Source organism: Roseiconus lacunae (genome assembly GCF_008312935.1).
GTDB classification, from domain to species: Bacteria; Planctomycetota; Planctomycetia; order Pirellulales; family Pirellulaceae; genus Stieleria; species Stieleria lacunae.
This window is the reverse complement of sequence record NZ_VSZO01000001.1, coordinates 1326444-1732674: the sequence shown is the minus strand read 5'-3', so window position 1 is coordinate 1732674 and position 406231 is coordinate 1326444. Positions and strand designations below refer to the sequence as shown.

At 55.3% G+C, this 406231-nt stretch carries 279 protein-coding genes, 1 tRNA gene and 1 riboswitch (1 of these 281 running past the window's edge); of the genes, 140 read left to right on the top strand and 140 right to left on the bottom strand.

What is annotated here, in order from left to right:
• Positions 1–163 precede the first annotated feature (163 nt).
• Entirely contained in the window at positions 164–475 is a 312-nt protein-coding gene (locus FYC48_RS06445; protein WP_149495749.1) for a DUF997 family protein, read from the top strand.
• On the top strand, positions 468–2330 hold the full coding sequence (locus tag FYC48_RS06440; protein WP_149495748.1) for a sodium:solute symporter family transporter: 1863 nt from the start codon (positions 468–470) through the stop codon (positions 2328–2330). The genes FYC48_RS06445 and FYC48_RS06440 overlap by 8 nt, the downstream gene beginning before the upstream one ends.
• Before the next feature lie 24 nt (positions 2331–2354).
• On the opposite strand, the gene FYC48_RS06435 is transcribed toward FYC48_RS06440, so the two are convergent.
• Positions 2355–3044 carry a hypothetical protein gene (locus FYC48_RS06435; protein WP_149495747.1) on the bottom strand — a complete coding sequence of 230 codons (690 nt, stop codon included), beginning with the start codon at positions 3042–3044 and terminating at the stop codon, positions 2355–2357.
• 445 nt (positions 3045–3489) lie between these two features.
• Between FYC48_RS06435 and FYC48_RS06430 the strand changes: the two genes are divergently transcribed.
• Positions 3490–5064, top strand: coding sequence for a sulfatase family protein (locus FYC48_RS06430; RefSeq protein ID WP_315853763.1), 1575 nt, complete (start codon positions 3490–3492; stop codon positions 5062–5064).
• 155 nt (positions 5065–5219) lie between these two features.
• Here the strand turns inward: FYC48_RS06430 and FYC48_RS06425 are convergent, their stop codons facing one another.
• From FYC48_RS06425 to FYC48_RS06405, 5 genes are all read right to left on the bottom strand, one after another.
• Positions 5220–5999, bottom strand: a complete 780-nt coding sequence (locus FYC48_RS06425) for a hypothetical protein (protein WP_149495745.1) — start codon at positions 5997–5999, stop codon at positions 5220–5222.
• A 341-nt stretch (positions 6000–6340) separates the two neighbouring features.
• Positions 6341–7747 carry an aminotransferase class III-fold pyridoxal phosphate-dependent enzyme gene (locus FYC48_RS06420; protein WP_200836543.1) on the bottom strand — a complete coding sequence of 469 codons (1407 nt, stop codon included), beginning with the start codon at positions 7745–7747 and terminating at the stop codon, positions 6341–6343.
• 105 nt (positions 7748–7852) lie between these two features.
• On the bottom strand, positions 7853–8572 hold the full coding sequence (locus FYC48_RS06415) for a uracil-DNA glycosylase family protein (protein ID WP_230776965.1): 720 nt from the start codon (positions 8570–8572) through the stop codon (positions 7853–7855).
• Positions 8573–8584: 12 nt separating this feature from the next.
• On the bottom strand, positions 8585–9292 hold the full coding sequence (locus tag FYC48_RS06410; protein ID WP_149495743.1) for a hypothetical protein: 708 nt from the start codon (positions 9290–9292) through the stop codon (positions 8585–8587).
• Positions 9293–9436: 144 nt separating this feature from the next.
• Positions 9437–10042: an RNA polymerase sigma factor gene (locus tag FYC48_RS06405; RefSeq protein WP_160149364.1), complete on the bottom strand. Its 606-nt coding sequence runs from the start codon at positions 10040–10042 to the stop codon at positions 9437–9439.
• 331 nt (positions 10043–10373) lie between these two features.
• Between FYC48_RS06405 and FYC48_RS06400 the strand changes: the two genes are divergently transcribed.
• On the top strand, positions 10374–14033 hold the full coding sequence (locus FYC48_RS06400) for a serine/threonine protein kinase (RefSeq protein ID WP_160149363.1): 3660 nt from the start codon (positions 10374–10376) through the stop codon (positions 14031–14033).
• Between the two features lie 107 nt (positions 14034–14140).
• Positions 14141–15208, top strand: coding sequence for a hypothetical protein (locus tag FYC48_RS06395; protein WP_160149362.1), 1068 nt, complete (start codon positions 14141–14143; stop codon positions 15206–15208).
• 304 nt (positions 15209–15512) lie between these two features.
• Here the strand turns inward: FYC48_RS06395 and FYC48_RS06390 are convergent, their stop codons facing one another.
• Positions 15513–16919: a DUF1501 domain-containing protein gene (locus FYC48_RS06390; protein WP_149495739.1), complete on the bottom strand. Its 1407-nt coding sequence runs from the start codon at positions 16917–16919 to the stop codon at positions 15513–15515.
• Positions 16920–17021: 102 nt separating this feature from the next.
• Positions 17022–19724 carry a PSD1 and planctomycete cytochrome C domain-containing protein gene (locus tag FYC48_RS06385; RefSeq protein ID WP_235034101.1) on the bottom strand — a complete coding sequence of 901 codons (2703 nt, stop codon included), beginning with the start codon at positions 19722–19724 and terminating at the stop codon, positions 17022–17024.
• A 341-nt stretch (positions 19725–20065) separates the two neighbouring features.
• Between FYC48_RS06385 and FYC48_RS06380 the strand changes: the two genes are divergently transcribed.
• Entirely contained in the window at positions 20066–21274 is a 1209-nt protein-coding gene (locus tag FYC48_RS06380; protein WP_160149361.1) for an MDR family MFS transporter, read from the top strand.
• Positions 21275–21293: 19 nt separating this feature from the next.
• On the opposite strand, the gene FYC48_RS06375 is transcribed toward FYC48_RS06380, so the two are convergent.
• Positions 21294–22181 (bottom strand): DMT family transporter, encoded by an 888-nt coding sequence (locus tag FYC48_RS06375; protein ID WP_235034100.1) that lies wholly within the window; start codon positions 22179–22181, stop codon positions 21294–21296.
• 227 nt (positions 22182–22408) lie between these two features.
• On the opposite strand from FYC48_RS06375, the gene FYC48_RS06370 reads away from it, so the two are divergent.
• Positions 22409–24571 (top strand): sulfatase-like hydrolase/transferase, encoded by a 2163-nt coding sequence (locus tag FYC48_RS06370; protein ID WP_149495736.1) that lies wholly within the window; start codon positions 22409–22411, stop codon positions 24569–24571.
• Between the two features lie 173 nt (positions 24572–24744).
• Here the strand turns inward: FYC48_RS06370 and hemW are convergent, their stop codons facing one another.
• Positions 24745–25914: a radical SAM family heme chaperone HemW gene (gene hemW, locus FYC48_RS06365; RefSeq protein WP_149495735.1), complete on the bottom strand. Its 1170-nt coding sequence runs from the start codon at positions 25912–25914 to the stop codon at positions 24745–24747.
• A gap of 72 nt (positions 25915–25986) precedes the next feature.
• Positions 25987–27642, bottom strand: coding sequence for a hypothetical protein (locus FYC48_RS06360; protein ID WP_235034099.1), 1656 nt, complete (start codon positions 27640–27642; stop codon positions 25987–25989).
• Between the two features lie 106 nt (positions 27643–27748).
• Between FYC48_RS06360 and FYC48_RS06355 the strand changes: the two genes are divergently transcribed.
• Positions 27749–28267, top strand: a complete 519-nt coding sequence (locus FYC48_RS06355; protein ID WP_149495733.1) for a thiol-disulfide oxidoreductase DCC family protein — start codon at positions 27749–27751, stop codon at positions 28265–28267.
• A gap of 37 nt (positions 28268–28304) precedes the next feature.
• Here the strand turns inward: FYC48_RS06355 and FYC48_RS06350 are convergent, their stop codons facing one another.
• A complete protein-coding gene (locus tag FYC48_RS06350; protein ID WP_149495732.1) occupies positions 28305–30137 on the bottom strand; it encodes an ATP-binding cassette domain-containing protein in 1833 nt (610 codons plus the stop codon).
• 118 nt (positions 30138–30255) lie between these two features.
• On the bottom strand, positions 30256–32037 hold the full coding sequence (locus tag FYC48_RS06345) for an ABC transporter permease (RefSeq protein ID WP_235034098.1): 1782 nt from the start codon (positions 32035–32037) through the stop codon (positions 30256–30258).
• 478 nt (positions 32038–32515) lie between these two features.
• Here FYC48_RS06345 and FYC48_RS06340 point away from each other — a divergent pair, with 478 nt between their 5' ends.
• The 9 genes from FYC48_RS06340 to FYC48_RS06300 all read left to right on the top strand — a co-directional run bounded on the left by FYC48_RS06340 (position 32516) and on the right by FYC48_RS06300 (position 47589).
• Positions 32516–32908, top strand: a complete 393-nt coding sequence (locus FYC48_RS06340; protein ID WP_160149360.1) for an STAS domain-containing protein — start codon at positions 32516–32518, stop codon at positions 32906–32908.
• Between the two features lie 144 nt (positions 32909–33052).
• Positions 33053–33508, top strand: coding sequence for an ATP-binding protein (locus FYC48_RS06335; protein ID WP_149495730.1), 456 nt, complete (start codon positions 33053–33055; stop codon positions 33506–33508).
• Between the two features lie 960 nt (positions 33509–34468).
• On the top strand, positions 34469–35749 hold the full coding sequence (locus tag FYC48_RS06330; RefSeq protein WP_149495729.1) for a DUF1559 family PulG-like putative transporter: 1281 nt from the start codon (positions 34469–34471) through the stop codon (positions 35747–35749).
• Between the two features lie 152 nt (positions 35750–35901).
• Positions 35902–37071, top strand: coding sequence for a choice-of-anchor D domain-containing protein (locus FYC48_RS06325; RefSeq protein WP_149495728.1), 1170 nt, complete (start codon positions 35902–35904; stop codon positions 37069–37071).
• A gap of 61 nt (positions 37072–37132) precedes the next feature.
• Positions 37133–39388 (top strand): DUF1559 family PulG-like putative transporter, encoded by a 2256-nt coding sequence (locus FYC48_RS06320; protein ID WP_149495727.1) that lies wholly within the window; start codon positions 37133–37135, stop codon positions 39386–39388.
• A gap of 199 nt (positions 39389–39587) precedes the next feature.
• Positions 39588–41792 carry a pilus assembly protein PilM gene (gene pilM / locus FYC48_RS06315; protein WP_149495726.1) on the top strand — a complete coding sequence of 735 codons (2205 nt, stop codon included), beginning with the start codon at positions 39588–39590 and terminating at the stop codon, positions 41790–41792.
• A gap of 456 nt (positions 41793–42248) precedes the next feature.
• Positions 42249–43919 carry a Na/Pi cotransporter family protein gene (locus FYC48_RS06310; RefSeq protein ID WP_149495885.1) on the top strand — a complete coding sequence of 557 codons (1671 nt, stop codon included), beginning with the start codon at positions 42249–42251 and terminating at the stop codon, positions 43917–43919.
• Positions 43920–44511: 592 nt separating this feature from the next.
• Positions 44512–46290: a hypothetical protein gene (locus tag FYC48_RS06305; protein WP_149495725.1), complete on the top strand. Its 1779-nt coding sequence runs from the start codon at positions 44512–44514 to the stop codon at positions 46288–46290.
• A 135-nt stretch (positions 46291–46425) separates the two neighbouring features.
• On the top strand, positions 46426–47589 hold the full coding sequence (locus FYC48_RS06300) for an aminotransferase class V-fold PLP-dependent enzyme (protein WP_149495724.1): 1164 nt from the start codon (positions 46426–46428) through the stop codon (positions 47587–47589).
• A 196-nt stretch (positions 47590–47785) separates the two neighbouring features.
• Here FYC48_RS06300 and FYC48_RS06295 read toward each other — a convergent pair whose 3' ends face one another.
• The 3 genes from FYC48_RS06295 to FYC48_RS06285 form a co-directional block, all read right to left on the bottom strand.
• Complete coding sequence (locus FYC48_RS06295; RefSeq protein ID WP_149495723.1) at positions 47786–48832, bottom strand: ferrochelatase; 1047 nt, start codon at positions 48830–48832, stop codon at positions 47786–47788.
• 133 nt (positions 48833–48965) lie between these two features.
• On the bottom strand, positions 48966–49517 hold the full coding sequence (locus FYC48_RS06290) for a hypothetical protein (RefSeq protein ID WP_149495722.1): 552 nt from the start codon (positions 49515–49517) through the stop codon (positions 48966–48968).
• 250 nt (positions 49518–49767) lie between these two features.
• Entirely contained in the window at positions 49768–51189 is a 1422-nt protein-coding gene (locus FYC48_RS06285; RefSeq protein ID WP_160149359.1) for a sulfatase-like hydrolase/transferase, read from the bottom strand.
• Between the two features lie 400 nt (positions 51190–51589).
• Here FYC48_RS06285 and FYC48_RS06280 point away from each other — a divergent pair, with 400 nt between their 5' ends.
• Complete coding sequence (locus tag FYC48_RS06280) at positions 51590–52399, top strand: TVP38/TMEM64 family protein (RefSeq protein WP_149495720.1); 810 nt, start codon at positions 51590–51592, stop codon at positions 52397–52399.
• Positions 52392–53954 carry a mercuric reductase gene (locus FYC48_RS06275; protein ID WP_235034097.1) on the top strand — a complete coding sequence of 521 codons (1563 nt, stop codon included), beginning with the start codon at positions 52392–52394 and terminating at the stop codon, positions 53952–53954. Before FYC48_RS06280 ends, FYC48_RS06275 begins: the two co-directional genes overlap by 8 nt.
• Before the next feature lie 231 nt (positions 53955–54185).
• Here the strand turns inward: FYC48_RS06275 and FYC48_RS06270 are convergent, their stop codons facing one another.
• Both FYC48_RS06270 and FYC48_RS06265 read right to left on the bottom strand, forming a co-directional pair.
• The gene (locus FYC48_RS06270) at positions 54186–56192 is read right to left on the bottom strand and encodes a hybrid sensor histidine kinase/response regulator (protein ID WP_149495719.1); all 2007 of its coding nucleotides are present in this window, start codon (positions 56190–56192) and stop codon (positions 54186–54188) included.
• Entirely contained in the window at positions 56189–57700 is a 1512-nt protein-coding gene (locus FYC48_RS06265) for an ATPase domain-containing protein (RefSeq protein WP_315853762.1), read from the bottom strand. Before FYC48_RS06265 ends, FYC48_RS06270 begins: the two co-directional genes overlap by 4 nt.
• A 299-nt stretch (positions 57701–57999) precedes the next feature.
• Between FYC48_RS06265 and FYC48_RS06260 the strand changes: the two genes are divergently transcribed.
• The 4 genes from FYC48_RS06260 (at position 58000) to FYC48_RS06245 (ending at position 66164) form a co-directional block, all read left to right on the top strand.
• On the top strand, positions 58000–59811 hold the full coding sequence (locus FYC48_RS06260) for a serine/threonine-protein kinase (RefSeq protein ID WP_235034096.1): 1812 nt from the start codon (positions 58000–58002) through the stop codon (positions 59809–59811).
• A 110-nt stretch (positions 59812–59921) separates the two neighbouring features.
• Complete coding sequence (locus tag FYC48_RS06255; protein WP_160149358.1) at positions 59922–61619, top strand: acyltransferase family protein; 1698 nt, start codon at positions 59922–59924, stop codon at positions 61617–61619.
• Between the two features lie 332 nt (positions 61620–61951).
• Complete coding sequence (locus tag FYC48_RS28320; protein ID WP_235034095.1) at positions 61952–64936, top strand: sulfatase-like hydrolase/transferase; 2985 nt, start codon at positions 61952–61954, stop codon at positions 64934–64936.
• A 124-nt stretch (positions 64937–65060) separates the two neighbouring features.
• Positions 65061–66164, top strand: a complete 1104-nt coding sequence (locus FYC48_RS06245; protein ID WP_149495716.1) for a YheT family hydrolase — start codon at positions 65061–65063, stop codon at positions 66162–66164.
• Here the strand turns inward: FYC48_RS06245 and FYC48_RS06240 are convergent.
• From FYC48_RS06240 to FYC48_RS06230, 3 genes are read right to left on the bottom strand one after another with little or no spacing between them, the layout of a single operon-like run.
• Positions 66105–66983: a diacylglycerol/lipid kinase family protein gene (locus FYC48_RS06240; RefSeq protein ID WP_160149357.1), complete on the bottom strand. Its 879-nt coding sequence runs from the start codon at positions 66981–66983 to the stop codon at positions 66105–66107. The two genes, FYC48_RS06245 and FYC48_RS06240, sit on opposite strands and share 60 nt — an antisense overlap.
• Positions 66984–67020: 37 nt before the next feature.
• Positions 67021–67974, bottom strand: a complete 954-nt coding sequence (locus FYC48_RS06235; protein ID WP_149495714.1) for a diacylglycerol/lipid kinase family protein — start codon at positions 67972–67974, stop codon at positions 67021–67023.
• 35 nt (positions 67975–68009) lie between these two features.
• Positions 68010–68531 carry a TIGR03067 domain-containing protein gene (locus FYC48_RS06230; RefSeq protein ID WP_149495713.1) on the bottom strand — a complete coding sequence of 174 codons (522 nt, stop codon included), beginning with the start codon at positions 68529–68531 and terminating at the stop codon, positions 68010–68012.
• A 448-nt stretch (positions 68532–68979) separates the two neighbouring features.
• On the opposite strand from FYC48_RS06230, the gene FYC48_RS06225 reads away from it, so the two are divergent.
• Together FYC48_RS06225 and FYC48_RS06220 are read left to right on the top strand one after the other, a co-directional pair.
• Positions 68980–69636, top strand: a complete 657-nt coding sequence (locus FYC48_RS06225; RefSeq protein WP_160149356.1) for a BON domain-containing protein — start codon at positions 68980–68982, stop codon at positions 69634–69636.
• A gap of 264 nt (positions 69637–69900) precedes the next feature.
• On the top strand, positions 69901–71349 hold the full coding sequence (locus FYC48_RS06220) for a vitamin K epoxide reductase family protein (protein ID WP_235034094.1): 1449 nt from the start codon (positions 69901–69903) through the stop codon (positions 71347–71349).
• On the opposite strand, the gene FYC48_RS06215 is transcribed toward FYC48_RS06220, so the two are convergent.
• Both FYC48_RS06215 and FYC48_RS06210 read right to left on the bottom strand, forming a co-directional pair.
• Positions 71318–73687 carry an efflux RND transporter permease subunit gene (locus tag FYC48_RS06215; RefSeq protein ID WP_149495711.1) on the bottom strand — a complete coding sequence of 790 codons (2370 nt, stop codon included), beginning with the start codon at positions 73685–73687 and terminating at the stop codon, positions 71318–71320. The two genes, FYC48_RS06220 and FYC48_RS06215, sit on opposite strands and share 32 nt — an antisense overlap.
• Positions 73684–75810, bottom strand: coding sequence for a thioredoxin domain-containing protein (locus tag FYC48_RS06210; RefSeq protein ID WP_160149355.1), 2127 nt, complete (start codon positions 75808–75810; stop codon positions 73684–73686). The genes FYC48_RS06215 and FYC48_RS06210 overlap by 4 nt, the downstream gene beginning before the upstream one ends.
• 313 nt (positions 75811–76123) lie before the next feature.
• Between FYC48_RS06210 and FYC48_RS06205 the strand changes: the two genes are divergently transcribed.
• From FYC48_RS06205 to FYC48_RS06185, 5 genes are all read left to right on the top strand, one after another.
• Positions 76124–77524, top strand: coding sequence for a hypothetical protein (locus tag FYC48_RS06205; protein WP_200836541.1), 1401 nt, complete (start codon positions 76124–76126; stop codon positions 77522–77524).
• Between the two features lie 267 nt (positions 77525–77791).
• The gene (locus FYC48_RS06200) at positions 77792–78439 is read left to right on the top strand and encodes a hypothetical protein (RefSeq protein ID WP_149495709.1); all 648 of its coding nucleotides are present in this window, start codon (positions 77792–77794) and stop codon (positions 78437–78439) included.
• 351 nt (positions 78440–78790) lie between these two features.
• Positions 78791–79588: a class I SAM-dependent methyltransferase gene (locus tag FYC48_RS06195; RefSeq protein WP_160149354.1), complete on the top strand. Its 798-nt coding sequence runs from the start codon at positions 78791–78793 to the stop codon at positions 79586–79588.
• Positions 79589–79592: 4 nt separating this feature from the next.
• A complete protein-coding gene (locus FYC48_RS06190) occupies positions 79593–80561 on the top strand; it encodes an NAD-dependent epimerase/dehydratase family protein (RefSeq protein ID WP_149495707.1) in 969 nt (322 codons plus the stop codon).
• Positions 80530–81882: a glycosyltransferase family 4 protein gene (locus tag FYC48_RS06185; protein WP_149495706.1), complete on the top strand. Its 1353-nt coding sequence runs from the start codon at positions 80530–80532 to the stop codon at positions 81880–81882. The genes FYC48_RS06190 and FYC48_RS06185 overlap by 32 nt, the downstream gene beginning before the upstream one ends.
• Before the next feature lie 75 nt (positions 81883–81957).
• Here FYC48_RS06185 and FYC48_RS06180 read toward each other — a convergent pair whose 3' ends face one another.
• Entirely contained in the window at positions 81958–84375 is a 2418-nt protein-coding gene (locus FYC48_RS06180; protein ID WP_200836540.1) for a CehA/McbA family metallohydrolase, read from the bottom strand.
• A 121-nt stretch (positions 84376–84496) separates the two neighbouring features.
• Here FYC48_RS06180 and FYC48_RS06175 point away from each other — a divergent pair, with 121 nt between their 5' ends.
• Together FYC48_RS06175 and FYC48_RS06170 are read left to right on the top strand one after the other, a co-directional pair.
• On the top strand, positions 84497–85279 hold the full coding sequence (locus FYC48_RS06175) for a hypothetical protein (protein WP_149495705.1): 783 nt from the start codon (positions 84497–84499) through the stop codon (positions 85277–85279).
• A gap of 505 nt (positions 85280–85784) precedes the next feature.
• Positions 85785–86321: a chemotaxis protein CheX gene (locus tag FYC48_RS06170; protein WP_149495704.1), complete on the top strand. Its 537-nt coding sequence runs from the start codon at positions 85785–85787 to the stop codon at positions 86319–86321.
• 187 nt (positions 86322–86508) lie between these two features.
• On the opposite strand, the gene FYC48_RS06165 is transcribed toward FYC48_RS06170, so the two are convergent.
• The 8 genes from FYC48_RS06165 to FYC48_RS06130 all read right to left on the bottom strand — a co-directional run bounded on the left by FYC48_RS06165 (position 86509) and on the right by FYC48_RS06130 (position 100431).
• Positions 86509–89652, bottom strand: coding sequence for an Ig-like domain-containing protein (locus FYC48_RS06165; RefSeq protein WP_149495703.1), 3144 nt, complete (start codon positions 89650–89652; stop codon positions 86509–86511).
• Positions 89653–89829: 177 nt separating this feature from the next.
• On the bottom strand, positions 89830–93822 hold the full coding sequence (locus FYC48_RS06160) for a DUF6797 domain-containing protein (protein ID WP_160149353.1): 3993 nt from the start codon (positions 93820–93822) through the stop codon (positions 89830–89832).
• Positions 93823–94172: 350 nt separating this feature from the next.
• On the bottom strand, positions 94173–95387 hold the full coding sequence (locus FYC48_RS06155) for an AAA family ATPase (RefSeq protein WP_149495701.1): 1215 nt from the start codon (positions 95385–95387) through the stop codon (positions 94173–94175).
• Between the two features lie 134 nt (positions 95388–95521).
• Entirely contained in the window at positions 95522–97093 is a 1572-nt protein-coding gene (locus tag FYC48_RS06150) for a type II and III secretion system protein family protein (protein WP_200836553.1), read from the bottom strand.
• A 176-nt stretch (positions 97094–97269) separates the two neighbouring features.
• Complete coding sequence (gene cpaB, locus FYC48_RS06145) at positions 97270–98310, bottom strand: Flp pilus assembly protein CpaB (protein WP_160149352.1); 1041 nt, start codon at positions 98308–98310, stop codon at positions 97270–97272.
• 277 nt (positions 98311–98587) lie between these two features.
• Complete coding sequence (locus FYC48_RS06140) at positions 98588–99145, bottom strand: A24 family peptidase (RefSeq protein WP_149495698.1); 558 nt, start codon at positions 99143–99145, stop codon at positions 98588–98590.
• 320 nt (positions 99146–99465) lie between these two features.
• Complete coding sequence (locus FYC48_RS06135) at positions 99466–99645, bottom strand: Flp family type IVb pilin (RefSeq protein WP_149495697.1); 180 nt, start codon at positions 99643–99645, stop codon at positions 99466–99468.
• A gap of 143 nt (positions 99646–99788) precedes the next feature.
• A riboswitch (cyclic di-GMP riboswitch) is annotated at positions 99789–99867 on the bottom strand.
• A 384-nt stretch (positions 99868–100251) separates the two neighbouring features.
• Positions 100252–100431, bottom strand: coding sequence for a Flp family type IVb pilin (locus tag FYC48_RS06130; RefSeq protein ID WP_149495696.1), 180 nt, complete (start codon positions 100429–100431; stop codon positions 100252–100254).
• Positions 100432–100913: 482 nt separating this feature from the next.
• On the opposite strand from FYC48_RS06130, the gene FYC48_RS06125 reads away from it, so the two are divergent.
• Both FYC48_RS06125 and FYC48_RS06120 read left to right on the top strand, forming a co-directional pair.
• Positions 100914–101636: an SGNH/GDSL hydrolase family protein gene (locus FYC48_RS06125; protein ID WP_149495695.1), complete on the top strand. Its 723-nt coding sequence runs from the start codon at positions 100914–100916 to the stop codon at positions 101634–101636.
• 57 nt (positions 101637–101693) lie between these two features.
• Positions 101694–102761, top strand: a complete 1068-nt coding sequence (locus FYC48_RS06120; protein ID WP_149495694.1) for a thiamine phosphate synthase — start codon at positions 101694–101696, stop codon at positions 102759–102761.
• 17 nt (positions 102762–102778) lie between these two features.
• On the opposite strand, the gene recJ is transcribed toward FYC48_RS06120, so the two are convergent.
• Both recJ and rpmG read right to left on the bottom strand, forming a co-directional pair.
• Positions 102779–104566, bottom strand: coding sequence for a single-stranded-DNA-specific exonuclease RecJ (gene recJ / locus FYC48_RS06115; protein WP_149495693.1), 1788 nt, complete (start codon positions 104564–104566; stop codon positions 102779–102781).
• Between the two features lie 161 nt (positions 104567–104727).
• Positions 104728–104892, bottom strand: coding sequence for a 50S ribosomal protein L33 (gene rpmG / locus FYC48_RS06110; RefSeq protein ID WP_149495692.1), 165 nt, complete (start codon positions 104890–104892; stop codon positions 104728–104730).
• Positions 104893–105151: 259 nt separating this feature from the next.
• Here rpmG and FYC48_RS06105 point away from each other — a divergent pair, with 259 nt between their 5' ends.
• The gene (locus FYC48_RS06105) at positions 105152–107068 is read left to right on the top strand and encodes a sulfatase-like hydrolase/transferase (protein WP_149495691.1); all 1917 of its coding nucleotides are present in this window, start codon (positions 105152–105154) and stop codon (positions 107066–107068) included.
• Positions 107069–107143: 75 nt separating this feature from the next.
• Here the strand turns inward: FYC48_RS06105 and FYC48_RS06100 are convergent, their stop codons facing one another.
• From FYC48_RS06100 to FYC48_RS06090, 3 genes are all read right to left on the bottom strand, one after another.
• Positions 107144–107869, bottom strand: a complete 726-nt coding sequence (locus FYC48_RS06100; protein ID WP_149495690.1) for an ABC transporter ATP-binding protein — start codon at positions 107867–107869, stop codon at positions 107144–107146.
• Between the two features lie 74 nt (positions 107870–107943).
• Positions 107944–109560: an ABC transporter permease gene (locus FYC48_RS06095; RefSeq protein WP_149495689.1), complete on the bottom strand. Its 1617-nt coding sequence runs from the start codon at positions 109558–109560 to the stop codon at positions 107944–107946.
• Positions 109561–109788: 228 nt separating this feature from the next.
• Entirely contained in the window at positions 109789–110424 is a 636-nt protein-coding gene (locus FYC48_RS06090; protein WP_149495688.1) for a cytochrome c oxidase subunit 3, read from the bottom strand.
• 199 nt (positions 110425–110623) lie between these two features.
• On the opposite strand from FYC48_RS06090, the gene FYC48_RS06085 reads away from it, so the two are divergent.
• The 6 genes from FYC48_RS06085 (at position 110624) to folP (ending at position 115507) form a co-directional block, all read left to right on the top strand.
• The gene (locus FYC48_RS06085; RefSeq protein WP_149495687.1) at positions 110624–111568 is read left to right on the top strand and encodes a GNAT family N-acetyltransferase; all 945 of its coding nucleotides are present in this window, start codon (positions 110624–110626) and stop codon (positions 111566–111568) included.
• Positions 111569–111904, top strand: coding sequence for a tetratricopeptide repeat protein (locus FYC48_RS06080; protein WP_149495686.1), 336 nt, complete (start codon positions 111569–111571; stop codon positions 111902–111904).
• Positions 111904–112662 carry a DNA repair protein RecO gene (gene recO / locus FYC48_RS06075; protein ID WP_149495685.1) on the top strand — a complete coding sequence of 253 codons (759 nt, stop codon included), beginning with the start codon at positions 111904–111906 and terminating at the stop codon, positions 112660–112662. The genes FYC48_RS06080 and recO overlap by 1 nt, the downstream gene beginning before the upstream one ends.
• On the top strand, positions 112659–113987 hold the full coding sequence (locus FYC48_RS06070) for a tetratricopeptide repeat protein (protein WP_149495684.1): 1329 nt from the start codon (positions 112659–112661) through the stop codon (positions 113985–113987). The genes recO and FYC48_RS06070 overlap by 4 nt, the downstream gene beginning before the upstream one ends.
• Positions 113988–113996: 9 nt before the next feature.
• Positions 113997–114551 carry an LptE family protein gene (locus tag FYC48_RS06065; RefSeq protein ID WP_149495683.1) on the top strand — a complete coding sequence of 185 codons (555 nt, stop codon included), beginning with the start codon at positions 113997–113999 and terminating at the stop codon, positions 114549–114551.
• A 74-nt stretch (positions 114552–114625) separates the two neighbouring features.
• Positions 114626–115507 (top strand): dihydropteroate synthase, encoded by an 882-nt coding sequence (gene folP / locus FYC48_RS06060; RefSeq protein ID WP_390622108.1) that lies wholly within the window; start codon positions 114626–114628, stop codon positions 115505–115507.
• Positions 115508–115576: 69 nt separating this feature from the next.
• Here folP and FYC48_RS06055 read toward each other — a convergent pair whose 3' ends face one another.
• Entirely contained in the window at positions 115577–116527 is a 951-nt protein-coding gene (locus tag FYC48_RS06055; RefSeq protein ID WP_160149351.1) for a DUF6807 domain-containing protein, read from the bottom strand.
• 220 nt (positions 116528–116747) lie between these two features.
• On the opposite strand from FYC48_RS06055, the gene FYC48_RS06050 reads away from it, so the two are divergent.
• The 4 genes from FYC48_RS06050 to FYC48_RS06035 all read left to right on the top strand — a co-directional run bounded on the left by FYC48_RS06050 (position 116748) and on the right by FYC48_RS06035 (position 135417).
• Positions 116748–117011, top strand: coding sequence for a transposase (locus FYC48_RS06050; protein ID WP_200836539.1), 264 nt, complete (start codon positions 116748–116750; stop codon positions 117009–117011).
• Positions 117012–117252: 241 nt separating this feature from the next.
• On the top strand, positions 117253–117531 hold the full coding sequence (locus tag FYC48_RS28790; RefSeq protein WP_149495877.1) for an integrase core domain-containing protein: 279 nt from the start codon (positions 117253–117255) through the stop codon (positions 117529–117531).
• A 626-nt stretch (positions 117532–118157) separates the two neighbouring features.
• A complete protein-coding gene (locus FYC48_RS06040) occupies positions 118158–134690 on the top strand; it encodes an SdrD B-like domain-containing protein (protein ID WP_160149350.1) in 16533 nt (5510 codons plus the stop codon).
• Positions 134691–134745: 55 nt separating this feature from the next.
• Entirely contained in the window at positions 134746–135417 is a 672-nt protein-coding gene (locus tag FYC48_RS06035) for a hypothetical protein (protein WP_149495680.1), read from the top strand.
• A 230-nt stretch (positions 135418–135647) separates the two neighbouring features.
• Here FYC48_RS06035 and FYC48_RS06030 read toward each other — a convergent pair whose 3' ends face one another.
• The gene (locus FYC48_RS06030; protein WP_149495679.1) at positions 135648–135860 is read right to left on the bottom strand and encodes a hypothetical protein; all 213 of its coding nucleotides are present in this window, start codon (positions 135858–135860) and stop codon (positions 135648–135650) included.
• 2 nt (positions 135861–135862) lie between these two features.
• On the opposite strand from FYC48_RS06030, the gene FYC48_RS28605 reads away from it, so the two are divergent.
• Entirely contained in the window at positions 135863–135991 is a 129-nt protein-coding gene (locus tag FYC48_RS28605) for a hypothetical protein (RefSeq protein ID WP_261345058.1), read from the top strand.
• 128 nt (positions 135992–136119) lie between these two features.
• Here FYC48_RS28605 and FYC48_RS06025 read toward each other — a convergent pair whose 3' ends face one another.
• The 6 genes from FYC48_RS06025 to hpf form a co-directional block, all read right to left on the bottom strand.
• A complete protein-coding gene (locus FYC48_RS06025) occupies positions 136120–137727 on the bottom strand; it encodes an Rne/Rng family ribonuclease (RefSeq protein ID WP_149495678.1) in 1608 nt (535 codons plus the stop codon).
• Entirely contained in the window at positions 137724–138521 is a 798-nt protein-coding gene (locus FYC48_RS06020; protein WP_149495677.1) for a TIGR03936 family radical SAM-associated protein, read from the bottom strand. The genes FYC48_RS06025 and FYC48_RS06020 overlap by 4 nt, the downstream gene beginning before the upstream one ends.
• 10 nt (positions 138522–138531) lie before the next feature.
• Positions 138532–140277: a phosphoenolpyruvate--protein phosphotransferase gene (gene ptsP / locus FYC48_RS06015; RefSeq protein WP_149495676.1), complete on the bottom strand. Its 1746-nt coding sequence runs from the start codon at positions 140275–140277 to the stop codon at positions 138532–138534.
• A 544-nt stretch (positions 140278–140821) separates the two neighbouring features.
• Positions 140822–141148 (bottom strand): HPr family phosphocarrier protein, encoded by a 327-nt coding sequence (locus FYC48_RS06010; RefSeq protein WP_149495675.1) that lies wholly within the window; start codon positions 141146–141148, stop codon positions 140822–140824.
• Positions 141149–141253: 105 nt separating this feature from the next.
• Positions 141254–141733 (bottom strand): PTS sugar transporter subunit IIA, encoded by a 480-nt coding sequence (locus FYC48_RS06005; protein ID WP_149495674.1) that lies wholly within the window; start codon positions 141731–141733, stop codon positions 141254–141256.
• 65 nt (positions 141734–141798) lie between these two features.
• Positions 141799–142146 carry a ribosome hibernation-promoting factor, HPF/YfiA family gene (gene hpf, locus FYC48_RS06000; RefSeq protein ID WP_149495673.1) on the bottom strand — a complete coding sequence of 116 codons (348 nt, stop codon included), beginning with the start codon at positions 142144–142146 and terminating at the stop codon, positions 141799–141801.
• 475 nt (positions 142147–142621) lie between these two features.
• Here hpf and FYC48_RS05995 point away from each other — a divergent pair, with 475 nt between their 5' ends.
• Together FYC48_RS05995 and FYC48_RS05990 are read left to right on the top strand one after the other, a co-directional pair.
• Entirely contained in the window at positions 142622–142903 is a 282-nt protein-coding gene (locus FYC48_RS05995; protein ID WP_149495672.1) for a hypothetical protein, read from the top strand.
• Between the two features lie 12 nt (positions 142904–142915).
• A complete protein-coding gene (locus FYC48_RS05990; protein WP_149495671.1) occupies positions 142916–143989 on the top strand; it encodes an agmatine deiminase family protein in 1074 nt (357 codons plus the stop codon).
• Between the two features lie 88 nt (positions 143990–144077).
• Here FYC48_RS05990 and FYC48_RS05985 read toward each other — a convergent pair whose 3' ends face one another.
• Positions 144078–145676 carry a DUF6798 domain-containing protein gene (locus FYC48_RS05985; RefSeq protein WP_149495670.1) on the bottom strand — a complete coding sequence of 533 codons (1599 nt, stop codon included), beginning with the start codon at positions 145674–145676 and terminating at the stop codon, positions 144078–144080.
• A gap of 99 nt (positions 145677–145775) precedes the next feature.
• Positions 145776–146876 (bottom strand): 4-hydroxythreonine-4-phosphate dehydrogenase PdxA, encoded by a 1101-nt coding sequence (gene pdxA / locus FYC48_RS05980; RefSeq protein ID WP_149495669.1) that lies wholly within the window; start codon positions 146874–146876, stop codon positions 145776–145778.
• Between the two features lie 245 nt (positions 146877–147121).
• Between pdxA and FYC48_RS05975 the strand changes: the two genes are divergently transcribed.
• Both FYC48_RS05975 and FYC48_RS05970 read left to right on the top strand, forming a co-directional pair.
• Positions 147122–148900: a C25 family cysteine peptidase gene (locus tag FYC48_RS05975; protein WP_149495668.1), complete on the top strand. Its 1779-nt coding sequence runs from the start codon at positions 147122–147124 to the stop codon at positions 148898–148900.
• A gap of 3 nt (positions 148901–148903) precedes the next feature.
• Positions 148904–149470 (top strand): hypothetical protein, encoded by a 567-nt coding sequence (locus tag FYC48_RS05970; RefSeq protein ID WP_149495667.1) that lies wholly within the window; start codon positions 148904–148906, stop codon positions 149468–149470.
• A 36-nt stretch (positions 149471–149506) separates the two neighbouring features.
• Here the strand turns inward: FYC48_RS05970 and FYC48_RS05965 are convergent, their stop codons facing one another.
• The 6 genes from FYC48_RS05965 to FYC48_RS05940 form a co-directional block, all read right to left on the bottom strand.
• A complete protein-coding gene (locus tag FYC48_RS05965) occupies positions 149507–150790 on the bottom strand; it encodes a glycosyltransferase (RefSeq protein ID WP_149495666.1) in 1284 nt (427 codons plus the stop codon).
• Complete coding sequence (locus FYC48_RS05960; RefSeq protein WP_149495665.1) at positions 150783–151601, bottom strand: MBL fold metallo-hydrolase; 819 nt, start codon at positions 151599–151601, stop codon at positions 150783–150785. The genes FYC48_RS05965 and FYC48_RS05960 overlap by 8 nt, the downstream gene beginning before the upstream one ends.
• 8 nt (positions 151602–151609) lie before the next feature.
• A complete protein-coding gene (locus FYC48_RS05955; protein WP_149495664.1) occupies positions 151610–152614 on the bottom strand; it encodes a 3-oxoacyl-ACP synthase III family protein in 1005 nt (334 codons plus the stop codon).
• Between the two features lie 583 nt (positions 152615–153197).
• Positions 153198–154424, bottom strand: coding sequence for a glycosyltransferase (locus FYC48_RS05950; RefSeq protein ID WP_149495663.1), 1227 nt, complete (start codon positions 154422–154424; stop codon positions 153198–153200).
• Entirely contained in the window at positions 154388–155368 is a 981-nt protein-coding gene (locus FYC48_RS05945) for an NAD-dependent epimerase/dehydratase family protein (RefSeq protein ID WP_160149349.1), read from the bottom strand. The genes FYC48_RS05950 and FYC48_RS05945 overlap by 37 nt, the downstream gene beginning before the upstream one ends.
• A gap of 82 nt (positions 155369–155450) precedes the next feature.
• Positions 155451–158741, bottom strand: coding sequence for a hypothetical protein (locus FYC48_RS05940; protein ID WP_149495661.1), 3291 nt, complete (start codon positions 158739–158741; stop codon positions 155451–155453).
• Positions 158742–158880: 139 nt separating this feature from the next.
• Here FYC48_RS05940 and FYC48_RS05935 point away from each other — a divergent pair, with 139 nt between their 5' ends.
• The 4 genes from FYC48_RS05935 to FYC48_RS05920 all read left to right on the top strand — a co-directional run bounded on the left by FYC48_RS05935 (position 158881) and on the right by FYC48_RS05920 (position 163726).
• A complete protein-coding gene (locus FYC48_RS05935) occupies positions 158881–159222 on the top strand; it encodes a MotA/TolQ/ExbB proton channel family protein (protein WP_160149348.1) in 342 nt (113 codons plus the stop codon).
• A 185-nt stretch (positions 159223–159407) separates the two neighbouring features.
• On the top strand, positions 159408–159896 hold the full coding sequence (locus FYC48_RS05930) for a DUF1579 family protein (protein WP_149495659.1): 489 nt from the start codon (positions 159408–159410) through the stop codon (positions 159894–159896).
• A gap of 134 nt (positions 159897–160030) precedes the next feature.
• On the top strand, positions 160031–163009 hold the full coding sequence (locus tag FYC48_RS05925; protein WP_149495658.1) for a PQQ-dependent sugar dehydrogenase: 2979 nt from the start codon (positions 160031–160033) through the stop codon (positions 163007–163009).
• Positions 163010–163081: 72 nt separating this feature from the next.
• Positions 163082–163726 (top strand): hypothetical protein, encoded by a 645-nt coding sequence (locus tag FYC48_RS05920; RefSeq protein WP_160149347.1) that lies wholly within the window; start codon positions 163082–163084, stop codon positions 163724–163726.
• A gap of 157 nt (positions 163727–163883) precedes the next feature.
• On the opposite strand, the gene FYC48_RS05915 is transcribed toward FYC48_RS05920, so the two are convergent.
• From FYC48_RS05915 to FYC48_RS05905, 3 genes are read right to left on the bottom strand one after another with little or no spacing between them, the layout of a single operon-like run.
• Positions 163884–164555 (bottom strand): phosphonatase-like hydrolase, encoded by a 672-nt coding sequence (locus FYC48_RS05915; RefSeq protein ID WP_149495656.1) that lies wholly within the window; start codon positions 164553–164555, stop codon positions 163884–163886.
• Positions 164533–165720 carry a TIGR03364 family FAD-dependent oxidoreductase gene (locus FYC48_RS05910; protein ID WP_149495655.1) on the bottom strand — a complete coding sequence of 396 codons (1188 nt, stop codon included), beginning with the start codon at positions 165718–165720 and terminating at the stop codon, positions 164533–164535. Before FYC48_RS05910 ends, FYC48_RS05915 begins: the two co-directional genes overlap by 23 nt.
• A 10-nt stretch (positions 165721–165730) precedes the next feature.
• Entirely contained in the window at positions 165731–167053 is a 1323-nt protein-coding gene (locus FYC48_RS05905; protein ID WP_235034093.1) for a DUF5690 family protein, read from the bottom strand.
• Between the two features lie 408 nt (positions 167054–167461).
• Between FYC48_RS05905 and FYC48_RS05900 the strand changes: the two genes are divergently transcribed.
• Entirely contained in the window at positions 167462–168556 is a 1095-nt protein-coding gene (locus tag FYC48_RS05900; protein WP_149495653.1) for a zinc-binding dehydrogenase, read from the top strand.
• A 148-nt stretch (positions 168557–168704) separates the two neighbouring features.
• Here FYC48_RS05900 and FYC48_RS05895 read toward each other — a convergent pair whose 3' ends face one another.
• The gene (locus FYC48_RS05895; RefSeq protein ID WP_149495652.1) at positions 168705–169079 is read right to left on the bottom strand and encodes a hypothetical protein; all 375 of its coding nucleotides are present in this window, start codon (positions 169077–169079) and stop codon (positions 168705–168707) included.
• 229 nt (positions 169080–169308) lie between these two features.
• Between FYC48_RS05895 and FYC48_RS05885 the strand changes: the two genes are divergently transcribed.
• Genes FYC48_RS05885 through FYC48_RS05875 form a run of 3 tightly spaced genes read left to right on the top strand, consistent with a single transcriptional unit; the run spans position 169309 to position 174691 of the window.
• Positions 169309–170247, top strand: coding sequence for an alkaline phosphatase family protein (locus tag FYC48_RS05885; protein WP_149495651.1), 939 nt, complete (start codon positions 169309–169311; stop codon positions 170245–170247).
• A 5-nt stretch (positions 170248–170252) separates the two neighbouring features.
• A complete protein-coding gene (locus tag FYC48_RS05880) occupies positions 170253–173243 on the top strand; it encodes a DUF1553 domain-containing protein (protein ID WP_149495650.1) in 2991 nt (996 codons plus the stop codon).
• Positions 173244–173260: 17 nt separating this feature from the next.
• Positions 173261–174691: a DUF1501 domain-containing protein gene (locus FYC48_RS05875; protein ID WP_149495649.1), complete on the top strand. Its 1431-nt coding sequence runs from the start codon at positions 173261–173263 to the stop codon at positions 174689–174691.
• A 23-nt stretch (positions 174692–174714) separates the two neighbouring features.
• Here FYC48_RS05875 and FYC48_RS05870 read toward each other — a convergent pair whose 3' ends face one another.
• The 13 genes from FYC48_RS05870 to FYC48_RS05810 form a co-directional block, all read right to left on the bottom strand.
• Complete coding sequence (locus tag FYC48_RS05870) at positions 174715–175593, bottom strand: chemotaxis protein CheW (protein ID WP_160149346.1); 879 nt, start codon at positions 175591–175593, stop codon at positions 174715–174717.
• 294 nt (positions 175594–175887) lie between these two features.
• On the bottom strand, positions 175888–178173 hold the full coding sequence (locus FYC48_RS05865) for a sulfatase-like hydrolase/transferase (RefSeq protein WP_149495647.1): 2286 nt from the start codon (positions 178171–178173) through the stop codon (positions 175888–175890).
• 61 nt (positions 178174–178234) lie between these two features.
• Complete coding sequence (locus FYC48_RS05860) at positions 178235–180685, bottom strand: right-handed parallel beta-helix repeat-containing protein (protein ID WP_149495646.1); 2451 nt, start codon at positions 180683–180685, stop codon at positions 178235–178237.
• An 11-nt stretch (positions 180686–180696) separates the two neighbouring features.
• Complete coding sequence (locus FYC48_RS05855) at positions 180697–182187, bottom strand: sulfatase (RefSeq protein WP_149495645.1); 1491 nt, start codon at positions 182185–182187, stop codon at positions 180697–180699.
• 110 nt (positions 182188–182297) lie between these two features.
• Positions 182298–184208: an AAA domain-containing protein gene (locus FYC48_RS05850; protein ID WP_149495644.1), complete on the bottom strand. Its 1911-nt coding sequence runs from the start codon at positions 184206–184208 to the stop codon at positions 182298–182300.
• A 259-nt stretch (positions 184209–184467) separates the two neighbouring features.
• Complete coding sequence (locus tag FYC48_RS05845) at positions 184468–185250, bottom strand: 3-keto-disaccharide hydrolase (RefSeq protein ID WP_149495643.1); 783 nt, start codon at positions 185248–185250, stop codon at positions 184468–184470.
• Positions 185251–185405: 155 nt separating this feature from the next.
• Complete coding sequence (locus tag FYC48_RS05840) at positions 185406–186737, bottom strand: ABC transporter permease (RefSeq protein WP_149495642.1); 1332 nt, start codon at positions 186735–186737, stop codon at positions 185406–185408.
• Positions 186737–187552 carry an ABC transporter ATP-binding protein gene (locus FYC48_RS05835; protein ID WP_390622107.1) on the bottom strand — a complete coding sequence of 272 codons (816 nt, stop codon included), beginning with the start codon at positions 187550–187552 and terminating at the stop codon, positions 186737–186739. The genes FYC48_RS05840 and FYC48_RS05835 overlap by 1 nt, the downstream gene beginning before the upstream one ends.
• Before the next feature lie 13 nt (positions 187553–187565).
• Positions 187566–189404, bottom strand: a complete 1839-nt coding sequence (locus FYC48_RS05830) for an efflux RND transporter periplasmic adaptor subunit (protein ID WP_235034092.1) — start codon at positions 189402–189404, stop codon at positions 187566–187568.
• 511 nt (positions 189405–189915) lie between these two features.
• On the bottom strand, positions 189916–190653 hold the full coding sequence (locus FYC48_RS05825; RefSeq protein WP_149495639.1) for a lipoate--protein ligase family protein: 738 nt from the start codon (positions 190651–190653) through the stop codon (positions 189916–189918).
• Positions 190650–194102, bottom strand: coding sequence for an ABC transporter permease (locus FYC48_RS05820; protein WP_149495638.1), 3453 nt, complete (start codon positions 194100–194102; stop codon positions 190650–190652). Before FYC48_RS05820 ends, FYC48_RS05825 begins: the two co-directional genes overlap by 4 nt.
• Before the next feature lie 238 nt (positions 194103–194340).
• Positions 194341–195513 (bottom strand): efflux RND transporter periplasmic adaptor subunit, encoded by a 1173-nt coding sequence (locus tag FYC48_RS05815; protein WP_160149345.1) that lies wholly within the window; start codon positions 195511–195513, stop codon positions 194341–194343.
• Positions 195514–195782: 269 nt separating this feature from the next.
• A complete protein-coding gene (locus tag FYC48_RS05810) occupies positions 195783–196508 on the bottom strand; it encodes a two-component system sensor histidine kinase NtrB (RefSeq protein ID WP_149495636.1) in 726 nt (241 codons plus the stop codon).
• A gap of 263 nt (positions 196509–196771) precedes the next feature.
• On the opposite strand from FYC48_RS05810, the gene FYC48_RS05805 reads away from it, so the two are divergent.
• From FYC48_RS05805 to FYC48_RS05795, 3 genes are all read left to right on the top strand, one after another.
• Positions 196772–198556, top strand: coding sequence for an SLC13 family permease (locus tag FYC48_RS05805; RefSeq protein ID WP_149495635.1), 1785 nt, complete (start codon positions 196772–196774; stop codon positions 198554–198556).
• 93 nt (positions 198557–198649) lie between these two features.
• Positions 198650–200137, top strand: a complete 1488-nt coding sequence (locus FYC48_RS05800; RefSeq protein ID WP_149495634.1) for a sodium:solute symporter family transporter — start codon at positions 198650–198652, stop codon at positions 200135–200137.
• Positions 200138–200417: 280 nt separating this feature from the next.
• Positions 200418–200936, top strand: coding sequence for a hypothetical protein (locus tag FYC48_RS05795; RefSeq protein WP_149495633.1), 519 nt, complete (start codon positions 200418–200420; stop codon positions 200934–200936).
• Positions 200937–201165: 229 nt separating this feature from the next.
• On the opposite strand, the gene FYC48_RS05790 is transcribed toward FYC48_RS05795, so the two are convergent.
• The 3 genes from FYC48_RS05790 to FYC48_RS05780 all read right to left on the bottom strand — a co-directional run bounded on the left by FYC48_RS05790 (position 201166) and on the right by FYC48_RS05780 (position 203970).
• Positions 201166–201699: a DUF3299 domain-containing protein gene (locus tag FYC48_RS05790; protein WP_149495632.1), complete on the bottom strand. Its 534-nt coding sequence runs from the start codon at positions 201697–201699 to the stop codon at positions 201166–201168.
• A 73-nt stretch (positions 201700–201772) separates the two neighbouring features.
• Positions 201773–202429 (bottom strand): hypothetical protein, encoded by a 657-nt coding sequence (locus tag FYC48_RS05785; RefSeq protein ID WP_149495631.1) that lies wholly within the window; start codon positions 202427–202429, stop codon positions 201773–201775.
• A 77-nt stretch (positions 202430–202506) separates the two neighbouring features.
• On the bottom strand, positions 202507–203970 hold the full coding sequence (locus FYC48_RS05780; protein ID WP_235034091.1) for a hypothetical protein: 1464 nt from the start codon (positions 203968–203970) through the stop codon (positions 202507–202509).
• Positions 203971–204447: 477 nt separating this feature from the next.
• Between FYC48_RS05780 and FYC48_RS05775 the strand changes: the two genes are divergently transcribed.
• The 5 genes from FYC48_RS05775 (at position 204448) to FYC48_RS05755 (ending at position 208395) form a co-directional block, all read left to right on the top strand.
• On the top strand, positions 204448–204723 hold the full coding sequence (locus FYC48_RS05775) for a calmodulin-binding protein (protein ID WP_230777116.1): 276 nt from the start codon (positions 204448–204450) through the stop codon (positions 204721–204723).
• A 22-nt stretch (positions 204724–204745) separates the two neighbouring features.
• On the top strand, positions 204746–206107 hold the full coding sequence (locus FYC48_RS05770; RefSeq protein ID WP_149495629.1) for an AAA-type ATPase lid domain-containing protein: 1362 nt from the start codon (positions 204746–204748) through the stop codon (positions 206105–206107).
• A 34-nt stretch (positions 206108–206141) separates the two neighbouring features.
• On the top strand, positions 206142–206702 hold the full coding sequence (locus FYC48_RS05765) for a hypothetical protein (protein ID WP_149495628.1): 561 nt from the start codon (positions 206142–206144) through the stop codon (positions 206700–206702).
• Positions 206699–207634 (top strand): sugar phosphate isomerase/epimerase family protein, encoded by a 936-nt coding sequence (locus FYC48_RS05760; protein ID WP_149495627.1) that lies wholly within the window; start codon positions 206699–206701, stop codon positions 207632–207634. The genes FYC48_RS05765 and FYC48_RS05760 overlap by 4 nt, the downstream gene beginning before the upstream one ends.
• A gap of 158 nt (positions 207635–207792) precedes the next feature.
• Positions 207793–208395 (top strand): hypothetical protein, encoded by a 603-nt coding sequence (locus tag FYC48_RS05755; protein ID WP_149495626.1) that lies wholly within the window; start codon positions 207793–207795, stop codon positions 208393–208395.
• Positions 208396–208430: 35 nt separating this feature from the next.
• Here the strand turns inward: FYC48_RS05755 and FYC48_RS05750 are convergent, their stop codons facing one another.
• From FYC48_RS05750 to FYC48_RS05740, 3 genes are all read right to left on the bottom strand, one after another.
• The gene (locus FYC48_RS05750) at positions 208431–209141 is read right to left on the bottom strand and encodes an MOSC domain-containing protein (protein ID WP_230777086.1); all 711 of its coding nucleotides are present in this window, start codon (positions 209139–209141) and stop codon (positions 208431–208433) included.
• A 216-nt stretch (positions 209142–209357) separates the two neighbouring features.
• The gene (locus FYC48_RS05745; RefSeq protein ID WP_149495625.1) at positions 209358–210587 is read right to left on the bottom strand and encodes a cupin domain-containing protein; all 1230 of its coding nucleotides are present in this window, start codon (positions 210585–210587) and stop codon (positions 209358–209360) included.
• Between the two features lie 11 nt (positions 210588–210598).
• A complete protein-coding gene (locus tag FYC48_RS05740) occupies positions 210599–211075 on the bottom strand; it encodes a carboxymuconolactone decarboxylase family protein (protein WP_149495624.1) in 477 nt (158 codons plus the stop codon).
• 115 nt (positions 211076–211190) lie between these two features.
• Between FYC48_RS05740 and pdxR the strand changes: the two genes are divergently transcribed.
• Positions 211191–212666: a MocR-like pyridoxine biosynthesis transcription factor PdxR gene (gene pdxR, locus FYC48_RS05735; RefSeq protein ID WP_149495623.1), complete on the top strand. Its 1476-nt coding sequence runs from the start codon at positions 211191–211193 to the stop codon at positions 212664–212666.
• Between the two features lie 23 nt (positions 212667–212689).
• Here the strand turns inward: pdxR and FYC48_RS05730 are convergent, their stop codons facing one another.
• Complete coding sequence (locus FYC48_RS05730; RefSeq protein WP_230777090.1) at positions 212690–213472, bottom strand: helix-turn-helix transcriptional regulator; 783 nt, start codon at positions 213470–213472, stop codon at positions 212690–212692.
• A 72-nt stretch (positions 213473–213544) separates the two neighbouring features.
• Here FYC48_RS05730 and FYC48_RS05725 point away from each other — a divergent pair, with 72 nt between their 5' ends.
• On the top strand, positions 213545–214477 hold the full coding sequence (locus FYC48_RS05725) for an alpha/beta fold hydrolase (RefSeq protein WP_235034090.1): 933 nt from the start codon (positions 213545–213547) through the stop codon (positions 214475–214477).
• A 220-nt stretch (positions 214478–214697) separates the two neighbouring features.
• Positions 214698–215243: a dihydrofolate reductase family protein gene (locus FYC48_RS05720; RefSeq protein ID WP_149495621.1), complete on the top strand. Its 546-nt coding sequence runs from the start codon at positions 214698–214700 to the stop codon at positions 215241–215243.
• A gap of 312 nt (positions 215244–215555) precedes the next feature.
• On the opposite strand, the gene FYC48_RS05715 is transcribed toward FYC48_RS05720, so the two are convergent.
• Positions 215556–216809 carry a DUF1552 domain-containing protein gene (locus FYC48_RS05715; RefSeq protein WP_149495620.1) on the bottom strand — a complete coding sequence of 418 codons (1254 nt, stop codon included), beginning with the start codon at positions 216807–216809 and terminating at the stop codon, positions 215556–215558.
• Between the two features lie 11 nt (positions 216810–216820).
• Positions 216821–219199: a DUF1592 domain-containing protein gene (locus tag FYC48_RS05710; protein WP_149495619.1), complete on the bottom strand. Its 2379-nt coding sequence runs from the start codon at positions 219197–219199 to the stop codon at positions 216821–216823.
• Positions 219200–219551: 352 nt separating this feature from the next.
• On the opposite strand from FYC48_RS05710, the gene FYC48_RS05705 reads away from it, so the two are divergent.
• Complete coding sequence (locus FYC48_RS05705) at positions 219552–220352, top strand: hypothetical protein (RefSeq protein WP_149495618.1); 801 nt, start codon at positions 219552–219554, stop codon at positions 220350–220352.
• Between the two features lie 211 nt (positions 220353–220563).
• Here FYC48_RS05705 and FYC48_RS05700 read toward each other — a convergent pair whose 3' ends face one another.
• Positions 220564–222348 carry a sulfatase family protein gene (locus FYC48_RS05700; protein WP_235034089.1) on the bottom strand — a complete coding sequence of 595 codons (1785 nt, stop codon included), beginning with the start codon at positions 222346–222348 and terminating at the stop codon, positions 220564–220566.
• 680 nt (positions 222349–223028) lie between these two features.
• Here FYC48_RS05700 and FYC48_RS05695 point away from each other — a divergent pair.
• Positions 223029–223802: a hypothetical protein gene (locus FYC48_RS05695; RefSeq protein WP_160149344.1), complete on the top strand. Its 774-nt coding sequence runs from the start codon at positions 223029–223031 to the stop codon at positions 223800–223802.
• A 921-nt stretch (positions 223803–224723) separates the two neighbouring features.
• Positions 224724–224960 carry a hypothetical protein gene (locus FYC48_RS05690; RefSeq protein WP_149495616.1) on the top strand — a complete coding sequence of 79 codons (237 nt, stop codon included), beginning with the start codon at positions 224724–224726 and terminating at the stop codon, positions 224958–224960.
• 91 nt (positions 224961–225051) lie between these two features.
• Here FYC48_RS05690 and FYC48_RS05685 read toward each other — a convergent pair whose 3' ends face one another.
• From FYC48_RS05685 to FYC48_RS05675, 3 genes are all read right to left on the bottom strand, one after another.
• On the bottom strand, positions 225052–225621 hold the full coding sequence (locus tag FYC48_RS05685) for a hypothetical protein (RefSeq protein ID WP_149495615.1): 570 nt from the start codon (positions 225619–225621) through the stop codon (positions 225052–225054).
• 787 nt (positions 225622–226408) lie between these two features.
• Positions 226409–227431 carry a YHYH protein gene (locus tag FYC48_RS05680; RefSeq protein WP_235034088.1) on the bottom strand — a complete coding sequence of 341 codons (1023 nt, stop codon included), beginning with the start codon at positions 227429–227431 and terminating at the stop codon, positions 226409–226411.
• Between the two features lie 4 nt (positions 227432–227435).
• Positions 227436–228143 (bottom strand): hypothetical protein, encoded by a 708-nt coding sequence (locus tag FYC48_RS05675; protein WP_149495613.1) that lies wholly within the window; start codon positions 228141–228143, stop codon positions 227436–227438.
• A gap of 189 nt (positions 228144–228332) precedes the next feature.
• Between FYC48_RS05675 and FYC48_RS05670 the strand changes: the two genes are divergently transcribed.
• A complete protein-coding gene (locus tag FYC48_RS05670; protein WP_149495612.1) occupies positions 228333–229586 on the top strand; it encodes an outer membrane protein assembly factor BamB family protein in 1254 nt (417 codons plus the stop codon).
• Between the two features lie 589 nt (positions 229587–230175).
• On the opposite strand, the gene FYC48_RS05665 is transcribed toward FYC48_RS05670, so the two are convergent.
• The 3 genes from FYC48_RS05665 to FYC48_RS05655 form a co-directional block, all read right to left on the bottom strand.
• Positions 230176–230637 (bottom strand): hypothetical protein, encoded by a 462-nt coding sequence (locus FYC48_RS05665; RefSeq protein ID WP_149495611.1) that lies wholly within the window; start codon positions 230635–230637, stop codon positions 230176–230178.
• A 152-nt stretch (positions 230638–230789) separates the two neighbouring features.
• On the bottom strand, positions 230790–231341 hold the full coding sequence (locus tag FYC48_RS05660; RefSeq protein ID WP_149495610.1) for a hypothetical protein: 552 nt from the start codon (positions 231339–231341) through the stop codon (positions 230790–230792).
• 152 nt (positions 231342–231493) lie between these two features.
• Positions 231494–232018, bottom strand: a complete 525-nt coding sequence (locus FYC48_RS05655) for a DUF1559 family PulG-like putative transporter (protein ID WP_160149343.1) — start codon at positions 232016–232018, stop codon at positions 231494–231496.
• Positions 232019–232358: 340 nt separating this feature from the next.
• Here FYC48_RS05655 and FYC48_RS27620 point away from each other — a divergent pair, with 340 nt between their 5' ends.
• Entirely contained in the window at positions 232359–232559 is a 201-nt protein-coding gene (locus FYC48_RS27620; RefSeq protein ID WP_160149342.1) for a hypothetical protein, read from the top strand.
• Between the two features lie 734 nt (positions 232560–233293).
• On the opposite strand, the gene FYC48_RS05650 is transcribed toward FYC48_RS27620, so the two are convergent.
• Positions 233294–233367: transfer RNA gene (locus FYC48_RS05650), tRNA-Val, on the bottom strand.
• Positions 233368–233678: 311 nt separating this feature from the next.
• Between FYC48_RS05650 and FYC48_RS05645 the strand changes: the two genes are divergently transcribed.
• Entirely contained in the window at positions 233679–233990 is a 312-nt protein-coding gene (locus FYC48_RS05645) for a hypothetical protein (RefSeq protein WP_235034087.1), read from the top strand.
• Between the two features lie 198 nt (positions 233991–234188).
• Positions 234189–234485, top strand: coding sequence for a hypothetical protein (locus tag FYC48_RS05640; protein ID WP_149495608.1), 297 nt, complete (start codon positions 234189–234191; stop codon positions 234483–234485).
• Positions 234486–234552: 67 nt separating this feature from the next.
• Here the strand turns inward: FYC48_RS05640 and FYC48_RS05635 are convergent, their stop codons facing one another.
• Complete coding sequence (locus tag FYC48_RS05635; RefSeq protein WP_149495607.1) at positions 234553–234999, bottom strand: acyl-CoA thioesterase; 447 nt, start codon at positions 234997–234999, stop codon at positions 234553–234555.
• 28 nt (positions 235000–235027) lie between these two features.
• Positions 235028–235306: a 30S ribosomal protein S18 gene (rpsR, locus tag FYC48_RS05630; RefSeq protein WP_230260494.1), complete on the bottom strand. Its 279-nt coding sequence runs from the start codon at positions 235304–235306 to the stop codon at positions 235028–235030.
• A gap of 931 nt (positions 235307–236237) precedes the next feature.
• Between rpsR and fusA the strand changes: the two genes are divergently transcribed.
• Positions 236238–238319: an elongation factor G gene (fusA, locus tag FYC48_RS05625; RefSeq protein ID WP_149495606.1), complete on the top strand. Its 2082-nt coding sequence runs from the start codon at positions 236238–236240 to the stop codon at positions 238317–238319.
• 189 nt (positions 238320–238508) lie between these two features.
• On the opposite strand, the gene hflC is transcribed toward fusA, so the two are convergent.
• Positions 238509–239471 carry a protease modulator HflC gene (gene hflC / locus FYC48_RS05620; RefSeq protein WP_149495605.1) on the bottom strand — a complete coding sequence of 321 codons (963 nt, stop codon included), beginning with the start codon at positions 239469–239471 and terminating at the stop codon, positions 238509–238511.
• The gene (gene hflK / locus FYC48_RS05615) at positions 239468–240442 is read right to left on the bottom strand and encodes an FtsH protease activity modulator HflK (protein ID WP_149495604.1); all 975 of its coding nucleotides are present in this window, start codon (positions 240440–240442) and stop codon (positions 239468–239470) included. The genes hflC and hflK overlap by 4 nt, the downstream gene beginning before the upstream one ends.
• 215 nt (positions 240443–240657) lie before the next feature.
• Between hflK and FYC48_RS05610 the strand changes: the two genes are divergently transcribed.
• A complete protein-coding gene (locus FYC48_RS05610) occupies positions 240658–242109 on the top strand; it encodes a sulfatase-like hydrolase/transferase (RefSeq protein ID WP_149495603.1) in 1452 nt (483 codons plus the stop codon).
• 6 nt (positions 242110–242115) lie between these two features.
• On the opposite strand, the gene FYC48_RS05605 is transcribed toward FYC48_RS05610, so the two are convergent.
• The gene (locus tag FYC48_RS05605) at positions 242116–242616 is read right to left on the bottom strand and encodes an FxsA family protein (protein ID WP_235034086.1); all 501 of its coding nucleotides are present in this window, start codon (positions 242614–242616) and stop codon (positions 242116–242118) included.
• Positions 242617–242819: 203 nt separating this feature from the next.
• Here FYC48_RS05605 and FYC48_RS05600 point away from each other — a divergent pair, with 203 nt between their 5' ends.
• The 9 genes from FYC48_RS05600 to FYC48_RS05560 all read left to right on the top strand — a co-directional run bounded on the left by FYC48_RS05600 (position 242820) and on the right by FYC48_RS05560 (position 251975).
• The gene (locus FYC48_RS05600) at positions 242820–243632 is read left to right on the top strand and encodes an alpha/beta fold hydrolase (protein WP_160149341.1); all 813 of its coding nucleotides are present in this window, start codon (positions 242820–242822) and stop codon (positions 243630–243632) included.
• A 79-nt stretch (positions 243633–243711) separates the two neighbouring features.
• Positions 243712–244074: a 4a-hydroxytetrahydrobiopterin dehydratase gene (locus FYC48_RS05595; protein WP_149495601.1), complete on the top strand. Its 363-nt coding sequence runs from the start codon at positions 243712–243714 to the stop codon at positions 244072–244074.
• Entirely contained in the window at positions 244071–244394 is a 324-nt protein-coding gene (locus FYC48_RS05590; protein ID WP_149495600.1) for a hypothetical protein, read from the top strand. The genes FYC48_RS05595 and FYC48_RS05590 overlap by 4 nt, the downstream gene beginning before the upstream one ends.
• 43 nt (positions 244395–244437) lie before the next feature.
• The gene (locus FYC48_RS05585; RefSeq protein WP_149495599.1) at positions 244438–245037 is read left to right on the top strand and encodes a peptide chain release factor family protein; all 600 of its coding nucleotides are present in this window, start codon (positions 244438–244440) and stop codon (positions 245035–245037) included.
• A 188-nt stretch (positions 245038–245225) separates the two neighbouring features.
• The gene (locus FYC48_RS05580; RefSeq protein ID WP_149495598.1) at positions 245226–246992 is read left to right on the top strand and encodes an FMN-binding protein; all 1767 of its coding nucleotides are present in this window, start codon (positions 245226–245228) and stop codon (positions 246990–246992) included.
• Positions 246993–247013: 21 nt separating this feature from the next.
• A complete protein-coding gene (locus FYC48_RS05575; RefSeq protein WP_149495597.1) occupies positions 247014–247967 on the top strand; it encodes a hypothetical protein in 954 nt (317 codons plus the stop codon).
• Positions 247968–248060: 93 nt separating this feature from the next.
• Positions 248061–248483, top strand: coding sequence for a GntR family transcriptional regulator (locus FYC48_RS05570; RefSeq protein WP_149495596.1), 423 nt, complete (start codon positions 248061–248063; stop codon positions 248481–248483).
• A gap of 45 nt (positions 248484–248528) precedes the next feature.
• Entirely contained in the window at positions 248529–249473 is a 945-nt protein-coding gene (locus tag FYC48_RS05565) for an ABC transporter ATP-binding protein (protein WP_149495595.1), read from the top strand.
• 102 nt (positions 249474–249575) lie between these two features.
• Positions 249576–251975, top strand: coding sequence for an ABC-2 transporter permease (locus tag FYC48_RS05560; RefSeq protein WP_149495594.1), 2400 nt, complete (start codon positions 249576–249578; stop codon positions 251973–251975).
• 195 nt (positions 251976–252170) lie between these two features.
• Here the strand turns inward: FYC48_RS05560 and FYC48_RS05555 are convergent, their stop codons facing one another.
• Together FYC48_RS05555 and FYC48_RS05550 are read right to left on the bottom strand one after the other, a co-directional pair.
• Positions 252171–253436 (bottom strand): ABC transporter permease, encoded by a 1266-nt coding sequence (locus tag FYC48_RS05555; RefSeq protein WP_160149340.1) that lies wholly within the window; start codon positions 253434–253436, stop codon positions 252171–252173.
• A gap of 119 nt (positions 253437–253555) precedes the next feature.
• Entirely contained in the window at positions 253556–255133 is a 1578-nt protein-coding gene (locus FYC48_RS05550; protein ID WP_149495592.1) for an efflux RND transporter periplasmic adaptor subunit, read from the bottom strand.
• A gap of 665 nt (positions 255134–255798) precedes the next feature.
• On the opposite strand from FYC48_RS05550, the gene FYC48_RS05545 reads away from it, so the two are divergent.
• Positions 255799–256710: an ATP-binding response regulator gene (locus tag FYC48_RS05545; RefSeq protein ID WP_149495591.1), complete on the top strand. Its 912-nt coding sequence runs from the start codon at positions 255799–255801 to the stop codon at positions 256708–256710.
• 226 nt (positions 256711–256936) lie between these two features.
• Here the strand turns inward: FYC48_RS05545 and FYC48_RS05540 are convergent, their stop codons facing one another.
• Together FYC48_RS05540 and argC are read right to left on the bottom strand one after the other, a co-directional pair.
• The gene (locus FYC48_RS05540; protein WP_149495590.1) at positions 256937–258130 is read right to left on the bottom strand and encodes a type II CAAX endopeptidase family protein; all 1194 of its coding nucleotides are present in this window, start codon (positions 258128–258130) and stop codon (positions 256937–256939) included.
• Between the two features lie 7 nt (positions 258131–258137).
• Positions 258138–259160, bottom strand: coding sequence for an N-acetyl-gamma-glutamyl-phosphate reductase (gene argC / locus FYC48_RS05535; RefSeq protein WP_149495589.1), 1023 nt, complete (start codon positions 259158–259160; stop codon positions 258138–258140).
• A 563-nt stretch (positions 259161–259723) separates the two neighbouring features.
• Between argC and FYC48_RS05530 the strand changes: the two genes are divergently transcribed.
• A complete protein-coding gene (locus FYC48_RS05530; protein WP_149495588.1) occupies positions 259724–263590 on the top strand; it encodes a choice-of-anchor D domain-containing protein in 3867 nt (1288 codons plus the stop codon).
• Positions 263591–263598: 8 nt separating this feature from the next.
• On the opposite strand, the gene FYC48_RS05525 is transcribed toward FYC48_RS05530, so the two are convergent.
• The 3 genes from FYC48_RS05525 to FYC48_RS05515 all read right to left on the bottom strand — a co-directional run bounded on the left by FYC48_RS05525 (position 263599) and on the right by FYC48_RS05515 (position 266751).
• A complete protein-coding gene (locus FYC48_RS05525) occupies positions 263599–264369 on the bottom strand; it encodes a hypothetical protein (RefSeq protein WP_149495587.1) in 771 nt (256 codons plus the stop codon).
• 4 nt (positions 264370–264373) lie between these two features.
• Complete coding sequence (locus FYC48_RS05520; RefSeq protein ID WP_235034085.1) at positions 264374–266131, bottom strand: DNA-methyltransferase; 1758 nt, start codon at positions 266129–266131, stop codon at positions 264374–264376.
• A gap of 287 nt (positions 266132–266418) precedes the next feature.
• Positions 266419–266751 carry a hypothetical protein gene (locus tag FYC48_RS05515; protein ID WP_149495586.1) on the bottom strand — a complete coding sequence of 111 codons (333 nt, stop codon included), beginning with the start codon at positions 266749–266751 and terminating at the stop codon, positions 266419–266421.
• Between the two features lie 214 nt (positions 266752–266965).
• Here FYC48_RS05515 and FYC48_RS05510 point away from each other — a divergent pair, with 214 nt between their 5' ends.
• The 3 genes from FYC48_RS05510 to FYC48_RS05500 all read left to right on the top strand — a co-directional run bounded on the left by FYC48_RS05510 (position 266966) and on the right by FYC48_RS05500 (position 270711).
• The gene (locus FYC48_RS05510; RefSeq protein WP_149495585.1) at positions 266966–268285 is read left to right on the top strand and encodes a Gfo/Idh/MocA family protein; all 1320 of its coding nucleotides are present in this window, start codon (positions 266966–266968) and stop codon (positions 268283–268285) included.
• 540 nt (positions 268286–268825) lie between these two features.
• Entirely contained in the window at positions 268826–269578 is a 753-nt protein-coding gene (locus FYC48_RS05505; RefSeq protein ID WP_149495584.1) for an NIPSNAP family protein, read from the top strand.
• A gap of 326 nt (positions 269579–269904) precedes the next feature.
• Positions 269905–270711 (top strand): PEP-CTERM sorting domain-containing protein, encoded by an 807-nt coding sequence (locus tag FYC48_RS05500; RefSeq protein WP_149495583.1) that lies wholly within the window; start codon positions 269905–269907, stop codon positions 270709–270711.
• Positions 270712–270830: 119 nt separating this feature from the next.
• On the opposite strand, the gene FYC48_RS05495 is transcribed toward FYC48_RS05500, so the two are convergent.
• A complete protein-coding gene (locus tag FYC48_RS05495; RefSeq protein ID WP_160149339.1) occupies positions 270831–271760 on the bottom strand; it encodes a LysR family transcriptional regulator in 930 nt (309 codons plus the stop codon).
• A 153-nt stretch (positions 271761–271913) separates the two neighbouring features.
• Here FYC48_RS05495 and FYC48_RS05490 point away from each other — a divergent pair, with 153 nt between their 5' ends.
• The 7 genes from FYC48_RS05490 (at position 271914) to FYC48_RS05455 (ending at position 281132) form a co-directional block, all read left to right on the top strand.
• Complete coding sequence (locus FYC48_RS05490) at positions 271914–273215, top strand: MFS transporter (RefSeq protein WP_149495581.1); 1302 nt, start codon at positions 271914–271916, stop codon at positions 273213–273215.
• Positions 273212–274972 (top strand): cyclase family protein, encoded by a 1761-nt coding sequence (locus FYC48_RS28315; protein ID WP_235034084.1) that lies wholly within the window; start codon positions 273212–273214, stop codon positions 274970–274972. The genes FYC48_RS05490 and FYC48_RS28315 overlap by 4 nt, the downstream gene beginning before the upstream one ends.
• Positions 274972–276261 (top strand): 3-oxo-tetronate kinase, encoded by a 1290-nt coding sequence (otnK, locus tag FYC48_RS05475; protein WP_149495580.1) that lies wholly within the window; start codon positions 274972–274974, stop codon positions 276259–276261. The genes FYC48_RS28315 and otnK overlap by 1 nt, the downstream gene beginning before the upstream one ends.
• The gene (otnC, locus tag FYC48_RS05470) at positions 276258–276890 is read left to right on the top strand and encodes a 3-oxo-tetronate 4-phosphate decarboxylase (protein ID WP_149495579.1); all 633 of its coding nucleotides are present in this window, start codon (positions 276258–276260) and stop codon (positions 276888–276890) included. The genes otnK and otnC overlap by 4 nt, the downstream gene beginning before the upstream one ends.
• The gene (locus FYC48_RS05465) at positions 276887–277195 is read left to right on the top strand and encodes a putative quinol monooxygenase (protein ID WP_149495578.1); all 309 of its coding nucleotides are present in this window, start codon (positions 276887–276889) and stop codon (positions 277193–277195) included. Before otnC ends, FYC48_RS05465 begins: the two co-directional genes overlap by 4 nt.
• The gene (locus tag FYC48_RS05460; protein ID WP_149495577.1) at positions 277192–278301 is read left to right on the top strand and encodes an isocitrate/isopropylmalate dehydrogenase family protein; all 1110 of its coding nucleotides are present in this window, start codon (positions 277192–277194) and stop codon (positions 278299–278301) included. Before FYC48_RS05465 ends, FYC48_RS05460 begins: the two co-directional genes overlap by 4 nt.
• Positions 278302–278435: 134 nt before the next feature.
• Positions 278436–281132, top strand: coding sequence for a DUF5060 domain-containing protein (locus FYC48_RS05455; RefSeq protein ID WP_235034083.1), 2697 nt, complete (start codon positions 278436–278438; stop codon positions 281130–281132).
• Positions 281133–281385: 253 nt separating this feature from the next.
• Here FYC48_RS05455 and FYC48_RS05450 read toward each other — a convergent pair whose 3' ends face one another.
• The gene (locus FYC48_RS05450) at positions 281386–281817 is read right to left on the bottom strand and encodes a Fur family transcriptional regulator (protein ID WP_149495868.1); all 432 of its coding nucleotides are present in this window, start codon (positions 281815–281817) and stop codon (positions 281386–281388) included.
• A 38-nt stretch (positions 281818–281855) separates the two neighbouring features.
• On the opposite strand from FYC48_RS05450, the gene FYC48_RS28100 reads away from it, so the two are divergent.
• A complete protein-coding gene (locus FYC48_RS28100) occupies positions 281856–282182 on the top strand; it encodes a hypothetical protein (RefSeq protein ID WP_200836538.1) in 327 nt (108 codons plus the stop codon).
• Between the two features lie 87 nt (positions 282183–282269).
• Here the strand turns inward: FYC48_RS28100 and FYC48_RS28095 are convergent, their stop codons facing one another.
• Positions 282270–282659 (bottom strand): ArsR/SmtB family transcription factor, encoded by a 390-nt coding sequence (locus FYC48_RS28095; protein ID WP_235034082.1) that lies wholly within the window; start codon positions 282657–282659, stop codon positions 282270–282272.
• Between the two features lie 438 nt (positions 282660–283097).
• Here FYC48_RS28095 and FYC48_RS05440 point away from each other — a divergent pair, with 438 nt between their 5' ends.
• Positions 283098–283853 (top strand): choice-of-anchor M domain-containing protein, encoded by a 756-nt coding sequence (locus tag FYC48_RS05440; RefSeq protein ID WP_149495867.1) that lies wholly within the window; start codon positions 283098–283100, stop codon positions 283851–283853.
• A gap of 326 nt (positions 283854–284179) precedes the next feature.
• A complete protein-coding gene (locus tag FYC48_RS05435) occupies positions 284180–285133 on the top strand; it encodes a ZIP family metal transporter (RefSeq protein ID WP_230775607.1) in 954 nt (317 codons plus the stop codon).
• A 101-nt stretch (positions 285134–285234) separates the two neighbouring features.
• On the opposite strand, the gene FYC48_RS05430 is transcribed toward FYC48_RS05435, so the two are convergent.
• The 4 genes from FYC48_RS05430 to pepT all read right to left on the bottom strand — a co-directional run bounded on the left by FYC48_RS05430 (position 285235) and on the right by pepT (position 290408).
• Positions 285235–287259 (bottom strand): ABC transporter ATP-binding protein, encoded by a 2025-nt coding sequence (locus FYC48_RS05430; RefSeq protein ID WP_235034081.1) that lies wholly within the window; start codon positions 287257–287259, stop codon positions 285235–285237.
• 273 nt (positions 287260–287532) lie between these two features.
• Positions 287533–288084: a SpoVG family protein gene (locus tag FYC48_RS05425; RefSeq protein WP_149495574.1), complete on the bottom strand. Its 552-nt coding sequence runs from the start codon at positions 288082–288084 to the stop codon at positions 287533–287535.
• A 30-nt stretch (positions 288085–288114) separates the two neighbouring features.
• Positions 288115–289128 (bottom strand): 4-(cytidine 5'-diphospho)-2-C-methyl-D-erythritol kinase, encoded by a 1014-nt coding sequence (locus FYC48_RS05420; RefSeq protein ID WP_149495573.1) that lies wholly within the window; start codon positions 289126–289128, stop codon positions 288115–288117.
• Between the two features lie 32 nt (positions 289129–289160).
• Positions 289161–290408: a peptidase T gene (gene pepT / locus FYC48_RS05415; RefSeq protein WP_149495572.1), complete on the bottom strand. Its 1248-nt coding sequence runs from the start codon at positions 290406–290408 to the stop codon at positions 289161–289163.
• 328 nt (positions 290409–290736) lie between these two features.
• Between pepT and FYC48_RS05410 the strand changes: the two genes are divergently transcribed.
• Positions 290737–291561, top strand: a complete 825-nt coding sequence (locus FYC48_RS05410; RefSeq protein ID WP_149495571.1) for a 3'-5' exonuclease — start codon at positions 290737–290739, stop codon at positions 291559–291561.
• Positions 291562–292082: 521 nt separating this feature from the next.
• The gene (locus FYC48_RS05405) at positions 292083–295256 is read left to right on the top strand and encodes a PVC-type heme-binding CxxCH protein (protein ID WP_235034080.1); all 3174 of its coding nucleotides are present in this window, start codon (positions 292083–292085) and stop codon (positions 295254–295256) included.
• A gap of 280 nt (positions 295257–295536) precedes the next feature.
• On the opposite strand, the gene FYC48_RS05400 is transcribed toward FYC48_RS05405, so the two are convergent.
• Positions 295537–296400: a DUF1571 domain-containing protein gene (locus FYC48_RS05400; protein WP_160149338.1), complete on the bottom strand. Its 864-nt coding sequence runs from the start codon at positions 296398–296400 to the stop codon at positions 295537–295539.
• A gap of 239 nt (positions 296401–296639) precedes the next feature.
• On the opposite strand from FYC48_RS05400, the gene FYC48_RS05395 reads away from it, so the two are divergent.
• A complete protein-coding gene (locus FYC48_RS05395; RefSeq protein WP_149495568.1) occupies positions 296640–297890 on the top strand; it encodes a serine hydrolase domain-containing protein in 1251 nt (416 codons plus the stop codon).
• Positions 297891–297908: 18 nt separating this feature from the next.
• Here the strand turns inward: FYC48_RS05395 and FYC48_RS05390 are convergent, their stop codons facing one another.
• Positions 297909–300176: an efflux RND transporter permease subunit gene (locus FYC48_RS05390; RefSeq protein ID WP_149495567.1), complete on the bottom strand. Its 2268-nt coding sequence runs from the start codon at positions 300174–300176 to the stop codon at positions 297909–297911.
• Between the two features lie 5 nt (positions 300177–300181).
• Entirely contained in the window at positions 300182–300988 is an 807-nt protein-coding gene (locus tag FYC48_RS05385) for an alpha/beta fold hydrolase (protein ID WP_160149337.1), read from the bottom strand.
• A gap of 729 nt (positions 300989–301717) precedes the next feature.
• On the opposite strand from FYC48_RS05385, the gene FYC48_RS05380 reads away from it, so the two are divergent.
• The 4 genes from FYC48_RS05380 to FYC48_RS05365 all read left to right on the top strand — a co-directional run bounded on the left by FYC48_RS05380 (position 301718) and on the right by FYC48_RS05365 (position 307558).
• The gene (locus FYC48_RS05380; protein WP_200836537.1) at positions 301718–303058 is read left to right on the top strand and encodes an outer membrane protein assembly factor BamB family protein; all 1341 of its coding nucleotides are present in this window, start codon (positions 301718–301720) and stop codon (positions 303056–303058) included.
• A gap of 138 nt (positions 303059–303196) precedes the next feature.
• Positions 303197–303913 carry an RNA polymerase sigma factor gene (locus FYC48_RS05375; protein ID WP_149495565.1) on the top strand — a complete coding sequence of 239 codons (717 nt, stop codon included), beginning with the start codon at positions 303197–303199 and terminating at the stop codon, positions 303911–303913.
• Between the two features lie 4 nt (positions 303914–303917).
• A complete protein-coding gene (locus FYC48_RS05370; protein ID WP_149495564.1) occupies positions 303918–306332 on the top strand; it encodes a YfbK domain-containing protein in 2415 nt (804 codons plus the stop codon).
• A 107-nt stretch (positions 306333–306439) separates the two neighbouring features.
• Positions 306440–307558, top strand: coding sequence for a D-TA family PLP-dependent enzyme (locus FYC48_RS05365; protein WP_149495563.1), 1119 nt, complete (start codon positions 306440–306442; stop codon positions 307556–307558).
• An 88-nt stretch (positions 307559–307646) separates the two neighbouring features.
• Here the strand turns inward: FYC48_RS05365 and FYC48_RS05360 are convergent, their stop codons facing one another.
• From FYC48_RS05360 to FYC48_RS27615, 3 genes are all read right to left on the bottom strand, one after another.
• Positions 307647–308579, bottom strand: coding sequence for a CvpA family protein (locus tag FYC48_RS05360; RefSeq protein WP_160149336.1), 933 nt, complete (start codon positions 308577–308579; stop codon positions 307647–307649).
• 367 nt (positions 308580–308946) lie between these two features.
• Complete coding sequence (locus FYC48_RS05355; RefSeq protein WP_149495561.1) at positions 308947–310209, bottom strand: DUF1559 domain-containing protein; 1263 nt, start codon at positions 310207–310209, stop codon at positions 308947–308949.
• A 289-nt stretch (positions 310210–310498) separates the two neighbouring features.
• Positions 310499–310771 carry a hypothetical protein gene (locus FYC48_RS27615; protein ID WP_160149335.1) on the bottom strand — a complete coding sequence of 91 codons (273 nt, stop codon included), beginning with the start codon at positions 310769–310771 and terminating at the stop codon, positions 310499–310501.
• 327 nt (positions 310772–311098) lie between these two features.
• On the opposite strand from FYC48_RS27615, the gene FYC48_RS05350 reads away from it, so the two are divergent.
• The 3 genes from FYC48_RS05350 to FYC48_RS05340 all read left to right on the top strand — a co-directional run bounded on the left by FYC48_RS05350 (position 311099) and on the right by FYC48_RS05340 (position 313790).
• Positions 311099–311695 (top strand): DUF2585 family protein, encoded by a 597-nt coding sequence (locus FYC48_RS05350; protein WP_235034079.1) that lies wholly within the window; start codon positions 311099–311101, stop codon positions 311693–311695.
• Between the two features lie 105 nt (positions 311696–311800).
• Positions 311801–312286, top strand: a complete 486-nt coding sequence (locus FYC48_RS05345) for a hypothetical protein (protein WP_149495560.1) — start codon at positions 311801–311803, stop codon at positions 312284–312286.
• A complete protein-coding gene (locus FYC48_RS05340) occupies positions 312270–313790 on the top strand; it encodes a hypothetical protein (RefSeq protein WP_149495559.1) in 1521 nt (506 codons plus the stop codon). Before FYC48_RS05345 ends, FYC48_RS05340 begins: the two co-directional genes overlap by 17 nt.
• 27 nt (positions 313791–313817) lie before the next feature.
• On the opposite strand, the gene FYC48_RS05335 is transcribed toward FYC48_RS05340, so the two are convergent.
• Positions 313818–315758, bottom strand: a complete 1941-nt coding sequence (locus FYC48_RS05335; RefSeq protein WP_149495558.1) for a serine/threonine-protein kinase — start codon at positions 315756–315758, stop codon at positions 313818–313820.
• 163 nt (positions 315759–315921) lie between these two features.
• Positions 315922–319209 (bottom strand): serine/threonine-protein kinase, encoded by a 3288-nt coding sequence (locus tag FYC48_RS05330; protein WP_149495557.1) that lies wholly within the window; start codon positions 319207–319209, stop codon positions 315922–315924.
• A 233-nt stretch (positions 319210–319442) separates the two neighbouring features.
• Between FYC48_RS05330 and glgA the strand changes: the two genes are divergently transcribed.
• The 6 genes from glgA to FYC48_RS05300 all read left to right on the top strand — a co-directional run bounded on the left by glgA (position 319443) and on the right by FYC48_RS05300 (position 330881).
• Positions 319443–320945 carry a glycogen synthase GlgA gene (gene glgA, locus FYC48_RS05325; protein ID WP_149495556.1) on the top strand — a complete coding sequence of 501 codons (1503 nt, stop codon included), beginning with the start codon at positions 319443–319445 and terminating at the stop codon, positions 320943–320945.
• A gap of 224 nt (positions 320946–321169) precedes the next feature.
• A complete protein-coding gene (locus FYC48_RS05320) occupies positions 321170–322576 on the top strand; it encodes a galactose-1-phosphate uridylyltransferase (RefSeq protein ID WP_160149334.1) in 1407 nt (468 codons plus the stop codon).
• Between the two features lie 674 nt (positions 322577–323250).
• Entirely contained in the window at positions 323251–325419 is a 2169-nt protein-coding gene (locus FYC48_RS05315) for an alpha-amylase/4-alpha-glucanotransferase domain-containing protein (protein ID WP_149495554.1), read from the top strand.
• A gap of 195 nt (positions 325420–325614) precedes the next feature.
• A complete protein-coding gene (locus FYC48_RS05310; RefSeq protein WP_149495553.1) occupies positions 325615–326478 on the top strand; it encodes a phytanoyl-CoA dioxygenase family protein in 864 nt (287 codons plus the stop codon).
• Positions 326475–327596: a Gfo/Idh/MocA family protein gene (locus tag FYC48_RS05305; RefSeq protein WP_235034078.1), complete on the top strand. Its 1122-nt coding sequence runs from the start codon at positions 326475–326477 to the stop codon at positions 327594–327596. Before FYC48_RS05310 ends, FYC48_RS05305 begins: the two co-directional genes overlap by 4 nt.
• A 78-nt stretch (positions 327597–327674) precedes the next feature.
• Positions 327675–330881 (top strand): PAS domain-containing protein, encoded by a 3207-nt coding sequence (locus FYC48_RS05300; protein WP_149495552.1) that lies wholly within the window; start codon positions 327675–327677, stop codon positions 330879–330881.
• Between the two features lie 27 nt (positions 330882–330908).
• On the opposite strand, the gene FYC48_RS05295 is transcribed toward FYC48_RS05300, so the two are convergent.
• Positions 330909–332381 carry an FAD/NAD(P)-binding protein gene (locus FYC48_RS05295; RefSeq protein WP_235034077.1) on the bottom strand — a complete coding sequence of 491 codons (1473 nt, stop codon included), beginning with the start codon at positions 332379–332381 and terminating at the stop codon, positions 330909–330911.
• A gap of 227 nt (positions 332382–332608) precedes the next feature.
• Between FYC48_RS05295 and FYC48_RS05290 the strand changes: the two genes are divergently transcribed.
• The 3 genes from FYC48_RS05290 to FYC48_RS05280 are packed head-to-tail and all read left to right on the top strand — an operon-like array spanning position 332609 to position 334910.
• Positions 332609–333121 carry a MarR family winged helix-turn-helix transcriptional regulator gene (locus tag FYC48_RS05290; protein WP_149495551.1) on the top strand — a complete coding sequence of 171 codons (513 nt, stop codon included), beginning with the start codon at positions 332609–332611 and terminating at the stop codon, positions 333119–333121.
• Positions 333122–333156: 35 nt separating this feature from the next.
• Positions 333157–334641, top strand: a complete 1485-nt coding sequence (locus FYC48_RS05285; RefSeq protein WP_149495550.1) for a YeiH family protein — start codon at positions 333157–333159, stop codon at positions 334639–334641.
• The gene (locus FYC48_RS05280; RefSeq protein WP_230775643.1) at positions 334638–334910 is read left to right on the top strand and encodes a hypothetical protein; all 273 of its coding nucleotides are present in this window, start codon (positions 334638–334640) and stop codon (positions 334908–334910) included. Before FYC48_RS05285 ends, FYC48_RS05280 begins: the two co-directional genes overlap by 4 nt.
• Before the next feature lie 16 nt (positions 334911–334926).
• Here the strand turns inward: FYC48_RS05280 and argH are convergent, their stop codons facing one another.
• A complete protein-coding gene (gene argH, locus FYC48_RS05275) occupies positions 334927–336303 on the bottom strand; it encodes an argininosuccinate lyase (RefSeq protein ID WP_149495549.1) in 1377 nt (458 codons plus the stop codon).
• Positions 336304–336423: 120 nt separating this feature from the next.
• On the opposite strand from argH, the gene FYC48_RS05270 reads away from it, so the two are divergent.
• Positions 336424–339231, top strand: coding sequence for a hypothetical protein (locus FYC48_RS05270; RefSeq protein WP_149495548.1), 2808 nt, complete (start codon positions 336424–336426; stop codon positions 339229–339231).
• Here the strand turns inward: FYC48_RS05270 and FYC48_RS05265 are convergent, their stop codons facing one another.
• The 3 genes from FYC48_RS05265 to FYC48_RS05255 all read right to left on the bottom strand — a co-directional run bounded on the left by FYC48_RS05265 (position 339232) and on the right by FYC48_RS05255 (position 342624).
• The gene (locus FYC48_RS05265; RefSeq protein ID WP_235034076.1) at positions 339232–340206 is read right to left on the bottom strand and encodes a type II secretion system F family protein; all 975 of its coding nucleotides are present in this window, start codon (positions 340204–340206) and stop codon (positions 339232–339234) included.
• 65 nt (positions 340207–340271) lie between these two features.
• Positions 340272–341243: a type II secretion system F family protein gene (locus FYC48_RS05260; RefSeq protein WP_149495546.1), complete on the bottom strand. Its 972-nt coding sequence runs from the start codon at positions 341241–341243 to the stop codon at positions 340272–340274.
• 64 nt (positions 341244–341307) lie between these two features.
• Entirely contained in the window at positions 341308–342624 is a 1317-nt protein-coding gene (locus FYC48_RS05255) for a CpaF family protein (RefSeq protein WP_149495545.1), read from the bottom strand.
• 303 nt (positions 342625–342927) lie between these two features.
• Between FYC48_RS05255 and FYC48_RS05250 the strand changes: the two genes are divergently transcribed.
• Positions 342928–343167 (top strand): hypothetical protein, encoded by a 240-nt coding sequence (locus FYC48_RS05250; RefSeq protein WP_149495544.1) that lies wholly within the window; start codon positions 342928–342930, stop codon positions 343165–343167.
• 42 nt (positions 343168–343209) lie between these two features.
• Here the strand turns inward: FYC48_RS05250 and FYC48_RS05245 are convergent, their stop codons facing one another.
• On the bottom strand, positions 343210–344211 hold the full coding sequence (locus FYC48_RS05245; protein WP_149495543.1) for a Gfo/Idh/MocA family protein: 1002 nt from the start codon (positions 344209–344211) through the stop codon (positions 343210–343212).
• 604 nt (positions 344212–344815) lie between these two features.
• Between FYC48_RS05245 and FYC48_RS05240 the strand changes: the two genes are divergently transcribed.
• From FYC48_RS05240 to FYC48_RS05225, 4 genes are all read left to right on the top strand, one after another.
• Positions 344816–345235, top strand: a complete 420-nt coding sequence (locus FYC48_RS05240; RefSeq protein WP_230775648.1) for a thioredoxin family protein — start codon at positions 344816–344818, stop codon at positions 345233–345235.
• A gap of 82 nt (positions 345236–345317) precedes the next feature.
• Entirely contained in the window at positions 345318–346193 is an 876-nt protein-coding gene (locus FYC48_RS05235) for a UDP-N-acetylmuramate dehydrogenase (protein ID WP_149495542.1), read from the top strand.
• Positions 346194–346378: 185 nt separating this feature from the next.
• Entirely contained in the window at positions 346379–347200 is an 822-nt protein-coding gene (locus FYC48_RS05230; protein WP_149495541.1) for a cell division protein FtsQ/DivIB, read from the top strand.
• A gap of 266 nt (positions 347201–347466) precedes the next feature.
• A complete protein-coding gene (locus tag FYC48_RS05225; protein WP_149495540.1) occupies positions 347467–349410 on the top strand; it encodes a hypothetical protein in 1944 nt (647 codons plus the stop codon).
• A gap of 85 nt (positions 349411–349495) precedes the next feature.
• Here FYC48_RS05225 and FYC48_RS05220 read toward each other — a convergent pair whose 3' ends face one another.
• Entirely contained in the window at positions 349496–352801 is a 3306-nt protein-coding gene (locus FYC48_RS05220; RefSeq protein ID WP_235034075.1) for an amidohydrolase family protein, read from the bottom strand.
• A gap of 564 nt (positions 352802–353365) precedes the next feature.
• Between FYC48_RS05220 and FYC48_RS05215 the strand changes: the two genes are divergently transcribed.
• Entirely contained in the window at positions 353366–355366 is a 2001-nt protein-coding gene (locus tag FYC48_RS05215; protein WP_160149333.1) for an RNA polymerase sigma factor, read from the top strand.
• A 21-nt stretch (positions 355367–355387) separates the two neighbouring features.
• Here the strand turns inward: FYC48_RS05215 and FYC48_RS05210 are convergent, their stop codons facing one another.
• From FYC48_RS05210 to FYC48_RS05195, 4 genes are all read right to left on the bottom strand, one after another.
• On the bottom strand, positions 355388–356575 hold the full coding sequence (locus tag FYC48_RS05210) for a Gfo/Idh/MocA family protein (protein WP_149495537.1): 1188 nt from the start codon (positions 356573–356575) through the stop codon (positions 355388–355390).
• 16 nt (positions 356576–356591) lie between these two features.
• Positions 356592–357965: a PQQ-binding-like beta-propeller repeat protein gene (locus FYC48_RS05205; protein WP_235034074.1), complete on the bottom strand. Its 1374-nt coding sequence runs from the start codon at positions 357963–357965 to the stop codon at positions 356592–356594.
• Positions 357965–360766, bottom strand: a complete 2802-nt coding sequence (locus FYC48_RS05200; protein ID WP_160149332.1) for a tetratricopeptide repeat protein — start codon at positions 360764–360766, stop codon at positions 357965–357967. Before FYC48_RS05200 ends, FYC48_RS05205 begins: the two co-directional genes overlap by 1 nt.
• 104 nt (positions 360767–360870) lie before the next feature.
• On the bottom strand, positions 360871–361749 hold the full coding sequence (locus FYC48_RS05195) for an alpha/beta hydrolase (RefSeq protein WP_149495859.1): 879 nt from the start codon (positions 361747–361749) through the stop codon (positions 360871–360873).
• Between the two features lie 410 nt (positions 361750–362159).
• Between FYC48_RS05195 and FYC48_RS05190 the strand changes: the two genes are divergently transcribed.
• Together FYC48_RS05190 and FYC48_RS05185 are read left to right on the top strand one after the other, a co-directional pair.
• Positions 362160–363194, top strand: coding sequence for a hypothetical protein (locus FYC48_RS05190; protein ID WP_160149331.1), 1035 nt, complete (start codon positions 362160–362162; stop codon positions 363192–363194).
• A 64-nt stretch (positions 363195–363258) separates the two neighbouring features.
• Positions 363259–363690, top strand: a complete 432-nt coding sequence (locus FYC48_RS05185; protein WP_149495534.1) for a VOC family protein — start codon at positions 363259–363261, stop codon at positions 363688–363690.
• Between the two features lie 45 nt (positions 363691–363735).
• Here FYC48_RS05185 and FYC48_RS05180 read toward each other — a convergent pair whose 3' ends face one another.
• Entirely contained in the window at positions 363736–364323 is a 588-nt protein-coding gene (locus tag FYC48_RS05180; protein ID WP_149495533.1) for a sigma-70 family RNA polymerase sigma factor, read from the bottom strand.
• Between the two features lie 299 nt (positions 364324–364622).
• On the opposite strand from FYC48_RS05180, the gene FYC48_RS05175 reads away from it, so the two are divergent.
• The gene (locus FYC48_RS05175) at positions 364623–366050 is read left to right on the top strand and encodes a sulfatase (RefSeq protein WP_149495532.1); all 1428 of its coding nucleotides are present in this window, start codon (positions 364623–364625) and stop codon (positions 366048–366050) included.
• Here the strand turns inward: FYC48_RS05175 and FYC48_RS05170 are convergent.
• Both FYC48_RS05170 and FYC48_RS05165 read right to left on the bottom strand, forming a co-directional pair.
• Positions 366020–367042, bottom strand: coding sequence for a hypothetical protein (locus FYC48_RS05170; RefSeq protein WP_149495531.1), 1023 nt, complete (start codon positions 367040–367042; stop codon positions 366020–366022). The genes FYC48_RS05175 and FYC48_RS05170 overlap by 31 nt on opposite strands.
• Before the next feature lie 387 nt (positions 367043–367429).
• Entirely contained in the window at positions 367430–369025 is a 1596-nt protein-coding gene (locus FYC48_RS05165; RefSeq protein WP_149495530.1) for a hypothetical protein, read from the bottom strand.
• Between the two features lie 836 nt (positions 369026–369861).
• On the opposite strand from FYC48_RS05165, the gene FYC48_RS05160 reads away from it, so the two are divergent.
• On the top strand, positions 369862–371532 hold the full coding sequence (locus tag FYC48_RS05160; protein WP_149495529.1) for a sigma-70 family RNA polymerase sigma factor: 1671 nt from the start codon (positions 369862–369864) through the stop codon (positions 371530–371532).
• Between the two features lie 329 nt (positions 371533–371861).
• Here FYC48_RS05160 and FYC48_RS05155 read toward each other — a convergent pair whose 3' ends face one another.
• Positions 371862–376157 carry a hypothetical protein gene (locus tag FYC48_RS05155; protein ID WP_160149330.1) on the bottom strand — a complete coding sequence of 1432 codons (4296 nt, stop codon included), beginning with the start codon at positions 376155–376157 and terminating at the stop codon, positions 371862–371864.
• Between the two features lie 563 nt (positions 376158–376720).
• Between FYC48_RS05155 and FYC48_RS05150 the strand changes: the two genes are divergently transcribed.
• Positions 376721–377131 (top strand): TraR/DksA family transcriptional regulator, encoded by a 411-nt coding sequence (locus FYC48_RS05150; protein ID WP_149495527.1) that lies wholly within the window; start codon positions 376721–376723, stop codon positions 377129–377131.
• A 641-nt stretch (positions 377132–377772) separates the two neighbouring features.
• Complete coding sequence (locus FYC48_RS05145; RefSeq protein WP_390622106.1) at positions 377773–379074, top strand: S1C family serine protease; 1302 nt, start codon at positions 377773–377775, stop codon at positions 379072–379074.
• A gap of 179 nt (positions 379075–379253) precedes the next feature.
• Here FYC48_RS05145 and FYC48_RS05140 read toward each other — a convergent pair whose 3' ends face one another.
• The 6 genes from FYC48_RS05140 to FYC48_RS05115 form a co-directional block, all read right to left on the bottom strand.
• Positions 379254–380354 (bottom strand): hypothetical protein, encoded by a 1101-nt coding sequence (locus FYC48_RS05140; protein WP_149495526.1) that lies wholly within the window; start codon positions 380352–380354, stop codon positions 379254–379256.
• A 28-nt stretch (positions 380355–380382) separates the two neighbouring features.
• Positions 380383–384864 carry a bifunctional serine/threonine-protein kinase/formylglycine-generating enzyme family protein gene (locus tag FYC48_RS05135; protein WP_149495525.1) on the bottom strand — a complete coding sequence of 1494 codons (4482 nt, stop codon included), beginning with the start codon at positions 384862–384864 and terminating at the stop codon, positions 380383–380385.
• A 619-nt stretch (positions 384865–385483) separates the two neighbouring features.
• Positions 385484–386254 (bottom strand): sulfotransferase family protein, encoded by a 771-nt coding sequence (locus FYC48_RS05130; protein ID WP_149495524.1) that lies wholly within the window; start codon positions 386252–386254, stop codon positions 385484–385486.
• A gap of 134 nt (positions 386255–386388) precedes the next feature.
• A complete protein-coding gene (locus tag FYC48_RS05125; protein ID WP_149495523.1) occupies positions 386389–388416 on the bottom strand; it encodes an ABC transporter ATP-binding protein in 2028 nt (675 codons plus the stop codon).
• A 17-nt stretch (positions 388417–388433) separates the two neighbouring features.
• Complete coding sequence (locus FYC48_RS05120) at positions 388434–390248, bottom strand: glycosyltransferase (protein ID WP_160149329.1); 1815 nt, start codon at positions 390246–390248, stop codon at positions 388434–388436.
• A 965-nt stretch (positions 390249–391213) separates the two neighbouring features.
• Entirely contained in the window at positions 391214–391420 is a 207-nt protein-coding gene (locus tag FYC48_RS05115) for a hypothetical protein (protein WP_149495521.1), read from the bottom strand.
• A 23-nt stretch (positions 391421–391443) separates the two neighbouring features.
• Here FYC48_RS05115 and odhB point away from each other — a divergent pair, with 23 nt between their 5' ends.
• A complete protein-coding gene (gene odhB / locus FYC48_RS05110) occupies positions 391444–392730 on the top strand; it encodes a 2-oxoglutarate dehydrogenase complex dihydrolipoyllysine-residue succinyltransferase (RefSeq protein WP_149495520.1) in 1287 nt (428 codons plus the stop codon).
• 105 nt (positions 392731–392835) lie between these two features.
• On the opposite strand, the gene proC is transcribed toward odhB, so the two are convergent.
• Entirely contained in the window at positions 392836–393639 is an 804-nt protein-coding gene (proC, locus tag FYC48_RS05105; RefSeq protein ID WP_149495519.1) for a pyrroline-5-carboxylate reductase, read from the bottom strand.
• 312 nt (positions 393640–393951) lie between these two features.
• Here proC and argB point away from each other — a divergent pair, with 312 nt between their 5' ends.
• From argB to eboE, 3 genes are all read left to right on the top strand, one after another.
• Entirely contained in the window at positions 393952–394836 is an 885-nt protein-coding gene (gene argB / locus FYC48_RS05100; protein WP_149495518.1) for an acetylglutamate kinase, read from the top strand.
• A 61-nt stretch (positions 394837–394897) separates the two neighbouring features.
• Positions 394898–395842, top strand: a complete 945-nt coding sequence (gene argF / locus FYC48_RS05095) for an ornithine carbamoyltransferase (protein ID WP_149495517.1) — start codon at positions 394898–394900, stop codon at positions 395840–395842.
• A gap of 336 nt (positions 395843–396178) precedes the next feature.
• Positions 396179–397432 carry a metabolite traffic protein EboE gene (gene eboE, locus FYC48_RS05090; protein ID WP_235034073.1) on the top strand — a complete coding sequence of 418 codons (1254 nt, stop codon included), beginning with the start codon at positions 396179–396181 and terminating at the stop codon, positions 397430–397432.
• Between the two features lie 290 nt (positions 397433–397722).
• Here eboE and FYC48_RS05085 read toward each other — a convergent pair whose 3' ends face one another.
• Positions 397723–399000 (bottom strand): 6-phosphofructokinase, encoded by a 1278-nt coding sequence (locus tag FYC48_RS05085; RefSeq protein ID WP_149495516.1) that lies wholly within the window; start codon positions 398998–399000, stop codon positions 397723–397725.
• A gap of 523 nt (positions 399001–399523) precedes the next feature.
• On the opposite strand from FYC48_RS05085, the gene FYC48_RS05080 reads away from it, so the two are divergent.
• Positions 399524–400243, top strand: coding sequence for a hypothetical protein (locus FYC48_RS05080; protein ID WP_149495515.1), 720 nt, complete (start codon positions 399524–399526; stop codon positions 400241–400243).
• A gap of 77 nt (positions 400244–400320) precedes the next feature.
• Positions 400321–402231 (top strand): alkaline phosphatase D family protein, encoded by a 1911-nt coding sequence (locus FYC48_RS05075; protein ID WP_149495514.1) that lies wholly within the window; start codon positions 400321–400323, stop codon positions 402229–402231.
• A gap of 83 nt (positions 402232–402314) precedes the next feature.
• On the opposite strand, the gene FYC48_RS05070 is transcribed toward FYC48_RS05075, so the two are convergent.
• The 3 genes from FYC48_RS05070 to FYC48_RS05060 all read right to left on the bottom strand — a co-directional run.
• Positions 402315–404084, bottom strand: coding sequence for an adenylate/guanylate cyclase domain-containing protein (locus tag FYC48_RS05070; protein ID WP_149495513.1), 1770 nt, complete (start codon positions 404082–404084; stop codon positions 402315–402317).
• Between the two features lie 290 nt (positions 404085–404374).
• The gene (locus FYC48_RS05065) at positions 404375–405385 is read right to left on the bottom strand and encodes an ABC transporter ATP-binding protein (RefSeq protein ID WP_149495512.1); all 1011 of its coding nucleotides are present in this window, start codon (positions 405383–405385) and stop codon (positions 404375–404377) included.
• Positions 405378–406231, bottom strand: the 3' portion of a protein-coding gene (locus FYC48_RS05060; protein ID WP_149495511.1) for an ABC transporter ATP-binding protein. The gene runs 139 nt beyond the window's last position; the window shows 854 of its 993 coding nt (coding positions 140–993); the start codon falls outside the window, past its right edge; its stop codon occupies positions 405378–405380. The genes FYC48_RS05065 and FYC48_RS05060 overlap by 8 nt, the downstream gene beginning before the upstream one ends.

Sequence of the window (406231 nt, the reverse complement as noted above, 5' to 3'; positions counted from 1 at the left end):
AAACTTGTGTAGATACCAATGCCCACTGGGAGAGTCGGGCCTTCAGGCCCGGAGAGGGCACCCTCCCCGGCCGTTTGCTCGTCCGACCCTCCCGGAAGCGGGAGTGTGTTATCCAAATGGTTAAACCCAAAGACTCGTGTTTACCTGCTTAACAGTGACTCCGATGAGTATTGACCGCGGCAATCAGCAACTCCTTCGCAATAGTCTGCGAGAATCAAAATGGATCTTGATCCTGTGGTTGCTCGCATTCGCTTGGGTCGTCGGTTACTGCGGCTGGTTCGGCTATCACGATCCCGATCAACCGCTGAAGCTCGTCTTCGGAATACCGTCGTGGGTGTTCTGGGGCGTGTTCTTGCCGTGGGCGATCTCGGCGGCAATCTCAGTTGTTTTTGCGTTGACCGCGATGCAAGACGATTCACTTGAGACACCTGGGAAAAACCTCGACGACATGTCCGGGGATCGCTTGAATGAATAACGGTTCGAACGCCGCACTCTATTCGTTTTTGATTTATACGGTCGCTGTTTTCCTGCTGGCGATTTGGTCAGAACGTTATTCAAAGGGAAAGGAGTTTGTTGGCGAGTACTTTCTGGGCAGCCGTGGCTTTGGTGTCTGGGCTTTCGCGCTTACCTTCGCCGCGACGAACGCTTCCGGAGGCAGTTTCATGGGCTTCCCCGCGTTGATCTATACCCATGGCTGGACGCTGGCGTTTTGGATTGCCGGGTTCATGATGTTGCCGCTGATGTCGATGGGCCTACTCGGTAAACGACTCAATCAAGTCGCACGCCGTTGTGATGCGGTGACGATTCCCGAGATTCTTGGCGCACGATTTGGAAGCCCCGCCGTCGCATTAACCGCGACGGGTTTGTTGGTGTTCTTTATGTTTTTCTATCTGCTTGCCCAGTTCAAAGCCGGCGGGAAAATCCTTAGCACCTTGCTATCCGACGAACCGTCTTTTCAGTCGATCGCTTCGATGGTGGCCTCCTGGACCCAGTCGATCCCCTGGATCAATCAAGCCTCCGGTGACTACTTGGTTTGCTTGGTGCTATTTTCAACGGCGGTGATTGTTTATGTCGTCTACGGTGGCTTCCGCGCGGTCGTTTGGACCGACGTTATGCAAGGCATTGTGATGTTCGTTGGCGTCTTGGGCATGTTGGCATTGGCGCTCTCTCAAGTCGGCGGCCTACGGCAGGCAACCGAAAAGATGGCGGTGATGACACCGCCGGAATTTGCCCAAGCGGTGCTTTCTTTCCCCGATGCTTCGTTACCGGAAGTGGCACTCCCTAAAGGAACCTGGATTCGACAAGCCGACCATGCCTATCGAACTGCGGAGTCGACTCGACTCTCCGGTGTTGCTCCTTCCGATCCGATCAAACTGCTGGTCATCACCACGCCGGACGAAATTCAATCGATTGAGTCGGATTCGATCGCCGAATCGGTCCAGGTTCAGATCAAGGAAACGACACGGTATCAATTTGGCGCCGGAAAGCCGGGGGTTTATGTCAGTAACCCCGGACCGAGTCTGCACAGCGACGTTGGTTTCCTTGCCATCGGAACCGCGATCAGTTTCTTTATCTTTTGGCCTTTCGGTGCGACGGGGCAACCGGCCAACATGGTTCGATTGATGGCGTTCAAAGACAGTCGAACGTTGCGGGTCTCGATCGTGACGGTAGCGATTTACTATGCGGTGATCTACCTAGCGTTGATCGTAATTTTCTGTTGTGGACGCGTGTTGCTTCCTGGGATGGAAATCGATCCCGATCGCACGATGCCGGATCTTGCCAGCAAGCTCACGTCAACCGCCGGCGTCCCCTGGCTCGCCGGCCTGTTGGTTGCCGCACCGTTTGCAGCAGTGATGTCCAGCGTTGACAGTTTTCTGCTGTTGGTTTCGTCATCGGTGGTCCGTGACATTTACCAGAAACAAATCAATCATGATGCGAGCGAATCGACACTCAAGCGTCTTAGCCATCTCGTGACGGTCACCGTCGGAGTACTGGCGGTTCTGTTGGTCGTCAACCCGCCGATGTTCTTACAAGACTTGATCGTCTTCGCCAGTGGCGGCTTGGCCGCATGTTTTTTGATGCCGATCGTGTTGTCATTGTATTGGGGCCGAATGACCGCGGCCGGTGCGATCGCCGGGATGCTCGGTGGAACCATCATGCACGTCGTCTTGACCGGCTGTGGATATGTCCAACACGGTGAATTTCGGGCGTACGAATTCCTTGGCTTGAACCCATTTGTTTGGGACTTGGTGACCTCATCGATCGCCGCGGTCCTGGTGGCAAAATCAGGACCGATCGACCGTGCAAAATATGACGAGTACTTTGGTTAACTCGCTAGCCGCCTCGTATCCGAATCAGTGCCCACCGGTTGCCACTGGTTTCTCAAATGCCTTGGCCAGTTGCTCTAAAAATTCGTCGATCTTGCTATGCACATCGCTGGTGGTGGAAACCACGATCACGTGCTCGATCGGAACGATGGTTGATGGACCGCCGATTACCTCCCAGGTATCCGGAACGATCACCGCCGTGATGGCCTTGCTAACGATTTCACTTTTCGACGCGAGCGATTTCGGAAGTGTGTAGATCTCGGTGATCAACGCGTCTTCGGCGGCTTCGACTGTCGTGATCACCATGACTTCGTCGCGCTGGACATAGGTCATGTCAAGATCCCGAAGCATCAAACGAAGGAAGGATCGCAAACTGACATCCTTCAAATCGATCGTCACGCCGACGTCACTGTCGAGCCCGATTTCTTCCAATGCCCGGCGGTCAAGCAAAATCGGAATTTCATGGGTATCAGCGATTACTTGCATCGCTTCGGCGAGCGGTACCTCAATGAAGGTCTGTGTCGTCTTGCTCTGCAATGCCGCTTCGATTCGCTCTTTCGCGTTGGTTTCGCCCTGATTCGCTGGCGATGCCTTCGCCCGATTGACTTTTACTACGTCTGACTTGGGGCGGGGCGCAAACGGGTCATTTGCAGCAGGACGCCCAAAAGGATCATCGGTTTGGGCCCAAACCGCTTGATCCCCAACAGTAGGCACCATCAGACAGACTCCGAGAAACACGCGACTGACAAACCGTTGAACATTGCGGTGACTATTCCACATGACCCAAACCTCCGGTGAGCGAGAAAAGAACCACCCAATCAGTTTGGGTGAATCGCAATCATCGCAGCTCTGGTCGTCGATCGCAAATTCCAAAACGACCTACCGAGCATAATTTGCTGCCACCACTGGCCGATACGAATCCACTAGGCGCACGGAACGATCCCCATGTTTGCGGGGTGTTTTAAGGCGAATTGGATGCAACGGTTTGCTAAGCGGGTTATCCTTGGAGGCTGAATCACGGCAACCATTCCCCCAGCCTGTCATTTCCTTTCAGCCGGCTTCTGCCCACCGATAACTCATGATGAACCGGATCGGACTCCTTCTTTTCGCCTGCCTGCAATTATCAGCCGTTCTGAATGCAGGCGATCGCCCAAACATTGTCATGGCCTTTGCCGACGATTGGGGACGCTACGCCAGCGTTTATGCGAAGCAGTCTCCCGGCGGACCATCGGATGTTGTATCGACACCGAACTTTGATTCGCTCGCTGCCAATGGCGTGTTGTTTAATCATGCCTATGTCAGCGCCCCATCTTGCACGCCGTGTCGCAGCTCGTTGTTGTCGGGCCAGCACTTCTGGCGTTGCGGTCGTGGCTCGATCTTGCAAGGTGCGATCTGGGATTTCAGTAACGAATCCTACCCGCTGATCCTCGAAAAATCCGGTTATCGAATCGGACATACGTATAAGGTTTGGTCACCCGGACGCCCGGCTGATGCCCCGCACGGGGGCAAACGCACTTCGTTCAATCAACATGGGCGAAAGTTCAACGGGTTCTCACAACGGGCAATGGCAGCAGAAGATCGTGAGGCGGCGAAGCAACAACTGCTCGACGAAGTCCGCATGAACTTTCAGTCCTTCCTCCATCCTGACAGCCAAGACACCCCAGCTCCCCAAGACGATCCAGCTCGACAAGCGAACGCTGAAACCCCCGACGATCCTCAGCCCCAAGAAGAGGTGGTCGATCAAGGAGATCAACCGTTTTGTTATTGGTTCGGACCGACCAATTGCCATCGCAAGTGGATCGAGGGAAGTGCCCAAGCGTTGTGGGAAATCAACCCTGATGACCTAAAAGGCAAGCTGCCGCCATACCTTCCCGATGTCGAAACCGTTCGCCAAGACTTTGCCGATTACCTCGGCGAAGTCCAAGCGTTTGACGCGGCGGTCGGTGTGATCGTCGAAGAACTTAAGCGCATCGGTGAGTTCGAAAACACGATTTTGGTTATCAGCGGTGACCACGGCATCCCCGGTGTTTCGCGCGGGAAGTGCAATCTGTATGACTTAGGAACCCACGTACCATTGGCGATCCACTGGCCCGCCGGCATCGAACATCCCGGCCGCGTGGTCGATGACTTTGTTTCGCTTCCCGATCTCGCTCCGACCTTTCTCGACGCCGCTGGGGTTGCGATCCCCAACGCGATGACGGCGAAGTCACTCCTCGGTCTGCTCACCAGCGACCAGCAAGGCCGTGTCGAACCAGGACGCGACGCCGTCTTTACCGGACGCGAGCGGCATGTCGGAATCGCGCGAGCGGGCAAGCTTCCATATCCACAACGTGCGATTCGAACACATCAACACCTTTTGATCGTCAATTTCGAACCCGCGCGCTGGCCGATGGGTGACGGCCCCGAGTTCAATGGTGAGTTTCCCGACTTCATCACACTCCGAGAAAAAACGGTTTCCGCATTCGGCGACTTGGATGCCAGCCCAACCAAAGCCTGGATCGTCACCCACCGGGAAGAGTCACCTGAGTTCTATGACTACGCCGTCGGTCGACGTCCGATGTTTGAGTTGTATGACCTAGAACAAGATCCACACTGCATGAACAACCTGGCACTAGACAGTCGTCATGCACCAGTTCGCGATCAACTGTATCAACGTTTAATCACTGAGATGAAAGACACCGGTGACCCGCGGACGAAGAAAGACGTCGCCTTTGAAAGCTCGCCGTTCACCGACTGATCCGGCAATGTTCACCGCGAAAACAGTCGCAGCGAGCAGCGATGACACGTTTCTATATTCACCCTCCTGTCAGGAGGGTCGAGTTGTAAGCTCGGGGAGGTGAACTCGCAGTCGCAAGGAACGTTAAGACACAGTCCGAGGCTAGCGCCTACGGCTCATGCCATCGCCTGCGGAAGCAATAGCACCAGCTTTCGCTTCTGGCTTAACCGTACCATCTGACTCGCCGTCAGCGCGACTTGCGTTTTGGGATTTGCGAGATCCACGCACTGTAGCTTTTCAGCATCGTCGGCGTCTGTGGTAGCTTTTAGCAAGTAGCAACGATCGCCTTTGCGAAGCAAGTACACCGCGTCCACTAGAACGTCGTCTGTTGTTTCAAGCGGCCGAAAGGCATAGCGAGAACTGACAAATTCGATTTGGCGATCACCGATTAGTTGTGCAAACAGTTTGATCTCGTCCTCTCCGATCGCATCTGCTCGCAAAGCGGTCGGTGCCTCTGCGGAATCCACTTCGACATCCTTAAGCTCTTCGTCCTGAATGCCCTCTGACGAATCAGTCTCGACAGGCTTGGATTTTATTTCTTCTCGCGAACTTTCCTTGTCGGCCAATCGTTCGAGCTGAGAGAGAAAATCCTCGAAGCGATCTAACAAGTCACGTGCTTTTTCTTGCCGTCGAAGCAGTCGCCGCACTTGGCGATCACGGTCGGGCGTCTTCGCATCGAACTGTTTTTCCGGATCCTGCCGAAGAATTCTCCGCCGACTCTCCTTGTACGTTTCGTAGGACTCACTCAACTTTGCGTGTGCTTCCTGCATCTGTCGTTCGAGAAAACAGGCTCGGGCGTCCATCAACGCAGGCCCCGCACTGCTACCGCGAAGCTCGCTGTACAGGGCTTGCAGGTCATCGACCGACATCGGCTTTCGCGTCGTTTTTGCGTTCAATTGAGACCATCCAATTGCGAAAGAAGAGAACGAGACAAGAGGTTCATCTTACCAATCGCAACGTCGCCGTTGGCGAATCGATCTCGAATTCGCGAAAACGTCTCGCTTGAACGTAGCGGAAGCCACCGACGACTGGTTGTTTTAGTCGGATTGAGCGACTCAACATTCAGCCGATGGGCGAACGCCCGGGTGTGCGCTGAAGAACCGCACGCTATCGCGATTGCGGCTGATTCAATCAACAAGCCGCCGAGGCTTTCGGTGAGGTGACTCGGCCGTCGACCGCTGCGCGGCGATGGTCCCTGCAATGCCGAAACGCTCGGCGCGTTTCGCTGCTCCGAGATCTAACCGAGACGACTCGCGAAGACGCCGCGCAACAAGCTGACCGCATGATCGATTTGCTCGGTAGTGGTGATGATCGGCGGAGGCAAAAAGCGGATGCGAGTCGGGCCACCACCGCAAACGAATCCAAGTAGTCCGGCGTCGAACATATCCATCATCAGAGCTTTGGCGGTATCAAAGCTTCCGTCCCCGGGCGTGAATGCAATCATCAGGCCCTCACCGTAAGGACCGCTAATCTGCGTTGGGAACTCATCGGCGAGCGCTTCCAGCTGGCTTTGAAAATACCTCGCCAGTTGCACGTTCGATCCCTGGTCACCGAAACAGCCACGCTGCTCAAATCGCGTCAACGTTTCGATGCCCGTCGTGATAGACGCCGTCGAACCGGTAAACGTCTGGCTGAGAATCGGCCCGGTCGGTTTCATCGCATCGCTGTACAACGTTGCACAAACTTGCGTGATCTTACCCACGGTCACAATGTCGGCGAATTGATCCAAACCGTAGTGTTGGAACGCGAAGGGCTGGCTGGTTCGCGAGAAGCTTTGAATCTCGTCAAAGATGATCGGTACACCAGCATCCTTCAATGGCTCGCACAAGGCGGCAAAAAATTCATGACTGCCCGGAAAGTAACCGCCTTCTCCCGCGATCGGTTCGGCCCAGAATGCGGCGTAGCGACCGGGATGGCGTTTTAGCAATCGGTGCAGTTCTGCAACGGCCCGCTTTTGGCTGCCCTCCGGATCGGACGGATCACGGAATGGCAGGTAGTCAACTGCCACGGTCAGCGGCAACCCGGCGCGATAGTTCGGCCGATCCGTCACCGCGGCCATCGCCAACGATCGACCGGCAAAGGCATTTTGGAACGCGATCACTCGATCCGCCGGAGTCGCCTTGTGCAGCGCGATCTTTAGCGCGTTCTCATTCGCCATCGCACCACTGGTCGTCAAGAGGCAATACGGCAGCGAAGCCCCCGATTGCTGTGCGAGTGCGATCAGCTTTTCCATCATCACGACACTGGCCGGGTTCTGCTGCAAATTGCCTTGCATGACCGTGTCCTCGATGGCCGCGCCAACGGCAGCTTCGATCATCCCAAGATCGCTGTGCCCGGCGCCATAAACACCGATCCCACCGATGAAATCTAGTTTGACACTACCGTCGGCTAGTTCAACGTACGGGCCTTGCCCCAAGCCAGACGCCAAGTACGGCCAGATGGGCGGACCGCCACGAACATCGGTCAGTCGATTCAGCCACTGCGCGTAGCTATCTTTCAATGACGCATTCGCCGGTCGAACACGCAGTTGCTGCGCATGTTCCTGCACCGCTTCACGGATCAACCGTTTTGCCTCGATGATGCGTTGGTCTTGGCGAAGCGAATCGGCAATCGATTCGGTGGATTCGGTAGCGGACTGACTCACGTGCAATTCTCGAAAATGATAAACGAACGGTCGGAGGTTCGATCGACGCTGTAATGTAACGAAAGTGGCCCCCGAGGTTCAGTATGACTTTGCCAAAGCTCGACTTCACCACAACCCGGCTTCGCAAAGCTGCTTGGTCGCCGTCCCCGCCCAATCACGATTGGCTGCCGGCGACGCGGGACTGGGGTGAAGGATCCGCGAAACTTGCGGTGGCTCGTCAATGTCTTTGACCACGCGGCGCAAACAAGCCTCGGCGTATGCCCCCACGCCAACGGCATGTTCGGGCTTGATCGCCTTCAATACGGTCCGTAGGTGTTCATCACAAACCGAATCCAAAGGCGTTTTCTCAGCAGCCGGAAGCTTGTCTGGGGTGCGATTGCGGGCGCTCGCTTCCATAAAAACCAGGGGGCAGTAATTGAGTACAAAGTGCTTCGCGAAAAACGCTTCAGGCGTCTCAAACTTTTCTTGAAACAGTCCCCAAAGTCGGCGTCCACTGACTTCGCTTCGCGCGCACTGTAAACCTTCGACCGGACGCTTTTCGTGTTCGTTGTCGGGCCTACCGATCGGTTCGTCGATCTGCATCCAATCACGAACGGCGGCGATTTCCCCGAACGGGACACCTGTTTGTGCCATTCCCCACGGTCCCGGATTCATCCCCAAAAACACGACCGAAACGTCGTCGCCAATCATCGACAAATACGCCTCGTGAGACCGACGGGCGTAGGCCAACGGGTTGTAGACGTGCGTGACCGGTTCGGAAAACTGCAACCGATCGACCGCTTTGGATAACTTTCGCGCCGCCTTTATGAGGGTTTCCGCTGCCACCCGAACCACCTTCTAAACCGCCAAGTACTCTTCGATGGCTTCCGTCAAGACATCTTCGTCGGGTTGTTGTTTAACCCATTGGGCCAGACAAGTCATTAGGACGCCGATTCGCAATTCGTCCCGCCCCCAGACGGTGTAACCCAACGAACGCATCGCGTCATGATCGTTCTCGCCACTGGCAAAATCGATCACCAGAGTCTTCGTCGACGCGGCCGGCCATTGCCCCGGCTCGACGATTTCGGAAACGACAATCACATCGGAATGTTCAATCGATTCCGGCGACGCCCAACCGATCGGTGATTGGTGTTGCTCGTTCGCGATCCCTACGGGCACACTGGCGACCTTGGGACCGATCCGCAGCAGTGACCCGATTTCGCCCTGGTCGTCGGCAAAGAAATCGAGGATCGCTTTTTCCAGCCAGGTCTGTGTCGCGTCAATGGACTGCCAGGACGATTGCCCGACTTCCTCTCGCCAATAAAGATCTGCATCGACGCCGCGTTCGCTACTCGTGACAAGGTTCTGATCAAGCAGCAGCCCGCGAAACCCAAGAATCAAGGCACCCTCGATCGCCTCCGGTAAACGCTCCGGCGAAACGTCGCAGGAAAAAACACGCCACGGCAAATTGAGCGCGGCGAACGCCCGTTCCAAAGTAAACTGCGCAGGATTGCCCGCGATAGGATGTCCGAGAACCAACACGACGGGCTCGGTGATGCCGTCCATGACGATCGCTAAGGGAAATGAGGGTAAGAATGAAAGCGGCCCCCTAGTCTGACTCGCAAGACCATCGGTTGGCAAGACCGTTGACAGCCGGCCCCAATCCAACAGCCTACTTGATGAAAGACACCGCGGGCCCCGAAGCGTTCGTCACCAAAGATCGCCGAGTTGCTTCCTTAGTCGCTGCAGGGTTCGGCTCTTTGCCTTGCGAACGGCGGCGGGGGTGAGGCCGAGTTCGTCGGCGACGTCGATTGATGATTCACCGCCAATGGTCGTTCGCTCGAATGCTTCCCACGTCGTCGGCTCGACTTGAGATTGGATTTGTTTCATCGCTCGGCGGATGAGCGATGCCGTTTCACCGGGCGATGTGGGCGGCTCGGACTCATCGTCTGCTGAAAAAGGGTCCGCGACCTTGTGCAGGGCCGCGGCGGCGGAGCTTCCGCCACGTGGGGCGATCGTTGGACGCCGCTGCTGATCGATCACAATGTTCAGCGTGATTCGCCACAGCCATCCCCGGAAGGTGACTTTTTTGTGTCGGAGATCAAATTTGTCGATCCCTTGGAGAACTCGCCGAAAGACCTCCTGCGTCAGATCTTCGGTGGACGATTCGTCCAGGCCCAGCCGACATCCCCAAACGTGGACCAGTGGCCCATAAAGCTCGACGAGGTCCGACCAAGCGGCATCGGAGTCTCGCTGCAACCGCACCGCCAGACTGATCCCGCTGGAATCGCTCGTCGTTCGTATTTCGCTGGTCATCACTGTCATTCTACGCAGATTGCAACCAAAAAACATTCTGACGTGTCACACCGTATCGTTGAACTCCACTGGACGAAACGAAGCGGCGAGACGCGTGAGCATCTGGGCGTGCTAGTGCTCCGCCTCAATTCCATATTTGGGTTCGGCCCATAGTCGACGGGCGATTGCCCTGGTGTTTGCACCGGAACCGTGGCTAACGCCAATCGGCTAATCCTAATTCCAATTGATGACGGAAAACGAATGGAATGATTGCTCGACTCGCCGATGCGTCTGCTTGATTGAGTGTCAACAAGCGATGCCCTTTGGATCAATAGCGTTCAGGTTGATAGAAATGACTGCAGCAACCCAGTGTCCGACCGATGAAAATCTACGCCGTTACGCGATCGGTGACTACGTCGACGACGAAGGCGACACAATCGAAGCTCACTTAGCCGAGTGCGAAACCTGCGAGGAAACGCTCGCACGGTTCGAAAGCGTAGACGATTCGCTGCTTCGGCATTTGCCGTTGGCAACCGGTGGCCTTGCAACAAGCGACGAGCCATCTTGGTTACAACGACTGATAAGCGATCCCAGCGATGACGCGCCGCCACCGGACAGGCAACCGTTGGCAATCAGTGGTCAAGACTTTGGTGCTTACGAGATCCGTGGCATCCTCGGCCGCGGCGGCATGGGTGTCGTCTACGCGGCGACGCATCGCAGGCTTGGCAAACCCGTGGCGATCAAAGTCGTCAGTCCCAAACTGGTCGCCGCCCACGACGCTCGTCGCCGTTTCGAGCGGGAAACGAAAGTTCTAGGAACGCTCAATCATCCTGGGATCGTATCGGCAACCGATGCGGGGACGATTGGCGGGGCGGCGTATTTGGCGATGGAACAGGTCGATGGCGTCAACCTCGCCAAACTGGTCCAGCAAATCGGACCGCTGCGCATCGACGAGGCCTGCGCGGTTGGCCGACAAATCGCATTGGCACTCGCCGCGGCACACCAGGCAGGTGCCGTGCATCGTGATATCAAACCATCCAATGTGATGATCGATCGCGAAGGCAAGATCAAGTTGCTTGATTTCGGTCTCGCTCACCTGTCGACGGCGCTGACCACACAAACGGAAACGTCCCTCGGCAAGCTGCTTGGCACGCTCGACTATATGGCTCCCGAACAAGCATCCGGCGGCGAAGTGGGACCGGCGGCTGATCTCTATGGCCTCGGGGCAACGGTCTTTTTCTTGCTGACCGGGCGACCGCCACGCAACAATCACGACAACACAAGCTTGATCGGACAGCTTCGCCGGATTGCCGACGATCCGGCTGACTCCCTCGCCAACCATCGAGCCGATGCGCCGGCTGAATTGGTCGAATCGCTGTCGAATTTATTAGAACTTGAACCACGCAAACGGCCCAAGTCGGCCGACCATGCTGCCAATTGGCTGTTGAAGTTCTGCGACGAAAACACCGACCAGCGTCTAAAGGAAATCGCCGCCGGCCTTCCGCCCATTTTATTGGATCAAACTCCGGCCGAGATCGATCGATCATTGTCACTCTTGCTCGGCAATGAGCCGGCAAACCGAATCGAAGTAGAGCCGATCGTTCAGCCCGGCGGCGGGGCATCGACCTGGCGAAAGCTGCTCGCAATCACCGGCGGCGTGGCGTTCCTTGGGCTGTTGCTAGGTTTGACCGTCTTGGTGTTGCAAACTCCCGAAGGCACCGTCCGAATCGAATCCGAAGTATCCGGCATCACATTGGACTTTGTCGACCAAGAGAATCGAGTGACGGGAGTTGAAATCGACGAAGGAAAACATGCGACGGTGCTGCGAACGGGGAGATACATCGTCAAGTTTCGCGACCCGCCATCCGGTTTCGTTGTTTCTCCGAACGATTTCCGTGTCGACCAGAAACATGACATCACCGTTCGGGTTCATCGCTTACCGCAAAACGACATCGGAGACGCCGGCATCAACGCAGCTGCTACCGAACAGCAACGACCACCAATCCTCTACGCGGGAAAGACCAAGGCACAGTGGCAAACGAACTTCGATACCGAGCGTAATCCGATTGCAAAGACCGAGGCCAAAGACCAAGCGACGTTCATCGAAGCCAACCCGGATTCGTTGTTGGCGATGTTGGAGGATTACAACGCAAAGACACGCCATGACCGGCAGAGCAAGTTCGATCCGTCGATCAAGGATTTGACGTTGGATCAAATCGTCGACTCGATGCAAAGCGAAGCAAAGAAGTATCGCCGTCGAGGCTTGCACAACGTCGCCGATGCATTGGAAGCATCGGCAAAGCAACAACGATTCGTCAATGGCCTCGAATACATGGGTGGCGTGACCGGCACGTTCTATCGCTCCAGGGAAGATGGCGAACTAACCTTCAAACAATATCTTCCCGGGGTCCTGCACAAGCAGGCGGGCACAACCGCTCAGATGGTCTATTTGTCCGATATCGAACTCCGTTACAGTCGCGATGGATGGTCATCGTCCGACTGGGGAGACCTGCATCCCGTCCTGGACGGCGACTGGAAACTCGAAAGTGTCTCCAGATACGGAAAGCAACTCGAGGGACCAAAGCTCGATGAGTGGAGGTCGAATCGGCCTTGGTGGGATTCGATCAAGATTCGCGATAACCAACGGCTTACTCTGACCGGAGTCAACCGCCCAAATAAGTTCTGGATCGAACTTTCTTACGACGATGCTTTGCCGAAAATTGAGCTGAAAGTTGATGCGTCTAGCGAAGACCTCGATCAGAACTTGTACGGTGTCTTCATGACAAACGCCGCCGTCGACTTCACCAAGCTGACCCTTGTGATCGACACCGACCAAGTCGATTCATTTAGAACCGAAGGGACACACGCGACGAAGATGCAATTCACGCGTGCACCAGATAAAAACATGGTCGAACCTGACATCACGCCAAAAGCGGAGGTCACGCAGGATCGTGCAGTTGATCCGGCGACGCCGCGTGTCAAAATTGTACTTCAAACCGAATCGGGCGAACCAGCGACGGGAGTCACTGTCCGGCTAGACCAGACTGGTGTGAAGGACAAACAACCGGCATGGGCAGACGGCACCTCCGGAAGCGACGGCATCGTGCTCGATCGCATCCTTCCCTTCGGCTACTACCGAATGAGGGTCGAGACGCCCGACGGTTGGCGGACGAGCTTCAAGAATGTTGCGGTCGAGTTTGAAAAGGGACTCAGTTCAACGATCATTGTTCCCGACCCGGGACAGAAGGCGGAATTGAACATCGAGCAACTGCCCGATCTCGGCAAGGCGGACCGGTTGGGTGAACTTCGTTTCGGCACTCTTCGCGACTACTTAACCCGCAATAATCTTCGATCCGGCGCCTACTCACCAGTGAGAACACCCGAGCCGGGAGGGGCTTCGAAAACGTTCGCCGACTTTCCCACCGTGGCCAATGGGATCGAAGACATTGCCGTTCGGTTGCGGCTGGAAGTGAGTCGTGAGCTTGCCGATCCATTTTCCAGCGACGATACCCAGACGGTGACTTGGAAATGGAACACGAAGGACGTCGGGGCCCATGGGCTATTCCTGAACAACTCGAATGTTCGCTTTTGTGAGTCCCTTGCTTCGAAATCAACTCTCCCGGTCGATGACAATGACTATTTCCAGATGCCGTCTGACATCCATCGACTTGAATACCTTGCGTTGAAGTTGGGCGAGGCAAAGCCCTATCCCCGCCGCATAGCGATCCCTCGGGGTGAAGCGAAGCTGATGCTTGTCGGGATTTATGGTCGGCCAAGCGAACAAGTGATCGAGTCGATTAAGATGCTTCCACTGCAAGAAGACGAGCAAGTATGGCTAGCCACGTCACTAGACGCACCATCAAACTGGGTTGAACGAATCGTCGGTGAACCATGGTTTTATGCCAAAGACCCCGGCAACTATTACGGACACCTTAGCCGCATCGAGAAAACGCTCACCGACGGCGGCACACTGAATGCCACTTTCACAAGCGGTACAAACGGCAATCCGTAGTGCAAGACGTCATCCTTCCAATTGAAACCGCGCAACCGTGGCCTGCAGCCCTGGTAGAATGCAGTCTTCTTTTCGGCAATCCGTCCCATCGATAGGTGGATGTGTCTATGAATAACGTGCTAAGTCTTCGACACTCCTTGTTGATGATCATCATTGCATCTGCACTTTTCCGAGCAGACGCGTCCTTCGCAGACGACTCACGTCGCAAAGAACAATCGAAAATTGAGGGCACCGTCTATGCAAGCATTGCTGACTTGACCGTTTTGCGTGACGAGGTTCTTTCGAGATATGCCTTGATGATAACCGGCGAACGCCAACGGGCTTTTGTCGAAAGTGCAAATAGACCTCCGCTCCAAATCGACCGTCAGTATCGCCTGCTCGCGGCTTCAAAGAAAGATGATTTCTTATATCAGGCCTTCGGACGCGTCATCGGCCCAGAACAGTCCAGTCGTACTTTTGACTTCCAGTATTGGGCGGAATACTTGAAGTGCTCAAATGTGCATAAGGCCCGTGTCGGCCCAGCAGCTTTAAGAGGATACTCGATCAAGCCGGACAACCTGCCTGCCAAGAAATTTGTCGAACAGGCAGGAGTAGGAGCTACAAGGTTTGACCCGTTCGACGAGCTCGTCGCCCACGTCCTGTTCTGGTCGAATGCAGAGAAGCAAAAAGGTTGGATCGAATACATCTTTTTACACTCCAGCGAACTGATTTCGGCGGAACGAATCACGCAGGGAGATATCAAAAGCAAATGGCGTTGGAAGCATCATTCGCTTGATTTTGAGATCGAATTGATTCAATCGAAAGCGGTCAACTTCATGCCCACAAAGGTGAAGTACACCAGCAAGATCCCCAACATGCCTGGGCTTTTCAGTGAAGCGACCATTACCTGGAAAAAGCACAGAACTGGAAAACTACTCCCGCATGTTGTTCGGGGAGCGACCGGCGCTCCGTTCGGACCAACACAACAACATGAGCATTTGCTTTTCGAGTGGCGTCTAGGCGATGAGATCGATGACGATTTTTTTGATAACACTTCCGCCGATTTCCGCTTGCAGTTCACCCCGCTTTTCGAATTTTATTTTGACACGTATCAAAAGCCAGGCGGACTTGTCACGGGCACTCCGTGGGAACTTCCCGAAGAGTTGACACGTGATCCCGACAAACCCGCTGCATAAGATCGCACTCGTCTCTTCATAGCGTTTCAGACGAATCGTTCGCTGCGTGAAAGCAAAACCGGGAAGATCCTTCCGAAATGGTGGGTTCAGAAAGAAGACGACTTCCGCGAGCTTAAGCTCGACGCTTTTGAAAGGACGGTGGCTTTCGAACCTGTTGGCAGTGCGACCATAGCCAACGCTCTCGGCTAGCGCCTACTGATTTTCAGAGTTGGCATCTCCCAATGTCACCTTCGGCTTCGCAGTAGCAGCGAAATGAACGCTACTGTCGCAGAGCGAAAGGCGACAATGGAAAATTGACACACCCTCAAGCGATGATGTCATGGACCACGTTTCCGTATACATCGGTTAAACGAAAATCACGGCCGGCGTAGCGATACGTCAACTGTTCGTGATCGAGCCCCAATAGGTGCAAGACAGTCGCGTGCCAGTCGTGAACGTGACATGGATTTTCGACCGCTTCAAACCCGTGTTCGTCAGTCGCACCGTAACTGTAGCCACCTTTGACGCCTCCGCCGGCCATCCACAGGGTGTAACCCTTGTTGTTGTGATTTCGCCCGTCACCGTTTTGAGCGGATGGCGTGCGGCCAAATTCGCCCCCCCAAATCACCAACGTTTCGTCCAGCATGTCGCGTGATTTGAGATCGGCTAACAAAGCGGCGATTGGTCCATCGCATGCTTCGGCACGGGCCGCATGATCTTCCGTCAAACGATTGTGTTGGTCCCAGTTTCCGTGGGTGATCTCGATAAACCGAACCCCTGCTTCGGCAAAACGACGAGCCAACAAACATTGCTTTCCGAATGTTGCCGTCGGGCCGCCATCGGCACCATACGCCTTTAACGTGCGTTCGTCTTCGTCCGATAAGTCCATCAGCGACGGCATTGCGTCTTGCATTTTGAAGGCCAGTTCATACGACTGAATCACACCTTCGACATGGGCGGTATCGCCGTCCGGCATCTGGCTTCGGTTCAGTTTTTGAATGAAATTCAGTTGCCTTCGCTGCTCCCGAGCATCCAAGGTGGGATTCTTAATGTCTGGCACTGATTCCTGCGCACCACCGGCGAAACGAGCCGCCTGTGCAAAGCGACTTCCGGTCCGCCCGACTTTGGTCCCGCCATAAATCGCCGGCAGAAACGCGCTGCCATAGTTTCGCGAACTTCCCGCCGGCGGACTGAGGGAGACGAATCCTGGCAGACTTTCGTTTTCGGTCCCCAGTCCATACAACGTCCAAGCACCGATCGATGGGCGTACGAATTGTGCCGTGCCCGTGTGCATCTGAGTCATCGCACCAGGATGAACCGGTTGGTCGCAGTGCATCGAACGGATCAAGCACAAATCATCGGCATGCGTTGCGACTTGGGGGAACAAATCAGACACCCAAAGCCCACTTTCACCATGTTGGCGAAACTTCCAAGGGGACTTCAGCAACGATCCGCCATACTTGGCACGCTTGCCGTGGTCTTTCAATAGATCCGGTTTGTAGTCGAAGGTATCAACATGAGAGGGACCGCCCTGCATGCACAAGAAGATCACACGCTTGGCCTGTCCGGCGAAGTGCGGTTGCTTGGGTGCCAAAGGATGCGCCGCAGTGACTTCTGCCCCGTTTGCGACCTCAGCTCCAAAGGCCTCGCGCCCGTGATTCGACATCCCGGCCAGTGCCAAGTAGCCGAAACCGGCTGACGAGTGTTTCAGCAATTCGCGTCGAGTCAGCATGACAGTCGTTCCTGAAAAAAGACGAACAAGAGAAGCGTAGAAAACGTGTGGAGTCACGAGCAAAAAGGCGAACGAGGCCGATCGTCAGACGACCGCGTCACGTTAGTTCAAATACCTGAATTCGGCCGCGGCGAATATCGCCTGACAGAAACCGGCAAAGCGATCTTCGGTCTCACCGTCGGCGTGTCGAAGATACTCATAACTGGCACGACGCTCGTCGGCCGTTGGTTCACGACCGTAAGCCAGCACGAACGCCAGTTGGATTTGCTCTTTCGACGACGATGCCTGCCGGCCCAATCGTTCGGCAAACGCGCGGCTAAGTCGCAACGCCACGGGATTGTTCATCATGAACAGAGCTTGGTTGGGTGTATTGGATGCTTCGCGTGCTCCGCTGATCAAACTGGGGTCGGCAAAATCAAAGACTTCAAGCGACCGCGGGACAAAATCGCGGACGACAGGCAGATAGACGCTGCGAAGATTGGATCGTGTTTGATCGAGTGATTTGTCTTCGGAGCTGTCTTCTTCATACGAAAGCGGACGCGGGTTGTTCCTCATGTCGCGTAGGCGATTGCGAGCGATCGAGCGGTCACGAGGACTTCCGTTTCGCAGCTGCCGCATCAAACGTTCAACGTCATCGCGACGCGAGGTGACTACGGTTTGAGATCGCCGACGCAACGCCTCGCGAGGATCTTCCAACGTTGCCCCTTGGACACGAACAAAGCCTGCTTCGGCGACCATCGAACCGACAGGCCGCTCGGAATCCAATTTTCCAGCGATCGATAACATCGCATCACGGATTGATTCTGCCCCCAGTCGTTTCACGTTCGCCCGCCACAACAGACGATTGTCTGGGTCGGCTTGGTGACTTGCTTCATCAAATCGTGACTGCATTCGATAGGTACGCGATGTCATCATCGAACGCACCATCGTTTTGACAGACCAGCCCGAATCGATGAATTCGAGCGTCAGGTGATCGAGCAACTCAGGATGCGACGGCGCGATCCCCGTCACGCCAAAGTCTTCCGTCGTTGTCACGATTCCTTGGCCAAATACGTGGTGCCACAAGCGATTGACCATCACGCGAGCGGTCAACGGGTTTTGATCGCTTCCGATCCAACGGGCAAGTTCTAATCGTCCGCTCGCACCGTCGGCAATCTCTAGCGGCAGATCTCGGAACAACAACGGCAGGTCACGCTTGATTCGATCGGCCGGCTGATCGATCTCACCTCGAACCAACAATGGGGCATCACCAACAGCGGAGTGATCTTGGACACCCATGCAATAACTGCGTGGCTGACCTTGATCGTCGAGCACACTGATCTTTGCGCTCAGTTCGGCAATCTGATTGTTCAATCGCAAACGCATCTGTTGCACTGAAGCGCCCGGTCGACCGGCCACCGTTCCGCCGGATCGCAGGTCGACGACTTGCCTACGGTATTCCTGTAGTTGTTCCTTCATCGACTGCAGTTCTTCCACCGAATAGGACTTGCCGATCTTGGTATCGTCCTCGACGGGCAACAGCAGCAAGCTACTGCGTTGACGTTGCTGGGCACTGACGGGATTGCCAAACTCCGAAGGTGGATTCCCATAAAGCGTTTTGGTACTGCGAAAGATTCCTGCCAATGCGTAGTAATCGTTTTGGCGAATCGGATCAAACTTGTGGTCATGACATCGGGCGCAGGCAACCGACATCCCTAAAAACACGCGTGTCGTCGCGTCGATTTGTTCGTCCGCTAGGTCGGCCGCAAACTGTGCGGCGCTCTGTTCGTTTAAGTTCTTTGTTCCGATCGCCAGAAACCCGGTCGCGATCAAATTCTTTGCCCACTGCTGATCCGATTTGACGGGCAGCAGGTCGCCGGCGATCTGCTCTTGGACGAATTCGTTGTAGGGTTTGTCTGCGTTGAATGCGTCAATGACATAATCTCTGTAGCGCCACGCTTGTGGATAAGTCATGTTGACTTCCCGGCCGGTCGATTCGGCGTAGCGGGCGACGTCCAACCAATGACGTCCCCAATGTTCACCAAAGGCCTGTGAATCAAGCAACCGATCGACCACACGCTCGACGGCCGTTTGGGAGTCAACTTGAAAAGCCGATTCGAACCAGCGAACCTGTTCCGGCGTCGGTGGCAATCCAACCAAATCGAAACACAGTCGCCGCAGCAACGTTACCGCGTCGGCGTCGGGAGCAGGTTGCAGTCCCGCGTCATGTCGCTTTGCATCGACATAACGGTCGATCACCGCCGCCGCAGATTCGTTTTCAGTGGAATCGGATGCCGCCCAGGCGGACGTCACCGGTGGTGTCGTGCGAGTCGGCGGCTGGAAAGCCCAAAACGTTTGCTTGGCGCGATCAATGTCTTCGATGGTGATCGCCGACTGTGGCATCACGATCGCTTCGGTCACACGAGGATCGGGGGCACCATCGAGAATCCATTTGCGAAAATCAGCGATCTCGGCATCACTTAGTTTTCGCTTCGGCGGCATCACAAAATCTTCATGCGTGATCGCCGTGTACAGCAAACTTGATTCGGGATCCCCGGGGACAACCGCCGCACCGCTATCGCCGCCAAGCAGAGTGACACGCTGGGTGTCCAAACGAAGTCCACCCTTGTTCTGCCCGGATTGATCGCTGTGGCATCCGTAGCATTCGCGGACCAACACCGGGCGAATCTTGGACTCAAAAAATTGCAGCTGTTCAGGAGAAATCCTATCCGGATCGACCGCCATGAATTCTTCGGCGCCGGCGTTCTGCAACGCCACGGTCAACAGGCAAAACGGAACGATGATCGAGAGTCGGTTTGATACCATCACGCGATCTCTCCCTGGCTGTAAGGGACAAGCGAGACTGAAGAGGAGTGTACAGATTCAAACCCTCGCTGTTGGCGAAAGTTTCGCGGCCGAAAGAAAAGGCCAGAACGGAAGAACGCCATCGACGCCAAAAATTGTCGCCGGAAACGGGCCGCCGGCCGACTTCCCGGCGAACCCCGCTGGCGGTGTGTCTGTCCTAGTGCTTCGTCTAGACCGAGTCTTTGGGTTCGGCTTGTCCGCCGATGTCGCAGACGCCGCTTGTCGCGATCAGCCTCCTTGCTCGCACCGAATCAACGCCCGCAGTTCTAACTTCCCCCCATGCCCTGACACCCGTTGCAGCCATGTTCGGCGACTACCTTCAATTACCCATCGCGGTTCGTATCCTTTGTGTCGGATCGTTTATCAACCGAGCCGGCTCGTTCGCGGTGATCTTTCTATCGATCTACGCAAGTGAGCAACTGGGTTTTGGCATCCCCTTCGCGACCTTGTGCATCGGAATGCTGGGAATCGGTTCGATGGGTGGATCGCTACTCGGAGGGTTCATTTCCGACCGAATCGGACGCAAACCGGTGATGCTGCTGGCCCTGCTTGGCGGCGGCTTGATGCTGCTGCTGCTCAGTTCGATCGAGCACAAGCTCCCCTTTGCGCTCGGCGTCTGTCTGTTTGCATTCGTCAGCGATTTGTATCGTCCGGCGGCATCGGCTTTGATTGCCGACCTGTCCCCGGTTGATCGTCGCACACACGCGTTCGCGTTGATGTACATCTCGATCAACCTTGGCTTTGCGATCGCGCCGCCACTGGGCGGCATCTTGGCCGGCTACAGTTTCAAGCTCCTGTTTTGGCTCGACGCGATCACGATGGGAGCCTATGCGATCATCATCTGGTTGTGGATCGACGAACGTCCGGTGGTGACGGCCTCCGATCCCGACGGGCCACCAGTAGAACCACAGATTCGATTGAGTGATTCGATCAGGCATGTATTCAGCGACGCACCGTTCCTGATGTTCTGCTTGTCCACGTTGCTGATCGAACTGGTGTTTGTTCAAGGGTTTTCGACGCTGCCGCTGTACATCCGCCAGGTCGGTTTCAGCAACTTAGAATTCGGCTTGCTGATGTCGATCAATGGAGTGTTGATCTTTGTTTTACAGCTACCGATCACACACTGGCTGAATCGTTACAACGCGATGAGTATTGTGACGCTTGGCGGGGTGTTGATCTCGGCAGGCTTCGGTTTCACCGGCGTCGGAGGATCGTTTTTGTTGATCGGAATCAGCATCGGAATTTGGACGCTCGGCGAAATCCTGCAAGCACCGACCAAGCAATCGATCATCGCCAAGCTGGCGCCCGAACATTGCCGAGGCGCTTACATGGGTTTATTCACGATGTGCTATGCGATCGCATTGGCAGTCGGTGCCCCTTTAGGAGGCGAGTTGCTACAGCGATTGGGGCCCAAAACGCTCTGGATGACCAGCGGCGCGTTGTCGTTCCTGGCCGTCCTGATCTATGCGTTGATCCACCCGATTATCACTCGCCGAGTCGTCGCTGCGTGAACCACGCGACGACCGTCAATCACGTCAACGGTTGCAGTTTGCGTCGGGAGCGAATCGCCAGCCAAGGCTGGGCAATCACTGCCGACAAGATGATGACGGCGCCGAAGTAAAAATCGATCCCTAGGTATCGGTGATCACCAAAGCAAATTGCGCCCAATGTGATTCCGTAAATTGGTTCTAGGTTGTTCGCGAAGTTGATCGTGAAGACGGATAGCCGATGGAGCAGACTGACGTAGATGCGATAGGCCAACAGGGTGCCACCGAGCACCAACGCCGCGAGCGACAAACATTCCCACGCGGTCAATCCCCATCGATCCGAGGCCAGTCCCAACCCGAACATCTCACTGATAATCAACGTCGCTCCGCAAACGATCGCCGCCCCGGCCATCTCGTACATCACCACCGCTTGCTCGCTCGCCCGCGTCGCCAGCCGACCGTTCGCGATTGAAAATAAGGTTGCCAGGATCGCACCGATCACTCCGACGCCAAGTCCGTAGTGGAACTGTGATTCACTGCGAAAGATCGAATAGATTCCCAGCAGCACGACCAGCCCCAACAGCAGGTTGATCCACTGAAATCGGCAACTGCGAACGAGCAACGGTTCCAACAGCGCCGTCCAAAATGAAATCGTCGCCATCGCAATCATACAAATGGAAACGTTGGCAACCTTGACCGCCAAGAAGAAAAAGATCCAGTGCGCCCCCAACAAGCCGCCATTGAGTATCAACAGCATCGCCGTCGAAGGTGCCACCTTGGCGTGCCGGCCGAGAAAAAAAAACAGTAGACCGGTGGCGAGCACACTGCGGTACAACACTAACTGTGTCGCACTCAGTTCGATGAGATTACCGAGGACGGCGGTCGATCCCCATAGCAGGATCACGAAATGTAGCTTGAGGTAGTCTGACATGGGGCCTTCAACGGGTGACAGTCCAGATCTCATTTCCATCGCCGGATGCGGAGCAGAGTTCTGTCATCGAGACTTCACTTTGACAACCCAGGTTCATTTTGAAATCCGTCGATCCGAAATCCGTGCTATCGAAAACCACTTTGCCGGATCGCCATGGAGTATTGCGAACGGCGGGTGGATATAATGCACCACCATCAAGATTTTCTGTTGCCACTTTCGTGAATGCGATGCTCCGATTGACATCTCTTGCCTGCTGTGTTGCCTGCCTGTTTCACCCAACACTTGCCTCGGCCGGTGATGCGGCGCGCCCGAACATTTTGCTGATTTTTTCAGACGACCAAGGCGTCAACGACGTCGGTTGCTACGGCAGCGAAATCCAAACGCCACACATCGACTCACTCGCCGCCGAAGGCCTGAAGCTCAATCAATTCTATGCCGCAAGCAGCATTTGCACCCCGTCACGGTTTGGACTGCTGACCGGAAGGTACGCCCATCGCTCGGCAGATCAATTGACGAGCGCCTTGATGTTCCTCGCCGACGAACATGCGGACCGAGGCATTCGCGATCACGAATTAACTTTCGTTTCCGAACTGCAGCACACCGGCTATCAAACCCATCTCGTTGGGAAGTGGCATCTCGGTCATGGGCAAGACAAATTTTGGCCGACCGAACACGGCTTTGACACCTTCTTCGGTCATACCGGAGGCTGTGTCGATTTTTTTACCTGTCAATATGCCAATCGACCCGACTGGTACCGCGGCAAGGAGCTGATCGAAACACACCGGTACGCGACCGACGTGATCACCGACGAAGCCGAACGGCTGATCGAATCGTTCGGCCATCGATCCGATCAAACAGATCAAACGCTGTCCACAGATAGACAGCCCTGGTATTTGCATGTCGCCTACAACGCGCCACATTTTGGCAAGGCATGGGACGAAGAAAACCAAACACCGCTAAACACGATGCAACCAAAGCCTGCGGATCTGGCCCGAGTCACATCGATCGATGATCCGCTGCGCCGAGCGTTTGCCGCCAAGGTGGTCGGGATGGACGACGGCATCGGCCGGTTACTCCAAGCCCTTCAGGCGAGCGGACAAGCCGACCAGACATTGGTCATCTTTATGACCGACCACGGCGGCGATCCAAAATACGGCGGATCAAATGAACCGCTGCGAGGTGGGAAAGCGACCTTGTTCGAAGGCGGCCTGCGAGTCCCGTGCTTGATTCGATATCCAGACTTGATCGCCAAAGGAACCGAAAGTGATGCGATCACGTCCGCACTCGATTGGTTCCCGACGATCGCCGAATTAGCGGGCTTGAAAACTCCGGCTAATCTGGATGGCGAATCCATGCTGCCGATCCTTCGCGGCGAAACGCCTTCGAAACACCGTCCAATCGCTTGGGCCACCGGCTCACATGCCGAACTGGAACGTAAAGCATGGCACGCCGTTCGTGACGGACAATGGAAATGGGTTCAGCCACCAGGCCAGGACGCCATGTTGTTTGACCTCACCAAAGATCCAAACGAAACGACGAACTTGATTTCCAAGCACTCGGACGTTGCGAAGCGATTACAACAGCTTTCGGCGATGCCGGTCGAAGTGGACGCATCGTTGATGCAAAATTTTCGGCAGATCGACAAGCAGCTTTTTGTCGGTGGATCACCACATGGCGAAGCAGCCTTTGAAACCCTTGCCGAAAAAGGAGTTCGCACCATCATCAGTGTCGACGGATCAACTCCCCAAGTCGACTTGGCCAAGCAAAACGGTCTTCGCTATATCCACTTGCCTATCGGTTACGACCAAGTCAACGCGACACGAACACTCGAACTGGCCAAAGCGATCTCTGATTCGAAAGGCGGCGTCTATTTGCACTGCCATCATGGTCGTCACCGCGCCCCTGCCGCCGCCGCGGTGGCCTGTGTAGCGCTCGGGAAACTGGATCAAAAAGAGGCCAATCAGTTGCTTAAAGACTCGGGAACCTCACCTCGATATGCCGGCTTATTTCGTAGCGTCGACCGAGTCGAGCAGATCCCCGTGTCGGAATTGAAGCGTTTTCAAACAACGTTTCACGAAGCGGTCAAGGTCACCGAGCTAGCCGAACAAATGGTCGCGATCGATCGATCACTCGAACACTTGGTCGCGTTACTTGATCAAGGCGGCGTTTCGGTTGCCGAAGAGAGTGTGCTCCTACACGAGCACTTCGTCGAAACCATGCGACTCGACGAAGTCCGATCCTGGCAGAAGCCGCAGCGCGACCAACTTGAGCGATCAACAGAACTCGCGAAACAGATTCACGACGCGGCGACGCAACCCAAACGTTTGCGAACCTTGATCGACCAACTGAAAGCAGACTGCAAATCGTGCCACGCGGCGATGCGAGACTGAAAAGGGGTCAGGACTCAATAACACGAATCCCCTTTACCGGTCGGTTTTTGAGTCCTGACCCCTTTTACAGTTGGAGAAGGACACGGCACGCTCACGATTCGGAAAGTTGAAAGCGGAAGGGCCGACTTCAGAACTCTTTCTCAGTTCACGGCGAATTAATCCAGACTGCCGTGCTAGCCCAGCAGTTCGCCGGCGACAGAATCGGCAAAGTGGATGCCGCGTTCGGTCAAGCAAATTCGATCAGCATGCCGCGTGATCAAGCCTTGCTCTAGCATCTGCCGCAATTCCGTTTCGCAAAGCGCCAGCAAGTCGACACCGTATCGTTCACTTACCGCTTGAAGATCCACTCCGTCGATCATTCGGACACCAAACGCGGCCGCCTCTCGCGCCGATTGTTCCGCGCTGACAAATTCTGATTCGGCGATCGGTGATTGCCCGGCTTCGAGGCGTTTCAGATACGACGTCGTGCTGCGATGATTCACGTTGCGATACCCATCGACAAAGGCCGCCGCCCCAGGACCGGCCGCATACCATCCGGCGCCATGCCAATACGCCAGATTGTGTCGACAGCGAAAGCCGGGTTTGCCAAAATTTGAAATCTCGTAGTGCTCGAATCCCCGCGCCGCAAAATGCTCTCGCGCGACATCATACATTTGCAGTTCCAGCTCTTCCGGTGAATCATGCAAATCGCCTTTGGAGCGTCGTGACCAAAACGCCGTTCCCTTTTCGAAAGTCAACGCGTAGGTCGACACGTGTTTGATCGGAAGCGATGTCGCCAACCGCAAATCCTCGCGCCAATTGTCAAGGGTCTCGCCGGGAGCGGCAAAGATCAAATCGATCGAAACGTTCTCGATCACTTCGGCAACGTCGCGGATAATTTGCCTAACATGCTGGCCGTCGTGAGACCGCTCCAGAATCGACAGTTTTTCATCATGGAACGATTGCACGCCAAGACTGACGCGGTTGATCCCTAAGTCATGGAGCAACCGCAACTTGTCCGTCGTGATGTCTTCCGGATTCGCTTCGACACTCCATTCGGCGTCCGCGACAAAGTCAAACCGATCGCGGACCGCTTGTAAAAGCGTCGCCAACCGATCGTGATCGAGATGGGTGGGCGTCCCGCCACCGATGAACACGGTTTCCAACTCGGGCGGCCGATCGGTGCTTGAACGAACCGACTGCAATTCCAGGGTAATCGCATCGAGAAACCGATCGATCAAATCATCTCGGCCGGCGACGACACTGAAATTGCAATAGCCACAGCGGTGCCGACAGAACGGCACGTGGATGTAAAGCGAGCGGCACGATGCCGATGGCGTAGTGATGGAAGAAGAGGCTTTCATGGAAGCCTCATTCTACCCGGCCAACTTCATTTCACGAAGGCTGGAGACAGCAAGCCGCCGCGGGTGTCCCGATCAATCGCCGGATCGCAATCGATCGAAATAGTCTTTTGCATGCTCGCGTTCGGTACGCGGAAGCTGCTGGTTTTCAAGTGGATCGCTGTCTTCGGCGAACGCACTTTCGACGGCCCGCTTGAGCTCTTCGCGGGTCACCCCTTTACGGTTGGGCCCGTCGGCAAATCCGGTGATCTTCGCTTGTCCTTTCCGGACTTTACCGCGAACCTGCGTCTCGTAAGTGTTGGTTTCGTCTTCCTCTTCGGGACGATCACCCTGACCGTTTCCTTCGCCCATGCCGTTGCCGGGCTTGTCGCCTTGTCCCATCCCCTGTCCCATCCCTTGGCATTGCTGACACCCCGACCCGCTGCAGTTGCCGCAACGCATTTGATCTTTCGATTGGGACAACTGATTCATCGCGTCTTCGAGATCTTTCAGCTCGCTCATTTCCTCTTGCATGTCGCCGAGCTGATCGGCCATGTCCTGTAGGGAACTGGACGCTTGGTCGGCGTCACCGTTTTGCATCGCCTGAGCGGCCTGAGCCAGCTTGTCCGCCATTTGCTGCATCTGTTGCATTTGCTGCTTGGATTGCTGCTGCATCTGATTGAGCTGCTGCTGCATCTTGGCGGCATCTTGAGAACGGCCTTCGCGTTTCGCTTGTTCGATCTGCTCGCGCAGTTGCTGTTGTTTTTGCTTCTGTTGGTCAATCGATTTTTGCAACTGATTCTTCAGTTGCTCGATCTGCTTTTTGATCTCTTGTTTTTCTTTTTCGTCCAGATTGCCGTCCTTCATCTTGGACGCCAGCTGACGCATAATTTTTTCGGCTTTCCCGAAGTCACCTTTGGCGATCGATTTGGCAGCTTCGCCGGCCGGCCCCGCTTGCAACGACTGCATTTGCGACATCGCTTTTCGCAGTTGATCATTGGACCCAAGTTGCTCGCGACGTTCCTCGAGTTGTTTCTTGAGATCGTTCAGTGCGATCATCGCGTCCTTGCGATCGATGTTTTTCTTTTCAGTGATTTCGTTCAGATCGCGTTCAAGCTTGTCAAACAAATCACGGGCTTCCTTGAGTCCCTTCGCATCCGCATTTCGCTTTTGCTGTGCGATCCGCTTTTTCAACTGAAGCGACGCGCGTTTGATCTGCGCCGTGACCTCTGGATCGACTTCGGTACCGGCCTGTGGATTGATCGATGCGGGTTCCACCAGGATCAACACCACGGCCAGAACCGGAGCGATCGCCAACGGCAACCAACCAAGACGGCTGGGCTGGTAGGCAAACTTTTCGGCAATTTTTAGTTTTTCGGCCCGACGGTCGGCATCGGTCATGACGGCGAGTCCAAATTCGGTTTCCCGGTCAGATGTCGACATCGACATCGAGCTGCTCAGGCGTTCGCCGAGCGAGAAGCGTTTGTCGATTTCCAGCGCAACGCGTTCCAGAGATGGACGTGTCAGCAAGGCGTACGCGGCAGCGGCTAGCACGGCGACGCCAACGGAACCGGCGATCCACGCCTGGTTCCACCACGTCAGATCGACCTCCATCGCCTGGATTCCCGGCAACGCACAAGCAATCGTGGCGACAATCAAGGCGACAAACAGCGTCACGCAGACAACGCGTCCAAATGTTCCCAGAACAAGACGCCGCCGAGCTCGACGGACCTGTGATTCAATTCGATTCATTGCGGTAGCCTTAAAGGAGGGACGACCTACAATCCCAGTATAGGGACAGCGTCAGTCCGCCTGTCACCGCAATTTTGCAGCGAGAAACGTGTTTTTGGTCGAAAAAATGGGCTCCGCAGCCACCGAAACTCCCGCCACTGCCGAAAAGTCCGCCCAACAGTCCACGTCGAATCGCGAGCACGGGTTGCCCGATCCGGATGACCGGCCGGGTGCTGACGTGGTCATTTATGACGGCGATTGCAATTTCTGTCTGGGCCAAGTCAAAAATCTGCAACGGCTTGACTGCTGCGGAAATCGTCTCAGCTACATCTCGCTTCACGACCCGCGTGTCCGCGACCGCTACCCCGATTTGACCTACGAACAGATGATGGAACAAATGTTCGTGATCGACCAGCAAGGCAGACGTCACGGCGGCGGCGACGCGGTGCGTTACCTATCCCGAAGATTGCCGTTGTTGTGGCCCGCGGCCCCGATCTTACATCTGCCCGGGACGGCAAAGCTGTGGCGGTGGGGCTACCACCAAGTCGCCAAACGGCGCTACCGAATTGCCGGAAAACGGTCTGACCAGACGTCGTCTTCCCAAGGATGTGATGGAGACGCCTGCTCCGTCCACTTTGGCGATTAACGCTCCGTCTAGATCGAAAATATCGGGTGTCGGCTGATCAGCCGACACGCGCCCCCGAGCGGTACGGGTTGAACAACAAATAGTTAAGGTGTCGATAAAGATCGCTGTCGTTGAGCAAATCGGCATGGCGACCTTCGCCCGCTAAATCGGCTCCATTGAGCAGGATGACTCGATCGGCGGAACGTAGGGTTTGCAATCGCCGCGGCAAAACGACCACCAGCGACCCTTGGCCGGCAAGCTTTTGCAGCGTTTTTAGACACGGATCGTCATCCAACTGCGTGCTGACAGCCGGCGGTTCGCTGACCAGAAGAATCGGAGGCCGATGCAGAAGCGCGCGGGCCAAACCGATTCCGTAGGTTGCTTCGGTCGACAATGATTTGTCCTCCACCGAAGCGTACGTCGTTAGGCCTTCGGGAAGACGTGAGATCTGTTCATAAACGTCGACTTCACGCAGCGCCGCGACGATGTCGGAACTATTGATTTCGCTATCACCACCGGCAAGATTCTCTTCGATCGTGCCGTCCCAAAGTGGACCGGTGGGGTCAACCCACATGACGTTCTTGGCAAGTGACGCGGGGTGAACATCGAGCAGTTTCAGTCCGTCGATTCGCACCTCCCCCGTAGCCGGACGACCAAACCCCATCAGCATTTCGGCCATCGCCTGGGTGGAGACTTGGTCTGTCCCTAGCAAGACAGCCAGCGACTTGGGCTTAAACCCTGTCGTGATGTGGTTAAGAATCGGTTGGCCGTGCGACCCAAATAGCGAAACATCGCGAAACTCCACCCCATCGCGTAAACCTGCCAAGCCAACGCGTTGCTCCGAAGGCGTCGCCTCGCTACTTCGTTTCAAGTAGGCATAGATACTGTCACAAGCCGGACCGCTATGGGTGCGCAGGTTTCGACCGAGCGAAAGGATTCGCCACACGGCAGAGAACGCACCGGCCAGGGACAGCCCCAACACGACTGCCGACGATAGACTTAATCCGTACTCTGATTCTGCAAGTAAATTCAGCCCCAATCCGATCACCATGATCCCGATCGCCGACGACGCGGCCAGGAAAAGAGTCGGCCAAATACGGCCACGACGGGCATCATTGCTGTCGAGTGAATGATAGAGCTGATCGACTTCGTGACGGAACGACTCTTCGGCAATGCCGCTGGCCTGCAATCGTGCCATCTGCGGAGCACGGGCAACTAGACCGGCAATTTGGTCTCGCAGTTGTGGCAACTCCCATCGCCCGACTTCTTCGACATCGGTTCCGCGAACATGCTGGTACAGACGCCACATCATGACACCACTGATGACCGCGATGATGGCCAAGTACACATGGACGAGCAATGCGACGGCAACACAACCGAGCAATAACAATACGCTCCGTGGAACCACTCGGTACCAAAGCGACAGGCCACGACCGAGCGACGGAAGGTGTCGTCCGATCAAGGCGCGAGCGCTAGCCGATTGGGCGGCGGCACCTTCCAGTTCGGCGCGACGAACACTCTGCTTCAGCACTTGATAGTGCAACGATTTCGTGATTGCCATCGCACGTCGATCGGCGACGCGACGATGCCGCCAAACCGCTAAGCAAAACAATACCGAGATAAAGAACGCCAGCGAAGTCAATTGAGTGAGCTGCACCAACTCACGCTGGTCGAGAAATGATTCCGGGAGGGGAACATAAAGATTCACACCCAACCGAACCGGTGAACTATCGATCGCTTTCGTTTCAAGCAGGTACGAAATTAATCCGAACACCAGCACCAACACCGGCACCAAAATTCCGGCCAGCACCGCCCAGATAAAGTACGTCAGGGAACCGGTTTTCCCTTCCGGTTCGTGTCGAGCCGCTGAAAGAGTTTGGAAGCGATTCAAAGCTGCAGATCCCCGTAAGTGGTCCGGCGTCGATGATCCTGTACGATCTTGCCGACGCCCCGAAAGCCACACATCAAGCGGCTTTCGTAAATCCTAACGGGGCTAACAACGGCCCCGTTTAGGCCAAATCGCGATCTTCAAACAACAACATAGCAACCATCCAAATCGCGACCGCGAAGACGACAAGATAGTTGAAGGAGGCGGCGAGGTAGATCCAGGGAACCTGGTTTCCACTGTCCATCGCAGTCTGGACATTAAAAATGTTCAGGTTTGGAACCACGATCGCAATCAAGTTCCCAACAAATCCGACCAACGGGTTCTCGCCCCGGGCCGATGCAACCAAAGGCTGCGTCAAGTTGCCGATCACGTAGATTACCAAACACGAAATCAAATTGCTAAGGAGCGGCAACCGTGTCGCCAAAGCGACCGCGACGGCGGCGATCGACATCGCTTGCATGAAATACAGCCCCAGGACCGGGACGGTTGACATGATCTCTTCGAATCCGATTTGCCAACCCGGCGTCGCCCGAGCGGTTTCTCGCGCGTCATAGATGGGTTTGTAAGCCATCAACAACAAGAAAATCGCCCCGATGATCACAAACATCACCGCGATGCTCATCATGATGCCGGCATACTTTCCGAGCAAGAATGAACGTCGTGACACTGGCTTGCTCAGAACGGTCAGAGCCGTCCGCCCCTCAATCTCGTCGCTCACGCTTGTCCCGGCACTCCAAACTGCCTGAATCATTGCCAGCACCATGATCAACGTCACGCTGCTGTCTTTGAACATTCGAATGTCGTCGCCGAGGGTGTTGAACGGGTAAATCGAAAAGAACACCACCCCGAAAATGCCAAGGGCAAGCAGGATCAGATACAACGTCTGGGCCATCTCATTCTTGGCCGTTGACAAGGCGAGTGCCCAGACCCGCGGGGCAGCTTGCCGAAACGCAACCAACGCGCTTATCAGGAAAAAGACAATGCACCCAATCGCGACCGCTTGCGAAATCTCGGGAATACGGGGCACCGTGGTAATCGTGAACTTGACCGTTGCGGCATCGAGTTCACGGTTCTGGATGTGTAATTTCGCGGGGTCACTCGGAAGTGGCGGGACATCACGATCTTCGTACCGATAAACCATCTGTTCGCCGGCATCGATTCGAGCCGGCTTGCGAGAGAATTCGGCAATGCTCGCCCCGTCACCAAGCATGACTGTCTTATCGGATTCAATGATGAGCTCCGACATCGCCCGCAAGTCATAGTCGAACTGCTGGGCATGAAACGTCGCCTCGTCAGGAGCAACCGAAGGATTCGCCCCCGGCACCGTGACTTCATGAACGACCGTCCCATCGCTGATCAAGTTGACCTGTGGGATCGACTCGATGAACTGCATCGGATCGTTGACATAATACGCACCCAGGACTCCGATCAACGTGAACGCCCCAAGCGTGGAGAGGACGTAAGGCACAACCCCTTCGCTCAAGATGTCGGCCCACTCACTTCGAGTTCGGTGCCACATGCCATAGATCACCGCGTATCCGATCACAATTCCCGCAAGCAGCAACGGCAGATACAACGTTTGTGCGTATTCATCACTGCTCGACGCGAACCGCATGCAAAGCATTGCACCGACGACCACCCCGACGATCAGCGAGGCAACCGTCCCCCGCGTCGAATTATCGGCTAGCTTCCCGAGCGGAGGGACAAACGACAAGAGAGCCAGGACGGCATAAAAAGCCGCAGCGACCACGGCACCAAGCAGCAAACCGAGAGAAATCGCATAGATCGGAGTCGCCCAACTGGGCATCCAATCGCCAATCTGGCCAACTACCAAGCCGCTTCCCATGGTCGAGGCAGCGTCGAAAAGAAAACCAGACGAAGCGGCGGTGAAATTCGCAAGCACGGGTGGGATCACAAAAGCGTGGCGGAAACAGAAGGCGACGAAAAGACAGGCTTCAAAATGGATCAATCAGCCATCGAATCAGACGCTACGCATCGTTCACACAAATGGTTGTTGGTTGGTTCTGGATTTTGAGCAGAAAACTGATTTTCTCGCCACGACGACAAGGACGACGGTGAAACAACCCGCCCGACAAGTCACCCGATACGCTGGCGAATCTTGTGTGCTAATCTTCACCGGCTGCCGTGACGGAACTCACCTGCGTTGATGATTACGCCATTGCGCCGATTCGCCAGAGAGCGAATTTTGTTGCAAAATTGACGTGGTTTTGATATCATCCATGTCGATAAAACATGCGGAATTGACGGGGATTTCACGCGAGATCCTTCAGCGAGGGCATGGCGCACCACGTCCGGCGTCTGACCTTCCATTAGTGCCATTTAACGTAGTTTCGAGACCCCTTAAGAGCAGGCCCAACATGGTGCCGAGACGTCGTCAACAAACGAATATCCGAATCGACGACTCCGTCATGGTTGTCTGCCCGACAACCAAAAGCATTAGCACTCGTAAACTCGCCAAATACTTTGCGACTGATGTCGTTGAACGGCTTGAGAGTTTACAGCCGTCAGAACTTCGCAAGGTAGTGGTCGATCTTTCAGGCGTCCAGTGGATCAGCAGCGCGGGACTCAATGAGTTGATCCATTTGCAAACGCTAACCCGCTCCTCGGGGGCCGAACTTCACCTGTCCGGACTGTGCGAGACCGTTCGGGATGTGTTTCGAATCACTCGCCTGGAGCGTTTTTTTGACGTCGAGTTGAGCGAATGGGATGCATCGACGCTTCCCGAACGGGAGCTTGGCCCCTCTCTGTCCTGAAATTTGCGGGATATTTGCATGGCGGGTTCACCCGATCGCTAATCAGTCCCCACAATTGCTTGCCCAACGGTATGATGAAGCAGTGAACTCCGTCACCGTTCGCGGACTCTTTTTTGCAAGCCCTCTTCAAAACCGGCCTTCGTGATGTCATCTGATCACGCCGCGTGGACGCTGCGTCGAGAAATCCCCAGTGATACGACCATTGGGAGCGAATTGGTCGATGAGCTGCTCGCTGCCATGACCGAACGGGAATGGCCGTCCGCCGATCTGTTCCGCACCCAGCTTGCCTACCAAGAGGCGATCGTTAACGCGATTCGCCATGGCAATCATTCCGATCCGGACAAAACTGTCACCGTCGAAATGAGCTGTGATGATCAGCGTGCGACGATCACGATCACCGATCAAGGCGATGGCTTTGACCCCAATGACGTCCCCGACCCGCGGAGCGATGAACTGCTTGAAGTCCCCGGCGGCCGTGGTGTCCTGCTGATTAACGAGATCATGAACGAGGTTGCCTACAACGATCGCGGCAACCAAATCAAAATGACAAAAATCAAAGGGGCCAACCCACCCGCCGACGAAGACGACGACGACGAGTAACCCCGGCGTCTTCAATTTCAATTTTCGCGATTCCATCTTACGCGAACCGCCGCGAACATTGATTCCGACACCTACAACTCGCAGTGCTCATCCCTGCACCGACTCGGTGCTTAGCAGTCGATAATCGACAGCCGTCAATCGCGGCACCGATGCGATCAACGCGGTTCGGCTTTCCCCACATTGCAGATGAACGATCCGTTCGCTCCCGAGTCCCCCGTGCGCGCCTCGGCCGCACAGCTTCGACAAATCTTGTTTGGAGTGTGACACCTGACGCGAAAAGCGTCTTTTTGGCGCGCCCGAACTTAAGAAGATTTCATGAAGGCAATGTTGAGGCTGCGCGTCGTTACCCAAAAACCGTGTTCAGCAACGGGCTTTTGAAAGGAGGGGGTTTGACGCCGGTCCGCCGAATGCGAAGGAACGATGAAGTCCGTGACTTTGCGATTGCGACTTTGTTTTCGCTCGTTTGAATTGACGCACGTTTCACAACTTGATCCGTGCGATCGTGATGAGCATTGCCGCGGAAAGGCATTGCCCTTGAGGGGCCGAAAGATCGAGCCTTGGTTTCACCAAACGCTCACGTTCGATCCATCAACGCTTCGCAGGGACCTGTTGGAATGTTGCCCGATGTTGGATAGGGCCGTTCGTGCATACGTACATCGCACGGCGAGCTTCAACAGCACGGCAACTCCGATAGACGGAGGCGTGAAATCTCGGTGTGTTGCCGAGACTCCGTGTTTGAAACACAGGCAGGACAGCGCGTCGCATGCGGGGCTGCCGTGTCTTTGGAGTCATTAATTAAGAGAGGAGCCGGCCGGCGAACACGGAAGAACAATTGGCAGATCTGTTGCACCAGAGCCATGTTCACCAGAGCGATCGCCAGCCGACTACCTCAGGTCGTTTTCCCCATTATGGACGGGTCAAAAAAGCCTGTCCATCAAAGTCCAGAGAAGGAAATTCGAAATGTCGCGGATGCGAAAGTCGGGATTTACCCTGATCGAACTCTTGGTGGTTATCGCCATCATCTCGTTGCTGGCGGCTTTGGCCTTGCCAGCGTTGACGAAGGCTCGTGAAGCCGCTCGTCGTGCACAATGCTCGAACAACTTGCGTCAGTTCGGAATCGGCATGTACACCTTTGCCGACCGTGATCCACTGACCCGTCTGTGCTCCGGTGCTTCCGACTGGAAGCGTGACGGCGACATGGACACCTACGGCTGGGCCGCCGACTTGGTCAACATCGGTTCGGCGATCACCGGTGACATGCTGTGCCCCAGCAACCCTGCCAAAGGCCTGGAAAAGGTCAATGACTTGATGGGTGGAGCCACTTCGGGATCGAGCAGCAATCCTGCTCCCGGTAATACCACCGCACGTATGACTGAGGGTGCGGCTTCGGAACTGTTCACCGCAATCGATGCCACCACCGGTACCTACAACACGCCGATCACGTTTGCCTACCAAGGCGGCACGCTGGACAACGGCGGCTACGTCGGCACGTTCTATGTCGAAAAAGGCTACATGACCAACTACGCGTCGGGCTACCACCTGGTTCGTAGCAGCCCCGTGACTCAATTCGGTGGCGTTTCGGGTGCAGCTTACACCACGTCGGCGAGCGGCGGAAAATTCAAAGAACGCCAAGACTCGGTTGGCCCGTTGACCGCCAGCAGCATCGACACCGCACGTGTTTCGGCACAGAACATCGGCCTGCTCGGCGACGCCGGACCGGGCGACTTGGACGAAGCCGTTTTGGTTGCCGACGTCACCAACGCAGCCGGCGAAGTCTTGCTGCCTAAAGGCATGCTGCTCGCCGAATCGTTCAACGACGGCCCCGCCTACTGGGACAGCTCGGCTGATCGAATTCACTTGCTCGACAAAGACGTTCGTATGGGACAACAGATCCAGTGCGAAAAGGGCCAAGCAACCACGATCGAATGTGCATTGCCCGTCCATGCCGGCGTTCGCGATGACACCACCAACCCTGGCGGAACTTACTTGCAGGACACCCGTGACTGGTTCGCGATCCACACCGGTGCCGCCAACATCCTGATGGCTGACGGTTCGGTCCGCTTGTTCTTCGATGAAAGCAACGACGGCTACCTGAACCCAGGTTTCCCGATCGACGACGACATCACCGATTTCACCTCGATCGGTTACAACTCGGCTGACGTCGAGCTCCCACCGTCGCAAATGTACAACGGTATTTGGTTCAACGACAGTTGGTTCAAAAACACGTTCGAAGAAAACTGATCATGGCTGATTGCATCCTGATTTAGCTTGATCTGAAACGGGGTCTCGGTGGCTTCATTGCCGCCGAGACCCACGTTTATTGATTCACACATGATTGATCGGGACGTCGACCGATCGGTCTCTGACACCACGAAATTCTCGTTAAGAGCTTTATGGACGTCTTAGCCAAACGTTTGTTGATCGCGTTGACAATCACACTTTGTTTCTCCGCGTTCGTCTTTGCCCTCAGTCAGTCGGTGACCTACAAGCCCTGGGGTGTTGCCGATAGCGAACGCGAAAAATACGACGCGATCATGGCTGACATCGAACTCAACGAACAAGTTCGGTCGATGGAGGTCCCACGCATTCAAGCTCCTACCCTCCCACATGACTTTGGTTGGGTGACGATCGGCGATGAATACAAACACACCTTTTCGATACGAAACCGTGGCGAGAAACCCCTCGAACTGACGCTAGCCGGTACGTCAGGTGAAGCCGTGCGGGCAACGTTGGGGACTAACAAACTTGCCCCCGATGGATCGACGACCTGCGATGTCACATGGACGGTCAGCGATTCCGACACAGAATTCAGCTCGGAAAAGGTTTTCTTGAAAACCAACGATCCACTTCACACCAACATTGCGTTGACTTGTGTCGGAAAACGAAAGCACCGCGTTGTCGTCCCTTCGACGATTCGTTTGGGGAGCCATGACATCGGGATCAACCCGACAACCACGTTCCTCGTCTATAGCCAGGTATACGACGACTTTGAAATCACCGCGATCGATGCGGACGGATTGGAGTCTGAATGGGCAGCCATCGAAGCCTCACTTGATGACGAGCAATTGTCCGGACAAGACGTGCGATCGGCGCAAAGCGTGACGGTCAAACTGCAACCGAGTGACCACGGTGCCTATTCGGGAAAGTTCACCGTGGCGATCCAGACCCCCGATGGGATTCGGCAGGAAACCATTTCCTATGAGGGCAAGGTCCGACCGCCGGTGGGCTTTTACGGCCCAGAGATTCACCAGTCGACCGGGCTGGATCTGGGAACGCTGGACAGTGGCACGCAACATGATTTCTATGTCACCGTTCGATCGCGCGGCGACAAGTCTCGCGAGATCGAAGTGCTTGAGATCCAACCCAAAGCTTTAGAAACCGAACTGACGGCGACCTCCCAGCCCGGTGCGTACAAGCTACGAATTACCGTCCCCAAGGGCTGTCCCGACCTGCAGTTCAATCGCAGTCAAAATCGCGGTTTCGTCAAAGTAGGCGACCCCTTGTCTCCCAGCTACTCGAGTTGGTTGCCGTTGTGGGTGTCTGTCTCCAAAGTTGATGACTAATTGATCCAATCATCGACGTCCCCTAAGTCAGTCGATTCTACATCCGAAAGAAACTGGTTTGATGAGTTTACGAGAATTGGTTCGGCAAGTGATGCCACGAACGATCTTGATCAAGTGCATGTGCGTGGGCGGCTTGCTTGCCGCGATGGCTCTGCTACCTGGATGTTCCAGCGATACCGACGACTTGTTCATGAAAGCCGCCGCGCGTCCACGGGGCAACCCAACCGCAGATGCCACGCCTGAGGTTGATCCTCAAAAAGCATCCCCACAAACGGCCCAATCTGATTCGACACCATCTCCACAGGTCCGGCCTCAGCCCGCGACCACCCAGGTTGCCAAGCGATCGCAACCTGAACCGCAAACCGCGGCATTGGTTAGCAACGTTACCTCGTCATCAGCGTCGATCCCAACAGGCGATACAGCGAAGGACCTGGCGACGGCCGACCCTGAGTCCAAGACACCTCAATCGTTAGCCGAACAAATCGGTATCAAGCCTCTTTCGGAGCGACTTCCCGCTGCGGAACTGTCCGACGGCGAGAGTCGTCGCCGGACAGTCGAGAATATGATCAAAATCTTTGAGGCCCTTGAAAAGTACGCCGCAGACCATCAATCCCGGTTCCCACCACCGACAATTCAGAACGAAGCGGGAATCGACATTTATTCATGGCGGGTCGAGCTACTGCCCTACCTCGGGTATCCAGAACTATATGACAAGTTTGATCGTTCCAAACCTTGGAACCTTGGTAGTAATAAGGAACTACTGCAGTACATCCCTGAAGAGTACATCACCGGTTCAGGCACCCGCACCAACATCGTCGGTGTCTCGGGCGATTCGTCCCCTTTCTTTCCGAAAACCGGTTTAGACCCGAGTGTGATCCAGGACGGATCCGCAAACACGTTGCTCTTAGTCGAAATCGACGATTCCAACGCACCAGAATGGACCGAACCGGCTGAGTTTTTTCCGACGGGTAACACGGTCGCTTCGCTCGACAATTTCTTTTTCCGAAAGCGGGGCGAAGGCTTCATCGCGATGTGGGCCAACGGGTTGCCAACCTTCATTGGCAAAAGTACCGACAAACGCCTAATCGAAGATGCATTTTTTGTCGGTAATGATAACGATTTCACTGCCGGCCAGATTCATCAAACGATCTCTTTCGAAGATGCGAACGGTGAAACGGCGATCGGCAACGAGATCATGACCAGTCAGACGGACGAAATCACTTCGATTGATCAAGCGTTGATGAGCGCAGACTCGACAATCATCGATCGACCGCTTGTCGAAGAAAAAGAGTATGCTCGTACGCCGGTCCCGAACGTGATCGAACTCCGCTCGGCCCAGGAACGCCTCAAGAAACTCTTCGCAGATAAAATCCGCGATGCCAAAACTTCGGGCGACAAGGTCAAACTCGCTCGCGAGTTTCTACAGTTAGCCGGCGAGATGACGAGTGACCCGGCCGGTGCGTTCGCACTACAGCAAGCGGCGATCCGAATGGCCATCGATGCCGAGGACACAGCCCAACTGCTTCAAGGCGTCGATCAGCGTGTCGCCCAATTCGAAGTCGACGCGCTCGAGGAAAACCTGAAGTGGTTCCAGGCCTTCGGTGAATCGACCGCGTCACGAAGTGAAAAAACGATCGACGGTGACGAATTGATCGAACGCACCGTCCCGATTGTTTTGACCGCGATTCGAGATGATGAGTACATGCGAGCCGCTTCGGTTTGCCGTGTTGCCAATCGCTACACCGGCGGCGCACGGTTTGACGAAGTCTCACGGATCCTCAATCGCTTGCGAGGCCAACTCGGGCTCGCCAAGCGCGATTACGATGAGTCCAAAGAGTACTTGGACATGTATCGGTCTGACCCAGACAATGTCGCCGCCGGTGCCGCCTTCGGCCGGTTTGCTTGTTTTATCAAAGGCGACTGGAAAACAGGCCTGCAGTTAATCGCCGACGGACCACAAAACGACTTGCGTGAAGTTGCCCGGATGGACTTGCAAGGTGCCGGTACCGCGCGAGGTCAAGTCGCGATCGGCGATGCATGGTGGGAACTCAGTAAACGAGCCTCCGGTGCCTATCGTCAAGGAGCCCAAGATCGCGCCGTCAAGTGGTACGAAAAAGCTGTCGATCGGTTGCCCGAGTCTCTCGACAAAATCCACGTGACCAATCGGTTACAAGATGCACACGATTCAACCGGCACAAGTCCGATCTCACTGTGCATTCAGCTTGGCGATCTATTGGGGGTCGATATTTCACAGAGTTTGACTTCGATCGCCGTGGAAGGTTCTCGCGGACTGTCTCGAGACGATGATGATGATTGAGAACCGAACCGAAGGCCGTGCGACGAATACGCAAGTGTTTGCCTCACGTCGCTATGCCGGGCAAACAGCATGGCCCGCCGCTTGCGCCATCGGTTCACAAGTCGGCACACATCGACCTTCGGAGACATGTCCGAGCCGATGACGTTGCCGCGAGGTTTGCGTTGACCCACTGTTTCTTTTTCGAGCCACCAGTTTAGTCATGTCTTTGTCTCCACAAGATACGTTGGCCGGTACGAACGATTCACTCCCCAGCGGCATGGTCGCTTGCGGGAAATGCCAGACACCGAATGATGCCAACAGTCAGTACTGCGCCGGATGTGGACATACGCTGTACGAAAAATGTAAGGGCTGTGATAAGCCGGTCCTGCTGACGCAAGCGTTCTGCGGCAGCTGCGGACAAGACCTGCGAGCGGCGATTCGCCGTGAGTCGCAACAGTTCGAAGACAAACTGGCAAGAGCGGTCGAAGCGACCAAAGCCGCCGACTATGACACCGCCCGTTCGTTACTCTCGTCAGTGATCGCAAAGAAATCTGACTTCCGCTTCACCGAACTGGTGCATAACGCCGAAGTGGCACTCGCTAAGATCGAGCGGATCGCCTCGCAGTTGACAAGCAACGCGGCTGAATCAATTGTCGCCGCGGGAAACGCGTTCGAACAGGAAGATTACAAACGCGTCATCGCCTTGCTATCCCCGATTCCAGAAAGGCTGCTGACCGACGAAGCGCGACAGTTTCTCGAAAAGTCGCAATTGACCATTCGACAATTCGACGTCTCGACCAGCCAACTGCGGAAGGCGATCGAGGCTCGTGATTATGTCGTCGCCGGCCAGCACCTCGACCTGCTTCTCGATCAACAACCCGACAACCAAAAGTATCAGCGACTGGCACAACAAGTCGGCGATAAACTCCGGCAAAAAGCCGAGCGACGCCTGCAGCAAAATCGCTATCGATCGGCAATCGATTATTTGCAAAGCGTGCCTGCTTCGGCAAGAAACGATGCGTATTCCAAGTTGGTCGAACAAGCCGAAAAGTTACAATGGATGTCACAACAGTTCTCGGGAGAACCGTTTGCTACCCCCGTGCTCGGTCGGCTCGCCAAGCGATGGAACGAGCTTGCTCCCGAAGACACCAAGGCGAAGGAAGCCTTGGCTACGATTGCCAAACGGATCAAAGCAGAACGCGGCGACCCGCGTAGCTTGTTTGCGCCCCGCAGACTAAAAACACGAAGCTGGATTGGTGGCGACCTCAATGTCCTCGCCTATCCGACAGTCATCAAAGGCTGCGATCACAACGAAATGCAGCGTGCGGCGGCAGAGTTCAATGTAGCGATCGGACTCGCCCTCCAAGGACTCGGCGAAGCACCGATCACCGATCAGTTCTATCAACCCAAGCAAGGTTTACTCGGACGGCTACGCCGAAAGAAAACCAACCGATGCTGGGGATTTGACCTGGGCGGAAGCGCCGTTCATGCGATCTGTCTACAACGATCGGAAGAAGACGGAACGATCGAAGTTGTCGATTGCTTTTCGAAGCGATTCGAGAATGTCGGTGCACAACTGAAATCTAGCGACCTTCAGCAAGCGTGGATCAAAGAGTCTGTCGAGCAATTCACCGAAGGACGCGACCTCTCTGAGGTGCCTGTTTGGGTGAGCTTACGCGGGCGAGAACTGGTAACGCGATTTGTTCAGTTGCCTCCCGTTTCCGACAAGCAAGCGAAGTTGTTATTCGAACGCGAGATCGAAGACCGGATTCCGGTTGAACTTGACGAAGTCGAAATGGTCAAATGGTTATGTGAACTGCCCGATGAGGAACAACACACCCTCGGTCGACCGTCATTCGTTGCCGCGGCAAAAAAATCGCACCTCGAACCGTTCGTCGCATCGCTCGAATCGGCCGGGCTACCGATCAGCGGGATCCAAGCGGCGCCGATCGCATTACTAAATTTTGCCGCAACGGAATTCAAAGAGTTGCTTAACGAAACAACTCAAGGGGATGACTCCCCGGAAGCCAACGGACGTCCTTCCCAACATTCCATCCCGGCGATCGCGATCGTCGACGGTGGAGCCGAAACGACAACCGTTTGCTTTGTTTCCTCGCGTGCCTATTGGTTCTGGACGATCGAATCGGGAGGGGCCGAGTTTACTCGATTGATCGCTCGGTCGAGTCAGAAAACACACGCCGAGGCGGAGCAACTCAAACGCGATGTTGCTCAAATCGATCAGCCTCATCTTGTCATGGAACCAGTCGAAAGGCGACTCGATGAACTTCGTTCGCGGCTCGATAAAATCGTTACCGATGCGACCAAAACCACCGCGCCGTTTCACATCATGCAAACATGGTGTTGCGGTGGCGGCTGCAAGATGCACGGCTGGATCAAAACCATCTTGTCAGAGCAAGCTTCGTAATAGCCTTGACAGCGGAGACGAGAGAGCGATCCGGAATTCTTAAGCCGATCGCGTGAGCGACTAAGCAACGTCACCACCAGCGCTCGGTTGACGAATGCCTTGGCGGCTTCCGTTGGGACGTCAACCATTCTTCGAATCTGGTGATCCGTCTAGATTCAATATCCGGTTTCGGCTTGTCAGCCGTCGGGCGTCAGTACCGGTGATCGCACCGACACCGTGGCAAACGCCGGCCGGCTTTTCCTAATTCTAAATGTTGACGAACCACGGCTTTGCTGCGGGGGCGTCGAGCGTTCCGTCTGCGTTCGACTGCTGCGCATCAGACCTCGCAGCGGCTTGGTCAATTCAGAGGGGTTTATTGCAAACATTCGTGCCGTCCGTAAACTGTGTCTCTTTCACGGAATCTTAACACACCCCCTGATTGGGAAGGCGACATTGGAATTCTCCAGCTTGACAGAAATGCTCTTCATGCTCACTGGCGGCTTGGGCATCTTTTTGCTGGGCATGAAGCACATGTCCGACGGAATGCAAGCGGTTGCCGGAAATAGCTTGCGTAGCCTGATCGGTGCGGTGACCAACCACCGCATCCTCGCCACCACGGTCGGTGTCATTGTGACCTGCATCGTGCAATCGAGCTCGATCACGACGGTCATGGTTGTCGGTTTCGTGAACAGCGGGGTGATGGCTCTTTCGCAGGGAGTCGGCGTGATCATGGGAGCCAACATTGGCACCACGATTACCGGTTGGATTCTCGTGCTCAAGGTCGGTAAATACGGCTTACCGTTGCTGGGCATTTCCGCGTTCGTGTTCTTGTTTTCCAAAAAGGATCGATGGCGGTACTGGGCCATGTTCTTGATGGGGACGGGAATGGTTTTCTTCGGCCTGGAACTGATGAAGGATGCCTGTGCGACGATCAAAGAAGTGCCTGACTTTGAAGCCTGGTTCGCGAGGTTCAATGCCGACAGCTATCTGGGCGTCCTGAAGTGTGCCGCGGTCGGTTGCATTTTGACGACCATGGTTCAGTCTTCTTCGGCGACACTGGGGATTACAATCTCGTTGGCAACCCAAGGTGTGATTTCCTATCCGACGGCCGCGGCCTTGGTACTCGGCGAGAACGTCGGGACGACAATCACGGCATTTTTGGCATCGCTGGGGACAACCACTCAAGCACGCCGCGTCGCCTATTTTCATGTGATTTTCAATCTCTTCGGTGTTTTTTGGATCACCCTGATCTTCCATTGGTACATCGACTTCGTCCAATCGATCGTGGGTGGGGATGCCTTCGAACCGGCTATAGTCGGCGGCCTAGAAACTTACCCCGGCGTGGTCCCGGCGATCGCCGCAACCCATAGCATTTTTAACATCGCAAACACGTTGCTGTTTTTGCCTTTGATGACACCGATGGTTCGTTTCCTAGAATGGGCAGTGCCTGGCCCTGCGTTCAAAGAAAAGCCGCGTTTGACCGACCTTGATGTTCTTATTCTTGAGACGCCGCTTCTTGCGATCGAACAATCACGTAAAGAAGTGCTGAAGATGGGTGATGGCTGTTTAAAAATGATGGACTGGCTGGTCGAGCTGATGAATTCCGAAGAGCCGGACAAGTCACTTGCCGACCGCCTGAAGCAACGCGAACGCATTCTCGATAGCGTGCAAGATGAAATCGCCGAGTTCATCACGGGACTGCTCTCGGCGGGAAGCGTTTCTCACGCTACCGCCGAAGAGGCACGTCGTCAGCTGCGTATTGCCGATGAGTATGAATCCATCAGTGATTACATTGCCAACCTGGATAAATTTGACCGCAAGCTTCGTCGTGACGGAACGCGGTTCACCGCGTCACAACGAGCCGACTTGGAACAACTCAATCGCCGTACAAAGGAATACGTTGATATGGTTCACGAGGGGTTGGCGAAAGACAATCGCAACGTGCTCGCGGCAACGAGTGCGGCAGCGAAACGCATTCGTTCGGAAGTGAAGTCGCTGCGAAGAAAACACCTCAATGAATTATCCAGCGGACCAATGGAACCGGTCGTCAGCGTTGCCTTTCTGGCAGCACTGAACGCCTACAATCGGGTTCGCGATCACGCCCAAAACATCGCCGAAACGGTTGCGGCTGAAAAAACGAACTCTTAGTTCACTCTTCCCGTTCAATCGCGCCGGGGGACGCTATTGCCAAGGAACGTTGGCTCCGGTTATTGCACAAAAATCATGGTTTATGCTAACCGGATGACGCTAATTTCAAAGGTCAACGGAGCACTGGGTTAAAAACAGAGAGGACACACCGCGTATGCTGTGCGGTGTGCTTAACGACCTGTTGATTTTTAGGTTTGATCTCTCATAAAGTCAGCTTCCACTCCGCAATCCCCCTCGGAAAAGGACGCTACCGTCACGGAGTGAAGGGCGACAACAGAAAATCAACGGGCTGTTCATCTTAAATTGTCGCAAACCTTATTGAACCGATCGTGCTGCGGTCTCGTAACAGTATCCGTCGCGATTACTCCGTCCACTGAAAGACTGTCCCGCGGGAAGTGGATGATAGGAGACCGTGGCATTAGCGGTAGCGCGTCTGGCGTTGCTACCGGTCTAGTCATCTTATCAACCTGCGATTTCCGTTGGCCGTTTTCGCTTAGCGTCAGCCACGACAATGGTCGTTGTGGCTGCCGATCGGAATACCGCTTTAGGATAACGGTCTCGGAAATCAACGGCCACGACGCGGGAGGGGGCGATGAACAGCGATTCCGATTCGAGTCAATTCAACGAAGCGGCATCTGAAGATCCGCAGACACCATCGAAAGTGACTGTTGACGGAAAGCAAAACGACAAAGACGTTGAAAGTTTGCGTCAACCGACCACGTTTGCACGATTGCTTTACAACCACAATCCGTTTTACCTGATCAGTTGTTTGTTGATCATCTATGGTTGTCAGAGCCTCGCGATCGGTGGAGGTGACGTCTTAGAAAAATCGAGCACGATGGCCGGAGGATTGGCGATCTATAGCATTTTGATGGCGATCGTATGCATGGGCGTCGTTTGTTTTGCCAAGGTTTGGGACGACGCTCGTTCGATCTTCATTGTCGTCATTATCAGCCTGGTTGCGACAACGACTGGCTTTGACGAACTGTGCATCGAGCGACCAACACTTGCGATTGGTTTCGCACTCGCGTCAACCGGATTGGTACTCTTGGTCACCGAAACGGTTTTGACGATTTGCCGAATTCGTTTGTCGACGTGGTACCGACTCTCCTACTACGCTTTCTTTGCCGTGCTGATCGGATTCCCGGTAATTCTTGGCGACGCGGTCGCTGACCGCAATGATTCATTGGCGAACTGGGGTTCGGTACTCTTTTCAAGTGTTGTCGGATGTTGCTTTCTGTTGCTGATTCCCGCCGTTCGCCAAGGGGCGGTCGCGGTCGCCGATAACGGAACTCCCTGGCAGTTCCCGCTATATCCGTTATCGGCTTTCGTCGTCATGGCCGTGCTAGCGATCGTTCGATCCCATGCGATTTGGATGTCGTTTGGCTTCTATGGAACAGCCGGTAACTTCGAACCATTCTTGACGCTTCCGATCGCCGCGGCGGCAATGATCTTGATCGCTGAAGCGGGCCTGGGACTGAAGCATCGGCTGCTGCAACACGTCGCACTTGTGGCCACACCGTTGCTATTTTTTTGTGGACAAACCAACTCGGGCCGAACCCATTTGCCGATCGCAAATGAATTAGCCCAATACGTCGGTGGCGCCGCGACAGCGTCGGCGATGGTGATTTTGTGCCTGTATGTTTACTATGCCGTCCGCCGCATTCGTGGTGCGTTGTACGGCATTCCGCTCGTCTGTTCGATCATGACCATTTTCGCGCCGCTACCGGTGACGTTGGTAGAATTCGGCGTCGAACGCTGGATGCTATTCACGGCAACGGGGCTGATTTGGTCACTGATGGCGCTAGCCAGTCGCCTCGTCGAATGGATGTGGCTAGCTCACGCCGCCATGATCGCGGTCGCAATCGTACTGGCGGGGGAATCTTTCGGCGTTGCAATGAACCACTGGATTGTCGCAGCAGTCTATGTGTTGGTCCTGTTCCTTACCATCGGGGCGATCTTTGAAAGTGACCTGGCAACCGTGTTGCGTCATGTCGCGGCCGCGGAAATGGTGATCTCCGGAGCGGTAATCCTGTTCCACTTTTTACAGCAAAGTCGGATTGAACTCGCGTGCATTTTGTTCGTCTTCGCGGTTTTGATGACCGCCTACGCGTTTCTAGTCAATCGACAAGGCTGGCTGAAAATTGCAGGAATACAGGCTTGTCTGTTCGTCGGTGCGTTGGCTTTTCAAGGACATCGCCAAGGTCAACTTTACCGTGTCAATTGGCCGATTGCGTCGGGAGTGATCTCGCTCGGGATCGGGCTTGCAATTACGACTGGGAAATCCGGACGTTATGCTGACTGGTTGTCCAAACGAAAAGAAGACAGTGAACGCCCCTCTCGGCTCATGCAGCTTCGCCCCGGACTGTAGCCTTTGAAGGGTGGTTCATCACAGGCGGGCAGGCGAGACGGTGTACTCGGCTGTTACATAATCGAACTTCGCGCCTCGAGACGAATTGGACAAGATGCTGCCTGAGGCTCGATTCCCTCACTTAGTCATGACCAGATGCGACATCATTGGCAATTGAATCCAGAGATTGACTTTCTCAACCATGGTTCGTTTGGTGCGACGCCACGTGTGATCACGCAGGCCCGGGAGGTTTGGCTGGAAAAATTGGAAGCCGATCCGATTCGCTTTCTAGCACCGGAACGAGAACTCGAACCCAAACTTGATTCGGTACGATTGGTCGTTGCTGAATCAGTAGGCTGCGCCCCGAAAGACTTAGTCTTCGTCCGCAATGCGACCGACGGGGTTAACGCAGTGGTCCAATCGTTTCCGCTTCAGGCCGGTGATGACATTGTCATTACCGACCACGGATACAACGCTTGCAACAACGCGATCAGGTACGCCGCTGACCGTTCAGGAGCGACGGTTCGTGTGGCTAAGATTCCTTTTCCAGTCACCGGCCCTGACGATGTTCTGCGCGGCATTGAAGCAACCATGACGGCGCGAACTCGTTTGTTAGTCGTCGATCACGTAACCAGCCCAACGGGGCTGGTGTTTCCTATCGACCAACTCATTCGATTGGCACGTCGCAATGGGACCCGTGTCTTGGTCGATGGGGCTCATGCCCCGGGGATGCTGCCGCTCGATCTAACGCAAATCGGTGCTGACTACTACACCGCAAACCATCACAAGTGGTGGTGTGCGCCGAAAGCGTCAGGATTCCTGTACGTTGCCGAAGCGTGGCATGATGAGGTCCGTCCTACGGTGATCAGTCACGGCAGCAATCTGCGGACAGAGGGACGCAGCCGATTCCATGCCGAATTCGATTGGCCGGGAACCTATGACGTGACGCCGATTCTTTGCGTTCCCGAGGCGATCGATTTCCTCGGGTCACTAGTAGACGACGGTATCAAGGGTTTGATGCAACGCAACCATCAGATGGCATTACGGTCACGAGACTTGCTAGAGTCGGCACTAAAAACCGGTGACCGAACTCCCGATGACATGATCGGCAGCCTCGCTGCGGTCAGACTGCCCTCCGCCAAATTAAATTCGCAAAGCGATTTGTCTGCCTTTAAACGCTATCTCTACGAGAAGCAAAAAATCGAAGCACCAGTCTACTTCGGGCCCGGGTCACAACCGATGCTGCGCGTATCACTGCAGGCTTACAACACGCTCGAACAAGTCGAACGCCTAGCAGACTTGCTCACAAAATCACTGTAGGACTGCGTCTAAACGAAGCGTTTACGTCCATCGCATCTGGCCACGGCGTTTGCACCGGTGCTTGTACCGAAACCGTGGCGCACGCCGCGCGTCTTATCCCAATTCCAAATGCTGACGCGACACTCGGCTCTGTCCCTAAAGCCAGTTTCGTTCAAGCCAGTTCGCGATACGCCCTGTGAGTGAAACGGGTCTGGACCTATCGGACGGGACGCCGAGGCGTGTACGTGCAACAGTTCTGAGGGCAGACGTCATGCCAGGGGCCCAGCGTGCCCAAAGCCTGTTTGGTTGTTGTCATTCCCAATCGCTCCTGCACCAATTCACGGATCATGGAAACAAATCCGGGATGTACACCGGCGGTTGCCGCACGACTCATCACAATCCCGCGTTTGTCGCAAAGTTCAGCGGCTTCGTCATCAAGGTCATAAAGCACTTCCATGTGGTCGCTGATAAATCCGATCGGGACGACTGCCAGGTGAGTCAGCTTTTTCCGATCATCGATCGCCTCGATTTCGTCGCAAATGTCAGGCTCAAGCCAAGGCTGTTGCGGTGGGCCGCTTCGACTTTGATAGACAAGTTTCCAATCGGTCGCGCCTACCTGCTCGGCAACGATACGGCACGCTTCCTCAAGTTGTCTGACATAGTCGCAGTTATCCGCCATCCCCATTGGAATGCTGTGCGCGGTGAATAGAACCGTCGCCTGATCGGCAGCGCAACCGAGAGTTTCGATCGATTGTCTCAGCCCATCCGCGACCGCTTCGATAAAGCCCGGATGGTTAAAGCCCATGCGCACTTTTTCGACGATCGGGGCGTCCTCGCCGACTTCCTGTTGCGCCGCGGCGATGTTCTCGCGGTATTGCCGGCAACCGCTATAGCTGCTGAACATGCTGGTAAAAAACGCGATCGCACGCCGACGCCCGTCTGCTTTCATTTGTCGCAGAGTGTCAGGCAACAGCGGGTGCCAGTTTCGATTTCCCCAGTAAATAGGCAAATCGATACCATGCTGTGCGAATTCGGCTCGAATCGCGTCAATCAACTGACGGTTTTGCTCGTTGATGGGGCTGACACCGCCGAAGCTCTTGTAGTGCTCAGAGACTTCGAGCATGCGCTCCCGAGGAACGTTTTTCCCTCGCAAAACGTTTTCCAAGAAGGGCATCACGTCGTCCGGACCTTCTGGGCCGCCAAACGAAACGAGTAAAAACGAATCGTAAGGCGGTTCGTGATCGGATGATGAAGGAGAATTCATGTGTCAGATGAAGCAGGCGTCGCAGGAGAGTTTCGTCGCCTCTATTCTTACACCCGGTCAATCGCTGTGGCAGGGGTGGAATCGATCAAGACTCCCCGGCTCACAGCAATCGCCCTCTTCGCAACATTTGACTTTAGAACAGGTGCACGCTTCCTGCCGCGGCGGTCGCCTGTTGAGACATTTTTCGCCATCGGCGGTCGTATCCGACTTGTACCGAGAAGGTGACCCACACGTTCCCAAACCGAGTCGCTGCTTGAAAGTCCAACTGCTCTCCCGGGACGGTGGTGCTATTGAGCAGAATTCCGCGTGATGTCAGCGGAATGCCCAGATGAGCATCGACCCCGTACTCGAGAAGATAATTCTTGAAGGATCCGAGCATCTGATTGCCCAGTTCACCAATCCAGTCCGGCGCCAAACTCAGTTCTTGACCGCCGAGACTTGCGATGACACAGGAATGCGCGGTCAAGTTCAGCGCGCCAGAAACTCCCGAACCGTCCAGCCGTGTGAACGAGGCGATCGTTTCGCACCCCGGCGTGGGACATTCGATTGTCTCGTCAAACACAGCAGCAAGGCTATCGCAGTGCGAAGGCCGAACCGTCACATCACTACCAGAGTAGTATTCGAGTAGTTCATTGACCGAACGAAGAATACTCTCGGTGCAAATCTCAAGTGCGAGCTGGTTCATAGGTGCCCCTGTTGCGGTGAGAAAACGATCGGACCAGTCGGGGCAAACAACCGGTCGACTACTCTCACCGTCACGTCGTCGAAAACTGACAATACTTCCGCCTCAAACTCTTCCGTGAAAACAAAATCAAAACTGCTTCACTACGAAGTTAGCGTAACAAATTGTCGCGACGACTAGATTTTGATCGATGACTGGAAACCCCAATCGGTATTGACAGATCGATCAGAGAGTTTGGGAAATCGATCTGCCTTTACTGTCTCGTGCTGCCGTCTTCGTGAGCGTAATAAGAATCCATCTCCTGCCACCAACGATCTAATTTTCGGCTCATCTGTTCCGCTCTCTCGGAGTGAACCTCGCCCAAATTCTGTGTCTCGCCGATGTCTTCACGTAAGTTGAAGAGTTGCTTGGAAGACCCATCGGTATTCATCAGCAGTTTCCACTCCCGATCTCGCATCGCCAACGCCGGGCTGACATGTTCCTTCTTACCTGGCTTGATGCTACCGTGAACGCCATATTCCCAAAAAACAGGTGACGAACGCTGGCATGGCTTCCCCAGGAATGCCTGTGAAATATCTTCACCGTCGAGGCCTCCCGGTGGGTCGACGCCGACCATGGAAGCGATGCTTGGTAACAAGTCGATTGCCGAAACGATTGTGTTCTGGTCGGTAACACCCGCCGGAATATGACCGGTCCACCGAGCGATAAATGGCATTCGAATGCCACCTTCGTAAAGGCTCCACTTTCGCCCAAACAGCGGTCCGGTAAAACCCGGCGGCAGATGCCCCGCTCGATAATAGCGAGGCCAATCGGTTGGCCCGTTGTCGCTGGTAAAGACAACAAGTGTCTGCTCTCGCAGGTCGAGTCGATCAAGGGTATTGAGCAGGCGACCAATCTGGCGATCCATTTCGTCGAGCACCGCAAAGAAATCAATGTCCGGTGGATTATCCGAACGTCCGACCCACTTCGCCCGTTGGTCATCGGCAGGCATGTGAACGTCATGCACATCGTTTGGGAAGACACGAACATAAAACGGCGATTGATGATGCTGCTCGATGAATTCAATCGCATGATCCACATACGTTTCTGTCGTCTTGTGCTTCGGAAGGTCAAGGATCGTCCCTCGACCGTGATCCCAACTCTCTTGCTGATTTCCCGTCTTGCTCCAAAGGATCCGATCTCCCAACCCCTCAAACGCAACCAGTGATTCATCAAAACCATATGCTTGAGGAAGTGGTGCGTCGCCAACATCGCGACCGCCCCCCATATGCCACTTCCCGAAATGCGCCGTCGCGTAACCTTTTTGCCGAAGCAATTTTGCCAGTGTGGTCACGCCGGGGTCCAACCAATCCGGCATCTTTCGTTTACGATTGGCAGCTCGCGAGGCAAGGTAGGAATGAATTCGAAATCGCTGTGGGTATTGGCCGGTTGTCAGTGCGACGCGCGACGCCGAACAAATGGGGGAGTTCACATAGAAGTTCGTGAACTTGATCCCTTCTGATGCCAACCGATCGATGTTGGGTGTCTTCATCGCTGGGTTGCCGAAACAACTAGGATCAGCGAACCCCATGTCGTCGATAAAAATGACAACGACATTCGGCGATCCCGAGATCGCTTTCTCCTCCGCCGGTCCCTGAGCTTCCGATAAATGGCGACTGCAGATGACTGTGGCCAACAAGACTAACCACCGCGATGCGCGGGTGTCCGCAAACGATATCCCGGTTTTCCTTGACCGGATACATTGTCGAAATGCCCTGGACCGAGCGAAAACGACGTAGCTGGCCGACGCCACACCGAATCGAATCCCCCCAATGAGATCGTTCAATCGGTTCTCGATCTGTCGCTCCAAAACAAAAGCAAGACGCCCAAACATAAAAACTCCAAGGAAACAATCGTTGAGCCTGTAAAACTGTGCGGAATCAGGTTGCCCTTGCCTATTGTCATAGGACAACAATTCGATTTCGGCACATCGGATTGATCGGAGCTCTTTATATCGTGTTCCTTTGTGCTGACAGCCAATTCAGCGAGCGATCTCTGGACAAAAAACTAGTTTCCAATCCTGAAATAGCCGACGCATGTCAAACACAGAATCGCCCGATACTGATTCGCCGGAGCCACGTTCGCTCCGTTCGAAATCGAGCAAGCTAGTCGTGTTCGCGATTGTCGTGGCCTTGTTTTTGGTGTTGTGGACACAATTCGGTGATACGTTCACACTTGCCGGGATCGCACAACGAGAGTCCGAACTGCGCTTATTTCAGCAGCAGAATCCGGTACTTGTTTACGGATTGACGTTCCTGGCCTATGTCATAGCGACAGGATTATCGCTGCCTGGCGCTGCGTTAATGACTTTGGCAATCGGCTGGTACTTCGAATTGCTCAAAAGTATCGTGCTTGTCAGTTTTGCATCCACCGCCGGGGCGACCATAGCATTTGTCCTCTCGCGTTACCTGTTTTATGAATCGATTCAACAACGATTCGGCGATCGCCTGAAATCGTTCAACGAATCACTCAAACGAGAAGGTCCGTTCTTCCTATTCACATTGCGTTTGATCCCCGCCGTGCCTTTTTTCGTCATCAACGCGGTGATGGGGCTGACGCCGATCCGAACACGAACATTTTGGTGGGTCAGCCAACTCGGGATGCTGCCGGGAACCATTTTGTATGTCTATGCGGGATGGAGTGTTCCTGACCTGCAAACTTTGGCCGACGAAGGGATCCGGGCCGCGTTCAGCGGTGGCCAGCTTCGACGGATTTTGATCGCATTTGTACTGTTGGGCCTATTTCCGTTTGTGGCACGATGGTCCATGAAGCGGTTCGCAAATGTCAAGCCAGCTCAACTTAGTACATCCTCGCCTTCGGACTCACGAGTGAACGACCATGAATAAAGCTCCGCATCCGATTCCGGCACTTCAACCCTTGGACGAATACAACCAATCTCTACAGTCCAATGTCCATCCAAAAGACTGGACTAATCCGCAGTCCGCGGAACCTTATCAACTGGTAGTCATCGGGGCAGGGACGGCGGGATTGGTCACGGCAGCCGGTGCGGCGGGACTCGGCGCCCGAGTTGCCTTGATCGAGCGTTCGCTGCTGGGAGGAGACTGCCTGAACGTCGGTTGCGTGCCGTCGAAGGCCATCATTCGATCCGCCCGCGTCGCGGCGTCAGTTAGCCGGGCTCATCAGTATGGCATTGATTCAGGGGGCGACATTCAGATTGACTTTTCCACGGTCATGCGACGGATGCGGCGGTTGCGCTGGCAAATCAGCCCCCATGATTCGGCAAAGCGTTTTTCTGAACTGGGCGTTGATGTCTACCTCGGACAAGCCACCTTCACCGGTGGTCAGTCAATCCAAGTCACCAACGACAATGAACCTCCCCAAACGTTGCAATTCCGGAAAGCAGTGATTGCGACTGGCGCGCGAGCGGTGGCACCAAACATCCCTGGCCTCGACTCGGTGAATTACCTGACGAACGAGACACTTTTTTCGATAACCGAATTGCCGCGACGCCTGGGGATTATTGGAGCCGGTCCGATCGGATGCGAAATGGCTCAAGCGATGGCAAGACTTGGCAGCCAAGTCGTTTTAATCGATCGGAACGACCGAGTCCTTCCACGCGAAGACTCCGACGCGAGCGAGATCCTGCGACGAGGATTTGAAGCTGAAGGAATCGACCTAAAACTTGGGGCGAAAAACCTTTCAGTGAGGCAGTCCGTTGAGGGCATTCAATTCGAGTTTGATTCCGAATCCAGACACAACGTGATCACCGTCGACCGCTTGCTTGTCGCCGCGGGAAGAGCACCGAACATCGATGGACTAGGCCTCGACCAAGTCGGCGTCAATCACGACGAACGAGGGGTCGAGGTCAACGACCACTTGCAAACAACGAATCCGAACGTTTATGCGGCGGGTGACATTTGCTCGAAACTCAAATTCACTCATGTTGCCGATTTTCAAGCTCGAATCGTGATCCAAAATGCGTTGTTCGCGTTAGGCCCTATCGGTCGCAAACGCGTCAGTGATCTGATTGTGCCGCGTGTGACATACACGTCGCCTGAGGTTGCACAGGTCGGGAGGTCCCCAAACCAATCGAATCCGTCCGAGACTGACTTACAAACTTTTACGCAATCGATGTCGACCGTCGACCGCGCAATCTTGGATGGCCAAGACGAAGGCTTCGTTCGCGTCCATGTTCGCCAAGGCACCGACCGGATCGTCGGTGCCACCATTGTGGCGGAGAACGCGGGCGATCTAATCAACGAAATAACAATGGCGATGAATTCCAAGATCGGCCTTTCACGGATAGCCTCGGTGATCCATCCTTATCCAACACAGGCCGACGCGATCCGCAAACTCGGTGATCAGTTCAATCGCACTAAGCTTACCCCGCTGAACCAGCGTTTACTTCGTGTATTAATGAAACTCAATGTTGGCCGCTGATCAACGATCTCTCGGCTGATTTGTGACAAAAACATTTTTTCGCGATCGTGGATGCAACCACATCGTACACCATCGCGGGATCTTGTCTGTCTATTTGCGAATGGCGGGCGTTGAGCTAACCCCGGTATACGACGGCTGAGCAACCGCAGTTCACCGAATCAAAGCGTATCGCCTGTCCCGACCTTCGCTGGCATCGATTCGTCAGCGAAGCTCTGCGGCGAGGTCCGAATGCTACCGGGGAAGCAAGCTTTTCACTTTTTCTAGCAGCAAGGATCGGTCGATCGGTTTGCTGAGGTAGTCGTTGCAACCGCAGCGTAGGCATCGATCCATGTCTCCCTGCATTGCGTCTGCGGTCAAGGCGATGATCGGCCCGGTATAACCAAGACGCCGAACGTGCTCTGCCGTCCGATAGCCGTCCAATCTTGGCATCTGCATGTCGAGCAAGATGAGATCGACGACCCGATCATTGCGAAGCATCTCCTGCACCATTTCAACGGCTTCCTGCCCATCTTCGGCTTCGCTGATCTGGGCCCCGGCGCGTTTGAGTAAATGGGCAGCAAGAAAGCGAATGTCTTTGCGGTCATCGACCACCAGAATTCGCCCCGACAATGGACGACCATCCAATTGACTTCGGTCGTGCTCGACTTCGCGATGTTGTTTCGATACAACCGCCTTGGCATTACGAAGATCACCACAATCGACCGTCGCCGTAAAACGGCTCCCGACCCCAGGTTCACTCTCGACGACGATTTCGCCTCCCATCATCGCTGCCAATCGCTGTGAGATCGCAAGCCCCAAACCGGTTCCCTCGAAACGCCTCGATACCGACGAGTCGACTTGGGTAAACGGTTTGAACAGTTGACGAATCTGGCGGTCGGTCATTCCAATTCCCGTGTCAGCAACCGCAAAGGCAATCCGGTTGGACGTTTCGTCATACTGAACCGAAAGCGTCACTGTCCCGCGATCGGTAAACTTGATCGCGTTTCCGACAAGGTTGATCAGGACTTGCTTTAGTCGTTTCTGGTCGGAATAGATCGCCGGCGGAATCGTGTTGTCGGTTTGCACGACAAACTCGATTCCGTTTTCCTGCGCACGGACCTCCATGATGCTTTGCACATCCTCGATCAGACGATTAGGAGAAAACGCTTCGATGAACAGCTCTATCTTGCCAGCTTCGATCTTCGAGAGGTCCAAGATGTCGTTGATGATTTCCAACAAATAAAGGCCATTGCGGCGGATCGTCGAAACGTATTCTTTTGCCTCCGTGTTTTCGATACTCTCGCCAAGCAGTTCGACATAACCAAGGATCGCGGTCATTGGCGTTCGAATCTCGTGACTCATGTTCGCGATAAATTCACTTTTCGATCGATTCGCCGCTTCGGCCTGCTCACGAGCATTTCTTAGAGACGCTTCGATCTGATGACGCTCCGTGACATCCCAGATCACACCGGAATGACGGAGTGTTCGCCCTGATTTCCCACGAATAGGCTCACCCATCGCGGATAACCATCGCTGCCCCAGTTTGGGATGGTCGATGCGGAATTCCATCTCGAGGACGATCCCTTCGCTGATCGATCGTTTCCATCGATCAACCAACTCGTCGCGATCATCGGGGTGAACGCGCTCGAAACATCGTTCGGGATCGGGCTCGACGGAGCGGTCAAACCCGTAGATTTCGTAAAACCTCGGAGACCAATAAAGCTCACGCTCACTCCATTCCCAAGCCCCCATTTGTCCGGCTTGCAACGCCATGCGCAGCCTTCGGGTATCGATTGCCGCCGCGGCCGCCGCCTCACGCCTTTCACGTAACAGATCGCGGACGGCCGCCTGTCGTTGGCGGTCACGCAAACGGGAGCGAAGCTTGCTCACGAAAACCGCAATCCGAAGCGGACAAGGCACCAGGGTCACGTTCCCCAGAGATAGCAGTCGCTCCACTCGATAGGACGACAATTCGGTCGTCCCAAGCAACACCAGAAGCGGAAAATCAGACCAGTCGGGTTGCCTGAATAGTGCCCGCTGAAGTTTTTCAAACCCCGCTTCATTGATAAACCCTTCGGGCACAAGTCCGACGCCGACACCGTCTTCGATTGCTTGACAAAGTTCGTCAACGGAATGACAGAGGTCTACCGGGATGTCGGCTTGATCAAGAAGGTCGTGACAAATATTTGCGTCGGCTGCCGTCGGCGCAACGATAGCAACGCGCTCGATCGCTTTGTCACCGGGGGATGGGTGGGTCATTGAGGACGTTTCCCCGCAGGCGGTATCAAGACGTCGTGCGACCCGATGAACTCAGGGATACCGGCGAAGATGCCACGGAACTTGGTGAGCGGCGGCCCGATAATCAAACCTTGATCGCTGAGACTGAATTCCCGAATGGTTCGTTCATGATTGGCGGTCCGATTCTTGAGAACTGAAATCGCTCGATGAATCTCTCCGTCGGCTTCGAAGTATCGAAACAGAATCACCGCGTCTGCCAAGTAGCTTGTATCAACAGGCGTGACCATGGCTCGGCCAAGCATGCCGTGTTGGGCGACGACCAAGAATGTCGCGACCCCCTGTTTGCCCAGGTGGGTCAGGATGTCGTTCAATTGAATCATCAAGTGCTTTTCATGAGGCATCGAATTCAGATAACCGTTCAGGCTATCGATCACGACGACGGAAGTTGGTCTTCCCTGTTCATCGGGTTCCGCCGCCGATCGCACCAACATCGAAAACTCATTCGGCGTAATCTCGCCGGCTTGTAAATGGCGAACTTCGACCAACCCTTGTTCGACATAGTTTCGCAGTGGCAACCCCAATCCTTCGGAGCGGACGAAGAGGGTTTGAGAACTTTCTTCGAACTCAAACAACACCGCGCGTTGGCCACGTTTTGCCGCTTCTACTGCGAATTGAACCCCCATCGAGGACTTCCCGACGCCGGCGGGCCCCAACAGTAGCGTGCTCGATCCCCGGGATACTCCGCCGCCCAGTAGTCGATCCATCGATGCCAGTCCGCTGCTCACAAATCCGTCGGTGGCATCGACCGCTTCTCCATCGATCCCCCTTGGGAAAACGTTCATGCCGCCACGAACTAAACGCAGGTCATGAGCGCCACTAATAAAGTCGGCCCCTCGGTGTTTGATCACGCGCAAAAATCGACGCTCATTCCCATAATCGGTCAACCGCTGTTCCAATCGAATCACGCCATGAGCGAGGCTTTGTAGCTGCTGATCTTCACCATCCGATTTATCATCCAGCAACAAGGTGGTGCAGCCGCGGCCGACAAGGAACTGTTTAAAGGCCAGGATTTCCCGTCGATACCGCAACGCCCCTTGGGAAAGGAGACGCATCTCCGAAAGCGAATCAAAAACAATTCGATCAGGTTTCAAACGTTCAATTTGTTGTTGAACGTTCCTGACGGTGTTCCCAAGCTCGATCTCGGCAGGCTCAAACATCGTGTATTGGACACGTTCGACCGTTTCGTCGGCGTCCATCAATTCGTAGATTTCGATTCCTTCGAGCGACCATCCATGCGACCGAGCAATCTCTTTTAATTCCTGCCGTGATTCGGACAAAGTGACATAGATGCCTTTTTCTCCCACATCACGTCCTGCCAACAAGAATTGCATTCCCAACGTCGTCTTACCGGTGCCGGGGCTGCCTTCGACCAAATAAAGACGTTCCGCTGTCAGGCCACCATGTAACACTTGGTCGAGCGTCTCGACACCGGTGCTAATCATCGTTCTTCCCTGATCAACTTCGTCCACAGCCGTCCCTCAAAATGCGGTGATTACATTGCCAATGCGGCGAAATGCCAACGCTGACGTGATGAAACCTCGATTATAGGCGAACTCGTCGAATCAGTAACGACGGCAACCGTGACAGCAGTTTAACGGGGAGACAGTTTTCTCTATTTTTGTGTCGGGCGCCAGCGAGAAACAGCGGTGCCCCTATTGAAGGGGAATCCGAAGCGTCCGAAATTGACCGGCGACTTCCCTGCCGCAATCCCTAAAGTCTTGTTTGCGGCGAGTTTAAGACAACTGTCCGCAACCACGGTGCGTCGGCTATGAGCGTCCGAGAAAAAAAACTACCAGTCGCAGCGTTGGAGCGGATCGACGATTTATGTGCCGAGTTCGAACGTCAATGGCAAGTCGACTCGCCACCGACGATCGAATCGGTCCTTGCCGACCTATCGGCTGAAGCGAAGGAAAGTGGGACGGCCGAACACGATGTTTTACTGGCCGAATTGGTTGTTCTAGAGATTGACTACCGGAGGCGACGCGGTGATCAGCCCCGCAAACAAGAATACCTCGATCGTTTCCCCGCCCACCATGAGATACTTGAAGACGCCCTGGCTGAAAAAGAGCGGCCGACGCGCGGCTTCACCCCTCCGACTGTCGATCGTTTGGCAGAGCTCTTTCCAAACTTGGAAATAGTCGAAGCGTTAGGCGCCGGCGGAATGGGCGCGGTCTACAAAGCTCGTCAAAAAGGACTCGATCGTCTGGTAGCACTGAAAGTTCTCCCGGATGAGTTTGCTCAGGATGTGAAATTCGCGTTACGGTTTACACGGGAAGCGCGAACACTGGCGAAACTGAATCACCCCAACATCGTTTCCGTATTCGAGTTTGGAAAGGTCGAGCACACATTCTATTTCCTGATGGAGTACGTCGATGGGCCTACGCTCCGCGATGTCGTCCGCGGAGGCCAGCTCGCTCCGCAACATGCATTGGCCATCGTTCCCCATCTTTGTGACGCCCTTCAGTATGCCCATGACCAAGGGATCATTCACCGCGACATCAAACCGGAAAACATCTTGATGGCGAAGGATGGGACAGTGAAGATCGCTGACTTCGGTTTATCACGTATCATTGATCAAGACCACCCGCCGACCGAATTGACCGCGACGCATCAAGTCATGGGAACACCGCGTTACATGGCACCCGAACAATTCGAAGGGGCTCGCGGTGTCGATCACCGTGCCGACATCTATTCGCTTGGTGTAGTGTTTTATGAAATGCTAACCGGCGAACTTCCGATCGGACGGTTTGCCGTTCCGTCGCGGAAGGTCGAAATCGATGTGCGACTCGATGACGTGGTTCTACGAACGCTCGAAAAGGAACCCCAGCAGCGCTACCAACGCGCCAGCCAAATCAAATCCGATCTGCAAAGCATTACATCGACCGAACAAGTGACTCTCGCACCGACGATGGATCTCAGCGGTTCCCAAGCAGCGCGCGTCGGTTCGGATGCGATGACCACCGCGATTCCGTCATCTGGGGTGAGTCTGCAACAACAGGAGTTGGCGGCAAGGTTTTACCTAACACGCCGCGATCTGATGGATCGGATCAAGGCCTCCTTGAAACCACTCATGCGCGGACAACTGTTTCAGATCTTTGTCGGTGTCCTGCTCGTCGTGCTCGGTGCCCAATGCTGGGCACCGAATACAGATATCCCTCACCGAGTCATTTGTGGAGGAGTCTTGCATGTCTATGGAATCCTGGTGATCGCGGCGGGTGCGGCTGTCTGCACGCGAATCAATCGGATCGACTACTCCAAGCCGGTCGATCAAATCCGCGAAAAACTTGATGCGGTGAAAAACGTCTACCTACACGTCGGTGCCTTGATCGGTTTTCCGTGGTGGTTGATGTGGATCCCGGCTACTGTCGCGTTTGGTTTTGACGCCATCCTGCATCCCAATTCGCTGATCCCGTCGCTCGTAATCGGCGTCATCGGAATGGGTGTGTCTTACTGGCTTTATCGCCGTGCACAGCGACCGAATCGCCCTTCGGCGGAAAGTTGGCGAAAACGTTTCGCCGGTCACAGTCTCGCCGAAGCGAATTCGATTCTCTCTGAAATCGAACAAGCCCAGATTCAGTAATTCGATTCGCGTCGATTCGCCAGCCCTCTCACGCCGGCGCATCGCTGATCCGAATGGTGCGGTTTCCGGTCCTGCGTTTCTTGGCTTCCCCCTTTCACTTGGAGTCCTCGATGGTTTCGTTAGTCAGTTCGATGGAAGATGCAAAGGAAACCGGAGAACGTCCTCCGGTAAATGTCGCGACAGAAATCAAGTCACCGGACTCGACGACAGTCTTTCGTCGACACGATCTTGATGCGTTGCGCGCGATTGCAATGCTGCTAGGAATCGTATTGCATGCCGCACTTTCCTTCACCGCGATCCCGTGGACTGTTCAGGACACCCGTCAAAGCGATGTCTACTCGATATTGTTCGCGGCGATCCATGGATTTCGGATGCCGCTTTTCTTCTTACTCAGCGGTTTCTTTACGGCGATGCTGTGGCGGAAACGTGGACTGAGGGCACTGATTAAGCATCGTGGAAAACGGATCGCACTACCGCTATTGATTGGATGCTTCACCATCATCCCTGCCATGTGGGCGGTCAGCGGCTTCGTCCAAAGACCGGCCCCCTTTGGAAATCAAAACGCTGCCGTTTGGGAGTCGGTGGTTGCCGGCGAAACAGATCAGGTGCGTCAAGCGATCGAGACTTCTGAACTGAGCGTCAATGCGTTCAGCCAAGACGGCGCGTCACTTTTGACGGTCGCCGTTTTCTTGGGACATACCGATATGGTCGAAATGCTTCTGCAACAAGGGGCCGATGCAAAGCAACGCAACGGTGACCAAGGGACAGCGCTGCATAGCGCCGTGTTCGTCGGACGTTCCGATGCGGCAACGTTGCTTCTGAACGCGGGAGCGGACGTCGAAGCGATCGATGCCAACGGGCGCAAACCTAAAGATCTGCTCAACATCGACTTCGGCACATCCAACTTTATCGCCTCTTCATTCGGAGTGCCTCTTGATGAAGACACGCTAATGGAAGAGCGATCGAAGATTGCCAAGCAACTCGGTGTCGAAAACGAATTCCGTGCCAATCAAAATCAATCGGGCGGACTCAGCCGTGACACGATCAATGCATTGCTATACCAACTCCCCGTCTTCATGCACCTTTGGTTTCTGTGGTTTCTTTGTTGGCTGGTCGCGGCCTTCGCCGTCTATACGACGCTGATCGACCGCATACAGATCAGTAAACTTCCGAAGTGGTTGTTTTGCTCTCCACTCAGTCTGCTGTGGTTGGTCCCACTGACCATGTGGCCGCAATCGTTCATGAGTCAAGCGAGCTTTGGCCCCGATTCATCGATCGGATTGTTGCCGATTCCATGCGTGCTCGCATACTATGCGATATTCTTTTTCTTCGGAGCAATTTATTGGGACCTGGAGGACGAAACCGGTGGGCTTGGTCGTCGATGGGGGAGCCTTCTATCGGTCGCACTGTTGGTGATATTTCCGATCGGACTGGATTTAGTTTCGGGCGTGTTTGGAATTTTCACGCTTGAGCACCCCGGACTGAAATCACTTATCGGCAGTTCGCTTCAAGCATTGTATGCGTGGATGATGACGTTCGGATCGATCGGGATATGTCGTCAATTGATGTCCGGAGAAAACAAGCGAATGCGATACGTGTCAGACTCTTCGTACTGGCTGTATGTGGCGCACCTTCCGCTTGTCCTGCTGGCTCAATGGTTCGTCAAAGAAATATCGATTCCTTCTCTGTTCAAATTCACAGGTATCACCATTGTCGTTTCCGTGTTTTTGTTGATGACCTATGAATACGGTGTCCGCTACACCATCATCGGGCGAATGCTAAACGGCCCTCGTCAAAGGCCGGCGTAGTGCGACGTCTCATTGCGGTTCTTGGGAATAGCCGAGTGGCAGTCGCCACGGCTGTGCCGAACTAGCCGGACTTACGTTCGCCAACCGCTTGATGACACGGGTTGTTTCAAAGTTGAAACCTCTCCGGTGCCCGAAAACCGGCGAACTGCGCAAAAGATCTCTAGCGGTTGGTGACGAATCTCAGCGGGTCTCCATCTTGCCAGAGAATCGCCCCATCATCTTGTGACAGCGAGTACACCCAGATTCTATTTGGGATATGCTGAGACGCCCTCACCGCACTCCTGCCAAGAGAGTTGGCGCGCGTTGCTGTTCCCCCTTTGATGAGTCGATCCATGTTGACCTTTCGAGCTGCCTTGCCCCGTGGCGTGGCTTCTCTGTTCGCTTGTTTTGTTGCCCTGTCTTCTTTTCTAACAACACGTCAGGTGCTGCCCGAAGATCCGTCACCAAAACGTCCCAATGTGATCACAGTATTCATCGATGACATGGGCTGGTCAGACCTTTCTTGCTTTGGCGGCAAGCGAATCGAAACAGAAAACATTGACCGCTTAGCCGCAGAAGGGTTACGGTTCACCAACTTTTACGTCAACTCCCCCATTTGCTCCCCTTCGCGAGTAGCACTCAGCACCGGACAGTATCCACATCGACATCGGATCAGCTCCTACTTGGCTCGCCGTGAGCTCAATCGATCGCGTGGAATGGATCAGTGGCTCCGCCTTGAGGCACCGATGCTGGCGCGGCAGCTGAAAGCGAACGGATATGCGACGGGACATTTCGGAAAATGGCACATGGGCGGACAACGTGATGTCGGCGAAGCTCCTTTGATCACCGAATATGGATTCGACCAAAGCCTGACTAACTTCGAAGGATTAGGGCCTCGCGTCTTGCCACTCAAAGATGCCTACGATGGTAAGCCACCACAAAAGCATGACTTGGGTTCTGGCAATCTTGGACGCGGCCCGATTGAATGGATTGATCGCTCGGTGATCACTGCAGAATTTGTTGATCACGCCGTGAAGTTTATTGACGAAGCACAACAATCGAATCAACCGTTCTTTGTCAATGTTTGGCCCGACGATGTGCACTCACCATTCTTTCCACCGGAAGTCCTGCGATCGGAAACCGACGAAAGTAAACGCGAGCTGTATTACGCGGTACTAGACGCGATGGATCAACAACTCGCATCGTTGTTTGATCGAATCCGAACTGATCCGAAACTGCGTAACAACACACTGATTTTGGTGATGAGCGATAATGGACACGAAGAAGGAGCCGGGTCGTCCGAACCTCTTCGGGGCGCTAAAACGTGGCTGTACGAAGGCGGGATCCGATCGCCGCTAATTGTATGGGGACCGGGTTTGGTCAACAGCGATGCGGCCGGAACGACGAATGATTCGTCTGTCCTGTGCGCTCTCGACGTGAATCGATCACTCTATGATCTGACCGGCACCAAGTTACCAAAGCAAGAACTGGATGGCGAAAACTTAATATCAACGCTACTGGGCAAAGATTCGGCAAGCCGGAAATCGCCGATCTTCTTTCGCCGACCGCCGGACCGCGCGGGAACGCGGGAGGTCGACAATCCGGACTTAGCCGTCCGCGATGGTCGCTGGAAATACTTGGTCAACTACGACGGCAGCGATCGACAACTGTACGACTTGGATGGCGATCCTAGCGAACAAAACAACCTGATCGATCAACACCCGGAGATCGCCGATGGGTTGCATGACGACTTGATGCGGTGGAATCGGCAGATGCCAAAGGATGCGGGCGACCCCGATTGGCGAGGCCTTGCCGATGACGGGGCATTGCCCGCCGATAAGTTTGTAAACCCGATCGGCGAGGGTGCAGATCCGTGGGTCGTCAAAGACCCTAATCAGGATCGATATCTGTGGTGCTTTTCTGACGGTAATCGTGGGATCGCGATCCATACCAGCCCGTCATTGACTTCTTTTGGAACCAAGCATGTCGTCTGGGAAGCTCCCGAAACGGGACCGTATTCGAAAGAGGTCTGGGCGCCCGAACTACATTTCCTTGACGGCCATTGGCATGTCTATTTTGCGGCCTCCGACGGGAACAACGCTAATCATAAAGCATATGTCTTGCGATCAAAGACAAGTGATCCGATCGGCGACTACGAATTGTTCGGACCGATGGCAACCGGCGATGGGCCCGACCGCAACTCACCGAATGTCTGGGCGATCGATATGACCGTGCTCGAACATCAAGGCCAACGCTATGCAATATGGTCGGGATGGGATGCACCGGGGACCGACCAGCAGTACCTGTATATTGCCGCGATGAAATCTCCGACCGAGCTTACCGGGCCGCGAGTCCGCTTGTGCGACAATGCGGACTATCTATGGGAGCGAACGGAGGAACGAATCGATTCACGCGGACTCCATGAAGGCCCCGAAGTTTTTAAAGCGAAAGGACGTGTCGCCCTCGTCTATTCGTGTGGTGCCTCTTGGTTGCCAACCTATAAACTCGGCCTGCTGGAACTTGTCGGAGACGACCCGCTGAAGCCATCTTCATGGAAGAAACGCCCACAGCCCGTTTTTCAAAGTACCGCGGCAACCTATGGCGTCGGACATTCATGCTTTGTACCGTCACTCGACGGCAAGCAGTGGTGGCATGTCTTTCATGCCAAGCGAGATCGCCAACCGGGATGGCGACGCAACATCTACGTTCAACCGATGAAAGTCGGCAGACGCGGTTTTCCGTTGTTTGACGAACCGGTTCGCCCCGGAATGATTCTCGATCGACCATCGGGAGATCAACCGCCCAGCATATCGACCGAAACAAGTGATGTGACTTACTACGGTCACCACCAATTCTTTGAATCATTGGACACCGGTGTTCGTCTTGGATGTATTCCAGAACATCCGATCAATGACTATCGCAGTGGCGAGAAGGTCGTCTTGAACCATCCCGTGCCGAATGATGTCACGGCCTCGATCGAGATTGATTTTCTTGGGAACAACCAAGCTCGTGACGCAGGACTGCTGTTCCGTTGCACCGGCCCATCGGTTGGGTATGACGCCCAACGTGGTTACTTTGCCGGTTTGATTCCCAAGACGCAATTGGTGATCTTAGGCAAAACCGATGGGCGTCTCTGGAAGGAACTACAACGATCGTCGACAACGATCGATGCGTCACAAATTCAAGAACTTGTCGTTCGAACCAAAGGCACACAAATCGAGGTCTTTCACAATGGCATGAAAAAAATCGCGTACGTTGACGACACTTACGATACGGGGACGATCGGGCTGCGCGTCGTGAACACCGATGCCGTCTTTCAAAAATTTGAGGTTAAGTAGGCGTCGTCTGTGTTCACAACTGGAACTGGCATCGAAGTGCGTGCAATGGAACAGTGTTTGCATCGGGCGGGGCAATGGAATCAATCATTGTGACGCGAACACTCCTTTCATACTTTGACCAGCGATGGATACCGATCCGAATGAGCCATGGCGGGCGATCTTTCCGCCGTTTCATCCCAAACCACCGTGGTACGGTGGGTATCTCCAGACAGCCCGAAGTCGCCTATTCCGCCTGCAAGAACGCGATTTGAGTGACTACCGGGTCAAGTCGTTGCGGATGCCCACGTCGGATGATACCGGCGACGTATTGACCGCAGATCTACTGTCACCGCCGGAAGGACCTCGCCATCCTTGGCCGCTGATTGTTTTGCTACACGGATTAGGAGGCACGTCGCAAAGTTCCTACATTCGCTCGTGTGCGAAGACGCTACTGTCAGAAGGGCACCGGGTCTTGCGGCTTAACTTTCGAGGTGCTGGTAATTCGGCGGAACGGTGCCAATCAATCCACCACCCCGGACGTAGCGAAGATTTGACTCATGTCTTTGACGCTGTTCGAAAAGATCCAAAGTACTCCAGTGAACTAAATCACGGAGTGCTATTGGTCGGATTTTCGTTAGGCGGAAGCGTCTTATTACACTTTTTAGCGAATGAACCCGAAGGTGTACCGATCTCGGCAGCGATCACGGTGTCTGCGCCACTCGACTTGGCTGCGACGTCACGCGAGCTGTCACAGCTAAGCCGAAGACCGATTGAACGATACCTGCTTGGCAAAATGAAAAAGGAAGTGCTGCGAGAAAACTCGTGTCTAACCGACGAGGAACGCGTTGCGGTACGTTCGGCAAACAGCGTTTGGCAATTCGATGAACGCTTCACTTCAAAGCACTGTGGCTTCGAGACCGTCGATGAGTACTATGCGAAAAACTCTGCCGAACGCGTCCTCGATCAGATCGATGTGAAGACCTATTTGATCTACGCTAATTCGGACCCTGTTGTTCCCAGTGAAACCTACGCCAAAATCGATTGGCAAAGCAACGCACGACTGCAACCGGTGATCGTCGACGATGGTGGGCATGTGGGATTTCATGGTAGAGACGATGACGCACGCTGGCACGAACGATGCATCGGAATCGTCGCACGGCGTTCGGAAGCGGCAAACGACCAACCTGTGTTAGGTTGTACCAACCAAGACGGAAACCGCCGCGGGCAAAATTTGCAAGTCTATCACTGATGCATCGGTTCGATTGCCGTCGCCCCGAACAACGAGGTCACTGCTTGTCGAAACTCGAACGCTTTTTTCAGCCTGGAAATATTCAACGTATTTCGATCGATGTAGGCTTTGTGAAACCAGATTCACAGACAATCGACTGTAGTCAGACGGGGTGATCGCTTTGACGATGCACACATCGACCTTTTGATCATCAATTGCGATATGCCGCCCCCATGTCAATTGTCCGATGCCAAATGCTCCAATATTGGCAACTAACACAAGTGAGGCATCTCGTTCGAATCGTCGATCGTCGATCGTGATGTCGAATACCCATCGACGGCGTTTGACAATTTCGCGGACACCATGCCAAAGATATGCGGCCTTGCCAAACCGTGCCTTCTGAGCTGGTGTGGCGAGCTCGGCGAGACGTGAATAGGTCCCCATACTGACGTGTGAAAAAAAGGTCCGGTCCAGACAACGCATCCCATCGATTTTCCGTATTGCCGAAGCCTCAACAATAACGTTGATTGCGTCTTCAATATCGAGCGGTATTCGGAGTTCTTTGGCGATCAAATTTGCCGTGCCGAGTGGAATAATTCCGAGTCGAGTATCGCTCCCGATCAACATTTGACCGATTCGGGAAACCGTTCCATCACCACCGGCAGCGATGACGGTGGTGATTCGATCGGCGATCGCTTTTTCGACGCGTGATTTGATTTGATCGACTTCGGTATGATCCCAGCTAAATGTCTGAAGGTTGACTCCGTAAGATTCGAACGCAAAACCAAGTCGTTCGGAAAGTCGGTCTACCTGTGCACGTCCGGCGCTGCGATTCATCATCAAAAGAGCGGTGTTCGAAGAATGCATGCTGAATGCCCTAGTTCCCGGTTGGCGTGGACGGAACGATGACAGAAAGCACCGCGCGGCGAAGGCGAATATCGATCATCGTTTGATTTAACACTTCGCCATCAGCACGGACGGGAAGACCTGCGATCGAATGCACCTGGATGGTTGACTTTGCACGGAAGTATTCGATCTCGTCGCTCGCAGCCGTGTTGCCGCGCCAGGCGTGATAGAAAAGCGACGCGTGACGCCGAAGTCCTTTCGCCCGAACCAAACATACGTCAAGCGCCCCGTCACTTGGATCGATATGCTCCCCCCAGACCAACTCGCCAATCCCGAGCGGGCGAACGTTGGCAACCATGATTAGTGAGGCACGCCGCCGTTGCGTCTGGCCATCTATCGAGATTTCAAAAGCCCAGTCGCGACCAATGACCACCTCGCGAAGTGCGCACAGAAGATAGGCAAACTTCCCAAAATAGCGTTTTGTCGTACAATTCTCTCGCTGGGCGATTCGAGAGTATGTTCCCATCGAAACATGCGAGAAGGCGATGTTTTCGTTTTGAACCATACCGTCGATTTTGGCGATGCGATGACGACCGAATAAGCCGTCAACGGCCGCCATCGGGTCCTCCGGAATCGCCAGTGACTTCGCGATCAAGTTTGCCGTTCCCGTGGGAACGATGCCAACATCAACATTCTTCTTCGCGACATGGCTCGCTGCTTTCGAAATCGTGCCGTCACCACCCACCACAACGATTGTCTTCGCTCCCGCTTCGATGGCCGAAGCCACAGCATCACGCTTCGCCGAATCGGTGCGTTGGACAATCAAGTCGACTTGATGGTCGGACGCCTGTTGAACCAAGCGACGCTCTACACCGAGAGCAAGACCAGCACCAGACTTTGGATTAATTAACGCAAACACCGGCGTCCGCAAACGATGTGGCGGGGGTATCGCCTGGGACGACGGTGCTTGCAGGATCGGATTCATGAATTGACCTGATTGAAATCATCAACACAGATCAATCACTCTTGTGGAGAGATAGATTGAACGAGACCATCGTCAACCTTGCGACGCTCCATCACGAACATCATGGTTTTGCTTCCCTTCGCGGATTCGAATTTGGTCGGTGGCTCTGCCCCAGGTAGCGCGTAGCATAGAACCCACTTCCCCTCATCGACGAACTTCAAAATCCCAGATGCCGCAGGTTGTTTCTCGGTGGGCTGCTTCAGCGAGTTATTCTCTTCGGCGGGACTGGTTCGAGGGAGCGCAGTCATCTGAATACGAACGGGTTTCTTACTATCATCAATTCGAAACATCGCCTGATAAGTCTGCCGCTGGTCGGAATCAAAAGTCGTGATTTGGTTGGTCTTCACCATCACGTAGGAGCCTTCGATTTCAGATTTGGCGAGCGACTGCCCACGATTCCACCCTTCAACAATCTCCCAGCGTCCCTGCATTTTTTCCATCATAGTGTCATCGGGCTGCTCCTCGGCAACGGTCGGTATCGCCATCATGGCAGCCGCAAAAAGGCAAACAAAACGCATCGGAAGGTCTCCTCAGATTTCTTGCGGAAGATCGTTCCGCGGGTGTTTGATTGAATGGAACACGATCTGGGCAACCGCCATACCAAATGCGGTGGCGAACGAATTTCACTGCGTTCGGTTGAACCTGATGACCACGTACTTCTGCTCTCTTCCGTGTCACTGCTATCGCTGAATGACATGATTTCAGTCGTTGTGAAATCGTTCGGTTGCTCCCACTCTCATTTTGGTACCGGACTATTCGCTTGGTCAGAATTCAACCAAGCTGGATCGGTTTCATTCGGACGAAAAGGACTCGGATGGCTCTGAAAACCCGGGGCTTCCATGGTCGAAAATAACGATTAACAGTCGGGCTGGCTGTCGGGCATACCGCTGGCTTGTCGATTGGCACGAGACGAGCATGAGATTGCTTACCTACTCTTTTCACCTATTCTTTTGGAGGGACAGTGCCATGCGCCAGTTTCCATCGTCGATCGCTCTACTGGGCCTGATAATCGCTCCTTTCGCCGTGTCGGCAGACGAGCCAGCATCGAGACCGGTGCCGGATCTAAAAATAGAACTCGACGTTCGTGATGGCTTGAAATCTAATTTCAATCTTCTCTCGCCGGACATCCACGCACGGGTGATCGCCGGTCGGGTCGAATTACGTGGTCAAGTGCCCAGTTTCGCTGACCGCATCGAAGTCCAAGACGCGGTCGAAGACCTTGCCGGAGTGCGGTCGGTACAAAATCGCCTTCGCATCAACCGGTCGCTCGATACGATCAACCGCCGATCGCGAGAACTGGTTAGCATCCGCTCGAGAGTCCAATCCGACGTCATGCGCTCTCAGATCATGTACGCCGATGTGGTCAAGTTGCCAGCGAAACTGATGCCAGTGAAACAGAACGTCCGAGGCATGATCGAAGTAGTCGCTGGTGATCATCTAATGATCCGCGATTTCCGGCACGGACTGGTTGATACCGAAGTCTCTGCGACCGCATCAATCACACTGGACGGTCAACCGGCGGATGAAGATGTGCTGCGCAAAGGCTTCTTAGTATTGGCTGAAGTTGCCGAGGTCGACGGTGATTTAATCGCCCAATCCGTCGAAGCCCATTCGCCGAAGTAGACGCCTGCTTTTTACGGTCGGTCAGTGAATACGATCGGTCAGTGAAACCGTTTCGCCCGATTTTATGGCGGCGTCCTCGCCAGACGATCGTGCCATCAGACTTGCCGGTCGGCTTTGAAAAGCGATCGTGGCGCCGATTTGCTTGCGTTGGCACGATAAGTGCGTATCAATGCGCGACGTGTCGACGCACACAACATTGTTGATGCCTATCAGGGAGGTGGGGCGAACACCGAGATTTTACAACCACAACCAGAACGCTGTGCCATGTCTCTTGCTGATATTTACCGTCCAAAATTGAGAAACCAACCGACCGGATACCACCCGATGTATGGGCCGATCGGTGGTAAAAAATCTGCAGAGTCTGGAAAAGAGATTTTCGAGTATTCGGCAAACTGGTGGGCGATGATTGGCGGTTCATCGATCGCGCTGGTGACGAGTCTCTACCTCGCCTGGGCGTCACTGACCTCGTCCGGCGTAGCCGGCTGCGGTGGTGACTTATTCGACTGCTCGAATGTTTTAAATAGCCGATGGTCGTCGGTCCTGTCGGTTCCGGTCAGCATTCCCGCTATCGTTGCCCACACGACCATGATCGGTTTATTGGTGTGGACCCCCACGAGTCTTCGTGGGATTAGGCTGCGTTGGACAGCGATCGGAGTGGTCGCGTTCGCGATCGCCGGAGCAGCTTTATGGTTCATTGGCCTACAGTTCTTCTGGCTTCAACATTTGTGTCCCTATTGTTTGGCAGCCCATACCGCTGGATTGATTGTTCTGGCCGCCTATCTGACCAGTGGTCAAACCCGCCGTGGACTTTCAAAATCTGTGCTTGCTTCGGTCGCTGCGTTGCTGGTCGCTACGATGATCGGACTCCAGTTCTCGACCGCCGCACCGGTGACGTACGAAGTGATTGACTATTCGGTCCCTGCGACAAGCGACTCGAACGCTGGCGATACGGATGCGGGCGAGGCAACGTCGGTAGAGGCCGCTGAAGAATCGATGCTGTTCGAAGCTCCGCCCCTCTCACTTGGAGAGACATCTCATGACCACCAAGTCGTTGCCTTGATGATGTCGTTCTTTAGTCCGGTCTCGCTGGTTGCCGCTGAAGTTACGCCTTCCAACGGCGCGGCACCGACTGAAACGGTAAGCAAGACGGCCCGATTGCTGAGAAATATCAAACTCGATACGAGTTCATGGCCACTAGTCGGCAAGCCGGATGCTGAATTGGTATTTGTCGAAATGTTCGACTACACATGCCCACACTGTCAACGGACCCACCAATCGTTAGAACAAGCTCGAAAACACTTTGGTGATCAATTGGCAGTGATCTCGCTACCGGTACCCTTAGATAAGGAATGCAATGCTTCGGTAAAAACAACTCATGCGAGTCATGCCGAAGCATGTGAACTTGCAAAACTTGCCGTCGCGGTTTGGCTTGCCGATCGAGAACAGTTTGAATCGTTCCACGACTATCTCTTTGACGAAAAACCATCGTATGCCCAAGCAATCACGAAAGCTCGGTCGATGGTCGATGTCGAAAAACTCGACGCGACGCTTCGATCGGCGACGCCGGGTGAATACATTGCCAAGCATGTCACGTTGTACCAGCGAGCAGGGGCTGGCACTATCCCTAAGGCCCTGTTCCCCGAGAGTACGGTGTCAGGTGCGATCGACTCATCGCAGTCGTTCATTCAGTTGATCGAACGTCACCTTCGGTAACGACAGGCATTTCCGACGTTCCTTCCGTATCCCGCTTGGATTTACCAAACCAAGCCAGCAACGGCGGCAGCAACAGCAGGTCGCCCAGCAGTGCGGATCCAATCGTCAGACACGTGATCAGTGCGAAGATACGCTGCTCGCGCATCCCACTGATCAGCACCGAAGAGATACCAAGGACGAGGATTACTGTTGTCATGATCAGGGCACTTCCCGTGCTAACGAACGCCGAGCGAATTGCATCATCTTGATCCATTTGCTCGCTATCTGTCCGGTAGCGTGAAAGAAAGTGAATCGTGTCGTCGACTGCGATACCCAAACAAACGGTAAAAGCGCAGACGGCAGCAATCTCGAGTGACTGGCCCATCCAGTAAAAGCATGCCCCGGTAAATGCTAGGGGAAAAGTATTTGGGACGATCGCGATGAGCCCTAACCGCAATGACCGAAATGCAATCGTCAAGACGACGAAGATGATCACCGATGCACTTCCGAGACTGTAAACCAGATCAAGCACGACTTGGTATAGATTCTTCCAACGGCCGATCGGCCTGCCACTCAAGTACAGATTAAAGTCCGGATGTTCCTCCATTACACCGTTTAAACGTTCGTCGATACGTTTGAAGACCGGCGCGTATGCGGCAATTCCGACATCACGAATTTTGAAACGAACAACCGCAGAATTGTCATCCGGCTTATAGAAGGCGTGCTTTAGTGGCGGCGGCAACAGTTCGGTGATCGATAGCCGTCCGGCCGCATCCGGATCACCTGGCAATACATCGATGAATCGTTGCAAGGAGACGGGACTACCGATCAACTCTTCTTCATCGAGAATCGCCTGTGCTTCCGCGATGACCATCCGGATCTCCTCAGAGCCACGCGGAACACTTTTTGACCAATCAACTTGCACAGTCGCTGTCTCTGTCCCCCCCATTGATTCGTCAAGCGTCTCCATCGCTTTTAGCGCGGGTGATCCGGTCGGCAACAGCATCGCGACGCGCTGATCAGGATTCATTTGCAAACTAACCAGAAGCAACGCGACGGTGCCTCCGATCGCCACCATGCCCATCGGCCGATGATGTCGAATCGTCCAGTCGATCAAGGGACCGATTCTTGCAAGATGTCGGTCGACGACGTTTTCTTTCGAGGCCGTCTGAATCCGATCACCGAGCTTCGAGGCAGATGCGAGCGGAATGACGAGCAAGACTGCCAAGAATGATAGGCCGACTCCCATCACACAACTCATCCCGAACTCACGCACCACCTCGTTTTCGGCCAAAGCGAGTGAACCGAGTCCGATCGCAGTGGTCAGGGACGTCAAGAAACAAGCCAAGCCGACACGTATGACTCCTTGCTTGGCTGCTTCGCGAGACGTCATCCCATTGGAACGGAGACGGCGGATATCAAGGAATAAATGAATGCTGTCGGTGAACCCCACCATACCGATCAAAACCGGCGTCACGATTTGATTAAAAGGATTGTCCTGGAGTTCAAACAGCGGCAACGCCCCGAGCGACCAATAGACACCAATTATCGGCGGCGCCGACACGATCAAGACGCTCGCCAGCCCTCGAAACAAGATCGTTGCCAGAACGGTAACCATCCCCAATGCGATCCAAACAAATCGTTTTTCGTTGCGATCGCGCGATTCCAAAATCGCGACGGTCGTCGGAACACGTCCGGCAACTTGAACGTCAATGTTTAATTCTGGAAACCGATCTGCCGTCTTCGTCACCGTCGACTTGAGCGTCTCGACCGTTTCTTGATCACCTTCGACGAACAGCCAATCCAGCTTAATAAAGATCAGTAGCGTTTGACCGTCTTCGGAAAGCAACTGCCCTGCGATCAGCGGATGCTCGAGTGCACGCTGGCGTGCGCGGGCGAATTGCTGTTCCGACGAAGAAGGCTTGGGAAGCACAGCATCACGTAACGCGAAGAGATTGATCGGCGGTGTGTCTCCCATCCAGAACAATTGATCGACAATCGAAAGCGATCGAAGATCATCGACGATGGTCGAGATCGCTTCGCTTCCTCGTGAAGAGAAGAACTCGTCACTTTGAATGATCATCACGACGTCGTTGTCGTTGATCTGAAGTTGTCCCCCACGGACACCACCGGCAACTCGACCGGTGCGAACTGTGGCCGCCGGAGGTGCCGACGGTGTCGGTACCTTTTCGATAACGGCGGGATTGTCGTTCGCAAACAGATTGTCAATCGGATCCCTGATCAAGCTCGGATCATGCCGAGCGATCGTCGCGACTACAGTCAGGACAAGCAAGAATGCAGAAACAAGGAAGGGATGGTCAACTGCCGAAGCGAAGAAACGAATCAAAAAGCGAGTCATCGAGAAGCAGGTTTCTTCAGGTGTTGTTGATAAAGTCTCTCGATTTCGTCGGTTTCGAGTACACCGTTACGATTTCGATCGAGTTGATCCATGCCAAATCGGGCAATTGATTTCGGTAGTTCTTCGCTGACAAGTTTGCCATCACGATTGGCATCCCAGCGGTGGATGTACTGTTCGGCGAATTGCTTCGCCCGTCGTCGTTCTTCATCGTTTAGCTGAGGCGAATCAGGTTTTGCTTTGACCGTTCGAGTACGTTGCGCAATCGGCTGACGTGGGATGGAAACTTCAAAGAAGCCGATCGCCATTTCTTCATCCGTTTGGTCGCCCCAAAAGACGGCCGCGGCGGGGTCGGGATTGAATGGGTTGCTCGATGAGTTATCAAACGTCGCTTCGAACCAAATCTTGTCGACCGATGAAAGCGGTAACGGATCGGCGAAGGCGTAAACGTGCTGCCAATTGAAATCGTAATGGGGAACGGAAAGTAAGATTTCCGAACGGCCAGGATTGTCCGATGCATGCGAGTCCGGTGATGACATGATTGGTTCGGCAAACACACGAAAGCTTTTACCTCTTAAGTGCATATGCGGCGCGATCGCCAACAATTCGCCACGCTCGGGAAGTCGCCTGATGGAAGCTCGAACGGCGTGGTCTTGGGCGTTTGGCGGAATCTCGAACTCGCTATTTATTGCGGTTAGAGTAATAATTTCGTGAGTGACGTTCTCTTCCTTGCCGAGCAGAAGCCCAATCCGGGTTTGATCCGTTTGCTTGGTCCCCGTGGGGGTGTAGTGCATTTGAAAAACCAACTTTGACCCTGCAGGAATTCGGCGGGCATATCCTTCGGGAAACTCGGCTCCCCGCTGGCCTGGAACATAGGCACCCAGCCAACCGACGCCTCGAAAGTTGGCATCGTCGGGCGGTCGAATAAAGACGATACAATGATGAACGACAGAACGATTCCCGGGTTGCACTTCGGTCCCAACGACCCAGGTGTCTTCTTTAAATCCAGGATCGACGACGTAGTATTGGTAGTCGACGGACTGGTCGGCCGGAACTTCGAACGAATGGTCCGACATCGAAACAATCAAATCGGGTTCACGAGAGAACTGCCATTCACTCCCGTCGTCGGCAATTGCCAGTGACGCCGGGCTTGTTTCTTTTTGCAGATCGGTGAGGTCGCCGTACGGCATCCCACCGTCAACCCAGTCTCTCACCATCTGTTTCTCAGAATCGGGCATGTGTCGCGCGTTGACAAACGTGCCAAACTTTGGGTCCGCATGCCATGGCGGCATCCGTTGCTCGTCGATCACTTCGACCATCATCGGCCCCCAACCGACGACTTCGGCATAGTCGGTCAGGGCAAACGGACCGATGTCCCCTCGGCGATGACATTCGTTGCATTGCCGATCCAAGATCGGTGCAATGTCACGAGTGTAGGTCAGTTCTGTCGTCACGGGACCTTCGGTGGCGTAGCCGATCAGACAGCCGACCGGCTTGGTCACCGGAACCGAGACCGGCCGACCGGCAAGGATTTCGTCAATGGCTTGTCGTAAATCGTGTCGAGTAACCTTCGTCCTCGAAACGCCCGGTTCATATTCATCGTCGACGCGGCCTTGGTAACGAATGGCAAGATCCTGATCGAGGACAAGGACTTCGGAAGTCCGCGTCGCGCCAAGTCGCTTTCCGACGCTTCCGTCAAAATCTTTCGCAAGAGTAAATTCGATTTGCTGATCGTCGGCGAACGCCTGAAGGTCGTCGATCGAATCCTGAACAGTGCTACACAAACCAATCAGGCGGACGGCAGGTGAATGCTTGGGGTGAGACCGGTTGATCTCCTGCACCGTCTTTGAAACTCGGCTTGCATAAATCTTGACCAGGGGACATTCGGTACCAACGAGAAAAATCACGTTCACCGGCGATGCCGATCGGCGGGTCAATTTGACAACCGAATCATCGATACCGGGAAGCTCGAACGAATGATCCTGCGGTCCCCCATCGGCGTTCGTGTACGGCGATCCTGCAACAAGGGACACCAACAACGCGCCTGCCGCGATCACGCGAAAAGAATCACAATGGATTGAAAAACGCATCAGGCCAAAACACCACGTTTGTTTGATTTGTCTCATGCTCATCGACATGCAAATTGACTTTTAAAAATCGTCTGCCAATGAACGTCAATGAACATCGGCTTTGAAACGCTTTCCGAACTCATTGTGTTAAATGTGATCGCATCGGGCAAACGTCAACAAAGCCTAGAACCGTTGCCCTGCGATTCAAGCCAGCGACTCGCGAACTTGAATGTACCTGTATTCGGGTATCTACTGAATTTTCTACCGATGTAAACTGCCTTGCAAGGGCGAAGCGACCGAGTCGGCGAATCCGTACGATGCGTCGGCCAACTCCCTCTCTACGGATACCTCAATTGGCGGTGGATCACGCATGAAATTTTTTCGTCTTACCCTGCGATGCGATCGATACGGCTTTCAATGGCGGATCGGCGGAGTCGCCCTGGTCATGATCCTGTTCGGTCAGTTGGCATTGGCGAGGGAGCCATGCCGAATCCGAGTGATCGATTCGGAGAACCGGTGGCCTGTACCCTTGGTCGAATTACGAACCACGCATGGGATCCGGTTTGTGTCCGACAACGCGGGGGTGATTGCATTCGATCTACCTGAATTGATGGATGAGCCTGTTTGGTTTCACATCGAAGGTCATGGTTACAACGTCCCTAAAGACGCTTTCGGCTACCGCGGAGTGCGTCTGACTCCGACTCCGGGTGGCGAACTGACCGTTGAAGTCAAACGAGAATTACCGGCAAAGCGACTGGGCCGGATTACCGGTGGTGGTTTATTCGCCGAAAGCCAATCGTTCGGCGAACATACGGAGTGGCGCGAGCAATCAATCCTTGGGTGCGATAGCGTTCAAAACGTCGTGCACCGTGGGCGGATACACTGGGCCTGGGGCGATACCACACTCGCCCGGTATCCGCTTGGCCTCTTTCAATCGATCGGAGCGACCACTCCCATTTGGAATCGAACTGATTGGAAACCACCCATCAAGCTGCGATACGAATACATTACCGACCAGAATGGTAGACCTCGCAATATCGCCGAGATGCCTGGTGATGGCCCGACTTGGCTGATGGGGTACGCAAGTTTACGAGCAAACGATGGCTCCGATCGATTGGTAGCGACCTATTCAAAAATCAAGCCCCCCCTGACTGAATCAGAGGTCGGGCTGTGCGTGTGGGATGAATCCCAAAAGCGTTTTGCCGCAACAAAATCGATTTGGCGATTGGATTCCGGTAAACCGAAACCCGACGCACTGCCCCAAGGTCACTCGGTTCTCTGGGAAGACGCCGATGGCATACGTTGGATCTTGTTTGGTGATCCGCTGCCCAGCCTTCGCTGCCGAGCCACATTCGAAGCGTGGTTCGATCCGAGCTCCTGGGAACCCCTTTTACCACAGACAACAATTCCATCCGCCGACAATCGACAACAGATTCGTCCCCACCGTGGTTCCATCGCCTGGAACGGCTATCGCAAAAAATGGGTGACGGTATTCACACAACTCGGTGGCGAGACATCTCACCTGGGCGAGATCTGGTATGCCGAATCAGACTCGCCGTTGGGGCCTTGGGCGAACGCGATTCATGTCGTGACCCATCACCGTTACACGTTTTACAATCCGCAGTTGCATCCCGAATTTGTCGCCGAAGACTCGCCCGAATTACTCTTCGAGGCGACTTATACTCACACGTTTTCAAAAACCGCCGAGCCAACTCCACGGCACGATTACAATCAAGTCCTCTACCGATTGGATCTAAACGAGTTGCATTAGCGTCGCGCGACCGAAGATGACTAGCGATCGGTCAAACGGCTAAATGGGTACATCTTGGCCGGTAAGGTCGTTTTTGAGGTAGGCTTGCCGGTGCGTTGTCCGGTGTAGTGCACCATCGGCGGTGATTTTGAGTTCGGCGTTCGTGTTTTCTTCTGAGTTCGGGTTTGTCTAATGGTTTCGCTGTCGTTTCGGCTTTGCGGCCTTTCTTTGTTTTGTATCGCGATCATGTTCTGCGTGGCGAATCAGTGTGTCGCCCAAACGTCTTCGATGAAACGTCTACAGCGACAGCAGGAACAGGCTAAACGCAACTACCAGCTCCAATTGCAGCAAGCGGCGGCGAATCAGCCAGAACTCCCCAGTGATCCCGAGTTACTGAGTTTGCACCGAGAATTCATCATCAAAGCGGATAAACTAGCGGGCGAATACGAGCGAAAAAAGCAGTTCGATCGAGCCCGCGAAGTCTTTGAGGCGATGGTGCGATTGGTCCCCAACCATGCCGAAGCAGAAGCCGGCCTGAATCGAATCATGCAAATGCAAACGATGAAGGATCGCAAGCTGGTCAACGTGGAAGCCGCCGACGGATGGCAGGACAGCGGCGTGACGCTGCAAGCAGACATGCCGGTTCACATCGAAGTCCGCGGGACTTGGAAAGTGGTTTTAGAAACCGGCCCGGAAGGTTTGGAGATTCCCGACAAACAGCGACCGCGTGATTCACGCATTAAAATTGGTACGCTGATCGGCGTGATCGCCAACTCACCGGCTGAACTAGAGTCCGGAAAGCCATTCCCGATCAAGCCCGGCGAAAAGTTTGTTAATAAGAAATCAGGTCGTCTTTACCTGCGAATGTTCGATCTAGAGCCTTCCGACAACGAAGGAAAAATGTACGTGATGATCCAAAGCACGTTTGGAAATTGAAGGTCTCCCAGTCGATTGAAAGCAAATCGCAGGCCCTAAATCTCCCTTGCTTGGAATTCACCCTCATTGCTACGGTGGGGGCTCGTTGCGCGTGCTCGCTAAGCAGGCAAACACGAGTCTTTGGGTTTAAACATCTGGATAACACCTTCCCGCTTGCGGGAGGGTCGGACGAGCAAACGGCCGGGGAGGGTGCCCTCTCCGGGCCTGAAGGCCCGACTCTCCCAATGGGAGAGTGAAATGACTTAAGCCGAATCTTTCGTGTTCAACTGCTTAGACTGATCCGAGAGAGGATTTTTGAGCCGTCGAGCGATGTTTGACCACAAGCGAATACCCTGGAACGGATTCCATACGATGCTGCAGACCGAAAACGAAATCCTGCGATGTGACCAAGCCGCCGGCGGTGCCGCTTGCCGAACGGTTTATACGACCGCCGGGACCCAATGGCTCGAACCGGTTCAAATCAGCGCACAGACAATCGTTCGGATGGCAACCAGCGATCAAACGCTCGGCGAAATTCGCCAGATGATGGATCGACTGACAGACGACGATTACTTGCAGTTTCTGAAAGGCTACTACGACACCGGTCGAGCCAACTTTGGTCGTGATTGGCACTACGCGGACTTGCTAACATTCTTGCATGCGTCGGCAAAACTACTGCGACCGCGACGGTACCTGGAAATCGGTGTCCGACGCGGACGAAGTCTGGCCGTGGTCTCTTCGGTTGCCCCCGAGTGTGCGATCACGGGGTTCGACCTCTGGATGGAGAACTATGCGGGAATGCCGAATCCCGGCGCCGACTTTGTCTCCGAAGAACTTTCTAACCTTGGACACCGCGGTTCGCTGCAATTGATCTCGGGTAATTCGCACGAAACCGTTCCGCAATTCTTTGCCGATCATCCGGGCTATCAATTCGACTTGATCAACGTTGATGGCGACCACTCCGAAGACGGTGCCCAAGCAGACTTGGAAACGGTACTGCCTCGACTGGCGGTCGGTGGCGTCATCGTGCTCGATGACATCACCCATCCACAGCATCGCTACCTAGAGCAAGTCTGGGATCGCGTCGTCGGAAACAACCCCGACTTCAGTTCGGCCAAGTACCGCGAACTGGGTTATGGCGTCGCCGTCGCAGTTCGAAAGCAAGGCTAAATGAATGGCACCGAAAACCATTTTGGTCACGGGTGCGTCTGGCTTTCTTGGTTCGACGATCGGACGGGTCTTGCGGCCGAGTTGTGATCGACTGATCTACTTGAGCGGATCGAACGATTCACCCGCCGATCATGTTGTCGATCGACGCTATCACTTTCGCATGCCCGATGCGCGCCTGGGAATGATACTTTCCAAGGAACGTCCGGCATGGGTGATCCACTGCGCCGGTTCGGCCAGTGTCCGCGCTTCGATTGAAGATCCGAAACGTGACTTCCATAACAACGTGACGGTGACCGAAGCGTTGTACGAGGCGGTTGCCAAGCATTCCCCCGGAACCCATTTGGTCAACCTTTCGAGCGCCGCAGTGTACGGTCAGCCAGAACGGTTGCCGATCACATTGCGGACACCGGCCCGGCCAGTATCGCCGTACGGAAAACACAAGCGTCAGTGTGAATTGATCACGGATCACTATGCGGAACGACATGGGATTCACACGGTCAACTTAAGGATCTTTAGTTCGTTCGGTCCCGGCCTAAGGAAGCAAGTCCTTTGGGACATTTTCCAAAAGGCCAAACGCAGCCGCGAAGTGATGTTATTCGGCGATGGGACTGAAACCCGGGACTTTATTTTTTCCCACGACATCGCAAGACTAATCGGCAAGCTCATCAATACGCCAAACGATGACATTGTGAGGCAGCCGCGTTATTTGAATGTCGCCTCGGGAACTTCGGTACAAATTAAAACGATCGCACAGTTGTTCTTGAAGCAGTTCAGTGATCGCCATACGCTTCGTTTTTCCGGTGAGCAGTCTTCCGGAGACCCGAAACACTGGTCGGTGGACGTCCCGACCGAAGGCGACTATGTGTTGGATCAAATGACACAGTTAGAAGACGGGCTAGCGATCTACGCTCGATGGATTCGAACAATAACGGAGAGCACGGATGCGGATCGCATTTTGGCTGCTGCAGGATAGCATTCGCCAATGGGCTGGCTGGGTTGCCGGCCTTCACTACGTTCGCAATTGCCTGGAAGGTCTAGCTAGTTTGCCCGACGATGAGGCCCCGGAAGTGGTTGCCTTCGTCCCCTCATCTTTACACGAAAAGCTCGTTGACGACGCCGGCTTTGACGATCGTCCCTGGTTCCGGGTCCATCTGATCGAAGACGATTTGCTGCAAGATCTCGACCGCCGCAATGAACTCATGTCGCGTGTCGCTAACGAACACTGTGACGTGCTCTTTCCCGCAATTACTCCACCGGTCGTTCCCTTCAAAGGAAAGTGCGTCGGTTGGATCACCGATCTGCAACACAAGCACTACCCGGAGTTTTTCTCAGACGCGGAACTGCGCCACCGCGACGAGCTGTTTTCGTTTCTGTCGGCATCCTGTAATCGCATCGTTTGCAGTAGCGCGTCGGTTCAGGCCGACATGCAGCAGTTTTTCCCTGAAGCCGAAGATCGTACGTATGTCCTACGATTCCGAACCCTGCCGCCGGCGTCGGCGACCGACGCTGATCCGACCGATGTGATGCGGCAGTTGCAAATTGACGAGCCCTATGTTTACCTGCCATACCAGTTCTGGCAGCACAAGAATCATCGTGTCGTCTTCGAAGCATGGCATCTGATCAACCAACAGAGGACCGAACAGCAAGGCCGGACTCCGTTGTTGGTTTGTTCTGGCGCGACCATCGACGGTCGTAATCCCGATCATTTCCCAGGACTCGAGCGATTCATCCGTGAGCATCAACTGGACGATCGAATTCGAATCCTTGGGATGGTGCCGCGTGAGCAACAGTGGCAGCTTTATCGCAATGCAAATCTGATTGTGCAGCCATCCCTATTTGAAGGCTGGAGCACTTCGGTGGAAGAAGCAAGAACGCTCGGAAAGCAAGTGTTGCTATCCGACATTCCCGTTCATCGAGAACAAGCTGACTCTCCCGAACAACTCTTTCCACCCCATGATCCTGAGTTGCTTGCCAAGATGGTTCGGCAAGCGATGAAGGCATCAAAACCGGGGATCGATATCGAGCGTGAATGCGATGCAAAAGCGGAGTCGATCGAACGGATGCAACGGTTTGGCCGCGACTTGGTCCAACTGTTTCAGGAAACACATGACGAACCAAGGCGACCAGTCACAAACGGAGTTCTGCCGTTGCTGTTATCGGCACAGCATGAAGCATCAAAACGCCTGGAAGTGATTGAGCACCTGCAACGAAAACTTGCGGCGGTCGAGCAAGGTGCCGACCACCGACCGCGTCGCCGCTGGTTTAGGCGTGACAAGCGAGCGGCTCGAACTTAGAGGTCTATCGATCCTGAAAGCGATGGATACGGTGACCTTCTGAATGCCTCGGCGGCATCCGCTACGCGACAGAGACTACTCACCGATCGCTTCTTCGGCTCGCTTGATGTAAATCGCTTTGGCTTCGTCATACGCTTGCTTGGCTTCGTCTAATTCTTCGGGGCGGATGTTCCCGCGTTTTTGAGCCCAGCAGACGTCGACGGCATCACGGCACCACTGTGCGCTTCGGCGGCTAACACGGATCGGCTGATCATCAACGGTGACGAAGATTGGATTGCTGTGCATCGATGGCAAAACGCGAACGGCGACCCAGGTCGATGATTGCACGTCAAGCTCGAACTCAAGGCTCACCGGTTTACCGTCAGCCTCAATCATTTTCCGACCGACGACCTGCCCGCCAGCAATCAATTCGACCGGGACTTTTCGGCTGCGACCTTCGCGTGCACGCTCGAGGTGCCAGTAAGGCTTTTCGTCAAGCCGACGCTGTGCGATCGCCCGTCCGGCATCATCTTGTTCGGCCGGCAACATCGCGGCGACTTCGCAGCGCACGGTCTGTTTTCCTGAGCGATCAACACGGTATTCACTCGGTCGCCCTTTTTCATCGGCGGTGCCTCCCAAAGGAAATTCCCCGATTGAAAAATTGAGCAAGTGACACATCCCGTCGCCGACGTAGCTGCGTCCTGCTTTGAGGCCTTGGACCCAACTGACGTAATCGAGTTCGGCGGCATCGTTGATCGATGGGACTTGAACGTAGCTACGCCCCAGACCGACGCGTTCTCCGTAGATGCATGGAAAGTCGGTCTCGCCACTAATGCGCGTTCGAAAACCACAGTTCAAGACGTGGTACCAGATATTCAATTCCCAGATCGCCGGTGTGTCGACCGCACTGATAAAATCGCAAACGTCATGAGCCGCAGTCACGATGTATTCGTTCGCACCGATGCCGTCGAAGGGTGGCATTGCATAATCGGGAAGACGATCAGCCGCACGTCCCGGACCTTGATTGCCACCCCATTGCCTGGGAAGGTTGCCGCGACCACCTCCCGGCAAATAGTCTGGCAACGCCAAGCCCCAACCGCTGTGGCTGTACCCAACGACGCCGTCTTGCTCTTTTCCCCAACGTAACACCGGAAGCGTCCATGAAGGCCATTGGTCAATGCGATCGGTCCCTGGGTAATCGTCTTCGCTCAGTTGAAGCAGACAGAGATGCCCGGCATGCGAAGAGGGAAAGCCACTGACTTCGACATCGTATCGCATGAGGTAGCCGGGTTTGGAAAGGCTGCTCACATCACCTTCAAAGAATTGTTTTTGAAAGTACCAACACGGTCCCCAGCTCAACACACAACCGACGTTCAGGTCCTCACCTACGAGGTGTCGCAACATATCTTCGGGCTTCACCCCCTGGCTTGGATTCTCATAGTGGGCGCATCCGGCGGCATGGACGTGGTGGTCACCGGAGAACCAGCCATAGCGTGCCATATGAATCCAGCGTTGAAGATCAAATTCCAGCCTCGCCGGCTGGCCCTCGTTCACTCGCAAGCTGGCGTGTGCGGTGTGATACTCGGGACCGCGGTAGGCAGTGATCTGATAGGTACCGGGTGCCAAGTTCAGCGATTCTCCGGACGCACGATACACTTGATTGTGAAAGAAAAAATCCGGAGCAAGACGCCGCGAAGGATTCGGATAAATCCTGCCGCGTTGATCTTTTACCAGAAGGCTACATGTTGTTGGCGTGCCGTCATGATCGCGAATTACCAAGTTGACGGGAACAGACGGGCGACAATCAAATAGCAAAGAAATCTCGTTGCGAAATCCCAGGTCCTGAGTCCCTTGGCCAACATCCATGGCGAGGGTGGCTTCACGTTTTCCCGCGTCGCGGCTGTAAAGCTGAACGATGCGATATTCGATTCCGAGGCCACTTAAGTTGCGATGCAGTGGCTGCGAGTCGTACATCGCGATGTCCAGCCAACGACGTTGGGCATCGGCAGGTGTGATCGACAGTTCAGGGTCTGGAGACGATGAGCTTCGCCGGACCATCGGTGCGGCTTGTGGGCTGGTGCAAACCAGAGGGGCAGTGACGCCCGCCTCGTTGACAACTTTGACCAGATGATTCGTCCAGCCGTTTTGATCAAGCATCGGTTTTGCCGGACCGATCGCAACTTTGACACGGCTTTCCGGGTTGATCGAAACGATCGCCAAGCAGTGCCGATCGAGGACGGTCTGGATCTCGCGAACGACTTTGGTTTGATCGTTCTCTTGCCAAAGCTGCCGAAGCGTTTGTTGATCGGCCGCAGGGAGTGGACTGCCGGCGATTTCCAATGCCTGAACGAATCGTTTGACGCCAGCTTCAAAGGGCTGACGATCGACGGTGCCGATGATCGGTTCGGGAATTTCCTGTGCGACGCTACTCAATTGGGGATTCACTACCAACAGCAGCAGAAGTGCCGCGATACGTTGGCAAAGCGTGTTGCCGGAGGGACGTTGACGTTGCATCGGTGAGAATCTCCGTACCACGGTCGGAAGGCGATCATTGCGGAATCAGAAAATCGATTGTAGGCTGAATATAAATCGCTGTGTGATCCTTCTCCGTTGAAACGAAGCTGTCGGTATCTTGATGATTGAACAGTTTACCGACCGCGTCTTGAAAGTTTTACAACGTGAATTCCCCGATCAGGGCTTTCGGCACGGTGACGAAATCGGGACCCTGACCGATGGCGAAGTCTCGTTTGGGATGTCGAATTTGTGCGCTCAGTATCAGCAGGGTATCTTCAACGACGACAATTTTGACACGGCGATTCGCGACAAGTTTGCTCAGATCTTGCAAATGCTGCAAAGCAGCGTGGAGGCCATTCCGGAAAACTGGGACGATGCTCAGTCAAGGTTGCGCGTTCAATTAGTCAGTGCCAAACTGACCAATTTGTCCAGCGCCGTCACGTTCCCATTTGCCGACGACGTCCACTCCAGTCTGGTCATCGACAACGACGGTGGTTATGCCTATGTCCGCCAAGCGGATCTGGATCGTTGGAATCAAACGGCGCTTGATGCGATCGAATTGGGGAAGCGAAACATCGTCATTTCGCAACCCCAGTTGCCGCTTGCGATCATGCCGGGAGACGTTCGACTCGTTGCTATCCAAACAGGCGATGGCTATGACGCGGCCAGGATTCTAATTCCAGAGATCCGAACACAAATCATTCGGGAATTAACCGGAACGGTCGACGGCGAGGCATTCGCCGCGGTCCCCAACCGTGATTTCTTAATTGCTTGGCCGACAGATTTAATCCCTGAGATTCATCAACAGTTGTCAGAAACCGTCGCAATGGACTCTCGGCAACAAAGTCATCCGCTATGCGAACGCGTTCTGCGAATCACCGCGGAGACAATTGAGTTGACATAAATCACGATCGCCATCGTTCGTCCTCGATCACACCTTCTTAAGTGACTGCGTTCACTCTCATCGTGTCGCCCAGCGGTCATCGATGCCGATTGCCGGTCACCGGCGTGTCAGTAAACCACCGCGGTGCGGGATCGGCGACGCGGGCAGGTACTCATTGATTGAAGGTTTTTAGACAATCAATTCAATGTCACATGCGCCCCACTTGTGTAGGGGTATCTTCTGGTGACAAGTAGCGAAGAGCAGTATTTGACCCGATCGTTAAATCGAACCCAAGCGAGTGGAATGCCCCCTTGGCAGTACTCAGTCAACGGCGGCAATCCATGCTCACGATCAATGAACTTACCTGACCACCGTATGCCAAATGCGATCGCTCCGAGCCGGTATCGCTAGACGGCACGCCCGACTGCTAGCGCAATGGGCTCACGAGGTGGCGCGAGCTAGTCTCCAGATAAGTTCTTCGTGAGCCCAATTACCAAATCCAGTGTCACCAATGAGGTGAGGCGAAATGAGTCAACTTGCAATCGACGTTTGCCAAGAAGGTCTAACTGAATCATTGAGGAAGCTCTTTGAATTCTATTCGACCGGTGATGTCGACGTGAATTTGCTTTGTGATGAAAGCCGGAGCGTTCAACAAGAGTGTCAGTACGAAGAAGACATTGTTTCATCGACAATCGAATTAGCGGGAGAAAACGTCCGCTACTTCATTTGCTTGGTTTCGACGATGGAGACCGCACGACAGCTTTGCGAGGGCGGTGCCGACGATGCGATCGACTGGATCGGTGAGTTGGCCAACCAACTGTTCGGCCGATTTAAGAACCACTTGCTCGAGTACGGCGTCAACGCAGAACTCGGTATCCCTATTTCTGCAGAAGGGGTCCAAAAGAAATGCGTCGCATGTGGGACGGGCTCAGCCACTCTTGAAATTAACACGCGTGCCGGTGTTGTTTGGGCGATCTACAAACCGCAGGTAGATTCAACTCTTCAGTGGACTCGCAACAGTGATCTGGCTGCCGCCGAAGAAGGCAGCATTCAACTGTTCTAAAGCTTCGTCAGCATCCGAATTCAGGATTAGCCGATTGGCGTTGGCAACGGTTTCGGAGCAATGACCGGAGTTATCGCCCGTCAGCAGATGGGTCGAACCCGAACGCTTGGTCTATCGACGGAGCACTGGGTTCGTGTGATTCGCAGAGTCATCTGGATTGTGACAATCCTAAGATGTTCTAATTCGACTATTCAGCGACGTCGAGCAATTCAATGACGACATCAATCGCTTCGGTTGAAGTCCCGCGAGCAGTGATATCTAAGTTAAACACGGGCGTCGTTTCGAAGTCTAACTCGGTCGAATCGGCGACAAAGATTTCGCCGGTCAAACGGTCCAGCGTAAACACTTCGTCGACCGCATTAAGCTCTGCTTGAATGACCGGCCGAAATGCTTCGATCGTTTCTGGATTCGAGAGCGTCGATCCATTCAGGAAGAATGAAGGTGTCGAAGTCAAACCCAAGTTTGATGCCGAAATTCGATCGCGTTCGATACGAGCTTCTAGCTGGGCGTCGACTTGATCATTCGCAAACTGAGTCATATCGAGACTCAACTGTTGGGCGTAACCATTGAAGACAGACGTGGGGTCTGCGAGTGAACGCCACGCATCTTGGTTGGTGAAAAGCAGATCGACCATTTCGTCGAATTTGCCTTGGCGTGCCGCCGCTTCGGCCACCCTGGCAGCTGCTTGGCTATTCGGAAAGATAAAACTATTGGTGCCAGAATTGAACAGCAACAAGTGACGCCGCACGACCAGAAGCTCGTCACCAAACTCGCTTTGAAGTTGCTTAATCACCGCATGGATGTCCGCACAGTGTGGGCAAGAGAGGTCCATGTACTCAATCAAAACGACCGGCGCGGCGGCGTCCCCGGTCAAATGATCATCTGCGACCAATCGCAATTCACCTGGCAAGTTTGGATTGTCGACCTCGAAGAGAACGTTGTCTCCCAGATTTGTTTCTGGGGTAAGGGTCCCGACAAGTGTTCCGGCCGCAGAGTTTTCGGCCACGGTGAAGGCGTTTTGGTCTTCAACCGTCACCGTCACTGTCGCGGAGTTCGATAGGCTGGTTCCGTCGTTCGCTTGGTAGCTGAACGAATCTTGGCCGCTAAAATTTGTGTCCGGAGTATAGGTGAACGAACCGTCGGAATTGAGAGTCAACGAGCCATTCGATGGACCGCTAACAAGCTGCGCGGTGAGTGGATCAGAATCTGGATCGCTGTCGTTGGCAAGCACACCTTCGGCGACATTAACTACCAACGCAGATTCTTCACCGGTAGAGTAACTGTCGGCATTCGCGACCGGTCCCTGGCGGACTTCGATTGAAACTGTGGTTTCGTCTGCCGCGAAGTTTCCGTCATCGGCGCGATAGGTGAAGGTATCGGTCCCGGTAAATCCGGCGTCTGGCGAGTAGGTGAATGAACCGTCCTCATTCAGAGTGACCGTTCCATTGCTAGGGTTGGTCGTCAGATTCGCATAAAGCGTTGTGCTATCGGCATCGGTATCGTTTGCCAAGAGACCTTCGGCGGCACTGACCACCAATTCTTGTCCGGCATTTGCGACATAGGAATCGTCTTGTGCGACTGGTGCGAGTTCGTTGGCGTCGAACAAATTGACCGTCACATCGATCGATTCCGTGGTGTCCCCAGTCGCCCTGACGATGAACTCGAACTTCGGCGTCGTTTCGAAATCAAGATCGTTGGTCTGGGCAACGGTCAGATCACCATTAAGACGATTGAGGGCGAACGTTTGATCGACTTCACTCAGCTTTGACTGAACAACAGAGGTGAAACCGGCCAGAGTTTCGGGATTGGCTATCGCTTCACCGTTGAAGAAGAACGACGGCGTCGAACTGAGCCCAAGTTGCTGGGCCGTCGTTCGGTCTCGATTGATCCGATCCTCGATGGCCTGGTCTTGTTGATCGCTCGCAAATTGCGTCAAATCGATCTGCAGTTGCTGGGCATACGCATTAAAGATCGACGTCGGGTCTGATGCCGCTTTCCAATCGTCTTGGTTACTGAATAGCAAGTCGACCATCGCGTTGTACTTGCCCTGTCGGCCTGCCGCTTCGGCGGCCTTCGCCGCTGCCATGCTATTGGGGAAAATAAACTCACCGTTATTTTCCAAGACAAGATGTCGATGGACGATGAGCAACTCACTCGAAAAATTCGAAAGCAATTGCTTCGTCACTTCGTGTGCTTCGGCACAATGGGAGCAAGAGAGATCGCTGTATTCGATGATGACTACCGGCGCGTCACCTTCGCCGCTGAAGTGGTCATCGGGCTGAAGTCGCAATGCCGATGCGATTGATGCGTCCGGGAATTCGTAAACGACATTACTACCGAGCGCACTCGAAGCCTGCACCGAACCGACAAACGTTCCTACGGCAGCGTTTTCGTCGACGGTGAACTCGTTTGCACTGGTGGGATCGGCGGTCACGGTGATTGTCACGGTGACACTGGTCGATTGTTCTTCCGAATCACTCGCCCGATACACAAATGAATCCGTGCCGACGAAATCCGCGTCGGGAACGTAGGTAAACGATCCATCCGTCGCGAAGGTTAACGTTCCGTCGGACGGATTGGTGACCAGCGTTGCCGTCAACGGATCGTCTTCGGCATCGGTGTCGTTATTCAAGACACCGTTTGCGGCACTGACGGTCAGCGTTTGATTTTCGACCACCGTATAAGTATCCGCGACCGCAACCGGCGCATCATTTTCATCGGGGTTGGGGTCGGTGGGATCGGGATCCGGGGTCGTCGGCGGCGGATCGCTGCTACCGTCGCGAATCGCGTCGGCTAAGTCGGTGTTTCCGATGCTTTGCTCACCGCGGGCGACGCTTTCACGCAACATTTCGGATTGCGAAGGCGTCGAAGCCAAGAACCACGCCAAGTTGACGTAACCCGGTTTCAAACCGCGTTCACCAAAGTTGATTCCGGTGACTTCGTCATCACCATCGATGACCAAGTTTGAAACGTCATCGTTGTCGACCACTGCCCCGGAATGCCCTGACGCGTCTTGACCGTCAATGGTCGCTTCGGGCTGGCGCTGGGTAACACGATACGTCCCCGGGGCCAATTGATCGAACTGGTAGGCGCCGTTGCTGGCCGTCAGAACGGATTGCTGGATCGATTCACCGGCTGTCGTGGTTCCTGTAAGCGACATCTCGACACCGGGGAGCCCGTGTTCCTGGCTGCCGTGAGTTCCATTCCCATCACTGTCGATGAAGACGTAACCCGACAAGCTAGCGTCCATCGCGAGACGCGATTGGAGGGATTCGAGCAGCATCCCACGGCGGGTGCGGCGACGGGCGGTAGATTTTCTTTTCTGGCTCATCAGGTACCGATTGCGAAAGCGTCAGCAATGAGACGGTCGTTGGGCGGCAAAGTTCCCCCATTTACCGGTCAGTTCAGGCTAAACGGCAATCTCCCCTTCGTCCACAAATTGTCGCCTCAGTGGCCCTTCATTCGATCCGGCTCGCCCCTCGTAAGCCCGCCAATCGGTACAGCAAGACTACTCGACGATCATCACGCCGTTCATCACTTTCCAGTGGCCGGGAAAAGTGCACAGATACGGATAATGCCCTCGCTTTTGCGGAACGCGAAAATAGATCTTCATTCGATCTTGCGGCAGGACGACATCGGTGTAAGCCAGCACATCCGGGCTATCAGGAACGTAGTGGCGCAGCGCCGCTTCAGGATCTGATATCAGCTTGTCGGCAAGCCTACCAACCGTTTCGAGAGCGTCTGGCTTGACGAGCGCCCAATTGTGCGGCACGACATCAGGGTTCATCAGCGTCAGTGCGATCGCTTCGCCCGGACGAACACGAAAAGATCGCGTTTGATAAGACAAGTTGGTCGCCGTTTCGATCGTGATCTCGCGAAAACCACTGATCTTTTTCCGATAGGGATTCGGAAGACTGCGTGTTGCCATCGCCATGTCAAGTATCATCGGATGCGGGTGAATCTGCTTGGTGACATGAGCGTAACCGGGGATATCCTGACGTGGCCGATCGAGGGCGTGAACGGTTGCGAATAAGTCATGGAATTCCCCCTGAGCTGCCTGCAAACGCAAATGAAGTTGGTTCACAGGTTGGATGTCGGGGATTTCTAGAAACAGTGTTTGCCCGTCGTCTAGAACGCTCGCCGACCGAATCACCATTGTGTCATGGCCCCGAATGCCGAGGTGCCGTGTGGAGAACTCCGGAGATCCATACGCCGCGCTATAGCGATAGTTCCAAGCTTGGGCGAAGTGCTGCGTCGGCTCACCGACCACGGTCTCATCGAGCGGTTGCGCGAATCGTATCGCGATCCCGTTTTCGTGCGCACGAAACCCGATAGGCAGTTGGACTGATTCTCCTGTGTATCGGACTCTGGCAAAGCAACCGTCGTCGGGCGTGTAAGATCCCCATCCTTGGGTTCCGGTGACATAAAGCTGACCATCATGGGGATTAAACTTGGCCCGATGAGCCCCCGAACGGAACTCGCCCGGAAGCGGCACGGCGGCCCCTTGCCATTGTCCATCGACTTGGTCACGAAGCACTAAGTAGTAGGTCCCCGTACCAAAGGAGACGTGTAACATCTGTCCCTTTAACGGTCCCCAACGGTCGCCAGGTACGGAGGTCTGTCCGCCACTCGAGTTATCGATTCCTCGCGGTAGATAAACCAGCGGCAACGATGGTGCTTGTCCATTGATTGGACCGCGATAACCGAAGTGCGGAACCGCTGCCGGAGAATCTTTAGCGGTACGATTGCGTTCCCAAAATGGTTCGCCTGGCCGAAACGCACAGATCATCGATGACGGAGTCCAGGTACCTTCCGAACAGGGAACCGTGACCATTCCGTCGGGCATTACCCCCAGGCCATCTGGATTTCGAAACCCAGTCCCGATGACCTCTGCCTGTTGTCCATCCGCTGAGATTCGTACAACCCCTTGGTTACCCGAAGCGGTATAGAACCGTCCTTGCGAGTCACGTTGAAGACCGCAGATGAAATCATGGCCCGCCGCCGACGTTTCATACACATTACTAAAACACTCGTAAAAGTCAGCTTCGCCGTCGTCATTGAGATCATGCAAGCGAGTGATTTGATCTCTACCAAGAACAAAGACCCCGTCTTTATCGACGACCATCCCTTGAGGATGGTGCAAGCCCGAGGCAAACCGACTCCACGTCGCCTTCGTTGAAGGGTATGCGAAGTCGCTGACCCTCCAGACGTCACCCTGCATCGTACAGACGAGTGCCGTGCCATCCTCCTGGAACCCATGCCCTCCGCAAAAGAACAACGCGCCATAGGGATTGTCAAATGGCAAGCCAATCGAGTCGACCGCATAAGGTTGAGCTTGTCCCAAATTGATTTCGGTTTCAAACGTCTCTTGCCATTGCCGTTTCGGATCGCTGAGTTTTGCCGCCAACGGATGCGTTGTTCGAAGATTCGTTTGAATCGTAATTTCGTCGTCGTCGTTGAGTATCGCTTCGGCGAGATACGCTTCGCCTCCGGAGCGATAAGAAAACAACACGCGTTCGCCGTAGCGATAGTAGCCTTCGTACCTTGCGTTCGTCGGAGCCGCCTGTTCGGCAATCTCGATACTTTTCCCCTTCGGCGAGATCCCCGACAAGAACCCATGCCGATGATCCGAGAACGTGACAAATCCACCCTGCCATGCAAATTCGAAGCGAAGTGACTCCGGATTGAAGCACACCGATGTTTGTGAGGATCCCCCCAGCGATACGCACACCGCTCGCGGAATCGTGTGTTTTCCGCTGCGAAAGATCCCACCAATCAAAGACCCGAGATCTGTATCGTTCCAGCGGCCATCAGCCCAAACCGTGTCATTTTGATTCCCCCAATGCCCTAGTGTTCCGCCGTCGAGCCCGGGGTACTCGGTCAATAAAGGCGGCAGGGGAGATTGGCCGCGAAAGTGATCGGCTTGTTTCGAGTAATAGTCATAGACCCGGTCACGATTGACCGGCTTCGTCCAATCGGGATGCAGTTCCGGGTGAAGCGGTTCGCGATCATACGGAAACGATTCGGGAGCATGAGCGTGACTTTGTGCGTTGGCGAGTACCGATGCGATCACATCGCCCGACAATGCATTGTCTGTTCCTAACGAAGTCAAAAACGAAACGAGATCAAACAACTCAGCCCGTGTCAGGGTTGCGGCCAAGTTTTCCGGCATCAATGAGCCGACTTTGCGACTCGCTTCGATATCTTCAATCGCCAGTTCCACGTTGGGTGCGATGCCGTTGACGTCGGCCAGCGTGACCGTGTCATCGTTTTGGTTAACGATGTACCCTTGATGCGTCTTCCCTGAACTGTCAAGAAAAGCGTGGGCGGTGTACTTTTCGTCGATCTGGCGGTTAGGCCATAAGACAGCTTCGATCAATTCGGTCGGCTTGCGTTGACGACCGATCTGTGACAAGTCGGGCCCGACTGATCCGCCATGTTCGCCGATACGGTGACAAGAAACGCAAGCCGTTTTATGATTGGCGAATGCCATCAGTCCGCGTTGTCGATCGCCGATCTGCTGTGCTCGCTTGATCAGTGGCGAAACGACTTGAGGGGAATACTCCGGCACGACAAACTGTGATTGATCGTCTTCACTAGGAACCGGCGAGGGGCGTTCATAGGTTCTCAATTTTGGCCGTGGCCCGGCGGCCTTGCCTTCGAGTTGCGGCAACAACCAATGAAGTCCGTCTAGGTTGTCGCTAAGTCGCTGTTCGACATCATCTTGAGTGTGACCGATGATTCCGATAGGGCCTTCATAGCCTGCATCGATGATTTGCCGCATCAATTGAAGCTCGAATTCGCCTTCGCCCAAGGGGACAATTTTCTTTCCCTTTTGATCGCCATCGCGAATCATCCCATTGAGGTTCAAACACAGCAGGTAGGGCTGCATCTTGGCAAGTCGCTCGGGGAAGTTGTCGACATGGCTGTGACCGTGATGAAGGTTGTAAACAATCCCGACGTGACCAGCGTCATGATGCTCGCGCAGGTATTGGCAAACCGCAACCATGTTTTCTGGCTCGCCTCCCCATCCACCATGATTGTAGAGTCCGAGCTGGCTACCGATCTGTTTTGCCTTGTCGGCGATCGGCAGCATCGCCTCGGCGGCGGCTTTAACTTTCGCCGCTTGATTTTCGGCAGGTGGTGATGGCAGAGTGTGCCAGATCTGAGGATGCAAGTCGTACTTCTCAAACAGCTCGAACGCCTTGTCATGGACCCCCCAAAAGGCGAAGTACTCGATGCCATGTTTTTGGTACTGCAGGATCTCGTCTTCAAAGGTCGGGACATGCTTCGCCCGCCAATCGTATGCGACGCGTTTTAGACCAAGTCGACTCGCCATCTCGGCGCGTTCACTGGGCGAGCGTTCTTTCGAATCAAAGGGGACGATACACCACGCAACAAGATTTTCGTCGCGGAAGTTATCGGGTATCTGCGCAAAGCCTGGGGTGAGCAGCATCAACAACGTGAGCGCGCACGACGAAAAACAGATTGACAGTCGCATCGGTGGGCGGGCGGTGGTAGCGGGGGTGGGCGGGGAGAGAGATTTCTTGCCACTCCGAAATCGCTTCACGCTGGATTTCCCGGCGATACGAGTGATCGGAGTTCCACCAAACTATAGCCGAAGTGGTTTCCGCCCACGAAAATCGCCGCGGGCAAAAAAATTCCCCCGCGGCGTTGGCGATCCCTATCGGACTCCCATCGGCGATTCAAGCATAGCCAGAGACCTCATTGCGACGAAGCGCCAACATCGAACTTGCTGCGTCGCGGCATCCGTCGAAAAGCGGTGCATGCGGCTGGAAATATCGGCTCATGCATTTGACCGGAGCAAATATCGTTCGACGCCAGTCATGCTTAGGACTTCGCAGATCCCGGCCAGAACATTTTCCACTTGCTTTCCGATCCTTTGACCGGTTCGGTCGGTGCGGCCGTGCCTTCGGCGCCCATCAATTTACTGGCCAGGTCCTTCATCGCTTGAGTGATCGCGGCTTTGGGGGCTTGGTTCACCAGCGGCACACCGTTATTTCGTACTTCGACCATCGTCCGATAGTCATTGGGAAGCAACGTATAGATTTCGCGCCCGAGCGTTTCTTTGGCTTTCTTCAGGCTGATTTGTCCCGATTCGAGGCCGGCGCGGTTGACGACGATTTCGACCTTATCTTGCAACCCGTCGATCTCTTCGAAGCTCATCATCAATCGCACAACATTCCGTAAGCACGGAAGATCCAATTGGGTCACCAAAAGGACTTTCGAAGCCGCTTCAATGGCGGCCATGTCGACAGCACTGTATGTTTTCGAAAGATCGATGACGAGGTGCGTGAACGTTGCTTTGAGCAGGCCAATCACTTTTCGCAGACTCTCGTCAGTGATTCCTTGGGTGTCGTGCAACTCGACCGGACGCGGCAGCAAATACAGTCCGCTGGAGTGTTTCGTCAACGACTGCTTCAGTAGCTGGATGTCCAAGCGGGAAACGTTTTGGACGACATCGGCGAGCGTATAATCGGGAATCGCATCCAAGAACACGTCGGCGTCACCGAGGGCCAAATCCAGGTCAAGCAATGCGACGCTATTGCGATTATCGGCGGCAAAAATACAGCCCAGGTTGACTGCCGTACTGGTCGTCCCCACCCCGCCGGTCGCGCCGGCGATCGCAATGACTTCACAGCCACGGGCGCCGCCTTCGCTGCTGCCAAACTTTTGCTGACTGACTCGACCGAGCGCCGCACCGAGGTCTTCGTGTGACATCGGCAACGTCAAAAACTCGCGTGCCCCGGCGCGAATCGTTTGCAGAATCAGATGTCCGTCGGTGCTTTCACTGGCCGCAAGAAGAACCGTGTCGGGAGCGTCTGCGGCGAGACGCTGAATCAGTCGAATCGCCTTCTCGCTGTCGTTGTCAAGAGAAATGACACCAACGTCTGGCGCGGTCTGCTCGATGATATCCGGGAAAAACTCGTAGCGAGAACAGTCGGCTTCCAGCCAAACTGTGTCCATGCTCAGCAGCATGCCTTTGAGTGATTCACGTGTATCATCATTGGGGTCAACCAATGCGATTCTAAGGACGTTTGTCATTGCAGATTCACCCGGTGGATCATTTCTATTCCTTTCGTAAGCCGGCCTCCCTCAACTTTCATCGTCAGTTGATCCCGGCAGCTTGACGGTACCGACCGGAATTGAGGTCGGTACCGTATCGTCGCTCGTGGCGATCAATAGCCATCTGGGGTGCTGATGATGACACCTTCACCGACCACGGTGGGCTTTTCACCTGGGATCACCGCACCTTGGGGAAGGTTGCTGTCAGTGATCGTCGCTCCGGTCGGCATCCCCATCAGTTCAGGCGATGAAAGGTTACCTCGTGGCATCATCGCTCCGTGCTGCATGACGTTGCTGTGAATCAAGCTTTCGTCTGCGGTACGTCCCGGACCGGTATTCATCGAACATCCGTCACCACCGAGCAAGTTCGGAACTTCGATATGACCGTTGTAGTACAAGTCATGATCGTTAGGCGAAGTGCTGTTCATTCCGGGACCGCCGCGAGGAACTTGATGCGGATCCATCGCGTCGACCAACTCGGGCGTCACCGTCATCAGCAACTCGACATCGTTTCGCTGCTCGCTTACGTTTCGAAAGAACATGCCGATACCGGGCAGTTCACCCAAGAACGGCGTCATTGTGGTGGTCGCTTCGGTGCGACTTTGCAACAAACCCGCGATCGCAAACGTTTGACCGGCTTGAAGTTCGACGGCGGTTTCTACGTAACGTTGGCTAAACGCGGTCACGTTGGTGTCACCAACGATGATCGCCCGCGTATCGTCTGGTTCTTTCACTTCGGGTCGGACTTCCAAGCGGATACGCCCGGGTCCAACGACGAATGGCAAGAAGTCAACCGAGGTGCCGTATTCTTCATACGCAACGGTGACTTGTCCGTTACCCGATGGAACCGTGTAAGGAACTTTACCACCGACGGTGAAACGTGCCGGACGACCGTGTGTTGCCACGACCGTTGGTTCGGCAAGGTACTTGATCAAGTCTTGCTGACGCAGGGCATTGATCAAGAAAAGAAACTCTTCTCCACTAAATACGTTCGTTGCGTCGCCCTGAGCAATCGGGAAGGGCGAACTGCTGATCGATCGCGTCTGATCGGTCCACGAAATATCAACGCCCAACTCGCGAAGTTTCGTGCGTGACACCTCCATGATTCGTGTGTGCAGCAACACTTGCTGAACACCGATCACGCGGATGTTGTTGACGACGGTGGGATAGTACTGCTCGACGATCGCGATTGCCCGATCGACATCGTCAACACTGGTCACGAACCCGGACACGATCGCCGAAGCATTGATCGGCATCACTTTGAGCGTGGCCAGGGGGAGTTGAGCAGAAAGGATGCCTTCGATTTCGCGGGCATCGGCAACCACAGTGATGTTGACGGTGTACTGCTTTTCGTCGGTGTCCCAAAGATTGATCGCAGTCGTGCCCGGCGTCTTCGCAAAGATCTGCAATTGATTTTGCGAGATCGGCGTCGCGCCGAGAACTTCCTCGTTGTGAACTTGAAAGCGAGGAATCTTGGCCTCGAGAGTCAGGATCGAGCTGGATTTCACCAGCATCTGCATCTGCTCAAGCGGTCGAGTGATGGTGTGATTGACCGCGCCAGCCGTCATCGCCGATGTCAACGTGGTTGAATCGGCATCTTGGGCTCCGGCCCCGGAGGCGAGACAGGCCACCGAGAAGAGGGCGATCAGTTTCAGTGCGGCGGGGCGGACCGCAGTTCGGAACATTTCCATCGCAGATGCATCCTTGCAGAACTGATTTTGGGAAAGTCCCAAAGCACCAAGACGTCCGTTTCGGTTCAGTTCGTTGCGAGTAACGTCGGGTTAAAAAGTCTGGTTAAGCTCGCAGTGCGAGGACTGCGAGCACTATTTGAATTGTGTGCAATACGCCAAGCCAGTACAAACTACTCGCCTTGTTCACCCGTTTCCGGGGCGAAAAAGGGGCTGTCCGCACCGCGAAGGAAATCATCTCCACCGGCGGGTTGCGTGTCGGTCGTGTCAGTCGTTGAGGATCCATCACCCGATGGACTATTCGTGGGGTTCAACTCACCACTGATCCGCGGCAGTGTTTCGCCTTCAAGCCACTCGTACTCGACAAGGCGTCCGCCTTCCATTTTGACCATGCGGTGGACGACTTTTTTGCCATGAGACTCTGCTCGAATCGGTTCGGTCGTGTCTTGGTTCTGGTTCTGATTTTGTAGCTCTGCTTCCTTACGAAGTCGCTCTTGTTCGTCGCGGCGATCCTGTAAATCCTGCAGGAACATCTTTGCCGACTCACTCATCTCGCCTTCGGCAAGCGTGCCCTCATCCGCCGATGGGCTTCCAAGTGACAACGAGATCTCGCCTAGCTTTTTGGCGAAATCAAACGCATCAACATCGGCCCGCCGAATCAGCAGCTGAATATTCCTTGCATTTCGTGGTCGCGGGTTCTCCTCACCGAACTTGGTGATACCGTCAATCCCGTAAACTTTCACACCGGTCAATACATCCAGTGCGGTATCGCTGGGAAAGAATTCACCCTTTGTGAAGAACCCACGGATATCTACTCGGTCACCGGGGCTGACTAAGTTGACTGTTCCGTCACGACCGGCCTCAAGTGAAACGACGGAATACCCTTGAGGTACAACTTTGTCCTCTACTTCGTTCATCAATTTGACGTCAAGCATCGGCTCGCCTTCGTAGAGCGGAACCTTTGCAAACCGCCCTTCGAACTGCGTTAAATCTGCCGAAGAGCCGATCGGAACGCGATCGGCAGGCCATTGTTCGAGGCTGAGTTTATCGGCGGTGATTTGTTCTTCGGCATTGATGGCCTGGGTTGTCACCAGGATTTCCACCATCTGAATCTGAGTGCCGCCGTTTTGCGCCTGCATCCATTGCCCGACCCCAACGGCCGCGATGGTGCCGCAGATGCCGGCAAGTAACAGGAAAAGTGATTTGTTTCGCATGGCTCGGGCTGGTACAGGACCAGGAAAAGGCGTATTGGGTGTGGAGGACGTCGCTAGCAGGGAGCTTCCGACCCGCTCTTTTCGTTCGGACATCGGAAGCGGTTGCCTACAACCACGCAGACTACAGAGTCAGGATTGGCTTAACGGTTCAAAGCCACCTGTCTGACAGGCTTGCCGTAATCGACAAGCCTTGCCATCACTGGCACCGAAAGGCCAACCGCGCCCCCCAGAAAGAGCCGTTTCTTTGGTATCCGAATGCCAATGTCTGATCTTGCGTTCAGACCAACATTCCGGCGTAGGCAAAATAGAGAATTGAGCCGATTGCCATGGGAATTCCGTATGGGAGAAGATACATGGTCGGCTTTCGCTCACGGGCGATCTTCGAGAGTTCTGAAGGCTTACGAATTGTTTTCCATTCTTCCAAAATTTGCATGCCTTGAGCGTAATGCTTTGTCCACTCGCCGCTTTTCCAGACCATCAAGACGGCCATGATGCCACCGACGATTGCGGTTGCCGCAAATGCATAGAGCGTGACCACGGTGCCCAACCAGGCACCGACGCCCATCAGCAGTTTCACGTCACCACCGCCCATCCCACCGACGTTGCGAAGAACTAGCAGCAACATCATTCCGACAAATGTTGCCAGCAAGCTGTAGCCGAGCCCGCTAAGGCCGCCTTCGAAAGTGCAGTTGATCCAGCCGCAAACAATAAAAGGAAAGGTCAGCCAGTTTGGAACCTTTAAGATCTTGCCGTCGATCACCGCGGCAACGATCAACACAACGGTGACGAACCAGACGGTCCAGTTTTCCGTGATTCCTTGGATTAGCGTTTCCATGAATAGACTCCCCGTAGCGAACAAATTTTGATGGTTAGTAGGTTGTAAGAGTGCTTCGAGCGGGCGAAGGGCAGTGTCAGTTCAACTTCAACGCGGTCCCAAGACCCAGCTGAACATGGCGAACAACAACGTGATGAAACAGCATGAAAGCTGCCAAACGTGTTCGGTGGCGTCAGCGGGAAGCAGTGGATAGTTCATGTTTGTTCTTTAGCGCAAAAAGAACTCGACGTGACCGGTGAAATGATTTCGCGTTTCACCGATCAAACGCCGAGAGTCTCTCAAACAGTCATTGGCATACCACAAGGTCGCCAAAAACTTGATCAGTTAGCAGCGATGGCCGCTCCGACTTCTTCGAACTTCTTGTTCGATTCGGTACCGATCGTTCCGACTGCGGCCAAGCAGACGACGACGATCAAGGCCAACATCACAGCGTATTCAACTGCGGTCGGGCCATCTTCTTCCTTCAAGAACTCAACGATGCTATGTGCGAACTTCTTCATTATTCAAACTCCTCAGTTGAAAGCCGAATGCTTCTCAGGTTCGGCTTTCGACGTTGACTTAATGGGCCAATTCAACGCGAATAAGGTCCCGAAAAAGAAGCAGCCACGTCTCCATCATGCCTCGGCGATCTCGCGATCGTTCCCTCGGCAGCCCGGCGATCCTGCGTGGAGGACCCGTAGCTTTGCGCCCCGCCCTTTCGGAACGGTTTGCCTTTATCAGGGGATTTCGGCTGTCCGGTCACCATCTGGACCTTCGATGGCCCGGCTCCCAGAAGCGAACATCATGTTCCGCTCTCGATAGAAACCTATGTCACGAACCGCCTTCGTCAAAAAAAAGGGAAAGAACAAAGTCAACCGATCACGGGGACGTTGCCGTTAATCCAGATGTGACGAATAAGATGCCTCGACCATCCTCTGGCGGGAGCACAAACGTATGCAATTGTTCCCCGCCATTGGTTCCAAAAACCTTTGCTTAAGACAGTGATCAATGCGACGCTTCGCGGATTTCTTCGCGGTGCCACAAGCCCATGAAAAAACCCCGACGCCAAAACTGACATCGGGGTCGATACGAGAATCAAATTCTCGGCAGTGAGCTGCGCCGCTAAGTTAGTTAGCAGCGATGGCAGCACCGACTTCTTCGAACTTTTTGTTCGACTCGGTACCGATCGTTCCGACTGCGGCCAAGCAGACAACGACGATCAAAGCCAACATCACAGCGTATTCAACTGCGGTGGGGCCATCTTCTTCTTTCAGAAACTCAACAACGCTATTGGCGAACTTTTTCATTTTCAAACTCCAGGTTTAATTCAAATCGTAGTGAGGAACGCACCCGATGACTCGTGTCCGGTGACGCGTGCCGTTCAGTAGCGTCCTCACTATCGAAACTATGTCAGATTCGCAGCGGACGCCGGTAAAGTCCGCTGATCGACGAGAGTGATCTGTCGAACCGGTTGCGATACGACGATTGGCGCGGTTGTGCGGCTAACAGTGCTCCGTTCCGATCAATCGGATGACAGTTGCCCGCACAAATCTTCCCCCAAATTAATGGCAACCTAAGTTGTGGGCTGTCCGTTAACCGCCTCGTCAGAGGGGAGCTTTGCTCACGAATGTTCGCCCCGACACATCAGTCCGGGTTTTGACCATTCTCTTCCGCCTCACGCATTTCGAATCGGCATGGCGATCGCGATCTCGCACACGACGATGCGCCACGGGATTACGATGTGCGGGGTCTGGTTCAATTTCGTTTCCCTACTAGCCTTCCAGTGCCAATGTCCCTCCTGCGAATGACTTCCGTCGCCTGCCTCGTCGTGGCCGTCAGCTTCACTGCGGCCGCACAACGCCCTCAGAACCCCGCATTTACGGATCCCGATGCCGATCCCAACCTGCCGAACGTACTGCTGATCGGTGACTCTATTTCGATCGGTTATCACGTTGATGCTCGGAAGGCGCTTGCCGGAAAGGCCAACGTTTACCGCCCCAAAACGAACTGCGGTCCGACGACGCGAGGTCTCGAGAATATTGAACAGTGGTTGGGCGATCGGAAGTGGGACGTCGTGCACGCCAATTGGGGACTGCACGATTTGAAATATATGGGGCCGAACAACGAAAACTTGGCCGCTCCCGATTCCGAAGGGGCGCATCAGCAAGTACCGATCACCGAATACGAAGCCAACATCGAGAAACTGTTCCGACGAATCAAGCAACAAGCGAAAGTTGTCATTTGGCGCGAGACGACCCCGGTTCCTGAAGGTGCCGGCGGACGGGTTGCCGGCGATTCCAAGAAATACAATGCCGCCGCCGCGAAAGCGATTGCCAAAGTCGGTGGTATTGAAACGGACCCAATGTTTCGGTACGCCGAATCGGTCGCGGATCTTCAACGCCCCAAGAACGTTCACTACACTGCCGAAGGTTCAAAGAAACTTGGCCAGCATGTCGCAGAGATTGTCGAAAAAGCAATTGCCAGCCAATCGACCGCCCCAGCGAAGCAATAGCGATAACTCCCGTCTTCATTCATTGTTCGACGCGGGACCACGACGAGAGATCAATTCATGGAAAGCCACTCTCAAGAAACCGCGTATCGAATCTTGGATGCTTCCGCCAATCGTGTCGCGGAAGGTTTGCGAACGATCGAAGAATTCTTTCGGTTCGGACTTGATGACCCTGTCGGAACCGAATCGATCAAGTCACTCAGACATGACCTGACATTAGCATTTGGAAAACTCAGCCGGCAAAGCCTGTTGCACAGTCGCAACACCGATGCCGATGTAGGCACGACCATCGAAACGCCGCAGGAATACCGTCGATCAAAACTGAGCGATGTTCTTGCGGCCGCAGCCGGACGAATCCAACAATCCTTGCGAGTGATTGAAGAATACGGCAAGACGATCGATCCGATCTTCGCGAAGCAGATCGAAGCGATTCGCTACCGCGCCTACACGTTGCTCAAAGACTGCGAGCTAAAAGCGATTCGTAGTGACCGTACGTCGAAGCTTACCGACGCCGTCCTGTATGTGTTAATCGATTGTCAAAAGAGTGACCAAGCATTGGTCGATTCGGTTCTGCGGCTACACGAAGCCGGCGTGGATGTCTTTCAGTTGCGGGATAAATCGGCAACCGATCGGACATTGATCCGGCGGGGGACGGCCGCCGCCGAAGCACTTCGACAAACGTCCGCACTATTGATTATCAATGACCGAGCGGACATCGCACTGATCACCGGGGCCGATGGCGTCCATGTCGGGCAGGACGAATTAACCGTTGCGCAAGCGCGCCGCATCGTCGGGGACGAACTTTTGGTGGGCGTTTCGACTCACGACATTAATCAGGTTCATGAAGCCATTGCCGCGGGTGCAGATTACATCGGCTGTGGGCCAACCTTTCCCAGCCGAACAAAAGCGTTTGCCAGTCATGCGGGCCTGGACTTTTTAGCCGAAGTTCATCGCGAAACGAAAGCGACTCCCCGGCCGGCCTTTGCGATCGGCGGCATCGATGAAGACAACGTCTCACAAGTGCTCGACCAGGGGTTCCATCGCATCGCGGTAACGGCGGCGATCCACGAAGCGAATGATCCGGCCGCAGCCGCGACGGAACTGCGAAAGAATCTCTGCCGCGAGTAGTCGCTTGTTGGCCTACGTCAGTGTTGTGATTTTGCCATCGGAGCGGAACCGCGCGCTTCATGTTGTGCCGGTTTCCAATCAACCAAGTGAACTTCGACGCGGCGATAGCCACCGAACTCATTGATCACCGGACGATAGGCAACATGGATAGGGCCGTCGCACTCATTCATTTCTTCGCACCAGTCACCACAGCCAAACGCGACACCGCGAATGACTTTGCCGCCTTGGTCCAGCCGCACCGTCAGGTGTCGGTCACCGGAGCCCATCCGGCGGGCCGGTTCGGCCAGCGTCACATTTTGACAGAGAAGTGTCGGGCGAGGGTTGCCTTCGCCGAACGGCTCCATCGTTTCAATCTGCTTGACGGTGTTGAGGTTAATTTGACCGAACGGCGCTTCGGCGTCGATCACAATTTCAGGCTCGACGTTCGATTCGGCAATTTGCTGCGCGACGGCTTCACAGAACTCTTCGCGGAACGCGTCGATCTGCCGTTCATCGATACTCAGCCCGGCGGCGGCGCGGTGTCCGCCAAAGCGAGACAATCGCTCGCTGCTCGATGCCAACGCGTCGTAAAGGTTGATGGACGTCGGGCCGACGCGTCCTGATCCGACGGCGTCAGCTTTACCGGACGAGTCCATCGAAAGAATGATCACCGGCTTGGCATACTTGTCGCTCAAACGTCCGGCGACGACTCCGATCACGCCTTGGTGCCAACCGACGCCGGCAAGAACCAGGGCCGGGTCGTTCTCGGCATCAAAGCGTTCTTTGACCTGCTTTTGAGCGGCCAAGGTCACGCTGCGTTGCAGGCTATCGCGGTTCTTGTTGAGCTGATCGATGTAGTCCGCCAGCGACTGGGCGCGTTCGCCCGCCGGTGCGGTCAGAAGTTCGACGCCCAGTTGCGCTTGCCCCAAACGGCCAGCCGCGTTTAGTCGCGGTGCCAACGAAAACGCAATGCTTTGCGTATTCAGCGTCATGCTGTCGGTCAGCTTGGCGACCTTCATCAGTTCGGCGAGCCCGGGCGAAGGCTCGGCAGCCAACATCCGTAAGCCGTGGGAGACGAGGATGCGATTTTCGTCTACCAGAGGAACAACGTCCGCCACAGTCCCGATCGCCGCCAAGGTCAGCGACTGCATGAGGTAGCGCCGCATCGGTTCGGTGACTTTTTTAGCCCCGCATATTTTTTGACAGAGTGCCCATGCCAATTTAAAGGCCACTCCTGCACCGCACAGTTCCCCAAATGGATAGCTGGTTCCGGGAAGCCGGGGATGAACGATCGCTTCCGCATCGGGAAGCGTCTCATCGATCGTGTGGTGATCAGTAATAACCAGTTGAACGCCCAATTCGCGGCATAGTTCTGCGCAGGCGACACTGGTGATCCCGCAGTCAACCGAAACGATCATTCGTTTGCCGCGATGGGCCAATTTGTTGATCGCGTCGGGGTTCAGGCCGTAGCCGTCTTCCAATCGGTTTGGGATATGGTAGGAGACATCGGCCCCGAGAAGCTTTAGCCCGTTATAGAGAATTGCCGTGCCGGTCATGCCGTCACAGTCATAGTCCCCATAGATCACGATCGGAAGTTTGTCTTCGATCGCTTTGGCAATCCGTTCGGTTGCATCGGGAACGCCAGGCAGCAGCGCCGGATCTCGCAGACCAGTCAGTTTCGTCGACAAGAAGGAATCGGCCGCCGCCGAATCGTAAACTCCGCGGCTGACCAACAATTGAGCGACGACCGGTGGCAAGTTCGAACCGCGAATGAGTTGCTCAACGCGGGCGGAGTCATGAGGCACGATCCGCCACTTTCGTTTCATCCCTGATCCGTTTTCGAAGAGGTCTTGAGCTGAACGTCGGCGCAGCAGAATCGGCTGCACTCATCCCGGTGGCCACAGTTATCCAAGCGAAATGTTTGGAAACCACACCGTGGCTGACAGTATCGTAAGCAATCTGGTTGGCTTGCGCAACAACCGAGAGCTTACTTCTTCTTCTCGGCGTGCCAGGTATGCTTGCGAACACGGGGGCAGTATTTCTTCAATCGCAACTTCTCGCCGCCCGGCTTACGTTTCAGTGTGTAGTTGTAGTCGCCGGTTTCTTCGCAAACGAGGAAGATCGTTTCGGCTTTCTTCTTGCTCTTTGACATCGAAAATGAACCAGTGACGGTCGTCAATCAAGAGGAGTGGGATTAATTTCGAGCCGCGAATTATGCCCAGGGTCGCCCCGATACGGCAAGCCTTGTTTTCGAACTTCCGGTCCCCAACGACGTAATTTGGGTAAAATCAACGCTTTATCGGACAAGCCACCCTCACTTGACTTTTCCCAGACTCCGTTTCCGAGCCAATTCCTCGTCCCACGATCCAATCTCGACTCCCTTTTTCGCTTCGCTGACAAAGCTCAAATAAATGAACCGCACCCCCCTCTGGCGATCATTCCTGGTCGCCGCCACGTTACTAACACTGCTTCCTACGCTTACGTCTCGGCTGAATGCCCAGACCGAAGACGCTGATTCCGGCACAGATTCCACCCCGCGGCGGCCCAACATTGTTTGGATCATGTCCGAGGACAATTCGATCCATTACTTGCGTCATTTCGATCCCGCCGGGGCGCCGGCACCGAACATCGAAGCGATGGCAGCCCATGGGATCACGTTCGACCGCGCGTTTTCCAACGCACCGGTTTGCTCGGTCGCTCGTACGACGTTAATCACCGCTTGCTACGGCCCGCGAATCGCGACGCAATTTCATCGCCGGGACACCGCAGCCACGATGCCGCCGGGCGTACAAATGTTTCCGGCCTACCTGCGTGAAGCCGGTTACCACACCAGCAACAACAGCAAAGAAGATTACAACGCGGTGAAAAGTTCGGACGTTTGGGACGAATCGAACCGCAAAGCCCATTGGCGAAACCGCAACGACAAGTCGGCACCGTTCTTTCATGTCCGAACCTTTACGGATTCACACGAAAGCCAACTGCACTTTCCCGCCTCGGACGTCACCGATAGTCCGACCAAAACTGACCCAGAGTCCGTCAAACTTCAGCCGTATTTCCCCGACACCCCGCTGTTTCGCTACACCCGTGCTCGCTATCACGACCGAATGATGATCATCGATCAGAAGGTCGCCAGCGTGATCGAGGAATTGAAAGCCGACGGCGAACTTGAGAACACGTTCGTGTTCTATTTCGGTGACCACGGGGGCGTGTTGCCTCGTTCGAAAGGCTACGCTTACGAATCGGGCCTACACGTTCCGTTGGTCGTCCGCGTTCCCGAACGATTCAAAGCTCTGGCCGGCCGCACGCTCGGCAGCCGCACCAAAGGTTTCGTCGAGTTCGTCGATTTCGGTCCCACCGTGCTAAGTCTTGCCGGACTTGAGCAACCCGAAGGTGTCGACGGAAAACCATTCTTGGGAATGGATGCCGATCCGGAAAAGGTCGACAAGCGTGACGAGGCATTTGGGTATGCCGATCGGTTTGACGAAAAGTATGACTTGATTCGCACGCTGCGAATCGGCGACTGGAAATATGTTCGCAACTTCGAACCGTTTTATCCGGACGGGCTGCAGAACAACTATCGCTACAAGTGTGCCGCCTACCAACAATGGCGAAAGCTATATCAGGCGGGCGAGTTGTCCGGACCGGCCGCGCAGTTCTTCGCACCAAAATCGGCCGAAGCGCTGTATGACCTCAGTAGTGATCCGCATGAGGTAAACAATCTGGCCGACGATCCCGGTCAGCAATCGCGTTTACAAACGATGCGCCGCCAACTTGACGATCGATTAAAGTCAATGCCCGACCTAAGCTTTGTAACCGAAGCGGTGATGGTGGATGAGGCGACACCGAATCCGATCGCATTCGCCCAATCACATTCTGGTCAGATCGTCAAATATATCGACACGGTGAACTTGTCGTTGCTGCCGTTTGCCGAAGCGATGCCGCAACTGCAACGCGCTCTGGACCCCGAACAGGAGTCCGACGCGTGGGTACGCTATTGGGCATTGATTGCTTGCAGCACGTTTGGCGACGAAGCACAGACACTGGTGCCGCTGATCGAAAAACGATTGACCGACGTCGAACCACTGGTCGTCGCTCGCGCCGCCGAATACCTCGAAATGAACACCGACATCGAGACCGAACCGTTCATGCGACGATCGATGGAACGTGCGACCAATGAACCCGAAGCCCTACGGATCCTCAACACGATCGTCTTCCTGACGGATTTCCATGACTACAAGATGGATACCAGCAAGTTGCAACTGATCGTGCCGGTGAACAAGAAAGGCCAGCTGATTCGCCGATTGGATTATCTCAACGATCGACTGTAAGCATTTCGTTGATCCGGAACCGATCCGGAAGCGAATGTATTCCGACCGAACTGGTCGCGGCTTCTGGATAGGCTCTTACGCCGCGGCCGCCTGCGGTGCGCGGTTGTCTTCGATCAAGCCGTCTTTCATCCGCCAGCAGACATCGGCGCCGGCCGCGATTTCGTCGTCGTGGGTGATCATCAAAATCGTGAGGTCATCGGTACGGTTCAGTTCATCGAGTAGCATCAGGATGTCATGACCGGTTTCGGTATCCAGGTTGCCTGTCGGTTCATCGGCGAGCAGCAGTTTCGGATCGGTCATCAATGCGCGAGCGATCGCGACCCGTTGCATCTCTCCACCGCTCATTTCGTTGGGCCGGTGGGTTGCCCGGTGCAATAGACCGACTCGATCCAACATCGCTTCGGCTCGTTTCCGGTTTTCGCTTCGATTTTTCAAGTAGCGAAAGAAACTCTGGCCGATCATCGCCGGTGCCAAAACGTTTTCGATCGCAGAGAGTTCGGGTAGCAAGTGATAGAACTGAAAGATCACGCCGATGTCATGGTTTCTGAATTGGTCGCGTTTGGCCCGCGAGGCATTGTCGACTCGGCTGCCTTGAAACCAGACTTCGCCTTCATCGGGGCGGTCCAGTGTCGCAAGCAAGTGCATCAGTGTGCTTTTCCCGCTACCGCTGCGGCCTACCAGAGCGGTGACCAAGCCCTGCTCAACTTCCAAGTCAACGCCACGAAGAACGGGAACTGCGATCCGATCCTTGTGGTAGCTTTTTTTCAAACCACAAGCACGGAGGACAATGGAATCGGACATGGTGTTCGGGGAGTTGGGGGGGCAGCGGAGGGAATTCAGTGTCAAATGACTGGTGAGATCGAATCGCCAATCGATTATTCAAAACGGAGTGCGCGGACGGGGTGCATCCGTGCCGCCCGTATCGCCGGCAAGACGCTCGCCAACACTGCGATCGTCATTGCTCCGATCATCACCCAAACCAAGGTCAACGGTTCGATGATCGTCGGGATCTCGCTGAAGTAATAAACCGTTGGATCAAAGACCTCTTGGCCGGTGATCCGCTCGACAATACCAGCGACTCCGTTGATGTTGTCAACAAACAGCAACCCACCGACCAATCCCGCACCGCTGCCGACGAAACCGAGCAGCAAACCATAGGAGAGAAAGATACTGCTAACGCCATGGCCGGACGCGCCGAGTGCTTTGAGCGTTCCGATGTCGCGCGTCTTTTCGACGACAATCATGAAGAACGTCGCCAGGATCCCAAAGCCGGCCACCGCGATGATCAGAAACAGCAAGATGTTCAAGATGGTGGTTTCCAAACGAACCGCCGACAACAACGGGCCTTGAAGGTCACGCCATGTTTGGATGTTGTACGGGTAAATCCCCGCCGGGAAGCGGCGGCGAAGTGCGTCGCGGACCAGATTCAAATCCACGCCTTCGGCGACTTTTAATTGGATCGTCGTGACACTGCGAACGCCGGATTGCGGATCGATCATCCCGCGAAGTTCTTGCAAGCGATCCAAACGCACGAAGGCGAACGTGCTGTCGTATTCGCTCATTCCGGATTCATAGAGATCGACGACCGTGAACTTTTGGTTCAACACTTTCGTGTCTTCGCTGGCGCTAGGAAACATCATCCGCACGTCATCGCCGGGCTGGGCGTAGTACACATCTTCGACGTCGCCCGCAGCATTGCGCGTTCGGACACTGCAGGTCGAGATGCCCAAGATGATGCCGTCGTACTGCTCCTCCATCGGATCGATCGAAGCGGTCAGTGTATCTTCAGTCGGTGTTTCTCCAGCCGGTGTTTCCGTACTGGACTCCAACATGCCCGCGGCGAACTGCGGTCCGATCGAAGGCCCGGCGGCAGCCGATTCGCTGGCCGCTATCTCCGCCGCGCGTTCCTCCTGCGTCATCTGCTGCCGCTTGAGTTCCTGGAGTACGCGTCGTTGTTCGGCGATGCTTGCTTCGATCTCACGATCTTGAGCGACGCGTCGTTTACGGTGCTCCCAGCCGGCGAGCTTCAGTTCGCTGCGATCAGGGGCGTAGCCAGCGTCGTGAAGTCGAAAGCTGGCTGAGTTTTGGTTGGCAGGGTGCAGCAAGTACTTGCCAAAATCGCTGACACTGTTATAGGTCTCTGGATCGAGCCCGATCAGGTTGACATGCCGACCGAGGCGTTGGCCACGAAAGTCGATCCCAAGCATTGCCGGAACGCTGACACTGACCGAGGATCCGACAATCGCCGGCCCGCAGATGCGTTCGATTTCACGCAGGTGACCTTCCGGGTCCGGCATCCCGCCGGTCGCATGACATTCGATCATGATGTCCGATGCCAACCCATGTAGCCGATCATGCATCTCGGCGGAAAAGCCGCTCATGACCGCGTTCACGACGATCAAGGTGGCGACCCCCAGGGTGACACTGATGATCGAAGCGAGCGCGATATAACGCGTTTTCAGGTATCGAAAGCAAAGTAACCAGCGGTACATTCGGCCCTTCCTTTGGCAAGTTCAGGTGCGCGCAGCGGTCCCATGCTGCGGTGAGCGAGCCGAGTGTACGAGAGTGGGCCACGCGGCGTAAAGACGAATGCCAAGCGGCGAGAATCGATTCAGAATCGATGCCAAATTGACCGCGATTGAGTAACGTCAAAGCGATCATGTCTGGTTCGATACCGACCCACAAACGCTCTGCCTAGAAGCTCTGCCTAGAAGCTCTGCCTAGAAGCGAAAACCGCCGGTCGTCGTCCAGAACGCAATCATCATGCTGATCCAGACCAAGTCCAAAAAGTGCCAATAGTGGGCGGCGAAGTCGACCGGCCAGTGACGCTCGTGGTCATAATGCCCGAACAATGACCGAGCCGCGACGATCCCCAGGGCGATGATTCCACCAAAGACGTGCAGCGCATGCAGAATGGCCAGGACAATCACCATCCCCGCGACACCCTGTCCGGTCCCGGCGAACGCATCGCGGCCGAGTAGTAGCGTCAGCATTCCCCAGCACTGAATCAACATGAACAGCACCGCAGCCAAAGTGCTCGCGCCCAACAGGCCCGCGGTCAGCTGAAACCGGTCGCGGCGCACACTTCGCGTCGCCGCGTGAACGAAACCACTGACGACAAGCAAACAAACCGTGCTTATCAAGAACGCGTTGGGCAAAACGATTGCTCGGTGGCTATCATGCCATCGGCTGTAGGCGTAAATGCCGTAAAGTAAAATGCTGGTGACGAAAAACACCAACAGCGAGCCGATAAAGATCCAGCCGCCCTGTCGTACCCGCCGGTCAGCAGGCAAAACGGGTCGCGGAACCTCATCGGGATCCTTTCGCGAAACGGATTGCAAAGTGTCGGAAGACATCGCGACCACTAGGGCGGTAACCAAATGAAGTTGAAGTCAGTATGCTGGCCGATAGGTGGCGATTTGAACAGCCAGTTCCAGGTCATCGTGGATGCGTCGGAGGAAGTCGCCTTGGACAATTTCCCCGCACGGCATCGGCGGTGTTTTAACCGGATTCCGATCGCCTCGGTAATCTGATCAGAGAAGTTTCTTACGTCAAATGCCCGAAATCCGCGACTTTTGCAACGCCGACCTTCCCGATCTCGCCAGGGTTTGGAGCCAACACTGGTCCGCCACCGGTGCGCCGCCGCCGGTGAGCACAACGATCATCGAACGGGCGATCTTGTCGCGGATGTTCTTCACCAGCCGCGAGTTACTGGTCGCGACGATCGACGGAAAAGTCGAAGCCTGGTGTCACTTTACCCGTCCGGGGCAGTCGATCGATGACCAATCGGCCGAAGATGTCGCGATTTTGTCCGCGATTTGCTTCACGCCGGCCGGTCTAGAATGTTGCGATGACTTGCTGCTGGCGGCAATGGACCGGATCGCAGCGATGGGGTGCCACTCCATCCTGGCGGGCCCCCTTCGCGACCAGCAATGTGGCTATGTCGGTTTGCCTCCGATCGGTCACGGAATCGGCGTTCCCGACTACGACGTCCGGGTTTCATCATTACTTTCACGGCATGGGTTTCGTCCCGGTGGAAGCTACGAACGATTGGCCGTCACCACGGCGCCCTACCGTCCGCCGGTCAATCGCGAAATGATGCAGTTCCGACGCACCACCCGAAGCGAATGCAGTGGTGTCGTTCCGCAACAAACCCGCTACGCGTCAGCGATGGCGCATATGGATATCGAACACTATCAGTTGATCAATCACCGCAACGGCGATCGATTGGCCCATTGCCGTTTGTGGCTGAGCGATCCCGAAGCCCAAGTGATGAACTGCAGCGAAGCGATCCTGGATCTTTCGGTCATCGAACGACCACACGAGTTAACACCGGCGGAGGTCTTTTTGGTCTCCGTCATGGTCCAGTCGATGGCCACCCGCTGTGTGTTCCGCGTCGAAACAGTGATCGATGCCGAATCGTCAACTCTTAGCGAACAGTTGACCAATTTGCACTTCGAGAGCGTTGGCGGTGGACAACGTTGGAAAAAGGAATTTTAGATGTCGCGCAAAGAAAAAATTCTTGAGATGCTCGCCAGCGAACCCGGCGACACGTTCTTGCGTTACTCCCTGGCGATGGAGTTTCGCAAGGAAGGCGATCATGAATCGAGCTTACAAAAACTGGGCGAGCTAACCAAAGATTCGCCGCCCTACGTGCCGGCTTACTTTATGGCGGCCCAACAGTTGGTCGACCTCGGCCGTATCGACCAGGCACGAACGCAGTTGCGTGAGGGAATTGAACAAGCCCGGACCCAAAATGACGGGCATGCCGCCGCCGAAATGAGCGAGTTCTTAGCGTCTCTCGGCGAACTGGGCGAAGACGACGACGAGCTGTAATGGCCGCCGAATTGACGACGGCGATCGTGTTGCGAACGATCGAATTCAGTGAAACCAGTCTCGTCGTTCACCTGCTAACCAGGGACTTTGGGCAACTTGCGGCGCTCGCCAAAGGCGCGCGCCGCCCGAAGAGTTCCTTCGAAGGATCGCTTGACCTGCTCGCCGTCTGTCGTGTAGTGCTGATTCGGAAAAGCTCCGATGCGCTCGATTTGCTGACCGAGGCCAAGCTCCAACGACGATTTCGTGGAGCCGAAAAATCACTCCAACGCCTGTACGCGGGATACTACGTCGCCGAAATGCTTCGCTTACTGACGGACAATCACGACCCGCACCCGGCGCTCTATGACGCCGCGATCGATGCCCTCGGGCAAATCGACGGGACGGGGAATCCGGCTGCGACGCTGCTCGGTTTCGAAGCCGCCGCCCTACGATTGCTCGGACACGCACCGACCACTCGCCAGTGCGCCGACTGTGGGAACACCGTTCCACGTGATCGCCGAATGCCCTTCGCCCCGATCGCCGGTGGTGTGGTCTGCCCCCAGTGCCGCAGCCGACAAGTTTCGATCGTCAACGTCGCCGTGGCTACCGTCGAACAACTCGAGCAATTGCTAGCACCTCACACCCGCCAGCCTGTCACGGTTTCCGCCTCAGTTTATGCGGAATTACGAGGCCTGCTGAACCGATACATCCAAGCAATCCTTGGCACGATGCCTCGGATGCAACCATTTCTGCCCGCCCGGATGGAACCGGACGCATGAGACGAACTGTCAAGCAAAACCAATTTAATCCGTTGATCCGCGTCACACCATCGGCTCTGTTGCTGGTCGTCTGTGTCGCCGGTTGTCAGACCTTCGGCGGTTCGGCCGGCGAGCAGCGGTTCTTTCCGCCGCTCCCGTTTGTCTCCAGCGGCGATGCGGATTCGGACGACGAATCCACCGAGGTCGCATCACAGGTCGGCGGTGCGAAACGCAAACCGGGGACAAATCGGTTTGGTTCCAGTCACCTCGTCGGCTACGTCACCGGGCAATCGGAAGACTTGCCACGGGCCAAGGAATTGTACCTCGAAGCTGACGCGATTTTTCGTGAAGCCGTGCGTGCCCCCGACGAGCAACGCACGAAGATGTTTGAGCAGTCTGCCAAACTGTTTCACAAGGCAACCAAGGAAGCCCCCGGGTCGGCGATTCATCAAGACGCTTTGTTCATGAAAGGTGAGGCGTACTTCTTCGCCGATGACTTGAACAACGCCCGGGATGCGTTCGAAATCTTGCAAAAGGAATTTCCGCGCAACCGACATTCCGACCGCGCCGCGGCACGTCTGTTTGCGATCAGTAAATACTGGATCGACCTGGACAAATCGGGCAGCGAGTCCTGGTACACGTTGAACTTCTTCGACGACAAACGGCCGATGCGTGATTCGGCAAGCCATGCGATCCGAGTGCTCGACCAGATTCGCTATGACGATCCGACCGGAAAGCTCGCCGACGACGCCACGATGGCCGCGGCAGCGGAATACATTCGACGTGGTGACTATGAACGTGCCGACGAGTTCCTTGCCGATCTGCGTGAAACGTTTTCCGATAGCGATCACCTGTTTCTGGCACACTTGTTGGGAATCCGTTGCAAACTAGAAGTCTATGCCGGCCCGCTTTACAGCGAACGGATGCTGGACGAAGCGGACGTGTTGGTCAAGCAAACACGTCGACGATTTCCTGACAAACTAAAAGACAAAAAGTATGCCGACATGGTCGCACGGGCGGCGGCGGAGATCGACTATCACAAGGCCGCCAAACTCAGCTATCGAGCCGACATTCGCGAAAAACAACGCGAATACGCTTCGGCCCGTGATCTATATCGCATGCTGCTCCGAGACCACCCGCAGGCCCCACAGGCCGAACAAGCTCGCGAACGGTTGGCTCAAATCGAAGAACTACCAGGTTCACCCGACAAACCACTCGCGTTTATGACAAAACTATTTCCCTCCGCCAAACAATCACCACCACTGGTCACGGTCGAGTCGTTGCGATCGACCGAAGGTGATGCGGGCGAGAGCGAGCCTCCGCCAAACGAATCGTTCTTTCGGTAGGTCCTGGCAATGGATGGTTCACTGTTGAATGCGAAGTCCCGTGCGCTTGTCGCGATCGCCCTTGGCGTGATGTGGATGACGCTATCGACCGGTTGCGCGACGTATCGGTTTGGCGCCGACGCGCTTTACCCGGTTGGCATCCAGACGATCCATATTCCAGTCGTCCGCAACGAAACGTTCCGCCCCGAACTTGGCAAGCAATTGACCGAAGCCTTGGTGCGTGAAGTCCAGCGGCGGACGCCGTATAAAGTCGTCAGTAACCCGGCCGCCGATTCGGTGTTGTCATGCACCATCGTTTCGCAATCGAAAACAGTGCTCACCGAATCCCTCAGTGACGATCCGAGAGCCCTCGATACGGCCGTGACGGTACATGCGAACTGGACATCAAGAAACGGTCAACCGTTGATGCAAAACAGCGTCGCCGCTGAAGCCGGTGACCTCACCGGCTTCAGCCAAAATGCCCGCTTCGTCCCCGAAGCGGGCCAATCGATCGACACCGCGAATCTACAAGCGATCGAACAGCTTGCCGGTCGAATCGTTTCTCAAATGGAATCGCGCTGGTAAGCCGAACGGCGAATCACCAATCCCGACAGGCCCGGCGTGTTGTCGAGATCAGGCGAGACGGTCAAACTGTGGCGATGACAACTTCATCCACCTCGCCGATTCGGCCCGACGTCTGGAACTTGGGGACGCGAACCCTCTCGCTACAACATCGCCCGCTGGTGATGGGCATCCTAAATGTCACCCCGGATAGCTTTTCCGATGGCGGTCGACACAACGAGCTTCAACGGGCGATCGAAGTCGCCCTGCAGATGCAGGACGACGGGGCGGAGATCATCGACATCGGTGGGGAAAGCACGCGTCCCTACAGTGATCCCGTCGCGACCGACGATGAACTCGGTCGCGTGCTACCGGTCATCGAGGGCTTGTCGGGTAAACTCACAATCCCGATCAGCATCGACACCAGTAAAGCCGCCGTGGCAAAGGCCGCACTCAAGGCCGGCGCCGAGATCATCAACGATGTCACGGGTCTGGAAGGCGATCCTGAAATGTTGGACGTCGCCGTTTCCAGCGGTGCCGGTGTGTGTGCGATGCACATGAAAGGCACTCCGCAAACGATGCAAAATGATCCCTGCTATGAAAATGTTGTCGAAGAAATCTACGACTACTTGTGGCAACGATTACAAGTGATCGAAGCCGCCGGCATCGCCCGTGATCGTATTTGCTTGGACCCAGGAATCGGGTTTGGCAAGACACACGCACACAATTTGACGCTGCTGCAACACACCGCCCGCTTCTGTGATCTCGGGGTGCCGATCCTAATCGGACACAGCCGAAAAGGGTTCGTCGGCAAAGCGATTGGCGACAAAGCCGCCGATCGCGATGCGGGCACACTGGGCGTCAGCTTGGCGGTTGCAACGATGGGAGCCGACGTGATCCGCGTTCACAACGTTCGCATGACCGCCGACGCGCTGAAACTTTTCAACGCCGTGCGGCCATTGCACGCCGGAGACGCTTGAGTGATACCTGAGCGAGCAAATACCTGAGCGAGCAATGCGAACCCGCTCGGGGACTTGATCCGATCGCGATTACTTCGCGTACTCTTGATAACGCTCGGAAATCTTTGCCGATTCGACGTCTCCGGGATGGAAAACAAAGCGGTACTTGAAAGTCATCTTTTCACCCGACTTAAGTGTCATGTCGCCGGTGCCGTCCGCTTTCTTTTCGAAGTCATGAATGCCGAAGGGATTGGCGGCTACCAAGCCATAGTCACGAGCGTGCCACCACGTCGGGTGCCGAGGATTGCCTGGATGATCAAAGATAGCGACACCGACCGTGTCTCCATCGATTTCGCCCCAGTAATCAACCCAAGCGGCGCGCTTGCCCCACATCGCAGCGCCACGAACACCTTCGCTGTTGACACTTTGTCCGCTGACGGTGTGGTTGCCATGTTTGGGTGATGCTTTAAGCCTCAGATTTGGATGGGTACGGATCCCCATGGTGCCTTCCTTGGTATCGCCAATCAGGAGGTCTCCCGAGCTTGCGATCCAAGTGACTTCGTAGTCGATGAAACGAGCGTCACCGATCGTTCCGAATCGGATCACTCGTTCGTCGGTGCAAACGGATTCGCCATCGGCACTACGCCAATCACTGGTGGTCATAATCGAATCACCATCAATCTTCAGTGACGTTGAAACCTGCTTGCCAACATTTTTGATCGTCTGCCCCTCCGGTGATTCCATCCAAAAGCGAACACCGTTGACTTCGTCGTGCGTGTACCAAATCGACTTGTGGTGGGGGTGGTCGCTGGCTTCGTTCTCGACCTCTTTAACCATCGGATAGTTCCGCGTCATCGGTTTGTTACCGGGACCGATAACGGGATACAAGATTGGCTTGGCGTAGCCGGTGTAGCGGTACTCAGTAAACGGTTGGCCATCAATGGTGACGACGGCTTTGTTGCCATCGTCGACGATCTTTACGTCACCTGCGAAAACAGCGACAGGAAGCAAGGCAAACGCCCAGGCTAGGATTCGATTCATCGATTTAGATGCAATGCGAGAGGAGGGACGGATGAAGGAAGGTCCCCGCATTGTAATCGACCGGCCGCCAGACCGTCACGGCTTGGACAGGCAGGTCGCAACCGCGGTCTGTTTCACAAGCAATCTGAACTCACGTGTCGGACTTCGGAATGCTTTTCTTCAGCTGAATCGGAAGTTTGCTCCTGATCGCTTACCCTACAGTCCGAAGGAGGACATCTCGATGGCACGATCTCGAAGCATGTTCACCGCCCAAGAAAAAGCCGCTGTCGTGAAGCGATACTTAGTCGACAAAACGCCCGTTTCTGACCTCTGTGACGAGTTTGGGCTGCAACCCACTCAGGTTTATCAGTGGCAGAGAGAGCTCTTTGAAAACGCCGAAGCCGCGTTTACCAGGCCCAGCCGAAAACGCAAGGCGGACGACCGCAAAGACAAGAAGATCGAGGCACTTGAGGCCAGATCCTGCAAAAAACGAAGTCGTCGCTGAACTTCTTCAGGAGCACGTTCAGCTAAAAAAGGACTTGGGGAACCCTTACTGGCGCGTGGGGCCCCATGACACGCGAGACTCCATCGTCGACTACATCGAGTACTGGTCCAACCGGGCTGAGACGCCCGCCAAGCAGATCGTGAAATGGATCGGTTTAATGGCAAGAAGTCCAGGAAGGGCACTGGCTTTGGACAGCCCGCGAAACCTCACGATCAAATGACGCACGTGAAAACGTCCCCCTATTTCCCTGCAAAGCAATGGCAAGATTGAGCGTTACCACCGCCCGATCAAAAGCAATTGCATCCGCGAGAAGTACATTTCTTCACTGGACGACGCGCGTTCAATCGTCACGGAGTATGTACGGCACTACAACGAAGTTCGTCTTCACAGTGCCATCGGGTGCGTGACGCCGCACACGAAACTCGCCGGTGCGGAAACGGAAGACTTCGCTTCACGCGACCGCAAATTACAGGCCGCACGTGAGCAACGTCGAAAGCGACGTCAGCAGGCCGCTGCTTGACTGCGGTCGTTGTGAGCGCGAGATAAATTGCAACCGCTTGGTCGGAGGATAGAGCCCTGATGAGGACCAATTCAAGCGCCGTGCCAAGTGAAACGTCGAAGGGCAGCGGCGTCTTGTGATGCCGCCACTGTTTCCTTCGATGTTTCGGTCAATGCGAAAAAACTTCCATCCTGGATCCAACGTCTATTCGGGTTTGGTTCCACTGTCTGACGTTTTGAAACGGGACTCACTTCAACTTGAGCCCCACTTTGCTTCCCCTGTTGAATAACAGCGATCTCGATCGACTCCAATTCACGCTGAACCAATACACAATACTACTGTCAGAGTTCGCGGCAACAGGAACTCGAAATTGACGATCGAGTAGTTGGGAACAGGCCGGCAGCAAACCATTTGTACAATATTCCAAAGGATTTCATTAAGAACTACGTAGCCGACCCCCAGTGCAGTTGCACCGCCACTCTGACTCCTCTACCGTAACGACCCATCAGCGGGGATACATGCGTTTCTAAGGCGTGGGGGAGTTTGCTATGCGACGCGGTTTGTTTGGGAACGAGAAGATTCGGAGTCGACGAAGAAGGAAACTCGCGCGGCAGATTTTGGGGATGGAGGGTCTGGAGGATCGCCGCATGCTTGCGAGCGATACCGTGCTGCTCGACTTCAACAGTCAGCAGGACGACCTCAGTCAAAGCCACGGGGACTTGGTGTTCATTGGACCGAAGGGCTTTCAGATCACGTTCACCGACGACGAGTCCAATGGTACGTCGGGCGGCAACGCGGCCGGCGTGCATCTCACCAACGATAACTTCGGCAACATTAAGGTCGGTAGCCAAAACGATTTCGTCCTGGGAGCCTTCAACACGACCACCGGTCCGAACAACTTTCACACCAGCGGGATCGTCGCGCAGTTCAGTAAAGGTGTCGATTCCGTGTCTTTCGATGACACGGATGACGACACCTCACAGAAGACTCTCTTTGCATATGACGCGGAGGGGACGTTGATCGGACAAACCGCGTCGGACTCGATGACCCGATTCAGTATCAATACGTCGGCGACCGGTGGGCGACTTATTCACTCCGTCGAATTTGATACCGAACCGGGAACGGCAGGCGGAAGTTTCGATGGGACGTACTTCACGATCGACAACTTTGAAGTGACCTACCGTTCGGCAGAAGCACCTTTGCCGAGTGTCGACGGCGATGGTGTTACAATCGACCTCTACAACGGCATCGGCGGCGGCAGGGCACCACTGCCGAGTGACATCGCCACACGGGCTCCCAGTGGTTCAACGCTCAGTCCCTTTATCGATTTCCCGCGTCCCGGTTCCGTCATCAACGTTGGCAATTCGTTCAACTCCTTCTTTGCCGACACGACAACCCCTCCGGATCAGGTCGCGGGATTGTCGGCTCAGAATTTCATTCTGGATATTGATTTCTATCTGGGGATCACAGACGAGATGGATCTCAACCCGGCGACCGAGGACATCGATCTCACAATGTCGGTAGGAAGCGACGATGGCTTCCATCTGACGTTCGACAACCAATTCATTGGGTCGACCGGTGACCGTGGTTTCAGCTTCTCGGGATTCAACTTGAGCGTCCCCGAGGAAGGGCTTTATCCGGTAAATCTGCTGTTCGCAGCGAACTCGGTTGGCCAGAGCGGACTTGAACTTTGGTGGAACACGGCGTCGACGGGTTCACAATTGATTCCTCAGTCGGCGATGTATGTCGATCCGAATGTCGGCAACCAACAGATTACGTTCGAAGAGGTGCCCATCGGGACGGCGGTCACGGACCAGTTCTCAGACAAAGGGATCTTGTTTGAAACATCGGGAGGTCTCGAGGTTACCAATGCGTTCCCGACCGACTTTGTCCCTGTGTCTCCTTCGAACGTATTCGGCGCGTCGACGCCCAATCCGGCGGAAACGGGAAAAGTGTCCTTTACTTTTGTCGTGCCAGGGACGACGACACCCGCCTCGACAGATCTATTCAGCTTCTACGCACTTGATGCAGAAGCGATTGGCGTGACGGCAACGGCATACGATCAGACGGGAGCCATTCTATTCTCCGACACGTTTAACGCAGGTGGCGCAACACAAGAGTTGGTGACCATCGCCACGCCGGGCATCGCTCGTGTTGACCTCTCACTGGGATCCACGACCGATACTTCCGCGATCGACAATGTCACTTTCAACACGCCAATACCGCTGCTCGCCGATCTCGCCGCGACCCCTGTTACTGATTCCTTGCTGGCTCAACCGATGCAGCAAGTCACACTGGATTACTCGATCGAGAATGTGGGTTTCGCGGCGACAACGACCTCTCGCGTTGATGCGGTGTATCTCTCTACTGACACTCAAATTGATCCGGGTGTCGACTTGCTTTTGCGCAACTCCGTCGCCAATGACATTATCAATCCAGGGGAGCAACTCCCCGTGTCGCGCACCGTCCAGCTGACAGGTATCGCACCCGGGGAATATTTCCTGATCGTGAATGTCAACGACGATCAACGCATTGCCGAGCCGAATTTCACGGACAACATCACCGTAGTCCCACTCAGCATCCCAGCGTCGGCCCCCGAGATTGTCTCGCAAGTTCCCAACGGCTCAACGAGCGACGATATTTCTCGGATCACGCTTAATCTATCCGAACCGGTTTCGGTTGCCGGAGCCAATGACACGGACAACTACGTGCTGACCGATCTCGGCCCAGACCGCCTGCCGGGCGGCGGTGACGACCAAGTCATCCCCGTTGCCCCGACGTACCTGAATGGAACAGACGTGATCGATCTAGCACCGGTCCAGGGCGGTGTCGTTGACTTGGCCAATTGGGTCGAACGTGACTACGCGACCGGTGGTTCCGGCGATTGGCGAATCGAAGGTGGAGGATCCAGCGTCAAGCAATACGTCAACGGAAGCCCCACGTTCTTTGTCAGCGATTTCGACTTCATCGACCGTGAATTCACCGGCCGAATCAAAGTGGAAACCTCGAGTGATGATGACTTCATCGGTGTCGCGTTCGGCCTGAGCGTCAACCCGGACAACAATCGACCGGATAGCTACTATCTTTTGAATTGGAAACAGGGGAATCAGAGTTCGGCAGAGGAAGGATTTAAGCTCCTCAAGATCACTAACTCTTCAACCATTTCAGCGAGCACCGTGAATGACTGGATGTGGAATGGCGAAAACGCCACCTCCGGCGGTGCCCAAATTCAAGTCTTGGAGCGGCTTACAAACACGACGGTCGGATGGGCCGACAACACCGAATATGAATTTCGTTTTCGCTACGAAAGCAACGGTGACATCGATGTGTCGGTCAGACGGAGCAGCGATGGAGCTGTCTTTTGGCAACGATCTTTGAATGACCCGAACGCCTTGGGTGCCGGAAAGATCGCCTTCTACAACTACAGCCAATCTTCTGTCCGCTACAGCGGATTGCGTCAATCAGAATTTTTGGAAGAGGGGACCTACCAGCTATTGGTCGCATCCGGGGCCGGCGCTCTAGAAACCAACTCCGGTGTACCGCTCAACGGCGACCCCGACGTTCCCGGGTTCGAAGACTACATCAGCACGTTCACCATCGATCAAACGCCTCCGATAGTTTCGGACGTCGCCATCTTGCCTGTCGGAGCCGCCGTCGATTTCTTTGACGCGGGCGGCGTGGATCCTGCAAGCGCCCAGTCCACATTGAACTACACGCTGCTGAGCAGCGGTGGAGACGGCACGTTTGGAGACGGCAATGAGATCTCCATTCCGATCAACTTGGCAAGTTACGCCAACTCCTCAGCACTTCTGGCCACTGATGCGCTGGGTGACGAGGTTTATCAGCTCACCATTGATGGGATCGTCGACAGTGCCGGCAATGCCTTGGAGACGCCCTACACTGCGACACTCAATCTGCTGACCGGTCCGGCCATCGGATCCATTGATCTGCAAACAGTAAGCGACTCCGGCGTATCCGACTCAGACAATCTGACCAACGATGACACACCGACATTCGATTTGTCTGTGAACAAGGCGGGACTTTTGGAGGTCGACCTGGACGGCGATGGAGTCACGGACGTCTCCCAACTTTTCACCGAACCAGGCACACTTGCGGTCGAGACGGCGCCGCTGACTGACGGGCGCAGAATTGCATCCGGCGATTTTTTCCCAGCCATTGGTGACCCGGTCTCGTTTTCCCTGCCTTTCACAATCGACACGCAAGGTCCGTTCGTACTTCCAGGTTTTGCCGAAGAGCAGGCTCCCCTCTCGTCTCGCCAGATCATCTTCAATGAAGACATCGATGTGTTCAGCATCCTTCCGACCGACATTGTCATGCTGGATCCAAACCTTTCGGTTGTCCCGCTGACATCCGCCAACGGCATCGGGAACGCGTTCACGTTCGGGTTTGCTCCGATCACACTGCCCGGCACCTATCAGATCACGGCGTCAGCCGCGCTGACCGATCTGGCCGGCAATCCGGCCAACCAAGATCAAGACCTCCTCAATGGAGAGCCCTTTGACGATCGTCCCGCCGACACCTTTAAACTGCTGCCGGACATCACCCCGCCGGAAGTCGTTTCGCTGTTTCCGACCGGCGTCATCAACAGCGACGTGGACGCGTTGTTCCTGGAATTCGACGAAGCGATCTGGCCGGGATCGTTCTCTGTCGACGACGTCAGCATTACCGGCCCGAACGGTCAGGTTGGGGTAGCCTCGATCTCGGATGCAGATTTGGTTTTCTTCACCGTTGAACTGACCACGCCCATCTCCGCAGAGGGAGACTATGACGTCTCGATCGGCCCCGAAATCGAAGACCTCAGTGGCAACCAATTGAGCTCAGCGGTCTCGACTACCCTCACACTCGACAAGACAGGACCAGCTGTCGAATCGGTCGTGCCCCATTTCGGCGCAAACGGTCAAGCCGAGTACTTTGATGTAACATTCGACAGCAGCATTCTCGCAGAGTCGTTCACGTCGAATGACATTTCACTTGTCGGACCCACGGGAAGTATTCCCGTCACCGATCCGGTTTGGATCGCCGGCAACACGTTCCGGGTCGATTTCGCGGACCAATCTGCCAACGGAACCTACACGCTTTCGGTCGGCCCCGATATCATCGACCCGGCGTCCAACCTGATGAATCAAGACGGTAATGGAACCGGCGGAGACCCCACCGATGCCTACCTTGATTCCTTTGTCGTCTCCTCCCCTGATTTAGTCGTCGAAAATGCCATTCTGACGCCGGCAATCGGCCTCCGCTCAGGAGAGGCCTTCACCGTTTCGTACGACGTCACGAATCGCGGTGCAACGCAAGTTGGAAGCGGCTTCCACGACCGCGTTCGTTTGGTCGACGTCGACACAGGCGACACACTCGCGGCCACCAACGTGTTCTACGACGCGCCGACCCTCGGGACGCTTGAGCAAGACGAGTCCATCGCGAGAATGGCGACCTTGATGTTGCCGGATGGACCTCCCGGCATTGGTGACTTCGATGTTCTGATCGATACCGATTGGTTTGGCGTTGTCCAAGAAGACAACGAGTCGGGGACAGCCGAGACCAACAATCGCCTCGATCCTCCCCTGCGTTTTACAGCGATGATCAATGATTATCCGGATCTGAAACCGACACAGCTCTTCACGACCGACTCGACCGAGATCATTTCGGGCGAGACGGTCTCGTTGCAGTGGAACACCGAGAACGTTGGCAACGCGTCCGTATCGGATCCTTTTGACGAGCACATTGTGGTGACCGACGCCGGTGGGAATGTGATCGTCGACAGCACGCTCCGCCATGACGCGGCAGACACAGGCAACGATCCTATCGGAGCCGGTGAATCGCAGAGCCGTACATTTGAGTTTGATTTGCCTGACGGTCTCGCGGGCGTGGGCGACTTTACGGTGACCTTGACCATCGATTCGGCAGACGAGGTGTTTGAGTACAGCGCGACCAACGGCGAGTCGAACAATGTGGCAACCACGACGTTCGCCTCAGCGCTGGGCAACTATCCGGATTTGATTCCGCAAGCAGTTGAGGCCCCCGCCTACATCTTCGCCGGCACACAGATGACGGTCACTTGGCAAACCGCCAACCCCACGGACCTGGACGCGAGCGGAAGCTGGATCGAGGAGGTCGCTCTCGTGAAGAGTGACAGCGAGATCGTGCTAGGTGAATTCCCCGTAGAGGAGGCGCTGATACCGGCCTTCCAGTCCTTGAACAGAGTGGAGCAGTTCACGCTTCCCCAAGGAATCGATCCGGGTGAGTGGTTGATTCGGGTCAGCGTGGACAACGATGACACGTTCTTCGAGGTGGACGAAACCAATAACACGGCGTTTGCATCGCTGGGAACGGTCGTTCCGGTAACGTTGACGCTCTCGTCACCTACGGTTTCCATCGCCGAGGACGGTGCACCGATCAATGTTCGACTGACTAGAAGCGGCGACGTCGACGATGCTCTCACGGTCAACATCGTGAGCGACGACGAGTCCGAATTGGACGTGCCGGCACAGGTCACGATTCCCGCCAGCCAGCTTTGGGTCGAGTTCCTCGCGTCGCCCGTGCAAGACTCCACTGCCGACGGCGATCGGGTCGCGAACGTCACCGCAAATATCCTGAATCCCGACGGATCCGAATCCGCCAATTATTCGCCCGACACGATTCCCTTCACCGTCACCGACTCCGCGGTTCCCGAACTGACACTCAGCCTTGCCGTAGCTGAAGTCGATGAGGGCGACAGCGTGACCGCAACGGTAAGTCGTGACATCAGCGTCAACAGTGAACCCATGTTGGTCACGTTGCGAGTCAGCAATGACAGCCAGCTCGATGTGCCGATTAGCGTTTCCCTCGATGCGAACGAGGCTTCGACCACCTTCGACGTGCTGGCGCTCAGCGACGAGCTCGTCGAAATCGATCGGGCTTACACCGTCACAGCGAGCGGATTTGGGCAGGACACCCAATCGTTGTTGGTGCGCGATGTCAATCGAAAAGACCTGACCGTGACAGTCGATCCGTTCGTGATCGAAAACTCAATCTTCCCCAGTGTCGGTCGTGTTACCCGTCCGGTTGCTACTGATGTCTCGCAAGTCATCCAGCTCCGCAGTGGAGATCCGACCCGCTTGACGGTACCGAATACCGTCACCATTCTTGCCGGCCGGGACTTCGTCGAGTTTCCCATGTACCCGGTGGACAACGTCACCCAAGGTGACTCGGTCAACGTTGCGATTGAGGCTAAGGGCATTGACCCGATCGACCGCAGCACGCCGGTTCCGCCGGGCGGATCGTCTGTGATCGAAGTGCGTGATAATGACAGCCCGACGCTGACAGTCACGCTTGATCGTGGGCTCGTCAACGAGGACGCGGTGAATCCCGCCGCTCGCGGCACCGTCAGCCGAAACACCCTGGACAATTCCGAAGCGTTGGTCGTCACTCTGGCGTCGAGCGATACAACCGAAGCGACCGTGAATTCAACCGTCACGATCCGGGCGGGCGAGAGTGAAGCGGAATTTGACGTCAATGCCGTCGATGACTTCACCCCCGATGGACTTCAGTTCGTGACCGTCTCCGCCGGAGCGGGCGGCTTCAATACCGGCTCGGCAATCCTAGTGGTGTCTGACGTCGACAAACCCGATTTACGGCTGTCGGAAATCTCCGTGCCCGAAGCCGGCCTAACGGATCGCGTTGTCGATGTCGTCTACAAGATTCAGAACGAAGGCCGACAACCCGCACCGGCAGGTTGGACCGACCGAATTTATCTGTCGACCGATCCGATTCTCAGCGACGCCGACACGTTGGTGTTCGAACACGAAATCGATCAAACCCTGGACGTCGGCGCCGAATTGACTGTTACGGCACCGGTCATGCTGCCCCCGGACGTCGGCGAATACTTCTTCATCGTGCAGTCGGACGTGAAATTCGATGTCGATGAAACGCTTGAAAACAACAACCGCGGATTCTCCCAAACCATCGATGTCACAGCCGAGTACTTGGTCAATGCGTCGACGGAAGTCGAACAAGCCGTCATGGGGACACCGGTGGCGATCGAAGGAGCGGCCACCCTCGCCGACAGCGGCTTGCCCGCCGAAAACGCGGACATTGTCGTCTTTGTCACTAGCGAGGGTGGCTTCGTGCGACGCATCAACGCGACGACCGATGCCAGCGGGCAATTCTCCGCAACGTTCACGCCGCTGCCGGGTGAAGCCGGTGACTACGCCATCGCGGGCGCACATCCGGGCGAAACGAGTCCTGCGTCACAAGACGAGTTCACGTTGATCGGCATGCGGGTGCTGCCACGATCGACCAGCCACCAGATCAAAGATGGAACCTCACTGACCCAGAACTTGCAACTGGTAAATCTGAGCGACGTTGATTTGACGGCGATCAACTTCGAAATCATCGGCGCCCCGGCGAACCTCGATATCGACGTCTCTCCACCGGCGTTCGCACGGTTGGTCGGACTAGACACCGAGACATTTTCCTACACCATCGATGTTCTCAATGACTCCATCACCATCGCCGACTTCACCATTCGTGTGACGGCCTCGGAAGGTGCCACACTGGACGTTCCCGTTTCCGTGACGGTCACTCCGCTGATGGGCCGACTGACCGTGCCATCGCGAATCGACGAGGGAATGTTGCGGGGACGCTTAACCCCGATCGACTTGGAAATCACCAACGACGGTGGTGCGTCGACCGGCCCGATCGACGTTTTGTTACCGCCGGCACCCTGGCTCTCGGCGCCATCCCAAATCGAGTCACTCGCGCCAGGAGAAACCACGAAGCTGCAATTGGTACTCAACCCCGACGCGAGTCTGCCTCTGGGACCCTACTCCGGAAGTCTCGTGCTGAGTCCGACGAACGCGTCTGCGGTCAGCATTCCGTTCACGTTCACGGCGACATCGGATGCCACGGGCGGCCTTCGAATCACGGTCGTCGATGAGCTGACCTACTACGGCGCCGATGCCGCCAACGTCGAAGGCGCCACCGTCACGCTGACCAATCCATTCACGGACGAAGTCGTCGCGTCGGCCGTCACCGATGCCACCGGTATCCTATTGCTGGATGCAATCCCTGAAGGCAACTACGAACTGGCCGTATCCGCCGCAGACCACCACACAACACGGTCGTCTCTGGTAATCGAGCCCGGTGCGACCATCGAACGAACCGCCTTCATCAAGACACGACTGGTCACGTACAACTGGAATGTCGAACCGGTCGAATTCGAAGACCGCACCCGCGTCACGATCGAATCGGAATTTTCGACCAACGTTCCGGTTCCGGTCATCGTGGTGGATCCAGGCCAGATTGACCTGGCGCAGGTTGAAAACGGGTTCCAGCAGATCGAGTTCACGATCCGGAACGAAGGCTTGATCCAGGCCGAAGATCTACGTTTGGAATTCCCGAGTCACCCGCTTTGGGAGATCACGCCGCTGATTGACAACATTGACGTCTTGCCCGCCAAGAGCTCGGTCAACATCCCTGTGATTATCCGTCGCATCTCGTTCGATGGTTCGGCATTCCCCAATGACCTGTTGGCCAACAACCAGGGGCCCTGCTCGTTCACCGCGACGATCAAATGGATCTTGCTTTGCGGTCCGTTCGGAATCCCGTACTCCGTTCCGATTCCGGTTTTGAACGCGCATGGTAACTGCGGCAACACTTACTCCGGATCCGGCGGCGGAGGAGGTGGTGGTGGCTTCGGAGGTGGAGCTGGTGGAAATATTGGCCCCAGTCTTAATAACCCGGTCTTCAACTACAACCCACCCGAGGAGTGCGATTGCGTCAAGCGAAGTCTATCTTTGTCCGTCGGCGTCCCGATTCCGCTGAAGGACTTCAGCCTCGGCCCAGTTAAGGGGGAGGTCAAAGTCGAGTCGAAACTGGAGGTGAAAGCGGAAACATGTTGTCCGGAGGAAGACGGCGCGACCGGACTCAAATTCTCTGGCAGCGCGGGCATTACCGGCGAGGTCGGGTTAACGTATTTTCTTGCCGGTGGTTCAATCTCCCACACCGAGGTTATCGGCGGCTATGAATACTCGTTCGAGATCACTGCCGGAGCCCCCTTGGAAGTGAAGGGAACGGTGACAGGGTCGGCGACCGTTGAAAAGGAGTGTGATGGTGAATTTAAGGCCTGCGGTCAAGTCTCAATTGGCCTTGGCGCGTCGATCGGGCTAAAGGCAAGTGTATCGGGATCCAGGAAGCCCGTCGGTGGATTGCGCGTTGAAAAGTATGGCGGGGAGGCTTCGATCTCTCTACAGACGGGGGTCTCCGGTTCGGTGCAAAAATGTGTGGGCGAAGAAACCACTGGCAAAATTTGCTTTGACGGGGTCAAGTTTGTTGCCGAAGCAAAACTGTTCATTGGAGAGGAAGTAGTCGGCGTCGGTTTTGAGCAGGAAATTGCAGGGGCGAGTTGCATCCCCGAGTCGACGGCAACAAGTGCGCTTGATGCGTTATTCGAGGATCTGTCTGATCCACAAACGCTCGTCAACGCGTACGACGGCACCGAAGAAGACTTCAAAGCTGCGCTTGGAATGCATCCTGATTCGTCGCTCGGCCAACCAATCACGATCAATGAGGACGGTACGATCGAAGATCCGCCGCCGGCGGATCATTCCCTGTTCCGCACCACGAGCGATGTGTGTGCCGTGGTTCGATTGCGTCTGGAACAAGACGTGGTGCTCACCCGAACAGCGTTTGAAGCGACACTCGAAGTCAACAACGGGGCCGCGTCTCGACTCGAAGACTTGCAGGTCTTCATCACAGTGATCGATGTCGCCAGCGGCGACATCGTGGACGATCGATTCGCCATCAGTGAGGCAATTGCGTCCACTTTCACGTCGTCTCCCGACAGTTCCGATGAGCTTCCGCTCTGGGACTTGGCCGCCGAAGCGTCCGGCGTACTGAAGTGGACGCTCCTACCGACCGACTTGGCAGCGCCCCAAGGGCCGACCGAATACACCGTCGGCGGCTTGATGACGTACACGCTCGATGGCGAAACGATCAATGTGCCGCTCTACCCGGCACCGATCACCGTCTTTCCCGACGCGGCTCTCGAACTGAAGTACTTCCACCAACGCGACGTCTTCAGCGACGATCCGTTTACTGACGAAGTCGAGCCCTCGATTCCCTACGACCTGGGCATCATGGTCAGTAACGTCGGAAAAGGAACGGCCAACAATCTAGAAATCGTCTCGGCGCAACCGCAGATCATTGAAAACGAAAAGGGGTTATTGATCGATTTCGAAATAATCGGTGCCGATGTGAACAACGTGCCACAGCCGGAAGCATTGACGATCAAGATGGGCAACATCCTGCCCGACGAGACTCGTGTCGGTCGATGGCAACTGACGTCGACGCTTCAGGGTCATTTCGTTAACTACAGCGCGTCCTTCGAGCACCTGACCGGGTTCGGCGATCCGAGAACCTCCATCGTCAAGCAAGTCGAGATTTTCGAAACGATCCGCACCGTGCGAGACACGCGAGACGGAGCCGACGATTTATACGACTTCTTAACCAATGACGTCGACGATGAATTCGATCTACCCGACACCGTCCACCTCAGCGACATGTCGGTCCAACCGGTCGGCCGCGGAAACCTCCAAGCGGTGCTGAAGAATCCTGTCCTGGGTGATTTGGTCGCCGAAATCGATGTCACCATGCCGGACGAATTCGGCTATCTCCTGATCGACGACCCCGGCGACGGGCAATACCTTCTCGACCGTGTCGAACGCGCCGACGGAAGCGTCGTTCCCATCGACACGAACGTTTGGTTGACCGACCGCACCTTCAAGACGCAAGGTGAACGTCCGATCTACGAGAACAAACTCCACCTGTTCGATCATGGCGGATCCAGCGGCTACCGAATCTTCTACCGTCTCGATGACGAAGTCGCTCCCGTCCTGACCGACATCATCGACGTCACCCCCGACCCGCGAGACGCCTCCGTTGACACGATCCGAGCTCAATTCAGCGAAGAGATCAATACGTCGACATTGACGTTCGAAGACCTGGGGCTGACCCGAAACGGAACCGTTGTCCCGCTCGACGATTCGATCATCATTTCTGATCTTGGTGACGGACTCTACGAATTTGGTGGCCTCGCTAGTTTCACATCACCGGCCGGCGTCTACCGATTCTCACTGGATGCCTCCGGAGTCACCGACTACGCGGACAACGTCGGCCTTGGAGCCGAAGTCGATACGTGGACCAACGGAACGGCGCCGGTTTACGTCGTCGCAATTGACCCGGGGTCCGCCCGGCAAAACATGCCGGTATCCCAAGTCGATGTAAGCTTCTCGGGGGACATCAACCCGGCCACCTTCGACATCGGTGACCTTGCGCTGACGCGAGACGGAACACCGCTTGCCGTCGACGGCCTGAGCATCGAACCCATCAGCGATCAATGGTTCCGGATCTCGAATTTCGCTGATCTAACAGTCGCCGAAGCCACCTATGCGATCAGCGTCGATGGCACGGGCGTCGCCAACACAGCGGGAACACCCGGCTTGGGCTTGGAAATCGCGACCTGGACCTTCGATGAAACGGCCCCGGCGTTGATTGAATTGGAGCAACCGGAAACGCCGCGCAAGATCGTCGAACTCGAGTTTGAAGTCGCCTTCGATGAACCGATCGATGCCGGCACATTTACCCGCGACGACGTGACCATGACCCGAAACGGAGGAGTCAACTTGATTGACAGTCTCGTTTCGATCGAGCAGGTCACGGAAACGACTTTCCTCATCAAGGGAACAAACTGGAATCAAGGCCTGGAAGGCAACTACGAACTGACGGTCGATGCAAGCGGTATCGCAGACCTCGCCGGCAACCTCGGGCAGAACGCGTTGACGGTCAACTGGGTCATGGATTTCACCAACCCGCTGCCGCCGGAGAATCTGGCAATGACGCCCGACACCGGCGTGAGTGACACGGACGGACTAACCCGAAGTCGCGAAATCACGCTTACAGGAACATTGGCCGAAACAGGCTTGAGTGTCCGACTCGTCGACGAAACGCTGGGGGAAGAACTCGGCTATGCGACCGTTGACGGAACGACCTTCACTCACACGTTTGCACTGGGAGATGGTGTCAACCACCGCATCCGGGTGCGAGCGATCGACGGTGCCGACAACATCGCCGACGCAGTCTTCGACATCGTTCTAGACGAGACATCCCCCGTCGTCACACTCACCCAGGTAGCGCCCGATCCACGCGACACGCCCGTCACCAGCCTGGACTTGTTCAGCAACGAACCGATGAACTGGTCGTTGCTGTCGCTCAGCGACTTGGTGCTCACGCGAGATGACGGCCCGAACCTGATCGACGATTCGGTTTCAATCGACGTCCTTTCGGATTCGTTGGTTCGGCTGTCAGGCCTTGCCGGGCTGACCAACCTGACTGGAGCTTACAAGCTGCAAGTCGGCGGCGGACTCGAGGACCTCGCCGGGAACTCCCCCGATTCCAATGTGATGACCCATTGGCGGAACGTCGACGACCAGTTGGCTCCGATCAGTTCGGTCGCCGACGGAGGCCAGGTCAACACGCCCAGCTTCCTGGTTCAGTGGGGCGGCGCCGATGAAGACGGTGGCAGCGGCTTGGCCTTTTTCGACGTCTTTGTCTCCATCGACGGAGGAAACTTTCTGTTGTGGCAAGATGCGACCACAGCAATCTCCGCAACATTCGACGGCGAGTTTGGTCGGACCTACGCGTTCTACAGCGTAGCCACGGACTTCGCCGGCAATGTGGAAGCCGCTCCGGTTACCGCAGACTGGCAGGTCGAGGTACCGCTGGGCGAAGCCACCCTTGGCGACTTCGTTTGGGATGACGCCAATTTCAATGGAGTCCAAGATCTCAACGAAGCTGGCGTTGCCGGTGTCACCGTCGAACTGTTTCGCGTCGACCCCGCGGGCGATGTTTCGGTTGGATCCACCGCCACCGACGGAGACGGCTGGTACTCATTCGGAGGCTTGGATCTCTTCAGTCAGTATTTCCTCACCTTCGCAACCCCAGACGGCTACTCGTTCACGAAGCAAGACATCGGAAGCGATTCGACCGACAGCGATGTCGACTTCCTGACCGGATCGACCGATCCGTTCAACGTCACCAACGGACTCAACAATCGTTGGGACGCGGGACTTGTCCAATCGGGATCCATCTCGGGTGTCATCTGGAACGATGTCAATGGAGACGGCCAACGCCAGAGCGGTGATTACGGTCTTCAAGGATGGACCGTGTACCTGGACAATAACGACAACGGCTTCCTGGATGTTGGCGAACCTTCACGCGAGACCGATTCCGACGGACGGTACACGTTCGACAGCGTTCGCCCGGGAAGACACGTCGTCGCGGAAGTCATCGAGAGCGGATACACGCAAACCTTCCCCGGTGCCGCCGGCGCTACGGACAACGAAACTCATACCGGCGACACGTTCGTCAGTCGATCGTACTCGTTCGACGGGGGATCTTCGCTGACCTTCACCCCGGGACAGGAAATCGCAGGCCCCACCGTCCCCGAAGCGTCTCAACTGGTCGGACTGAATGACTTCTACGACGATCCGGACTATAGCGGCGTCGATGGAAGCGGTCATTCTGTGGTCATCATCGATACCGGAATCGACCTCGATCACGCGTTCTTCGGCGGAGATCAGAACGGCGATGGCGTCGCCGATCGAATTGTCTTCCAGTACGACTTCGCCGATGGCGACAACGACGCGTCCGACCACTCGGGACACGGATCCCATGTCTCCAGTGTGATCGCGTCTCAAGACGAGATGTATCAGGGTGTCGCTCCAGGATCGGACATTATTCATCTGAAAGTCTTTGGAGACGACGGGATCGGATACTTCAGCTATGTCGAGCAGGCATTGCAATGGGTGATCGATCACGTCGACACGTACAACATTGCCGCCGTGAACCTTTCCGTGGGCGACGGATTGAATTGGACGCAGCCGCGAGGTCTTCATGGGATCGATGACGAACTGGCAGTCCTGGCCGGACAAAATGTGATCACGGTTGCCGCGGCCGGAAATACCTACGGCCTGACAGGAATTGAAGGCTTGGCATACCCGGCTGCTGACCCGAACACCGTCTCGGTCGGTGCGGTCTGGGATGCTGATCGCGGCGGCCCCTGGGGATCCGGAGACAACGGAACGGACTACACGACCGCCGCCGACCGAGTCACCAGCTTCTCGCAACGCCATGAAGAGATGCTGGACGTGCTGGCACCGGGGGCACTGATCACGGCCGCCAATGCCATGGGCGGCGTCAGCACGATGCGAGGCACCAGCATGGCGACGCCGTACGTCACGGGAGCCGCCGTGTTGGCCCAACAGATCGCAACGACCACGCTCGGACGTTCACTCTCCACCCACGAATTCCGTTACTTGCTGGACGCGTCGGGTGCGGTTGTGATCGATGGCGACGACGAAAACGACAGCGTGCCGAATACCGATGCCACATTCCTGCGACTCGACTTGGTGGCATTGGCGGACGCCGTTTCCTCGTACGACGGATCCCAGGCGGTGGATCCGACAAGCCCAGACAGCGACGGCGCTGGCGGCGAAGTCGGGCCCTCGGCGGGAGGCGGATTCCGTTACACGATCGAGTTGGCACCGGGACAACACCGAGATGACATCGACTTCGGAAATCAACCGGTCGACATCACCGGCCCGTCCGTCCTGGACGTGAAGGACGTCACTCCCGATCCGCGGACCACAGCCGTGGACTTCGTGGATGTCGTCTTCGATGAAGAAGTCGACTTGGGCAGTTTCAGTTTTGAAGATGTCACGCTCAGTCGCAACGGCGTCAGTGTTCCACTGGACGCGACCGTAACGAGCTCATTGGTAAGTGGCACGACGTATCGCATCTCCGGTCTCGGTTCGTTCACCGTTACCGAGGGCAACTACACACTCGAAGTCAGTTCCGCGGCCGTTCAGGATCCGTTCGGAAACAGCGGAACTGACTCGGCATCAGACACTTGGACCACCGACACTTCAGGCCCGACCAGCTCGGTGCAAAGTCTCACTCCTGCTCAAACCGCGAAAACCTTCCCCGTCAACGTGTCCGGCTCAGATACGGCCGCGGCCGGATTCGGGTCAGGCATCGCGGCCTACGAAATTTATCGGCTGGTTAACGGAACCGCGTGGGAATTCTGGACCACAGTGACGGCCAATAGTCCGCTGGCCATGTACACCGGCGAGAGCGGGGATTCGGTCGGCTTCTACAGCATCGCGATCGACGCGGCAGGCAACCGTGAATCGAAGGCGCCGACGATCGAAGCGGGAACCTATGTTCCGGATCTCGACGCGCCGGTAACCCAAGTGGATGCCGTCGATTCCACGAACCCGACATTCAACGTTTCGTTCAGCGGAACAGACGCGGGACCTACCGGACTTCAACACTTCGAGGTGTTCGTCTCTGTCGACGGTGCCGCGGTACAAAGCCTGGGGACGGTCGCGGCCGGATCGCCTGACGGATCGGGTGTCTATTCCGGATCGATTGCCTATCAAGCGATTGCCGATGGCACCTCGCACTCGTACCGGTTCTTCACCACCGGAACCGACGGAGCCACCACGGCGAACGTGGAGACTCCCCCGGCTTCACCGGCGGACGTGACGATCGATGCCCTCTTCGAAGTTCCGGCGTTTCTGGAGGCGACCGACTTTGACGTTCAACGCGGCGCGATCCAGCGATCGTACATCCGCTACTTGGATGTCACGTTCAACACGCAGGATTTCGGCGACATCATCACCACGCTCGACGATTCCGACGCGGGGAACGACCGCCTCCGTCTGTTGCGATTCAACAACGACGGATCGGGCCCCGGAGACGCGGTGGATCTGACCGGACGCGCGACCGCGGTGGACCAAGTGATGGAAATCGATTTCGGCGAGCAAGGAATCGGGGGCGACGCCAACTCCGCGACCGGCGACGGCTATTACCGACTCGAAATGGACCTCGACGGCAACGGCTCCTTCGAGACGGTGAAGGCGTTTTATCGCCTGCTCGGCGACGCCACCGGCAATCGCTCCGTGGGATACGAGGACACGTCCCCGATCTTCCTGAACTACTTCGCCGCCGGGCCCCTGGATAGCGATCTAAACGGCGACCAACTCACGGACTTCAATGATTATCAGCGGGTGATCGACAACCTGAATCAGACAATCGACGGCGGGCTGCACCTCGATGATTAGAAATTCGTCATATTTTGCCAGTGGGGATCGATCGGCGTCCCCTGACGATTACACTATGTCCACCTATTCTGACGGCAACGACTCCGGGAACGTTCTGATGAATCTACGAAGTACGGTACTTGCTACGCTTCTTCTTTTAGTGTCAGCCACAGCCGCCGAGGCGGGACTGATCATCAAAGGCGTAGACACGACGATTCAACAAGGCGGCACGGGTTTCGTCGACTTCACGATCGAGTCTGACTCGCTTGACTTTATCGCCGGGTTTGGATCTTCCTCGGCGATTTTGCCTGCACCGACAAACACGTCAGGTAGGAGACTCGAATTCGCCCCGACGAAGGTGCCGCCGCTTGGCACCACGGAGTACGTTTTTGACGGCGTGAGCGTGAATCAGGTTACTGGCCTGGAGTTCATGCCGGCACCGCCATTACTGAACACCACAATCAGTTTCGCCGACGGTGTGGTCACACCTGTTCCTGTATCGCTGTCTGCGGGCACCGTGAAGTTGTTTGCGCGGTTGCAATTGACCACCCTAGGTCCCCTCGCACCCGTCGCGGGAGATGCCTTCGATGTGAGGATCACCCCGTTTTTCCCAACCGCGAGCGGTTCCGACTTAACCGCCAGGGTCGAAGTTGTTGCATTCTCCAACGTAATTCCCGAACCGGCGAGTGCTGTAGTTTGGGCACTCCCCGGAGTGGTCAGTGTCTTCGGCCGACGACGGCGAAGGTAGCCGTTGTCAAAGTTCTTTCGTCCAGGTCCAGGCTGGAGTTCGGAACGTCGATGGCCTTGGATGAGGAAGAATTTAACGAGGTCAGCACCGAGTAAAGCTAGCTGGTTCTTTAATGTGCGAAAGCTGTCTAAAGGACAAGTCGACTCGCTACGGAAATGACGCATTTAAAGGCGTGTACCACGCTCAGACATCACCACGTCTAGCTACGGCCGGTTGGACAAACTTCACCATCAAGCACCTTGACTGAAACGACCTCGGTCCTGGAGACCGAGGCAACATTCGACACTCCGGTGGCCGATACCGGAGTAGCCGTGGGCTTTTCCGGATACCGACGCGAGTTGTGCGGAGTCCAAACTCGCTTCGGTTGCTTCGTCCCACGTGAAGATTGAAGCGACGTCGAACGCTTCGGTGGCGCGCAGCTTTGCGAGGTGCAGAAGGTGCATACATGCAACTCCTGAGTTTGTTAGACAGTGCCGAAGATGGGCTTGATGCGGGGACTTCAGGGCAGCACGCGGTGCGCCAGATGCAGGTGACCAAGTATCGGACCTTTGCATCGGGGATGGGGGCGTTCTGATTTGCCTCCTACTCTTTGGTGAAATCCGCGGCTGGTTGAAGCTTGGTGGAACATCGGCGCAAAAGAAAACCCCGTGGATCACGGGGTTTTTGAAGTGTTCAGGACGCGAAAGGAACGCTTGTGACGACCTAGGAATCGATTTCGACTCGTTCGCCCTGGGCGTCACGGCAGTCCATTTCCAGGTGCTCGGGGTACAAGCCTTCGCTTCCAAGGATTTGCACGGTCATTTTCCCGGCGTCTTCCATCTCCATCACGCTACGGCGTTTTTGGTTGTTCAGATGTGCGGCGACGGTGTCGTTGACGCGGATGGTGACCCGTTGGATGTGTTCGTTCTTGACCGCGAGGGCGAGCATCCGAACGACTTCGATCGACATGCTTTCGGCCGTCTTGACCAGACCACGCCCTTCACAGCAGGGACAGTCTTTGTAGATACTTCGCTTCAGACTTGGACGGATTCGTTGCCGGGTCATTTCGACCAGTCCGAACGGGCTGGTACGTAAAATCTTTGTTCGCGCCCGGTCGTTCTTCATCGCATCACGAAGTGCCCGTTCGACCTTGCGCCGATGGCTCTCCTTTCGCATGTCGATAAAGTCATTGACGATCACACCGCCAAGGTCGCGAAGACGCAGCTGCCGGGCGATTTCTTTGGCGGCGGCCAAGTTCAGCCGAAACGCGTTTTCCTCGGCCGACTCTTCGCCACCGCGGAAGTTTCCACTGTTGACGTCGATCGCGACCAAGGCCTCGGTGGGATCGATGACGATCGAACCGCCGTTGGGCAGTTTGACTTGGCGTTGATGGATCTTGATGATTTCGCGTTCCAGTTTGTAGCGATGGAACAGCGGTTCGGGGCCTTCGTACAGTTTCAGACGATCGACGACCCGTGGCATCACCATTTTCAAGAATTCGCGAGCGTTCTCGTACGACTGTTTTTCATCGATCATGATGTGATCAATGTCGTCGCTGTAGATGTCGCGGATCGTTTTGATGATCAGGTCGCTTTCTTCGTAAAGCACCCCCGGGCCGCTGCCGCTTTTGACTCGCCGGACGATGGTTTTCCAGAGCCGGATCAGGTAATCCATGTCACGGCCGAGTTCTTTCTCGCTGCGACCGGCACCGGCGGTACGAACGATGAAGCCCAAACCCTTGGGTGGATTGAGCGATAGCAGGCAGCGACGCAAACGCTTGCGATCGTCTTCGTCCTCGATCTTGCGGCTGACACCGACACGTTCGAGGGCAGGCATGAGGACAAGATAACGTCCGGGAATCGAAATGTAGGTACTGAGGGTCGGGCCTTTCGTACCGATGCCTTCTTTGATCACCTGAACGAGAACTTCGTCGCCCCGTTTAAAGATCTCTTGGATCGGAGGCTTGATGCGGGGGCGCCCCCCTTTGAAGGCTCGCTTGGAACCACGGCCGGACTCGCGAGCCCGTTTGGCCGCCGCTTCCGCCATCTCGTCTGATTCGCGTTTGATTTCTTCCGGGTCGTAACCGCCCTGACGAAAGTATTGCGGTTCGACGTCGCTGATGTGCAAGAACCCGTTGCGGCCGACACCAAAGTCCACGAAGGCGGCTTGGATCGCGGGCTCTAAATTGACAATTTTTCCGCGATAGATGTTTCCGGCGTAGGCTTCGACACTTTTTCGTTCGACGTACAGCTCTTCGAGTTTTCCGTCGTGCAGAATCGCGATGCGGCTCTCCTCAGGCTGGAGCACGTTCATCAACATTTCTCGTTTCATTGAAGCACCTCTTCGGTGTGATCGCCTGCTTGGGGCGTGTTGTGTGCAGATGCGAATGTATTGGGATCGGTGGGCGTGACTTCGGAAGCCAAGACCACCTCTGTTCGAATGATTTGCGAACCGGCGGCGATCCAATCGGAAAGTCCGATCAGGTCTAACACGTCGGTCGGCTTCAGCGTGGCCGCATCAGATGCGGCCAACGAAAGTTCGAGGTTCTCGCCGAACGTCAGCGACAACACTTGTTCAGAGACTTGAACGGTCAACGGCTTCTTCTTGCGAGTCACCGTGACGGATTCTTGTTTTAGAAAGGCGTCGATCCGAGCTTCGATCGCCGCCTCATCGACATCGATGTCGCCTAGATCCGGATCGGGGCGAGAGATGACGTAGTCGGTTCGTTTGAGCTTGGCCTTGCCCGATCCGGCCGGCATGAACTGGACACTTTTAATTTCCAGCCCGGGCTGATGGTCGCTTCGCAAACGCGCCAGTAGGTCGCCGGCTTCGAGATGTTCGGCTAAGTCGAGTTCGACGACCTCGTCTTTCCCGCTGATACCCAAGGCAAGTGCGGACGGAAAACTAATCCGTGGCTTGGGGTGAAAGCCTTCGGTCATCGAGAGTTGCAACTGCGCACGACGAAGCAATCGCTCCCACAAACGCGCAAGGTCACGATGGCTGGTCCAACGCAACAAACCTGTCTTGGCAAATCGAATTCGATATCGCAATCGCAGTGGCGCCGGCGGTTGCGGCGACTCGGCGGGCGAGGTCTGGTCTTGGGAATTCGATTCAGAAGAGGACATCAAATTTGGATTAGGTAACGATCAGCTCGGGAACGTATTCACCGAGTCGATCCAAGAGATAAAGGTCGACGTCGCGGGCCGCTTCCAACTGCATCACTCGATCGGCAATTTCAATGCACTGATCGATCGAAACGGACCGGATCGCTTTTTTAACTCGCAGCAACGACGATGGGGGCACGCTTAAATGCCGAACCCCCATCCCCAGCAACAACAAGGCGCGGGCGGGGTTGCTGCTCATCTCACCACAGATCGAAAGCGGTTTGTCAAACTGGGCAGCAACTTCGACACATCGCGCGATAAGACGCAGGACCGCCGGATCGCTTGATTGATAAAGCTCGGCGACGTTCTCATTACTTCGGTCAACCGCCAGGGTGTACTGGGCTAAATCGTTCGTGCCGATCGAAAGGAAGTCGACTTCTTGGGCAAATCGCTCGAGCATCATCACCGCGGCAGGGACTTCGACCATCATGCCGACGGGAATGTTGCTGCGGTGGGGAATGCCGGATTCGACTAAGTCTTCGGCGACGACATTGAGCAGCATCCTAGCCTGCCGATATTCGGCCAGCGTTGTGATCAGCGGAAACATCACCCGCACGTCACCATGAATCGCCGCTCGCAGGATGGCGCGCAACTGGGGCCGGAAGAGATCCAAATTTCGCAGCGACAGCCGGATACTTCGCAAACCCAAGAACGGGTTGTGTTCATGTTCTGCCAGCGGACGATGCCCCATCTTGTCCGCCCCCAAATCCAGCGTGCGGATGACAACGGGTCGGCCGTCCATCTCGCGAATCACTCGGCTGTAGGCCTGGTAGTGATCTTCTTCACTCGGTTCTTCGTGGCTGGACAGATACAAAAACTCGGTGCGGTATAAACCAACACCGTCAGCACCACGCTCGATGCAGGTCGCCGTTTCATGCGGGAATTCGATGTTCGCGCTCAGTCGAACCGGCGTACCGTCTATGGTTTCAGCGGGTAAATCACGAAGTTCCGAAAGGCGTGCCGTTAGCGAGCGTCGGTCTTTGAGTTTCTTGCGGTAGTAGGCGATCGTTTCGGCGTCGGGATTGATGATCACCTTGCCACGGTCGCCGTCGACGATGACGTTACAGTGATCGCCGACTTGATCGAGAAAGCTGCCGATCCCAACAACAGCGGGCAATTCGAGACCTTTGGCTACGATTGCGGTGTGTCCGCCCGGGCCACCGGTTTCGGTACAAAAGGCTCGGACGTACTGACGATCAAGGTTGGCCGTTTCGCTGGGCGTGAGCACATGCGAAAGCACAATGACCGGTTCGGACAAATCCGACAACGGGCCAGCACTGACGGCGCCCAGGCACATCAAGAGTTGCTTTTCGATATCCAAAACATCGTCGGCCCGGTCGGCTAGCAACGGGCTATCAACACGACGAATTGCGGCGGCATAATTGTGCAGGACGCGACTGACGGCATAGGCGGCCGACTGGCGCTCTTCGCGAATTCGGCGGCGCAGTTCGGCTTGCAAACGGGGGTCATGCAGCATTTGGAGCTGCGCAGCGAAAATGTCCCCGGTGTGTTCACCGGCGACCGCTGAGGTTTCGAGGCGATTCGCTTCGAGCCCGGTAGAAACTTGATCAACCGCCTCGCGCAATCGCGCAAATTCCGCGTCCACCTCATCGGCGGCGAGCAGGGTCCGAGGGATTCGATAACCGGCAGCGTCCAGCACTAAGGCTGGGCCGATCGCGACCCCTGGTGAAACGGGGATGCCTTGCAGTTCGACCATCGTGGGTCGATGATTCGGTGGTCACATGCCGGACGTGGCCGAGGTTGACGACGCGGCTGATACAACAAACTCGCGAGTGCCGACGCAGCGCTCCCGTCCCCGAAACCGTCAGACACGCGGTCTATCAGGAGGGGCGAGGGCATGCCGATTGGGCGACCGTTCGTCGGCGCCAATCGGGTGCGGTGGCGGGCGATAATCATGTGCATCGGCCTCGTGACTGACAGCCATCGAGCCTTAGCAAGTTGGACCGATCCATCGAATAAATGTGTGTACGGATTGTGTTTAACAACGGAGCCGACTCGGATGTCGGCGGGCGGCTCAGATGGGAAGTTTGAGCCTAATCAACAAAATTGTCTTCTACGTCTTGTCTTGTTCGGTTCGGACTCCGGCATCGCGATCATTCGCGTTACGCCGTATGAGTCACTGAGCTGTCTCTCGATCGTTTTTCTGTTTTTTTTTTAATTGCAGAGCCCATCAAATTGCGGTCACTTGCGGCGAGTGGTGGCAGCGAGTGATTGCTCGGGCGGCTCTCGCGTTCGAGGCATCAATGGAGCGATTGCTCATCGACCCCCGATTGGTCGGCGACTTCCTCGTCGCCCATTTCATCAAACCCGCGAACAAAAAGCTGTTCGATGGAATCGATCGCGACATCGGCGTCGTCCCCTTCGACATGCAGTACAAGCTCGGTTCCGCAGGCGGCGCCGAGCGTGAGCAATGACAGGATGCTTTTGCAATCGACCGATTCGCCACCACGACTAATCAAAATATTCGAGGTGAATTGATTAGCCATCCGAACAAGCATATCGGCGGGGCGCGCGTGCAGACCTTGAGGGTTGCGAACTACGACGTTTCGGCTAAGCGCCTTGGACATGCGATGGATCAGAACAACGTGCGTGGGACGAAAAGGTTTCGGAGATAACAAAAAGGTCGCCCGCCGGTCGAATCGGACCGGCCGGCAAATTTACCGACGAGGGATTCAACCGGTGGCAAATTGATTGTCGTCGGCTTCTTGCAATAGCTGGGAAATATCGTCGGCTGTTTTGCTTTGTTTGAGGAAACGACAGAACGTTTCGTCGCGAAGCTGGCGTGAAATATTTTCCAAGGCGCGAAGGTGATCGCCGGGGCGTTCGGGAGGGCTGATCAACAGGAAGAACAGCTGAACACGTTCGCCGTCAAGCGAATCGAAATCAACGCCTTCTTCGCTGACGCCAACCGTTCCGACCAATTTTTGAACGCTGGGGTGCTTGGTATGCGGGACGGCGACGCCGCGGCCGATACCGGTTGATCCCAACTCTTCGCGTTTCATGATCGCGGCGATGATATCTTCACGCTGATCGGCGTCGATCTCGCCCGCCTCCAGTAGACTTCCGACAAGCTCTTCGATCGCTTGCTCTTTAGTCTTCGCCTGGAGTTCGGCTTTGATCGACGAGGTCGAAATGAAATCTGCAAACTTCATGGGTGTTGGATTTATGCTTTAAGTGGGTGGTACTTCCCCACACGGAGACCAAGCTCACGTCCCGTTCAGGACTCGGCTTCGTCTGGCGTGGGGGCCTCGATGTGTTTGTGTCCGGTGGCTCGATGACCGGTCTTCTTCTCTTTGACCCGGCGAAGCTGCTGCTCCACTTTTGGGATCGCCATATCCAGAGCTGCGATCACGGTGCTGGCGTCCGCGTGGGACACGCACTCTCCGGCATGCTCGATCGAGACTTGAATTTCGACGACAGGTTTATCGCTGTGTTCCAGATCCACCGTCACTTCGATCGCATTGATCCGGTCGTACAATCGCCTCAGTTTCGTGGCCTTTTCTTCAATTAACTCTTGGTCACCCGGCTGAAGGTTACCGTGGCGTGCCGAGACACTTACCTGCATCGTTGCTTCTCTCCGATCGATTGTTTTCGACTCCACGCTCCGCCTGCCGACGAGATTGCCAACAGACGGAATTAGCCCGCCAGCGTTTGGACGTCGACAAGTTGTCCGGCGGACGCCCCGCCGACTAACGACTCATCGTCGACAGAACCACTCGCCGACACATATTTACGACTTTGAAGGCGTAATTCGGTGCCCCGACTGTGACGATTCGCATGCTTGACACGAATCATCCGGTACACCGCGCCAGCGCGGAATACTCCTGATATCCGGCAAGCATACGCGACAATTGCGTCCGCGGGTAGCGATCATTTTACAAGATAGCCCATGCGGGTGGTGACGAACTTCACCCGCACCCCTCCTACCGAGTGGCAAGGCCGTAAAACTTGACGTTTCCCCCGTGGCCACCTTCCCGCCTAACTGCTACGCTACGGAACGATTTTCACTGATTCCCAACTCCCAAGCCCGCTATCCGTCCATGGCCCGTAAGGTCGTCAGCCGAGCCGAAAAAGCAGCCGAAGCAGAAGCTGCCGAAAAAGCACTCGCGTCGAAAAAGAAAAAATCCAGCAAGCGATCCAAGGCAGCCGACCAAGTCCGCATGCGGCTTTATTGGGGGGTTTTCAGCCAGAACTTGAAGCGCGTCGCCGTCTTTGACTTCGACAAAAAGGGCGAAGCCGACAAACGTGCCAAGGAACTCAGCAAGGGTGGAAAGTCGCCCCACTTCGTTCAGAAAGTGAAAGAAGAGATCAAGCCCGAATAGGCTCGCGTCGACATGACTTTCACGTTGCCGTCGGCCGGAAAACGCGTTCCCGCCGAATGGGAACCGCTGCGGGCACTCTGGCTCGCATGGCCTCATAATCCAGACACCTGGCCCGGGCACTTCGACGAAATCCCCGATCGGTTTGCCGCGTTCATCCAAGCGGCCGTTCGGTTCACTGACGTTCATCTCATCGGCTCGCCAGAACTGAAAGCATCCGCCGTACCGGATCGGTTTAACCTGCCCGGCCAGCGGTATCGCGTCACCTGGTTTGAAATCCCCACGAACGATTGCTGGATTCGCGACTATGGCCCGACTTTTGTCGTCGGCGACTCCGAATCAAACAATGCTGCTGAGCGCCAAGCGATTGACTGGACGTTCAATTCCTGGGGCGGAAAGTACCCGCCCTGGAACCTCGACAACGCGGCGACAGCAAGCATCATCGACGCGGCTAATTGGCAGCGTGTCGACGGCGGCCTTTGCGTCGAAGGCGGCGCACTCGAATGGGACGGCACCGGCCGACTACTGACGACAACCGATTGCTTGATCACCGACACCCGCAACCCCGGTCTCGTGCGTGAACAGGCGGTCGCCATGCTCGAGCAATTGTGCGGCGCTCGTGAAGTCGTTTGGGTCGACGGCGGGGCTTTGCAAGGCGACGACACCGATGGTCATATCGACCAATTAGCACGCTTCATCGATGCCACCAACCTAGTCGTGGCCGTTGCGACCGACCCCAGTGACCCCAACTACGACGGCTTAGAAGCTAACTTCGAGCAGCTCACCGAGTGGGGTCAACGAACGACACCGAATGTCACCGTCCACCGTCTGCCGACACCGCCGCCGCGCATGGTTGACGGCACCCGGGTGCCCGAAAGCTACTGTAACTTCCTACGACTTGGCCCCGACGCGTTGCTTGTTCCGGCCTTTGGACACCAACCCTCGGATGACCATGCGACCGAAACCCTGACTTCTATTGCACGCCTTCAATCACCAATGATCGAAGTCGTCTCCGTCAATTGCCGGGAACTGATCTGGGGACTCGGCGCGTTACACTGTGCGAGTTGCAACGAACCGCAAGTCACTTAATCGATATCTTCACGCGGCACAAATTGGTGTCTTCGTTGTTGGCTCATGCACGGACACTCATTTATTTTCTCAATCGATCATTGCCGGATCAGTTCGGCAGTTCGTAAACGCTGTAGGTTCGATTCTGCTGATTGCCGACAGGGTAGATCTTTGCCAGCGGGATCGAGCTGGCGATCCGATTGTCCACAATCATCAAACGCACACCGTATCGCTCACGATAGCGTCTGAGCTTCGCATAATTGATCGGTACTCGCATCGAGCCCAACGAGACCGCGCCGACATGCTTGGGAAAGACGTCTTCGAAACGTTCGAGCCACTCGATCAATGACGTCGCATCCTGAGGCACGTCTTTCCAATTGACGACTTCGCCCCGACCGGCATACCACTTGAACGTCTGCTGGTGCCGAGGCGTCAAGAAAATTTCGCTGACCGGCGTCGACGTCCTTGCCCAATCGCAAACGGCAACCCAATCGCGAAAAACTTGCTGTTGCTGTTGTGGCGATGCATCGGGATCAAACCCCAGCAAGCGATGACTGGCCGACGGTGGTACGCCGATACGAATTCGTTCGACACATGCCGCCGCGAATAACACCGCACCGATCACCAGCAACGATGCAGCCATGACCCGGACGTAGGATCGCAACCGAGAAGCCGAGACAGCCTGAGGTGTTTCTCGATCTTTGGCGAAGAGCAACTCAGCCAGCGACAACGCGATCACCAACGGGACGATCGCATCGCCAAGTCGGAACCAATAATAACGCAGCAGTTTCGCAGCCAGATCGGGGGCAACGGTCGGCAGGAAACCTACCAACAACCCGATCACCGTGATGCAGGTCGCGCCGATGCCGATCCAAACCAGTCGCTTTCGAATCGCCGTCGCTGGCGTCAAGAGAAACAGCCCCAACATCGTCGCAATCAGTACGCCGTGACGAATAAACCAATGGGGCGGAAAGTCACTCGGCAATAGGTGGTGACGGATACGTACGTAACTGTAAATTCGCGCCGCGAGGTTTCGTTGCTCGGCTGTCGCTTCCATCGTCAATTGCAGTGCCGGGACCAACCCCGCCAACGCAATCGCACCTCCGATCCATAATCCCAGTGTCCAGAAGGCCGCTCGATCATTCCGCGGACTTCGAAACTCGGTCGCCGCAAATGCGATCATCGTCGCGATCACCAGCCAGCCTCCGGTTAAGACGTGAAACGCCGAGGCGATCCCGTACCAAACCCAAGCGACCGACCAGCGCCGCTGCATTGCAAACGAGATTCCGATCAACCCACAGCCATACGCGGGAACTTTCCCCTCGATCCCACCGACGACCCATTCGCCGGCCAAGTTGCCATGACTGATCCCGATCAACCAAAGGATCGCAACGGCAACGCATGAGAACGTCGGCAGAGACAGTTGCCGACAACACCGCAGTAACCCCAATGCGACAAGTGACCAGCCAATCACTCGACCGACCCAGGCGCTCGCTTCGAGTGAAAGGAACTGGGTCAACCAGCCGAACGTGAGGTAAAACGTCGTGTGCGCTTTCCCTGAAGCGGCGAATAGATCGGTCGACGCAAATGCGGGATCCCAAAAGTTCTTCGCTTTGACCAAGTAGTGAGCTTCGTTAACGGCCGGGGGCAGATCGCCCGCGTAAGCAAAGAACAACGCAAGCAGCGCAACAAACTCGATCGATGTCATCAATCGATTCGACGTCACTACTCGGTTCACTGTGTTGATGGTCGCTTTACTGAGTGCGCTTTGCTGGTCTCATGGCAATTCAATGCTCGATGGAGCATGCTATTCGTGATGCCGATTTCTTGCCAGTCCAGCCTTTGTGGGTCCCAAATCGTTCGCCATCGCGATCGCCGAACGCAAGCTTCCCGAACTCGCGATCCCTTTCCAAGCCAAGTCCATTGCGGTCCCATGATCGACGCTGGTTCGAACAATCGGTAGCCCCAACGTGACGTTCACCGCATCGTCAAACGACAATGCCTTCAGTGGAATCAGGCCTTGGTCATGATACAGACACACATGGACGTCGGTGGCGTTTCGCATCGCCGGCGTAAAGGCGGTATCCGGCGGGACCGGCCCGGTGACGACCCAATCCTTGCTTGCTGATCGAAGCCATTGCCGGATTTCGTCGATCGCGGGTTGAACGATCCGCTCTTCTTCGCCATGGCTGAGCAACCCGCCTTCACCGGCATGTGGATTGAGCCCCAAAACCGTCACACGCGGGGGTCGACCGTGCCGTTTCTCCATCGCCAATCCGCCCAACCGGATCGCGCGGGTGATCTGTTCGATTGATAGCCCCGCGATCGCATCGGCCAGCGGAAGATGGATCGTCGCCAGAACGGTCGAACATGCCTCGCCGGATAGCATCATGCAAAATTCCTTCGTTCCGGTTTTATCGGCTAATAGCTCGGTGTGCCCCAAGTAGCCCGTTCCTGCGGCGTGCCACGCTTCTTTCTGAATCGGACAAGTCACGATCGAATCAAACACACCTGCCATTGTCTGCTCAATCGCCAACTCGACGGCGGCAAACGAAGCTCGCCCCGTTGCCGCCGAGAATTCTCCCGGCCGTAGCGAATCAACAGGAACGTCGCCACACTCTAAAATCGCCGCCCCTGACGCCTTCCAGTCGCCAGTCGAATCGCCCATCGTGAGCTGCCCGAGCGTCACTGTCGGCGGCAACGGCAGCTTAAGTTCCGTGGCGACTTCCGTCAGCGCCGGCCCTGGTCCGATTAGAATGGGACGGCACCGTCGCAAGACTGACGCATCGGTGGCACACTTGAGTGCCAGCTCCGGGCCGACCCCTGCGACGTCGCCGACGGTGATCGCCAGCCGCGGTCGCTGATCAGCGACGATAGAATCAGACGGCGGGGCCGAATCGGACGACATTGCTCTGGTACCAGATGGAGATTTTGTTGAGAACTAATCCTTGAAGGATTGCCTACTGCGCCCGAGAGCCGATGACGCTGTGTCCAGCTTACTACGAAGAACGCAACTTTCAGCCAATGCATTCGCTCTAGGGTTTCCGCATCGATTTTGAGACAATCGTTCTTAGGTAGGCAAGCCGTTTGGACCGCCTGCCATTTGGGAATCTACCAATAATCGTTCAAATTCTGAACCTGACGGATCGCCCCATGCAACGTTCGCTGATTGTTCGCCATCCAGTTTCACCGTTGTCGCGTCCCGACCCGGCGCTTCGCTGCGCGGGGTTACTGACTGCTGTTTTGGTGGCGATAGTTGGCGCGATGTCACCTATGCTAGCGATCGCCCAGGGCACCGCCAGGACGGTGAAGGAAGGCCCCGTGGATGCAAGCTCCGCGGACGCAAACTCGGCGGCTGTTCCGCCGACGAAGAATCGTCCAACCGGTGCCGACGTCAATTCGGCGCCGGAGGCTTCTGTGTTGGTCGTTTGTCCGGACCATTATCGCCAGTCACTTGGCGAATGGGTGCGGTACCGACAATCTCAATCGATCAATGTTCGTGTGATCGGTTCTTCCGACTCCGCCGCATCGCTCACCGAATCGATCCGCCAGCACGCCCGGCTATCCGATCAAGCCATTCTTTTGGTCGGCGACGCGCCGGTCATTGGAACCCCCGCGGATCCACGACGCCATGTGCCAATGCACTACGTCGCGACCACGGTATCGTCGAAATTTGGCAGCACGCCGACGTTGGCAACCGACCATCCCTATGGTGACATCAATGGCGACGGACTCACTGATGTCGCCGTCGGCCGGCTTCCCGTTCAAACCGACGATCAGCTCCGTGAGTTCATCGAACGGATCAAGACCTATGAAAACAGCTTGAACTTTTCCGCCTGGCGACGGCGCGTTCAACTGGTCGGCGGAGTCGGCGGGTTCGGGATGCTGGCCGACGCCGCGATCGAATCGGTCACGCGAATGATCGTGACCGCATCATTACCGATGACCGTACAAACGTCGGTCGCTTTCGGCAGTCCCGGGCATGTCTTTTATCCTCGCAAACGCTTCACCGAATCGATCACACAGCGATACTCCCAAGGCTGTCGTTTTTGGGTGTACGCCGGACACGGTATGGTCGAAGAACTCGATCGCGTGCCGTCCGGCCCGACTGGCGTGCCGGTGCTGGATAAAACGACGGTCGGCAACCTGCAGTGTGATCCCGCTAGTGCGCCGATCGCGCTGTTACTGTGCTGTTTCACCGGAGCGATCGATGCCGGCGTGGATAGTTTTTCCGAGCGTTTATTGCTACATCGGTGCGGACCGATCGTGGTGATCGCTGGAAACCGAGTCACGATGCCTTACGGCAATACGATTCTGACGTTGGGGATGATCGATTCGATTTACGGATCATCAAAAACGGTTGGCGAAACGACCGAGCATCGTCCACCGGCGACGACAATTGGCGAAGCTTTCCTGGCGGCCAAAAAACGTTTGGAAGCGAAGGACGACGCCGAAAAGAATCATTTCCGTACGCTGGTCGATTCGATCGCAATGCTGGTCAGCCCTGCCGGCACAACGCTTGCCGACGAACGTCGCGAGCACGCCGCCCTGTATGGGTTGTTGGGCGATCCACTGCTAAAGATTCATCCTCCACGCCCGATTGAAGTGAAAACAGAAACGGGTTTCGATTTTGGCGCGCCCATCGAAGTCACCGTGACGAGCCCTATTGATGGCGAGTGTACGATCATGCTGGACCATCCGCTGGGGCAATCGCCCAAACCTAAACCTGGCGAATCGCCACGTGATCCCAATCAGGTGACCTTGGCATCAACCCACGCCAATGTTCACGCCGGGGAAAGCAGTACCTTTACAATTCCGGTCGACGGTGCACAGCCGGGTTTGCTGGCCGTTCGCGTTCATGTCGCCGGAAAAGAAACCTGGGCAAGCGGAGCTTCACAAACCAACATTCGCCCCCGTCCGTCTACAAAATAAGAAATGAAAGTCATTCCGCTCAATTGCAACCACTGTGGGGCACCGCTGGAAGTGGCCGCCAACGCTCGCTTTGTGACTTGCGGATTTTGTGATGCGCGACTGTCGATTCAACACACCGGCAACAGCTATTCAACGGAAGTCCTTGAAGACTTGCGTGCGACGACGGACCAAATCGCTCGCGATATCAAAGAAATCAAATCGAGCACCGCGATCGAACGACTCGATAAACAGTGGGAGCATCAACGGTTCAACCACATGGTCACCGATAAGCACGGCGGCCAACATTTACCATCCAAGGGAGGTGCGGTGTTCGGTGGTGGTTTGATCGTTGCTTTTGGTTTGTTTTGGACGATCATGGCCTTCGGGATCACCAGCGCCGGGCGAATGGCGGGTGCTCCCGGTGTGATCGGAATCTTCCCCGTCTTCGGCCTGATCTTCATTGCCGCTGGCGTCTTTAACATGTTTCGCATCGTGAAAAAGGCCGACGCTTATCAACATGAACAATCAAACTACCTTCGCGAACGTCGACGCCTGCTCGAACAATCCGAGAGGGAGCGTTCCTCGTCGTGATCATCCCACCAAATACGAAAGGAGTTTTCTTCGCGGCTAATTCGACAAAGCCTGCTGCGGGTGTTTCGCAGACTCTAACTGCTTGATTAATTCCGCCACCTGATCGATCGGCGCATGACGTCCGATGATGTCAGCAAACGTATCCAGGTTCTCTCGAAAGTGAGGCTCGCTGACTAAATGATCGAGATCCTCGCGAATCAAGTTCGCCGACGGACGCACTCGCAAGCCTAGTCCGTGATAAACCAATCGTGCGGCATGATCGAATTGATCATAGTCCTGTGGCCAAACCAACGCCGGGACTCCATGCCGTAAGCTTGCGTATGTGATTCCCGTCCCACCGTGGTGAAGCACCGCGTCATAGCGATCGAGATAGCGGTCGTATGGCAGGTAACCATAGTTGTGGAAGCGACCCTGTTGCAAATTCGTTTCCGCACCAAAACGCCCGTCGGTGAAATGGATGACCCAGTCATCGCCTTCGGCAGCGACTTCTTTCATCAATGTACGAGCATTCTCCTTGGCCCACAGTAGATGTGTGCCTAATGAAACCAGCAGGTGCCGTTTGCCTTCGATAAACACCGGAGCTTGATGTTCGGGCGAAGGGCTGGCGGTCAAAGGTCCGATGAACTGCAGCGACGGCGGCCATTGCCTAGGGAACTCAAACTCGCGCACGCCGAGCGCCAAGATCCGTTCGTCTGAGTAAATTGCTTCGAAACCATCGTCTCGATAAACGCGGTCGACGCCGAGCCGACGAAGTGGCGTCCTGTAAATCTGAAATAGCGTCCGCTTAAATGTGCGAATAATCTGTCGCCCCGCGAAGTCGCGAAGTCTTCCAAGCGATGTCCGTGGCGGCAACCAACCACCAAGGTAGGCCGGTGTCCCGTCAACAGTATCAACCACACTCGGTGTCGGAAGCGATGTCCACCAAGGAATCCCCAACTGTTTCGCAAGCACTCCGGCGACTGGCACTGTGAAGTCGGCGACGACGAGATCGGGGCGGCTATCGTGCCAGTACGTTGAAAGTTCGTCTCGCAATTGCGACATCAAGGATAGATTTAGCTTGAATTGCGAGAGCAGCTTAAAGGGATTGCTCCCGATCGGTGATTGGGTGTTGGCGATCTCAAACACGATGTGACTACGATCTTTAATCAAGGGAAAAAGATCAAAGCCGCTGGCGAGGGTGGCCGACTTGGCTTCCGGCGTACTGAAGAACCGAATAGGACCGACTCCGCGTTCGGCAAGTCCCCGAGCGAGTTCTAATTGTGGAAACAGGTGACCGGCAAATGGCGGTGCTACGAAATCGATCGTCACCGGTTTAGACATACGATTGTGTCTGCGGGCAGTGGCAAGCCAGAGGTTCCACGCCGGTTCGTGCGACAAGAGTTCGTAAACGTTCCAGTGTGACTTGGTTTTCTGCCGCGTCGTGAAGGATGCGTTTTGAAAGCCAAGGTAACTGCCGATCGGCTTCGAAAACCGATCGATCCCAAAATGCATCGACGGCATACAGCAAGGTTCCTCGATCGGTCGACAGCAGATAACCGGTGTGCCCGATCGCATGACCTGGAAGGTCGATCATGATTAAGCTTCCGTCGCCCCAATAATCGAACGAAGGAAATTCTTCGCAGAGGCTGTGATTGTTGGTGAACGAGGACTCGTCAATCGTACGCCCACGCTGCTCGAAATCGTCTGGCAACAACGATATCACCGTTGCTTCATCAAGTTCCTGCCTTGGTGACATCGACCGAAGCTGCCTCAGTGACGCATCGCGGTAAACGAACGTCGAATTGGGAAACAATTGGGTCGCACCGATATGGTCGGCATGGAAATGCGATAAAAAGATCGTGAACGGTTGCTCGGCATCGATCCCCAGATCAGCCGGGTAATCGGGTCGAAAAAACCCTTGATTGCGAGGAATCGGTGTCAACCAACGCATCACCCGAAACGGCCAACGGCGAGTCGCTTCGCGGATCGCCGGTCCATATCCGGTGTCGATCAAACAGGCACCATGAACCGGGTGGTCGAACTGCAGAAAGACGGCATAGAACCTTCGGTAACGGAAACTTTTAACGCCCGAAAAGTACAAGTTCTGGATGCAGTAGCCACCGTTGTGAAAACGTAGGTTTTGAAGTTTCATCGATCGACCTAAGAATGAAAGATGATCGCCGCTTGCGAGTAGCCGGCGGAGGTACCGAGCAACATCAACGGTGCCTGTTCGGGGAGTAGATTGGATTTTCGTACTCGATCGATCATGGCTGGGATGCTTGCCGCAACCATGTTTCCAATTTCGCGAACGGCAACATGATAACGATCTTTCGGGATGTCGATGATACGTCGCACCAGCTCAACCGCTTTGGGAGACGCTTGATGGGGGATGACATGCAGACAATTGATCCCGTCGACATTGGTTTCCAAATAAGCCTCTTTCATCTTTTGAACCATCGGCGGGAGCAGCCTCAACGCCACACGAAATACATTCCGGCCATCCATCTGAAACCGATACTCCCGATCGTCATCCGAGCGATACTGATACGAGGGTCGAAAATGGCCTCCACCATCGACCTTGCAAAGGTCTAAATGTTCGGCAAATGTTTCGTGGGCGAATAGCAAGTCATGATCGCTTGGAGAATATCGCAAGACAAGCGCTGCCGCGCCGTCGCCGAATAGGCCCGCGCTCTTCGGATCACACCAGTCGACACCTTGAAGCGCCGATTCTGAAGCAACGATCAGAATGTGGCGATACGCACCGGTCGTGAACAACGCGTTCGAAAATTGAACTGCCAAAATTGAACCAAGACAAGTGCTCTGCAAATCGATACATGGAACGCCATTCGCCGCGGCCCCGATCGATTGTTGAAAATGAGCCGCGTTGCAGGGAATGGGACGAAACTTCGAGGTACTGCAATCGATCACGTAGTCGACGTCGCCCCATCCTATGCCGGCGTCATTGATCGCCGACTCAATCGCATGACATCCCATCGTCACCATGGTTTCTGGGGCCACACATTCATGGCGGGTACGAACGCCAAGATGTGATTCAGTCCACCCCGGCGCCCGTTTTACCCGGCGGTCGATTTCCTCGGCCGTGACGATACGTTTGGGGTAGTAACTTCCGCTGCCGATAATCTTGAAATTCTGTTTGATACCCAATGTCTCACCATGTGATTGACATTTTCATCTGCCCAATAATCCATATGACCGACGCATTCCATTGGATAGTCGACGTGTCGATAGAACAACCCGGAGATCCAATCCCGAGTCCCGCGTAGTGTTTCGACTTCGAATGGCGGTGTCCGCAGTGAAACAGGGCCCAACGCCAACGCTTCGATGCGCACACTGCTCAATGCGGCTCGATCGATCGTATTGACAAGTTGCATTCCGCAGCTTCCGAGAATCAACAATACGTGTGGCGTGGACGACAAAAGTGCCTGCCAATGCGGCGCTGAAGTCCTGCGGTAACTCGCACGATGACTGCATAGAAACTGACGCCCGTTGGCAATACTCGCCGCCAACAAGTTGGGCGTGCCTGGCTTTTCGATCGAATTGCTTTCGGAAGGAGAGCCCACAAAGGGGAAGTTTCGATACACCTTCCATGATTCGGGAGCCTCGATCGATTGCAGTAGGCGAGATTGGTCCGTGCTCAGCTTGCAGTGCGTCGGTTGACTTAGTCCAGTGACGATCGCGATCTTAACTGGGCTAAACGAATGCGTGACAGGTGGTTGGTCTAACAGCTTCAACGGTCCCAGTCCTCAATCACTTGGAACGACATTCCGCTGCGAACGTGAATGCGACGACTACGCCACTGGATCTTCGACGAAAGCACGGCATGGATCATATGAATCGGTTGTAGCAACTCAGACACAACCGAAAGTATCGGATTGAAGTACACCGACGGAGTACGCGCGCATTTTCGCGAATAAGCCAATAAGACGTGGCGGATAACCAGTCCTGCGCACCAAACGCTCCAGCCCCAAACGGAAACGATCGCCAAGATGGATGCCACCAGCAGTAAAATCGGAGGCAGCCCCAGCAAGGTCACCAGTGCGGCTTGCACCAGTCGGCGCTGATCTTTGACCAACAGCAGCGAAAACAAGAACCATCGGTGCATTAACCCCCAGTACTGACCAAACGTCTCCACACTGGTCGAAACGAATTGATACGTGATGCCTTGCCTGATCTTCCAGCCCGCATTCGTCGCGAGTTTTTTCATCGCATAGTCATCACACAATTCGTGACGGATCGTCGAGAATCCGCCGTGTCGTTTCATCGCAGTGGTGTTAACGACATAGAACATTCCGTTGATCGACATCGGGTCAGCAAAGTTTAAAAGCGGAAGGTAGGTCAGGACCGAATTGTTGTTGACGAATTGTGTGACCAGTTTTCCCCACAGATGCTCCGCCGGACGATAAAGCGGCAAACCGGTGTATAAGCCGTACTCGGAGAGTGATTCCGCCGCTGCGTTTAATGACGAGATATCGATCGTGGTGTCATCGTCAAGTACGGCAAAGAGCGACCGGTCGGCCAACTGCAGCGCGATTCCTAGCTTGAATGTTTTCGGGTTGATGTCATCAGCAGCCGGTGGACACACGATGACTTTGATATTTGTGCGACTTCCGGCAAGATTGGATGCTACCTCAGAACCAATCTTGTCGTCTTCGTCGACAAGCCAAAGGAATGCGACGTCCGTGGGCAGCGACTCTACGTTGTAACGCAGTGTTTCTTCCAACCGTGGGTCACCACCCAGGATCGGCTGAACGATGACTATTCGTTCGGCAAGTTCTGGTGCCGGCTCATACACTTGGTCGGATCGTTGAATTTCACATTGACTCTGCCTTCGCATCGTCCGTGCCAAAGCGATGACCTTGAACATCAATAGCCCAAGGTAAACGCAGATCAATCCGCTACAAACCCAATCGATCGAGATCACTTCAGTCCGTAAGGGTTGTCGTGTTGGACCCATTCGACGAATCGTTCGACCGATTGCTCGGTGGAGAGCTTAGGCTGGCCGAACGCGCGGAGCATTTTGTCAACCTTGAACACCTTGGAGTACGCAAACACATGGACTCCAAACCGTGTGATCGGAGGTTCCCGCCAGGGCATCAATCCTCCGTAGATTAGTTCCAGGACGTGTGCGAATCGGAACGCAGTTGAAACCGGAATTTCTCGTTTCGGTCGAGGAATCTCCAAGCGTTCGAATACGCCTAGCAAAAACGACACGATCTCCTGGGGCGCGTTGTCGGTTAGATTGAACTCCCCTTCGATCGTGTCGTCTTGAGCGGCTTTAACAAGGCAGTCGGTCAAATGATCGATCGATATCAAATCGCCGACGACGGGATCCCCCGGGCGCGTTAGCAGCGGTAACCGCCCCGCCTGCGCGGCCGCGAGTATACGCGGGAATAGCACGGTGTCCCCTTTACCGTAAACGGCTCGCGGTCTCAGAATCGTCCACCGGCCTTCATATCGCCGCACGATCGTCTCGGCGATCTGCTTGGTCGCGGCGTAGTGGTTAACGGCCGGTTCGGCCGGCACCGTCGACTCGTCGATCCCAATCTGATCTTCGGGGCGATAGAAGATACTAGAGGACGATAGAAAGATTAATTTTGGTTGACCAGCTGCCTGACAGGCTTCGACGATCTTCTCTGTCGCCACGACGTTGGCTTGCCGAAATTGACGTTTGGTTCCCCAAGGCGAACTTCGTGCCGCCGCATGAATAACCACATCGGATCGCTCGATGGCTGAGACCAAATTACCTGAAAACGGTTTTGATAAATCGCAACGCAAATAGTCATCCTGCGATGTCGGGCGGCGGCCGACCCCAATTGAATGCCACCCGGCAGACGCAAACGCAGTTCGCGCGCAACTGCCGACAAAACCGCTGCTTCCGGTGACCAAAACGGTTGGCATGATGTGATTCGCTAATAGCAACATTCGGCCGAACTGACGATTGTTCGGCGTTGATACAGTCTGTTGTGACGCAACGCGAACACTATTTCAACCGCCAGCGAACATTGCTTCGCAAACCGTCAGACTCGAACTGCATATTTAATTGGATCGATTCGATGCGGTTCATCAGGCCGAAGGGCTGATCAGGCTGGTACCGAGGTTGCCGCTGCTGCACCGGATGGCCGAATGCATCGCTGAAAAGTCGCTGATTTTCCCAACGCCATCGATCCCCTTGAAGTTGCCGCGGATGGAACCCAAACAGTCGTTGATGTTCAGCCATGGCCGATTCTAAGCTGTCACTACCGGCCAACATCAGCGGATACAGGCGTCCCATCCCGGACATCACCGCACGCCGGTTGGCGTCGGCAGCGGCGGCATGAAGCCCTGGTAATTGCAACCGGCAAGCGACGGGGTTGAGTTGCAGATAGGACGCATTCAAATCAACCGGTTCAGAGCGAACCACACGGTCGTCACTGGACCAAGGAATGTTGCGGATCACCATGTAGTGGTCGCTGATTTCAATCCCGTACCGCAACTTGACCATGCCCATGATGTCCATCACCCAAACCCAACGATCATCGTCGTCTTCTTGGTAGAACGAGGTCGCAAAACCATTGTTGGAAGCTCGCCCCATCGATCGTGCGAGAGCGGCTTGTCGAAGGTACTGGGCGGTCCGTTCGGGATCTTTCGTTTCGACAATGATGCTACAAGGACGTGTCAACATCGACAGCATCACCGGAACCATCGTCATACTGTTCCCGCCACGGATCACGTTGCCCCCGAAAGCCCCGAAGACATCACCGCTACCGACAGCAATGATCGGATCAGAATCAAAGACCGCAAGGTGGACGCTGGGACCAAGATCGTCCAACATTGCCGAACTGACACCGGAATAGTGGGCGAAGAAATCCGAGAAATTACCGGCGATCTGTTGCCATGCTTGCTCGCGAAGATTCATCGAGAACTTCAGTACCGGCGTCGGTTCAACGATTGGTACCGATAGAAACTGTTGATCGTCTTGGTGCGCCAAGACTTGACGAAGTCCGTTGTAAATCGAGTTATCAACGAGTGGCAAAATAAAGGTGGAAAGTTCCAACTCGCCCGGCGCGGTATCGTTGAGGCGAATCGCGATCGGATCAAAGAATTGCCGCCAATACCTCGAGTAGTTCTCGCGATAACTTTCGTATGCTTCCGCTTCCTCGGGAGTGATCTTTTCGATCGGAACATCCCGAAGCGTTTTCATCCGGGGCAACGTCCCATAGTGCTCCGACCGAACGATGCCACTCGGCAGGATCTCATGACTCGCGTTTGCTCTGCTGTCGTTCTGGCCGCCGGCGCTGTGCCAATCACTGGGAAGATAACCGTGCCGGGCGAGGGCATCAACTGAATGGACATCGGTCAGGCCATCTAAGCGTGCTTGCAGTCCCTTAGCCGTGATCGCTTCCATTCGCGCTTTTGCCAAAATCCGTCGTCGCTGGCCGATCTTCGTTTCTGGTCCGACAAGTCTTCGGACGAATGGATCGGATAGGTAGGCATACAATCGTGTTTGTTCGCCAACCGGCAATTGGGTGAGCATGTAGCGAAACTCGGCACTCGCGCCCAAACTACCTTCGCCACCGTTCTGTTGCAGTTCCAGGGCGCGTCGCAATTCGTGCTTGTTACTGCTAAGAAAAAGCAGATCGCCGCGGAGCGAAGCAAACGCCGGCTGATCGCCCGAAGTTGGAAGCTTGACAAGTTCTTCCGTCGATCCCGCAGTGACTCCTAGCATGCTTAGCATCCGTCGTAGTAAAGTAGGTTGCTTCAGTCTCGCGACGACCGTCACATCGGTTCCGTCAATAAAAAACAAATCAGGAGTGAAGACCGACATCTCCTCGATCATTCCCGACGACAGTACCGCATCAACCCAGTCGCGATTCACCCCAAGTCGATCGAGATAGCGGGCTTCCAGGTTGTACTGCAAGCAGTTGCCCGACATCATCGTGCCCAAACTGGCGATGAAAGGCGCGCCGGTATCAAATAACGCTGGAAGCGAATCCGGCTTTCCGATGTAGATGAAAAAGCGATCATGTGGAACAAAGGAAGCAAGCTCGAGATGACCGCCTTCCGTTCCAGCTAACATCTCCTCGAATGGGTGTGATTCAACCTCGACACCCTTGATTGAATTGAGGTCAACACTGCCCGCACTTGCTTTTGTTCGGACGTTCAGGTTTTGTAGTTGCAGCGTTTCCTCGATTGCCGCCCTGCCACCGAGGATCGAAAACATCGAAAGACTGCGACGCGGGTTCGTGTCTTGTTCGGTGGTTTGCGTATGATTCCAAACATCTAAAATGCCCCCGCTGCCGGCCAGCACATACGGTTGCCATGCGAATTGGCGAGCTTGGCGGACCAGCGGTGCGATATCGTCGGTGTTGGATTCTTTGACAACGGTGACATCGAGCCTGGCCAACGACGATTGCTGTAAAATTGAGTTGGCGATCTTAATGTCGGACACGGACTGAAGACGTTCATCTGAGATGATGACAATGGTGTAAGAAACCATCTCGCGACGATCGGCCCCTTCGAACTCCGAACCAGATAGAATAGGCCGGATCTTGGCATGTTGCTTCTCAACCAGCTCACGATCAATCTCAGCGCGTTCACAAGCCCCGTCGGTGTACAGGACCCAGTGTTTTCCGTCATCGATCAGTGGGCGAAGTTGAAACGCTAAAACTTTTCGAAGCTCCTTTGGAACGACAAGACGCTTGCTCAACGGACTCTCGGTCACCGCTTGTTCGGAAAATTTGAAATCGACGTTTGGGATCAAATGAATAAATGGTCCTTCGATCGATTCCTTCGAGATCATGTGCTCCAAATCACGGATTCGCCAAGACATTCTGTCCCAACTCCCCGACATTGACTGAGTCGCGTCGTTTTCTTCATAGATCGCTTTCAACGAAGGCGGACCGACATGGTTGTGGTCGATCGCATACTGGCGACAGAGTCCATACCCGCGTTGTGTCTGCCACTGCCCCGCTTGAATAATACGGTCTTCCAGGGCCGCATACATTCGTTTTCCAAGTTGCCGCAGCCGCGCGGTATCCTGAGGAACCAAGTACGATTCGTGCACGGAAATTGGCAGCTCATCTGTCTGGATCTGCCAAAGCCCGTCTGCCGGAAGTTCAATCGACCCGACGATCACATGGCGGCCGCCCTCACCCAGCATACAGTGCCTGATGTCACTGACCGGAGCTGCCGTATCACCGCAGAAAGCATCCCCGGACATCGGAAACCAAGCGAAAGCGACACCGAGCGTGACCAGTAATTGACGGTGAAAGATGGCTGACGAATGCAACATCGTCGCGGCCCCCATGTTAGAAAGGAGAGTCAGTTCTCGAACGATTGCCCTGGCAATCACCCATTCCTTCTCGAGCCTCAATCAGAGCATGCGTGGCGCGGAATGTCAAAATTCCCGACGTCAATCGTGCAGCAAGACAATGCCCCGCAATCCGTATCAAACCTCCAGCAACGACGACGATCACCGAGACGTCTCTGACGCCGCGTTTGAAAAACGGAAACAGATCCTGAAACGCATGCAACTCGTCTCGGGTGTCGTGTTCCTAATCGCCGTCGTGTTCGCTGTTGCTGGGACCACCCTTTCCATGATGGCGGCCTTTCGTCAACTGTCGACACAAAGTTCGGTCGATCCCACACAATTGGCCGCCGGGATCTCTCGGTCGCTGCGTTTCGGTGCGATCGGAATTCCGATCGCCGTTATCGCATTCTTGGTATCCGCTTGGGCTAGGTTAACGCTGCGTCGCGAAGGCTTAGATGACTAAATATGAACCGGAAAAATACTGTAGTCTTGCCTTTGAGCCACAACAGGCCGTCAGCTCTACAGCCACCGTCTCAGATACCGGCCTCCCCGGCTGCTCGCGTGCCCGCCCTCATACAATCGTGAATGTGGCGGGTTAAACACGACTAAAGAACTCACGATCCCCCAACGATACAGGAAACCCGCCGGATGTCTGATGCGATCAAGCAACTTTGGAGTCGACTGCCCGGGCGCTGGCATGGTTTTTGTCGAACCTGGTTTGAGCCGAACAAATTGGCAGATGAATCTGAAATCGGCGGCACCATTGAGCCATTGATCAACGATCATTTTCTGAAGCACCGGTACCGCGGGAGCATTAACGGAAAGGCTCGATCGGGTGAAGAATTGCTCGCATACAACGAGATCACCAATCAATGGCAATGTTCATGGTTGGACAGTTTTCACATGTCCAAGGCATTGATGTTTTCTCAAGGCCAACCGACCGAACGTGGCTTCGAAGTCTTCGGTCAATACGATGTCGGCCAAGGACAGCCCGCGTGGGGTTGGAGGACTCGCGTTGAGCTTGTCGATGACAACCAACTGTTGCTAACCGCATTCAATGTCACCCCCGAAGGTGAAGAAGCAAAGGCTTTAGAAACACATTACCAACGCGTGTCACCGCCACCGAGTTTCTGCTAGGCGGCCGTCCACTGATCTGGCAACGATCGATTCGGCGGATTACTCGGTTAACGTGTGTCAGAAAACGCTCCCATTCGAGAAACGGTTGTTAAACTGGCCTGATCCCTCGCTCGTTCAGGTTGGAGAACAAAGATATGCGTGTCGATTGGTTGGTGCTGATCATCGTTGTGGCTTTCGCATTGCTGAAAATAGATGCGATGGGAACGATTGCGTTAGCGACGGATACAAGCGTCGAAGCAGAGGGTCCGCTTCCCGAACGGAAGTATCCTTGGAAGACATCCAATGTCCGAGGAACACCCGATCCTCCGCTGCCTTGCAAGAGCGTTCGTGTCTTCGCGGGAATCGAACTGTCCAACCCGACCGACGTCGTGTGGCTGCCCTCGGCAAAACGCTGGATCGCAACCCAACAAAACGGCGAGATCGTCGCCTTTGCAAACGACCCGAACACCAGCGAGTCTAACCTGGTATTAAACCTTAATGATTGCCACCGGCAACGCATCGGGCAAGCCTTGGCAACCCAGTTTCACCGCGACTTGGAAAACCATCCGTGGTGTTACGTAACTTATTCGTATCGCGGCTCAGACGATCCAGGAACGAAGTGTGTTCGTTTCAAAGTCACCGACCCGACGGTTCCGATCATCGACCCGGACAGCCGACAAGAGCTGTTGCAGTGGGATCCCAAAGGACACACCGGCGGATCGATGCAATTTGGCCCCGACGGAATGTTTTACCTTTCAGTCGGCGATACACAGCCGCCATACCCGCCTGATGCCAAAGAGACAGGTCAGGACATCAGCGATCTTGAAGCTTCGATCTTGCGACTCGATGTCGATCAGCCAGAAGACGCCGCACCCTATCGAATTCCGGCGGACAATCCATTTCTCGATCACCCTAATGCCCGTCCGGAGGTGTGGTCGTTTGGCTTACGCAATCCATGGAAGATTGCGTTCAATCCTAACAACGGAGACTTGCTTGCAGCCGACGTTGGCTGGGAAATGCGGGAAATGATTCACCGCATCGATCGAGGGCGAAACCATGGCTGGAGCATCATGGAGGGCAGTCAGATCGTCAAACAACGCCAACCGCCGAGCATCCCCATCACACCGCCATTGTTCGAGCACACTCACCTCGATTCCCGCTCGATCACCGGCGGACATTTCTGGCAAAGCGATCGTCTTCCGGAACTGAAGGGCGCTTACATCTACGGAGATTGGATGACCGGCAAAGTTTGGGCACTCAAGTCGGCCGGGGATCAAGTTCTGTGGCAGAAAGAGCTGGTCGATACGCCACTTCAAATCGTTTGCTTCATGTCATCACCCGATGGCGAAGTGCTAATCGTTGGTTACGACGGAACCATCCTTCGGCTTGAGGCCAACGAGGAAGCGTCCCGGCAACAAGCGTTTCCTCGGCGTCTCAGTGAAACCGGGATTTTTGCGAACACGGTTGACCAAGTTCCAGCAACGGGCGTCTTTGAATACCAAATCAAAGCTCATCATTGGGCCGATGGAACTTTATCCCGGCAATGGATCGGTGTCCCCGGTTCAAGCCAATTGGGACAGTACGAAAAAGACGACTGGCAGAGACCGATCGTCGCCGGTCGCTTCGAATTTCCTATCGATACCGTCGTCGCGAAAACGGTCAGCTACGACGTCGACCCAAGCGATCCGTCAACGCGCCGTCACATTGAAACCCAAGTCTTGCATTTAGCCGACGAAGAATGGCGAGCCTACAATTATGTTTGGAATGATTCGCAAACCGACGCGATCTTGCAAGCGGATGTCGCCACCGAAACTCAACTGCGAATCGTCGACCCAAGCGCCGATGACGGCTTTCGAACGCAAACCTGGCGACATGCCAGCAGAAGTGAATGCCTGCTTTGTCACATTTGGGCCGGAGGAACCGTACAAGGTTTTTGGCCGCCACAGTTAGACTTGCAGCGATTCGGACATGATGGTTCTTTTAGCCAACTTAAGCGACTGAAAGAACTCGGCTATTTCAAAACCGCGATTAAGTCAAACACGGCGATTGTGTCACCTCACGACCAGTCACAATCGCTCCAGGATCGGGCGAGGTCCTACCTTGCACTCAATTGTTCGACCTGCCATCGGCCGCAAGGTGGCGGTACGGCGAACTTCAACTTTGACATCACCAAGAGTCTTGATGCGAATAACTATCTTGACGAACCACCCGCGCAAGGACATTTCGGCATTCCTGACGCCCGTGTAATCAAGCCTGGCTCCCCATCGCAGAGCATCCTGCTTTATCGTGTCCTAAAATCCGGCCGAGGCCACATGCCACAGTTCGGTTCGAATGTGATCGACCTTCGGGGCGTGCGTTTGCTTCATGACTGGATCGCGTCGCTCGACGATTCGGCTGGCACGCCGATCTGGAAGACGGCGGCGAACGAGCTGACTTCGGCAGACGACAGGCAAGTCGAAATCGATCGTCAGCTCGGATCTCCTGCCGGCGCGTTGGCGCTTTCTCTTGCCTACGGTTTCAGCGAGTCAGAGCTTTCCAGCGATCTTAAAGTTGCCGTGATTGATTCCGCGACCAATCATCCTGACAGCTTAGTGAGGGATCTATTTGAGCACTACCTTCCCGAGGACGAGCGTGTCGAGCGTTTGGGGCCAGACATTTCCGTAGAGCGATTGCTGGCGATTGAAGGCGTCGCCGAACGCGGGCGGCAGCTATTCGAAAACGCACGTGATGTGAATTGTCGATCCTGCCATTCGATCAATGGAATCGGCAAGGACGTCGGCCCGGATTTGACGGGCATCTCGGCCAAACAGACCCCGCGAGAGTTGCTGGTCAGCATGATCCGCCCGTCTGAGAAGATTGAGGATCGCTATCGGTCGCAGCAGATCTTGACCAGCGAGGGTCAACTGTTCGTCGGGATCGTTACGAAAGAAGACACCGAGTCAATCGCGTTGGTGGATTCTTCTGGTACGTCGATCACGATTGCCAAAGACGACATCGAACAGAGTCAACGGTCGAACAAGTCGGCCATGCCCGATCAGCTATTGGCCGGGATGACAGCCCAACAAGCGGCTGATTTATTGGCATACATCGTTAGCACGGCCGCAGCACCTCAAAACGGGAGTGCCGAAGACTGATCTAGACATCCCTGCGACGCATTTTGAATAATCCAACAGTGAAGAATGGAATCGATAGGCAAGGAGCAGGCCGTGTCCGAAGGTGAAGAACGCAAATCAAAGTGGGGCGATGTTCGTGATTTATTTGCCGCGACTCGCGAGGCGATCATCGTTCTCGCGCTGGTACTGCTAATCGTCGCCCCGGGATTTGTTCGAGACCAATTGGAGCGTGCCGGAATCACGTCCTTCGCAGGAGTAGAATTCGGGATCGACGATGTCGTCGACGCGGGCGAGCAGGTCGCGTTGGCGGAAGCTGAGGTCGCGAACTTGGCAGCTCAGCTGGCATCCATGCAATCGAAGCTTGACCAGATGAGTGATTTGGGTCGATCGGCCAAGCCCGAAGAACTCCGTGAGATTGCCAGTGTCGTCGATTCATTAAAGACGAAGGCGGCTTCAGTAGATGACTCCCTCTCGCGAACGACCAGTAAGATCGGACGTGCGATCCAACTGACACATCCGGATAAACTGCGAGAGCTTTCCGAGCGGAACGCCGAGAACCAACTTCGATCTCGAAAAGCGTTAGAGCAGACGCTGGAACAAACGACGCTGCTGCCCGAGTTACCTTCACAAGCGACTCGTGAGCCGATTCAAACGAACCTCAGCGATCCACCGGTTCAGTCGGCACAGCTAAAAGGATTCTTTGTTCCCCAGCAGAGCTCATCCTCGGTGTCCCGTTAGAGCTTAGTCCATTTGACAATACGGTTGCGAGTCTTCACCGACGTGCGTTAGCACCGGTGATTGCTCGGAAACCGTGGCTAACACCAGTCGGCCAATCCTAACCTGGAATTGGAAAGAAGTTCTGATGTTTTGCCAGAACGACACTCTGTTTAATCCGCTAGGCGATCGCCGCGGACAACTCATGAAGGTGATTCAGGATGGCGGTTGGGCCTGCCTGTTGGATTTGTTCGGCGGTTTGGGCTCCCGTGGTGATCCCAAATGTCTTGCCGCACCCTGCGCTGAGTCCCTCTTCGATATCGATTGCAGAGTCACCGACCTTAGCGACAGCGGCTGCCGATTCGACGCCGGTTAGCTCCATCGCTCGCAAGATCATGTCTGGTGCGGGACGACCATTTTCGACATCGCTTGCGGTGACCAGGGCATCAATCTGTTCGCCGACTTTCCAGCCGATCTTGTTGACCAGCGATTCCGCCGTCGCGCGATCGTATCCGGTGTTCAAAACGACCTTCACGCCTTGTTGGTGTAGCTTGGCAAACAGCTCGGTCGCGCCGGGCTGTTCCTTCACATCAAGGTCTTGATAAGCCTTTTTCAAACGACCTTTGAAATCGGCAAAGATCGCGGCGACCTCTTCATCGCTGGGTGCGCCACCGTCGATCGATAGCACATCGCGGATCGCCTGTGACTTTTCCTTTCCGGCACCGGCGGCTTGCACTTGATCCTGAGTGTAATTGTGCCCGGCGGCGTTGATGGCCATCCGCACGGTCTTATAAACCACGTTGTCTTCATCGACCGTGGTGCCCGCCATATCAAAGACAACTAGCTTGATCATTGGTGATTTTCTCCATCGAAGATTTAGCGTATCCGGCGCTACTGGTCATCCCTTTACCGCCGATACCGGTGACGACATGAATGTGTTCGTCGATCACCTGGTTGTAAATGCCTTCCGGTTGATCGGTTTGGCAATAAACTCCAAACCAACTGGATTCGACTTGCCAATTCGGCAAGTCGAAAATTTTGCGTCCCTCTTGGACAAAATAATCATTAATGTCCGTTCGCAGATCAAACCCAAGGTCGTCGACCGCTTCGGCGGAAGCGTATTCATGCGAGTCGCCGAGGATGACGCTGCCGTCGACTTCTTGTTTGAACAGCACATGGACACCCCAACGTTTTGCAAAACTATCGGCCGGCTCCTTGGCCTTGATGGCGTTCCAAGAAGGACATTGAGCAAAGCTTTCGTAGCGGCGAATCGACAATCCCGTAAGCACGTTTCCTGGAATGTCGACCCCCGCTTGCGATCCCAAACGCAACATTTGCAGCTTCACCGTTTCGATGTCGCTATCATAAAACATCTCGGGATACAGCAAACGAAATTCGCTACCGTTGCACAGGACCGCCTTCTCCGCCTGGAAGGTTCGCCCGTCGCTTGCTTCTGCGTTCACTCGGCCCAGGCCATCCACCGTTAAATCGATCACCGCAGTGTTGAAGTGCGCTTCAAATCCAGGTTGTTCGGCGAGCCACTGATGCAGTCGGTGAATCATCAATCGAGGATTCACCGAGACCTCTTCGGGAAAGAACAATCCGCCGCGGCAATAATCGGAGCGAAGTTGCGGGTACCGTTGCCGGCACCGGTCGGCGGTCCACAATTCAGACGTGTAGTCGTTGTCGCGGTTGATTGCGTGCAGTTCTTCGATCAACCCGAGTTCTTCGTCATCCGAAGCGATGTAGATCGAACCGAGTTGACGTACCGAGAGATCGGCTTGACTTTGTAACGATGCGTAAATTCTCAAACTTTCGCGGCCGTACGCTTGCCACGTCGAGTCGAGTCCCGAGGGAACGACTTGCCCAAAGTTTCGTACCGTGGCCCCACAAGGCGCCGCGTTGCGTTCGACTAAACGGACACGCAAGCCTTTTTGTAACGCGTGGTAGGCATGGAACGCTCCCAGTACCCCACCACCGACGACCAGCAGGTCTGCCTTCTCAGCACTTACACTCATGTCCCAACACCTAGGTTCCTTCAACAAGTCCCGACGCCCGCTGCAAGCTTTCTTGCTTTGGTATGACGCGAAAGTAGTAGATAGCGAGCGCACCGGTAATCACCGTTGAACACAACGCGACCGAGATTGATAACCAGTTCAGCAACTTCAAATATTCGAATTGATCCGATGATGAATTCCGAAACACCATGACCGCCACGTAGCCAAGGTAGCCGATCGCATCGGCAAGATACATCAAGTAACCGATAGTGCCCACTTCACGAAACGCAGCAAACATCCGTTCAAAGACGGTGGTGTGATACGCGACGTAGGGAATGTACATCCCCAGCCCCAAGATCACCATGAACGTCATCGGCGAAAGCGAACCGGCGCGTTGGCCGATCACCGCCCCGATGACGACCACGAAACCACTACCGATCAGGCCGATCGATGAAAGAAAAGCGACGCGGTTATTTTTGATTGTGACCGCCAGAGCATTGATCAAGATCACGCCGATCATCACCCAGAATTCCGATCGGGCAAAAACATCGGGCTCGTCGGTGACGCCCATGTCACGCCAAATTTCAACCGCAAAGTCGTCGCGGACACTGCGGATCAGCGTCAGTAACGTGTACATCGTAAGCAGTCCAATGAGACCGAAAGCGTGGCGGCGCATGAACTGCCGACGGTCAGATCGCAGCATCGGAACTCGTTTGCTGCGCAGTGCTTCGTCCTCTGCCGATGGCGGTGGGACTTGTGACAGCATCCAAACAAACATCAATAGAGGGATGACAAAGATCAATCCCGTCAGAAACGGCATCCAGTAGGGATCGACGCTGTAGTCCAGGATCAACGACCGACCGACCGATTTCACGAAGCCTGAAGAAATGATGAAACTTGCGCAAAGTCCTGCGGACAAGGCCTCAGTGACCCGCCTGCCTTCCAAAAAGCCTAACACCAAACCGAACACCATCCCCAAGGGCAGGCCATTAACGAACAGCCAAATCGCGTTCCAAGGGGCCGGTGTAAGACCGAAAAGCAACAAAGCAAACTCCGCGATCGCGATCATCGCAACGATTGAAACAGCGCGGTAGCGAGCCGGCATTTCAGAGACAACCTTAATGCCAATGAACTTTGAAAGCGTATAGCCAGCCGTTTGCGAGGCAACCAAAATGGTTTTCAAACCGATGCCCAACCAAACGGCGTCTTCGTAAGTTGCCGCAGTGAATGGCTTTCGAAACGCATACATGCAGAAATACGTTCCGAAGGCTGCCGTGATGCAGTACGCACTGAAAACAGATTTCGGCGCACCACTGAGCCAATTCGAAAGCGAACTCGAAGATGAATCCTTCACGGGTAATCCCTGCGTCAATAGAATCGTGCCAACTCAGATCATGAGTCATCTGCCGCGGTGATCTCATTTCGCCACAGCGAACCTATCTGCAAACCGATGTGTGTGCCGACTTGCATGCCGACGACGCCGCGGCGCCCCTGCTTTTTGTCGGGTTCAGCGACGCAGGCCCGATGCTAGCGCGCTGGGCTGACGGCTTCGGATCGGTTTTCATACCAACCACACATACCAAACATGTTCGAAGGATCCGATGATCGCCCGCCGCAATAGCTATGATTTAACAGCACCACAGTTGTCAACGGGGACCGCTGATGCCACCCATCCAAAAGTTGCTGGCAACTCGTCGACTGTTAATATTGCTTCACGATTTGATGTGCAATGCGCGAACTTTAAGCACGACAAGGTGCTGCCATGAATCGAACAGCCATCCTCTTCGATGCGGCGTCCAGAACGCTCTCAACCACTCAACTCCCCGACGCCCCACTGGCCGACGGGGAAGTTCAGATCCACGTCACTTGTTGCACCATTTGTGGGAGCGATCTTCACACGTTTACCGGACGTCGAAGCGCGCCGCCCCGATGTGTTCTAGGGCATGAAATTGTCGGCACCATCGATCGGTGGGGCGGTAGCGATCCGCCTCAAGACATTCGTGGTCGCAAACTAGTTGCCGGCCAACGCGTCACATGGGCGATGGCCGTTGGATGTGGAACCTGTTTCTACTGCCGTCATGGAATCAGTCAGAAATGTGAATCTCTGTTTAAATACGGGCATGAAACCCTGCGTCAACACTCCACCGGTGGCTTGAGCGAGACTTGCGTGTTGGTCCCGGGAACCCCGATCATGCCGATCCCCGATTCACTCGATGATACGATCGCTTGCCCGGCTAACTGCGCGACGGCGACGGTGTCTGCGGCGATGCGATTGACGCTTCAAACACATCCGATCGAAGACGCGACGGCAATGGTGATCGGTGCGGGAATGCTGGGAATCACCGCGGCAGCTCAATTAGCCGATCGTGGTGCTCGAAAAATCATCGTTGTCGACCGTGACTCGAATCGTTTGCAGATTGTGGGCCGATTCGGCGCCACCGATACGCTCGTTCCCGAACCAAGCACTGACATCCCAGCTGCGATCCGTGAACGTACCGAAGGACGTGGTGTTGATATCGCATTTGACTTTGCCGGGTTCCTGCCAGCGGTCGAGAACTGCTTGCAGTCCATTCGAATCGGAGGAGTTGCGATTCTAGCGGGATCGACATTTCCGAGTGAACCGTTAAAGATCTCGCCGGAAACGATCTTACGTCGAATGCTGACGATCCGTGGCCTTCACAACTATATCACGGAGGACCTTGAGGACGCCGTCAACTTCCTCGAACGCACCCGCCAACGCTATCCGTTCCACGAGTTGATTTCATCGCCGTTCTCGCTCAATCAAATCGAAGACGCGTTTGCCTACGCGATCGACGAAAAGCCCATTCGTGTGGCGGTCCGCATGGACGGGAGCTAGCCGAGTATTGCCTCAACGTTCGAAACGAAGAGCAGCCGCATGGTGCTGATTGGAGACGCGCTATCCTGCTGCATCTTCTCGTGTGAAGGTAGTGCCGCACGCACTAGCATCTGACGTTGTCGATTAACCAACGCCGCCGGAATGACGATCAGCCGAAGACAGCTTCGTAAAGTCGACTAAACTCAGGTGCGACGGCTCTCGTTTGCTGAAATAGGCCGTCAATTAGATTTCGTTCGCTTTGCCGGATTGAGTCACCACTGCATAGCATTTCCATCAACAGCACGCTCTCTTCTCGAGAAATCTCGCCGTCTTCTAAAATCACGCTGCGAACGCAGGGAAAAAGAATCTCGTCGAATTCGGGACAGATTTCGTCGGCCGCTTTCATGAGCTCGACCAGAAACTTGATGTCGGTGAGATCCAGTTTCTTATTCGCGACCAAGAACTTTTCGATCAACGTGACTTCGTTGGCTGAGATCTTGCGATCGGCAAGCACGATCTCTCGTAGTTCTTCTAAATAGGTCATGACGGATTCCAGTCGTTGATGGCGCGCGGACTATGGTGGAAACATAGGTTGTCATTTACGCCCGTCCCGTCAGATCGGTTAAAATAGACGACGATTAATCACCGCTCGTTGATTTAGACCATGATCACGAACTCGCCAGCGTTGGGCCTTGAGTCGGCAGACGCTGCTCCAGCGTAAATCATCCAGCAACGAAGCCCCGCCACAATCCCTCCCGCAACCAGGATCAACTGTGACCACACGTACGGTTCTTTCTGCGCTCGCTCTTTTCGTTTTCGTCGGCACGCCGTCGATTGCCCAGGATGCACCGAAATCGCGAGTATTGGTGATTGGAGTTGACGGCGTGCGAGCAGATGCACTGAAAGCGGCAAAGACACCCGCAATCGATGCACTGATCGAAAACGGAATTTTTGCCGAGACGACCAAGATACTCGGTGATCGCTATCAGGATAACGACACTGTCAGCGGGCCGGGCTGGTCTAGCTTCTTAACCGGAGTCTGGGCAGATAAGCATGGCGTTCATGACAACAGCTTCGAAAATCGCAACTACAAGGACTACCCTCACTTTTTCGTGAGATTGAAAGAAAAATTCCCTGACGCAATGACCGCATCATTCGTCGATTGGAAGCCGATCGATCAGTATATCGTTTCCGGTGCGGATATCCGAAAGGTCTACTCCGCGGAAGGTGCCGATGGTTATGCCGAACAAGATGAAGTCATTGCCAACGATGCTTGCGAGTTACTACAGCATCAAAATCCACATGCAGTGGTCGTCTATTTTGGAGCGATCGATGAAACAGGGCATCGGTACGGATTTCATCCTTCGGTTATTCCATACGTTGCAGCAATCGAGAAAGTTGATTCACAGATTCGTCGCTTGATCGCAACCTTGAAATCACGTGAACAGTTTACCGACGAGAATTGGTTGGTCATCATCTCTACCGACCACGGCGGCCGCGGACTTGGTCATGGATCAGGGCATCGTGTACCGGAAATCAACACCACGTTCTTAGTGGTTAGTGGGGAGTCGGCACAGAAAGGATCGCTCGACAAGGCAACCTATGTTGTCGATGTTGCTCCAACAGCACTATCGCATCTCGGTGTAAAGATCGATCCACAATGGAAACTGGATGGATCTCCGGTCGGACTGATCCACCACCACCAGCAGTGATAGAAATGATAATTCGGCAAATTGGACGAGGAATTATTCTTGCCTTTGTGATCGCCTGCGGCGGATCGACGGGACTGGCCGAAGATCTGTTTGTCGATCAAGTCGCTCCGATCCTTCAACGTCGCTGCTTAGATTGTCATAACGACGGGCTTCGTGAGGGAGAGTTATCTTTTTCGAATTCCGACGATCTTCGCCAGTCCGGATACATCGATGTTGATACCCCCAGCGACAGCTACTTGCTTGAACTGATTACACCGATCGCTGGCCATGCCGAAATGCCCAAGGATGCCGAGCCACTCGATCGCGATGAACTGAAGATCATCCGCCGGTGGATCACCCAGAATGCTCCTTGGCCTGAAGGACATCGCATCGAGCCTCGAATCATCGATGATCGGGATTGGTGGTCACTGAAGCCGCTGCTGGCTTCCGAACGAACGGTCGATCCGAGCGTCAACCCGGTGGATGCATTTATCACCCGATCGCTCGGCGCACAAGGGCTTCAAGCGGTCGAACAGGCAGCACCAAGTGTCTTGCTGCGACGCATCACCTATGACCTCACCGGATTGCCTCCCACAACGAAAGCGATGGAGGAGTTCCTAAAAAACTGGGAAAAAGATCCGGAAGCGACGTGGTCGGCGACCGTCGAGCGTCTGCTGCAATCCGATCACTTTGGTGAAAAGTGGGCGCAACATTGGCTCGATCTCGTTCGCTATGCCGAAACACATGGATTTGATAAGGACAAGCCGCGTCCCAACGCTTGGCCCTACCGCGACTTTGTGATCAATAGCTTCAATGACGACAAACCATACGATCAGTTCGTCAAAGAACAAGTCGCCGGTGACGTGCTCTATGCGGGGACAGAAGACGGGATTTTGGGACTCGGTTTTCTCGCCGCGGGCCCCTGGGATTTCATCGGACACTGGGAAGTCGGCGAAGAGAAACTTGATGGTCGGATCGCCAAACATCTTGATCGAGATGAAATGATCGCCGCCGTATTCAACGTTTTCCAGAGCACAACGATCCAATGCGCCCAGTGTCATCATCACAAGTTCGATCCGATCGCTATGCAAGATTACTATCGATTGCATGCGGTGTTTGCCGCAGTCGATCGCGCCGATCGGGTTTATGCAGGACTCTCTGGCGAAGAAAAATCAGAGAAAGATCGACTTGAAGCAAAACTGAATACGCTTCGAAAAACACAAGACACACTGCGAACAAAGCTTGACCAGCAAATTGCGTCAGCGACAACCGACATCGATCACCGTATCGAAGAAGTTTTCATACAATCCCCCCCTCAGACCGAACCGCCGCCGCAATACGGTTTTCATAGTCAAATTAGCCCAGACGCTAGAAATGAAAAATGGCTGCAGGTCACCCTCGCCAATCCCGCGATGCTCAGCGAAGTTCGATTGATCCCTGCTTTCGATCGATACAACGATATCGGAGCAGGCTTTGGATTCCCGGTTCGCTATCGCGTAGAAGTTTCCAGCGATGCTGACTTCAGTGAGGATATTCGCCTTTGGCAAGATGCGACGGAACGCGATCAATCAAATCCAGGAACACGAACCATCGTCATCAGCGGCGATTCCAGGATAGTAAGCAGTATTCGAATCACCGCGACTCAGCTTCGCGAGCGTCGCAACGATTATCACTTTGCATTGGCGGAAGTCGAAGCCATCGAAGCATCAATGGGTGAGAACATCGCGTCAACGGCCACGGTATCTGCGAAAGATAGCATCGAAGCACCTGTGCGATGGGCGAAACAGAATGTCATTGACGGCGTCTTTTACAAAGAACTAAATGATGAATTCGCGCTAGAAGAATTGCACCAATTGCGTGATCAACGGAATGAGATCACGAAGCAGTTTCGCTCGTCAAAGATGCAGCAATCGATCAATCGTGTTAAGGAACAGATCCAGGAACACGAAATCCAATTGAAGAAGATCCCGGTGGGGCAAAAGGTTTATGCCGCGACGACTTCTTTTCCTGGAGGCGGAAAGTTTGTCGCCACCGAGGGCAAACCGAGACCGATTCACTTGCTATTGCGTGGTGATCTCCGCAGCCCCGATGCTTTGATGACCCCGGGTGCACCGCGACTTTGGCAGGGTGCCGAAACGGTGTTCTTTGAAAAGGACTCCTGGAACGAAGGCGACGCGCGGGCACGCCTAGCGTTCTACCTGACCTCCGAACAAAACCCATTGCTCTGGAGATCGATTGTCAATCGCCTCTGGGGCTGGACGTTCGGATCACCGCTGGTTTCGACTGCGAATGACTTCGGCAGAAGCGGGACAACGCCGACTCATCCAGAATTACTTGATTTTTTGGCAGTTCAGATTCGGGATGATCCGAAACACTCGATCAAGTCAATCTTGCGATTGCTGCTGACTAGCGATGCTTATCAAAGATCATCAAGAATTGATCCGGCAATGGCCAAACGGGATGCCGAGAACGCCTATTGCTGGCGGGCCAACCGACGTCGGTTGACAGCCGAAGAGTACCGGGACTCGCTGTATTCGATCGCCGGAATTCTCGATCACTCCCTGGGTGGGCCAAGCTTTCAAGATTTTCGAATTGAGAAACCTGAACACTCGCCGCACTATCAATACCATCTCCACGATTTCAACGACAAAGCATCGCATCGACGATCGGTGTATCGATTTGTGGTGCGATCACAACCTCAACCGATGATGACGACGCTGGACTGTGCCGACCCTTCGATCAGCATTCCAATGCGTGACGAGTCAACGACGGCGTTACAAGCGTTGACGTACTGGAACGATCGACTGGTTGAGTACGCGGCAGACCAATTCGCGAAACGAATGGACGCACACCACGAAGACGCCGACCAGCAAATTCGTTTCGCATGCCGTCTCGTTTTGGGCCGAGTCCCCACGAAACAGGAAACACGTATCTTAAAGCAGCTCCAAACGATACATGGGAACGCAAACGTGGCGCGCGTCCTGTTCAATATGAATGCCTTTGTGTACCTCGACTAGAAACGAATCGGAATCTGATGAACACCCGACGTAGCTTCTTGGGAACAGCCGCAGGCTCTTTTGCCGGTCTCGCACTAGGAGATTTGTTGGCTCGCGACGGCGTGATGGCGAATCGTTTGCATCATGCCCCCAAGGCAAAACGTGTCGTCCAGTTGTTCATGGCCGGCGCGGCAAGTCACGTTGATTTGTTCGACCATAAACCACTGCTTGAGCGACAACACGGGAAACCCTGGGACCCCGGTGAGCAAATCGAGCTATTTCAGAGCACTCCTGGAGCGTGCTTGGCTAGCCCATGGAAATTCCATCCCTACGGCGAAAGCAAAAAGATGCTCAGCGAGATCGCCGCACCACTTGGTGAGGTAGTCGACGACATCGCGTTTGTTCATAACGTGATTGGCAAAACAGGGGTGCATAGCCAAGGAACACTCTTGCAAACGACCGGATTTAGTTTCACCGGTTTTCCGAGTGCCGGGTCTTGGGTCTCGTATGCTCTGGGCAGTGAAACGGATAACTTACCCTCGTTTGTTGTGTTGCCAGATCACCGTGGGTTGGCGTCCAACGGTGCCAAGAACTGGTCGCCGGCATTTCTTCCGGCGGAATACCAAGGGACGCTAATTCGGATGGGGTCGAACGACCCGATCTCCAACTTATTTCCTCCCAAGAGTGGTTTTATCACCGCAGAAAGCGATCGAGATGGGTTGGACGCTCTTCATCAACTGAACCAACAATACGCAAGCCAACGTCCTGGTGATGATCGATTGATGGCGCGAGTGCGGTCGTACGAATTGGCGGCCAAGATGCAGTTGAGTGCCAGTGACGCACTCGACTTAACTGACGAACCGCAATACATCCACGATCTATACGGACTGGCACCGGAAGGTCCAGGAGTGGACGATACGAACATCAATGAAAAGGCCGAAACCGAGTTCTTCGGACGTAAGTGTTTGACCGCGCGTCGGCTGTTGGAGCGAGGCGTCCGGTTCGTTCAAGTTTGGAGTGGAAACGACAACGGTTTCCCTCGTCGGAACTGGGACTCACACGAAAACATCAAACGCGACCACGGCCCATTGGCCCTCGGGATGGCTCGAGGAACGGCAGCCTTGATCAAAGACCTTCGTCAACGTGACATGCTGAAAGACACGCTGATTCTATGGACTACCGAATTCGGACGGATGCCGTGCTCTCAAGGAAGCGAGGGACGAGACCACAACCCGTTTGTCTTCACGAACTGGCTTTGCGGCGGTGGAATCAAAGGCGGCACCTATGGCGAATCCGACCCATGGGGCTTTCGTCCCCTCGATCGTAATGCCAGTACACAGGTGTACGATATCCACGCCACGCTCCTACACCAACTTGGGATCGACCACACCAAACTGACCGTGAAGAACAACGGAATTGAGCGGCGATTGACCGATGTCCATGGTCATGTCATCGGTGAAATGACGTGACGTCGCTGGGACAGCCGGTTTCTCTAAAATGCTTTCGCGAGATCGTCCGGATCGAATGCCGCTTTCTCTTTTCCAAATCCGGAAAATAGATCCAGACCAATGACCTGAATCAGGTCTTCGGTCGCTTCATCGTGGACGAATCCTTGCAACCATTCGCTATTGTCACTCAGATTATGTGGCAAATAGCCATCGGTCGGAAAATCTTTGACATCGCAGACACTGTCGACCACCAGGCCTGCACGTCGATCGCCACGTTCGACAACCACGACGACACCGGTGTGCAGTCGGCGAACGAGATCACACGCTTTATCGAACAGTTCTAACAAGTCCTTCAGCTCGTTTTGTTTTGCTTTTTCAATCAGTTCGTTCGCTTGATCAGTCTGTCCGCCGATCACAAGCTTGGTCACTTCTGGTGCGATCGCGTGAAGCTTTTCGTGCGGCGTATTGAACCGCCCCAGGATATCGACCAACGCGACCTGATCTTGGGTGAGGCGTTGCAGTCCGTTCGAATCCGCAAGCAGTGCGTCATACCATTGACCGAAGGCACACGCGCCGGGTTCGACTTCCAGTGGAAACTCACACTGGTGCCGGACGGATTCTTGCAATGCTTCGATCCACTCTTTGTGATCTTGCGCGAATTCGCGGAACTGTGTGATAAGACCATCATTTTGTTCCTTCATCGACGGCTTGCCGAACAGCTTACGAACATTTTGAACGCAAATCGTTCTCCCTCTCAGGTTGATGACGCCCTGCACGTGCTCGGGTGTCCCCGGTAGTGGAGTGACCTTGAGGTTTTGCAACGTCAACAGTTCTAAGACGTTGTCTACCTGGATCGCATAAGGCTCTGCCCCCACCTTAAAGACCAACAACGGGCTGGTGCCGGCACCATCAACTTCACTCATCATAGGTCTAACGCTTTCGGAGGATTCGAGACTGTTCACTTGACTCTAGACCTCCAATAGGCGTCGATGACATCGGCGTCTGCAAACCCTCTGCATTGCCCCCACAAAGCCGTGAGCCGAACTCGCTAGCGTCGGGTTTACATCCGCATGACCGGCCCCTCGTCTAGCGTCCGCGGCTCACCAGTTGGCGTCATCGGTCCAAGAATATTTTAAGATCCTGTTCTAGGGTCGCCCTCGTTCTATGAAGGTCGAGCAGTAAGTTCAAGAGACTGAATTCGCTACCCCAAAACACCATTAGCGTCCGCTTGACGACAGGTATCGCTCCAAGGTCACTTCGGTCGCAGCATAAGAGAGTTTGTAGCGTTGTCCTTTAGAGTCAACAACGACATCTCCTGCGTGATCAAATCGTCCCTGAACCGATCGTGCTTTTAGAATCACGACGGGTTGGTCAAACAGAGTCTGCTTACCCGCGTCCTCGCTAAGAATCAACTTACCAGCCAAGGTCGCTTTTCCGTCGACGTGGATCAAAGGAGCGATATCGCCGACAAGCGAGACCTCTAACCTACCGTCATGCGTTTGAGAAAAGTCACCTCGGATAGACATACCGGAGGTCGATTGACGATCGACAACCAAGGCTCCTGAATTATCGAGTGTTCCATCGATCGTTCCATGACCTTCGACGGTGCCTCCGTTGCGAACATCGATGGGGCGGAGCGAATGAACCGTTCCTCCTTGAATGACAAGAGCTCCATTTGGCATCACACGGATTTCATTTCGGCCTGTCAGATTGACTTGAGGTTCTAAATTCAAGGTCTGGCGGGATTCCCCACCGATCGACAAGGCAAGGACCTCAATTGACTGGTCGACCTGAGCGACGTTGGGTTGGGAATCGGAGTTGTATAGTGTCGCGACCCACGATCGTTTCGGGGAACCGCGATCGACTTGATAAGTGATCCCGGCATTCGCGTATTCGTAATCGGACCAGTGATCCGCATCAGATGTCGATGCGAGCGAATTGCCGGTCCAATGATGATAGGTGACTGCAAATCCCTTCGGTTCGGTCACACATTCTCCGATTAGGAGTTCGCGAAGTTCATCGACCATCGCCGGATGCTTACTTGATAAATCGATCGACTCGGCAGGATCATCGGTCAGGTTATACAAACCAAAACGTTTTTTGTTGGTGCGAATTAGTTTCCAGTCATCTCGAATGATCGATTGGCCATTGCCCGCTTCGTGAACAATAAAGTTGCGAGACCGGAACGTTGACTTGCTGGTCAAAAGTGGTGCAATCGATTGGCCGTCAATTCCTAGTGGCGGATCAATTCCGGCGAGTTCACAAAATGTCGGGAACAGGTCCGTCACATCGACCACGGTTTCAGTGTTCGTTCCACGCCGCAACGTCGAAGATTCATTGATTTCGTTCGGCCAACGCATCATCAGCGGAACACGAATCCCACCTTCTTGAATCCGCCCCTTGACTCCTTGAAGGCCGCCGTTCGTGGCGAGTTCGCTAAGACACTTTCCGTTCGGCCCTCCGTTGTCAGATTGGAAAATGACCAATGTTTGATCCGCGATCGAATCGTCGGTGCTTCCGTCCTGATTGGGATCTTCGAGTGCGGCAAGCAGGTTGCCAAAGTGAGCATCGATTCGCGTGACCATCGCCGCCCACTGCTTCGTCTGATCAGACAATGTTTCAAAGCCTGGTTCCGACCGATAGTGCCGATCCCATTCGGGAAGCGATTCGATTTCTCCAAACGGAGCATGTGGGATTTGTACGGCCAGCAATCCAAAGAATGGTTGACCGGTTTGATTGAATTGCCGACCTTGTCGACGAACAAAATCCAATGCGGCGAATGCGTAATGATCGTCGCAGTAAGCAGTCTCGGGGTACTGTGGGTGGTTCTGCATCGCGGGCTCGGTCGGAAAGCGATTCGAATCACGGTAATCGCCGACCGAATTGGCAACTAATTGCAAACCGCCAACTGCCCCCGGTGGCGCGGGAGCTTTCCAAAGCGTCGGCTGAAAGAACGTATGCGCCCGTACATGGTGTAGCTCTGCCAAGACATGCTGATAACCGTGTGAGGTCGGCAGAGTTTGTACGTTTTGGATGGTGGGTTCGTGTTGGTCCTTTGAACCACCATAACCCCACTTACCCCAGTAACCTGTCGCATAGCCTGCTTGCGAGAGCAGATCTCCGATCAAGATATCATCTGCCCGCATCGCTTTCTTGGCGTTGTCGGGATCATTTCGATCGGCGAAGGTATGCCCCTGGTGAAAGCCGGTTTGTTGAGACGATCTCGCAGGCGAACAAACGTGACATCCATATCCGCGAACAAAATTCACGCCTTCTCGGGCGAGTCGATCAAGGTGAGGTGTCTTGACCGACGGCAAGTCGGCTTGCTGGCGTTCCCATTGGCCGTTGGGACCGATCGAGCCCCAGCCCATGTCGTCAACATAGAGATACAAAATGTTGGGGCGCTCCGCGGCCACCACAGCTTTGGATTCAATCGCAATCACACTCAGAAAGATCGCAATCGCGACACGGCACCAGGCGGGATTGAAGTGGGGAGTCATCATCGAAGCCAACCTTGCGGACCAAAAGAGTGAAATAAGTGTTGCAGGCAGCGAACCGAACAGTTTATTCGGCGCCGACTTCGCCGATGACCCGCAGCAAGTAGCGATGCAAGTCAGGCCGTCGCTTCGCAAGATCAAATCCTTCCTCGCTGAACGGTTGGCCGATTGCTTTACGCATCAGATTGTGCATCAGGAATCGCCCTTCGCCATCAGTCATGTGGATTGCATCGCGGTAGAGTTGCTCTAGGTCACTGAGCGGCGCACGAGCGGATCGAATGTCTTGGTCGATTCGGTGAAGTGCGTCGGTGCAGTGTGTTTCACGAATCATTCGATCCGGAAAGCGTTCCTGTAGTCGAGACTTTAACGCGTCGAGATAAGCCACATTATGTGTCATCATGTCTGAGACTTTCGAGGCGTACTCGGATTCAACGGTTTCGCTACGAGCCCACCCGGAATGTAACAAAAGCGTTGCCGCGGGCTGCATCTTCATCCACGCGGAGATGGCCTCGACGTCTTCGTCCAACGACGTTCCGTAATGTGGCTGAACACTTAACACATCGTATTGCAATTGTGCCAACGCGATCGGCCAATGACGCGAAGATGCGACGCAAGGATCCGCGGGGCGATCGTGGATAAATTGAAGGCTCTTGCCACAATCAACATGCCAGTCAACGTAGTCATCAAGCAACGGTGGTCGCGTGTCCCAGGTGAGTGAATTGCCGATTAGAAAAATTCGTGGCTGTCGTGGAAGAACCTCGTTTTCACTTAGTAGGACATTCTTTTCCGGAGTGTTGTTGTATCGGACCGGCGGTGTTCGATCGGTCTCCAGTTCCCAATGGTTATGGTGGGCGCTGTTCTGACCGGCACGATGAAATCGGAGTGGCGATTTTGCGATCCGGCGAAAGGTATTGCCCGTGATTTCAAAGCCACTGGTGCCTTCGTCAAGGAACATCCCGTTGCTTTCGGCACGTCCCGCGTTCAACGGTACGTTGGTGATCACATTGTTACGAAGAACCGATCCGGGTTGATTCCCAAGCGTGTAGATCCCTCCCCCATCACTGAGTACCTGCATCACTCGAGAGATCCGATTGCCGGAGATCACATTTTCCTTCGCCGGGGACGGAGTCGGGTTCCAAATCCATCCGAGCGATATTCCCGTGTAGGGACAATCTGAAATCTCGTTGTCGGCGATCTGCAGTCGCCGATTCAAGGCGGCCCAAATCGCGACGCTTCCAGAGAGCACTTGACCGCAGTGCCGAATTTTACAGTTCTCGATGCGATTGTTCGTCGGAACCTGTTGTGGTGCTGACCGATACCACGAGTCTTCATCAACACGCCGATCATTGTTTTCACCCAAGTTGATTCCGTTGCCACCGATGTCCTGGAATTGGCAATCTGACACAACGCAATCGTTGCATCGGCCGCCAATCCAAAGTGCGGTGTTACCCAGGCCGGCAAACGTGCAGTGTTCAAAGTGAATCTGATTGGCTTGCTCAAGGTGGATTGCCGCTGAGAGCATCGGACGGTTTTTGGTCAGTCGATCGCCGTTCCCGTCACGGGGTTCGTGCATCGTCGCTTGTGCACCGGCAAGTCCGCCTGGAGTTTTCGGAAACGATGTTCCTGTGAAACGCACTCCCCTAAAAACGACATTTTTGATCGGCGAGGCGTTCGGCCCCGCAGTTGTGATGAGCTGCTCGAGTATTGGTAGCTCGATTGACGGAGCTTCTTTTTCACTACCTGCAACGACCAACACCTGACGGCGCTCGGCATCATAAATCCATTCTCCTGCCAAGTCCGCGAACGCTCGATGCCCTTCGAGATAGTATCTCGGTTGTTTTTCAAAATGATCGATCGCATAGTGTGACGCGCTGCACCCGATCGGCCCGACGGTTCGCAGTTGACGGTTGTCATGGTCGATTTCTCGGACCGGGAGTCGACTACTGGACCAATCGTGCAAAAACACTAGCTGGCAGGGGGCGTCCTGCGGGTTAACGTCAGCCGGAATGTCACCGGCTCGGAATCGAAATCCACTGCGCCGATCTTTGTGAGCGGCCTCAATTCGAAAGTAACCAACGTTCGGGTGGCGAGCAGATCGACGAAGCTTTTGATTTACAAGTAACACGGTAGGCGACTGATTCAGCGTCTCCGTTTCTGGTACTTGATAGACCCAATACCGGCCTTCCTTTCGATGGGGTGTCAATTGCACCGCGCCGCTGAACGACGTTTTGCTCTGTTCGATCGCTTCGAACATTAGCCCTTCGCCAACCATCGATTGATTGATCACCAATGGCGAACGCAATCGTATCGTTCCTGGGCGAAAGCGAATCACAACTGCCGCCGAATCCCCCGATTCGCGTCGATGCTGGATTTGCTTGAGGGCTACGTCAAGTTCGCCTGCGGTACCAACTTGAACATGCCGATCCTGTTCAGCCGCAAAAGAAGTCGCGGGAACGATCAGACAAAGTAGCGTGGCAAACATCACAAAGCTTGCCGGTCGTTGGATTCTAGTCGTCATAGTGTTTTGGCCTAGCGAGTCTTCGTCGTTTTATTCTTGGTCAGGTCGTTCGTACGGACCTGGCGCAGTCGAGTGGCGAGCTTTTCTTCCAAGCGTTTAACGGTGGATTGGCGAGAGGGGGCGTTCGCTAGATTATGGAACTGTTCCGGGTCCTGGTTCATGTCAAACAATTCGCGTCCACCTTTGGCATCTTCGCCATACTGGATGTAGGCCCAACGATCTTCGCGAATTAAGAATCCTTTGCGCATCGGTGCGACACTGAAGGCGGCATCACGAACGGTACGCTCGGGATCGTCGAGTAACGGAGAGAGATCTTTTCCCTGCAGCCGATCGGGAACTTCAATTCCGCACAAACTGGCCGTCGTCGGGTAGAGATCGATCAACTCGACAATGCTATCGCAGACCGCAGGGGCTTTGCCTGGCACGCTGATGATCAATGGGACTTTTGCGGACTCGTCACGGAGCGAGACCTTCGCCCAGAAATCATGCTCGCCCAAGTGATAACCGTGGTCGCTGGTGAAGATCACGATCGTGCGATCTTCGAGTCCCGAATCCCGGAGTGCTGCAAGGACCTTGCCAACCTGTGCGTCCATAAAGCGAACGGAAGCATAATATCCGCCGACCGCCTTTTTCTGACGTCGCAGGTCCATCCGCATGTTCTTGCTGGTTTTGTAGTTGATACCTGGCTTGGGAATGTCGTCCCAATCTCCAGGCAGTTTTTCCGGGAGTGCCATCGAGGAGTACGGCAAGAAGGGTTCGTAGTACTTGCGGGGCGCGACGAACGGAACGTGCGGGCGAACAAAGCCCACGCCTAACCAAAACGGGTTGTCTTTATGAGCCTGAATCAGCTCGACGGCTTTGGCCGCGGTCTTTCCATCGGAGTGGACTTCGTCATCGCCATCGGCCTCGACAACGACGAACGTGTTTCCTCCGACCACAGGCTTCTTACCATCGGGGTTGCCTTCTAAGGTTTCACCATCACCCTTGGCTTTCCATTCTGGTCCCGGGCTGTTGAAACGTTCGGTCCATGATTCCGCGTCATCAGCGCCATTGTATCCGTCGTGATCTCGCCCATCGCCGCCGTATTCGATGCCACCGGGGACCCCCATGTGAAAAATTTTGCTGACCCGAGCGGCGTAATACCCACGATCTTTGAAGTGCTGGGACCAAGTGGAACGATCACCGATTTGTGGCCGAGGGTTTTTATAGCCAAGAACGCCGGTCGCATGCGGATAATAACCGCTCATCAACGATGCCCGTGAAGGACCACAATAGGTCCCCTGGCAATAGGCTTGCGTGAATCGAGTTCCACGGGCCGCAAGCGCGTCGATGTTCGGTGTGTGGCAAACCTCGTTCCCGTAACATGACAACGCGGTCGACGTCAAATCATCAGAAATGATGAACAGGACATTCATCCGATCCGGGTCGTCAGCGACCGCTTGGACGCCAAATGGCGACACCAGCAGAATTAGCAAAGATGGCAAACGCAGTGGGCGAGGCATGGCAGAGTTGTCAAAAGGCGGGCATCGTAAGGGGACCTACATCATAACCCAACGCTTTGACGTGAATGGCACCCCGGCTACAAGTCTGCTTTTGACGAATCTCCCGGCGTCTAATCGAGCGAAAACTCGAAGACACTTCGATAGGCTTGTTTCTGCTCGAAGTACTCCAGCATACGACCATAGAAATCGTTGCTTGCCAACGTCGCACTATCACCGATCACGATCAGTTTTCGTCTCGCCCTCGTGAGTGCCACGTTCGTCCGTCGGGTGTCGCGCAGGAAACCGATTTCGCCTCGATCATTGCTACGAGTCATCGTGATCAAAACAACTTCTTTCTCTCTCCCTTGGAACCCATCGACGGTATCAATTTCGATATCACGTAGTGAACTCCGATTCCTCAACCATCGAACCTGCGCCGCATAAGGGGCGATGATTGCGATTTGATCACGCCGCATTCCGGACTCAATCAGCTCACCGGCTAGCTGTTCGATTAGTTTTGCCTCGCCGGCGTTGTATTTGCTTTCGCCATCTCGCTCGATTTCTTCATTCAGGTTCGCACCGGCCGTGTCGACGAACATCAGCGGCGTCATGGTCAGTTCGTTCGTCTCGACGCCCGGGAGATCGCACAACCGATGCTCGGCGACACTTTCGTCTGCGAGCAGTGACCCGTCATAGAATTCATCGGATGAAAAGTCCATGATGTCACGATGCATTCGATACTGAACCGTCAACCTTCGAAAAATCGTGGAACCGTCGCGTTCGATCAGTCGATGCATCATCGAGTCACGCATTCCCTCCGCTGCTGCTTCATCGGAAAGCACCGTGGGTGGCAATTGGCAATGATCGCCGGCCATGACCAACATGTCCGCACGCAACGCGGCTTGCCAAACACTCGATTCGGTGCATTGGCATGCTTCATCAATGACGACTAAATCAAATCGCATCTTACCAAGCAAGTCATCATCAATGGTCGTAGTCGTACAAATGACATCTGCCGAATCGACGATGCTACGGACTACATTTTTCTCGAGCGATCGAATCTGCCCGCGAAGATCGCCTGCGGTGCCATAAAGCAAATTGCGACGTCGACGGGCGTCACGCCCGCGTCCCGGTCGTGCCGCCGAACGAAGCACTTCCGTCAGTTCGCGCCGCATGTCCTTAATCACTGCCGACGAAGGATCAGCTTCGACAAGCTCATCAAGTGTGTGGCCGCGCAAGGATTCAAATACGCGTGCGGGGTGCCCGACCCGCAAGACCGCCGGAACGAGTGGCACCAACCGTTCCAGCAGGTTGTCAACGGCGGTGTTACTCGGTGCACAGGCAAGGACCTTGTCTCCTCGCTCGACCGCCTGATAAATGACTTCCGCTAATGTCGTTGTCTTTCCAGTCCCCGGCGGCCCATGCAAAATCGCGATATCCGGCGAAGCGAGCGCGAATGCGACCGCTTCTTGTTGAGGTCCATTGAGAGACGTCAGGAATTCAACCTCGTCTTGATCGCCCTGGCGAATCGCACGTTGGTTGAGAATCATCTCGCGCAGTTGCTTGGGGCGTCCCGTCGCGACCCGGGCCGAAGCCATCGCCGAAAGCTGACGTCGCCGTGTTGTTTCGTCGGGTGAAAGGTCGATACGCAGCCGCTCGCATTCGGGCCAGCGTTCTGTCGCGACCTGGATGACATTTTGGTTGCGTCGACTAACGACGCCGGCGATCCCGTTGTCGGATGCGTCATCGGAATCTGAAATCACCACCGGTGAACCAACCTTTAGCCGGTTCATCGGCAACGGACGACCGTCTGCTTTGACAAAATCGAATAGGATGCGCCCCGCCAAACCGGTTTGATGATCTTGGATTTGCAGATTCAGTAACGTTTCGCCGCTTCGTTCGGCATCACGTGCCTTCTGGATACGACGACGTCGAGCCATTCGTTCACGCTCGGCTTCGCCTTCAAGCCCCAGCCAACGGGCGAGTGTGTCAAAGTAATCGTCTTCACGCAGACGATTCAAATCCAATTTCCGTGACTGCATAGATTCCTAATGCTTCGTCTAGGCCAATACGATGATGGGCGTCCCAACGATCGGTGGCGTGCGTGCAGGTATTCGAAGAAGATCCGTGACGAACGCCGGTGCGCCAAACCCAACGTCGGAGATTGGCAGACCATCGATACGTGGGTTCCCCGGATCGGGCTCTCCACGGTCGGCCGGAACACTGCCGCGTCCGGCTAACCACCGACAACCGTGAGCATTCGCCCAACGGTTGACCCTGTAACCGGTTGAAAAGAATACGTTACTTTTCGATTGGGAATTCCTTGTTGCCTTGTCGCAAGAACGGATCACGAGTCTGTTCGCCTTGGACCGGCGTCAATTCACGAACCCAAATGTTGCGGAAACGCACAGGGTTATTGTGATCCTGTAGTCGGATAGCGCCCTTGACCGGATGCGCCGTGTACTTCGGTGGCCGATCGTAAGGCGTATCGCCCTTGAGTTCAAAATGGTTCAAGATCACGACGCCGTTATGAATCGCGGTGATGTAAGCAGGCGATTGAAGCGACCCGTCCTCATTAAAACGCGGTGCAGTCCAAATCACGTCGTAGGTATTCCACTCACCGGGCGCACGCATGGCATTGGCCATCGGTGGCGTTTGCTTATAGATCGCTCCTGCTTGTCCGTCATGATAGGTTTCGTTTTGGTACGAATCGAGAATCTGGATCTCGTAGCGATTGTTTAGGAACAATCCGCTGTTACCTCGGCCTTGCCCATTACCTTTCGGCGGCGTCGGCGCGGACCATTCGATATGGACTTGGCAATCACCGAATTCTTTTTTCGTGACCACGCTTCCTTTGCCAGCGATCATGGCACCGTCTTCGACTGTCCAACGCTCGGCACCGTTCCATTGTGAAAGGTCTTTCCCACCGAACAGAACGACCGCGTCGGACGGCGGTGCGGCGGCATTTTCACCGGGGGTGACGACAGGCGGTGCCTTCCAAGTGATACCGTTGAGATACTCTTTAGCGGGGCAGTTGACCGCGGCGGCGAGCACTGCGATCAGTGCGAAGGTGCAATAGCGCATGGTGTTAATTGGGTGATGCGGGAAGGTGGATGCCAAAGCCGTGTTCGATTCGTTCGGGCGTCGGCATGTGGAAGGAGGGCAGTTCGCGCAAAGCGAACGGGCGACCATTATGGTCACCCGTCGTCGAAGTCACAAATGGGCGAGTTTAGAATTGCTTATTCGTGTCGCAATGCGTCGATCGGATTCATCCGTGCCGCTCGGATCGCCGGGTAAAGTCCGCTGACCAGTCCGACCGCGACGGCAATCACCACCGCCAAGGGGATGGTTTCATAAACGATCGTCGGCTTGGCTTCACGGATCGCATCGGGCAAGGCCGCGAACTTGTCCGGGAATCCTTCGCGAACCACATAGATCAGGCCCTCATACATCGCCGGTCCGAGAAACCCCAGAAGGATTCCGCAGGCCGCCCCACAGACACTGAGCACCAACGTTTCGACCAAAAACTGACGCACGATGTCGGCCCGTTTCGCGCCCAGAGCGCGTCGGATACCGATCTCTCGAGTACGCTCGGTCACACTCGCCAACATGATATTCATGATGCCGATACCGCCGACGATCAGCGAAATACAAGCGATCAACACGCCGATCCCCAAAAACATCATTCGCAGGTTTCGCGCCTGTTCGAGCAGTTCAAGCGGAACGACGACCGCGGTGTCACCAATTTCTTTGTGGTTACGTTCCAGCAGGGATTCGATCATCGCCGCACTCGACCGAACTTCATCAACGGTGTCTACTTGGAGTGTGATCTGATTCAGTTCCATGATCTCCACTTGGAACTGTCCACTCCGACGCGTCACGATCGTGTCCCCAATTCGCTTTCGCAGGGTCTGGATCGGAATGTAGATGTCCGACGAGAAATCTTGGGAATCAAGCGAACCACCGATCGCCGCCGACGGATTCCTGGCTTCGAGAACGCCAATGATTCGGTAGTAGTCTTGACTTTCGGGAATGTAAACGCGTTTACCAAGCGGTTCCTCGTACGGAAACAAACGCTCGGCGACCCCTGCCGAAATCACGCAAACGGTGTCACTCCGCATCCCGTCGGCATCGGTCAAAAAGCGCCCGCCCTGTTCGCGGATACTGAGCGCGTTGACGCCGGCGTAGCCTGGTGTGCAGCCGACCAATCGGCCATCGACGATCCGATCACGGTAGGTGAACTGCCGACGGATTTCACGAATTGGGATCGCAGTTTTCACGGTCGGGACGGTCGCAAGAATCATTTCCAAGTCACTACGCAGCAACCCGTACTGGCTTGCACGTGCCCCGGCAAGTTTCTCTTCCGGTGGCTTTTGGCTGCGAACAATGATGGTGTTCGCGCCAAGCGATTCGATTTGTTTTTGGACTTGGTCACTGGCGCCCTGGCTGATCGCAGTGAGCAGAATCACCGCCCAGACCCCGATCAGGATCCCGAGCATGGTCAATCCGCTGCGGAGCGGGTGCAGGGCGAGACTTTTCACGCCAAGTCGAAGGGTGCGAATCCAGAGCATTAGCGGTCTGCCTCCCGCAGGAGTTGCTCGACGACTTTGCGCTGCGTCTCACGGGCCTGCTTCCGCGATTCCGGATCGTTGACTTCGTCGCGGTGGAGCTTCCCATCTTTGAGCCGGACGACACGTTTTGCGCGAGCGGCAACATCGTCTTCGTGAGTGACCAAAATGATCGTTCGGCCCTCGTCATTTAGCTTGTCGAATAGCCCGAGGATCTCGTCGGTCGTGACCGAATCCAAGTTTCCGGTCGGTTCGTCAGCGAGGACAAAGTACGGATCATTGACCAAGGACCGAGCGATCGCAACGCGTTGCTGCTGACCACCAGAGAGTTGAGACGGCCGGTGATCGAGTCGTTCACCCAAACCGACTTGCTTCGCCAGTTGGATCGATCGATCGCGTTCTTTAGGGCCGATGACACCTTGGTAGTACAACGGCACCTGAATGTTCTCGACAACACTGAGTTGCTGGATCAAGTTGTACGATTGGAAAACGAACCCGATGCGTTCGGAACGAATCTGCGCGAGTTCGTCGTCGGTCATGGTGGCGATGTCATCCTCGCCCAGCATCAACGAACCACTGGTCGGTTTGTCGAGGCAACCGAGCAAATTCAGCAGAGTACTTTTCCCACTACCCGAAGGCCCCATGATCGCGACGTAGTCGCCTTCGGGGACATCAAAGGAAACGCCGCGAAGTGCTTTGACCGTTTCACTCTTGAGCACATAGTGCTTTTGCAGATCACGGATCGACGTCGCCAAACGTTTGGGATTAGTCGCGGTATCTTCGGGGCCGGTATCGGCCGATCGATAGGCGTCAGTCATCGACATAATTCAATCAGCTCCCCGCCCCTTGGCTGACCATTTTCATCAGTTCGGCGCGTGTCACGGTGCCGTCACCGTCGCTGTCGGCGGACTGAATTCGGTCACGAAAGTTGCCGTCGATCTTTTGGATCTCTTCACTCGAAATCGAACCATCACCGTCGGTATCGTTGCGTTCAAGCATGCGTTGAACCATTGCCGCTGGGCTAGGCCGTTCGCCACCGGGACCTCCCCGTGGGCCTCCGGACGCGGCTGCGCCGCGTGGACCTCGCGGTTCGCCGGAATCTCTCGGACCGCCGGGGCCACCAGGTCCTTGCGGCGGGCCATCCCGGCCTTGGCGATTGTTACCGCGCTGACGATCTTCATCGACATCGGCGATCTCTCGCATTTCGCTGTTGTCCTCAGCCACAACTTCTGGCAAGTCCATCAACGACAAGTGATCTCGCAAATTGAGCACCACGGTCTCGCCTTCATCGATGCCGCCCTTGATCGTCACCATGGTATCGTTGGTAGCACCGATTTCGACTTCTTGGGTCCGGAAGGCTTGGGGGCCTTCTTGCACCAACGCGTACATGTTTCCGCCGTGCTCATACAAGCCTTGGATCGGCATTTGAATCGCGTTGTCGAGTTGCTCGACGAAAATCTGCACTTCGGCAGTCATCCCGGTTCGAATCGTTTCCGGCGGATTGATGATATCGATCGTCACCGCGTACTCTTTGATCGACGAACTAAAGAAACTGCTCGGCTCGGCGTAGCGGTTGACTTTTGACGCGCGACCTTTGAGGACCAATCCTGGAATCGCATCCACGGAAATCTTCGCCGCCATTCCTTCAGATATCAGTGTGATGCGAGATTCATTGATTTTGCATTTGACCTGCATTTTCGAAGGGTCGGGAAGGTAGATCAACTCTTGTCGTTCGCGAACGGTTGCCCCGGCTTCGACGACAAACTCGGCGTTCCCACCTCGACTGCTGTAGCGGTTGGCGTGAACGACAACCCCCGCCGCCGGAGCGGTGATGAGGCAATTCTTGATCTGCTGCTCTGTGTCGGCCAACTGTGTTTGCTCTTCAAGCAGCTCGCTTTCGTAAGCAGAAAGCTGAGCTTGTGCGGATTCGATTTCGCTGTCGAACTGCACCAACATTTTCTTCTTGGTCAGGTTTTGCAGCACCTTCAAGCGACCTTGGGCCGATTCAAGTTGGTTTCGGGCGTTGGCAACGGCAAAACGATCGGCTTCCAATTGCAGGGACTTGATCAGCCCTTTTGCGGCCAAGCGTTGACTACTCTCAAGTGCTTTTTGAGCCTTCACTAAGTCTTGCTCGGCGATCAAGATTTCGCTTCTCAACGCACTCTCTTCCGTCATGTACACGCCATCAAGATATTCCTGGCGAGTGATTTTTGCTTGTTCGACAAGGGCTTTCGCAGTCGTCACGGTCGCTTCCGCAGTGATCACGCCAATCTTGTCTTCGTTCAGCTTCTGCTCCAGCGCCGATGAGTCGAGCTCAACAAGTTTGTCGCCCTCTTGCACGCGGGTGCCTTCGTCGACGACCCACAGGATCGAGACCCCACCACCGCTCTGCGATTTCACTTGGCAGGTGACCTCGATATTACTACTACTCTCAATTTCGCCCTGCTCAAGGACAATGTGGTCGAAGGGACCGCGGGTCACCGGCTGCGTGATCAAGCTGCCCGGCTTGATGCCCTGCTCGCGATCAGAAAACATGGCATAACCGATCGCGCCAATGATTCCGACGACAACCAGGAATGCGACCAATGCACCGGCGGCACCACCACGGTGCCGCACAAATGATCGGGAAGAGACCGGGATCTTACCCGAGGGGATTGAATCCAGAGGCATTGAACCCAAAGGCTTAGTTCGCTGCAATCGAGGCATGAGAGGTCCACCGGTGGTGTGGATGAGAGGGGATCGCATGAGGTGGGATGCGGGCGCTAACTATTTAAAACCACGAAACCCCCGAGTTGTTTCGCAAAATCAACTTGTTTGCGAAAAACTCCGCGGGTCGCTACCGCAGTGTACTCAGCCGAACAGGAACATCGTGGCAATCTTCATCGTTGGCGACGACTTTTTGCCCCACGCAAGCCCTACGACCGCGATCATTGAACCTTGATCGCCCGGGGATGCCAAGAGAACCCACTTCGTGCTCTGCCCTTTTGAAAATTTCCATGCGAGTCTTCGGCCGATGTGCGTGAACCACGGTGATTGCTCGGAAACCGTGGCCAACGCCGTTCGCCTATTCCTAAACCTGAACCGAAACAAAACACTCGTCGGTCGATAGCAAGACGTCCTCGTGTGACGCGTTTGCGCAGATGTTTACCAGAATGCAAGACCAGACCACCCGCACACCACACTAATGCCGCGTGTGCCATGCCTCACGACCATATCGCTGCTCAATCAGCTTGTCTGCTGTTGGTATCAGATCCCGCGCATCGATTTGGCCGTCGACGCCAAATTCCCCTGCAAGGTCTTTGCGGAGCAGGGTCGGATCGAGCGGTACATTGGTGACAAAAGCCCCGTGATCGCGGCCATCGCGATAATCTGGTTGCCGGGGGGCGAACGCCAAGCACCGCTGTAGAACCTCCAAGTCGACGTCATAAAGCAGCGTTCCGTGATACAGCAAGTGACGTCGACTGATTCTCAGCGCATTTCCGGAAAACTTGCGGTCGCCTTCCGTCAGATCACAGATCCCTTGCTTGCGCGCAGCGGGCAGTTGTTTTTTTACCGCCTCGAGAACTCGCGACATGACCAGCTGGTGGGCACGATCAATCTTCGCAGCTTCGGGGTGCTCGTCCAAAGAAACGATTACGTTGTACATCAGGCATCCCGGCCCGGCGACAATTGCAGCGCCGCCACTGCAGCGACGATAAATCCCGATCCCTCGGCGTCGACAAAACTCCCGATCGGTTTCCAATTCAATTTTGGACGACCTGCCAAGGATCACCGTCGGTGAGGAAAGTTCCCAAGTTCGGAACGTGGTACCGATCTCGCCTGCTTCGGCCATCGAAAGGGCCGCTTCGTCGATCGCCAGTTGATAGGCCGGAACGTTTAGCTTGGGTAGCGCCGCCGCATCAATCACAATTTCCTTCACGATCCCCTCAACGATTCCAACAATCTCATTCGCGCGACTTGAATGGCCGCCACGAGCCCGGCCACCAATCCGAAAAGAAAAATCCCAAGCACCAACAACAGCGGTTCAAGCACCGGTGGCTGGGTGCCCTGTGACCACGCATACGGGAGCACGGCTAACACCGCACACAACACACCGCAGCCGATGCCCATCGCGAGTAACGATGCCGTCTCCCCGACGACTAATAGTGCGAGGCGTCGACGAGTGAACCCGATCGCACGCATGACCGCCAACTCACCACGGCGTTGCAACAAATTACGCAATTGAGCGATTGCCAGCCCGATCGTTCCCAGCAGCAGACCGAGCCCCCCCAGGCTTTGGAAGGTTCGTAAATACGTGTTTTGCACCGCCATCATTCCGGCAAGTACCTCATGGGAATCGGACACATCAAACCCGACGTCACCCAACCGCGATTCGAACGCCTGTGTCACCGCCGCGATGTCGATGGTCGATCCGCTCTCGCCGATCAAGAAGAAACGATACCCGCTGATTTCGGGAAACAACCGCTGAAAGTTACCTTCGCCAATCATCAGTCGACCTTGCAGCAGCGAATTCTCCAGCAAGCCGACGACTTTAAAATGAACCGTCGTCGTGTCATAAGTAAACGCTTTTACTTCACCGACCCCCGCCATCATTTGCAGACTCCACATGGCGGTGTTTTGATCCAAGATTAGCGGGATGGGATCATCGGCCGTTCCTTCGGCGTCGGTGTCGAGTAACGACCAAGCCAATTCGCCCGCTTCTGCCGCCGAGGCATAAAACCGAAATCGATCCAAAGATTTTGCCGCCGAATCAGGAACCCCGTAAACGGTCGGCTCCGATGCTTGATAAAGGTTGTTGCAACTGGCATCTTGCCCACGGCGGACACGGAACGAAACGATCGACGCGTTGGCAAGCCGTTTGGCATCGGCGCCCATGAGCCCTGACTGGACATCGGGATCGGCCAAATCTTGGTAGATCGGTTGTGCCGATTCGGCCTGCAGATCGAAGCCCCCGGTTCCTTCGTCGCTGGGGACCAAGCGAAATGCATTGATCGCGACAATCAAAAACGACGCCGTCGCGATCAACCCGATGGTCAGTGTACTGCGAAGCGGCGCACGCGTTGAGTTCTGGCGGGCAAGTCCGGAAAGCTGGTAGTTGGCGTATTGCTGCGAGGTACCGTCGTCGCGTTGCGTTTTGACATTCCGGAAGCGTCCATATACGAACACCAACATCGCGATGAGCAACATCATTCCGCCGCCGACAAATCCACCGGCGGCCGTCTGGCCACCGCTCGCCGCACCGAACGCACCTGCTGCGATTGCAATCATCGACAAGCCGATCGCCGTCCGGTCAGGCCAACGCAGACGCTTCGTTGCATCGACTTCATCCAGTTCGCCGCGACCACGCAGCAGCGCGACGGCATCATTGCGCAGCATCGACCGAGTGGTCACCCAGAGCGCACCGAGTCCGCAGAGGAGCCCCGCTAACCCACCGATGATTAAACTGGTCGGCGTCGCATGAAATGTCAGGAACGGAACGGTAACGGCACCCACCCAAAAACTTCGCAGCGCCGCGAGGACCCCGAAGGCATACGCGATGCCTCCGCCGAGCCCGAGTAAGACTCCAAACAACGAAGTGAGCAAGCCCTCGCCAAGATAAAGACGGCTGACCTGTTTGGGACGCAATCCGACCGCGATTAATGTTCCAAGTTCGCTGCTGCGGGTGACTAAGCCCAAGCGAAAGAGCATTGCGATCAGCATCACTGCGGAAAAAATCACGAACATACTGAGTGACAAAAACAAACCATCAAACGGCGTCGTGCCTTTGGACGCCGCCAACTGGGCGCCCCGGATCGAGCGTGGTTGCCATCCAAGCTCGGGTAGCGTCGTGGCGGTCGCGGCAAGAATTCGCTCACTCAGTTGGTCAAGGTCAGTCGCAACGGAGGTTTCGATCATTAAACCGGTGGTCTGACCGAACCGACTGGAGAACAACGCCTGTCCCGCGGCAAGCGGAATAAACGCCTTGGGGGTCAAACGATGATTCTTCCAATACTGATCGTCCTCGTCCGGCACTTCGCGGGTCAGTTCGAAAGGCGTGTCCCAATCGCTCATCGAGTCCTGGTCGGTGACACCGGGAACCGTTGGTGTCAGCGCCGGATCGTTGTAGCGCGTCGGTCGTTTGCTGTAAACCGCTTCTCGACGCCTTCGGTAAGGGCGTTCCGGTTCGGTAATCGGAACGATTCCAACCACGGTTGCTTCGAATTGTCGTTCGATTTCTTTACCGTTTTTAACCTCCGGCTCGTAATAGTCGATCACAAGCTGATCACCAACCGACAACTTCATTCGGTCGGCGAGCCATGAATTTACGATGATCGGCACAACGGTTTTCTGATCGGTGGATTTCACATTGCCGTAGTCGAGCGGCATTAGCGAAGACGAATCAACCGCCGCGATGGTGCTGTAGGTCACGCGTGGGAACTCAGCCGATCCGTCCGCCGCACCCTCCTTCTTCCGCTGAATCTCATTGGCGAGATAGGTCAGGGTTGGCGTCACCTTGTCGCTGGGAAATGCCGCGGTGATCGCATCGACCGCCGGATCGCTGATCAGCAAACGGTCACTCGTTAAGTTGTAATAATCGAAGATAGTTTTATCGTCGAACGTCTTGGTCACTCGTTCAAGTTTCAGCCCAAGATCGGCAAGCGTCGGCTGCACCTTCTCTGCCTCGATGGGCTCGGAAGAAAGCAGTACGTTGGCTTGCCCATCACGATCAAGAACCGAAGCGACAAGCTCCCGCGACAGGAAAACATTCTTGGGACTCGCTTGAGAAGCGGCGAGCGAAAACCTTGCCAAGCCTTTGTCGGGCAAGATTTCAGCGACGTTTAGTCGCGGGATGCCTTCGGTTTGCACGTCTTTGCGGCCTAGCGGACTATCCGCGGGCACAGCTTGCTCGACCGGTAAACGGACCGTGACTTGATCGCCGACCCGAACCCCAAGCTCGCTCGCCAACGACTCTGTCATCACCACTGAATCGTCATCAAGCTCGACAGTGGGGACAACGCCGGATGTGTCAAGCTTCCAAAACGAAGGATCACAACCGACGACTTGCACCGATCCCGATCGTCGCATTTGATCGTCAACGGTTGCTTCGATCACGGCTTGATCGAATAACAAAATCGGCGCGACGTGTTCTTCGCTTTGACCGACCCGCAACGCAATCGATTCGGTCTCAAAAAAACCGCCAGGGGCGATGACGGTGTCAATCTTGCCGAGACGTTCGACAGTCAACTCGCGCAAACTGCCGCGCATCGAATCGCCAACCAACAACGCACCGACAATCACCGATGTCGCGATCGCCACCCCCAACGCAACGGACAAGGTGGTGCGCCAATTGTGACGGACGCCGGCGAGGATGACTGACCAAGATGACAATGGATCGCGGAGGGCTGCGAGGAAATAGATTGCGAAAGAACTGCTTCAGTTTAGCAGTCTACGCTCGCCTCGTTCTAGCAGCGATGCGGATTCGCCAGCTAACAAATATCCCCTCGCTATTCGGTTGCCCCCGCGAATGGGACCAAGAAAATCGCGATCGGACTAGAACTTTCCGGTTAGCGAAACACGTTTTCCGGGACGCTTCAATCCATGATTCGGATTCTGCCTATTCTTAGACCTATTCACTCGTTTCCGATACCGATTGCGATCCGTCCAGGTGAAGCGTTCCGACAACCCCGGATCGGACTCTTCCATCGGGGTTAGCCATATCAGCCCACACGACAACGCGTCCTGATACCGAGGTGACTTCGTTTGAGACGAAGCAAATCTCGCCGTGCAATTCAGGAGCGGACGACTGTTCAGATGACAAAACGCTACGATCCGCTTGGTACGGAACAAAGCGAACTCGTTGGCCAATGATGCGGTCGTGAATCAATGCCGGATCGATTTCACACTCAACACGAATGGGATCAAGCGAAATGACTCGAACGACCGGTTGACCGGCCTGGACCCATTGCCCTGCTTGCGCGATGACTTCGGCAACGATGCCGTTGCGAGAAGAACGAATCCGGTGCCGGGCTAAGATCTCCTTTGCGATCTCAAGCTTGGCCTTGGCATGATCCGCCGATGCGGTAGCCACACGCGTTTGCAACTCCGCCTGCTCGCGTTTCAATTCAGATCGCTCGACCCTTAACCGCAGTTGACGAAGTTGCATCTCGCTGACCGCACCGGTGTAGGTCTGGTTTGCGAGTTGGGCTTGCCGCAGATCTGTTTGTCGTGTCTCGAATTCTTGGGCGGCGTCTCGAATGATCGTATCGGTTTGGCTTTCCAGAAGTTTTGCCTGGTACGCAGCTTTGACAGCGATCATTTCCTGCTCGGCAAGCCTGTCGTCGAGCCGGGCAACAATGGTGTCCGCTAAAATCGTTTGCCCCGCAGAAACATCGACACTTTTGACCAAGCCACTGATCGTCGCGGCGATCTTTGTATTGTGGATCAAGAGGGTTCGTGCCTGGGACAATCCGGAGTTGCTTGGCGGCTGCGCCGGCAATGAGTTCGTCCGCTCCGCCGCGATCGGTTCCTGCCCAGCAACCGAATCGGCATCGGGCACCGGCCCGTCCATTCGATCGCTCTCTTCCTCGTTTATCTGGTCTGCTTGACTTGCTTGCTCGGACGATCCGGAGGCCGCCAACTCCGGCCCTTCGTGACTCGACTCCGTTGTTTCGGTCTCGGAATTCGGTACCGCCGATTCCACCAGATCAACCGCAGGAACATCCTGCCCGAGTCCGCTGGATGAACACAGCGTCAACAACAGACCAAGCGACGCGAAACAATAGCAGGACCGTAGAATCATGGCACTCAAGTTCATCTGGATGGGAAACAAAGGCCGGTAGCATAGCCGTCGCTTGTTCCGCAAAAGTCGCGATCGCGTAGGCGGCTTTTGCAGAGAGGACGCCGGCGATAGCTAAACCGAAGCTCTCGGCGAGTTTCGCTACCCTAGAATCAAACCTAAACAGGGCACGAGCCGTGGCGTCCCTTCTACGCTATTCAGAGTCGAGCGATTCGCAACAGGTTTCGTCGTCGGTGAGACGCGATTAAGAAAATCGAACTGAACCGCTGCGGCTAGATGATTCGCCGCAAAGCGGGGAATTCCAAAGTGAACTTAGTTCCTTGGCCGACGTCACTTTCGACACTCATCCGACCAGAGTGGGCTTCGATGATTTTGCGGGCCGTCGGCAATCCTAGCCCGCTACCGCCTTCCTTGGTCGTGTAAAAGGGCTCGAACATATGCATGATCGTGTTACCGTCGATCCCTCGGCCGGTGTCGATCAGATCCATTGCGACACCGGAATTGGTGGTGTAGGTACGAACTAATATCTGCCCACCGCGGTCGGTCGCTTCGAGTGCGTTCTTGACGAGATTCATCAGAGCCGCTTGCAGCGAATCGCTGTGGAGGGCTATCGAAGGTAAATCGTTGTCAAGAAAGCGAACGATTTCGATTTCGCGCTGTGCCGCTTCGGCGCTATAGGCGTTAAGCACCGTTTCCAATTGATCGTTTAGCGAACCGGACACCAAATCGATGTCTCGCAATCGGGCGTATCGCAAAAAGTCACGCAGCAATCCTTGCATCCGTACGCACTGATCACGAATGATTTTGGCGCGTTCGAGTGGTCGACGGCTTTCCGGTGAATGCCAATCGGCGAGGTCTTCGCTGAGCAGGTCGATGTTCATATGAATCACCGACAACGGGTTCTTGATTTCGTGCGCCAACGAACCGGACAGCTCAGCTAGCTCCTCATACTGGGCTCGCAGTTCGTCGATCGGGGATGATTTATCGCTACTCGTCATAACCAATGGCAATCGTCGCGGTCGGGTGAACCCGGATGCAAAATTCTTGTCAAATTGTACCGAGAACGCCGATTTCAGATACGTGGCGACGATTTAAAGGCCTTTGATCGGAAAAAAACGCTCACCGCCTGACCGAAACCACTCTCACGGACTATCGTTTGCCGAATGTCAACCGTCAAACGGCCCGCCGGACGACCAAATCGCCAGCCGTTTCGCCGGAACTATCAGTCACCTTCATCCGTTTTCTGTCCTTTTGATCATCGATGGATTGGCCTGCCGTTTTATCGCTCCTCGTCGCCGCCGGGTTGCTCATCAGCCTGGCGTTTCGACTTGCGCCGACGGATGTGTTGGCGATGGCGTTTTTGGCTGTCCTGGTCGTCGTCCAGGACTTGACCGGCACCGACAAGCTTCCCACACCGCTGGAAGCGGTCAAAGGGTTTGGCAACCCAGGGCTATTGACGATCGGGTTGCTTTTTGCCGTCGTGGCGGGGCTCGAAATGACCGGCGCAACCAAGCTAGCGACCGGGTGGTTTCTCGATCGCGCAAAAACGTTGCGTGGGGCTCAGCTACGCATTTTGGCTCCGGTCGCAGGATTGAGCGGGTTCCTGAACAACACGCCCGTGGTCGCCGCCCTGATCCCGATCGTTGACGACACAGCGAAACGGCTCCATACAAGTTCCAGCCGATTGCTGCTGCCGCTTTCCTACGCCGCGATCATTGGCGGCATGTGCACCGTGATGGGAACGAGCACCAATCTCATTGTCCGCGACGAGTTCGCTTCGCGGGGCGGCGAACCGATCAGCTTCTTTGCCCCTGCCGTTGTGGGCGTTCCCGCAGCGGTCTTGGGTGTGATTTATATGGTCATGTTTTCCAATCGGCTGATTCCGGATCGGCGTGCGGCGGTCAGCGCGAGTGACGATCCAAAAAAATACACCGTAGAAATGTTGGTCGACGCATCCGGACCGTTGGTCGGAAAGACCATCGAGGACGCGGGACTGCGTAGTTTGGCAGGATTGTATGTTGCCGAGATCCAACGGGGCGACGACGTGATCGCGGCCAAACCCAACGAACGATTACGAGGCGACGATGCACTGATCTTGGTCGGCGCGCTCGACTCCGTCGTCGACCTGAGGAAAATCCGTGGCCTGCTGACCCCGGATGATCAAGGGCGGAAACTGGAGATCCCCGCATGGCGACGCACTTTGGTGGAAGCGGTCGTTAGCTCACGTTGCTCCCTGCTGGGCAAAACGATTCGCGAAGGGCGATTCCGCAGTAATTACAACGCCGCCGTCGTAGCCGTCGCCCGGGGTGACCGACGACTGGAAGGCAAAATCGGTGACGTCCGTCTCGAAACCGGCGACGTGTTATTACTCGAAGCATCACCGTCGTTCATTCACCGCGCCAAAGAATTGCGGGACTTCTTTCTTGTCAGTGCGGTCGGCGGTGAAGCCGTCCGGCGGCATGAGAAAGCATGGTACGCGATCGCGATCATGGTGACGATGGTTTGCGTCGCCGCCCTCGGATGGGTTTCGATATTGACCGCCGCGATGGTCGCCACCTTGGCGATGTTGGCTTGCCGTTGCTGCACCGCGCACGAAGCCCGCCGCGCCGTCGACTGGCGCATCCTGATTGTGATCGGTGCGACGATCGGCATCGGTTCGTCGCTAGAGAAAAGTGGTGCCGCCGAAGCGATCGCCAAAGGTGTGATCGGTTTGGCGCAAGGAAATCCCAAGCTAACGCTAGCGTTGGTTTATTTGCTGACGATGCTCTGCACCGAATTGATCACCAACACGGCCGCGGCCTTGATCATGCTGACCGTCAGCCTGGGAGCGGCCGGCACACTAGGCGTCAACGAAACTCCGTTCGTGATTGCCGTGATGATCGCGGCGTCGGCAAGCTTCTTGACCCCGTTCGGATACCAAACGAACTTGATGGTCTATACCGTTGGCGGTTACCGCGTTTCCGACTACCTCCGATTCGGTTTGCCGCTGTCACTGTTGGTCTTTGTGGTCGCGATGGTCATGATCCCCTGGCAATTTCCGTTTTAAGATACGCTCGCCCGCGGGGGTCCAAGCTACAGCAATGACCGTTCCGGTATCATGATGCCTTTGACCGACTAACCGGACAGTTCGGGATCGTGCATGCTATTTGAACTTGGAACCGTCGACGCGATCGTCTTAGGCGTCGTGTTACTTATAGCCGTCGCAATTGGCGTGCTAAGCGGTCGTAAAAACCGCGACGCAGAGACGTTTCTGGTCGGCGGACGTGACCTGCCATGGTGGGCGATTCTCGGTTCAATTGTCGCGACGGAAACCAGTACCGCGACCGTGCTCAGCCTGCCAGGTGATTCGTATGCGGGCAACGGATTTCGTTGGCTACATTTGACGTTCGGATTGGTCCTGGGCCGTATCCTTGTCGTTCGTTTTCTGTTGCCGCTGTACTTCAAACGCCGCTTATTGACCGCCTACGAAGTCCTTGACGAACGACTCGGCAAGGCAGTCAAGACTGCCGCGTCGATGATGTTCATGGTGACGCGCAACCTTTCCGATGGGCTGCGTCTGTACCTCGCGGCCGTTGTCGTCCAGACGCTTTTAGGTTGGTCACTGACGTCCAGCGTGATTGTCATGGGATTGGTGACAATCGTTTATACGGCGATCGGTGGATTGCGGTCGGTGGTCTGGAATGATTGCGTGCAGTTCGTGATCTACATGATCGGCGGTGTCGCTGCGGTCATGATCCTTGCCCAAGCGATCCCAGGCGGCTTGTCGGCGATTTATCAATTCGCCGATCAAACCGGGCGTCTAACGATGTTTGACCTGCGCTTTGATCTTTCCGAACCACTGAACTTTTGGGGCGGTCTGTTGGGCGGGGCAGTCCTGACCATCGGAACCCATGGCACAGACCAAATCATGGTGCAGCGTTATCTGAGTGCACGCAGTCAAAAGGAAGCCGGTCGAGCAATCATTGGCAGCGCGTTCGTGGTGATGATCCAGTTTGCGTTGTTTCTCTGGATCGGGGTTTCACTCGCTTGCTTCTTCGCGAACACAAACTCAGTCGCCCCCGAGAAACCGGATCAGGTATTCGCCTACTTCATCGTTCATCACTTCCCGGTAAACTACGGATTGATCGGGCTAATGCTGGCCGCAATCTTGGCCGCAGCGATGAGCACGCTGTCGAGTTCACTCAGTGCGTCTTCTTCGGCGCTGCTCAACGATCTATACGTTCCGTTTGTCAAAAGACGCCGTGGAACGGAACCGAACGGGCGATCACTGTTGCGAACAAGCCAGGCGATGACCATCCTATTCGGTATCATTCAGATGGGCATCGCGATCTGGGCAAGTCAACTCGATCAAACCGTCGTCACCAGCGCCCTGACGATCGCCGGATTTGCCGCCGGGTTGCTGCTCGGCGTGTTCCTACTCGGGCTGTTCTGCCCCAAAATCAGTCAGCGATCGGTGTTTCTAGGACTGGCCATCGCGGTAATCGTTTTGGTCTTGGTCAGCTTCCAAATCAAAAACGAAGCGGGCAAAGCGATCATCGCATGGACGCACCTCGCAACCGTTGGAGCGTTCACCACCGTCGTGGTCGCGCGGATTAGCGAAGCGGTTTCGCCCAGTCGAAATACGTAATGCCAACCTGGGTACTTTCTAGACCCAATGTTCGGGTTCGGCTCATCAGCCGACGGGCGTCCGCCCCGGTTACTGCACCGAAATCGTGGGGAACGCCATGCGGCTAATCGTAATCTCAAAGGTTGACGGCGCACAAACGATTCCTGGCACCGGCAATGCACCAGACGGTGAGCGATTTGACTGAGGATTCTCCGCCACCGGGGAAATCGATCGCAACTTCTCGCTACGGGCAACGAGGATAGCTACACAACTACGAAAACCGCCAACCGAAAGAAGTCCGATGTCACTTGTCGCGATGAATCTTGAACCGATTCTGCTCGAACCCCAATTCGGGCCCCTCCCGGAGAACATCGCGGCTTGGATTGCCGCTGCCGCAACAAGGGCCAAGGGCGTGGACTGTTTTGACTACGTCCCCAGCAACCCCGAGGTACTCTACGGCTACATTCGATCGACACCCGGCCGCAGCTACTGCGAATGGGGCAGCGGAATCGGAATTGGGGTCGGTATCGCGGCGCTCCTCGGAAAGTCTGCCAGCGGAATCGAAATTGACGAAGAACTGGTCCATCGTTCCCGAGGTTTGTTCCAATCGCATTCGATCGATGCGCACGTCACCCAAGGCAGCTACTTGGATTTACAAATCAGTCCGAAAATGAAAACCGGTGCGGAGGTGGTCTATGCCTACTGTTGGCCTGGGCAAGTCAACGAACTCCTCCGTCGTTTTATCGAGACCATGCCGCGAGGCAGCACATTGTTACTGGCCGAAGGCGCCGAACGGATCACACCGCTGCGACTGGTTTAGCACGTCCCGGTGATTGCAAGCGAACCTACCGGTAATCGATGCGAGCCCATTCTTGTGCCGCAGGCCTGACGCTGGCGTTTCGTCGATCATTGCCATCAGCCGAACGGCGTTAGCCACGGTTCCTGACAACAACCGGGATTGGACAATGCTCGTCGGCTGATCTCCCGAACCTCAATCCCCGGTCGAGACGCAAGCTAGCATGATCGGATGATGCAACCGAAACGGTCTTTCAGTCGACTTCGACACCGTCAATGCGAAAGACGGCCATGTGAGTCGCATTGGGAGCTTGCGGCGGTCCCGTTCCGCCGGGGTACTTGAACGATTCATCGTCGAGGTGAAACTGGCCTTCGACGGTGACCGGCCGGGTAGAAAATTCGGCCGTATTGTCGCCAGTCATTTTGACCCAGACACAATCATACAACGCAGCACCAGGACCAAAACAGCATTCCTGATTGTCCCGCACCAGTACGAATTGCTTGATCCCGTTTTGCTGAAAAACACTTTGCGGCAAAATGTAGCCACGTAGCTTCACCTTCTTTTTGTCCAGACGCTTCAACCGCTTGGTCCACATCGAGTCATCGAAGGCGGCGTCTTTCTCGATATCAAACTTCAAATCGTCGAAGTTGATTTCGCCTTTCGCAAGCTGTGCCTCTGTGCTCAGGCGAAGGGGAACCTTTTTCTTGGGTTCCTGGCCTAATGCAGGCAACGAACACATCGCGGTCAAGAAAACGATCGAGAGGATCGCGATCGGCTGGTTGGTCATCGTTGCGTCGGTGGGTAGGAGGTTGTGAGGCGGGTAGCGCGAGCCACTGCAACGGTGTTGGACCGTCGACGCGCTAGTTCACCGAGCTTCCCTTTATCCGATAAAACACCGCGTTGTCAAAATCGGTTCGGTTCTGGGGAATTCGATTGAGAATGAATTTCCCGGCGAGTTTTCGTCGAGTCATGCCTCCCTTGACAGTTTCGCCGCCCGTCAAGGTGACCTCAATCATCTCGCTGCTCTTCGGCTGGCCGCCGAAACAGCAGGTCCCCAGGTCACCGACGAGAACGAACTGACGAAGCATTCCGCCGCCACTGGACGGATGAATGTAGCCTTTGATAAAGACGTCTTTTCCGTCGAGTTCCAACGCCGCCTCGGTCGGCCGATCGGGTTCGGCTTCAAAAATCAGCTGGGAAAACGGGACCCGTACATGCCCCGGGGGCACCTCGGTCAAATAAACGTAGGTGTGCATTGAAACACCTCCGACCAGCAATACAAGGTTGGTGAGCAGCGCGAATTTTGCGAGCCCAAGACCGCTGAATTCATCCGGGTAGCGGCGAATCGAGCGAATCGCCATCAAACCACACAATGCACCCGGTATCGTGAACACGAGCAGCATTTCAAAGGTTGGGATCAGGCCAATCAATCCGACAACCATCAGTATGACCGAAACGATTGCGCCTCGGCTGAGTGCCCGATAGGGAAAGTCCGCCACGTCGGCGGTATTTGACATTTGAAATTCGGTGGTAGCCATCACTAACGTCTAAATTCCGCTGCAGGGATTAGTTGCGAAACGGGTCTCATTCGAACCTAGTTTTCAGGCTTGGGATCAACCACGGGTCCTCCGGTAAGCACCAGGAAGACCATGATGACCAAGCTTGCCAATGAAACCAACAGTACGCAAGCGAACTCCCAAGGGTTCGACGCTTCGGTCAGGTCGCTCTGTTGTGCAACGATGCCACTGAGTGCGGGAGTTTGGTTAGCCATTGCGGCTGCATAGCGTGTGCCGAGACGGGGTTCGGTCGCCGGATGATCGGTCGGCTTTGCCACCGACAGGACCGGTTCGCCGGACGTGCTCTCGGCCACACTACTGGGGTTTTCAGGTGAGTTGATCTGCGTGGTCGATTCCTCGTCAGCTTTGGGCCGAACCGGAACCGGTGCGGGAAAGAATGCTTTTGCTCGGCGAACTGCTTCGGGATCGATTTTCTCGAATTCCTTCAGCGCCTTGGCGGCTTCAGGCAGCGGACACGCACGCATGTAATTGATCACCGGAACACGAAGCCAATTATCCTTCGGATCGACTTCCTTGAACAGTTTCGTCAGCCGATCGATCTGACTCCAATCTTGCCATTTGGCCAAATCGGGAATCACCATATCGGCGAGTTGCTCGCGTTCGAGAATTTTGTGTAACGATTCAGAGAGTGCACTCCGAGGAATCACGTTGCCTTCGGTCCCATGGAACCGCAACGCCATGATGGCGGCATAGGTGTGCGAGAACTGAGCTTTCTTGTTTGCAATATAAAGCTCATTGATCAGTGGCAGACCTTTCTCACCGGAGAGCGTCAGATAGCAAGCGATCAACGCGTCCAGTCCATTGGAGACGCTTTTGGTTGGGTTCTTCAGCATCTCTTCGAGCATTGGCACGTCTTTCTCGCTACCACAGATCCCCAGCATGGTGAGATAGAGTCGCTTGCGGTCGACACCCATTTCGGGTTCTTGAACCCATTTGATCAGTCGATCGTGGTCCATGTCGGGGCCGATTTTGGAGATTTCTTCGTAGGGCGTCGAGGCAAACTCGTCGTAGGCGTCACGTGAAATTAACGGATCTTCGTCTTCAAGGTACTGCCGAAAGAAACGCAGCCGGGCAACCGGATCGTCTTCGATCTCGGTCGCTTTAACGATGTACTCTTCATTGCGTTCGTTCACCGGCAGGCACGACCACTGCAGGTTCGGCGGGTCGACACCGGAGAGAAGGAAACGTCGCCCGACTTCGACTTTACCAAAGTAAATTGCGTCGACGGTTTGGCCCGCTTTAACATGCTCGCCGCCTTTGAGGACCTTCTCGACCTTCATTTTGACGACGCCGGTGGTGAGGTTCCGGGTCAATTCGCCGTCCAAGCTTGATGCAATCACGACGGCGTCCATCGTTTCAGATTGCTGACGGATTGTTTGCTGAACCGACTCGCAAAACGGGCACGCAGACGCGATCGGTCCGATTGCGATCGCTGCGATCATGACCGCAGCCGTCAAAGTTCGATAGGTTTGCCTAATCATCAATGTTTTCCGTGTTTCTGGTGTCTGAACCAGTCTCTGGTGTCAAAACCAGCGGGGTTTTCCCAGGCGTGACGAAAGTGTGCGGGAAGGGTGGGTGGCGGACGAGTCGGTCATCGATGCGGTTAAAACGCAATCCTGCGATCGGCCGGTACTTTAATCATAGGTGGAAAACAGGTTCCCTGCGAACCCTGAAGTCGATTCTCCCGGAATTCGCCCTACGATCGACTCAACCCGTCCAGCCAAAATTGCCGATAGGTTCGAAGGTTCGCGATTCGCCAAGCCTGGGAAGAGGTGTCACGGTGCCCGTACATCGATCACCGGATTCACAGGGGGCGGACACTTTGGAATTAACCATCAACTAAGCCCACCGATGGCCTGCGTCACGGTCGACGCCCGGCTCACTGAGGCTGACCTAGGGGGAAAGCAGCAATGCTTCGTCAATTGATCATCGTCGCCGTCCTGGCTGCATCGGCGTTCATGCTTGCCGATCAAGCGTCTGCCGACCAGCGGGCCTATGGCCAGGCTTGGGGCGGCAGTGCTAGCACTCGCGATTGGAATCGCTTTTATCATTACCCGTACGTTTACTATCCCCAAAATTTCTGGGGCCAAGAGTACTACCGAAGTGCGGACAGCATGTATCACCGCTATCCGCAAGAAATGCGGATCCCGGTCTACAACAAGAAGTGGCACAACTACTACCCCAGCAATCGCCGTTATCATAGCGGTCACCATTTCATCTTGGACGTCTTTTAAGCGGTAACCGCGGCGAGCACCGATGGCGACCAGCACCAGCATTCGGCCACTGAGTCGCCTGATCGATAAAGCCGCCGATCCCTTTTGGGTGATCGGCCCGGACGGCAAACTGGCGTACCTTTCCGGCAGCGTCGGTGACTGGTTGTCGATCGAACCCGAAATGCTTGTCGGGCGATCATGTGTTGCCGGCGCCTCGATCAGTGACGATCCTCTTGACTTTCTTGCCGCGTCGTTGGCCCCGCCGCCAGGGATTTCCAATCGTGGATCGGCGTCCTTATTGGTACAGCCATCGATGACGGGTAAACGCGCCCGCCAGTTCACCGCGATGGAGACCCGCTTTGTCAAACTCGGTCATCGCGAAGATGCCATCGTGCTGGCAGTCGCCGGTCAGTTTAATGACGCCGGCTACGACGGCGATGTCGAACTCGCCCGCCTGCTTCGCCAACGTGTCGATACATGGCGTCGTCACCATTCCGATGTGGCGTCGCTCGTCACGCTCGGTGACTCCAAAGTCGCCATCAGGCTGCGACGACAACTAAAACTTGCCGGCGAACTCCGCAGTGATGTTCTGATCGAATCCCCTCCGGGATGCCTTGAGGAAGCGATCGCGCGCACAATCCACGATCGGTCCGCGCCTTCGGAACCGGTGGTGGTTGTCGAAGGCTCGCTCATGGACGCGGAACTGCTCGATGCAAGCCTAGGGCCGATCCTTCATCATCTCGCCGACGGTAAGAATGCGAGCGTGATCTTGCGTGATATGGACGCAACCGTCGTCGAAGCTCAACAGCGTCTGATCGACCATCTCGAAACCCACGGCGATCGCTTGCGGTTAATCGGACTGACCTCCATCACCCATCTGACGACCGACGATGACACCGACCCGGACAGCCAAGACGAAACCATAGCGAACCAGGTGGTCGATCGGTTGCAAGACCGCTTTTGTGGGCTACGTTTGCGATTGAACTCGCTCGCCGCCCGAATCAAGGATGTCCCATTGATCGCGACGTCGCTACTTGACCGACGCCGCGCGACCGGAGAAGGCAACGCTGACCGGTTCTCTTCGGCGGCACTCGATGCGTTGGTGCTATACCCCTGGCCAGACAATTTCCGCGAACTTGACCAAGCCATTCGGCACGCGATTCGCGCCGCACGCCATTCTGCGATTGCCCCCGAAGATCTGCCGCTGGCGATACGATCTTATCAGCCCACCGTGGTGTCCACCGAATCTGAGCCGATCGATTTGGATCAAGTGGTCGCCGACTTCGAACGTCAGTTGATCCTGTCGACAGTGGAGTCGGCCGACGGAAATCGAGCCGAAGCGGCGAGGCGATTGAATATTTCTCGCGCACGATTGCTGCGAAAGTTAGAATCGTATTCACTGTAGCACCCGATTTGCCATCGCCGTTGTGGAGTTTCGATTGAACCCGGTCCCGTTTTACGTTGCCGCGACGAATCGACGTTGGTTCAACGCCGCACGTCGGTTTGTCGGCGCATTCGCCCACGCAGCCGCCGATGACCCAACGGCGCAGACGACGATGACTTGTGACGTCCGCGCGGTCGACGCATCCTATGTACGCTCGGCGATCGCCACCGCCAACCAAACAGCGAATCATGCTAACGGGCAAGGATTTGTGCTTTGGGAAATGAATGCCGCGAATAGCTCCGCCGTCTCACTTTCGATCGCACAGGTCGCCGTCAGCCATCATGATGTATTGCAGTTCGTGGCGATCGACCGATCCGCGGGAGCCCCACTCGCCGCAACCCCACCCGCCGCAACCCCACCCGTGGGAACATGGTCGTACCAGCTACGACTGATGATTCAAGAACTTGGCGTCGCGATGATCGCCGACCGCCCCGAAGACCTTGTGCAGGTGGCCCGAATCGTCCAACAACGATTGCTTCTAAGCCACGACAAAAAAGTTCTTCCGTTGTCCCAATCGGAACGCATCACCAGTCCTTCAGCCCCGAAAGTACCATGAAACTTCATCGACGTGATCTCTTGACCGCCGCCGGCGCCGCCTCGCTTAGCACACTCGCTTCCGCATCGGTCGCAACCGCGAAACCTACGACAGCGACTTCACGACCGAATCGGATTGCCGTCTCGACCTACTCGTATTGGCGATACCGTGACGACAGTAAACTGACGATCGAAAAGTGCATCGACCTAGCCTCGGAAGCCGGATTTGATGGTGTAGAAATCCTGCATGTTCAAATGCAAGACACCTCACCGGCCGCGCTACAAAAGATTAAACAACGGGCGTTTATCAACGGTCTCGATCTTTGTGGGTTCTCGACGCACCAAAGTTTTGTCTTCCCCGGTGCCGAGCAACGTCAAGAAAACATCCAGCACACCATCGATTGCATCGAGATGGCTTATGCGATGGGGATTCCAACGATCCGAGTGAATACGGGGCGTTGGGGAACGAGCAAAGATTTCGACACCTTGATGGCCAACAAAGGCATCGAACCTCGACTGGACGGCTACACCGACGAAGACGCCTTTGGTTGGGTGATCGATAGCTTGGAAAAATGCTTGCCCGCCGCCGAACGATGTGGTGTCACATTGGGGTTGGAAAACCACTGGGGCATCGGACGAAATGCCGACGCCGTCGTGCGAATCATCGATGCGATTGATTCACCGTGGCTACAAGCAACTTTGGACACGGGAAACTTTCTGGAAAACCAATACGAACAATACAAGATCATGGCCCCGAAGGCCGTCTTCGTTCAAGCGAAAACCTACTTCGGCGGCGGAACGTGGTACACGCTGGACATCGATTACGATCGTGTCGCCAGTATCCTTCGCGAGGTCGACTACCAAGGGTACATCTCACTGGAATTCGAAGGCAAGGAAGAGCACGAAACCGCGATCCCGAAAAGCTTAGAAACATTGCGGCAAGCGTTCGCGTAGCCCGTGGGAACTTGAGCACCGAGGCGATGAATTGTCCGTCGGGCAAATCGAAAACTTGCGGTATTCGCGATTCGTCGTGGCCAATCTGATAACCTGAGTGTTCGGATGGGACATGTCGGTCACATCCACTCGTGTTTCATCCCCAACGGAACATTCGTATGCTCCATCGACTTGCCATCGGCCTGTTGCTGGCCTCAGCTTGCTCTGGATTGTTTGCCGAGCAATCTCCAGCCAAACCTGAATATCGCATCATTGTCACCGGTAAGAACACGCTTCTTTTCAATCGAATGACCGGAGAGACTTGGGCACTCAATGAGTCCGATGCACCGGCTTGGGAGCCAATCCTGCGAAAAGCCACGGCCTCTGACGATCCTTCGGATTCCGGTGATAAGGACGTCATCACGACCAAACTCGATGACGTGCTGGAACTGCACGTCGATAAGCCCACCGAATCCGAGAAAACCATCTTGGTTCGCATCGTCGCCCATCGTTCAATGCAGCTTCAAAATGGATATGAAATCTTTGTCAAACCTTCCAACGATATCGAGATCATCATGGCCACCAAAGAAGCGATCAGTCTCAGAACGAGTGAGTTGACTTGGTTGGTCGAACCACTCGCCGAAGGCCAAACGAAAACGATCGAATTTCAACTGGGGCGTTTGAAAGATTCAGCCAAAGATAATCTTGAATTCGTTTGGGGTTATCGATCGGAAGGTGGGGCGTCCGGGCAAACAACAACGCCGATCAAAATCGCAAAGTGATCGAGTACCCCGCAGCAAGCACGCTGCGGGCCTCGTTAGCTTGGACCGTCAAGTCGAGCCGACGAGTCGGGCTCACGACCTTTTTTGGCTCGCCTAAAGAGCGTTGTTTTCCACGATTCTGACAAAGCTTCGCACTCAGCCAGTCGCAAATCGTCTTCGGTGGACCGGGGTTTGGCGTACATCACACGGCTCGCCCAAGCGACGGTCAAGTCGGGGAAGGGCCGCTCGATCAATGTCACCGGCAATCCGGCTTCGATCGATCCGGTGCGGATGACGCGGTAGTACCAACCGGTGCGTCCGTTTTGCTGGACAATCATCGCCAGCTTCGGAATCTTCCAACGACGGTCCAATTTCCAGCACGGCTGTCGAGGCTGCGAGATTTGCAATTGGCAGTCCCCGATCTCAATCACGTCGCCGATGCACACCGATTCTTCGTTCGCTTGTGAAAGCGTCAGGTTCTCACCAAAACTCCCCGGCCCGAGCGGTCGATCGGGGTACTCCTGTTGCCAAAGCGGATAATGCGCGGCTGCGTATGCCAGCACCGCCTTGTCAATGCCGCCGTGATGTTTCAAGTCGGCTTGCTCATCACCGACAAGCTTGGTTTCGGTGACTTCGACCGGTCCGCTGATGGCCTGTTTGGCGATCGCCGATGACCAAGGCTTCCCGGCATCGCTGTTCCCGTCGTACTGCCGCGTCCGGCCAACCTGAATGGACTCGAGCGCACCGAGGATGATAGGGCTGTTCAAGTTTCTTTCCTTTGCAGGTTCGTTTCACGCCGCATTACCGAAATCAAATGATAACTCTGACACCGCAACGTCCACCAGGGTTCGCAAACTACGTCACGCCACATTTAACGTCGTAAGACAGGCGGCCCCAGGACCAAGCGACTTGTTTATCGGATCAGAATACCGATCGATGGCATTTTTTGTGCTGGCGATGTGAGGCACGCATTTGGCTGAAGTTCAGCGTTCGTAATTTTTTAATCGCTCCAGATACAATTGCGATTCGACAAACTCACGGTGACCCTTGCCGGTCATCGTTTCCAATAGCTCCAGCGCCGAGATGTAGCTCGCGAGATTACCGTTGGAGGAAACCATTTTTCCATCAATCACGAAACTCACCCGGCTGTCGTCTTGGACTCGAAGTTCGGGGTAGTGCGTTTGAAGCAATTCGCCACCGCCGATGTACGTGACAATTTTTCGACCGTTGGCGAGTCCCGACGCGCCGATCAAGTGGGCACCGGCACAATTACTCATCGTAAACTTCGTGTTCTTTCCTTTGCTTCTCACAAATTCGACGATGTCGGATGATGCAACAATCGTTTCCATGTCGTAGGAACTGGACACGACAAGCACATCGAGTTCTGGACAATCTTCGAACGAATAATCGGGAAGCACACGCAGCCCACTTTCCATCGCGATCGGCTGATACGATTTCGCAACAGTCACCACATTGAATTGCCGACTCCCCTGTTCGTCCGGCTTTGAAAACACGTCGATCGGTGCGGTGACTTCGGTCATCAAGACAGAATCAAAGAGCAGGACGCCAATCGTTGGCAAGCTCTCGTCGAACTCAGATCGATTCGAACTGTCGCCAAGATTGATCGTGCAGGTTTCCGGCGGCGATTGGGGCGGAACCGTCGGGGCGGCGGCTTTGGCGATTGCCCCACGATCATCCACTTCACCCGAGTTAGTGAGTTCCCGTTCGGGAATGGTCAACTGCTGGGCATCTCGAGGATGAATCATCGTCACCAAAATCCGACATCTCTTTTCAGGATCCGGATTCCGAGCAACCTCGTGCAAGATCATCGCTGGTTCAAAGAAGGTGTCGCCGGCACGCAAGACTTGTTGCGTCTTCCCTTCAATTTTGAACTCAAGCGTTCCTTCCAGGACGTACCCGGCGACTTCGCCGGGATGGCGATGTGGTGGAGAGAAAGCCAACGGTGCGAAGGTGACTTCGATCAGTGACGCCGACATGGATTTCCCGTTCGATTCGCACGACACGGGATCCGATCGAAGGACTTTGACGACCGGCATCTTTGTCCGAGCAGATTTCGGTGGGCTTGCAACTTCATCCGGTTTCGCCGTGACTAGCGGTGCGTCTTGGCCATGAACCTGTGGGCCATCACCGAATGGAACGGTGGCGATCGAAAGCAGGCAAGCGGACAGCGCAAGTTGAAGTGTCTTGATCATGGTTCGATTCCTTAGCAAGTTGGCCGGACGGGATGCTTTAATAAAGACGGGATGTGTTTGTGATCGGTCCGAAAGGGCACCGCCAAGCGATTCCAGGTGTTGATCATCGCAACCGCAAGACTGAGTTGGCTGATTGCTTCTTCGCCAAACTCCGTGACCGTTGTTTCGTAAAGCTCGTCGCTCACGCCGGATCCATCGGGTAGCCGAGTCAGTGCTTCGGCCCAGCGGAGCGCCGCGCGTTCTCGATCGGTATAGCAAGACGCTTCCTCCCAAACGCTGATCAAATCGATCCGCTCGTTCGACTCTCCGAAGATCCGAAGTTGCTGAGTGTGGAGGCTTACACAGAACGCGCAACCGTTCATTTGCGAAACTCGCAGTTTGATCAATTCAAGCAGTGACTCACCAAACGAGTACGATTCCATTTCGGCTTCGAGACTCGAAAGCAGTTGAATTTCACTGGGGATCCATCGAAAGTAATTCGCTCGCATCTCTTTCTCCTAGTGGCCGTTGACGAAGCGTGTGAGTTAGAATCATACGAACCCAGTGGCACCAAAGAAGATCCACTTTTCGACAATTTAACGGTGCCACTTTGAGAGGCTGACAATGCGAGAGAAAGAACAATTCGAATTCGAATCCATCCGATTGATCGAAACCGATGCCACACCGGTTTACCGTCAGTTGGAAGATCATTTCCGCCAAGCCATCGCGCGTCGCACATTAAATCCGGGGGAACGGATCCCTTCGAGTCGAAACCTTGCCAGTGCGATCGGTGTTTCACGAAACACTGTGCTGGCCGCTTATGAGCAACTGATTTCCGAAGGGTATTTGGAATCAACTCGCGGTAGCGGAACACGGGTCGCCAAAATGCCTCCGGAGGCATTTGACTTCGATAGCCCTGCAGTCCTTTCCGGACCGCACCAAACCTCCGACGGATGTCTCTCGGCGGTCGGTCAGCAGCTGTCCGAAGAGGCCAACGGGATGCCTCCTTTCAAGAAGACTCCCAAGGCATTCACTCCCCACCTACCCGCGGTCGACGAGTTCCCGTTGAAAACGTGGAACCGCTTCTGTCACGAACAATCCCGCTGGTCCTATGAGCATCTCAAACTTGGCGATCCACAAGGCTACGGACCTCTCCGGGAGTCAATCGCTCGCTACATGGCGGTCGCACGAGGGGTGTCCTGTGATCCAGACCAAGTGGTGATCACATCGGGCTCCCAGCAAGCGATCACAATTGCCGCGCAGTTGTTGCTGAATACCGGCGACACCGTTTGGGTCGAGGACCCCGGCAACACACCGGCCAGTCGCCTGCTCGACATCGCCGGAGCGAGTGTGATCCCATTGCCGCTCGATGCCGAAGGAATCGATCTGTCGAGAATCCCCACCCGAACTCCCAAGCCTCGGCTCATTTGCGTGACTCCCGGCGGTCAATGGCCGATGGGAATGACGATGAGTCTGAATCGTCGGCTGGAACTGATCGCGATCGCCCATCGCCACGGGAGTTGGATCATCGAAGACGACTACAACGGTGAATTTCGATACACGGGGCGGCCTCATCCTGCCCTGACAAGCTTAGATTCGTCTGGGCGAACGATCTACATGGGCACGTTCAGTAAGTTGCTGTTTCCGGCGATACGCTTGGGCTTTCTTGTCGTTCCGACACAGTTCGCAAAAGCGTTCGCCTATGCCAAGTTTCTTCAGGACCGAGCGTCGCCGCCGCATGTCCAGATGGTACTTCACCGCTTTATCGAGTCTGGAAACTTCGTCAAACATATCCGCCGCATGCGCTCGCTCTACGCCGACCGGCAACTAGCACTGTACCGTGGACTACAAAATCATTTTGGCGACCTCATTGAAGTCGATCTACCTCAATCCGGGATGCATCTGGTCGTACGCGGCGTGACAAAAGCCACCGACGAACGGCTGGTCGCCGCGGCCAACGAAGCCAAAGTCGAATACCATCCCGTCAGCTTCTACTCACGGTCTCCTGACGCCGCAGGAATGATTCTTGGCTTTGCAGCTTTTGACAAACAAACCATCCGGCGAACCGTCAGCGGTTGGGCGAAGCAGTTTCAACAATGAGTCATCGAAAACAACAAATTTGCTTACGACGATTTCTGATCCGACAGCCGAGACTCTTGTTCGTATAACCGATGCATCGCTTCAAGCGTTTTATCGCTTTCTGTCTCAAACGACTCATTTAGCACTGTCATGCGTTGCATGCGGTCTAAACGGAAGTTGCGAAAATCTTGTCGCAGTTCACACCAACCGACGACAAGCCAGACCGGTGCTAGAAAGATCAATGCCAATGGACGAAGACGTCGATTGGTTTCGGCGCCTGGTAGATCGACATAGGTAATCTCGACAAAGTGCTGGGTGCGAATCGCCCGTCGCAACGAAGTGAAATCGATTTGAAGTGACGGCTTGCCGGAACTTGGGTAGGAGAACGACGTCGACTGACGAATGCTGTCGCCAAGTGAATCGGGCAGGACCGCGGTGATCTTGTCGAGCGTTTTCCGCGCCGCCAGCGCCATCGCCGGGTCCGCCCAGCTCTGCACCATCTGGGCTCCCAACGCGAGGGCCTCGAGTTCTTCATCATCAAACAAAAGCGGCCGGACGACATAGTCGGACTTGAGGAGGTACCCCACGCCTGCTTCCCCCGTCAGTGGCACGCCGGATTCTCTCAAGTCAGCGATGTCGCGATAGATCGTCCGAACCCCGACTTCCAACTCTTGACCGAGTTCGCTGGCCGTCACCGCTTTGCGTCGAGCTTTCAAGTACTCGACGATCCGAAAAAGACGATCTGCCCGGCGCAATGAACTTCCCCATGAAAACGAAACTTTGGAAATCTCGTAATGCTGCTGACAGTAGGCTGTCAGGAGGGCCATGTAAAGTCACCGATAGAAACAACGCCGCAGTGGACGGCAGCGAATCACATCGAATCACCCCAAGAAAGTAACGTGCCCGATCAGAGCAAGTTCCCGCCCCCCTCCCTAGTTTCCGTCAATGGCGTTGATCTCGAAATTTTCGAGGCAGGCGAAGCAAACGCCGGAACGCCCATCGTGCTTTGCCATGGATGGCCAGAGCATGCGTTTTCATGGAGGCATCAGATCGCCTCTCTCGTCGCCGCAGGATACCACGTCATCGTGCCCAACCAACGTGGCTACGGAAACTCCTCTCGGCCTAACCGTGTCACCGATTATGATCTCAGTCACTTGACGAGCGATCTGGTCGCACTACTCGATCACTACGGATACGAGGATGCGACCTTTGTCGGTCACGATTGGGGGGCGATGGTTGTGTGGGGCTTGGCATTGTTGCACCCCGGGCGTGTCAAGCAACTGATCAACCTCAGCTTGCCTTACCAAGAACGCGGCGATGTCCCTTGGATCGAATTCATGGAACAAGTATTCGGCGATGACCAATACTTCGTTCACTTCAATCGACATCCCGGTGTTGCCGATGCGGTACTAGAACAAAACACACGCCAGTTTCTTCGCAACTTGTACCGAAAGAACCTACCTTCGACAGGTCCCGAACCCGGCATGGTCATGATAAATCTTGCTCAGGCAGAACGACCGCTTGGCGACCCACTGATGAGTGACGAAGAACTAGCGGTGTTCGTGGACGCATTCGAGTCCTCGGGGTTCTCTGGCAGTATCAATTGGTATCGCAACCTTGACCGCAATTGGCATCTTCTAGCCGAGGTGGATCCAGTCATCCAGCATCGGACATTGATGATTTATGGCGACCGAGACATGATCCCCAAGTCAGAACGTTTAACGCAGTTTGTTCCCAACGTTGACGTGATCAGTTTGGATTGTGGACATTGGATCCAACAAGAAAAACCGCAAGAAACGAATCAGGCAATCCTGAATTGGTTGCAGCAATAAAATCGCGAATGACGCCGACGCGAAGTCAATCTGGTTGAATCAGTACAACAAGAAACATCCAGTTGCATTCACAGCCGGACCGAAAACGTTTTGATCGTTTGATGTTCATGGCCGACCAATGATGACACCCATTTCAAATGGGCTCTAGGGACGAGCATCCATATTTCACCGGAAGCGATTCCGTTAGCAACACGATACGATAACTCTCGGTGGACAAAAAATGTCAGCGACAGCTTCGGTTTTTATTGCGACAAGCCTCGACGGATTCATTGCCCGTCCCGATGGCAACCTCGATTGGCTCGACGAAGCCAACGCGACCGTTCCTTCCGGAGAGGATTGCGGCTACGGTGACTTCATGAAGACGATCGACGTGCTGGTGATGGGACGAAACACGTATGAGAAAGTACGAACACTTGGTCCCTGGCCTTACGGGCGGAAGCGGGTGATTGTGCTGAGCCGGCACTCGATCACGTTTCCGGACGACATGCCGTCCTGCGTCACGCATTCAACAGAGTCGCCGGACGAATTGCACCGTCGCCTATCGGATGAAGGCGTCAACAAACTGTACGTCGACGGCGGCGTAACGATTCAACGCTTTCTGCGAGCCGGCCTGATTGATCAGTTAGTGATCACAGTGATTCCCGTCTTACTAGGCACGGGGATCTCGCTATTCGGTGAATTCCAACGCGACATTCGGCTGACGCACGAAAGCACCCGCACCTTCGATTGCGGATTGGTGCAGTTGACATACGGCGTGAACGGTTAAGGTGCCATTCCTGTCAGGACTCTTTCCAGTGCTTCTTGCACAGGAGGTGTTACCAATCAGCGTCGTCATTCAGTTCGGCGGAGCCACTTGCGTTGGTCCGCTCTCAACTTGGAAAGTTGAGCGACAATGTCGCTCGATTCTTCGAATCGAAAGCGTGCCGATTCCTTCACCAATCAATCGACCTGAGACCTTGAATCAACGCTATCCCGGATACACTCGATGCAAGTCGACCACTTTTCGGTTTAGCATCAATCGCCGACGGAATCCATTGCTACCCACTTGCAATGTTCATTTTGCAAGTGGCAACCCCTATCACCCGATTTCGAGTCCTCTCATCGTTCCAATGCCGGTTCCGAATCTGTCCGTCTCCATGCCAAGACACTGTAGCATCGAAACAAACAAGTTCGGCAATGGATAATTTTGGTCGCGATCGAACGCGAGATGCTGGCCGTGTTTGAATCCACCACCGGCGAGCAAAATTGGCATGTTCTTTGTGTCGTGGCTGCTTGCATTGCCCAGATTCGAACCGAACAAGACCATCGTCGAATCCAGCAGTGCCTGTCCTTCTTCGACGCTCTCGCTCAGCTTTGCCAGAAACCTACGGAACTCTTTGATGATCGCCGACTCGACGATTGTGAGCTGAGCAATTTTGGTAGGATCCTTGCCGTGATGTGACAGGTTGTGGTAGTCGATATCGATCCCGGGAATGACTGGCACTGAATTCATCCCGGAGATGTTGTAGGTGATGAACCGTGTCGAATCGGTTTCAATCGCGAGGTGCATGACGTCGTACATCAAACGCATCCGCTCGACGATTCGTGTGCGATCCAATTCATCACGAGGCACCTTTGCGTCGACGGACGGCTTGGGTTTCTGTTGCCACGCTTCGGCTTTCGCCAACCGACGCTCGGCTTCACGAACCGCTTCGAAATACTGGTCCAGCTTTTGGCGATCGCGTCCGGTCAACGCGGCGTGCAATCGCTTAGTTTTTTCCATCACCACATCCAGCACACTTCGTCCCTCGCGGAGCCGCTGTAGCTGCAGTTTCTGTTCGTCTGGTTTGCCGGCCAAGAACAGTTGCTTGAAAACCTGTGACGGACGAGTTTGCGTTGGGATTTCGACGCCACTGCGGGACCAGGACAATCCAGGCCCAGAACTGCTCAGTGCCAGCGACGCAAAGCGTGTTTCGCTGCCAAACTTCGCCGCCGCGAGTTGATCCAGCGAGATCGAATTTCGAAAACCGGCACTATTGGGATGGGGAGCACAGGTCAAAAATGACTTGTACGAATCGTGCCCACCGCCAACTTCCGGATGAGAAACGCCCGACATGATCGTGAATTGATCGCGATAGTCATCGAGCAATTTCAGGTAGATTGGCGATTGGTAATCACGACCGGACTGCTGCGGAATGATGTTTGCCGCATGCAATCCCAGTGCGACGTCGATCGCCACGAGACGACGTTTCGGATTTTTTGAACTTTGACTGAGAGCTTGCGATTCAAGGAGCGGCAAGGCAAGTGCGACACCGGCACCACGCAACAGAAATCGGCGTTCGAAACGAGACATATCGAATGAACCTAAGGTTGTTGAAAGGCGGGGCTCTGGACGACCGCGTGAACGAGTGAACGAAAACCATAGTGTCGTTCACGTGTTTGCGTTACGATTTGATCAACCAGAGGACGATCGCTGAAGCCAAGCTTGCGTCCTATGGCATACGTCAACAGTTGTTCGGCAAGGTTAGTCGTCAATCGATCGGGATCGCTTGCCAAAGCGTTTCGAAAACTCGTTATGTCAGTGATCGTCATTCCGTTCGGCATCACCGCCGTGGAATCGACGTCTTGCCCCAAACGATAACGAACCCAATTGTACGTGAACGGTGCTTGCTTGAGTTTCGGCCGCCGACCCTCGGTTGCCATCGTTCGGTATTCATGACGATAGCCGCCGATCGGATCGAAACATTCGAGCGCGAATCCGGGAGGGTCGATCCGGCGATGGCAAGCGGCACACGATTCGATGTCTCGGTGTTTGATTAGTTGCTCACGAATCGTCGTCGCACCGCGAATATCCGGTTCGATCGAGCCGACGCTGTCCGGTGGTGGCGGCGTCGGTGTTCCCAAGATATTCTCCAAAATCCAAACGCCACGCAAAACCGGCGAGGTCGATGTCCCATTGGCCGTCACCTTCAACACGCTGGCTTGCGTCAGCAGACCGCCGCGTTGGCTGTCATCAGGTAACTGGACCTTGCGGAATGCCTGACCATGGATTTCATCGATCCCGTAGTGACGGGCAAGTCGTTCATTGAGGAAAGTGAATTCAGAATCGACAAAGTTGACCAAGCTCAAGTCATTCTTGAGGATCTCTTCGAAGAACAATTCGGTTTCTCGAATCATCGAGACTCGAAGCAGTTCATCGAATTCAGGATACAGATTCGCATCCGGTTGCGTGAAATCAATTTCACGTAGATCGAGCCACTGCCCGGTGAAGCCTTTCGTCAGTCTGGCCGCACGCGGCGAGTTCAGCATTCGCTCGACTTGGCCCCATAGAACCCGGGGATTTGACAGTGAACCGTTTGCGGCCAGCGAAAAAAGCGTTTCGTCTGGCATCGAGCCCCAAAGAAAGTAGGAGAGTCGTGAGGCGAGGGCGTACGAATCGATTTGCGACTCTCCCGGCTCGATCAAGAAGAGAAACTCTGGTGAACACAAGACCGCTTTGATCGCGACGCGAAGTGCCGATTCAAATGACTGTCCTGTGGTGACACTTGATTGGTACAGTTCCAGATAGCTTTTCAGATCGTCGTCATCGATCGGTCGGCGAAAGGCTTTTGGCAACAATCGCCGCAACACCGTTCGGGCGTCCGCTTGGTTGGCGGACGTCACGTCGATTTCGCCGAGAAGCTTCGTCCTCGAAACCGGAGGCCATGGTTCGAGTGGACCTTCGATGGTGATGTCGCCGATCTCGATGCCGGGGTGGGGCCATGTGTCCGCGTCTTTTCGTGTGTCTCGGGTCGCATAACATTTGGGATGGAACGTACCGCCAGCTTCGAGCAAGCGGTCCGTGAACTCGATCGTTGTCCAGTCGCCTGGGGGAACGTCGTAGTATCCGACCAGATGCTGTTCACGACGATTGACGATCGTATCGCCGCCGTAGATCCGCAATGTCACCGGGTTTTCGCTTTGGACCGCACGGACTTTCAACGTTCCGCGATACGTCCCGGCGGGGGCTCGCAAGCGAGAAAAATTGACAAGGTGCGTGGGGCAATAACCAGACTGAAACACCACCAGCCCATCGTCGGTTTGCCGAAACATCTTTCCGATCTGCTGGTCCATCGGTCGGCCGCGCCAATCCACTTGATCAAGCAAATTGGTTTCATGGTGGATCGCTTTTGGCTTTTCTTTAGGACCGAAGACGGCATCCAAAACTTGGTCGGCGGCAGCGAGGTAGGCGGTCATCGCTTCCGCAGATACCGCTAGCCCCTCGCCGACCGTATCGAAGCCATTGGTCGACGAATCGTCGGGTAAACCATGCACGATCACATCGGTGTCGAACAAATCGCGCACCGTGTTTTGATATTCGTGTTTGTTCAAACGTCTCAAGACGACATCATTGTGTCCGGCTTCGGCGCGCACGATCGACCGCGAGAGGGCTCGTGTGAACGTCATCCGTTGCTCGGACGTTAAAGTCATCGCGTCATCCGGCGGCATCTCTTTGGCATGAACCCGATCGTGGGCTCGCAACCATCGCTGCCTAGTTTTTAGATCATCAAGCTCGAAACCTAGCGTCGTAAGATCGAGGTCTCCATCCGGCTCGTCGCCACTGTGACAATCAATACAGTGCTGTTCGAGAAACGCTGACACGTCGCCGGGGACCTCGGTCGCGCTGACTCCACATCGATCGATGAAGCAGAGCGCCAAGAAAAGAGCCAGCGGAAGTGAGATCGGTTTAATCAAGAACTGCATTCGACCTGGTTCGATTTAAGTTTGACGAAAGTCACGGCGCCCGTTGAGCCGACGTGCCGGTTGCAGGCCTGGCGGGATGACCTTCCATCCTACTTGATGGCTCTGACGCCGATCCATTCTTCCGCCATTTTTCAAACCGATTCGTCCACCCGCGAGACCTGACTTCTTTGAGCGAGGCGAGCACCTCGCCCCCCGTCGGTCAAGCTGGAACAGAACTTGAGTCTCTTTCAATCGTCCCGGTTGCGTTGCATCGAAGCCTGGAGGTCGCGGTCGGATGAAAACCTTGCAATTTAAGACGCGATGTCTTATCTTGATAATTCCTTTTTTATCCCACGACTCCCCGGGTGACTCAATGATCTGTCGTCTTTTGGTCGCGGCTTTGATGCTGGTTCCCTGTTGCCGCGGTCTAGCGGCAGACGGTGAGGATGCGGCGGCGCGGTTCACCAAGCTTGCAACAAAGCTCGCGGCTTCCTACACAATCCAGGCAGGCGAAACCTCGCTCACGTTGCGTCAAGAACCGGTCTTGACTTGGACCGACCCCGAGAACGGAGAGATCTACGGTGGTGTATACCTCTGGTCGGATCGTGGAAGGCCGGGCGCGATCGCATCGATCTACAAATGGTATCGCCCCTACACCCACAGCACACACGAGTTCCAGTCCCTATCGATAGACCCCATCGTGGGAACTCGCGCAGGGCAGAACGATTGGCGGTGTTCCAAACCTGGTGTTCAGTGGAAGCCCGTCCCCAAAGCTCCGTCGGGCGGCAGAACAACGACTCAGCGCCTGACCCAAATGCGGTTGATCGCAAAGAAGTTCACGCTAGAGCTCATCGACAAAGATGGCTCTGTCGATCAGTTGAGGCTGCTCTCCCAGCCCCTTTACCACTTTGATCAACCGGTAGGGAACGCAGTCCAAGGTACACTGTTCGCCTTTGCAAGAGGAACGGATCCGGAAGCTTTCTTGCTTCTTGAATTTCGCGACGAAGATGGCATTAGCAAACTGCATTACTCATTCGCCCGGTCGAATTTCTTGCCGACGATAGCAAGGTACGACAGCGCCGAAGTCTGGCGTGTCGAGCGTCTGGATCGCGCCACCATGAAATCGGGAAGCGAGCCCTACACGAAATACGTTTTCCAGGACGGCGAGCAGTAAACGCCACGATCACGTTTTCCCGGTCGTCAACCTTGGACCGAACGCATTTGCATAGGCCTAGCCCTCCCTAACAAGGCTCTTCCCAGCGGGGCCCTCATAGCTGGCCCACCAAAACCGGCGCCCACTAAAACCGGCGCCCACCAAAACCGGGTGCCCACCAAAACCGGGTGCCCACGGGGCTGTGTTCCCGCAAATGCATGCCTTGACACGATCAGTCGCTTTCATGCGACAGCTCGATGGCTTCCGCCACGCTTTTACCGCCCAGCGGCTGGTGAGGGAACGGGCCATCGGAACTTCCTTTGGGCCATGTCGCCGGATCGGCGTACTTGCCATCGTCATTGAACTCTCCTTGAAGCCTTGCGAGTTCCGCTTTCAGTTCTTCAAACTTCGCCACAACCTCAGGCGTTTTTGGTTCATCATCGGGGAACAACAGATTGTGCTGTTCCGCCGGATCATTGACGATGTCGAACATCTCGTAAGCGTCTTTGTTCCAGTAATAAATCAGCTTATGACTCTTCGTCCGCACTCCGTAGTGGGCCCGTGTGTTGTGGTGCCCGGGGTCATGGTAGTAGCGATAGTAGACCGACTCGCGCCAATCATCAGGCGATTCGCCTCGCAACAAAGGCGCCAGCGTTCGCCCCTGCATAAACGATGGGATCGGCAGTCCCGCGAGGTCGAGAAACGTAGGAGCCAAATCGATGTTGGCTACGAACTGTGCCGGAGTGCTTCCCGATTTAATTCCAGGCCCACGCGCGATTAACGGAACTCGCAAACCGGGTTCATACATGAATCGCTTGTCGTACATCCCCAAATCACCGAGATACCAACCATTGTCCGCCGAGTAAATGACGATGGTGTTGTCCGCCAAGTCCGCTTCATCAAGGTAATCGAGCACTCTGCCCACACCGTCATCAACTCCTTGCACGCAAGCAAGATAATCCTGCATGTAGCGTTGGTACTTCCACTTGACGAGTTCCACGCCTGTTAGTTTCTTGCCCTCGACGGTGACTTCGGTCGGCTTGACTCGCAACCACTGATTTCGCTCGCGACCTTTCAATTCCGCAGGTGGCTCCAATTTTAAATCACGACGGGTCAAATCGTTCGCAACGGTTTGCTCGTTTTCCGGTAACGCAGCGGGGCGAGTAGCGTAGTCATCCCACAGAGTATCTGGTTCGGGGATCACTTGATCTTTGAAGCGAGCCTTATTTCGCTCATCGGGCTCCCAGGCACGGTGAGGTGCCTTCTGATGCAACATTAGAAAGAAAGGCTTACCCTCCGGTCGCGTCTTCAGGAACTCGATCCCCAAATCGGTCGTGACATCTGTGCAATGACCTTCAATGTTCAGCTTATGCCCGGGGACAAGAAACGTCGGATTCCAATAAGCCCCCTGGCCTGGCAAAACAATCCAACGATCAAAACCAACGGGGTCCGACCCCAAGTGCCATTTGCCAATCATGCCGGTGTGATAACCGCCGGCTTGCAGATGCTTGGCCACCGTGTCACGCGATGCGTCAAACCGATTGAAAACCGGCACGCCATTTAAATGCGAATACTGGCCCGTCAGCAGCGTCGCGCGACTGGGAGTACAGATCGAATTGGTGACGAACGAATTCGTAAACCTTGCCCCTTCGCCGGCAAGCCGGTCGAGGTGTGGCGTTTGGTTGACCTTCGAACCATATGCTGAAATCGCATGCTCCGCGTGATCATCGGAGAAGATGAAGATAATGTTGGGTCGCGAGTTGCGTTCGGCAGCAAAACTCCATCCCGAAGTCAGGATCGACAGAAACAATGTGAACAAATAGATCCGGTGCAACATCTGGTGACTCAACTCGGGTGCAAATACAAGAGGCGGGAGGGCTATGGAGTAGTTCAAGCTCAGCCCATTGTAGCGACATCTGCCGACTTCGTCGCTGCGATCGGCAACCGACATCACTGCCATGAATCGCACCCGGTCTATGGCTTGCGTCCAATGCTCGCGCCGGTCAAGTTCAGCCATCGCCGGCTTTGACTCGTACGATGGACCGTCGTTCTGCAAAGTGAAGACGTCCCAGCAAACGAAACTTTCGCATCGCCACGGTGAATCGTGGTGGCGATCAGGCACGACGATCGGGGGCATTGACTGAACCACGAAGGACGCCAAGAGCACGAAGGCGGAAGGGCTGCGAAGACAAATCGTCCGACTCAGCGTTTCAGCGCGATGATACCATCGTTCGTCGTTTGACGTTGCGTGTTGACTTAGGGCGTGTTGGTGAATGCCAAGTCAGTCCGATGGGCAACAGGCGTTTGCCTGAAAGGCAGTTTTATGAAACGCAAAAGCGCTACGACGCAGGGGCGCAAAGGATCCAGCTGGGTTGCGCAGCTTTGCGTCATTGCGACCTTGCGTCTCTGCGTTCCTTTTTGACCGCTACTTCTCGGTGCCCAATCGCGCTCGCGTTGCTTTTCAGCTGATAAGGTCGCTAGGTAAACTGAATTTCGTGTGCCGATCGAACGCCACGAGTCGGCGTCATACGCCGACTCGCTTATCGACTGCCCAATGCCCCAAAACTTGCAATTAAGACACGCCGTCTTATATTAAAGAAAAACCCCAAAGAGGCATTCCGGATCATGCGTAGTCCAGGCACCAAGTTTCGGTCGGCGGCGTTTCTATTACTGATCGGGCTTTTCCCCCCAACTCCAATGTCGGCCGAAGAGACGACAAAGCCAGATCAGCACTTATCGTACCTGGTCAAACGTCAGCAAGCTCACCAGATGGCTCGCAAAGAGGACCGCGCCTTCTGTGCGCTGCGGACCGACCCGATCATTCGTTGGGCGAACCCGATCAGTGGTGCCAACGGCGGAGTCTTCTTGTGGACGATCGACGGCCTGCCGGCAGCGATCTCGAAATGCCACCTCAACGACAGAAAGAAGCATTATGTTGAATCGACCGTTATCCTTGCACCGGACCTTATTTTAAAACACCCCAATCAGTCGACCTGGACGCCTCGGCAGCCTGACCTAAAAGAAGTCTCTGTCAACAAGACTCCCCGCCTGAATCTTTCGGCGAGTGGGCGTCTGATCGAGATGCGGCAATTGGCCGAAGGATTCACGATCAGCGATCGCTGGGGGGAAGACGGAGGTGAACTTTATCAATTGAGACTCATGCCGCGACCGCTGTATCGATATACGTCGGAAGCATCGAGCGTGATCGATGGCGCGATCTTTGGGTTTGCGCAAGGGACGAACCCGGAAGCGATCGTGCTCGTCGAAGTCATTCGCGAAAACGGCAGCATCAGTTTCCGATGCGGTATATCGCGACTCACCGGATATGAGCTTCAAGCCACACGCGGAGGAGCAACCGTCTTCGAAGTCGCCCGAGTCGACGGCCCAGGGATCCACGACGGCTACCGCCACCACTGGGAAAAACCGGTTCCCTATCCAATTGAACTCGACGAGACCAAGCGAAGCAACTGAATCGCAAGCTGGAAGTTTACAGCCAACTTTATAGCCAAGCCTTTACTCTACCCAACTCTTTATCCCGGCCAGCAAAATCCATCCGCTACGCTGGCCTGCTCCGTGCCCCCAACATTCAAAACAACTCAGAGGTTGTCTCACGTATCTTGGCACAGAGGGCAGTCGTGTATCTCGTGGATTCGCATTTTGCACAGCATTCGCCGGTCGGGGGCAATGACTGAACCAAGAAGGACGCCATGAGCACAAAGGCGGAAGGGCTGCGAAGACAAATCGTCCGACTCAGCGATTCAGCGCGATGATACCATCGTTCATCGTTTGACGTTGCGTGTTGACTTAGGGCGTGTTGGTGAATGCCAAGTCAGTCCGATGGGCAACAGGCGTTTGCCTGAAAGGCAGTTTTATGAAACGCAAAAGCGCTACGACGCAGGGGCGCAAAGGATCCAGCTGGGTTGCGCAGCTTTGCGTCATTGCGACCTTGCGTCTCTGCGTTCCTTTTTGACCGCTACTTCTCGGTGCGCAATCGCCCTCGGAATGCGCCTTGATTTCCCCAGCCGACGTCGTTTTTCAGTTCATCAGTTTGAATCTCAGGCTTAAATCGTTCGGCGCCTGGCACCCGCCTACTGCCCGTGACGCTGACGACCGATTTTTATCGCTGCCAGACCAGTGACGCGTTTCATTTCGAGCCCCCCTACACACCCCCTACAGCACCTCGATCCATTCTTGGTGCTCTCCGTGTCCTTCGTGGTGACCGAACCTCCGCAACCTCAGATTCGGTTGACTCAACGGTGCAAACCACGCAAGACGGGGCAACGAATCGCAAGAAGACACCAGCCACGATGCCTCGCGTGCCGGCCGCTTTCGACACGCTGTATTTGCCAGTGACAGATAAAAGCATCAGTCGATCCTCGGCAGATGATAAAGGTGTCAGGACTCATTAAGTCGTTGTGTCTATATTGCAGTGTGGTCGACACGCTACCCTTACCGGCGAGACGAACGACGTGGGGTGGACAGCGAGACCATCGACCGGTGATCGGTGAGGTCGACATGCGACTGAGCGGGACGGATCGTGTCCGAGGCGATAGAAGCATCGTGAAGGATGATCCAAATCACATCAGTGAAGCGGCTGCGATGAAATCGCTGCCGGCCACAAGTGAATGATATTCGCTTGTGATAGAAGTGGAGTCTTCCGTGATGCGCCGAAACCGGGGGCCAGTGCTAAAGACTGACAGAAAGTCGCGCGGCCCAACCGTTAGCCGCCGACCGGCGATAGCCTCCGCAGCTTTACCTGTTCTCTGACCCTCGGAAGAGCGATCAGTTCATCGTAGACGCGATTGTATCCCACGACGAAGGTCGGGGTTGCCTCCTGCGGAGCGAGCAAAACCCGAAGGCTATTTCTGCCAGGCCACCAATGGTGTTGTGGAACCCTAAACGCATGCACGCCGCAGTAGGTGGAGTCATAAGGCGCAATCAACCAAGGCTCTCGAGCCGCCCAAGAGTGCCAGTGAGACCGTGGGCGAAATACCTCCCACGCCTTATCGTAGATATCGAGAAATTCTTCTGGAATACGCCGCGTACATTGCTGTAACCTCAAAAAGAACTCCAGAGACGCGACCCAACAACCACATGCAAGTGACAGTTGTTGCTTCGCCGTGCTACGGTCGGTGCTTGATGAGTTTTGCGTATCTTTCAACATCAGACCATACTTAATCATCGCCTTGTACAGACGCTGCGTCGTCTGATCGTATTCGGCTGATTGCGCCATCTGATCCGCCATTTCTTGTGGCGAAATCGATAAAGTGCTCGCGAGTCTTATGGGCATAGCGATGGCTCCGAGAGCTGTTGTCCGACGTTGTGTTCTTACTTCGTAATCTTGGCACCGCTGCTCTTGCAACCACCCCCAACACTCGCGAACAATCTCACATCGCATCACTCGTCCACTGACACTACGAGTTGTTCAATCTTGGTCTGGTTTAGGGTATGCCCTCATGCCCGGGGTTGGCTGTTTGCGTTCGGTGTGCCAACAGCTTACATCGCGATTTTCTGTCAAGCCGGAAAAACAACGATCAATCATGTCGTTGCGAATTGGAAGTACGCAGGGAACACCACCGCGTTAAACGACGTCGAACGCAGCCGGAAAAAGGTGTCAGGACTCGTTAAGTCGTTTTGTCTATTTTGTAGTTGGCATGCTACCGTTATCGGCGAGGCGATTGAGTGTTGCCGGAGCGCGAGACGGGAGGAATCATCGAGCGACGATCGGTCAGATCGACGCTCGACTGAGCAGAACCGATCCTTTCCCTCGGCGTAGGAAGCTTGGTAACGGATGATCCGGATCACAGCAGCGCAACGGCAGCGATGAGCCGGGGAGCGGCACTTGGCGAAGCCCAACGCTTGCGGCTGAAGTTGGGTGGCGATTGATGTGCCGTAAGCCGCGGGCGAGCGTTTGCGGCTGACTGGGACTCGCTGGGCTTGAGCAACAGCACGATGCCTTCCCCACACCCGAGAAGTCACACTCAACAGCTATCAAGAAAATTGAGTGCCTACGGCCCAAAGACGGCCAACACAATTTTCGAATGATCAAGAAGCTTTACTCGGCACTGTTTTGATGCCTACCGTCTGCGGGGAGGTGGTCTGCGGCCACCGCGTTCATCTGGGTGGGATTGCCGCTCATAAGTTTCCGTCCGAGGCTGCTTACCGGGTTCTGTGTAAATGAACTTCCATTTTGACGGGCCGTCTGGACCGTAGGCGACCGTCCCTTCTTGACCACGAATGGTATAGGTTAGGACGGACTGCCTTTCGGATCGCTCAAAGCCTGTAATGGTTGCACCTCGGAGCGGACGGTAAGCCGGCCGAATCGGTGAGTCTCTCGGTTGCGGCTCCACCTGATCTCCATGAACGTCGACGACTCCTCGCATGCCGCCGTTGATGTACGGGTAGGTCTTCGTGGCGTGGTAGTGGTAGTTGCCGTCGGCGTCGAACTGACCGTTGAATTCGTCCAGCTTTCCGACCGGCGTCCCATCGGCTTCGACCAAACCGTAAATCGGGTAGCCGTCCAATGCGAATGCAATCGGGTTTCCCTTACCGACCACTGCTTCCAGATGCACCGGAGCCATATGGTAGTGATAATCGTCGCCGCGACCGCAGTGGCCACCCCACTGGTCGAGTTCACCTGCAAGATGCGCATCATCACCGCGATTGTTAAGCGCATTGAAGATGGGAACTCCGTTGACTGCCAACGCAATCGCACCTCGATAGAGATTCGTTTTTGCGGAGATCGGACTCTTGGCGAGGCGAGGTTTCAGCGGGATTTGCCAAGCATTGTTACCGGTGAACGGCTGAGGGATCGGTACCTGCTGTTGCCATGATCGAATCCCAATCATCATGTCGTGGTCGGGCAGTCCATTGGATTCAACAAACAGTGTGCTAGCGTTCCATCGAACTTTCACACCGTCGAACTTTTCGAAGTGGACCGCGATCGGTGGCTTCTCCGCTTGATCGTCTTGCTTCACGTTCTTCGCCTTCGCTTGATCAGTTTCCTCATCTGCGTGAAAGTGCCACTCGTGAGCGTGGCAAGTCAAGCTAAGCATCCACACGAGGATAACCAGTTGACCGAATAATCGTAGTGTTTGCATGGTTTCACTCATCAAGAATTGGGAATCGCTTTGGTGTGCTTCCGTCCGGCGGCGAATCGATCGTCACTCGGAAGAGCACCGTGTTATCTAGTTCCAAATCGTCAGCCCAAATGAATTTTGCGCCTTCGAAGTCATGTTGATAGAAAGGCCGCTTTGGTCGCACGGTTTGTTCGCTGAATTCGCATGCCGCGGACCAATCGCTATCGTCAAAATCAACTGCCATCCAGTTTTCCGGAATTTCTGTCCGGCGAACTTGGGGATTCCGCATGTCACGATTGATTGGGCCGTGGAAAACAGATTTGGCTTTCCAGTGTTTTCCGGTGACCGTCCCGTCACCCATCTTTAAGATGAACCCGCCGTCGCCGATTTGAGTGTGGTTGTATTCAAGGGCGGTTTTGGCGTCGGCGTTGTCCTTGGCCATGACGGCGATCGTCATGGGGTACTTGGGGAACACATCGACCGAGACAACGTTGTGCGGCATGAACCGAATCGAATCCACCGCCGTCAGTTCGCCGTTGATGTACAGCTCAAACCAATTGTCGGCGTAGACGTTTAGCTTCTGCGTATCCTCGATTTCGGGCTTCGCACCCGAAGGTGGGCCGCGGCGACCGCCTCGTCGCTGAGCAAGCACCAGCGTGGACGTGTAAACGACCAAGGCCAGGACAACGCTCGCCAACACAACGAGACTCGGCTTGGAAAGTGTGCGACGCATGGGAAGACTCCTTGGTGCAAAGCGACTTGGCTAAGCGAACGGTTCAATTCGAACTTCGCCGGCAAATTCCCATGCGTGGAAGATCTCGAAATCGGGCCAAAAACCTATGAACATTATTCAAATTCGTGGCCCTATTCTTCACTGACGACGCATGCCCCAGAAAGCCGTCCGAAAAACCCAGAGAATGAAATGATCCGCACGCTCGTCTGCCTTTTGCTGACTGCGACCGTCTGCTGTCGCGCACACGCTGATTCGTGGCCAATGTTCCTCGGCCCTGATGGCAAAGCGGTCTCCAGCGAAACCGTACCAACGGAGTGGAGCGAGTCGAAGAATCTTGCCTGGAAGGTCGATCTGCCCGGCAGTGGTTCGTCTAGCCCAATCATTTCGGGCAACAAAGTGATCGTCACATGCTACGTCGATGGTGACGCCGCGATACGAAAGCTAATGTGTTTTGATAAAACCAGCGGGGACTCACTCTGGTCGCTTGATTTCCCAATCGACTATCGCGAAGACGGCTACCGTGGCTACATCACCGAGCATGGCTATGCGAGTAATACACCGGCCACGGATGGCGACCACATCTTTGCGTTTTTCGGCAAAGGCGGTGTGCACTGCGTCACGATGGATGGCGAAAAAATATGGAGTTTCGATGCCGGAAAGAGCAGTGGCAATCGGGAATGGGGGTCCGCGGCCAGCGTGCTGCTCTACAAGGACACCGTCATCATCAATGCCGCCGACGAATCACGTACGATTTACTGCTTGAAGAAGTCAACGGGCGAAGAGGTTTGGAAGCAGCAAGCCGACATGCTGGAATTAACGTACGGTACACCCCGCATCGTTACGGTTCCTGGTCGCGATGACGAACTGGTCATCAGCGTGCCAGGCGAAATTTGGTCGATGAACCCGAAGACCGGAAAGCTGCTTTGGTACGCCACATCTCCGATGACCGGCAATGTTTCGCCTTCATTGATCGTCGACGGTCAAAAGGTCTATGGCTTTGGCGGTTATCGCGGGGCTGGCAGCATCGCGATCAAGGTTGGTGGAAAAGATGATGTGTCTGACACCAACGTACTGTGGACGAACCGCACCAGTTCCTACGTCGCGACGCCGCTGCTCGAAGACGGCAAGTTTTACTGGATTGACGATCGCGGTCTGGCTTACTGCACCAAGTCAGACGACGGCGAAATCGTCTATCGCGAGCGTGTTCGGGATCTCCAAGGTCAACGTCCGGTCTACGCTTCGCCGATCAAAATCGGCGAGTTTATCTACATCGTGACTCGCGAAAGCGGAACGCTGGTCATCAGACCGTCGGATGAATTCGAAGTCATCGCGCGAAACAAATTTGCCAGCGATGATACGGACTTTAATGCTAGTCCCGCGGTCAGCGATGGGCGTCTGTATTTGCGCAGCAATCAGTCGTTGTACTGCGTTGCATCTCCGTAGCAGCGCTGGAGCTTCCGTGTTAAGCAGGCGCTGACAAGCAACTCGCCGCGATCTTGGCCGAGTCGCAGAAACAACGGATGGAAGAACTCCGGCAGCAACGTGGCGGACGTGACGGTGGCGGTCCACCGCATGCCGGTGGACGACAGCGCGGCGGAGATGAATCCGCCCGCCCACAGCGTTCCAAATAGGGATCGCTCTGCGGTATAGCTGCTTTAAGACGCCCTCGCTTCTCCGAATCGGGGTGATTGTCACAGACACGTTAGCATGCACAGTATCAGCGTGATCGTATCCGGCAGCTCTCACCACCGTAGCCATCGATGTTGCCCCGCGAGAGAGCAAACGCTGTTGGTCGTCAGAAAGCAAGTCGGAATTCTGATCGATCGATCGGCATCGCGAAAGAAGCTCGGAAAGATATGGCGATCCAAATATTCCCTTTGCAGCGAGGAATGTCGCTGCGTAAACATGAGCCCGAATGGAATCCGAACGAAGGGCGCGATCAAATCCAAGATGCTACCTCAGATACGACGAAGAATTGGCTCGCTTGCCGCTTATCCTCTGACTTCTGGCCTCAAGCGATTCCTTGGTTCGCCTATCCGTTTGTGGTTTCAAGATGCTCTTGAAGGCTCAGCCATTGCTCGTCAATCTTTTCCAGTTCACTCGGTTCGGATCCGAACAAACATAGATTTTCGCGAACGAAACAACAGAGGTCAATCACGCTTCGCTTTAGGTGGCGAACATGTGGAAAGTTCCAGCCTTCGAATTGGTTCTTGATGCATTGGGGAAGAATCCAAGTTTCGCGATCATCCCGGTCTTCCGGTGGAAGCAATGGTGTATCCCGAAGATACGAGTCAATCACTGGGTAGTAATAGGCAAATGCCTTGCCGCCCATGAACATAAAATCTTCTTGGTAGACTTCTGGATGCTGGTGAAACTTCATCTTGGCTTCTTCAAGTGTCAGCCCGCCAAAGTTTTTCCATGCACATTGCGCATCGAGGTCGCCGCCATACGGATCAAAATCTTGCTCGGTTGGCAGCGACTTCGCAGCGGTCATTTCGTTCGATTAATGGAAGTGCCTATGGCGAACGGTAGCCGTCACCGAAGTCACGCGGTTGACTGACCACTTCAATTGACACGACTCCCGACCTTCGCGTGCACGGCATGATTACCCTCGATGCTTTCAAGAGGCTTCAACAGCCGTTCGACTTACTCTGAAATTCGATCCTTTGTGTTCCCATCATACACCGTGATGACAAGAAATACATTGCGATCATCTTGAGTCTGCGACCGGATTATTCTCGATTCACCCGTCGAGTAAATATCCGTGTTCTCGATTACGATTTGTGTCAACGCAGAGCCCTTGTCCCCATTCTGCCGTTCGCCAACAGTGTACGCGATGTTCGCGATCGTCTTGCCAGAGTCCGATCCTGTACGAATTTCAAGCCGTGTACCAAGAACTGGCGGTCCTTTCTGAGTGTTCGTTTTGCCGAGGCTCTGGGCATCCCTCTGAGGGACTTCAAAAGTCTTGCTCTCTGAAAATACCGCAACACAATCGGTCAGCGTTGGGATTCTAAATTCACGCACAGGACGCACGTTCTGTTTTCGAAAGACCTCAAGCATCTCGACTGCATTCTTGGTTACGCCGACATCAACATTCGGTCGATACTCCGCAACATGGACGACGAACCGTTGATATTTTCCACTGTCTCCAATGCCAGAATCTGCGGCATCCGCCTGGGAGATTAACGCGAGTAACACGAAAGTGGTTAACGGGACGCGACATATGGTTCGCAACATTGAGATTCTCTACATTCGGGGAACGTTATAAATCACGCGAGACAGGCGAAAGACGTGCAAGCAGACAAATATTCACGACTCCCGTCCTCGCGCACATTTCATTGTCCTGTCCTCTATTGTTCAAAATTACGGACAAAGACGATTGAATTGCCCTCGAGTCTGACAGTTCCATGAAAACGATCCGCGTCAACATACCACGCTCTCGTTCCAGCCGTCAGTATTTTGCGTAGATGATCTTCCGTTAAACAAAACGGTTCTAGCGGGTGAATACCGTCGATTGTTGTCGCAACGAGCAATACCTTGGTCGGTAATTCTTCAAGCGTCCCGAGGGGTTTTCCATTGGAATCCCACATTGAATCAGCGCCATCGTAAGCGCTGATGAAGTACCCATCAGCGCTGTACCAATCCCAAAACCGTTTGCCGCGTTCGAGCGATTCTTTGTTCGATGGAGAATCCCACGATTCGGAAATGTCAATTGAGTCAGCAATTTCATGTTGCTCAATGAAAGGCAAGATCATACCGACCCAAGAACAGAGAAGACGCCCGTTTGAATCGTGCAGATTTCGGTCAGGAATAACACCATTCACCGCCTGGTAATTAAACAGCGCCAGATGGAGCTGTCTCAGGCGTCCTTGCACGCGCATTCCGGCCGCGGTCCGCTGGGCATCTCGCACGATAACAAACGCACCAATTAACAGCAGAATGAAGCTGATCGCAACCAGGGCTCTCGAACGCATTGCAGGTCATTCAGTTGACAGAACGGCGGGATCACAGGGCAACCACGATCGAGTCGAAACTAAGACCCCAAGGCCCCCGACTCCGTTACTCCGCGTGCACATACTCTTGTGTGCAAGTGAATCAATGAGAGAGGAAAATGACTCCTCCCGATGTAGAACACGAGTGAAATCATGACGATTTGCTCAACGCTGTTTTGGGTCGTCATGGGAGATCCGGAGATCACCATGCGAGAGAAGTCATATGAATCCTAAACCAACCAAAGGCCCCAAAGCAACAAATTCTGCTTCATCACCGCAGCAAGATCCTACTCACCCGTCAATCGTCAACGTCGCCTTCGACGTCAGCAGCAACTCGCTTGACTGGGCCATGGAGCTTTCCTCCCGAATGGCTACCGGTCAGTGCACCAACTCCAGCGGCGAAACCCGCGACACCTTGAGTTGATCGACATCCAACTTGGTAAAGCCGGATGGACGGCTGATTTCAAAAACATCCGACACGGCAAAGGCTCGCGCCCACAAAAGAACGAAAACATCGCAATCGCCGAATGGCCCACCGACAGTGGTCCAGCCGACTAAGTGCTGTTCATCGGACTGCAGACCGTCGCTACCGTTAAGCCGGGCCGTGCCTGACTCTAGGAGAGGACATAAACGGACGCAGCAAACGGGAGGCAGCTCAGATGCCGCCAAGAGGTGCAGGTGACACTAGCGGAGCAACGGGCGGTATTTGCCGCTGTTGCTCCAAGTGTTCGAAGATTGCGGAAAGGCCCCGGATGTCCGCGCAAAAGCCTTGCGATTGGCGCAAAACTCGCGAGCTTCCGTCCGAAACGCATGTGTAGGTACCGATCGGTATTTAGCAGTGGCTTGCCACTCAGGGTTAGCCGTTACCAGGCAGCACAATCGAGCGTGGTATCAACGCCCCGTTTGATGCGCTGCGGCGGGCGTAGGACACCACGCTGGGAATCGCAGTTCAGGCCAAGCATATGCGGTGACTGGCATAGGTGGTTGCCTGTGCGACTTAGCCACACGACTGCGGAGCAAAGTGAAGAACTGCGTTTTGGAACGCGGTTACTGGGTCGTAAAAATATGTTTTGCGACCCACGTAACGACCCAGGCGATTGGCCCGGAAACGACCCACGAGAGAGGATCGCAAGTCCTTGCTGTGCAAGGGGTTAAGAGTGGGCGATAGAGAACTCGAATCTCTGACCTCCACGATGTCAACGTGGCGCTCTAACCAACTGAGCTAATCGCCCTTGCATTCCCGGCAGTGCAACCGCCCGGGAGTGTCTTTGATCGGCAGGCGACCGAGGAAACTTCAGTCCTTCACCGCTCAAAGTGGGTTGCGTAGTCTGTAGCGATTCGGGCGAATCGTCAAGACGCACGAGCCACTCCTGGCACAAGGTTTGCCATTTTTTATCCGGCTTGCCCGATCACCGGGTAACGCCTATTAATTCCCTGCCACCAAGCCGATGCGATCGGACCTCCCCAGCGACCATCGGTGCTGCGGCGACACGCCCGAGTGGCGATTCGGTTCCCATTTTCTTGTTTTACTTCCGGCAGTGTGATGTCGAAATTTCTAGCCGGGATGTTTTGCGGCGCATTGCTGCTGTTTGTCGCGATGCACTATCACGTGGTGCACGGAAACAACGGCGTCGTACTGGTCCCAAAAATCAGCAACAACCTGTCGAACGTCTACACCGATATCCGTGACTTCGATTTAAATGACTGGCGTCAGCACAAAGCGCTGGCCGCTGCGATCATGCAAAGCAGCCAATCGCAGTTACTGGAAGACTCCGCCTACCGGAATTTCGGCCAATCAATGCGGCAGGCGGTCGATCACCTGTTCGGAGACGGGCTGCCTGCCAACGAGGGATAGCCGGTCAGCCCTGCGAAAGAGCCCGCGGTGGACGCCGACCGCTCCGCTGGCGCGGGTTGTCGTGGAGATACCGATTGGTTTGGCGGTGTTTGCTTGCCCGGGCCGAACTCCGATCGGTTCGCTTGCCTGCCCATGTCGCCAAGGACGATAGCAAAACGTGGAACCCTTCCTCCCAATCGTTCTTGATCGGCTAGAACTATGTCACTGTACCGAAATCGATACTTCCTATTCGGGATCCTATTGATCCTGCTGGGGCTGCAATTTCGTCGCGTTGAGTCGTTTGTGCTGAACGAGCCTTCGACGCGATTCATTGCCAAGATGACCAACACACCACTGGTGGATAACTCGACCACCGTGGGTGCCATCATCGAGCCTGTCATCCCAGCTCCCAAAAAACGGGTTGAGCCGCCACGATGGCTGGGCCTTTCGATGATCGCCGTCGGAGTCGTGATCACGTTCCACTCGTTCGCGATCCCCAAACATGGTAGCGGCTGAGCTATGGGCAACCCGGTAAGCGCTACCGAACGGTAACCCACACTCAAATTTCAACGGGAAGCAACCGTTAGAGCGATTCGAGTTTTGCGCGGATGTCTGCCGGGATCTCGGCCTTTTCTAACTTGCCGCCGGGACGAAGCTGGCAACAAACGACGACGGTTTTGCCGGTCGCGATTGGCACGGGCGGACCGCTATCGGCTTGCCGTGAGAAAGCAATTTGGTACTGGACGCTTGAACGACCAATCTTAAGAACCTCGACGGCAACCGACAGTTCGTCTTCGAAGCGGGCCGCTTGGTGATAATCACACGAGGCGCTCACGCGAGGCCAAGTGACCGTCTGCCGAGAGTCAGCTGACTGGGCCGGAGAATGGCTATCCGGCAAAATCTGAATTCCGACCGAACGAAGCATCTCGTGCTCGGCCGATTCCATCCAAGGGAAGAACGCCGAGAAGTGAACAATGCCGGCCGCGTCGGTGTCTCGAAACTCGACGCGGCGGTGCGTTCGGAAGCTCATTGTGATCTAAAGCTCGTTTGCTTTCGCCTTACTCGCCTTGGTAAGGCAGCAGTGCCATGTAGCGGGCGCGTTTGACAGCCGCGGTCACGGCGTGCTGGCTGACGGCGGTGCAACCGCTTTTGCGGCGGCCGACGATGCGTCCCTGGCGGTTGATCATTTTCTTGAGCAGTTCGACGTCCTTGTAATCAACGTACATCGGACGTGGTCGCTGGCCATCGACGAAGATCGGATCCTTCTTCTTGGCTCGCGAGCGGACTCGTGATCGTTTGCGGGCTCGGCTACGCGAGCTCATTGGGCGTGGAGGCATTTTGCAAAGCTCTCGGGTTGATGGCGATCGGACGCGGGCGCAGTTATTCGAGGGAGAGAAAAATCAGTGTGCGAGGCAAATGGGGCGGGAGGCGTCCATTGACCGAGTGAACCGATCAATCGAGGGAACCCGTGTGGACTGGTGCGTGTCTAACCAGGGTGGCTCGCGTGAAGCGAATTCGATGCGATTGCATCGTGCAACCAGTCTTCCCCAATGTCTTGCCGGGCTGATGACTGCCTGTGGCTGCTGCCGAGAAAGCAGGGCCTACCAGGTCAGTTCTTCCGCTTGTCAAAACTGCGGCGACGGTCGATGAGACTGGAGCTTACCGGGGAACCTTTCCCCGGCACGGCTCAGCGACTCGCCTACAAAAACTGTAAGGGAGCAGGAGTATGTCGGCCGAATCAAAGTCCGGCAAGAGGAAAATCGTGATCCTACGAAGCAAAACGCCAGGAATGCCCATCCAATCGTGGGGTATTCCTGTGGTCGAATCGTGTCACGAGGCTAATTTGCCCTTCCCGATAGGCCAATCCTTTGCCATATTCCGCAAAAATTTCCAACCATACCGGCATGATCTGATCCGAGTGTGTCCGATACAGGTACCTCGACCCGATTGAATCGCGTTTTGGGACGAACCGAGATCATCCGGTTCGGCCCGTCCGCTGACCGGTTAGCGAGTTGAACGGTTGCAGTGTCGACCAATTGACAAGTCGACCGTTTGAAGCGGGAATTTAGCCCGGGTGGTTCCCCAAGACTTGCGAGTGTAGGCATCGAAGGTGGATCGCCATCATGTCCATCCCGCCAACATTTCCACCCCACTGACTGCCAATTCAATCGCAGTTCGATAGATCACGAAACATTCAATCCCCGACCAAACGACAGCGGTCGTCACCGTGCCATCTCTCGGTCGGTTGCCAACGCTAGGTAAAAAAAGATGAAACTGGAGAACGTAAGAAACATTGGGATCAGTGCCCACATTGACTCGGGCAAAACGACCCTCAGCGAACGGATTCTGTTTTACGCTGGTCGAATCCACAAGATCGAAGACGTTCGTGGCGGTGGCGACGGCGCGACCATGGACCATATGGAACTGGAAAAAGAGCGTGGGATCACGATCACCAGTGCCGCGACGAGCCTGCAATGGAAGGGCAACGCGATCAACCTGATCGACACCCCAGGCCACGTCGACTTTACCGTCGAAGTGGAACGCAGCCTTCGTGTTCTCGACGGGGCCGTCTTGGTTCTCTGTAGCGTCGGTGGCGTGCAAAGCCAGTCGATCACCGTCGACCGCCAAATGAAACGTTACCAAGTGCCACGCTTGGCTTTCATCAACAAGATGGATCGAACCGGTGCGAACCCGTTCCGCGTTGTCGAACAACTGCGCGAAAAATTGGGTGCCGAAGCGTTCTTGATGCAGTACCCGATCGGCGCCGAAGAAAACTTTGAAGGCGTCGTCGACCTGATCGAAATGAAATCGTATCGATTCTCCGGTACCGAAGGCCAGAACGTCGACGTCGGTGAAGTCCCTGAGAACCTGAAAGAAAAGTGCGAAGCGCAACGCCTGCACATGCTCGAGCAGTTGTCGATGTACAACGACGAGATGATGGAGTTGCTGCTCAGCGAAGAAGAAGTCCCCAAGGAGATGATCTACAAGGTCACTCGGGATGCGGTTCTTGGCGGAGCGACTCCGGTTTACATGGGAACGGCGTTCAAAAACAAAGGCGTTCAACCGTTGCTTGACGCGGTCAACTCGTACCTGCCGAGCCCCCTGGATCGCGAAATCCACGGCCGTGACCCTCAGGATGAAGAGAAGCGGATCGAGTTGAAGCCCGATCCGAAAGCTCCCTTCGTCGGTATGGGCTTCAAGATCGTCGATGATCCCTTCGGTCAATTGACGTTCATGCGGATTTACCAAGGAACGATCGAAAAAGGCGGTACCTACGTCAACCAACGTACCGGACGAAGCGAACGCTTTAGCCGAATCGTTCGGATGCACAGCGACAAGCGCGAAGAGATCGACAAGGCGGAAGCCGGCGACATCATTGCCGTGATGGGAATCGATGCGGCCAGCGGTGATACCTATGGCGATACCCGCGATCAGTGCACCTTGGAATCGATGTTCGTCCCAGACCCCGTGATCAAAATCGCCGTCTCGCCGAAGAGCCGTGGCGACGGGGACAAAATGGGCAAGGCACTGCAGCGTTTCCGAAAAGAAGACCCGACGTTCCGCGTGATGACGGATGAGGAAACCAACGAAATCCTGATCAGCGGCATGGGTGAGCTGCACCTTGAGGTTTACATCGAACGAATTCGACGTGAATACGACGTCGAAATTGAAGTCGGTGCACCGAAGGTAAGCTACCGCGAAAGCCCGACCAAGAGCATCGAGTTCAACTACAAGCACAAGAAGCAAACCGGTGGTAGCGGTCAATACGCTCACATCGTCGGTAAGCTAAGCCCACTGGAATCGGTGAGCGAAGACAGCTTTGAGTTCGAAGATCACGTCGTCGGTGGCCGGATTCCGAAGCAGTACATCCCTGCGATCGAAAAAGGTTTCCGCGACATCCTCGGCAAAGGCCCGCTCGCGGAATACCCCGTGGTGGGAACTCGGATCGACCTGAATGATGGTTCGTTCCACGAAGTTGACTCCTCGGAGAAGGCGTTTTACACCGCCGCCCAAGGTTGCTTCCGTGAGTACTTCAAGCAGGCCGGCCCGAAGTTGCTTGAGCCGATTATGAAAATCGAAATCGAGTGCCCCGAAGATTTCCAAGGGACGGTCGTCGGTGACGTGATCCGCCGCCGAGGGATCATGAGCAGCAACGACATCGTCGATGGCAACAGCATCATCATCGCCGAAGTTCCGCTGGCCGAAACTTTCGGTTACGCGACTGACCTGCGAAGCATGACCCAAGGCCAAGGTACGTTCTCGATGGAACTGGAAACCTACCGTGAGGTTCCTTCGAACGTCCAAGAAGAAATCATCGAGAAGAAGCGGAAGGAAAAGGAAGGCAAGTAATTGCCCTCCACCTAGGGTGTGACCGCAGCTCTGCCGTCAACTTGGAAAGTTGAGCGATATTGTCGCTCGATTCTCCGAATTGCGGGCGTGCCGCTTCCTTGATCAACGACAAATCCCTCGCTTGCGATCGCAGGCGAGGGATTCTTTTTCGTCGAGAGGTTGCTTGGCAGCCTAGTTGCTGCACCACGATCACTCGTTTTGGTCGATGTTCTTGAGAAACTTGAAGATGTCGCTGTCGGTGGTCAACACCAGCGTGCTGTCGCCACCGAGCATCTCCTCGTAGGTTTCCATCGTCTTGATGAACGCGTAAAAGCTGACGGCTTCCTCGCTCTGGTTATAGGCGGCGGCGTAAATCTCCGTTGCCTTGGCATCCGCAGCCCCGCGAATCTCCTGCACCTTTTTGTAAGCTTCCGATTCGATCTCCAGTAGGTCGCGTTCTTTGCGTCCGATGATCTTTGCCGCTTCGCCGGCACCTTCGCTGCGGAATCGTTCGGCGATCTGTTTGCGTTCGCTGATCATCCGCGTGTAGATCCGCTGCTGAACGTTCTCGTTGTAGTTGATCCGCTTGAATCGAACGTCGAGCAATTCGATGCCGAAGTCCGCCAGCTTTTCGGCCGACTTGGCAAAGATCTCTTCTTCGATTTTGGCTCGGCCTTTCGAAATCGGGTACAGCGTTCCCGCGGTGCCGGGACCTTCGATGATCACGGCGTCTTGAATCGGTTCGCGATCCTTGGTGGTGCGAACGAGTTCAATCAGTTCGTGCTTGGCGATCGCATTTCGTGTTTCGCTACCCAGGATGTCATCGAGTCGCGATTGGGCGCTGCGTTCGTCACGAAGTCGCAGGAAGAATTGCTTGGCATCGTTGATCCGCCAGCGGCCAAAAGTGTCAACGACGATATAGGTCTTGTCCTTGGTCGGCATCTCGTTGGGCCGCCCGTCCCATTCGAGGATGCGTTTTTCGACGAAGGTCGCTTCCTGAATGAACGGCAGTTTGAAATGCAGGCCGCTATCGACAATCGGATCGCCAACCGGCTTGCCAAACTGCGTCAGGATCACCTGCTCGGTTTCATCAACCGTGTAAGCGCATGAATACGTGATGAAGGATGCCGCGATTAGAAAAACAATCGCTAGGGTAATCGGGACCTGTTTCATTGAACCGATCCTCCGGTCAGTGGCAGTAAGGGAAGCACTTGTTTGGCACCATCGTCAAGGATGATTTTTTTGCCGAGCGACGGCACAACCTGCCGCATCGTTTCGATGTAAAGACGTTGCTTGGTGACTTCGGGGGCTTTCAGGTACTCGGTCAAGACGGCGTTGAATCGCGCGACGTCACCCTCGGCTTCATTCACCCGTTTGGTCGCATAGCCTTCGGCGGCCTGGACCTTTTGTTCGGCTTCACCTCGGGCACGGGGGACAACCTTGTTGTATTCCCCGTTGGCTTCGTTGATCATTTGCTCACGTTCTTGCTGGGCTTGGTTGACCTCGTTGAACGAGGGCTGAACAGGTCCAGGCGGGTTAACGTTTTTGAGCTGCACCTGGTCGATGCCGAGCCCCAATTCGTATCGATTGACCAATTCTTGTAGCTCCGTCAATGCTTCGACTTCGATTTCTTGTCGGCCGATCGTGATCACTTCGTCGACCGTTCGGTCACCGACGACGGTCCGCATCACCGATTCAGAAAGGTCGCGGAGTGTCCGGCCGGGCTCGCGGACTTTGAACAGATAAAGCTGTGGCTCTTGAATCCGATACTGGATCACCCACTCGACCGAGGCGGTGTTCAAGTCACCGGTGACCATGTTGCGTTCTTCTTTCTGTTCGTCGGAATATTGCGTCGGGTTGCTGGCCCCAACCGTCCCGAACCCAAATTCCTGTTTCAGCTGGCGGCGAACGGGAACGATCTCCACTTGGTCGATCCCCAGAGGCAGCTTAAATCGCAGGCCCGGATCAACCGTTTTGATGAAGCGTCCGAATCGTAAGACAACGCCTTGGGATTCGGCTTGGACGGTGTAGAAACTGGTCATTAAAAGGAAGACGAGTACCAGCGCAAGAACGATCCAAACGGCATAGGGCCGTAGTTGCTCAAGGTCTGGCATTTCGATCCCATCGGATTCTGATCGGCTCATGGCGTAATCGGGGGTCCGTTGTCGTCGGAAAGTTGTTGTGCTGAGGTCGCGTCTTCGTCTTCTGTGGGTTTGTCTCCAGCGGGAATCCCGATGAGACTTCTATTCTTCGACGTCAGACGCTTCTTAAACAGCGTGAATTGAAACGTTGTAAACTGGTGATTCATCCCGAATGTATGTTTGGACGAGCATGACGCTTCCCGGAGGGTGTTATCCAGATGCTTAAACCCAAAGACTCGTGTTTAAGGTTGGCACCAAAGCATTGGTTTTTGGGCTGGTTTATCTCAGGATTTATCAAATTGATGAAGTACTTTGCCCGATCCCTCGCCCTACTGTCCGCATTGCTGTCATCAGCGGCTTATTCGCAGAACCCGCAAAAGCCCAACGTGATTCTGATCTTGGCCGACGATATGACACGCGGCGATTTGGCGTCGCTCAATGGCGGTGCTAGCCGAACGCCTACCTTGGACCGCTTAGCGGGCGAGAGTATTAATTTTACGAATGCGTACAGTGCGTCCTGCGTGTGCGCCCCCGCTCGGGCGGCGATGCTGACCGGCCGCTATCCGCACCGCACCGGCGTGGTCACGCTGAACCAATACGACTATCCGAAGTTAACCCGCCTGCGGCACGACGAGCGAACGATCGCCGAACATCTGCGTGACGCAGGCTACAAAACAGGTTTGATCGGAAAGTGGCACTGCGGAATCGGGGACGGATTTGGTCCGACGAACCATGGCTTCGATGAATTCGAAGGCTTTGTCGGCGCCAAAGGGAACGGCTACTTCAAATACCGTTTGATCCTTGGAGAGCGTCACCTGGAGGTTGACGACGGCTACCTAACGGATGACCTGTCAAACAGAGCGATCGAGTTTGTCCGGCGGCACCACGAACAGCCTTTCTTTTTGCACCTAGCGCACTATGCCCCACATCGGCCGCTGCAGGCGCCCGAGGAAGTCGTGCAGCGTTACGTTGCGAAGGGACTCAATGAAAACACCGCGACGATTTATGCGATGATCGAAATCATGGATCGTGGTATCGGCGAGCTACTGCAGACACTCGATGACCTAAGTATTGCGGACAACACAGTTGTGATCTTCGCCAGTGACAACGGGCCTGATCCGGTGACCGGTGCGAGATTCAACCCAAATGTTCGAGGAATGAAGTACGAAGTGTACGAAGGCGGAATCAGGGTACCGATGATGGTACGGTGGCCCGGCAAATTCCAACCGCGAACCGCTGAGGACGTCGTGCAATTCATTGACTTGTTTCCGACCATCAGCGAAATCTGTGGCATCGCGCAGCAAACGCCTGGCGCCCCAAAGCTTGACGGCCAAAGTTTTCTTGATGTGCTGCAGGGGAAAAGCCGCAAGACAAGCCGTTACCATTGGCAATGGAACCGCGGTGAGCCGAACTACACACACAACGCAGCGGTCCGAGAAGGACCGTGGAAACTGGTTCGCCCCTTTGTGACTCGATCGGTCAATCCACCGGATTCGAAGCAGCCGGCAAGGCTATTCCACCTCGAAAGCGATGGCAACGAGTCAGTCGATGTTGCCGAACAATACCCCGAACGTGCTCGGCGGATGGACCAGGAGATTTCGCGGTGGGCGGAGCAAGTCGAACAGGCACGCCTGCGAAAACGCTTGATCCAACCGAAAACGCAGGACTAAACGGCATTAACGGCGTGTGACCTTTCCATCGATCGTATTCGAATCGTCAAACGTCTGTCGCGATTGGCCTTCAAAAAAACTGCCGCGAATCTGGACGTTCTTAAACCCTGAAAAATACCTTGCCAGCACAGTCTTCCGCAGCAAATCGCGTCCCACAGGAACGAGCAGTAAAAATCCGACGGCGTCCGTGATCAGCCCGGGCGTCAACAAGAGCGCCGCCGCGAACACGATCATCAACCCGTCTTGGATTTCACGGCTGGGGACACGCCCTTCACCCAGGGCCGCATGAAATTTCTGCCATGCCATCAACCCCTCACGCTTCGCCAGGTATGACCCCAAAACCCCGGTGGCGATGACGATTAGGAACGTCGCCCCCGCGCTGGTAGCGTCGGCGAGCTGTAAAAGCAAATACAGCTCTACCAGTGGAACGAAGATAAAGAGTAAAAGTAGCCTGAATAGCATGATTGTCCCTCGAAACAGGTGTCCCTGGAGAGTAGGGCGAGGCATCGGATTACCCCTGGGTGCCATCCTGACAAGAGCCCGTTGCCGCCACTTGGAAATACGCGAATTTTGTGCCGTTTACTTCCTAACGGCCCGAAATCCACCGATTTGCCGCCTTTACCAGCATGTCGATGAGTGTTGAAACGCTGAAATTGCCGAATCACGCCGATCTCCACTGTCATCTGTGGACGACGGGTTTCGATCCTGAAGTGACCGTGATAATTGTCCATGGCCTGGGCGATCACGGTGGCCGGTTCCACGACTGCGCGAAACGCTTTCTTGATCACGGCATCGCCGTCGCCGCCGTCGATTTACCGGGGCATGGCCGATCATCGGGACGACGTGGGAGCGTACATTCCTTTGACCGGTCGCTAGCATTAGTCGCTTCGATTCGAAAACAAATCGGCGAACGATTTCCGTCTTCCAACCAATTCCTACTCGGTCACAGCATGGGAGGCAATTTGGCGGTCAACTACGCCCTTCGCCGCCAAGAGTTCGACCACTTTGATCAATCACCACTGACGGGCATGATGCTCGTCGCTCCGATGCTGATGCCTCCTCAACACCTTGACCGCCCCAACCTATTTGCGGCGTGGGCGACAGGATACATGCTGCCTTGGGTTCGGCTTCGCAAACCGCCAAACGTCGCCTCGTTAACCGCCGACGCTTCGATCGCACAACAAGTCGCGGCGGACCCCTATCAACATTCCGTCATTTCGCTTTACAACGCGACCCAGTTGATCGCCCAAGGTCGGTTCGCTTTGGACCACGCCTCGGAAGTCGACACGCCGACGTTGATCTTGTACGGTGAACGAGACGAGCTGATCGACCGTGCTGCTTGCCGACACTTTGCAATGCGAGCGGGAGCGAATGTTCGTTCGATCGCATGGCCAAACGGCTTACACGACCTGCTGCACGATGTCGATGCCGGCGACGTGTTCGAAACGCTCTTACGTTGGCTTCACGGAACAGCATCGAATTGCGACCGAACGACGCAACGCCTGACCGTTCACTCCGAATAAAACCGAATCAACGTCGGGAACCGTGATCAAACACTCGGCGACTGACGAGACGAATCCATGGGTTCACGGAAAGACAACAATGCATCCAATCACCGCCGATAAGCTTGCCGCCCAAAAATGCGTTCCCTGTGAAGGCGGCGTGGATCAACTGACGCCAGAGCAAGCGAACGAGTACCGGCAAGCGGTGACGTCTTGGGAACTCGATCAGAACGCAACGCTGATCTATCGCAAAGTGAATTGCAAGTCGTTCGTGCGGGCGATTGAAATGATCAACCGAATCACCGAAGTTGCCGAACGTGAACAACACCACCCCGATCTTCACTTGACCGGCTATCGACACCTGAAGATCGTTCTGACCACGCACGCGATCGGTGGGCTCAGTGAAAACGATTTCATCTTGGCAGCGCAAATCGACCGCATCATCGCCCCCACCGACTCATGATCGCTCGACACCATCTTTTAGCGTTGCTTGCCGAATGCACCGGAGATGAAATCTGGAGCGTCGATCACTGCCGGCAACGTCGAGTCCCCGAAGCTTGGATCACCGAGTTCGCCGACGCCCTAGAGTCTGGCTTTGACAACGATATGGAAACCATTTACACCGATGACGGAGTAGTCAACCAGTATCATGGCGTCAAAGATGTTGACTTGGCTATTCGTATCGCAAAGGAACTAGGAATCGAGATCGATACGCACAACCGGCAGTACTACATCCGAGCGCATCTAGTACAAACGATCAAGAATGCTGTCGAAGAACTGTAGCGATTAATCGCACGAACGCTCTTTCGTCGAGCAGAATGCCATCATGAAACGCGATTCCAATGCGTCAATTCCCGATCGATCCAGCCGTCAAGCTTGCCGGCTGGTGTCCGCCCCGCACCCTGCCGTGCTTGATGTCGATCTTCTGGCAAAGGATTGCCAATTGCGGACTCAACGGCGAAGTGGTCCGGGTGGTCAACATCGCAACAAGACCAGCAGCGGCGTCTTCATGGAACATCGTCCGACCGGGCTGATTGGCGAAGCGACCGAAAGACGCAGCCAAGCTCAAAACCGTGACGTTGCCTTGCGGCGGTTGCGCTACGTGCTCGCCTTAGCGATACGTACTCCCAGTCCGATTGATTGCGGACCGGACGATCATCCATCTGATCACGACGACTTAGAACAAAACATCCGACAGCGGTATCGACGTCACTCGCTCAAACTGAACGAGGAAAACGTCGATAAACCAGCCTTGCTCGCCATGCTACTCAATGACTTGTGGGCGAGTGGTGGACAACCCAGCCTGGTCGCCCCACTGTGGTCGACCTCGACGAGTAAGATTGTCATGCTCTTACGCTCCTACCCACCGGCGATCGCCTGGGTCAACTCGGTACGTGATCACCATGGCAGATTGCCGTTGCACTAAGCAGTTGAACACGAATGATTCGGCTTAAGGCATTTCACTCTCCCCACTGGGAGAGTCGGGCCTTCAGGCCCGAAGAGGGCACCCCCCTCCCCGACCGTTTGCTCGTCCGACTATCCCGCAAGCGGGAGGGTGCTATCCAGATGTTTAACCCCCAAAACTCGTGTTTACCTGCTTAAAGTACGCCATTGATGCGCAAAAAATTTCATCGCCTCGCACCGCTCGTGCATTGCCTGCGCGTTGCCCTGGTGATCGCGCTGTGCGTACTGATTCCGCCGGCACACGATCGAGGTCGTTGGGCCGGCGAACGCATGCCGGCCCCGGAACTCTCGATCGTCAAGCGAATCGTTCCCGCCGCAACACGGATTGACGCCGACGCCGATGCCGACGGGTTTTGGGGTATCTATGACGACCAAGACAAAAGACTTGGTCGTGCCGCCCGAACGATGCCCGCGGCAAAAGACGTGATCGGCTATCGAGGTCCAACCGAAGCGTTGCTCGTGATCGATGAACAATTCAATTTGCTCGGCACCCAAATGCTCGACAGTGGTGATACCGAAGAGCACGTCCGGGCCGTCCGAAATGACAAAACCTTCTTCGATCAGTTCACGCGGTGGAACTGGTCGGGCCCGGAAGAGCCGGCAAAGATCGATGCGGTTTCAGGGGCGACGCTGACGTCGTTGGCACTCGCAAAAGGAGTCCTAACGCGAATCGGCGGGAATCGAGGCTCGCTAGTGTTTCCCGACGAAATCTCCATCGAAGAATTGTCCGATTGGTTTCCCAATGCTGGTCGAGTGGAAAACCGCGACCATCGTGTCGTCGTCTTTGATCACCAAGGCAACGAACTCGGGCAAGTCCTGCGCAGCGGTCCGTACAGCGAAACGATTATCGGTTACCAGGGCCCTACCGAACTTTTGCTCCGACTGGATGGGCGAACCGGACAAGAGGGTCAATCGGAGCCGAAGGAACGATCACCGATCGTTCGAGCGATCTTCATTCGCAGCTCGTTTGATAATCAGCCGTACGTTCGCTACTGCCGCATGGAACGAAGTTTTTGGAATAAGTTTGTCGATCGTTCAATGGCAGAACTTGCCGCAACAAATCTAGAACAATCGGGTATCGAAGGCGTCTCCGGTGCCACGATGACTAGCCTTGCGATCAGCGAAACGATCTTCGCGACCGCCGACCGATGGGCCGACCGGGTACGTGAAACAGCCGAACGGCGCAGAATGGAGTCGACGCTCCGCGGAAGACTTGCAAGTTGGTTGGGCGATATCCGGTTCGGTGTCACCGACTTCGCCTGTTTTGCGATGCTACTTACGCTGTCAATCCTAAAGTCACGTGGTTTATTTCGTCGCCGTTGGCTTCGCTCCCTTTGGTTGGCGGCCAGCGTTGTGGTCATTGGGTTATGGTCAGGAAATTTGATTTCGATGGCCTTGATCGCCGGATGGGGCGGAGAGGGAATCGCGTGGAGACTCGCACCGGCGTTAGCGGCGATCGCCCTGATCGCATTCGCGTCTCCGCCGATCGGAAAATCAAACCCCTACTGCAACCACCTTTGTCCACACGGTGCGTTGCAACAATCGCTCAGGCCAAAACCCAAGAGCCGAAGACGAATTCGCCTACCGGCGACACTGACGCGTGTCCTGATGGTCGTCCCCGGTTCTTGTTTGGTGATTGCATACTTATTGCTTTTGTTTCGCCCCTCGGTTGACCTCGCGGGATGGGAACCGTTTCATGCCTACCTCTACCGCGTCGCCCCGTTAACCTCAATTGCCTTCGCGATCGCTACGCTGCTGTTCGCCAGCGTGGTCCCGATGGGTTATTGCCGGATGGGGTGCCCTACCGGTCGATTACTGGATTACCTACGTCGCAGCGCCGGAAGCAACCGAGTGGAGACTGCCGATGGAGTCGCCTTGGCGTTGTTGTTGGTGGCGATCGCGACGCGATTGGCTTGAACTCGATCCTTGGAAATGCTGATGGCTAACGCCCCCAATCAAACGTTTCAGCAATCTTGCCCCCATTGCGACGCGACGCTCGAGCTCCCCCACCAAGCGGCCGGAAAACGATCGCTTTGCCCTAGCTGCGACCAAGAATTTGTTGCCCAACTTACGACATCGGGTGATACCGATCGGCAACCTCGTGCCCCGCAGCAAAATGACGAACAGCATCTCCAAAAAGTCTCTATCGAAACCATCTTTGGTGACACCCAAACGCTCTTCGCTGTCGGACGACGCAAACTGTTTCTTCCCGGTTTTGTGATCGGGGGCTTGTTGGTGCTGCTGGTCGTCGTTCCGTTGATTGGCTTGAACCAATACGCACAAACCAATGCCAACGGGGCGATAACCATCACATTGGTGCTCTCGCCGCTATTCTTATTGGTGATCGCGTATGTACTTAGCGTCGGGCTGTACCTTTCTGATCGACTTTGCAATGTCGATTTCAATTTACCGGTGGTCGAGACATCGTCTTGGCTGAGTGATTCGTTTAAGCCGCGATGGAAGTTGGTGATACGAACCGCAGTGACCGTGCTCCTGCTGTTTCTGCTCAATGGCGTGGGGCTGCTGGTGACTGCACTCACAATTTCGGTGGCAAGTAACAGCACGCTAATCGGTACGACGCTCCTGCTCTATGGGTTTGGATTCCTGATTTCGGTGTTGATCCCGGTCTTTCTCGCGATGAGTTTTTGGCCGCTCTTGCCACTGTGTCTCACCGATCGACCGTTGCGCAGGAATGTTCATCCCGCAATCACGATTGCCTTCTTTGACCCGTTCAACTCGTTTCTGATTGCCGTCGCCACTACGTGCCTGATCGGGATCGGCGTCGCGATGGTTGGCATGGGACTGATGGTGACGCTACCGCTGACAGTATTGTTGCTGGTCGTCGCGGTTCGCCGCAGCACCGGTCAATCAATCGCGGTCCTGGACCAGTGACGACCGACAAGAAAATACTTGACAGGCCAGAGACTCCGTGTACCATGACAGCGGTACACCGAATCGAGATCACTCCAACCGAGAGTGTTTGCCATGTTTTTTTCGATCGATCCGGACGGAGACATCCCGATCTACGAGCAGATTGTCCGTCAGGTAAAGCTGGCGGTCGCTGACGGGATCCTTGTCGGCGGCCAAATGGTTCCGAGTGTTCGGCAGCTTGCCAACGAGTTAGCGATTAACTCGAACACGATCGCACGTGCTTATCAGGAATTGCAATCCGATTCCGTCCTCGAACCGCTTCGGGGACGCGGTATGATCGTTCGTCGTGACGCGATCAAACGCTGCACCAAGGCGCGTAATACGCTCGTGGCCGAGAGCTTTCGCCGAGCCCTCTCTGATGCGCTCGCCGGCGGCATGAGTGCAGACGAATTACGGAGCCTATTTGAAGCCGAGCTAACTCGGCAGCAAAACGAGCTTGAAGAAGCTGCGAAAGCCGGCGGCAACGGTAGCACTTAACTGTTTGGCTTTTCTTCCCGTTTACTTTTCATTGGGAATCTCGCGATGAATTCAATCATATCACTGAAGAACGTTAGCAAACGGTTCGGTAACAAACAGGCGCTCGATCATGTGAATTTGGAAATCCCATCGGGTATTGTCTTTGCGCTGCTTGGCGAAAACGGTGCGGGTAAAACCACAATGATTCGCATCCTCACCGGTACACTAAAACCGGATTCAGGGCACGCCGAGGTTTTGGGCATGCACTGCCTAAAAGAGAGCGAAGACATCCGCAAGAAGACCGGTTACGTCTCCGACGCTCCGGCGATGTATGACTGGATGACCGCCGAAGAAATCGGTTGGTTCACGTCCGCCTTTTATGACGACCTATTTCCGGGCCGTTACGTCGAAGCCTTGGGGGCATTCGACATCTCGCCCGGTGTCAAAATCAAGCACATGAGCAAAGGTCAACGTGCGAAGGTCGCGTTGGCCTTGGCGACATCGCACGACCCTTCGCTACTCATTTTAGACGAGCCGACGAGCGGACTTGATCCGATGGTTCGCCGCCAGTTTTTGGAGTCGATGGTCGATCGGGCCGCACTGGGACACACCGTGTTGCTATCCAGTCATCAGATCAGCGAAGTGGAACGCGTAGCCGATTGGATCGGGATCCTTCACGAAGGCGAGTTAAAGCTAGTCAAGCCTCTACAAGCACTTCGAGATTCCACCCAGGTCATCACGGCAACGCTTGATCACAGCGACGCGACGGTGGTGTTGCCACGTGGTGACGTGTTGACCGAAAGTAAGAACGGACGCCAGCTTCGCTGGATTGTGACAGATCTAGCGGACGACTGGCGACAGGACTATGACGAGAACGCCGGCGTTGTACGAGTCGATCAAGCCACGCCAACGCTAGAAGAAATCTTTGTCGCGGTCTGTGATCCTCACGCTAGTCGACCGAAGTCACAACCGCCCGAAGCGAAACCATCAGGCGAGGTTGCCTACAGCTAACGAATATTGAATCAGTCGTTAAATAGCCCACCGCATCATTCGTGGTGCTCATCTATTTTGATCCCCGACCTTTGCCGCACTTCGATCTCATAGGTTGTCACGATGAACGTGCAAATCTTCACGCGATTGCTTTGGAAAGACTACCGTTTGCTACGGTCGTTGGCGATTGCGGCCCCACTGTCGACGTTGGGATTTTTCATCCTACTAGAATTGATCAGTCACCTCGTCCCCTTGGGCCGATCTGATACGCTCGGCGGAGCGACCGCGATCTGGTCGTTCGTCCCATTTTTGGTCGCGTTCGGTGCCCCGGCACTTTTGATCGGTAGCGAAGAAGACAGCGGCTCGTTGGCTTGGTTACGCACGTTGCCGGCCAATTGGAAACCGATTATCGCCAGCAAATTTTTGGTCTCGTTTGGTTGCTTGATGTGGTCCTGGCTGATCGGAACCCTGCTATTGTTCGTGACATTTGGGATCCATCAAAAAGAGATTCTTTTCGATATCACCAATAGCAAGCAACAAGTCGACGGTCCGTTCCCGGCTGCGCTAGGAACCATCGGTCTCAGTATTGCGGCATTATTGTGCAGCTTGTTCACGGCGACATACTTTCGGTCTGCTATCGTTGGCTTGATCGCATCGGCACCGATGTTCGGGGCTGCCCTGTGGGCGTTCTTCGGTCTGTTCGTCTGGTGGTCAGGTGCCGCCCGGCCGATGCCCTTCTCCGCTGACGCGTTGTTTTGGTTCGTCGCGATCGCTTGCTTGGTTCTCCTCGCCCTTACCGGATTAACAACCTTGGCTTCACGGCAACGGTTGACCGGCCCGGAACGTGATTGGAGTGCACTATCGAAAGCCAATCGGATTCGCAGCGCCTATCAACCTCCGATGTCGACGGGATACAAGTTGGGAGCGGCATTGGCAGGCCGGCGTCCCAGCCCCTTTCATGCATTACTGTGGCAAAGCTTCCGGCCAAATGCGTGGTACTATCTTCTGGCGGTCGTGATCAGCATCGCCGCCGGTGTCCTAGTCCACGCAGACCAAAACAGCCGAGCGTTAGGATACATTCTGCTCGCCATCGTTGGTTTTGCCATCGCCGGACTGACATTCTACAGCGACTCGATTCGTGGGCGGAGTGCGTTCTTTTTTGATCGCGGTATTTCGCCAAGGCTCGTCTGGGTTACTCGATTGCTGCCGTCGTTTGTGTTGATCCATCTGATCTTGTTGATCGCGATCAGCCCATTCTTGATCACGGTTAATCTCGCTCAAGAGACCGCGATGATCCTGTCGATCTATGCCGGTGGTTTGGCGGCATACGCGATGGCTGTCTTGTTTTCTCAGGCAACGACACGTCCGTTGCTAAGTTTCTTTGCGGGTCCGGTTGCGGTGCACTTTTCCGGCATGTTTCTGGTCTTGGCGGTCTTCGGGTTCTATCCCTGGGCAGTCGGCGTGCTGTTGATCTCTGCTGCGATTCTATTCGTCGCGTCTTATCGATTGACAAATCTTTGGACGCAACGAAAGGCCTACACCAAACATTACGTACTTACATCAGTTAAATACATTGCCGCCGCACTGCTTTTTCCGGTCTTGGTCGTTCTGGCGATACGTTGGTCGACGATGCTTCCGAATACATCGACCTGGCGACAAGACATGTTTGCGATGGAATTGCCCACTAGCGATCGCGATCCGATTGCGATTCGCCCCGGCGCCGGGAACCAACGCCTTCGTCTTTCGACGCCGGTTACGATTCCTTTGGGTGATGAACTCGATTGGATCCTCAGCAAAGAACTTGCCGATGAGGACAATATCGGCGAACACATTTCGCTGCTAAGGTTAAGTGAGATTTTCATCGATCCGCAGCACAGCTCCTATCAAGGACAGCAGTTTTGGATCTCGAGAATCGGTCATCCGGATACCACGTTGTTTGACGACCAATTGGCGGTGATCGATGTGCTGCAAAAGTGGTCACGTGTTGTTCGCGACCAAGCGATCGAAGGGCAATCGTCGTTCAACGAACTGTTGTATGTGGCCGAGCATGCCGATTGGTTGAGCACGCTGGCCCTTCAAATGATGGTGAACCAATCGGGCGTCAATGTGGAAATTCGTCAGCGACTTGTGAATCTGCCCAGCGATCAAACTGTGCAGCAATCACGACAGAATTCATTGATCCGTCATTGGCGATCGTACCAAGAATCACGAAGTGGTTTCTGGGGCGGCTACCCAAACCCGCCGACACTTCCTTGGCTGGTGATTGAACGTGTCCGAGCCCAGCGGGCGGTCGATCATCTCACCATGGGGACTCTGGAACAAACCCGGCAAGGCGATTGGTTTACGTTCGCCGAAACCGCCGTTGGCTATGAGACGATCGCCTACATCCGACGGGATACCGATGTCAACAATGTTTACGCCTACTACCCGCTCTACCCGTCTGAGTGGATTCGGCGGTTCGGTGAAATTGACCAGCGGCTGAAGACACTACGTGGCTTTGCCGGATCTAAGTCTGGGGAATGACAATGAGTGCGGCGCTGTGATTCAGTCAAGGTGATTGCGGGATCGACGGTAAACGCCGAGCTTCAATCGAAGACCATGAGTGTGCGCCATGAACCGATGGGGGTTCGTCATTAGAGATATCGCAACGCAACCGTGGCTAAAGCCATGTGGCTGATCTCAAAGCAAAAGGGCTCAGACCGGCCGCTGCTGTGATTGCTACTGCTTTCGCAATGCTTCAATCGGGTTCATCGCGGCTGCTTTATAGGCCGGGTAAACGCCGAAGATAATTCCCGTCGCAACCGAAATCCCAAAGGCCAATAAGATCGCGCCGATACTGGTCACCGTTTTCATCCCGGCCATCATTGTGACTGCGATCGGAATCGAAACGCCGAGCATGACGCCCAACACGCCGCCGGCTGCCGAGAGGACAGTCGTTTCCAACAAGAACTGACGAATGATGTCGCGGCGTTTTGCACCGATGGCGCGACGGATTCCGATCTCGCGCGTCCGCTCGGTCACGGTGGCCAGCATGATGTTCATGATCCCGATCCCACCGACAAGCAGCGAGATGCCGGCGATCGCCCCAAGGACCAAATTCCAAATCCGCTTTTCGTGTTCTGCTTGGGCCATCAATTCTAGTGGCACGAGGACCTGGTAGTCTTCTTTACCGGCATGGCTCTTTTCCAACAAACCACGAATCATATTTGCCGTCGGTACGACGCGTGTTGCTGCCTCTTTATCTTCGGCATCGGCGACCGCTAACGTGATTTCGCTCAGCTCGACGCGATCGAACTCTCGGCTACCACGGGAACCTTCTCGGGTGAAGTACCCGAATCGTGCGCGTCCGGTATCCAGCGGAATAAAGATGTCCTTGTTCGCGTCGCCGCCTTCACTCTCACCGGCCCGGGCCCGGCCGCTGTCGCGCTGCTTGAGGATCCCGACGGTGCGAAAGGCGATCCCACCGATCAAAACCGGTTTGCCAAGGGGATCATTAAACCCGAACAATGCAACGGCAGCGCCTTCGGTCAGGACGGCAACGTTGGACATCGATTCCAGATCGCGTGATTGCAAAAATCGGCCTCGGGCGACATCAATTTCACGAACGTCTGCCAATTCAGGCGTGGTCGCGACGACACGACACTGGCTGATTCGGCGTCGACCGTTCGAAATGTCTCGACGTTTCATCATCACCGGAACAATGGTTTCACCGGTGGGCAAATCGTTTAGCGCCCGCAAATCGCCATAGGTCAGTCCGTATGCGTTGACCTTGTAAGATCGCGTTGACACCACGCCTTGGCTGGCAGCGGATTGACTGGAATCGTTTTCCAAGGCGGGTTTCATCGAACGGACGATGACGTTGCCAGCGCCAAGCTGGCGGATGCGATCCAACGCGTCCTGCTTACTACCTTCGCCGATCGACAACATCGCAATTACCGAAGCGACCCCGAGGATCGTCCCCAGAAGGGTCAACGAGCTGCGCATCTTATGCAACAGCAAGTTACGAACAGCAAGTTTCAGGGTGGCCCACCACATGAACGGAGTCGCCAGGTTAAAAGCTAATGTGGATCTGGGAACGAATGACAGTTGACCGACAAATCGGATCAGCCTTCGCCCAACAGTTCATCGACGAACTCTCGTGGGTTCAACGCAATTTGTTCGCCGGTGGCCAAGCCATCGGCGATTTGAACCAGAGAATCGGTTTCGCGGCCGACTTCGACGTTGCGAATACTCAGTCGATTGTTTTGACGCACCAAAACGACCGTTTGATCGTCTCGTTCGATCACCGCCTGAATCGGCACGGCAACGGTTTCCTTGATCGAATCGACCATGATTTCGGTCACGGCCGTCATCCCTGGTTTCAATTGTTCAACTTCGTCGTCGATCGTCACAATCGTCGTGTAGACCTTCGTCCCACTGCTTAGCCAACCGTTTTGATCTGGCAAAACGGCGATCGACTGGACGGTGCCCATGTATTCCATTTCGGGAAAGGCATCGACGGTAATGCGGACCTTCATTCCGATGTTGATCTGATCCAAATCCGATTCGTGCACCGCCGTTTGAACCTGCATTTGTCGCAGCGACGGGAGCGACATCAGGTGTTGACGATAGCGAGCCGGGGCGCCTTCGCGGATCTCGTCGTTACGCGAGGAAGCGTAAGCAACCATGCCATCCTCGGGAGCGTAAATTTTGCAGGCTGCCAATTGCTCCTGATAACGCTCGAGACGCTCTTCTTCCTTCTTCAGTGACTCTGTTCGGGCACGCAAGATCGCTTGAACCTGAGCCAGTTTAGCTTCATTGTTTCGCAGCGTTCGCTCAAGGCCCTGCTCGGCGGTCGCGAGTTTGCCTCGCAATCGCAACAGTTCCATTTCCTGCTCGTAGTTTTCTTTCTTTCGCAGCGTCGCCAGCGTGGTTTCTAACTTGTTGAGCTGGGCGGCGTACTTTCCTTCGGCTTGCAGGTACGCGAGTTCGCTCTTTCGCAATTCGTTGCGGTTGGCATAACCAAGTTTGTACAACGAGTCGATCCCGCGACGATCGTCACGACGCAATTCCAAGGTCGCCTGGGCTTCGAGAATCTGATTGTTGACTTCGTCGATCGTTCGCTTGATTTCCTCGACCGCCAGCTTGTGTGTTCCGCTCTCGTCATCGGTGAACATTTTCAGCTCCAGCTTAGCGAGCTGAACTTGTAGTTCCGCTTCGGCTTTGCTGGTCTCGTTTTGAACGATTTGGTTCTTGAAGTTCGCCTCGGCTTGAATCTGGGTCGAGCGAGCTTCTTCGGTATCAAGGATCTGCTGATCGAGTTCTTCGCGCATCGGCGCAGATTCAAGTTCGACGAGCAGGTCGCCCTTTTTAACCCGGCTACCGTTGGGAACAATCCACAGGATCGGCGTACCGTTGATGCCGTCGCGCTGAACGTCTTCGACCATGCAATTGATCTCGCGGTTGTTCTGACTTTGCAGATTCCCGCGTTCGATCACGGTGACATTCAGGTCCTGCGGCGACACCGTGTGCAGCAACACGTTCTCGTCGATCCGGGGATCGGCCCCGAAAAAGAAGGAGGACAGCGAAAACCCGAGCACCGGAACCACAACGGCGGCGGCCAGGGCTTGGACAGCGTGAATGAAGCCGCGGCTTGGGGGCGAACCCTTTTTCCGTCGGCCCGTTTGCTTGGTTGAAGACATGGCGATTCGGCAGGAATATGAGGGGTGTCGCACGATTGGCAGCCAAGACGCATCGACGGTCCCACGAGTAGGAACGTCAAAATGTCAAAATCACCGAGAAGCACAAGTCTCGGATCGCCGTCGCAGAAGTCACGCCGACTCATGGCGCGTGCACTGCGTTCGAAAGGCTGTCGAAGGCGAATGGGGTGGGTAGTTTAGGCGGGGACGCTTGCTGGCGACCAAGTTGTGAAGGCTGGGGACCTTCGCAAAGGGGATCCGGACACCAACAGCGGCACTCCAGTATAGTCGACAGACAATCCTTTGTCTCCATAGCCCATCTGGAGAACTCGTGTCATGATCAATAGGGCAAATTCCTTTGCAGTCATCGCGACGGTTTTGCTCCCCCGTCGGGTTGAGCTTTTCGCTCCGAATAGGCTGGCTTTGACGGTGACGGCCCGAAATGCTGGCCGACCGAACCAACACGGTTCAGTGTTTTTGTGAAGTTTTGCGAACCCCTCTGACCTCCGATCGCCAATAATGCGAGAGAGCCCTCCGTTCGCCATCGGTGGTGATGAAACGTGTACCATCAAGGGTGAACACCTGCGAATGCCGTCCCGTGATTCCTCCCACAGGCGATCTCGCCGATTGATTCCGCTGACCGATTTCTCTGACCAAACTCCCTGATCATGGCAAAAGTTTTACTGGTCGAAGACAGTCCGACCCAAGCGATCGAGATGCGAATGTTGCTCGAAGAGGGATGTCACGAGGTCAAGCATGCGATGAATGGGAAACTTGCCCTGGACGTCCTTGCCGAGGACGTTCCGGACATCGTCGTGACCGATCTGGAAATGCCGGAAGTCAACGGACTGGAACTGGTCGAAGTCATGCGGACGGACTATCCGCACATCCCGGCGATCCTGGTGACCGCCCGCGGCAGTGAAGAATTGGCGTCGCAAGCCCTGCAAAAAGGCGCCGCCGGCTACGTCCCAAAAAGCGACCTGCAATCGCTGCTCAATAACACGATCGTTGATGTGTTGGGCGTGATTCGCACCGACGCAAGTTTTACCAAACTGATCTCGACGCTGAAAAAGAACGTGTTCGAGTTTGAGATGGAAAACGACGCCGAGTTGATCTCACCGCTGGTCGGTTTATTGATGCAAGTCGTCGCTGGGATGGAATTGATCAGCGGCGCGGACATGAATCGACTCGGTGTTGCGATCGAGCACGCATTGGTCAACGCCATGTTCCGAGGCAACCTGCAACTCGGTCGCTCGGTCACCCCGGCCCACCACGCACTGATTTACGAAGACGCATCGACGGATCTGATCGAACGCCGACGAAGCGAAGAGCCCTACAAGGATCGCAAGGTCTATGTCCACGCGTCCGCTTCGAAAGACGAAATTCGAATCGTGATCCGCGACGAAGGCCCCGGATTCGACACCGACAAGGTGCCACGCACCGTGAGCGCCGATCTGTTCACAACCGAGACCGGCCAAGGACTTGTATTGATGAAGAGCTTCGCCGACGAACTGAGCTACAACGAATCCGGCAACGAAGTCACGATGGTGAAACGCTGCCATTCACCCGTACTCGTGTAGCCTTCGAATCCGCCGCCAGCGCTGCGTCTAGACCAGATCTTTGGGCTCGGCGATCAGCGATTGCCCCCGGCTGTCGCGGCTCAACCGTGACGAATATGACACGACAACTCCACAGATCGAACTGGAACAAAGCGTCGTTGCAGCATTCAGATTCATCGTTAAATCAGTCGAAAGGCATCGGCCGATCGATCGCCTGCGGCTATCGCAACGCCACGATTTCACCGACTTAGGATGACACGACGATGTCTTGAGTTTCGTCGTGTGTTTCGATCGCCTGTGACACCGGCATCGGGAGCCGCCACAACGCGATCGCCGTGACAATCGAACTGGCCAACGCCAATAAGAGCGCGGTCCCAAAAAATGCGACCAGCTTGACCGAAGGAAGGTCGCCCTCTTGTTCCGGCGCCATCACCACGGCAAAGACACTGATCGAGTTATTGACGAAGTGGGCCAGCATTGCGGGGAACAACGATCCGCTTCGCCATGCGATCACGCCAAGATAAAACCCTAGTGGCAATACGGCGATCACGTGCACCAAGTCCCAATGGAACACGGCGAATAAGACCGAAGCGATCGCGATCCCAAAGAACGGTCCGACCACGGTATTAAGTCGCGTTTGGATGTAGCCACGAAAAACTAATTCTTCGCACAGGGCCGGCGTCGCACCGATCATCAGCGCAAGGGGGATTAGAAACCCTGACTCGCCGTGTCCGCGGAACACGTCAGTCATCATTTTCATATTCTCACTTTCGCCCATCAGTGTCCCCACTACGATCGATGATATCCAACCGATCAACGGCGTCGTCATTGCGGCCGCCGTCCAGGCCCACAGCGGCCAATGACCACGGACCAGCGAAAGGCGGCGGCGGAACCCATCGGGTGACAGTAGCGGAAGCACAATCGCGGTCGACACCAACGCCAATTGCGGAGCCAAGACCAGTATCAAAAAGCCAACACGTGACTGCGTGACCTTGGCCATCACTTCGGCGTTGCCCAGCATACGCGGATGGAACTCGCCGTGAACGACCATCGCCGCGATCACAATTGCGACGAAGCTGGCGCCAAAGAAAACCAACAATGAAACGGCCGGCATGCCAATCGCATTCCACAGAAACGCGATGATTCGGTACAAGCCCGGTGCCTGCGTGCGAAAATCATGAACTTGCAGCGCGATCGGATTGCCATTGACCGGCGGGGGCAGCGGAGAACGATCCTGTCCGCTGGAATGATGTTCAACCGATTGGTCAACGGTCCCCGAGGGCGGTCCCGAGAATTCCAGCCCCTCGGACTGCGACGCTCCTACCGGGGATGGCTTAAACGCTGGCGGATCATACGGGTTCGACGGAATTTCGTGCGGTGCGTTTGCGGACGGGTCTTCGTCGTTGGATTCGAAGCGCGATGACGGATCGGAGTTTTGCATCAAATTATCAGTTCAGGCCGACTTGCTGATCGATTCCAAACATCACGTTCATGTTTTGGATCGCCGCACCGCTTGCTCCCTTGGCCAGATTATCGATCGCCGACAAGAGGACGACTCGTTTTCCCGAAGCTCGCGCCGCCATTTGAACATAGTTCGTCCCGGCAACGTGTGCGGTCGCCGGTAGATGATCGACGACATTGACGAATGGTTGTTCGCCGTAACAATCGCGCCAACATTGTGTGACCTGCTTGACCGCACCTACTACGTCATCGCTTTTTGGGCGAACGTAGATCGTCGACAAAATCCCTCGCGACATCGGTGTTAAATGAGGAGTGAAGATGACTTGCGGATCGATGCCGCCGATCCGTCCAACCAAGTCGTCGATTTCGGGGCCATGACGGTGACTTCCGACGGCATACGCCGCGATCGATTCGTTCGTTTCACAATACAATGTGCCTAGCTTTAGCCCTCGCCCGGCACCACTGACCCCGCTTTTACTATCGACGATGATGTCATCCGTTTCGATCAAGCCAGCCTTAGCCAGCGGGGCCAAGGGAAGAATCGCACTCGTCGGGTAGCACCCGGGATTCGCCACCAAGTCAGCCTTGGCGATTTCATCGGCAAAGAACTCGGGCAATCCATAAACGGTTTGGCCCACCCGCTCCGGCCATGGGTGCTTCACCTTATACCAGTGTTCATAGACGTCGAGCGACGACAATCGAAAGTCGGCACTGAAATCGATCACCCGAACACCGGCCGCACAAAGACCTCGAACGGTTTCGGCTGACGCACCGTGGGGCAAACAACACATCGCCACGTCACACCGGGACGCGATTTTGTCTGCGTCGAGTTCCTCCAGCACCAGATCGACGCGACCGACCAACGAGGGGTGAACCGATGCGATCGGTTGGCCGGCATCCGCCCGGGCGGTGGCGATGGTCAATCGCGCCTGCGGATGGACGCTTAAGAGCTTGGCAACTTCCAAACCGGTGTACCCTGTGGCACCGATCAACGCGACGGATAACGACATTCCAGAACCGATGAAGTCTTGATGAAAGGGAAGGACGAAGGTTTCTGAGAAACCATCCGGCAGTGGGGCTATTCTAGCTAGCGAAACGTTGCTGATCGCGACGAACCCAGTGTGTTGAAGGGCCGGTGTTTTGACGGGCCAGTGTGTTCATGGGATCGCGCCGTAGCATAAGCCACTTAGCTTTCGGCAACCTGAAGCCTTCGGGGTCTCGGCGGGACCAACCGAACGAGACGAAGAACGAGCGTGCATACGCCAGCTGCTTCGATGATTGTGGCGAATCGATACCCGGTGGTCGATAGCCTTACCACCCGATCGGCCGGAGGGCTCGCATTTAATCCGACAGTCTTGTTTCAACGGCGCGTTGTTTTCAGTTACATTGAGCTGACGCATTGCAGCTGAATGAGATCACTGCTGTCTAACAGGGAAGTCATCATCACCGTCTTGGTTCGCGATCAGCGTTCGCTATTTTTTCGAAAACGCTGTCCATCGCTCCAAGCGAATTCCGGCGACATCGGCCATCGAATGATCGCCGAGCGCTGCGCACATCTTATCTTTTCCAGCTCATGAAGTTCAGTCGCCCTGTCTGCAGTCGTCCTGTCCGCAGTCGCGTTCGTCGAATTTGTATCGAATCGCTTGAGTCACGTCGTCTATTGGCAGCAGACTTGTTCGCAGCCGAATTCGAGACCGATCCACGATTGATCGAAATGTTCTATGGGCCTCGCCGGCCCGACCAACCGGTGCCGCCGATCCAAGCGATCGCGCCATTGATCGATGGCACCTCCGAAGAAGCCCCCCCGATCCTCGAAGGCTTACCCGCCAGCGTCGCAGATGACAATTCGCCCAGCGGTGCCGCCCCGTTTGCGCTCGATCAAACGTTCTCCTTGAATAGCCGTCCTGATTCAAACTTCACCATCTACCTGGACTTTGATGGCCATGTCACGACGGGGACGTCTTGGAATTCCGCCTACGGATTCTCCGAGATCATTCACCCGAACTACTGGGGCGGCACGGGCGGTGACTTTTCCAACAACCGCTTGGAATTGATCCAAGAGATTTGGCAGGTCGTCGCCGAAGACTTTGCACCGTTTGATGTGAACATTACGACCGAAGAACCGGTCGACTTGGATGACCTTCGATACAACGGCCCGGGCGATACTCGCTGGGGGTCGCGTGTCGTGATGACCAAGGACACGTTCGCCGATTGCAGTTGTGGCGGTCATGCCTACCTAGGATCCTTCGATGACCTTCAAGACGAGCCGGCCTTCGTCTACAACGGCGGACTAAATGCGGGCAGCGAAACGGTGAGTCACGAAGTCGGTCACCAACTGGGTCTGCATCACGACGGCAATGGCTCCAACACGTATTACCGAGGACACGGATCGGGCGATACGAGTTGGGGACCGATCATGGGCGCGCCGTTTTCAAAGCTCACAACGCAATGGAGTCATGGTGATTACTACAACGCGACACTTCCCGGCGAAGACGACTTAGCCATCATCACCGGAAGCAGCAATTTCCCCTTCATCTCCGATGACCATGCCGACATTCGGACCGATGCGTCGACCGTTTTAGAACGGAACACCACTTCGATCGAAGCGTTTGGGATTATCGAGACCAACGACGATATCGATTGGCTTCGTTTCCAGACCGGCGGCGGTGATGTTACCCTGGACGTCGACGTCACAGGTTACAAACCCAACCTCGATGTTTGGGCGGGCCTATTTGATTCGACCGGGCAATTCATCACCGACGCCAATCCCCAATCACAACTTTCGGCGTCGTTCGGGACGCTGACCTTGGATGCCGGTGAGTACTTCGTCAAGCTTGATGGTGGACCACGCGACTCGACCTACGATCCCGTTCTCGATCAACTCATCGAACCAAGCCCCGCGCCGTACACCGTTTCCGGACCGCTGGGTTACAGCGACTACGGAAGCCTAGGGCAGTACCGTTTGCATGGGACGATCGTCGACCCCGGTAGCCCAACGGTCGCCATCTCGGCGGGCTCTTCGACGTACACCGAAGGCCAATCGGCGACGATTGAGTTGTCGACCAGTGATGGGGGCAGCGGTTCATTCACCGTTGAAATCATGCCGACGCGACAAAGCCGGCCCAGTCACCCCGCCCCTGATTCGACCGAAAATAGCGATTTCGCCATCGCGACAACCCAAACAGTGACCGTCACCAATGGATCGGGCATTTTGACGATTCCGCTCGTGGACGACTACGAAGTCGAGAACACCGAGACGTTTCGTGTCATGATCAGTGACCCCGGAGCCTACGCCGTCTCCAATCGGTATGTCGACATTGACGTCCGGGAATCACAAAGCCAGTTTTCGATCTTCGCGACTGACACGTCCACCCGCGAAGGCGACCCGGGATCGGAGCAATCCCATCAGTTTACGATCCTTCGCGAAGGTCGAACCGATATCGCCCAAACCATCGCGTGGCAACGAGTACTGAGCGGCTCAACGCCGACCCAAGAATCCGCGCAGGAAGATGACTTTGCGTCCCCTGCCAGCGGAACGATTGTTTTTGGAGTTGACCAAACGACGGCGGTGTTGGAAATCAACCTTCACGGTGACCTCGTCGACGAAGCAGACGAAACGTACTCGATCGAACTGGAGGTCGCCGCCGGCGAGAACTACTTGATCCCTTACCAGACTTCGTCGGCTTCTGGAATCATCCGAAACGATGAGTCGACCATCGATTTCACTTCGAGCGCAAAGTTTCGTATCCGTCAGGTCGAATTTAGCGGCGGAAATCTCGACCATTTTGCGATCGATAACTTTGCCATCCCCGGCACTTCGGTCGGTGACGATTTCGACCCCAACATCGATCAGCAAGTCTGGGATTCGATCGTCTCCGCAAGTGAATCAGCAATCTTCCCGGATACCGATGGCAATGCCCTGGTCTTTTCCGGAACCGTCGAACGCTCGGCAACGACCGTCCCTGCCTCGCCACCACTGGGATCAAGTCTTGATTTCGACATCATCTTTGCCAGCTACAACGCTCCCGGATTGAACGCGACCGAAAACGGTGAAGATGCGATCTTGGAATACACGCTCGATGGAACCGAATGGATTCAGATTCAGCGATTTGACGAAGCCGAATTTGCCTCGTGGACGCCGATGTCGATCCCATTGCCGGCGGCGGCCACGTTCTTGCCTACTGCCTTTACCGAAGGCGATGAGGGGACGACCACGGCGTCGATGGAGATCACGCGAACCGGCTTCCTGGACAAGCCGATGAATGTGGACTGGATCATCAGCCCCGACGTTGGATCAGACCCAGCCGACATCGATGACTTTGGCGGAACTTTTCCGTCGGGCACGGTTCAGTTTGCCGCAGGAGAGTCAACCGCGATGGTCCATTTTGAAATTGCAGGAGATTCGTCCATCGAGCCTGATGAAACGTTTAACCTCACGGTAACGGGGAGTACCGGAGGACCGATCCTCAACCCCAGTTTGCGCGGATCAATTACCAACGATGACTTTGCCGGACCAGAGATCAATGTCCTAGGTATTAACGGTGCGGCGATCCTTGCTGGGGATTCCACCGCATCGATCGAAGACGGCACCGACTATGGACTGATCACTGTCGATGGCGAACCGGTGGTTCAATCATTCGTCATTGAAAACGCAGGCATCACTGACCTGCACCTCAACGGAATTTCGATCGAAGGTGCCGATGCGGTTGCCTACGCGGTTGAGAATCTATCTACCAACACCGTCGCCCCCGGTGAAACTGCGACACTGTCGATCGCGTTTAATCCGACCAACGGTGGGCGTCATCACGCGACGATCGTCATCGACAATGATGACCCCAGCGAGTCGCTTTATCAGTTTGCCGTCTCCGGCTTGGCGACGGATCTCGCCGTCGAAGAAATCATGATCAACGATGGCTCGATCGCCCGCAGCCAAATCGAATCGATTCGCGTACGATTCAATCAATTGGTTGCCGACGAGCCGCTCAACCGCGCCTTTCAAGTTCGCTTGGTATCCAATCAAACACAGTTCTTTCCCTACCCCACCGTTGATAGTGATGAAGTCGACGGAAAAACCGAAGTCGAACTGACATTTCCGTCCGTAGGTGGGAGTGGGACCGGGGAACTCGCGTGGGTCGATGGGTTCTATGAACTGCGGATCCAAGCGAACTCGGTCATTTCGATCACCGAAGAAAGTTACCCAATGCCGGCGAATGTTTACTTTGGCACCGAAGCCGGCGAAATCGATAACACAGATCACTTTTTCCGGCTCTTCGGAGACGTCAACGGCGATCGGGATGTCAACAAGATTGACCTCGATAAGTTCGTCGCCACGCTAGGCTTCGAACAATCTGACCTTGGGTTTAATCCCCAATTCGATTTCGATGGCGATGGTGACGTCGACACAACGGACTACGTCCAAATCAGGCGCCGACTGTTCTGAAACACGCTTTACGAATCGTTCGGCGAGATTGCATTGGCGATCGCCGCGATCGGTCCTTCGTCGTAAACCGGTGCAGGGGAACGCGAATCAAGTTCGAAGACCGAAATTAGTAGCGTTCGATCGGATAACGCGCATCGCCCTTGATGAATTCGAAAAGGCCATGAAGGGCTTTTCATCGGTGAAACCCACTCGACCTCCACCTGCCGATAAATCGTGGTGCAGGTTTGCAGTCGCGAGTCCGAAAGGGTCCCAAAGGCTAGCGAATTGATCGGTAGCCCGAATTCAGTTTCCAAGCCGTCAGTTTCCGAGTCCGCGGTTCGTAAGGTCTGATCACCCGATGATTCATCCGCCTGCCAATCAAAGTCGTTCTCTGGTTCGCGCCGGTCACCCATCGTGGGATCATCCTCTGCGAGTTGCGGCAAGAATTGATCGGCGGCCGGTGGCCAGGGTTGGCTGCTGGGGTCAAACGTCGCGATCCTACCGACGACTTTGTCACGATGATTGACAAAGGAAATTGCATTCAAGTCAGGTGATTGCTGATCGACCGCATAAAAGACAAACCCATCGGGACTGTCGATCGTGATCCCCATGGGCTCACAACGTATCGACTTCTCGGTCAACCGATGGACTTCAGGAATCCAGACTTGCTCCATTGATTCATCGTGCCGGCGATCAACGCCAAACGTTCCCATCCAGCCGATCCCAAGAATGACCGCAGCGGCCAGCAGGTTTCCGCGGGAGAACTGCAACGTTTCTCGATCGTTTGAATCCGTTTTCATTCGTCTAGAATAATTGGGTTGCGATCGGCTGATGTAAAAAATGCGCGTTCAACCAGGGCCGCAGCCAAGTCACAAACAGGCTGCGTTGGACGAGCGCGTCTTGCGGCTTCTCGACCGGCCAGAACTGAATCTCCGTCGGTTGGAATCGTTGCCAACCGGGCCGCCGGATCGTTTGCCGAACATGTTGGGTCACGTCACGCGACTGGCCGACAAACAGGACCGAGTCTTCATCGCTGATCGCATAGATTCCCGCCAAAGGTTGCTCGGTGGGCTGAGCGATAAACGCCGAGATCGGCTGGCCCTCCGGCAGACCAACATTTAAGAACTGATCGGCTAGTTGCTTTGCTTTTCGGGTTACTTTGCCATCGGTTGCGATCCGATGCAGATTCCAAATCGCCGAACGAAACGTTTGAGATGCGGAATCCAGTCCTGCCGTTTCCTCGTCGGAGAATTGCGTCGCGATCTGATCAAATTCGGCTGCGGCATCGGGAGTGCACAACAGCGCCTCGAGCGACAATGCATAATCGACGGACATCATTTGAAACGCGATTTCGGCGGCATCGCTGACCGCTTCGATCGCTTTCAAGGATTGCTTGGGTCGTTTCCCCTCGCCCTTCAGTTTGTCCTGACGCGACAGCTGCAGCAAAAACTCCATCCAAGTACGAGCGTCGCCGGCAAGCTTTGCTCGTTTGCAATGCTGACTGAAGACGGCGTTTCTCTCCGGATCGAGAAGCACTTCTTCGGCATGACAACAAGCACTCTTTTTGCCGCTTTCTCGGTTCGACGCTTCGCGAAAGGCCGCTTCGATGGTCTCAGAGATTTCGCTATTGAGTGCGATCACTGGGCGGCCATTGCGGAACGCGGTTCGCTTTTTTCCCTTGCTCGTCGGAGGCGCGCTCTTGATCGGATCTGCGGGACCATCAAGCGGGTCACCGACTTGGCAAGAATTCAATCGGTCTTCGATGTGTTGGACATAGTCTTCGGACAGTTCGAACCCCATGAATTGGCGACCGAGCTTCTTTGCGACCACCAGCGTCGTACCGCTGCCGCCGAAGGGATCGAGTACCAATTCACCTGGGTTACTGGAAACGCGAATGATCCTCCCCAACAACTGCTCGGGCATTTGGCAACCGTGAAAGCCTTCGCGCTCTTTAAACGTGCCGGCGACCCGGGCAAAATACCAAGTGTCGTGAGAAGGACTGAACCCCATCGCGGGTGCGTCTTGGGGACGAAGAATCCACGTGTTGTCCGGCAGCCGGCCTTTTGTGTTCGCCCGCGCATCGGCATAAACCAACTGCCGAGCCGATGGCACTCGAACCGTCGGGTTGTCTCCGTTGAACGTAAAGCGTTCCGCATCCTTAATGAAATAGAACAAGTGCGTGTGCGATCGGCTGAACCCGCGGACGCAATTGACGCCGAAGGTGTAGTACCAGATCACCCACGACCGACAGTGAAAACCGAGCTCCTTGGCCTGTATTTTTAACTCTGCAGCGTATTCGTCTCCGATCGCCAACCAAAACGCACCATCATCCTTGAGAACTCGGTGGACCTCTCCCATCCACTTTCGGCAAAATCCCAAATAGTCCTCGGCGCTCTGCTCGTCGTCATACACATCGTAGGTGTAGCCGATATTAAAGGGAGGATCGGCGAAGACCAAATCGACCGTGCCGGACTGCAATTGCCCCAGTTTTTCGACGCAATCCCCCTGATGGACTCGGTTGGTGGCCAGTGTCTTTATGGTTGCGGAAGTTTTCGTCGTCACGGTCGGCCCGAATGCTCTGCCTGGGAGGGGGACGCAGTATCGAGTTCGATTGGGATGACGCAGCAAACTCGTTCGCCCCAGTGTATCGATGTCGTACCGATTGCGCCAGATCTCCCGGCCGGACGGTCGATCCGCAATTCTCCGTGACGGCCAATGCGTTACGGCTTCGTCAAACTCTGAAGTTGGGATTTGCCAATCGCCGTTAGACTCGGTTTCTCGGTGCAATCACCAGGTCCAGCGTTGATCGGTTGATGAGCCGCCCTCAAACACTTGATCGAGACGAGGCTCTAAAGGTGGACTGGCAAAAAGAGTTTTCGCTCACCCTCTTCCCGGGGCGGAAGTGGATCGACCCATTCTGGCTGGTCGCCGCGAGCAAAAATCGGGGTCACCTGGGCTTTGAAGTCCTTCACGATCGCTCGCATCAGATCTCGTTCATTTGCCGCCGTCGCGGTCACCCCCGGCAGATTGACCACACGGCCACTGACTCCGTTGTCGGTTGATTTGAGGTACACGACGCACCCCATCACCGGAGGCGGCTCGGCTGGCGGGGGAGTCGTCGATGGCTCGACCGGAAGCAGATCGGAACTCAATTTCGACTGGGGCTTTTCAGGATCGTTCATGGAAGTGATTCATCGGGCTGGAATTGAAAAAACCTGGGGCGAAACAGGGGAGAACACATCAAAACCGATCAATTTCCCTTTACAATACGCCGATGTGAATTGGTCTGCCCCTTTAACCACTTCCCCCCCCCTCACTGATCCGCCGCCTGAGCAGGCCGAAGGAAATTTCCTGACCCCACCAGGCGGATTTAAGACTGTTGAAAAGGAACCACCTATGGAAAACCAGCCTAGTCGTAGAAACTTCCTAAAAACTTCGACCGCTGCTGCTGCAGGAACGACACTCGCCAGCGCTATCGCACGTTCGGCTCACGCCCAAGGTAACGACGAAATCAAGATCGGCTTGATCGGCTGTGGTGGCCGGGGAACCGGCGCGACCGTCAATATTTTCGAAACCAAGGGTAACGTCAAACTGGTTGCCGTCGCCGACGCATTCGACAGCAAAGCCAGCGGTGTGGTCAACACACTGAAACAACGCAACCGTGGCAAGTACGCTTCGAAAGTCGACGTCCCCGCCGAGCAAATCTTTAGCGGACTGGACGCCTACAAAAAGGTCTTGGAAACCGATTGCGACTTGGTCATCATCGCAACCCCGCCAGGATTCAAGCCGCAACAGTTCGAAGCGGCCGTCAACGCCGGCAAGCACGTCTTCATGGAAAAGCCAGTCGCTTCGGATGCCATCGGTGTTCGCCGCGTTCTCGCAAGCGTCGAAGAGTCCAAAAAGAAGAACCTGATGGTCGGCATCGGACTGCAACGTCGCCACGAAGCTCAATACCTTGAAACCGTTGACCGAATTCACGGCGGGGCGATCGGTGATCTGATCGCACTTCGTGTTTACTGGAACGGTGGCGGCATCTGGTATCGTAACCGCACCGAAGAGCAAACGGAGATGGGCTTCCAGTGCAACAACTGGTACCACTTCAATTGGCTCTCCGGCGATCAGATCTGCGAGCAGCACATCCACAACCTGGACGTCGGCTGCTGGCTTAAAGGCGAATACCCGGTCGAATGTAACGGCATGGGTGGTCGCGGACTTCGAGAAGGTGGCGACGCATCGAAGAGCCAGATCTTCGATCACACGTTCTGCGAATACACCTTTGCCGATGGCACCAAAATGTTCAGCCAAGGCCGTCACCTTAGCGGTGGCTGGAATCACGTGGCCGAATACGCGCACGGTACCAAGGGAACCGCCAACGTTTCCGGATCTCAAATTTCCGGTCAGGACGGTGACTGGAAGTTCAGCGGAAAACGCCAGCAAGGCCACCAGCAAGAACAACACGATTTGATCGAAGCTCTCATGCGTGGTGACATCTACAACGAAGGTGAGTACGGCGCAATGTCAACGTTCACCGCTATCCTTGGTCGCGAAGCTTGCTACAGCGGCAAGATCGTCAAGTGGGATGAGTTGCTCGAGAAGGGACGCGAACTCGCGCCGGGCATCGACAACTACACCCTCGACACCGCCCCGCCGACCGTGCCTGGCGACGACGGAAACTACCCCGTCCCGGTCCCAGGAAAGTACAGCCCCTTCGCATAAGTTGTGACTGTTGCGTTTTACTCTTCGCCTTCCCGCTTGGAGGTGATGCGGCTGATAGCTCACTTATTTTCCGGTGTTGACGTCACTCTCCCATCGGAAGCGTCGAGCGGGAAGCTCGGACGCTTAAGTAGCTGGACAGGAACGTAACTTTAAAACGCCTCGGCGAAGCACAGGGTCAACGATCCCGTTGACCGAAAAACTTCAACACAACGCACGACTCCCAATTGGGTCGTGCGTTTTTTGTTGCTTCACGAGTTTCTTTTGTTGCTCGCAAGTTTCTTTTGTTGCTCGCAAGTTTCTTTTGTTGCTCGCAAGTTCTTTTATTGCTTCGCAAGAAACGCCCCAGTCTGCTTCTGAATCCCTGTGTGCTTCCGAAGTCGTTGTACCGCAATGGTTTCGTATCGTGTTGGATTCGTCACGCACCCCGATCTTACGTCGTGGTACGATTTCCTTTGCTGACGACACTCACCGATCAGGCGCGGTTACACTCTTTGGTCGCCCCGGATTCCTTTCGCTTCACCATCCACCCACCACACTACGATGCCAACTGCTCGATCGCTCGCCACTGCTGCTGCAGCCGTCGCCTTCCTGTTGACCCTCGCGTCTGCTGTTCAAGCCGAGGTTTATGAGCTGCGAATCTATAAGACCAACGAGGGAAAACTCGACGCGCTCAATGCTCGCTTCCGTGATCACACGATGCGTCTGTTCAAAAAGCACGGGATCGAATCGATGGGCTACTGGGTTCCCACCGATCGCGACGATTCTCAGAACACGTTGATTTACGTGATTAAACACGAAAGCCGTGACGCGGCAAAAGAGTCGTGGAAAAATTTCCTTGCCGATCCCGAATGGAAAAAAGCTGCCGCCGAATCCGGCGTCGGTCGATTGGCCGAACGCCCCGAGTCGACGTACATGGAACTGACCGACTATTCGCCAGAATACCGAAATGCCGAAGGCGACGAGAACGACGTGTTCGAGCTACGAATTTACGAAGCCGCCGAGGGCAAACTTGACAAACTTGATGCTCGCTTTCGCGACCACACGATCGGTCTGTTTGCCAAACACGGAATCAAGTCGGTTGCGTACTGGCATCCGACCGACTCGCCTGATAGCGAAAACACATTGATCTACATCGTCGAACACGAAAGTGACGAGGCCGCGCAACTGTCGTGGAAATCGTTCGCTGCTGACCCAGAATGGAAAAAAGCAGCCGCCGCATCCGGTGTCGGTCGTCTCGCCAAACGCCCGACATCGATCTACATGACGCCGACGGATTACTCGCCCATCAAGTAATCGCGTTTAACGCCCAGGTTGAGCGCCGGACCGGAATCGCGAAGGGCGAACCGGAACCGGGGCCTGCGCCCTCGGCGCATGGGTCGACATCCATGGGGTTCCCGATCGGAGCGAATCACCACGTTCCGCGGCAGGATTCTAAGCCGGACGGATGGTTTGACTCCTGCACATCGCCGTTGTTTGCCTCCCACACGACAAATGCTGCCGAGACCAGAGCATTGAGAAAACCCCACTTGCTCATTCAATGGACCCTTGTCCACTAAGAGAGCCGATCGAGTTACCATCTGGGCTGTTTCACTTTAGTTAACTCCCCCGGTAGAGCCCCCATGAAACTCTCGCCCCACCTCACCCTTGCCGCCCTTGCTTGGGCCACCCTCACTCTGCCAGCTTCGGCAGGCGTCATGCATGACCAAAACGTGACGCCCGACGTAATTTTCGGCTCCGGAAACGTCAACGGATCCTTTACCGTCGATCGCAATAACGGTGTCGAACTCGGTATGCGTGGCAAACTGCGTCACAATGCCTCCGGAGCCCCGGAAAACACCTTCAACAGCAATGGCGATGGCACCTTCAGCTTTAACGCCGGCGTCGCCCCCACACAATCCTCTCCAACCGCAGAGTGGAGTGTTGAGTGGTCAATCAACACCAACTTCGACGGTACGAGCGGCTGGAATCTGAACGACCTGACGTACGAACTCGGCGTCGATTCGAACCCAACTTCGGCAACGACGTTTTCGACGTTTGACCCAATCTTCGGTGCAAATGGATCGGCAGGCTCACGCGTGCAATGGGATCATGCAATCGGAAATAACCTGACCGGAAACGGCGATGGGACCTCCATTCCAAATGCCAGCAACGACGAGCCCGGGTACGCGGACTTGATTGACCAAAACAACGTTGCCCAGCAATCTTGGAAAGCCCACTGGTACGGGATCTCTGGATTCGATCCAACGATTGACGGTACCTATGACTTCTACTTGGCTGCTTTCGATGACACGACCGAAGTCGCTCGTACGCAAATCCAAATCATCGTTGGCGCCGGTGGTGCCGTTGTGCCAGAACCGGGCACGATGTTGAGCTTCGCGATCATCGGACTGATCGGTTGCGGTCCGATGAGCCGCCGCCGTCGCTAGTCGATCCGTCGCTAGTCGATTTGTAGGCTTTTCGGCACGTCCTCGCCGCTGATCGAAAGACGCATTCGCCGCGATGATCGGCTGACGAGGACAGTCGCAATCTTCTTTCTAAAACAGGGTTATATCGAGCCGTGCTGATCGATCAGGGAAAGCGTCTGAAGTAATCCCGCGATCGAATCGGGCGCTCGATACCCTGTTCGGGTGCAGGCCACCACGTAAACCTTGCCCATCTCTTTAGCCAACGACTTGGTCGTCAACGATTTCACCAGCCAACCGCTGGGGAGTCCCGCGACAATGCCGACACCGAGCCCCGCGCGGACACACGCGATCGTGGCCGCGCTGTTGTCTGTTTCGGCGCGAATTTGTGGTTCCGTTTCACAACCGCTGCGCACCATCCATTGGTTGAACTCCCGGCGAACGATCGTTTGCGGATGTCCCAGTACCAGCGGTTGGCGTAGCAGGTCTTTGATCGTCAGACGATTTCGTTTGGACAGTGAATTTCTCCGCGAAATCACCGCGAGGTATTCAATCTCGTAAAGCCGCCGGATCGTGATGCCGTCGAGTCTTGCCTCGCGGAACGGCTCGATCATCAATGCCAGGTCAGCCTGGTTTTCGACCACCATCTGCTGGGCCGTTTGGTTGTCCGCGGTCATCAAGCGCAGCCGGATCGACGGATAAGACCGGACGAACGCTTGCAGCGGTCCGTCAAGTTCTTCGAGCATCATGCGGACACCGACGACGATGCGAATCTCCTTCGGCTCGCCCGATTCCTGTTCATGAAGGCACACGAAACTGCTGTGGATCGACTCCAGCATTGGCGCCAGGTGTTTGTACAACGTCTCCGCCGCCGGCGTCGCCACGATTTTCTTTCCCCGACGATCAAACAACGTCGCCTGATACGTTCGCTGCAACACGCGAATTTGCTCCCAAAGCGTCGTCGAAGTCGTGTCTAGTCGGCGAGCCGCCTCGGCATAGCTGCCACATCGATACACCTCGCAAAACGTTTGCATCTGCTGAACGGTCAACTTCGTCGCGTCAAACTGGGGCATCATATTCGTCCGAAATTTATGAACAATCGTTCGACATTATACAATGGAAACCGATGACGGAGGATCCTAGAATTTGCCCTTCAGGTTCTCGATGGGAGCAGATCCTTCCGTTGAGATGGGCCGAAGGTAATCTGCTACACGAGTGACAAGCCAATGCGCTGGCTGATCATCCTTTCGACGTTCTTGCTTTCCGTGCTGTTGTACGTCGATCGCGTTTGCATCTCGGTCGCCAAAGATGCGGTGGTTTCGGACTTGCATTTCAGCGACAAACAGATCGGCTGGGTGTTCAGCGCCTTTGCGCTCGGCTACGCCTTGTTCCAAACTCCTAGCGGTTGGCTGGCGGATCGTTTGGGACCACGCAGGGTTTTGACATTGATCGTCGCGGGTTGGTCGATCTTCACGGGACTGACCGCGGCGGCGAATCAATTTTTGACGATGCTCCTGGTCCGTTTTCTGTTCGGTGCTGCCGAAGCGGGCGCCTTTCCAGGGATGTCACGGGCGGTGTTTTCATGGATCCCGATGAACGAGCGGGGACGGGCCCAAGCGATCAACTTCTCCGGTTCTCGAATCGGGGCGGCGTTGACCTTGCCCATCATTTCGTGGTTGGTTGTCCGGTACGGATGGCGTGTTACGTTTGTCGTGTTGATGATCACCGGATTGGTTTGGGCGATCGGCTGGTTGTTGTTCTTTCGTGATGACCCGGCGGACGCCGGTTGGCTGAGTGAAACCGAACGTGATCATATCTTGGAGACTCGCCAAGCAACCTCATCTGAAGACTCTGCCGAGCAGCGTTCCCTATCAGCGACGGTGCTACTGACGTCATCAAATATGCCTCGGTTGTGTGCCCAATACTTCGCGTCCAATTTCATGTTCTTCTTTGCGTTGACTTGGTTTTTTCCGCAAATGAAAGAACGCTACGACCTGACAGGAGTCCAAGCGAGTTTGTTCGCGGCGGCCCCGTTGCTGTTCGGTGCGATCGGATGCTGGGTATCAGGGTTTTGGATGGACCGTCTGTATTCCTCCGGGCATTGGGTACGATCGCGCCGACTTCCCGCGATTGCCGGCTTTTGCTTTGCCGCGATCGGTATCGTTGCCAGTGCCCATGCGTCGACGCCGCTCGCATCATCGATGTGGTTTAGTCTTTGCATCTTTGGCGCCGACATGACCTTGCCTCCATCATGGAGTGTCTGTGTGGATATCGGCCGGAAAGCCTCCGGTGTGGTCTCCGGCACGATGAACATGGCGGGTAACGTGGGTTCGTTTCTGACGAGTTTGGCGTTCCCGTACATGTTGGAATGGACCGGATCACCGCTTCCCTACTTTTATCTGGCATCAGTCCTTAGTGTGGTCGCGGTCATCATGTGGATGTCGATCGATCCGACACATCCCATCACACCGGCGCCGGTTGCGACGCCGAACGATTCAGTCTCCTCGACGGAGGAATCAGCAGTATGAAACGCGGACTATTGATCGGTGCGGGCTATTTCAGTCACTTTCATCTGGATGCTTGGAAGCGTCTGCCGGGTGCCGAGATCATCGCCGTTTGCGACGTTGAATTGGAAAAGGCCCGTCAAGCAGCCGACGAATTCGACATCGAATCGGTCTTCGACGACGTTGACAAAGCCTTGCGTCAAACGAAAGTTGACTTTGTTGACATCGCGACCGGCCCCAGTGGTCGTATCGAATTGATGCGGCAAGTCCTTGACCATTCGGTCGCTGTGATCTGCCAAAAACCACTCAGCCATACGTATGAAGGTGCGTGTGAACTGGTCGACATGGCGACAAGGCATCCCGCGCCAGTGATGGTACACGAGAACTTTCGATTCCAACCTTGGTATCGCGAGATTCACCGGATCATCGAGAGTGGTGTGATCGGTGATCGTATCGTCAACCTTTCGATGCGAACCCGAATGGGCGACGGCTGGGGTGACGATGCGTATCTCGATCGCCAGCCCTACTTTCGCACCATGCCACGGCTACTGGTTCATGAAACAGGTGTCCATTTCATCGATACGTTTCGGTACTTGGCCGGAGAACCGATCGATTGCTTCGCCGAACTGCGTCGACACAATTCGGTGATTGTGGGAGAAGACGCCTGCCATTTGCGACTGCATTTTCGCGGCGGTGCCGTCGCAACCTGGGACGCCGATCGCTACCACGAAAGCCTGTCCGATCAGCCTCGGTACACGTTCGGCGAACTGCTCGTTGAAGCCGACGGCGGCAGCCTTTGGCTCAACAACGAAGGCGAAATCACTCTGAAGCCGCTCGGTCGATCGGCGGAACGCCACGACTACCAACCTTCGACATCGGGATTCGCTGGTGATTGCGTCTTCGCCTGCCAGCAACATTTTCTCGACGTACTCGAAGGCCGGGTGGAGTGCGAGACGTCACCACAAGAATACCTTAAAACCCTGCGGGTGGTCGAAGCGGCCTACGAATCTCATCGGACCGGGCAAGTGGTCGCGTTGTCTGATTCTGCTTCGATGAACGATTCCCCGAATGTCATCAAAACTTCAGGACGTGTTGTCGACCTAAGCCTGCCTATCTCTCCGGCGATGCGAGGGGTTTCGATCGATTCCGCCAAGCGATTAGAAACGGATGGTTGGAATGCGACTAACCTGAGTTTGTATTCTCATGCCGGGACACACATGGACGCGCCTCGGCACTTTCTTCCGGAAGGGGCGACACTAGAACAGCAAGACCTATCAGTCTGTGTCGGCCCCGCTCGTGTGATCGATCTCACACCGATTGAGCCCAAGCAGCCAATCACCGTCGACGAATTTCAAAGAGCGGCCGGCGAGGTCGCTCCGGGTGAACGACTGTTGCTGCGGACCGATTGGTACCATCGTTACGGCACGCCCGATTACCGCGATGCCCTACCAAGAATCTCGATCGAACTGGCCCAATGGTTGGTCGCACATCGAGTGGCGATGATCGGGGTCGAGCCACCTTCGGTTGCCGACGTGAATCATGCAGTCGAATTGACCGAGGTGCACCAAACGCTGTTCCGTGGAGGAGTCTTGATTGTCGAAGGACTTGCACACCTAGATCAATTGACACAACCAATCGTTCAGTTTATCGCACTGCCGCTACCCATCGTCGGCGGTGACGGTTGTCCCGTTCGTGCGATCGCGATCGAGACACCATCCCCGCCATCGCTAGCGAACGAGCCAACGCTGACTGAACTCAATCAGATCGAAGGCGACGCGTGATGAAAACTCGCCTTGGCTGCATCGCCGACGACTACACCGGTGCGACGGACCTTTCATCAATGCTCGCCCGAACTGGCTTGCGCGTGATCCAACTATTCGGTGTCCCCGAAGTGGCTGGGCGCCCCGACCATGTAGGTTTTTCGGACGAGGTCAATCGAGATGCGATCGACCAAGCTGACATCGTCGTGGTCGCTTTGAAATCTCGCTCGATTCCGGCTGACGAAGCGGTGAAATACTCGTTGGGCGCTCTCTCGTTTTTGCAGCACCAAGGGTTCGACCGGCTGTTCTTCAAATATTGCTCGACGTTCGATTCCACCCCACAAGGCAACATCGGCCCCGTCGCCGACGCGCTCGCCGATCGACTCGGGTGTGACCAAGTCGTCTTTTGCCCTTCGTTTCCGGAGAATGGCCGAACGGTCTATCAAGGTCATCTGTTCGTCGGCGATCAATTGCTTTCCGAAAGCAGTATGCGTGAGCATCCGCTCAACCCGATGACCGACAGTTGCTTGGTGCGATGGCTGCAGTCTCAATCGCAACGTCCGGTCGGTCGACTGGGCCGAAGATCCGGGTTACCCGAAGGTCGGCAACACGTAGTCGCCGATGCGATTGACGACGATGACTTGCGACATATCGCGCGACAAACACGCGAGCATCGATTGCTGACCGGTGGATCGGCTATCGCAAGGTACTGGGCAGAAGAGATTGTTTCTTGTCCCGATCGGAACGCGCATCAAAACCATGGCGAAACCGAAACGAACAATGGGCCGTTAGCGGGGCGAACGGTGGTGCTGGCGGGTAGTTGTTCCGCGGCCACTCGTCAACAAGTCGCCTTGTTTCGCGAAACATTCCCCGTCTTTGATCTTCCACTGAAAGAGCCGAGCGTCGATGTCGAATCGGAACGCGCCTGGCATTGGACCCAGGCTCAATGGAACTCGATCAAGAACGATACTCCGGTGCTGATCACGTCGGCGTCGATCCCCAATGCCGTCTCGGATCTCCGGCGCCGTCTTGGGGAAAATGAAGCGGCGAATTTCGTCGAGGCAGTCTTTGCATCACTGGCCGAAAAGTTTGTCGAGTCGGGCGTGCAAAATCTTGTCGTCGCCGGCGGTGAAACTTCAGGCGCGATTGTCAATCGTCTGAAAATTTGCGGCGTCCGTATTGGTTGTGAAATCGCGCCGGGTGTCCCACGTGTGTTCCCGATCCAACACCCCGAGATGTCGTTGGTGCTAAAAAGCGGAAACTTCGGGTCGGAGCGTTTTTTCTTCGATGCGATCGGGAGAAACTCGTGAGCGAACGTGAACTGCGAGAACAGATGGCGATGCACGGCAAATCGATGTTTGACCGTGGCCTGACGATGGGAAGCAGCGGCAACCTGAGTGTCAAACTACCGGACGGGTACCTTGTCACGCCAACGAATTGCTGCTTGGGTCGCTTGGACCCAGAAGCAATTTCGCGTTTGGATTCGGTCGGCAATTTGATCAGTGGCAAGCCGCCTTCGAAAGAAGCATTTTTGCATTTGGCGTATTACGGTGCCCGCGAACAGGAACGCGCGGTGGTTCATTTGCATTCGACCTACTCGGTCGCGCTCAGCTGCCGGGCGGACCTTGATACCGACAATGTGTTGCCGCCGGTGACGGCCTACTTTGTGATGCGTGTCGGTCGGCTTCCCTTGGTGCCGTACTTCGCTCCCGGTGACGACCAGCTTGCCGAGGCGGTCGCGAAGACGGTCCGGACAAGCCGTGGTGCGTTATTGGCCAACCACGGTCCCGTGATCGGTGGCCGTGACCTCGACAACGCCGTCTATTCGATCGAAGAGCTTGAAGAGACGGCAAAACTTTATTGGATGCTCCAAGGAACTTCGACACGATTCCTGACAAGCGAACAAGTCCACCAACTCAATGAACGATTCCCACAATGAAACACCCGTCCTTTGCCATCGCGGTCACCTTTGAAATCAAACCGGAACATCGTGACGCATTTTTGCAGCGAGTCTTACAACAAGCGAGTGATTCGGTACGTCTGGAAGACGGCTGTTTTCAGTTTGACGTGCTCGTCGATGAAGACAATCCGAACATCGTCTTTCTATACGAAACCTACGCCGATGCGGCCGCCTTTGACACTCACCGTGCGACCGATCACTTCGCGGACTTCAGCCAACAAGTCGCCGATTGGGTAGCGTCCAAAACGCTGCGTCGACTCGTCCTACAGGAAACGCCTTCATGAACCAGTACTCCATCGCCGCGCTACCAGGTGACGGCATCGGTCCAGAATGTCTCGACGCCACGTTGCATGTTCTCGATCGAATTCAATCGCTCCATTCGGTTCGTCTGACACTTGATCGATACGAAGCCGGTGCGGAACACTTTCGCAAGCACGGGGTCGCTCTCCCAGAGGATGTCTTGCGAGGTTGCCTTGATGCGGACGCCGTACTCTTGGCCGCGATCGGTCTTCCCGATGTTCGCAAGCCAGACGGGACGGAAGTCCAACCAGAAATGATGATGGGGTTACGCCGCGCACTCGGTCTCTACGCCGCCGTCCGTCCGGTGAAACTTTATCCCGGAGTCGACTCGCCGTTGACGACCGCCTCGGCGGGAATTGACATGGTCATTTTGCGTGAGAACCTGGAGGGACTTTTTGCCTCCTTCGGTGGCGGATGTCAGTTGAATGATCAGTTGGCAACGGACACGATCGTGATCACACGCGAAGGCACACGGCGAGTCGTCGAATACGCTTTCGAACTATCGCGTCGCCGTCAGGGTCGCCCCAGCGACGGTCGGCGACAAGTCACTTGCGTGGACAAGGCGAACGTGTTTCGTAGCTTCGCGTTCTTTCGCAAAGTCTTCCAAGAGATTGCCGACGTGAACCCCGACGTGGATTCGAACGCGGTATATGTCGATGCGATGAGTCTTTACATGGTGACGTCTCCGAGTGAATGGGATGTCCTCGTGATGGAAAATCAGTTCGGCGACATCTTGTCGGATCTCGGGGCGGCTTTGGTCGGAGGACTCGGCCTAGGTCCTTCCGCCGAGATCGGCGAACAACATGCGCTCTTTCAACCGTCACATGGCTCCGCGCCTCAACTTGCCGGTAAGAATGTCGCCAATCCGCTGGCAACGATTCTCTCGGCAGCGATGATGCTCGATTGGTTGGGTCATCGCCATGATGATGACAATGCCAAACAAGCTGCGCAAACGATCGAGCACGCCGTCATGACCGTTTTGAAAGAACGCGATGTCCGGACAGCCGATCTTGGAGGCACATCTTCCACCGAAGACGTCGCCAACGCAGTCGCCGATGCGATCCCAGTCACCCAGCCATCCCCCTCCTGATTGTTCTTCCCATTCGAGCCTCATGCGCTAGCGTCATGTCTGCGTCGCCATCAACATGTCGAAAAACAAGACCCGCCGCTAGCGCCGTCGGCTCACCATCGCTGAACCTTCCCTACCACTCGGAGCCTCTGTCAATGAACCGTTTGTCGATCCGTGCCGTTACGCTGTCGATGGCGCTCGCCGTCGGCGCGGGGACCGCTACCGCAAAAGACGCCAGCCAACCGACCGCGACCCCCGATTTGATCTTTGCCGAAGTCGATGGCTTGGTGTCCGTCGAAGCCGAACACTTCACCAGCCAAACCCACACCGAAAAGCGAAAGTTCTATCACACGACCGAGAATTCTGTTCCTAAGATCTCTCCCGATGGCGACCCAGCCCATGTCGCCGGTGCTTCTGCGGGTTCGTATCTAGAAATCCTTCCAGACAGCCGACGTAATCATTCTGAAAAGCTGATCCACGGCGAAAACTTTTCCAATCAACCCGGCAAAGCTGCCGTGTTGACGTATCGGGTTCATTTCCAAAACGCCGGTCGCTACTACGTCTGGGTCCGCGCTTACAGCAGCGGATCGGAAGACAACGGTCTGCACGTCGGCCTGGACAATACCTGGCCAGAAAGCGGTCAACGGTTGCAGTGGTGCCAAGGCAAACACACATGGCGATGGGAAAGCAAACAACGGACGGCCGAAAACCACTGCGGTGAGCCCTACAAGATTTATCTGGACATTGATGAGCCCGGCGTGCATTCGATCCACTTTTCGATGCGGGAAGATGGTTTCGAGTTCGATAAATGGTTGATGACCAAGGACCGAATGTTTGCCCGTCCAAGCGACGTCGGTCCCGACTCGGTGGTCTACGAAGGACACGCCCCAGAACCGCTTCCATTCATTGCGGCGAAAACTACGCCGAACGAACCAAACAAGTCGCAAGCCTCGGCTGATAAAGTCGATCGGTCGACAAGTCCGACCAAACCGTCCAGTGAACTTCCTTTGCAGACACCCCGTGGTGAAAACGGTGACGGAAAAGTCGTCGTCAGCGGCGAACAAAAGGTTTGGCATAAGATCACGCTGACTCAAAACGGGCCCTTTGCCCACGAAAAGGATAACGCGCCCAATCCGTTCACGGACCATCGGATGTCGGTCACGTTTTCGCATACCGACGGAACCCAATACACCGTGCCTGGCTACTTCGCCGCCGATGGCGAGGCCGCGAACAGCTCGTCAGAAAGTGGCACGTCGTGGCGAGCCCATTTCGCTCCCGATCGCGTGGGCGAGTGGAATTGGAAAATCTCATTCCACTCGGGCACAGACGCCGCGATCGCGGAACACTCCGATGCCAAGCCGCTGCGTCCCTACGATGGCGTGAGCGGAAAACTAAGCGTCGCCGAGAGCGATAAATCGGGACGAGACCTCCGCGCCCACGGACGTCTCGCTTACGTCGGCAAGCACTACCTACAACATTTGGGGTCGGGAGAATACTTTATTAAAGCCGGCGCCGATGCGCCGGAGACACTGCTCGCCTTCGCGGACTTCGACAACACACTTGCGGGCAATCCAAAGAAGGCTCCTTTGAAGACATGGCAGCCTCATGTTGGAGACTGGCAACCCGGTGATCCGACTTGGCAAGACGGCAAAGGCAAAGGCTTGATCGGTGCGATTCGATATCTGTCTGGAAAGGGCTGCAATGTCTTTTCATTCCTGACGTACAACGCCGGTGGTGACGGCGACAACGTTTGGCCGTTCGTTCATCGCGATGACAAGATGCATTACGATTGCAGCAAACTTGACCAGTGGGGCATCGTGTTCGACTATGGCACCCGCCAGGGCATGTACTTGCACTTCAAGATGCAAGAAACCGAAAACGATGATCACACGCGTGGTACCGGGAAACAGTCCTTCGTTCCCGAATCGTTGGATGGCGGAAACCTTGGGCCACAACGTCGCTTGTATTGTCGTGAATTGATCGCTCGATTCGGCCACAACCTGGCGCTCAACTGGAATCTGGGCGAAGAAAACACCCAAACCCACGACCAGCAAGTTGCGATGATCGACTATATCGCCGAGCTAGATGCGTACGATCACAACATCGTCATTCATACGTATCCCGGCTGGCAAGATCGAGTTTACAAACCACTGCTTGGTGATCAGTCCCAACTGACCGGTGTATCACTACAAAATTCCGATTTGGAATCGACCCACGCGCAAACTGTTAAATGGGTCGAAGCGTCCGCGCAGGCCGGTCGCCCGTGGGTTGTCGCATTCGACGAATCTGGTAGCGCTGCCCACGCCCAATGTCCCGACTTAGGATACAAAGGGTTCGACGGCCGAGACCGCAACGGCAAGTATGCTTACGACGAACACAAGGTACGGAAGCAGACTTTATGGGGTCATCTAATGGGAGGTGGCGCCGGCAATGAATACTACTTCGGTTACCAGTTCGATGAAAACGACATCGTTTGCGAAGACTGGCGAAGTCGCGATCGAAGCTGGGACTACTGCCGACACGCCTTGTCGTTCTTTCGCGACAATGACATCCCATTCTGGGAAATGAAGAATGCAGATTCGTTGATCGGCAACACCGAGCACGATCACTCAAAATACTGTTTTGCCAAAGCGGGTGAACTGTATTTGGTGTACTTACCCGAAGGTGGCGATCAGACACTGGATCTCAACGACGCGAAAGGACGCTTTCGCATTAGCTGGTTCAATCCACGAACCGGCGGCGAACTGAGCCAGGGTGACGTGACAGAAGTCAGCGGCGGTTCGGCCGTTTCACTTGGCAAGCCACCGGCCGACGCAGATCAGGACTGGCTTGCAGTCGTTCGCAAGCAGTAACGAGCGGGCAGTAGCGCAACGACTCGGTCGACTGACATGCGGCGGTGCCACTCACCGCCGCATGTCATCTCAAGCGATCGTTTATTGTCGCCGGAGTCTGCCGGTATCACTCTAGATCCGTCCCAACCAAAGGTTCGGTTCGACTCATCAGCCGACGGCGTTAGCCCCAGTTATTGTAACGAAACGGCGGCCAACGCCAAAATCGAGAGGTTAACGAAGCGTTAGCCGAAGGAACCACATTCGTGAACGAAGCTTACTTGCACTTGTTGCAGCGTCCGCGAAGCAAAATCTCGACGACTTCACCGACTTTGTCGCTCTCACGAAGGCTGCCGGCGGTTAGCTTCACGTTGTCGAGACAAGACACGGCCCCACAGACGGTACAGAGGAAATGTGGGTGAGAATCTTTTCCGACCTCACCGGGTCGGATTTCTTCGAACCGATAAACGTGGTCTCCTAACTCGGTACGACGCAAGAGACCGGCCTCGGTCATGTCGTTCAAGTTTCGAAAGGCCGTCGCTTTGTCCACACCGACATCGTCAAGTTCTTGAGCGACATCGGCATGCGTCATCGGCGTCGTCGCTTCACGCAACAATCGCAAGGTGGCCATTCGTGCCGGCGTCGCCCGTAAGCCGGCCGCACGAATGTCGTTACGAATTGATTCGGTACTGGTAGGAGAAACGCTCATCATATCGATATCGGTTAGCTAACGACCGAAATGGGGCCATGGTCGTCACAGTGATCGCCGTGTGGGTGATGCAAGTGACCGTCGACAAGATAGTCAATGTGGTCGCCGTGCGGGACGGGTTCATGCCCACAGCCGGGACCGTGAACGTGACCGGAATCATGACAGCCGCATTGATGTGCCGGGGTGCAACGGTCGGGGTTGGTGTCACTAACTTCGATGCGATGCTCTACAACGGCGCCGTCGTCATTGACGTGATGCAGGTGACCATCGTGCAGATAGTCAACATGATCACCATGCTGGATGCCGGTGTGTTCGCAATCGGGGCCGTGCTGGTGGTCGTGATGATCGTGTGTCTGACTCATTGAAATCTCTCCGATCGAAAAGGTGGGAACCCTCGCGTTTCGTCCCTGCACCTCGGTCAGGATGCCGGTTCGGATCGCGACGGCGGTTTTTCAGGAGTCTTCCATCGCGTGCATGACCCCGTTGGTCACCAATCGCGAAATGTGTCCGTCGGCCAAGCTGTAGTACACATGCTTGCCCTCGCGTCGCGACCGGACAATCCGCTCGCTTTTCAGGACACGCAACCGTTGAGAGATTGCCGGTAGCGGTTCGCCCAAAGCTTCCGCTAATTCTGACACACAGCAGGAGCGTGCCTCGAGCATGATCAACAATCGCAATCGCTGTGGATCACCGAGGGCACGAAAGATCGCCGCCGCCCGCTCGCAAGCGGACGCGTCAAAACGCATCGGTTGGTGCTCGTGATCGCCGCCACAACAGGTCGGCGAATCATCATCGGCCGATACGACGCTTGCGTTTTGGGGAAGCTCTTTGGGTGAAACCATGCCGGACACCACTAACAGTTAAAAGACTGTGCAAGTATAGGATTGTCATCACGCCTGTCAAGCAATCCCGGATTTCGCCTCTCCCGACGCTTCTGGAGTCGCATTCGCGTCACCCCGGCTCCAACGAGCGATTCCCCCCACCAATTAATCCTCCCGCATTCCCGAAGTCGATTCAGCCAAGAACTTCAGCAAAAACCAACCTTACTGCAATTGCAACTTCATTGCACAAAAATTGTGGGGCATTAGACTCAGGGGAATCGAGTTGACCGACCCCCGTCGTGTAACGGCGTGGTCAAAGGCGACATCGATTTCGGCTGTTGCTGAGTTTTGTTTTCAGGATTCAGCGTTTCCAAATTCAAGCGGTTGAGGGCCTCGGTCGCCGATCGACATCGAAGCGGACGAATCCCTTGATTGAATCAGTTTTTCAAGGAACTAGAGATGAAGCGTCTCATCACAAAATCGTTGCTTGCGTCAATTGCGAGTGCGATCTGCGTGCTCGCCGGAAATGCGTCGGCTGCAACCGTCAATGAGTATTTTGTTGACCACGGTGACATCGGTATTGCTTACGAAGACAATGAACTGGAACTTCATTACCATTTCGAAGATGGCTTCAATGGCGTCGGCCCTGAGGTGGAGTTTGAACCCAATGAAGTCTACATCCGTGTCAGTGATGCCGCGAAGTTGACGACAACGAACGACCTCGGATTCCTCGGCACGACGGCCGGAGATGAAATCTGGATATTGCCACAAGGCAACACGGGTCCTTCGGGTGCCGGCAGCTTAGGCGTTCCGTTTGTTGGGCTTGCGACCGAGGAGCTGGACAGCACGGACTTTATTTCAGTCGATCTTTCGATGACCAACTTCAATGGACCTGGAGAGTTCGCATTGTGGCAATTCGGTACGTTTGGCCCCAATGTGTTCTTTCAATCAGTCGATGGAATTAGCTCGGCAGATAATCTCAATCTCGGAATCGGTATTCACGACCACGCCAATTTTGGATTCACCGAGGAAGGGATCTATGAAATTGAGCTGACCGCGACCGGCAATCTTACCGGTGGCGGTACCGTCGTTGATGTCGGAACGTTCACGTTTGCTGTCGGCAACGTAGCGGCCGTCCCTGAGCCAGGCAGTGTTGCAGCGCTCGTTTCGTTGTCTTTGGTCGGTGCATGCGTCCGCCGTCGACGTAAGTCCTAACGTTCTGCGAGCGGCGTGACGGACAGAACTCGACGCCCCTCGCTTATACGGTCTTCGACCTATTGTTTGACGTTCGACCATGCCGTCTCCCAATGAGCGAGCGGGCTCCCCATCGCAAAGGGGGCCCGTCCGCAGGTTCGGCTTCGGCATCCAACGCAGTGTCACTCTCAGTTGACTCTGCTCGGCGGCACCCGCAAACCGTTGTCGATCCCTTCTGAAGGATACATCTTCATTCCGCCGAGCCATCGGATGCGGGGAGGCTGCTGCCTCGGGTGTCGGTCATATGCAATCAGATTGCAGCGCGTTAAACTCAGATGATGAACGTGTTGCTCCTTCTCGTAGTCTATTGCTGCCTGATCATCACCGTCTCGTTGGCCGGAGGCAGGCTGTCGTCGCTGCTGCGCATGACGCACTTGCGGACTCAGCTGTTGATGAGTGGCGTCGGCGGACTGATGCTCGGCATCGCGATGTTGCACCTCCTGCCCCACGCCACCGAAATTCTGGGTTCTGCGTCCCAGGCTGGCACCGGAGCATTGGCGGGCTTGGTGGCAATGTTTTTAATGGTGCGATTGTTTCATACACATGACCATGGCGTCCCGGCTGTCGAGAGTGATGACGAATCGGCCGGAAATGAAACTCATCAACACTCCTGTGGTCATGATCACCATCACGACCACGGCGATTCGGCAAAAGGGATCAGTTGGTTCGGCCTGTTTTTTGGGTTGCTGCTCCACACGCTCGTCGATGGAATCGCGTTATCGGCCAGTGTGATGGCCGAGGTCGATCACGGCGCGTGGCTGGGATTGGGTGGATTTGGCACCTTCCTGGCGGTCGCCCTCCATAAGCCGCTGGACGCATTTGCGATCACGTCGGTGATGAATCGCCAACGTTGGTCCGATCGATCGCAATGGATCGCTAACTTCGCCTTTTCGCTTGCCTGTCCGGTCGGCGCATTCGCGTTTTACTTTGGCGTCAGTGAGTGGATCGATCACCCTGCAATGCTCGGTTGGGGCCTTGCCGTGTCGGCCGGCTTTTTCATCGGGATCGCACTTGCCGACCTGTTGCCCGAAGTCGCATTTCACGATCACGATCGAGGCAAACTGACGGCCACGTTCTTATTGGGAATCGCGATCGCGGTCGGCATCGAGAACCTTCCGGGGCATTCGCACGATCACGGACCGGCCGATCAAGGAGACGCTCACGCGGAATCAGACGACCACAATCACGATCATCACAATCACAGCAACCACGGACACGACCACTCAGATCACCAACACTGAGCCTTGTTCAAAACGTCTGAACCGAAGCGGCAAGAACCTGTGAGGAAAAGCGGACACCGCCCCTCGAATGCCCAATAGCGAGCAACACCGATGTGCCTTTGCTAGGCGGCATTGCGATTTTCGTTTCCGCAGAGGCTGCGATAAAACCGATTCGTATGCTGTAGTTCGTCGTGATGGCCCTCCGCCGCGACGCGGCCTTGTTCAATCACGATAATACGGTCGGCGAGCGCGAGCGTACTGGCACGATGCGTGATCATCACACCGGTTCGGCCGACGAGGAACTGACGAAGTGCCTGATGGATCAGCCGTTCGCTTTCCAAATCGATTTGGCTAGTCGCTTCATCAAGGATCAAGATATCTGGGTTCCGCAAAAAGGCTCGAGCTAAAGCCAAACGCTGCATTTGGCCGCCGCTCAAACGCATTCCATCGGCCCCCAATCGTGTCTGATAGCCATGCGGTGTCTTGTTACGGATAAAGTCATCGGCGAAGGCTAGCTTGGCCGCACGGATGACGTCGTCATGACTGGCCGCGGGGCAGCCGTAACGAAGATTGTTTTCGATCGTCTCTTCAAAGACCACCGTCTGCTGCGTGACCAGTGCCATTCGCTTGCGTAGGTCTCGCGTTCGCAATTCGTTCAACGGAACGTCGTTTAGTTTAACGTGTCCCGCTTGGGGATCATCGAAGCGACAAAGCAAACTGACGATCGTACTCTTTCCGCTTCCGTTTGGACCGACGATCGCGACCGTTTCACCATGAGGGATGTTCAGATCGATGCCACGAAGCACCTGGGGACCAGAAGGGTACCGGTATTGAACGTCATCAAATTGAACGACCGTGTGCGGCCGAGCAACCGTCTTTGCGTGTTTGGGTTCTCGGACGCGATTGTCCTGGTCAACGATCTCCATCACCCGATCTGCGGCAGCAATCCCACGCTGCAATCCACTCCACACGTCGGCCAATTTGCGTGCCGGGTCGGAGGCACCGATCAGAAAACTGAAAAACAAGAATACCTGGCCTTGTTGAAGAGGTTCGACCGTGATTTGCAAACCAAACAGGTGCGTTCGCCCCGTTAAAACCAAATAGCCTCCGGCCAGGATCGCGAGTGAAACGGTGGTGATCCCCATCATCTCCGTCGTTCCACGAGCGAGCGTATTGTAGAACTCCATTTTTAGGCTGCGATAATAGTACGTAAAGCTGCCCTGGCGCAATCTGGCTCGTTCGAAGGCTTGCGTGTTCGATGCCTTGATCAATCGAATGCCTGAAAACGAATCGTTCAGCATGCCGTATAGCTGGCTCATTTCCTCCATCGCACGGCGGCTCGCGAGCCGAATCGCGCGGCTCAATTTTTGCATCACCAATCCCAACAAAGGGGTCACGACAAGCACCAACAAGAGCAAGCGTGGGCAGACGAATGCCGCGCCGATCAAACATCCAATGAGCTTTAGCGGTTCGCGCGTCATCTTGCCGAGCAACGTCGAAACGCCCGCCCCCACTAACGCCACGTCGTTAGTCAGCCGAGCGGTTAAATCGGCCGAGCCGTTTTCGCCGAATTTGTCGAGATCGAGGTGAAGTGCTTTGCGAAAAAACAACTCGCGAAGATCGATCGAAGTCCGCCCCGCGACATACTGAACCCACATCATGTTGGCAACGAGCGCGATCAACTTGAGCGCCGTTCCGATCACCAAAAAGCTCAAGATGGCAAGTAACGTTCCGAAAGGTGTCGCCGGCGCGTAGGCCGCAATGTAGGGCTGGGCAACAGCGTACCAATAGGCACGGGTTGTCTGACGGGCTAGTTGATCGCGAAGTTGCCCCGCATCTGTGTCGTCGCCGTGGTCGGCGAGTTGCTGTTCAAGTTCGATGATGCGAGCCGACGAAGCTTGGATCGATTCGTCAACATACTCTTGGACTGATTTCCCAGCGAAAACGATGTCGACCATCGGTAACACCGCGCTGATATTCGCGCTCCATAAAACCGCGATCGCGAGTGACGATACGACGATGCCGATCATTGCCCCCCATCTTCGGCAAGCAATTCGAAGCACTCGGCTGAACGGGCGACTCATCAATCCTTTCATGGTCACGGCAAGCATCAAATCGGGAAAGCAGCGTCTTAAGCAGTTGAACATGAATGATTCGGCTTAAGTCATTTCACTCTCCCACTGGGAGAGTCGGGCCTTCAGGCCCGGAGAGGGCACCCTCCCCGGCCGTTTGCTCGTCCAACCTTCCCGTAAGTAGGAGGGTGCTATCCAGATGCTCAAACCCAAAGACTCGTGTTTACCTGCTTAGAGTGCTTTTAGCAGGAGACCCATTGAGCGGCCAGATCGGTATCGGGGCATCGCCAATGACGAACAATCGGCCGACATTTCCGGACGCGTGTCGTTAATAAAACGATTGCCGAGTTAAAAGATGCCGGCGCCAAAATCATCGTCCTTTTGGGCGGCCGTTTCGGAAGGACGATTTGGAACCGGACGTTGTTTCGGTGCACTGGGTTGCTTGTGGCCTTGATCGATAATCGCCGTTTCGACGTCCTCACCCGCATCGGAGAATTCGTCATCGTAGCGAGAACGATACCCCGGCTGATTGTAGCGGCTCAGTTCGGCTTCGAATTCGTCGATCACCGCGTCTTGGATCAGTTCGCGACAAGCACTGTTGATCGGATGAGCCACGTCGGCATACAGTTTTTGCGGTGAATCCAGCAAACCTTCACTATCGAAGGAAAGCTTTGCGCCGCAATGATTGCAGTAATTGGCGCGCAGATGATTCTTCTGGTGGCATCGATCGCAGTGCCCCGTCAGTTTGCGACTGGGCATGGCAACGAAGGGCCCGTTGGAACCATCAATGATCTTCAGGTCGCGAACGACGAAGCATCCATCGATGGTGATTGAGCAAAACGCTCGCAGTCGATCTTCGGATGACTCCATGAGCTTGATTCGGATCTCCGTGATTTCCACGATCTCAACTCCCTCTCTGATGTCGTCGCTTTAACTTGGATCGATTTCGATGGTCGCGGCCGCTGCAACACTCCGTGTCGCGCGCCAAAGCGCCGGAACGGATTGGTTCGCTCGAAGCTGTTTCAATGCCGTTTGCGCGAACTCCGCATCACGTGCAATCCCAAAACATGCTGACCCACTACCAGTTAGTTGACACGGTTGGAGACCACTTTTCCACAGGGATTCCAACAATTCACTCAGCTCCGGTCGAATTTCTAAAGCCGGTTCGCTCAGCCGATTGATCATCAACGATGTTAGATCTTCTAACGAATTAGCGCGCAGTGACGCAAGAAAGCCTTTCGAAGAGATCGGCTCGGCGGGCACACGAAGCCTGCCATAAACGTCTTTTGTCGCAAGGCTCGCCGGTGGATACCCGACAACGAAAAAAAGATCTGTGCGCATGTCAACTGGCTGAAGAATCTCACCACGCCCAGACGCATGGCACGCCCTCGGCCGACGTGTCGTCTCGCCATTCGTTGAGGCCGAAGCTATCTGAGAAACAGGCGGCAACGGTAAGAAAAACGGCACATCGCTGCCAATCGAAGCCGCAATCTCGTGCAATCCGTCGTGATCACTGGAAAACTGGTGAATTTGGGCAGCACAGCTAATTGCGTGGGCGGCGTCACTGCTCGCCCCACCCATCCCGGCGCCGGCAGGGATCCGCTTTCCCAACTCGACCCGGAATCCCGACTCGATTTGAAAACGTTTTCGAAACACCTGCAGGGCCGCGACGACAAGGTTGCGCCCGTCTTCGGGGATTGCCAGCAATTGTTTCGCTTCGACGCTCTGCGGATCGATCGCAAGTTCGCTTGCGATCGTTTCGAGCGAAGGCAGCCAATGCGCGGACAACTCAACGACAGGCTCTTCGATCGATTCGACCGACAATTCATCACAAAGGTCAATCGCGGTCATGACCGTATCGATTTCGTGAAAGCCGTCTTCGCGTTTGGCAGGGATTTCAAGGAACAGATTCAGTTTCGCAGGCGGCGAGGTCCGGACTTTCATGGGGCGTTATCAAGAGGAATCGTCACGACGTATTAGCGACGTTGCTGTGACCAGAGTTTCAATAGTTCGACAAGGTGATCGCCTGCGGAGATCATTTCATCAAGGCAGGCGAACTCGCGGATGCTATGGATATTGTGTTGACCGCTGGAAAGGTTCGGTGTCGGCAGTCCTTTCTCGGTCAAGACACTTCCGTCGGTCCCGCCACGAATGATCTCTTTTTTGTAAGGGCGGCCAAGGTTCTCGAACGCTTTGACGGCCAAGTCGATCGACTCGGGTAGCTTGGCCAGTCCATCGCCAAGGTTGCGGTACTGTTTGTGTGTGTCAACGATGACTTTCAGTCCCGGCCAATCGCTTTCGACGGATTTGGCGATTGCCTTGAGCCGATCGGCATAGCCCGGTAGGTCGGCCGTATCAAACGATCTCAGGATCAGATTCAGTGTGACTTCGCCGACTTGGCCGGTGATTGTGTTGGCATGAATAAACCCTTGTCGACCTTCGGTGGCTTCAGGAGAGTCTGAATCGCGTGGAAGCGCGGCGATAAAGTCGGCCGCACCACGAAGGGCGTTCACCATTCGGCCCTTTGCGATCGACGTATGAATGCTATCGCCAACGAAATGTACCGTGGCCCCATCGGCAGAGAATGTTTCCACGTCGATGATGCCTTCGCCGCCACCATCGAGCGTATAAGCGACGTCGGCGGCAAGTTTGTCGAGATCGATCTTGTCGGTCCCGTGGCCGATTTCTTCGTCGCAGGTAAACACCAACTTCAGTTCACCGTGCGGCAGATGGGGGTTCTCGATCAGCGTGTGCGCGACTTCGGCGATGATCGCAACTCCAGCCTTGTCGTCGCCGCCGAGCAGCGTTGTACCGTCAGTGGTAATCAGTGTTTTGCCGACCAGGTTGACGAGTTCGGGGCAAGTTTTCGGCGTGATTACTTCGCCACTTTCGAGTTGGATCTCACCACCGTCATAAGACTCGACCACGTTCGGGCGGACGCGGTCGCCGGGGGCATCCGGTGACGTATCCATGTGGGCAAGCAGGGCGACGACTGGCAAGTTTTTTGCATCCGCCGTTGCCGGAATCGTGGCATAAACCAGACCATGTTCGTCTTGATGAACGTCGACGGCGGACATCTTGGAAAGCTCTTGTGCCAAGAGTTTGCCTAATTCACGCTGGCCTTCGCTGCTGGGGTAGCCGTCGCTTGTCGGGTCGGCAGTCGAAGCGATTTGGACGTACCGTAGAAAGCGATCCAAGAGTCGTTGACGGTTCAATAAGGACATGGTTGCGGAAATTTCGGGTCGTGAAGTAGGATCGATCGGACAATGCCGTGCGGCGGCCAGACTTTTTTTAGGGTACGGACTGTCTTCAGGGTATGTCGGGACGGTCAACCAAGCTGTAACGGCACTCGCAGGCGTCTGCCGGGTATCTTATGCGCAGGACCAAGATATGATGGCAACGGCGAACAGCCGGTTGTTTTTCTGCCGAAGTACTCTGGAAAATCGTGTTTTTCCCGAGCGAGAGATGAGGGCCGAATCTCAACCAGCTAAGAAACGTTGCGAAATGATTCGCGAAATGATTCGATTGCGGTGAAGGTTTCGGTGGATTTGGATGCCTGAAGAAGTTTCCCATTTAGTTTTCGATTGCGAAAGTATCGCCGACGGCAACTTAATCTCAAAAGTTCGCTACCCCGGCGAGATGCTGTCGGCCAGCGATGCGATCGCGCGATACCAGGAAGAACTGTTCGAACAAAAAGGCTCGACGTTCATTCCACATACCTTTCAAGTCCCGATCGCGGTGGTGATCGCAAAAGTCGACCGAGATTTCAGACTGCTGGACATCGTCTCGCTGGACGAGCCGAACTTTCGCAGCCACGTGATCACGGCACATTTTTGGAAGGGCTGGGAAGTTTATAAGCGGCCGCAGTGGGTGACGTTCAATGGGCGATCGTTCGATCTACCACTCATGGAACTGGCCGCGTTTCGCTATGGCATTTCGATCCCGGCTTGGTTTTCCAACGAAGGCTATCGGTCGCCAAGGAATCGATACAGCGTCGATTCGCATTTGGACCTGCAAGACTTGCTCACCAATTTTAGCGCCGTTCGCTTCAACGGCGGATTGAACTTGGCGACCAAAATGCTGGCGAAACCTGGCAAGATGTCGGTAACCGGGGATCAGGTTCAGCAGCAATACGACGACGGTGACCTGGTCGGCATCAGTGACTATTGTCGCTGCGACGTACTCGACACGTACTTTGTCTTTCTTCGCGCGATGGTCTTGCATGGAAAGTTAACGCTCGAACGCGAAGTTGAACTGGTTGCTTCGACGAAGCAGTGGATCGAGAAAGGGGCGTGTGATTGCAAAGCCTATGAGACCTATCTAGAGCACTGGCAGGATTGGGTCGATCCATGGGAAAATGAAGTCGCCGAAACTTAGCGATGAGTTCCATTTTAGAATACAAGGTCGACTCATCAGCCGACGGGCGTTTGCCCCGGTTTCAAATGTGGATGAAGCACGAGTGCTACGTCTAGACGAAATAATCGGGGTCGACTCATCAGCCGACGGGCGTTTGCCCCGGTTATTGCAACGAAACCGTGGCTAACGCCATGCGGCTAATTCTAAAATCGAGTTGGAACGAGGCACTCGAGGCCGTTTCACATTGAAGTGACAACCGATCTTAAATTGTGAGTCGAACGCGCTAGCGTCGGGCCTGCGTCACGAAAGCACTCGCCAGCAACGGGTCCCGCGGCTAGCGCCGTCGGCTCACAAGAAGTAGCCGCATCTTCAATCCACTGGCGATTGTTTCATCGACGTCGCCGGCCGACAGCACATCACGCGGCCGAACGACTTATCATACAGGCATCACATGATCGAGCAGACTCTGGTCTCGGTCACCGTTGGAACTGTGACCCCAGCCGCATTGCCGATCCCCGCCTCCATCGCTCGCCTGATATGTCATGTTGATTGAAACTTTTCGTCGTCCCTGCCGACACATCTGTTGGCGCTCCACCGCGGTCGCCGTTTGCCTGGCCGGTAGCTTTGTTCTGACAACGTCCGCGATTGCTCAAACGGATGCGACTCCACCAGCAGGCAGTGAACCAGCAGGCAGTGAACCAGCAGGCAGTGAACCAGCAGGCAGTGAACCAGCAGGCAGTGAACCAGCAGGCAGTGAACCAGCAGGCAATGAAAAAGTGGCGGAGATCTTTCGGAAATTCAAACCGCTGGGGGCCCAGAAAGACGAATCACAGCCGACGCCACCGGGCCAGATGATCGAACGCTTAAAATTGCGACCGGGGATCAGCGCAGACTTGGTCGCCAGTGAACCCGAGGTGGCTCAGCCGTTGTTTCTGAGCTGGGACTCCCGGGGGCGGATGTGGGTCGTTCAGTACCGCCAATATCAATATCCCGCTGGATTGAAGGTGGTACGTTTCGATCAATACCTGCGAGCGGTATTCGACAAAGTGCCGATGCCGCCGCCGAAGGGGACGCCGGGGGAAGATCGTATCACCGTGTTTGAAGACAGTGACGGCGATGGCATCTACGATCAACACAAAGACGTCATCACCGGACTGAACATTGCAACGTCGGTGCAGGTCGGCCCCAAAGGCATTTGGGTTTTGAACCCGCCGTACTTGTTGCGCTACCCCGACGCGGACCATGACGACGTCCCCGACGGCGATCCCGAGGTTCATTTATCGGGATTCGGACTACAAGACACTCATTCGGTCGCCAATAGTTTGATCTGGGGTCCGGACGGTTGGCTGTATGGTGCCAACGGCAGTACGACCGCCGGCGTGGTCAGTTCCAAGGTCACCAAGGGGGTGAACTTTCAAGGCCAATGTGTTTGGCGTTACAACCCAAAGACATTCGAGTTTGAAATCTTTGCCGAAGGTGGCGGCAACACCTTCAGCCTCGAAATCGATTCCCACGGCGAAGTGTTTTCGGGAACCAACGGTGGCAGCAAACGCGGCTACCATTACCCGCAAGGCAGTTACGCCGACAAGAACTGGGGCAAACATGGCCCGCTAACAAACCCATATGCCTTCGGTTATTTCACCGGTATGCCGATGGAAGGCGACCGGCGACGTTTTGCGCAGGCGTTCGCGATTTATGAAGGTGGCTTGTTTCCGACGTCTTTCGATCGCACGATCATCGCGCCGAATTCACTGCACAATTTGGTTTGGCACAGTCAGTTGATTCCCGACGGTTCGACCTATCGCACGGCCGATTTGGAAAACCTGATTGACTCCGATGACCGTTGGTTTCGCCCCGTCTACAGCGGTGTGGGTCCCGACGGAGCAATCTATCTTGCCGATTGGTATGACACGCGGCTCAGTCATGTTAATCCGGTCGATGACTGGCACAAGGAAAGCGGGCGGATCTACCGCCTTCGTCCCGATGGCGCTCAGCCAACGTATCGCGAAGGCGACCTAACAAAACTTTCCGGCGTTGAGTTGGTCGATCGATTCAATCATCCCAACAAATGGGTGCGGCGCCGTGCGATGTTGGAACTGGGTTGGCGTGCCGACGCGTCGATGCTGCCGAGGTTGCACTCACTCGTCGACGAAACGGGATCGCTGGAGGCGTTGTGGGCCATTCACCTATCTGATTCGTTGGAGACCGAAAAAGCGGCCGCATGGATGGAGCACGAGAATCCATGGGTTCGGTACTGGAGTGTCCGACTACTTGGTGATCGTCACGAAGGACATCCGGCGATGGTGCGACTTGCCAAGACTGAACAGGATCGACGGGTGCAGAGTCAACTCGCGTCCACGGCGAAACGAGTTGATGCGGCCACCGGCGTCGCGATCGTCGATGCGTTAAGCCAACAACGCTCGATCGCCGACGATCGACATTTACCGTTGCAGTTGTGGTGGGCGATCGAAGCTCACGCCAACCACCCGGAGGTGATTCAGCGCTGGTTGGAATCGGACCAGAAAATTTGGAATCGACCGATACTGTCGAAAACGATCCTGCCAAATTTAATGCAACGGTATGCGTCGGCAGGGACCCCCACCGCATTGGCGGATTGTGAGCGGTTCGTGCAAATCGCCCCCGACGATGACGCCAAAGCCGGTTTGGTCAGCGGATTAACACGAGCTTTCGAGGGCAGATCGTTACCCAAACTACCGCCGCTGTTGGACCAGATCGTTGCCGAAGAACAAACCCGTCGAGGAAGCTCTGGTGTGATCTTAGCCTTGCGCCGAGCTCCCAACGAAGCGGTCAAACCGGCGATCGAGCAACTACAAAATTCCAACACTGAACTTGGATTGCGGATCGAACTGGCGCGCGTTTTGGGCAGTTTGAAGGAATCCCTGGCAATCGACCCACTGTTAAAACTGGCGACCGGTCGCACCGCCGCGGACCCGTCGCTGCAACGCGTCGCGATCCTATCGCTCGGCAACTTTGACGATGATCGCATCGCCGCCGGACTGCTGGGATCGTTCTACAGTCGTTTGTCCGCCGAGCATGGACTTCGGGATGCGGCATGTCGAACGCTGGCCAGTCGACGCAAATGGGCGGAACGATTGGTCAACGAAGTGACGAGTTGGCGGTTGAAACGTCGTGAAGTTCCCGAGGATGTGATTCAGCAATTGCGCACCTACGCCGATGACGATCTAGCCACGGCAGTGGAGGAAGCGTTTGGGAAACCGGTGACGGTTTCATCGCAAGACAAACTTGCCGAGATTCAGCGTCTGAACAGACTGATTTCCGAACGCACTGGCGAAGTGTCTCGTGGTGAAAAAGTATTCGCGGAGAAATGTGGGACGTGCCACCGACTGTTCGGCCAAGGCAACGTGATTGGTCCGCCGCTTGACGGTTATGAACGCGGCAACATCAAGTTTTGGTTGAACTCGATCATCGAACCGAGTTTAGAAATTCGCGAAGGTTACCAGAGTTATCAGGCACTGACCGACGACGGGCGCGTGTTGACTGGCATGGTCCACTCACAAGATCCGAAAACGGTCACGTTGCGAACCGCCGACGACCGACAAGTCGTCTTGGTGCGTCGTGAGCTCGAACGGTTTGCCCCGATGAAGACCTCGCTGATGCCCGAGAATTTGCTGCAGGAACTGACCGACGAACAAATCCAGGATCTGTTCGCCTACCTGATGCTAACGGCGTATTGATCAGAACGCCGCCGTGAAAGGATTTCGCTGAGAGCTTATTGGTTTAGCTAAACTCGCCTCTGACGCCATGACAATGGCGTCCGCGAAAGGCGACTTGAGTGCTTCGCGACGACTAAGAAATCGGCTGATCCTGATGTCAAATTGAAAAACTGCGTTAATGCTTCGTTCCAACTCGATTATAGGATTTGCCGCATGGCGTTGGCCACGGCTTCGGTCCAATAACCGGGGCTAATTCCCGTCGGCTGATGACTTGCCCCATACTTTCGAATGGAACTAAGCACTAATCGACATAGCGATAGTCTGGATTGGCCGGATCAAAGTCGCTTTGCGAAAGCCCCGTGTTCACTTGCATCTTCAAGTAATTGTATTCTTCGTCCAAGACTGGTTTTCCACCTGGCGAGGTCGGCCAAGTCCAGGCACAGTATCGAATCGGGAGTTGCAAGTCGTTGTCAAAGAGCACGACCGCGCGATGAAAGCGGAAGTGATCCCGTTTTTCCGGATGAGTGATCGTCACTCGGGTACAACGATGCTGTCCCAGTCGGGCGTCGTCGTCAATTTCGACCAAGCACTCACCATAGTTACGATCATGGCTGGCGACCTCGATCACTTGTTCGAGTAACTTTTCAATGCCGATCGATTGAATCGAGTACCTCTGACCTCGCATCGCCAGACTACCTTCGGGATCAAGGTGCAGTGTAATCAGTCCGGCCAAGCCGCCTTGATGGACGACCAGTTTTCCGTCATACGCGTTCTCAACCCAAATCACTTCTCGGCCTTTAAGCGAACTCGGTTTTAAGTAGTCCAGGTAGACGCTCATCGGGGCGACGATGGAACCGTTTTCGAGCTTTCGGTTCCGCATTTTCAGGTGCGCAAATTGAAGTGGGGGCAACTCGCCTCCGACCCGGCATCGCTTGGCAAACAATGCGGTGTAGTCATCGATGTTGTTCTTCACGTGCGCCAGACTTTTCTGAGCGATTTCCAGTGCGGGGTCGATCGGATGGGAAGGAAGCACGTTGCTTCGCATCCGAAAGCCGACCGATTGGGCCGAAGTTTCGGCTCCTGGCTTAGGATTCTCGGGCTCGGGAACAGGTTGATCGGCGACCGCCGGAGGCAAGCAGCCGGCGGTGACGAGAGACGCGGCCATTAGCCATGAGGGAAGTTTCAATACGAACATCACACAGTCGACCAGAGTGAGAAAAGAGCAGACCGTTTTGAGCAAACCGCAAATTCGATGCCGGGATTACGATTGCCATTCGGGATATAGTTCTCTTACGATTGAAGGTTCAAGGTCAGATTGGCGATTCGCCAGAGCCTTTGTTGATTTTGCCACTGTTTTTCCGCTGATTGCGGTTTGCCGGCTAATCGCCGGGAGCGAGATGAGTCATGCGTACGATCCCGAGAGAAAGCCCGGCAATCAAATACTTGGCGATCAATGGGACCGTTGAAGCGGGATATGAACCGGTCGCCGAAGCGTTTGCCGACAACTTTCGCCGTCGCCGCGAACGTGGTGCTGCATGCACGATTTATCACCGCGGACAGAAAGTGGTCGACATCTGGGCAGGGACGCGGTGCCATCGAAGCGAAGCAGAATGGGAACGAGAAACGCTATCGCTTGTCTTTTCGGTCACCAAAGGGATGGCGGCTGCGGCGATGGCGGTGGCGCATGGCAAGGGGTACTTTGAACTTGATGCCCCAGTCGCCGACTATTGGCCGGAATTCGGAACGGCTGGTAAATCGTCGATCACCGTCCGCCAACTCATGTCACATCAAGCAGGTGTGATCACGATCGATCGACCGGTAACCCCGCAAGATTTGGCCGATCATGATCGCATGGGACGTTGGCTGGCGCAGCAAGAACCACTCTGGAAACCCGGTCAATATCACGGCTACCACACCTTCACCCTGGGATGGTACCAAAACGAGTTGATTCGGCGGACGGATCCCCAAGGCCGCACACTGGGCCAGTTTTTCGATGCCGAGATCGCTCGACCACTCGATGCCGATTTCTACATCGGACTGCCCGAATCGGTACCCGATCATCAGATCAGCCGCACTCACGGGTATCACAAAATCAAAGCGCTCGCTCATTTGAACGAGTTGCCTCCTGGGATGATTGCCGCAGGTATCTGGCCACGTTCGTTAACCGCACGCTCAGTCAAATTCATGCGTCTGGGCGATCCGGCGACCCTGGCCGATCCAAAATTCCGCCGTGTCGAAATTCCTTCGGCTGGCGGATTCGGACAAGCACGGGCGGTCGCACGGATCTACGACGTACTGGCACGTGGCGGACAAGAATTAGGTTTGGACGGCAAGACCTTTGGCGAACTTTGCCGGCCGGCGACGATGCCAGAACGAGGCAGCCGGGACGTCGTGTTGAAACTTAACGTCGGCTACGGTTTCGGATTTTCAAAACCAAGTGATGGGTTTCAATTTGGCAGCGACGAAGCTGCGTTCGGTTGCCCCGGCGCCGGTGGTTGTTTCGCGATGGCGGATCCATCGACTGAGCTAGCGTTTGCCTATTTGACCAACACGATGAGCTTCCGAATCTTTGATGACCCCCGGGAACGTGCGGTGCGAGAAGCGATGTATCGCTGCGCCGGAGCATCAACCCTCAATCACACCCGTGCCGCCTAAACGACGATCGCAACCGGGTTATTCGGCGTCCGCAGAAGAACGCTTTTCGAACGTCTTACCCAGTGGGCCCGCCAAAATCGCCGGCAACAGAATCAAGTCACCGATCAGTGCCGAGACGAGCAAGACGACCATCAGGTAAGCGAAGTGCAATACCGGGACGAAGGTGCTGAGCGCGAACACAATCAGTCCCGACGAACAGATCAATGTCGTGTGAACCATCGCGCCGGCACATCGGGCGAACGCGTTTCGAATCGCATCGTGTCGTGAACGCCCTTCCTGAATGCCGCGTCTGAACCAAGTCAGCAAATGCACCGTGTCGTCAACGGCGATCCCAAGCGCGGCACTGGCCGTCATCACCGATCCGATTTGAGCCGGGATCCCAAGCCACTGCACGCCACCGAAAACAATCACGGCGGGAAAGATGTTCGGCAGCATCGTCAGGCAGGTTGCACTGACGCTTCGCAGTACGAACACCAATACAAATGCGATGATCGCGAATGCGACAACAAAACTACGCAGTAAATCCATCAGCAGTTGCCGCTGCGCTTTATAGATCAGCGGGATCACGCCGGTGAATGTCCCACCGATGTTTTCCTCCACCAAGATCGGCTCGACGGTTTTTTGAATTCGCTCGGCGAGCAACCCATAGTCAAGGCTTCCGATCGCATTGGCTCGCACCGAGATTCGCCAAAGCTTTTCGTCGTCGGTCTCTCGCAAGAACCGGGTTTCGGTCAACTGATCGCGAATCGGTTTGCCGTTAATGATTTTGCGAGCGACGATGTCGCTGACGCTGTGCCCGCGTGGCAGCGACGGGCTGAAATTGAACGCGGACATCGTGGTCACATAGTCGCCGATTCCGGCGATCTTTGCCTGAACCTTGGCGACCAATTTGATTTGTTCGACACGATCCCGAGGATCTTGGTTGTCAAAATGAACGACAACTTCCAAGGGAACCATCGGCCCGATCTTTTGTTCCAGCCAACGATAATCGTCGATCACGTCGCTCTCAGGCAAGAAGCGATCTTGCAGGCGTACCGTCGATTCGATCGATGGGATCCGCCAACCGCAGAACCCCATCAAAACCAAACACGCCAGCGCCAACACCGCATGTCGGCGGATAACAAAATTCGCAAAACGCCCCGCGATCGGTGCCGTCTTCGTCGATGTTGTCGTCGTGGGCAATCGAGGAGGAAACGCGATCAGCGCTGACGGTAACAGCACGAATAGTACGATGACACTGAGAACGACACCGATCGAAGAGAACAGTCCGAATTCTTGTATCGGTTCGATCTTACTGAACACCAGCGAGATCAATCCGATCGCCGTCGTCAGCGCGGCGAGCGAACACGGCACCCAACCATGTGAAACGGCAAGCCGAACGGGAGATTCGTCCGCGTCGCAGTCTTGCAGTGCATCTCGGTAGTAATTCGCCAAGTGGACCGCCGAAGAGACCGTGAGCACGTAGATCAATGGCGGCAGCATCGTCATCAACAGATTCATCCGCGTACCGGAAAGATACAACACGGCGAGCCCCAGCGCGGTGCAGTAGACGGCGACCAGCAGTACCGAAATGGCGAGTCGAATACTTTGCAAACGGAACGTTGCGACCCCAAAAGAAACGATCGCGGATAGGCCGGCGAGACCAAACAACAATTTGCGACTCTCGGCATCGATCATCGCGGCGTCGACCGTCGGACCGGCCAGTTTCAATTCCGACGGGGCGATCCCACCGACTTCGTTTGCGACTTGCTCGATCGCCGCAACGGCGCCTGTTCGGTCATCTTGACCGGCCGGCGAGGTCGTTAAGACCAGACAGGTCGACGTCTCATCGGCGCCGATCAGTGAACCTTTGAGCCGACGGATCGCCGCAGATCGGGCAAGATTTAGAGGTAATCCGCCGAGCCGTTCGAGCGTGTTCGGACCGGTGCGAACCGATTGAAAAAACGGCGTGGCGACCAACGCGTCACTGACCGCAGGCACACGAGGATCATCAAGGTCACACCCAGGCCAACTGACGACGGCGATTTCGTCACTACCGAATTGCTCGCCAAACCAATCGTAAGTGTCTGTCGCTGCGAACGACTTCGGCAACCATTGCCGGGGATCGTTCGAGGTGCTTTTGAGTGCCTTGACGGCCGCAAAGAAGACGGCGGGCGACAGCAGTAGAGCGATCGTCAGAATCCAGATCGCTCGCCGCCGAGCATTCGCTGACGGCGCCGTCGAAGGATTCGGCTCGCGGGACTGATCAGCCTGCCCGGATTCAACGGCGTGATCGGAGCTGGACAATGCGTTTATTCGGCGAAGCAGGTCGGCAAAAATTCATCCAGCAGGTCCGCAAACGCTTCCGGCTGTTCCCAGTTGGGAGCGTGCCCACAGTCATCGATGAATTCCAACCGTGAGCCCTTGATGCGTCGTTGAAATTCACGACCGGTCGACGGAGGCGTGATCGTGTCTTGGTGCCCCCAAATGATCATCGTCGGAAGATCAAGCTTGGATAATTCGTCCTCGACCGTTCGGTCACGTGTCGCGCGAGAGACTCGCAGAACAAAACGGACGTAGTCACGATCACTGACCGAAGTGTACCAGTCATCGATCAGCTCTTCGGTCACCAACTCTTTGCGGTGCACGATTCCGGTGACAGTCTTGCGAATGAATTCTTTCGAAGGACGCGGGCGACTTCCGCCGATCGGACTGCGTTCGAAAAGCCCGGCACTTCCGGCGAGTACTAGTCCCTTGGCGTAATCCGGCTGGCCGGCGCAAAGCTCGATCGCGATCAAACCGCCCAGCGAGTTGCCACAGATCACAAATGGTTCGATGTCCATCGCATCGATCATTTCGCGAACTTGATTGCTCAGGTCAGCGATCGCGTTAATTCCGTGTTGCCGGCGCCCAGGTTGATAGTCCACCGGCAATTGCGGCGCAATCACCCGGTAACGGTCGGACAACCGCTCCATCACCTGTTGCCAGTGGTGAGGTGATCCAAATAAACCATGCAGAAACAGAACCGTTTGGTCTCCACTGCCCAGATCAACAACCTGCTGGGGATCGATACCGGTCGTTTTTTCGGCCTGCGTGTCGGAAAAGCGTTTGAGAAGCACAGACGGAATATCAGTCGAACGAAGTATGAAAATCCTAGACAAGACAGAATTCGAGGGCCCAGTCGGGCGTCCTGCTACGTGTCCCGTAATTAAACCCTGTCGCTCCTGCGGGGCCGCATTCTAGCTGCAAGAAGGATATTGGTCGAATCGGTTTCTTTGGACGAGGCTAAATTTTGCAGTGTGGACGATTTACTGCGTAAGAGGGGGGCTTTAGCGAAACACCCCGCATGAACGGATCAATAGGTACTTTGAACATCGGCCACCGGGCCGTCGCTGAAACCGATCGGTACCGCGTTAAGCATAAAACCAAACCATTCCCTGTCCGGGATTGGTTCGGGAGTGCGGTGGGAATCTGCGAAAGTATCCCGATTCGACTCGCTGAGTCGGCCCTAAGTGCTCCGTTCCAACTCGATTCTAGAATCAGCCGCATGGCGTTTGCCACGGTTTCGGCGCAATAGCCGGGGCCAATGCCCGTCGGCTGACGAGCCAACCCCATATTCTCAAACGGAACGAAGTACTAGGCGGGTCGTAGCACCGCACTTTACAAGAATGAAGCTGTGATGGCGAAAACTACTTTGCCAGAACTTTTGGGTGGACCACGCACCCCGCCCTCCATGGGTGTCGCCGATTCGCCTCGATTCGCGTTCGCTTATAATCGAGATCGCTCCACCAGGGAAACGCTCCCATGCTGGTCTTACTCGTACTACCCGTTTATTTAGGCATCAAATCATGCGGTTGTTTGCCGGTTGTCAGTTCATGTCGTTGGCGTTGTTGACCGTTCTTTCCTCGACCGGATTTGCCGAGTGGCCGGGTTGGATGGGGGTAGGTCGCGACAATCGCCCAACGGATCTGACGCTACCCAGCGATTTCCAGGCCGTCCCTCCGGCGGTTTTGTGGAAGGCGCCCGCTGCCGGTGGCTATGCCGGTCCGGCAGTCCAAGGTGGAAACGTCTACCTCGCCGACTATCAGACCAGCGCCGACAGTACCGTGCCCAATTTTGAACGGAAGAAAATTACCGGCCGTGAGCGAGTCCGCTGTCTCGATGCCCAATCAGGTGAGGAAAAATGGAGTCACGCGTACCCGGTTTCCTACTCAATTTCCTATCCAGCCGGACCACGCTGCACCCCAATTGTCGATGGCGATCGTGTGTACACGCTTGGTGCCGAGGGCGAACTGATTTGTTTTCAAGCGAGCGACGGTGAGATCAAATGGAGCAAAAACCTGCCTCGTGAGTATTCGACCAAACCGGCGCTTTGGGGCTACGCCAGCCACCCGTTGATCGATGGTGAAAAGCTAATTTGTGTCGTCGGCGGAACGGGGTCGCATTTGGTCGCATTCAACAAACGCACCGGTGAGGAACTTTGGCGCCAAGGGACCGCATCCGAGCAAGGTTACGTGCCGCCAACGATCATCCAGGCCGGTGGCGTTCGCCAATTGATCATTGCCAACCCAGACGCGGTCAGCAGCTTGGATCCTGAATCAGGCAAACCGTATTGGTCGACACCTTACCAAGCGACCAATGGCTCGATCATCATGTCGCCAGTGACCGCACAAATCGACGGCAAAACGTATCTCTACGTTGCCGGCTATTCCAACAAGAACTTGCTATTGGAACTGGATGATCGCAAGCCCGCCGCGACGGTGGTTTGGCAAGACATCAATAAGCACGCATTGTCACCGGTCAACGTTCAACCCATCGTGGACGGCAAAATGTTGTATGGGTTCGATCAGAATGGCGCCTTAATGGGAGTCGAATTGCCGTCAGGTGATCGTCAGTGGCAAACCGGCCAGCCGATCGCCGAGCGCCCGCTTCGTTCCGCCACCGCGTTCATCCTCGCACCGAAGGGGGACGATCGCTATTTGATGTTCACCGAGCTTGGCGACCTTGTCATCGCCCGATTGACCACCGAGGGATACGAAGAAATTGATCGAACGAATGTGATCGAACCAACGTCGGTCGCTTTCGGACGCCGCGTTGTCTGGAGTGCGCCGGCGGTCGATCAAGGTCGACTGTTTATCCGCAACGACAACGAAGTAATCTGCCTTCAAGTGTCTCCGAAGTCACTTTAGCGCATCGCAGGATGGTGGATCGGCTCGCCTGTACGAGGGCCGAAGCCTGTACGAGGGCCGAAGCCAGGTCGCAAGGCTGTCGGCGATCATGCGTGAGCAGAGCGTTATCGCCAACAGGCCGCTTGGTTCGCGTTGGCGATGACTTTGCAGCGACTTGGCAGACGCCGCGCGGCAAAAATCTTTTCTAAGGATCTGGCGTTTCGATCGTTAGAACAAGTGCAAGGATCCGCAAACCTTATCTTTCGCCTGCAACAGGCAATGAAGCAGACCGATCCAAAATATGATTCCGTTGGTTCGATTCGTCACGAAGATCATCGCGATCGATCGGACGAGTCTCGATCCGACGGCAGGAGTGACGGTTGGTTGTCCGAAGCGTTTCGAGACAACGAACTGGCGCTGCTGGGCTATGCCAAACATCTATTAGGCGATCGTGATCGGGCGAATGATTTGGTACAGGACGTCTTTTTGAGGCTTTGTAAGCAGCCACGCGGCAAGGTCGACGGGCGTGTGCGGCAATGGTTGTTTCGCGTCTGCCGAAATCGGGCCCTCGACATCATGAAGAAGGAAGGACGGATGAAGTCACTACAAGACACCGTCGCCGAAAAAGAACCCAGCCGCGATGTAGATCCGATCACCCAAGCCGACATGGCCGAACGATACAACGATGCGATGAATCTGCTTGGAAACCTACCCGAGCGACAGCAGGAGGTCATCCGGTTAAAAATCGAAGGAGGTCTTAGCTATCGCGAGATTAGCCATGCGACCGGATTAAGCGTCGGAAACGTTGGCTATCTCTTGAGCACAGGGCTGAAAACGGTTCGTGAACGTCTCGCCCCTTCCGAAAGTAATTCCTAGTCCAATGACATCGTCCAACGCCGCCTCTCGAGACGACCAGTGGTTGCAAGAACAAGCGACCGCATTTGTGTTCGGTGAACTCGATCCAACGGAAGCCGCCGAATTCACCGCGTTGATGGAAAGCTCGGCCGAAGTGCGAGCATCCGTTGCCACAATCCGTGAAACTGCCGCAACACTGGCCGCCGAATTCGCCACGACGTCGATCACGTTGCCAAGACCACAGCGTGAAGCGGTCGAGACGGCGATCGAACACGCCGAACAAAACCCAGTACCGCCAATCACGGTGACGTCTGATGAATCGTCGAACCATTCTTTTGGTTATGCGTTGGCGATCGCCGCTTCGCTGTTGTTGGCCTGTGGTCTGACATTCCCGGCGCTGCACCGAGTGATTTCGGCAAAGACCGAAACGCAGCAATTGCAAAAGCAGATCCAGGAAATTGAACGACAAAACCGGTTGCTTGCTCAGCGAAACTTGACTTTCGAAAAACAGATTCAATCGCTTCAGCGCCAATTGGCCGCGCGACCTCGAGCGGCCGCGCAGGACGCGCAATCGGACGTGACATCGATCGGTGATCCATCGTCCGTGAGCCCAAGGGTCGTTAACGCCGGAGATAGCCCTGACAAAACAAATCGCAACGTCGTCCGCATCGACGTCACCTCGTCTGACAAAGCTGACATCCCGGGGACCTCCGGAGTTGAAAACGACCAAGGGGTCGCGATGAATCGTCCACACGATACCCGTGCCAACGAAACCACATCAGCGATAAATGTGGCGGGTGGAGAAACGCAATCGATCGCTAATCAAACAGTTAGCGACACTGACAGTCGAACGGTTGATCAAGTCGCGGTCGACAATCCAGATAACAACTTCGATGCGACCGAGCTGGCTGCAGAAACACTGGCAACCGAACGGCTGATGGATGACGCGTTTTATGCGTCTCGCGAGACAGCCAATCGTTCGATGGTGTCGAACCGTCGAGGCTTATTTGAATCGGCCGCTGTGACACCTCTTTCGGCGTTCCCGATCAATGTCGAACGTGAAGCATACTTGTCGATTCGCAAATTGATCGCCCGCCAAACACTTCCCTCGACCAGTGATGTGGCCGTCGAACAGATGGTGAATTTTTTCAAGTACGACTACCCGACCCCGCAAGGCGAGGATGCCTTTGCCATTGAGATGGATCTCGCCTCGTGTCCTTGGAACGCGTCTCACCGACTGGCACGGATTGGCATTCAAGGACGTGAAGTCAAGCAGCGGCGTCGCCCGGCGAACTTGGTATTCTTGATCGATGTATCGGGATCGATGAATCGGCCAGAAAAACTGCCTTTGGCGGTCCAGGGCTTGATGGCCATCGTCGAACAACTCGACAAAGACGACTCAATCGCGTTGGTCGCTTACGCCGGGGCGAAGGGATTGGTACTCGACGCCACGACAGGTGATCAAAAACGAATCATTGTGGACGCAATCGACCGATTGCGTCGGGGCGGCGATATCAAGCGTGGCGAAGGGATTCAGTTGGCTTATAAAATTGCCGAACGTCACTACATCCCCGGCGGAACAAACCGAGTCATCCTCTGCACTGACGACGATTGCAACGTCGGTATCAAAGACACGGGGGCGTTGTCTCGTTTTATTCAGCGGCAAAGCGACCGGGTGACTTTTTCGGCATTTCAGTTTGGCGGCGCGATAGCGGACCATGAACTGATGTCGCGTCTGTGCAGTAAGGGAAGTGGATCACATCACGCGATCAAGAACCGTGCCGATGGGCAAGAACAATTCTTAAAGCAAATCGAGCTTCGGCGAATCGTGATCGCCCAAGACATTGACTTACGGATCGAGTTCAACCCACACGAGGTCAAAGCCTATCGATTGATCGGCTACGAGGACCAACTGACCGGTCGAACCATCCGGAGCGATACCGACTTGAATGACGAAGTTTTGTCGGGACACTCCGTCACCGCGCTCTACGAAATCGTTCCACGTCACGATGGAAACGCAGGATCGGTAGCGACATCGCCCACCGAAGGACTGCGTTATCAAACGCCCGTCGCATTCAATGACCTTGCCAGTAGCGGCGAAGTGATGACCCTGCGATTGCAATACCGAGATCCGCAGCAGGACCGAGCGAAAGTAATCGAAGTCAGCGCCGAGGACAGCGGGGCCGCATTCGAAGACACAGCGGATGACTTTCGTTTCGCGGCGGCAGTCGCGGCGTTCGGAATGCTATTGCAAAGCCCTTCGCATCAACTTGCCGCAAGACGAGTCGATGAAGACGCGGCTGAGGATCCCGAATCAGATTTTGACTTGATTCATCGTTTAGCGTCTCAAGCGAGCGGCGATGACCCCAGTGGCTTCCGTCGGGACTTTGTCGAGCTCGTCCGCCAAGCCAGCAAGGTCGCCGCTGATCGTCACGGCTGAGCTGTAATATCTGTTCAACGCGTGCGTTCGATTCTCGAACACCGCCGGCGTGCTAGAATGATCAATTCGATCCCTTTTGAGCGAATGAATCATTGAACGAATCAAGAATGCGCTGGTTTAAAATCGAAAACGAACACGAAGTTCCTTCTCCGTCACTGTTGATCGATGTCGAGCGGGTCAAACGAAACCTGCGGCGAATGCTTCAGTGGACCGGAGACCGGGATCCCTCGGTGCTGCGTCCTCATGTGAAAACGCATAAGCTGCCTCAAATCGTCCAATTAAAACGTGACGCGGGAATCGCTAAGTTTAAAACGTCGACCATTGCCGAATGTGAAATGACCGCCGGCGCCGGTGGTGAAGACATTTTGATGGCCTATCAACCGGTCGGACCAAACATCGATCGATTCCTCGATCTAATTGAAACGTTCCCCGCGACACGTTTCTCTACAATCGTCGACTGCCTGAAAATCGCACAACAATTGGCGGACGCCGCAAAAGGCAGACGGCGAACGATTGATGTCTATTTAGATATCAACGTTGGGATGAATCGCACCGGGATCGTGGTCGGTGAATTAGCCGAACAGGTCTATCGGTTCATTTGCGAATCTCCGCAGCTTCGTGCGATGGGTATTCATGCCTATGACGGGCACATTCATCATCACGACAAGGACACCGTGGTGCGGATGATGGAGGACGCATTCACGCCGGTTTGGCAATGGCGACAAAAGCTTGAAGCCGATGGCTTGTCGATCCCCAAGGTCGTCGGCTGTGGAACGCCGACTTCGGAGTTGATGTTGCGGAAAAATGTTGACGTCGATGTCGAAGTCAGCGCCGGCACATCGGTGTTGTGGGATGCCGGTCAGCCAACATTTTCACCACCAATGGAATTCGAAAATGCCGCGTTGATTCTCGCGCGTGTGATCAGTTGTCCCACGGAGAACACGATATGCATCGATGTCGGCCACAAAGCAGTTGCCGCGGAAATGCAGCCACCTCGAATTCTTTTTGAAGGGCTTGAGGATGCCGAGTTTGTCATGCAAAACGAAGAGCATCTCGTGCTGCGTAGCAATCGTGCCGGTGACTATCCCGTCGGGCGTACTTTGTACGGGATGCCGGTTCATATCTGTCCGACAGTCGCGCTGTACGACCACGTTTGGCGCGTGGAAGGTGGTCTCGCGATCGAACGATGGCCGGTCACGGGGCGGGCGCGACGGATTAGTCTATAGTCGACCATGACAGCCGTCGTATTACATGGATGGAAGAGAACCGACGGTCGCCCGAGCCTTCGCGTCGTGTGTTCTGCTTCAAACAGTGTTAGCGATGCGCGGCCGATGGCAAACCTGGAACGGCGGGGGCGAATGGATCGGAGGCGTTCAGTCGAGACTCGATCACGCGTTGAACTTGTGCCCGAAACTCGGGGTTGTCGGCAAGCTGCATCACGCTGGGGCTGTTCATTAAATGAAGTAGCTCATCGCGTCCGACCGGCTGGCCGCCATGAATGACTTCTGCGAGTTTTGGATCCGATCGGATGGCCTTGATCGCATTGGAGACTGCAGGATCATTTCCAAGCGCGCGGATTTGTGGGTCGGCTAGCAAGCGATCGACGCCACCGGGGGCAGTCAATTCACGTACCGCGACGGGAAATTTTTGTGTTTGTGCTAGCGGTTCAATTCTTTCGAACGGGTTGTAATCGCGAACGATCGGGCCGAGCACACTTTGGCGAGTTCGTGACGCCCATTGATCGATTGACTGCGCGATCGCGTTGTGTTCCATCTCCACGCCTCGTTGCCACAGCTGCATGCTGAGCAAGCCTCCGAGAACGAGCCATACCAAGACGACACCCTCGGCCGCACCCAATACGAAGCCGCCGTAATGATTTGCATGGGCGAGTCGGGAACGATGACTGATTGATCCTCCCAAAACGGCAGTGACCAACATCGAAACCACCATGGAGATCAAGACACCCGCGACCGCGATGCAGAGGAAACGATTGGCCAAGCCCGTCGTTTGAAAGTACTCGTTGCCATAAGGCTCTAGAAAACTCGCCGCCGAGGGAGCCAGATAAATCGCCGCGGCGATCCCCAGTAGACTCGACAGAATCCCGACAATCCCCATCTTAAACGCGATCATCGCCGTGACGGTGATCCCGACCAAACCGATCGCGGCAACGGGGTCACCTTGGCGGAAAAAGAGAAACGCACCCGTGGCGGTTCCCAGCGTGACCAGAATCAACAACCAGGGATTCATTCGCACCGGAACAGGTTTGGACGCGACTTTTCGGCGTTTTCTCGATTCGCCCGAGTGGCTCATAAAGACGTGGGGGCTGGCGATGGCAATCTGTAACTGGCTGTGATTCAGGGATGTCGCTTTGACAAGAAAGGGCGGAGGAACACTCCGAGCACAGAACAAAACAGGCGACGATCGACAGGGCCCATCGATTCGGACGCCGGGGCGCGACATTTCAGTTTACGTCATTGATTCGGCGATGGCTTGTCCAATCGCCAAGGCATAAAAAAACGCCAAACCATCGGGCGTGATGGTTTGACGCTTGGTAAAGAGACGAAAGGAACGATGGCTACCGCCACCATTTCGGCTGGGAGGGTTCCTATGCCTGCTACTGATTCAAGCTCTCGGTGATCACTTCTCGGTTGGCACGGGTACCGAGCGATCCCCACAACCCATAGGGGCTTTGCGATCCCGGCGCCCGCTGTCCCGTACCATAGGTCGCGACGGTTCCGATGTTCGGGTCACCCGCTTCGATCGAGTCGGTTAAAAAGACGACGGCGCCGTCGGCCATCAACACATGCACGCCACCCTGGTGCCGACTGCTCGCCGAAAGTACACCGGGGGTGGTGTCGCCGAGTGACATGCACGTTTCACTGTTGGGCGGCAAAATGGTGTTCATCGCGGTGTAGGGCTGACAACCGCTGGCCCAGCGGAACCCGCGACCTTGGTTGCCTGCCGCGATGTCCGTCAAACTTGGGTCCCAGAAACGAGGGCGTTCCGGATCGATATCGGGCCGACAGCCGACCGGGTTATCACGTAGCCCGCTAAACGTCCCCGGTGCGAACGTGTGAGGCATCGTCCGAATATCGCGATCACCAAGATCGGTCGCGATCTCCCCCATCATGATGGTGTTAGAAAGACCATCAAGGATATCGCGGAACTTCATCGAACGACGCGGGACGAAGGTTCCTCGGCAAGACGCGAGTACACTTTCGTTGCTCGACGTGTGGACTTCGATCTTTGGCCAACCACGAAGGTTAAACCAATACGGACCGTTGTCGGTGTAGTGCAACGCGTCGCCTAAACAGGCGGCATAATTACTGCGCCCCATCGCCGGCAAACCTTGCCCCGGATCGCTAGGGCAACGCAGCGTCGGGATCTCGGTCATCCATGGTGGATACGCGTTGTTTCGGGTATTGACGATGACGACATCGTTTTCTTCTTCGGTCGGCGTCGGTCCCATTGCCGGCCACGGCGGAGTCCGTGGCGTGCCGGGATTGTTCAAGTCGACCGAGTTTGGGTTGGAAATCGAATCCCAAAGCCCCTGTTGTTCAAAGAACGGCGTGAGGCCGACGAACACGCTTAACATCATCATGTTGCAGTCGTCGCCATAGCCACTAAACCAACTCGCCTGAGCCGGAACACGCCGCGTACCACCCATGTGCATGGGGAGCTGTTTGTAGGCGGAATGATAGTTATGCGCGGCGAGTCCAATTTGCTTGAAATTGTTGCTGCAACTCATTCGGCGTGCGGCTTCGCGTGCCGCCTGGACCGCCGGCAATAGCAGGCCAACCAAAATTCCGATGATCGCGATCACGACCAGCAGTTCGACGAGTGTGAAGCCTCTCGAGCCGGAACTCTTTCGAATCATGACGTTTCCTAGACCTAATTGTCGAGCAAATAAAGGATAGAAGTTTCTCGATGGAATCGACGTCTGAACTCCATCCTGGACGTCGCCGGTCATGCCTGTCTCCGCCGCACTATTCCTCAGGCCATCCGCTCCCACGTTATTGGTTGCGATCAGCCACTTCGGATCCAAGGCATCAAGCTTGATTCAATTCTGTTGTGTGATTACCAGCAAAGGAATTGATAACAGACGGCCAGAATCACCGATCGGCTTCGCTGCCGTCACCAAACCTTCGCAACCGGTGCACCACACGCTATTGTCGTTGTGCCGCCAACGCCTCTTTTTCCCGATCGCGATTGGACTGTTCTTGTTCGCTCATCTGATAGTCCTGAGGTTGGATCACGGTCGTCTCCGAAGGACCACAGCCGACCGAGGCGATCAGGGCTGTCATCACGAGACAAGTGCTCAGCAAAAGCTTCATGAGATCAATGAACGGGTTAGGAGTATGCGAATCAAAACTGAGCCGACGGATCAAGATCGGACGCGTCGACCGTTCGAACATGCGGACATTATCAAGACCTCTCATGGACAAACGCGTCAGGTGAACCGACGAATCCGCATTAAGATTCACGTCTCGACGCGATCAATTTGGTCAAAGCGTAAATAAATGACCAGCACTTCACTGGGGTATCCGACTCTGCTCTTAAGGTGGTGTGAATCAAATGCGCTTGATTACACCGTTAACGATCAAACAAGTCGCTCGTTCCTCCCCAACTTTAAAGACTCACCACATTTTTTTTGGTGAATTATTAGTGAAGAGCGGCTGATTCCGTTCTAAGCACACCATTTAGTGATTCGATTTCTTGGGCGCATGATGCCGCAATCCATAGATCCACCCAAACATGCTTCACCGATGACCCTGCCCGCATCGGTCTCTGTCGCCGTGATTTGGGCGGTCGCCTCCCTCGTGATGACAATCATTTTGTTGGCGATGGGGCGCCATTGGTGGTGTCAATGCGGCAGTCTCGTGCCGTGGTCCTGGCAGATCTACTCTCAGCACAACTCTCAGCACTGGGTCGACCCGTACTCGTTTACCCACTTCCTGCATGGGCTGGTTTTCTACGCCGCACTTTCGCCACTGCGTCAGCGATCGTATTCAATCCTTGGTCGACCGGTCGTCTTAACCCCGCTGATTTGCCTGGCGCTCGCACTGGCGGTCGAAGCGGGCTGGGAGATCCTTGAGAATACGCCCTGGGTCATCGATCGTTACCGTGCGGCGACGATTTCACTGGACTACTACGGTGATTCGATCGCCAATAGCTTGTCGGATCTTTTCGCGTGTTTGCTCGGTTACTTGGCGGCGAATCGTCTGCGTTGGCAAATATCGCTGGCGTTGTTTGTCATCATCGAAGTCACCTTGTTGATGACGATCCGAGATTCACTGCTGCTGAATGTCGTGATGCTGGTCTACCCAATCGACGCGATTTTGAATTGGCAATCGGGCGGATAACGTACCGGCGGAGAAAAACTTTTCGGAACGGTTGGTAACAAACGCGGCGGGACTTCGCTTGGCAATTTGTTAGGCTTCAAACCAATCTTTGAATAGGCTGTCACTATGACCCGCACCAAACTCTCCAAACTTGTCGCTATCGTTTTCGTCGCCGTCGTGTTCGTGTCCGCCGCACCGGCCCACGCTGGCGGCAACGGATGGGGCTGGTCCAAGCCGATCAACAAGCGAATGGGGGCGTTCTACACCAGCAATAAGAACGCCAACTTCCAACGCAAGTCGAATTACAAAACGCCATCACACTACAACCACCACCGCACTTACGTCCCGTCGGTCCACCAGCATTCATTCGGCAACTATCATTCTGCCTACAAACAACACCACATCACCAAACCGATTCAAACGGTTCAGCATCATCGTCCTCTGGTGATCACCAAGTCACCGGTCAAAACACAAGTCATCGCACCACATCAACCGGCGACCAAATCGGTCTTGAACCATGTTTTTTTGCAACAGCACAACCATCATGTCCCGGTCGGTCAGCCAACCTTGAAGCACCCTTCAAAACCTATCGTCAATGGCTATTGGCAATAAGTCCGCCGAAGACCAGCCCGCCGCGTTGACACCACGCGAGAGTCCATTAGTAAGTCATCGTTCGCGTCGGCGACGATGGTTTCGTTTAGCCGGAATCGTCTTGGCAATCCTTCCGTTCGTCGTTGCCGAAGTCACACTTCGATGGTTTGATCGCGGACCAACCGTTGATCTATCTTCTGATCCAATCTTTGATACCTCGGCGCAACGACCGCTGTTTTCTTTTGATCGAGCGGAGGGGCGTTACCACATTGATTCGTCGCGCTATCAGTTTTTTCGCCCGGCAAGTTTTTCTGCGGTGAAGCCCCACGGGGCCCGCCGAATGTTCGTGCTCGGTGGATCGACCGTTCAGGGGCGGCCTTATGAAACGGAGACGGCATTCCCAAAGTGGTCGGAATTGCGGCTCAAGGCTGCCATGCCGAATGTCGATTGGGAAGTGGTCAATTGTGGTGGGGTTTCCTATGCCAGCTATCGAGTCGCGATCATCTTGCAAGAAGTCCTTCGCTACGAGCCCGATGTGATCGTACTATACTGCGGTCACAACGAGTTCTTAGAAGAGCGTTCGTACAACACGCTTTCACCCGGCGAAGGATTCTTGCAATCGGTCGTGTCACGTTCAAAGCTTATCGACGCATTTCGTCGCGTCGTCAAAGGCGACAACGCTACCCCGGGGCGGCAAAATTCGTCAGCGCAAAAACTAACATCGGATGCGGTCACACGATTGGATTTGGTCGACGGAATGAGACGATACAATCGTGACCCCCGTTGGCGAGTTGCGGTGGCGGAGCACTACCTGCAGACGATGCGGCGAATGATCATCGCTTGCCAACAAGCCGGTATCCCGTTGATACTTTGTGTTCCGGCCGCGGATCTAGTCGCGACGCCTCCCTTTAAAGTCACATTGGCTGACGAAGTTGATGCGAATCGGTTTGCCGAATTTTGGGACCGGGCGACCGACATTGCGTTGTCAGAACCGGAACGTCTTGAAGCTTGCCGGCGGTGTTTGGAACTCGACCAAGATCACGCCGGTGCCCACTTCATTGCCGGTTCGTTGCACTGGCTCGCGGGTCGATCACGGCTTGCCAAAGAACATCTAACGGCCGCCAGAGACACCGATGTCTGCCCGCTCAGGGCGACGACGCCGCTAATCACCGGACTGAGAAAACTGGCCCAAACTCTGGACGTCGAAACGATCGATTGCCCGCTGCGGTTTGACCGACAAAACAAGCTGGGGCATCGATTACCTGACGGGATCCCCGATCCATCGCTGTTTGTCGATCACGTCCATCCGTCGATATCCGGACATCAAATGATTGGTGAGGACATTGCCAATCGTGTTCTACAGCTACTGAACTGCACTGCCGATTCGGATGCCGAAGCGAATTTTCACGAGCTGGCCCAAGAGCAATTACGATCACTCGATGAGACCTATTTCAATCGCGCAAAGCAACGGTTGGAAGGGCTTCAGAATTGGGCCGCCGGCCGTGCCGGAAAGCTATCGCTTTAATCTCGAACAGGCATGACGCTTCCGAGGTCATCCTTCATCCAATAACGCTTGGGCTCGTTTGAGTGCGGCGTCCGCCCAATCTTGTCCTTCGTATAGCGTTTGAATGCCTTCGAGCAAGCGACGTCGTTCGTCAACCGGCAACGACTTGGCGTCTTCGATTCGCTGCAGCAGTTCTGTCAGCTTAGGATCGTCGGCCGTTGAAGCACCGTTCGATGCCAAACGCTCGATCTCAAACGCTGCGAGTCGCTGCAATTCGAGCTGCGCGTCTTCGGACGTCATGCTCGAATCATGGAACACGTCGATCCATTGTTGCAATTGCTCTTTGGCAGCTTCGGGATCGGAATCGCGAAGGTTCATGGCTTGTAAGAACGCCGTTTCATAAAGCGGACCATCATCGGTCCGGAGTTTGGCCCGCAAGCGTAAGCGTCGTACGGTCGCATCGACTTGGTAGGCCGTCAGTTGGTCGCGGAACGAGTCGGCTTGGGGATGATCGGGGAACAACTTGATGAAACGTTCAAGTTCGTTTTTCCGTTCAAAGGTTTGCCCTGCGGAAAAACTTTCGATCGTCGCGATCAAGTCTTCCGGCGAAGGGCCGCGAAGCTGAGCGATCAAGACAAATATTCCCACGGCTAAGACGATCACGATCGCAATGATCGAAAACGTTCGCATCGACGAATGCTGGTCATCGCCCGCGGAATCTTCAAAGAAGCCGCGGCGCACTTCATCATCAGAAACGGTTTGGAAGTGTGTTTTCGCGGATGTACCGACGGAGGTATCACTGGAAGGCTGATCTGCCGTTCGTCCTCGGCCCAACGACACGTTGACCGAATGAACCGACCGATTGGTGACATCAGTTCCCGGTGCAGATGTCGCCTGGATCGTTTGGCCGGCGTCTTGTTCAAGCCCAACGGTTTTCGCAGACGGGTTTACCTGAGTAGCAGCGGTTCCGCTTTCGTCGGATTGGAATTCAATCGTATCGTCGGGCCGGGTACGGTCAACGGCGGCGACCGTTTTTGACGCGGGCGTTTTGCCCGAAGGCGTCTTTCCCGTGCGATCGTTGTCATCGCCGGAAACTTTGGTATCCACCGTGGGGGATTCCGAAAATGGTTTGGCACCGTCGGACGGACGGTCGACCAGCGTTCCCATTTTTTGCAATCCACTGCGCATCGCCTTTAAGCGATTCATCACCGCGAGCGCGGTCGGCGGGCGATTGGCGGGATCTTTTTCGAGCAGCTCATTGACCAGTTGAACGAGATCGTCGGGGAGGTCCGGATCGATCAAGTCCAACGGGACGGGATCTTTATGTTTAAGGGACTCGATGACTTCGGTCACATTTTTGCCGCGAAACGGCGGGCGACCACAAGTCATCGCGTAGATCACGCAGCCAAGTGCGTACAGGTCCGTCCGCGCCGTGGCGACACCCTCGGTCGCCTGCTCGGGGGCCATGTAGTCGGCGGTCCCCATGATCGAACCTGCCGCGGTCAGGTTATAACCAAAGATCTTGCTGATCCCGAAGTCGACCAGCTTGATCGTGCTGTCTTCCTTGACGAGTAAATTGGCTGGCTTTAAGTCGCGGTGAATCACGCCAATGTCGTGGGCGTGCTTGAGCGCCGCGCAAATTTGGATCGCGATGTCGAGGACTTGGCCCCAGGGCAGTTTCTTCAGTTCGCGGATGCGTTCTTGCAATGACTGCCCTTCGACATATTCCATCGAATAGAACAGCAGGTCCTTTTCTTCTCCGAACCCTATCAGCTTGACGATGTTTGGGTGGCTGAGACGCTGAAGGGTCTTAATTTCGATATCGAAACGGCGACGGAATCGCATCTCGTCGGAGATTTGCAACGCGATTAACTTCACCGCGACCAAGTCACCCGACTTGACATGCTGCGCTTGATAGACCGCGCCCATTCCGCCTTTGCCCAGCATTTCACCGACGCGATAGGGGCCTAGATATTCAGGTGGCTTCATGAACGCAAACGACAAAGACGGTCAGGGGCAGAGAAATTCGCACACATGAGATGTGCTCACGGCAGACCGTGAATATTGTGGCGATCGCGTCCCAGTTTACCACAGACATTTCACGACGAGACACCGAAAGCCTCGGCGGCGTCCGCTACGGGATGGCGAAACATTAGTTTTCGATTCGAAACTCTTCGGGAAGCTCGTAATTCTTTTTGGCCGCCGCGTCGCGTGTCGTGATCAGAATTTCGGATTCCGCCGGCGGCTTCCCGGTCGGATGGACGACCCAAATCAAGGCTTGTTTGGGGTCTTTGGGACCGGTCGCGGTCGGATCCGGATTGGCCGCCCGAACAACGTCCGTCAAAACCTGGCGCAGCGGGACGGAATCTTTTTCAAAGCCACGGATCTGCTGGTTCTGTGTGATACCGTTGAGTTCGAGGTCGCCGCCGACGATGCGGAGCTTCGGCATCGCCGTTCCTTTGGGTAGGTCCTGGCGAAATTCTTCGGCCACGGCATCGATCGAAAACTGAAGGGACAACTGCAAAAACGAGATCGACATCGGCCGACTGAGCAAGTCCTCCATCGACATAGCCGTGATTTCGGAAGTCGCCTGATCGGCCGCTTGCCCCTGGGCAGTGTTCATTGCCAAGACGGTTGCCAACGAAACTTGCGCCGCCGCTTCGGTCGGCAGGTATGCCGACGCGACGACTGTTGGCCCGTCAATCGTACTCCGTGTTTGCTCGTCAATAAATCGCAACATCAACGGTAAACGGGATGCCAAAACACGCCAGGATCGATCGGGGATGGTGTCTAGTAAAAAACGATCAGCCCAGTCCGGCCAGCCTCGCATCATTTCACGTAGATCGCTTAACAACGTCGCTTGCGACGCGCCGCCGCTGGGGACTTCACGAAGTTCGACATAGCAGGCATTTTCGTCGGCATCGAGTACGATCATCAACGCTGCGACATCGGGGATTAGCCAACTCTTGAGCGCGGACTGGAGTTCTGGAACGCTTTGGTTGATTAGTTCACGGCCATCGGCGATCAAAAAGTTGGGCGTGGCCAAGACGACCAGATCGGTTTCGTCACTAGCGCGATCCCATAGCGTTTGCATGCTGCGGGGTAAGGGGATGCTACCGCCGGAGTTGTCGGCGACTTCGCGAATCTTCTCCAGGGGCCCGACGGCGTAGTCGGTAACGTTTGCGTCTTCGTCCAGCTTGCCGTCTTCACCACCTCCAATGTAGTAAGCCGTCTTAAGATCTTCGTCGGCGTAAAGGACTTGGTTGCCCGATCGGGTCTCGACCGCTTTCCATTGTTTTAGCAGGGCACTCAACGGCGTCGGCTTGACCAGTCGAACCGACATCGCCGCTTGAGGCCTGCCCATCGAACCGGGAAAGAAAGCCAAGGTGCATTGATCAATTTCCCGTGCCGGCACACCCGCGCGATCGGACAGGAATTCGATCAACAGATCGAGTTCGATGTCGAACGCTTGATGAATTGGCAATGTCTTTTCAACCAGACTGGCGAGCGACAACTTGGCGATCACTGCGGGGCCCGGGGGCAGCAGTTGCAACGAGGGAGCGTTGGAGTCGGAGCGATACGGCGGAACCCAAAGCAAGCGATCGTTGTCGACGATTTCAAATCCCCGCAAACGCTCCGGCCCATCGTTGACCTCGGGCGTGCGTCTCGCCTCGCCAACCTTGGGGATGTTACTTGCCAGCGCGGGATTGGGACGAGGCTTGGGATTCGGTTGCGGGCCGCGTCCACGTAGCGCAATAGCGAGCCCCAGGAGCGTGACCGGCAAAACCATGATCCCGGCCAAGATAGGGATGCGGTTCTTTTTTCTTCGGCGGCGTTTGCGTAGCGTCGTTGCCGTCGAACTCTCGGTCGCCAAGGCAGTGCCGCCTTCTGGAATGACCGCCGGCGGTTCGACTGTAGGCACCGGACCGGATGTGGTTGTGATAGCCGGTACGGGCGATTCACCGCTGGCTGCCTCGGCAGTGCTAGCTTCGGCAGTGCTACCCGGGGACGGTATCGGCGTTGTTTCGGTTGAGGTAGCGGCGTCAACCTCGGGCGGTTTTCTTTGCTGATTTGCTCGCTTCCGATCGTCTTGCTTGCGAGCCTCTGTCGGCGCCGTTGTCGCGGCTTTTACAGTTTCAGAGGTCGGCGTCGGCGTCGGCGATGAATTTTGTGCCGGCCGGGGCGGTTCCGGGGCAGGTGGAGAAGGCGTTTTCGCCTTGACCGGCCGATCAGAAACGGTCGGCTTAGCGGGGGCTGACGGTGCCGGATTCTGTTCGCCGGCGATGTCACTGCTGGAAACAATGTCACGACTGGAAACATCATTGCTGACAGCTTGGACGGCTGGCGGCGCGGGCTTGGTTGCCGAGGTATTCGTTTTGCTCGGAGGCAGCTCGGCGACTCGTTGCAGTGCGGCGGCAAAGGTAGCCGCCGAATCGAATCGAGCGTCTCGCGTTTTTGCCATGGCATACGCGATCACGCGTAGCAACGGATCGCCATCGGCGCCTTGCTCGATCGCATGCTGCAATTCGGGAGGTGTGATTTCGTTATGGGCTGCGAAGAGATCACGATCGGTAGCTTCGTCAAACACCGGTCGGCCGGAGTACACCGTCAGTAGCAAACAGCCGAGTGAATACAAGTCCGAGGCGGCACTCGGGGCGACGTTTGGATCGGCGAGTTCTGGGGCTGCGTACCGGGCCGGTGATTCGATCCGTTCGATCCAACTTGCCGATAGGTCGGCGTGTGGCGAGCGAGCTGGAGAGGACGGATCACGAAGCAGGACCGCATTGCCTTTGATGGTGACCCAAACATGGTCGGCTCCGACGGCACCGTGCGCAAGACCGCCGTTGTCCGACGTGTGCAGCGTTGACAATGCTTCGGCCAGATCGATCCCCAACCGCACGGTTTTGCGGAAGCTGAGCTTAGATTTGTTTTTTAGGACGCTCCAAAGCGGCGCCCCGGTTGGCAACGGCGAAAATATCTCGACGATTTGTTCGTCGTCCCCGGCTTGAGCCCCGCCGGAGAGTTCGATCGGTTGCAACGTCGGATGGCGAATTTCGCTGTGAGCGGCCAACCAACCGCGACGCGATTCATCGAGTGCTGACAGTGGGGCGCGAAGCAAGAAGCCTTGTCGACTTTGTGAATGGGACTCGGTGACTGCCGTTTGGGCAGGAATCCAGTGAGTCAGGGGACGAACCGGCGTTTCGTCGCGGATGACGAAGTTGCCCAATCGCAACGCCGGCGCTGCCTCGCCGACCAAACATTGCCCTTGATATTTTGTGATCACGCCTTGTTGGATCAGAAAGTTCGCGATCGTAGTCGCATCGAGAACCTGATCGCCAAACTTTTGGGCGATCAGGTCCGCGTATTTCTTGTAACCGTGCTGATCCGTCAGACCGGACTTCACAAGACGTAACCAAAACTCAGTCGGTGCGATCGGCATGCAGGCAGTAAATCAAGGGTTAGGGGCAAACAGGCGATCCGTTGAACACAGTTTAGCTGATACAACAGAATTTCGGTTCTCTCGCGACCATGCTCGTCCGGCATGTTCGCTAATTGCGTCCCATAATTTTCCGTACGGGTGGGTGAAAGCGATGGATGACGCGGGCCGCTTGGCCAACATCATGCCGCCTCACCGCAGATCAACATGCTTTCCAAACGAAGATTGCTTGTATTTTGAATATCGTCTACTTGAGTTCCGAGGCTGTCCCTTTCGCCAAGACCGGGGGGTTGGCTGACGTTTGCGGCACGCTACCGCGTGAAGTCGCCGCGCTCGGACATCGCTGCACGGTCATCATTCCCGCGTTCCGCTCCGTCCGCCGATCGGGCTGTGCGATCGAAACGACGGACCAAAGTTTCGCGATTCCGATCAGTTCCGAAAAGCTGGTCGGCGGGCGATTGCTGAAAAGCCATCTTCCGCACAGCGACGTCGAAGTCCTGATGATCGATCAGCCGCACTACTTTGATCGGCCTTCGCTGTACGGTGATGCCACGGGCGATTACCCAGACAACGCCGAACGCTTTACGTTCTTTTGCCGGGCCGCACTCGTCGCGCTCCAGCGTCTCGGTCGCAACGTCGACATCGTTCATTGCAACGACTGGCAAACCGGTTTAATCCCCGGTCTGATCCGAGCGAACGCCGATCGATTGAGCACACTCAAGGACGCCGCGACGATCTTGACGATTCACAACATGGCGTATCAAGGACAGTTCCCTGCCGAGTCGTTTCCGATGACCGGACTGAAATGGTCCGAGTTCAATCACAACACATACGAGTATTACGGCTATTGGAACTTCTTGAAGGCCGGCGTTGCGATGTCAGACTTAGTCACCACCGTGAGTCCTCGCTACGCGATGGAAATCCAAACACCGCACCATGGTTGTGGTCTCGATGGTGTGATCGCGTCACGTGGTGGCCGGGTGATGGGAATCACCAATGGCATCGACACCTCGGTCTGGAACCCGTCGATCGATGAAAACCTGACCGAGCGATACGACGTCGATAGCTGGCAAAAAGGCAAGCTTGCCAACAAGCGTTCGCTACAGGCAGAATTCAAACTCGATGTCTCCGATGACATACCAATGATTGGCCTAGTCGGTCGCTTAGCCGATCAGAAAGGCTGGGATCTGATCTTGCCGGTGATCGAACGCCATGTCTCCGAAGGCCGCCCGACGCAATGGATGGTACTCGGAAGCGGTGACCCCAGAATCGAATCGGAGCTGAAACGTTTAGCCACCGATGCGCCTCATCAAGTCGCCGCACACGTGGGCTTTAATGACTCACTTGCCCATCGCATCGAAGCCGGCTCGGATCTGTTTGTGATGCCGAGTCATTACGAACCCTGTGGTCTCAACCAGCTCTATAGTTTGCGGTATGGCACGGTCCCTGTCGTGACTTCGACAGGCGGTTTGGCCGATACGGTCATCGATACGACGGCTGAGTCGATCGCTAAGAAAACGGCAACGGGCTTTCATCTTTGGGAGAACTCACCCCACGGTCTTGATGAAGCCATCGGTCGAGCACTGTACTTGCGTTATCACGAGAAAAAAATCTGGGACGAGTTAGTCCGCCGTGGGATGGGGGCCGACTGGTCCTGGAGGAAGAGTGCTTCCCGGTATGTCTCGCTTTATGAAAGCGCAATTGCCCTTACTGAGACTTCAACCGAATTGCCAAGTTGAGCGAGCTTGGCGGCATTGGAAAATATTAAAATTCACACCTTGAACCCCGAGTAAAATCGCTAGAGTTGTTCGGATAGGGAGTGCGCCGAGCCACCAAAAAAGGGAGTCTCCAGGGGCCCGCGACGCGGCTTCGTCATTCGCCAACCGCCAGCGACATTTCGGTGTCAACTGGTGTTTGCGCCGGCGGAGTGATTGCCGTTAACCATCAAGAAAAGCAGTTCGCTATGTTCCCAGACGCCGATTCTGATATGAAACCAGAGACGGCGAACTCTTCTGCACCCGATCAGGTGCGTGAGGCGGAGTTAGGGTTTGCTGCCAACCGCAAGACGCCAAAGACTGACGGTCCAATTGATATGGACACTCGTCTATCGACGGACGAGAAAACAAGAGTGATGCTATCCGTTCGCCGATCCAGCCGAAAACTCGACAAACGCTGGGACGTCGATCCGGACACTCAAGATCAACTGTTGGCCGAGCATACGTGGCTAACCGATGAATCCGCCTCGCACTCGCGACGCGACCAATTGACCGGGGGTTGGACCATCTATGCGCCCAGCCGTGACCAACGCCCCAACGAATACGCACCGGCTCCATCGATGCCGCCGGTCGCTTTGGGGAACGGCCAGATTCAAGTCGGCTGTCCGTTCTGCGCCGGCTCCGAACAACAGACGCCAGAAGCGGTTTGGACGGGACGCCTCGGCGACCTGACCGCGGTACCGACCGATCAAGGTGCCGACCGATTCGCCCGTCCGGCAGTGAGTGTTTGCTATGGCGAGCAACCCGGCTGGGATGTCCGCGTCGTACCTAACAAATTCCCTGCGATCACGGCGATCGATCCGAATCTTGCCAGTCTGGCGGAAACATCGACCGATCAATTGTTTCCATCAGCCCCGGTTGTCGGTGGACACGAGGTGATCATCGAATCGTCTGGTCATGCCGAAAACATGGCCTCGTTCGATCCAGCCCTGGTCTATCTGACGCTCGTTGCCTATCGCGAACGAATTCGCCACTGGGCATCTGTCGATGGCATCCGCTATATCAGCGTCTTCAAGAACTGCGGGCCCGAAGCCGGGGCATCGCTGCATCACAGCCATAGCCAACTGATCGCAACGAGCCTATTACCCCAGGCCGCCCGCGTTACGCTGGCTCGCTGTGAAACACACCGCGCCCGAACGGGAAGCTCACTCGGATGTGATTTGCTGCGGGCTGAGTGCGAACAAAAGAGCCGACTGATCGACCGCACCGACTCGTTCGTCGCATACAGTCCTTTTGCGAGTCGATTCCCCGGAATGATTCGAGTCACCTCGATGGGACATCAATCGCACTTCGAGAATTTCGACGATGCAACGCTCGACCGTCTCGCCAGCTTGCTAACCCGGGTGATCTACTGGGTCGATCAGGCGTTTCCCGGAAAGGCATACAATTACCTCCTGCACACCTGCCCGCCGGCCGCATCGCAACCGGAAGCGTTCCAGTGGTGGCTGGATATTTTCCCACGAATCAACAAGGCCGCCGGCTTCGAATGGAGCAGCGATTGCATGATCAATTCAATGCTGCCCGAAGTTGCCGCCGCGAATTATCGCCGTATCGCACGCAAGGACGACCCGCGTCGCGTCCTGGCTTTTGGCTAATCGCTTTTGATAAGCAACGCGTGATTGCCCCAAACGCATTGGTTCGCCGATGGGTTGATTCAAGAGAAATCACGCCCAATCAGCCGTTTGGCGTTCGCCACGGTTGCCACTTAGCCCTCGAACCAGCCTGAACCGATTCGGCTGCTCCCGAACCAACACACTTGTCAGTGGACATTGCGTGCTTGGTCCACCGCTTCGAATTACGCTCAGCTGGCCGCGACATGCACCAATTGCAGAGTGTCTAGGATGCTTGCATCGAGTCAAAAAGTGCGTCGTTTGCGATGTTTCAGTCGATGCATGCAAAATCGACTTGCCAACGGGGCGGTGATGCGAACCGTCTTAAAGAACGATCAGCCAACAACAGCGCCGAGCAATCATCGATGATAGTTTTCCTGAAACTCTAAAGACTCGCGCTATCAAGACGCGACTCGGCTGCCGATAGATTGATTGGTAGGCCTGGAAAGCTTTGCGGCGTGCGGGGCTTTTTCGCCGTGGGTTGTGTTTAGCTTTTGCATGGCCGGAAATTTTTTGCTATCAGTGATAACGTAGCTGAGAGAGATATTCGGGATTGCCGGCCTGTTCCGTACAATCCGCGTCCGTTCCGATTTCGTTCGGGCTGAGCCGCAGCCTGATTCACGACTTGCATTCAATTTAATTTTAACGCACCACCTGATATGTCCGCTCACGTTCATCTCTGCCTGGTTTTGCACAACCATCAACCGATTGGAAACTTTGATGGTGTATTCGAGCAAGCGTATCAGGATAGCTATCTACCGTTTTTGGAAGTCTTCGAGCCCTACGAGCAGCTTCAAATCTCGCTGCACACCTCGGGGCCGTTGATGCTGTGGCTGGCCGAACGTCACCCGGAGTATCTTGATCGATTACGTCTGTTGGTCGAAGCCGGCCGGGTTGAAATCATCGGTGGGCCGCAGTACGAACCAATCTTGACGATGCTGCCTTCTCGAGATCGTGTCGGACAGATCGAATCCTACAGTCGCTGGCTGGAGCGGCATTTGGGCGCCACTCCCAAGGGCATGTGGATGCCTGAGCGTGTTTGGGAATCGTCGCTGACAAGTGACATAGTCGATGCCGGGATCAGTTACACCGTACTGGACGACTACCATTTCCGCGCCGCAGGACTGCGAACGGAGGAGATGACCGGGTTCTTCATGACCGAAGACGATGGTCGATTGCTGCGGATCTTCCCGGGATCAGAACACCTGCGTTATACGATTCCGTTCCAACCGGTCGAAGCGACGATCAAGCATTGCCGTGAAGTTGCCGAAAAGACGCCCGGAGCCGTGCTGACGTTTGGTGACGACGGTGAAAAGTTTGGAACGTGGCCCGATACCAAGGTGCACGTCTACGAGCGTGGATGGTTGCGTGGTCTATTCGACGCCTTGACCGAAAATTCGTCTTGGCTTCACACCGTGACATTGAACGAGGCGATCGACCGGACACCTTCGCGCGGCAAAGTTTATTTGCCCGATTGCAGCTATCGCGAAATGACCGAGTGGTCGTTGCCAACCAAGGCTCAACAAACGCTCGATCATGTCACGCACGAAATGGAATCCGACCCGCACTGGAAGGATTTGAAGAACTTTGTCCGTGGTGGTTATTGGCGAAACTTCAAACGGAAGTACGAAGAAACCAACGAGATGTACGCTCGGATGATGCACGTTAGTCGTCGCGTCGCCGACGCCGAAGCGGCCGGTGTCGACTCCGGGCAACTGGCCGTGATTCGAGATCATCTTTACCGCGGCCAATGCAACTGTCCTTACTGGCACGGGGCATTCGGCGGGATTTACCTGCCACACCTTCGAAATGCGATCTACGAACATCTGATCACGGCCGACAATTTGCTGGCCCAATTGACCGGTGAGTTCAATGATACGGCAGTGACGGCGACCAACGACGATTACAACTTTGACGGCGTTCAAGAAGTACGGCTCAGCAATGATAAGCTGTGCGCCTGGGTTCAACCGGGGCGGGGTGGCCGAATTTACGAATTGGACGTCCGCAAGATCAGTCACAACTTACTCGCCACCTTGCAGCGTCGGCCCGAAAGCTATCACCAAAAAGTTCTCGCCGGCCCCAACGCGGCTGGTGACGACGTCGCCAGCATTCACGACCGAGTCGTCTTTAAGCAGGCCGATTTGGACAAGCGATTGCAATACGATCGCTATGCACGCAAAAGCTTGATGGACCATTTCTATGACAATGACGCCGGCATGGAATCGGTCTGGCGTGGTGAAGCAATGGAACGCGGTGACTTTGTCGAGCTACCGTTCAAAACCAAACTTCGCCGTGGCGGTGATCGCGTTCAAGTACAGATGCGCCGCGAAGGCAATGCTTGGGGAATCCCAATTGCATTGACCAAGGCCATCACCTTGGTCGCCGGTAGCGAGACAATGGAAGTGACGTACCTGCTTGAAAATCTTCCCCAAGACCGCGACCTGCACTTCGGTGTCGAGATGAACTTTGCCGGTCTTCCGGCCGGTGCCGATGATCGTTATTTCAGCGACGAAAACGGCCAACGGTTGGGTCAGCTCGGCGAAACCCTAGACTTGCAGGACGCGACAGGCCTTGGCCTTTCGGATCGTTGGTTGGGGATTGATGTCTCGCTCAAGCTGGATCGCCCCAGTGGCATCTGGGCTTTCCCGATCGAGACGGTCAGCCAAAGTGAAGCCGGCTTTGAATTGGTTCATCAAAGCGTCTGCGTGCAACCGCACTGGTTGGTGCGGGGTGATAGCGAAGGGCGCTGGCACGTGACCATCGAGATGTCGGCGGCTTGCGAACAGAACGCCGAAACAGTTGATCAAGAGCAGGTCATCCAGCTCTAAAGCAATTGCCTTGTGATCGCCCTCCATGCGATCGATTAGCCGATAGGCGTTTGCACCGGTTTTCTTCCAACAACCGGTGCGAAACACCAACCGCCGGAACACGCAGACTAGAACGCAGCAATCACGTCGCGCCCATGGTATCATCGCAGGTCCTTCCCGAAGTGTTTGACCTGCCCACCGGATGCGTTGCTTGCTATGTCACCAAGACTCGATTCTGCCGATCTCAGCAATTACCAAAGCGATGGTTTTCTTTATCGTCGTGCGCTCTTCGACGCCGATGAAATCGACCTACTGCGACGTTCGGCCAAAGAAGACAAACGTCTAGATGACCATTCATTCGGCCGAAATGATGGCGAAGGCGGTACAGTCCGTTTGTCGCTTTGGAACCATCCCGGTGATGGAATCTATGGTGCCTTCGCCCGATGCGAACGGATCGTGGATACCGCCGAACAGCTACTTGGTGACGAACCGTACCATTATCATTCGAAGATGATCATGAAGGATGCTCGTGTCGGCGGTGCTTGGGCATGGCACCAGGACTATGGGTATTGGTACGGCAACGGAGTGCTGACACCGAATCTGTTGAGCGTGTTTATCGCGGTCGATCCCAGCACGCGACTGAACGGTTGTTTGCAAGTCATCCGCGGTTCGCACCTCTGCGGACGAGTGGAACATCGGCTGACCGGCGAACAAGCAGGCGCCGACCCAGAGCGTGTCGAACACATCTTGAAACGGATGGAACACCTGCATATCGAGATGGAACCTGGCGATGCCCTATTCTTTCATTCCAACCTATTACACCGTAGCGATCAAAACCGATCGGACTCACCTCGTTGGGCGATGGTGTGTTGCTACAACGCCAAGTCCAACGATCCCTATAAAGATTCTCACCACCCACGATACACGCCGCTCGATCGACTGGAGGATGACGCGATCAGACAGATCGGCGCTCGTCGATTTACCGAAACGGACCCTGACAAGCTCTCCTCAGACGAAGTCGGGTTTCTTGATCCCAACCGAGATGCCAGTGCGAAGTCACTCGAAGCCGGGCAACAATGATGTTTAGAGACGCCGCGCCGGGCAACTCCGCTGCCGACTCGGTAGATTCGCTCGACTACCTTCCCCAACTCCCCGATCGACGTGATGTTCCGATCGGTTGTATCGGAGCGGGATTCATCATGGCGGATTGCCATCTGGTGGCTTACCGGGATAACGGTTTTCTGCCGGTTGCGATCGCCTCACGTTCGCACCAGCGCGCCCAAGCGGTCGCGCAGCGACACGATATTGACCAAGCCTATTCGAGCTATCAGGAATTACTACGTGATCCTCGCATCGAGGTCATCGATGTTGCCGTTCCACCGGACTGCTTACGGGCCGTGATCAGCGAAGTGGTGCGAGCGCCACAGGTTCGTGGCATACTGGCTCAAAAACCGCTCGGCGGTGACCGCGCCGAAGCCGAGCAAATCGTTCGGATGTGTGAAGACGCCGGTAAAGTGCTATGCGTGAATCAAAACATGCGATACGACCAGTCCGTTCGTGCGGCATGGCAATTGATTCGCCAAGGCTCGTTTGGCGATCCCGTCTTGGCGACGATCGACATGCGGGCGATTCCACACTGGATGCCTTGGCAAGAGCGGCAGGGCTGGATGACGTGTCGCATCATGTCGATTCATCACCTCGACACGATGCGGTTTTGGTTTGGCGATCCCGTCCGTGTGTTTGCCAGTTTTCGATCCGACCCGCGCACCAGCTTTCCGCACTCCGATGGAATCGGCTTGTATATCTTGGAGTACGCCAGCGGGTTGCGTTGCATGATCTGCGACGACGTCTGGGCCGGGCCGGCGAAGGAAGGCGCCGCGGCGGATTTAGGGATTAAGTATCGCATCGAAGGTGTCGAGGGCATGGCCTTGGGCACCATCGGTTGGCCAAGTTATCCCAAGCGGACCCCAAGCACACTTGATTACACCACCATCGACGCACCGGCTTGGAAGCGACCGCGTTGGAATGAAGTATGGTTTCCGGATGCCTTTGTCGGACCGATGGCGGAACTTTTGTGTTCGCTTGAGCAGGGAACGACGCCTTCTCTTTCGGGGCGAAACAATCTGGCGACGATGGAACTGGTAGACGCTTGTTACCGTTCGGCAAAAGAGCACCGCGCAATCGAGCTCGGTTCCTGATCGCGAATGGCGTGTGACAAGGTTATGCTGCAATAGAATTCGATCTTTTCCGCGAACGATGCGAAGGCGAACGAGGCGATGGCCAACGCGAGCTCCAATGATTCTGAAGCGACCTATCGATCGCTAATCGAAAGTCTACCGCTGTGCGTGATCCGCAAAGACCTACAAGGACGTTTGCAATATGCTAACGAGCTCGCCTGTGATGTGATTGGCCGAACCTCATCGGAACTGGTCGGCAAAACAGATTTTGACCTATTCCCTGCGGACCTCGCTAAAAAGTATCTCGCCGACGATCGCCAGGTGGTTGAATCCGGGCGGCTCTACCATAACGTCGAACGCCATCAAGATTCCGCCGGAACGATCAAGTATGTCGAGGTCTGGAAGGCCCCGGTCCGAGATGATGCCGGCGAAGTGACCGGTATCCAAGTGATGTTCTGGGATGTGACCGACCAGAAAAACACCGAACATCAGATCGAGTTTGAACGTCACTTGCTTTCCATTCTACTGGATACCGTCCCCGACTCGATCTATTTCAAGGATAGCGAAAGCAGATTCATTCGCCTTAGTCGGAGCTGTGCTCAAAAGCTAGGCTTAGACGATCCACGTGAGGCGATCGGAAAATCAGACGCTGATTTTTTTGGTCGCGAGCATGCCAAGGACGCCCTCGCTGACGAACGGCGGATTTTGGAAACCGGTGAAATGATTCAGGGAAAGATCGAACGCGAGACATACCCTGATCGCAAGGAAACATGGTGCAGCACCACAAAAGCCCCCTTGGTCGATGCGATCGGTCAAATCGTCGGAACGGTGGGGATATCACGTGACGTTTCGGAGCAGATTCGTGCCGAACGAGAGCTGTCACGCGAACGTGATCTGCTAAAGACGATCATCAACAATGTTCCCGACTTAATCTATGTCAAGGATCGTGCGGGTCGGTTCGTGACCGCCAATCAGTCCCTGATTAACTTGCTGGGGCTTGAATCGACCGATCAAATCATTGGCAAGAGCGACTACGATTTCTCGCCGGCCGAAATGGCCTGTAACTATGTCACCGACGATCAAAATGTGATGCGAACCGGTGAAGCGTTGTTCGATCGTGAGGAATCTCACCAAGGTTCAGACGGACAACCACGCTGGTTGTTGACAACCAAGGTTCCGCTGCGTGGCAGCGAAGGCACCGTCATCGGAGTCGTCGGGATCGGTCACGACATCACCGAACGCAAAAAGTTTGAAAAAGAAATCGTTGACGCAAAAGAACTGGCCGACAAAGCGAACCGTGCCAAAAGCGATTTCCTGGCTAACATGAGCCACGAAATCCGTACGCCGATGAACGCCATCATCGGAATGACGGACCTGCTGCTCGACACACGACTCGATGCGACCCAACGCAGTTTCCTTTCGATGGTTCAAGAATCTGGCGAGGCGCTACTGTCGATCATCAACGACATTTTGGATTTTTCAAAGATCGAAGCCGGCAAGCTTGAGATCGAACCGCAGACATTTGACCTGCGGGAAAGCATCGGTGATACGATGAAGACACTGGGACTGAAAGCACACGCCAAAGGGTTGGAACTTGCCTTTCGTGTTGAGCCCACTGTTCCCCGGTATGTCGTTGGCGACGCCGGGAGGATTCGTCAGATCTTGGTCAATTTGGTAGGCAACGCGATCAAGTTCACCGAGCAGGGAGAGGTCTTTGTCGACGCCAAGGTCAAACAGCTCGACAAGGACACACTCGTGCTCACACTGCGCGTTCAAGACACCGGTGTTGGGATTCCCCCCGAACGTTGCGAGGCAATTTTTCAGGAATTCGAACAAGCCGACACCTCGGTCACCCGTCGATTCGGAGGCACCGGCCTGGGACTCGCCATCTCGACTCGCCTGGTCTCACTAATGGGCGGAACGATCGAAGTCGATAGCGAGGTTGGCCGAGGCAGCACGTTCGAGTTTGACCTCCATCTCGGAGTCGCCGATAACGCCGAGTCGAGCGCGACGCGTGGGTTGGTGTATGTCGGCGGAACGAAAGTCTTGATTGTCGACGACAACTCGACCAATCGAGCGATCTTACAAGAGATGTTTTCGAACTGGGGCATGACCCCGGTACTGGCCGAATCCGGCGAGGTCGCCTTGAAACTGCTTCGCGAAGCCGAACGTGAAGACCAGCCATGCAAATTGATCGTGACCGACATCCATATGCCCGAAATGAGTGGCTATGACTTGGTCAAAACGGTTCGCGACGATCCGAGCCTTGCCGACACACCGATCATCATCTTGACCAGTGCCGGTCGGCAGGGTGACCAAGCATTAAACATCGAATTGCAAATCGCCGAACGGTTGCTCAAGCCGGTAAAGCAATCCGAAATCTTTGATGCGATCGTGCGGACGCTCGGGGTCAATGGTGCCGAGGACGAACAATCGCATCCGTCCGAGCAGTGCAGTGATGCATCGCTTGCCGGGCTTCGCGTGCTGTTGGCCGAAGACAACGTTGTCAATCAAAAGCTTGCCATCGGAGTGCTCACGCGTCTTGGGATCCAGGTCACGGTGGTCAACGACGGACAAGCCGCAATCGATCAAACGAACGCAGAGGTTTATGACGCGGTTCTGATGGACGTGCAGATGCCGGAGGTTGACGGCCTGGCCGCGACCGAGCAAATCCGTCAGCGTGAACAGTCCACCGGTTGTCATGTTCCGATCATCGCGATGACGGCCCACGCGATGAAAGGTGATCGCCAACGCTGCCTCGATTCGGGGATGGATGATTATATCCCCAAGCCAATTCGCATCGGGACACTGAAGGAAAAGTTGGGGGAGATCATCGAACGCTTTGGACGGTCGACCGCGCCGGTCGGTGAGACATCTTCCCATGACACGCCTGTCACGTCAGAGCCACTGGCTGCGACCGAGCAGGCCGATGCTGAAGTTTCGGAATCAGAGCCTACTTCTTCCACTTATAACCTTTCCCATGCGAGGCAGCTGGTCGGGGGCAACGAAGAACTGCTGGCAGATTTAGTCGCCGCTTACCTTCAGGAAAGCGAGGTTTTGCTAGGGCAATTGGGCAGTGCGGTCAAGGCCGGCGACTTTGCGCTCGTTCGCCGAGTCGCGCACACACTCGGCGGTGCGTCGCGTAGCGTCGGGGCTGACCAGGCGGCGTCGACGGCAGGCGAGCTACAATCGATCAGCGATGATCCACAGAAAGATCGCGTCATCTCACTAGAGGCAACGCTACGACAACAAGTCGGCGACGTGATCACGGTGATGAATGCGTATCAAGCGAAGCGCCAGAAGTAACCAGCTAAACAACGGGTCCACGAAGGTCTAAATGCTGTACTCGATCGTGTCCTTCTTGGCGATCGTGGCGGGTTCTTGGTTGAGGATAGACTTAGCGACGTGATAGGCTTGTTGTCGTAATTCAGGGACGGCGACACTTTCCCAAAGCGTCCCTTTGAGGATCGGACCGATCGCGTGAAGGAACGACGAAACATGATCGCTCCGGTCAAGAACTTCAAAGTCATCTGTCACCGCTATTCCCATGTCCATAGAGTCGGGTTTCGCGAGTCCTCGATCGAATAGATTGCGATAGAGAGAAAGGCTCGAATCAGAAAACCGCGACTTTGGCCCGGTGCAGTTAATCACGACGTCGCCTTCGATCATCTTTTTCTCGCCGTCTCGGCCGACCAGATGAATCTCGATTCCGTTTTCACCGGATGCCAGTGATTCAATCGTCGCCGGCCGAATGGTGAGCTGGCCACAGTCGAGCGCGTCGGTGACCGCGTCATGAATCGGCCCGGCAATGCGGTGACGAATGACGTTCCAATCCGCCGCGTATTTCCTCAAGAATTGCTGCCGCTCTTCATGAGTGAATGCTTTCCACAGTTGCTGAGTTCGACTGCGCAGTTTATCAACGGAGATCGCCGGGTTTTGGCTGACACCGCGCAGCCGTTCACAGTCCTGGCGAATCAGCCGCACCAGTTCTTTAAGCGAGCGTGTTTGCCCGTCGTCCGGAACCGCGTGTGGCCATTCGATACCGCGGAAGTGCCGCTGCGGTAGCATCCCGTTTCGCGAAATCGCGGTGACCTTGCCACACCATCCCTTATGGCGAAGCGTGACGATGACATCAACCGCCGTCAGACCGGTTCCTAAAATGATGATGTGCTGGTCTTCACTCGGCAGGTTTTCATGCCAATTCATCCAGGGGTTGCCACAGTACCGACGATCGTTGGCCAGCTTGTTTGCCCCTGGCAAACCCGCAGGCGGCTGATTGCCGGTGGCCAGGATGATCGATTCGGCTTCGATCGGATCACCGTTTTCAAGCATCACGACCCCACCCTTCTCGCCTTGGCGTGGCTTGATGTCGGTCGCACAGTCTTCGATGACTTCGCAGCGCACCTTCGATCGCGGATCGGCGTCGCCGAGATAATGCGCCGCAAGGCTGCGAATGTAATCACCGTAGATCCGTCGCGGGATAAACGTTTCCCGTAGCGTGGTGTCATCCATCGCATCGTATTCGCAGCGGGACCGTAACCATTCAAAAAAATGCGACGGGTGATCAGGAAAAGCGGACATATTCCGAGCCGCGACGTTCAACAAATGTTCGTTCCGAGTCGTCCCATAGGCGGTTCCCCGGCCAAAGGGACGGCCTGAGTTGACGATGACGACACGCTGCGACTTTTTCGCGAATCGGACGAGGTTGACTGCCGCGAGCGTGCCACTGAAACCGCCACCGATGATGGCAGTCGTCGGAATCGCGGTTGAATCCATCTCAAGCGATGTCGTGTCAGTCGAAGGCATGAAGCGATTTCCGGAGGTCAAAGCGGTACGTAAGCCTCGGCATGTCGCGTCGCGGAACGACACAATCACAGAACGGCGCCCTTGCCGAGACGACTTGAAAACGAGAACGGACAACCGTCGAAAACAACGTGCATCAAAGATTGACCTGCTAATACTTTATTGATAAAGTATTTTCGCGTCAACTGATTCCCGGTTACTCTTTTAGCGTCTTTCGCTTGGATTTGTCGATGACTGACTTGTCGCAAGAGCTCCGCCGCTGCCAACCGTTCGCCAGTGTCGACCAAGAAGCGATGCTGAGTTTGGTACGCACCGGCGACCAATTGGACAATTATCTCGCGCGTTTCTTCCGCCAGCACGACCTAACTTTTTCGCAGTACAACTTGCTTCGCATCCTAGACATGGAAGATCGTCCGCTCAGTTGCGGCGAAATCGGCGAGCGCCTGGTACAAGTCGTTCCGGCGGTGACGGCACTGGTGGATCGCTTGTTGAAACGCGAACTGGTAACCCGAGAACGATCAGAATCCGATCGGCGAACGGTTTACGTCAACATTACCCCGAAAGGCCGTCAAGTTGTTGCCCCGGTGGTCGACCTGCTTCGTGACCTTGAAAAAGAAGTCATGAGCGAAATGAAACGGAAAGAACAAAAGGAGCTTATCCGCTTGCTCGGTCTCGTTCGGTCCGGCATGAATCGAGCGGTCGAACGCCGGGCCAGTGAGTCACTCTCCAGTTCAGGCCTTTAACGCATCACTCGCCCCTCCCCCTCTCCGCCCCGCCTATGTCTTCTAAACACGAATCCTCGGACCAAACAAACTCAGACCTAAACCCTTACACCGCAGGGACCGTTCCCGATCCTACGGATCCGAGTGATCGCGTGACGCTGCCGGATGAACGAAAGAGTTTGTGGCAGGACATGACGACGAGCGAAGATTGGTGGGCGATTTGGTGCGCCGCAATATTACTGGCGATCGCTTTCGCGGCCGTCTGGTTTGCGAAGCCAGACGGGTTGGCCGAAAGCATCGTCGCTCAGGATCCCATCGAAGTGGTCAGCCCACTGAAAGATTGGATCGCCAAGCCGGGGAAGTGGGATTCCAATCCGCTGCAATCGATCGGCTCAAGTTGGCAAGGTATCTTGGGCGTGTTTGTGATCATTGGCGTATTGTTTGCCGCCGCGAACCAAATTCGCAGCAGATCTGGGCAAGCGTTTTTAATGGGCTTTCCGATCGTGTTCGCGTTGGCAACGTTCGCTTATGTGCTGGCCGGCCAGAGCGTGATCAAGGCTTACAATTTGGAATACGCGCTCTGGGCATTGTTGGTTGGCTTGATCGTTAGTAACACCCTTGGAACACCGGACTGGTTACGGAAGGCCGCGCTCACGGAGTTCTTTATCAAGACAGGGTTGGTGCTGCTCGGGGCTGAGGTTTTGATGAGTCGTCTGTTGGCGCTCGGGCTTCCCGGTGTCTTCGTCGCCTGGGTAGTGACTCCCGTTGTGCTTGTCAGCACATTTATCTTCGGTCAAAAGGTGCTCAAGATTCGGTCGAAATCGTTGAACATGGTGATCTCGGCAGACATGTCGGTGTGTGGCGTGTCGGCTGCGATTGCCACGGCGGCGGCTTGCAAAGCCAAGAAGGAAGAACTGTCGCTTTCGATCGGGCTATCACTTGGTTTCACCGTGATCATGATGGCGGTGATGCCGGTGGTGATCAAAGCACTGGGATTAGATCCGATCTTAGGTGGGGCCTGGTTGGGTGGAACGATCGATTCGACCGGTGCGGTTGCCGCGGCCGGTGCCGTTTTGGGGGACGAAGCATTAGAAGTTGCCGCGACGGTCAAAATGATCCAAAACATCTTGATCGGGGTCACTGCATTCTGTGTCGCAATCTACTGGGTGACCTACGTCGAACGCGATGAATCGGGTCCCAAAATCGGCCTTTCTGAGATCTGGTATCGATTCCCCAAGTTCGTGCTGGGATTTGTTTCGATGTCGATTTTGTTTTCGATTCTCTATTCAACGCTGCTCGGAGGGCCCGAGTTGATCGGCGCGATGATCAGTGGTTCGACCAAGACACTTCGCGGGTGGTTTTTCTGTTTGGCGTTCGTCAGCATTGGACTGGAAACGAACTTCCGACAATTGCTACCCCAGCTCAAAGGTGGTAAGCCACTCGTTTTGTACGCTAGTGGTCAATCCTTGAACCTTATCCTGACGCTCGCGATGGCATGGTTGATGTTCAAGGTTGTCTTTGCCGATTCGGTGGCGCCATGATGAAGCGTACGACGGTCGTCCGAGCAGGATCGTTTTCGGCAATCATGGCAATGCTGGCTATCGTCTGGTTGGTCGTCTTGCCGGCGTATGCACGGCAACCGCAGATGAGACGTCATTTGCACTGGCTAGACGAGCGGGGAATCGACCCGAGTGCGATGTACTACACCGAGTTGCCGGTGATGGAACGACTTCTCGCCGAGCAACGCCTTGACCAACTACGGCGAGCTAACGCTTTCCCGGTTGATCGGAAGCACTCGCGCAATCGTTAAGCGAAAGCCCCTTGATTCAGGCTAACCGCTGTTGCCAACGCTTGATCTGTTGGCGGACTTCGTCAGGTGCAGTTGACCCGTAACTGACGAAGGCTGAAACGGCGTTTTGGGTGCCCAGGCTTTCGAGAATCGACTCGTCGACTTCGGGGGCATGTTGCCGCATTTCGTCGATCGTCAATTCGGCCAGCGGAACCCCCTTATCCATCGCGGCACCGACGATCGCGCCGACGGCGTGGTGCGCGGTGCGTTGTGGGATGCCCTTTTTGATCAGCCACTCCATCAGCGTGGTCGCGTCCAGGTAGCCTTCTTCGATTCGGCTTGCGATCCGCTGGCGTTGAAGCTCGCTGCCGGCGACGATCGGAACCGCCAACTCCAACATCGCCGTCACGGTGTCGAATGAATCGAACAAGGGTGGCTTGTCTTCTTGCAGGTCGCGGTTGTAAGCCAATGGCAGATTCTTGACCAACAGCATCAACGTTTGCAGGTTGCCCATCACTCGCGCCGACTTACCACGGGTCAATTCCAGTGTATCGGGATTGACCTTTTGCGGCATGATGCTGCTGCCGGTGCAGAATTGGTGCGGCATTTTGATGAATCCGAATTCGACGGTGCTCCAAAGGATCCATTCTTCGGCCCAGCCCGAGAGGTGCGACGCGATCATCGACAACACGAACGCGCTCTCGATGATGAAATCACGGTCGCTGCTGGTGTCCAAGCTGTTGGCCGTGACGCCTTCAAAGTCCAGCGCCTTGGCGGTTTGTTGTCGGTCAATCGGTAACGTGGTGCCGGCAACCGCCGCCACGCCCAGCGGGCATTCGTTGACCCGGCGCCGACAATCGGCCAAGCGATCGCGATCGCGTTGGAACTTTTCGATATAGGCCAGCCAGTAATGGGGGGCCAGCACCGGTTGGGCACGCTGAAGGTGGGTGTAGGCAGGCAGGATGACATCGAAGTCGCCTTCGCAGCGACCGAGAAACGCTTTCTGCAGTTCTTCCAGCAATGCCGAAACATGATCAAGTTGCTCGCGAATCCACATCCGAGCATCAGTGCTCACCTGGTCATTTCGACTACGAGCGGTATGAAGTTTGCGGCCCACGTCGCCGATCCGGTCGATCAAAACCGACTCGATGTGCATGTGGATGTCTTCGAGTTCCAAGCGAATGGGGAAGTCGCCGGCTTCGATTTCCGTCTCGATTTGACGCAGCGTGTCACGAATCTTGGTGAAGTCATCGCCGCTGATCAGCCCCACGTTTTGCAGCATTTCCGCGTGTGCGATCGATCCCCGAATGTCTTGGCGATACAGCCGCTTGTCGAAACTGATCGACTCGGCGAAAGCTTCCAAACGGGCGTCGGTGCTGGACTGAAAAACACCGCTGCGGGAGGGACTGTCCACGATTTGCCTATTCAAAGTTGGTGTGCTGGGGGATAATGGTGCGAAACAGCCTGCCAGTATCGCCGAGACAGTAGATTCTGACGACCGGGCGTTTCGATTCCGTCACAAACAAGCCATCGAATGATTTTTTATCACGATTCACAACGACTCGTTCGAACCACAATCACGATCGCGGGGATATTCATTGGGGCCTGCGTGTTGCCGGCGTCAAACGCAGACGCCGTCGAAGTATTGGCGTCGGCGATCGCCGCACCGAAAAACACTGCGGCGTCGGGATCGAATGCCGGCCCCCATCGTTACGGCGTTGCGATTATCGAGTTACCTTTGGCGGTCCCGTTGGTCGGAAAAAAAACGGCGCCGCTGAGTGTCTCAAGTGCTTCCGGAAGAATTCACTATCCGGTCGTCGAGGACATCGAGATCCCGATCACGCCGGCGAGTGAACGGCCGGTTCCTCAGCCTGGCAACGGGCGGTTGCTCGGTCGATTGGGAAAGCTGATTCGTGAGTTGACCGACGAAGATCAACCGCAAACCCAAATCGTGGCCCGGCGGATCACATTCTTGTTCACCGGCGACGCTCCGATGACCGTCGACCTTTCCGACGAAGGCGGGGAAATCGGAACGTACGAGTTGGTTCCCAAGTTAGACGCGACCCTTCACGCGACGGGGATGAATCAGTGGTGGGTCGCCTATATCGAGCGGGCGAAGTCACTGATCGACGGCGGCGACTATCCCCCTTGGGTTGAAACCTATTTGGTCGCGATGCTTAGCGGTCGCACCGGCAATGGGCTGCCCGATTGGTTCATCGAAAGTGAAGAAAAATCCGACCCGCTGTTAGAAACACTGAAGTATCTCGGCGGGGCCGAAGAGATCACTCGGCATATCTTTCGTCGCACCGCCGCAGGGTTAAACGATCAAAATGCGCCGGGACCGAGTTCGGATCCGCAAGCATCGGTGGCGATGCCTGCCCCACCGCGCTGGCAACAATCACCGTTGCCAGAAATCGATGATGCCGTCGTCACCGAACCGATCGCTTCGAGGGTTCCACCGGAATGTTTTTACATCCGCTTCGGTTCGTTCACCAACTACCTTTGGTTTCTTGATTTGGCCGACGAATACGGCGGCGACATCGGAAGAATGGTGACGTTGCGGGGAACGGTGAACGAGTCGACGGAACGTTTTCAAAATCAGATCGCGACAAAGATCAACCAACTTTCGCGGATGCTCGGGGCGACGGTCGTTCAAGACCAAGCGGTTATCGGACGCGATCTGTTTACCAATGATGGCTCATCAATGGGCGTGATCCTGAAAGCCAGTAATGCGTTTCTGTTGCGATCGTCGCTCAACAATGATCGGTCGACTCGCGCGGCCGAAGACGACAAGTTGACCTTAAAAAAAGTGGACGTCGATGGCCATCAGGTGTCTTTGTTGTCCAAGCCAGACAACTCCATCCGATCGTTTTTAGCCGAAGACGACGGCTACTTTTTAATCACCAACAGCAAGACTTTAGTGCGTCGTTTTTATGAAGTCGGGAAATCGAAACAGTCGCTAGCGGCGACCGATTCATTTCGACTGTCACGTTCATTGGTTCCCGTCGAACGCGATGACACGATCTTCGCGTACTTCTCGCCACAGATGCTACAAGGTTTAGTTTCTCCGGAGTACATGATCGAACTCCGACGTCGGTCGGCAGCGGAGAGCGATGTGTCACTCGTCCATTTAGCCAGGCTTGCCGCCGCATCCGAAGGCATCGGCGGTGAACCTTCCCAGCTTGGTGTCGAGGAATTAATCGAAGAAGGGTTCTTGCCGCTCTCGTTTGGCAAGCGACCCGATGGCAGTGGCGTGGTAACGCTGGGCGAACGCGTGATCGACACGATGCGCGGGGCACGCGGCTCGTTTTTGCCGATCGCCGATGTCGAAATCGATCAGGTCACCGAACAGGAAGCCCGTTGGTACTCGTCGATCGCCGGCGAATACAGCGAACGATTTCCGCAGATGGATCCGATCATTGTTGCCGTCCGCCGCGACGAAGTCCCGGGGGCGCCGGCGCTCGAACGGATCACCGTCCACGCAGAAATCGCCCCATTGACGCCGGAAAAATATGGACGCTGGGCAAAACAACTCGGCCCGCCGACGAAGGTCGCAATCCGATCGGCACCCGATGACATTGTCACGCTCCAGGCGCATGTGGCGAGCGATCAACTGGGTCCGCCGACACATTTATTCGTCGGGATCAAGGACAACTTCCCACCCGAGCCCGAAGATTTTGACGGGTTGCTGAATATCTATCGGTCGCTGCGAGGTCTCCCCGGTTATCTGGGTGCTTGGCCTCAGCCGGGGGCGCTCGATCGACTTCCGCTGGGGCTCGGTCGTGGACGTCCGGTCGGTCCGGGGATGAGCCGTTTGATCGGTGGTTTGTATCGCTACACCGGCGGTGGTTTCAGCGTCCTTTCGTTTCAGGACGAAGTGCTGACGTCGACGCTACCTTTCTTAGAAGCAACCGAAGTGGCCGAAGCGGCGACCGTTCGTGGTCGCGTTGGCAGCTTGTACGGGAGCCAACTTGAGGGCTGGGTCAACAACCAGCTTTATCAACGGGCGGCAAGAAGCAGCGTCGCCGGTGCGGAGTTCCTCAACTTACTGACGCGACAACTGGAAGTTCTCCCCGAAGATGCCTTCTCTCGCGTTCGACAAGTACTCGATGCCGATTTGCAGTGCAGCCTAGGCGGCGAGTACCAATTCAATCCCAATCGTCGCAGTTGGGAGAGCACCGCTTGGGATGGCCCGCGACCGGCTGAATTCCCGCCGCAGGATTACGTGTCGCCACTGTTGCACTGGTTTCGCGGCGGCGAGTTCACGATGATTCAGTACGCCGATCGCTTGGTCGCCGACGGGCAGATGACGGTGGCTCGAAAACCCGTCACGAACAACTGATCACTGGCTCAGCATGTTGCGATACATGCTGATACCTGCGGGCCCGACCAGGACGACGAAGATCCCCGGGAAGATGAACAAGACGAGCGGAAAGATCATCTTGACCGCCGTCTTGGCTGCCTTTTCCTCGGCAATCTGACGACGTCGTGTTCGCATCGCATCCGATTGGACACGCAAGGCTGCCGAGATCGACGAACCAAACTTGTCGGCTTGGATCAAGATCGACGCCAACTGTTTCAGGTCATCGACACCGCTACGGAAACCGAGTGCTTGCAGGACGTCGCTGCGGGTACGTCCGAGCTGCAGTTGCTTGTTCGCGATTCCAAATTCCTCGGCAATGTCTTTGTGGCTTTTCTCCATCTCTTCGGCCACTTTGCGCAGTGCTTGGTCCATCCCTAAGCCAGCTTCGACGCAGACGACCATCAAGTCAAGCGCGTCGGGAAGCCCGAGGAAGATTCGTTCCATGCGTTTCTTGGCAAGGAAGTCCAACGCGAACTTGGGAATCATAAACCCGATGATCAATCCGCCACCGACCTTGATGATCATGTCTTGTCCGAAACCATCGGCGAGCAATCCATAGGTGCTACCGACGAACAGTCCGAAGGCGGCGGTTCCGAGCTGAATGGTTTTGAAGACGACCGGTGCGGCTTCGCGACGGAAACCTGCGTTCATCAATTTTTCGCGAAGCTGGCCCATCTCTTTCTCGTTCCCGCTGACCTTATCGGCCAGTGGTGTCGCGGCGCGTTCGAGGTAGGCCGTGAGCGCTTCGTTCTTGGAACGCGATGCGTCGCCGCCTTCTCCGGTCGCACCCGACGCACGACGTTTCCGCATCATGTCCAAACGCGCCTCGGCGCGCGGTTTATCGTCACCGGAAATTCGGTTGAGGACAAACCAAGTTCCGAACGTGACGAAGGCGAATATCGCTCCGGCGGTCAGGAAGATCGGATTGATCGTAACTGCGAGTAAGAGAGTCATCATGTTGTCCCCGAGGGAGGCTGGCGAGCCGGTTTTGTCTGGTGATGTTGGGTGTCGAGACGCGATTAAACTTTGATCGTGATAATTTTCTTGATCACGATTGCGCCGATGATTTGGGTCAGCAAGCCAAATCCAAGCATGTAGCGTCCGAGTTCATCGGTGAACAGCATCATCACGTACTCGTAGTTCAGTTTCAGCATCACGAGAAACAGAACCGGAGGCAGCGCTAGAAGCACCGCACCACTCATTCGACCTTCCCCGGTCAACGCTTGGATCTGGCCGAGAATTTGAAGTCGTTCACGGATCAGGTGCCCGATCTTGTCAAGGATTTCGGCCAAGTCACCTCCGGTTTGTCGCTGTAGCACGACGGCGGTCGCAAAAAAGCGAAGGTCCATGTTGGGAACGCGATCGGCCATGTCCTCGATCGCTTCGTCGAGCGGGATCCCAAGGTTTTGTTCTTCGAACGCGCGTCCGAACTCTCGCGCCAACGGATCTTCCATTTCTTTGGAAACCAAACCGAAGCCCGCGTTGAGCGAGTGACCGGCCCGTAGAGATCGGCCGAGTAATTCGAGGGCTTCGGGCATCTGTTTGCCGAATTTGTTGAGCCGACTGCGTCGTTTCAACATCAGCCATCCAAAGGGAACGGCGGCAAACACCGGGCCGACGAAGAATGCGAGCAGCTTAAAGGGACTGGCGAGACAAATTGCGACGCCGAATCCAAAGGCCGCAAGGCAGATCATCACGAATTGCGCCGGTGGCATGCGAACGTCGGCCTGATCCAGGTAGTCGCCGATGCCGGGAAGGTTCTCAGTGAGGTTCGACAAGAAACCTTTGGCGTCATCAAAACCACCATCAAGCAGCAGCGAGCTCGATTCGTCTTCGCCGTCGGGTCCACCACCGCCACGACGACGGGATGCCATTTGAGCAAGCCGATCTTCGGTCGCCGTATTGTCGCTGCCCGGCACTAACACGGTTGCGGCCAAGGCGACCAGGGACGCCACGAAGACGCCGACGGCAATAAGAATGACAGTCGTCATGGGATCTTGATGATAGGAGGGAAAGTCTCAGAAAGTTGGATCAATGAGAGGTCGTGAGCGGCGATCAAGCATTCATCATCGTGCGTTCACGGAAGGCACTCGAAGGCAGGCGGACGCCGGCGGCTTCAAGTTTGTCCATGAAGCTGGGACGGACGCCGGTGCACTCAAACGTGCCATACGCCTTGCCGTCTTCACCAATCCCTTTCTGTTCGAACTTGTAGATGTCTTGCAGGACGATTGTCTCTTGTTCCATCCCGACGACTTCCGTGATCGCCGTCACGCGACGCGGTCCACCTTGTAATCGGTTCGCCTGAATCAAAACATCGACCGCACCGGAGATCTGTTGACGGATCGCTTTGACCGGCAGTTCGAAGCCGGCCATCATGACCATCGTTTCCAGACGGGCGATCGCGTCGCGAGGCGTGTTGGCGTGAATCGTCGTCAACGATCCGTCGTGACCGGTGTTCATCGCCTGCAACATGTCCAACGTTTCCCCGCCACGACACTCACCGATGATGATTCGTTCGGGACGCATCCGCAGGGCGTTTTTGACCAGATCGGTCGCGGTCACCGCACCGTTGCCTTCGATATTTGGCGGACGGGTTTCCAGCCGAACAATGTGGTCTTGTTGAAGTTGCAATTCGGCCGCGTCTTCGATCGTCACGATCCGGTCGGAATGGCCGATAAACGATGACAGGGTGTTCAACAACGTCGTCTTACCCGAACCGGTACCGCCGGCGATGATGCAGTTCAGTCGTGCCTTGATACAACCTTCCAGCAGCATCACCATCTCAGGCGTGAACGCCTTGTAGTTCAGCAGGTCCTCGAGTTTGAGCGGATTACTACCGAAACGCCGAATACTGACCGCGGCGCCATCGAGCGCAAGCGGAGGAATGATCGCGTTGACCCGCGAACCGTCTTCAAGTCGCGCGTCGACCATCGGACATGTTTCGTCAACGCGGCGGCCGACCTTACTGACGATTCGGTCGATGATCTGTAGCAGATGCTTGCCGTCACGAAACTCGACATCGGTCTTCTGCATCTGGCCGCCTTTTTCGACGTAGATGTTCTTGGGACCGTTGATCAAGATATCACTGACCTTGGGATCTTTGAGAATCAACTCAAGGGGGCCGAGGCCGAAGGTCTCGTCCAAGACTTCGTCGACGATTCGTTCACGCTCTTGTCGATTGAGCAACGTGTCTTCGGCGTCGCATAAGTGTTCGATGACCACTCGGATTTCGCGTTTTAGCGCTTCACCCTGCATGTCACCGACACGCGACAAGTCGAGTTTGTCGACCAGCTTGCCGTGAATTCGCGACTTGATTTCTTCGAATTGATCTTGGCGGTTGTCCGCTCGTCCTGGCATGGATCGCGTGGCCATCGTTCGTTTCCTCGCTGCTGCCCTCGGGCAGACCCGTGTCGTGATGTTCGATTGTGCGGGTCTGTCGCGTTGTGTTGTTCGAGCGGACTTTGCCGCCCGAAAAAACACGCTGTTAGAACACTTGGTGCCGTGAAACACGGTGTCTGGCGCGGACCCTGGGAAAACATAGGACGGAAAACGCAGCTTCCAGATTGGCCTCCGTAGAAATTCAGCAATTCCCGTCAAAGCGGCCTTGATGGTTCTCGCTTGTCAGCCAGCGGGCGTACGGACCAACCGTGTCACAGGTGGCGCAACGATCGGAACATGAACACTATCACATTGCCTTATCGGCCCGCTGGTTTTCCCGCTTCAAAATCGATCGACGATTGCGACGCACTGATGGTGTTGTTGCGATCGGGAAAGATTGTGATCACACACCGAGAAGGTCCGGTTCGGCTGTGCTCGGCTCAGCGGGTCTGCAAACCGCTTCGATACCTTCGTGCCGGCGAAGACGTGTATTACAACGGTCGTCGGGATACGGTGCGGGCAATCATGGTCTATTAAGCGATCGGTACGAAGCAACCGACGTCTAGCGACAAACGCTTGCTAACGATTCTCGGCCAAGTCGACCCGGCATCCCGTTTCGTGACTTTGACGCGCCGCTTGCACGACGCTGGCTGCCTCATAGGCATCGACTAAGCCGTTGAGATCGAGGACCAAGCTAGTCACGCTGCGATGAAATTGTCGAAGCATCCGCTCACCAACCGGACACTCGGTTTCCAGTGACTCGACGTGACGGCCCGCGTCATCAAACCAAACCAGCGTATTGGGCAAATCGATAAACGCGACACCATTCTCGCATTGCACCTTCATTGCCGCCGGGGATCGGAAACTGGCTGCTTCTTTCCATTGGGCCGGCAAGGTGCTATCGGTGGCGATTTCCGCGATCGCACTGCGTTGGCGATTTTGATCGGCTTTGCCATAGTTCAGGACTAGCGACTGAAACAGGTCTTCCTCACAAACGGAACTGACCGCGGTCGGCGACCGACCGACGATATAGCGGCACCAGTCGACCAGTTCGACCAATTCGCTATCGTCGGTTCGACAGGCTCCCGGGCCGAGATGCGTGGAAGAATCGGCCGCGATCGCTTGTCGATGCACGCGAATTAGACGCGGGGCACCGAGCCTGGTGGCGATCAGCTCTTTCAAACGCAGGGTGGCCGGTGCGAATCGCCTTGGCAACTCGGCCATGAAGGCAACGCCACTCTGTTCGATCGTCTTGCGGACGGACTGTTGACCCTGAGGATCAAAATCCAGTCCCGCGCCCCAATAGACAGCTTTGCCGGCTTGGCAGGCGGCCATCGCCGGCAGCCAGCCAAGCCAACATTGCTTGAGTATCAATACGGCATCGATATCGCAGCGATAGACCAAGCTGCGATAACCGTCGATCGGATCCGCCTGAAATTCTTCCGCGGTCGATTCAGCGAGCTTGGAAATCGTGCTGTAAACCGCACGAACGTCGAAACGATCGTCCAGGACGCGAAGGGCCGGACGGTAGCGTGACTGCCAGTGTTCGCCCAACCCGATCAATCCGACACGAAGCCTCATCTAATTGGCCTCGAAAAATCCGGTGACTGCCACGTCACACCTAGAAAAATCGGGGGTACTGCAACGATCATCAGGGGGGCAGCCTTTCATTCCGTCGGTTAGGTACACTTGTGTACAGATTGCTTACTGACTCGGGGCACACCTTTTGGCACGCTTCAACTGCTTGGCTGTTCGAAGCTTAGCGACTTTATGGCCAGTTTGTCTTAAGTTATTTCAATTTTTCCGCCGGGTCGGATCCAGCTTATTTGCAGATTTCTGAGGGGAGCGTCTTGATGCCGGTCCGGGCATCCATATACTCCGCCCAACCTTCCGGAGCGGCAGTTCCGGCAGGGTTGCCCCAGGTTTCCCAGAATGGTTCTGGGAGCCACCGATGTGGGAAAGATCTGTAGTTGGACGATCTCCCATTAGGGCACACTGTTGGCCACCATGGCGCCCAAAAGAATGGGCAGCGCTCACAACGGATTGGAACGGCGTGGACAACAACGAATGAATCGCCCTCGACGGCGTGTTCGGATGAATGATTCACTCATCTAAATCAACATTCAATCGAACGCAATGGCTTTCAAGTCCCGCAAATTGAATCGCGGACCGTCGATCGGTATCCATGCTAAAATTCGAGGAGCTCGGAATGGTTTCGTTGCTGTTAGCTGTATTGCTTGGAAGTGCTACATCAGCCCCCATCAAGACCGACTACGCAGAGGCGTACAAGGAATCGGTCAAGGAAGGTAAGCCTTTGATGGTCGTCGTCAGCGCACCGTGGTGCCCTGCCTGCAACGTCCTGAAGCAATCCACGCTAGAACCGATGGCTGCCACCGGTGAGTTTGATGACGTGAGCGTTGCGGTATTGAATCGAGACGAAAACTCGGAATTGGTTGATCAATTGACCAAAGGCGAGCGCATGCTGCCGCAAATCATCGTGTTTTCGCGCACCAACGCCGGCCAGTGGAAACGACAATTGCTCAAGGGCTATCAGTCCAAGCAACCGGTTCGCAATCTGTTGCGTTCGGTCTCCCCCCGCGGCTAAAGAGCACGCCGGCCGTGTAAAGTCCGAGAAGGCTGGTGTGAGTCCCACTGGCATGAAATGATCCCTGCGGTATTATCCAGGCATGATTCCAGAAAGCCTTCAACATGTCGTTCGCTCCGACGAATCGCTCGCTCCCCTGGTTTGGTTGGGGATCGGCGGTCCGGCACACTTTTTTGCCGAACCGGTCGATCTTGACCAAGTCGCCGCGATCGTCGTTTGGGCGGCCGAGAACGATTTGCCTGTTCGACTCCTTGGATCGGGTAGCAATGTGCTAGTCCGTGAATCAGGATTCGACGGCGTCGTCATTTCGCTGGCTGCCGCGGCAACCAGCGGTTTATCGATCAATGACAACCGGCTGACCGCCGGTGCGGGAGCCCAACTGTCGCATGCGGTTGTCAAAGCCGTCGGCGCAGGCCTGGGTGGGTTGGAACACCTCGTCGGCATCCCCGGAACCGTCGGTGCAGCCGTCGTCGGCAACGTCTCCAGCGGTGGCCGCGACATCAGCCCAGTGGTCAAGGCGATTCGTGTCGTTGAATCGGACGGTACGATCCGCGAAATCTCGCAAGAGGACATTGGTTTCACCTACCGAAAGACCTCGTTGACCGGATCGATGATCGTCGAAGTGGACTTCGAACTCGACCCCGGCGATTCGGCGGCGCTGACCAAACGACTGCAGAAACTCTGGATCTCTCGAAATTCCTCGCGGCCTGCTGACATCGATCGCATTGCGATGCCGTTTATCGACCCCGATACGATTTCCGCTCGCGAATTGATTCAGAACGTGGGCTTAACAGGAATTCGAGAAGGCGACGTTTCACTCGATAACGCTCAGCCGCACTATTTGATCGCACATCAAGGTGCGACCAGCGATCAGTGCTTGAAATTGATCGACCGAGTTCGCGAGCAAGTGCTTCTTCAAACCGGGATCGACTTGCAACTGAATCTACAGATTTGGTAGAGCGTCAGGAAATAAGTTCCTCGGATCAGGTGAAGCGGCGATGTGTCCTCGGATCCGATGGCGTGTTTCACGCAAACTGACGGTCCGACACGATGGCGCAAACCGATGATGCTGACCCTCGGCCCATCCGAAGGCTGCTGCGTCGGTTAGTCAAGGCGCCCGCTGCGTGGGCTCTGATCTGGCCAATGGCATTGTTAGCCGCTTCCTATTTTGGCTACTCCCATTGGTTCTCGACGTATTTCGCGGCCAAGCATCAAAGTATCGATCCGGCAAAGATTGTCGTCACCGAGCCCCATGAATTTGTACGAACCAATTTGGTCGAACAAGTTTATCAGTCCACACGTCTTGCGGACCTTTCGCCACTTGATCGCGAAGCCACCGCAAAACTAGCCTCGGCGTTTTCAAACCATCCCTGGGTCCGCGAAGTTCGCTCGATTGCCAAGCTTCCTGATGGGAACTTCAAAATCGATATGGAATACCGCCGCCCCGTGGCAGCGTTCCATGTCACCGGCGAATCACGATGGTTGCGTGACATTGAAAACCACCTGACCAACTTGGGCTATTCGATCAACGGCGGGATCAACGACCTCTACTTTCCCCTCGACGGCGAAGGGTACATGTTGCCCACCGACCAAATGACGCTCGACGACACGAGACGTTTGATACATATCGAAGTCAGTGAGGTGTTTCCTAACGGCAACGAAGGAACGCCCTTTGGGGATCGGCGTGTGGAATCGGCCGCGATGTTGGCTAATTTGCTGTCCGCCGTCAGCGACCGGATTCAGATCGCAAAAATCACCGTCAGTGGCGATCCTCGGATGAATATCGTGCCTCAACTAAGCCTGATTACCGGCAACAATACGAAATTGCTCTGGGGAAGCCCGCCGGGAATGGAACAACCCAACGAACGCGGCGCGAAAGCTAAACTGACAGATCTGCTCAGCGGTAACTTTGTCCCCGATGGTGACTTACGAATCGCGACGGGGACCCGTGGCTCAGTCAGGTAATCCGCCGACGGTCTCGGTTGGCCCTCCAGTTGTCACGACGTGGCCTGTCGGCATGGCGATCCGCCCGTAGGGCGTTGCTGAGTGCAGTGGTGATTGCGGATCGTACCCAACATTCGATTCGGGCGGCGTGTTGTGCCGTTTCACCGGATCGCTCAGCGTCGAAAATCTGTATTGCCGAAGAACCACGCCTGCAAAGCCGCTTTAAATTCACTATCTTCTCTTGTTGGGTTAACTTTCGACCCCATTTTGCACCCGGGAACTTCTCCATGGCTGGTCCGTTCACACCATCACGTTTGTCGTTTTTTTCCAATCGGTTCAGTGCTTTGGGGCGGTGCGCCGCATCGTTGGTGGTGACCGGCGTCGGCCTGTTAGGATCTGGCCTGTTGGGAACTGGGCAAGTCGCGCGGGCCGAGCAGTGGTATCTGCCGATTGAGACGTCGGCACGAGAGTCGGTCGATCAAATCGATCCCGAACGCATCGCCGACGTCGATCAGAGCCGTGAAGCATTCCGATCGGCGGTCGAAGAACTGCGCGGGCATTTGTCAAAGACGACATCGGAAGACAATGCCGCCGCGTGGATGACCTATCTGGCAATCGAACCGGTCGTACGGTCGATTGATTCGGAGGCGAACGACCGAACGATTTCAGAAAACCTCGATAAGGTCGCGCGTCGTGCGACCGGCGTCTTCCCCGGTCTGGAAATCCGTCCGATCGATCGATTGCGTTCGGCGGCCCATCAATACAGTGACGCGTTACGGTATCGACGCAAGGATGTCATTGGCAACGCGCTTGGCAAACAACTCGAACGTTTTTCCGACCAGTGGGCCGACATCAAGCAATCCCCCACGCCGGATGACATTGCGACGCTACGTTTAATGCTTGACCTGCTTGAACGTACCGATCAACACGTCGCCTTAGTCGATCAATCGCGTCAGTTGTTCTCTTCACCGAACGTTGTTTTGCATGTTGACGAATCTGTGGTGCAGCAGGCGATCAATCGGTCAGTCGACCAAACGACTCCGGTTCGAGATTGTATCCTCGGGACCAGCATCTACGGCAATGCAACGATGAACGGATCAGTGCTTGCCGAACTGGAACCATCGGTCGGTAGCATCCGAGTCCGATTAGCGCTCACAGGAACGGTCTCGACCAACAACATTGGCTTCAATCGTGGCGTCCGAATTCGTACGACAAGTAATGCCTTTGTGAACTCGACCCGCATGGTCGAAATCGATGACAATGGGCTCTCGTTTGGTCCCGTGATGACCGATGCGTCGCTGCAAACGGATGTCAACTCAATCGAGCATCGCTTGCGCCTGGTCCGACGGATCGCAAGAAAGAAAGCCGCCGAACAAAAACCGCTGGCAGATCGCATTGCGCACCGAAAGTTAGTCCGGCGCGTCAGTGACGAGTTCGCCGACGAGACCGAACAGGCATCTTCGGATCCTTCGCCAGACTTGTTAGGCAAGCTCCGTGTGTGGCTGAACCGATTGGACTTTGATGAACCCGAGCGGCAGGTCGGTTCCACCGGGGAAGCGATCATTGCATCGGCGACGATCCGCAAGGGCAACCAACTTGCCTCACCCTCGACACCGCCGGCGATCGAAACTCCAGCCGAGATCGCGATTCAAATTCACGAGTCGGTGATCGACAACACGTTGGGAAGTTACCTTGCCGGTCGAACCCTGCGCAAGTCTGACTTGGATCAATTGATCGAGCGATCGGGCCGGACGAGCGCCGCAAGCGAGGGCGCATCGGAGGAAGAGTTCGAGATTGATTTCGATCGTTCACGACCGATCATCTTTGAATCTCGAAACGGAAAGCTGGTTCTGGGTATTCGCGGAACACGTTTTTCGCAGGGTTCACGCGAACTGAAGCGACCGCTCGAGATCGTCGCCCCCTACCGTGTCGTTTCGTCTGAAAACGGCACGTTCGTTCTCGATCGAACCGAGGAGGTTCAAATCAACTTCCCTGGCACCAAGCGTCTTTCGGTCGCCCAAGCCGGTTTGCGCAATTCGATCAAACAGGGCTTTGCCGAAGCATTTCCGCAAACATTGTTGAATCAACCGTTAACGATTCCATCAGACGCTAAGGTCGACGCGTTTGCAGGAAAGTCCTATCGGGTCCGATGGATCGATATCCGAGACGGTTGGTTGACCGTAGGCATCGGGGCCAGCGACCCCACGTTGTCGTCAACCGCAATGCATTAGCTTTGAACTTGCGTTTTTGCTTCACCAATCCGCGAGTGCTCCGTCTAAACCCATTGTCCGGGTTCGGCTCATCAGCCGGCGGGCGTTAGCGGTCAGAGCGAATCATCCAGTCGGGCAATCCGCCGGGACGACTGCATTCACAGCCTCGCATTTGTGACATGATCGGCGCGACCATCGTCTGTCCGTTGCTAAAGAAGAATTTGGGAGCCGGTTGTTGTTGACCGCCAATTTCTTGCATCGTTTCGGCGCGGAACAATCGCCCATTGATCATCACCAATTCGACCTTTTCGCTATGCCGGATCTCTTCGGTCGGATCAAAACCGCGTTCGATGACGACGAGGTCGGCAAGTTTGCCAACTTCCAGTGAGCCGATGTCATCGTCGAGCCCAAGGTACTTCGCACCGTTGATCGTCCCACATCGCAATGATTCGATCGGCGTCATCCCACCTTGAACAAAACTCCATAGTTCCCAGTGGGTATCGATCCCATTGAGTTGACCGTGGCCGCCGGCTTGGACCAAACCGCCATCCCGGACAACTTGCTTGGCAATCTCAGCGACACGAATGTGGTTGTAATCTTCGAGCGGTGCTTTTTGGCGTCGATGAGTTTGATGCAACTTGTGTGGCGGCAGGAAACTGTTCAGTCGTGGATGTCGCCAGAGGTCATCGACTTCATACCAGTAACGCTCGCCCGAGATACCTCCGTAGGCGACACAGAGCGTCGGTGTATAGCCGACATCGGTGCCGCGCCAAAGATCGAAGACGTCGTCATACGCCGTTTGCACCGGTAACGTATGTTCGATACCGGTGTGGCCGTCGACGATCATTGTCATGTTGTGCATGAAGGTTGATCCGCCTTCGGGAACAACCATCATCTCGAGTTCGCGTGCCGCGGCGAGTACTTGTTGGCGTTGATCGCGTCGCGGTTGGTTGTAACTCTTGACGCTAAAGGCGCCGGCAGCTTTCATCCGCCGGAGGTGGAACTTGGCATCTTCGAGGCTTTCAATTTCTGCTTTAAAGCTGCCCGCGGCACCGTACAAAATCGTTCCGGTAGAAAAGGTACGCGGTCCGAGCGTTTCTCCGACACGAATCATCTCGATTGCCGAGAACGTACCGCCGGTGTCGTTCGAGGGATCATGGACGGTCGTCACGCCAAAGGCCAGCCGCGCGTAGTTGACCCAGTTTTGTTGCGGGGTAATTCCATCGCTAGACATCGGACCGTGTGCGTGGACGTCAACCAAACCTGGCAGGATGACCATCCCCGGTGTCTGAATGATGGTTGCTTCGTCAGGGATCGTGACTTCATTTCTTGGTCCGAGTGCTTCAATCCGGTTACCACGGATCACAATCGTGCCCGGATTGATAACCCCCTGTTCTCCCATCGTGACAATTTTGGCGCCGACGAACGCAAAGGTAGTTTCTGGGGCGGCGGTCGTTGTTTCAAAACCGATCGCAATTTGTTCGGGGCTCGTCGTCGGCTCGCCGGTCGGTGCGTTGTCAGTCGCCGACGTTTTTGTCGCTTCCGCAGATGTCGCGTCTGCAACTAAATCATCAGCCGGATCCTCGCCAAGGAAGCCAAATGCTTGGTCGAGTGGCTTGCGATAGAGCGTTGGGCCGAGTGCCCATACCAAGTTTGAACTGTCACCGGAAAAGTGGCACCAGTCCCCCGCCTGTTCACTGACCTTTGCGATCGGAATGGCAGATCCTTTGGGACCGATATCAATCGCCTTTCCGGCGTTGACCAGCGGTGTGACATAGACGTTGAATCGTTCAATGAAGGCCGCCCATTTCCCATCGGGTGAGACACGAAACGTCGTTCCCCATTGGCTTTTCAGGTGATCGCGTTCGTCGTCACCATCGAGTCCGACCGAGCACAGTCGGAGGTTATCCGCATCCGAACCACGATTCGACTTCAAGAAGTAAACACGATCGCTATCATTTGCGAATTGTGGAGAGTGTCCCGAATCGAGCAGGCGTTCGGCTTCACCACCATGGGCATCGACTTTGTACAAACCTGGTTCGCGCGACCACAGGGGTGATCTTAAATAACCGTCGCCGGATTTGACGAACACGATGGTTTTCCCATCGGGAGAGAACGTCGGTTCGAGGTAATGGCCGGGTTCTTTGGTCACCGTCCATGTTTGCTGTTCCTCGGGTGTCCCTGTCTTGTCGACCGCAGCGACGCGAATCGAACCAAGCGTTTCGTCGTTCCAGGTCGAGTAAACAAGGTGCTTTCCGTCACGCGAAAAGCTGGGGTAAAACTCATGATGGTCGGTCTGTGTGGTCAAGCGTCGCGGCTGGCCATCGGGCAAGTCCTTGAGCCAAATTTTGCCAAGTGCTTGATAGACGACTTGATCGCCGCGTGGTGACTGGCTGACCCAACGAAGCATCTTGACCGGGAACCGTTCCGGCGCGACTTCGACCGAGAAACGAACGGCATCGCGGACTTCACGTTCATCGACGAGGTGAAAAGGAATCACGCTTGCGGTTCCCGTCCGAATATCGATTCGCCGAATCTTTCCTTTGGCCCAAGCGATGATGGATTGATCGTCCGGCATCCAAGCAAAATTGGGATAAACACCATGAATCGCCCACGCTTCTTGCATGTCGCGTTCGAGTTCGTCGTAGACCAAGCGGACCGCACCGGATTGCAGGTCAAGCACATGCAGCGTCGTTTTCGCATCGACGCGGCGAACAAAGGCAAGCGATTTTCCATCATGTGATGGTGTCGGACGGCAAGCGCCTCCGGGCCCGGTCACAAACGCTTCGGTGGTTCCGTCCTCGAGATTCAAACGCTTGATCGTGTAAATCTGGCCGTGTGAATCCTTGTCGTATTCAAAGGTGTTTCCCGGCGTGGTGTCTTGAGAGTAATAGATATACTTTCCGTCGGGTGAGTAAACCGGTTCGTTGACGTCCTTTTGTTCGTTCGGCTTTTGTGTGAGCTGGATTCCTGCCATCGCTTCGGCGCTTTTGGCGGCCCGATGATACATCCAGATTTCACCCGACCCGAGTGATCGCCGACTGGTAAAGTGTTTGCGTCCGATCAGGTAGTCGCCGTCGGGGGACCATGCCGGTCCGTTCAGCAAGCGAAACGTTTCATTGCTGACCTGGCGAACGTCGCTACCGTCGGCACGCATGATCCAAAGATTGTCGCCGGCACGTTTGTTCTTGCCCATTCGGTCACTGGTAAATGCGATCCAGCTTCCGTCGGGACTATACCGGGGCTGCATATCCCAACCGATGCCCGAGGTCAATTTCGTCGGAGTGCGTGGTTGTTCGCCGTCGACGGGAATCGTGTACAGATCGCCGAGCAGATCAAAAACGATTTGCTTCCCATCGGGGCTGACATCAAGGTTCATCCATGTGCCTTCGGTGACATCGATCGTTTGCACCGAAGCTTTCCCGGAGGGGGTCTCAATGTCCCAGCTGTTCGATTTCGCGTTCTTATCTAAATCACTCCCCGAACTCCCGTCGCCATTTGATTCCGCCGTAACCGATTTGACGGAACTCGATTCGGAAGGAGACGCGGCTCTGGTCAACCCAAAAGACAGAAGGCCGACAGTACCGGCAAAGCAAATCACGAGGTGGAAGCGACGGAGCGGCATAGATCATTTCCCATGAAATCGGTGCGTTGAATCTAGGCGTATCGTAGTTGCGCCGCGCCGAACACGAAACGCGCCGATTCGTATTCGCCACTGTCCCGGCACAAGCTGTCGCCACTGCAAATTCACCTCCCCGTAAGCTCAATCTGAGTCTCCGAAGGTGGCTCGTACGGCTCAGGTTTCGTGCGATCGGTGGCGTGTTTCGCGGGCACGCCGTTCCTTCACTGCCCCGCTTTGAAACACGGAGCTGCCAGGGAAATCTTCTCGGCCATCGGTGGTCTGGAAAAACTTTGTGATTCCTCAGTTTTCCTGCGCGCCGCCACCTCGATTGACTGCACTACCATGGTACGAACCATGAACCAGAGCACCCCATCTATCGAATTTCAGCCCACTTTGGCTGCGGCGATCAAGAAGGCAGATCTCACTGCATCGAGCGATGCCGATCTGCTTGACGCTTGGTCGCGTGACAAGCTGTCCGAGGCGTTTACCGAACTTGTCTCACGTTACAGCGTGATGGTGCTGAGCGTTTGTCGGCGCAAATGTCGTTGCCCGGCCGATGCGGAAGATGCGTACCAAACCACGTTTCTGTTGTTGGCAAAGAATGGCCACAAAATCCGACGTCCCGAGTGCTTGCCCGGATGGCTGCACCGGGTCGCACAACGAGCTTCCATGGCAACCTTGCAACGATCGATCGAGCTACAACAATCGACCGAGCAACTCGAATGCTCCGGCGCACTGTCGGTCTCAGACGATCCGCTGGATCAAATCGCGGCCCAACATGACGCGGTGATTCTCGATGAAGAACTCGCGGCACTGCCGGATCGATACCGAACCGTTTTGGTCATGCAGGTTTACCAAGGGCTGCGGCTCGAAACGATGGCCGAGCGATTTCAAACCTCGGTCGGGACGATACGTGGCAGGCTACAACGCGGCCGAAAGTTGCTTGCCGGTCGACTGCGTCGGCGCGGCGTTGTCCCGCTTTTAGCGTTCACTTCCGCAGTTACGACGAGCGTCGGTTCCGCGGAAGCATCGCTTGCGTCGAGCCAGTTTCTACACGCATTCGGTTCCGCGAAATCGATTCCCCATCCGCCAATCCCCGAAAGTCTCGTCAATCCCCTTCTCTCAACAGGAAAGCGTCTTATGTCTCCCTGGAACCTCGCCGGTGGCGCCGCAGCAGCCGGCACGCTCACCCTATTGCTACTGACGCCCATCGACGGATTGGTCGATGCGGCTTCCGGTGACGCCCCCGAAATCACGGTCGCGAACAACCAAGCAACTTCGACGGAACTCGTACGCACGGAAACGATTGCGGTTACCCCGGCGAGTGAGTCCTCGCCTGCAACGACTGCCCAAGCCGACATGCCCAACCCTGATACGGACCGAAACGGTTCGCCAGCTTCGGAAGTCGCCAAACGAGTACAAAGTGAGCTGGATCGCTTCGGTGACCTTACCGTCGATTCAACCGTCGGTGATTTGGCAAGTACGCTTCAGGAACAGTTGTCTCTACCGGTGATAATGGATGTTCGCGCATTCGACTTCGCTCAGTTGGATCGTGATCGAACGGTCAAGTATGAGGCCAACGAGGAACCGGTTCGAACCGTTCTGCGAAAAATACTTGATCCCCTTGGCTTGAAGGCAGTCGTCCAAAACGAAGGATTGGTGATCACGGCAAATCCCAGCCAGCTCGTCCATCGCGGGATCGGAACGGACCTTTGGTTGAATGCCGACAATGATTCGATGTTAGAACTTGCTAACAAAATTTCGCAACAGACAAGCCAATCGTTCATCGACACACCGCTTGAAGACGCTATCCGAGTCTTCGAAAACGAAACCGAAATCAGCTTCCAAATCGATCGACGAGCTTTAGAAGAGATTGGACTCGATGCAGAGCTTGGCGTCACTTTTGCAGTTAATTCCGTCCCCGTCTACGACTCAATGAAATCCATGCTTCGTGATTTTGATTTGGTACTGACGGTGTTCAACAACATCCCTACGGTAACTACAGTCGAGGCAGCCGAAAGCAAGTTGCTCAACCGCGTGTACTGGCTCGAAGGACTCGGTCTCAACGGTCATTACGATTCGCTGATGCAGATGATCCAGACGACCGTCACCCCGGATTGCTGGGAAGCACTGGGTGGAAACAGCACAATGGCCCCCGGTCCGGGTGACCGTCCCTGCATTGTGATTTCGTCGACCTACGAAGTTCATCGTGAAATCGAAGAATTAATCAAAGCCTTTCGAGCCAACTCATTCGCCTCACAAGAAAGCGACGTCCCAATGAAATACGAACCGCCACAGATGCCCGCCGGTCTTGGCGGGGGTGGTTTCGGCGGTGGCGGTGGCGGCTTCTTTTAAGACCTGATTGCGATACGCTCTCTACCGGCTTAACTTGGCAAGTGCGTTCTCACGTTCCTCTAAAGGAAACGTCGTCACTTGCCCCGACCGACGATGCGACTCGAACACCGCAGCGATCATCTCAATCGTGACGCCCGCATCTCGGATACTGCAAAGTGGTGCACGGCGATGGTCAACGGCATCGATCAGGTCACGGACGGCGGTGATATGACGATGAACATCGCGAACCGCCTGGGGATTTGATTCTGGCTGACCGATCCCGGCAGTCGTGATCGGTATCCATGGCCGCGGTTTTTCAGGAACTTGATAGGGATCACCGGGTGTGAAGTGGGCGACCGGCGTCATATCGATGTGAATCGTAATGATGCCTTTTGACCCGACGAGTTGCATGCAGTAGCTTTTCGAGGTCTGGTCGTTTGCGATCGAATCGTAACGAGCCATCACGCCGTTTTCCATGATGTATGTTGCGTGAACTCGATTGCCCGCCATCGGCCCCAGGCCTTCGTTGCCGTCGATCACATTTGCCGCGACGACGGGTCGATCGTCTTGCAGGATCGTTGCCGAGCAGGAAACGGGTTGGCCTGCAAAGTAATGCATTAAATTGAATTCATGACTGCCTAGCACCCAAAGATCTTCGATACCGCCGCGGCGATCACCTTTGCCACGGCCACGGATTTCGAGCAGCTTACCGAGCTGTCCGTCGTCAAGCAGTTGCTTGATAACCGGCATCACCGGGTGATAGCGATTGCGATGTGCGACCGCGATTTTCACGTCTCGTTGATCGGCGGCTTGAACGATCGCATCGAGCTCGGCCAGACTTCGGCAAATCGGTTTTTCCACATAAATCCCTTTGGCCCCCGATTCGATCGCCGCGATGATCATGTCGTGATGTTGATCCGCGTGGCGAGGTGCGACCGAGACAAATTCCGGGCGAACCTCCTTGAGCATTGTACGGTAATCAGCATAGCCGTGACCGGTCTTCAATCGCTGTTGGGCACTCGCCAGCCCCTTCGGATTGGCATCGGCGACACCAACAATTTTGGTTTCGGGTAACAGCGTCCAAACGGTATCGAGACCGTGCCCAAAATTCCCACGCCCCGTGTGCCCTATGATCGCGACGCGACGCCGATCGGATCCCGAATCGTCAGCGAGTGTCAAACCGGTCAACGAAAGGCCGATCGAGGTAGCGAGAAAGAAACGCCGTTTCATGATGGATACTCTTTTCCTAACTGCTCTTGCCGGAAGTGTCGCGAATTTTCACCAGGCGTTCCTTACGATTGTTCCCGGATCCGATTCCGATTCGAAGGTAGATCGCAGAGTCGCTGATCGCAGGACTTGCATAGCAATCATCACCCAACCGGTTCTTGGCGATTGGTTGGTAGCCTTCGGCAGAGGCCGCGAAGACATAGGTATTTCCTGACAAGTCAGCGACATACAGATGTCCGTTGCAAAGCACCGGAGATCCACTGAAGTTGCCGCCAAGTCGTTTACGCCAAAGCACGGTTCCTTCGTCACCCGACCAGCAAATCGCGATGCCGTCATCGGTGACGCCGAAAAGATTTTTCCCGTCGGTGATGGGGGACGGCTCATAAAGCTTCGTTGACTGCGACCAAAGTCGTTCGCCCGAAGCGGAAAGACAAACGGTTTCCTTATCTGGATATCCGCCGGAAGCAAAAACTTTTTCGCCGGCGGTGACGACGGTTCCGCATGTCGATGCCGCGGTTCCTTCGGTCTCCCAAAGTGGTTCGCCGGTCGCAGGGTCATAACTTGCGACACGGTTTCCGCCGGCGATCAGCAGCTGGTCGATGCCACCGACTGTCGCGACATGAGGACTTGAATAAGTACTCGCATCACCCCGCGAGCGGCGCCACGCGACCTCGCCACTGGCGAGATCCAAACCCGCAATGTAGCCACCACCAAAGTTATCGGCGGCGACAATCACCAACGACTTGTAGAGGATCGGCGAAGGGGCGTACCCGAACTTTGACGCGAACGCACCGATATCGCGTTGCCATGCAATCTCGCCGGACTGATCGAGTGCAGACACGATGATTCGATTTTGATTCAGGTGAGCAACCACAAACAGGTTGCCATCGGATGCCACGGTGCCGTTCGCGTTCGTCGCCTTTTGATGAACATCACGCCGGCTTGGGAAGCCGCCTTGGTGGACCACCGTAGACCACTTCTGTTCGCCACTATGCTGATCGAACGCAACGACGCGTTGTTCTTCCGTCGAATCGATTGCTGTAGAAACGACGACCAAGTCATTGACGACGATCGGACTGCCGTGCCCACGTCCCGGAATGTCGACGTCCCAATCAATATTTTTGGATTCGCCCCACTCGATTGGAAGCGGTTGGTCGACCGCGACACCGTCGCCTTGCGGACCTCGCCACTGATTCCAATCGCCTTTGGTAAGCGAACGATCAAACTCCTGAACTTGAATTCCGCTTTCAGAAGTTGATATCTCATTGACCGGTGTGCGTTTACGGCAACCGACAAATGCAACGGTTAGCACGAGGACATAAAACGCCCGATAGCGAATCATCGATTGGACGTGCGAGTGACGATTGCCATGACAAAAACCGGAAGCGTTCATCAGTTTTCTTCGAACATTGTGGTCAACGTATCGACCTTGGGAGATTGCTTCAGCGATTCGAAAAAGTTGTCGGGCAGCGGAGCGACATATGTCGCCGAATCTTCGTGGACGACAGCGATCGCATTCCCCACAGTGGAATCGTCGGCGGTCGTATCCCCGAGGGTCAGCGCTTGGGCCAAGTTCAGCAGAACTTGCAGCGTTTCCCCGGGGATCGAAGAAGGAGTCTCGATCTCGGGTGCTTGAGGCCACTGATAGACGTCGATCGAGACCCAGGCCTGGTGTTGATCGATCGTGTTCGCTTGCCCTTCACTGAGTTCGGTGTAGAACAAATTCTTCGGATCACCCCGATAGGGCCCCTGCCCTGATTTTAAGAAGTACTCGCTTCCCTGGTGCGAAATAACGACGGCACCTTTTTCGAACTGGCAAAGATAGCTTTCTTCATTGGTTTGGTCGGCAAGTTCTTCGGGACGGACTGTAGTTAGGTCGATACCGATCGAATTCGCCGCTTGATGAACAGAAACGGCATTGACTTCGAACGGATGTCGGGTCAGGAAGACGAGCCGACGTAGTTCAGAATACGATTCGAAGGGGCGTACGAGCCCTTCTTCGAGCTGATCAAGGAAGTCCCAATTTTCCGGGAACGCAATGTAGGTTTTCATAAAGTCGACGCTGTAGCCGTGCAAAAATGCTCGGCGAAATGCCGCTTTGAATCGGTCTCGATCATTCTTTATTGCATACACGAACGCGCGACCAAGGTCTCGCTGAGTTTCGTCGAACCCTCGCGCCCTCAGGATCGCGTCGTCGAATCGGTTCAGGTAGGCGAGACTGCAAATTTCGTACATCGTGTAGAGATATTCGTCTTCTTCATCAGCCTCTTGGCAAGCTTTGAGAACGTCCTCATAGCGTTCGGCGAGATACAGAGATTCGATCCCTCCATCGACATCGGAATCGTCCGGGCTATCTGGGTACTTTTCCAGTACGCGTTGATATTGCTCCGATTCGTAGTCCACGCTGTAGGCGATGATATTCCGCAACGTCTGCTTATCGGGATAACCATCAAAAAACTCTTCAAGTGAATTCAATTCGGCGTGGCATTCGGCTAGTTGAGAGAGCAGTGATTCAAGCACATAGTCATCTTCTTGCTCGAGCGATTCGTCGGCTTGCTTTAGGTGCAGATCGAGTGCTTTTTGTAAGTGACGAACGGCCGATTTGTAGTTTTCGGCATAGTACTCGCGGCGTCCAAGAACAGTCCAAGTCAAAGAGTCATCCGGGAACTTGCCGGTGTGATGCTCGATCAGTGACTGAATCCAAGCATCGTACTGGGACGGTTCGTGTTTGGGCTGGGTGCTCTCGTCGTGTTCATTTCCTTCGGTGCCGAGAGAGCGTTGAACATCGAGATGATCAAGCAGTGACTCGAAGACTTGTTGCTTGTCTTGAATCGTTTCATACGCTTTCATCGGTTCCCCCATGTCAATGGCGACCGAGACGATTTGCAGATCGTAATACTCGCGATAGTAGTCGTCTTCATCCAAGATCCCACGACCTTGAATCAATCGATCCATTGCTTCGGCGTATTGCTCCCGGTCTTGCAACACCAAGCTTTCATAGTAAGGTCGGTTGGGTGCACCGCCGGGAACCTCCTTGGCATACTCCAGCAACGTGTCCAGTGCCGCGATGTCGCCGCCCATCTCCAGTGCATCGGCGAGGATTTCGATTTGATCATCGCTGTCAGGAAGTGTTTTGAAATATTCGATAAATTCTGACTTCCGATCGTCAGGTAACGCGATCGCGAGTGATTCGACAATGTCATAAGACTCCGGCGTATCATCCAGACCGGCTAAAAAGCACTCGATCGCCTTGTCTGTTTTGCCGAGTTCGTGATAAGCCAATCCGATCGAGTGGTAGGCGTCGGCGTCGGGACCGAACCGCTGCATATATCGATGCCCTTCGTCGATGACCCGGTCGTATTGTTCCAGAGCTAAGTAGGCGTTGCATCGGATCAGTTCGATGATCGGGGCATCGGGTTCGTAAGCTTCGAGTTTGTCGACGGCCTCAAGTGCATAGTTAGCATCGGACTGCAATTCGCAGGCGGCGGTGAAGCACCAACGCAACGATCGCATACTTTCGGGGACATCGTAGCCGACCAATTCTTTCAACGTTGACGCGGCTTGGTAAAAATCTTGCTGCGCGACCGCGGTGATCGACTGGACCATGATGCTTGTCACATGCTGAAAATCTTTCGGCTGGTCGGTACTGAAGCCATCGCGCAGAATCGCCGCCATCATCCACTGACTGGACATTCCAATCGTCAAGTCAGTCCAGTCGGTGATTTGCCATCGCTCACCTTTTTCGAGGTCAAAGAACGTCCTTGTCGAAACGTAGTCTTGGTCCCAGGTGCGGACCAACGCTTCGGCCTTCGTCCCATCGGGAGAAACCTTGGTGTAAACAAGCTCGTATCGCATCCAGCGGTCGTCGGCCAACTCAAACCAGTGTTGAAACTGTGTCTTAGCCATCAACGGCAGATTTTTCCGGACCAACAAAGGGATTTCGACATCAGCTTTTTCGACCGCGCCTTCACAGATTCGCTCAACATTCAGTTGATTGACCAATTCGGCAGCCGACTCTTCGTGGGTCGTGTCTCGAAAGTGCTCGAAGAACTTGACAAGTTCCTGGTCCAGTTCGCCCTCATCCCGCTTCGACGCAGCATCTTGAACGGCAGCGTCTTGAGCGATCACACGATGACCGGGGATGAACGTCACGAAGACGACGACCGCCGTCAACGCAATAGAAGCCGCGATCATTGGTCGTTCGGTCGGGAAAATCTGCATGATGAGACTAACAGGTGTGGATGAAGAGTCGTTCGTTGCAACATAAATTTACTATAACAAACCCGGTGGGCAGCCTCTTAGGGGTTCTTGGCGAGTAACTTCGAATCGGCAAGCCATTCGACAAAGCGTCTCGGCCAATCGCCGGCGGCCGTCGTCGTCCCCGGCCGATAGCCGAATCCGTGTCCCGCGTTCGCATAGACGTGCATTTCACACGGGACGCCCGCCTTCTTGTACTTCAGGTAGACCTCGGCCATTCCAATCGAGATGTCCGGACGATCGTTGTAGCCATAGGCGATGAAGGCCGGAGGCATTCCTTCGTTGACCGTAAATGTCCCGGACTTTCCTGGGTAAATCAAACCCTGAAAATTTGGTCGACTGCTTTGTGTTTCGATCGGATCGTCGGCGTTCGGGTCGCCTGGTTGGGGATTCATCGCCGCATAAGCCGCCAATTCGCCTCCCGCGGAAAAGCCAAGGATTCCGATTCGGTCCGGATCGATCTGCCACTGCGGGGCTTTCGATCGGACCATACGAATGGCCCGTCGAGTGTCATCCATCGCATGACCTTCGAGTGTGTAGATTGAGTTTGGTTCACGCGAAAGTCGGTAGCGTAAAACGAACGCGGCGATACCATGATCTGCGAACCATTTCGCGAGGGAGTCACCTTCGTGTCCCAGACAAAGCATCCGGTGGCCGCCACCGGGAGCGATGATAACCGCCGTTCCGCTGGCTTGATCTTTAGCCGGAAGGTAAACGGTGATCGACGGATGATGGACATTGGTGACATTGCTGCCGTTTAGCTTTTCTGGTTCATGCATCCGCGCCCGTGATCCCGGTGCGCCGTCCTCCCAAAGCGCAAGACGCTGCGGCGGATCAGCCTGAACCGTCTTTGTGGTCGGGGGCAGAAGCAAGACGAGTAGCGAAGCGACTGCAACCACAGCGAATCGGTGAAGTAGCATTGGGGAAAACTCCGGAAGGATTCGAAACTTTAAGACGTCAAAAGGATACTTCACCTGCTCATCCCCATGAGTGCTCGACGCGAAGAACCGATTCGGAAACCGGTGTGCGCCAACTCGTGATCCGTCGGCGACCACCGCTGGGCCGGCCTTTAATGCCGTGGGGGCCGTCACCGGGGCAGTCAAAATGTAGCGATTACGACGGAAAGGGGCTGTCGTGACGACTTTCTGCCGTGTCGAGCGAGATCAACATCGTTCTGGGGAGGGGAGCAAACCGACATGGTTACAACATGGCGTTGTCACCGATGGAGATGTGGCGACGTGGGTGCCGTCATACTCTCTTTCGGAATCGATGTAGCATGGAAGCGGGCCACGCCGGATCGGACTCGGTTGTCAATTCAAAAGGCCGTCGTATGAAGCGCGGTCGCCTCGTGCGTTCGAAGGCTTGGGGCATTCTGCTGGCCTCACTCATCGCAGTGTTCGGGATGGTCCCCAAGCAGCTTCCTGCTGCCGGTTTCCAGCTTCCCAACATGGACGCCGAAAACCTCCCCACGGCAAGCCTTTTCGATGTGCCATCGGATGTTCGCCTGGGGCCGCTATTGGGATTCGAATTCGGCGGGATCTCGCTGCAACGAAGTGCCGACGACCCATTCCCAATGGTCTATGACGATGGTTTGACACAAGTTTTAGCGACCAGCGATTTCCTGGATCCCGAAATGGAGAGCGGTTTTCGCTACAGTATCCAACTTTTCAATCTTTGCGAACATGTCGTACCGGGACTCGATACCGAACTGACATATTATGAAGTCGGCGGGGAAGTCGCTTACGAAATTTTGGATGCATCGACGCTGCCGACAACCAATATCGTTCCTGTCTTCTTCAAAACGATTCCCGCGACGCCGGAACCATCCGAAGAGTTTTCATTGCGGTCGAATCTTGACTCGGTCGAATGGAACCTCGGGTATCGCCCGATCGCCGGATTGAAATTGATCGGAGGTGTCCGTTGGTTGGGTGTCAAAGAACACTTCAATCATCTCGGTGGCATCTCCGGGGATGGCTTTTTCTCTCAATCAGACAACGAGTACACCGGCGGCCAAATCGGACTGGAAGGAATGATTTGGACCAATGGCGTTTTCCGATTCTTTGGCTGTGGCAAGTACGCGTTTCTAAATAACGACGTTCGCGGTTTCTCAACGATGAGGAATACTTCGATCACATTCGATGACGACATCGATTCCAATCTGGTCGACCTGGAATTCGGTGTGTCCGGCGCGATCGGGCGATACTGGACGATTCAAGTCGCCTACCAAGGCTTGATCCTTGACGACGTCGCCGCGATTTTACCGCAGTCAAACACGCTGGATGCTTTCGGCACCAACGATCAAACGCCTGTGTATAGCGATGTAAGTTGGCACGGCTTGCACTATGGAATCACGTTTACGTATTAGTGTTCATTGACGACCTGATTGTCTGTTTTAGCATCAGGATCCCGCTACCTCATCCAAACCACCGATGAACAAACTGCCTTCAAGAGTGAACCTGATCACGCTGGGCGTTGCTGACATCGCCGCGTCGACCGAATTCTACGAACGCTTGGGATGGAAACGATCAACGGCGTCCAATGAAAGTGTGACGTTCTTCTACTCCAACGGAACCGTGTTGGGATTGTTTGGACGTGCCGCATTGGCCGAAGATGCGCAAGTAGAAGATTCGAAGCCTGGTTTCGCAGGCGTTGCTTTGGCACAAAACTTCGCATCCGAGGCTGACGTCGACACCGCGTTTGCCCATGCGATTGACAGTGGCGCCGCACCGCTTAAGCAACCACAAAAGGTTTTTTGGGGTGGGTACTCGGGGTACTTTGCTGACCCAGACGGACATCTTTGGGAGCTGGCTTACAATCCATTTTCGGAACTCGACGAGAATGGGCATATGACGTTGCCGTGATCTGAAACACCGGCGACGACAATCAACTCGATTTCCGAATTGATCTTAAAGCTGTTGTTGCAGTTTCTCACGAATGAGGTGCAGACGCCTCTCTACGGTACGTTCGGAACAATTCAGTTTCGAAGCGATCTCCGCGTTGGAGAGTCCGTCCAACTTTGCGATCGCGATCTCCTGAAGCTCGCCGCCGCGAAGCAATTGCAGGAGTTGCTCTATGGTTTCGGTCATCATCGCGATCATCTCCGGGGTGGGATGGTCGCCAACGATTTGCAATAGCTGCTCTCCATCGGGGCTCGCCAATGACTGCGCGATCGCACCGTCGCCGCGGCGTTGACGCTGGTCGTGTCGTCGCTTGTCGATGACCTTGCGTGCGGACATTTTCAGCAGCAATCGCCACAGTTCATCTCGATCGGCCAGGTCTGGGAAACGCCCGGCTTCGGCGGCTTTATAGAAGCTCTCGAAGACACTCGCGACGATGTCTTCTTCATCGGAGATCGCTCGATTTTGACCGCGCAGGTTTCGTCGCACGGTTCGGACCAAACGCTCAAAGTAGTGCTGCCAAATCTGCAGTTCGGCATGGGAGTCACCGTCCTTGACCTGCTCGATCCAGTTTGTCACTTCGTTGGTGTCGGTCATCGCAATATTGATCGGGGTGAACGGGATGGCCGCTTGCCGCACGAGCTTGCGCCACTCGGTCTATACTGTCCGTCAAGTTTAGTCCTATCCGGAGATCGTAAGCCGAAGTCACTAACGCCGGGCTGGGCCATCAACCCTGGCGAAAAGCGGATCCTGTGGCGAACGGTTTGTTCCAAACGGGAATTCGATTGAGATGCGTTCGCACATGCGTGCCAACAATCGAGAACACTTTTAGTTTCGGATAGCCGCTTCACGTATTGAGTTTGCTTCCACAGGGTGAGTGTTTCAACGGATTCCCTATGTTATCGCGATCATCTTTGTTTTGTCTGGCCACGGCCGTTTTCCAGGTCATCGTTTTTCCTAGTTCGGATGCAATTGGCAAGCCCCCCAAACCAATTCGCAATGTCATTCTGATCGTTTCCGATGACCTGAAGGCAAGCGTCCTCGGTTGTTATGGTGATCAGGTTTGCCGAACGCCGCATCTGGATCATTTGGCAAGCCGCGGGACGGTGTTCGAGCGAGCGTATTGTCAGGGAACGTGGTGCGCGCCATCTCGAACCTCATTTATGCACAGTCGATACCGAGACAGTGAAAACATCACTCTGGGAGAACAATTGCGACAGCACCAAGCGAGTTCGATCCGAGTGGGGAAGATCTTTCACATGCGAGTCCCCGGCGACATCATCGCCGGAACCGATGGTCCGGACATCGCAGCTTGTTGGACCCGGCGTTACAACGCTCCGGGTCCGGAAGCACACACGCCCGGCGAATACGCGTGTTTGAATCTAAACATTGTGACGGACGACTTATTCGGTCGGCAGTCAACACGGATGCCCCACCGGATGTTCGTTTCCGTCAAAACCACGACCGATGGCACCGAGCAAGCCGATTACAAAGCGACGACGAAAGCGATCGAGATTTTGCAGGAAGATCATCGTGCGCCATTCTTTCTGGCTGTCGGTTTGGTTCGCCCTCACTATCCCATGGTCGCGCCGAACGATTACTTTCATCCGTACGGAATCGAACGGATTGAGATGCCAGGCAATTGGCACGACGATACTAGCGATATTCCCAAGATCGGGTTAGCCGGAACACACAACGATCGCAATCCGATCGGCGACTATCCCGACAACCAAAAGCGAATGTGGTCGGCGTACTATGCCAGCGTCAGTTTTATGGACCACCAAGTCGGACGCCTATTAACGGCCCTAGAACAATCACGTTACGCCACCGACACCGCCGTCATCTTCACCAGTGACCATGGTTATCACCTGGGCGAACACGGTTTGTGGCAGAAGAGCAACCTGCACGAGGAAGTTGTGCGTGTTCCCTTAATCGCCAGCGTACCGGGCGTCCCCGCCGGTCGGTCTGACTCGTTGGTCGAGTTGGTCGATCTCTATCCGACCGTCTGCGACTTGATGAACGTTCCCGTGCCTGACGCCGCCCAAGGAACCAGCTTGCTTCCGGTCATCGAGGACCAAGATCACGAGCTTCGTCCCGACGCGTTGTCACTGCACAAAGGCGCATCGCTTCGCACCCCACGTTGGCATTACATCCGTTATCAAGACGGATCGGAAGAGCTCTATCAGATGGACGCCGATCCGAGCGAAATTACGAACCTCGCCGATGACGAATCAATGACGAAGGTGCTGGCTGACTTACGTGAGCGACTTGATGAGCGGCTCGAGAACGACGCTCATTTGATCGACCGGAACACCCAGCGATAGTTGCGGAGTTCTTCGACGTTGTACTGATCCAAAATATAAGCGTGCTCTTCTTCGTTGCTGTAAGGAGGCATGCCGAAGCGGATCGTATCGGCAGTCTGATTCATCGCATCGCCGGGTCGGAAGAAATTCAATTGCAACATCTTGCGACGATAGGGAGCGTCTTCGCCTTCCCCGTCTTCTTCGAATGCATTGGTCAGTCCGGAGACGTATAGCGAAAGGAAGTCGACATCCGGATTAACGTCCATCCACGTCAAGACACCCCAAACCCCCGGCGCGTCCTGGTCGGTCGACAACGGAATGCGTTGGTTAAAAACTTCGACACTGTTGTAAAGCGGCGCGGTGATGCGTTCACGGGCGGCGATCACAGGCTTTGCACTCGGGATCACCCGATCCAGATACTCGCGCTCGCTAACTTGGTCCTTCAGCGTGGCCAGTGGAAAGAACCGTCGTGACTGATAGGACACCGCTTCCAGCCTTGTGTACAGTTTCGAACCGCCGACTTCGTCCGCCGCCGGTCGCAAGTCATTCCCCCGATACCGAACCCGGTAAACCATGTACCAAACCAATTTGCGTTGCACCTGACCACCAGCCAATGGCACGTCAACATAAATTTGCCGCAACGGTTTGAACGAAAATTCCAAGCAGTAAATCTCGCGCCGCAACACCACTTGCTTGGCCATTTCGATCAGCGTTCGTGATCGCGGATCAAAGTGCGGGCGCCCGTTTTCGAAAGTTGTCGGATCCCATTCGAGCTCGGGGTGCGACTGGATGAAGCGTTGCAATGCCAGCGGACCGTCGAACGTCTCGTCCGGATTCGCGGCACCCGGAATGACCGTTACCACGCCGGGGGCAAACGCCGTCTGTTGCTCACTTGACCCGCTCGTGTCGGTTTCTTGTGCACACACCGGAGTCGCGGTGGTGAGCGTTAGGAGCAGTGCCGAGAGTCCCTTTCGGCCGACCCGTCGCATCAAGTGTTGGGAGGCAGAACGCATGGAATTCATGGTGGTCATGGAGTGGCCTCTAGCGGCGTTTGACTCAGTCGGGGTGACGTCTGATTGGAGCTGAAAAGTCGTTCGATGCGTTTCGGCGAAGCGGATCCCTCGACCGCAGTCGCCAAGTGACACGCAAAGTCTAGTTAGATTTTCGGCAATTTCTTGGTCTGCGCAGGCCAGATCGGCCCAGACAGCCCACTTTTGCCCCGCAATGGACGCATTTTTCCGCCGCGAAGCGTTTTCTTCGCTCGGTTTTAGCTGTTTTGGCGGGTCCAAACGTGTCCGCCACCGAGCCGTCCACCAGACTTGGCACCGGTGGATCGGTCCTACCGCCGAAAGCCTCGGCGGCTTCCGCTACGGCTCGGTCCTGGCGGATCGGTCCCGCGGCTACTTCAAATCGCTCGCACTTTGCGGAGGCTTCGTCGCGATTTCCGCCTCGGGGGCACTCAACTCCAACGACGCGTCGTTAGGCTCAGCGACAATGGGACTCGTCTGCTTTTCGGCGGAAGCTTGGGCTGTCGGATCGGCCGACTTAAATTCGCCTTTACCAGAACTAAGAAACTGCAGCGAGTCCCCGAACTGGGCATCACAGCCGGCGAAGTCTTCCACTTTCTGGCCAGCCATCGTAAATGTTGAATGAACTCGTTTTCCGGTGTCATCGGAAAAGTGCATCATGATCCAGCGGACAGGCACACCTTGTGTTTCTCCATCGGCAACGACGCGGAGGATTCGCAGCCCCAGTGCCGACAGTCCTTGATCAGCTTCGACCAACTGCACCAGTTGATTCCCCAACGTGCGTTTAACGTCGGCTTCGAATGCTTCGAGGGTCAGATGCTTGCCGGCAGGCAGGTCGGTCAATTTGCGAAGGTTACATTGTGCGATACTGTTGTCGTGCTCGACCATACGCATCACGCATTGCCCCGGATCATCACTGATCATTCGCCAACGACGATCCATCATCACGGCGGCTTGGCAGTGATCACTTTTCAATTCGACGAACAATCGATTTTCCGGTGGCGGGTTTTCGAAGTCGACGACGTGGGCTTCGGCCGGGAGACGGACGGGTTGTTCGAGTGGCTGACGTAATAAACGAACCTTGGCGAGAATATCGAACCCCGGTTCGGCGCGACTGATTTCGCGAGTCTCATGAAGTGCCATCGCCAACCACGTGCATGCCTTGACCGATCGATCATAAGTCATCTTGCCAAGTAGACGCATCCGAGTGGAAACGCCATCGACAGACCCTTCGACATCGCCTTCGATCTGAAAGCGAACATTGCCGTCATCGATTGCCGAGACAACCGCTTCGACTTTTCCGCTTTCGAGTGTCGAGAGATTCAAAACCGATCGCAAGGATTCCAAATCTAACTCGTATCGATCGCCTTTGATCACCGCTTGCGCCGGTAACAGCCGATCGATCGCGACGCTGGAGACAGGAATTTTTAGCAGCGATAATTCATCGTGCCTAAAGTAGCCTTCCGGAGAATAAACCACTTCGGGAAGCATTTCGCGGCGCACGATGACGTGCCGCATTGATTCGCGTAGTTGATGTTCGACCGACGTTTTATTGAGCACACTCAAATTCGAGGCGGTGTGGTAGAAGCGTTCGGCGGCAACGACTTCCGATTCCTCGACCGTCCCCTCGGGGGACAACAATCGCTCTTCATAGTCAAGCGACGCGGTCGAGTTCACTGGTAACGCTGTCTTCGTCTTTTTCGATTGAACCGGGTCAGATGGCACCTTCACATTGCCTTTGACCTCGAGTTCCAAACGGCACCGCATCAGCCGGTGACGGTCGACTTTGATCGAAACAGGGGTCTCGCTTTGAGCTGAATCGTCTGCCGAAGCAACCTGAGCAAACAGCGCACTCGCAGTGGCGATCGCGCTGGCCCGGGTTAGGAACGAGCGTCGGGTGGAGCGGTCACCGCCGAAGCTGCATTGCGGTGAACTGAGACGAGGTGAACTGGGACGAGGGCGTTCCATCGAAGTCATCCGTTACTCTTCTTCGTCGACGTGGCGTTGGTCTCACTGTCAATCGCATCGGTCCATGATGCACGCAAGGAAGATCGACCGCTCGAAAGTGTTGGATTCAACCGAATTGTCCGAACCAACCGATTCGTCCAACCTCCCCTTCGAAATCAGCCGCACAAATTTCGCGTCCGTCAAAGTCAAGGGCGATCGTTTTGACGACCCCAGTTTCCGGCTTGCGACTGCCGTTTGTGCACGCCGCATGAAATATTTACACCCAACTGGACACTTTTGACGCCCCCGGGGGTGTCGGAGGATTCGGCCAGAAAATTTCAAATCGTGGTTGCGTAACGACTTAGCGACGAAACGTAGATTTTTCGCCCTCGATCCCAGGCCATTTGGCCCCAAATTTCCTACGTGGTGTCTTAGACGAAGACAACCGCTGCCAATCGGTTCGCAGCAGCCTTTTGTCGGAAAAATGGTGCTAGATTCCGTTTTTTGATGTAAGAACGCTGCGTTTCGGCGCTTCCTAGATTAGGAGACGTGAACCGGATGGCGGATTGAATCGTCTAAACACGCATCCAAGTATGGATAATGGTGATTTTTTTCGCTCTTATTCAGGCGGATGCAGACCTTGCTGACACGGAGTCGGCAACTGGCGTTTGAGCCGGTGACCAAAGGTGTCGACAGAGTTGCGAAATTCTGGACATCGAGGGACTGGAGCAAATGACCGAATCACCTGGAGGAGACAGGTGAACCCGGGCAACCGAGGCAGAATGGGCTGGGCGATCCGCCGGGATCGCAGGGAATTTTGGCCAGTCCGACGCCAAAAGCGCTGGGAGACCACAGTGATGCACAACAATTATCGCGATAGCAAAATCAAGGAGCTTCGTGACCAACTTCGTTTCAATCAGAAGACGAAGTTAATCGAGCAAGCCGCGGCGACGGAGACGTTGCTCAGCGAGATCGAGGACGGTCGCGATTACGCGTACGACTACCTGTGTTATCGAATTACCAATTACCGCCCCGATCAATCGAGTCGGCACAATATCGCGTCGGCCGATCTTTCGCACGACCTGCGTTTATTGATCGAAGATCTCAGCGAACTGGCCGAGCTTTCCGTCGAAGAAATCGCCGAACAAGTTCACACGGTTCAGGACCTAAGCCGCCAGTTTAATGTTTCGACCAAAACCATCAGTCGCTGGCGAGAGTCCGGACTAGTGAGCCGCCGTTTGCTGTTTGGCGGACGTAAACGCGTCGGTTTTCTGAACAGCAGCGTCGAACAATTCGTCTCTCGCAACAAAGAAAAGATTCAGCGCGGAGAGCGTTTCAGCCAGTTGAGCGAAGACGAAAAGGGCGAAATCATCGAACGCGCACGTCAACTGGTTGAAGGCGGCGCCGCGCTAGCCGATGTCACTCGGTTGTTGTCCGACCAGATGGGACGCAGCGCCGAAACGATCCGCTACACCCTCAAAAATTTCGATGCCGATAATTCGTCGATCGCGATCTTCCCCAATCATCGAGGGGTCCTAACCGACGACGACAAGCGTTCGATCTTTCATCAGTATCTGGGCGGAGTGACGTTGGCTCAGCTTTGCCGTCGATTCCGACGAACACGCACCAGCATTCAACGAATCTTGATCGAGATGCGCCGCCAGCGGATTTTCGAACTCCCACTGGATTACATCTATAACGAGGACTTTGAGAACACGGCTCGTGAAGCAGAGTTCATGGGTGACGAACCGGTCGAGTCCGGTGAGCAGCGTAAGGTACGCGTCCCGAGTGATCTGCCTCGCTACCTCGCCTCGCTTTACGACGTCGCATTGCTGTCGCGCGAACAGGAGTATCATCTGTTCCGAAAGATGAACTACCTTAAGCACAAGGCTAGCAAGCTACGCGAATCAATTGGCGACGAGGCAAGTGGTAAATCGGCGATCATGAATGAGATCGAAGATTTGTACGAGCAGGCCGTTAAAGTCAAAAACCGAATCGTGCAGTCCAACTTGCGATTGGTCGTCTCGATCGCCAAACGCCACCTTTCGACTTCGGAAGACTTTTTCGCACTCGTCAGTGATGGCAACATGTCATTGATTCGTGCGGTCGAGAAATTTGATTACTCTCGCGGTAACAAGTTCAGCACGTACGCCTCGTGGGCGATCATGAAGAACTTCGCGCGCACGATTCCGAACGAATTTAAGCATCGTGATCGATTCCGAACCACCACGGAGGAGCTCTTTCTCTCGCGGCAGGATGAGCGCGTCGATCCATACATGGAAGAAACGGTCCAGCGAAACCGAAAGCGTGAACTTTCAAAGATTCTCAATCGGTTGGACGAGCGTGAGCAAAAAATCATTGCGGCTCGGTTCGGACTCGAACGCGGGAGCGAACCTCTGACTCTCAAAGAGGTCGGCGAGGAAATGGGCGTGACCAAAGAACGTGTTCGCCAACTGGAGGTGCGAGCGTTGGCTAAACTGCGATCGGCCGCCCATGAGAACAACATTGATATCGAGTTTGAAGCGTAGTTCCGGACTTCAGACCTTGATGTCATGAATTGAATCAACGGTTGAAGGGGCGTTGCCCTTCAACCGTTTTTTTATGGAAACCGATTCCCTCATCGTCTAAGCCTGCACCAAAGATCATCCGAACAACGTTGCCCTCGGTTTCTCAAGCGAAGGACAGCCAATTGGCGGTGGCCACTGCCGTCCGACGAAGAACCAGCCGAATGGTATTAGCCAAGGTCATTGCACCGAAACCGTGGCTAACGCCAATCGGCTGATTCTCATTTCAGATGCTGACAAAGCACTCGATTAACGGAAGGCCGTCTCTGACTTGACTGAGAACGCGACGATACCTATTCCTGGTCTTCGCCTGACTCAGCGATACGCCGGAGTTCTTGGGCGATCTCTTCGGCACCTTCTAAGTCATCGCTGTCGATCGTTCCATCGGCGAGTTTCAATCGACGTCGAGCGTCTCGAGCCAGAACAAAGGCTTCTTGTCCGAACACTGCTGAGAGCGTTAGGAACGCTCCAATCATCACCAATTTGATCGTCGATGACCAACTGACGAAGATAAAGACGCCGATCGCCATCAGCACGAACGCACCTGCCAGCAGTGCTTTCCAAAGGGCGTTCATTTGTGTGTCGCGAGCTTGAATCCGGATGCTTCGGGCAACCGCATTGCGTGCCGACTGGTTCGCCAGATCACGCATCGCCGACAAGTTCTTTTTGAGCTCGGGCGCCTGAGACCTTGGAACCAGTGGGGCGGCGACACTCGGTTCATTCGTTGCCGACTTGGGTTCATCGGCTTGTGAATCGAACGTCGTTTCGAAGTCTGATTGCTTCAGCTTACTTTCGGCCGTGACCGCCGGTGCCTTGCCGTCGGACTTGGGTGCCGGTTCGGGAGCGGGCGCGGGACCACCTTGAACACGTTGGAGCAGCCGACTCATGTAAGCTTCGATCGAATCGTCTTCGGGGGCCGGTTCCGCCGCGGCTACGGTCGGCGTGGTGTTCAACGCTGCCGTATCCGGTGATGCTTCGAGCGAAGATTCTTCATCGTATTCGGCTGTCTCATCGGTGTTTTCTTCGTCGCGTTGGTACTCTTCTTGCGACGACGCAAAGTTCCAACCACCGTCTGATTCGCCGGGTTGGTCCGCCATCACAAACGTCGGATCATTCTCCGATTCTTGCTCGATAGCAGCTTGATCTACCGAACCTTCACTGACGAAGTGCTCCTGCTCACGTTCGGCATCGAGGTCTCGGATCAGCATTTCGGCAAGTCCGCCGACCGGCGAATCGCTGCTCGGGTTCTCTATTAGATCTTCCGCCGGGACTGCATCTTTGGAAGCTTCTGATTGCCACATTTGAGTTGGCTGATCGTCCTTACCTAATTCATCGCTATCGGCTTGTAAGTCAAGCGGTTGCCAGGGATTGGTGACATCAACAACCGAGTCTTCGGCGGGGTCAACTTCGGCAGAAGCTTCGTCCATCGAATCAACGGGTGCTTCAGCTGGTATCTCGCTGTCCGCTTCCGATGTCTGTTCCGCTAACCCTTCGGCATCTTCGGGAGCGAGACCGTCCGACGAAAATTGCCCCGTCGCCTGGCTTGCTTCGCCCGGCATGAAGTCGGACCAAGACAACGGTTGATCTTGATCGGGATCAGTATCCGTTGTCACCGATGTGGCAAGTGCTTCGGAGTCCGCGGATTGTTGATCGATCAGTTCGTTGGATGAGACATCGTATTGCGGAAGCTGGTCGTCACGACCGGCCATCGTCTGGACGTTGTCTTCACGGTCCGTCCATGCTTGATCGTCGACGTCAGCCTGACCGACCGGCTCGTCACCGGGTTCGAAAGCATCATTCTCAATAGCGTCGATTTCGAGTCCAGCGTCTTCCGACTCGATCGCCTGTTGGACTCGATGCTCCAGATCATCGATCGCTCCCGAGATCGCTTGCTCGGGCGATTCATCGGTCCAGTGCGGTTGGTCCGCCTCAGGCGTGCCAGATAAGTTTGCATCTAAGGCGTCCGCCGAAGGTGTTTGATCACTCCAAGCCGACGCGGCCGGCCAACCGACATTGTCTTCGCTAGCGCCGTCGGTTCGCCAGTGCGGTGAGTCTTCTTCTGTAGAAGCTTCGGCGTCGGTCGATTCTTGGCCCCCGCTGATCTCCTCGGAGTCTGACAACGCATCTGAGTCTGGCAACACAACGGAATCGAGGTTGATGACCGAATCAGTGTCCTGACCATAGTAGGCTTCCGCAGCCGGGACACTCGCGGCGGCCATCTCCTCCGCTTCCTGTAGTTCGGCAGAAATTGCATCCGAAGATTCTGCGTCGGACATTTCTACGTCTTCACCTGACCGATCGTCAGACGACGCCGTGTCCTCGAAGGTTTCGCCTGTCACGTCGGAATGTTGTCGTTCCGGTGATTGCGGCTGGGTTTCATCCGACCAAGTCGGCGCATCGTCTTCGATTACCGTTGAGGCGAATTCACTTGCTTCGGTGGCAGCTTTTTGGGCGGCGGCGATCTCATCTTGAAGCTGTTGGATTTCTTCGCGCAACGCCGACTCACTCGCCTCACGATCGGATTCAAGCTTGGCGACCGTTTCGGCATGAGAGTTCTTCAGGAGTTCGATATCCTCACGGGCTTGCTGCAATGCGGATTCAAGTTCGGCGAACCGCTGCGACTCGATCGGGTTGCCTGCCGTGTTTTCCGGTTCCGAGTTCGCGTCGGAGAGTTGACGTGTGAGTGCGTCATTGGCATCACGAAGTTGCGACAGTTCGGCATTCGCGCCCGAAAGCTGGATCGAAAGTTCGTTGATGGTGTTCTGCAATTGCTCCGATTCCATCACCCAGGAATCTTGCTGTGCCGTTTGCGAGTTTTGGTTTTGATCGACGAGTAACTCCAACTGTCGGATCGAAGCATTAGCGCCATCAAATTCGCCTTGCCATCGGTCGGCTTCCTGCTTCGCCTTGGCCAAGCTTTCGTTAAGCTCAGCGATCTCGCTTCGAAGCGAGGCGACATTATTTTCGGCGGTCAGACGTTCGCTTTCTGCGTTTTCAAACTGTTCCTGCAACTGCGAAACGCGTTCGTCAGAATGGGACGCTTGATCGTCGTTGGATTCGCGGAGATCGGCGAGCTGTTGTTCAAGCTCCGCGATACGAGCGGTAGTTTTCTCGCACTCCCGAACAGCCGCCTGCTGGTCCTCGGCGGCTTGCTTGCGAATCGCTTCGAGTTCAAGCTGGTACTCCGCGACTTGGTCTTCGAATTTGGCAACCGACTGCTCCAAATCGGTTTCTTTGTTCGCGGCGATCTCAAGCAGTTCTTGGAATTCACCGGATTGCTGGTGAGCAGATTTGGCATCGTCGCGAGCCTGAGTCAATTCGTCGCCGATCGACTGCAGCTTATCTTCGAGTGTTTTCTGCGCCGCTTGGCTTTCTTCACGAAGATCTTCGAGTTCACGGCGTGTCGAAGCCAGGGTTTCGGCGGCGCGATCGAGTTCAGTCTCCTTCGCGGCGCGTGCGGCTTCGCTAATCGCGCGGGCCTCGATCGCCTCGTCTCGGGCGCGAATTGCTTGGTCACGGGCCGATTCAAGTTCGGCTCGCAAACGTTCGTGCTCTTCTTGTTCGTCGCGTTCGCGTTGTTGTAGCGAACTGTGACGCTCGCGCAATTCAGTCAGCTGCTCGTTTAGCGTCGCGAACTCGGTTCGCATTCGACCGATCGCATCGCTGGCGGACTTAGCCTGGGACTGAGACTTTTCGAGTTGTTGCTGAGCTTCGGCGGCGCGTTCGGCGTATTGTTCTTCGCGTTTCTGCCATTCCGCTTGCCGTCGTTCGAGTTCTTGCTGACGTTCGACAAGTTTATCTTGGAGTTGCTCGAGCTCCGCTTCCTTGGCTGCCAGTTCCAGCCCGGCGGCTTGTTCGCGTTGACGAAGCGATTTGAGTTCGTCTTGAGCCGCTTCGTAGGTTTGCTGGATTTCGCGGACAGCGGCTTCTTGCGCGACAAGTTTGGATTCGCGTCTCTGTAGATCGCTGGCGCGTTTCCATAGTTCTGTTTCACGGCCGTGCAGAGCCGATTCACGGTTGTCACAGCGTGTTTCACGGATCTCACATTCGGCATGGCGGGTATGCCATTGTTGGCTCAGCTCTGCTAGCCGTTCACGCATCGCCGACGAATCGTTCGCGGGTGGGCGATGTGTGGAGGACGCTTGTGTGAGACGCGGCCGAATCCGAGGGCGGTCATCCGCGGGAATCGGGGCATCAAGCAATTCGAAGCGATAGTCTCCCATCCGGATCACATCGCCGACGCGCAGGTCCGATTCGGTGACGCGATCGCCATTGAGTTCCAGCGGGATCGAATAGGCTCGCATCAAGACGCGGTGCGCGTCGCGAAGCATCACCGCGTGCATCGGTCGAAGCGATTCGTCTTCGAGGCGAATCGAGCAACCATCACCACTGCCGAACGTGTAGCGATTGCCCGTCAACCGCAGGCGACGCACGGGTGAACCGGGGCGGACCACTCGAAACTCGATCGGCGAGTTGGCCGGGATAGAGGTGGTTCGCCCCAGCATTTGTTCAGTCGATGCAGACGCGAAACCTTTGAGAAAAAGCTCGCTCTGCAACGAATCGTGTTGCGACTGGGTGAAATCTTCCATGATCGATGCTCCGCTCTGATGCGATTGGCCCATCCCGAAAACTGTTGTTGATCGCCGGTCACCACGCATCCTTGCGAGGTTTGTCAGTGCAGCGTTTCACAATTGTGAGGTTGCTTCTGGAGGGCGATGGGCGCAGCCGTTTTCTGAGTGTCGGTCGTCTGGGTTGCTCGGGTCTAGCAAATTAGCCGGATCAGCCATGTTTTCATCGGGTGACAGATTTTCGCAGCCCCTCTGGGGGGTTCGATCTGCATTTGTCCAACTGTCCCACTTCAAAAATGCCCAGATGGCAACCTCATTGGCCCGAAAGGCTGAGAATTGGCCCTGAATTAACCATTGGTCATCGGTTAGGGCTTTTTCCCAGTCTTTCGGACGTGACTTTACCGGACTGCTTCCTACTATTAGAAGCCGCTGGATGCCAAGATCAGACATTGCGGCTACGAATTCATTTATCCACAAGACCCATTCGACACCCGCTGCGTAGGTTAGTGTGTGGATGGGGGCTATTGAGGAAAAACCGCCAACCGTGGCGGCTTCGTGCTCGTGAACCGTGATCAGGTGCTCCGATGGCCAGAAAAGACTCGCTCGAAAAGCTACGTAAAATTTTGCAAAAACGCCGTGATGCAATCGTGCGGTCGGCCCTGGGGGATCTGAGTTTGCTTCAGGGGCGGGCCTCGAAATCCGCCGATGTGCTCGATGCCGTCGCCGATACGGTGCAGTCGGAACTCAACAGCCAGCTCCTTGAGGTGGAAAGTCGCGAATTGGCAGCAATCGATGAAGCGATCGAGCGGCTTAACCGAGGAGAATACGGAACTTGCGAAACCTGTCAAAAGCCGATCCCGCTGACGCGACTCCGTGCCGTACCGCATGCCCGCGAGTGCATCGAATGCCACCGGTTGGCCGAAAAACGGCGATCGCACCCGGCGGCACGGATGAATCGCATGTTTGACTCGTATCAAACCGACGGTGCGTCTTAGCGTTTTGTTCCAGTTCAGTTTTGCTTTGAACTTATTCAAGTCGCCTTTCGCGAATCGACAGTAGACGACGAACGCTTCGTTCCTTTTGAAAACATGGTTCGGCTCATCAGCCGACGATCGTCAGCCCCGGTGATTTGACCGAAACCGTGGCTAATCCTAGTTTCAAAGGTTGGCGAACCACTAGGACCGCAAATTCCGCAAGACGCGAATTTTGGTCTTCGATCAAGACAAAGCACTCGGCATGGGCCTCCACTCACAATCGTACACACCGCTTCATCGTCTAACTGTAACGATTGAGATGTCGTCGCTCGCTATTCCGAATGCGCCGATCGATTCAAAACGACTGCGAGAGGTGACGTCCGAACGCCGACAACGACCGTTGGTCAGACGGTTTATAGGGGTGTTTCCACCGCCCTCCGTTAAGACGATCCGCCGTTCGTAGATGTTCTAGCGTTAACGATTCTTCGCTTCTGTTCGGCCAGGGATAGCCATTGCAAGCAATCCAAAGTTGCCCGTGGGGCAACGACGATTGCTACAGGTACGACGCCTCCCCGTCGGAACCTCTCCTTCCAATCATGGCTCTTCCTATGGTCCATCCCTTGCGATCTTGCGAGTCCCGAGCTCGCAGTCGATTGAACTATATGCTGCGCCGTAGCGGTATTCGCTCAATCGCCTTTTCCGCCGTCGCGGCACTGACGATGGTTTCGAGCGACGTCGCTTTGGCCCAGACGCGCATGTCCCAATCGCCGTCACAGCCTTCCGCGGCTGGAACGTACGGGCATCGCAATAAAAGTGTGTCGATCGATTCCCAGACGCCCGGAGCGAACGGGACTTATCAATTGATGCGTCCCTCGCTTGACCGTCCGTCGCTGCCGCAGCCGCCCGAAGTGGGGCCGGCCGCTCCGACCGCGTCAATGTCCGCGCCAAGTGTATCGATTGACGACCAACGTGACGCCTTGTTCGCCGAACTGGCCGAAGAATTCAATGCCTTCGATCGACTGGGGCGGCTTGTCCGTAAGGTTTCACACCTCGTCAAGCCAAGTGTGATCCACATCGAAGCGCACAAGACGGAAACCAACAACGGGAAGTACGAGTCTTATGACGAAGCCGGAAGCGGTGTCGTCGTGAAAGTCTCTGGCAGCGATTGGATCCTTACCAACCGGCATGTGATCTTGGGTGCAAGTCCGAACGAAATTCTGCTGCGCAGCGCCGACGGAAGACAGTTTCGACCGACGCGGATTTATACCGATGAAGGGACGGATGTCGCGGTGATGCAAGTCACCAATATGGATCTTCCCGCCGCTCGGGTCGGAGACAGCGAATCGGTTGGGATCGGGGACTTCACGATCGCGATCGGCAGCCCCTTTGGACTCAGCCATTCGGTGACGTTCGGAATTCTGAGCGCGAAAGGCAGACGAGATCTTTCGCTGGGTGATAAAAAAATCGACTTGCAGGATTTCTTTCAAACCGATGCTGCGATCAATCCCGGTAACAGCGGTGGCCCGTTGCTGAACTTGCGCGGTGAAGTGATCGGTTTGAATACGGCGATCGCGAGTAGCAGTGGCGGCAGCGAAGGAATTGGCTTTGCGATCCCGATTAACATGGCGATGCGGGTAGCCGACGAACTGGTACGTTATGGTCGTTACCGCCGCGGCTATTTGGGCGTCGTCCTGGATCCCGACTTCGGCCCTAACGATCTTGGCAGTATGGATCAAATCCCCAGCGGAGCCCTTGTCAAAACAGTGCATCGTGGATCGCCAGCGGCCAAAGCAAACTTACAACGCGGAGACATCATCGTCAGATTCAACGGTGCCCAAGTAGAAAATGATGACCACTTGGTTGCCCAGGTTGGCATGACCCCGATCGGATCTAACATTCCGATGATCATTTATCGTGACGGCAAACGCTATCGTGCCGAAGTCGAATTGACGGACTTGAATTGAGCGTCGATTTGGGGTTTCACTCCGCTGTCGATTCTGGCTTCCCCGTCAAACTGCAACACGTCAGTAACGATCGGGCCATTGATGCATTTTGACTTATGAGCAATCAGTGTTCATCGCGAGTCTCGCATTTGGCCCGGGTAGGTAGAGACCACTTTGATGCGAAGGCGTTTGAGTTTGGTTCACCGCCTCCACTCGTCTGCGATGTAACGGCTCGCCCGACGAATGCCGACCGCGCGAGAGGATTCCCAGACTGTGCTCACTTGGCCGATGTGTTGAACAAGGCTGGGCGAAGGATGCCAGATTTCGATCCCGTGTCGCTGCGCCCAAACACCGATCCGAGTGTCGATCCCCGCATCGCCTTCGATGAAATCCAATTGCCGAGCGTCAATGGTTGCGAGCAAGTTGTGGGCTAACCTTTGAGGAAACGCCATCGCCAATGCTCCCAAGGCCCAGCGTCGAGGAAAAGGTTGCCAGCGATTGTCCGGTCGTACATCATCGCTCGAGGTGTAAAGCGATACGATCGAGTGATCATTGGGCCAGAGGTTTTGATCGACGTATTGTTTCAAGCACTGGATTTCCGGAAACAGCGTATCATCTTGGACGATCATCAAAACATCGGCGTCGGTGCTTACAAGGTACCGTAGTGCTGCGATCCAAGCCGGCCAGGCACCGACTGGATTAGCCCGTTCGGCAATCACGTTGCTTCCCGGCGGACGAACGACCCCGTCAACACCATCGATCGCGATCGCGGGATCCGACCAACCGCTTGCGACTAAGCTGTCGTAACAAATTTGCAGCGTCGGTTGGCGTCGCGGCGAAGTGGTGATGACAACCGACCATCGATGTGTGGCTCGCGATTGAGACGACGCGGGGATCAAAGGAAGGCAACGGTGAAGTGCCGCAAGATCAATCGATGTGGGTTGTCGATGTCTTTGCAGATCATCGATCAGATCGTTTTCATATCGCAACACGACAGGCAATTGCTCGATGGCCTTCGTCATTAACTGCTCTACATTGCCACACGTTGGAGCCCCCCGATGTAATTCCGCCAATCGTTCACTCGCGCGCTGAAACACAAGCGATGCGATCACCGGATTCCAGTCATCGACCGTCGGGTAGAAGCTGTCACAACAAGCTTGGCACATCTGTCGGTCGACCGAATCTGATGGTACCGGAACTTCACCGACCAATTGGTCCAGCAGCGCACAACGTATTGACGCGTCCCGGTTATCGGGACGCTTGTAGGGACAGGTTTCGGGCGTTCGTTGGTACGTTGTCAATCTGACGTGCGGTTCGAAGAAGGGATGATTAAGGCTTTGCCGGATCGACGGTACGACAAATCCGAAAGCCGACGGTGTAGTGATTGATTTTTTTTGCATCAGTACCGGAACGCGTCAAACGAATTTGGTCACTGACACCATCGTTGATACTGCCACCGCGAATCGGTTGTTGTTCTTTGCCGTGGCTGTATCCGGTGCACCACTCGCGAACGCCTCCATACATTCCAAACATCCCTGTGGAAAGCGGCTTCATTTGCGTGACCGGTGTTTGAATTTCAAATCGGTCGGGGTATTCGCCTGGGGCAACCCCGTAAGCGGTCAGCAAACTGGGGTCTTCACCGAATGCGAATTGGGATGTCGCATCGCCATAACAAGCTTGGGTCCATTCTTCCGGAAGCAGCAATCGATAGCCGCGTCGCTGTCGAAGGTTGGGGTAAATCCCAATCGTTTCTTGTTCTTCTTTGGTTGGCGGATAGCACTGATCTTCTTCTCCCATGCCTTCTTCCTGGGTCAGCCAGCGACAGTAGTCCACCGCGCTGAACCAGGAGATCAAAATCGTCGGGCAGTCTTGATGTGGCGCGCGGCGTTCGAACTCGGAGCGATCTTTGGGAAGGGGATGCTGTTCGGAAAACGCAGAAAACTGTTCTCGTGTCACTTCGGTCGCACTGACGTCGACGGTCGCCCCCGGCCAGTCAAAGCGAATGAAGGTCTGTCCTTGCGAATTGATGGTCCAATCGCAGGTCCGGCCAAGATCAGCGGGGCTGTTTCTCGATTGCACGGTTGCCAGACGACCGATCTCTTGCCGGACCCAATTCCGATCGTCATCGAGCTGCCCCAACATCCACCAAGCAACACTGTGTAAGTAAGCGTTGTTTGATTGGAGAAAAATTTCACGCCCAAGTGCGATCGTCCGATCGTAGCTTTGTTGCGTAAACGCCTGTCTTTCGAGCGAACCAAGGATAAGCAAGATCGATGCTTGCGTCGTCTCATCGACCGCTTGATCGAAAAGGTTGAGCACATAGTCGGAAGGAGCTTCCAACAGTGCGGCTCGTTCGATGATTTGAGCGCGCGTACCGACGAACGATTGCGGACCGAGCAGACGAAGATGATCGGTGAAACTGCGGTTGCGGAGAAGGAACGCCGAGACATTGGCAAGGCGTGCCGAATGAAGTGGACCGGGGCCCGCCTGGGTGAATCGATCAATGAGAAGATCCATTCGACTCTTAATCTCATGGTTTCGAAACGCATCCAATCGAGTGACATAAGGCGGGATGAACTCGGCGTCAAGTTCCGTAAAGACGTGTGTCATCCGGTCCACGTCGTCCCCCCACACCTCCAGCAGCATTTCGCGAGCGAGTTGTCCGCGTGTCGATTTGGATTGAGATTGGCAAATTTCGAGGATCGGTTCGAAGAAGTTGGTTGCCGTCTGATTCAAATGTCTCGCGATCATGTGCCGTTCATTCGGATAGATCGTCAGATGCTCCAACAACAAATCGGCAAACGGTTGGCGATTGGCTTGCCAGCGAGGCGTGTCTTCGACGAACATCGCTAGCGCAAGCATTGCGTTGACACGCTCGGTTAACTTTGCCTTGTCATCACCGACGACCTGCCACCAATACTCAAGGTGATCGTGGCTTAGTGGGTAGCGTTCCAATTCGGCAAGAGCGAGAGTCAAGTTGTCTCGGTCAACGTTGGGAAGGCCTTCAACAACTTCACCGAGAATCGTCGGGCTACCTTGATCGAGACGAAGGATACCGAGTCGAACATGCGACCCTGGTTGAGTGGTCGCCGGAAAAGCCGCCGCCATTTGCCGGAGACGCGGCAAACTCCATCTCGGATAGTTCTCGATGTCTTGAAGAATCGTTACCGCTCGACTTGGGTCGGCAGTCAACAACCGCTCGCAAATCGCGATCGAACGCGATCGAATCATCCAGGCTCCGATCAATACCGCGGCGACGAGTAATACCGCGGCAACCTTGAGTGTTTCGCCAATGTGTTTTCGGGTCGTCAACCGCATCATTCGACGTTCGTTTTCGCTCCACCGAGAACGCTTGGTCAATGACATGATGCGGATCCACTCCGACCAGGAGGGGAGATGACGATTTTCTTTTCTTGCGTTCCAAATTTCTGCATACCCGGACAGGATCAGTTGAGCCCGACCTTGCATCGACGATCGCAGATTCCGGGTCAGCCAACTTCGAATCGCCGGGACCAAGTAGTCATGTGTCAGCTGATACTGTTGATTCTCGCCAGGAATATCCAGCTTTGAATCCGAAGGGGTAATCAGATGCAATTCCCCGTCTAGGATCGCAAGGAGCGATGCGAATTGGCGCGGGTTAGCACCATAGCCAGAAATCTGACGGAGTTCAGCTTCGCCACGTGAGGCTCCCTTGAGAGGGCTGCCCGGATCGGGCATTAACGACGCCAATACTTTCTCGACGGCTTCTAGATGAACCTGCCGTTGGACAGGAGCTGAAGCACCAAACGATTCATCAAGAAACTTTAATCCGACGCCGTCCACCCCGCCGATTTGCTGCAAAGACTTCATCGTCCAAGGACGACTTTTCATGATTTCGGCAAACGTTACCAGTTGCACGGGGGCAATTTTCCCCTCGACCGCAAGGCCCGCGATGGCTTCATCAAGGAACCGAGATTGTTCGGCATTGAGCTTGGTGAGTTGGTCGGGTAATCGTTCGTACCCCCGACCATACTCCGCTAGGACTCGCCGGGCATGCCGCTGATCAAAAAGATCCAACATCGCCAAATTTTGACTGCGAACTAAGTCGACCTCAAGCTCATCGGCAAGACAGCTCACCCCGATCCAATAGTCGTCACGAACGAGTAAGATGCACTGAAGATTTTCGCCGTCACACTGTCGCAGTGCCAGCGCCAATGCCGTGTCTGTTCGTCCCGCGTGTGAGTGCAACCATTGCTCGAATTGGTCGATCACCAACAGCAGTTTACCACCGGGAAGTTGTTCGGCATGTTGCCGGATCCAACTCATCGCCTCGGTGACATTGACAGTTTCAGGCAAAGCGGGGACAGCATGACGAAGTGTCGAAACGATCAGGCGGTCGGTGTCGCTTGCACTGGCGCTTACGAAGCAGACCACAATCGACTCAGATAATCGCGGTAACAACCCCGCTCGTACGAACGAAGATTTTCCCGAGCCCGATTTGCCGTAGATCACTCCGATCCGAAACGCGGTTTCGAAATCATGTGATTCGATTCGTCGCTTCCAAAATCGGATGCTCTCGGGCATCCCCATGCGATCGAACGGGCCGGGCAACAATCGGATAAAGTAGTCCGCGTCTTCTTCGTCAAAGGCCCGAAAGCCGCGTGGCACGATCTCGGTCAACGCATCGGAACTTTTAGACATTTCCGCCGACAGGGCGTCTCGATGACTACCCAAGACGATCCGGCTTTCACTTTTCCAAGCTTCATCGGATTCCCCTTGCGACAACACCCAGTCGAGATCATCGACCAATGCTCCCGCATCGTGGTATCGCATCGTCGCTCGTTTACATAGCAATCGCAAACAAATTCGTTCGAGCTCTTTAGGGATGCGGCGGTCGTGCTCACGCAGCGGAATCGGCGTTGTGTTTTTTATCGATTCAAGCAATCGATGAGTTTCCTCATCGACAAATGGACGCTCACCACAAAGCATCTCATACATCACGACACCGAGACTGAAGAGATCAGATCGGTTGTCGACCAAATGGCTTTCGCCCCGCGCTTGTTCGGGGCTCATGTACGCATAAGTTCCAATTTTCCCTGTCCGCCGCGGGGCATCGTTAAGATGCAATGCCAGTCCGAAATCAGTCAGGTAGCAACGCCCCAATCCATCCATCAGCACGTTGGCCGGTTTAATGTCACGATGCACCACATCTTGTGAATGGATGAACTGCAACGTCGATGCGAGTGCGCGAAGCACATGAAGTTTCTCGATCCCGGTATGCGATTCGCTCATCCAATCTGTGAGCGTATGGCCATCAATAAACTTGGAAACGATGAAGTAGCGGTCGTGGATTTTTCCGAAGTCATAAATGGGAACCACGCCAGGGTGATCGAGGCTCGCGATCACACGAGCTTCCTCAAGAAACCGTTCCACGTCAAACGACTTTGCCATTCGCGCTTGGTGTGGGATCTTGATCGCGACCGGCCGTTTCAATTCGGTATCGGTCGCCAAGTAGACGTTCCCAAAGCCACCGGTCGCGAGTTGTCGATCAATTCGGTAACGCTCGATCTGTGGAGTGCTCGGCAAAAACAGATCATCGCTAAACTCGCCATCCTGTCCGATCGATTCGTCTTTACTATCGCCGGCGACCGTTCGCGTCAGCTTCGATTCTGCTTCAGAGACAGCCGGCAAGTCGACCGTGATCAAGCCAGATTCTTCCGACGATGAGGCACCGTCGACGGTTGCATCGGAATTCCGCTGCTTGCGGCTATCGTATTGACGTGGCCCCGAATCCGTAGACTCATCTGCCGGGGCGTCTTCATCACCGGCCATCGAATCAAACCTGTTTGAGAATGCGACGTAGGGCTGTGTCTAAATTAATACGATGAGACCAATCCACCGACCGTCGCCCCCTGCCCCAGTCTTGCCGAGCAACTGTGACGAGCGGTGTTGATCGATCCTAAACCAAGGGCCTATCCGGAAACCCAAGCGGAACGGGCTAGCGTTTCGTCAACATTTGAAGTGAGCATGAGCCGACCCCAAACATTTGATCTCGTCGGAACACGAGCGTCGAGCCTACGTCGCGAAACCCGGCTTCCATCGAGGTCAGCGGTTCGCGCTGCGAGATGGCACGACGCCAGACATCGATTTTCGGATCGTACGGTTTTTCGGATAGTTCTGAGGACAGACAACATAGTAGACAGACCAGCTACTTTAGCATAGTTGCCGATCGGCGTGCAGCGTCAAGCGTACGATCATGCGGGCCGAGAGAGACTGCTGGTCGATCTAGACTGTGTGGCTACCGAAAAACTGTGTGGCTACCGGAAACGCGGGTGCTCTCTTCCAGTTGCCCATTCGGGTTTGACCAATTTGCCGACGGGCGTAGCCTTCGGCCATCGCGGCGAAACCACGACGAACTCGAACCGCAACCGTTTCGGTTCGAGGCAGTGGATCAAAATCCCCAAAGACGATCGAGATGGTCGATACCTACCAGATCAACGAGTTCATTCAGTTGCGGCTGATAGAGTCGCCAAAGCTGATTTCGGGTGAAGTCGTCGATTTGCTCTGAGCCGTACTCGCGAACATGACAGGTTTGGAGTTCAAGCTCTGCTTCCGGCAGCCCAAGGAACTTCAAAAGGCGACACGTCTCCGCAATCGGCTCAACGCACCATTGCTCTAGGGCGATGACGTGCAGTTGATCGCGGCTAAAGAACTGAAGTAGCGATCGAAGTTGAGCAGCATACATTCCACGGCCGATCAAGCCTTGCCAATGTGGGAATGGCGTCTTCACCTCTGCTCGGACATTCTCGGCGAACGACTTTCCCGGACGCCTCCAATCCCAGTGCAGGGTCCCCGGCAGCATCTGTCGGTAGTGATTGAATTGACTGAAGGCACGGTCGATCGGGTTACGCAACGAAACAATTAATCGGGCCTCGGGCATCAATTCAAAAAGTCGTTGATGCGCGAGTGGATCGCAGAAGTAGTTGGGCGAAGCATCGAGCGCGACTTTGTCGATCGCCGAAAAGTGCCCTAGATACCATGCCGCCCCACGTGCGAAGTGGTCGTTAAAGAAGTTGATTTCCTTGAATACTTTGCCCGTCGATCGGTCTCGAGGAATCTCGATCAAAGGGTGCTTGGCGAGCGTGGAAAACAGCGTCGACGTACCGCCCTTTTGTGCTCCGACGATGACAGCGAAAGGCTGGATGATGGGGGCAGTCGTCATTCGTCCGCTAATGTTTCGTCGGCATCTGAAGTTAAGATTAGCCGAATGGCGTTAGCTTGGTTTCGGTGCAATCTCCGGGGCCGACGCCCGTCGGCTGATGAACCGCCCCCCGAAGGCTTGGTCCGGACGAAGCACTAAGCGGCATTCCGTGATGAGAGCATCTCTAGGTTCGCTGCGAATAGTTTTGCAAACGGCGGGCAGGTTCGAAGAAGTTCTTCGGGCTGTCCGTCCGCGACGACCTTTCCATGATCCATCACCACGATTCGATCACACAGCTCGAAAACCTCGGGGCGATGTGAGACGAAAATACAAGTCCGGTCGCGTGTATACTCTCGCAACGCGTCATAAATCAACTGTTCGCTATGTTGATCGATTTGGTTGGTCGCTTCGTCGAGAATCAGGATCGTTGGATTTCGCAGGAAGGCGCGAGCCAATGCGATGCGTTGTTTTTGACCACCGGACAAACGGTTGCCATCGAAGCCGACTTCGGTGTCGTATTTTTCCGAGAGCTTTTGGATGAACTCATCGGCACGGGCGAGCTTAGCCGCTCGATAGACATCTTCTTCAGACGCATCAACGCTGCCGAAGCGAACGTTCGCCGAAACCGTGTCATCGATCATCGCCGGCGTTTGCGCGACGAAGCTGATTGCCCGACGCACAATTTTTGGATCAACGTCAACCAAGTCGATACCGTCGATCGTGACCGAGCCTTCGTGGGGATCGTAGAAACGCAGAAGCAATTTTGCGAGCGTCGACTTTCCGCAGCCGTTGGCACCGACGATACAAACCGTTTCGCCTGGCTGGACGCAAAGGTCGACTCCGTTGAGGACGGTCTGATCCGCACGGTATCCGAACGCGGTCGACTTGAACTCGACCTTGCCGTCTTTAAATGGAATTAAGTTGGTGCGGTCTCGGCTGCTCGGTGCATCGGGCGACGGTTCGTTGGCCGATGCAAAATCCAAACGGCTTTCTTCGTCGAGCACTTCGGAGACACGATCGGCGGCGGCAATTCCGATTTGCAAGTTGCTATAAACGTCAGTGAGTTTTCGTGCCGGGTCGCTCATCCCAACCATCATGCCGAAGAAAATCAGCATTTGTGAAATCGTCAGCGGCCGCTCCGTCATCTGGATCCCCAGAAGATCGGTCTGTTGGTTGAGGACCAGGTAGGCGCCTGCGACCAGAGAAACTGCGACCGCGGTGATCCCCGCAAGTTCTGTCACTGGCTTGGTCATCGCAATCCAGAACGAGATCTTGACCGAACGTCGCATCCGTTCGTCGCCCGCGTCGTCGACTTCGTGCGCCATCGGTTTTTCCATTCCGTATGCCTGAATCGCCGGCAGCGACATCACCGATTGAAAGACGAGTCGATTGAGATGGACGGAGTCCGAGACGTGAGCTTTCAGCGTGCGGCGAATCTTTCGGCTAAGCGTCGAAATCAGGAGTGCCGTCGGCGGCGCGATCATCAGAGTGAATAGCATTAGCCGCCAACTAATAAATGCCGCACCAAATCCGCAGACAATAATCTTTAGCGGTTCCCGCACCGAAGCGCCGAGCAGGACATGCATGCCCTTGCTCACGTGCTCGATTGACTCGGTAAAGTGCGTCACCAGTTGACTCGTACCGAAGCGATCGTAACTTGCCAAATCTAAGGCAAGAACCTTTTCGGTGTATTGGTTCTGCAAATCCAGCGTCGTCTTTTGAACAGCCCAAGTTGTTGAGACCAAATTGGCGACGATGAAGATGTTTTTCAGTGCCGTCGCCGCCAGCAGGATCACCATGAACACCAACACGGTGTAGAACGGATCCTTGGGAAGCATGTCCGCATACGGCCGGACACGCTCGCGATTGGTGATCGTGTCTTGAAGTGATTCAATTTCTGAGAGCCAATCCTCACGATCGGCTTGTTGCTGTTCGGTCAGTTTGGCCTGGGGAAGGGTCGCCAGTTTTTGACGGTACTTGTCGATCCCTTCGTTGGCTTCGTCGATGTCATCAGCGATCCACTGCTGCACCGATTTGCCGTTCAGGCAAACCTCCAGAACCGGGTAGACGGCACCGATATTGCCTCCCCATAGCATCGCAACGGCAAGGGAGCAAAAGATGGAAGCGGAAAGGGCCAACGGATAACGGCCCAACCCTCGAGCGATGCGGAGAAATGGTTTCATATCGACGTATTTACTGCCTAACCGCGAGCGGTCTCTAACAAAGTTTGTGCGTGGTGGTGGAACCACTGACGGAATCGATAAGGCCGAATCGCACGTCGCATTTCACGTGTCGTCGGGACGTGCCCAATGACACGGCGACGAAGACGATTCATTTCGGTTGTTCCGGCGGTTTCCAGCAATACCTGAGTCTTTTGCGTTTCGATGACTCGGAAAGCCCCCAGGAATCGTGGGACGCGAACGAATTTCAAACCCGCGGAGCGGAATCGAAGTATCAGATCCCAATCCATTGCGAACTGAAACGATTCGTCGAGTGTGCAATCGACCGCCTGCCAGGCACGCTTTCGCCAGAACATCGTTTCTTGAGGAATGTAGTCAGCAAACATGATCGCGTGATCGTCATGTGGCGGCAGTACCCATCGTCCGATCTCTTGGTCGTTTTCGTCGATGATCAGCCGATGACCATAAATCACATCGACATCGGGGTGGCTACGAAAGTATTCCGAGACGAACGACAAACTGCCCGGCAACAAGATGTCGTCGGAGTTCAGGTAGGCCATGATGTCGGTGTCGACATGGCTGAGCCCCCGGTTGATTGCCTGGGTTTGCCCGCCATCGCGTCGCGACTCCCAGCAATGCAGCTTGGATTCATACTGGCGAATGATGTCGACACTATTGTCGGTCGATTCGCCGTCCTGAACGACGTACTGGATGCGGGGGAATCCTTGGCCGACGACGCTTTCAATCGTCCGCTCGAGATACTCACCGGTATTCAGGTTCGGAGTGACGATCCCGATCGACAGTTGCTTCTCGGGCGATGCACCCCGGGCATGGTTGTCGATGTTGAACGTGCGCGGTTCGTGTTGCTTGAGCTGGAAGAGTCGACTTCGGAAAAAGCCGCGGAGCGTTGGCCCAATGCCCATCGGTAGGTAGCGTGTCAGCTCGCGAGGGTATTTGAGTGATCGCGAGACTTGAGCTTTGACATGCGACGGGAGTAGTCTGGTCTTGCACCCCAATGCTTCGACCGACTGGGAAGCGAGGTGAAGCAGAGCTTTGTCATAACCGGGCTGAAGCGGATCGTGCCCTTGTTGGATCGCAAGGTACTTCCCGAGTTCGAGGGCTGCTTGAGGCGGGACGTCGCCGTAGTGACGGTGCAGCAACTCAACGCGTTCTTGGGCGCGAGAGATTTGATACCCCACCGCGGCATTGCCAAAATGCGTGTTATGACGGTGCCGTCGCTTGCGAGCCAAGCAGGACTCTTCACGAAAGAATGTTTGCTCTGCCAGAAAAGCACGCACCACGAAGTCGTACCAGTAGTGGTACCGCAAAGTTTCGTCGAGGCCACCGACTTGATCGATCACCGAGCGGCGAAAGAACAAGCTCGGTTGATAACCATCGGCGCGGCGGCGAAGACGCCCGGATTCAAGTTTTCGAGGCACGGAGGTGCGGTAGACGACGCTGTCTTCATCAATTTGCTCGATCGCGCCGTAGATCAGGTCGCAATCCGGGTTGGCCTGAAAGATCGCAGTGACACGGGCAAGTGTTTCCGGAAGGTACTGATCGTCATCGGCAAGGCAGCCAATGATGTCACCGCTGGCTTGATAAAGTCCGACGTTGAACGCCGCGGCGGCACCGGCGATAGGGGCCTTAACAAACTTGCATTCAGTGCGGTTGCTGCCCAAATCAACCGCGCGTGGAGTGGTCGATGCTTCGGGAGCGGTCACGACAACATGTTCGACGGTCGGACCGCAATCCGATGGGTGAACACTCTCGAGTGTTTCAATAAGAAACCGCCGCTTGCCCAAGGTAGGCGTGATAATTGAAAATGAAAGCATCCTGCTTTGTCCTATCGCGAATCGCCTTGAAAACCGCGAGACGATTTCCATCGAACTTGCGTTTTAGCCATGCCGGTAGTGAGTGTAAAGATCGATTGGTTAGTCAATCTGCGAAGTCAGCCGACGTGTGCGGCCAACGTTCATGACGAGCTTTACAGAAAGATCGTCGGCCTACGCAAGAGAACCTCCCCAGTAAGCGGGACGCGACCGTCAAAGTGCCGCTAGATTTCGCAGGTTTTGAGTGTGATCAGACAAACGTTAGCAATGCGTTCAAGTCGCCCGCCCATTCCACCGGAGCATCAACAGATTGCAATCAAATCCACCCTGATATCCAACCGGGGACAGTGACATCCAACCGGGGACAGAGCATCCATCGGGGACAGAGCACTCCGTATTGATAGCTGCCAAAGGGGCCAAGATGATGTCATTGCGTTGGCAGTGATGACAGCAATGCCAAGGGCTTTCTAAGAGGGACAGGGCATCATTTAAGCTGCTTGCTGTCATTGGTTTTCGGGGGACAGCTTTACGGGGACATAGAGCTTTACGGGGACATAGTAGAGCTTTACGGGGACATAGCACGACAATCGCCGTTTGCTATCAATCCGATCTTCGCCGGGCGTACTCTGTCCCCCAATGAATTTTCCCCCCTCTGCGGCCCTGCGTCGTAGCGTCTTTGCGTTTTATGAAACTGACAGGAGCACTCAAGCGGACAGAGCACCGCTGTTCGCCATTGCCATCAATTAAGCCGCCCTGTCCCCCGAGATGCTCTGTCCCCGATGGGTCCGGTCCTGATGGGATTGCTACCAAAAAGGTTGTGGATGCTCTGTCCCCCGGTTTGATGGCGATAGTGCGGGTGTGTCCCCGAATGTTGGGGGAATGCTTGCAATTGGAGGCGGCGGGCCGGAATCGGATTCGGCGGTGCGGCGAATTGAACTGTTGATCCATTTTGCTCGCGGTCGATGTTGTCACCATGCAATCATTGCTAGGAAATGAGGTATGGTGTCGAGAGGACAACGATTCGATGAAATGCTACCCGACACCGGTGTTCCCAACCGGATACCGCTGGGATAGCGATTGGTCAGCCGGTATCCTTTCCAGTGCTGTGCCCCTTCATTGCAGTGCTTGTCCAGCAGTGCTTCTTCAAGCAGTGCCAGTCCAACCCCTGTTTTCATCCTGAATTGGAAGACCCGGACCCGTGAGCGAAATCGTAGACGTTGAAGTCCCAACCGTGGGCGAATCCATCACCGAAGTCCAACTCGGCACTTGGTTGAAGGCAGAGGGGGATTGGGTGGAAAATGGCGAAGATCTCGTCGAAATCGAAACCGAAAAAGCCTCGGTGCAGCTGCCCGCCCCCGTCGCAGGGTTCCTGCAAGACATCGCCAAGCAAGAGGAAGACTTCGCCGAGGTCGGTGAAGTCATCGCCAAAATTCGTGTCGCCCCCAAACCGGCCGGCGGTGGCGATACGGGCGGCGGTGATTCCGCTTCGCCTAGTTCCGGCGAAAGTTCCTCCGAGACAGCCGGGCAGTCCGGCGCCTCCGATCCAGCGGCGACGACCGCGTCGTTCGTGATGCCCGCCGCCCAGCGACTGCTCGACGAAAATGGTCTGTCCGCTTCTGACGTTCCCGCGACCGGCCCCGGCGGCCGATTGCTGAAAGAAGACGTGCAAAAATTCATCGATGCCGGGGGCAAGGCCAAACCCGCCAAGTCGCCCGCTGCGACAGAAACCAAGGCCGTCGCCGCTCCACCAAAGCCGCAAAGCACCCTGATGACCGGCGGCGGCGATCGCAGCGAAGAGGTCAAGCCGCTGAGTATGTTGCGGCGGACCATCGCATCACGCCTGGTCACGGCTCAGCAAACGGCCGCACTGCTGACGACATTCAACGAGATCGACATGTCGCCGGTGATGGCGCTGCGGAAAAAATACAAAGACGCTTTTCTGCAAAAGCATGGCGTGAAATTGGGCTTCATGTCGTTCTTCGCCAAGGCCAGCGTCGAAGCATTGCGGCGTTTTCCGGCGGTCAATGCGGAGATCCGCGACGACAGCGCGATCTATCGCAACTACCACGACATCGGGATCGCGATCGGTGGCGGAAAAGGCTTGGTCGTTCCGATCCTGCGAAACACCGAAATGATGTCCTTTGCGGAGATCGAATGGACGATCGCGGACTTTGCCAAGCAAGCGTCCGAGAATCGCCTGCAAGCGGAAGACCTGATCGGCGGAACATTCACGATCAGCAACGGCGGTGTGTATGGGTCGCTGCTGAGCACGCCGATCGTCAATCCGCCGCAGAGCGGAATCTTGGGCCTGCACTCCATCCAAGAACGCCCGGTCGCGATCGACGGTAAAGTCGAAATCCGCCCGATGATGTATGTCGCGTTGACCTACGACCACCGAATCGTCGATGGCCGTGAAGCGGTCGGATTCTTGCGAACGATCAAAGAAGTGATCGAGGACCCGGCGCGGTTGTTCCTGGAGCTTTAGGCCCGCTGGCACGAAGCTCGATCGGCATCGAGAGACCAACGGCAACCGCGAGCGAACGCCCGGCGGTTGCCATGTGAGTGCGGTTCTGAACTAGCTCAGCTCAATTCAGCTCAGCTCAGCGCTGCGTTTGGCGCTTGCCTCGACGGCGGCGATCATCGCGGCGCGGAGGCCATTTTCTTCGAGTGACTGCAAGGCCGCGATCGTCGTCCCGCCGGGGCTGGCGACCGCGTCTTTTAGCTCGCCGGGGTGCCGACCGGTATCCATCACCATTTTCGCAGCCCCCATCACCGTCTGCGCTGCCAGCCGCATCGCCAGTGCTCGCGGCAGCCCGCAAAGCACAGCGCCGTCGGCGAGGGCTTCGATAACCAAGCAGATATAGGCCGGCCCCGAACCGCTTAATCCAGTCACGGCGTCCATCTGAGCCTCGGTGACTTGGGCCGCGACGCCGACACCGGAGAGGGCTTCGTCAATCCACTGACAATCCGCTTCGGTGGCGGCTTCGTCGGCGCAATACGCGCTCGCCCCGGCCCCGACAAGGCTGGGTGTGTTCGGCATCACGCGGATCACTCGCTGGTGCCCAACGCTAGCGGACAATTTGGCGAGTGGGACACCGGCGGCGATCGACACGATCAGCTTTTCCGATCCTCCGGCGGCGATTTGGGCGGCGACCTTCGTGATCGCGTATGGCTTGACCGCAAGGATCACCACGTCACTACGATCGAGGTGTCCGTCCGGGCTGGCCACCACAGTGACTTGGGGATGATTCTCCTTCCACCATTGTTGCGAGGCCTGATTGTGATCGACGACGGTGAGGTCGGCGGCGGCGATCACATCGGAGCCCATCATCCCTCCGGCCAGTGCGCGTCCCATTTGCCCACCACCGATCAGGGCTACCGTTCGTTTCTTCATCAAGTTTTCTTCCTAGTTCGTGCGATCAAAGGGTTCGAAGGCTTGGGTGCCTTCATTTGGCGGCTTTTCGGGGGCGAAAGCGGCCGACCGACCGCTTGACAATTGACCCCCACACCGCAGGCACCTAGCATGATGCGTTTTTCCCCGATCGCCAACAGTCGATTTGGGTGCGAATTGCCGATCCATGAACGGTTTGCATCACCAGCGGTGCGGACCATCGACGCCGCATCCCAGACGCTTGGTGCGACCCGACGGTAGAAACCTTTGATTGAAAGTCCTCCTCAAGCCCCCAATTCCACGGGAGTCTCCTGCGTGCTAGAAGCGATTGCCAAAGCGGACACGTTGATCGAAGCGATGGGATGGATCCGCCGATTCCGGGGAAAAACCACCGTGATCAAATTGGGCGGCAGCGTCTTGGATGACGACAACGCGTTGCTGCACATCCTCCTCGATGTGATCTTTATGGAAACGGTGGGGATGAAGCCCGTCGTGGTCCACGGCGGTGGCAAGGCGATCAACCGAGCGCTCGCCGAAGCAAATGTTGAGCCACAATTCATTCAAGGCCGTCGCTACACCGATGACATGACTCTCGATGTCGTCCGCCGCGTCTTGGCCGGAGACGTCAATCGTCACCTGACCGAAGAGATCGAACGACTCGGTGGCCGGGCGATGAACTTGTCGGTCCACACGACGAACGTCCTTTTCGGCGAACGGTTGAAGCTGGAAACCGGCGAAGACCTCGGGCATGTCGGCAAAGTGACCGAAGTCGACCGGGATGTGATCGAAGGTCTGTTGTACACCGATCAAGTGCCGATCATCCCCAGCATGTGCGAAGACCGCGACGGAAATCTATACAACGTCAACGCCGACACCGCGGCGATGGCCGTCGCCCAAGCCCTCGGCGCCGAAAAACTGGTCTTCCTTTCCGACGTCAACGGCGTGCGTTTGGACAAAGATGATCCGAACACGATCATCCATTCACTCAGCGAAGCGAAGGCGCGCGAGTTGATCGCATCGGGCCACATCGCCGAGGGCATGATCCCTAAAGTCGAGGCCTGCTTGGAAACACTTGATCGAGGCGTGGGCAAGGTTCACATCATCGACGGCCGACTGCGACACTCGTTGCTGTTGGAAATCTACACATCCGAAGGCGTCGGCACGGAACTTTTCCGCGAACCTCCGACCGCCACCGCGTGACCAAGTCCTTTTCCTTTTCCCGTCACTGCTTCCTGTCATTGCGGAAAGTGAGATCACTGACATGCAACACTTCAATTCCCTTTTCGATATCTCCTGTGACGACCTCAAGCTGATTTTGCAAACCGCAAAGGTTGTCAAAAGCAAGCTCAAGGCGGGCGAACGCCCCGACGTGTTGCACAACCGAGTCGTCGCGCTCTTGTTTCAAAAGCCCAGTTTGCGAACCCGTGTCAGTTTCGAATCCGGCATCGCGCAACTTGGCGGGTCGAGCTTGTTTCTCGGTGACGATGTCGGCTGGGGAAAGCGTGAGTCCGCGTCTGACTTTACAAAAGTTCTTGGCCAGTTTATTGACGCGGTCGTCTGCCGTGCCAACCGCCATGAAAGCGTCACACAGCTATCGAGCTACAACGCCGTCCCAATCATCAATGGGTTGACTGACCTCTGCCATCCTTGCCAAGCCCTCGCCGATGTGATGACCATCGATGAAGCATTTGACGGATATGAAGGCAAGCATTTGGTTTTTGTTGGCGACGGCAATAACGTCGCCAACTCGTTAGCACTGATTTGTGCGATGCTCGACATGCGATTCACACTTGCCTGCCCGAAAGGCTATGAAATGGATCGTCAATGGGTCGAACGCATGGCAAAGGAATACCCCAAGGCGGATATCACCACGACCAGCGATGCGACCGCCGCGGTCGCGACCGCCGACGCGATTTATACCGACGTCTGGATCAGCATGGGACAAGAGGCCGAAGCCGCCGAGCGACGCAGCGCGTTTGCCGACTACCAAGTCAACGAAAAACTGATGGCGGCGGCGCCGTCATCGGCTCGAGTCCTGCACTGCCTGCCCGCCGTTCGCGGCGAAGAGATCACCGATGGCGTGATCGACGGCTCGCAAAGCAGCGTGATCGATCAAGCCGGCAACCGTATGCACGCGCAAAAAGGCTTGCTCGTCTGGTTGCTCGCCCGCGACTGGATCGCCAAGAACGTGATGACCTGCCTATAGTGCTCCGTCTCCATCTGAAATTAGGATCAGCCGACTGGCGTTCGCCACGGTTTCGTTCATAACCGAAGCCCACGTCCGTCGGCTGATAGGCCGTCCCCAAACACTTGACCGAGTCAAAGCACCAGTGCTGTGTTCGGCAATCAAGTTCGCCGAAAGCCTGGCATCTTGTAACACGTACCATCTTGGCCCATGTTTGGATCGAAACAACGTGTTGCGCCGAACCAGGTATTCGCTGAAGAACCGAGGCCGGCGAGGTTCAGCCGATCGTCCGTTCGAGTACGGACTTAGTCATCAAGTACCACACCGATTTCTTCCACACCGACTGGTCTCTCGATTGTGAACCATCTTTCTCGACTCCGCGATCATGCGTCACTGCAAGTCGGTTATTGCACCAACGTGCATGCCGGGACCGACCTAAGCTCCATTCGAGATAACCTCTCTCGATATGCCGTCGGCGTACGGGAACGACTGGTACAATTGCCGATGTCGCTTCCGGGAAACCGAGCGAAAACTGCGTCGGAAGATCACCGGCTGGGCGTCGGATTGTGGATTCCCGACCAGGCTTCACGTGAACTGGTCGAGGGCGGCTTGGATGACTTCGCAAATTTCCTCGATCGATCACGATTGTCGGCGTTTACGATCAATGGATTCCCCTTTGCCAACTTTCATGGTGATCGTGTAAAGCAAGGCGTTTACCTGCCTACGTGGGCCGATCGCCCACGACTAGAGTACACGCAGCGGCTGGCGACGATCCTAGCGCATTTGCTTCCTTCAGGCGTCGATTTGGGGTCGATCAGTACGCTCCCGATCGGCTGGCCGGACAACCCGTTTGTCGAAGAATCGAAACGCAAGATCGTGACCGCCGATGCGGGGCGGCATCTACGCGAGCTAGCGGTGTCGCTCGAAGAGCTGGATCGGCAAACCGGGAAGAGAATCGTCGTTGCGATCGAGCCCGAGCCCGGATGCACGTTGGACACGGTCGGTGACATGATCGCATTCTTCGGCGATGAACTTCCCGATTCGGCCCATCGGCGGTACATCACCGTGTGCCATGACGTCTGCCATAGTGCGGTGATGAATGAATCGCAGCGTGATGCGATTGAAGCTTATGCCGCTGCCGGAATCACGATCGGGAAAGTGCAGGTCAGCAGCGCGATTGTCGCCGACTGGAAATCGATCGATCGCGAAGATCGTGTCGCGGCACTCGACCAATTGTCGGGCTTTGCCGAAGACCGCTACTTGCACCAAACCGGACAAGTTAGTCGGGACGGTGGATTTCGCTTGGCGACGGATCTGCCCGAGTTGGTTCGTGAGTCGAGCGAGGCAAGCGTTGACGCCGCGGACCGCTGGGTGATCCACTTTCATGTCCCAATCTTCTTGGAACGCTTTGGACATCTGCGGACAACACGAAACGAAGTGTTGGCGTGTCTGGATGCGTTGGGTGATCCGGAAATCGACGTCGACTTTACCGGGCACCTGGAAGTCGAAACGTATGCCTGGACCGTGCTACCCGATCAGATGCGGCAACGCGGCCTCGCCGAAGACATCGCCAACGAATTGGAGTGGCTGCTAACGCAACTCGGCGAATGAGTCTGACCTGATCGGCGGTCGGTGAGCATTCATCAGAGCTGAAGGATTTTCCGAGATGCGTGAGTCGTACGCGCCCGCGTCGGGCTAGCGTTGGTAAAACGGGGCCCGCGGCGAGTGCCGTCGGCTCACAGGTTGGCATGCGTTGGAGGGTCATCTGACGGGCATCCGGACGGATGACTGCGACACAACCGCGGCTAACGCCCTTCGGCTGATCGCGGAGACACAACCGCGGCTAACGCCGTTCGGCTGATCCGACAAACACGACCGCGGCTGATAAGGACGCAAGGTGACTACTCGGTGCAGGTTTCCAGGAATCGTGCGAGGCGATGGAAGTCGCTGCCCGGTTCGATGAAACGAACTTTCGTGACCAGGGTTTTGGGGTCGACCAATTTTTCGAAGGGAACGTAGTGCAAATTGAATTGGCCGGACACGGAAACCATGACGCCGTTCAGCTTTTCTTCGACGAGGGCCCGATAGGCTCCGACGCCCAACTGGGAACCGAGCATCACGTCATAGGCGTGTGGTGGTGCACAACGTGATTCATAGCCGAGCTGCAACCCATTGACTTTGCGTGTCTTGCCGGTGCGTTCTTTATAGCGATCGGCGAGCAGCTTGCTGATCAGTGAGCACAGGTTGATCGCGGAAATGTTGATGTGTCCGTGTTCGTCGCGAGACACGCCTTCGAGATACTTTGCCGGCAAGAACTCGGCCAAGCCTTCGGCGATCACGATGGTTCCGTACTCGCGGCCTTCGCGATCACGTGCGACCATCATGTCGACCATTTTATCGATGACCTTATCAAGCTCCATGACCTTGCGAGTCAGGTTGGTCTCTGGATCGACTTCTTCGGTTGCCAAGTCACCGGCGACGTCTTCGACGCTCATCACCAAACTGGCTTCGCCGGCGATCGCGGCACCGTAAGCCAACCAACCGGCGCTGCGTCCCATCGCTTCACAGAGGAAGTAGGCACGACCGGCGGCGGCGTCATGATTGAGGTTGCGAATTTCTTCGGCCAAGGTTTCGACGGCGGTAAAGAAACCGAATGTAAAATCGATGCCGCTGTAATCGTTGTCGATGGTTTTCGGCAGGTGAATGACAGGGAAACGTCGTGCGTCGCCGGGAAGATTGTCTTGGAACATCTTCAATTTATTGGCGGTCTTAAGCGTGTCATCACCACCGATCGAGATCAACGCATCGACTTCCAGCGAGCAAAGGCCTTCATAAACACGTCGCAGCGGGGCGACGAGTTCGGGGTCCTTTAAATGTTCGGGGCTGCTGACGTGTTTGCCTGGGTTCGTCCGTGCGGTCCCGATCATGATGCCACGGCTACTGCGTGCGTTGGTCAACAGATCGTGCGTGAAGCGGATGTAGTCGACGCCTTCTTGGAGTGGGCCGGCGGCGCTATAGTCGGTCAGTCGGCTGTAGCCGTGCTTGATGCCAAAGACCTGGGCGCCTTCTTCGAGGAACGAGAACGCGGCCGTTGAGATCACCGCATTGGCTGCCGGTGCGGGGCCTCCGGCAAAAAGGATGGCGACGCGTTTGATATCCAAAGTGTGGTGATCGGGCATGATTGCTTCGGGGGATCGGGGAGCTTGATGGGACGAATCGCCAAAAAGATCGGGGAAGTGGACGAGGTGCTGAGGAGATCAAGGCCGGCTAGGTCCCCCATTCGCCAATCTGTTCGCCAATCGACGACATTTCACATCAATTTTTATGGATGCGAGTGTCATCGCCAAGCCACCCAAACCAATACGGTGTGAAAGGAGCGGCAATCTGGGCGATTCGGGGCAAGAAAACCACTCTACGGCGTCCTTTGACGGACGCCCGTCCCCCACAAAGTGAGGCTTGATCCAGCTTGTTTGGCTTCGAAAAAGCTTTACATTCGATGCGAATGCATCCTTGACAGCCGCTGGCTGTCGAAAACACGACGATGGCGAGACAAGTTCATGGCGGCAAAAACTTGCACACCGCGATCGGTTCGATCAAGATCTCGGCTGCGTCGACGGTCCGAACGCGTTCGCTTTGCGTCCGCCACCGCTCCATTGACGTTCTTTTCTGTAGCACGTGCGGTTGGGAATCGGACTTATCATCATGACCTGGCACACTCCTTCGGGCGATCGAATCATGCTCGGACAGGAAGCAGACCTCATTCGCCAATCCATCTCGACGATGGTGGATGAGTTGGTCAGTTGTCGCGAGACCGACGAGTCGCCTTGGGAATACGGCGTGACGTTGTTTGACGAGTTGTCGTGGCAGCAGCAACTTGCCTTGCTCGATCGGCTTGCCAGAGGGTTGTTAGAAGTCACCGAAGACACCGTCGAATTGACCGGGATCAACGAAGCCGGAATCGCTGCCGTTTATCAAAACGTATCGCAGCAGATTGAACTGGAAATTGAATTGCAATCTGTTTCGCCACCGGAAGTTCGCTGCCAGTGGCGTCAGGCGGCGCTGAATGTTTACTTGGAAAACAAAGTCATCGAAGCCGGATGGCGAAGCGATTGCAACGTGCACAAACACGTAGCGTTGGAATCATCTGAAAATTCGGTGATCGAAGATTTGGCACCCGACTGCGATCAGGTCGACCGTTGGCAATGGTTGATCGAATGCCTGGCCGATCGCATTCTCTGGGACCGGGACTTTGATCTGGTCGAAGAAATGATCGACGCGCCTCCCGAACGAGCCGCAGCGATGCGGGCCGCGTTGGGGATCACGCCCGGCTACTACACCGCGATCGCCCCGGATCCAACCGAGACACAAATCGACACTTTGTTTGACTCGCTGCAAAAGCGTACTGGCGGAAAACCACGGTAGTGTTTCGAGCGGTTAGACTGCGTCACGGTTCGAACTGTTCTGTTGACCTTTCCCCACGCCAACACCGTTTCGCTCGCATGCGTTTTGCTTTGCTGTTTTCGCGTCTGTCAAAGTTTTTATTGTCGACATATCTGTTGTCGACAACGGTAGCGGCGCAGTCACCCGCCGTGCATCATCTTCCTGACCCCGCCGATCAGTCGATCACGATCTCCGAGGCACGTGATCCGATCCGTTTGACCCACGGACCAATGCTGGGACGGCCGGGCGCGACGTCGGTTCGTGTCTGGGCTCGGACTAGCGATCCGGGTGCGTTCGAAGTGCGTTACGGAACGTCAGCCGATTCGCTTGATCAAATCAGTTCGAAAGGCACGACCTCGATCACCCATGACAATACCGGAACGATCGATCTGACCGAATTACGCCCCGACACCCGATACCATTACCGGGTGTGGGTCAATGATCGACCGCACGGCTTGCCGGCCAGTTTTCGCACATTGCCTTCGGCCGAAACGACTCGCAACGCCGAGTACAACCCGGAAGGGCTGTTTAACTTCCAGTTTCAAATCGGCTCCTGCGCCAACCAAAACCCGTTACATGGCAACGGGCATCACGCCCCGGTTTACGAGCACCTGAATCGTGACTGGGCCGACCGGGTTCACTTTCATGTGATGAACGGCGACTGGTTATACGAGGAACAGCGTCAGTACCCTGCCGAGGCCTGGCGTTTGGTCCAAGGAGCGAGTTCGCTTCCCAGGATCGCACGAATCGCTCCGACCATCGTGGGCGTCTGGGAAAACTACAAGCTTTATCTTGATCGCAGTGAATCGTTGGCCAAGTGGCATCGCCATGTGCCAAGTTGTTTTACGTTTGATGATCACGAATTGGTCAATGACATTTGGGGATCGGCAGAGCACGGGAAGCGTCATCGCCGCACCGTCTTTCGTGACATCGGAACCCAGGCTTGGTTCGACTACCTTGGCTGGGCAAACCCGATCCAACATGCCCAGCCGATTCACTTTGGCAAAGCAACGATGCGCCGCGAGAGTGACTTGCTGTTCGATCCCGATGCCGACTTCACCCGACTGGCGGTCGATCAAATGGGCAGCTTACATGTCCATTGGGGAACGCCCCAAGCCGGCGTCAATGACATGCGTTATGACGATGATTCCGGTCACAAAAATTCGTACGTTTACGACATCCTCGAAGTCATCGACGCCCACACGTTACGTTTGCATATGCCGGCTAAGATCGACGACAGCAATATCAGCTACTCGATCGGTCGTCGCAGCTACGGCAAACAACGCGTCGGAAACTGCGAATTCTATTACCTTGACACACGTGGCGACCGGCAAATGCACGATGTGACCGAGCGTGACAAGCCAGGTGTATCGATGTTGGGGATCGCCCAACGCGAATGGCTACTCAAAAGCATGCGTGAAAGCGACGCCGATTTCCGTTTCGTGATCTCCACCGTTCCTTTCATGATTCCACACAGTGGTGCCGGCGGCTTCGAAGCCGACGCGGCCAACAAGGAAGAAGCCTGGACCGGGTTCTTCGACGAACGTGAGTACTTGATCAAAGAATGGGAGAAGATGGGCAAGCGAGTTTTTGTCATGACGGGGGATCTGCACAACAGCTTTGCGATCAAGGTGACCGACAATGTTTGGGAGTTCTGCTGTGGCCCGCATAACAGCGTCAATCACGTACCGGCCAATGACGAAAGTGATCGTCCGGCGACCGGGAAGTTCAAGTTTGGTCCCCGTGAATGTGACATCCGTTGGAGCAGTTACATCCTTCCGGACCTACCGCGACTTGAGCGACTGTATCCATACTTTTGCGTCGTGAAAGTCAACAACGTCTTCAACATGCCACAAAAGCTGGGCGAGACCCGCTACGTCGCGTACCCATATCCCCAGGTTGTCTTTCAGTATTACGACGGACGAACCGGTGAGCTCGCTTATGCCGAATCCGTTTCGACTTCGCGATAAAAGCAACGATGACCTTTGACGACAACCTTGGCGTGACTCGCAAGTTATGTCGAAACGGACCTCGTTTGGTTCGAAGGCGGCGTCTACTTTGACAAATGGATCACGTCGCCTTGGTGATTCCCGTCAACGATCTGTTGAATTAAGAATTGAGTCGGGCCGTCCCAAGTAGGAAGCGTGCGCAGTGATCGAAGCGATCGATCGAGTTCGCCGTGTTGGAAAAGGTCTAGCGCGGCTTCGTATCGCTCGATCAATTCATCGTCGATCTCGCAGGTCGCGACGGACTCATTCGAAACAAGCTCGCTGATTTCAACCGGTAGCGTCATGCCGGCCGGGCAGACTTTAGCGAGCCGTCGCAGACGGACGGTCTCGGATTGCTCCGTCAACGTCTTTCGCATCGGTTGGTCGAGAATGATTTCGGCACCGAATCGCTTGGTCATCGATTCGAGTCGACTGGCGAGATTGACGACCGGTCCGAAGGCGGTGACTTTGACCTGATCGGTCGTTCCGATTTGACCGGCCACGGCCGGACCGAGAGCGAGTCCGATCCCACAGCGGAACCCGTGCTCGGAATTTTTGAATTCTTCGCGGATCGCGATCGCCGCACTCGCGGCCTTGACCGCGGCGTCTGCTTGGGCCAGCGGCCAGCCCCAAAACCCCATCGCGGCATCGCCGTGAAAGTCACCGATCACACCGTCAAAACCCAAGATATGCTTGGTCATTACACCCAACGCATCACTGACGTCGGACAACAGTTTGAGAAGTTGATCGGCGCCTTGTTCGCTGCGTTTGGAAAAACCACGAAGGTCGCAGAACATCACCGCCAAGTCGGCTTCGCGTGGTCGTAGGACTTGAGTGGAATCGCCGGCCGCGATCGCCCGCATCACGATCGGGGCAAAGAACCGCCCCATCGCCGCTTGCCGTCGCTGAAGCAAGTGACTTTGACGCAAGCTGGCAACCGTCGTGCCGACGATCTCGGCAAACTTGACGTCGTCCTGTAGCTGTTCGCTTAGTTCTTCGGTCGCGAACGATTCGGACGATCCGTCTTGGTGAATTTGGCCGCTCACATAAATCACCCATCCGCGACAAGCTTCGCTTCGCAGCGGAACACAGAATGCCCAGTCAACATCTTCGCGGGCGGTGAAGGCGAACGAACCAGAGCCTTCGCCGCCTTCCCAGACATTAAGGATACTCTCACGCTCGGTCATCGACCGTTCAACCAATCGACGGCTGATCGGTGAATTGCCCAGTGTGGCGCTGCGGTTGTCGTAATGCAGGATCTTGATTTCGCCGTCGGGATCCTGCTTCAAATTCGACGCCGATAGGATCGCGACCGATTCGGCCGAAGGGGTCGATTGCAAGAGCACACTGGTCACGCGGACGAGTAACTCCTGATCGCTTTCACTACTGGCGATCAGATCTGGCAATCGTGTGAGCACATCGATTCGAGCTCCGAGGTTTCGGAAGTGTTTGCGCCGCAGGGCAACATGGTCAAACACATTCTCGGTGACTTCCACGCCTTCGCGTCCGGGAAGTTGATTGGCCGGTCGCCCAGATGCGAGCGTGAAAGTCGTATTCCCAATGACAAAGTGATCGCCTGGCACCAAAGCAAATCGAACCGCATGACGGCCTTGGTGAAAAACGGGATTTCGAGCGGAGGCGATCACGCTGACTTCGACACGATGGTCCGACTGTGGCACGAGGCGGACGTGCTGTCTGGAAATCATCGAATCCCACGGCACGTTCCAATCGGCCCCCGTCCGGCCGATCACCACTTCCGGCACCATCGTTGGGTTGGGGATTTCTCGGCGCCAGCGATGGTATGCCTGAGGACCTTGGGCAATCAGTTCAGCCATTGCCAATCTTTGAATCGATGTTGCTATCGGGTGCCCAATGGAATTGTTTTTGCATTGCGAATTCACCTTTTCGCAAAATCGTTGTGCAGTTCATCGGTCACGTTCTTTCCTGCGCTTAATTTAAGCTTGCATGGGGAGAGGGTGCGGTGGGAATCCTCCCCGGGCTTACAGCCCGACCCTCCTTGGAAAGGTGGTTGAATCTTAAATCTTCAGGGTCTCCTCGAAGGTTACCATTCGACCTTCTTGGGAAGAGAATGATTCTGAAACATATTTCAATCACGACGCGCCGGTTAGGTCCGTTCCCAGCAGGCTGCGGTGTGGGGGGCGGATGCTTGTGGGGATTGAGTTTGCGGGGGACGTTCACTTCGGCAACGATCGACCGCGATCGGGCAGCGGTTGATGAAGGAACATCCGACGTACTCTTTGTCCGGTGTTGGGACTTCGCCTTCGAGTCGAATACGGTTTCGGCTGATCGCGGCGTTGGGATCGGGAACCGGAACCGCCGACAATAATGCTTCGGTGTAGGGATGTGTCGGATGATTATAAACTGATTCGGCGGTTCCCAGTTCGACGATCCGTCCGAGGTACATCACGCCGACCCGAGTTGAGATGTGGCGAACGACACTCAGATCATGTGCGATAAACAAGTACGACAAACCTAGTTGCTGCTGAAGATCCATCAACAAGTTGATGATCTGAGCTTGAATCGAAACGTCGAGTGCGCTGACCGGTTCGTCACAAAGGATCAGCTTTGGATTGACTGCCAAGGCTCGTGCGATTCCAATTCGTTGCCGCTGTCCGCCGCTGAATTCATGGGGATAACGATTCAAGAACCTGGGGTTGAGTCCGACGAGATCCATCAATCGAAGAACTTCAAGCTTGCGGTCTTTTCCCGAAGCCAGGCCATGAACGGCAAGCGGTTCGCCGATGATACTGCCGACCGTCATCCGTGGATTCAGCGACGCGAACGGATCTTGAAAAACCATCTGGACCTCGCGACGGTACCGCAACATCTCCGCGGCGCTCTTGCCGGTGATGTCAGTGCCATCGACGCGAACGCTGCCTGCGGTGATCGGCGCCAGACCTGTGATCGCGCGTGCCGTTGTCGATTTGCCACATCCAGATTCGCCGACCAGTGCCAGCGTTTCTCCTTCTCCGATTTCGAAGGAGACGCCATCGACGGCACGGATGAAACCATGTTCAGGACTGAGGAATGATCCCCGGCTAAAGGGAAAGTAGACCTTCAAGTCGTCGACGGACAACAGAGTTGACGTTCGAGTGGGCGAGGTTGAGTCAGACATCGGCAGCCTCCTGTGCGACATAGCAAGCCGCTTTTCGTTCTTGACCGATCGATGTCAACGCGGGTTCAGACTCGGCACAGCGATCGATCGCGTCGGGACAGCGTGGCCGAAAGGAACACCCACGGGAGAGGTTTCCCAAGTCCGGCGGCTGACCGGGGATCGCTTCGAGCTGCGTCGAAGCTTGATCTAAACGCGGTAGTGATCGCAACAAACCTTGGGTGTAAGGATGCTCGGGTGCGGCAAACAGTGAGTTCACGTCGGCCTTTTCAACGACCTTACCGGCATACATGACCAAGACACGATGGCAGATTTCGGCAACGACCCCCAGGTCATGAGTGATCATGATAATACTGGTGCCACGTCGCTCCTGAAGGTCTCGCAGGAGATCCAGGATCTGCGCTTGGATGGTCACATCAAGTGCCGTTGTGGGTTCGTCGGCGATCAATAGATCCGGTTCACAAGAAAGCGCCATCGCGATCATCACCCGCTGCCGCATCCCACCACTGAACTGGTGAGGGTAATCACGTAGCCGCCGTGAGGCGCCGCTGATGCCGACCATTTCCAACATGTCCGCGGCGTGGCGATTGGCATCCTTTTGGTTCATCCCCAAGTGCAAACGTGTCATCTCGGTCAACTGTTGGCCGACCGTCATCAGTGGGTTCAGTGCCGTCATCGGATCTTGAAAAATCATTGCGATTCGGCGACCACGAATCGACTGCATTTCCGTGGTGCCGGCTTTCAGGAGATCCCGTCCCCGATACCAGACCTCGCCGCCGTCGATCTTTCCGGGCGGTCGTGGCACAAGTCCCATCAGAGCCAAGTTGGTGACACTCTTTCCGCTACCAC

Bases quoted from the DNA above. Each gene is read 5' to 3' on its own strand.
- FYC48_RS05315 (WP_149495554.1), top strand. From the start codon at position 323,251: ATGTCCGCTCACGTTCATCTCTGCCTGGTTTTGCACAACCATCAACCG.
- FYC48_RS05070 (WP_149495513.1), bottom strand. From the start codon at position 404,084: ATGGCTGAACTGATTGCCCAAGGTCCTCAGGCATACCATCGCTGGCGC.
- FYC48_RS05160 (WP_149495529.1), top strand. From the start codon at position 369,862: ATGCACAACAATTATCGCGATAGCAAAATCAAGGAGCTTCGTGACCAA.
- FYC48_RS06170 (WP_149495704.1), top strand. From the start codon at position 85,785: ATGAGTCAACTTGCAATCGACGTTTGCCAAGAAGGTCTAACTGAATCA.
- FYC48_RS05840 (WP_149495642.1), bottom strand. From the start codon at position 186,737: ATGCTCTGGATTCGCACCCTTCGACTTGGCGTGAAAAGTCTCGCCCTG.
- FYC48_RS05465 (WP_149495578.1), top strand. From the start codon at position 276,887: ATGAAACACCCGTCCTTTGCCATCGCGGTCACCTTTGAAATCAAACCG.
- FYC48_RS05715 (WP_149495620.1), bottom strand. From the start codon at position 216,809: ATGTCTCGTTTCGAACGCCGATTTCTGTTGCGTGGTGCCGGTGTCGCA.
- FYC48_RS05235 (WP_149495542.1), top strand. From the start codon at position 345,318: ATGATTCCAGAAAGCCTTCAACATGTCGTTCGCTCCGACGAATCGCTC.
- FYC48_RS05230 (WP_149495541.1), top strand. From the start codon at position 346,379: ATGGCATTGTTAGCCGCTTCCTATTTTGGCTACTCCCATTGGTTCTCG.
- FYC48_RS05180 (WP_149495533.1), bottom strand. From the start codon at position 364,323: ATGACCGACACCAACGAAGTGACAAACTGGATCGAGCAGGTCAAGGAC.
- FYC48_RS05350 (WP_235034079.1), top strand. From the start codon at position 311,099: ATGACCCTGCCCGCATCGGTCTCTGTCGCCGTGATTTGGGCGGTCGCC.
- FYC48_RS06220 (WP_235034094.1), top strand. From the start codon at position 69,901: ATGTCTCTTGCTGATATTTACCGTCCAAAATTGAGAAACCAACCGACC.
- FYC48_RS06245 (WP_149495716.1), top strand. From the start codon at position 65,061: ATGGATACCGATCCGAATGAGCCATGGCGGGCGATCTTTCCGCCGTTT.
- FYC48_RS28315 (WP_235034084.1), top strand. From the start codon at position 273,212: ATGAAACGCGGACTATTGATCGGTGCGGGCTATTTCAGTCACTTTCAT.
- FYC48_RS05270 (WP_149495548.1), top strand. From the start codon at position 336,424: ATGATTTTTTATCACGATTCACAACGACTCGTTCGAACCACAATCACG.
- FYC48_RS06430 (WP_315853763.1), top strand. From the start codon at position 3,490: ATGGCCTTTGCCGACGATTGGGGACGCTACGCCAGCGTTTATGCGAAG.
- FYC48_RS05860 (WP_149495646.1), bottom strand. From the start codon at position 180,685: ATGACGACTAGAATCCAACGACCGGCAAGCTTTGTGATGTTTGCCACG.
- FYC48_RS06235 (WP_149495714.1), bottom strand. From the start codon at position 67,974: ATGAATCCGATCCTGCAAGCACCGTCGTCCCAGGCGATACCCCCGCCA.
- FYC48_RS27615 (WP_160149335.1), bottom strand. From the start codon at position 310,771: ATGAGAGGTCTTGATAATGTCCGCATGTTCGAACGGTCGACGCGTCCG.
- FYC48_RS05380 (WP_200836537.1), top strand. From the start codon at position 301,718: ATGCGGTTGTTTGCCGGTTGTCAGTTCATGTCGTTGGCGTTGTTGACC.
- FYC48_RS05205 (WP_235034074.1), bottom strand. From the start codon at position 357,965: ATGAACGCTTCCGGTTTTTGTCATGGCAATCGTCACTCGCACGTCCAA.
- FYC48_RS05400 (WP_160149338.1), bottom strand. From the start codon at position 296,400: ATGGCCGCGTCTCTCGTCACCGCCGGCTGCTTGCCTCCGGCGGTCGCC.
- FYC48_RS05135 (WP_149495525.1), bottom strand. From the start codon at position 384,864: ATGGCCGGTGATGAAGACGCCCCGGCAGATGAGTCTACGGATTCGGGG.
- FYC48_RS06010 (WP_149495675.1), bottom strand. From the start codon at position 141,148: ATGTCCAAGGCGCTTAGCCGAAACGTCGTAGTTCGCAACCCTCAAGGT.
- FYC48_RS06290 (WP_149495722.1), bottom strand. From the start codon at position 49,517: ATGAACCAGCTCGCACTTGAGATTTGCACCGAGAGTATTCTTCGTTCG.
- FYC48_RS06150 (WP_200836553.1), bottom strand. From the start codon at position 97,093: ATGTTCCGAACTGCGGTCCGCCCCGCCGCACTGAAACTGATCGCCCTC.
- FYC48_RS05795 (WP_149495633.1), top strand. From the start codon at position 200,418: ATGTCACTTGTCGCGATGAATCTTGAACCGATTCTGCTCGAACCCCAA.
- FYC48_RS05700 (WP_235034089.1), bottom strand. From the start codon at position 222,348: ATGGCTGAACTTGACCGGCGCGAGCATTGGACGCAAGCCATAGACCGG.
- FYC48_RS05080 (WP_149495515.1), top strand. From the start codon at position 399,524: ATGACCTGGCACACTCCTTCGGGCGATCGAATCATGCTCGGACAGGAA.
- FYC48_RS05695 (WP_160149344.1), top strand. From the start codon at position 223,029: ATGTCGGCCGAAGAGACGACAAAGCCAGATCAGCACTTATCGTACCTG.
- FYC48_RS06335 (WP_149495730.1), top strand. From the start codon at position 33,053: ATGTCATCTGATCACGCCGCGTGGACGCTGCGTCGAGAAATCCCCAGT.
- FYC48_RS05115 (WP_149495521.1), bottom strand. From the start codon at position 391,420: ATGAAAACAGGGGTTGGACTGGCACTGCTTGAAGAAGCACTGCTGGAC.
- FYC48_RS05430 (WP_235034081.1), bottom strand. From the start codon at position 287,259: ATGTTCAACTGCTTAAGACGCTGCTTTCCCGATTTGATGCTTGCCGTG.
- FYC48_RS05560 (WP_149495594.1), top strand. From the start codon at position 249,576: ATGAACGTGCAAATCTTCACGCGATTGCTTTGGAAAGACTACCGTTTG.
- FYC48_RS05365 (WP_149495563.1), top strand. From the start codon at position 306,440: ATGCGCTGGTTTAAAATCGAAAACGAACACGAAGTTCCTTCTCCGTCA.
- FYC48_RS05770 (WP_149495629.1), top strand. From the start codon at position 204,746: ATGGCGACCAGCACCAGCATTCGGCCACTGAGTCGCCTGATCGATAAA.
- FYC48_RS06085 (WP_149495687.1), top strand. From the start codon at position 110,624: ATGCCCGAAATCCGCGACTTTTGCAACGCCGACCTTCCCGATCTCGCC.
- FYC48_RS05195 (WP_149495859.1), bottom strand. From the start codon at position 361,749: ATGCTACTTCACCGATTCGCTGTGGTTGCAGTCGCTTCGCTACTCGTC.
- FYC48_RS06260 (WP_235034096.1), top strand. From the start codon at position 58,000: ATGAGCGTCCGAGAAAAAAAACTACCAGTCGCAGCGTTGGAGCGGATC.
- FYC48_RS05440 (WP_149495867.1), top strand. From the start codon at position 283,098: ATGAAGCGTCTCATCACAAAATCGTTGCTTGCGTCAATTGCGAGTGCG.
- FYC48_RS05645 (WP_235034087.1), top strand. From the start codon at position 233,679: ATGTCGAAATTTCTAGCCGGGATGTTTTGCGGCGCATTGCTGCTGTTT.
- FYC48_RS05910 (WP_149495655.1), bottom strand. From the start codon at position 165,720: ATGAGTGTAAGTGCTGAGAAGGCAGACCTGCTGGTCGTCGGTGGTGGG.
- FYC48_RS05505 (WP_149495584.1), top strand. From the start codon at position 268,826: ATGCCAACTGCTCGATCGCTCGCCACTGCTGCTGCAGCCGTCGCCTTC.
- FYC48_RS05585 (WP_149495599.1), top strand. From the start codon at position 244,438: ATGAAACGCGATTCCAATGCGTCAATTCCCGATCGATCCAGCCGTCAA.
- FYC48_RS06240 (WP_160149357.1), bottom strand. From the start codon at position 66,983: ATGATGAATCGCAGCGCCGGACGTGCACAGGTAGACCGACTTTCCGAA.
- FYC48_RS05255 (WP_149495545.1), bottom strand. From the start codon at position 342,624: ATGGCCACGCGATCCATGCCAGGACGAGCGGACAACCGCCAAGATCAA.
- FYC48_RS06370 (WP_149495736.1), top strand. From the start codon at position 22,409: ATGCTCCGATTGACATCTCTTGCCTGCTGTGTTGCCTGCCTGTTTCAC.
- FYC48_RS06395 (WP_160149362.1), top strand. From the start codon at position 14,141: ATGAATAACGTGCTAAGTCTTCGACACTCCTTGTTGATGATCATCATT.
- FYC48_RS05665 (WP_149495611.1), bottom strand. From the start codon at position 230,637: ATGACCGCTGCGAAGTCGCTGCCAACCGAGCAAGATTTTGATCCGTAT.
- FYC48_RS05845 (WP_149495643.1), bottom strand. From the start codon at position 185,250: ATGCGCTATTGCACCTTCGCACTGATCGCAGTGCTCGCCGCCGCGGTC.
- FYC48_RS06055 (WP_160149351.1), bottom strand. From the start codon at position 116,527: ATGAATCGAATCCTAGCCTGGGCGTTTGCCTTGCTTCCTGTCGCTGTT.
- FYC48_RS06065 (WP_149495683.1), top strand. From the start codon at position 113,997: ATGGATGGTTCACTGTTGAATGCGAAGTCCCGTGCGCTTGTCGCGATC.
- FYC48_RS05815 (WP_160149345.1), bottom strand. From the start codon at position 195,513: ATGATTCTACGGTCCTGCTATTGTTTCGCGTCGCTTGGTCTGTTGTTG.
- FYC48_RS05455 (WP_235034083.1), top strand. From the start codon at position 278,436: ATGAACCGTTTGTCGATCCGTGCCGTTACGCTGTCGATGGCGCTCGCC.
- FYC48_RS05120 (WP_160149329.1), bottom strand. From the start codon at position 390,248: ATGCTTTCATTTTCAATTATCACGCCTACCTTGGGCAAGCGGCGGTTT.
- FYC48_RS06095 (WP_149495689.1), bottom strand. From the start codon at position 109,560: ATGTACCGCTGGTTACTTTGCTTTCGATACCTGAAAACGCGTTATATC.
- FYC48_RS06295 (WP_149495723.1), bottom strand. From the start codon at position 48,832: ATGAATTCTCCTTCATCATCCGATCACGAACCGCCTTACGATTCGTTT.
- FYC48_RS06405 (WP_160149364.1), bottom strand. From the start codon at position 10,042: ATGACCAGCGAAATACGAACGACGAGCGATTCCAGCGGGATCAGTCTG.
- FYC48_RS05970 (WP_149495667.1), top strand. From the start codon at position 148,904: ATGAAAGTCATTCCGCTCAATTGCAACCACTGTGGGGCACCGCTGGAA.
- FYC48_RS05185 (WP_149495534.1), top strand. From the start codon at position 363,259: ATGAACAAACTGCCTTCAAGAGTGAACCTGATCACGCTGGGCGTTGCT.
- FYC48_RS06120 (WP_149495694.1), top strand. From the start codon at position 101,694: ATGGAAAGCCACTCTCAAGAAACCGCGTATCGAATCTTGGATGCTTCC.
- FYC48_RS05895 (WP_149495652.1), bottom strand. From the start codon at position 169,079: ATGACCTATTTAGAAGAACTACGAGAGATCGTGCTTGCCGATCGCAAG.
- FYC48_RS06155 (WP_149495701.1), bottom strand. From the start codon at position 95,387: ATGACAAACGTCCTTAGAATCGCATTGGTTGACCCCAATGATGATACA.
- FYC48_RS05670 (WP_149495612.1), top strand. From the start codon at position 228,333: ATGATCCGCACGCTCGTCTGCCTTTTGCTGACTGCGACCGTCTGCTGT.
- FYC48_RS05790 (WP_149495632.1), bottom strand. From the start codon at position 201,699: ATGACCAACCAGCCGATCGCGATCCTCTCGATCGTTTTCTTGACCGCG.
- FYC48_RS05285 (WP_149495550.1), top strand. From the start codon at position 333,157: ATGTCTTCTAAACACGAATCCTCGGACCAAACAAACTCAGACCTAAAC.
- FYC48_RS06330 (WP_149495729.1), top strand. From the start codon at position 34,469: ATGTCGCGGATGCGAAAGTCGGGATTTACCCTGATCGAACTCTTGGTG.
- FYC48_RS06380 (WP_160149361.1), top strand. From the start codon at position 20,066: ATGTTCGGCGACTACCTTCAATTACCCATCGCGGTTCGTATCCTTTGT.
- FYC48_RS05785 (WP_149495631.1), bottom strand. From the start codon at position 202,429: ATGTCAAATACCGCCGACGTGGCGGACTTTCCCTATCGGGCACTCAGC.
- FYC48_RS06100 (WP_149495690.1), bottom strand. From the start codon at position 107,869: ATGTCCGATTCCATTGTCCTCCGTGCTTGTGGTTTGAAAAAAAGCTAC.
- FYC48_RS05940 (WP_149495661.1), bottom strand. From the start codon at position 158,741: ATGTTGCATTCGTCAGCCATCTTTCACCGTCAATTACTGGTCACGCTC.
- FYC48_RS05345 (WP_149495560.1), top strand. From the start codon at position 311,801: ATGACCCGCACCAAACTCTCCAAACTTGTCGCTATCGTTTTCGTCGCC.
- FYC48_RS05330 (WP_149495557.1), bottom strand. From the start codon at position 319,209: ATGCCGATCGCACCGACTGAGTTTTGGTTACGTCTTGTGAAGTCCGGT.
- FYC48_RS05340 (WP_149495559.1), top strand. From the start codon at position 312,270: ATGGCTATTGGCAATAAGTCCGCCGAAGACCAGCCCGCCGCGTTGACA.
- FYC48_RS05245 (WP_149495543.1), bottom strand. From the start codon at position 344,211: ATGAGGCTTCGTGTCGGATTGATCGGGTTGGGCGAACACTGGCAGTCA.
- FYC48_RS06440 (WP_149495748.1), top strand. From the start codon at position 468: ATGAATAACGGTTCGAACGCCGCACTCTATTCGTTTTTGATTTATACG.
- FYC48_RS05930 (WP_149495659.1), top strand. From the start codon at position 159,408: ATGTCTGATGCGATCAAGCAACTTTGGAGTCGACTGCCCGGGCGCTGG.
- FYC48_RS05610 (WP_149495603.1), top strand. From the start codon at position 240,658: ATGCTTAAACCCAAAGACTCGTGTTTAAGGTTGGCACCAAAGCATTGG.
- FYC48_RS05530 (WP_149495588.1), top strand. From the start codon at position 259,724: ATGAAGTTCAGTCGCCCTGTCTGCAGTCGTCCTGTCCGCAGTCGCGTT.
- FYC48_RS06210 (WP_160149355.1), bottom strand. From the start codon at position 75,810: ATGAGACAAATCAAACAAACGTGGTGTTTTGGCCTGATGCGTTTTTCA.
- FYC48_RS05450 (WP_149495868.1), bottom strand. From the start codon at position 281,817: ATGAGCGTTTCTCCTACCAGTACCGAATCAATTCGTAACGACATTCGT.
- FYC48_RS05250 (WP_149495544.1), top strand. From the start codon at position 342,928: ATGAACACTATCACATTGCCTTATCGGCCCGCTGGTTTTCCCGCTTCA.
- FYC48_RS05260 (WP_149495546.1), bottom strand. From the start codon at position 341,243: ATGACGACTGTCATTCTTATTGCCGTCGGCGTCTTCGTGGCGTCCCTG.
- FYC48_RS05985 (WP_149495670.1), bottom strand. From the start codon at position 145,676: ATGACATCGATCGAGTTTGTTGCGCTGCTTGCGTTGTTCTTTGCTTAC.
- FYC48_RS06135 (WP_149495697.1), bottom strand. From the start codon at position 99,645: ATGAAGAAGTTCGCACATAGCATCGTTGAGTTCTTGAAGGAAGAAGAT.
- FYC48_RS05265 (WP_235034076.1), bottom strand. From the start codon at position 340,206: ATGACTCTCTTACTCGCAGTTACGATCAATCCGATCTTCCTGACCGCC.
- ptsP (WP_149495676.1), bottom strand. From the start codon at position 140,277: ATGGTCGAACTGCAAGGCATCCCCGTTTCACCAGGGGTCGCGATCGGC.
- rpmG (WP_149495692.1), bottom strand. From the start codon at position 104,892: ATGTCAAAGAGCAAGAAGAAAGCCGAAACGATCTTCCTCGTTTGCGAA.
- FYC48_RS05925 (WP_149495658.1), top strand. From the start codon at position 160,031: ATGCGTGTCGATTGGTTGGTGCTGATCATCGTTGTGGCTTTCGCATTG.
- FYC48_RS06300 (WP_149495724.1), top strand. From the start codon at position 46,426: ATGCGACATCATTGGCAATTGAATCCAGAGATTGACTTTCTCAACCAT.
- FYC48_RS06205 (WP_200836541.1), top strand. From the start codon at position 76,124: ATGAAATTTTTTCGTCTTACCCTGCGATGCGATCGATACGGCTTTCAA.
- hflK (WP_149495604.1), bottom strand. From the start codon at position 240,442: ATGAGCCGATCAGAATCCGATGGGATCGAAATGCCAGACCTTGAGCAA.
- FYC48_RS06080 (WP_149495686.1), top strand. From the start codon at position 111,569: ATGTCGCGCAAAGAAAAAATTCTTGAGATGCTCGCCAGCGAACCCGGC.
- FYC48_RS05540 (WP_149495590.1), bottom strand. From the start codon at position 258,130: ATGCAAAACTCCGATCCGTCATCGCGCTTCGAATCCAACGACGAAGAC.
- FYC48_RS28095 (WP_235034082.1), bottom strand. From the start codon at position 282,659: ATGGTTTCACCCAAAGAGCTTCCCCAAAACGCAAGCGTCGTATCGGCC.
- FYC48_RS06175 (WP_149495705.1), top strand. From the start codon at position 84,497: ATGATTGAACAGTTTACCGACCGCGTCTTGAAAGTTTTACAACGTGAA.
- FYC48_RS05945 (WP_160149349.1), bottom strand. From the start codon at position 155,368: ATGCCAACCGTTTTGGTCACCGGAAGCAGCGGTTTTGTCGGCAGTTGC.
- FYC48_RS06180 (WP_200836540.1), bottom strand. From the start codon at position 84,375: ATGCAACGTCAACGTCCCTCCGGCAACACGCTTTGCCAACGTATCGCG.
- FYC48_RS05210 (WP_149495537.1), bottom strand. From the start codon at position 356,575: ATGAAACGGCGTTTCTTTCTCGCTACCTCGATCGGCCTTTCGTTGACC.
- FYC48_RS06435 (WP_149495747.1), bottom strand. From the start codon at position 3,044: ATGGTGCCTACTGTTGGGGATCAAGCGGTTTGGGCCCAAACCGATGAT.
- FYC48_RS05685 (WP_149495615.1), bottom strand. From the start codon at position 225,621: ATGCCCATAAGACTCGCGAGCACTTTATCGATTTCGCCACAAGAAATG.
- FYC48_RS28605 (WP_261345058.1), top strand. From the start codon at position 135,863: ATGCAACTCCTGAGTTTGTTAGACAGTGCCGAAGATGGGCTTGATGCG.
- FYC48_RS05215 (WP_160149333.1), top strand. From the start codon at position 353,366: ATGAACCAGAGCACCCCATCTATCGAATTTCAGCCCACTTTGGCTGCG.
- proC (WP_149495519.1), bottom strand. From the start codon at position 393,639: ATGAAGAAACGAACGGTAGCCCTGATCGGTGGTGGGCAAATGGGACGC.
- FYC48_RS06255 (WP_160149358.1), top strand. From the start codon at position 59,922: ATGGTTTCGTTAGTCAGTTCGATGGAAGATGCAAAGGAAACCGGAGAA.
- FYC48_RS05495 (WP_160149339.1), bottom strand. From the start codon at position 271,760: ATGCCCCAGTTTGACGCGACGAAGTTGACCGTTCAGCAGATGCAAACG.
- FYC48_RS06140 (WP_149495698.1), bottom strand. From the start codon at position 99,145: ATGGAAACGCTAATCCAAGGAATCACGGAAAACTGGACCGTCTGGTTC.
- rpsR (WP_230260494.1), bottom strand. From the start codon at position 235,306: ATGCCTCCACGCCCAATGAGCTCGCGTAGCCGAGCCCGCAAACGATCA.
- FYC48_RS05720 (WP_149495621.1), top strand. From the start codon at position 214,698: ATGTCAGCGACAGCTTCGGTTTTTATTGCGACAAGCCTCGACGGATTC.
- argC (WP_149495589.1), bottom strand. From the start codon at position 259,160: ATGTCGTTATCCGTCGCGTTGATCGGTGCCACAGGGTACACCGGTTTG.
- pilM (WP_149495726.1), top strand. From the start codon at position 39,588: ATGTCTTTGTCTCCACAAGATACGTTGGCCGGTACGAACGATTCACTC.
- FYC48_RS06020 (WP_149495677.1), bottom strand. From the start codon at position 138,521: ATGTCCTCTTCTGAATCGAATTCCCAAGACCAGACCTCGCCCGCCGAG.
- FYC48_RS05570 (WP_149495596.1), top strand. From the start codon at position 248,061: ATGTTTTTTTCGATCGATCCGGACGGAGACATCCCGATCTACGAGCAG.
- FYC48_RS05150 (WP_149495527.1), top strand. From the start codon at position 376,721: ATGGCCAGAAAAGACTCGCTCGAAAAGCTACGTAAAATTTTGCAAAAA.
- FYC48_RS05375 (WP_149495565.1), top strand. From the start codon at position 303,197: ATGACTTTGCAGCGACTTGGCAGACGCCGCGCGGCAAAAATCTTTTCT.
- FYC48_RS05835 (WP_390622107.1), bottom strand. From the start codon at position 187,552: ATGACTGACGCCTATCGATCGGCCGATACCGGCCCCGAAGATACCGCG.
- FYC48_RS05915 (WP_149495656.1), bottom strand. From the start codon at position 164,555: ATGATCAAGCTAGTTGTCTTTGATATGGCGGGCACCACGGTCGATGAA.
- FYC48_RS05605 (WP_235034086.1), bottom strand. From the start codon at position 242,616: ATGCCTCGCCCTACTCTCCAGGGACACCTGTTTCGAGGGACAATCATG.
- FYC48_RS06355 (WP_149495733.1), top strand. From the start codon at position 27,749: ATGGGCTCCGCAGCCACCGAAACTCCCGCCACTGCCGAAAAGTCCGCC.
- FYC48_RS06305 (WP_149495725.1), top strand. From the start codon at position 44,512: ATGAACAGCGATTCCGATTCGAGTCAATTCAACGAAGCGGCATCTGAA.
- FYC48_RS05635 (WP_149495607.1), bottom strand. From the start codon at position 234,999: ATGAGCTTCCGAACGCACCGCCGCGTCGAGTTTCGAGACACCGACGCG.
- FYC48_RS05870 (WP_160149346.1), bottom strand. From the start codon at position 175,593: ATGAGTGAAGTTGATGGTGCCGGCACCAGCCCGTTGTTGGTCTTTAAG.
- FYC48_RS05800 (WP_149495634.1), top strand. From the start codon at position 198,650: ATGCTATTTGAACTTGGAACCGTCGACGCGATCGTCTTAGGCGTCGTG.
- FYC48_RS06050 (WP_200836539.1), top strand. From the start codon at position 116,748: ATGGCACGATCTCGAAGCATGTTCACCGCCCAAGAAAAAGCCGCTGTC.
- FYC48_RS06130 (WP_149495696.1), bottom strand. From the start codon at position 100,431: ATGAAAAAGTTCGCCAATAGCGTTGTTGAGTTTCTGAAAGAAGAAGAT.
- FYC48_RS05170 (WP_149495531.1), bottom strand. From the start codon at position 367,042: ATGCGTTCTGCCTCCCAACACTTGATGCGACGGGTCGGCCGAAAGGGA.
- FYC48_RS06030 (WP_149495679.1), bottom strand. From the start codon at position 135,860: ATGCACCTTCTGCACCTCGCAAAGCTGCGCGCCACCGAAGCGTTCGAC.
- FYC48_RS05290 (WP_149495551.1), top strand. From the start codon at position 332,609: ATGACTGACTTGTCGCAAGAGCTCCGCCGCTGCCAACCGTTCGCCAGT.
- FYC48_RS05880 (WP_149495650.1), top strand. From the start codon at position 170,253: ATGATAATTCGGCAAATTGGACGAGGAATTATTCTTGCCTTTGTGATC.
- FYC48_RS05555 (WP_160149340.1), bottom strand. From the start codon at position 253,436: ATGCGCAGCTCGTTGACCCTTCTGGGGACGATCCTCGGGGTCGCTTCG.
- FYC48_RS05420 (WP_149495573.1), bottom strand. From the start codon at position 289,128: ATGAAAGTCCGGACCTCGCCGCCTGCGAAACTGAATCTGTTCCTTGAA.
- FYC48_RS05550 (WP_149495592.1), bottom strand. From the start codon at position 255,133: ATGTCTTCAACCAAGCAAACGGGCCGACGGAAAAAGGGTTCGCCCCCA.
- FYC48_RS05900 (WP_149495653.1), top strand. From the start codon at position 167,462: ATGAATCGAACAGCCATCCTCTTCGATGCGGCGTCCAGAACGCTCTCA.
- FYC48_RS05280 (WP_230775643.1), top strand. From the start codon at position 334,638: ATGATGAAGCGTACGACGGTCGTCCGAGCAGGATCGTTTTCGGCAATC.
- FYC48_RS06090 (WP_149495688.1), bottom strand. From the start codon at position 110,424: ATGTCTTCCGACACTTTGCAATCCGTTTCGCGAAAGGATCCCGATGAG.
- FYC48_RS05145 (WP_390622106.1), top strand. From the start codon at position 377,773: ATGCTGCGCCGTAGCGGTATTCGCTCAATCGCCTTTTCCGCCGTCGCG.
- FYC48_RS05850 (WP_149495644.1), bottom strand. From the start codon at position 184,208: ATGCAGTCACGGAAATTGGATTTGAATCGTCTGCGTGAAGACGATTAC.
- FYC48_RS05460 (WP_149495577.1), top strand. From the start codon at position 277,192: ATGAACCAGTACTCCATCGCCGCGCTACCAGGTGACGGCATCGGTCCA.
- FYC48_RS05200 (WP_160149332.1), bottom strand. From the start codon at position 360,766: ATGATCGCGGCTTCTATTGCGTTGACGGCGGTCGTCGTCTTCGTGACG.
- FYC48_RS28320 (WP_235034095.1), top strand. From the start codon at position 61,952: ATGTTGACCTTTCGAGCTGCCTTGCCCCGTGGCGTGGCTTCTCTGTTC.
- FYC48_RS05680 (WP_235034088.1), bottom strand. From the start codon at position 227,431: ATGCAAACACTACGATTATTCGGTCAACTGGTTATCCTCGTGTGGATG.
- FYC48_RS06375 (WP_235034100.1), bottom strand. From the start codon at position 22,181: ATGTCAGACTACCTCAAGCTACATTTCGTGATCCTGCTATGGGGATCG.
- FYC48_RS05965 (WP_149495666.1), bottom strand. From the start codon at position 150,790: ATGTCTAAACCGGTGACGATCGATTTCGTAGCACCGCCATTTGCCGGT.
- FYC48_RS05175 (WP_149495532.1), top strand. From the start codon at position 364,623: ATGTTATCGCGATCATCTTTGTTTTGTCTGGCCACGGCCGTTTTCCAG.
- FYC48_RS05500 (WP_149495583.1), top strand. From the start codon at position 269,905: ATGAAACTCTCGCCCCACCTCACCCTTGCCGCCCTTGCTTGGGCCACC.
- FYC48_RS05575 (WP_149495597.1), top strand. From the start codon at position 247,014: ATGGCTAACGCCCCCAATCAAACGTTTCAGCAATCTTGCCCCCATTGC.
- FYC48_RS05190 (WP_160149331.1), top strand. From the start codon at position 362,160: ATGAAGCGCGGTCGCCTCGTGCGTTCGAAGGCTTGGGGCATTCTGCTG.
- FYC48_RS05995 (WP_149495672.1), top strand. From the start codon at position 142,622: ATGGCCCGTAAGGTCGTCAGCCGAGCCGAAAAAGCAGCCGAAGCAGAA.
- FYC48_RS05730 (WP_230777090.1), bottom strand. From the start codon at position 213,472: ATGGCCCTCCTGACAGCCTACTGTCAGCAGCATTACGAGATTTCCAAA.
- pepT (WP_149495572.1), bottom strand. From the start codon at position 290,408: ATGTCCTTATTGAACCGTCAACGACTCTTGGATCGCTTTCTACGGTAC.
- FYC48_RS05640 (WP_149495608.1), top strand. From the start codon at position 234,189: ATGTCACTGTACCGAAATCGATACTTCCTATTCGGGATCCTATTGATC.
- FYC48_RS06025 (WP_149495678.1), bottom strand. From the start codon at position 137,727: ATGAAACGAGAAATGTTGATGAACGTGCTCCAGCCTGAGGAGAGCCGC.
- FYC48_RS06165 (WP_149495703.1), bottom strand. From the start codon at position 89,652: ATGAGCCAGAAAAGAAAATCTACCGCCCGTCGCCGCACCCGCCGTGGG.
- pdxR (WP_149495623.1), top strand. From the start codon at position 211,191: ATGCGAGAGAAAGAACAATTCGAATTCGAATCCATCCGATTGATCGAA.
- FYC48_RS05335 (WP_149495558.1), bottom strand. From the start codon at position 315,758: ATGAAGCCACCTGAATATCTAGGCCCCTATCGCGTCGGTGAAATGCTG.
- FYC48_RS05240 (WP_230775648.1), top strand. From the start codon at position 344,816: ATGCTAAAATTCGAGGAGCTCGGAATGGTTTCGTTGCTGTTAGCTGTA.
- FYC48_RS05805 (WP_149495635.1), top strand. From the start codon at position 196,772: ATGGATTGGCCTGCCGTTTTATCGCTCCTCGTCGCCGCCGGGTTGCTC.
- FYC48_RS05975 (WP_149495668.1), top strand. From the start codon at position 147,122: ATGCAACGTTCGCTGATTGTTCGCCATCCAGTTTCACCGTTGTCGCGT.
- FYC48_RS05950 (WP_149495663.1), bottom strand. From the start codon at position 154,424: ATGGGTCCAACACGACAACCCTTACGGACTGAAGTGATCTCGATCGAT.
- FYC48_RS05065 (WP_149495512.1), bottom strand. From the start codon at position 405,385: ATGTCTGACTCAACCTCGCCCACTCGAACGTCAACTCTGTTGTCCGTC.
- FYC48_RS05360 (WP_160149336.1), bottom strand. From the start codon at position 308,579: ATGAATCCCTGGTTGTTGATTCTGGTCACGCTGGGAACCGCCACGGGT.
- FYC48_RS06230 (WP_149495713.1), bottom strand. From the start codon at position 68,531: ATGCGTTTTGTTTGCCTTTTTGCGGCTGCCATGATGGCGATACCGACC.
- FYC48_RS05875 (WP_149495649.1), top strand. From the start codon at position 173,261: ATGAACACCCGACGTAGCTTCTTGGGAACAGCCGCAGGCTCTTTTGCC.
- cpaB (WP_160149352.1), bottom strand. From the start codon at position 98,310: ATGCGAAACAAATCACTTTTCCTGTTACTTGCCGGCATCTGCGGCACC.
- FYC48_RS05710 (WP_149495619.1), bottom strand. From the start codon at position 219,199: ATGCAGTTCTTGATTAAACCGATCTCACTTCCGCTGGCTCTTTTCTTG.
- FYC48_RS05165 (WP_149495530.1), bottom strand. From the start codon at position 369,025: ATGGAACGCCCTCGTCCCAGTTCACCTCGTCTCAGTTCACCGCAATGC.
- FYC48_RS28100 (WP_200836538.1), top strand. From the start codon at position 281,856: ATGGTCGTCACAGTGATCGCCGTGTGGGTGATGCAAGTGACCGTCGAC.
- FYC48_RS05490 (WP_149495581.1), top strand. From the start codon at position 271,914: ATGCGCTGGCTGATCATCCTTTCGACGTTCTTGCTTTCCGTGCTGTTG.
- FYC48_RS06105 (WP_149495691.1), top strand. From the start codon at position 105,152: ATGAACCGCACCCCCCTCTGGCGATCATTCCTGGTCGCCGCCACGTTA.
- FYC48_RS05780 (WP_235034091.1), bottom strand. From the start codon at position 203,970: ATGATTAGGCAAACCTATCGAACTTTGACGGCTGCGGTCATGATCGCA.
- FYC48_RS05515 (WP_149495586.1), bottom strand. From the start codon at position 266,751: ATGAACGATCCTGAAAAGCCCCAGTCGAAATTGAGTTCCGATCTGCTT.
- FYC48_RS05320 (WP_160149334.1), top strand. From the start codon at position 321,170: ATGTTCCCAGACGCCGATTCTGATATGAAACCAGAGACGGCGAACTCT.
- FYC48_RS05705 (WP_149495618.1), top strand. From the start codon at position 219,552: ATGATCTGTCGTCTTTTGGTCGCGGCTTTGATGCTGGTTCCCTGTTGC.
- recO (WP_149495685.1), top strand. From the start codon at position 111,904: ATGGCCGCCGAATTGACGACGGCGATCGTGTTGCGAACGATCGAATTC.
- FYC48_RS05410 (WP_149495571.1), top strand. From the start codon at position 290,737: ATGCCTGAAGAAGTTTCCCATTTAGTTTTCGATTGCGAAAGTATCGCC.
- FYC48_RS05310 (WP_149495553.1), top strand. From the start codon at position 325,615: ATGTCACCAAGACTCGATTCTGCCGATCTCAGCAATTACCAAAGCGAT.
- FYC48_RS05295 (WP_235034077.1), bottom strand. From the start codon at position 332,381: ATGCCTTCGACTGACACGACATCGCTTGAGATGGATTCAACCGCGATT.
- otnK (WP_149495580.1), top strand. From the start codon at position 274,972: ATGAAAACTCGCCTTGGCTGCATCGCCGACGACTACACCGGTGCGACG.
- FYC48_RS05745 (WP_149495625.1), bottom strand. From the start codon at position 210,587: ATGATCAAGACACTTCAACTTGCGCTGTCCGCTTGCCTGCTTTCGATC.
- FYC48_RS06185 (WP_149495706.1), top strand. From the start codon at position 80,530: ATGCGGATCGCATTTTGGCTGCTGCAGGATAGCATTCGCCAATGGGCT.
- FYC48_RS06160 (WP_160149353.1), bottom strand. From the start codon at position 93,822: ATGCGACTGTCAATCTGTTTTTCGTCGTGCGCGCTCACGTTGTTGATG.
- hflC (WP_149495605.1), bottom strand. From the start codon at position 239,471: ATGAAACAGGTCCCGATTACCCTAGCGATTGTTTTTCTAATCGCGGCA.
- FYC48_RS05565 (WP_149495595.1), top strand. From the start codon at position 248,529: ATGAATTCAATCATATCACTGAAGAACGTTAGCAAACGGTTCGGTAAC.
- FYC48_RS05595 (WP_149495601.1), top strand. From the start codon at position 243,712: ATGCATCCAATCACCGCCGATAAGCTTGCCGCCCAAAAATGCGTTCCC.
- FYC48_RS05125 (WP_149495523.1), bottom strand. From the start codon at position 388,416: ATGAAACCATTTCTCCGCATCGCTCGAGGGTTGGGCCGTTATCCGTTG.
- FYC48_RS05760 (WP_149495627.1), top strand. From the start codon at position 206,699: ATGAAACTTCATCGACGTGATCTCTTGACCGCCGCCGGCGCCGCCTCG.
- FYC48_RS05855 (WP_149495645.1), bottom strand. From the start codon at position 182,187: ATGCCTCGCCCACTGCGTTTGCCATCTTTGCTAATTCTGCTGGTGTCG.
- FYC48_RS27620 (WP_160149342.1), top strand. From the start codon at position 232,359: ATGAATCCTAAACCAACCAAAGGCCCCAAAGCAACAAATTCTGCTTCA.
- pdxA (WP_149495669.1), bottom strand. From the start codon at position 146,876: ATGTCGTCCGATTCGGCCCCGCCGTCTGATTCTATCGTCGCTGATCAG.
- FYC48_RS05775 (WP_230777116.1), top strand. From the start codon at position 204,448: ATGCTTGCCGATCAAGCGTCTGCCGACCAGCGGGCCTATGGCCAGGCT.
- FYC48_RS05865 (WP_149495647.1), bottom strand. From the start codon at position 178,173: ATGATGACTCCCCACTTCAATCCCGCCTGGTGCCGTGTCGCGATTGCG.
- FYC48_RS05675 (WP_149495613.1), bottom strand. From the start codon at position 228,143: ATGCGTCGCACACTTTCCAAGCCGAGTCTCGTTGTGTTGGCGAGCGTT.
- FYC48_RS05370 (WP_149495564.1), top strand. From the start codon at position 303,918: ATGACATCGTCCAACGCCGCCTCTCGAGACGACCAGTGGTTGCAAGAA.
- FYC48_RS06410 (WP_149495743.1), bottom strand. From the start codon at position 9,292: ATGGACGGCATCACCGAGCCCGTCGTGTTGGTTCTCGGACATCCTATC.
- FYC48_RS05225 (WP_149495540.1), top strand. From the start codon at position 347,467: ATGGCTGGTCCGTTCACACCATCACGTTTGTCGTTTTTTTCCAATCGG.
- FYC48_RS06195 (WP_160149354.1), top strand. From the start codon at position 78,791: ATGCTGCAGACCGAAAACGAAATCCTGCGATGTGACCAAGCCGCCGGC.
- FYC48_RS05580 (WP_149495598.1), top strand. From the start codon at position 245,226: ATGCGCAAAAAATTTCATCGCCTCGCACCGCTCGTGCATTGCCTGCGC.
- hemW (WP_149495735.1), bottom strand. From the start codon at position 25,914: ATGAAAGCCTCTTCTTCCATCACTACGCCATCGGCATCGTGCCGCTCG.
- hpf (WP_149495673.1), bottom strand. From the start codon at position 142,146: ATGCAGGTAAGTGTCTCGGCACGCCACGGTAACCTTCAGCCGGGTGAC.
- FYC48_RS06390 (WP_149495739.1), bottom strand. From the start codon at position 16,919: ATGCTGACTCGACGCGAATTGCTGAAACACTCGTCAGCCGGTTTCGGC.
- FYC48_RS06320 (WP_149495727.1), top strand. From the start codon at position 37,133: ATGAGTTTACGAGAATTGGTTCGGCAAGTGATGCCACGAACGATCTTG.
- FYC48_RS06310 (WP_149495885.1), top strand. From the start codon at position 42,249: ATGCTCTTCATGCTCACTGGCGGCTTGGGCATCTTTTTGCTGGGCATG.
- FYC48_RS05355 (WP_149495561.1), bottom strand. From the start codon at position 310,209: ATGATTCGAAAGAGTTCCGGCTCGAGAGGCTTCACACTCGTCGAACTG.
- FYC48_RS06360 (WP_235034099.1), bottom strand. From the start codon at position 27,642: ATGAATCGAATTGAATCACAGGTCCGTCGAGCTCGGCGGCGTCTTGTT.
- FYC48_RS05525 (WP_149495587.1), bottom strand. From the start codon at position 264,369: ATGAAAACGGATTCAAACGATCGAGAAACGTTGCAGTTCTCCCGCGGA.
- FYC48_RS06400 (WP_160149363.1), top strand. From the start codon at position 10,374: ATGACTGCAGCAACCCAGTGTCCGACCGATGAAAATCTACGCCGTTAC.
- FYC48_RS05990 (WP_149495671.1), top strand. From the start codon at position 142,916: ATGACTTTCACGTTGCCGTCGGCCGGAAAACGCGTTCCCGCCGAATGG.
- FYC48_RS06125 (WP_149495695.1), top strand. From the start codon at position 100,914: ATGTCCCTCCTGCGAATGACTTCCGTCGCCTGCCTCGTCGTGGCCGTC.
- FYC48_RS05830 (WP_235034092.1), bottom strand. From the start codon at position 189,404: ATGCCTCTGGATTCAATCCCCTCGGGTAAGATCCCGGTCTCTTCCCGA.
- FYC48_RS06190 (WP_149495707.1), top strand. From the start codon at position 79,593: ATGGCACCGAAAACCATTTTGGTCACGGGTGCGTCTGGCTTTCTTGGT.
- FYC48_RS06035 (WP_149495680.1), top strand. From the start codon at position 134,746: ATGTCCACCTATTCTGACGGCAACGACTCCGGGAACGTTCTGATGAAT.
- FYC48_RS06070 (WP_149495684.1), top strand. From the start codon at position 112,659: ATGAGACGAACTGTCAAGCAAAACCAATTTAATCCGTTGATCCGCGTC.
- FYC48_RS05510 (WP_149495585.1), top strand. From the start codon at position 266,966: ATGGAAAACCAGCCTAGTCGTAGAAACTTCCTAAAAACTTCGACCGCT.
- FYC48_RS06445 (WP_149495749.1), top strand. From the start codon at position 164: ATGAGTATTGACCGCGGCAATCAGCAACTCCTTCGCAATAGTCTGCGA.
- recJ (WP_149495693.1), bottom strand. From the start codon at position 104,566: ATGAAACGAAAGTGGCGGATCGTGCCTCATGACTCCGCCCGCGTTGAG.
- FYC48_RS05740 (WP_149495624.1), bottom strand. From the start codon at position 211,075: ATGCGAGCGAATTACTTTCGATGGATCCCCAGTGAAATTCAACTGCTT.
- FYC48_RS05130 (WP_149495524.1), bottom strand. From the start codon at position 386,254: ATGACGACTGCCCCCATCATCCAGCCTTTCGCTGTCATCGTCGGAGCA.
- FYC48_RS05755 (WP_149495626.1), top strand. From the start codon at position 207,793: ATGCTCCATCGACTTGCCATCGGCCTGTTGCTGGCCTCAGCTTGCTCT.
- FYC48_RS05395 (WP_149495568.1), top strand. From the start codon at position 296,640: ATGCGTACGATCCCGAGAGAAAGCCCGGCAATCAAATACTTGGCGATC.
- FYC48_RS06005 (WP_149495674.1), bottom strand. From the start codon at position 141,733: ATGAAGTTTGCAGATTTCATTTCGACCTCGTCGATCAAAGCCGAACTC.
- FYC48_RS05960 (WP_149495665.1), bottom strand. From the start codon at position 151,601: ATGAAACTTCAAAACCTACGTTTTCACAACGGTGGCTACTGCATCCAG.
- fusA (WP_149495606.1), top strand. From the start codon at position 236,238: ATGAAACTGGAGAACGTAAGAAACATTGGGATCAGTGCCCACATTGAC.
- FYC48_RS05935 (WP_160149348.1), top strand. From the start codon at position 158,881: ATGCCCCGCAATCCGTATCAAACCTCCAGCAACGACGACGATCACCGA.
- FYC48_RS05545 (WP_149495591.1), top strand. From the start codon at position 255,799: ATGGCAAAAGTTTTACTGGTCGAAGACAGTCCGACCCAAGCGATCGAG.
- FYC48_RS05405 (WP_235034080.1), top strand. From the start codon at position 292,083: ATGTTGATTGAAACTTTTCGTCGTCCCTGCCGACACATCTGTTGGCGC.
- folP (WP_390622108.1), top strand. From the start codon at position 114,626: ATGACAACTTCATCCACCTCGCCGATTCGGCCCGACGTCTGGAACTTG.
- FYC48_RS05305 (WP_235034078.1), top strand. From the start codon at position 326,475: ATGATGTTTAGAGACGCCGCGCCGGGCAACTCCGCTGCCGACTCGGTA.
- argF (WP_149495517.1), top strand. From the start codon at position 394,898: ATGCAACACTTCAATTCCCTTTTCGATATCTCCTGTGACGACCTCAAG.
- FYC48_RS06040 (WP_160149350.1), top strand. From the start codon at position 118,158: ATGCTTGCGAGCGATACCGTGCTGCTCGACTTCAACAGTCAGCAGGAC.
- FYC48_RS05085 (WP_149495516.1), bottom strand. From the start codon at position 399,000: ATGCCCGATCACCACACTTTGGATATCAAACGCGTCGCCATCCTTTTT.
- FYC48_RS05590 (WP_149495600.1), top strand. From the start codon at position 244,071: ATGATCGCTCGACACCATCTTTTAGCGTTGCTTGCCGAATGCACCGGA.
- FYC48_RS06325 (WP_149495728.1), top strand. From the start codon at position 35,902: ATGGACGTCTTAGCCAAACGTTTGTTGATCGCGTTGACAATCACACTT.
- FYC48_RS06385 (WP_235034101.1), bottom strand. From the start codon at position 19,724: ATGGTATCAAACCGACTCTCGATCATCGTTCCGTTTTGCCTGTTGACC.
- FYC48_RS05075 (WP_149495514.1), top strand. From the start codon at position 400,321: ATGCGTTTTGCTTTGCTGTTTTCGCGTCTGTCAAAGTTTTTATTGTCG.
- FYC48_RS06270 (WP_149495719.1), bottom strand. From the start codon at position 56,192: ATGACCCACCCATCCCCCGGTGACAAAGCGATCGAGCGCGTTGCTATC.
- FYC48_RS06225 (WP_160149356.1), top strand. From the start codon at position 68,980: ATGCGCCAGTTTCCATCGTCGATCGCTCTACTGGGCCTGATAATCGCT.
- FYC48_RS06215 (WP_149495711.1), bottom strand. From the start codon at position 73,687: ATGACTCGCTTTTTGATTCGTTTCTTCGCTTCGGCAGTTGACCATCCC.
- FYC48_RS05300 (WP_149495552.1), top strand. From the start codon at position 327,675: ATGGCCAACGCGAGCTCCAATGATTCTGAAGCGACCTATCGATCGCTA.
- FYC48_RS05155 (WP_160149330.1), bottom strand. From the start codon at position 376,157: ATGGAAGATTTCACCCAGTCGCAACACGATTCGTTGCAGAGCGAGCTT.
- FYC48_RS05810 (WP_149495636.1), bottom strand. From the start codon at position 196,508: ATGACGAGTAGCGATAAATCATCCCCGATCGACGAACTGCGAGCCCAG.
- FYC48_RS06200 (WP_149495709.1), top strand. From the start codon at position 77,792: ATGAAACGTCTACAGCGACAGCAGGAACAGGCTAAACGCAACTACCAG.
- FYC48_RS06280 (WP_149495720.1), top strand. From the start codon at position 51,590: ATGTCAAACACAGAATCGCCCGATACTGATTCGCCGGAGCCACGTTCG.
- FYC48_RS06275 (WP_235034097.1), top strand. From the start codon at position 52,392: ATGAATAAAGCTCCGCATCCGATTCCGGCACTTCAACCCTTGGACGAA.